The sequence below is a fragment of the Mycobacterium sp. IDUB_39 genome, from assembly GCF_055419205.1.
Window position 1 is genome coordinate 674546 of record NZ_JBVAXF010000002.1, and the last position, 461373, is coordinate 1135918.

Annotated in this window: 400 protein-coding genes and 5 pseudogenes (2 of these 405 only partly in view); 215 read left to right on the forward strand and 190 right to left on the reverse strand. The window is 66.2% G+C overall.

Annotated elements, in window-relative coordinates:
* The 3 genes in view from ACZY0X_RS09535 to ACZY0X_RS09545 are tightly spaced (at most 2 nt apart) and all read left to right on the forward strand, a layout consistent with a single transcriptional unit that may run on beyond the window.
* Positions 1 to 965: the 3' portion of a type III glutamate--ammonia ligase gene (locus ACZY0X_RS09535; protein ID WP_463769720.1), read on the forward strand. It extends 367 nt beyond the left edge of the window; only the last 965 of its 1332 coding nucleotides appear in the window; its start codon lies off the left edge, out of view; the stop codon is at positions 963 to 965.
* A gap of 2 nt (positions 966 to 967) precedes the next feature.
* Positions 968 to 2314, forward strand: coding sequence for a YlbE family protein (locus ACZY0X_RS09540; RefSeq protein ID WP_463769722.1), 1347 nt, complete (start codon positions 968 to 970; stop codon positions 2312 to 2314).
* Positions 2311 to 3819, forward strand: coding sequence for an APC family permease (locus ACZY0X_RS09545; protein ID WP_463769724.1), 1509 nt, complete (start codon positions 2311 to 2313; stop codon positions 3817 to 3819). Before ACZY0X_RS09540 ends, ACZY0X_RS09545 begins: the two co-directional genes overlap by 4 nt.
* Here the strand turns inward: ACZY0X_RS09545 and ACZY0X_RS09550 are convergent.
* The gene (locus ACZY0X_RS09550) at positions 3816 to 4343 is read right to left on the reverse strand and encodes an Lrp/AsnC family transcriptional regulator (RefSeq protein ID WP_463769726.1); all 528 of its coding nucleotides are present in this window, start codon (positions 4341 to 4343) and stop codon (positions 3816 to 3818) included. The genes ACZY0X_RS09545 and ACZY0X_RS09550 overlap by 4 nt on opposite strands.
* 426 nt (positions 4344 to 4769) lie before the next feature.
* On the opposite strand from ACZY0X_RS09550, the gene ACZY0X_RS09555 reads away from it, so the two are divergent.
* On the forward strand, positions 4770 to 5975 hold the full coding sequence (locus tag ACZY0X_RS09555; protein ID WP_463769728.1) for a sensor histidine kinase: 1206 nt from the start codon (positions 4770 to 4772) through the stop codon (positions 5973 to 5975).
* Between the two features lie 262 nt (positions 5976 to 6237).
* On the opposite strand, the gene ACZY0X_RS09560 is transcribed toward ACZY0X_RS09555, so the two are convergent.
* The 3 genes from ACZY0X_RS09560 to ACZY0X_RS09570 form a co-directional block, all read right to left on the reverse strand.
* The gene (locus ACZY0X_RS09560) at positions 6238 to 6627 is read right to left on the reverse strand and encodes a hypothetical protein (RefSeq protein ID WP_463769730.1); all 390 of its coding nucleotides are present in this window, start codon (positions 6625 to 6627) and stop codon (positions 6238 to 6240) included.
* Positions 6624 to 7418, reverse strand: a complete 795-nt coding sequence (locus ACZY0X_RS09565) for a hypothetical protein (RefSeq protein ID WP_463769732.1) — start codon at positions 7416 to 7418, stop codon at positions 6624 to 6626. Before ACZY0X_RS09565 ends, ACZY0X_RS09560 begins: the two co-directional genes overlap by 4 nt.
* Before the next feature lie 190 nt (positions 7419 to 7608).
* The gene (locus ACZY0X_RS09570; protein ID WP_463769734.1) at positions 7609 to 9168 is read right to left on the reverse strand and encodes a B12-binding domain-containing radical SAM protein; all 1560 of its coding nucleotides are present in this window, start codon (positions 9166 to 9168) and stop codon (positions 7609 to 7611) included.
* A 250-nt stretch (positions 9169 to 9418) separates the two neighbouring features.
* Between ACZY0X_RS09570 and ACZY0X_RS09575 the strand changes: the two genes are divergently transcribed.
* The 3 genes from ACZY0X_RS09575 to ACZY0X_RS09585 all read left to right on the forward strand — a co-directional run bounded on the left by ACZY0X_RS09575 (position 9419) and on the right by ACZY0X_RS09585 (position 11442).
* Positions 9419 to 9682, forward strand: a complete 264-nt coding sequence (locus tag ACZY0X_RS09575; RefSeq protein WP_463769736.1) for a hypothetical protein — start codon at positions 9419 to 9421, stop codon at positions 9680 to 9682.
* 131 nt (positions 9683 to 9813) lie between these two features.
* Positions 9814 to 10491 carry a YczE/YyaS/YitT family protein gene (locus ACZY0X_RS09580; RefSeq protein WP_463769740.1) on the forward strand — a complete coding sequence of 226 codons (678 nt, stop codon included), beginning with the start codon at positions 9814 to 9816 and terminating at the stop codon, positions 10489 to 10491.
* 87 nt (positions 10492 to 10578) lie between these two features.
* Complete coding sequence (locus ACZY0X_RS09585) at positions 10579 to 11442, forward strand: peptidoglycan recognition protein family protein (RefSeq protein ID WP_463769742.1); 864 nt, start codon at positions 10579 to 10581, stop codon at positions 11440 to 11442.
* A gap of 15 nt (positions 11443 to 11457) precedes the next feature.
* Here the strand turns inward: ACZY0X_RS09585 and ACZY0X_RS09590 are convergent, their stop codons facing one another.
* A complete protein-coding gene (locus ACZY0X_RS09590) occupies positions 11458 to 12810 on the reverse strand; it encodes an alpha/beta hydrolase-fold protein (protein ID WP_463769744.1) in 1353 nt (450 codons plus the stop codon).
* 219 nt (positions 12811 to 13029) lie between these two features.
* Here ACZY0X_RS09590 and ACZY0X_RS09595 point away from each other — a divergent pair, with 219 nt between their 5' ends.
* Both ACZY0X_RS09595 and ACZY0X_RS09600 read left to right on the forward strand, forming a co-directional pair.
* Positions 13030 to 14022 (forward strand): hypothetical protein, encoded by a 993-nt coding sequence (locus ACZY0X_RS09595; RefSeq protein WP_463769746.1) that lies wholly within the window; start codon positions 13030 to 13032, stop codon positions 14020 to 14022.
* Positions 14015 to 14995, forward strand: coding sequence for a hypothetical protein (locus ACZY0X_RS09600; RefSeq protein WP_463769748.1), 981 nt, complete (start codon positions 14015 to 14017; stop codon positions 14993 to 14995). Before ACZY0X_RS09595 ends, ACZY0X_RS09600 begins: the two co-directional genes overlap by 8 nt.
* A 60-nt stretch (positions 14996 to 15055) precedes the next feature.
* Here ACZY0X_RS09600 and ACZY0X_RS09605 read toward each other — a convergent pair whose 3' ends face one another.
* The 7 genes from ACZY0X_RS09605 to ACZY0X_RS09635 form a co-directional block, all read right to left on the reverse strand.
* Positions 15056 to 15352 (reverse strand): putative quinol monooxygenase, encoded by a 297-nt coding sequence (locus ACZY0X_RS09605; RefSeq protein WP_463769750.1) that lies wholly within the window; start codon positions 15350 to 15352, stop codon positions 15056 to 15058.
* A gap of 29 nt (positions 15353 to 15381) precedes the next feature.
* Complete coding sequence (locus tag ACZY0X_RS09610) at positions 15382 to 16650, reverse strand: ABC transporter substrate-binding protein (RefSeq protein ID WP_463769752.1); 1269 nt, start codon at positions 16648 to 16650, stop codon at positions 15382 to 15384.
* A complete protein-coding gene (fucP, locus tag ACZY0X_RS09615) occupies positions 16647 to 17969 on the reverse strand; it encodes an L-fucose:H+ symporter permease (RefSeq protein WP_463769754.1) in 1323 nt (440 codons plus the stop codon). Before fucP ends, ACZY0X_RS09610 begins: the two co-directional genes overlap by 4 nt.
* A 58-nt stretch (positions 17970 to 18027) precedes the next feature.
* Positions 18028 to 18921, reverse strand: a complete 894-nt coding sequence (locus tag ACZY0X_RS09620; RefSeq protein WP_463769756.1) for a universal stress protein — start codon at positions 18919 to 18921, stop codon at positions 18028 to 18030.
* On the reverse strand, positions 18918 to 20741 hold the full coding sequence (locus ACZY0X_RS09625; protein ID WP_463769758.1) for an amino acid permease: 1824 nt from the start codon (positions 20739 to 20741) through the stop codon (positions 18918 to 18920). The genes ACZY0X_RS09620 and ACZY0X_RS09625 overlap by 4 nt, the downstream gene beginning before the upstream one ends.
* 125 nt (positions 20742 to 20866) lie before the next feature.
* Positions 20867 to 21346, reverse strand: coding sequence for a hypothetical protein (locus tag ACZY0X_RS09630; protein WP_463769760.1), 480 nt, complete (start codon positions 21344 to 21346; stop codon positions 20867 to 20869).
* Entirely contained in the window at positions 21343 to 21903 is a 561-nt protein-coding gene (locus tag ACZY0X_RS09635; RefSeq protein ID WP_463769762.1) for a hypothetical protein, read from the reverse strand. Before ACZY0X_RS09635 ends, ACZY0X_RS09630 begins: the two co-directional genes overlap by 4 nt.
* Before the next feature lie 240 nt (positions 21904 to 22143).
* Here ACZY0X_RS09635 and ACZY0X_RS09640 point away from each other — a divergent pair, with 240 nt between their 5' ends.
* Positions 22144 to 22836, forward strand: coding sequence for a cutinase family protein (locus ACZY0X_RS09640; protein WP_463769764.1), 693 nt, complete (start codon positions 22144 to 22146; stop codon positions 22834 to 22836).
* Positions 22837 to 22849: 13 nt separating this feature from the next.
* Here ACZY0X_RS09640 and ACZY0X_RS09645 read toward each other — a convergent pair whose 3' ends face one another.
* From ACZY0X_RS09645 to ACZY0X_RS09655, 3 genes are all read right to left on the reverse strand, one after another.
* A complete protein-coding gene (locus ACZY0X_RS09645) occupies positions 22850 to 24061 on the reverse strand; it encodes a DUF1501 domain-containing protein (protein WP_463769766.1) in 1212 nt (403 codons plus the stop codon).
* Positions 24062 to 24073: 12 nt separating this feature from the next.
* Positions 24074 to 25390 (reverse strand): DUF1800 domain-containing protein, encoded by a 1317-nt coding sequence (locus ACZY0X_RS09650; protein ID WP_463769768.1) that lies wholly within the window; start codon positions 25388 to 25390, stop codon positions 24074 to 24076.
* Positions 25391 to 25580: 190 nt separating this feature from the next.
* Positions 25581 to 25988, reverse strand: a complete 408-nt coding sequence (locus tag ACZY0X_RS09655; protein WP_463769770.1) for a hypothetical protein — start codon at positions 25986 to 25988, stop codon at positions 25581 to 25583.
* 637 nt (positions 25989 to 26625) lie between these two features.
* Between ACZY0X_RS09655 and ACZY0X_RS09660 the strand changes: the two genes are divergently transcribed.
* Positions 26626 to 27090, forward strand: coding sequence for a cupin domain-containing protein (locus tag ACZY0X_RS09660; protein WP_463769772.1), 465 nt, complete (start codon positions 26626 to 26628; stop codon positions 27088 to 27090).
* Between the two features lie 29 nt (positions 27091 to 27119).
* On the opposite strand, the gene ACZY0X_RS09665 is transcribed toward ACZY0X_RS09660, so the two are convergent.
* Positions 27120 to 27890, reverse strand: a complete 771-nt coding sequence (locus ACZY0X_RS09665) for a DUF427 domain-containing protein (RefSeq protein WP_463769774.1) — start codon at positions 27888 to 27890, stop codon at positions 27120 to 27122.
* A gap of 22 nt (positions 27891 to 27912) precedes the next feature.
* Entirely contained in the window at positions 27913 to 28779 is an 867-nt protein-coding gene (locus ACZY0X_RS09670) for an LLM class F420-dependent oxidoreductase (protein WP_463769776.1), read from the reverse strand.
* A 138-nt stretch (positions 28780 to 28917) separates the two neighbouring features.
* Between ACZY0X_RS09670 and ACZY0X_RS09675 the strand changes: the two genes are divergently transcribed.
* The 8 genes from ACZY0X_RS09675 (at position 28918) to ACZY0X_RS09710 (ending at position 36920) form a co-directional block, all read left to right on the forward strand.
* The gene (locus tag ACZY0X_RS09675) at positions 28918 to 29781 is read left to right on the forward strand and encodes an SDR family NAD(P)-dependent oxidoreductase (protein ID WP_463769778.1); all 864 of its coding nucleotides are present in this window, start codon (positions 28918 to 28920) and stop codon (positions 29779 to 29781) included.
* An 11-nt stretch (positions 29782 to 29792) separates the two neighbouring features.
* Positions 29793 to 30866, forward strand: a complete 1074-nt coding sequence (locus tag ACZY0X_RS09680) for an NAD(P)H-dependent amine dehydrogenase family protein (RefSeq protein ID WP_463769780.1) — start codon at positions 29793 to 29795, stop codon at positions 30864 to 30866.
* A gap of 10 nt (positions 30867 to 30876) precedes the next feature.
* Positions 30877 to 31500 (forward strand): TetR/AcrR family transcriptional regulator, encoded by a 624-nt coding sequence (locus ACZY0X_RS09685; protein ID WP_463769782.1) that lies wholly within the window; start codon positions 30877 to 30879, stop codon positions 31498 to 31500.
* A 193-nt stretch (positions 31501 to 31693) separates the two neighbouring features.
* Entirely contained in the window at positions 31694 to 33091 is a 1398-nt protein-coding gene (locus ACZY0X_RS09690; RefSeq protein WP_463770594.1) for an amino acid ABC transporter substrate-binding protein/permease, read from the forward strand.
* A complete protein-coding gene (locus tag ACZY0X_RS09695; RefSeq protein ID WP_354523346.1) occupies positions 33088 to 33861 on the forward strand; it encodes an amino acid ABC transporter ATP-binding protein in 774 nt (257 codons plus the stop codon). Before ACZY0X_RS09690 ends, ACZY0X_RS09695 begins: the two co-directional genes overlap by 4 nt.
* Before the next feature lie 28 nt (positions 33862 to 33889).
* Positions 33890 to 34591: a DUF3060 domain-containing protein gene (locus ACZY0X_RS09700; RefSeq protein WP_463769785.1), complete on the forward strand. Its 702-nt coding sequence runs from the start codon at positions 33890 to 33892 to the stop codon at positions 34589 to 34591.
* A 452-nt stretch (positions 34592 to 35043) separates the two neighbouring features.
* Positions 35044 to 36072 carry a YncE family protein gene (locus ACZY0X_RS09705; RefSeq protein ID WP_241403576.1) on the forward strand — a complete coding sequence of 343 codons (1029 nt, stop codon included), beginning with the start codon at positions 35044 to 35046 and terminating at the stop codon, positions 36070 to 36072.
* 428 nt (positions 36073 to 36500) lie between these two features.
* Positions 36501 to 36920, forward strand: coding sequence for a hypothetical protein (locus tag ACZY0X_RS09710; RefSeq protein ID WP_463769787.1), 420 nt, complete (start codon positions 36501 to 36503; stop codon positions 36918 to 36920).
* A gap of 82 nt (positions 36921 to 37002) precedes the next feature.
* On the opposite strand, the gene ACZY0X_RS09715 is transcribed toward ACZY0X_RS09710, so the two are convergent.
* The 3 genes from ACZY0X_RS09715 to ACZY0X_RS09725 all read right to left on the reverse strand — a co-directional run bounded on the left by ACZY0X_RS09715 (position 37003) and on the right by ACZY0X_RS09725 (position 40347).
* A complete protein-coding gene (locus ACZY0X_RS09715; RefSeq protein WP_463770596.1) occupies positions 37003 to 37692 on the reverse strand; it encodes a response regulator in 690 nt (229 codons plus the stop codon).
* Positions 37693 to 37703: 11 nt separating this feature from the next.
* Positions 37704 to 39272: a sensor histidine kinase gene (locus ACZY0X_RS09720; RefSeq protein ID WP_463769790.1), complete on the reverse strand. Its 1569-nt coding sequence runs from the start codon at positions 39270 to 39272 to the stop codon at positions 37704 to 37706.
* Between the two features lie 73 nt (positions 39273 to 39345).
* Complete coding sequence (locus ACZY0X_RS09725; protein WP_463769792.1) at positions 39346 to 40347, reverse strand: GGDEF domain-containing protein; 1002 nt, start codon at positions 40345 to 40347, stop codon at positions 39346 to 39348.
* 127 nt (positions 40348 to 40474) lie between these two features.
* Between ACZY0X_RS09725 and ACZY0X_RS09730 the strand changes: the two genes are divergently transcribed.
* Both ACZY0X_RS09730 and ACZY0X_RS09735 read left to right on the forward strand, forming a co-directional pair.
* Positions 40475 to 41860 carry a cation:dicarboxylate symporter family transporter gene (locus ACZY0X_RS09730; protein ID WP_463769794.1) on the forward strand — a complete coding sequence of 462 codons (1386 nt, stop codon included), beginning with the start codon at positions 40475 to 40477 and terminating at the stop codon, positions 41858 to 41860.
* A gap of 145 nt (positions 41861 to 42005) precedes the next feature.
* Positions 42006 to 42323, forward strand: coding sequence for a hypothetical protein (locus tag ACZY0X_RS09735; protein WP_463769796.1), 318 nt, complete (start codon positions 42006 to 42008; stop codon positions 42321 to 42323).
* 18 nt (positions 42324 to 42341) lie between these two features.
* Here ACZY0X_RS09735 and ACZY0X_RS09740 read toward each other — a convergent pair whose 3' ends face one another.
* Both ACZY0X_RS09740 and ACZY0X_RS09745 read right to left on the reverse strand, forming a co-directional pair.
* Complete coding sequence (locus tag ACZY0X_RS09740; RefSeq protein WP_463769798.1) at positions 42342 to 42656, reverse strand: hypothetical protein; 315 nt, start codon at positions 42654 to 42656, stop codon at positions 42342 to 42344.
* A gap of 78 nt (positions 42657 to 42734) precedes the next feature.
* Positions 42735 to 43058: a hypothetical protein gene (locus tag ACZY0X_RS09745; protein ID WP_463769800.1), complete on the reverse strand. Its 324-nt coding sequence runs from the start codon at positions 43056 to 43058 to the stop codon at positions 42735 to 42737.
* A 154-nt stretch (positions 43059 to 43212) separates the two neighbouring features.
* Between ACZY0X_RS09745 and ACZY0X_RS09750 the strand changes: the two genes are divergently transcribed.
* Positions 43213 to 44844, forward strand: coding sequence for a fatty acid--CoA ligase (locus tag ACZY0X_RS09750; protein ID WP_463769802.1), 1632 nt, complete (start codon positions 43213 to 43215; stop codon positions 44842 to 44844).
* A 78-nt stretch (positions 44845 to 44922) separates the two neighbouring features.
* Here ACZY0X_RS09750 and ACZY0X_RS09755 read toward each other — a convergent pair whose 3' ends face one another.
* The 4 genes from ACZY0X_RS09755 to ACZY0X_RS09770 form a co-directional block, all read right to left on the reverse strand.
* Entirely contained in the window at positions 44923 to 46122 is a 1200-nt protein-coding gene (locus tag ACZY0X_RS09755; RefSeq protein WP_463769804.1) for a lipid-transfer protein, read from the reverse strand.
* Between the two features lie 52 nt (positions 46123 to 46174).
* A complete protein-coding gene (locus ACZY0X_RS09760; RefSeq protein ID WP_463769806.1) occupies positions 46175 to 46513 on the reverse strand; it encodes a DUF732 domain-containing protein in 339 nt (112 codons plus the stop codon).
* A gap of 103 nt (positions 46514 to 46616) precedes the next feature.
* Entirely contained in the window at positions 46617 to 48395 is a 1779-nt protein-coding gene (locus ACZY0X_RS09765; protein WP_463769808.1) for a serine/threonine-protein kinase, read from the reverse strand.
* A 101-nt stretch (positions 48396 to 48496) separates the two neighbouring features.
* Positions 48497 to 49642, reverse strand: a complete 1146-nt coding sequence (locus tag ACZY0X_RS09770) for a BTAD domain-containing putative transcriptional regulator (protein ID WP_463769810.1) — start codon at positions 49640 to 49642, stop codon at positions 48497 to 48499.
* 87 nt (positions 49643 to 49729) lie between these two features.
* On the opposite strand from ACZY0X_RS09770, the gene ACZY0X_RS09775 reads away from it, so the two are divergent.
* Positions 49730 to 50779 (forward strand): NAD(P)H-dependent amine dehydrogenase family protein, encoded by a 1050-nt coding sequence (locus tag ACZY0X_RS09775; protein ID WP_463769812.1) that lies wholly within the window; start codon positions 49730 to 49732, stop codon positions 50777 to 50779.
* A 19-nt stretch (positions 50780 to 50798) separates the two neighbouring features.
* Here the strand turns inward: ACZY0X_RS09775 and ACZY0X_RS09780 are convergent, their stop codons facing one another.
* Both ACZY0X_RS09780 and ACZY0X_RS09785 read right to left on the reverse strand, forming a co-directional pair.
* Positions 50799 to 51842, reverse strand: coding sequence for a zinc-binding dehydrogenase (locus ACZY0X_RS09780; protein ID WP_463769814.1), 1044 nt, complete (start codon positions 51840 to 51842; stop codon positions 50799 to 50801).
* Between the two features lie 143 nt (positions 51843 to 51985).
* Entirely contained in the window at positions 51986 to 53050 is a 1065-nt protein-coding gene (locus ACZY0X_RS09785) for a 3-deoxy-7-phosphoheptulonate synthase (RefSeq protein ID WP_463769815.1), read from the reverse strand.
* A gap of 170 nt (positions 53051 to 53220) precedes the next feature.
* On the opposite strand from ACZY0X_RS09785, the gene ACZY0X_RS09790 reads away from it, so the two are divergent.
* Positions 53221 to 54147, forward strand: a complete 927-nt coding sequence (locus ACZY0X_RS09790; protein WP_463769817.1) for a patatin-like phospholipase family protein — start codon at positions 53221 to 53223, stop codon at positions 54145 to 54147.
* On the opposite strand, the gene ACZY0X_RS09795 is transcribed toward ACZY0X_RS09790, so the two are convergent.
* From ACZY0X_RS09795 to lpqV, 3 genes are all read right to left on the reverse strand, one after another.
* Positions 54136 to 55134, reverse strand: coding sequence for a patatin-like phospholipase family protein (locus ACZY0X_RS09795; protein ID WP_463770598.1), 999 nt, complete (start codon positions 55132 to 55134; stop codon positions 54136 to 54138). The genes ACZY0X_RS09790 and ACZY0X_RS09795 overlap by 12 nt on opposite strands.
* An 81-nt stretch (positions 55135 to 55215) precedes the next feature.
* The gene (locus ACZY0X_RS09800; protein ID WP_463769819.1) at positions 55216 to 55440 is read right to left on the reverse strand and encodes a hypothetical protein; all 225 of its coding nucleotides are present in this window, start codon (positions 55438 to 55440) and stop codon (positions 55216 to 55218) included.
* Between the two features lie 204 nt (positions 55441 to 55644).
* A complete protein-coding gene (lpqV, locus tag ACZY0X_RS09805; protein ID WP_463769821.1) occupies positions 55645 to 56106 on the reverse strand; it encodes a lipoprotein LpqV in 462 nt (153 codons plus the stop codon).
* A gap of 114 nt (positions 56107 to 56220) precedes the next feature.
* Between lpqV and ACZY0X_RS09810 the strand changes: the two genes are divergently transcribed.
* The gene (locus ACZY0X_RS09810; RefSeq protein WP_241403601.1) at positions 56221 to 56796 is read left to right on the forward strand and encodes a cupin domain-containing protein; all 576 of its coding nucleotides are present in this window, start codon (positions 56221 to 56223) and stop codon (positions 56794 to 56796) included.
* A complete protein-coding gene (locus ACZY0X_RS09815; RefSeq protein WP_463769823.1) occupies positions 56796 to 57179 on the forward strand; it encodes a rhodanese-like domain-containing protein in 384 nt (127 codons plus the stop codon). The genes ACZY0X_RS09810 and ACZY0X_RS09815 overlap by 1 nt, the downstream gene beginning before the upstream one ends.
* A 10-nt stretch (positions 57180 to 57189) precedes the next feature.
* Here the strand turns inward: ACZY0X_RS09815 and ACZY0X_RS09820 are convergent, their stop codons facing one another.
* The 3 genes from ACZY0X_RS09820 to ACZY0X_RS09830 are packed head-to-tail and all read right to left on the reverse strand — an operon-like array spanning position 57190 to position 60758.
* Entirely contained in the window at positions 57190 to 58920 is a 1731-nt protein-coding gene (locus ACZY0X_RS09820; RefSeq protein WP_463769825.1) for an alpha/beta hydrolase, read from the reverse strand.
* 9 nt (positions 58921 to 58929) lie between these two features.
* Positions 58930 to 59709 carry an enoyl-CoA hydratase gene (locus ACZY0X_RS09825; protein ID WP_463769827.1) on the reverse strand — a complete coding sequence of 260 codons (780 nt, stop codon included), beginning with the start codon at positions 59707 to 59709 and terminating at the stop codon, positions 58930 to 58932.
* Between the two features lie 2 nt (positions 59710 to 59711).
* Positions 59712 to 60758: an enoyl-CoA hydratase/isomerase family protein gene (locus ACZY0X_RS09830; RefSeq protein ID WP_463769829.1), complete on the reverse strand. Its 1047-nt coding sequence runs from the start codon at positions 60756 to 60758 to the stop codon at positions 59712 to 59714.
* 172 nt (positions 60759 to 60930) lie between these two features.
* Here ACZY0X_RS09830 and ACZY0X_RS09835 point away from each other — a divergent pair, with 172 nt between their 5' ends.
* Together ACZY0X_RS09835 and ACZY0X_RS09840 are read left to right on the forward strand one after the other, a co-directional pair.
* Positions 60931 to 61782, forward strand: coding sequence for a Bax inhibitor-1/YccA family protein (locus tag ACZY0X_RS09835; protein ID WP_241403606.1), 852 nt, complete (start codon positions 60931 to 60933; stop codon positions 61780 to 61782).
* A gap of 201 nt (positions 61783 to 61983) precedes the next feature.
* Complete coding sequence (locus ACZY0X_RS09840; RefSeq protein WP_463769831.1) at positions 61984 to 62817, forward strand: hypothetical protein; 834 nt, start codon at positions 61984 to 61986, stop codon at positions 62815 to 62817.
* A gap of 63 nt (positions 62818 to 62880) precedes the next feature.
* Here ACZY0X_RS09840 and ACZY0X_RS09845 read toward each other — a convergent pair whose 3' ends face one another.
* Positions 62881 to 64098, reverse strand: coding sequence for an acetyl-CoA C-acetyltransferase (locus ACZY0X_RS09845; RefSeq protein ID WP_463769833.1), 1218 nt, complete (start codon positions 64096 to 64098; stop codon positions 62881 to 62883).
* 34 nt (positions 64099 to 64132) lie between these two features.
* Positions 64133 to 65101 carry an SGNH/GDSL hydrolase family protein gene (locus tag ACZY0X_RS09850; protein WP_463769835.1) on the reverse strand — a complete coding sequence of 323 codons (969 nt, stop codon included), beginning with the start codon at positions 65099 to 65101 and terminating at the stop codon, positions 64133 to 64135.
* Between the two features lie 196 nt (positions 65102 to 65297).
* On the opposite strand from ACZY0X_RS09850, the gene ACZY0X_RS09855 reads away from it, so the two are divergent.
* The 6 genes from ACZY0X_RS09855 (at position 65298) to ACZY0X_RS09880 (ending at position 71499) form a co-directional block, all read left to right on the forward strand.
* A complete protein-coding gene (locus tag ACZY0X_RS09855; RefSeq protein ID WP_463769837.1) occupies positions 65298 to 66350 on the forward strand; it encodes an alpha/beta hydrolase in 1053 nt (350 codons plus the stop codon).
* Between the two features lie 29 nt (positions 66351 to 66379).
* Complete coding sequence (locus ACZY0X_RS09860; protein ID WP_463769839.1) at positions 66380 to 67774, forward strand: cystathionine beta-synthase; 1395 nt, start codon at positions 66380 to 66382, stop codon at positions 67772 to 67774.
* Between the two features lie 185 nt (positions 67775 to 67959).
* Positions 67960 to 68568, forward strand: a complete 609-nt coding sequence (locus ACZY0X_RS09865) for an RDD family protein (protein ID WP_463769841.1) — start codon at positions 67960 to 67962, stop codon at positions 68566 to 68568.
* A gap of 131 nt (positions 68569 to 68699) precedes the next feature.
* Positions 68700 to 69710: a hypothetical protein gene (locus ACZY0X_RS09870; RefSeq protein WP_463769843.1), complete on the forward strand. Its 1011-nt coding sequence runs from the start codon at positions 68700 to 68702 to the stop codon at positions 69708 to 69710.
* 97 nt (positions 69711 to 69807) lie between these two features.
* Positions 69808 to 70314, forward strand: coding sequence for an RDD family protein (locus ACZY0X_RS09875; protein ID WP_463769845.1), 507 nt, complete (start codon positions 69808 to 69810; stop codon positions 70312 to 70314).
* A 6-nt stretch (positions 70315 to 70320) separates the two neighbouring features.
* Positions 70321 to 71499 carry a cystathionine gamma-synthase gene (locus tag ACZY0X_RS09880; RefSeq protein ID WP_463769847.1) on the forward strand — a complete coding sequence of 393 codons (1179 nt, stop codon included), beginning with the start codon at positions 70321 to 70323 and terminating at the stop codon, positions 71497 to 71499.
* Here ACZY0X_RS09880 and ACZY0X_RS09885 read toward each other — a convergent pair.
* The 3 genes from ACZY0X_RS09885 to ACZY0X_RS09895 form a co-directional block, all read right to left on the reverse strand.
* Positions 71485 to 72147 carry a GOLPH3/VPS74 family protein gene (locus ACZY0X_RS09885; RefSeq protein WP_463769849.1) on the reverse strand — a complete coding sequence of 221 codons (663 nt, stop codon included), beginning with the start codon at positions 72145 to 72147 and terminating at the stop codon, positions 71485 to 71487. The genes ACZY0X_RS09880 and ACZY0X_RS09885 overlap by 15 nt on opposite strands.
* 80 nt (positions 72148 to 72227) lie before the next feature.
* A complete protein-coding gene (greA, locus tag ACZY0X_RS09890; protein WP_241403617.1) occupies positions 72228 to 72722 on the reverse strand; it encodes a transcription elongation factor GreA in 495 nt (164 codons plus the stop codon).
* Between the two features lie 220 nt (positions 72723 to 72942).
* A complete protein-coding gene (locus ACZY0X_RS09895; RefSeq protein WP_463769851.1) occupies positions 72943 to 73365 on the reverse strand; it encodes a DUF4307 domain-containing protein in 423 nt (140 codons plus the stop codon).
* Between the two features lie 152 nt (positions 73366 to 73517).
* Here ACZY0X_RS09895 and mca point away from each other — a divergent pair, with 152 nt between their 5' ends.
* The 8 genes from mca to ACZY0X_RS09935 all read left to right on the forward strand — a co-directional run bounded on the left by mca (position 73518) and on the right by ACZY0X_RS09935 (position 84109).
* Positions 73518 to 74384, forward strand: coding sequence for a mycothiol conjugate amidase Mca (mca, locus tag ACZY0X_RS09900; RefSeq protein WP_463769853.1), 867 nt, complete (start codon positions 73518 to 73520; stop codon positions 74382 to 74384).
* On the forward strand, positions 74381 to 74653 hold the full coding sequence (locus ACZY0X_RS09905; protein WP_463769855.1) for a hypothetical protein: 273 nt from the start codon (positions 74381 to 74383) through the stop codon (positions 74651 to 74653). Before mca ends, ACZY0X_RS09905 begins: the two co-directional genes overlap by 4 nt.
* Positions 74637 to 76637 carry a thioredoxin domain-containing protein gene (locus ACZY0X_RS09910; RefSeq protein WP_463769857.1) on the forward strand — a complete coding sequence of 667 codons (2001 nt, stop codon included), beginning with the start codon at positions 74637 to 74639 and terminating at the stop codon, positions 76635 to 76637. Before ACZY0X_RS09905 ends, ACZY0X_RS09910 begins: the two co-directional genes overlap by 17 nt.
* Positions 76638 to 76647: 10 nt before the next feature.
* A complete protein-coding gene (locus ACZY0X_RS09915; RefSeq protein WP_463769859.1) occupies positions 76648 to 77016 on the forward strand; it encodes a nuclear transport factor 2 family protein in 369 nt (122 codons plus the stop codon).
* 419 nt (positions 77017 to 77435) lie between these two features.
* A complete protein-coding gene (locus tag ACZY0X_RS09920; RefSeq protein ID WP_463770600.1) occupies positions 77436 to 77846 on the forward strand; it encodes an MmpS family transport accessory protein in 411 nt (136 codons plus the stop codon).
* Positions 77843 to 80746: an MMPL/RND family transporter gene (locus ACZY0X_RS09925; protein ID WP_463769860.1), complete on the forward strand. Its 2904-nt coding sequence runs from the start codon at positions 77843 to 77845 to the stop codon at positions 80744 to 80746. The genes ACZY0X_RS09920 and ACZY0X_RS09925 overlap by 4 nt, the downstream gene beginning before the upstream one ends.
* Before the next feature lie 40 nt (positions 80747 to 80786).
* Complete coding sequence (locus tag ACZY0X_RS09930; RefSeq protein WP_463769862.1) at positions 80787 to 83666, forward strand: MMPL/RND family transporter; 2880 nt, start codon at positions 80787 to 80789, stop codon at positions 83664 to 83666.
* Positions 83667 to 83770: 104 nt separating this feature from the next.
* A complete protein-coding gene (locus tag ACZY0X_RS09935; RefSeq protein ID WP_463769864.1) occupies positions 83771 to 84109 on the forward strand; it encodes a hemophore-related protein in 339 nt (112 codons plus the stop codon).
* A 73-nt stretch (positions 84110 to 84182) separates the two neighbouring features.
* On the opposite strand, the gene ACZY0X_RS09940 is transcribed toward ACZY0X_RS09935, so the two are convergent.
* Positions 84183 to 85598: a condensation domain-containing protein gene (locus ACZY0X_RS09940; protein WP_463769866.1), complete on the reverse strand. Its 1416-nt coding sequence runs from the start codon at positions 85596 to 85598 to the stop codon at positions 84183 to 84185.
* A 46-nt stretch (positions 85599 to 85644) separates the two neighbouring features.
* A complete protein-coding gene (gene pks2, locus ACZY0X_RS09945) occupies positions 85645 to 91956 on the reverse strand; it encodes a sulfolipid-1 biosynthesis phthioceranic/hydroxyphthioceranic acid synthase (protein WP_463769868.1) in 6312 nt (2103 codons plus the stop codon).
* A gap of 643 nt (positions 91957 to 92599) precedes the next feature.
* Here pks2 and ACZY0X_RS09950 point away from each other — a divergent pair.
* The 8 genes from ACZY0X_RS09950 (at position 92600) to ACZY0X_RS09985 (ending at position 99380) form a co-directional block, all read left to right on the forward strand.
* Positions 92600 to 93358, forward strand: a complete 759-nt coding sequence (locus tag ACZY0X_RS09950) for a hypothetical protein (protein WP_463769870.1) — start codon at positions 92600 to 92602, stop codon at positions 93356 to 93358.
* Positions 93355 to 94128, forward strand: a complete 774-nt coding sequence (gene rfbF / locus ACZY0X_RS09955; RefSeq protein ID WP_463769872.1) for a glucose-1-phosphate cytidylyltransferase — start codon at positions 93355 to 93357, stop codon at positions 94126 to 94128. The genes ACZY0X_RS09950 and rfbF overlap by 4 nt, the downstream gene beginning before the upstream one ends.
* Positions 94116 to 95201 (forward strand): CDP-glucose 4,6-dehydratase, encoded by a 1086-nt coding sequence (gene rfbG / locus ACZY0X_RS09960; RefSeq protein WP_463770602.1) that lies wholly within the window; start codon positions 94116 to 94118, stop codon positions 95199 to 95201. Before rfbF ends, rfbG begins: the two co-directional genes overlap by 13 nt.
* Positions 95198 to 95749 (forward strand): dTDP-4-dehydrorhamnose 3,5-epimerase, encoded by a 552-nt coding sequence (gene rfbC / locus ACZY0X_RS09965; protein ID WP_463769874.1) that lies wholly within the window; start codon positions 95198 to 95200, stop codon positions 95747 to 95749. Before rfbG ends, rfbC begins: the two co-directional genes overlap by 4 nt.
* Before the next feature lie 198 nt (positions 95750 to 95947).
* Complete coding sequence (locus tag ACZY0X_RS09970) at positions 95948 to 96721, forward strand: TylF/MycF/NovP-related O-methyltransferase (protein ID WP_463770604.1); 774 nt, start codon at positions 95948 to 95950, stop codon at positions 96719 to 96721.
* A 31-nt stretch (positions 96722 to 96752) separates the two neighbouring features.
* Positions 96753 to 97538: a cephalosporin hydroxylase family protein gene (locus ACZY0X_RS09975; protein ID WP_463769876.1), complete on the forward strand. Its 786-nt coding sequence runs from the start codon at positions 96753 to 96755 to the stop codon at positions 97536 to 97538.
* A gap of 208 nt (positions 97539 to 97746) precedes the next feature.
* A complete protein-coding gene (locus tag ACZY0X_RS09980; protein ID WP_463769878.1) occupies positions 97747 to 98472 on the forward strand; it encodes an O-methyltransferase in 726 nt (241 codons plus the stop codon).
* Between the two features lie 134 nt (positions 98473 to 98606).
* Entirely contained in the window at positions 98607 to 99380 is a 774-nt protein-coding gene (locus ACZY0X_RS09985; protein WP_463769880.1) for a methyltransferase domain-containing protein, read from the forward strand.
* Between the two features lie 14 nt (positions 99381 to 99394).
* Here the strand turns inward: ACZY0X_RS09985 and ACZY0X_RS09990 are convergent, their stop codons facing one another.
* Positions 99395 to 100675 (reverse strand): glycosyltransferase, encoded by a 1281-nt coding sequence (locus tag ACZY0X_RS09990; RefSeq protein ID WP_463769882.1) that lies wholly within the window; start codon positions 100673 to 100675, stop codon positions 99395 to 99397.
* Between the two features lie 361 nt (positions 100676 to 101036).
* Between ACZY0X_RS09990 and ACZY0X_RS09995 the strand changes: the two genes are divergently transcribed.
* From ACZY0X_RS09995 to ACZY0X_RS10010, 4 genes are all read left to right on the forward strand, one after another.
* Positions 101037 to 102464, forward strand: coding sequence for an MFS transporter (locus tag ACZY0X_RS09995; protein WP_463770605.1), 1428 nt, complete (start codon positions 101037 to 101039; stop codon positions 102462 to 102464).
* 216 nt (positions 102465 to 102680) lie between these two features.
* Positions 102681 to 103655, forward strand: a complete 975-nt coding sequence (locus tag ACZY0X_RS10000; RefSeq protein WP_463769884.1) for a sulfotransferase family protein — start codon at positions 102681 to 102683, stop codon at positions 103653 to 103655.
* A 139-nt stretch (positions 103656 to 103794) separates the two neighbouring features.
* Positions 103795 to 105075, forward strand: a complete 1281-nt coding sequence (locus tag ACZY0X_RS10005) for a glycosyltransferase (protein WP_463769886.1) — start codon at positions 103795 to 103797, stop codon at positions 105073 to 105075.
* Between the two features lie 57 nt (positions 105076 to 105132).
* A complete protein-coding gene (locus ACZY0X_RS10010) occupies positions 105133 to 106392 on the forward strand; it encodes a glycosyltransferase (RefSeq protein ID WP_463769888.1) in 1260 nt (419 codons plus the stop codon).
* Positions 106393 to 106476: 84 nt separating this feature from the next.
* Here the strand turns inward: ACZY0X_RS10010 and ACZY0X_RS10015 are convergent, their stop codons facing one another.
* Positions 106477 to 107142 (reverse strand): class I SAM-dependent methyltransferase, encoded by a 666-nt coding sequence (locus ACZY0X_RS10015; RefSeq protein ID WP_463769890.1) that lies wholly within the window; start codon positions 107140 to 107142, stop codon positions 106477 to 106479.
* A gap of 120 nt (positions 107143 to 107262) precedes the next feature.
* Positions 107263 to 108675, reverse strand: a complete 1413-nt coding sequence (locus tag ACZY0X_RS10020) for a cytochrome P450 (protein WP_463769892.1) — start codon at positions 108673 to 108675, stop codon at positions 107263 to 107265.
* A gap of 528 nt (positions 108676 to 109203) precedes the next feature.
* Here ACZY0X_RS10020 and ACZY0X_RS10025 point away from each other — a divergent pair.
* The 3 genes from ACZY0X_RS10025 to ACZY0X_RS10035 are packed head-to-tail and all read left to right on the forward strand — an operon-like array spanning position 109204 to position 142018.
* Positions 109204 to 109428 (forward strand): MbtH family protein, encoded by a 225-nt coding sequence (locus ACZY0X_RS10025; RefSeq protein WP_241403640.1) that lies wholly within the window; start codon positions 109204 to 109206, stop codon positions 109426 to 109428.
* 17 nt (positions 109429 to 109445) lie between these two features.
* Complete coding sequence (locus ACZY0X_RS10030) at positions 109446 to 133856, forward strand: non-ribosomal peptide synthase/polyketide synthase (RefSeq protein WP_463769894.1); 24411 nt, start codon at positions 109446 to 109448, stop codon at positions 133854 to 133856.
* Complete coding sequence (locus tag ACZY0X_RS10035; RefSeq protein WP_463769896.1) at positions 133853 to 142018, forward strand: amino acid adenylation domain-containing protein; 8166 nt, start codon at positions 133853 to 133855, stop codon at positions 142016 to 142018. The genes ACZY0X_RS10030 and ACZY0X_RS10035 overlap by 4 nt, the downstream gene beginning before the upstream one ends.
* A gap of 49 nt (positions 142019 to 142067) precedes the next feature.
* Here ACZY0X_RS10035 and ACZY0X_RS10040 read toward each other — a convergent pair whose 3' ends face one another.
* Positions 142068 to 142742, reverse strand: a complete 675-nt coding sequence (locus ACZY0X_RS10040) for a methyltransferase family protein (protein WP_463769898.1) — start codon at positions 142740 to 142742, stop codon at positions 142068 to 142070.
* 265 nt (positions 142743 to 143007) lie between these two features.
* Positions 143008 to 143748 (reverse strand): PAQR family membrane homeostasis protein TrhA, encoded by a 741-nt coding sequence (trhA, locus tag ACZY0X_RS10045; protein ID WP_463769900.1) that lies wholly within the window; start codon positions 143746 to 143748, stop codon positions 143008 to 143010.
* A 65-nt stretch (positions 143749 to 143813) separates the two neighbouring features.
* Here trhA and ACZY0X_RS10050 point away from each other — a divergent pair, with 65 nt between their 5' ends.
* The 4 genes from ACZY0X_RS10050 (at position 143814) to ACZY0X_RS10065 (ending at position 147072) form a co-directional block, all read left to right on the forward strand.
* On the forward strand, positions 143814 to 144611 hold the full coding sequence (locus ACZY0X_RS10050) for a (2Z,6E)-farnesyl diphosphate synthase (protein ID WP_463769902.1): 798 nt from the start codon (positions 143814 to 143816) through the stop codon (positions 144609 to 144611).
* A 40-nt stretch (positions 144612 to 144651) separates the two neighbouring features.
* Complete coding sequence (locus ACZY0X_RS10055) at positions 144652 to 146010, forward strand: hypothetical protein (protein ID WP_463769904.1); 1359 nt, start codon at positions 144652 to 144654, stop codon at positions 146008 to 146010.
* Positions 146011 to 146137: 127 nt separating this feature from the next.
* A complete protein-coding gene (locus tag ACZY0X_RS10060; protein WP_463769906.1) occupies positions 146138 to 146563 on the forward strand; it encodes a hypothetical protein in 426 nt (141 codons plus the stop codon).
* A 104-nt stretch (positions 146564 to 146667) separates the two neighbouring features.
* Positions 146668 to 147072: a hypothetical protein gene (locus ACZY0X_RS10065; protein ID WP_463769908.1), complete on the forward strand. Its 405-nt coding sequence runs from the start codon at positions 146668 to 146670 to the stop codon at positions 147070 to 147072.
* Positions 147073 to 147145: 73 nt separating this feature from the next.
* Here ACZY0X_RS10065 and coaA read toward each other — a convergent pair whose 3' ends face one another.
* Positions 147146 to 148084, reverse strand: a complete 939-nt coding sequence (coaA, locus tag ACZY0X_RS10070; protein WP_463769910.1) for a type I pantothenate kinase — start codon at positions 148082 to 148084, stop codon at positions 147146 to 147148.
* A 30-nt stretch (positions 148085 to 148114) separates the two neighbouring features.
* Between coaA and ACZY0X_RS10075 the strand changes: the two genes are divergently transcribed.
* The 6 genes from ACZY0X_RS10075 to ACZY0X_RS10100 all read left to right on the forward strand — a co-directional run bounded on the left by ACZY0X_RS10075 (position 148115) and on the right by ACZY0X_RS10100 (position 155474).
* Positions 148115 to 149314 carry a DUF885 domain-containing protein gene (locus ACZY0X_RS10075; protein ID WP_463769912.1) on the forward strand — a complete coding sequence of 400 codons (1200 nt, stop codon included), beginning with the start codon at positions 148115 to 148117 and terminating at the stop codon, positions 149312 to 149314.
* Positions 149315 to 149376: 62 nt separating this feature from the next.
* Positions 149377 to 150852 (forward strand): glycine hydroxymethyltransferase, encoded by a 1476-nt coding sequence (locus ACZY0X_RS10080; protein WP_463769914.1) that lies wholly within the window; start codon positions 149377 to 149379, stop codon positions 150850 to 150852.
* A 95-nt stretch (positions 150853 to 150947) separates the two neighbouring features.
* Positions 150948 to 151775, forward strand: a complete 828-nt coding sequence (locus ACZY0X_RS10085; RefSeq protein ID WP_463769916.1) for an acyl-ACP desaturase — start codon at positions 150948 to 150950, stop codon at positions 151773 to 151775.
* Positions 151776 to 151966: 191 nt separating this feature from the next.
* The gene (locus ACZY0X_RS10090) at positions 151967 to 153280 is read left to right on the forward strand and encodes a PhoH family protein (RefSeq protein ID WP_463769917.1); all 1314 of its coding nucleotides are present in this window, start codon (positions 151967 to 151969) and stop codon (positions 153278 to 153280) included.
* A gap of 76 nt (positions 153281 to 153356) precedes the next feature.
* The gene (locus ACZY0X_RS10095) at positions 153357 to 154250 is read left to right on the forward strand and encodes a polysaccharide deacetylase family protein (RefSeq protein WP_463769919.1); all 894 of its coding nucleotides are present in this window, start codon (positions 153357 to 153359) and stop codon (positions 154248 to 154250) included.
* 6 nt (positions 154251 to 154256) lie between these two features.
* Complete coding sequence (locus tag ACZY0X_RS10100; RefSeq protein WP_463769921.1) at positions 154257 to 155474, forward strand: cation:proton antiporter domain-containing protein; 1218 nt, start codon at positions 154257 to 154259, stop codon at positions 155472 to 155474.
* Here the strand turns inward: ACZY0X_RS10100 and ACZY0X_RS10105 are convergent.
* The 3 genes from ACZY0X_RS10105 to glpX all read right to left on the reverse strand — a co-directional run bounded on the left by ACZY0X_RS10105 (position 155425) and on the right by glpX (position 158447).
* Positions 155425 to 155874, reverse strand: coding sequence for a nuclear transport factor 2 family protein (locus tag ACZY0X_RS10105; RefSeq protein ID WP_463769923.1), 450 nt, complete (start codon positions 155872 to 155874; stop codon positions 155425 to 155427). The genes ACZY0X_RS10100 and ACZY0X_RS10105 overlap by 50 nt on opposite strands.
* A gap of 99 nt (positions 155875 to 155973) precedes the next feature.
* Entirely contained in the window at positions 155974 to 157383 is a 1410-nt protein-coding gene (locus ACZY0X_RS10110) for a class II fumarate hydratase (RefSeq protein WP_463769925.1), read from the reverse strand.
* Between the two features lie 35 nt (positions 157384 to 157418).
* Positions 157419 to 158447 (reverse strand): class II fructose-bisphosphatase, encoded by a 1029-nt coding sequence (gene glpX / locus ACZY0X_RS10115; RefSeq protein WP_463769927.1) that lies wholly within the window; start codon positions 158445 to 158447, stop codon positions 157419 to 157421.
* 54 nt (positions 158448 to 158501) lie between these two features.
* Between glpX and ACZY0X_RS10120 the strand changes: the two genes are divergently transcribed.
* Both ACZY0X_RS10120 and ACZY0X_RS10125 read left to right on the forward strand, forming a co-directional pair.
* Positions 158502 to 159152 (forward strand): DUF4245 domain-containing protein, encoded by a 651-nt coding sequence (locus ACZY0X_RS10120; protein WP_463769929.1) that lies wholly within the window; start codon positions 158502 to 158504, stop codon positions 159150 to 159152.
* Between the two features lie 8 nt (positions 159153 to 159160).
* A complete protein-coding gene (locus ACZY0X_RS10125) occupies positions 159161 to 159991 on the forward strand; it encodes a dienelactone hydrolase family protein (protein WP_463769931.1) in 831 nt (276 codons plus the stop codon).
* A gap of 11 nt (positions 159992 to 160002) precedes the next feature.
* Here the strand turns inward: ACZY0X_RS10125 and ACZY0X_RS10130 are convergent, their stop codons facing one another.
* Positions 160003 to 161235 carry an AI-2E family transporter gene (locus tag ACZY0X_RS10130; RefSeq protein ID WP_463770607.1) on the reverse strand — a complete coding sequence of 411 codons (1233 nt, stop codon included), beginning with the start codon at positions 161233 to 161235 and terminating at the stop codon, positions 160003 to 160005.
* Positions 161236 to 161285: 50 nt separating this feature from the next.
* On the reverse strand, positions 161286 to 162350 hold the full coding sequence (locus ACZY0X_RS10135) for an NAD-dependent epimerase/dehydratase family protein (RefSeq protein WP_463769933.1): 1065 nt from the start codon (positions 162348 to 162350) through the stop codon (positions 161286 to 161288).
* 195 nt (positions 162351 to 162545) lie between these two features.
* On the opposite strand from ACZY0X_RS10135, the gene ACZY0X_RS10140 reads away from it, so the two are divergent.
* Entirely contained in the window at positions 162546 to 164213 is a 1668-nt protein-coding gene (locus tag ACZY0X_RS10140) for a SulP family inorganic anion transporter (RefSeq protein ID WP_463769935.1), read from the forward strand.
* Here ACZY0X_RS10140 and ACZY0X_RS10145 read toward each other — a convergent pair.
* The 4 genes from ACZY0X_RS10145 to ACZY0X_RS10160 form a co-directional block, all read right to left on the reverse strand.
* On the reverse strand, positions 164210 to 165091 hold the full coding sequence (locus tag ACZY0X_RS10145; RefSeq protein WP_463769937.1) for a formylglycine-generating enzyme family protein: 882 nt from the start codon (positions 165089 to 165091) through the stop codon (positions 164210 to 164212). The two genes, ACZY0X_RS10140 and ACZY0X_RS10145, sit on opposite strands and share 4 nt — an antisense overlap.
* An 81-nt stretch (positions 165092 to 165172) precedes the next feature.
* Positions 165173 to 166096 (reverse strand): HAD family hydrolase, encoded by a 924-nt coding sequence (locus ACZY0X_RS10150; RefSeq protein ID WP_463769939.1) that lies wholly within the window; start codon positions 166094 to 166096, stop codon positions 165173 to 165175.
* 2 nt (positions 166097 to 166098) lie between these two features.
* Positions 166099 to 167652: an arylsulfatase gene (locus ACZY0X_RS10155; protein ID WP_463769941.1), complete on the reverse strand. Its 1554-nt coding sequence runs from the start codon at positions 167650 to 167652 to the stop codon at positions 166099 to 166101.
* 3 nt (positions 167653 to 167655) lie between these two features.
* Positions 167656 to 169206: an arylsulfatase gene (locus tag ACZY0X_RS10160; protein ID WP_463770608.1), complete on the reverse strand. Its 1551-nt coding sequence runs from the start codon at positions 169204 to 169206 to the stop codon at positions 167656 to 167658.
* A 641-nt stretch (positions 169207 to 169847) separates the two neighbouring features.
* On the opposite strand from ACZY0X_RS10160, the gene ACZY0X_RS10165 reads away from it, so the two are divergent.
* The 3 genes from ACZY0X_RS10165 (at position 169848) to ACZY0X_RS10175 (ending at position 174263) form a co-directional block, all read left to right on the forward strand.
* Entirely contained in the window at positions 169848 to 171941 is a 2094-nt protein-coding gene (locus ACZY0X_RS10165) for an alkyl/aryl-sulfatase (protein WP_463769943.1), read from the forward strand.
* A gap of 203 nt (positions 171942 to 172144) precedes the next feature.
* A complete protein-coding gene (locus ACZY0X_RS10170; RefSeq protein ID WP_463769945.1) occupies positions 172145 to 172597 on the forward strand; it encodes a DUF5994 family protein in 453 nt (150 codons plus the stop codon).
* Between the two features lie 28 nt (positions 172598 to 172625).
* Positions 172626 to 174263, forward strand: a complete 1638-nt coding sequence (locus ACZY0X_RS10175) for a fatty acyl-AMP ligase (protein ID WP_463769947.1) — start codon at positions 172626 to 172628, stop codon at positions 174261 to 174263.
* An 11-nt stretch (positions 174264 to 174274) separates the two neighbouring features.
* On the opposite strand, the gene ACZY0X_RS10180 is transcribed toward ACZY0X_RS10175, so the two are convergent.
* Genes ACZY0X_RS10180 through ACZY0X_RS10195 form a run of 4 tightly spaced genes read right to left on the reverse strand, consistent with a single transcriptional unit; the run spans position 174275 to position 177445 of the window.
* The gene (locus ACZY0X_RS10180) at positions 174275 to 175375 is read right to left on the reverse strand and encodes a 3-beta-hydroxysteroid dehydrogenase (protein WP_463770610.1); all 1101 of its coding nucleotides are present in this window, start codon (positions 175373 to 175375) and stop codon (positions 174275 to 174277) included.
* Between the two features lie 51 nt (positions 175376 to 175426).
* Positions 175427 to 175639 carry an exodeoxyribonuclease VII small subunit gene (locus tag ACZY0X_RS10185; RefSeq protein WP_241403674.1) on the reverse strand — a complete coding sequence of 71 codons (213 nt, stop codon included), beginning with the start codon at positions 175637 to 175639 and terminating at the stop codon, positions 175427 to 175429.
* Complete coding sequence (gene xseA / locus ACZY0X_RS10190; RefSeq protein ID WP_463769950.1) at positions 175626 to 176864, reverse strand: exodeoxyribonuclease VII large subunit; 1239 nt, start codon at positions 176862 to 176864, stop codon at positions 175626 to 175628. Before xseA ends, ACZY0X_RS10185 begins: the two co-directional genes overlap by 14 nt.
* Positions 176861 to 177445 (reverse strand): lipid droplet-associated protein, encoded by a 585-nt coding sequence (locus ACZY0X_RS10195; protein WP_463769952.1) that lies wholly within the window; start codon positions 177443 to 177445, stop codon positions 176861 to 176863. Before ACZY0X_RS10195 ends, xseA begins: the two co-directional genes overlap by 4 nt.
* Positions 177446 to 177497: 52 nt before the next feature.
* Here ACZY0X_RS10195 and ACZY0X_RS10200 point away from each other — a divergent pair, with 52 nt between their 5' ends.
* Complete coding sequence (locus tag ACZY0X_RS10200) at positions 177498 to 178499, forward strand: 4-hydroxy-3-methylbut-2-enyl diphosphate reductase (RefSeq protein ID WP_241403677.1); 1002 nt, start codon at positions 177498 to 177500, stop codon at positions 178497 to 178499.
* A gap of 12 nt (positions 178500 to 178511) precedes the next feature.
* Here the strand turns inward: ACZY0X_RS10200 and ACZY0X_RS10205 are convergent, their stop codons facing one another.
* The gene (locus ACZY0X_RS10205; RefSeq protein WP_463769954.1) at positions 178512 to 179642 is read right to left on the reverse strand and encodes a DUF6542 domain-containing protein; all 1131 of its coding nucleotides are present in this window, start codon (positions 179640 to 179642) and stop codon (positions 178512 to 178514) included.
* A gap of 84 nt (positions 179643 to 179726) precedes the next feature.
* On the opposite strand from ACZY0X_RS10205, the gene ychF reads away from it, so the two are divergent.
* The 7 genes from ychF to ACZY0X_RS10240 all read left to right on the forward strand — a co-directional run bounded on the left by ychF (position 179727) and on the right by ACZY0X_RS10240 (position 184920).
* Entirely contained in the window at positions 179727 to 180800 is a 1074-nt protein-coding gene (gene ychF / locus ACZY0X_RS10210) for a redox-regulated ATPase YchF (RefSeq protein ID WP_241403679.1), read from the forward strand.
* Between the two features lie 55 nt (positions 180801 to 180855).
* Positions 180856 to 181404 carry an AAA family ATPase gene (locus ACZY0X_RS10215; RefSeq protein ID WP_463769957.1) on the forward strand — a complete coding sequence of 183 codons (549 nt, stop codon included), beginning with the start codon at positions 180856 to 180858 and terminating at the stop codon, positions 181402 to 181404.
* 29 nt (positions 181405 to 181433) lie between these two features.
* Positions 181434 to 181988 carry a GNAT family N-acetyltransferase gene (locus tag ACZY0X_RS10220; protein ID WP_463769959.1) on the forward strand — a complete coding sequence of 185 codons (555 nt, stop codon included), beginning with the start codon at positions 181434 to 181436 and terminating at the stop codon, positions 181986 to 181988.
* Positions 181989 to 182213: 225 nt separating this feature from the next.
* Positions 182214 to 182579 carry a nuclear transport factor 2 family protein gene (locus ACZY0X_RS10225; RefSeq protein WP_463769961.1) on the forward strand — a complete coding sequence of 122 codons (366 nt, stop codon included), beginning with the start codon at positions 182214 to 182216 and terminating at the stop codon, positions 182577 to 182579.
* A 12-nt stretch (positions 182580 to 182591) separates the two neighbouring features.
* On the forward strand, positions 182592 to 183428 hold the full coding sequence (locus ACZY0X_RS10230) for a MerR family transcriptional regulator (RefSeq protein ID WP_463769963.1): 837 nt from the start codon (positions 182592 to 182594) through the stop codon (positions 183426 to 183428).
* Positions 183425 to 184222, forward strand: coding sequence for an SDR family oxidoreductase (locus ACZY0X_RS10235; RefSeq protein ID WP_463769965.1), 798 nt, complete (start codon positions 183425 to 183427; stop codon positions 184220 to 184222). Before ACZY0X_RS10230 ends, ACZY0X_RS10235 begins: the two co-directional genes overlap by 4 nt.
* Positions 184223 to 184290: 68 nt before the next feature.
* Positions 184291 to 184920, forward strand: a complete 630-nt coding sequence (locus tag ACZY0X_RS10240) for an FMN-binding negative transcriptional regulator (protein ID WP_463769967.1) — start codon at positions 184291 to 184293, stop codon at positions 184918 to 184920.
* 75 nt (positions 184921 to 184995) lie between these two features.
* Here the strand turns inward: ACZY0X_RS10240 and ACZY0X_RS10245 are convergent, their stop codons facing one another.
* Entirely contained in the window at positions 184996 to 185544 is a 549-nt protein-coding gene (locus tag ACZY0X_RS10245) for a TetR/AcrR family transcriptional regulator (RefSeq protein WP_463769969.1), read from the reverse strand.
* A 192-nt stretch (positions 185545 to 185736) separates the two neighbouring features.
* Between ACZY0X_RS10245 and ACZY0X_RS10250 the strand changes: the two genes are divergently transcribed.
* Positions 185737 to 186957, forward strand: a complete 1221-nt coding sequence (locus ACZY0X_RS10250; RefSeq protein WP_463769971.1) for a cytochrome P450 — start codon at positions 185737 to 185739, stop codon at positions 186955 to 186957.
* Positions 186958 to 186972: 15 nt separating this feature from the next.
* Here the strand turns inward: ACZY0X_RS10250 and ACZY0X_RS10255 are convergent, their stop codons facing one another.
* Genes ACZY0X_RS10255 through gabT form a run of 4 tightly spaced genes read right to left on the reverse strand, consistent with a single transcriptional unit; the run spans position 186973 to position 192291 of the window.
* A complete protein-coding gene (locus ACZY0X_RS10255; RefSeq protein WP_463769973.1) occupies positions 186973 to 188235 on the reverse strand; it encodes an ATP-binding protein in 1263 nt (420 codons plus the stop codon).
* 5 nt (positions 188236 to 188240) lie between these two features.
* Complete coding sequence (locus tag ACZY0X_RS10260; protein ID WP_463769975.1) at positions 188241 to 189689, reverse strand: NAD-dependent succinate-semialdehyde dehydrogenase; 1449 nt, start codon at positions 189687 to 189689, stop codon at positions 188241 to 188243.
* Positions 189686 to 190963, reverse strand: a complete 1278-nt coding sequence (locus ACZY0X_RS10265) for a Glu/Leu/Phe/Val family dehydrogenase (protein ID WP_463769977.1) — start codon at positions 190961 to 190963, stop codon at positions 189686 to 189688. Before ACZY0X_RS10265 ends, ACZY0X_RS10260 begins: the two co-directional genes overlap by 4 nt.
* The gene (gene gabT / locus ACZY0X_RS10270; protein WP_463769979.1) at positions 190960 to 192291 is read right to left on the reverse strand and encodes a 4-aminobutyrate--2-oxoglutarate transaminase; all 1332 of its coding nucleotides are present in this window, start codon (positions 192289 to 192291) and stop codon (positions 190960 to 190962) included. The genes ACZY0X_RS10265 and gabT overlap by 4 nt, the downstream gene beginning before the upstream one ends.
* A 123-nt stretch (positions 192292 to 192414) precedes the next feature.
* Between gabT and ACZY0X_RS10275 the strand changes: the two genes are divergently transcribed.
* Positions 192415 to 193308: a LysR family transcriptional regulator gene (locus tag ACZY0X_RS10275; protein WP_463769981.1), complete on the forward strand. Its 894-nt coding sequence runs from the start codon at positions 192415 to 192417 to the stop codon at positions 193306 to 193308.
* Positions 193309 to 193316: 8 nt separating this feature from the next.
* On the opposite strand, the gene ACZY0X_RS10280 is transcribed toward ACZY0X_RS10275, so the two are convergent.
* Genes ACZY0X_RS10280 through ACZY0X_RS10290 form a run of 3 tightly spaced genes read right to left on the reverse strand, consistent with a single transcriptional unit; the run spans position 193317 to position 196082 of the window.
* Positions 193317 to 194093 carry an SDR family NAD(P)-dependent oxidoreductase gene (locus ACZY0X_RS10280; protein ID WP_463769983.1) on the reverse strand — a complete coding sequence of 259 codons (777 nt, stop codon included), beginning with the start codon at positions 194091 to 194093 and terminating at the stop codon, positions 193317 to 193319.
* 47 nt (positions 194094 to 194140) lie between these two features.
* Positions 194141 to 195214 carry a 3,4-dihydroxy-2-butanone-4-phosphate synthase gene (locus tag ACZY0X_RS10285; protein WP_463769985.1) on the reverse strand — a complete coding sequence of 358 codons (1074 nt, stop codon included), beginning with the start codon at positions 195212 to 195214 and terminating at the stop codon, positions 194141 to 194143.
* Positions 195215 to 195248: 34 nt separating this feature from the next.
* Positions 195249 to 196082: a mycofactocin-coupled SDR family oxidoreductase gene (locus ACZY0X_RS10290; RefSeq protein WP_463769987.1), complete on the reverse strand. Its 834-nt coding sequence runs from the start codon at positions 196080 to 196082 to the stop codon at positions 195249 to 195251.
* A 454-nt stretch (positions 196083 to 196536) separates the two neighbouring features.
* Between ACZY0X_RS10290 and ACZY0X_RS10295 the strand changes: the two genes are divergently transcribed.
* A complete protein-coding gene (locus ACZY0X_RS10295) occupies positions 196537 to 198069 on the forward strand; it encodes an APC family permease (protein WP_463769989.1) in 1533 nt (510 codons plus the stop codon).
* Positions 198070 to 198128: 59 nt separating this feature from the next.
* On the opposite strand, the gene ACZY0X_RS10300 is transcribed toward ACZY0X_RS10295, so the two are convergent.
* Complete coding sequence (locus ACZY0X_RS10300) at positions 198129 to 198716, reverse strand: TetR/AcrR family transcriptional regulator (RefSeq protein WP_241403700.1); 588 nt, start codon at positions 198714 to 198716, stop codon at positions 198129 to 198131.
* A gap of 201 nt (positions 198717 to 198917) precedes the next feature.
* On the opposite strand from ACZY0X_RS10300, the gene ACZY0X_RS10305 reads away from it, so the two are divergent.
* The 4 genes from ACZY0X_RS10305 (at position 198918) to ACZY0X_RS10320 (ending at position 202126) form a co-directional block, all read left to right on the forward strand.
* A complete protein-coding gene (locus ACZY0X_RS10305; RefSeq protein ID WP_463769991.1) occupies positions 198918 to 199442 on the forward strand; it encodes a flavin reductase family protein in 525 nt (174 codons plus the stop codon).
* Between the two features lie 16 nt (positions 199443 to 199458).
* Entirely contained in the window at positions 199459 to 200550 is a 1092-nt protein-coding gene (locus tag ACZY0X_RS10310) for an LLM class flavin-dependent oxidoreductase (protein WP_463769993.1), read from the forward strand.
* A 31-nt stretch (positions 200551 to 200581) separates the two neighbouring features.
* A complete protein-coding gene (locus ACZY0X_RS10315; protein WP_463769995.1) occupies positions 200582 to 200914 on the forward strand; it encodes a cupin domain-containing protein in 333 nt (110 codons plus the stop codon).
* A 126-nt stretch (positions 200915 to 201040) separates the two neighbouring features.
* The gene (locus ACZY0X_RS10320; RefSeq protein ID WP_463769997.1) at positions 201041 to 202126 is read left to right on the forward strand and encodes an S-(hydroxymethyl)mycothiol dehydrogenase; all 1086 of its coding nucleotides are present in this window, start codon (positions 201041 to 201043) and stop codon (positions 202124 to 202126) included.
* A 29-nt stretch (positions 202127 to 202155) separates the two neighbouring features.
* Here the strand turns inward: ACZY0X_RS10320 and ACZY0X_RS10325 are convergent, their stop codons facing one another.
* Both ACZY0X_RS10325 and ACZY0X_RS10330 read right to left on the reverse strand, forming a co-directional pair.
* On the reverse strand, positions 202156 to 202452 hold the full coding sequence (locus tag ACZY0X_RS10325; RefSeq protein ID WP_241403705.1) for a hypothetical protein: 297 nt from the start codon (positions 202450 to 202452) through the stop codon (positions 202156 to 202158).
* 10 nt (positions 202453 to 202462) lie between these two features.
* Positions 202463 to 202831, reverse strand: a complete 369-nt coding sequence (locus ACZY0X_RS10330) for a heme-binding protein (RefSeq protein ID WP_463769999.1) — start codon at positions 202829 to 202831, stop codon at positions 202463 to 202465.
* Between the two features lie 123 nt (positions 202832 to 202954).
* Here ACZY0X_RS10330 and ACZY0X_RS10335 point away from each other — a divergent pair, with 123 nt between their 5' ends.
* A complete protein-coding gene (locus tag ACZY0X_RS10335; protein WP_463770001.1) occupies positions 202955 to 203410 on the forward strand; it encodes a lipoprotein LpqH in 456 nt (151 codons plus the stop codon).
* 101 nt (positions 203411 to 203511) lie between these two features.
* Here ACZY0X_RS10335 and ACZY0X_RS10340 read toward each other — a convergent pair whose 3' ends face one another.
* Positions 203512 to 204189: a guanylate cyclase gene (locus ACZY0X_RS10340; protein ID WP_354523744.1), complete on the reverse strand. Its 678-nt coding sequence runs from the start codon at positions 204187 to 204189 to the stop codon at positions 203512 to 203514.
* Between the two features lie 42 nt (positions 204190 to 204231).
* Between ACZY0X_RS10340 and ACZY0X_RS10345 the strand changes: the two genes are divergently transcribed.
* Complete coding sequence (locus ACZY0X_RS10345; RefSeq protein ID WP_354523261.1) at positions 204232 to 204393, forward strand: hypothetical protein; 162 nt, start codon at positions 204232 to 204234, stop codon at positions 204391 to 204393.
* A gap of 15 nt (positions 204394 to 204408) precedes the next feature.
* On the opposite strand, the gene ACZY0X_RS10350 is transcribed toward ACZY0X_RS10345, so the two are convergent.
* Genes ACZY0X_RS10350 through ACZY0X_RS10365 form a run of 4 tightly spaced genes read right to left on the reverse strand, consistent with a single transcriptional unit; the run spans position 204409 to position 209404 of the window.
* Entirely contained in the window at positions 204409 to 205197 is a 789-nt protein-coding gene (locus ACZY0X_RS10350; protein ID WP_463770004.1) for an adenylate/guanylate cyclase domain-containing protein, read from the reverse strand.
* A 39-nt stretch (positions 205198 to 205236) separates the two neighbouring features.
* Complete coding sequence (locus ACZY0X_RS10355) at positions 205237 to 205611, reverse strand: nuclear transport factor 2 family protein (RefSeq protein WP_463770006.1); 375 nt, start codon at positions 205609 to 205611, stop codon at positions 205237 to 205239.
* Between the two features lie 20 nt (positions 205612 to 205631).
* Positions 205632 to 208553 carry an aminotransferase gene (locus ACZY0X_RS10360; protein ID WP_463770008.1) on the reverse strand — a complete coding sequence of 974 codons (2922 nt, stop codon included), beginning with the start codon at positions 208551 to 208553 and terminating at the stop codon, positions 205632 to 205634.
* Entirely contained in the window at positions 208550 to 209404 is an 855-nt protein-coding gene (locus ACZY0X_RS10365; RefSeq protein WP_463770010.1) for an alpha/beta fold hydrolase, read from the reverse strand. Before ACZY0X_RS10365 ends, ACZY0X_RS10360 begins: the two co-directional genes overlap by 4 nt.
* 122 nt (positions 209405 to 209526) lie before the next feature.
* On the opposite strand from ACZY0X_RS10365, the gene ACZY0X_RS10370 reads away from it, so the two are divergent.
* The 15 genes from ACZY0X_RS10370 to ACZY0X_RS10440 all read left to right on the forward strand — a co-directional run bounded on the left by ACZY0X_RS10370 (position 209527) and on the right by ACZY0X_RS10440 (position 225625).
* Complete coding sequence (locus tag ACZY0X_RS10370; RefSeq protein ID WP_463770012.1) at positions 209527 to 210000, forward strand: VOC family protein; 474 nt, start codon at positions 209527 to 209529, stop codon at positions 209998 to 210000.
* 255 nt (positions 210001 to 210255) lie between these two features.
* Positions 210256 to 211023, forward strand: a complete 768-nt coding sequence (locus ACZY0X_RS10375; protein WP_463770014.1) for an MlaE family ABC transporter permease — start codon at positions 210256 to 210258, stop codon at positions 211021 to 211023.
* On the forward strand, positions 211020 to 211874 hold the full coding sequence (locus tag ACZY0X_RS10380) for an ABC transporter permease (protein WP_463770016.1): 855 nt from the start codon (positions 211020 to 211022) through the stop codon (positions 211872 to 211874). The genes ACZY0X_RS10375 and ACZY0X_RS10380 overlap by 4 nt, the downstream gene beginning before the upstream one ends.
* Positions 211875 to 211876: 2 nt before the next feature.
* On the forward strand, positions 211877 to 213328 hold the full coding sequence (locus ACZY0X_RS10385) for an MCE family protein (RefSeq protein ID WP_463770612.1): 1452 nt from the start codon (positions 211877 to 211879) through the stop codon (positions 213326 to 213328).
* A 35-nt stretch (positions 213329 to 213363) separates the two neighbouring features.
* Positions 213364 to 214404: a virulence factor Mce family protein gene (locus ACZY0X_RS10390; protein ID WP_463770018.1), complete on the forward strand. Its 1041-nt coding sequence runs from the start codon at positions 213364 to 213366 to the stop codon at positions 214402 to 214404.
* A complete protein-coding gene (locus tag ACZY0X_RS10395) occupies positions 214401 to 215750 on the forward strand; it encodes an MCE family protein (protein WP_463770020.1) in 1350 nt (449 codons plus the stop codon). The genes ACZY0X_RS10390 and ACZY0X_RS10395 overlap by 4 nt, the downstream gene beginning before the upstream one ends.
* A complete protein-coding gene (locus ACZY0X_RS10400) occupies positions 215747 to 217069 on the forward strand; it encodes an MCE family protein (protein ID WP_463770022.1) in 1323 nt (440 codons plus the stop codon). The genes ACZY0X_RS10395 and ACZY0X_RS10400 overlap by 4 nt, the downstream gene beginning before the upstream one ends.
* Complete coding sequence (locus ACZY0X_RS10405) at positions 217069 to 218220, forward strand: MCE family protein (RefSeq protein ID WP_463770614.1); 1152 nt, start codon at positions 217069 to 217071, stop codon at positions 218218 to 218220. Before ACZY0X_RS10400 ends, ACZY0X_RS10405 begins: the two co-directional genes overlap by 1 nt.
* Before the next feature lies 1 nt (position 218221).
* Positions 218222 to 219724, forward strand: a complete 1503-nt coding sequence (locus ACZY0X_RS10410; RefSeq protein ID WP_463770024.1) for an MCE family protein — start codon at positions 218222 to 218224, stop codon at positions 219722 to 219724.
* Positions 219688 to 220356, forward strand: coding sequence for an Mce protein (locus ACZY0X_RS10415; RefSeq protein ID WP_463770026.1), 669 nt, complete (start codon positions 219688 to 219690; stop codon positions 220354 to 220356). The genes ACZY0X_RS10410 and ACZY0X_RS10415 overlap by 37 nt, the downstream gene beginning before the upstream one ends.
* A complete protein-coding gene (locus ACZY0X_RS10420; RefSeq protein WP_463770028.1) occupies positions 220353 to 220973 on the forward strand; it encodes a hypothetical protein in 621 nt (206 codons plus the stop codon). The genes ACZY0X_RS10415 and ACZY0X_RS10420 overlap by 4 nt, the downstream gene beginning before the upstream one ends.
* A 4-nt stretch (positions 220974 to 220977) precedes the next feature.
* A complete protein-coding gene (locus ACZY0X_RS10425; protein ID WP_463770029.1) occupies positions 220978 to 221880 on the forward strand; it encodes an alpha/beta fold hydrolase in 903 nt (300 codons plus the stop codon).
* A gap of 8 nt (positions 221881 to 221888) precedes the next feature.
* A complete protein-coding gene (locus ACZY0X_RS10430) occupies positions 221889 to 223169 on the forward strand; it encodes a DUF1298 domain-containing protein (RefSeq protein WP_463770031.1) in 1281 nt (426 codons plus the stop codon).
* A gap of 72 nt (positions 223170 to 223241) precedes the next feature.
* Positions 223242 to 223775 (forward strand): DoxX family protein, encoded by a 534-nt coding sequence (locus tag ACZY0X_RS10435; protein ID WP_463770033.1) that lies wholly within the window; start codon positions 223242 to 223244, stop codon positions 223773 to 223775.
* 113 nt (positions 223776 to 223888) lie between these two features.
* Positions 223889 to 225625 carry a DUF3556 domain-containing protein gene (locus tag ACZY0X_RS10440; RefSeq protein WP_463770035.1) on the forward strand — a complete coding sequence of 579 codons (1737 nt, stop codon included), beginning with the start codon at positions 223889 to 223891 and terminating at the stop codon, positions 225623 to 225625.
* Here ACZY0X_RS10440 and ACZY0X_RS10445 read toward each other — a convergent pair.
* The gene (locus ACZY0X_RS10445; RefSeq protein WP_463770037.1) at positions 225615 to 226412 is read right to left on the reverse strand and encodes a FadR/GntR family transcriptional regulator; all 798 of its coding nucleotides are present in this window, start codon (positions 226410 to 226412) and stop codon (positions 225615 to 225617) included. The genes ACZY0X_RS10440 and ACZY0X_RS10445 overlap by 11 nt on opposite strands.
* A gap of 215 nt (positions 226413 to 226627) precedes the next feature.
* On the opposite strand from ACZY0X_RS10445, the gene ACZY0X_RS10450 reads away from it, so the two are divergent.
* The 3 genes from ACZY0X_RS10450 to ACZY0X_RS10460 are packed head-to-tail and all read left to right on the forward strand — an operon-like array spanning position 226628 to position 229736.
* Complete coding sequence (locus ACZY0X_RS10450) at positions 226628 to 227773, forward strand: thiolase family protein (RefSeq protein ID WP_463770039.1); 1146 nt, start codon at positions 226628 to 226630, stop codon at positions 227771 to 227773.
* Positions 227770 to 228573, forward strand: coding sequence for a crotonase/enoyl-CoA hydratase family protein (locus tag ACZY0X_RS10455; RefSeq protein ID WP_463770041.1), 804 nt, complete (start codon positions 227770 to 227772; stop codon positions 228571 to 228573). The genes ACZY0X_RS10450 and ACZY0X_RS10455 overlap by 4 nt, the downstream gene beginning before the upstream one ends.
* A 20-nt stretch (positions 228574 to 228593) precedes the next feature.
* On the forward strand, positions 228594 to 229736 hold the full coding sequence (locus ACZY0X_RS10460) for an acyl-CoA dehydrogenase family protein (protein WP_241405519.1): 1143 nt from the start codon (positions 228594 to 228596) through the stop codon (positions 229734 to 229736).
* A 157-nt stretch (positions 229737 to 229893) separates the two neighbouring features.
* On the opposite strand, the gene ACZY0X_RS10465 is transcribed toward ACZY0X_RS10460, so the two are convergent.
* The gene (locus tag ACZY0X_RS10465; RefSeq protein ID WP_463770616.1) at positions 229894 to 230640 is read right to left on the reverse strand and encodes a fasciclin domain-containing protein; all 747 of its coding nucleotides are present in this window, start codon (positions 230638 to 230640) and stop codon (positions 229894 to 229896) included.
* A 138-nt stretch (positions 230641 to 230778) separates the two neighbouring features.
* A complete protein-coding gene (locus tag ACZY0X_RS10470; RefSeq protein WP_463770043.1) occupies positions 230779 to 232080 on the reverse strand; it encodes an MFS transporter in 1302 nt (433 codons plus the stop codon).
* Positions 232081 to 232162: 82 nt separating this feature from the next.
* Here ACZY0X_RS10470 and ACZY0X_RS10475 point away from each other — a divergent pair, with 82 nt between their 5' ends.
* Together ACZY0X_RS10475 and ACZY0X_RS10480 are read left to right on the forward strand one after the other, a co-directional pair.
* Positions 232163 to 233119: a GlxA family transcriptional regulator gene (locus ACZY0X_RS10475; protein WP_463770618.1), complete on the forward strand. Its 957-nt coding sequence runs from the start codon at positions 232163 to 232165 to the stop codon at positions 233117 to 233119.
* 55 nt (positions 233120 to 233174) lie between these two features.
* Positions 233175 to 233699, forward strand: coding sequence for a gamma carbonic anhydrase family protein (locus tag ACZY0X_RS10480; RefSeq protein ID WP_463770045.1), 525 nt, complete (start codon positions 233175 to 233177; stop codon positions 233697 to 233699).
* On the opposite strand, the gene ACZY0X_RS10485 is transcribed toward ACZY0X_RS10480, so the two are convergent.
* Positions 233696 to 234727, reverse strand: a complete 1032-nt coding sequence (locus tag ACZY0X_RS10485; RefSeq protein ID WP_463770046.1) for an aldo/keto reductase — start codon at positions 234725 to 234727, stop codon at positions 233696 to 233698. The genes ACZY0X_RS10480 and ACZY0X_RS10485 overlap by 4 nt on opposite strands.
* A gap of 96 nt (positions 234728 to 234823) precedes the next feature.
* On the opposite strand from ACZY0X_RS10485, the gene ACZY0X_RS10490 reads away from it, so the two are divergent.
* The 3 genes from ACZY0X_RS10490 (at position 234824) to ACZY0X_RS10500 (ending at position 237307) form a co-directional block, all read left to right on the forward strand.
* Complete coding sequence (locus ACZY0X_RS10490; RefSeq protein ID WP_463770620.1) at positions 234824 to 235414, forward strand: TetR/AcrR family transcriptional regulator; 591 nt, start codon at positions 234824 to 234826, stop codon at positions 235412 to 235414.
* Positions 235415 to 235475: 61 nt separating this feature from the next.
* Positions 235476 to 236615: an NAD(P)H-binding protein gene (locus tag ACZY0X_RS10495; RefSeq protein ID WP_463770048.1), complete on the forward strand. Its 1140-nt coding sequence runs from the start codon at positions 235476 to 235478 to the stop codon at positions 236613 to 236615.
* Positions 236612 to 237307, forward strand: a complete 696-nt coding sequence (locus ACZY0X_RS10500) for a lysostaphin resistance A-like protein (protein ID WP_463770050.1) — start codon at positions 236612 to 236614, stop codon at positions 237305 to 237307. Before ACZY0X_RS10495 ends, ACZY0X_RS10500 begins: the two co-directional genes overlap by 4 nt.
* Before the next feature lie 3 nt (positions 237308 to 237310).
* Here ACZY0X_RS10500 and tet(V) read toward each other — a convergent pair whose 3' ends face one another.
* Positions 237311 to 238594, reverse strand: coding sequence for a tetracycline efflux MFS transporter Tet(V) (gene tet(V) / locus ACZY0X_RS10505; protein ID WP_463770052.1), 1284 nt, complete (start codon positions 238592 to 238594; stop codon positions 237311 to 237313).
* Positions 238595 to 238729: 135 nt separating this feature from the next.
* A complete protein-coding gene (locus tag ACZY0X_RS10510; protein WP_463770054.1) occupies positions 238730 to 239539 on the reverse strand; it encodes an enoyl-CoA hydratase in 810 nt (269 codons plus the stop codon).
* 108 nt (positions 239540 to 239647) lie between these two features.
* On the opposite strand from ACZY0X_RS10510, the gene ACZY0X_RS10515 reads away from it, so the two are divergent.
* The 3 genes from ACZY0X_RS10515 to ACZY0X_RS10525 are packed head-to-tail and all read left to right on the forward strand — an operon-like array spanning position 239648 to position 242555.
* Positions 239648 to 240742, forward strand: coding sequence for a CaiB/BaiF CoA transferase family protein (locus ACZY0X_RS10515; RefSeq protein ID WP_463770056.1), 1095 nt, complete (start codon positions 239648 to 239650; stop codon positions 240740 to 240742).
* Between the two features lie 55 nt (positions 240743 to 240797).
* Positions 240798 to 241550 (forward strand): 3-hydroxyacyl-CoA dehydrogenase, encoded by a 753-nt coding sequence (locus ACZY0X_RS10520; RefSeq protein WP_463770058.1) that lies wholly within the window; start codon positions 240798 to 240800, stop codon positions 241548 to 241550.
* 9 nt (positions 241551 to 241559) lie between these two features.
* Positions 241560 to 242555, forward strand: a complete 996-nt coding sequence (locus ACZY0X_RS10525; RefSeq protein ID WP_463770060.1) for an NAD(P)H-dependent flavin oxidoreductase — start codon at positions 241560 to 241562, stop codon at positions 242553 to 242555.
* A gap of 222 nt (positions 242556 to 242777) precedes the next feature.
* Here the strand turns inward: ACZY0X_RS10525 and ACZY0X_RS10530 are convergent, their stop codons facing one another.
* Both ACZY0X_RS10530 and ACZY0X_RS10535 read right to left on the reverse strand, forming a co-directional pair.
* Positions 242778 to 242900 carry a hypothetical protein gene (locus ACZY0X_RS10530; RefSeq protein ID WP_090363461.1) on the reverse strand — a complete coding sequence of 41 codons (123 nt, stop codon included), beginning with the start codon at positions 242898 to 242900 and terminating at the stop codon, positions 242778 to 242780.
* A gap of 83 nt (positions 242901 to 242983) precedes the next feature.
* On the reverse strand, positions 242984 to 243529 hold the full coding sequence (locus ACZY0X_RS10535) for a DoxX family protein (protein WP_463770062.1): 546 nt from the start codon (positions 243527 to 243529) through the stop codon (positions 242984 to 242986).
* 134 nt (positions 243530 to 243663) lie between these two features.
* Between ACZY0X_RS10535 and ACZY0X_RS10540 the strand changes: the two genes are divergently transcribed.
* The 3 genes from ACZY0X_RS10540 to ACZY0X_RS10550 are packed head-to-tail and all read left to right on the forward strand — an operon-like array spanning position 243664 to position 247306.
* Positions 243664 to 245979 carry an MMPL family transporter gene (locus ACZY0X_RS10540; protein WP_463770064.1) on the forward strand — a complete coding sequence of 772 codons (2316 nt, stop codon included), beginning with the start codon at positions 243664 to 243666 and terminating at the stop codon, positions 245977 to 245979.
* A complete protein-coding gene (locus ACZY0X_RS10545; protein WP_463770066.1) occupies positions 245976 to 246656 on the forward strand; it encodes a TetR/AcrR family transcriptional regulator in 681 nt (226 codons plus the stop codon). The genes ACZY0X_RS10540 and ACZY0X_RS10545 overlap by 4 nt, the downstream gene beginning before the upstream one ends.
* Positions 246653 to 247306, forward strand: coding sequence for a class I SAM-dependent methyltransferase (locus ACZY0X_RS10550; RefSeq protein WP_463770068.1), 654 nt, complete (start codon positions 246653 to 246655; stop codon positions 247304 to 247306). Before ACZY0X_RS10545 ends, ACZY0X_RS10550 begins: the two co-directional genes overlap by 4 nt.
* A 21-nt stretch (positions 247307 to 247327) precedes the next feature.
* Here ACZY0X_RS10550 and ACZY0X_RS10555 read toward each other — a convergent pair whose 3' ends face one another.
* Positions 247328 to 248041, reverse strand: a complete 714-nt coding sequence (locus ACZY0X_RS10555) for an NAD-dependent deacylase (RefSeq protein ID WP_463770070.1) — start codon at positions 248039 to 248041, stop codon at positions 247328 to 247330.
* Between the two features lie 37 nt (positions 248042 to 248078).
* Here ACZY0X_RS10555 and ACZY0X_RS10560 point away from each other — a divergent pair, with 37 nt between their 5' ends.
* Positions 248079 to 248444, forward strand: coding sequence for a GntR family transcriptional regulator (locus ACZY0X_RS10560; RefSeq protein ID WP_354523239.1), 366 nt, complete (start codon positions 248079 to 248081; stop codon positions 248442 to 248444).
* Positions 248445 to 248471: 27 nt separating this feature from the next.
* Here ACZY0X_RS10560 and ACZY0X_RS10565 read toward each other — a convergent pair whose 3' ends face one another.
* From ACZY0X_RS10565 to ACZY0X_RS10575, 3 genes are read right to left on the reverse strand one after another with little or no spacing between them, the layout of a single operon-like run.
* Complete coding sequence (locus ACZY0X_RS10565; RefSeq protein WP_463770073.1) at positions 248472 to 249305, reverse strand: class I SAM-dependent methyltransferase; 834 nt, start codon at positions 249303 to 249305, stop codon at positions 248472 to 248474.
* 36 nt (positions 249306 to 249341) lie between these two features.
* Complete coding sequence (locus tag ACZY0X_RS10570; protein WP_463770075.1) at positions 249342 to 249866, reverse strand: DUF1697 domain-containing protein; 525 nt, start codon at positions 249864 to 249866, stop codon at positions 249342 to 249344.
* Positions 249863 to 249988, reverse strand: a complete 126-nt coding sequence (locus ACZY0X_RS10575) for a hypothetical protein (RefSeq protein WP_463770077.1) — start codon at positions 249986 to 249988, stop codon at positions 249863 to 249865. The genes ACZY0X_RS10570 and ACZY0X_RS10575 overlap by 4 nt, the downstream gene beginning before the upstream one ends.
* 68 nt (positions 249989 to 250056) lie before the next feature.
* Here ACZY0X_RS10575 and ACZY0X_RS10580 point away from each other — a divergent pair, with 68 nt between their 5' ends.
* Positions 250057 to 250500: a PPOX class F420-dependent oxidoreductase gene (locus tag ACZY0X_RS10580; protein WP_463770079.1), complete on the forward strand. Its 444-nt coding sequence runs from the start codon at positions 250057 to 250059 to the stop codon at positions 250498 to 250500.
* Between the two features lie 41 nt (positions 250501 to 250541).
* On the forward strand, positions 250542 to 250721 hold the full coding sequence (locus ACZY0X_RS10585; RefSeq protein ID WP_463770081.1) for a DUF5302 domain-containing protein: 180 nt from the start codon (positions 250542 to 250544) through the stop codon (positions 250719 to 250721).
* 43 nt (positions 250722 to 250764) lie between these two features.
* Here the strand turns inward: ACZY0X_RS10585 and ACZY0X_RS10590 are convergent, their stop codons facing one another.
* Positions 250765 to 251463: a TetR/AcrR family transcriptional regulator gene (locus ACZY0X_RS10590; RefSeq protein WP_463770083.1), complete on the reverse strand. Its 699-nt coding sequence runs from the start codon at positions 251461 to 251463 to the stop codon at positions 250765 to 250767.
* Between the two features lie 148 nt (positions 251464 to 251611).
* Here ACZY0X_RS10590 and ACZY0X_RS10595 point away from each other — a divergent pair, with 148 nt between their 5' ends.
* Together ACZY0X_RS10595 and ACZY0X_RS10600 are read left to right on the forward strand one after the other, a co-directional pair.
* Positions 251612 to 253030, forward strand: a complete 1419-nt coding sequence (locus ACZY0X_RS10595; RefSeq protein WP_463770085.1) for an APC family permease — start codon at positions 251612 to 251614, stop codon at positions 253028 to 253030.
* Positions 253030 to 254475 (forward strand): serine hydrolase domain-containing protein, encoded by a 1446-nt coding sequence (locus tag ACZY0X_RS10600; protein ID WP_463770087.1) that lies wholly within the window; start codon positions 253030 to 253032, stop codon positions 254473 to 254475. The genes ACZY0X_RS10595 and ACZY0X_RS10600 overlap by 1 nt, the downstream gene beginning before the upstream one ends.
* Here the strand turns inward: ACZY0X_RS10600 and ACZY0X_RS10605 are convergent.
* The 9 genes from ACZY0X_RS10605 to ACZY0X_RS10645 all read right to left on the reverse strand — a co-directional run bounded on the left by ACZY0X_RS10605 (position 254405) and on the right by ACZY0X_RS10645 (position 263686).
* Positions 254405 to 255727 (reverse strand): acyltransferase family protein, encoded by a 1323-nt coding sequence (locus ACZY0X_RS10605; protein ID WP_463770089.1) that lies wholly within the window; start codon positions 255725 to 255727, stop codon positions 254405 to 254407. The genes ACZY0X_RS10600 and ACZY0X_RS10605 overlap by 71 nt on opposite strands.
* Positions 255728 to 255776: 49 nt before the next feature.
* Positions 255777 to 256922: an MFS transporter gene (locus ACZY0X_RS10610; RefSeq protein WP_463770622.1), complete on the reverse strand. Its 1146-nt coding sequence runs from the start codon at positions 256920 to 256922 to the stop codon at positions 255777 to 255779.
* Positions 256923 to 257079: 157 nt separating this feature from the next.
* Positions 257080 to 258708: a solute symporter family protein gene (locus ACZY0X_RS10615; RefSeq protein ID WP_463770091.1), complete on the reverse strand. Its 1629-nt coding sequence runs from the start codon at positions 258706 to 258708 to the stop codon at positions 257080 to 257082.
* The gene (locus tag ACZY0X_RS10620) at positions 258705 to 259067 is read right to left on the reverse strand and encodes a DUF485 domain-containing protein (protein WP_463770093.1); all 363 of its coding nucleotides are present in this window, start codon (positions 259065 to 259067) and stop codon (positions 258705 to 258707) included. The genes ACZY0X_RS10615 and ACZY0X_RS10620 overlap by 4 nt, the downstream gene beginning before the upstream one ends.
* 145 nt (positions 259068 to 259212) lie before the next feature.
* A complete protein-coding gene (locus ACZY0X_RS10625; protein WP_463770095.1) occupies positions 259213 to 260949 on the reverse strand; it encodes a sodium/solute symporter in 1737 nt (578 codons plus the stop codon).
* A gap of 10 nt (positions 260950 to 260959) precedes the next feature.
* Positions 260960 to 261325: a hypothetical protein gene (locus tag ACZY0X_RS10630; RefSeq protein WP_463770097.1), complete on the reverse strand. Its 366-nt coding sequence runs from the start codon at positions 261323 to 261325 to the stop codon at positions 260960 to 260962.
* Entirely contained in the window at positions 261318 to 262124 is an 807-nt protein-coding gene (locus ACZY0X_RS10635) for a LytR/AlgR family response regulator transcription factor (RefSeq protein ID WP_463770098.1), read from the reverse strand. The genes ACZY0X_RS10630 and ACZY0X_RS10635 overlap by 8 nt, the downstream gene beginning before the upstream one ends.
* Positions 262121 to 263332 carry a sensor histidine kinase gene (locus tag ACZY0X_RS10640; RefSeq protein WP_463770100.1) on the reverse strand — a complete coding sequence of 404 codons (1212 nt, stop codon included), beginning with the start codon at positions 263330 to 263332 and terminating at the stop codon, positions 262121 to 262123. Before ACZY0X_RS10640 ends, ACZY0X_RS10635 begins: the two co-directional genes overlap by 4 nt.
* Before the next feature lie 57 nt (positions 263333 to 263389).
* Positions 263390 to 263686: a DUF732 domain-containing protein gene (locus ACZY0X_RS10645; RefSeq protein ID WP_463770102.1), complete on the reverse strand. Its 297-nt coding sequence runs from the start codon at positions 263684 to 263686 to the stop codon at positions 263390 to 263392.
* A 139-nt stretch (positions 263687 to 263825) separates the two neighbouring features.
* Here ACZY0X_RS10645 and ACZY0X_RS10650 point away from each other — a divergent pair, with 139 nt between their 5' ends.
* Positions 263826 to 264404, forward strand: a complete 579-nt coding sequence (locus ACZY0X_RS10650; RefSeq protein ID WP_463770104.1) for an HhH-GPD-type base excision DNA repair protein — start codon at positions 263826 to 263828, stop codon at positions 264402 to 264404.
* Here the strand turns inward: ACZY0X_RS10650 and ACZY0X_RS10655 are convergent.
* Positions 264401 to 265060 carry a nitroreductase family protein gene (locus tag ACZY0X_RS10655; protein ID WP_463770106.1) on the reverse strand — a complete coding sequence of 220 codons (660 nt, stop codon included), beginning with the start codon at positions 265058 to 265060 and terminating at the stop codon, positions 264401 to 264403. The genes ACZY0X_RS10650 and ACZY0X_RS10655 overlap by 4 nt on opposite strands.
* A 33-nt stretch (positions 265061 to 265093) precedes the next feature.
* Here ACZY0X_RS10655 and ACZY0X_RS10660 point away from each other — a divergent pair, with 33 nt between their 5' ends.
* Positions 265094 to 265243 (forward strand): DUF1059 domain-containing protein, encoded by a 150-nt coding sequence (locus ACZY0X_RS10660; protein ID WP_241403764.1) that lies wholly within the window; start codon positions 265094 to 265096, stop codon positions 265241 to 265243.
* Between the two features lie 95 nt (positions 265244 to 265338).
* Here ACZY0X_RS10660 and ACZY0X_RS10665 read toward each other — a convergent pair whose 3' ends face one another.
* Both ACZY0X_RS10665 and ACZY0X_RS10670 read right to left on the reverse strand, forming a co-directional pair.
* Entirely contained in the window at positions 265339 to 266343 is a 1005-nt protein-coding gene (locus ACZY0X_RS10665; RefSeq protein ID WP_463770108.1) for an Rv1157c family protein, read from the reverse strand.
* Positions 266344 to 266390: 47 nt separating this feature from the next.
* Positions 266391 to 267011 (reverse strand): hypothetical protein, encoded by a 621-nt coding sequence (locus tag ACZY0X_RS10670; RefSeq protein ID WP_463770110.1) that lies wholly within the window; start codon positions 267009 to 267011, stop codon positions 266391 to 266393.
* 188 nt (positions 267012 to 267199) lie between these two features.
* Between ACZY0X_RS10670 and ACZY0X_RS10675 the strand changes: the two genes are divergently transcribed.
* A complete protein-coding gene (locus ACZY0X_RS10675) occupies positions 267200 to 268345 on the forward strand; it encodes a mannosyltransferase (protein ID WP_463770624.1) in 1146 nt (381 codons plus the stop codon).
* On the opposite strand, the gene ACZY0X_RS10680 is transcribed toward ACZY0X_RS10675, so the two are convergent.
* Positions 268323 to 268607, reverse strand: coding sequence for a 4a-hydroxytetrahydrobiopterin dehydratase (locus ACZY0X_RS10680; protein WP_463770112.1), 285 nt, complete (start codon positions 268605 to 268607; stop codon positions 268323 to 268325). The genes ACZY0X_RS10675 and ACZY0X_RS10680 overlap by 23 nt on opposite strands.
* A gap of 26 nt (positions 268608 to 268633) precedes the next feature.
* Between ACZY0X_RS10680 and ACZY0X_RS10685 the strand changes: the two genes are divergently transcribed.
* Positions 268634 to 269089 (forward strand): (deoxy)nucleoside triphosphate pyrophosphohydrolase, encoded by a 456-nt coding sequence (locus ACZY0X_RS10685; RefSeq protein WP_463770114.1) that lies wholly within the window; start codon positions 268634 to 268636, stop codon positions 269087 to 269089.
* Between the two features lie 78 nt (positions 269090 to 269167).
* Positions 269168 to 270426: pseudogene (locus ACZY0X_RS10690) on the forward strand (HNH endonuclease signature motif containing protein).
* Positions 270427 to 270453: 27 nt separating this feature from the next.
* Here the strand turns inward: ACZY0X_RS10690 and ACZY0X_RS10695 are convergent.
* Both ACZY0X_RS10695 and ACZY0X_RS10700 read right to left on the reverse strand, forming a co-directional pair.
* The gene (locus tag ACZY0X_RS10695; RefSeq protein ID WP_463770116.1) at positions 270454 to 270726 is read right to left on the reverse strand and encodes a hypothetical protein; all 273 of its coding nucleotides are present in this window, start codon (positions 270724 to 270726) and stop codon (positions 270454 to 270456) included.
* 60 nt (positions 270727 to 270786) lie between these two features.
* Entirely contained in the window at positions 270787 to 270954 is a 168-nt protein-coding gene (locus ACZY0X_RS10700; protein ID WP_463770118.1) for a hypothetical protein, read from the reverse strand.
* A 64-nt stretch (positions 270955 to 271018) separates the two neighbouring features.
* On the opposite strand from ACZY0X_RS10700, the gene typA reads away from it, so the two are divergent.
* Together typA and ACZY0X_RS10710 are read left to right on the forward strand one after the other, a co-directional pair.
* Positions 271019 to 272908 carry a translational GTPase TypA gene (gene typA / locus ACZY0X_RS10705; protein ID WP_463770120.1) on the forward strand — a complete coding sequence of 630 codons (1890 nt, stop codon included), beginning with the start codon at positions 271019 to 271021 and terminating at the stop codon, positions 272906 to 272908.
* A 635-nt stretch (positions 272909 to 273543) separates the two neighbouring features.
* The gene (locus tag ACZY0X_RS10710) at positions 273544 to 275484 is read left to right on the forward strand and encodes an ABC transporter family substrate-binding protein (protein ID WP_463770122.1); all 1941 of its coding nucleotides are present in this window, start codon (positions 273544 to 273546) and stop codon (positions 275482 to 275484) included.
* Here ACZY0X_RS10710 and ACZY0X_RS10715 read toward each other — a convergent pair.
* Complete coding sequence (locus ACZY0X_RS10715) at positions 275468 to 276721, reverse strand: chloride channel protein (protein ID WP_463770124.1); 1254 nt, start codon at positions 276719 to 276721, stop codon at positions 275468 to 275470. The genes ACZY0X_RS10710 and ACZY0X_RS10715 overlap by 17 nt on opposite strands.
* A gap of 22 nt (positions 276722 to 276743) precedes the next feature.
* Here ACZY0X_RS10715 and mshB point away from each other — a divergent pair, with 22 nt between their 5' ends.
* Entirely contained in the window at positions 276744 to 277625 is an 882-nt protein-coding gene (gene mshB / locus ACZY0X_RS10720) for an N-acetyl-1-D-myo-inositol-2-amino-2-deoxy-alpha-D-glucopyranoside deacetylase (RefSeq protein ID WP_463770126.1), read from the forward strand.
* A 110-nt stretch (positions 277626 to 277735) separates the two neighbouring features.
* Complete coding sequence (locus ACZY0X_RS10725) at positions 277736 to 278164, forward strand: hypothetical protein (RefSeq protein ID WP_463770128.1); 429 nt, start codon at positions 277736 to 277738, stop codon at positions 278162 to 278164.
* Here ACZY0X_RS10725 and ACZY0X_RS10730 read toward each other — a convergent pair.
* Positions 278161 to 279456 (reverse strand): hypothetical protein, encoded by a 1296-nt coding sequence (locus ACZY0X_RS10730; protein ID WP_463770130.1) that lies wholly within the window; start codon positions 279454 to 279456, stop codon positions 278161 to 278163. The two genes, ACZY0X_RS10725 and ACZY0X_RS10730, sit on opposite strands and share 4 nt — an antisense overlap.
* Positions 279457 to 279644: 188 nt before the next feature.
* Positions 279645 to 280859, reverse strand: coding sequence for a hypothetical protein (locus ACZY0X_RS10735; protein ID WP_463770132.1), 1215 nt, complete (start codon positions 280857 to 280859; stop codon positions 279645 to 279647).
* Between the two features lie 181 nt (positions 280860 to 281040).
* On the opposite strand from ACZY0X_RS10735, the gene ACZY0X_RS10740 reads away from it, so the two are divergent.
* From ACZY0X_RS10740 to ACZY0X_RS10750, 3 genes are all read left to right on the forward strand, one after another.
* The gene (locus tag ACZY0X_RS10740; protein ID WP_463770134.1) at positions 281041 to 283620 is read left to right on the forward strand and encodes a bifunctional FO biosynthesis protein CofGH; all 2580 of its coding nucleotides are present in this window, start codon (positions 281041 to 281043) and stop codon (positions 283618 to 283620) included.
* A 159-nt stretch (positions 283621 to 283779) separates the two neighbouring features.
* Entirely contained in the window at positions 283780 to 284241 is a 462-nt protein-coding gene (locus ACZY0X_RS10745; RefSeq protein ID WP_463770625.1) for a DUF2231 domain-containing protein, read from the forward strand.
* 74 nt (positions 284242 to 284315) lie between these two features.
* Entirely contained in the window at positions 284316 to 284864 is a 549-nt protein-coding gene (locus tag ACZY0X_RS10750) for a YceI family protein (RefSeq protein ID WP_463770136.1), read from the forward strand.
* A gap of 77 nt (positions 284865 to 284941) precedes the next feature.
* Here ACZY0X_RS10750 and ACZY0X_RS10755 read toward each other — a convergent pair whose 3' ends face one another.
* Positions 284942 to 286963 carry an oxidoreductase gene (locus ACZY0X_RS10755; RefSeq protein WP_463770138.1) on the reverse strand — a complete coding sequence of 674 codons (2022 nt, stop codon included), beginning with the start codon at positions 286961 to 286963 and terminating at the stop codon, positions 284942 to 284944.
* Positions 286960 to 287544 carry a PadR family transcriptional regulator gene (locus ACZY0X_RS10760; RefSeq protein WP_463770140.1) on the reverse strand — a complete coding sequence of 195 codons (585 nt, stop codon included), beginning with the start codon at positions 287542 to 287544 and terminating at the stop codon, positions 286960 to 286962. Before ACZY0X_RS10760 ends, ACZY0X_RS10755 begins: the two co-directional genes overlap by 4 nt.
* Before the next feature lie 303 nt (positions 287545 to 287847).
* Here ACZY0X_RS10760 and fdxA point away from each other — a divergent pair, with 303 nt between their 5' ends.
* Positions 287848 to 288171 carry a ferredoxin gene (gene fdxA, locus ACZY0X_RS10765; RefSeq protein ID WP_463770142.1) on the forward strand — a complete coding sequence of 108 codons (324 nt, stop codon included), beginning with the start codon at positions 287848 to 287850 and terminating at the stop codon, positions 288169 to 288171.
* A gap of 8 nt (positions 288172 to 288179) precedes the next feature.
* Positions 288180 to 289286, forward strand: coding sequence for a succinyldiaminopimelate transaminase (gene dapC / locus ACZY0X_RS10770; protein WP_463770144.1), 1107 nt, complete (start codon positions 288180 to 288182; stop codon positions 289284 to 289286).
* On the opposite strand, the gene ACZY0X_RS10775 is transcribed toward dapC, so the two are convergent.
* The 4 genes from ACZY0X_RS10775 to ACZY0X_RS10790 all read right to left on the reverse strand — a co-directional run bounded on the left by ACZY0X_RS10775 (position 289283) and on the right by ACZY0X_RS10790 (position 294300).
* A complete protein-coding gene (locus tag ACZY0X_RS10775) occupies positions 289283 to 289906 on the reverse strand; it encodes a response regulator (protein ID WP_241403785.1) in 624 nt (207 codons plus the stop codon). The two genes, dapC and ACZY0X_RS10775, sit on opposite strands and share 4 nt — an antisense overlap.
* A 31-nt stretch (positions 289907 to 289937) precedes the next feature.
* Positions 289938 to 291113, reverse strand: a complete 1176-nt coding sequence (locus tag ACZY0X_RS10780; protein WP_463770146.1) for a sensor histidine kinase — start codon at positions 291111 to 291113, stop codon at positions 289938 to 289940.
* Between the two features lie 10 nt (positions 291114 to 291123).
* A complete protein-coding gene (locus ACZY0X_RS10785; protein ID WP_463770148.1) occupies positions 291124 to 292629 on the reverse strand; it encodes a carotenoid oxygenase family protein in 1506 nt (501 codons plus the stop codon).
* 93 nt (positions 292630 to 292722) lie between these two features.
* Complete coding sequence (locus ACZY0X_RS10790; protein ID WP_463770150.1) at positions 292723 to 294300, reverse strand: PucR family transcriptional regulator; 1578 nt, start codon at positions 294298 to 294300, stop codon at positions 292723 to 292725.
* A gap of 84 nt (positions 294301 to 294384) precedes the next feature.
* Here ACZY0X_RS10790 and pruA point away from each other — a divergent pair, with 84 nt between their 5' ends.
* Positions 294385 to 296016, forward strand: a complete 1632-nt coding sequence (pruA, locus tag ACZY0X_RS10795) for an L-glutamate gamma-semialdehyde dehydrogenase (RefSeq protein WP_463770152.1) — start codon at positions 294385 to 294387, stop codon at positions 296014 to 296016.
* Entirely contained in the window at positions 296016 to 296978 is a 963-nt protein-coding gene (locus tag ACZY0X_RS10800; RefSeq protein ID WP_463770154.1) for a proline dehydrogenase family protein, read from the forward strand. The genes pruA and ACZY0X_RS10800 overlap by 1 nt, the downstream gene beginning before the upstream one ends.
* Before the next feature lie 5 nt (positions 296979 to 296983).
* Here ACZY0X_RS10800 and ACZY0X_RS10805 read toward each other — a convergent pair whose 3' ends face one another.
* Both ACZY0X_RS10805 and ACZY0X_RS10810 read right to left on the reverse strand, forming a co-directional pair.
* The gene (locus tag ACZY0X_RS10805) at positions 296984 to 297382 is read right to left on the reverse strand and encodes a YybH family protein (RefSeq protein WP_463770156.1); all 399 of its coding nucleotides are present in this window, start codon (positions 297380 to 297382) and stop codon (positions 296984 to 296986) included.
* Positions 297383 to 297396: 14 nt separating this feature from the next.
* Entirely contained in the window at positions 297397 to 297897 is a 501-nt protein-coding gene (locus ACZY0X_RS10810) for an NUDIX domain-containing protein (RefSeq protein WP_463770627.1), read from the reverse strand.
* A gap of 88 nt (positions 297898 to 297985) precedes the next feature.
* Between ACZY0X_RS10810 and ACZY0X_RS10815 the strand changes: the two genes are divergently transcribed.
* Together ACZY0X_RS10815 and ACZY0X_RS10820 are read left to right on the forward strand one after the other, a co-directional pair.
* Positions 297986 to 299386: an acyl-CoA synthetase gene (locus ACZY0X_RS10815; protein ID WP_463770158.1), complete on the forward strand. Its 1401-nt coding sequence runs from the start codon at positions 297986 to 297988 to the stop codon at positions 299384 to 299386.
* The gene (locus tag ACZY0X_RS10820) at positions 299383 to 299733 is read left to right on the forward strand and encodes a VOC family protein (protein WP_463770160.1); all 351 of its coding nucleotides are present in this window, start codon (positions 299383 to 299385) and stop codon (positions 299731 to 299733) included. Before ACZY0X_RS10815 ends, ACZY0X_RS10820 begins: the two co-directional genes overlap by 4 nt.
* 83 nt (positions 299734 to 299816) lie before the next feature.
* Here the strand turns inward: ACZY0X_RS10820 and dapD are convergent, their stop codons facing one another.
* Positions 299817 to 300794: a 2,3,4,5-tetrahydropyridine-2,6-dicarboxylate N-succinyltransferase gene (gene dapD, locus ACZY0X_RS10825; protein ID WP_463770628.1), complete on the reverse strand. Its 978-nt coding sequence runs from the start codon at positions 300792 to 300794 to the stop codon at positions 299817 to 299819.
* A 1-nt stretch (position 300795) separates the two neighbouring features.
* Between dapD and dapE the strand changes: the two genes are divergently transcribed.
* Together dapE and ACZY0X_RS10835 are read left to right on the forward strand one after the other, a co-directional pair.
* Positions 300796 to 301896, forward strand: coding sequence for a succinyl-diaminopimelate desuccinylase (gene dapE / locus ACZY0X_RS10830; RefSeq protein WP_463770162.1), 1101 nt, complete (start codon positions 300796 to 300798; stop codon positions 301894 to 301896).
* A gap of 159 nt (positions 301897 to 302055) precedes the next feature.
* Complete coding sequence (locus ACZY0X_RS10835; protein WP_463770164.1) at positions 302056 to 303669, forward strand: ABC-F family ATP-binding cassette domain-containing protein; 1614 nt, start codon at positions 302056 to 302058, stop codon at positions 303667 to 303669.
* Here the strand turns inward: ACZY0X_RS10835 and ACZY0X_RS10840 are convergent.
* From ACZY0X_RS10840 to ACZY0X_RS10860, 5 genes are all read right to left on the reverse strand, one after another.
* A complete protein-coding gene (locus tag ACZY0X_RS10840) occupies positions 303658 to 304512 on the reverse strand; it encodes a type VII secretion target (RefSeq protein WP_463770166.1) in 855 nt (284 codons plus the stop codon). The two genes, ACZY0X_RS10835 and ACZY0X_RS10840, sit on opposite strands and share 12 nt — an antisense overlap.
* A gap of 115 nt (positions 304513 to 304627) precedes the next feature.
* Positions 304628 to 306367, reverse strand: coding sequence for an outer membrane protein assembly factor BamB family protein (locus ACZY0X_RS10845; RefSeq protein WP_463770168.1), 1740 nt, complete (start codon positions 306365 to 306367; stop codon positions 304628 to 304630).
* 130 nt (positions 306368 to 306497) lie between these two features.
* Positions 306498 to 307424: a hypothetical protein gene (locus ACZY0X_RS10850; protein ID WP_463770170.1), complete on the reverse strand. Its 927-nt coding sequence runs from the start codon at positions 307422 to 307424 to the stop codon at positions 306498 to 306500.
* A 14-nt stretch (positions 307425 to 307438) separates the two neighbouring features.
* Complete coding sequence (locus ACZY0X_RS10855; RefSeq protein WP_463770172.1) at positions 307439 to 308368, reverse strand: hypothetical protein; 930 nt, start codon at positions 308366 to 308368, stop codon at positions 307439 to 307441.
* The gene (locus tag ACZY0X_RS10860; protein WP_463770174.1) at positions 308352 to 310634 is read right to left on the reverse strand and encodes a TPR repeat domain-containing protein; all 2283 of its coding nucleotides are present in this window, start codon (positions 310632 to 310634) and stop codon (positions 308352 to 308354) included. Before ACZY0X_RS10860 ends, ACZY0X_RS10855 begins: the two co-directional genes overlap by 17 nt.
* Positions 310635 to 310761: 127 nt before the next feature.
* Here ACZY0X_RS10860 and ACZY0X_RS10865 point away from each other — a divergent pair, with 127 nt between their 5' ends.
* Complete coding sequence (locus ACZY0X_RS10865; protein WP_354523200.1) at positions 310762 to 310980, forward strand: hypothetical protein; 219 nt, start codon at positions 310762 to 310764, stop codon at positions 310978 to 310980.
* 4 nt (positions 310981 to 310984) lie between these two features.
* Here ACZY0X_RS10865 and ACZY0X_RS10870 read toward each other — a convergent pair.
* A pseudogene (locus tag ACZY0X_RS10870) lies at positions 310985 to 312130 on the reverse strand (AAA family ATPase); the annotation flags it as partial.
* 168 nt (positions 312131 to 312298) lie between these two features.
* On the opposite strand from ACZY0X_RS10870, the gene ACZY0X_RS10875 reads away from it, so the two are divergent.
* A complete protein-coding gene (locus tag ACZY0X_RS10875; protein ID WP_463770176.1) occupies positions 312299 to 312889 on the forward strand; it encodes an LOG family protein in 591 nt (196 codons plus the stop codon).
* Positions 312890 to 312922: 33 nt separating this feature from the next.
* Entirely contained in the window at positions 312923 to 314734 is a 1812-nt protein-coding gene (gene fadD6, locus ACZY0X_RS10880) for a long-chain-acyl-CoA synthetase FadD6 (RefSeq protein WP_463770178.1), read from the forward strand.
* Here fadD6 and gdhA read toward each other — a convergent pair whose 3' ends face one another.
* Complete coding sequence (gene gdhA, locus ACZY0X_RS10885) at positions 314735 to 316084, reverse strand: NADP-specific glutamate dehydrogenase (RefSeq protein ID WP_463770180.1); 1350 nt, start codon at positions 316082 to 316084, stop codon at positions 314735 to 314737. It abuts the gene before it with no gap.
* A 182-nt stretch (positions 316085 to 316266) separates the two neighbouring features.
* Here gdhA and folP point away from each other — a divergent pair, with 182 nt between their 5' ends.
* From folP to ACZY0X_RS10910, 5 genes are all read left to right on the forward strand, one after another.
* A complete protein-coding gene (folP, locus tag ACZY0X_RS10890) occupies positions 316267 to 317097 on the forward strand; it encodes a dihydropteroate synthase (RefSeq protein WP_463770630.1) in 831 nt (276 codons plus the stop codon).
* Complete coding sequence (locus ACZY0X_RS10895) at positions 317094 to 318035, forward strand: glucosyl-3-phosphoglycerate synthase (protein WP_241403803.1); 942 nt, start codon at positions 317094 to 317096, stop codon at positions 318033 to 318035. Before folP ends, ACZY0X_RS10895 begins: the two co-directional genes overlap by 4 nt.
* 52 nt (positions 318036 to 318087) lie before the next feature.
* Positions 318088 to 318519, forward strand: a complete 432-nt coding sequence (locus ACZY0X_RS10900) for a DivIVA domain-containing protein (RefSeq protein ID WP_241403804.1) — start codon at positions 318088 to 318090, stop codon at positions 318517 to 318519.
* Positions 318516 to 319115, forward strand: a complete 600-nt coding sequence (locus ACZY0X_RS10905) for a DNA-3-methyladenine glycosylase I (protein WP_463770183.1) — start codon at positions 318516 to 318518, stop codon at positions 319113 to 319115. The genes ACZY0X_RS10900 and ACZY0X_RS10905 overlap by 4 nt, the downstream gene beginning before the upstream one ends.
* Before the next feature lie 179 nt (positions 319116 to 319294).
* A complete protein-coding gene (locus tag ACZY0X_RS10910; RefSeq protein ID WP_127782270.1) occupies positions 319295 to 319462 on the forward strand; it encodes a DUF3117 domain-containing protein in 168 nt (55 codons plus the stop codon).
* Between the two features lie 52 nt (positions 319463 to 319514).
* On the opposite strand, the gene glgA is transcribed toward ACZY0X_RS10910, so the two are convergent.
* A complete protein-coding gene (gene glgA, locus ACZY0X_RS10915; RefSeq protein WP_463770185.1) occupies positions 319515 to 320678 on the reverse strand; it encodes a glycogen synthase in 1164 nt (387 codons plus the stop codon).
* Positions 320679 to 320815: 137 nt separating this feature from the next.
* On the opposite strand from glgA, the gene glgC reads away from it, so the two are divergent.
* Positions 320816 to 322030 carry a glucose-1-phosphate adenylyltransferase gene (gene glgC / locus ACZY0X_RS10920; protein WP_463770187.1) on the forward strand — a complete coding sequence of 405 codons (1215 nt, stop codon included), beginning with the start codon at positions 320816 to 320818 and terminating at the stop codon, positions 322028 to 322030.
* A gap of 21 nt (positions 322031 to 322051) precedes the next feature.
* On the opposite strand, the gene ACZY0X_RS10925 is transcribed toward glgC, so the two are convergent.
* The 7 genes and pseudogenes from ACZY0X_RS10925 to ACZY0X_RS10955 form a co-directional block, all read right to left on the reverse strand.
* Positions 322052 to 322636, reverse strand: a complete 585-nt coding sequence (locus ACZY0X_RS10925) for a DUF4126 domain-containing protein (protein WP_463770189.1) — start codon at positions 322634 to 322636, stop codon at positions 322052 to 322054.
* Positions 322637 to 322728: 92 nt separating this feature from the next.
* On the reverse strand, positions 322729 to 322902 hold the full coding sequence (locus tag ACZY0X_RS10930; protein ID WP_241403808.1) for a hypothetical protein: 174 nt from the start codon (positions 322900 to 322902) through the stop codon (positions 322729 to 322731).
* 36 nt (positions 322903 to 322938) lie between these two features.
* A pseudogene (locus tag ACZY0X_RS10935) lies at positions 322939 to 323612 on the reverse strand (methyltransferase family protein).
* A gap of 10 nt (positions 323613 to 323622) precedes the next feature.
* Entirely contained in the window at positions 323623 to 325269 is a 1647-nt protein-coding gene (locus tag ACZY0X_RS10940) for an ABC transporter permease (RefSeq protein ID WP_463770191.1), read from the reverse strand.
* Entirely contained in the window at positions 325266 to 326192 is a 927-nt protein-coding gene (locus tag ACZY0X_RS10945) for an ABC transporter ATP-binding protein (RefSeq protein WP_463770193.1), read from the reverse strand. The genes ACZY0X_RS10940 and ACZY0X_RS10945 overlap by 4 nt, the downstream gene beginning before the upstream one ends.
* Complete coding sequence (locus ACZY0X_RS10950; RefSeq protein ID WP_463770195.1) at positions 326192 to 326845, reverse strand: TetR/AcrR family transcriptional regulator; 654 nt, start codon at positions 326843 to 326845, stop codon at positions 326192 to 326194. Before ACZY0X_RS10950 ends, ACZY0X_RS10945 begins: the two co-directional genes overlap by 1 nt.
* An 84-nt stretch (positions 326846 to 326929) precedes the next feature.
* Positions 326930 to 327589, reverse strand: coding sequence for an O-methyltransferase (locus ACZY0X_RS10955; RefSeq protein ID WP_463770197.1), 660 nt, complete (start codon positions 327587 to 327589; stop codon positions 326930 to 326932).
* A 178-nt stretch (positions 327590 to 327767) separates the two neighbouring features.
* Between ACZY0X_RS10955 and sigE the strand changes: the two genes are divergently transcribed.
* The 4 genes from sigE (at position 327768) to tatB (ending at position 331044) form a co-directional block, all read left to right on the forward strand.
* Positions 327768 to 328571 (forward strand): RNA polymerase sigma factor SigE, encoded by an 804-nt coding sequence (sigE, locus tag ACZY0X_RS10960; RefSeq protein WP_463770199.1) that lies wholly within the window; start codon positions 327768 to 327770, stop codon positions 328569 to 328571.
* Between the two features lie 90 nt (positions 328572 to 328661).
* Complete coding sequence (rseA, locus tag ACZY0X_RS10965) at positions 328662 to 329057, forward strand: anti-sigma E factor RseA (RefSeq protein ID WP_463770201.1); 396 nt, start codon at positions 328662 to 328664, stop codon at positions 329055 to 329057.
* 86 nt (positions 329058 to 329143) lie between these two features.
* Positions 329144 to 330640 (forward strand): serine protease HtrA, encoded by a 1497-nt coding sequence (gene htrA, locus ACZY0X_RS10970; protein ID WP_463770203.1) that lies wholly within the window; start codon positions 329144 to 329146, stop codon positions 330638 to 330640.
* Between the two features lie 2 nt (positions 330641 to 330642).
* A complete protein-coding gene (gene tatB, locus ACZY0X_RS10975; protein ID WP_463770205.1) occupies positions 330643 to 331044 on the forward strand; it encodes a Sec-independent protein translocase protein TatB in 402 nt (133 codons plus the stop codon).
* Between the two features lie 33 nt (positions 331045 to 331077).
* On the opposite strand, the gene ACZY0X_RS10980 is transcribed toward tatB, so the two are convergent.
* From ACZY0X_RS10980 to ACZY0X_RS10995, 4 genes are all read right to left on the reverse strand, one after another.
* Positions 331078 to 332220 carry an Mrp/NBP35 family ATP-binding protein gene (locus ACZY0X_RS10980; protein WP_463770207.1) on the reverse strand — a complete coding sequence of 381 codons (1143 nt, stop codon included), beginning with the start codon at positions 332218 to 332220 and terminating at the stop codon, positions 331078 to 331080.
* A 43-nt stretch (positions 332221 to 332263) separates the two neighbouring features.
* Positions 332264 to 333502, reverse strand: a complete 1239-nt coding sequence (locus ACZY0X_RS10985) for a lytic transglycosylase domain-containing protein (protein WP_463770209.1) — start codon at positions 333500 to 333502, stop codon at positions 332264 to 332266.
* Positions 333503 to 333654: 152 nt separating this feature from the next.
* Positions 333655 to 334206 carry a DUF1003 domain-containing protein gene (locus tag ACZY0X_RS10990; protein ID WP_463770211.1) on the reverse strand — a complete coding sequence of 184 codons (552 nt, stop codon included), beginning with the start codon at positions 334204 to 334206 and terminating at the stop codon, positions 333655 to 333657.
* The gene (locus tag ACZY0X_RS10995; protein WP_463770213.1) at positions 334203 to 335510 is read right to left on the reverse strand and encodes a magnesium transporter MgtE N-terminal domain-containing protein; all 1308 of its coding nucleotides are present in this window, start codon (positions 335508 to 335510) and stop codon (positions 334203 to 334205) included. The genes ACZY0X_RS10990 and ACZY0X_RS10995 overlap by 4 nt, the downstream gene beginning before the upstream one ends.
* A gap of 25 nt (positions 335511 to 335535) precedes the next feature.
* On the opposite strand from ACZY0X_RS10995, the gene ACZY0X_RS11000 reads away from it, so the two are divergent.
* Complete coding sequence (locus tag ACZY0X_RS11000) at positions 335536 to 336492, forward strand: HpcH/HpaI aldolase/citrate lyase family protein (RefSeq protein WP_463770215.1); 957 nt, start codon at positions 335536 to 335538, stop codon at positions 336490 to 336492.
* A 12-nt stretch (positions 336493 to 336504) separates the two neighbouring features.
* Here ACZY0X_RS11000 and ACZY0X_RS11005 read toward each other — a convergent pair whose 3' ends face one another.
* Together ACZY0X_RS11005 and ACZY0X_RS11010 are read right to left on the reverse strand one after the other, a co-directional pair.
* On the reverse strand, positions 336505 to 336945 hold the full coding sequence (locus ACZY0X_RS11005; RefSeq protein WP_463770217.1) for a DUF4190 domain-containing protein: 441 nt from the start codon (positions 336943 to 336945) through the stop codon (positions 336505 to 336507).
* Positions 336945 to 337655: a DUF4190 domain-containing protein gene (locus ACZY0X_RS11010; RefSeq protein ID WP_463770219.1), complete on the reverse strand. Its 711-nt coding sequence runs from the start codon at positions 337653 to 337655 to the stop codon at positions 336945 to 336947. The genes ACZY0X_RS11005 and ACZY0X_RS11010 overlap by 1 nt, the downstream gene beginning before the upstream one ends.
* Before the next feature lie 129 nt (positions 337656 to 337784).
* Here ACZY0X_RS11010 and ACZY0X_RS11015 point away from each other — a divergent pair, with 129 nt between their 5' ends.
* The 6 genes from ACZY0X_RS11015 to ACZY0X_RS11040 all read left to right on the forward strand — a co-directional run bounded on the left by ACZY0X_RS11015 (position 337785) and on the right by ACZY0X_RS11040 (position 343510).
* Positions 337785 to 338285 (forward strand): YflT domain-containing protein, encoded by a 501-nt coding sequence (locus ACZY0X_RS11015; RefSeq protein ID WP_241403824.1) that lies wholly within the window; start codon positions 337785 to 337787, stop codon positions 338283 to 338285.
* 179 nt (positions 338286 to 338464) lie between these two features.
* Positions 338465 to 339862, forward strand: a complete 1398-nt coding sequence (locus ACZY0X_RS11020) for an ABC transporter substrate-binding protein (protein WP_463770221.1) — start codon at positions 338465 to 338467, stop codon at positions 339860 to 339862.
* 38 nt (positions 339863 to 339900) lie between these two features.
* The gene (locus ACZY0X_RS11025) at positions 339901 to 340815 is read left to right on the forward strand and encodes a carbohydrate ABC transporter permease (RefSeq protein ID WP_463770632.1); all 915 of its coding nucleotides are present in this window, start codon (positions 339901 to 339903) and stop codon (positions 340813 to 340815) included.
* Between the two features lie 104 nt (positions 340816 to 340919).
* Positions 340920 to 341744 carry a carbohydrate ABC transporter permease gene (locus tag ACZY0X_RS11030; RefSeq protein WP_463770633.1) on the forward strand — a complete coding sequence of 275 codons (825 nt, stop codon included), beginning with the start codon at positions 340920 to 340922 and terminating at the stop codon, positions 341742 to 341744.
* Between the two features lie 3 nt (positions 341745 to 341747).
* The gene (locus tag ACZY0X_RS11035; RefSeq protein ID WP_463770223.1) at positions 341748 to 342917 is read left to right on the forward strand and encodes an ABC transporter ATP-binding protein; all 1170 of its coding nucleotides are present in this window, start codon (positions 341748 to 341750) and stop codon (positions 342915 to 342917) included.
* Entirely contained in the window at positions 342917 to 343510 is a 594-nt protein-coding gene (locus tag ACZY0X_RS11040) for a suppressor of fused domain protein (protein ID WP_463770225.1), read from the forward strand. The genes ACZY0X_RS11035 and ACZY0X_RS11040 overlap by 1 nt, the downstream gene beginning before the upstream one ends.
* An 18-nt stretch (positions 343511 to 343528) precedes the next feature.
* Here the strand turns inward: ACZY0X_RS11040 and corA are convergent, their stop codons facing one another.
* Positions 343529 to 344632 (reverse strand): magnesium/cobalt transporter CorA, encoded by a 1104-nt coding sequence (corA, locus tag ACZY0X_RS11045; RefSeq protein ID WP_463770227.1) that lies wholly within the window; start codon positions 344630 to 344632, stop codon positions 343529 to 343531.
* Positions 344633 to 344773: 141 nt separating this feature from the next.
* Here corA and ACZY0X_RS11050 point away from each other — a divergent pair, with 141 nt between their 5' ends.
* Complete coding sequence (locus ACZY0X_RS11050) at positions 344774 to 345976, forward strand: NAD(P)-dependent malic enzyme (RefSeq protein WP_463770229.1); 1203 nt, start codon at positions 344774 to 344776, stop codon at positions 345974 to 345976.
* Positions 345977 to 345984: 8 nt separating this feature from the next.
* Positions 345985 to 346815 (forward strand): glycine betaine ABC transporter substrate-binding protein, encoded by an 831-nt coding sequence (locus ACZY0X_RS11055; RefSeq protein WP_463770231.1) that lies wholly within the window; start codon positions 345985 to 345987, stop codon positions 346813 to 346815.
* A gap of 4 nt (positions 346816 to 346819) precedes the next feature.
* Here the strand turns inward: ACZY0X_RS11055 and ACZY0X_RS11060 are convergent, their stop codons facing one another.
* The gene (locus tag ACZY0X_RS11060; RefSeq protein ID WP_463770233.1) at positions 346820 to 347650 is read right to left on the reverse strand and encodes an SDR family NAD(P)-dependent oxidoreductase; all 831 of its coding nucleotides are present in this window, start codon (positions 347648 to 347650) and stop codon (positions 346820 to 346822) included.
* 130 nt (positions 347651 to 347780) lie between these two features.
* On the opposite strand from ACZY0X_RS11060, the gene ACZY0X_RS11065 reads away from it, so the two are divergent.
* Positions 347781 to 348131 (forward strand): DUF732 domain-containing protein, encoded by a 351-nt coding sequence (locus tag ACZY0X_RS11065; protein ID WP_463770235.1) that lies wholly within the window; start codon positions 347781 to 347783, stop codon positions 348129 to 348131.
* 84 nt (positions 348132 to 348215) lie between these two features.
* On the opposite strand, the gene ACZY0X_RS11070 is transcribed toward ACZY0X_RS11065, so the two are convergent.
* Positions 348216 to 351980 carry a multifunctional oxoglutarate decarboxylase/oxoglutarate dehydrogenase thiamine pyrophosphate-binding subunit/dihydrolipoyllysine-residue succinyltransferase subunit gene (locus ACZY0X_RS11070; protein WP_463770237.1) on the reverse strand — a complete coding sequence of 1255 codons (3765 nt, stop codon included), beginning with the start codon at positions 351978 to 351980 and terminating at the stop codon, positions 348216 to 348218.
* A gap of 182 nt (positions 351981 to 352162) precedes the next feature.
* Positions 352163 to 352906 carry a hypothetical protein gene (locus tag ACZY0X_RS11075; RefSeq protein ID WP_463770239.1) on the reverse strand — a complete coding sequence of 248 codons (744 nt, stop codon included), beginning with the start codon at positions 352904 to 352906 and terminating at the stop codon, positions 352163 to 352165.
* A 162-nt stretch (positions 352907 to 353068) separates the two neighbouring features.
* Between ACZY0X_RS11075 and ACZY0X_RS11080 the strand changes: the two genes are divergently transcribed.
* Both ACZY0X_RS11080 and ACZY0X_RS11085 read left to right on the forward strand, forming a co-directional pair.
* Positions 353069 to 354364, forward strand: a complete 1296-nt coding sequence (locus tag ACZY0X_RS11080; RefSeq protein ID WP_463770241.1) for a multidrug effflux MFS transporter — start codon at positions 353069 to 353071, stop codon at positions 354362 to 354364.
* Between the two features lie 282 nt (positions 354365 to 354646).
* Entirely contained in the window at positions 354647 to 356689 is a 2043-nt protein-coding gene (locus tag ACZY0X_RS11085) for an MFS transporter (RefSeq protein ID WP_463770634.1), read from the forward strand.
* 77 nt (positions 356690 to 356766) lie between these two features.
* Here ACZY0X_RS11085 and ACZY0X_RS11090 read toward each other — a convergent pair whose 3' ends face one another.
* From ACZY0X_RS11090 to ACZY0X_RS11105, 4 genes are all read right to left on the reverse strand, one after another.
* Complete coding sequence (locus tag ACZY0X_RS11090) at positions 356767 to 357168, reverse strand: nuclear transport factor 2 family protein (RefSeq protein WP_463770243.1); 402 nt, start codon at positions 357166 to 357168, stop codon at positions 356767 to 356769.
* Between the two features lie 183 nt (positions 357169 to 357351).
* The gene (locus tag ACZY0X_RS11095; protein ID WP_463770635.1) at positions 357352 to 358704 is read right to left on the reverse strand and encodes an FAD-binding oxidoreductase; all 1353 of its coding nucleotides are present in this window, start codon (positions 358702 to 358704) and stop codon (positions 357352 to 357354) included.
* A gap of 20 nt (positions 358705 to 358724) precedes the next feature.
* Positions 358725 to 362180 carry a TM0106 family RecB-like putative nuclease gene (locus tag ACZY0X_RS11100; RefSeq protein ID WP_463770245.1) on the reverse strand — a complete coding sequence of 1152 codons (3456 nt, stop codon included), beginning with the start codon at positions 362178 to 362180 and terminating at the stop codon, positions 358725 to 358727.
* Positions 362181 to 362224: 44 nt separating this feature from the next.
* On the reverse strand, positions 362225 to 362791 hold the full coding sequence (locus ACZY0X_RS11105; RefSeq protein WP_463770247.1) for an LppP/LprE family lipoprotein: 567 nt from the start codon (positions 362789 to 362791) through the stop codon (positions 362225 to 362227).
* Positions 362792 to 362864: 73 nt separating this feature from the next.
* Here ACZY0X_RS11105 and ACZY0X_RS11110 point away from each other — a divergent pair, with 73 nt between their 5' ends.
* The gene (locus ACZY0X_RS11110; protein ID WP_463770249.1) at positions 362865 to 364535 is read left to right on the forward strand and encodes a DEAD/DEAH box helicase; all 1671 of its coding nucleotides are present in this window, start codon (positions 362865 to 362867) and stop codon (positions 364533 to 364535) included.
* 10 nt (positions 364536 to 364545) lie between these two features.
* Entirely contained in the window at positions 364546 to 365682 is a 1137-nt protein-coding gene (locus ACZY0X_RS11115) for an acyltransferase family protein (RefSeq protein WP_463770251.1), read from the forward strand.
* Positions 365683 to 365733: 51 nt separating this feature from the next.
* Here the strand turns inward: ACZY0X_RS11115 and ACZY0X_RS11120 are convergent.
* Positions 365734 to 365973, reverse strand: a pseudogene (locus ACZY0X_RS11120) (hypothetical protein); the annotation flags it as partial.
* A gap of 180 nt (positions 365974 to 366153) precedes the next feature.
* Here ACZY0X_RS11120 and ACZY0X_RS11125 point away from each other — a divergent pair.
* Complete coding sequence (locus ACZY0X_RS11125; protein ID WP_463770637.1) at positions 366154 to 367299, forward strand: ABC transporter ATP-binding protein; 1146 nt, start codon at positions 366154 to 366156, stop codon at positions 367297 to 367299.
* A gap of 11 nt (positions 367300 to 367310) precedes the next feature.
* On the opposite strand, the gene ACZY0X_RS11130 is transcribed toward ACZY0X_RS11125, so the two are convergent.
* Positions 367311 to 367940 carry an Lrp/AsnC family transcriptional regulator gene (locus tag ACZY0X_RS11130; RefSeq protein ID WP_463770253.1) on the reverse strand — a complete coding sequence of 210 codons (630 nt, stop codon included), beginning with the start codon at positions 367938 to 367940 and terminating at the stop codon, positions 367311 to 367313.
* Positions 367941 to 367971: 31 nt separating this feature from the next.
* Here ACZY0X_RS11130 and ACZY0X_RS11135 point away from each other — a divergent pair, with 31 nt between their 5' ends.
* The 7 genes from ACZY0X_RS11135 (at position 367972) to ACZY0X_RS11165 (ending at position 376931) form a co-directional block, all read left to right on the forward strand.
* Positions 367972 to 368835: an ABC transporter permease gene (locus ACZY0X_RS11135; RefSeq protein ID WP_463770255.1), complete on the forward strand. Its 864-nt coding sequence runs from the start codon at positions 367972 to 367974 to the stop codon at positions 368833 to 368835.
* A gap of 16 nt (positions 368836 to 368851) precedes the next feature.
* Complete coding sequence (locus tag ACZY0X_RS11140; RefSeq protein WP_463770257.1) at positions 368852 to 369631, forward strand: ABC transporter permease; 780 nt, start codon at positions 368852 to 368854, stop codon at positions 369629 to 369631.
* A 64-nt stretch (positions 369632 to 369695) separates the two neighbouring features.
* Positions 369696 to 370778 (forward strand): polyamine ABC transporter substrate-binding protein, encoded by a 1083-nt coding sequence (locus tag ACZY0X_RS11145; RefSeq protein WP_463770259.1) that lies wholly within the window; start codon positions 369696 to 369698, stop codon positions 370776 to 370778.
* Positions 370775 to 372025, forward strand: coding sequence for a M24 family metallopeptidase (locus ACZY0X_RS11150; RefSeq protein ID WP_463770261.1), 1251 nt, complete (start codon positions 370775 to 370777; stop codon positions 372023 to 372025). Before ACZY0X_RS11145 ends, ACZY0X_RS11150 begins: the two co-directional genes overlap by 4 nt.
* Entirely contained in the window at positions 372022 to 373635 is a 1614-nt protein-coding gene (locus ACZY0X_RS11155) for an amidohydrolase (RefSeq protein WP_463770263.1), read from the forward strand. The genes ACZY0X_RS11150 and ACZY0X_RS11155 overlap by 4 nt, the downstream gene beginning before the upstream one ends.
* Before the next feature lie 72 nt (positions 373636 to 373707).
* Entirely contained in the window at positions 373708 to 374430 is a 723-nt protein-coding gene (locus ACZY0X_RS11160; RefSeq protein WP_463770265.1) for a siderophore-interacting protein, read from the forward strand.
* Positions 374431 to 374555: 125 nt separating this feature from the next.
* On the forward strand, positions 374556 to 376931 hold the full coding sequence (locus tag ACZY0X_RS11165) for an arylsulfatase (protein ID WP_463770267.1): 2376 nt from the start codon (positions 374556 to 374558) through the stop codon (positions 376929 to 376931).
* Between the two features lie 4 nt (positions 376932 to 376935).
* Here the strand turns inward: ACZY0X_RS11165 and ACZY0X_RS11170 are convergent, their stop codons facing one another.
* Together ACZY0X_RS11170 and ACZY0X_RS11175 are read right to left on the reverse strand one after the other, a co-directional pair.
* Entirely contained in the window at positions 376936 to 377511 is a 576-nt protein-coding gene (locus ACZY0X_RS11170) for a TetR/AcrR family transcriptional regulator (protein WP_463770269.1), read from the reverse strand.
* Positions 377511 to 378749, reverse strand: a complete 1239-nt coding sequence (locus ACZY0X_RS11175; protein ID WP_463770271.1) for a cytochrome P450 — start codon at positions 378747 to 378749, stop codon at positions 377511 to 377513. The genes ACZY0X_RS11170 and ACZY0X_RS11175 overlap by 1 nt, the downstream gene beginning before the upstream one ends.
* A gap of 316 nt (positions 378750 to 379065) precedes the next feature.
* Here ACZY0X_RS11175 and ACZY0X_RS11180 point away from each other — a divergent pair, with 316 nt between their 5' ends.
* The 4 genes from ACZY0X_RS11180 (at position 379066) to ACZY0X_RS11195 (ending at position 384189) form a co-directional block, all read left to right on the forward strand.
* The gene (locus ACZY0X_RS11180; protein WP_463770273.1) at positions 379066 to 379305 is read left to right on the forward strand and encodes a hypothetical protein; all 240 of its coding nucleotides are present in this window, start codon (positions 379066 to 379068) and stop codon (positions 379303 to 379305) included.
* A gap of 138 nt (positions 379306 to 379443) precedes the next feature.
* Complete coding sequence (locus tag ACZY0X_RS11185) at positions 379444 to 382056, forward strand: ABC transporter ATP-binding protein/permease (RefSeq protein WP_463770275.1); 2613 nt, start codon at positions 379444 to 379446, stop codon at positions 382054 to 382056.
* Positions 382053 to 383792, forward strand: a complete 1740-nt coding sequence (locus ACZY0X_RS11190) for an ABC transporter ATP-binding protein (RefSeq protein ID WP_463770277.1) — start codon at positions 382053 to 382055, stop codon at positions 383790 to 383792. The genes ACZY0X_RS11185 and ACZY0X_RS11190 overlap by 4 nt, the downstream gene beginning before the upstream one ends.
* A 172-nt stretch (positions 383793 to 383964) precedes the next feature.
* A complete protein-coding gene (locus tag ACZY0X_RS11195; RefSeq protein WP_463770279.1) occupies positions 383965 to 384189 on the forward strand; it encodes a hypothetical protein in 225 nt (74 codons plus the stop codon).
* Between the two features lie 152 nt (positions 384190 to 384341).
* Here the strand turns inward: ACZY0X_RS11195 and ACZY0X_RS11200 are convergent, their stop codons facing one another.
* Together ACZY0X_RS11200 and tap are read right to left on the reverse strand one after the other, a co-directional pair.
* Positions 384342 to 385706, reverse strand: coding sequence for an FAD-binding oxidoreductase (locus tag ACZY0X_RS11200; protein WP_463770281.1), 1365 nt, complete (start codon positions 385704 to 385706; stop codon positions 384342 to 384344).
* Positions 385707 to 385722: 16 nt separating this feature from the next.
* Positions 385723 to 386976, reverse strand: coding sequence for a multidrug efflux MFS transporter Tap (gene tap, locus ACZY0X_RS11205; protein WP_463770283.1), 1254 nt, complete (start codon positions 386974 to 386976; stop codon positions 385723 to 385725).
* Between the two features lie 74 nt (positions 386977 to 387050).
* Here tap and ACZY0X_RS11210 point away from each other — a divergent pair, with 74 nt between their 5' ends.
* Together ACZY0X_RS11210 and ACZY0X_RS11215 are read left to right on the forward strand one after the other, a co-directional pair.
* Positions 387051 to 387872, forward strand: coding sequence for a uracil-DNA glycosylase (locus ACZY0X_RS11210; protein WP_463770285.1), 822 nt, complete (start codon positions 387051 to 387053; stop codon positions 387870 to 387872).
* 92 nt (positions 387873 to 387964) lie between these two features.
* Positions 387965 to 389014, forward strand: a complete 1050-nt coding sequence (locus ACZY0X_RS11215; protein ID WP_463770287.1) for an LLM class flavin-dependent oxidoreductase — start codon at positions 387965 to 387967, stop codon at positions 389012 to 389014.
* Here the strand turns inward: ACZY0X_RS11215 and ACZY0X_RS11220 are convergent.
* A complete protein-coding gene (locus ACZY0X_RS11220; RefSeq protein WP_463770289.1) occupies positions 389011 to 389457 on the reverse strand; it encodes a nitroreductase family deazaflavin-dependent oxidoreductase in 447 nt (148 codons plus the stop codon). The genes ACZY0X_RS11215 and ACZY0X_RS11220 overlap by 4 nt on opposite strands.
* Positions 389458 to 389472: 15 nt before the next feature.
* Positions 389473 to 391191, reverse strand: coding sequence for a helix-turn-helix domain-containing protein (locus ACZY0X_RS11225; protein WP_463770291.1), 1719 nt, complete (start codon positions 391189 to 391191; stop codon positions 389473 to 389475).
* Positions 391192 to 391303: 112 nt separating this feature from the next.
* Between ACZY0X_RS11225 and ACZY0X_RS11230 the strand changes: the two genes are divergently transcribed.
* Genes ACZY0X_RS11230 through ACZY0X_RS11260 form a run of 7 tightly spaced genes read left to right on the forward strand, consistent with a single transcriptional unit; the run spans position 391304 to position 397384 of the window.
* On the forward strand, positions 391304 to 392353 hold the full coding sequence (locus ACZY0X_RS11230; RefSeq protein ID WP_463770293.1) for an ABC transporter substrate-binding protein: 1050 nt from the start codon (positions 391304 to 391306) through the stop codon (positions 392351 to 392353).
* Positions 392350 to 393186 carry an ABC transporter permease gene (locus ACZY0X_RS11235; protein ID WP_463770295.1) on the forward strand — a complete coding sequence of 279 codons (837 nt, stop codon included), beginning with the start codon at positions 392350 to 392352 and terminating at the stop codon, positions 393184 to 393186. Before ACZY0X_RS11230 ends, ACZY0X_RS11235 begins: the two co-directional genes overlap by 4 nt.
* Positions 393183 to 393974 carry an ABC transporter permease gene (locus ACZY0X_RS11240; RefSeq protein WP_354523167.1) on the forward strand — a complete coding sequence of 264 codons (792 nt, stop codon included), beginning with the start codon at positions 393183 to 393185 and terminating at the stop codon, positions 393972 to 393974. Before ACZY0X_RS11235 ends, ACZY0X_RS11240 begins: the two co-directional genes overlap by 4 nt.
* Positions 393975 to 394000: 26 nt before the next feature.
* Positions 394001 to 394738, forward strand: a complete 738-nt coding sequence (locus ACZY0X_RS11245) for an ABC transporter ATP-binding protein (protein WP_463770297.1) — start codon at positions 394001 to 394003, stop codon at positions 394736 to 394738.
* A complete protein-coding gene (locus ACZY0X_RS11250; RefSeq protein ID WP_463770299.1) occupies positions 394735 to 395727 on the forward strand; it encodes an amidohydrolase family protein in 993 nt (330 codons plus the stop codon). The genes ACZY0X_RS11245 and ACZY0X_RS11250 overlap by 4 nt, the downstream gene beginning before the upstream one ends.
* Positions 395720 to 396934 (forward strand): FAD binding domain-containing protein, encoded by a 1215-nt coding sequence (locus ACZY0X_RS11255; protein WP_463770301.1) that lies wholly within the window; start codon positions 395720 to 395722, stop codon positions 396932 to 396934. The genes ACZY0X_RS11250 and ACZY0X_RS11255 overlap by 8 nt, the downstream gene beginning before the upstream one ends.
* 15 nt (positions 396935 to 396949) lie before the next feature.
* Complete coding sequence (locus tag ACZY0X_RS11260) at positions 396950 to 397384, forward strand: cupin domain-containing protein (protein ID WP_463770303.1); 435 nt, start codon at positions 396950 to 396952, stop codon at positions 397382 to 397384.
* A 94-nt stretch (positions 397385 to 397478) separates the two neighbouring features.
* Here ACZY0X_RS11260 and ACZY0X_RS11265 read toward each other — a convergent pair whose 3' ends face one another.
* Both ACZY0X_RS11265 and ACZY0X_RS11270 read right to left on the reverse strand, forming a co-directional pair.
* The gene (locus ACZY0X_RS11265) at positions 397479 to 397904 is read right to left on the reverse strand and encodes an HIT family protein (protein WP_463770305.1); all 426 of its coding nucleotides are present in this window, start codon (positions 397902 to 397904) and stop codon (positions 397479 to 397481) included.
* A 22-nt stretch (positions 397905 to 397926) separates the two neighbouring features.
* Positions 397927 to 398394, reverse strand: a complete 468-nt coding sequence (locus ACZY0X_RS11270; RefSeq protein ID WP_463770307.1) for a VOC family protein — start codon at positions 398392 to 398394, stop codon at positions 397927 to 397929.
* Between the two features lie 86 nt (positions 398395 to 398480).
* Here ACZY0X_RS11270 and ACZY0X_RS11275 point away from each other — a divergent pair, with 86 nt between their 5' ends.
* Positions 398481 to 399293, forward strand: coding sequence for an AraC family transcriptional regulator (locus tag ACZY0X_RS11275; protein WP_463770309.1), 813 nt, complete (start codon positions 398481 to 398483; stop codon positions 399291 to 399293).
* A gap of 18 nt (positions 399294 to 399311) precedes the next feature.
* Entirely contained in the window at positions 399312 to 400703 is a 1392-nt protein-coding gene (locus ACZY0X_RS11280) for an amidase (RefSeq protein ID WP_463770311.1), read from the forward strand.
* Here the strand turns inward: ACZY0X_RS11280 and ACZY0X_RS11285 are convergent.
* Positions 400696 to 401649 (reverse strand): alpha/beta hydrolase, encoded by a 954-nt coding sequence (locus ACZY0X_RS11285; RefSeq protein WP_463770313.1) that lies wholly within the window; start codon positions 401647 to 401649, stop codon positions 400696 to 400698. The two genes, ACZY0X_RS11280 and ACZY0X_RS11285, sit on opposite strands and share 8 nt — an antisense overlap.
* Before the next feature lie 87 nt (positions 401650 to 401736).
* Here ACZY0X_RS11285 and ACZY0X_RS11290 point away from each other — a divergent pair, with 87 nt between their 5' ends.
* Positions 401737 to 402015, forward strand: a complete 279-nt coding sequence (locus ACZY0X_RS11290) for a ribosomal protein L7/L12 (RefSeq protein WP_463770315.1) — start codon at positions 401737 to 401739, stop codon at positions 402013 to 402015.
* Here ACZY0X_RS11290 and ACZY0X_RS11295 read toward each other — a convergent pair.
* A complete protein-coding gene (locus ACZY0X_RS11295) occupies positions 402012 to 402482 on the reverse strand; it encodes a DNA-deoxyinosine glycosylase (protein ID WP_463770317.1) in 471 nt (156 codons plus the stop codon). The two genes, ACZY0X_RS11290 and ACZY0X_RS11295, sit on opposite strands and share 4 nt — an antisense overlap.
* A 117-nt stretch (positions 402483 to 402599) precedes the next feature.
* Entirely contained in the window at positions 402600 to 404438 is a 1839-nt protein-coding gene (locus tag ACZY0X_RS11300; RefSeq protein WP_463770319.1) for an NAD(P)-binding domain-containing protein, read from the reverse strand.
* Between the two features lie 94 nt (positions 404439 to 404532).
* On the opposite strand from ACZY0X_RS11300, the gene ACZY0X_RS11305 reads away from it, so the two are divergent.
* The 7 genes from ACZY0X_RS11305 to ACZY0X_RS11335 all read left to right on the forward strand — a co-directional run bounded on the left by ACZY0X_RS11305 (position 404533) and on the right by ACZY0X_RS11335 (position 411456).
* Entirely contained in the window at positions 404533 to 405579 is a 1047-nt protein-coding gene (locus ACZY0X_RS11305; protein WP_463770321.1) for a 2,3-butanediol dehydrogenase, read from the forward strand.
* A 25-nt stretch (positions 405580 to 405604) separates the two neighbouring features.
* On the forward strand, positions 405605 to 406402 hold the full coding sequence (locus tag ACZY0X_RS11310) for an acetoin reductase (protein WP_463770323.1): 798 nt from the start codon (positions 405605 to 405607) through the stop codon (positions 406400 to 406402).
* A 52-nt stretch (positions 406403 to 406454) separates the two neighbouring features.
* Positions 406455 to 407750: a helix-turn-helix domain-containing protein gene (locus ACZY0X_RS11315; protein ID WP_463770325.1), complete on the forward strand. Its 1296-nt coding sequence runs from the start codon at positions 406455 to 406457 to the stop codon at positions 407748 to 407750.
* Entirely contained in the window at positions 407747 to 408886 is a 1140-nt protein-coding gene (locus tag ACZY0X_RS11320) for an adenylate cyclase regulatory domain-containing protein (protein ID WP_463770327.1), read from the forward strand. The genes ACZY0X_RS11315 and ACZY0X_RS11320 overlap by 4 nt, the downstream gene beginning before the upstream one ends.
* Before the next feature lie 186 nt (positions 408887 to 409072).
* Entirely contained in the window at positions 409073 to 409771 is a 699-nt protein-coding gene (locus tag ACZY0X_RS11325; RefSeq protein ID WP_463770328.1) for a hypothetical protein, read from the forward strand.
* Positions 409772 to 410074: 303 nt separating this feature from the next.
* Positions 410075 to 410704 (forward strand): SGNH/GDSL hydrolase family protein, encoded by a 630-nt coding sequence (locus ACZY0X_RS11330; RefSeq protein ID WP_463770329.1) that lies wholly within the window; start codon positions 410075 to 410077, stop codon positions 410702 to 410704.
* Positions 410705 to 410802: 98 nt separating this feature from the next.
* The gene (locus ACZY0X_RS11335) at positions 410803 to 411456 is read left to right on the forward strand and encodes a hypothetical protein (RefSeq protein WP_463770331.1); all 654 of its coding nucleotides are present in this window, start codon (positions 410803 to 410805) and stop codon (positions 411454 to 411456) included.
* Between the two features lie 45 nt (positions 411457 to 411501).
* Here the strand turns inward: ACZY0X_RS11335 and ACZY0X_RS11340 are convergent, their stop codons facing one another.
* From ACZY0X_RS11340 to ACZY0X_RS11350, 3 genes are all read right to left on the reverse strand, one after another.
* The gene (locus ACZY0X_RS11340; protein WP_463770333.1) at positions 411502 to 412233 is read right to left on the reverse strand and encodes an SGNH/GDSL hydrolase family protein; all 732 of its coding nucleotides are present in this window, start codon (positions 412231 to 412233) and stop codon (positions 411502 to 411504) included.
* Positions 412233 to 413600 carry an O-antigen ligase family protein gene (locus ACZY0X_RS11345; RefSeq protein ID WP_463770335.1) on the reverse strand — a complete coding sequence of 456 codons (1368 nt, stop codon included), beginning with the start codon at positions 413598 to 413600 and terminating at the stop codon, positions 412233 to 412235. The genes ACZY0X_RS11340 and ACZY0X_RS11345 overlap by 1 nt, the downstream gene beginning before the upstream one ends.
* A 556-nt stretch (positions 413601 to 414156) precedes the next feature.
* On the reverse strand, positions 414157 to 415599 hold the full coding sequence (locus ACZY0X_RS11350; protein ID WP_463770337.1) for a Wzz/FepE/Etk N-terminal domain-containing protein: 1443 nt from the start codon (positions 415597 to 415599) through the stop codon (positions 414157 to 414159).
* A gap of 751 nt (positions 415600 to 416350) precedes the next feature.
* On the opposite strand from ACZY0X_RS11350, the gene ACZY0X_RS11355 reads away from it, so the two are divergent.
* Positions 416351 to 417391, forward strand: a complete 1041-nt coding sequence (locus tag ACZY0X_RS11355) for a glycoside hydrolase 5 family protein (protein ID WP_463770339.1) — start codon at positions 416351 to 416353, stop codon at positions 417389 to 417391.
* Positions 417392 to 417480: 89 nt separating this feature from the next.
* Here the strand turns inward: ACZY0X_RS11355 and ACZY0X_RS11360 are convergent, their stop codons facing one another.
* The 17 genes and pseudogenes from ACZY0X_RS11360 to ACZY0X_RS11440 all read right to left on the reverse strand — a co-directional run bounded on the left by ACZY0X_RS11360 (position 417481) and on the right by ACZY0X_RS11440 (position 435103).
* Positions 417481 to 418815, reverse strand: coding sequence for an MATE family efflux transporter (locus tag ACZY0X_RS11360; RefSeq protein WP_463770341.1), 1335 nt, complete (start codon positions 418813 to 418815; stop codon positions 417481 to 417483).
* A complete protein-coding gene (locus ACZY0X_RS11365) occupies positions 418791 to 419234 on the reverse strand; it encodes a hypothetical protein (protein WP_463770343.1) in 444 nt (147 codons plus the stop codon). The genes ACZY0X_RS11360 and ACZY0X_RS11365 overlap by 25 nt, the downstream gene beginning before the upstream one ends.
* Positions 419231 to 420376 (reverse strand): glycosyltransferase, encoded by a 1146-nt coding sequence (locus tag ACZY0X_RS11370; protein ID WP_463770345.1) that lies wholly within the window; start codon positions 420374 to 420376, stop codon positions 419231 to 419233. The genes ACZY0X_RS11365 and ACZY0X_RS11370 overlap by 4 nt, the downstream gene beginning before the upstream one ends.
* Complete coding sequence (locus ACZY0X_RS11375) at positions 420373 to 421686, reverse strand: hypothetical protein (RefSeq protein WP_463770347.1); 1314 nt, start codon at positions 421684 to 421686, stop codon at positions 420373 to 420375. Before ACZY0X_RS11375 ends, ACZY0X_RS11370 begins: the two co-directional genes overlap by 4 nt.
* A gap of 6 nt (positions 421687 to 421692) precedes the next feature.
* Positions 421693 to 422412: an LbetaH domain-containing protein gene (locus ACZY0X_RS11380; RefSeq protein WP_463770349.1), complete on the reverse strand. Its 720-nt coding sequence runs from the start codon at positions 422410 to 422412 to the stop codon at positions 421693 to 421695.
* A complete protein-coding gene (locus ACZY0X_RS11385) occupies positions 422409 to 423449 on the reverse strand; it encodes a GDP-L-fucose synthase family protein (protein ID WP_463770351.1) in 1041 nt (346 codons plus the stop codon). The genes ACZY0X_RS11380 and ACZY0X_RS11385 overlap by 4 nt, the downstream gene beginning before the upstream one ends.
* The gene (locus ACZY0X_RS11390) at positions 423355 to 423981 is read right to left on the reverse strand and encodes an LbetaH domain-containing protein (protein ID WP_463770353.1); all 627 of its coding nucleotides are present in this window, start codon (positions 423979 to 423981) and stop codon (positions 423355 to 423357) included. Before ACZY0X_RS11390 ends, ACZY0X_RS11385 begins: the two co-directional genes overlap by 95 nt.
* A gap of 88 nt (positions 423982 to 424069) precedes the next feature.
* Positions 424070 to 425095: a GDP-mannose 4,6-dehydratase gene (gmd, locus tag ACZY0X_RS11395; protein WP_463770355.1), complete on the reverse strand. Its 1026-nt coding sequence runs from the start codon at positions 425093 to 425095 to the stop codon at positions 424070 to 424072.
* Positions 425096 to 425180: 85 nt separating this feature from the next.
* Positions 425181 to 426428 (reverse strand): glycosyltransferase, encoded by a 1248-nt coding sequence (locus ACZY0X_RS11400; protein WP_463770357.1) that lies wholly within the window; start codon positions 426426 to 426428, stop codon positions 425181 to 425183.
* Positions 426429 to 426435: 7 nt separating this feature from the next.
* A complete protein-coding gene (locus ACZY0X_RS11405; protein WP_463770639.1) occupies positions 426436 to 428013 on the reverse strand; it encodes a sugar transferase in 1578 nt (525 codons plus the stop codon).
* A 216-nt stretch (positions 428014 to 428229) separates the two neighbouring features.
* On the reverse strand, positions 428230 to 429654 hold the full coding sequence (locus ACZY0X_RS11410) for a KamA family radical SAM protein (protein ID WP_463770359.1): 1425 nt from the start codon (positions 429652 to 429654) through the stop codon (positions 428230 to 428232).
* Entirely contained in the window at positions 429651 to 431039 is a 1389-nt protein-coding gene (locus tag ACZY0X_RS11415; RefSeq protein ID WP_463770361.1) for a flavin monoamine oxidase family protein, read from the reverse strand. Before ACZY0X_RS11415 ends, ACZY0X_RS11410 begins: the two co-directional genes overlap by 4 nt.
* Entirely contained in the window at positions 431036 to 431257 is a 222-nt protein-coding gene (locus ACZY0X_RS11420) for an acyl carrier protein (protein ID WP_241403895.1), read from the reverse strand. The genes ACZY0X_RS11415 and ACZY0X_RS11420 overlap by 4 nt, the downstream gene beginning before the upstream one ends.
* The gene (locus tag ACZY0X_RS11425; RefSeq protein WP_463770640.1) at positions 431254 to 432759 is read right to left on the reverse strand and encodes an AMP-binding protein; all 1506 of its coding nucleotides are present in this window, start codon (positions 432757 to 432759) and stop codon (positions 431254 to 431256) included. Before ACZY0X_RS11425 ends, ACZY0X_RS11420 begins: the two co-directional genes overlap by 4 nt.
* 66 nt (positions 432760 to 432825) lie before the next feature.
* Positions 432826 to 432900 (reverse strand): annotated as a pseudogene (locus ACZY0X_RS11430) (hypothetical protein); the annotation flags it as partial.
* An 85-nt stretch (positions 432901 to 432985) separates the two neighbouring features.
* A complete protein-coding gene (locus ACZY0X_RS11435) occupies positions 432986 to 433885 on the reverse strand; it encodes a glycosyltransferase family 2 protein (RefSeq protein WP_463770363.1) in 900 nt (299 codons plus the stop codon).
* Between the two features lie 396 nt (positions 433886 to 434281).
* Entirely contained in the window at positions 434282 to 435103 is an 822-nt protein-coding gene (locus tag ACZY0X_RS11440) for a LuxR C-terminal-related transcriptional regulator (protein ID WP_463770365.1), read from the reverse strand.
* A gap of 443 nt (positions 435104 to 435546) precedes the next feature.
* Between ACZY0X_RS11440 and ACZY0X_RS11445 the strand changes: the two genes are divergently transcribed.
* A complete protein-coding gene (locus ACZY0X_RS11445) occupies positions 435547 to 436170 on the forward strand; it encodes a GIY-YIG nuclease family protein (protein WP_463770367.1) in 624 nt (207 codons plus the stop codon).
* Here ACZY0X_RS11445 and ACZY0X_RS11450 read toward each other — a convergent pair.
* Positions 436154 to 437743, reverse strand: coding sequence for a class I adenylate-forming enzyme family protein (locus ACZY0X_RS11450; RefSeq protein WP_463770369.1), 1590 nt, complete (start codon positions 437741 to 437743; stop codon positions 436154 to 436156). The genes ACZY0X_RS11445 and ACZY0X_RS11450 overlap by 17 nt on opposite strands.
* Before the next feature lie 3 nt (positions 437744 to 437746).
* A complete protein-coding gene (locus ACZY0X_RS11455; RefSeq protein ID WP_463770371.1) occupies positions 437747 to 438709 on the reverse strand; it encodes an AIM24 family protein in 963 nt (320 codons plus the stop codon).
* Positions 438710 to 438792: 83 nt separating this feature from the next.
* On the opposite strand from ACZY0X_RS11455, the gene ACZY0X_RS11460 reads away from it, so the two are divergent.
* Positions 438793 to 439005 (forward strand): hypothetical protein, encoded by a 213-nt coding sequence (locus ACZY0X_RS11460; RefSeq protein ID WP_241403903.1) that lies wholly within the window; start codon positions 438793 to 438795, stop codon positions 439003 to 439005.
* Positions 439006 to 439073: 68 nt separating this feature from the next.
* Entirely contained in the window at positions 439074 to 439646 is a 573-nt protein-coding gene (locus tag ACZY0X_RS11465) for a hypothetical protein (protein WP_463770374.1), read from the forward strand.
* Here ACZY0X_RS11465 and ACZY0X_RS11470 read toward each other — a convergent pair.
* The 3 genes from ACZY0X_RS11470 to ACZY0X_RS11480 all read right to left on the reverse strand — a co-directional run bounded on the left by ACZY0X_RS11470 (position 439643) and on the right by ACZY0X_RS11480 (position 445570).
* Positions 439643 to 441805, reverse strand: coding sequence for a molybdopterin-containing oxidoreductase family protein (locus tag ACZY0X_RS11470; RefSeq protein ID WP_463770376.1), 2163 nt, complete (start codon positions 441803 to 441805; stop codon positions 439643 to 439645). The two genes, ACZY0X_RS11465 and ACZY0X_RS11470, sit on opposite strands and share 4 nt — an antisense overlap.
* 142 nt (positions 441806 to 441947) lie before the next feature.
* Positions 441948 to 443837, reverse strand: coding sequence for an ABC transporter ATP-binding protein (locus ACZY0X_RS11475; protein ID WP_463770377.1), 1890 nt, complete (start codon positions 443835 to 443837; stop codon positions 441948 to 441950).
* Positions 443834 to 445570 carry an ABC transporter ATP-binding protein gene (locus ACZY0X_RS11480; RefSeq protein WP_463770379.1) on the reverse strand — a complete coding sequence of 579 codons (1737 nt, stop codon included), beginning with the start codon at positions 445568 to 445570 and terminating at the stop codon, positions 443834 to 443836. The genes ACZY0X_RS11475 and ACZY0X_RS11480 overlap by 4 nt, the downstream gene beginning before the upstream one ends.
* Positions 445571 to 445781: 211 nt before the next feature.
* Between ACZY0X_RS11480 and ACZY0X_RS11485 the strand changes: the two genes are divergently transcribed.
* On the forward strand, positions 445782 to 446285 hold the full coding sequence (locus ACZY0X_RS11485; protein ID WP_463770642.1) for a DUF3558 domain-containing protein: 504 nt from the start codon (positions 445782 to 445784) through the stop codon (positions 446283 to 446285).
* Between the two features lie 56 nt (positions 446286 to 446341).
* Positions 446342 to 446863 (forward strand): DUF3558 domain-containing protein, encoded by a 522-nt coding sequence (locus tag ACZY0X_RS11490; RefSeq protein ID WP_463770644.1) that lies wholly within the window; start codon positions 446342 to 446344, stop codon positions 446861 to 446863.
* Between the two features lie 23 nt (positions 446864 to 446886).
* Here the strand turns inward: ACZY0X_RS11490 and ACZY0X_RS11495 are convergent, their stop codons facing one another.
* A complete protein-coding gene (locus ACZY0X_RS11495; protein WP_463770381.1) occupies positions 446887 to 447381 on the reverse strand; it encodes a SixA phosphatase family protein in 495 nt (164 codons plus the stop codon).
* Between the two features lie 127 nt (positions 447382 to 447508).
* Between ACZY0X_RS11495 and ACZY0X_RS11500 the strand changes: the two genes are divergently transcribed.
* On the forward strand, positions 447509 to 448657 hold the full coding sequence (locus ACZY0X_RS11500) for a metallophosphoesterase family protein (protein ID WP_463770383.1): 1149 nt from the start codon (positions 447509 to 447511) through the stop codon (positions 448655 to 448657).
* Positions 448654 to 451266 carry an AAA family ATPase gene (locus ACZY0X_RS11505; RefSeq protein ID WP_463770385.1) on the forward strand — a complete coding sequence of 871 codons (2613 nt, stop codon included), beginning with the start codon at positions 448654 to 448656 and terminating at the stop codon, positions 451264 to 451266. Before ACZY0X_RS11500 ends, ACZY0X_RS11505 begins: the two co-directional genes overlap by 4 nt.
* A 10-nt stretch (positions 451267 to 451276) precedes the next feature.
* Here ACZY0X_RS11505 and ACZY0X_RS11510 read toward each other — a convergent pair whose 3' ends face one another.
* On the reverse strand, positions 451277 to 452494 hold the full coding sequence (locus ACZY0X_RS11510) for an acyl-CoA dehydrogenase family protein (RefSeq protein ID WP_463770387.1): 1218 nt from the start codon (positions 452492 to 452494) through the stop codon (positions 451277 to 451279).
* Between the two features lie 128 nt (positions 452495 to 452622).
* Between ACZY0X_RS11510 and ACZY0X_RS11515 the strand changes: the two genes are divergently transcribed.
* Positions 452623 to 453870 carry an alpha/beta fold hydrolase gene (locus tag ACZY0X_RS11515; protein ID WP_463770389.1) on the forward strand — a complete coding sequence of 416 codons (1248 nt, stop codon included), beginning with the start codon at positions 452623 to 452625 and terminating at the stop codon, positions 453868 to 453870.
* Between the two features lie 4 nt (positions 453871 to 453874).
* Here ACZY0X_RS11515 and ACZY0X_RS11520 read toward each other — a convergent pair whose 3' ends face one another.
* The 4 genes from ACZY0X_RS11520 to ACZY0X_RS11535 form a co-directional block, all read right to left on the reverse strand.
* Positions 453875 to 455545 (reverse strand): ABC transporter family substrate-binding protein, encoded by a 1671-nt coding sequence (locus ACZY0X_RS11520; protein ID WP_463770391.1) that lies wholly within the window; start codon positions 455543 to 455545, stop codon positions 453875 to 453877.
* Positions 455546 to 455628: 83 nt separating this feature from the next.
* Complete coding sequence (locus ACZY0X_RS11525) at positions 455629 to 457452, reverse strand: dipeptide ABC transporter ATP-binding protein (RefSeq protein WP_463770393.1); 1824 nt, start codon at positions 457450 to 457452, stop codon at positions 455629 to 455631.
* Positions 457449 to 458408 (reverse strand): ABC transporter permease, encoded by a 960-nt coding sequence (locus tag ACZY0X_RS11530; protein ID WP_463770395.1) that lies wholly within the window; start codon positions 458406 to 458408, stop codon positions 457449 to 457451. Before ACZY0X_RS11530 ends, ACZY0X_RS11525 begins: the two co-directional genes overlap by 4 nt.
* Entirely contained in the window at positions 458405 to 459382 is a 978-nt protein-coding gene (locus ACZY0X_RS11535; protein WP_241403915.1) for an ABC transporter permease, read from the reverse strand. Before ACZY0X_RS11535 ends, ACZY0X_RS11530 begins: the two co-directional genes overlap by 4 nt.
* Positions 459383 to 459584: 202 nt before the next feature.
* On the opposite strand from ACZY0X_RS11535, the gene ACZY0X_RS11540 reads away from it, so the two are divergent.
* From ACZY0X_RS11540 to ACZY0X_RS11555, 4 genes are all read left to right on the forward strand, one after another.
* The gene (locus tag ACZY0X_RS11540; protein ID WP_463770398.1) at positions 459585 to 459833 is read left to right on the forward strand and encodes a hypothetical protein; all 249 of its coding nucleotides are present in this window, start codon (positions 459585 to 459587) and stop codon (positions 459831 to 459833) included.
* Positions 459834 to 459984: 151 nt separating this feature from the next.
* On the forward strand, positions 459985 to 460245 hold the full coding sequence (locus tag ACZY0X_RS11545) for a hypothetical protein (RefSeq protein ID WP_463770400.1): 261 nt from the start codon (positions 459985 to 459987) through the stop codon (positions 460243 to 460245).
* 142 nt (positions 460246 to 460387) lie between these two features.
* Entirely contained in the window at positions 460388 to 461092 is a 705-nt protein-coding gene (locus ACZY0X_RS11550; RefSeq protein WP_241405542.1) for a response regulator transcription factor, read from the forward strand.
* Positions 461070 to 461373: the 5' end (the start) of a sensor histidine kinase gene (locus ACZY0X_RS11555; protein ID WP_463770402.1), read on the forward strand. Its footprint extends 1388 nt past the window's final position; 304 of the gene's 1692 nt are visible here — the first part of the coding sequence; the start codon lies at positions 461070 to 461072; the stop codon falls past the right edge of the window. The genes ACZY0X_RS11550 and ACZY0X_RS11555 overlap by 23 nt, the downstream gene beginning before the upstream one ends.

Below are 461373 nucleotides of genomic sequence, written 5' to 3' on the forward strand. Positions count from 1 at the left end.
ACGTGGGTATCGAACCTGAGTTCTACGTGGTCCGCGAGACCGAATCCGGCTGGGAGCCTCTGGTTCCCAGTGACCGGCTGAACGAGCCCACCCGTGGCTACGATGTCGAGGCGACTATTCTCGCGCAGCCGTTCCTCGATCCCATGGCGCAGTACATGAACGAACTCGGTTGGGGCCTCTACTCCTTCGATCACGAAGGTGGTGATGGACAGTACGAGTTCAACTTCGACTATGCCGATGCGCTGACCATGGCCGACCGGATGGTCACCTTCCGGCTGATGGCCAAGCATGTCGCCCGCGAACAGGGCTGCATTGCTACCTTCATGCCCAAGCCGTTCCAGGACGACTTCGGCTCAGCCGCCCACATCAACATCAGTCTTGCTGACGGATCGACCGGCAAGAACGCATTCACCGCCGCGGACGGCGGCTACAGCGAGCTGTCCCGGTTGTTCACCGGAGGCGTTCTGGCGCACGGTGATGCTATCACCGCGGTGACGTGCCCAACTATCAACTCCTACAAGCGATTCACCAGCAAGGGCTACATGGATGAGATATCCTGGGCGCCCATCTACCGGGCCTGGGGCGAGAACAACCGAACGCTGATGTGTCGGATGCCGGTCAACAGGCACTGCCTGGAGGTGCGCACCGCGGACGCGGCGGTGAACTACTACCTGGGTATCGCCATGGTGCTCGCCGCCGGTCTTGACGGTATCGAAGGCAAGATCGATCCGGGCGAGCCCATCAACGCCGACACCTATCAGATGGACGCGGCCGATCTGCGGGACTTGGCACTGCCGAACACCTTCGAGCAGGCACTCACCGCGTTCGAAACCGACGGCCTCGCCCAAAGCTGCCTCGGCAAGGAGTTCCACCGAACCTATGTCGACTACATGACGCGCGAATGTCACGAGTACGGGTCCGTGGTGACGGACTGGGAGACCCGCAAGTACATGCAGAGGGTGTAGCGATGACCAACACCAACGTGCGAATCGCCATGCTCACAGCGGAATCGGATGCTCGGCGACGGGCGGCCAACGCGCTGGCCGTCGAGCGGATGCTCACCGCGGATCCCTACCTGATCGACGTCGCACCAGCGCGCGATGTCGTACCGGGCATGACCGACACAACGATCTTGACGTCGGGTGCGCCGCTGCGGTGGGAGGAGTACACCGGTGGGCAACGCAGATCCATCCTGAACGCGGCGGTCTACGAGGGCCTCGCAGATTCGGTGCAGGACGCGGAAACGGCAATCGTCGACGGACAGATCACGGTTCGCAGCACCCAACAACATCGGTGTATCGGATCGGTCGCCGGAATCTACACGGCGTCCATGCCGGTCCTCGTTGTCGAAGAGCGAACCTTCGGCGGCACGTCGTTCTGCAATCTGTACGAAGGGCAGAGCCGGTACAAGCTGAACTACGGTGCCTACGACGACGAGGTGCGGGCTGGTCTGCGGTGGCTGGAAGACACGATGGGCCCGGTGCTCTCCGATGCACTAAAGCTCACCGGGCCGATCCCGCTCAAACCCATGATGGCCCGCGCGCTGCGACTCGGCGATGAACTGCACAGCCGAAACACGGCCGGCACGTTGCTCTTCGACCGCGAATTGACGTCAGCCTTCGCGGAGCTGCGAGGAACGTCGAACGCCGACGCGGTGGCGCAGGTCGTGCAGTTCTTCCGCGAGAACGACTACACGTTCCTCCGGATGAGTATGGCCGCCGCCAAGGCAATGGCCGACGCCGCACACGGAGTGGCCGCCAGTAGCTTGGTCACCGGGATGGTGATCAATTGCCAGTCGTTTGCGATCAGGCTCAGCGGAATGGGCGATCAGTGGTTCACCGGTGCTCATCCTCAGCTCGACGGCCGTTTCTTCGATGATTTCGGTCCCGGCGACGCTGAATGGATCGGCGGCGAGAGTTGCTTCACCGAAGTCGTCGGCCTCGGGGGTTTCGCGCAGGCCGCCGCACCAGCCCTGCAGGCATACCAGGGAGGTTCATACGAGCGAATGCGTGACAACAACTGCGCGATGTATGAGATCGCGGTGGCCGAACACCCCGATTTCCTGATCCCGGCGCTCGACTTCCGCGGTAGCCCAGTCGGTATCGATGTCGTCGAAGTCCTGAAGCGCGGCCGCACGCCCATGATCGACGGCGGGCTTGCCGGACGTGGCGGTGGACAGATCGGCGCTGGACTGCTGATTCCGGACCTGGAAGCCTTTCAGAGCGCCTTCGACTCCTATCGCGCACGTTATGACGGCGCATCCGACTCGGTGGCGTCCTCGGACTCCACGGGTGACCAGGAGGTTCTGCGATGACCAGAGCAGATTCCGCCACCGCGCCGATGGACCCCGGGCGGGCCGGCCAACCGGGGCGAAAGGGCATGGGCCCCCTGGAGTTGGCCTTCTTCGTGGTTGCCGCGGCAGGACCGCTACTGGTGGTGGCGGGATACACACCGGTCGCCTTCAGCGTCGGCGGTATCGGAGCACCTGGTGCCCAACTCATCGCCAGCCTGATCCTGTTGTTCTTCGCAGTCGGGTTGACCCGGATGGCACTGCGAATCCCCAACGCCGGGGCCTTCTACGCCTACATCGGTCAGGCTTTCGGCCGCCCGGCGGGAGGTGGTGCAGCGCTGCTGGCGCTCGTGGCCTACTCGACGATTGCGATCGCCGAGATGGCTGTGGTCGGCGTTTTCGCCTCTTCTGCCGTCAAGAACATCACGGGTGTCGAAATCGCCTGGTGGGTATGGGCATTCGTGGCCCTTGCCGTGGTCGGACTGCTAGGGCATCGCCAAATCTCGTTGAGTGCGCGCGTCCTGGGAGTGGCGCTGATCGCTGAAGCCGCGATACTCATGGTGCTCGCCGTTCCGGTCTTGATCAACGGAGGGCCCGAGGGTTTTGACTTCAGCTCGTTCACGCCCGCGGCGGTGTTCGCCGGAGGTGGTACGGGCGCCATGTTCGCCATCGTCTTCGGCGCCTTCCTCGGGTTCGAATCGACGGCGATATATGCCGAGGAAGCCCGGGAGCCGTCCAAGACGGTCCCGCGCGCAATCTATCTCGCAGTCGGGTTCCTGGGGATCTTCTACACCTTCATGGCCTGGATCGTATTCACCGCATTTGGGAAATCCGAGATATCGGCGGCTGCAACCGAGGACCCGGTCGGTCTGGTCTTCACAGCGCTGGCCACCTACGTCGGGCATCCGGCGGTGGTCGTCACGGAGGTGTTGCTTGTCACTAGCGCATTCGCTTCAGCTCTGGCGTTTCACAACACCGCGATTCGCTACCTACACACGCTGGGGCGCGAGGGAATTCTGCCTACTGCTTCTGCCAGGCTCCACCCGAAACACGGGTCGCCCTACCGGGCGAACCAGATTCAGGTGGCCATCACGGCCGCAGTGATACTGGCATTTGTAGCCGCGGGGACCAGGGATGCGTATCTCGGATTCTTCCTTCCCCTGGTTTCGGCGGGTGTGTTGGCGGTGATATTGCTGCAGACAGCGTGTTCAGCGGCCATCGTTGTGTACTTCAATATTCGCAACCGTGGTCATGGACTGTCGATTTGGAGCACGTTGGTAGCGCCATCCATCAGTCTTGTTGGCCTGGCCGTCGCGTCCTACCTGGTGGCCGAGAACTTCAGCCTCCTCTCCGGTCAGACCGGATACGTCAACGCAGCACTGCTGACCAGCCTGCCGTTGCTGGTCATCATCGGAGTGGTGCGCACCTATGTGTTGCGATCGAAGAATCCCGAGCGGTATCAGCAGTTGACACGGACAAATGTGTACCGGGCTGAACGGGAAGATTCACCGGAAAGCTCCTCCGCTTAAGGAATTGCGTCCGAGTCGAAAGAGAACTTCTCGATCTTGAGGATCACCGAAGTCTCAACATGTGTAATCCCCTCCATTGCACCGAGTACATCGGTGGTGAAACTCAGTACGTGAGAGTGGTCTGAGAAGAAGGCCTCGATTATCAGGTCGTGACGGCCGGTGGAATAGCCGCAGTACCGCACCTCGGGAATTGCGGCCAGCTTCTTGCAGATCGATTTCACGGCCGTAATATCGGCTGTTATCCCGATAATGGCCGATAGATTCAGGCCCGCCAGCGCGGGGCTCGGAATGGCGACGATCTCCATGGCGCCGGTGGAAAGGAGCCGTGCTACGCGCTTTCGGACCGTGGTCTCGGTGACGCCGATTGCTTTAGCGATTTCAACGTTGCTCGCGCGTCCGTTGGCGCACAGAAGTCGAACAATCTGCTTATCCGTCTCATCGAAATTTACGGTATCCACGGAATCGGACACCTCGCGCTGCATCCCGGGCTCGGATCGGCGTATTTGCCTTCGCGTTGCGCTCACGACTCCTAGAATAAACAATCGGCTGAAATGTCCGTGAGGGCCCTGCCGGAGTTATCCACAAATAGTCGGCGCGAGCGAGGACAAGCCAGCTGTTGGGGGGTCCAGCAAGGGCGCATCGGCGGTGGGCAGCCCACGCCTGCCTGACCGGTCCTGCCCCCCGAGCGCATGTGGACGCCGAAGTCGTAGACGCCGAGGGATGTGGCTGAAATGCACCCCAGCCGCCAGCCTGCCGAGCGAACGTCCCGCTGCCCGTTTTGCGGCGTCATGACGATGGAGGATGTCTATGTTCTGGACGCCCTCCTCACCGCTTGAGCGGGTGGCGCCATTTCGGCAATCACCCTCAGCACTGGAGTGATTCGTCCTATGCTCCTGCCAACTTTGCGGGGCAGGAATCGGACGTGGTCGTAGGTGGGAGTGACCGGGGTCGTGCAGCGATCTGAGCGCGCGATCTTCCGTGGGCTGCTGCTGCAATGCGCGCTACGGGTTCTACTCGCGGCGTTCGTCTTCTTCGCGCTGTTGTTGCAGCCGCCCGACACCTACCGCTGGCCCTATGGGCTGTTGTGGGTCGGCTACGTCGTGGTGGTCATCGGTTGGAGTTTCTGGGCGCTGCGGCCCGCCAATCCCGCCGGTATCGAGACCATGCGTTCGGTGGCGCTGCTCATGCTGTGCGCGGATGTCGCTGTGGTGTCGATACTTTCGGTGGAAACGGGCTTGAGTTCGCCCAACACCTGGACCTCCGATGTGCTGCAGCACGGGCTGTTCCTGATCCCGTTGATCGCAGCGGCCCAGCTTGATCCGTTCGTGAGCGCGGTGATTGCCATTCCCACCGTTGGTGCCTTCTTCGTCGTGAACTGGGTGGACAAGGAAGCGAACGGCGACGAACCATGGGGCTCAATTCTTTCGACCACGGCAGTGTTGTTCGGGCTGGCGGCGGGCTCGGTGGCGCTGTCCTGGATTCAGCAGACCAATTCGCGAACCATCGCCAACCTGGCTCAGGAACGAACCCACCTGCTCGAGGAGGTAATCAGCCTCGAGAAGCGTGAACGGCAGACCCTGTCGGAACGCCTGCACGATGGCGCACTGCAGTACATCCTGGCATCCCGTCGGGAGATGGAGGAGGTCAGAGAAGGGTCCGGCGAAGCGATGGACCGGGTTGATTCCGCGCTCGCCGAGAGTTCCCGACTGCTTCGCGATGTGGTCCGGGAATTGCATCCCGAGGTGCTGGCACGCGCCGGTCTCAAGGCTGCCATTGCCTCGCTGGCTGACGGTATCGCGTCGCGCACCAATCTCACCGTCCACTTCGAATCCGACGACTGGCCCGACGACTTGCGCACCGACGCCGATCACCTGCTCTACAGCGCGGCGCGGGAGTTCTCGACCAACGCGATCAAGCACGCCCAGGCCGAGAACCTACGATTCGCGCTTCAGCACGCCGACGGTCGAGCCATGCTGCGCATCGCCGACGACGGGGTGGGCATTCCACGGGAGCGCCTCGCACTGAGTGTGGAGAAGGGGCACATCGGCTTCGCCTCGATCCGCGCCAAGGTGCTGGCTGTCGGCGGTGTGCTCGATATCCACAGTCCACCCGGTACCGAGATCGCAATTTCTCTGCCATCGCACGCAGCGACCTGAGCGGTCGGGCTGAGTGCCCATCGCCGTGAGATTCGCCGTGAAAATAGGGGCGGGTTCGGGAGGACATGAGCGCGTCTCATTATCTCCACGCGGTCGGCTTTCATCTCTACGCCGACTCTTTGGATCAGTCACTCCCGAACCCGTCGTGCGATCGATTTTACGCCGTGAAACGAGCCGATGCCAGAACTATTTTCCGCAACCAGAATCGTTGGCCCGCACCGTGGGTGGCGCCGACCCGGATCGTCTTAACGGCTCAGAAACCCTATCGATACGTCCCGTCGCGCTGGACCTGACCTGACGCGGGTTCGCTGTGTACCAGTGCGACGTTATCGCCGACGTTGACGGTGACAACGTTGTCGTCCGCAGACTCCACAAACGGGAGTTGGAGCAGGCCGTGGAAGTCGTCCGTCCTGACGAAGGTGTGCGCCCGGGCGAACAACGGTTGCACATCGAAGACCCGCACTCGCAGTGCCTCGCGGCTGAGTCGGCCCAGTTCTCTGCCGGACTCCGGATCGGTGATCACCTGACCGGTGTTGGAATGCACCGCGAAGACCATGCCCGGTGTCACACCGGCTTCGGCTCCCCGGTTGAGGACGAGGGTGTAGTCGTCCTCGACGAGCGCGACCTGCCCTGTGATGTTCTGCCCGCTCACGAGGCCGCCAGGGAGGTGCTTTCTCGCAACTGCGATGTCGATCCGACTCGGATCCGCGGTCGGAGGGTGTGCTCGTCGGCGGGCAGCGGCACGTCGACGTAGTTCGCGGAGTCCTGCTCTGTTCCGAGCGTGAGTTCGATGGCGGTCTTGGCCTGGAAGAGGGCGATGACGGCCTGCTGGTGGCGTTCGGTGCCGAATGAGGTGAGTGCGACTGCAAGTTTCTTGTCGACGTACTCGACCGAACGCTGCAGGTCCGACGTCGTCGGTTCCACGGCGCCACTGTCTGTCTGCTGCGTCCGCTGGTCACCGAGCCCGCTGTACCAGCGATGCCCGAGCGCACCCAGGGCGATCGAGCACACCGGGACCACCACGACGGTGCAGATCAACCCGAGGGAGTTGTCCAGCGTGATCGAGCCGACAATGCCGAGGAGTATCGCCACGCCCGCGACGAAGAACAGTTGCAGCGCTGGTGGCACTGCCTCGATCGCCCGCCACAGTCGCGTGACGACGCGTGCGCCGTATCGAGCGACGCCGGCGATGAAATGGGCGATACCCGTCGCGGCCTTGAGGGCGACACGGCCCATCTCGTCGGCCTGCTTACGGGTGAGCGGCGCCTTGGGAGGCGACCACGTGCGCTTGGCGGCCGGCGGCGGGGTGGGCGCCACCTCGGGCTCGATCGGCGACGCGGCAGGCTGCGGTTCATCGCTCTTGGTCTCAGCGGCCGGCTCGACCGGCGCCTCGGGTGCCTCGGGTGCCGGGCCAACGTTGGTCACATTTGCCTCATCAGTCACATTCGTATCTTCTCCCGATTTCGGTCGAATCACGATCCTGGCGCGCCGGGACATGCTGGTTGAAGTCTGAAGTTCGGTATCGGATCCGGGTGGTAGCTGCCCCCATGGGGCAAGTCGCTGCTGGGGACTAGGCCCGTAGAAGGCAGGTGCTGGTCACGGCCCGACCGCCACCAGGCTGGGCGTGGTGGCGTTAGAACGTGTTGACCAGGGTCCGCGATTCGGCCATCTGGCGCGACATTGTGTAGTGGTGGTAATGCATGGCGCACTTGACCACGCAGATGAACAGCACGCTCGGATCCGGCCGGTGGCGGAGCATCGTCGACATCCTGTGGCGATAGATTCGCCGCAACTCCGGGTCGGGGACGTTCTTCATCAACAGCAGGAACAGGCCAGCTGCTCGAACCGCATCGAACGATCGCGCTCGCCATCTCTGCCACGGATGTCGATTCAAGTACGCATTGCGCGCCCGGGCGAAATCGAATCCGCGTGCGAGATAGAGATTCTCGAGGCGATTGAAGTAGGAGTCAGTGTCGTACAAGTCCTGCATCAGACCGATGTATCCGTCGCGCAATGCTTCGCGCGACATGCCCAGTGGAATCACGTTGGTGCCGAACGCCTGCTCCTCGTCGAGATCAAGGCGGCCCTCGTTCTTCAGACGCGCGTGCAGCGGAGTCTTGGGAATGGCGGAGAGCATGCCGACCATCGCGTGCATGATGTCGGTCTGCCGCATGAAATCACTTTGTGCCTTGAAGATTCGGGCATCGTCGTGGTCGAAACCGACGATCATGCCGCACCAGACTTCGAGCCCGGAGTCTTGCACTTTGCGGACCCGGTCGACGATCGTCCCAGCCTTGCGCACGTTCTGGTACTTCTTCGTCTCGCGCAGCGATTCCTCATTGGGGCTCTCGATGCCGATGAAGACGGCTGTGATGTTGGCGGCGACCATCAACTCCATCAGCTCGTCGTCTTCGGCAAGGTTGAGCGATGCCTCGGTGAAGAACTGGAAGGGATATCCCTCGGCGACCTGCCACGCGGCAACGTCACGAAGCAACGCCTTCACCGCGACCTTGTTGCCGATCAGATTGTCATCGACGATGAACGCGATGAGCAGTTTCTGCCTGCGCATGGCGTCCAACTCGGCGATCACCTGCGCACTCGTCTTCAGTCTCGGCTTTCGTCCGAACGTGACGATGATGTCGCAGAACTCGCACTGGAACGGGCAGCCGCGGCTGAACTGAATACTGCCGAACACGTAGTTCCTGGCTTTCAGCAGGTCATACCGCGGCACCGGCACGCGAGTCATATCAGTCCGCTCGAGTTGTTCGTATCGGTGCTGATGGCGCCCGTGGGTCCACTCGTCCAGAAACTGCGGCCACGTCGTTTCCGCTTCGCCTATGAAGATCGCATCGGCGAGGCCGTCGAAGTAGTCCTCCTGCACACTGACCCACGGTCCGCCGACGATTGTGAAGACCCCGCGGGTCTTCAGCTCGCGGAGAATCTCGCGCATCCGACGGCGCTGGACGACCATGCCGGTGAGTCCCACGATGTCGGCCTGCGCCAGCCGGTCGTAGTCGATCGGCTCGACGTTCTCGTCGACGATCGTCACGCGATGCGCGGCAGGCGTCAACGCGGCGATCAGCGGTAGGCAGGCGGTCGGCAGATTGCACTTCTTACCGAGCAGGGGCAGGGCGTGCTCGAGGCCCCAGTAAGACACCTCGAACCGAGGATTGATCAGAACGATATCGGCCATAGTCGTCTGCTCCGGATCGCGCCGAAAGGCGCTGGTAAATGCCAGGATTCTAGCACTTTCCACCTGGTGGGAGAGTTAGCGCACCGGCTCCACTGCCGACTGCAACAAGTTCGTGGTTGGGGCCTATCGGGTCAGGCACCGAAGTGACAGGCTTGATCCGCGCTGTGCGCCTGAGTCGCCACGGCAAATCTGGGTGTTTCCACACGCAACCCTTCGTCATTTCTCAGGTCGCGGCCGGACAGTGGTCTACATGACCGCTAGGAATGGCCGGACGGGTGTGGCATCCGGCACGCCTCGTCGCGGGTGGTGGCGGCGTGTGCCCAGGCCGGCTCTCGGCGGCGCATTCGCGGCCATCCTGATCGGCATCATCTACGCGACGGGGGAGTGGGCGTCCGTGGTGGCCTCACTCGCCGGCTTCGCCACCGCCATCACCTTGATCGCCGCCGTCGTGATCAGCTGGGAGCGCGTCGTCGTGACCGCAGCGTCGGCGGGCCTCGTGGAGCAATCCCGCTAAGCCGCCGCCCCGATCAGGCTGAGGCCGATTCCACGGTCTCTCGGACACCCTGGGATCCCATGAGATGGTTTGCAGGGTACGTACTTTCGCCATTCTGCTCCGTGTCGTGCGTGAATGAGTAGGGTCCGAACGTGGCTGGTCGGGACTCGCACTATTGGCGGCGCGCGTTCTGGGCTCTGGTCGGGGTGGCGGTCCTGGGTCTGGGTGCGGCGGTGTTGCGCGTCGCGCAAGTCGGCGTCGACCCCTACACCGCCGCCAACATCGGCATCAGCAACACGATCGGACTCGATCTCGGCACGTACCAGCTCATAAGCAACGCGGTGCTGCTGATCCCGATCGTCCTGTTCGGCCGCATGTACATCGGCGTCGGCTCGGTCATCAACATGGTCATGACCGGCTACTTCATCCAGTGGTTCTCGGCCCTGTTGAGTCCGTTGGTTCCCAGCGACCCCACCCGGTTGGTGCAGGCCGTCATGTTCCTGGTCGGGATAACCCTGTTCGCCGCCGGCGCGTCGATGTACATGACAGCCGCGCTCGGCAATTCGCCCTACGATGCGATCGCGCCGATCATCGTCGACCACACGCGTTTGCCCTACCGAGTGGTGCGCGTGGCGCAGGACCTCGTCTTCGTGGCGCTGGCCCTGGCGTTCCATGGACAGGTCGGCATCGGGACGGTGATGACGGCATTCTTCGCCGGTCCGTTGATCGACTTCTTCACCGAGAAGGTAAACAAGCCCCTGATGAAGAAGGACCTGGCAGCACTCAGCGCGTTCCAGGAGCGTGTCGCGACGACCCGCTGGCATTTCTGACAGCGGAACCCTTGTCGTGTCGCCGGGTCGGCGCAGACTGGTAGGTGGCACGCGCGATTCCGTTCGGCCTGTGCTGGAAGGAAACCCGTGGCCCTGACAGGATCGTGGACCGGCGACCCGGTCTGGCTCGCCGACGTACTACGGCGCGAGGGTGTCCAGCTCGTCGAGTACCCCGGCTGGCGCGATCGCGGCCACGGGGACTTCAAGGACATCCGCGGGGTAATGGTGCATCACACCGGATCGGACAACGCGAGCGCCGCCTCCATCGCGTACGGCAGGCCTGATCTGGCTGGCCCGCTGTCGCAGCTGCACATCGCGCGAGACGGCACGGTGACCGTCGTCGCGGCCGGGGTCGCCTGGCACGGCGGCATCGGCATGTATCCGTGGCTGCCGACCAACATGGGCAACTGGCACATAATCGGTATCGAGTGCGCCAACAGCGGAACCAGCCCGACGGCGCCACACCGCACGAACTGGCCGGCCGCGCAGTATGACGCGCTCGTCCATAGCTGCGCCGCCATCAACCGTCGCCTCGCGCAGAACGCCAGCCGCACCATCGGGCACAAGGAGTACGCGGGCCGCTCCCAGGGCAAATGGGATCCGGGCGCCATCGACATGGAGATTCTGCGCAGCGACATTCAAGCCGTCATCGGCACCATTCCCAACCCGGCGCCGACACCGAGACCGCCGGTGCCGGTCGGTCAGTTCGCGGACATCCTGCTGTTCCGTGGTTCCGAGGGGCCACAGGTCGCGCAACTGCAGCGTCAGCTCAAGTATGGCTACGAAACCTATGCCGGAGATCTCGTGGTCGACGGCGTCTACGGCAGCCAAACCGAGACCGCGGTGAGGGAGTTCCAGCGACGCACCCGGGGCTTGAAGGTCGACGGCATCGTCGGCCCTGCCACCGCTGCCGCCTTGAATCTGAGGGTGGTGCCACAACTGGGAGGCTGACGGCGAATGCTCCTGTCACATCTGCGACAGGGGTGACGCTGGGCGTAGGCGGGCGATGATGCCGTCGAGGTCGAGGACGAACATGTCGGGCCGGAAGACGTGACCGCCGGGCACCTCGTGCGATTCATGCGGGATGCCCGCTGCATTGAGGCGGTCGCGGAACTCCCGTTGGCCGGCGAGCACCTGGGTCTCATTGACGCTGTCGAACCAGTTGAGCGGGTCCGGACTGGTCCCGGCGACCAGGAAGACGCGCTTGTTGCGGTAGCTGTCGATGCGCTCGACCGGGTTGTCGGCGCTGACCCGGGCCTGGTCCCACAGCGGCGCGCCGTAGACCGTGCCGCCGGCCAGGTCCAGGACCGCCGAGGTGATGTTTGCCCAATGCACGACCAGACCGAAGTCGCGGCGCAGACTCGCCGGACCGGAATGTGCGCTCACCGAGGCGAAGTGACCGTAGTACTTGGCTGCGTACTTCAGCGCGCCGAACCCGCCCATCGAAAACCCGGACACCGCACGGCCGTCGTACTCGGCGAATGTTCGGAAGTTCGCCTCGATCCAGGGGAGCAGTTGGGCGATGTGGAACGTCTCCCAGTTCCGCGGGCCGGTGAACGAGCTGACCGGGTTGGAGTACCAGCCCGCGTGGCCGCCGTCGGGCATCACGACGATGATCGGCTTGCCGGCGGTCAGGTCGCGGATGCCTGCAAAGTCGAAGAAGCGGAAGTCTTGGTCGCCCCCGTGGAACAGGTAGAGGACGGGATAGGTGCGCCCGCTGGTGCGGTAGTCGTCCGGAAGCAGGACGTTGATACCGGGGTTCCAGCCGATCGCGCCGGTCTGGAACCGGTAGTACCACAGGCGGGCATCGTTCTCGTTGCGGTCCACGATCCTCAGCCCGAATCCATCGCTGCGCCCGACGAAGATGACCAGTACCTGCCCGACTTCGAGTACGGCGGGATCCGCGATGCCGTTGACAGCGGCGATCAGCGGATAGAACGAGGCGTTGCCGTAGAACCGCGACGCCAATGCCGAGAGTGTGTCCCCTGCGGCAACCCGGTATCTCGTGATGTCCGGAATGATCAGCGGCTGACCGACATTGATGACGGCGGAGGCGGCGATCCCGCTCGCGGAAGCGATCAGCCGATCGAGTTCCGCGTCACCATAGAACCGCACGGCCAACGCCGACAGCGTGTCCCCTGCGACTGCCGTGTATCTCGTGAAGTCGGGGAAGACCAGCCGTTGCCCAACGGCGAGGACGTCGGGGTTGGCGATACCGCTGGCGGTGGCGATCAGCGGATAGAGTCTCGCGTCGCCGTAGAAGCGCAACGCCAACGCCGACAGCGTTTCCCCCGAGACAACCACATGTGTTCTGACCATTGGTCCCACTCCTTCGGCCGCAACTGGCTCTCACCTCGATTGTGCGCGCGGCCGCCGTCGGTGGTGGCGGGTTGGCAATAAACCGGTGTGGGTGTTGGTTTCCAGCCAAACGAGCCCCGCGATCGCGCCGGTCATACGCCGGTGCTATCTGGCCACGAGGTTTAACGTGAGTGCACGGGGAGTCAACGAAGTGATGGGCGCAGTGGCTTAGGGGGTGCGGTGCGAGCCGAAGCGGACGCCGGTCACCGTGCGGTCCTGATACGCCATCGGCGCGACCGTGCCGTGCTGACAGTGGTTTTCCTCCTGCTGTTCGTCTTCTCCTACAGCGAGGAAATCGTGTTCGCCGCGCTCGAGGCGACTGGCCAGAACCATCTCCTGGGATGGCTCACCGGCCTGGTGGGGCTCGATGTGGCTGTGCTCGCAGTGGTGGGTCTGCTCAAGCGTCACATCAGCGGAGCCGACGACGGCGACCAGCGACTGTGGCGGCCGTGGTGGATCTCATTCTCCACCGTCGTCTTCCTCGACGTGGCGTTATGTCTTCTGCCGGAGGATCATTCGCTGTGGATCGACCTCATGTTCTCGGTCGCGCTGGCCACCCTCATGGGGATCCTGATGGCCCTTTCGCTCAACGCCGACCCTCTGACGTTGTTCAGCAGGGTGCGACGGACTGCTGAGCCGACCGACTGGGCACGCGTCCGGGCTGTGGTGCCACTCGTCATCGGTACCTTCGTCTGCTACCTCGCCGCCACGGCCTTCGACGACTTCTTCGATCTCGACACTGTCCGCACTCTCGATCCGGAGATGTCGGCAGAGGTGGCCGCGATGCCACTGCCGCAGCAACTCGGTGCAATGGCGACCCTCTGTGAGGGTGCGGTCAGCCCGGCCTTCTTCCAACAGGTTGTCGCGGTCATCCCGCTGCTGCTGCTCACTCTGGGCGTGGAGTTCAACTTCTTCCGACGGGCACTCGTCGAGCCCGCTCAGCGGGCCGCCGCTGCGGCGACTGTGACGGTCATGTCGGTTGGCCTGGTTCTGGCCCTGTCCACGCTGCCGTGGGCAGGCACGGGTTGTGGTGGGGTGCTCGGCTATTGGCACGAGTTCCTGACATTTGTGATCTCGGTACAGGGTGTTGCCACGGGGCTGGCCACACTCGTGTGGCTTCTCGTGATGAGCAGCCCTGATCAACGCGACACCGAGGGGGCCAACGATGCCTGAATCCGCAGCACCCCCACGCGCTGACCGCGCGGTGTTCGGCGTGGTCTTCCTCATGCTGTTCGCGTTCGCCTACAGCGAGCAGCTTGTCTCGGAGCTGTTCCCGTCCAGCGGCGACGGCGAACACATGGCCTGGCGGATCACGGTGATCGTCGTCGACGCCGTGGTGTTGGGAGTGGTCGGCCTGATGAAGCGCGCAGTCGCCCGGGCGGACGGTGATGTGCCGCGGCTATGGGGTTGGTGGTGGGCTGGCGTCGTCATCCTCATCGGCGTCGACGCACTACGGCTCATCCACTTCGAATCGATTCGCGTCGACGTGCTGACCGCCACCGTCTACGCCGCGGCGATGGGCGCCACGATGGCGGTGTCGCTGAACGCCGATCCGCTCACCCTGTTCAGCAGCGCCCGGCGGGTGGCATTGCCGGTCGACTGGGCGCGGGTCCGCGCGATCGTCCCACTGGTGGTGGGGGCTTGGCTCTGTTACCTCGCAGCGAGCGCATACGTCGACTTCTTCGATGTCGACACCGCACGGGCGCTCGATCCGTCGATCGAGGCGCAGGTTTCGGAACTTCCGGTGTCAGAACAGATGTCGGTGCTGTCACAGCTGTGCCAGGGTGCGATCAGCCCGGTGTTCTTTCAGCAGGTGGTCGGGGTGATCCCGGTGCTGCTGCTGGCTCTTGGTGTGGAGTTCAACTACTTTCGCCGGACGTTGACCGACGCTGCCCAGCGCGCGGCGACCGCAGCCACCGTGACGGTTTTGGCGGCCGGTCTGGTCGGGGCGCTGTCGACTCTTCCGTGGGACGGTCAGGGATGCGGTGACGTGCTGTCACGCTGGCACGAGTACTTCGCGTTTCTCCTTGCGGTCCAGGCCGTTTTCACCGGGTTGGCGACCCTGGTTTGGTTGCTGGTTGCCAGCACACCCGATGATGCCGCGGGTACTGGCCCAGTGAATCGGGATGCCGAGGCCGGAGGCTAGGCGGGCGTCAGACATCCAGCGGTCGCGCCAACGCGTAGTGCAGGGGGCTTGCTCCGTCGACTACTTTTCATCGAAGAGCCGCAGTTCAGATGGCTCGCGCAAGAGGTCTTCCAAGATTCTGTTGCCCTCGGTGTTGTACGGCTGGCGCATGTGATCGTCCCAGGCCGCTCGCGACCGGAACATCTCCAACATCACCCAGGAGTCCGGGTCATCCTGCGGTTGAACGAGATGCATGAAGACGCAGCCCGGCTCCTCAAGCGTGTTACGCCGCATCGACTGCAGCTGCGCCTGCGCCTCGGCCATCCGGTCGAGTCGCGGCTTGATCGTGACAACCAAGAACAACGGTCCGCCGTTCACGGTCGCTCCCTTCATGCGCAGACGCCGCGTCACCGCCCGGAGATGGGCACGATCACCGAGTTCTGCAGGGTGTCGATGAACGCGTTCTGATCCCTGCTCTGAACGAATGTCGCGACCGCGTCGTACAACCCCTGCTGGAAGCCAGTGGGCAGTAACTCGCCGTGGGTGATCGATAGCAGGATCTTGTCGTTCCGCAACGACTTTGATGCTTGCTGCTGGTAGGCGGGTAGCGATGCGACGTCGACGTCGTTGCGTACCGGCACTGAGCCCTTCACCTTGTTGAACGCCAGCGACGTCTCGGGATTGGCGATGGTCCCGAGGAACTTCATCGCGTTCACCCCGTCCGGAGCGTCGGAGGAGACCACGAATGTGTCGACGATCGCGAGGTACGCACCCGAGGTGCCGGGGTACGGCACATACCCGAAGTCCTTGCCCTCGACGGCCTTGTTCGCCTCGAGTTCGCCGTAAACCGAATCGTTCATTGACAGAAACGCGCAGCCGCCGGTGGCCAACTTCTTCGCCGCTGCATCCCACGTCAGCCCACCAGCACTGGGATCAGCCTGCGAGACGATCTGTCCGTACCGGGTGAGGGCGTCTTTGAGTTGTGCTCCCCGCCAGTCGAACTTGTCGTCGGCCACATTGCCGAATCCGTCGGGTCCGATCACCCCGAGCAGAGTGTTCTCGAACAACTCGGTGGCGGTGAACCGGTCCTTGCCGCCCAGGCATAGCGGCGTCTGGCCCCTGGCCGCCACCTTCGCCAGATCGCCGATGAACGCCTGCGTGGTGTAGCCGGGCCCGGGAACAGCGACGCCCGTGTCGCGGAGCACGTTCATGTTGAACCACAGCACGTTTCCGCGGTGCGCACCTGTCGGCACGCCCCATTGTTTGCCCTTGTACGTCGCGGCATCGAACAGCGTCGGCGGCAATGTCGAGCCCAGATGCTCGTCCGTGTAGATCGCGGAGGCGTCGGCGATCCTGCCTGCGTCCACCCACGCCCGAAGTGAACTGCCCAGGAACGTCTGCCACACATCGGGCGGATCGCCGGCGCGGAGCCGTTCGGCAAGTGCCACTTGGACATTGCTTCCGCCACCACCGGAGATTGTTCCGTCGATCACGTCGACATCCGAGTTCTGCTCTTTGAATGCGTTCAGCAGGACTTCGAAAGCCGGGTGTTCCGAGGGCGACACCCACCACGACACGACCTCCAGCCGGTCGGTCGGCTCGGAGAAGTTGGCCTTCTGGCCGCCGCCGCATGCCGCAAGCACCAGTGCAAGCGTGATGATCCAGATGCGCTTCATGCTCGTTCTCCCACCGTGTTGGGTGCGGCTCTCAGATCGAAGACGGCGAAGGCGGTGACCACCGCGAAGCACACCGCGGGGACGATGAAGGAGATCGCGGGTGTCGTCGCATCGAGGATGGCGCCCTGAATCAGCGGCATGATCGCCCCGCCGACGATGGCCATGACGAGACCGGCGGCCCCGAACTTGGTGGCCGGTCCCAGCCCGGTGAGCGCGACGCCGTAGATCGTCGGGAACATCAGTGACAGACAGAACGACAGCGCGACGACGGCGGCCACCCCGGCGACGTTCGGTGAGAGCATCGCGAAGACGCAGAGCAGCACTGCGAGCGCGCCGAGGACCATCAGCACCTTCGTCGCGCGGACCTTCCCGATCACCCAGGTCATGATGAACCGTGAGATCAAGAACACGATCAAGCTGACTTGCAGCAGATAGCCACCCAACTGAAGTGACCCGTTGAGCGCCTGCTGCGAGTACTGGATCAGATAGGTCCAGGTGCAGACCTGCGCGGCCACGTTGAAGAACTGGGCGACGACGCCGAACACGTACCGCTTGTTGGACAGCAGAATCCTTATCGGGCTCTGGTCGCCGAGATCACCCGACTCGAACTCCTCGACGATGGGTGGTGACCTCTTGATTGCGATCACCAATCCGATGGCGATCAAGACGAATCCGAGCCCGAGATACGGGCCCATCACGGCACCTAGTTGCCCGGCACGGATGGCGTGTTCCTGAGCGGGATCCACATTGGCGAGGTTCACGGGCTCGTCGAGCTTGGGCAGAATCAGTGTGGCCGCCAGGAACACCCCGATGTTGGTGCCGACGGGGTTGAATGCCTGCGCGAAGTTCAAGCGCCGTGTCGCTGTCGCTTCCGGGCCGAGCGACATCACGTAGGGGTTGGCGGATGTCTCGAGAATGGAGCAGCCGGCCGCGATGGCGAAGAGGGCGACCAGGAATGCCTCGTAGGTCATGATCTTGCTCGCTGGATAGAAGGCCATCGCGCCCGCCGCCGCCAGCAGCACCCCACTGAGAAGGCCTGCCTTGTAACCAAATTTCTGGTTGATGAGGGCCGCAGGTATGGCCAGCAAGAAGTAGGCGCCGAAGTACGCCAGCTGGACGAGCGAGGCCTGGAAGGTGTTCATCTCGAAGATGCGCTTGAAACCCGCCACCATCGGGGTGGTGAGGTCAGCGGCCACACCCCATGCCGTGAAGCAGCAGATGAGGACAGCAAATAGGACCCACATCTTCGGATAAACCAGCGGCGGTTTGGACGAGTCCGATGCTGCGGCAGGTGGTTCGGCGTGTTCGGTAGTCGTCATGTTTGCTGCCTCTCACCATCGAGAAGGGTTCAGACCGCGGCGGGCGTGACTTCGCCTGTCAGGTGGCTTTCATCTCACGCCGCGGCACGATCATCGTCGCCACCGGCGCATGCCGAAGAATTCGCGCCGCTGCCGAACCCAGGAACACCTGAGCTGCCGGTCCGGCTGCGCCAGAACCCAGCACGAGGATGTCGCCGGCCCCCCACTCGACGGCATCGACCGCGTCACGCCACGTCGGACCCGCCCCGATCACCACCTCGGCGTCGAGGGTGTCGATATCCGATCGGACCTTCTCCAGTTGCGCGACGATGCCCTCGTGGGTCCGCCGTGCCCACTGCTTCACGACGAGATCCTCGGCGGCCGGTTCAATCGCGCCACTGAACATCGTGACCGGTCGCACGGTGAAGGAGACGATCCGCAGTCGCGCCGACCAACGCTGAGCCAGTTCCGCGCTCGTCGCGACCAAGCCGACCGCGTCCGCCTGCCCCCCATAGGCCACGGTCAACCGATCAATCCGGCCGGGATGCCCCGGATATCCTCGAGGCGCGATCGCCACGGGGACCGCGGCGGTGTGGACGAGGCGGTCGGTGACGCTGCCCAGGGCGACCCTGCCGAGCAGACCGGATGACGACGAGCCGACGACGACGATTTCCGCGCTCATCTCGGCCGCGAGTTCGGTCAGCCCCTCCGGGATGGATGTGGCCTGGTGCACCACCTGCCATACGTCAAGATCGTCGGGGAGCTGGTCGGCCATGCGTTTGAGTGACTTCTTGGCCTGCATACCAATGTAGTTCAGGTACTCGTCCTCTACGGGATCCTGCTTCGGAGGCCAAGGACGCTCGACGATCGCCGCCGCCACGATCCTGGCGCCCGTGCAACGCGCCAGCTGCGCGGCCAGGTGCAGCGGTGCCGTCCCCTGACGGCTCGCGCTGAAGCCGGCGATGATCGTCATCGTGGTACCTGGTTAACCACAACAGACTTCGCGACCACGTGCGTCACCGGCATCTTGAACTGGGCGCGGGCACGGTCGATGACGTCGAACCGCTGCCAGACCGAGAACTCGGGCGGCAGTGTCGAGATCACTATCTGGTCCGGACCGAACTTCGCGACGGCGTGGTCCAGAGCGCGCAGCGGCCGGTAGTCACCCAGTTCGCCTTCCGCGTTGAGGTTATGGCTGTGCAATGCAGACAACGTGGCGTCGAGCCTGGCCGTCGCCGCCTCCTGCGTGGCCTCCGTGACGTCGCGCGGTCCGTGCGTGGCCGCGGCACCGGTATCGACGGGGCTGGCCGGCACCACGACCATGTACTGCGCTTCCCGATCGGCTCCGATGCGACGCAGCTCGTCGAGCAGCTCATCGGAGTCGACCGTCTGATTGGCCAGCACCAGCACGCGATGCGGTGCGCCCGACGGGGCTTCCTCGGGTTCGGCCGGCCGACGTTTGACAAACCACTTGTTCGCCACGAAGAGCAGTATCACGACGGCCCAGGACAGCAGGCTCAGCACCAGCTGGGACCGTAGCGCCTCGTCGATGAACATCTGCACCAGAATGGCCACGATTCCCAACGCCGTGAGGATGGAAAGCGCTGGGAACAACCACATCTTGACCCGCAGCTCGGAGTCGGGAGTGCGGTAACGCAGCACGATCTGGGAGATCGCGATGAGCAGGTAGACGAACAGGATGATCGCGCCACTCGAGTTGAGCAGGAACGCGAAGATCGTGTCCGGGGAGGCCGCAGCGGCGATGATGCACAGGAATCCGACCACCGAGGACGCCAGGATCGCGTTCATCGGCACGCCGCGACGGGTCACCCGCACCAGCGCGGGCGGTGCCTCCCGTCGCGCAGCGAGCACGAAGAGCATTCGCGAGGCGGTGTACATGCCCGAGTTGAGGCAGCTCAGTACCGCCGTCAGCACCACGGCGTTCATCACGTGGTCTGCGTAGGGAATTCCCATCTCGGTGAAGGCAGCGACGAATGGGGACGCAGCAACGCTCTCGTCGTTCCACGGCACGATGGTCACCAGGACGAACACCGCTCCCACGTAGAACACCAGGATTCGCAGAATCACCGAGTTGGCGGCTTTGGCCACCGCTCGCTCTGGATCCGCAGACTCGGCGGCCGCGATGGTCGCGATCTCGGCGCCGACCATCGAGAAGATGACGGTGACGATGCCGACGGTGATGACGCTGAAGCCGAACGGCATGAACCCGCCGTGACTAGTCAGGTTCGAGAAGTCAGCCGATTTGTCGGGCCACAGACCGAAGATGAACGCGGCGCCCAACGCGATGAACGCGATGATCGCGGCCACCTTGATGCCAGCGAACCAGAACTCGAACTCACCGTAGGAGGCCACCGAGAAGAGGTTGGTCGCGGTCATCAGAACCATGAAGATCAATGCGGAGAGCCATAACGGTACGTCGATCCAGTACTGGACGATCTTGGCGCCCGCGATCGCCTCGAAGCCGACCACGATGACCCAGAAGTACCAGTACAACCACCCGACGGAGAACCCCGCCCAGTTGCCTAGGGCGTTGCGCGAGTAGTCCGCGAAGGATCCGGTGGACGGGTTCGCGACCGCCATCTCGGCCAGCATCCGCATCACCATGATGATCAGCACGCCGGCCATGCCGTAGGTGATGAACGCCCCTGGGCCGGTATCGCCGATGACCACGCCGGAGCCGACGAAAAGACCTGCTCCGATGACGCCGCCGATGGCGATCATCGTCAGCTGACGTTGGCTGAGCGCTTTCTTGAGAGTGGGCACCGCGCTCATGGGGACCTCCGAGGTCGTCGTGTAAACCAACCAGCGTCGAGTACCCGCATGTGACCCAAGTCACTCATCGGCGGCGGGACCTACTCCACGGCGCTGCCGGGCGCAGTCATCGAGACGCCGTCATCTCACACCGCGAGCAACCGCTCGAAGAACTCGCGGTAGCGCTTGAGCGCGATGCGCAGGTCCTCAGTCGAGGCCTCCTCGCCGCGAGCCCACTGCTCTTCGAGTCGCGAGCGCGCGTGCGAGAAGCCCGCAGTGAGCTGTTCGACAAGGTCAGAGACCAGGCCGTCGGCCTTCTGGACGCACTCCTTCGGATCATCGACGAAGCCTGCCTGGACGTTGTCCCAGCGGGCACGGAGACCCGCCAGCTCGTCATTGGCGAAGAGATCCTGATCGGTCGATGCCGTGGACGTCTGACCGGCGCCGTTCGCGGGCACGGGTGTCGATTCATCCTGCACGGTGGTCGGTTCCGCCGACGTGGTCGACGGTTGGGCGACGCGTTCCGACGATGGTTCGACGCGTTCGGTCTCCTGGTCACGGCGCTCAGTGGGCCGGCCGCTGTCTTCGGCCGGGGTGCGATCGGTGTCCTGATCGTGGGTGGTCATGCGCTTGCCTCCTGTGACTTGTCCTGCTTTGTTTCGAGCAACTTCGTGAACAGTGCGCGGTAGTGGACGAACGCCTGGCGCTGTTGCTCGGTACCGACATCGCCCCTCTGCTGGGCTAGTTGGATGTCGTGTGCGGCGCGGTAGTTCTCGACGATCGTCGGATGATCCACCGAGATATCGGCTGCCTGGCGGTCGAAGTCGTCGACCGGATAGCCGCGCTCGCGCATGACCTCGGTGACCAGCAGGTCGGCCTCTGCGACCGCCTCCGATGGATGATCGACGAACGCGGTCTGAACCGCCCGCCAGCGGATGACATAGCCGTCCAAGGCGGCGGGGGTCAGGGGGTGAATGTCGAGCTTGTCGCGTTTCCGCTCGCGAGAGACGAGTTCCTTCTCGGCCGCCTTCTCGTCGCCAGTCTCGGACACGGTTCGGTCGTACTCGGGACCGAACCGCTCCTTGAGCCGGTCGGTGTTGCGGCGACTTCTGCTGGCGATGACCATCGCGCCGACGAAGATCACGACGGCTGCCGCGACCACAATCCAAATCCAAACAGGCATTTCGTTCTACCTCCTATTGGTTAGTCCGCGGCATACCCGCCCGCCGTCTACGGAAACGTCAATTCTTCTGGATTGAATCCAGACAATGAATTGATCCCGTTCGCAACAACTTTCGGGTCCAATGCCGACCGCGCCGCGGCGATTGCGATGGGTGCAGATTTCACGGGGACGTGGCCCCGCTGCATTCCGACGGGCTCAGGGGGGCTGCGCCTCTGTCCGCCGCTGTGACACCATGGACGAATGATTCGCCGTTCTAAGCATCGTGGGATCTTCGGGCTTCTCGCTGCAGCCGTCGTCGGCGCGGGCGCCACCGTTCTACTGCCGTGGGGACAGCCGATCGCGTCGGCGGTCGCGTGTCCCGACATCGAGGTGGTCTTCGCGCGCGGCACCACCGAACCCGCGGGCCCGGGGTTTGTCGGGCAGGACTTCACCGACTTGTTGCGGGCCCAGGTGGGGAATCGATCGGTCGAACTCTATCCGGTCAACTACCCGGCGATAGACAACTGGCCCACTGGTCTCATCGGGGTCAACGATGCCGGCGCACGCATCCGCCAGACCGCTGCGGACTGCCCGAAGACCAAGGTCGTGCTCGGCGGGTTCTCCCAGGGGGCCGCGGTGGCGCAGATCGTGACCGCCGACGCCGATGGGGTGCCACCGAATTCGTATGCCTTCGGACAGACGACGCCCCTTGCTCCCGACGTCGCCGACCGCGTCGCCGCGGTTGCGTTGTTCGGCAAGCCGAACGCGCGCTTCCTCGGCTTCATCGGTCAGCCGAACATCCCGGTGGGCGACGCCTTCACATCGAAGACGATCAGCATGTGCGCGGCCAACGATCCGATCTGTTCGGACGGGCTGGACTTCGCGGCTCACAACTCCTACCCGGCCAACGGAATGGTCCAGCAGGCGGTGGAGTTCGTGACCAGCCGCGTCTGAGAGGTGTTGTAGATCAGAGGAATCCGAGATCGCGGCGTCCCGTGCCGATAGATGGGGTCGGGTCCGCGTGCAAGGTCTTGCTCAACAGTTCGTGGTAGACGTCGCGAAAGTCGGTCGTGGACTTGAGGTCGCCGTCATCGAGTTCGGTCAGGCTGGGTTCGTCGCCGTAGAACCCGCCCTTGACCGGTGCCCCCATGAGGAACACCGGACCGGCCGCGCCGTGGTCCGTCCCCTGTGAGGCGTTGGCCGCGACGCGACGGCCGAACTCCGAATAGGCCATCACGACGAGGTTGCGTCCATACGTGTTGTTGCGCATCTGCTGCAGGAACGGCGTGACGGCCTCGTCGAGAGTCCGCAGCAGATTCTCCTGAGTGCCTCGTTCGTCGGCGTGGGTGTCGAACCCCAACAGCGACACCATGTACACCCGGGTCGGTACGGCCGCCTTCACGCATCGTGCGACCACGTCCAGCTGCGCCGACAGGGAGTCGACGTCGGCGTTCCTGCCCGCCGCCGTCGGGTCGACTCCCTTGATGACCCTGCCGAATTCGGGCTCGGTGACCGCGGTCGCACGGTAGCTGTTCCGCACCGCCCGCATCGCCGGAGTGTCGCGTGGATCATCAGCGCCCAGCGCGGTGAGCGTATCGGTGATTCCCGTGGGGATCCGGGGGATGGTCTCCGATAACGCCGAGGCCACCTGTTTCTCGCCGATCGCCATGAGTGGCAGAACGGCGCCAATGTTCAAGGCCCGCAGCGGATCATCACCGGTGGTGTCAAGCCATCGGCCGATCCACCCGGTGGGCACCGGGTCCCTCGGTGAGGCAGTCTGCCAGATGTCCATCGACCGGAAGTGGCTGCGGTCGGGCTTCGGATAGCCGACACCCCGAATGATGGCCAGATGATCGTGCTGCCACATACCGAACATCCCCTTCAGCGCGGGGTTGAGGCCGAGCTGGCCATCGAGCGGCAGGACCTCCTCGGGTGCGTAGGCAAGGTCGGGTCGCGCGTCGTGATAGGCGTTGTCGGCGTAAGGGATAACGGTGTTGATCCCGTCATTGCCGCCGTACAGCGAGACGATCACCAGGATGCCGCTCTTGGGCGGCAAAGGCCGCTGCCGACCCGCGTCGAGGAGGTCGGGAAGCGTGATGGCAGCGACACCCGACAGCAGGCCTGCGGCACCGACGCCGGCGCCGGCGATGAGGAACTTGCGTCGGTTCCAGTCAGTCATTGTCGAGATCCACTATGCAGTCAGGTATTCGGGAGTGTTGACGGCGGCGGCGATCAGTCGACGAGGGTCGTCGGCAACGTCCTTGAGCGCAGCGGCGGTGCTGTCGGTCCACGCGCCCACGCCGATCAGATACCCGGCCGCGTCGAGCCGATCGGTGCCGGCTGCCTCGTCGACGATCGACAGGTCACCCAGCCCGGAGAACTTCTCGGCCGCCCACACCCGTGCCGCTGTGCTGATGGTCGACAGCCATGCGTGGCCGTATGGCCACCCGTTGACGTCGGGGGGATAGAAGGGGCGCTGGCGCATCACCGTCAGTGCCACCAGCGTCGCGTCCATCAGCTGGGTGTCGTTCAGCGGTACCTTCAGCGACCTCATCACCCCCACCATCCACTCGACGGGGGTGGATACGACGGTGCCGGAGGATGCGGCGAACTCGGGGTCCAACAGGATTGCCTTCGTCAACGCCTTGAGGTCGCGGCGCGGACCGTATGCGGCGACGAGCCGATTCAGCACCGCCGGCGCGGGTGGGTTGTCAGACGCCAGTTGTCGCCACAGGCGGCTAGCAACGAAGGTGGCCGACTGCGGTTGGTCCAGCACGACGTCGCAGAACTCGTCGTGACTGAAGTTGCCGGTGCGGCCCAGCACGGTCTTGACGGTCGAGTCGTGCTGATCCCAGGCCAGCGTGGCGCGGCCGCCGTGCCCGATGTACCAACCGGTGAGCGTGCGTGCACCCTCTCGCACGTCGGCCTCGGTGTAGCCGTTGGCGTGTCCGAGCGTGAACAGCTCCATGAACTCGCGCGACAGGTTCTCGTTGGGTTTTGCCGCGCTGTTCCCGACGCCGTCGAGCCAGTACAGCATCGCCGCGTCGCTGAGCATCGCCACCGCCAGCGTGCGGAAGTCGCCGAGCTTGAGTGTGCGCAACGTCTGATTCTGTGCGCCCATCCACTCGGCCACGGGCACCTTCTGCGCTGATGTGGCGAAGTGGTTGTGCCACAACAGGGTCAACTTCTCGTGGATGGGCTCTTGGACGCTGACCATTCGGCGCACCCACCACACGGTGAGGTCGTGCATCTGATCGGCCAGCGTGCCAGTGAAGGCGTCGAGCGCAGTCGCGCTCACGCCATCGCCAGGAGCGGAGGGCGTCACCGCTATGGGGCGTGGGGTTGCCAGCGCACCGGGGTCGCGGTCGGGGTCCAGGGCAAGGATCGTGTCCAGGTGAGCCGAGAGGTCCTGATTCTCGAGGGCGTCGATCTGGGTTCCCGTTGCGCCGAATCCTGCGCGACGCAGGAGGCGGGCGGTGGCCTGCCACCGTGCCGATTGTCCAGTCACGGGGCGCCGACCCACTCTCTTCCTGCCGAGGCGCACTTGCTGAGCGCGCCGATTCGGCCTCATCCTAAGCCCCGCACCGTCGGGCCTGCAGCAAACTCGCCAACGAGCCGACCTATGCCATGGCGGTACTGAGCGTGCGCAAAGGCGGCTGCGCCCCTAGGTGCACAGCCGCCTCTGTCGGGCCGAAGAGCTACCCCCTGTTGAACAGGCCGCCGATGCCCTTGAGCAGTCCGTTTCCTGCCTTGCCCACCTGCGAGATCGCGTTGTTGCCTGCGGTGCCCACCTGTGAGATCGCGTTGTTGCCTGCGGTACCCAGCTGAACCTGGCCGTTCTGGATTGCCGTGCCGGTCTGCGAGATCGCATTGGTGCCCGCGGTACCCAACTGAATCTGAGCATTGGAGATGACAGTGCCGACACGGGTGAAGATGTTGTCGCTGGAACTGTTCGCCGCCGAGGCCGTCGCGCTCTTCGGGGCGACCTTGTTGCCGGTGTTCGTGACGACGTTGTGTTGGTTGTCTGCAGCGGCGGTACCCGCACCGGCGAGCGTCATACCGGCCGCGACGGCAACCGCACCTCCTGCAACCGCTACGCCCGTCACGAACCTACGTCCGACCGAATTGTGATGATGTGCCATGACCCGTTCCCCTTGATAGCAACTATCTGATTGGATGCTAAAAAGTTACCACTGATCCTCATGCGGATCACTAATCGCGGAAACATTCCTTTGGTCTCATTGATCCGTTGGTATTGAGAAGTATTTGCGAATGGCTATGCCGCACCGACATTGATCTTGAATGACGGGCTCGATCGACCGTCGGCGCCGTAGTGACCCATTGGGCACGTGGTCGAGGCACGCAAGGGTCCGGGGCGTCAGTGGTCACATTATTGCTGCTTAGTGGCGCGTCAGGGCTGGTGAGACGGCTGGCCCGTGGCTGGAGGAATCCGCCGGACAGTCGGCCTGGATCGAATCGACGGAATCAAGGGTGTCGAGCACACGATGGATTGATGATTTGCTGACGGTTACCGTGAACCAAGACGTCAATGGCGGAACCGCCGAATAGTTTTGACGAGCTAGTTAAATTGCTGATGATCAATTACAGCAAACTCGATGTGAATATTGAGCGGACTTTGGGGAGGCTTTTGGGGCGCTGTCTCGCGTCGTCGTGCGTGGATTTCGCCGACGAGTCGCGCGCCGTTGAGCGACGCTTGGCCTGAGAACTAGCGAAGGGAGCCACATGCTGACTCGAGGACGTCGAGGGCTCTGCCTTGTCGCGGCCGTGGGCGCGACGATCCTGAGCGTCGGTACCGGGCCCGCCATGGCGACCCCGGGCGAAGGGGACGTCGCGCGCACCGATCTGGCCCAGGGGGAGACCGCCGCGCCGATCTCGATCGTCACCGAGGGTGGCGAGCCGACGACCGTTCTGGTGCAGTCCCTGGTGCTCGCTCCAGGCGCCCACAGTGGCTGGCACACCCATCCGGGGCCGGAGTACTCGGTGATCACCGGTGGTGCCGTCGCGCTGGAGTCCGCGCCGCAGTGCGCCGTCACCCATTACGGGCAGGGGCAGGTGGTGTTCATTCCGGCCGGCGTTGCGCATCGTGTCGCCAACGACGGCGCGGTCGACGCCAGTGTGGTGGTCAACTACACGTTGCCGGCGAACGCGCCCGTTCGGGCCGACTCGCCGGACGTCTGTCCGGCGTAGCGCGCACAGGGCCTGCTCGCGCGAAGGGCTCAGCTGAAGTGCGTCTGAGGGCGCGCCAGCGGCACGCCGTCGACCGTGATGTCCACCTTCTCGTTGTAGAACGCCACCAGGCCGGTGATCCGCGCGACGGCGGGCAGTGGGTAGTGGTAGGTCCACGCGAGGTCGGGGTATGTCGTCTCGCCGATGCGCACCGACCAGTAGCCCGACGTCACGCCCTTGTACGGGCACAGCGTCTGGGTGTCCGACGGGACCAGATGCTCGAAGGAGACATCCGACCGATCGATGTAATACCTTGTCGGCAAACCAGTTTCGAAGAGCAGTACCGGGCTGCTGGTGTTGGCGAGCCGCACGCCGTCGAGTTCGATCCGGATGTGGCGGTGCGAGCGCAGCGCGTCGACACGGGAATAGGGATTGCGCGGGTGCCCGTAGATCGGCTCGTCCTCCTCGAACCACGTGAGGTGGTCCCACTCGAATCGCACCAGGCCGGCGACGGGGCCGTCACCGTCGTCGAACACGCGGACGGCGGACTCGTGCGCGCGGTCGGATCCGACCAACGAGAAGAGGTGCGACGCACCGAATTGCACCTTCTGCGGATGGTTCTCATCGCGCAGGAACTCCGGGTGGACGTCGGAGCGCGGGATGTAGTACTGCGGGTAGTACGGCACCTCCCACACGTACCGCGCCGCGGTCGTGTCGAACACCAAATCGTTGTCGAGGAAGCCGCGAACCCGTCGAGGTGCGGGCTCGACGCGACCTCTGGCCGCCGCCATCGGCGGGTAGTCCGGCTGCGGGGTGGTCATATCGTCCAATCCTGCCGAAGCGCTAGACGTTGGGGAGGGCTTCGGCCACTCTCGCCAGCACGGCGAGGTGGTCGTCCACGGTCGTGAGGCCGGCGCCCATGGTGTTGATCGACAGGTGCGTCGCGCCGGCGTCGGCCCAGGCCGTCACCTCACTGATCGCGGCGTCGTCGTCCCCGCTCCAGGACGCTCGGCCCTCCATGCCGATCGCGGCGGGATCGCGGCCCGCCGCCACGGCGGCCTTCTCGACGATGCCGCGGGCGTAGTCGAGGCCGGAACCCGGCCCCATCATCGGGAACCAGCCGTCGGCCAGCCGCCCGATGCGTCGGTAGCCGGCCTCTGACGCGGCCCCGATCCACACGGGGATCGGCCGCTGGACGGGCAGTGGCGCCAGGCCGGCGCCGGTCACCTTGTGGAAGCTGCCGTCGAAGGTGACGGTCTGGTCGGACCACAGCAGGCGCAGCAGCTCGATCTGCTCGGCCGACCGCTTGCCGCGGTTGGAGAAGTCCTCGCCCAGCGCCTCGTATTCCACGGCGTTCCAACCTATTCCGACGCCAAGCCGAAGTCGCCCACCGCTGAGCAGGTCGACCTCGGCGGCCTGCTTGGCGACCAGCGCAGTCTGGCGCTGCGGCAGGATGATCACCCCGGTGACCAGTTCCACCGTTGTGGTGATCGCCGCGAGATAGCCGAACATCACCAGCGGCTCGTGGAACGTGGTGTGCACGTCGTACGGCCCGTTCCAGCCCTCGTGAACGGTCGGATCGGCGCCGACGACGTGGTCGTAGGCCAGCACGTGGGTGTACCCGAGTTCCTCGACTCGCTGCGCGTAGGCGCGGACGGCACCGGCGTCACCGCCGAGCTCGGTCTGAGGAAACACCACTCCAACGCGCATGTGCTGTCCTTCGGGTCGAGGCGATGGTGCCTGTCAGGAGTTACGACGCCAGCATGCTCCGCCTGATTCCCTTGCCCAAAATGATTACACGTGTAATTCTTTGCGTCATCGGTCCGAACGACGCAAGGGAGCGCGGGCATGGGCACACTCGACGGCAAGATCGCGATCGTCACCGGGACCAGCAGGGGCGTCGGCGTCGGCATCGCCCACGAACTGCTGCGGGCGGGCGCGACGGTTGTCGGTTGCTCGCGTTCCCCGTTGGACGGCCTGCCCGGCGCCGACGACGAGCCGGGGTGGTCGGACCGATCTCTCCAGTTGGTCTGCGACCAGGCCGATCACCTGGCAATCGACGCCCTGGTGACTCAGGTCGTGGACCGGTTCGGGCGCGTCGACATCCTGGTGAACAACGCCGGAGGCACCGTCCCCGCCCCGCAGGTCGAGGACGTCCCGGCCCTGGTGTCGCGCATCCAGGGTGCGCCCCGCTCCGAGGACGACTATGAGCGCACCGTGCTGTTTCACGCGTTCGCCATCCAGATGAATCTGATCAGCCCGCTGTGGTTCGCCATCCGCGCCCAACGTCAGATGAAGACGCAGGACGGCACCGGATGCATCATCAACATCTCCAGCGGAGCGGGCCATCCGGCCGGGTCGCCGACCCTGGTCTCCTACGGCGCGGCGAAGTCCGGGCTCAACCACATGACCCGCTCGCTGGCACAGGAGTGGGGACCGCGGGTGCGGGTCAACTGCGTGGCATTGGGACCGACGATCACCGACAACTTCCGCTCGTTCGTGCTGCCCAAGGACGATCCGACCGGTGCGCAGTACTTCGACCCCATCCCGCTCAAGCGCGGTGGCGAACCGGCCGAGGTCGGTCGGACGTGTGTCTTCCTCGCCTCCGGCGCAGCCGATTACATCAACGGCACCACGATCGAGATGGACGGCGGGATGCTGCCCGGCGTGCTCTACGACGCCGGCCTGAAGACCATCACAGATCTGCTCTGAGGGAGCCCGCCATGTCACGTCGCGTCATCCAGTTCTCCACCGGCAACGTCGGCAGGCACGCCCTGCGCAGCATCATCGAACGGCCCGACCTCGAACTCGTCGGCGTCCACGCCGCCGGACCCGACAAGCTCGGGCGTGACGCCGCAGACCTCTGCGGCCTGTACACGCCGACGGGCATCACGGCGACCGACGATCTCGACGCGCTGGTGGCACTCGGCGCGGACTGCGTCGTCTACACCTCACAGGCCGAGACCCGGCCCCACGAGGCGCTCGACCAGATCACCAGATTCCTTCGCGCGGGGACCAACGTCGTCGGCACGTCGTTCGTCTGGCTCGTCGCGCCCGATCACGCCGACCAGTGGCTGCGCGAACCGTTGGCGAAGGCGTGCGCAGACGGCGATGCGACCCTGTACGTCAACGGAATCGATCCCGGCTTCTCCGGCGACACCCTGGTCCACACGGCGCTGAGTCTGGCAGCCAGGGCCACGTCGATAACCGTCCAGGAGATCTGCGATTACGGCAGCTACGACGACGCCGAATTCACCGGTGTGAGTTTCGGTTTCGGCACCACACCTGATCACACCCCAATCTTGTTCGCGCCCGGCGTGCTGAACTCGATGTGGGGTGCGCAGGTACGCAACCTGGCTGACGACCTCGGCATCGAACTGGACGAGGTTCGCGAGCGGCACGACAAGTGGGTCACCCCCGAGCCGATCGACTGCACCATGATGCGCGTCGAGCCCGGCCGGGTCGCGGCGGTGCGATTCGCCGTCGAGGGTGTGCGTGACGGTGACGTGGTGATCACCATGGAGCACGTCAACCGGCTCACCGCGGCCGCCGCGCCGGACTGGGCCTATCCGCCCGACGGGCGTTCGGGCGTGCACCGAGTCGTGATCGGCGGCAGCCCGGGCATTGAGATCAACGCACACGTCGGGACATCGGGTATCGACCACAACGACGGCGGCGTCATCGCCACGGCTGCCCGCGCAGTCAACGTCATCGAGGCGGCCTGCCGCGCCCCAAGCGGCATCCTGGCCGCCCGTGACCTACGGCCAACGGATCACACCCGCGGGGTGCTGTGGTGAGACCGACCCGATGACCGCGCCACGTCGACCATCCACCGGACGCCAGGAGCGCGCCGAACGCACCCGGGACACCGTCATCGACGAGACCGTCCAGTGCATCCTGGAGGAGGGCTTCGCGCCACCCAGCGTCAGGCACATCACCGGCCGCGCCGGTGTCACCTGGGGCGTGGTCCAGTACCACTTCGGCGACCTGGATGGCCTACTGATGGCCGTGGTGGACAAGGGTTTCGGTGAACTGGCCGATGCGCTGGCCGAGCTGCCCGAACTGGATCCGCTGTGGACCGTCGGTCAACGCACCGCGACGGTCGTCGACGCGGTGTGGGAGGCGTTCTCCAGCCCGGTGTCGATGGCCGCACTGGAGATCCTGATCGCCACCCGCGGCATGCGCGACACGGTCGCCAACACCCACCTCGCCAACCTGATGGACCGGCTCACCACACTCGGTCGTCACCTCGGTGAGGGCCTCTCGGCCCCGAACGCCGCGCAGATCGGCAATCTGATCTGGGCGACGTTGCGCGGACTGGTCGTTGCACAGATGGTGTGGCCCACGCCCGTGGACACCGCGCGGGACCGTCAGGCGCTGGTCGACGTCATCACGGCCTACATCGTCGCGGGCGGATCCGACGGCCTCTGATTCCGCGGCGCGCTTCCGGGCCGTCCACCGAATCGGCCGCCACAGCATCGCCGTCCCGCTAGCGTGAGACTTCCCGCACCAACGTCACGATGGGAGCGCACGCATGCGAACCGGTCGGTCACTGCTAGTCAACGGTCGACGGGTGAGGTGGCGCATGCCGTCGCTGCGCCCGCTCGCACTCCTTCTCGCCGCCATGCTTGTCGCTGGGCTGGGCACCGCGATGTTCACCTCACCGCAGGCGAGCGCGCAGGGGGAGACCTACGTCATCGCCACCGACACGACCTTCGCGCCGTTCGAATTCCAGGACAAGCAGGGCAAATTCGTCGGTATTGACATGGACCTCATCAGGGCCATCGCCAAGGATCAGGGCTTCGAGGTTGACATCAAGCCGCTCGGCTTCGACGCCGCGCTGCAGGCCGTACAGGCCAATCAGGTCGACGGTGTCATCGCGGGCATGTCGATAACCGACGAACGGCAGAAGGTCTTCGACTTCTCCGAACCGTACTTCGAGTCCGGCGTCCAGATGGCGGTGCTGAAGTCCAACGACGAAATCAAGTCCTACGCGGACCTGAAGGGCAAGCGGGTCGCCGTCAAGAACGGCACCCAGGGCTCCGATTTCGCCAATTCGATCAAGGACGAGTACGGCTTCGACGTCGTCTCCTTCGCCGACTCGTCGACAATGTTCGACGAAGTGAAGACGGGCAACTCGCAGGCGGTCTTCGAGGACTACCCGGTGCTGCTCTACGGCATCGCACAAGGCAACGGGTTCAAGACCGTGACACCCAAGGAGGACCCGACTGGATACGGGTTCGCCGTCAACAAGGGGCGAAACGCCGAGCTGCTGCAGAAGTTCAACACCGGGCTGAACAACCTCAAGGCGTCCGGCGAGTACGACAAGATCGTCAGCACGTACCTCGGCGAGGCCGCGACCACCGACGACAACTCGTACCTCGGACTCATCGAGAGCACCTACCGACTGTTGTTGGAAGGCCTCAAGATGACCGTCATCCTGACGGTCGTCTCGATCTTCTTCGCGCTGATACTCGGCGTCATCTTCGGACTGTTCCGGGTGTCCCGATCGATCTGGCTGCGGGCCATCGGCACCACGTTCGTCGACATCTTCCGCGGCACGCCACTTCTGGTGCAGGCCTTCTTCATCTACTTCGGCATCCCGTCGGCGCTCGGGTTCCAGATGTCGGCGCTGATGGCGGGCATCATCACCCTGTCGCTCAACGCCGGCGCCTACATGACCGAAATCGTCCGCGGCGGAATCCAATCGGTGGACAAGGGGCAGATGGAGGCGTCACGCAGCCTCGGCATCGGCTACCTGCCGACCATGCGGAGGGTGATCCTGCCGCAGGCGATCCGCACGATGGTCCCCTCCTACATCAACCAGTTCGTCATCACACTCAAGGACACGTCGATCCTGTCGGTGATCGGCATCGCCGAACTGACGCAGACCGGCCGGATCATCATCGCCGGCAACTACCAGTCGTTCAAGATGTGGCTCATCATCGGCATCATCTACTTCGTCGTCATCATGACGCTGACGAAACTGTCCGACCGGCTCGAAAGGAGGATGGTGAAATGAGCAAGCTCATCCCCGAAGCCGCGGCTGCCGAACCCGCGGGCACCGTCAAGATCCGGATCGAGGGTCTGAAGAAGTCCTTCGGCGACCTGGTGGTGCTCGACGGCATCGACACGACGGTCAGCCACGGCGAGGTCGTGTGCGTCATCGGGCCATCGGGCTCCGGGAAGTCGACGTTCCTACGCTGCCTCAACAAGCTCGAGGACATCACCGGCGGCAAGGTCGTCGTCGACGACTACGACCTCACCGACCCGAAGGTGGACCTCGACCAGGTGCGCCAGCACATCGGCATGGTGTTCCAGCACTTCAACCTGTTCCCGCACATGACGGTGATCGAGAATGTCACGCTGGCACCGCTGTTGACCAAGAAGATGAACAAGGCCGCCGCGGAGAAGAAGGCACTCGAACTACTCGGACAGGTAGGACTTGCCGAGAAGGCTCACGTCAAGCCCGCCACGCTCTCGGGCGGTCAGAAGCAACGTGTCGCCATTGCCCGCTCGTTGGCGATGAATCCGTCGATCATGCTGTTCGACGAGGCGACCAGTGCACTGGACCCCGAGATGGTCGGTGACGTACTCCAGGTGCTGCGTGACCTCGCCGAGGGCGGGATGACGATGGTGGTGGTCACCCACGAGATGGGCTTCGCGCGCGAGGTGGCGTCGCGAGTTCTTTTCATGGCCGACGGTCACATCGTCGAGGACGACACCCCCGCAGAGGTATTCGACAACCCGAAACATCCACGGCTGCAGGAGTTCCTGTCCAAGGTGCTCTAGCGCTCAGCGGCTGTGGCACGATCTGCCCATGGAACCTGAGGGCGACCCTGAGGCGCGTATCCGGGATCTGGAGCGGCAGTTGGGCGATGCCGCGGAGAAATCCGAACTCGGTGTAGGCGCACACGGCAGCACCTATGGCTACGTGCCGCCACCCTCGGGGTCGTATGCGCCGCCCCCGCCGACGACACCGTGGGAGGCGCCGCCTCCGCCGCTTTCGCCGATGTCGAGCACGGGGCACTCGCGGACTTACGTGGTCCCCGTGGTGATTGCGGTGCTGGCCTTCGTCATCGCCGGTGGGGTGTCGTTGTATCTGTTCACCATGGGTGCGTCGAATCCCGGCAACGGCACCCAGATCGCCGGTGGCGGGACCGACCTGTCGGATTCGCCGTCCGAGGGGCCGTCGACACGTGGCGGCAAGACTCAGGTGCCGAGCAGGGAGGCGACGGTGCCCGACTTGCCGGCGCCCGGGAGCCATCTCACCGTCGCAGGCGTCGGTCAGAACAAGTCGATCGCGTGCAACGAAACGACTCTCAGCATCAGCGGTATGGAGAACACTGTGACGGTCACCGGTCACTGCATCAGCGTGTCGGTGTCGGGTATGGACAACGCGGTCGCCGTCGACTCCGCGGAGAGCATCGTCGTCTCGGGTTTCGACAACCGGATCGTGTTCCACACGGGTGAGCCGAAGACGTCGAGTTCCGGCAGCGGCAACACGATTGACCGGGGCTGATTGAGGCCGATCGGCGACCTGGCGCCACCGTTCGGTAGCCTCGTGCAACGTCAGCCTCTTCGGCACCGCGCGTCACTTGCGCCAGTCCTTGCGCATTTAGACCGTGAGTTTGCTGTCGTGTCGCCTTGTGATCTAGACCTCATTTTCGAATACAAGACTAAGAGTCTTGGCGCGGAGTGGCGTTCGACACCCTCCCAATCGTGATTGCCACACCGCGAAAGGTGCTGTTACAGATCGGAAACCTGATTGCCAGCAGAAGGTAACGAGTCCATAACGAAGAGTTTCCTAAGCGGGTACTGAGAGGTTAACGGGCAGTGTGCGATAACCCTCGTCTCGGGGCCTTGGAACGTCGGATTCCGTCGCTACACTCGACAAAGACCGCGCCTGGTACGGGCGCAGACCATTTCAAATCTAGGCCGGTGCACTGCATGCCGGCGGAGGTGCCAAGACACATGGCTAGTGGCTACATGCGCGCGCACGGTGTGACCGTCGACAACGCGGCTGCGGCTCTGCAGGGCGCCGTCACCATCGGACACGGCCCCATTGCGGACATCGCAGTGGACGGCGACACCCTGGTGGTGTCGAACTACGCCGACCACTCGATGGCAGTGCTGAACGCTGAAACCCTTGCCGTCAACGGGGGAGTGGCCGCCCGCGAGGCATTCGCGCTCGCCGTGGCCGGTGACAGTGCCTATGTCGGTGTGGCGTCGGTCAGCTACGACGCCATCGCGGTGATTGACACCCGCACGGGCAACGTCACCGCCTCCTACCCGCTGTCCTTCAGCGTGACGGCGATGACCACCAGCCGCGACGGCAAGCGGATCTACGCCGGCCGCGCCGCCGATGGCGGCGTCGACGTCGCCATCATCGACGTGATCACGCAGCGCGTCTCCACGATCTACCTGGCCAAGGGCGACGACGTGGTGATCGACGCCATGCGCGTTGACTCCTCGGACCGCCGGTTGTACGTCGCCACGTCGGACTCTCGCGGCAGCCGCCTCATCGTCGTCGATCTCGAGAGCGGCGTCGTTCGGCGCACGCTCGAGGTCGGAGCATCGATCCGCGGCCTCGAGATCGGCCTGGACAGCACCGCCTACGTGCTGACCTCTGACCTTCAGGACCGTGGTGTCCTGCATGTGGTCGACTTGGTCGCCGGCCGCATCATGGCCAGCGTCGAGGTCGCCACGGCGCCGACGCAGCTGGCCCTGTCTGCCGACGCCACCCGGGCCTACGTGGTCGACTACAACGAGGTCGTGGTGCTCGACACCGAGAAGCTCGACACCGTCGGCACCATCTCGGTGGGTGCCCGCCCGTCGTGCGTGGCGCTCGGGGTCGACCGTCTCTACGTGGCCGACTATGCCGGTGGCGTCACGGCTTTCGCCGTCGCCGCGCCTGCGCCGATGCTCTACGCCCCACTGATGGCAGCCAACTCGGCCGCCGCGGTGCCCACCTTCCGCGAACTCGAGCCCGCGGGCGTCTAGCCCCTCTGTATGTTCCGCCGCCTCTGGGCGGTGGCAGAACGCGCGACCATCCGTGGTCGCGCGTTCGTGCGTTCGGGGCGTTCTACGTCGGCAGGCAGGGGAACTGGCTAACGAGCTACCGGCCGCGGTATCGGTGCCGATGGGAGGTTCCTGGCGGCTCGGCGGATGCCAGCAAATTAGAGCGCGGGCCACGCATCGGCCCCTGGCTGATTTGCTGCCAGTTTGCCTCAGCAACCTTCGAGTGGCGATCCTTCACCGCTCTGACATGCCGAGTCGGTACCTCCACGTCATCTCGTCAACGTAAATCGCGAGTCCAGCGGCGTGGCGTCGCGAGTTCGGGAAACTTCTTTGGTTTGTGAGTTTGATCATGCGTTTATGGTGGTAACCACCTGTCAGTCGCGAAATTCGTTGCTGAAGGGAGACAGCTCATGGTCACGCAGAACAACTCAGTCGTACGTCGTCTCGCCACAACGGTGAGCGTCGCGGGTGGTGCCGCAGCTATCGCCGCCGGGATGGCGCTCGCGGGCGCTGGAACAGCCGCCGCTGACAACCAGCAGAACGTCACGCGGGATGGCAACAAGTTCAGCCCCGGCGACAGGGTGTCGTCGCAGTCGGCGTCCTCGGTGGGCGACGCCGGCACGAACCTGCTCACCCAGGTCGGCACCGCGATCCAGAACGGCCAGATCCAGGTGGGTACCGCGGGCACCAACGCCATCTCGCAGACCGGCACCGCCGTTCAGAACGCTCAGACTCAGGTCGGTACGGCCGGCACGAACGCGCTGACGCAGGTGGGTCAGGCCGGCAACGGACTGCTCAACGGCATCGGCAACCTGTTCAACAGGGGCTAGGCACGGCACCCCAGTGTGATTTCGGCGCGCAAACCGTCGCTCAGCGAGCGAAAGCGCGCCGAAATCGCATGTGGGGCCGACGTCACCGCCACTGGTAGCGGGTCTTCGGTCGGCCGGCCTTCCCGTAATCGGTGTTCCTGCTGACGGTTCCGTCATCGGCGAGCCGTTCCAGGTACCGCCACGCGGTGACGCGCGAAACCCCCACTCGTTTGGCCACCTCGTCAGCGGTCAGCCCGTCGGCGTGGTCGCGCACCGCCCTCGCGATGTCGTCATTGGTCTGGGGCGCCGCACCCTTGGGCGCAACCGACTTGTCCGTCGCGACACGCAATTCGGCGAGCGCGCGGTCCACCTCGGATTGGCTGGCGGCGTCCACCCCGGCGGGTAATGCCATGCGGTAGCGCCGGTAACGCTCGAGCCTGTCGCGGAACGCGGCGAACGTGAACGGTTTCAACAGGTATGCCAGGGCACCGTGGGCCACCGCCGCGCGCACCATCTCCAGATCGCGCTCGGAGGTGATCGCGATGATGTCGGGCGCCGGACGCAACCCGGCCAGTGCCGAGGCGAGGCTGATCCCACTCGCGTCAGGCAGGCCGAGGTCGAGGAGCACCAGATCGACGGGCACCTCACCGGCGGAGGCCTGCGTCGCCGCCTGCATCGCCGCCCGCGCGGTGTGCACCACCGCGACGGTCGAAAACCCCTCCAGCCGTTCAAGATACGTGCGATGCGCCTCGGCGATCAGTAGGTCGTCCTCGACGATCAGCACGTTGATCATTCTGGCGGGCGTCATCGATCACCGCCGGGCACCGTCACGGTCACCACGGAGCCATACGTGACATCGGCTGTGAGGGTACCCGCGTGGCGATTGACCACCTGCGCGACCAGTGCCAGGCCCAAGCCGTGCTGTCCGGCCCCGTTGTCCGACTTGGTCGAGTACCCCCGCTGCATCGACCGCGCGAAGGTCTCGGCATTCATACCGGCCCCGCTGTCGGCGACCCGGATCAGCAGTTCGTCGTCGCCCTGGCTGATCGTGACCTCCACCCACGGATTGTCCCGGTCGCAGGCGTCCATCGCGTTGTCGACGAGATTGCCCAACACCGTGACCATCTCCTGCGGGGACAGCGGGATGTGGTCGGTGTTCGACGGCAGATGGGTCTCCTCGGTGACCGTCAACTCGATGCCGCGTTCATCAGCTTGGGCCGTCTTGCCCAGCAGCAGTGCCACCAACGCGGGTTCGCCGACATCATCGGAGAGTCGGTCCACCAGATGCTGGGACAGGGCGAGTTCCTCGGTCGCGAACCTGACGGCATCGTCGGGTCGGCCCATCTCGACCATGGTGATGACGGTGTGCAGCTTGTTGGCAGACTCGTGAGCCTGCGCCCGTAGCGACTCGGTCAGAACCTGCAGCACGCTGAGTTCGCCTAGTGCGCCCTGCAATTCGGTGCGATCCCGGATGGTGACGACCTCCGCGCCTGGCGAGTCGGCAACCTGCGACCGGTTGACGACGAGCACGCGGTCCTCGGTGACGTGCACCTCGTCGCGCACGCCGGGGTCGTGGGTCCGCAGGAACGGCGGCAGATCGGAGGTGGTCACCTGCCCCGGCGGTAACCCGAGCAGTCGGCGGGCCTCGTCGTTGACCAGTACCACCTCGCCGCGGTCGAGCACGACCAATCCCTCCGACACCGAGTGCAGGATCGCGTCGTGGTGCTCGTACATCACCCGCAGCTCGTCGGGCCGCAGGCCGTGCGTCTGACGCAGTAGTCGGCGACGTATGGCCCACACCCCGACCAGGGACAGTGCCAGCGCACCGAGGCCGACCACGGCGATCGTCGGCCACTGTCCGCGCCAACGTTGTGCCAGCGTCTGCTGTGTGATGCCGGCCGAAACTAGCCCCACCACACGCCCGGAGGCGTCGTGTACGGGCGCGATGGCGCGCACCGACGGGCCCAGGGTGCCGGTGTAGACCTCGGTGAACGTCTCGCCGCGCAGTGCCGGTTCGATGGTGCCGAGATACTTGCCGCCGATCTGATCGGGATCGGTGTGGGTGAAACGGGTGCCGTCCGCCGACATGATCGTGATGAACGCGATGTCGGTGTTGGCGCGCACGGCTTCCGTCATCGGTTGCAGAACCTCTGTGGCCCTTCCGGTTTCGATTGCAGAGGCGGTCGACGGTGCGTCGGCGAGCGCTGTGGCGATGCCGATCACCTGCTGGCGGGCGGCTTCGTCGCCGTCGCGGCGGGCGTCGAGCAGCGCCAGCGCACTGCCCACCAGCACCACCACGGCGATCACCGCGATCTGAAGGGCAATGGCCTGGCCCGCGAGGGAGCGTGGCCACGGAATCGGCCGTCTGTGCATCGCACCTCCGCTGGCGTCGCCACCTGGACGAATGAACTCTGTACTCAAATTGGAGGGTACGGGGCGCAACGGCCTAGTTCGATTGCGTGTTCGCGGCGCTACCTGAGTCATCACGCAGCGGCCGTCCCCGGCTCTGGTATAGCTCGGCATCGGCTTGTGCGTACAAGTCCGCGATGCTGGCATTGAGCGAACTCTGCGTGGCCGTCCCGACGCTAACCCCGGGCGTGTTCAGCCGGATGCTGCCCAGGAACTCCTCGACGATCTCGGGGCTTTCACCGGCAATGAAGGCGGCGAACTCGTCGCCGCCCAATCGGGCCAGAACAGCGTGTCGAGGCGCGACCTGTCGCCAGTGGTGCGCGTAGTCCGTGATGCGCCGGTCCCCGGCTTGATGTCCGTATGTGTCGTTGAGGCTCTTGAGGCCGTCGATATCGAGGGCGACGACCGTGACCGACACCGGGGCCGCACGAAAACGTGTCATCAGATCGGTCGTTCCGATCTCCCAACCCGCGCGATTGAGGAGCCCGGTCAGGGGGTCCGTACACGCGGCGTTGAACATTGCGCGCATCAGCAGACCGAAGGACTCGGCGGCTCCGATGATTGCGACCGCGAAGATGAGAAACGTGATGACGCCTACGTGCGGTGCGGGGGCGACCGCGACGGCGATCACACAGGCAGCGGTGAGCGAGACGATCAACAACCACGCGGAGCGGGGCGGGTGGAACGCCCGCAGGTACATCGCCAGGAACATCGGCCCGATCAGGCAGACATACTCGGCGGCCATCGAGACGTGGAACGCCATCACGATTGGCGTGGCCGCCATCGCAGCCAGAGTCGCCGGCATGAGGCGATTCGGCTTTAGGGCCAAGGACACCAGCGCTGCCGCGCCGAGCGCGATGGCGACGATTCCCCCGACCGGGTTGCCGTAAGCCAGGTCGGTGCGCACGGGGAACAGCGTGAAGACGACCCCATAGGTGAACAGAAACGTCGTCGCACCCAGATAGATTCGCAACACTCGCACTCGCTGCTTGCCGAACACAAGGCTATCCGCGCCGGCAAGCGAGCTGAGGCGATACATGACGCTAACCCTCCCGGTGCACACCATCTGTGAACGAAATGAACTAAAGCGTGACCTGGCTCACTTCTGGGAACACCATCCTTGCAGACCACATCGAACCGATGCGTTGCGAGCAGGAGGAACTCCCATGGCCAATCCGGACACGTCCGCACCCCCGGACAACGAGAAGTCGGAGAAGCGGGACCGCACACACTGGCTCTACATCGCCGTGATCGTCGCGGTCGTCGCCGGTGTCGCCGTCGGTCTGCTTGCCCCGGAGGTCGGCAAGAGCGTCGGCGTGCTCGGCACCATGTTCGTCAATCTGATCAAGATGATGATCGCGCCCGTCATCTTCTGCACCATCGTCTTGGGCATCGGATCGGTGCGCAAGGCCGCCACCGTCGGCAAGGTCGGCGGGCTGGCATTCGTCTACTTCCTGGGGATGTCGACGTTCGCCCTCGCGATCGGTCTGGTGGTCGGCAATCTCCTGCATCCGGGCACCGGCATGCATCTCACCGAATCCGCGTCGGGCAAGGGCGCCGAACTCGCCGAGACGGCCCATGAGGCCGGCGGTTTGGTGGACTTCGTCCAGGGCATCATCCCGGACACGCTGTTCTCGGCGCTGACTGGCGGCAGCGTGCTTCAGGCACTGTTCATCGCCCTGCTGGTCGGGTTCGCGCTGCAGGGTATGGGCACCGCCGGTGAGCCGGCGCTGCGGGCGATCGCATCGCTGCAGAAGCTGGTGTTCAAGGTCCTGGTGATGATCCTGTGGCTGGCGCCGATCGGCGCGTTCGGTGCGATCGCCAACGTTGTCGGCCAGACCGGCTGGACCGCCGTCACTCAGCTGCTCGGACTCATGCTGGCCTTCTACATCACCTGCGTGGTGTTCGTGTTCGGTGTGCTGGGAACGATCCTGCGGTTGGTCGCGGGCGTGTCGATCTTCAAGCTCGTGCGCTACCTCGCCCGCGAGTATCTGCTGATCGTGTCGACATCGTCCTCGGAGTCCGCGCTGCCGCGTCTTATCGCCAAAATGGAGCATCTCGGCGTCGAGCGCACGACGGTCGGCGTGGTGGTCCCCACCGGTTACTCGTTCAACCTCGACGGCACCGCGATCTACCTGACCATGGCGTCGCTGTTCATCGCCGGTGCCCTTGGCGATCCGCTGTCACTGGGCGAGCAGATCGGTCTGCTGGTGTTCATGATCGTCGCCTCCAAGGGCGCGGCCGGGGTCACCGGTGCGGGTCTGGCCACGTTGGCCGGTGGGCTGCAAGCCCATCGCCCCGATCTGCTCGACGGTGTCGGCCTGATCGTCGGCATCGACCGGTTCATGTCCGAGGCTCGCGCCCTGACCAACTTCTCGGGTAACGCGGTGGCCACGATCCTGGTCGGGTCGTGGACGCACACCATCGACAAGGACCGCGTCGATGTGGTGCTGCGCGGCGACGATCCATTCAACGAGTTGACGATGGTCGATTCCGAGCACGACTCGCGCGCCGAAGAGCCAAGGCAGGAGCGAGTCCCGGCCTCGGTGTAGGGCGCGTCACGACGGACCCGGTCAGGTCAGCCTGGCCGGGTTCCGTCGCGTGGGTGGGGTGTCGAGCTGAACCGAACGGCGCCACGTCTCGTTCTCCAGGCAGACGGCTACGTCAGCCGGACGTTCGGGGAGAAGGAGATTCGACATGCGTGCCGCACCCTTGAGCATTCTCGCGCTGGGCGTCGTGGCCGTCGGTGTGCTGCTCGCCCCGGCGGCACTGGCCGCGCCCGGTTCGACATCGGCGATCGTGACCATCGGCCAACTCGAGGCACAGGGCTTCGATGTCCGCGTGGATCGCGTTGGTAGCGCTCCACTTTCGGAGTGTGAGGTCACCAGCATCCGCAACCCGCAGGAACAGACCCGGCTGGTCCGGGTGGACGGACGACGCGATGACCGCGACCGCTTCATAGAGGTGGTGGTGAGACGCTCCATCACGGTGTCGTTGGACTGTTCCAACCGCTGAGCCCCGCGGAGATCGGCGTCAGCAGATCAGCGACACCGACACCGTCTGATTGGTCTGCGGGACGAGGATGCGGTCGCCACCGAGGCCGGGGCCGACGTAGGGCACCAACTGCGAGACCGACTGGGGGTTGCGCACGCTGCTGACGGTGCACGAGTCGATCGGGCCGGTGCCGATCTTGTCGAGCGTCACGGTGTAGCCCTCGGACTGAAGACGCGAGATGACCTCGCTCGCGGACTCCTCGTCGGCGCCTGCGACACCCGCCGTGGCGAGTGCGGCACCGAGGACTCCGGCCGTCGCGATGACCATCGGCGTGACCGCCCACCTACTACGCATCCGCGCCTCCTGTCGTGTCCAACCCATCATTCCCTAGTTAACCCGCGGTGGGAACCGGAGCGGCTCCCGCGCGGGCGGTCAGCCGGTGCAGTCCAGCGACACCGAGATCGACTGGCTGGTGACCACCTCGATGAGTCGGTACTTCCGATTGCCGTTCTCGTCCGGCTTGCCGTAGTAGTCGCGGATGGTGTCGGTCTGGACCTGCGGGTTGCGCACGCTGGTGACGACGCAGTCGTTGATCCGGCCGTTGCCGACCCGGTCGACGTTCACGGTGTAGCCCTGGTCCTGCAACCGGCTGATCGTCTCCTGCGGCGTCTCGTCGGCGTGGGCCACGGCAGCGGGTCCCAGTAGTAGCGCTGCGACGGAAGTGGCAAATGTGGCAAGAACTAGTGACGGACGCATGGCGCGCCCCCTATCTGCTGAAACGGTGAGTCCTTCTCATTGTTCATCGCCGCCGGCACCGGTTTCGTTCCCGCGGCGTGGACCCGGCCGTAGCGGATCCGCCGCCACCGCCGGTCTCCGGCGATAACATCGCGGCCAACCGAAGGGTGGAGTGATGCTCAGCACAATGCAGGACGTCCCATTGACCGTTGCCGCGATCTTGCGACACGCAGTCGGTGTGAGCGGTGACCGCACTGTCACGACCGCGATGGGTGACGGGCGCTACCGCTCGACTAGCTACCGCGAACTCGGCGAGCAGGTGGGCCGGCTGGCGAACGCGTTGCGTGGCCTGGGCATCACGGGCGACGATCGGGTCGGCACGTTCATGTGGAACAACGCCGAACACCTCGCGGTCTACCTGGCGGCCCCGTCGATGGGCGCCGTGCTGCACACGCTCAACATCCGGCTCTCACCCGAACAGATCGCGTTCATCGCCAACGAGGCCGAGGACAAGGTGATCGTCGTCGACGTGTCCCTGACGGCCCTGCTGGCGCCCGTCCTCCCGTTGCTCGAGACCGTGCACACCGTCATCGTGGTGGGCGATGGCGACCTGGCGCCACTGACCGCCTCCGGTAAGACCGTGCTGCGCTACGACGAGGTGCTGGCCGGTCAGTCGCCGGACTTCGACTGGCCAGAGCTCGACGAAACATCCGCTGCGGCAATGTGTTACACCAGCGGCACGACCGGAAACCCGAAGGGTGTCGTCTACAGTCACCGGTCGACCTACCTGCACTCACTGAGTTCCTGCACCACCAACGTGCTGGGTGTCGGCGTCGGTGACTCGGTGCTGCCTATCGTGCCGATGTTCCACGCCAACGCCTGGGGTCTGCCCTATGCCGCGCTGATGGCCGGCGCGGATCTAGTGATGCCCGACCGCTTCATGGACGCGGTGTCGCTGATCGACCTGATCGAGACCCGTCGCCCGACGGTGGCCGGGGCGGTACCGACCATCTGGAATGACGTGCTTCACCACCTGGAAGGTCATCCGGGCCATGACATCTCGTCGCTGCGCCTGGTCGCGTGCGGCGGCTCGGCGGTGCCCCGGTCGCTCATGGAGGTGTTCGAGCAGCGCTACGGCGTACGGATCCAGCAGGCATGGGGGATGACCGAGACGTCCCCGGTCGCGACGGTGGCGATTCCCGTGCCGGGCGTCTCCGAGGAACTGCACTGGGCGCTGCGCTCCACCCAGGGGCGTCCGGCGTGTGGTGTGGAGGTTCGGATCGTCGATGACGAGGGAGACCCGATGTCACACGACGGCAAGGCCGTTGGCGAGATCGAGGTCCGCGGCCCATGGGTGACCGGGTCCTACTACCTCAACCGTGATGAGTCGAAGTTCGATAGCGGCTGGCTGCGCACCGGTGACGTCGGCTGTATCGACCCGCTCGGCTACGTGACGCTCACCGACCGCGCCAAGGACGTGATCAAGTCCGGCGGGGAGTGGATCTCGTCGGTCGAACTGGAGAACCACCTGATCGCGCACCCCGCGGTACTCGAGGCATCGGTCGTGGGCGTGCCCGATGACAGATGGCAGGAGCGGCCGCTTGCCGTCGTCGTCCTCAACGAGAATGCGCAGGCCACACCCGCCGAACTGCGGGAGTTCCTGGCGCAGCGCGTCGTCCGGTGGTGGTTGCCCGAACGGTGGACGTTCATCGACCAGGTGCCCCGGACCAGCGTCGGCAAGTACGACAAGAAGACCATCCGGGCCCGCCACGCCGACGGGGGCTACGAGGTGGTCACCCTCAGCTGACCGAACACCCGCCGAACGTGAAGAAGATGGCGACTCCCGAGCGGAAAGTCGCCATCCTCTTCACGTTCGAGGGCGGGGTTACCTGTCGGCGCGCTGGTAGGCGGTGACGACGGCCGCGCCGCCGAGACCGATGTTGTGCTGCAGTGCGGCGGTGACGCCGTCGACCTGACGCTTGTCCGCGGTGCCGCGCAGCTGCCAGGTCAGCTCAGCGCACTGGGCCAGCCCGGTGGCGCCCAGCGGGTGGCCCTTGGAGATCAGTCCGCCGGAGGGGTTGACCACCCAGCGCCCGCCGTACGTGGTGTCACCATCATCGATCAGCTTGGGTGCCTCGCCCGCACCGCACAGTCCCAGCGCCTCATACAGCAACAGTTCGTTGGCCGAGAAGCAGTCGTGCAGTTCGATGACCTGGAAGTCCTCCGGGCCGAGCCCTGACTGCTGGTAAACCTGTTGGGCGGCTTGAACATTCATGTCATAGCCGATGATGTTGGCGGCGCTGCCGTCGAAGGTGCTGGCGAAGTCGGTGGTCATCGACTGGCCGACGATCTCCACGGCCTGGGCGGCTAGCCCGTGCTTGGCCACGTAGTCCTCGCTGACCACGATCGCCGCGCCCGAGCCGTCCGAGGTCGGCGAGCACTGCAGCTTGGTCAGCGGATCCGAGATCATCCGTGCGCCGAGGATGTCCTCGAGCGTGTACTCGTCCTGGAACTGCGCATACGGGTTGTTGACCGAGTGCTTGTGGTTCTTGTAGCCGATCTTGGCGAAGTGCTCGGCGGTGGTGCCGTACTTCTTCATGTGCTCGCGTCCCGCGGCGCCGAACATCCAGGGCGCCACCGGGAATGCGAACTCGTCGATCTCCGCGAGCGCCTTGACGTGGTTGCCCAGCGGTGACTCCCGGTCCTGCGCGCCGCCACCCAGCGACCCCGGCTGCATCTTCTCGAAGCCGAGCGCCATGACGCAGTCGGCCAGCCCACCGCGGATGGACTGCGCCGCAAGGTAGAGCGCCGTGGAACCCGTCGAACAGTTGTTGTTGACGTTGACGATCGGGATACCCGTCATCCCCAGCTCGTAGAGCGCCCGCTGCCCGGACGTCGAGTCGCCCGAGCAGTACCCGACGTAGCCCTGCTCGACCTCGGTGTAGGCGATACCGGCGTCCTCGAGTGCCTTGGTGCCCGACTCCTTGGCCATCTGCGGGTAGTCCCAGCCCTCGCGGCTACCGGGCTTCTCGAACTTCGTCATACCCACACCCACGACGAAGACGCGGTTCTTGGCTTTCGGCATTGTTGATCCCTTCGCGACGCTGCGTTTCTTGCAACTTACAACGCGGCCGGGATCACTCGAACAGGTCGGTGTGCTCCGGGCAGTAGTTCTCCACCGCCGAGACCACGAACACCGCCGCCTGATGTTCCGAGAGGTCGGTGTAGGTCAGGATCTCGCTGCCCAGGTCGGGCAGGGAGACACCGTCGTCCAGTGCTGCGCAGACGTAGTGCCCATTGGAGATCGCGGTGGCGGGACTGTCGAATCCGATGCCCTCGGCGCTGATGGCGTCGAGGAACGAGGCGTCCGATGAGCGCAGCGCACCGGCGGTGCCCGCCAGCCCGAGTGCGGCCACACCGAGCGCACCCGCCATCAGCGCTGTTGCGGCGAGGGGCCCGATCCGGTTGCTGAACATGGGTGCTCCTGGTGATGTCGTGTCGCTCCGGGTGTTCCCGGACTGACATCACCCTCCGTCGGGCCTCTTGAGGAATTCTTGTCGAATCCTTGGCGCCCGCGACTCAGCTGTAGTTCAGCCACCAGGTGTGCAGCTCGTCGATGTTGGGGCCCTGCACGTCGGCGAGGAGCAGTTCGTCGTTCTGTGTCCACATCACGTCGGCGTTGCCCTGGTAGCTGCCGCACGCGACCTGCCCGGCCACCACGTCGGGTGAGCGCTTGTAGTTCCAGTCCGCCGGCGAGTCCATGTCACTTCCTGGACACGCGAAGATCTCCTCGTTCTCGGCTGCGGAGGCGGCGAAGTGCTGTGCCAACTGATCCACGTCCGCGAACAGCGAGTACCGGGCCGCGTGTGGTCCGCCGGGTTGGGTGGACAGTCCGCAGTCGACGGTGGCGAGCGCACCGGGTGCCGGCGGCGACGCGACCTCGCAGACGCTGGTCGGGTACCCCTGCGGAACCAGCGCCAACAGCTGGGCGCCGAACGAATCCGGGTTACCTGGATCGTCGGTGGGCCTGGTGCGCGTGGGTGAGGAGCGCTCGCTGGTCGGTTTCTTGGTGCTCGTCATCGGCGTCGTCGGACCTGATGCCTCGTCGTCGGACTTGACCACCAGGAATATGCCCAGGGCGGCGATGAGCAGCATCGCGACACCACCTATTGCGGCAAGCGGAATCCATGGAACCTTGTTCCCGCGTGGGGGAGTCGGCCCGGGCGGCGGATTCCACGACGGTGGCCCGCCGGTGCCGCCGGCAGTAGGCGGAGAGCTGTATCCGGCGAAGCCGTACGGCTGGCCCGGCGGTGGCGGCGGGGGTGGCGGTGTCGTCGGGAACGGAGGCGGTGTGGCAGCGCCGTACGGGGCAGGTGTGACTCCGTAGGGCTGGCCCGGTGGGGTCGCCCCGGATTGCGGTATCAGCAGTCCGGGTGCGGCCATCGTCGCGTTCTGGTCCAGCGGCAGCCCCGGGGTCACGGCACCCTGGCCGTGTTGCAGGATCGTCTCGGCCTGATCCTGCTCGCGCGCCGTCAGCGCCGAGGTGGCCGCCATAGCCAGGTCCCCAGCCGACACGAACCGTTCGTCGGGCTTCTTGGCCATACCGCGCGCGATCACATCGTCGAACGCGGAAGGGATACCGGGCCGTTCGACGCTGGGCTGCGGAATCGGCTGCATCAGGTGGCCGGTGATGACCATGCTGACGCTGTCACCGGTATACGGCTGCGACCCGGCGAGGCACTCGTAGAGCACACAGGCCAGCGCGTAGACGTCGGCGCGGTAGGTGACCTCGTCGGTGGTGAACCGCTCGGGAGCCATGTAGGCGTAAGTGCCGACGGCGGTGCCCATCTCGGTGAGCTTCTCGTCGCTGGCCGCGTTGGCGATGCCGAAGTCCACCAGATAGACGAAGTCGTCGTGGGTGACCAGGATGTTCTCCGGCTTGACGTCCCGGTGCATGATGCCGCCCTCGTGCGCGGCGTCCAGCGCGGACGCGATCTGGCGCACGATGGCCACGGCCCGCGCGGGCGTCATCGGCCCGAAGTTCCTCAGCAGCTTGCGAAGATCGGACCCCTCGATCATGCGCATGTCGACGAATAGGGTGCCGTCGACCTCGCCGTAGTCGTGGATGGGCACGACGTGGGGCTCCTGCAGGCGGCCTGCCGAATGGGCTTCGCGCTGCAGTCGCTTGCGGAAGACCGGGTCGTGGGACACGCTCTCCGGCAGCAGCTTCAGGGCGACGACGCGGTCCTTGACGGTGTCGTGGGCCTCATAGACCTCGCCCATGCCGCCCTTGCCGATAAGCCGCACCAGGCGATAGGGCCCGAACTGAGTGCCTTCACGTGAATTCGGCTCGCTCATCTGCCCCGTTCCCCTCGACCAATGCCAACGTTCGGCACTTGCCTGGCGTGCCAGCTAGCACCCTAGTGCCAGGGGTGGGTCGCTACAGCGGAACTCGTCGGTCAGGACTCTGTCTGACCGCCGACCTCGAAGGTGAAATCGTGGTCGCAGATGCGAATGCGGTCCCCGCCGCGGAGCGTGGCCGTACGGCGAATCCGCTGGTCGTTGACCTCCAGTCCGTTGGCCGAGCGCAGATCGGTGATGACGAAGCTGGTGCCCGTGTCGATGACGACCGCGTGGTGGCGGCTGACGTTGGGGTCGTCGAGCACGATGTCGTTGTGGGGCAGGCGACCTATGCGCGTGGCCGCGGCGAGCAGCGGATGAACGCGTCCGGCCGTGGCGCCGGCGGTGGCGTGCAGGTGCGCCAGCGGGGTCTGGTCACCGACCGCGGTCCGCAGGCCGATGTTGTCGATCTTGTGTACCGCCGTGGTCTGCGCGGCCCTCCTGGCGTTCAGCGGTTCCTGGCGCAGGATCCGCTCGTGCAGCGTGCGGATGGTGGGCCCGGGATCGAGGCCGAGATCGTCGGCGAGCGTCGTCTTCAGCCGTTGGTGGGCGTCGAGTGCATCGGACTGCCGCTCGGTGACGTAGTAGGCGGTGATCAACTGCGCCCACAATGGTTCCCGGTACGGATGCGCGGCGACGAGAGCCTCCAGATCGCCGATCACCCCGTAGGCACGGTTGCAGGCGATCTCGGATTCGGCTCGCGCCGTGTGTGCGACGACCTTGTCCTCCATCAGTGCCGTGGCGAACGGGTCGACGAAGTCGAAGTCCCGAAGGTCGTCGAGGACAGCGCCACGCCACTCGGCGAGTGCGTTCTCCAGGTGCTGGCTGGCTTGCTCGAATTGGCCTGCGGCGGCGGCCTGCACGCCAGCGGTCTTATGTGCGATGAACCGGCCGATGTCAGCGTCGGCGTCGGCCACCGAGAGTCGATACCCGGGTGGGGCGCTGGCCAGGACGGTCTTAGCGTCGAGTCCCGCCCCGGCGAGTAGGCGCCGCAGATTCGAGACGTAGGAGTGCAGGCTGGCCTTGGGTTCGGCCGGTGGGTACTGCTCCCACGCCGCGTTGACCAACGACTGGCTGCTGACGGGCCGGTTGCGGCTCATCACCAGCATCGCCAACACCGCCCGCTGCTTGGGTGTGCCAAGCGGTAGCGGTGCCCCGTTGGCCGTCACCTGCAGCGGGCCGAGAACTCCGAAGTCGAGAATCATCGGTGTTGATTGTGCAGTCCGGAGCCGCCGAGTGGTGTAGAGATTAATTAGAACGTGTTCCAGTTTTGCCCTCGAGAGGAGACCCGGATGACGTTGCGAGTGGTGCAGTGGGCGACCGGCGGGGTCGGCGTTGCCGCGATCAGGGGGGTTCTCGAGCACCCCGATCTGGAACTCGTCGGGTGCTGGGTGCACTCGGAGGCCAAGAGCGGCAAGGACGTCGGCGAGCTGATCGGTGGGGAGTCGCTGGGGGTGACGGCGACCAACAGCGTCGACGAGATCCTGGCGCTGGAGGCCGGCGCGGTCATCTACTCACCGCTCATGCCGAACCCCGATGAGGTGGCGGCACTGCTGCGGTCGGGCAAGAACGTGGTCACCCCCGTCGGCTGGTTCTACCCGGGGGAGAAGGAGGGCGCCCCGTTGCGCGCCGCCGCACTCGAGGGTGGAGTGACGCTGCACGGCACCGGCATCGCGCCAGGCGGTATCAGCGACAAGTTCCCGCTGATGATGTCGATAATGTCCACCGGCTTGACGTTCGTTCGCGCCGAGGAGTTCTCCGACCTGCGCACCTATGAGGCACCCGACGTGCTGAGGTACGTGATGGGTTTCGGTGGCACCCCGGAGAAGGCGCTGACCGGTCCGATGCAGAAACTGCTCGACGGCGGCTTCATCCAGTCGGTGAAGATGATCGTCGACAAGTGTGGGTTCAACATCGACCCGAAGATCAGGGCGACCCAGGAGATCGCGGTGGCGACCGCACCCATCGACTCGCCGATGGGTGCCATCGAGCCCGGCCAGGTCGCGGCCCGAAAGTTTCACTGGGAGGCGCTCGTCGGCACCGAGGTCGTCGTCCGGGTCACGGTGAACTGGTTCATGGGTGAGGAGAACCTCGATCCCGCATGGACATTCGGTCCGGAGGGGCAGCGCTACGAGGTCGAGGTGAAGGGCAATCCCGATATCACGGTGAGCTTCAAGGGATTCCAGTCAGAGTTCGGTGACGAGCCCCCGGAGTCCGGAATCGTCGCCACCGCCGCGCACTGCGTGAACTCGGTGCCCGCGGTGTGCGAGGCGGCCCCCGGCATCGTGACCTACCTCGACCTGCCGTTGATCAGCGGTAAGGCGGCACCGGGTCTGCGCTAGCGGGCGCAGCCCAAATTCGTCAGGGCGCGACCAGGATTCGGATCGGGTCCCCGTCGGCCTTTTCGAGCTTCTCGATGCCCAGCCTTATGTCCTCGAGTGACACCACGTCACTGATGGACCGCGACAGGTCCAGGCGGCCCCGCGACACCAGGTTCGCCAACGTGGCGATATCGGCGTTCTGGTAGCCGAGGTGGCCGAGTACCTGCCGTTTGAAGAGGTTGAACATCGAGGTGGGGCCGATCGTCGGTGCGTCGGCGCTCATGCCGACGCCGACCAGTCGCCCACCGACCGTCAGGCTGTTCAGGGCCTGCTCGAACGTGGAGGACAGCCCGACCGCGTCGAATGCGACGTCGAGATTGCGACCGTCGGTGACCTCGAGAATCTTGTCGTGCAGCTTCGGATCGCGGGCCTCGAACGCGTAGTCGGCGCCGACCGCGAGCGCCCGATCCAGAATCGCGGGTTTGATGTCGACGGCGATGATTGGCGCGGCCCCGACGAGGCGAGCCAACTGCACCATGTGGGTGCCGAGTCCGCCGACGCCCCACACCCCGACTGACTCACCGACACCGACGTTGGCAGTCCGCACGACGGCGCCGAACGGCGTGGAGACCGCATCGGCCAGGATGGCCGCCTGCTCCATCGCCACGTTGTCCGGAACTCTGGTCAGCCCGAACGCCTGTGCCACCGTGTACTCGGCCCAGCCGCCGTCATACGCGAAGGCCATCAAGCGGATCCGCAGGCAGTTGGACATGTCCCCGCGCCGACAGTTGACGCAGTCCATGCACGGCCTGCCTGCGGCGACGACCACTCGGTCGCCCTCGGCCCAGCCGGTGACGCCTGCACCGAGTTTCGCGATGGTGCCCGACGCCTCGTGGCCCTGGGTGACCACCGCCAGTTGGGCGGGGAAGGTGCCGTTGATCAGGCTCAGGTCGGAGTGGCAGATACCGCAGAACGCGACCTTGACCAGCACCTCACCCGGTCCCGGTTCAGGGATCGGAACGCTCTCCACCGCAATCGTCTTCGTGTCGGCGTAGAACCGCTGGGCCCGCATCGTGTCAACCATGTCGCTCCCATTCGTCGCACGCGATGGCTCGAAGCCACCGCCTCCATCATGGCGCAGCCACCGCGAGCTGGGTTGTGGTCCGCGAAACTGACGAAGTGGTTGCTACTGGATGGGTTCGCGCAGCCATTTCGTCGGTTTGGGCGCTAGTCGGACCCGCCGCCGCCGGCGAGCGTGCGCAGCACCAGATCGGTTGAGTCCCAATCCATGCACTTGTCGGTCACCGACTGTCCGTAGGTCAGCGGAACGGCCTCGGGTGCCTGGGCCCCGCCGACCAGGAAGCTCTCCAGCATCACGCCGCTGACCGGCAAACCATCGCGCACCAGCTGTGCCACCTCCGTGGCGACCTCCGCCTGGCGGATGTGGTCCTTACCGGAATTGGCGTGGCTGCAATCGATCACGACACGTCCGGGCAGCCCGGCCTTGGTCAACTTGGCTGCCGCGACGTTCACCGACTCCGCATCGTGGTTCGGGCCGTCGGTGCCCCCGCGCAGGATCACGTGGCAGTCCTCATTGCCCGCGGTGCTCACCACCGCGCCCCGTCCGAGATCGTCCATACCGAAGAAGACATGCTGGGCGGCAGCCGCTTTCACGCCGTCGACGGCGACCTGGATGTTGCCATCGGTGCCGTTCTTGAACCCCACCGGCATCGACAGGCCCGACGCCAGCTGGCGGTGCACCTGAGACTCGGTGGTGCGGGCGCCGATCGCCCCCCACGCCACGGCATCGGCGATGTACTGCGGGCTGGTCGGTTCCAGGAACTCACACCCGACGGGCAGGCCGATATCGATGATGTCGAGCAGCAGTTGCCGGGCGACGCGCAGACCGCGGGTCACATCGAACGTGTTGTCCATTCCCGGATCGTTGATCAGACCCTTCCACCCGGTGGTGGTGCGAGGCTTCTCGAAGTAGACGCGCATCACGATCTTCAGCCGATCGCGCAGGTCGTCGGCGACCTTGACCAGCCGCCGGGCGTAATCCAGTGCAGCGGCCGGGTCATGCACCGAGCACGGTCCCACCACAACCAGTAGGCGGTTGTTGCGGCCGGCGAGGATGTCGGCGATCTCATCGCGGTCGCGGGCCACCCGCTCAGCGCGCGCAGCACCCAGCGGGAACTCGGCGAGCACGTCATGCGGGCTGGGAATCGCGCTGAAACTTCGGATTCGCCGGTCCGACGTCGTCGGTGGTGTGGCGATCTGCGCCAGGTTCATGTTTGGGTGCCTTTCTGGTGTGGGCACCGCAGTGAGGTCCGGCGCCCTTGAATGACGAAAGGCAGCGACCTGATGGTCACTGCCTGGGCTCCGGGTGGATGCGTGCTTAGTGCTGCGCTTTATCGGCTCCGCCCGGAGCCTGGATAAAGCGCCAATAGCTGGCACGCACGATGGTCACGCGGCCCAGGCTACACCGCCGTCTGAGTCCGGCAGGAATCGGGCGTTTGGCACACTCGACTTCCGTGACCAAACGTGGACTCGTACTCGCAGGTGGGGGACTGGCCGGCATCGCCTGGGAGACCGGCATCCTCTGCGGTATCGCCGATGTATTGCCGCTCGCGGCGTCGACGCTGCTGGCCTCCGACGTTCTACTCGGCACCTCGGCGGGGTCGACGGTCGCCGCGCAACTGGGCAGCGGCGCGACCCTTGAGGATCTGTTCGCCCGCCAGATCGCCGCGACATCCCACGAGATCGACTCGGGTGTCGACATCGCAGCCATCGCCGATCTGTTCGTCACCGCGATGCTCACCCCCGGTGCCACCACGGAGCAGAAGCTGCAGCGGATAGGCGAGATCGCGCTGTCAACCGAGACCGTCGCGGAGTCCGTGCGCCGCGAGGTGATAGCGCACCGGCTGCCATCGCACGACTGGCCACAGCGGGTGTTGCGGGTCACGGCGATCGACGTGGCGACTGGTGAGCTGGTGGTGTTCGACGGCGACTCCGGCGTGGGGCTCGTCGACGCGGTCGCCGCCAGCTGCGCGGTTCCGGGTGTCTGGCCGCCGGTGACGATCGCGGGCCGCCGCTACATGGACGGCGGTGTCGGCAGCACCGTCAACACGGCGGCCGCGGCCGACTGCGCAGGCGTGGTTGCGCTGGTGCCGTCGGGGCAGAACGCGCCGTCGCCGTTCGGTGACGGCGCGGTGCGTGAGATTGCGGAATTGGGCGATTCGGCGCTGGCGGTGTTCGCCGACGACGACGCATTGGCCGCGTTCGGCCGCAACCCGTTGGACCCGGCGTGCCGGATCCCGTCGGCGCACGCGGGGCGGGCCCAGGGCCGGCGCGAGGCGCAGCGGGTGGCGGAGTTTCTAGGACTCTGAGGTGTCGGTCGATGCCGTGTCGAGGTCGATGAACGTGTCCAACGCCAGCGCCGCGAGTTCCTGGCCGATGTCGATGACTTCGTTGGCGCGGTAGTACTCCAGGCTGCGGGCCGCGGTCCGCGGCACCTCGATGAGCAGATCTGGCGGGTAGGAGGCCAGCGTGTGCCGCATGAGCGCGGCCTGCGCGATGTCGATGGCTCGGTTCATCACCTCGAACCCGCCGAGCCTGGGGATGGGCATCGGGTCGGCGTCGGTGATTGGGTCGCCCTCCTCAACCTCCGAAGCGCTGAATCGGCTCATCACGGAGCGGGCTGCCGGAGTGTCGAGAAGTGTTCGCGCCGAGGCGGTGTCGAGCAGCGCTGTCGTGCTACGCCACATCCGGCTCAGAATCTCCGCACTCGACCGTTGCCCCGGCTCGTCACGATGCAGGTCGTGGCCGGTTGGGTCATCGCCGTTGAGGCTGACGGCGATTGTCACATCGGCCCTGACCGCCGCCAGCGGCGCCATCGGCAGTGGGTCGAGGATGCCGCCGTCGGCGAGGAGCCGCCCGTCGAGCACGTGCGGGCTGATGACGCCGGGGATGGCGATCGACGCCCGGATCGCGTCCACGACGGGACCGCGCTGTAACCACACAGACCGTCCGGTGACCAGGTCGGTGCTGACCGACGTGTACGGGATCGGCAAATCCTCGATTGCCACGTCGCCGAGGATCTCCCGGACGGCGTCCAGGATCTTCTCGGCGCGCAGCACGCCCGCCGCGGTGAGGGATGGATCAAGCAGTCGCAGAACTGCGCGCTGCGTCAGTGAACTCGCCCAGGTGGTGTAGTCGTCGAGTTTGTCGGCCGCCTGCAGTCCGCCGACCAGTGCGCCCATGGACGACCCGGAGATGCCTACGATGTCGTGCCCGCGATCGCGCAGCTCGTTGATAACGCCGATGTGCGCGTAGCCGCGCGCGCCGCCACTACCGAGCGCCAGTGCCACCCGCATGGCAGTCATCGTCCCACCAAGCATCGCCAATCGCGCGCACAAGCAGAAGTCGAGCGAAGGGCCAGGCCGGCGGATTGCCTACTAGCAGCCGATTCGGCTGAAGAAGGCGACGGAGACGAGGCCGATGACGAATGCGACGGTCGGCTGTCCGCTCGAGAGGGACACCACGATGCCGCTGATCGCCGCGACGGCGATCAAGAGAAGCAGAAGGCCCATCAGTACCCGCGTGCCGCTGATCGATCCGTGCGCGGCGGGCGGGAGCCCGGAATGGGACTTGTCCACACCGTTGTCGTGCGATCCGAACATCTGCAGTCCTCTCAAAGTGATGCGGGACACAGCATAACCGCTTTTGTGAGCCACGCCACTACAGCTAGACGGTCTAATTGTCTGTGTCGTCAACGCATCTCGGTCCCGGAGTCGCGCGCGACGGCGTCGACGGGGCGCGGTGAGATCCGGCTGGCGAGTGGGCGCTACCCGGGGTTTCTCGCAGCCGTGATTAAAAAGGCGGTGCTAGCCGCAGAGATCGTCGGCGGCGGCCTCGGCCGCGACGATGACCGCTGCCTGCCGTTCCGGTGCCAGCTGCGACCACGGCGTGTCGAATGTGCCAGGTCCCGCGGCGTCCGTGGACTGCAGATCGGCCAAATAGGGCTCGAACTGAGCCTTGGCGTCGGTGCCCTGCTCGGCCATCCACGTCTTGGCCGCGAGGCAGGCCTTGAAGTACTCATCCTCGGTCGACACCGCCGGCGCGCCGACCGCCGTGGTGACGCCACCCGGCGAGACGCCGGTCGCGCCGGGTGCCGCGGTGTGGGCCTCGGTCGTCTGCGTGGTCTGTGTGGGTTGCCCCGTCTCGGCCGAGGCCGACGGCTGTGACGACTCGGTGCCACCCTCCTGGGACCCCGATGAACAGCCGGACAGGGCCATGCCGCCGACGATCGCCGCGGCCGTCATCGCCAGGATGGGGTTCGTGCGCATGGTGCCAATCTATGCAACACTCGCCAACGTGCTGAAGTGGACCGTGTCGCAGGAGTGTTGTCGGGCTTGACGCCGACCCCCTGACCGTCCATTCACCCTGGAGTTCGCACCACCATGTCCGTTGCATCTGTGTCTGTTGCACCCACGCCGTCCCCGTTGGTCCTCGCCCCCACCAGGTTGCGTGTGCCCGACCTACTTCAAGCCACCGACCAAGCCGCCGACGACGTGCTGTCGGGGCGCTACCGCCATGTCCTGCCGCCCGGTGGTGTACCGACCGACGAGCGCTGGTTCACGCGTCTGCGCGGCGACGACGAACTCGACGTCTGGCTGATCAGCTGGGTCCCCGAACGGTCCACCGAACTACACGACCACTGCGGCTCGCTGGGTGCGTTGACGGTGGTCTCGGGCGCGTTGGCGGAGACGCGCTGGGACGGCGAGGCGCTGCGCACCCGTCGGCTGGAGGCCGGCGACCAGGCGGGGTTCCCGCTGGGGTGGGTGCACGACGTGGTGTGGGCGCCGGAGTCCATCAGCGTGAGCGGTCAGAGGAAGGCAGGCGCAGTGGGCGGTCCGACGCTCAGCGTGCACGCCTACTCGCCGCCCCTGACCGCCATGTCGTACTACGAGGTGACGGGGCGGAACACCCTGCGCCGCAACCGGACCGAACTGACCGACAAGCCGGAGGGGGAGTAGTGGCAAGCCGAATCGACGCCGTACTGGACGCGGCGCGCGCCAAGCTTGAGCGGATCGAGGCACGCGACGTTCCCGACGCACTTGCGCGCGGCGCCCTGCTGGTCGACATTCGTCCCGCCGCGCAGCGCGCCCGCGAGGGTGACGTCGCCGCCGCCCTCGTCATCGAGCGCAATGTGCTGGAGTGGCGGTGCGACCCCACCAGCGACGCCAAGCTGCCCGAGGCCGTCGGCGACGACGTCGAATGGGTGGTGCTGTGCTCGGAGGGCTACACGTCGAGCCTGGCGGCGGCCGCGTTGAGGGATCTCGGCCTTCACCGCTCCACCGACGTGGTCGGCGGTTATCAGGCGTTGAAGTCCGCCGGTGTGTTGCCCCAGCTCAACTGATCTGGTCGCATCAGCTCGAGTACCCGCGGAGCAGCAGCGGGCGCAACCGCTCGGTCTTCTCCGGTGTCCACCCCGGCGGCTGCATTATGGCCGCCCATGCGTTCGCCACGTCGCGAATGTAGACGTGGCCGTGGCCGTCCGGAACGTCGATGGCGACCGCCATATCGGCTGACACCTGTAGGAACGTCACCACGGGAATCCACTCCATCTCGGGTGACACGTCGTAGCCGCGCGGCTCCTTGAGCCAATCGGGCTTGGCGAACAGCAGATCCGGATTCCACCAGGCGATCGGATCCGACGCGTGTTGCAGGTACACCACGCGCGGTGTGCCCCACGGCTCGGCGGGCCGGTCGAGGTTCTTCGGCTCGGCCGCGAATCGGACGTTCTGGCCCTCGTCGAAGATCGGCAGCCACTCCGGCGACCCCGCGTCGCGGTTCTGCGTCAGGTGGGTCCAGATCGTGTTGTTGAACGTGGGCCCGGAGAACAGTGCGCCGTCGGTGCGGGCGAGCAGATTGTTCAGTGAGAGGAACGGTGTCTCCCCGCCGAACGACCCCAGGCTCTCGCCGAACACCACGAGCTTCGGGCGGTCGGCCTCGGGCATCACGCGGACCAACGCGTCGACCGCCTCGAACAACGCCTGGGCGGCCTGACGGGCGTTCTCCTTGTCGACGAGGAACGACAACCAGCTGGGCAGATAGGAGTACTGCATCGAGACGATCGCGGTGTTGCCGTTGTACATGAACTCCAACGACGATGCCTCGGCGGCGTTGATCCAGCCGGTGCCGGTCGTGGTGGCCACGGCCACGACGTCGCGGTTCAGCCCACCGGTGCGCAGAAGCTCCTGGGCGGCAAGGGCGGCGGTCGCCTTGAGGTCCTCTGCGGAGTTCTTGCCCGCGTACACGCGAATCGGTTCGATGGCCGGGGCGTTGTTGAAATTCGTGAGCTCCTCGACCGTCGGGCCTCCGCCGACGAAGACACGACCCTGGTGGCCCAGTGAGTCCCAGGTGACCAGCGATCCGGGGCCACCTGATCGCAAATCGCTGGTGGGAGCGGGATTGTCGGCGTCGAGTTCGTCGTTGACCGAGGCGAACGACTTGTTCAGCACATCCATCGCGACGCGCACCACGACACCGTTGAGGAGCGCGATGCTGAGCGCCAGCAGCAGGCTGACGACCACCACCGCCGACACCCGGGGCGGCGCGAACCGGTCCAGTTGACGAACCAGATACCGCACCAATCTGCCTACCAGCTGGCCGATTTCGACAAAGGCGAACAGGAAGACGAGCGCGAGCACGGCGGTCAGCGGGTGGTCCCAGAAGCCCAGCCGCGGCACACCCATGAAGTCGCGGACATCGTCCTGCCAGACGTGGAACCAGATGATCGCCAGGACCTGTCCGATCACACCCACGACGAGTAGCGCCAGCCATGCCCACGATGGCGCGCGCGGGGAGGTCTCCTTGGAGCGCATGTAGCGCACGAGCCAGACACCGAACACGCCGATGCTGTATCCGATCGCGCCCGCGGCACCGCTCACCGCACCCTGGAACAGCGGTCCGCGGGGCAGCAGCGACGGCGTCATCGAGAGCCAGATGAACACCAGCCCAATGGCGGTGCCGAAGAACGTGTAGTGCCGAAGCCACCACGGCGGCTGGACCTGCGAGGACTCGTCGTCCGGTGTGGGTTCCGGTGCGGCCGAGGGCTCCTGCGGGTCCTTGGGTGCCAGGGTGTCGGTGTCGGTCACCCGCGAATATTAGCGGTGAGTGAAGTTCGGTGGGCGCTTCTCGACGAAGGCTGCCATGCCCTCGGTCTGGTCATCGGTGGCGAAAGCCGAGTGGAACAGCCGGCGCTCGTAGAGCAGTCCCTCGTCGAGTGTGGTCTCGAAGGCGCGATTGACGGCCTCCTTGGCCATCCGCGACGCCGACCGCGACATCCCGGCGATGGTGGCGGCGACGGCCTTGGCCTCCTCGAGCAGGCTGTCCGCGGGCACAACGCGCGCGACGAGCCCGGCGCGTTCGGCCTCCTCGGCATCCATATTGCGTCCGGTGAGGATCAGATCCATCGCCTTGGCCTTCCCGATGGCGCGCGTCAGACGCTGGCTTCCGCCCATGCCCGGCAGCACGCCGAGCTTGATCTCCGGCTGGCCGAACTTCGCTGTGTCGGCGGCGATCAGGATGTCGCACATCATCGCCAACTCGCAGCCACCGCCCAGTGCGTAACCGGCGACCGCGGCGATGGTCGGCGTGCGGGTCGCGGCGAACTTCGTCCACGCGGCGAAGAAGTCGGTGTCGAAGACGTCGGCGAACGACAGCTCGGCCATCTCCTTGATGTCGGCGCCGGCGGCGAAGGCTCGCTCGTTGCCGGTGAGCAGGATCGCGCCGACGCCGGGGTCGGCGTCCAGTTCGGCTGTGGCCGCGGTGATATCGGCCATCACCTGGCTGTTGAGGGCGTTGAGCGCTTTCGGGCGGTTCAGCGTGATGATGGCGACGCGGTCCTCGCGTGTGACCAGGATGGTCTCGTAGCTCGTGCTCATGGTTACTCCTGTCCGGGGAAGGTGAGGTCGGGGTCGGCGGGTGCGAAATAGGCCGCGACGTCGGCCTCGGTGCACTGTGTCAGGTCAGCCGGCGACCACTTCGGATTGCGGTCCTTGTCGACGAGTTGGGCGCGGATGCCCTCGACCAGATCGTGGGACCTCAACGCCGCCGATGACGTCCGGAACTCCTCGCGCAGAACGTCTTCCAGGGTGTCGAGTCTGCCCGCGCGGCGGACCGCCTCCAGCGTGACGGAAAGCGCGATCGGCGATCTGGTGGCGATCAGGTTGGCCGCGTCGTTGGCGGGTTCGGCGTCGTGACCGCGCAGCTCGGCGATGATGTCGGCGACCGTCTCCGCGGCGTAGCAGTGGTCGATCCAGTGTTGTTGCGCGAGCAGCGTGCTGGCAGGCGGCTCGATGGCGTGGGCCGACACTGCGGCGTCGGCCCCGTCGGCGATCACGGCGGCCTTGAAGGCGTCGAGGGCGTTGTGCGGTACGTAGTGATCGGCGAAGCCCATCGCGATGGCGTCCGCCCCGGAGAACGGTGCGCCGGTCAGTGCGGCGTGCACACCGAGCAGCCCGGGTGTGCGGGCCAAAAGGTAGGTGCCGCCGACATCGGGGATGAAGCCGATGCCCACCTCGGGCATGCCCATCTTGGTCGTGTCGGTGACGACCCGCACGCTCCCGTGCGCACTGACGCCGACGCCACCGCCCATCACGATGCCGTCCATCACCGCGACATAGGGCTTGCGGTAGTTCGCGATGCGGGCGTTGTGGATGTACTCGTCACGCCAGAACGCCAGTGACTCGGTGCCACCGGATTTGGCGTCGTGATAGATCGCGACGACGTCGCCGCCCGCGCACAGGCCGCGCTCGCCGGCGCCCGTCAGCAGCAGCGTGTGGACATCGTCGTCGGTGGCCCAGGCCTCCAAGGCGTTCGCCATTGCCGTGACCATGGCGTAGTTGAGCGAGTTGATCGCCTTTGGCCTGTTCAGGGTCATGAGGCCGACGCCATTCTGCGTACTTACTAGGACGTCCTCGTTTTCTGTCACGTCAGCAATGTAGAACGTCGGGCTCAGCGACGACGCGACGGGTAGCGTCACGCTGAGGAAGTTCACAGAAACCACGAAACGAAAGTCGACGGCGGGGAACCTTGTCTGCCACGCTGATCGTTGGTGGAGTATTCGTCATCAGACGAAACACAGCACAGGAGAGGATCCGACGGTGCGCGAAAGCAGCAACCCGGTATTCCGTTCACTGCCCAAGGGGCAGCAAGGCGGATACGCGCAGTTCGGTACCGGAGCCGCTGGCTACGGTGCCCAGGCGGTGCACGCCGACCCCTATACGGCGCAGTACCCCGATCAGCAGCAGAAGGGCGTCGCCCGGCCGCTGACCATCGATGACGTCGTCACCAAGACCGGGGTCACCCTGGCGGTTCTGACAGCCGTCGCGGTCGTCTCCTACTTCCTGGTGTCCTCCAACATGTCGCTGATGATGCCGTTCGTGCTCGTCGGCGGCCTCGGTGGCTTCGCACTGGTCATGATCGCGACGTTCGGTCGCAAGCAGGACAACCCCGCCATCGTGCTGACCTATGCGGCGCTGGAGGGTCTCTTCCTGGGTGCGGCGTCGTTCATGTTCGCGAACCTCGTCTCCACCGGTGGCCCCGGAATGATTGCGCAGGCGATCTTCGGCACCATCGGCGTATTCGTCGGCATGCTCTTCGTCTACAAGACCGGCGCCATTCGGGTGACGCCCAAGTTCACCCGAATGCTGGTGGCCGCCTTGTTCGGTGTGATGGCCATCATGCTGCTCAACCTGGTGCTCGCGCTGTTCGGCGTGGGCGGCGGCGAGGGCTTCGGGCTTCGCAGCGGTGGCCCGCTCGCGATCATCTTCTCGCTCGTCTGCATCGGTCTCGCGGCGTTCATGTTCCTGATCGACTTCGACTCGGCCGATCAGATGATCCGCGCCGGTGCGCCGGAGAAGGCCGCGTGGGGCATCGCCCTTGGCCTGACCGTCACCCTGGTCTGGCTGTACCTCGAAATTCTGCGGTTGCTGTCGTACTTCAATAACGACTAGTAGCCAACCCCTGGAAAGGCGTCCGCGATAGCGGGCGCCTTTCTTTTTGTCCAGTTGCGTTGAGATAGCGGTGACGTACACGGCCACTCGCACTTTGGTCGCGTCAGCGCTATCTCAACGTGGATTGGTGGCCCCCTGTGGATTGGTGCCCCCTGTGGATGGAACGGGCGCCGAAGTCACAGCGATGCCACGGTGCGAAGCATGGAGCGGATCTTCGTCGGCAGTGAGGCATTAGCAGCGGGCACCGTCACCCCCTTCGAACTCAGGCAGCATTACCGCCGCCTGCTGCCCGACGTCTACGGCCCACGACGGGGTGCGCTGACACTCGATGAGCGTGCCGTCGCAACGTGGTTGTGGTCGAAGCGCGAGGGGGTTGTCTCAGGTGTTGCGGCGTCGGCGGTGTTGGGGGCGAAGTGGGTGGACGTCGCCGCGCCGATCGAGCTGAACTGGGCCAACAATCGGGCGCCGGCTGGCGTAATCACGCGTAGGGACACGCTTCTCGACGGTGAGGTGATGATCATTGACGACTTGCCGGTCACCACCGCGGACCGAACGGCATTCGACCTCGCGCGCCGCGGACCGGTCGGACAGGCAGTCGCGCGACTGGATGCGCTCGCCAGGGCTACTCACTTCAAGGTCGACGACGTGCACGCGCTATCGCTCCGTCACCCTCGGGTGAAGGGATTGCGAAGGACAGATCAAGTCCTAGATCTGGTCGACGCGGGAGCGGAATCGCCGAAGGAGACGTGGCTTCGACTTCTGTTGATCGATGCGGGATTTCCGAGACCGCAAACCCAGATTCCGGTACTGGACCCCGACGGATACCCCCGCTACCACCTAGACATGGGTTGGGAGGACATGATGATCGCCGTCGAGTACGACGGTGACGACCATCGCGAACGCCCGCGCTGGGGCAGAGACATCAAGCGGGCCGAATACCTTGCGTACCTTGGGTGGACGCACATTCGCGTGGTAGCGGGCGACCGTAGGCCCGAGATAATCCACCGTGTGAGCCGCGCCTGGGCGTTGAGATAGCGCTGGCGGCGATTGCTACTCGCACTTTCGCAACGCCAGCGCTATCTCAACGCAAGGGAGGTGTTAGGACAAGCGCTCCACGACCATCGCCATGCCCTGGCCGCCGCCGACGCACATCGACTCAATGCCGAACGTCTTGTCATGGGTGGCAAGGTTGTTCAGCAGGGTCGCGGTGATGCGTGCGCCCGTCATGCCGAAGGGATGGCCCAGCGCGATGGCGCCGCCGGACACGTTCAGCCGGTCCTCGTCGATGCCGAGTTCGCGAGCCGAGCCGAGCACCTGCACGGCGAACGCCTCGTTGATCTCGACCAGGTCGATGTCGGAGATCTTCTTGCCCGCCTTGGCCAGTGCTCGCTTGATCGCCTCGATCGGGCCCAGGCCCATGATCTCCGGCGACAGGCCCGAGACGCCGGTCGACACGATGCGCGCCAACGGGGTCAGCCCCAGCTGCTTGGCCTTGGTGTCGCTCATGATGACCACTGCGGCAGCGCCGTCATTGAGCGGACACGCGTTGCCCGCCGTGATGGTGCCGTTCGGCCGGAACACGGGCTGGAGCTGGCTGATCTTCTCGTAGGTGGTGCCGGCGCGGGGGCCGTCGTCGGTCGACACGACGGTGCCGTCGGCCAGTGTCACCGGTGAGATCTCGCGGGCGAAGAACCCGCTGTTGATGGCCGCCTCGGCCCGGTTCTGGCTGCGCACGGCCCAGTGATCCTGGTCCTCACGGCTGACGCCGCTGTACAGCGCGACGTTCTCGGCGGTCTGGCCCATCGCGATGTAGACGTCCGGGATGCTGCCGTCCTGGCGGGGGTCGTGCCACTCGGTGGCACCCTCGGCCTGCTTGGCGGTACGGGCCTGAGCCTCGGCGAAGATCTCGTTCTTGCTGTTGGGCGCACCGTCGGCCGCGCCGACACCGAAGCGCGACACCGTCTCAACGCCCGCGGAGATGAACACGTCACCCTCGCCGGCCTTGATCGCGTGGAACGCCATGCGCGTGGTCTGCAGCGACGACGAGCAGTAGCGGTTGACCGTGGTACCGGGCAGGAAGTCGTAGCCGAGCTCGACGGCGACGGCACGGGCGATGTTGTAGCCGGCCTCACCGGCGGGCTGCGCGCAGCCCATCATCAGGTCGTCGATGTCCTTGGGGTCCAAGGACGGCACCTTGTCCAGCGCGGCACGAACCATCTGCGTGGCGAGGTCATCGGGACGCATGGTGGCCAGGGATCCCTTGACGGCGCGGCCGATCGGGGAACGCGCTGTGGCGACGATGACGGCTTCAGGCATTACGACTCCTAGTTCGAGGTGATTACTCCCGAACCTAACCCGTGACCGGTGCGACGATCGGCGCGGGTACGCCCGTCGTGCGACGCCACAGCTTGCCGATGCCGCCGATCCGGGCCAGAAGCGTCGTCGCGTCGTCCGACCGAGATTCCAGCGCAGGCTCCATCGTGGGGTCACCGGCGCGCTCGCCCAACGCATTACAGAGCGCCGGCAGCAGCTGCGTGGCCGCCAGGGCGTAACCGGCCGCCGACGGATGGAACATGTCGGGGGAGAACAGCACATCGGGAGCCTTCTGGAACTCCGGTGTCAGCAGGTCGGAGAACGGCACGGGAACGCCGCCGGCGGCCCGCACCGCCGATGCCTGCGAACGCGCCAGACGCCGCCCGAGGTTGCGCGCCACCCAGCGCAGCGGCTGCGGGATGGCGGTGATGACACCGAAGTCCGGGCAGGTGCCCACGACGACGACCGCACCGCTGGCCTTCAGTCGATGCACGGCGTCGCCCAGCCGTCGGGCGGACTGCGGAATGCCGTTCATGGCTGTGACGTCATTGGCGCCGATCATGACGACGGCGGCGTCCGGGGGTGGGCCGGCGACGAACATCGCATCGATCTGACCGGACAGCCCCTTGGAGGTGGCACCGACGATCGCCTTGGTGCTCAGCCAGACGCGTTTGCCTGACTCCTCGGCCAGCCCGCGGGCGATAAGCACGCCGGGTACCTCGTCGGCGTACGAACAGCCATAACCCGTGGCGGTCGAGTCGCCGAAGACCATCAGGTGCAGGTCGAACGGGATTCCGCGGTGCCACCTCTCCGGCGGTCCGCCGCCAGGTGAGTAGACGCCGTCGGCGCGGGGTGGCACATCCCAGGACTTGGGAATGACGCGGCGGGCCTGGTCGGCCTGCCCGCTCAGCAGGTTGCGGACCCCGACATATGCAGAGCCCGTCGATGCCAGCGCGGCCGCGGCCGCCAAGGCGACAGTCGACCGACGCGGTGCGCGAATGCCCACGGCGGCCAGTTTAGGCGCGGAGTGAGCGGATGCCCGCGTGGCGAGGCGCGCTCGGTGGTCACGGTGCTGTATCAAGTCCGGTAACAAAACGAATCCCTTGATTGTTGAACTGAACATGGGATGTCAAGCTAAGTTTCCTGGACTGGCTAGGCAGTAGCAGCACTGGGCACTACAACGGCGTAGGGAAGTGGTGGCGATGACGGCACCAAGCAAGCTCCACGGGACATCGAGAGCGGGAGTAAGCGCAGGTAGGGCGCGTAAAACGCGACGTTATCCTGTCAGCGACGGCGCACCCGTCGAGATCGTGGAGGACGGTCCGAGCGTGGCCGGTAGGTTGTTTGCTCTGGCCGCGATGATGACGATCAAGCCAACGCTGACCATCGGCAGCCTTGCACCGCGTTTGCCCTGGCCGTGGGGTCTTGTCGACATCGTCTCGCGGGTCCTGCGACCCGCGCCGGGGACGGTGCGGGCCACGATATCGCTGCTGAACTGCACCGCGCAGCTGGTCCGCGCAGCGGGCGTGCTGCCCGCCGACGGCACTCGCAGCGTCGTGCTCTACATGCACGGTGGCGCGTTCCTGACGTGTGGTGTGAACTCGCACGGACGCCTGGTGACGGCCCTGTCGCAGTTCGCCGACGCCCCGGTCCTGGTCGTCAACTACCGGATGATCCCGAAGCACTCGATCGGCCAGGCGCTCGACGACTGTTACGACGCCTACAAGTGGTTGCGTCTCAAGGGGTATGAGCCCGATCAGATCGTGCTCGCCGGTGACTCCGCTGGCGGATACCTGTCGCTGGCGCTGGCCGAGAGGCTCCACCTCGAGGACGAGCTGCCCGCCGCAGTGGTCACCATGTCGCCGCTCTTCGAGATCGACAACGAGGGACGCGCGCAGCATCCGAACGCGCGGGCCGACGTGATGTTCCCGCCCAAGGCGTTCGATGCCCTGGTTGAGCTGATCGAGTCCGCCGCCGAGCGTCACATCGTCGACGGCAGGCCCGAGGAGGTCTACGAACCGCTCGATCACATCGAGTCCGGCCTGCCGCGCACCTTGATCCACGTGTCGGGGTCGGAGGTTCTGCTCAACGATGCGCGCAAGGCCGCGCATATGCTGGCCGCCGCCGGCGTGCCGGTCGAAGTGCGGATCTGGCCAGGTCAGATGCATGTGTTCCAGCTGGGAGCGCCCGCGGTCAAGGAAGCGACGCGTTCGCTGAAGCAGATCGGCGACTACATTCGTGAGGCGACGTGGTGAGGCACCTGCGGGCCTGACACGATGGACGCATGCGGATAGCGCGCCACGTCAGTGAACTCATCGGCAACACACCCCTCGTACAACTGAACTCTGTTGTGCCCGAAGGGGCGGGGATCGTGGCCGCCAAGATCGAATACCTCAACCCGGGCGGCAGCTCAAAGGACCGCATCGCGATCAAGATGATCGACGCCGCAGAGGCCAGCGGCGAGCTCAAGCCGGGCGGGACCATCGTCGAACCCACGTCGGGGAACACCGGAGTGGGTTTGGCCTTAGTCGCCCAGCTGCGTGGCTACCACTGCATCTTCGTGTGCCCGGACAAGGTCAGCGAGGACAAACAGAACGTGCTGCGGGCGTACGGGGCCGACGTCGTGGTGTGCCCCACCGCGGTCGCGCCCGACGACCCGGACAGCTACTACAGCGTGTCCAACCGGCTCGTCGAGGAGATCGACGGCGCATGGAAGCCCGACCAGTACTCCAACCCGATGGGGCCGGAGAGCCACTACGAGACCACCGGCCCCGAGATCTGGGCCGACACCGACGGCAAGGTCACCCATTTCGTCGCCGGCGTCGGCACCGGAGGGACCATCACCGGCACCGGGCGCTACCTCAAGGAGGTGTCGGGAGGCGCGGTGAAGATCATCGGCGTCGACCCCGAGGGCTCGGTCTACTCGGGTGGCACCGGTCGGCCCTACCTCGTCGAGGGCGTTGGCGAGGACTTCTGGCCGTCCGCGTATGACCCGACGGTGCCCGACGAGATCATCGCGGTGTCGGATGCCGACTCGTTCGAGATGACGCGCCGCCTGGCCCGTGAGGAAGCGCTGCTCGTTGGTGGGTCATGTGGCATGGCCGCGGTCGCGGCGATCAAGGTGGCTGAGCAAGCCGGACCGGATGCGGTGGTCGTGGTGCTGCTGCCCGATGGCGGACGTGGGTATCTCTCAAAGGTTTTCAACGACTCGTGGATGCAGTCGTACGGATTCCTGAGGAGCAGGCTGGATGGTTCGGTGACGGAGTCCACCGTCGGCGACGTGCTGCGCGGCAAGTCTGGCGCGCTGCCCGACCTGGTTCACACGCATCCGGCCGAGACGGTGCGCGATGCCGTCGGCATCCTGCGGGAGTACGGCGTCTCTCAGATGCCGGTCGTGGGTGCCGAGCCTCCGGTGATGGCAGGGGAGGTGGCGGGAAGCGTGTCCGAACGCGAGCTTCTCTCCGCGGTATTCGAGGGTCGAGCAAAGCTCGCCGATGCCGTGTCGCAGCACATGAGCCCGCCGTTGCCGCTGATCGGTGCAGGTGAACTCGTCAGTGCGGCGGCCGAGAAACTGCGTGAGTCCGATGCCGTGATGGTGGTCGAGGAGGGCAAGCCCGTCGGCGTGCTCACGCGCCACGATTTGCTCGGATTCCTTTCCGACAGCAGTAGCCGCCGGTAGAGCGGACATAACCCGGCTTATGAGGGCGGCGTGCACGCCGAACTTCGTTTGCTTGGGTAAGCATTGGGGCCGGTTGGTGGAATGGCAGGCGATGACAGAATTCGGTTTTTGCCCGCATTTCTGATGGGGTTCTCAGGTAGGGTAAAACCGCTTGTTCCCAGCTAATTCATCACTGGAAGGCGCCAATGACCGATCAACCGCCACCCCCCGGGAACTATCCGCCTCCGCCGCCTGGTGGGAGCTACCCACCGCCTCCGCCGCCGCAGGGTGGTGGCTACCCGCCTCCCGCGGGTGCGCCTGGAGGCCCCGGCGCCGCGCTGCCGACCGAGGCATACACGCCGTGGGTGACCCGGGTCCTGGCGTGGCTCATCGATTTCCTGCCATTCTTCATCGTCGTCGGCATCGGCTGGGCCATTCAGATGCTCACCCAGGAAACGGACTGCATCACTCAGGTTTCCGAGTACGATCTCGGCGAATTCTGTGTCACCCAGAATTCAGCGCTGGGAGCCGCGGCGTTTTGGATCTGCTACGCGATCGGCTTGGCGTACCTGGTCTGGAACTACGGGTACCGACAGGGGACCACCGGGTCGAGCATCGGCAAGTCGGTCATGAAGTTCAAGGTTGTCAGTGAGAAGACTTGGCAGCCCATCGGTTTCGGTATGTCGATCGTGCGGCAGCTCGCGCACATCGTCGATTCGCTCATCTGCTACATCGGGTACCTGTTCCCGTTGTGGGATTCGAAGCGGCAGACGATCGCCGACAAGATCATGACCACCGTCTGCGTGCCCCTTTAATAAAGTCCCCCAACGAGAATCGTCGGCCCGCGGTGACCGCCGCGGGCCGACGTGTTTCTCGGTCAACACCACAATCAGTACCATCCCGGTACAAGACATCAACGGTACGAACTCATCAGGAGCACGGCGCCATGACTCAACAACCGCCCCCACCGCCATCCGGGAGCTACCCGCCTCCGCCGGGTGGTTACCCGCCTCCGCCGGAGGGTGGCGGTTACCAGCCTCCGCAGGGCGGCGGCTACCAGCAGCAGCCACCCTCCGCCGGCTACCCGCCACCGCCGCAGGGTGGTTACCCGCCGCCTCCGCAGGGTGGTTACCCGCCGCCTCCGCAGGGTGGCTACCCGCCGCCTCCGCAGGGTGGCTACCCGCCGCCGCCGCAGGGATACCCGCCCGCCCCGGGATACCCGCCCGCGGGTGGGCCGGGATACGGGGCGCCGGTCTACAGCGTCGGCGAAGCCTTCTCGTGGGCGTGGAACAAGTTCAGCAAGAACGCGGTTCCGCTGCTCGTCCCCACGTTGGTGTACGCGATCATCCTGAGCATCGTCTACGGGATCGTGTACGGCACCGCGATGGCCCTGGCACCGGACACCACCTTCGAGTCGTATGAGACCGATACCAGCTTCTCGTACTCGTACAACGCGGGATTGGGCGCCGCCAGCATCGTCGTGCTCATCCTCGGCGGCCTCCTGATGCTCGTACTGGTCGCCGCGGTCCAGTCGGCGTTCCTCAGTGGTGTGCTGGACATCGCCAATGGGCAACCGGTGACGATCGGCTCGTTCTTCAAGCCGCGCAACGTCGCCAACGTCATCATCGCCACCGTGATCGTCGGAGTGCTGACCTCCATCGGTTACGCGCTCTGTGTGGTGCCCGGCCTCGTCGTGGCGTTGTTCGCGATCTTCACGACGGTCATCGTCGTCGATCGCGGAACCGGTGCCATCGATGCGATCAAGGGCAGTTTCGAGATCGTCAAGGCGAACTTCGTGCAGGTGCTCTTGGCCTACTTGGTCATCGCCGCGACCACCTTCGTCGGCTCGCTGCTCTGCGGTGTTGGCCTGCTGGTGGCCATTCCGGTGGCGGCGCTGTTCCTGGTGTTCACCTACCGCCGGCTCAGTGGCGGTCAGGTCGCGCCTCAGACCCCGTAGTCCGGCCCAAAGACAGTGGCACGGCGGCCCCGCGGCTCACCACCGCGGGGCCGTCGTGTTCTGCTTGAACCAGCCGCAATGTCCAGGAGGGGAACCAGTGGTCACCAAGACCGGCACGCAGTACGCGCCATGGCTGCGGCGTGCCGGGGCGGTCGTGATCGACGCGCTGCCCATCCTGGGCATCGAGGTGCTGGCGTTGGGGCTCATGTGGCTCACCAGAATTCGCGCCTGCGACGGTGACACGTCGGCGCTTGACCTGGCTGCTCAATGCGGTTCGGGTATCAGCGTTGCGGGTGTGGTGGCCTTCGTCGCGGCGTGGCTGGGCGTCGTCGGCTACGGCGCGTGGAACTTCGGGTACCGGCAGGGCCGCAGAGGCGCCACGCTCGGCAAGTCAGCTATGGGCCTGGCCGTGGTGGGCGCGGAGTCGGGTCAACCGGTTGGCGTGCTCTGGGCTCTCGTCCGGCTCGCGGCACAGCTCGTGAATCTGGTCAGCCTCGGGCTGGGCTTCCTGTGGCCGTTGTGGGACAACCGTCATCAGACCTTCGCCGACAAGCTCGTCACGACTGTCTGCATTCGAGAGCTGAGTTCGACAGCGCTACCCTGATCGACCATGAGCGAGAAGCGGTCGAAGACAGACGCGTATCAGGCCTACGGTCCCGCGACGAAGGCCATTCACGCCGGTTACCGGCCCGATCCGGCCACCGGCGCAGTGAACGCGCCGATCTACGCCAGCTCCACGTTCGCCCAGGACGGCGTCGGTGGGCTGCGCGGCGGCTTCGAGTACGCCCGTACCGGCAACCCGACCAGATCGGCGCTGGAGACCGCGCTCGCGGCCGTCGAGGGCGGGACCTTCGGGCGGGCCTTCAGCTCGGGTATGGCGGCCACCGACTGCGCACTGCGCGCGATCCTGCGGCCGGGTGATCACGTCGTCATTCCCGACGATGCCTACGGCGGCACGTTCCGTCTGATCGACAAGGTGTTCTCCCAGTGGGGTGTCACCCATACGCCTGCGGCGCTGACCAACGTCGACGACGTCAAGAGCGCGATCACAGACAAGACCAGGCTCATCTGGGTCGAGACGCCGACCAACCCGCTGCTGTCGATCGCCGATATCTCGGCGATCGCACAGCTCGCGTCGACGTCGGGGGTGAAGGTGTTGGTGGACAACACATTCGCGTCGCCGGCGCTGCAACAGCCGTTGGCACTCGGCGCGGACGTGGTGCTGCACTCGACCACCAAGTACATCGGCGGGCACTCCGACGTGGTCGGCGGTGCGCTGGTGACGAACGACGAGGAACTCGACGAGGCGTTCGCGTTTCTGCAGAACGGCGCCGGTGCGGTGCCGGGGCCGTTCGACGCCTACCTCACCATGCGCGGACTGAAGACGCTGCCACTGCGGATGCAGCGGCACAGTGAGAACGCCGCGCGCGTCGCGGAGTTCCTGCACGAGCACCCCGCCGTCGAGAGCGTGCTCTACCCGGGTCTGCCCAGCCACCCGAACCACGATGTCGCCGCGCGCCAGATGTCGGGCTTCGGCGGGATGGTGTCGGTGCGATTACGCGGTGGCCGGGACGCCGCACACATGTTGTGCGCGCGCACCGAGATCTTCATCCTGGCCGAGTCGCTCGGCGGTGTGGAGTCGCTCATCGAGCATCCCGGTGCGATGACCCACGCATCCACGGAGGGCTCACAACTCGAGGTACCCGCGGATCTGGTGCGGCTGTCGGTCGGCATCGAGGACATCGCCGACCTGCTGGGCGACCTCGACCAGTCCCTACAGCAGCGCTGACCGCACCGCCGAGGCGGTGACGGCCAGGTTGACCTCAGCCAGCGTCGTCGGTGACTCGTCGACCCAACTACCGCTGGAGATCTCGCTGGCGCGGGCGTGCACCCACCGCCAGCCCCGGTCGTTGAGGCTCAACAGCGCGCCGAGGCCGTCGCCCGCGTGCAGCAGCGTGACAATCGCCGCGGTCGACGGGGTGGGCGGCGTGCGGTCGAACAGCGTGGACAACACGGCTGCACGTGCCGGGCCGACCCGGTGCCGATTGGTGAACGGCCACGCGTGCGGTGCGGCGGATCGCCTGGAGGGCAAGTCGACTCGGCGGATCTCGCCGAGGCGCTCGAGGTGTGTGGCGACGTGTTCCTGCGCGCCCATGCGCAGCTTCGACACCGCGGTGCGGGGTGTGAGCGGTCGCCGCTGAAGCAGTTCCAGCGCGGGTCTGACCGCCGGGTCCACTGGACCGCGGCCGTCGAGCGCCACAAGCATGCCCGACTCCACCGGATCGCCGGTCACGGCGGGCCGGATGCGACACGCGTGTGCGAGGTCGAGCAGCGCCGCCGCCGCGAGCAACCGCTCGCGACGGTCACGCTCCAGCGCGGGCTGCGCGGCAGCGTTGTCCAACAGCAGGAGGAACAGGTCCTCGGCGATCTGCGCCACGTAACGGACCGTAGATCAGTGCAGCCTCTCGCCGCGAACTGAGTCGCGACTGCAGAGTGCTGTGAAGGGCTAACGGCCCACTAGGAGTGGTACGGCTTGGCCTTCGCCAACGTCACCTTGACGGTGTTGCCGTTGGGGACCGTGTACTCCCGGGTCTCGCCTTCCTTGGCGTTGATCAGCGCGCCGCCAAGCGGCGAGTTGGGCGAGTAGACCTCGAGCTTGCCGTCGCTGACGCCCTCCTGGCGGGTGGCGATCAGGAACGTCTCCTCGTCGGACTGGTCACCGTTGTAGTACACCGTGACCACCGAGCCGGGCAGCGCGACGCCGGACTGCTTGGGCGCCTCGCCGACCTTGGCGTTGTTGAGGAGCTCCTGCAGCTGGCGGATGCGGGCCTCTTCTTGGCCCTGCTCATCGCGAGCCGCGTGGTAGCCACCGTTCTCGCGCAGGTCGCCCTCTTCGCGGCGGTCGTTGATCTCGGCGGCGATGACGGGTCGATGAGCGATCAGCTGGTCCAGCTCGGCCTTCAGACGATCGTGTGCTTCCTGGGTCAGCCAGTTGACCTGAGTGTCGGTCATATCGTCGCGCTCCTGTCGTAGGTCCCGCATTCGTTGGTGCAAGTTCATGTGTATTGCCGCGATCGCAAGCGCCTAGTCGCGCGCATATGCAGCAATACACGGTCCCAGGATGGGAACCGTGTACCCATCGATGGTACCACCGCGAGGTCAGCCGCTCTTTACGCTTTTGCCGCCGGGCGTTGGTCGGGAGGTTGCCGGGAGGGCCGCTCGGGCGGCCCGATCAGGGCGCCACCAGGTAGCCGGGAACGTCTGTTCCGCAGCCGTAGACATCGCCGACGGCAGCCGGCTTCGTGGTCTTCACGATGGCGTCCACCTGCACGGTGACCTGTGACGACGGCGGAACCAGGATCTCGCGTCTGCCCGTCTCGCTACCGTCGACCGATCGTGCTCGCACGATGCACACCACCGGCCGGGAGGGATCATCGCGCGTGACGCCGACGGTGACCTCCACGGTCCGATCGTCGACCAGGCGATAGGCCGTCAGTTCGCCCTTCACATCGCTGGTCCCCAGGCGCTGGTAGCCGATGGTCGCGATGATCACGCCCAGCACGACGATGAACAGGGTCATGCCGATCGCGATGCGACGGCGGCCGCTGCGCGACAGACGCTGACGCCCGTAGCGGGCGGTCGGACGCTCGATCATGAGAGGTTTGACGTTCCCTTAGGACCCTGAGCAATGGCTTGGGCATGGGTCTGAGTTCGGATGGGTCGAGTACGACTGGAACTATAGGGCTACCCCAAGTTGTTGGAACCGAGCGGCGAGTCCCGACGAGCGAAGCGAGCAGGTAGACACGAGTGAGCGAACTGCGGTTGATGGCGGTGCACGCCCACCCCGACGATGAGTCCAGTAAGGGCGCGGCTACCACTGCGCGCTACGCCGATGAAGGCGCCCGCGTGATGGTGGTGACGCTCACCGGGGGAGAGCGTGGGGACATCCTCAATCCGGCGATGGACCTGCCCGAGGTGCACGGACGGATTCACGAGGTCCGCCGCGACGAGATGGCCAAGGCCGCCGAGATCCTCGGTGTCGAGCACGCGTGGCTGGGTTTCGAGGACTCCGGGCTGCCCGAGGGCGATCCACTCCCGCCGCTGCCGGAGGGCTGCTTCGCGCTGGCCCCGCTCGAGGAGTCGACGGGCGCGCTGGTCCGCCTCATCCGCGAGTTCAGGCCGCACGTGCTGACCACCTATGACGAGAACGGCGGATACCCGCACCCGGACCACATCCGCTGCCACGAGGTGTCAGTGGCCGCGTACGAGGCGGCAGGCGACTACCTTCGGTACCCAGAGGCAGGTGAGCCGTGGAACGTGTCCAAGCTCTACTACAACCACGGGTTCCTTCGGAAGCGGATGCAATTGATTCAGGACGAGTTCGCCAAGCACGGACAGCACGGTCCGTTCGACAAGTGGTTGAAGCACTGGGATCCGGAGCTCGACATCTTCGAACACCGCGTGACCACCCGCATCGAGTGCTCCAAGTACTTCGCGCAGCGTGACGATGCGTTGCGCGCGCACGCCACCCAGATCGACCCGGAGGGCGACTTCTTCGCGGCGCCCATCGAGTGGCAGCAGCGGCTGTGGCCCACCGAGGAGTTTGAGTTGGCCCGATCCAGGGTTCCCGTCCGTTTTCCCGAGGAAGACCTGTTCGCGGGGATTGAGCCATGACCGATTCGCTGCTGATCATCGCGGGCCTGCTGGCCGAGGAGGGACCCCGCGAGACGGGGCCGGACTTCGGCAAGGCCAGTCCATTCGGCCTGCTCGTCGTGGTGGTCCTGCTCATTGGCACGTTCTTCCTCGTGTGGTCGATGAACCGGCACCTCAGGCGGTTACCGGAGTCGTTCGATCGCGAGCATCCGGAGCCGGATCAGGCCGCTGACGAGGGCACCACCATCGCGACAGATGCCGAGAACCCGCGGCGTGAGCCCGAGGGCTAACGAACTCGGGGCGGCCACCAGCCCCTACCTGCGCCAGCACGCCGACAACCCGGTGCACTGGCGGCAGTGGACACCGGCGGCGCTGGCCGAGGCCGCTGAGCGCGACCTGCCGATCCTGCTGTCGATCGGCTATGCCGCCTGCCACTGGTGTCACGTGATGGCTCACGAGTCATTCGCCGACGACGAGGTTGCCGCGGCCATGAACGCCGGCTTCGTCTGCATCAAGGTCGACCGCGAGGAACGCCCTGATCTCGATGCCGTGTACATGAACGCCACCGTCGCGATGACGGGTCAGGGTGGTTGGCCCATGACGTGCTTCCTCACCCCGGACGGTCGTCCGTTCTTCTGCGGCACCTACTACCCGAAGGCGGGTCTGCTGCAATTGCTCGAGGCGGTCGAGGAGACCTGGCGCAACCGTCGCGCCGAGGTGGAACAGGCCTCCGACGAGATTGCCAATGAGCTGCGGTCCATGTCGTCGGGCCTACCCGGCGGGGGCCCTGCGCTTGACCCCGATCTGTGCGACCGCGCCGTCGCGAGCGTGGTCGGCGATGAGGACCCAATCAACGGTGGGTTCGGTTCCGCACCCAAGTTCCCGCCGTCTGCCCTGCTCGAGGCGCTACTGCGAAGTCACGAACGCACCGGCGCTCAGCAACCGTTGTCGACCGTCGAGAGGACGTGCATCGCGATGGCGCGCGGCGGCATCTACGACCAGCTGGCCGGTGGCTTCGCGCGGTACAGCGTCGATGAGGCATGGGTGGTGCCGCACTTCGAGAAGATGCTCTACGACAACGCGCTGCTGCTGCGGGCGTATGGGCACTGGACTCGCCGCACGGTGAACCCCCTGGCACTCAGGGTCACCCGGGAGACCGCGCGGTTCATCGTGGATGAGCTGAGCGCCGGCGGGATGTTCACGTCGTCGCTGGACGCCGACACCGACGGTGTCGAGGGGCTGACCTACGCCTGGACGCCCGCGCAGCTGGACGATGCTCTCGGTGACGATGACGGAAACTGGGCGGCAACGACTTTCGTCGTCACGCCCGACGGCACCTTCGAGAACGGCGCGTCGGTGCTGCAGCTACCTGTCGATGCCGACGACGGCGACAGGTTCGAGCGTGTTCGCGCGCGTTTGGCGCGGGTGCGCGCCGAACGGCCGCAGCCCAGCCGTGATGCCTTGGTGGTCACGTCCTGGAACGGGCTGGCGATCACCGCGCTCGCCGAGGCGTCGCATGTTCTCGGAGAGCCCGAATTGCTGGACGCCGCAACGTCATGTGCCCGCGCGATCGTCGACCTCCATGTGGTTGACGGTCGGCTGCGACGAGCCAGTCTGGGTGGTGTCGTCGGAGAGAGCGCCGCGACACTGGAGGATCACGGGGCGCTGGCGACCGCTCTGCTGACGCTGCACCAGATCACCACCGATCAGCGGTGGCTGGACACCGCGTGCCTGCTGCTCGACATCGCGCTGGACCACTTCGCCGACCCGGAACGTGCCGGCCGTTGGTTCGACACCGCCGACGACGCCGAAGCGCTTGTGGTGCGTCCCGCCGACCCGATCGACGGGGCAACGCCGTCAGGGGCCGCGCTGATCGCCGAGGCGCTGCAACTCGCCGCGCATCTGGCGCCCAGCCCGCACGCGGACCGGTATCAGGCCGCAGCGGTCGCGGCCCTGAACGCGGCCACACCGATCCTGGCGAGGGCGCCGCGCTCGGGTGGGCACTGGCTGGCGGTCGCCGAGGCCGCTGTGCGCGGGCCGATTCAGATCGCCGTCGCCTGCGATCCCGGTGCCTCCGAATTGCTGGCCGCGGCAAGGATGCTCGCGCCCGGAGGTGCGGTGGTCGTGGGCGGTGCGGTGGACTCCTCCGAGCTGCTCGCAGGCCGTGACCGGATCGGCGGGCGGGACGCCGCGTACGTCTGTCGTGGAAGGGTGTGCGACCTTCCCGTCACCACCCCGGGGGATCTGGCCACCGCACTCGGTGCTGCCGTGTAGCGTGCGGCGCATGACCGTCGACCCCGCCGCCAACGTCAAGCGCTACCTCGACACGGTCGCCACCGGCACCCCCGCAGACGTGGCCGCCCTCTACGCCGAGGACGCCACACTGGAGGACCCGGTAGGCGGCGGCGAGATCCACATCGGACGTGAGGCCATCGCCGGCTTCTACGGAGCGACAACCAACGCCGAGATCGCCACTGAGCTGCTGCACATCCGAGTCGGGGGCAATGAGGCGGCATTCGTCTTCGCGATCACCGTGACGATGGGTGATACGAAGCTGCGCATCGAGCCTATCGAGGTCATGCACTTCAACGCCGACGGCGAGATCACCTCGATGAAGGCCTACTGGGGCCCGGAGAACGTCACCACGATCTAGCGCTCGTGTGGCCGTCGCGATGTCGACGAGTGGCCAGCGAGCAAAGGGACTTAGTAGCTGCCATCGGGCCGTCACGCCTAGCCAAGAAATGGCAGTCGCAGTCATCGATGCATTGTTGGTTGGTGCGCCGGGGAGCGTGGGTCCAGGTGATGTCAAGGCGTCTGGGGGTTTCCCGTCAACTTTTCGTTTGACCCGCTAGGTAGTGACCGACATGGTTTACTCGTCGGGATTGGAACGCGTTCACCAAGGTGCCGAAAGTTTGCGGTATCCGGTGCACGGCGAGCCGGGAATGCTGCCGCATTCGAGGTCCGCTCTATCGTGATCGCGTCCGATGTGTAGTTGTAGGTTCGAGCACTCGACTCGGTGCCGGGCGCGGAAATAGGCGGAGGTAACTCGCGATTTTCAGGATTCTGACGCGGCTGTGGATCCCACTAGTCCTTGTAGTGGTGGGAATTGCAGGAGGATTCACTGTGTCGCGGTTGCATGGTGTCTTCGGCAGCGAGACTCGCCCCACCTACGCCAGCGCCGAGCGTGAGGAGAAAAGACCCCACGACCCCAAGCACATGGTGTACGAGGTGTTCGGCCCCCCGGGAACAGTGGCGACCATCAGCTATTTCGACGCCGATGCTGAGCCACAGCTCGTTAAGGACGCGACGCTGCCGTGGTCGGTGGAGTTCCCGATCTCGGAGGCGACGTCTATCGGAAACGTCACCGCGCAGGGCGACTCGGACAGCATCGGGTGCCGCATCCTCGTCGGCGATGATGTCAAGGACGAGAAGATAAAGCAGGGCGTGAGCGCGTTCACCTTCTGTCAACTGAAGGCCGCATGACCGCGCCCAGCGAACCTTCAACGGAGCCGCTGCAGATAAGCCAGCGGCCGCCACGCATAGCGCGGATGATCCGTCGGTTGGCGGTGCCGATCATCCTTGGGTGGTTGGCGATCGCCGTTGTGCTGAGCATGACCGTTCCCTCTCTCGAGCAGGTCGAGAAGGAACATGCGGTAGCGATGAATCTGGATGCTGCACCGTCGTTCCGGGCGATGGAGCGCATGGGTGAGGTATTCGGCGAGTCAAATTCCAGCATTGTGGCGATGATCGTCTTGGAGGGTGAGGCACCCCTCGGCGACGCCGCACACGAGTACTACGACGCGATGATTCGTCAACTGGAAGCCGACACCGAGCATGTGCAGCACGTCCAGGATTTCTGGGGCGATCCGATCACACAGGCCGCTGCGCAGAGTATCGACGGCAAGGCCGCGTATGCGCAGTTGAACCTGGCCCCTCCCACGGAGGGTGTCTCGGCGAATAAGTCAGTGGAAGCCGTCCGAGCCATCGTGGACGGGACGCCTGCGCCGCCGGGGATCAAGGCCTATGTCACTGGCCCGGCCGCGTTCGCCGCAGATCTGGGCCCCGCCGGCAACAGGACAGTCCTGTTGGTCACGGTGTTGAGCCTCGCGGTGATCTTCACGATGTTGCTGCTCGTGTACCGATCCGTCATCTCCGTCATTCTGATGCTGGTCATCGTCGGAATTGAATTGACGGTGGCCCGAGGATTTGTCGCGTTACTCGGCGACATGGGGATCATTGGTATCACCACGTTCGTCGTCAATCTGCTGGTAGCGCTCGCGATCGCGGCTGGAACGGATTACGGCATATTCTTCACCGGCCGCTATCAGGAGGCGCGTCAGGCTGGTGAGGACAAGGAAACCGCGTTCTACACCTGCTATCGCAGTGTCGCCAAGGTGGTCTTGGGTTCCGGTTTGACGATCGCCGGAGCGGTTCTCTGTCTGCACTTCACCCGGCTACCCGTTTATCAGTCTCTTGGTGTTGCCACCGCCGTGGGCATGGTCGTCGCGGTCGCGGTGGCCGTCACGCTCGTGCCGGCAGTCATCGCCGTGGGTAGCCGCTTCGGGCTTTTCGAGCCCAAGCGCAAGATCATGGTTCGTCGCTGGCGGAAGATCGGCACGGCGATTGTTCGGTGGCCCGGGCCGATTCTCATCGCGACATTCGCGGTCAGCTTCATCGGGCTATTGGCACTACCCGCATACCAGCCCAGCTACAACGACCAGAAGTACATTCCGCAGGATATCCCCGCCAATGTGGGCTACGCGGCCGCTGCGCGGCACTTCCCCCAGTCGTTGATGATGGCCCCCGATATTCTGTTGATCGAGGCCGATCACGATATGCGGAATCCTTCAGACTTTCTGGTGCTCAACAAACTGGCCAAGAGTATCCAGGCCGTCCCCGGCGTTTCCAGGGTGCAGTCGGTAACGCGCCCAGGAGGCGAGCCGCTCAAACACACGACGATTCCGTACATGCTCAGCATGAGCAGCGCGTCCCAGTCGCAGTTGATGCCGTTCCAGAAGAATCGGATGGAAGACCTGCTGGTCCAGGCCGATGACATGCTGGAAACGATCGGCATCATGGAGCGCATGGAGTCGTTGACCCAGCAGATGGTCACCGCGACTCATGAGATGGTCACCACAACGCATGAGTTGGAAGACATCACCAATGAGTTGCGGGACCACATTGCGAATTTCGACGATTTCTTCAGGCCGATACGCAATTACCTATATTGGGAACCGCATTGCTACGACATTCCGGTTTGCTTCGCGGTCAAGTCCGTTTTCGACACGCTTGACGGGGTCGATCAGATCAGCGCAAAGATGCGTGGTCTAGTCGAGAACCTCGACAAACTGGATGTACTCCTGCCGCAAATGGTCGAACAGTTTCCGGTGATGATCCAGACCATGAAGGACACGCGGCACATGATGCTGACGATGCACAGCACCATGACCGGGATCATGTCGCAAATGGAGGCGTCAACTGATGGCGCCACCGCGATGGGTAAGGCTTTCGACGCCGCCCAGAACGATGACTCATTCTTCCTAGCTCCAGAGGTCTTCGAGAACGAGGACTTCAAACGCGTCATGGACATCTTCCTGTCACCCGACGGGAAGGCGGCTCGGATGCTCATTTCCCAACGGGGCGACCCCGCGACACCCGAGGGTATGGCGCTCGTCGAACCCATCCAGATCGCGGCGGAGGAGGCGCTCAAGGGAACCCCGCTGCAGAACGCCAGCATCTATCTCACCGGCACCGCGGCGTCAGCGAAGGACATCGTCGACGGGTCCACCTACGACCTCTTGATCGCGGCGACCGCGGCGCTCTGTCTCATCTTCGGCATCATGCTGATTGTCACGCGGAGTTTTGTCGCCGCCCTGGTCATCGTGGGTACGGTGGCGCTGTCCTTGGGCGCGGCATTCGGGCTCTCGGTGCTCATCTGGCAGCACATTCTGGGCATCCCCTTGAACTGGGTTGTTCTCGCGATGTCGGTGATCATCCTTTTGGCGGTCGGTTCCGACTACAACCTGCTGCTGGTGTCACGGATGAAAGAGGAGATACATGCCGGGATAAACACCGGCATCATCCGGGCGATGGGCGGCACCGGCAAGGTGGTGACCGCCGCGGGTCTCGTGTTCGCCTTCACGATGTTGTCGATGGTGGTCAGTGACCTCGTCACGATCGGACAGCTTGGTGCCACCATCGGTGTCGGTCTGTTGTTCGACACGTTGATAGTCCGCGCGTTCATGACGCCTGCGATCGCGGCGCTGCTGGGGCGGTGGTTCTGGTGGCCGCAGGTGGTGCACCGCCACCCTGTTGGTGCGTCACGACGCCGGACAGGGGCCACTCCACTGGTGCGCTCCCTCCTGCAGAAGGAAGAGCGCTGACCGCGATGGACGCGTTGACCTTCTGCTTGGCGAAGGCCGTATGAGCACCCAACTGACAAGCGTCCGGCCACCATTCATCGCTCGGACCATCTATCGGCTATCGGTGCCGATCATCCTGGGCTGGCTGGTGGTCGTTGCCATCCTGACCTTCGCTGTGCCAACGCTGGAACAAGTCGGGCGGGAAAACTCGGTATCCCTGGTTCCCAAGGATGCGCCGTCGTTCGAGGCCATGAAGCGCATGGGTGAGACCTTCAAGGAATCCGACTCGGACAGCGTGGCGATGATCGTCATGGAGGGTGACGCACCCCTCGGCGATGATGCGCACACCTATTACGACGATCTGGTTCGTCAGTTGCGAGCCGATACCACGCATGTGCAGCACGTCCAGGATTACTGGGGGGATCCGCTCACGGCGACGGGTGTGCAGAGCGCCGACGGCAAGAGTGTCTACGTCCAACTGAATCTTGCGGGTAACCAAGGCGAGGCCCTGGCGAACCAATCCGTGGACGCCGTCCGCGACATCGTGGATCGGACACCGGCGCCGCCGGGCGTGAAGTCCTACGTCACAGGTCCCACACCGTTGATAACGGATATGACGCACGCCGGCGATTCGTCCCTCGTGAAGATCACCCTGGTGACACTGGTGGTGATCCTCACGATGTTGCTCTTCGTGTACCGCTCGATCACCACCGTTCTTCTGCTGCTCCTCATGGTGGGAATTCAAGTACAGGTGGCCCGAGGAGTCGTCGCATTTCTCGGCGATCACCAAGTTCTGGGGCTTTCGACATTCGCGGTCAACCTGCTGATATCGCTCGGGATCGCGGTTGGAACGGATTACGGCATATTCTTCACCGGGCGATATCATGAGGCGCGGCAAGCCGGTGAGGACAAGGAAACGGCGTTCTACACCACCTATCGCAGTGTCGCCAAGGTGGTCGTGGCTTCCGGTTTGACAATCGCCGGAGCAGTTCTCTGTCTGAGCTTCACCCGGATGCCGTATTTCCAAACCATGGGCGCACCCACCGCTATCGGAATGGTCGTCGCGGTCTCAGTGGCCGTCACACTGGTTCCGTCAGTCATTGCCGTGGGCAGCCGTTTTGGGCTTTTTGAGCCCAAGCGGAAGGTCTTGGTTCGGCGCTGGCGGAAGATCGGCACGGCGATCGTTCGGTGGCCCGGACCCATCCTGGCCGCGACGTGCGCGGTCGCATTCGTCGGGCTTCTGGCGCTGCCGGCATATCAGACCAGCTACGACGATCGACTGTATGTGCCGCAGGACATCCCCGCCAACGAGGGGTATGCGGTCGCTGATCGACATTTTCCCGAGTCGCGGATGACGCCCGACCTCATGATTATCGAGGCCGATCACGATATGCGGAATCCGACAGACTTTGTGGTTCTGCACAAACTCGCCAAGAGCGTCTTTGCCGTTCCGGGCATAGCCACGGTGCAGAGCATCACTCGGCCCGAGGGAACCCCGATCGAGAAGACCTCGATACCGTTTCAGATAAGCCTGCAGAGCGCGGGCATGATTCAGATCCTGCCGTTTGGCAAGGCACGAATGAACGACATGCTGAAGCAGGCCGACAGCATGACGAAGATGATCAACCAAATGCAGCGCACGTATGGGCTGATGAAACAGATCCGCGACGTCACCCATGACACGCTTCTCGTGAACAGGGAAATATCGGAGCTCACTGACGAGTTGCGTAATTCCATTGCGAATTTCGACGATTTCTTCAAGCCAATCCGCAATTACCTGTACTGGGAGCCGCACTGCTCGAGTATTCCGGTGTGCTTCGCGATCAGATCCGTGTTTCAGGGTCTCGACGGAGTCGACCAGGTTGGTGTGAAGATGCACCAGATCCTCGCGCGCGTAGAGCAATTGGATGGGTTGCAGCAGGAGTTGCTCACCCTGTTCCCGCCGATGATCGTCACCATGCAGTCGATGCGGACCATGACGCTGACGATGCACAGCACCATGTCGGGAATGTTTGCCATCATGGATGAGACGGCCGCAAACGCGACGTCGATGGGCAAGATCTACGACGCCGCTCAAAACGACGACTCCTTCTACCTGCCTCCAGAGGTCTTCGAGAACGAGGACTTCAAACGGGCCATGAGCCTGTTCTTCTCACCGGACGGGAAATCTGTTCGGCTGATCCTGACGCACAGGGGCGATCCCGGGACGCCGGAGGGCATCTCGCGGGTTGACGCCGTGCGGACGGCGGCCGAGGAGGCGCTCAAGGTGACGCCGCTGGAGAACGCCTCCATCCACCTCGCCGGGACCGCGGCGACTTTCAAGGATCTGCGAGACGGCTCGACCTACGATCTCCTGATCGCTGGTGTCGCGGCGCTCTGCCTCATCTTCGGCATCATGCTCGTCATGACGCGAAGTTTCGTCGCCGCGCTGGTCATCGTGGGTACGGTGGCGCTCTCACTGGGCGCGGCGTTCGGGCTCTCGGTGCTCATCTGGCAGCACATTCTCGGCATCGAATTGCACTGGCTCGTGCTCGCCATGTCGGTGATCGTGCTCTTGGCAGTCGGCTCCGACTACAACCTGCTACTGGTCTCCAGGATGAAAGAGGAGATACACGCCGGGATCAACACCGGCATCATTCGAGCAATGGGTGGCACCGGCAAGGTGGTGACGGCCGCCGGCCTGGTGTTCGCCGTGACCATGATGTCGATGGTGGTCAGCGACCTGCGCATCATCGGGCAGGTGGGTTCGACCATCGGTATCGGTCTGTTGTTCGACACCTTGGTGGTGCGCGCGTTCATGACGCCCGCGATCGCCGCGTTGATGGGGCGGTGGTTCTGGTGGCCGCTGCGGGTACGCCAGCGCCCCGCCAGTGCCGTACTGGGCCCGATGCGACCCGATCCCGACCCCCGACCCGATCAGCTTGTGACACAGGAGTCCTAGCCACTCGCCGCGGTGGTTGCTGGTTGGGCAAAGTTTGGGCGAGATTTGCCCCGGCCGATTACAGTCGGAATGGTCGGGATCAATTGGAGGGAAGAAGTCGGAATATGATCCAACTGTCGTTGACCAGGCTGGCTGTCGGGCTTGGGGGACTGGCACTGACGTTGACCGCTGGGGCGGGGGTCGCCTCCGCAGCTCCTGACCTGGGCCCAGCCATCAACACCACCTGCACGTATCCGCAACTGGTGTCGGCACTCAACGCGCAAGATCCGCAGGTTGGCACGGTATTCAGTCAAACGCCGATCCTGCAGAAGGGCTTGCGCGACTTCATCGAGGCGGGGCCAGAAGCGCGGACGAGGCAGGCCCAGAATGTGTCGGCCGCGCCAGCATTCCAGCCCTACATCGGCACGATCGCAGCGGCGTTCAATACCTGCAATAACTTCTGATCGAAACGGGGCGCGAGCCCCTTGAGCTTTGCCAGTGGGTGGGCGTCGCGCTGCGGCGTCCACCCACTGGCGTTTAGTCGATGTCGCCAGTCAGGCCGAAATCGGCCAGCGTTTGCGCAGCCACCTCACGCAAAGCGTCCTTGGTGTTCTCTGCGCCCGGTTGGTAGGCGCCGACGCTGATGAAGATCTTGCCGTTGATGCGCCCAGACAGAATGATCATTCGGCCGCCGATTCGCTCTAGCAACTGCCGCGATTCGCGTTGACCAGTTCCTCGAGCGTTCTCAATCTCGGCGATGGTGCCGGCAGGGCAGCCGATGATCGAGTGCAGGTCTCCGAGGTAGGAACAGAACACCGACTGATCGGGGTCAGCGGGCAACTTGGCGACCATCCGCCGCAGCGCCCGCTTCGGCGCGAACGACGGCAGCCACATGAGCTGCTTTGCCTCGTCCGGTGTCTCCTTCAGAGTCTTCAGCGTTTGCTTCACGGTGGCCCGGAGCTCGCGCAGATCCGTGGTCAGCGGCGTCGGGTCGACGCTGACGCGCGTGTACGACAGCGCCATCGCCCGCGTGTCCTCCTCGGTGCGATCGCTGATGGGGATCTGCAGGGTGACGACGCCGTCATCGGCGCGTCGGCGCCCGATGCGCTCCCCGAGCTTCGCGGCGAACGCTGCGGCCAGCGTGTGACTCGCTCCGTGCCGAGCCTCCGCACAGGCATCCCAATCGGCCAGGTCGACGTAGACCGTGATGGCAGGCACCAAGACGGTGTCGTCGCCAACGGAGGTGACGGGGACGGGCCGTGCTGCCGGTACGCGGTCACCCTCGGGCTTGCTACGGGCCTGCCTCCGGGCCAGTTTGACCGCGGTGACGAGCGCCCGGCCAGCCTCGGGGACGTCGCGCGCCGTCAGTCGGGCGTCCTGACCCACCGCACGCATTTTTCGAGTGCGTGACAGGGGCGGTGGGTAGCCAAGATCGCGCGTCTTACCCAGGGCCGCTTCGATTATCACCAGGGCAAGCCCGAGACCGTCGATCAGGTTGTGTGAGAGCACCAGGCTGATCGCGGTCGAGCCGTCATCGAGGGGCTGGACGCCGAGGTGCCAGCCGGGCCCGGCCATGGCGTCGATGGGCGTTTGTGAGCGTTCGTCGATCCAGTCGCTGAAGTCAGCGCGCGGGCGGGCGCGCTCGGCGATGTCGAGGTCGGCAGGTCCTCGGTCCAGGACCCATCTATGCCGGGCGATCGGCAGCGCCGGGCGCTCGATGCGCCGTCCCAGTAACCCCTGGCCGAGATTCTGGTGAAAGCGCCGCAGCGCTTCGAGATCGATGGCGTGCTCATAGAGCCACGTGACCTGTATGACCACGTTCATATCGGCGGCGTGATGCTCCGCCAACAAGGCTTCGTCCGCCAATGCGAGCCGATTATCCGGCCGGGCAGCAGCTTTGGCTGCGCGGCGGGTTCTCCACGATTCGCGCGCACGACCTATCCGCCCGGGCACCGATCACCATCCTTCATCTCAACCGTGTGTTCACGGTTCTATCGTTTTACGTTGTGGTCAGCTCAGTCGCCAGTGAATCGGCTAGGTGCTTGCCCAGGGCTCGTGCGGTGTTGTGGGTGGCGATGGCCTTGGGGGTGATGCGTATACCGGTCTCGGCCTCGATGCGGCTGCGCAGTTCGAGGTAGCCCAGGGAGTCTAGGCCGTGATCGGGGAACGCATGGTCGGGGTCGACGGTGCGGCGCAGGATGAGGCTGGCCTGCTCGGTCACCAGGCGCCGAAGCCGGGCCGGCCACTCGTCGGGGGACAGCGTGAGTAACTCGGCGCGCATGGTGGCGGTGTCGTGCTGTGCCCCACCCGCGGTCTTGAACGCCTCGGCGAACGGGCTGCGCGCGACGAGAGCGGTGAACAAAGGCGTTCCCGCCGTGGGCATGTAGCCGGTGTAGGTGCGGTCGTAACGCAGCAGCGTCTCGAAGGCGTGCGCACCCTCATCGGGGGTGATCATCGTGGTGCGGCCCTCTTCAAGGGACGCGGCGCGTCCGACCTGGCCCCAAGCTCCCCACGCGATCGCGGTGGCCGGTAGGCCCTGGGCGCGACGCCAGTGAGTGAAGGCGTCCAACCAGCTGTTGGCCGCTGCGTATGCGCCCTGCCCTGGCGAGCCGAGCAGTGCGGCTGCCGACGAGAACGAGCAGAACCAGTCCAGTGGTGCCTCGGCTTCTGCATCACGCAGGGCCCGGTGCATATGCCAGGCGCCGCAGACCTTGGCCACCCAGTCTCGGTCGATCAGCTCGTCCGTGATGCTGGTCAGCGTGGCGTCCTCCACCACCGCCGCGGCGTGCAGCACACCGCGTACCGGAAGCCCGGTGGCAGTGGCGGCGGCGACCAGACGCTCCGCGGTCGCCGGCTCGGCGATATCGCCACACTCCACGTGGACGTCAGTGCCGGTCGCACGTATACGCGCAATGGCCTGCTCGGCCTGAGGATTTGGTTGCGAGCGGCTCGCCAGCACGATCCGGCCACAGCCCGCGCCGGCCATCTTGGCGGCGAGGAACAGCCCGAGGCCGCCCAGGCCACCGGTGATGATGTAGGCGCCATCCTCTCGGAAGACCCGAGCCTGCTCCGGTGGCACGACCACGCTGCTGCGTCCGCTGTGCGGGACGTCGAGCACGAGCTTTCCGGTGTGCTCCGCGGCGCCCATCACGCGAATCGCGGTGGCCGCCTCGGCGAGTGGGTAGCGGGTGATCTCCGGCGGGGGCAGCTCACCTTCCGCGACGAGCCGGTACACGCGGCGCAACAGGTCCGCGATCTTGCGAGGCCGGCTCTTGACCATCAACGCCAGGTCGACGTAGTGGAATGTGAGGTTGCGGCGGAAGGGATAGAGCCCCAGCCGCGTGTTGGCGTAGACGTCGAGCTTGCCGATCTCCACGAACCGTCCGTCGATGGACAGCAGTTCGAGCCCGGCGCGCTGGGCGGCGCCGGTGAGGGAGTTGAGCACGATATCAACGCCCTCGCCGTCCGTGTCCTTGCGGATCAGGTCGGCGAACTCGATGCTGCGCGAGTCGTAGACATGTTCTATGCCCATGCCACGCAACAATTCTCGACGTGCCGGGCTGCCCGCCGTGGCGAAGATCTCCGCTCCCGCGGCGCGAGCGATCGCGATGGCCGCCTGGCCCACACCGCCGGTGGCGGAGTGGATCAAGACGCGGTCACCGGCGCCGATCCTGGCTTGGTCGTGCAGGCCGTACCAGGCGGTCGCGTACGCAGTGGTCGTCGCGGCCGCCAACTCGTCGGTCAACCCGGGCGGCAGTGTCACGGCAGCGCGAGCGTCGCAGGTGACGAACGTGGCCCAGCATCCGTTCTTCGAGAAGCCGCCGACATGGTCACCGACCCGATGATCGGTGACGTCGGGCCCGACCGCGGTCACCACGCCGGCGAAATCGGTGCCCGGCTGCGGCAGAATTCCCTCGACGCTGGGGTATTGGCCGAACGCGACCAGGACATCGGCGAAGTTGATGCTGGATGAGCTGACCGCGACCTCAATCTCGCCCGGCCCTGGCGGAACACGGTCGAAGGCCGCGAATTCCATGCTCGCCAGATCGCCCGGGGTGCGGATCTCCAAGCGCATGCCGTCACGCTCGTGGTCCACCACGGTGGTGCGGCGCTCGTCCGGCCGCAGGGGTGTGGGCCGCAGTCGGGCCACGTACCACTGACCGTCCCGCCACGCGGTTTCGTCCTCGTCCGAGCCCGATAGCAGTTCGAATGCCACCTTTTCGGGATCGCAGTCGATGTCCACGTCGATCTGGGTGGGTCGCAGCTGCGGATGTTCGGCTCCGACCACGCGCACCAGGCCGCGTAGTCCCGCCTGGTCGAGGTTGGCCCCATCCCCATGCTGGACAGCCTGGGCGTCCCTTGTCAGCACATAGAGACGCGGTGGTTCTCCAGGTGCCTCCGTCAGTTCGCGGGCGATCCGCACCAGGTGCGACACATGCTCGCGGGCCCTGGTCAATCCGTCTTCATCCGGATTGCCCACCGGTGCCGGGAGCACCACGACAAGACCCTTGACGGCACTCGCCCGCAGTCGACCGCCCAGTTGCTCGAGGTAGGCGGGATGGTCGGCGTGTTCCGGCCAGCCAAGCCAATCGCATTGTGCATCAAGGGCTTTCATCGACTCGATGAGCCCGGTCGTCAGGGCGTCCTCGGTCGTGGAGGTCGTGATCAGCAGCCACTGGCCGGGGTCGGCATCCGGTGCGGGGGGTAGGGCGCTCTGCCGCCATTCGACGGCTAGGAGGCGCTCGGCGAGGACCCGCTGCACTTCGCTTCCCTCGGCGGCGCTGCTGCCCAGCCGGAATCCCCGGACAATGACCACAGGCGTCCCGGACTCGTCGAGCACGTCGAGGTCGGCCTCGAAACCCGACCGATCGTGCGGGGTCAGCCGGACGACGCAGTAGCGGGGATTGCGCGCCGGGTCGCAGATTCGGATCCGTCGCACACTCAGCGGCACGAGCAGGCCGCCGTCGGTGTCGTCGTTGACCGCCTGGTGCGCCGCGACAGACTGGAAGCAGGCATCGAGTAACGCCGGGTGTATGCCGTAGGCACCCTGTTGAGCGCGAAGCGGGCCGGGCAGCGCGATCTCGGTGACCAGGGTGGACGCGTCGTCGGCGGTGTGAGCGGCGATCAGCCCAGCAAATGCCGGACCCAGCGCAACCCCGCGCGCGTTGAACAGCTGCCGGAGCTCGTCGCCCTCGGTGCGCGACGGGTGCGCGGCGAGCAACGCGGACACGTCGTGCGGCCGCGGCGCGTCGGCGTCGTCTTCGTCGACGGCTTCATCTCCGGCAAGCCGAAGGGTGGCGCTTGCTCGCCGTGTGCGTTCGCCCTCGTGATCGGTCACCACCTCGAACTCCGCGACGCCGGGTGTGTCAACCGAGACGACCGTGGATATCGGGGTTTGCTTGTCCAGCAGCAACATCTGCTCGAAGCGGATGTCACGTACCTCGGATTGCTCGCCGAGCACGGTGCGAGCGGCCGCCAGCGCCATCTCGCAGTAGGCGGCCCCGGGAAGCGCGGTCACGGCGTGTACCTGATGGTCACTCAGCCAAGGCAGTACCGCGGTGCCGACATCGCCCTGCCAGGCGTGGCGCTCCGGCTCCTCGGGCAGACGAACATGGGCGCCCAGCAGTGGATGCACAGTGACGGTTCGGGTGCCTAGCGCCTGGGGGCTGGCGCCGCCTTTTCCGATGCGCAGCCGACGGTGGGTCCAGCTCGGCAGCGGCGCGTCAACCAGCTGCCCCTTCGGGTAGAGCGCCGCGAAATCCACTGCGGCGCCGGCACAATAAAGGTTCGCCAGGAACTCGAACAGGCCGTGCCGCAGCTCCTGCTGGCGCAGAAGGCAGGGCAGCGCCTGGACTGAGATGTCGGATGCGCTGGCTGTCTGCTCGACCGCGCGGGTCAATAGAGGGTGGGGGGAGAGTTCGGCGAAGACTCGATGGCCGTCCTCGAGCGCCGCCTGCACCGCGTCGGCGAAGTGCACCGGATTGCGCAGATTGTCCGCCCAGTAACTAGCGTCCAAGTCCGGCTGCTGCCGTGGGTCGTCCAGGGTCGCCGAGTAGTACGGGACTGATGGCGTCATGGGAGTGAGATCGGCCAACGCATCGGTCAACTGGGCGAGGATGGGGTCGACCTGCGGGGAGTGCGACGCGACGTCGACCGCCACCTCGCGTGCCATGATGTCGCGGCGCTCCCACATCTCGACCAAGTCCCTAACCGCCTGGGTCGTACCGCCGATGACGGTGGACTCTGGCGAGGCGACCACCGACACCACGACATCCGTGAGACCGCGGGCAGCCAGTTCCTCACGCACGCGCCGGGCGGGCAGCTCCACCGATGCCATCGCCCCAGCGCCGGAGATCGTGGCCAACAACCGCGAGCGGCGGCAGATGACGCGGACCCCGTCTTCGAGTGAAAGTGCTCCTGCGACAACGGCCGCGGCGACTTCCCCGAGCGAGTGCCCGACGACTGCGCCGGGGACTACCCCATGGGAGCGCATCGCGGCGGCCAATGCGACCTGCATGGTGAACAGGGTCGGCTGGACTCGGTCGATACCGGTGACTGTCTCCGGCGCCGACATCGCCTGTGTGACCGAGAATCCCGCTTCGGCGGCGATCAGCGGCTCGGCCTGCGCGACGGTCGCGGCGAACACCGGCTCGGCCGCCAGCAGATCTGCACCCATCGCAGCCCACTGTGAGCCCTGTCCGGAGAACACCCACACGGGTCCCCGGTCGTCCTGGCCCACGGCAGGGGGATACGCCGCGTCGACCTCGGCGACCTCGAGTAAACGCTCGGTCAGCTCGGAAATACTCGCGGCGACCACGGCAGCGCGCACGGGCCGATGGCCACGCCTGCGCGCCAGGGTGTACGCCAGATCCGATGGCACCAGCTGATCGGCACGGTCTCTCACCCACTCGGCGAGCCGTCCGGAGGTGCGTCGTAGCGCCTCGGGCGAGGTGGCCGACAGTGCGAACACCAGAGAGCCGGCGTGGCCGGGGGAGACTTCGGCGGGGTGCGCGGGTTCGGGTGCCTCTTCCAGCACGGCATGCACGTTTGTGCCGCTCAGACCGTACGACGACACGGCCGCCCGTCGGCGGTCCTGGCCGTCTCGCGACGGCCACGGCGTGGCCTCGGTGGGAACGAACAGTCCGGTGTCGATCCGTGCGAGGTCATCGGTCAGCCGGGTGAAGTGCAGTGACTGCGGGACCACTCCGTGTTGCAGCGCGAGGGTGGTCTTGATCAGCCCCACCACGCCTGCCGCACCCTCGGTGTGCCCGAAGTTGCTCTTCGCCGATCCGAGTGCACAAGGACCATCCGACCCGTATACCTGGGCGAGGCTGCCGAACTCGATCGGGTCGCCGACCCGGGTGCCGGTGCCGTGGGCCTCCACCATGCCGACCGTGGCGGGGTCCACACCCGCATTCGCCAGCGCTGCGCGGTACGCGTTGGCCTGTGCATCCAACGACGGCCTGGAAATGGTCTTGGTGCGGCCATCGTGATTGGCTGCCGTGCCACGTATCACCGCGTGGATCTGGTCGCCGTCTCGCAGTGCGTCTGGCAGGCGCTTCAGCAAGACCACGGCGCTTCCCTCGGACCGCACAAACCCGTCCGCCGCGACGTCGAAGGAATGGCAGCAGCCAGTCGGGGAGAACATGCCCAGCGCCGCCCCCGCCGTGTTCATGATCCCCGAAATCAGGGTGTTGACCCCGCCCGCCAGAGCAAGGTCACTCTCGCCGTCATTCAGGCTGCGAAAGGCCAGGTGCAAGGCGAGTAGACCGGTCGAACATGCGGAGTCCACCGTCAGCGCCGGGCCATGCACTCCCAGCCAAAACGCAATGCGCCCGGACGCCATGCTGGGGGTATTGCCGGGGTACGCATAGGGATCGTGGACGACGCCCGACTCGTAGGTCAGCACGACGTGGTCATCGTGGACCACCCCCATGAAGACACCCGTCTTGGATCCGAACAGCGAGCCGGGAGCCATGCCGGCGTGCTCGATGGCCTCCCACGAGGTCTCCATCAACAACCGGTGGTTCGGATCCATGTAGGTCGCCTCGTGCGTCCGCAGACCGAAGAACGGGGCGTCGAATCCCCAAATGTCATCCAGGAATCCGCCGTAACGCGTCACCGACTTGCCGGGCACCCCCGGCTCGGGGTCGTAGAACTCGTCGACGTCCCACCGATCGGCCGGGATCTCGGTGACCAGGTTGTCCCCGCGCTCCAGCGCCTCCCACAGTTTGTCCGGCGAGTTGATGCCACCGGGGAGCCGACAGCCCATTCCGATCACTGCGACGGGAGTGACTGGGGCGTACCCCATGGGGCATTCACCTCTTTCCAACCGGTGGGTTTCAGCAGGCACGGCCGAATTCCGCTAGGGGGCAGGTCATTAGCTCAGTCGTTCGGACGGCCCGTCCATCCGAGCCTCAAATCAACTGGTCGGTCGGTAGCCTAGCCACTCCGATGAGATGTGGTGGCGAAATCTGCTTCGCCGACGTAGGTGGCTTGCCGTGCCGGTGCAGGAAGGGCCGATGTCGTCCCCGACAATTAGGTTGCCCTGAGTGCACGATCTTGGCCATCAGTCGCTCGAGGGGGACCAGGGGCACCTGGTGATTCACGTCCATTGCGACGGGGCCCACGCGCTCACTAGCCGCTTGTGAAGAACTGCTCATGGTTCCTCGACTGCCCTTGGTATGTTCGGTTCACGTTCCTCGACGACCGAAAGAACACCGCCCAGTGGCAGCCGTAGACGCTCGTGGCATCGCCGGCCAAGCACTGCAGGATTTCCGAACGCGCACCGCAGTTAGCGGCGGGCGTGAGGTCTCCAGCAGCTTATTGTCAGGATCTGACCCGCACCCATGATTCGTAGGTACTGCATTAGTCACGAGAAGCCACTGCTGCCCGAGAGTTGGTACGACGACTGCATCGCGCTTGGGGATTTCCAACCGGACTCTGCATTCCACGTGAGGCAACTCGATCGGTTTTGGGACGAGGCCAGACCGGTTGCATATGGCGCCGCGGGAACGCACGTGCTGCCCATCGCAATCGAGCGATTCTCCGGGGATGCTGAGCTTATTGAAGTTTCCTCGCACCGGAAGAGAACCCTTCCGTGTCCGGAGGGAAGGGAGGCCAAGAACTTTCCCACCATGAGGGAGTTGAGCCTTGAGAACTTCGCACGGGAATCCGAGCTTTCGGTGTACACGCCCAGGGCTGGCCTGGAATTTCTGATAGCGCAGCCTCTTCATCTCAAGAAAACGGTAGTTGGGCACTACTCAGCGATTCATCACCGCAGAGATATTCTCGATTATGCCGATCTGGCAGTCGAGTTGGGTGTGTTGGATTCGAATTCTGCGTCGGAGTTCCTGGCCGCAAAGCACTTCATCCCCGGCGGTATTGAACTCGGGATCTACCCGAGGGAGTGGTTGGTACACACATTCTCAGGAATCGAGATTGTCGGCAGAGAGTTCCTGAACCGATATGGCGACCGCCTGAGGAAATACAATAGATTTCAGATTAGGGCGGTCGGTTTTCTGGGTGAGAGGCTGGGGTCCTATCTTGTGATTCGACACCTCAAGGAGAAGTACTCGAACAGCATTCCTGCCGAGGTGTTCGGATATCTGACGGTCATCGTAAAGGATGACTCGAATTACTCCGCTGGATTGGCGGATCGACCGACGAATTTGTCGAGTTGGTACCGTCCCAAACTTAAGCGAGCTCAATGAAAGCCGTATTGCTGGCCGGCGGCTTGGGCACTCGTCTCAGCGAGGAGACGGCCGTCCGCCCCAAACCGATGGTGGAGATCGGCGGGCGGCCAATCTTGTGGCACATCATGAAGCTCTACTCTCATCACGGTATTGACGATTTCGTCGTCTGCTGTGGCTACAAGGGCTATGCCATCAAGGAATACTTCGCCAACTACTTCCTGCACATGTCGGACGTGACCTTCGATATGTCCGTCAACAGGATGGAAGTGCACGAGCACCACGCCGAACCCTGGCGTGTGACCCTGGTGGATACCGGTGACGACACCCTGACCGGTGGACGCCTCAAGCGCGTGGCAAGTTACATCCGAGACGACGAGGCATTCTGCTTGACCTATGGTGACGGGCTCAGTGACGTGAACATCGGCGCAAGCATCGAATTCCACCGTCAGCACGGCCGGCACGCCACAGTTACAGCGGTGCGCCCACCCGGTCGCTATGGCGCCATCGAGCGCACAGGTGACCAGGTAACGCAATTCATCGAGAAGCCACGTGGCGACGGCGGCCTCATCAACGGCGGTTTCTTCGTCCTGTCGCCTGCGGTGCTCGATTACATCGAAGGAGACGAGACCCCTTGGGAGGGCTCGCCCTTGGCCCGCCTCGCTGCCGATGGCGAAATGATGACGTTCGAGCATTCCGGCTTCTGGCAACCGATGGACACGCTTCGGGACAAGAACCTGCTCGAAGAACAGTGGAGTAGCGGCAAAGCGCCATGGAAATGCTGGCGGTGAACGCCTTCGGAAGTGCTTATCGAGGGCGCAGAGTCCTGGTGACTGGCCACACCGGCTTCAAGGGCAGTTGGTTGTGTCTGTGGTTGCAGGCGCTTGGCGCGCAGATCTCCGGGCTCGCATTGGACCCACCGTCCGAACCCAGCCATTGGGGCTCGTTGGAGCTGCCCATCAAGGATCATCGCATCGATATTCGCGATGAGGCGGCCGTCCGTGGGATCTTCGCCGCGGAGCGACCGGAGATTGTCTTCCACTTGGCCGCCCAGCCGTTGGTTCGTCGGTCCTACCGAGAGCCAGCCACCACATGGGCCACCAATGTGATGGGCACCGTGCATGTACTCGAGGCCGTGCGTCACACGCCAGATGTACGTGGCGTCGTAGTTGTCACGAGTGACAAGTGCTACGAGAATCGCGAATGGCCCTGGGCCTACCGAGAACGAGACCGGCTGGGGGGCCACGACCCCTACAGCGCGTCGAAGGCCGGCGCCGAGTTGGTCGCCGCCAGTTACCGAAGTGCGTTGCTGCAACACCCGTCTGCCCCGCTGCTCGCAACCGCCCGGGGTGGCAACGTGATCGGCGGTGGCGACTGGTCTGAGGACCGACTGATTCCCGATCTGGTGCGCTCAGTTATCGCCCGCGAGCCACTGGTGATCCGCTCGCCGCGCGCCACGCGACCCTGGCAACACGTGCTGGATTGCCTCAGTGGGTACTTGCTCCTGGGCGAGCGGCTGCTGGCCGGCGACACCGCCAGTGCCGATGCCTGGAACTTCGGCCCTGAAGGGGAGAACCTTACGGTCGAACAGGTGCTCGCAGACCTTGCTCACACATGGCCACAGGTTCAGTGGCGAGTGGCATCCGATCCGCAGCCACACGAGGCGGCACTACTGCAACTCGACAGCGCCAAGGCGAAAACACATCTCGGTTGGCGTCCCGTCTGGAACTCTGAGACAGCTATCCACCACACCGCCAACTGGTATCGCCGATTTCTGGAAGCCGGTGACGTGTCGAGCGCCGACGAACTGGCCGCCTACGTCGCCGATGCAGCCGACTCAGGCATGGGTTGGGCGAACCCGTGAACATTCTCGACACCGCCGTGGCCGATCTGAAGATCGTGCAGTCCATGCCCCATCACGATGACCGCGGAGCATTCGTCCGGCTCTTCTGCGCTCAGGAGCTCCAGCCCGTATTGGGTGGCCGCCAGATCGCGCAGGTCAACCACTCCAGAACCAGCGACGCCGGTACCGTGCGCGGCCTGCACTTCCAACGGCCACCGCACGCGGAAATGAAGATGGTCCGCTGCGTTCGCGGCCGACTCTGGGACGTGGCAGTGGACCTGCGGGCGGGCTCACCCACGTTTCTGCAGTGGCACGCCCAGGAACTGGCACAGGACGATGCGCAAATGCTGGTCATCCCAGAGGGTTTCGCCCACGGCTTCCAGGCTCTGGAGCCGGACAGTGAACTGCTGTACCTGGTGACAGAGTTCTACAACCCGTCTTCCGAGGGTGGTCTTCGGTATGACGACCCACGGCTCGCGATCGATTGGCCATTGCCGCCGCAGGGGTTGTCACCCCGTGACCTAACCCATCCGCTGCTGAGTGCTGATTTCAGTGGAGTCGTGTTGTGAACTGCCTACCCCGTTGAACCAATCACCTTGCGGTTTTAACGGATCTCCATTTTCCAGTCGGGTACGATCGCAATTCATGGTCAGCAGTCATGAGAACCGCCTTCGCGCACCGCGATCCGGTACAGCGAGGGTTATCCGGTGAACCGACTTAGCGCTGCGAATGTTCTTCAGGCCGGCAGTAGACGCATCGATGCGGGGATGCAGGCTTTGTTGCGTCGCGTCGCGCCGAAAGCGTACATACAGGATGGCCTGATCAGCGTGCATTCCCACACGTTCATGCAGGATCCGAGATTCATCGCGGCGTACGACCGAGGCGTCAGCGCGATCGGCGGCGTGGACACCTATCGATGGCACTGGCGCGTGCATGTCGGCCTGTGGGCCGCCACGACTGGGTTGCGACTTGATGGGGATTTTGTCGAGTGTGGCGTGAACAGGGGTTTTCTGAGCAGCGCCATCATGGAGTACCTCGACTGGAACTCGCTCGACCGGGATTTCTATCTGCTTGACACATTTGCAGGCTTGGACGACGGATTTGTGACCGAACGTGAGCGCACATCCGGTGCGCTGCAAAAGAATGCAGAGAATCTGCAAAGCGGCTTCTATGTGAAGGGATCGGATTCTGTCCGGGCCAACTTCGCTCAATGGCCGCGTGCGCGCATCGTCGAGGGCGTTGTACCCGACACCCTCGGGGAGGTCGCGACGCGCCGGGTTGCCTATCTGCACATCGACATGAACTGCGCTCCACCAGAAATAGCCGCACTTGAACACTTCTGGGAACTACTGGTCCCAGGTGCGCCAGTACTGCTCGACGACTACGCCTACCTGGGCTATGAGGAACAAAAGCTCGCGATGGATGAATTCGCGCAGACGCACGGCGTGACGATCTGTTCGCTGCCGACTGGCCAGGGCTTGATTATCAAGCCAAGTCCACCAGCAGGTCCGGAAGTCGGTATGGGAGATTCCGCTCCGTGATTCAGATCAAATCAGCTTGGGAGACATAGCCGTGGCCGAACCAACTCTGACGGACCATCAGCTGAGCGTGGTCGAGAACGTCGAAGCTCTCGCGAAGGATCAAGAGTTCGCGCGGCTGTCCTCTGAATGGCTCGATCGAGGCGCGAGGAACCGCTACTCGTACAACTTCGAGTGGCTCGGCCGGCCGATCATTCAATACCCACAGGACATCGTCTGCCTTCAGGAGTTGATCTGGAGGGTCAAGCCACGTGTGATCGTGGAGACGGGAATCGCGCACGGCGGTTCATTGATCCTCAGCGCTTCCATGCTCGCGCTGCTTGACATGTGTGACGCCGTCGACAACAACACAACCCTGGACCCTCGCGCACCCAGTCGGCAGGTCATTGGCGTCGATATCGATATTCGCGCCCACAATCGTGCGGCGATGGAGGCTCATCCACTGTCTCACTACATAACGATGATCGAGGGGTCGAGCCTTGAGCCGGCAACAATTCAACAGGTTCACGATTTGGCACGCGGTCGTGGGGCCACGCTCGTCTGCCTCGACAGCAACCACACCCATGAGCATGTTCTCGCCGAATTGTCGGCATACGCATCTCTAGTGACACCGAATAGCTATTGCGTGGTGTTTGACACCATTATCGAGGATCTGCCCGCCGATATGTTCCCCGACCGGCCGTGGGATCATGGCAACAACCCGAAGACAGCGGTCTGGGAGTTTCTGAAGTCGCATTCCGAGTTCGAGATTGATCGCGAGATCCCACAGAGACTTCAGATAACCGCGGCGCCGGACGGGTATCTGCGCCGCGTGCGCTAAGCCCGCTAGGGCGCCCGCGTCAGCCGTTCTTGCATCGGCGCGCTCTCGGCCGAGACTCTGCGTCGAAGGTGCGGCCTGTCCGGTACCGTCGGTACATCCGTTCGAAAAGTGTTTCGAGAGTTGTAATTGACTGGCGCGACACCTAACAGCGAGTTCTCGACGTATGGGGCGGTATGGAGATGATGGATCTGCCGACAAGGTGCCTACGGTGAATGTCGTTCTCAAGTTTTCCCCCATCGCGCGGCGCGATCGCTATCGGGGTCGACGCAGAACCCTGAGAGTGCTGGGGCCGGAGCTTGCTGCAATGACCACTTGGTCGGAGGTGGACACCGAGCTTCACGGTGAGGCTGCCGAGGTGGTCAACCGCACTCCGAGGGTCCACGGGTTGCCGCACGACTTGCCGACCTATGAGTCTGTGGTCGACCGAACTCGGCCGATTCGGATGTTGGAGATCGGTAGCTTCTATGATGACTCGCTCCAGATGTGGCAGGAGTACCTTCACCCTGACTCGCGCATCGTCGGTATTGACATTGACTCAAAGTTGGTGCGAGTTGCGGACTCAGGAGGCATTCACGTCCGCATGTGTGGTGAGCAGGGCGCTTCCTTCCTGAGATCGGTGGCTGCGGAGTTCGGCCCTTTCGACGTCATCATCGACGCCGGAAGTATCACGACATCCCGTATGGCAGATTCCTTTCGCTGCCTGTTCGAGAATGCGCTGAGCGACAGCGGCGTTTACCTGATTGAAGACGTCTATTGCGACTATTGGACGTTCGCCAACAATTTTTCGTTCACGGATCTCGCCACGGCATTGATCGATGCCGTGTATGGCCATTATCGGTTCGCGACCAATATCGCTAACTTCCGAGATGGTCACCTCATCGTCGTGCGCCGCGCCTCCCTGGACCGCAGCGACGCAACCACCGGTCCTGAGTAGCGGGTGTGGTGTTCACTTCCCGGCGTGGCTGGGCGGGGTCCGGATCCCGGGTCGATTACGTGCTGGCCCAACCGAAGTCGGCCGAAGCCGCGGTGAGTTTGGGGCTTTCGATGGGATCACCGCGTCGATGATCCATGATGGTCTACGTGGATAGCAGAACCCGAGACATTGCGAGCATGCCCCGGGGCGGGCCGGACGCTTCCTGGTTGGACCGGCGGTTGCAGACCGACCGACTGGAATACCTGGACCGTGATGACGTCGACGATCTGAAACGCAAGGTCATGGATTCACTCGACCGCGCCGGACGGCGACGCCGTATTGGTATTCACGACAAGTGCGCCCGGATGGTGCTTCGCGAAGTGGCCGATGTGCCCTCGCCGAGGATCCTCGAACTCGGGGCTGGCCTTGGCGGGCTGTCGAGCAAGCTACTGGAGAGACATCCCACTGCTGCGCTGACGGTCACCGATATCGATCCCACGTTTGTGGCCGGCATGGCCGCAAGTGATCTCGGCAGTCACCCGCGCGTCACGGTGCGCGAAATGGACGCCACCGCAATCGATGCCCCGGACGGGTATTACGACCTTGCGGTGTTCGCGTTGTCCTTGCACCACCTGCCGCCCGCACTCGCCGCTCAAGTCTTTGACGCGGGGACCAGGGCGGCCAAGAAGTTGCTGATCGTGGATCTCCCCAGGCCGCCGGCACCGTTGCACGTGATGTTATTGGCGGTGGTGCTGCCGCTCACCAGGGTCTCGCCATTGCAACACGATGGTTTCATCAGCTCGCTTCGCGCCTACAGCCCGTCGGCGCTGCGCGCGCTCGCCAATCATGCCGACCCGGCCATTACCGTCGAGTTCCGGACCGGACGAGGGTTGGGCCCGACGGTGGCGGTCGCCAGCCGCGCCCGCTAGATCAGGACTGCGGGTCAGCCGACACGACTTGAGCGGGCGAAGTTCTCCAGCAGATCGGCGGTGTTGGCAACGCTCTCGGCGGGTTTGGTCATCCGGGTGGCGACCTCGCGCGCCCGCTCGACATACTGCGGTTCGAGGATTCGGCGTAGGTCCGCGACCAACGACTTCTCGGTAGCGGCCGAAATGCGCCGCCCAAAGCCCACTTTCAGCTGTTTGATCCGATCTGCGTAGATCGCCTGATCGAGGGCCGTCCAGAGAATCAGCATGGGGACTCCGGCGCGCAGGCCCGCCGATGTGGTGCCCATGCCGCCGTGGTGCACGAGCGCGCGGCAGGAGGGAAACGCGGCCGCGTAGTTCATCGTGTCCACCACCTTGACGTGCTCGGAAGGGGGGATGTCACTGAAGTCGCTCCAGCCTGCGCACACCAACGCGCGCTCGCCCAGCTGTGCGCAGGCCGCGGTGATCGCGGCGAGCGTGTCGGTGGGAGATTTAACCGGGGTGCTGCCAAACCCGAAGAAGATCGGCGGTGTTCCCGCGGCGATCCACGAGGCGATCTCGTCATCGGAATCGGTCGGCAACTCCATAGTCAGCGCGCCGACAAAGGGTCGCTGGCCATTCCAGTTCGACCATTCCGCCGCCAGCCCGGGGAACCAAGTCTCGTCGTAAGCCTGAACTTCCAGTGATCCGCGTTCGGTGATCCGACGCGGTGCGGAGCCCCTGGCCTTCGGCAGGCCCAGTTGGCGGCGCTGCGCGTCCTCAAACCTCTTCACCCCGCGCCAAGCCGTCCACTGAAACAGCGTCAGGGCGTGACGACCCAACGACGGTGGCAGGAAAGGTAGGAAGTGACCGTTGGCCCGCACGGGTGCGACATGCAGCGTTGCCAGCGGAATGCCGTAATACTCCGCGACGTTGACAGCGGGCGGCTCGAAATTTAAAAAAGTGACCAATAGGTCGGCGCCATCCGTCAATGACTTCAGCGTTGCGGCGATCTGGTCCCAGTACCCGATGATGGGCTCTCCGACTTCACGCCACGACCTGATCAGATCTGGAATCTTCCAGAAGTTCTTCGAGAACTCTCCGAAGAAGCGCGTCCAGAAATCCCGGTGCGCATCCCACCACACCTGGGTGTCAGGGCCATAGGGGACCGCCTCAAGCCCAGCGGTCTCGGCGAAGCTGACGAGGTCAGGCGGGACGGCCACGCGCACGTCATGCCCACGGCGCAGCAACTCCAGGCCGACTGCGACGCATGGTTCGATATCGCCACGACTTCCGTAGCTCGCCAGCACCACTTTCATCGCGGGTCTTTCGGCATGGAATTTTCCCCGATCCGGTGGCGAACCGTGATGTAGCAACTGGTCTTTGGCGACTGGGTAATCAACAGTCAATCCACAGCACTGTGGTGTGGGTGTGGCGCGCGATGTGACTCTAACTGAGCTGAGCTAATTTCTCGCCAGTTTCAACGAACCGAATTTGCACGACCTCAATTTCTTGGCAACGCCCGGATGCTACGGTCGGCCGGTGACAGACCGCGCGGAGCGAACGACCTCGGTGCCCGTCGCGCCGACCACGCCGCAGCCCACGAGCAGTGACCCTTCGACCTCGCTGCTGTCGCGCAGATTCATCGGTGTGGTTATCGCGATCGGCGGCGTGCTGCTGATGGCGTTCATGGACGGCCCCGTCGCGGTCTATGCGCTTCCTCAGATCCAGGACGATCTCGGCCTGTCGAATGCCGGGCGCAGCTGGGTGATCACCGCATACGTCGTCGCCTTTGCTGGCCTGATGTTGCTTGGCGGCCGCCTGGGTGACACCTTCGGCCGCAAGCGCACCTTCATCGTCGGCATCGCGCTGTTCACCCTCGCCTCGGCCCTGTGCGGCATCGCGTGGGACGGGACCATCCTGGTTATTGCCCGGCTGTTGCATGGCGCGGCCGCCGCGATCGTGGCACCGACGGCTATGTCGCTGGTCGCGACCACGTTCCCGAAGGGGCCGACACGCAATGCGGCCTCGGCGGTGTTCGGCGCGATGAGCGGTATCGGTGCGGTGCTGGGGCTGGTGGTGGGCCCGGCGCTCACCGAGGTGTCGTGGCGGCTGGCGTTCTTGGTGAACGTGCCGATCGGGCTGGTGGTGATCTACCTGGCCTACACGACGCTGCGGGAGACCCAAAAGGAGCGGATGAAGCTCGACGCCAGCGGGGCTGTGCTGGTCACGTTGGCTTGCACCGCTGCGGTTTTCGGCTTGTCGATAGGGCCGGAGAAGGGCTGGCAGTCGCCCATCACGATCGTGTCGTGTCTGGTGGCTCTGGGCGCCTTCGTGGCGTTCGTGGTGGTGGAGCGCACCGCCGAGAACCCGATCGTGCCGTTCAGCCTGTTCTCTGAACGCAACCGGCTGGCCACGTTCGCGGCGATGTTCCTGGCCGGTGGGGTGAGTTTCACCCTCGCCGTGCTGGTCGGCCTGTATGTGCAGAGCGTCATCGGCTACGGCCCACTTCAGGCAGGCATCAGCTTCATCCCGTTCGCCGCCGCGACGACTGTCGGGGTGGTGGTGGCGTCGCGGGTGGTGACGTGGTTGCCGCCGCGGGCAGTGGTGATCGCAGGTGGCGCCCTGGTGGTGGCCGCGCTGGTGTACGGCTCGACGCTCAACGGCGGCGTGCCGTACTTCCCGAATCTGCTACTGCCGATCGTCCTCGGGGGTATCGGTCTCGGGATGATCAACGTGCCGCTCACGCTGTCGCTGGTCGCCAGCGTTGGGTTCGACCGAATCGGGCCCGCATCCGCGATCGCACTGATGCTGCAGACCATCGGCGGGCCGATCGTGCTGGTCGTTGTCCAAGCCGTCATCACGGTGCGCACGCTGCAACTGGGCGGCACCAGCGGGCCGGTGGACGCCATGAACGCCGCCGAGATGAATGCGCTGGATCAGGGCATAACCTACGGCCTACTGTGGCTGGCTGGCGTGGTCGTCCTACTCGGCGTGGTAGCGCTGTTCATCGGCTACAGCGCGCAGGAGGTGGCGCGCGTGTCGGAAGCCAACAAGGCTGCCAACGCCGTCGAGGACGGCGATGCGGACGTCGACGAGAATGCTTAGCTCGTAGCTAAGGCCTCACTCTTACTGCGATCAAGTTGGCCCCGGAGACCATGCGACATATAGCGATTCACGGCAATAGTGTCGTGTCACTGTCTATCCTGCCGCTATGAGTCAGAGCCGAACCGCTATCGCGAATCGCGCCGCAGGATCGCCTTCGTTGCGTCAGCCGACTGCGCAGATCGCACAACGCCATGCGGTCACACGCGACTTCGGGTTGTGCGCGTGACCCCGGCCGCACAGACCGGGGCTGCGACTCGCCCCGTTGCACTGTTCGTGTTGGGAGCGCCCAGGTCTGGTACGTCGGCTCTCACGCGGGTTCTCTCGCTGTGCGGCGCGACGCTCCCGGTCGGGATGGCGGGCGCTGACCGGAACAATCTGCGTGGCTATTGGGAGCCGCGCGCGGCTCTGCACATCAACAACACAATCCTGCATCGCCACGGCAGCACCGTGTTCGACACGTCATTGCGCCTGCAGGACGACGGTGGGCTGGACGCCGAGCAGAAGGCCGCCTGCGTCGGCGAGATTCAGGCGTATCTGAGCACGCTGCCGGCCGCGCCGCTCGTGGTCATCAAGGACCCGAGGATAACGCTGCTGTCCGGCTTGTGGTTCGAGGCGGCGCGTCAGGCCGGATTCGACGTCGCGGTCGTGATTGCGGTACGCCACCCGCGTGAGGTCATCGCGTCCGGTGAGGCGGCCTTGCTGGCCCAGCCGGAACTCGCGAGTGCTTTGTGGCTGAAGTTCAATCTGCTGGCCGAAAGAGATTCACGCGGCCTGCCGCGCGTGTTCGTCGACTACGCCAACTTCCTCGAGGACTGGCGCCGGGAGGTAAAGCGGATCTCGGTGGCGCTCGACATCGATCTCGACGCCCGGGACGAGGGGGCGATCAAGGAGTTTCTCACCTCGGATCTTCACCGCCAGCGACACAGCGGCCCGGTGACAGAGCCCTTCGGCACAGACTGGATAACCGTGGTCAACGATGCGCTGTGCGCGGCCGCGAGTGACGAGCCCTGGGATCAGGCTGCGCTGGATCACGTTTTCGAGTCGTACCGGGCGAGCGAACGCGGTTTCCGCACGGCGCTCGAGAACAGCCACCGCCTACACAAGATCCACCGGTTCATGCCGCCGCCTTTCCTGAAGCTGCGCAACGAGATCGTCGCGCTGGCCAACCGCCGCAGCGGGACTTGGGCCTAGGCCTGACGGTGAAGGCCGAGACTTCTGGATTTCAGGTCGTCAGCGCGGGTATCGGGTTATGCTGCCGGGCGGCCGAGCCGTGGCGAGGCCCCCACTGTGATTCCGCAGAAATACGGGACGTGAAGGACTGAGATCCGCGATGAAGTTCGTGCTGTCGTTCTATGGAACCCGTGGCGATGTCGAGCCCGGTATCGCCGTCGGTCGTGAGTTGCTGCGCCGCGGGCACGACGTGCGCATGGCAGTCCCGCCCGATCTGGTTGGCTTCGCCGAGGCGACCGGCCTTGCGGCAGTTGCCTGCGGGCCGGATGTGCGCGTGTGGCAGGACGTGAACCGTGACTTCTGGGCGCGTTTCCTGCGCAACTTCTGGAAGAACTTCTGGAGGATCAAGGACCTGAAGGCGTTGTTGCGCGAGGACTGGCAGTTGTTCACCCAGTGCTGGCAGGACGTCAGCTCGACCCTGAAATCGATGTCGGAGGAAGCTGACCTGCTGTTCACCGGCGTGCTGGGTGAGGAGTCAGCCGGCAACGTCGCGGAGTACTACGGCCTTCCGTTGGCCACATTGCATGTGTTCCCGATTCGGGCCAATGGCCAGCTCTTTCCGGGAATGCCGGCACGGCTGGGCCGGTCTGTCATGAGGATGTCGGAGTGGTTGGGTTGGCCGATGATGAAGAGGATCGAGGACCCTCAGCGTCGAGAACTGGGCCTTCCCAAGGCCACCGGCCCCTCGCCGTGGCGGATCGCCGACCGCGGATCGCTGGAAATCCAAGCCTACGATGAGGTTTCCTTTCCCGGGCTCGCCGAGGAATGGGCGAAATGGGACGGTCGCAGGCCCTTCGTCGGCGCGCTGACGTTGGACCTGCCGACGGACTCCGATGCCGAGGTCGCCTCGTGGATTGCGCAGGGATCACCGCCGATTTGTTTCGGCTTCGGCAGTATGCCGGTCGAATCTGCCGCCGACACCCTCGCCATGATCACCGCGGCCTGTGATCAATTGGGCGTGCGCGCGTTGGTTTGCGCCGGCTCGAGTGACTTCAGCGGCGTTTCCCCTTCCGAGCAGGTCAAGGTGGTGGACGTGATGAACTACACCGCCGCCTTTCCCGCCTGCCGTGCGGTCGTGCATCACGGCGGCGCGGGCACCACGGCCGCAAGCCTGCGCGCCGGTGTCCCCACGCTCGTTCTCTCGACCGACCTCGATCAGACGCTGTGGGGTGCTCGGGTCAAACGGCTGAAAGTTGGCACCGCCAGGCGTTTCTCGGCTACTACCGAGAAGACGCTGGTCGAAGACCTGCGCACGATCCTTGACCCGGTATGTGTCGCCCGCGCCCGCGAGGTCGCGACCCAGATGACCCAACCCGCGGAGAGTGTTGCGATCGCCGCCGATCGGTTGGAAGCTTTCGTCCGCCTCAGGCGTGCTGGCTGACCGGCGACGGCGCGCCAGCACAGAGCGCGCAGAGCAAGTGAGAGGCTAGATTCCGCGATGAAATTTGTGCTGGCAAGCTATGGAACTCGCGGCGACATCGAGCCGTGTGTCGCTGTCGGCCGTGAGCTGCAGAGCCGCGGGCACGAAGTGCACATGGCCATCCCACCCGACCTGATCGACTTCGCTGAGGCGGCAGGGCTTTCAGCGGTCGCCTACGGACCGGACTTGCAGGACGTTCTAGACGCACACCGCAACTTCTGGACGCATTTCTTCCGTAACTTCTGGAAGATCCGAGAATTGATCCGACTGCGGCGCGAAGTCGTCGAGCCATTTCTCGAGTGCTGGAAGGAGATCATCGCGACGCTCACCTCGCTCACCGAGGGGGCCGACTTGTTGTTCACCGGCGTGAACTTCGAGGACGCCGCAGGCAACGTCGCAGAGTACTACGACATTCCGTTGGCCACGCTGCACCTGTTCCCCCTGCGAGCCAACGGTCATCTCTTGCCAGTCCTCCCGGCACCATTGGGTCGTCGCGCGATGAAGATGGGCGAGTGGGTGGCATGGCGCGCGGCGAAGAAGGTCGAGGGCGTCCAGCGCGGTGAGCTGGGCTTGCCAAAGGCGACACGACCCTCGCCGTGGCGGATCACCGACCGCGGCTGGCTGGAAATCCAAGGCTACGATGAGGTCTGCTTTCCCGGCCTCGCACACGAGTGGGCGAATTGGGCTGGACAACGGCCCTTCGTCGGCGCACTGACGATGGAGTTGCCGACCGACGCCGACGACGAGGTGGCGTCGTGGATCGCCGCCGGAACACCACCAATCTTCTTCGGCTTTGGCAGCTTGCCAGTCGGATCTGCCGGCGAGACACTCGCCATGATCAGCGCGGCGTGTGCACAGTTGGGTGAGCGGGCGTTGATTTGCTCGGCAGGCACTGACTTCCACCTCCCGCACTCCGAGCACGTCAAGGTGGTGGGCGCGATGAGTTACGCGGCTGCCTTCCCCACCTGCCGCGCAGTTGTGCACCACGGCGGCCTGGGGACCACTGCGGCGGGTCTGCGTGCGGGGATTCCCACGTTGATCCTCTCGACAGACTTCGACCAGACGATGTGGGGGAGACGGGTCAAGAAGTTGAAAGTCGGTACCGCCAGGCGTCTTTCGGCCACCACCGAGAAATCGTTGGTCACCGACCTGCGCACGATCCTGGAACCGCAATATGGTGCCCGCGCCCGCGAAGTCGCCACCCAGATGACGAAAGCCACCGAGAGCGTCGCGGCTACCGCCGATCGCCTAGAGGCCTTCGCCGAATCTCATCAATAGAGATCCGGCGTGCGCGAACCCGCAGGCAAGCGTCGTTCTGTCACACGCAAATACTGTGTCCAACAGTGATTCACGACGGCGACATCAGGGGAGCCGCAGTTCCAGCATCTGTTGACCCAACGGATGATCCCAATCCCCGATGTAGTGCGGTGCCAGCCCGGCAGTACGCGCGCAGTTCTCGATGTGATCGCGGGTGTAGTGATAGGGGTCCGACAGAAAATGCGTGGCAAAGCCGCCGCGCGAGAACGTATCTGGGATCGGTAGCTCGGGCACCTCGTAGAACGTGAAGTAGAAGCGGCTCGCCTCGTGCATCACACGCCGCATCTGCATGAAACAGTAGATGATGTGGTTGGCGGGCAAATGCGTCAGCAACGACACCGAGATCCCAAAATCAAACTGGGTATTGAACCCGGAGGCATCGAATTGATCGGTGCGGTGCAGGTGAACCTGCTTGTTCAACCCAGCTGACCGCAACTCCTGCTCGCCAGCCTTCAAAAGGCTCTTGTTGATGTCGATGCCGTAATAGTTGCCGTCGTCCAGGTAATCGACGAAATGCAAACCTCCCCGCAGAGCGCCGCAGCCAACGTCCAAAAGTGTTGACGTGGGCGCCAGCCCGTTGGCGACCATGAAGTCGAATTGAAGACGACCGATCTCCTCCCAACGGCCGCCGACCATGAGGCGGTGAACCTTCAGTTTGCGCTGGAGGGGGCCGAGTTCACGGTGGTATAGGTTGATCTTCGTTTGGTCCACGTTTTTCTCTCTAGGCGTCTGATCGGTTCGTTCAGGAGTGGTCAATACGTTCAATCCACAAATGGGTCATTGATTTCACGCGACTGGGCGATCGGTGCCGTCGCGCGAGGCATTTCCGCTCTACTCCATCGGCGAATCGCTCGACGGAGTTGAGCCGTGGTTGGCAGGACACACCGGCGCGTTTGTCGCCGACGCGGACGCGGCGTCCCGCAAGGCCCGGATTCGGATGAGCCCACCGCGATGCGGCACGAAGGTGACGTGCTTCGACTTCTGCTTCTCATCGGGTTCTGTGGTGGTGCACAACTCGACCCTGCGCAGGATCTCGCGCAGCACGACTCGCATCTCGACCGTGGAGAACGTGGCACCTATGCAGCGGCGATTGCCACCGCCGAACGGCAAATAGGTGGTCGGCGTCAGGGTGGCGCCGATCATCCGGTCCGGGTCGAACCGCTCTGGATCCGGATACAGATCGGCATTCTGATGCACCAGCCCGATACCGGGGTTGACGATGGCGCCGGCAGGCAGCAGGTAGCCACCCAACTCGATCGGCTCCTTCAGTAGCCGGCCCGAGCTGAAGATCACCGGACGGATCCGCAGCGTCTCCTTTGTCACCGCATCGAGGTACTCGTCGCCGGCAGGATCGCCCTCCGCGCTGGCGTCGGCGGCCCACACCGCCTTGGCTAGCGCCTCAGGATGGCGGGTGAGCCGCTCGAGGGCCCAGGACAGCGACGCCGAGGTCGTCTCGTGGCCTGCGGCGATCAGCGTGAGGAGCTGATCGCGCAGTTCGTGGTCGGTCATCGTGCGTCCGTCTTCGTCGGAGGCACGGACCATCATGGCCAGGACATCGGTGCGGTCGGCCAGATCGGGGTCGGCGCGGCGGTCCGCGATCTCGGCGTAGAGCAGGGCGTCGGCTTCTGCGAATCGTCGGCCCAGCGCTCGCCACGGGCCATAGTGCTGCAAGTTCGGCTTGGCGATCGCCGGCGTCTCCCACGGCTTCAGGTAGAGCAGCTCGGGTATGACTTTGCGCAGCGCGGCGAGCCGGTCCAGGTCGGTGGCGCCGATGACGGTCCGCAGGATCACCTCGAGCGTGATCTGGGTCGTCTTGGACTCCACGGGGAAGTTCTTGTTCACGGGCCATTCGGCGATGCTGGCAGCAGCGATCTCGGCCATCTGAGCAGCCTGCTGCGCAACGGCGTCGCGATGGAACGCCGGCATCATCAGACGACGCTGGTCGCGATGCTCATCCTCGTCGATCACGAACACCGAGTTCTCGCCGAGGACGCCGCTCAAATACCAGCGCGCTTCGCCGGCGTGAAAGATCCGCGGGTCGCCGGCGAAAACCTTTTTGATGTCGTCCGGATTCGCGAGATAGATCGTCGTGCCCGCCAGCGGTTCACGCAGCTTGAACACGTCGCCGTAGCGGCGCTGGCATTCGGTCAAGAAGCGCAAGCCGTAGCGCAGCATCAACACGGACTGCGCCACCATGGGAAGTGGAGGTCCGGGAGGCAGTCCGGGTTGCGCGGTGTCGCTCACAGTGCGGGATCCTTGCTACTAGATGGGTATGACGCGGTCACGCCGACGACCTCGGGCTGCACCTGACACGGGTTTGCCGGTCGCGTGTGAACACTCGGTTCGGGTAGATCCACAATCGCAGACCAGGGCGCTACGGCGAGTTCCAACCGTACGAGTGTCGGGTTGGGTGTGCGAGCACTTTGGGGCGGTTGCATCCCAATCATCGCGAGATTCGCCGGTACCGCGCGCGTGTCGACCGCCCCGGTGCGGGTGTGAGGAACCCCACCACGTACGGTCATCTGGCGCTCGACCCGAACCCCTTGCGGAGCATCGCGCGCTGGGCGTCCCGACGGCACCTGCGGGAACGGTGCGGTCGACTCCACAGCAAAGGTTGGGCTCGCCGGTATCGGGTTTGTCGCACCGTTGAACAGGTGTGGAGGCGCGTTACAGCAAATATTGACGATTTTCCTAAAACTCTGAACGGGGCAGCTGGCCTCGGATAGGTTAGAACGTGTTCCACTTGTGTCGGCTAGATGATCAGGAGAAATGTTGAGCGTCAATCCCTTCGACGACGACAAAGGCAGTTTTTTCGTCTTGGTCAACGACGAAGAGCAGCACAGCTTGTGGCCCGCGTTCGCCGATGTCCCGGCCGGCTGGCAAGTGGTCTTCGGCGAAGCAGACCGCGTGGCGTGCCTCGACTACATCGAACAGAACTGGGCTGACATACGGCCGAAGAGCCTGCGCGAGAGGTTGGCACAGGGCCGGAATAAGTAAACGGCAGGCATAGACCTATGGAATGTGACAGCGGGACCTTTCCGCTCACGCGAGGTCAGCTGGACATATGGCTTTCCGAGGAAACCGGCCGTGCCGGCGCCAAGTGGCACAACGGCATGCTTGGTCGAATCGAAGGCTCACTCCAGCCTGCTTTGCTTGAATCGGCGACCCGTCACGTGGTTCGCGAGGCCGAACCACTGAGAGCCACCTTTTTCGAGGTTGATGGAAAAGTCTTCCAAAGGCTGCTTGATTATCCGGACGTTGAGCTTGCGTATTACGACCTCTTAGGCGCGCAGGACTCCGTGCAGGAAGTCAACCGTCTAATGGCATCGATTCAACATGCTCCGATGCCGCTGAGCGGGCCGCTGTTCAAATTTGCGTTAATGCAGACGCGGCCAGATGAATTCTATTGGTTCGTGTGCTGTCACCACATAGCGGTAGACGGCATCGGCATGGCCATGATTATTCATCGAATTGCGGAAGTTTATTCTGCAATTGCCAACGACGCCGCGATTCCTCCTCCTATTTTTGGCTCGCTGAGAAACCTGATCGACAGCGAGTTGGAATACGAGTCCTCCGCCGACTACTCGGATGATGAGGCCTACTGGGCCAAGAATGTTCCGCTCAACGGCGAACCAGGTTATGGGCTGCCGGCCAGCACCGCGGGCCGGCTCAGTGAGTACGTGCCTTCCGCGCCGGTTCGACTGGATCCATCCGTCGTTGCCAAGACGCGCGAGCTGTCACACACGTTGGGAGTACGGCGCGCCTCGGTGATCACCGCGGCGTGCGCGTTGCTCGTGCGTGGGCAAGTCGCTGGGGCCTCTGAGGTCGTGCTCGATTTTCCGGTGAGTAGGCGTGTGCATCCAGAAGCGCTGATGGTGCCCGGGATGATCTCCGGGGTTGTGCCACTGGTGTTGAAGACGTCACCGGAGTCCTCGGTCGCGGGCTTTTGCGAACATGTCGACACCCAGATGCAAGAGGCGCTGCGGCATCAGCGGTTCCCGGCGCGCGCTATCGAGAACCAGGCGCGGTCACAGGGCTCTGGTCAGCCGTCCGATCGGGCAACCATTAATTTCATCCCCGCGATCCCCTTTGCGGATTTTGCCGGTGCTGCTGGGTCGGGGGCTGTGACCCACACCGGCCTCACGGATCAGTTCGGGCTGGTCTTCACCAAGGACGGCGAAGAGCTCTACCTCGGCACGTCGGGTGTTGGGCAGCTGTTTGCCGACTGCGATGCGCGTGATCTAGCGGACCGATTCGAGCGAGTGTTGACGGCGATGACGGCCGATCCCGGGCAGCTGCTCTCGGCGATCGATGTGGTCGACGCGAATGAGCACGCCCGCCTGGATGCGATCGGCAACCGCGCGGTGCTGGCCGAGCCGACACCGGATGTGTTGTCGATTCCGGAGCTGTTTGAGGCGCAGGTGGCTCGCACTCCGGAGGCGGTGGCGGTCAGTTTCGACGGTCGTGACGTGTCGTATCGCGAGCTGGATGAGGCTGCGAATCGGTTGGCGCACTTGTTGGTTGCTCGCGGTGTGGGTCCCGGGCAGCGGGTGGCGTTGTTGTTCTCGCGCTCGGTTGAGGCGGTTGCGGCGATCCTCGGGGTCCTGAAGACCGGGGCGGCGTATGTGCCGGTCGATCCGGCGGTGCCCGATGCGCGGATGCAGTTCGTGCTCGCCGACGCCAAGCCCGCCGCGGTGATCACCACCGCCTATCTGGTGAATCGGTTGGACGGGCACGAGTTGCCGGTCATCGATGTCGCCGATGCCGCGTTGGCGAGCGCGCCGAGCAGTGCATTGCCTGTGCCGAGTGCTGACGATATCGCGTATCTGATCTACACCTCGGGTACCACGGGTGTGCCCAAGGGTGTGGCGATTCCGCACCGCAATGTGACGCGACTGTTGGACGCGATCGATACCCGCCTGGAGCTCTCAGCGGGCCAGGCGTGGGCGCAGAGTCATTCGTTGGCGTTCGACTTCTCGGTGTGGGAGATCTTCGGCGCGCTGCTGCATGGTGGGCGGCTGGTGGTGGTGCCCGAGTCGGTGGCGCGGTCGGCTGAGGAGTTCCACGCCTTGTTGGTCGAGCAGCACGTCGGTGTGTTGAGCCAGACACCATCGGCGTTCTACGCGCTCCAGGCAGTCGACGCTATGCAACCCGAGCTTGCGGGTCAGCTCGGTGTCGAGGTGGTGGTGTTCGGCGGGGAGGCGCTCGAACCGCAGCGCCTGAAGCCGTGGTTGGAGAATCATCCGGGCTCGCCGCGGTTGATCAATATGTACGGGATCACCGAGACGACGGTGCATGCCTCGTTCCGCGAGGTGCTGCCGGCCGATGTCGACAGCGTGGTTAGCCCTATCGGGGTGCCGTTGGCCGATCTGGCGTTCTTTGTCCTCGATGACTGGTTGCGGCCGGTGTCAGTGGGCGTGGTGGGCGAGTTGTATGTGGCCGGTGCGGGTTTGGGCTATGGCTATGTGGGCCGGGCGCCGTTGAGCGCGACGCGGTTCGTGGCGTGTCCGTTCGAGGAGTACGGGACACGGATGTATCGCACCGGCGATCAGGTGTGCTGGGGCGCTGACGGGCAGCTGCAGTACATGGGTCGCGCCGACGAACAGGTCAAGATCCGCGGGTATCGCATCGAGCTCGGTGAGGTCCAGGCCGCTCTGGCCGGGCTCGGCGGGGTCGAGCAGGCGGTGGTGATCGCGCGCGAGGACCGCCCCGGCGACAAGCGCCTCGTGGGCTATGTGACCGGGTCTGTCGACCCCGCCCAGGCGCGCGCCACGCTGACACAGCGCTTGCCGGGCTACATGGTGCCGACTGCGGTGGTGGTCTTGGATGCGTTGCCGCTGACGGTCAACGGCAAGCTCGACAAGAAGGCGCTGCCGGCACCGGAGTACACCGATGTCGATCACTACCGCGCCCCGAGCACACCCACCGAGGAGATCCTGGCCGGCATCTACGCCCAGATCCTCGGGATCGACCGAGTCGGCGTCGACGACTCATTCTTCGAGCTGGGTGGCGACAGCATTCTGTCGATGCAGGTGGCGTCGCGCGCCCGTATCGCTGGCTTGGTGTGTCGCCCGCGCGACATCTTCGTCGAGCAGACCGTCGCCCGGCTGGCTGAGGTGGTCGGTAAGGCCGGCAGCGCCGGTGGCGTGCTTGACGAGGGCACCGGGCCGGTGGTCGCGACCCCGATCATGCGGTGGCTGAGCGGCCTGGAGAACGCGGCTGGCTCGCTGAATGAGTTCAACCAGACGGTGCTGCTGCAGGCACCGGCTGGGGCGACCGAGGCCGACGTGGTGGTGATGCTTCAGGCCCTGCTGGATCGGCATGCCATGCTGCGGCTTCGGGCCGTGCGCGACGGCGCCGATGGATGGTCATTGACTGTGCCCGAGACGGACTCGGTCGACGCGCGCAGCGCACTGATGTCGGTGCACACGCTGACCGATGAGGCTCTGGTCGCGGCGAGGTCGCGGTTGGATCCCGCCGCGGGCGTGATGGTCAGCGCCTTGTGGGCATCCGCCACGGGCGAGTTGGCGGTGATCGTTCACCATCTGGCCGTCGACGGGGTGTCGTGGCGGATCGTGTTGGAGGACCTCAGCATCGCCTGGGCCCAGCATCGCGACGGACTACCCATAGCGCTGCCGGTGGGCGGGACGTCCTTTGCCCGATGGGCCGAGCTACTGACCGAGCACGCATCCCGTCGCGAGGTTCTGAGCCTCGCGGACTCGTGGAAGCAGATTGCGTCGGTCGCTCCCGTGCTGCCTGCGGCGCTGCCCGCGGTTGACACCCATGCCAGCGCAGGGCGGCTCTCGGCGGAGTTGGATGCCGAGACGACTCGCATGCTGCTCGGTGCGGTACCCGCGGCGTTTCACGTTGGGGTTCACGACATCTTGTTGATCGCGTTCGGGTTGGCGGTGAGCGAGTTCCTGGACAACCCCGACGCACCCATCAGCATCGATGTCGAGGGCCATGGGCGCGACGAGGAACTCGCGGCCGATGTCGACCTCTCGCGCACGGTGGGGTGGTTCACCGCCAAGTACCCGGTGTCACTGGACTTTCGGGATCGCGTCGGCGGGTTGCGCTGGGCGCAGGTCGTGGCCGGTGATGCCGCGCTGGGTGGGGTGATCAAGGGTGCCAAGGAGCAGCTTCGGGCTCTGCCCGACGGCCTGACCTACGGTCTGCTGCGTTACCTGAACCCCACGGCCGATCTGGCGGCGGCCGACCCGCAGATCGGGTTCAACTACCTGGGTCGCCTGGGAGCCGCGGCCACCGATCTCTCCGAAGACGTGTGGCGGATGTCCCCGGACGGTCTGTCAATGACCGGCGTGGCCGGGGCGATACCCATTGCCCTGCCGCACACCGTGGAACTCAACGCGGCCACCATCGACACCGACGCCGGCCCGCAATTGCGGGCCGACTGGACGTGGGCGCCCTCGGCGCTCGACGACCGGCAGATCACCCGGCTGTGCCAACTCTGGTTCGACGCCTTGGCCGGCCTCTGCGCGCATGTGCGAAGCGGCGGGGGCGGTCTGACGCCGTCTGACATCGCCCCGGCCCGACTGAGCCAGCAGCAGATCGACCAACTGGCAGGCTATTTCGCGATCGCAGACGTGCTGCCACTGACCCCGTTGCAGCAGGGATTGCTCTACCACGCCAGCGCCGCACAGGGTTCCGGCGACGATGTCTACGCAATGCAGCTGGATATCGCGTTGAGCGGCCAGCTCGACGCACACCGGCTGCGCGACGCCGTGCAGACAGTGATCAGCAGGCATCCACACCTGGCTGCCCGATTCAGCGAAGAATTCGACGAGCCGGTGCAGATCATCCCGGCTGATCAGGTGGCCGCCTGGCGCTACGTCGAATTGGACACCTACAGCGGCGATGTCGATGAGCAGATCGAACGGATCTGTGTCGCCGAACGCGCGTCGGTCTGCGATCTCGCCGATCAGCCCGCCTTCCGGGCCGCCCTCATCCGCACCGCGGACGACCGGCACCGGTTCCTGCTCACCGCCCACCACATCGTGCTCGACGGCTGGTCGATGCCGATCCTGCTGCAGGAGATCTTCGCCAGCCTCGGCGGGCAGCGGCTGCCCGCGGCAGCGTCGTATCGCAGGTTCGTCACGTGGCTGGCCGAACGGGATCGCGATGCCGCTCAAGCGGCGTGGCGTCAGGTGTTGGCCGGTTTTGACACCCCCACTCTGGTGGGCCCGTCCGGCCGGGCGGGACTGGGGCAGCGAGGCATTGAGTCCTATCGGCTGCCTGAGGAGATCACGCGATCCCTCGGCGAGCTGGCGCGCTCGCACCAGACCACCACCAACATCGTGTTGCAGGGTGCCTGGGCACTGCTGCTCAGCTCGCTGACCGGACAGCACGATATCGCGTTCGGCACGACGGTATCGGGGCGCCCGGCCGACGTGGTTGGCGCGGAATCGATGGTGGGCCTGCTGATCAACACGGTGCCGGTGCGGGCGAGCATCACGCCGACCACCACCACTGCCGACCTACTCGGCCAACTTCAAAGCGCCCACAACGACACGCTCGAGCACCAGCACCTGGCGCTCAACGACATTCACCACATCGCCGGCCAGGAACGCCTGTTCGACACCCTTTTCGTGTTCGAGAACTACCCGATCGACGCCACCGCAGCGTTGGGCGTCGACGGATTGGGCATCACCGAGTTCAATTTCCGCGAATCCAATCACTACCCGCTTGCGGTGCAGGCCCTGCCTGGCCGCGAAGTGGGCACCCGCGTCGAACGCGAGATGAGCTTGCGCGTCGAGTACGACTCCGACGTGTTCGACCCCGCCGCTATCGAGATACTGATCGAGCGGTTCCAGCAGGTGCTGAGGGCCATGACCGCCGAGCCGGGGCAGCGACTCTCGTCGGTGGATCTGCTCGATGCGGCCGTGCGCGCACGCCTCGACGCGTGGAGTCACCGGGCAGAGCTGACTAGGCCGGCGGCCGAGGCGGTGCCGATTCCGGTGTTGTTCGCCGCCCAGGTGGCGCGCACACCAAACGCACTGGCACTGACCTTCGACGGCCAGTCAATGACGTACCAACAACTCGATGAGGCCGCCAACCGGTTAGCGCATGTGCTGGTCGGTCAGGGTGCGGGCCCCGGCGAGGTAGTGGCCCTTCACTTTCCCCGGTCGTCTGATGCGATCGTGGCGATACTGGCCGTGCTGAAGACCGGGGCGGCCTACCTGCCGATCGACCCGGCGCTACCGGTGGCACGGATTGGATTCATGCTGACCGATGCCGCGCCCATCGTCGCGGTCACCAAAACCGCGCTGGTCGAGCGCTTCGACGACTTTGACGTGACCGTCGTCGATGTTGATGACCTCGCTGATGACGCCCAGCCCAGCACCGCACTACCGGGCCCGGCGCCCGATGACATCGCCTACATCATCTACACCTCGGGCACCACCGGTGTCCCGAAGGGCGTTGCCATACCTCATCGCAACGTACCCGGGCTGTTTGGCGTACTGGGTGCCGAGGTGTCGTCCGGGCCGGGACGGGTCTGGACTCAGTGGCACTCCTATAGCTTCGACGTCTCGGTTTGGGAGATCTTCGGTGCGCTCCTACACGGTGCCCGGCTGCTTGTGGTGTCCGAATCCATGGCTGCGTCGCCGGAGGACTTCCATGCGTTGCTGATCGCTGAACACGTCAGCGTGTTGAGCCAGACCCCCTCTGCGGCAGGAATGCTCTCACCGCAGGGTTTGGAGTCTGCGGCGCTCGTGGTGGCGGGGGAGGCCTGCCCGTCTGAGTTGGTCGACCGGTGGGCGCCCGGACGGGTGATGATCAACGCCTACGGCCCCACCGAGGCCACGGTGTACGCGTCGATCAGCGCACCGCTCACGAGCGGCGCGGTCGTACCGATCGGTGTGCCGGTGGCCGGTGGAGCGTTGTTCGTGTTGGACGCCTGGCTACGCCCAGTGCCGCCCGGGGTGGTTGGCGAGCTGTATGTGGCCGGCCGCGGCGTGGGGTACGGCTATTGGCGCCGCGCGGGTTTGACGTCATCTCGGTTTGTGCCGTGCCCGTTCGGAGAGCCCGGTGCCCGGATGTATCGCACCGGTGATCTGGTGCGGTGGGGCGCCGACGGACAAGTGGAATACCTCGGACGAGCCGACGAGCAGGTCAAGATCCGCGGGTATCGCATCGAACTCGGTGAGATTCAGGCGGCTTTGGCCGATCTCGACGGGGTCGCGCAGGCAGTGGTGATCGTCCGCGAGGACCAGCCGGGCGACAAGCGCCTGGTCGGCTACATCACCGGCACCGCGGACTCGGGCGAGATCCGCGCCCAGCTGGCGCAGCGACTCCCGAGCTACATGGTGCCGGCCGCGGTGATGGCGATTGACACAGTGCCGCTGACGGTTAACGGAAAACTCGACAGACGGGCACTGCCGGCGCCGGACTTCTCCGACACCGATCACTATCGCGCACCGGCCAACCCGGTCGAGGAGATCCTGGCCGACATCTTCGCCCACGTCCTCGGACTCCACCGCGTCGGAGTCGACGACTCATTCTTCGACCTGGGCGGTGATTCACTGTCGGCAATGCGGCTGGTCGCCGCGATCAACAAAGCACTGGATGCCGGCATTGCGGTGCGCGCCCTGTTCGACGCACCCACGGTGGCTCAGTTGGCGCCCCGCATCGGTGAGGGCGGGGGGCGGCTGGAGCCGTTGGTGTCCGGCCCGCGGCCCGCGGTGGTTCCGCTGTCATTCGCCCAATCCCGGCTGTGGTTCCTGGACCAACTGCAGGGCCCCTCGCCGGTCTACAACATGACGGCCGCGTTCCGGATCAGCGGTGCACTTGATGACGAGGCGCTGGGCGCGGCGCTGGTCGACGTGGTGGGACGCCATGAAAGCCTGCGTACCGTGTTCGCCGCACCCGACGGCGTTCCCAGTCAGGTCATCCTTGCCCCTGGGCGCGTCGATCTCGGCTGGGATGTCGTCGATGCCACCGGCTGGCCGGCAAGTCGGCTGCAGGAGGCCATTGACACCGCGGCGCGGTACGCATTTGATCTGGCCACTGAAATCCCTTTGCGAACAACGCTTTTCCGCCTCGCCGACACCGATCATGTCTTGGTGGCCGTACTGCACCACATCGCCGCCGACGGCTGGTCGATCACCCCGTTGGTCGCAGATCTGAGCGTGGCGTACGCCAGCCGGTGTGCGGGGCGCGCTCCCGAGTGGGCACCGTTGGCGGTCCAGTACGCCGACTACACGCTGTGGCAGCGCGCCCAGTTCGGCGATCTCGAGGACAGCCACAGCCGGATCGCCACCCAGCTCGCGTACTGGGAGGGCGAACTCGCCGGTATGCCCGAACGGGTAGCGCTGCCGACCGACCGGCCCTATCCGCTGGTGGCCGATCAGCGCGGTGACACGGTGGCGGTGAACTGGCCCGCCGAGTTGGGGCAACAGGTCGCCCGGGTGGCGCATGAGCACAATGCGACCAGCTTCATGGTGCTGCAGGCGGCCCTGGGAGTGCTGCTCTCCAAGCTCAGCGCGAGTTCGGATGTGGCGGTCGGGTTCCCGATCGCAGGCCGTCGTGACTCGGCGCTCGATGAGCTGGTCGGGTTCTTCGTCAACACCCTGATCCTGCGGGTCGATCTGGCCGGCGATCCCACCGTTTCCGAGGTGCTGGCTCAGGTTCGGGCCCGCAGCCTGGCCGCCTACGAGCACCAAGACGTGCCGTTCGAACTTCTTGTCGAGCGGCTCAATCCCACCCGATCCCTGTCTCATCACCCCCTGGTCCAGGTGGGGTTGGCGTGGCAGAACGTCGCCGGTCACGACCTCAACAATCCTGCTGCCGGGATGACGTTGGGTGATCTGGCGGTCGATCCGGTGCCGGTGGACACCCACACCGCCCGCATGGATTTGAGCTTCTCGCTGGCCGAACGCCGGACCGATGCCGGTGACCCGGACGGCATCGGCGGGACGGTGGAGTTCCGCACCGACGTGTTCGACGCCGACACCGTCGAGACGTTGATCGTGCGGCTGCAGCGGGTGCTGACGGCGATGACTTCCGATCCGACGGCACGCCTCTCGTCGGTGGATGTGCTCGATGACGATGAGCACGCGCGCCTGGCTGAGATCGGCAACTTCGCAGCGCTGATGCGGCCCGCACCCAGGCCGGTGTCGATTCCGGCATTGTTCGCCGAGCATGTGGCGTGCGCGCCCGATGCCGTGGCGATCACGTGCGGCGAGCGATCGTGGACCTATCGCGAACTCGAGGATTCCGCAAACCTGCTGGCGCACAAACTGATCGGGCAGGGCGCAGGACCAGGGCAATGTGTGGTGCTGCTGTCCAACCGGTCCGCCGAGGCGATCGTGGCGATTCTCGCGGTGCTCAAGACCGGGGCGGCCTATCTTCCGATCGATCCGGTGGTGCCCGATGCGCGGTTGGAGTTCGTGCTCACCGACGCGGCGCCCGTCGCCGCGCTCACGACCGCTGATCTGACCGATAGGCTGAGCGGGCGTGGTCTGGTCGTCATCGATATCAGTGCTATCGAGAGCCCCGCTGTCGATGCTCAACCCGGCGCGCCCGTAGCGGCGGCGAGCGCCGATGACGTCGCTTACCTCATCTACACGTCAGGTACCACAGGCGTGCCCAAGGGCGTGGCCATCACCCACCACAACGTGACGCAGTTGCTGGAGTCACTCGATGCCGGGCTGCCCAGCGCGGGCGTGTGGCCACAGTGCCATTCGTTGGCCTTCGACGTCTCGGTGTGGGAGATCTTCGGTGCTCTGCTTCGTGGCGGGCGAGTGGTGGTGGTACCCGAGGACGTGGCGGGTTCACCAGAGGACTTCCACGCTCTGCTGGTTCGCGAACAGGTCAACGTGCTCACCCAAACGCCCTCTGCGGTACGGGTATTGCCGTCCGATGGCCTGGAGTCGGCGACGCTGGTTGTCGTCGGTGAGGCCTGCCCGCCTGAGGTGGTTGATCAGTGGGCGCCCGGGCGGGTGATGATCAACGCCTACGGTCCCACCGAGACGACGATGTGTGTGGCGATCAGCGCACCCCTCACACCTGGGCTCGGGGTGCCGATCGGGTCCCCGGTGCCCGCGGCCGCGCTGTTCGTGCTCGACGAGTGTCTGCGCCCGGTGCCCGCCGGTGTGATCGGTGAACTGTACGTCGCCGGTGCGGGTTTGGGTTATGGCTATGTGGGACGGGCACCGCTGAGCGCGACGCGGTTTGTGGCGTGCCCGTTCGGCGGGCCAGAGGTGTCCGGAAAGCGTATGTACCGCACCGGGGATCTGGTGTGCTGGCGCCCCGACGGGCAGCTGCAGTACCTGGGTCGCGCCGACGAACAGGTCAAGATCCGTGGCTATCGCATCGAACTCGGTGAGGTCCAGGCGGCTTTGGCCAGGCTGGACGGTGTCGAGCAGGCGGTGGTGATCGCGCGCGAGGACCGCCCCGGCGACAAGCGTCTGGTCGGCTACATCACCGGGTCAGCCGATCCGGCCGAAGTGCGTACCGATCTCTCCGAGCGGCTGCCGGCCTACATGGTGCCCGTTGCGGTGGTGGTGCTGGACGCGTTGCCGATGACGGTCAACGGCAAACTCGACACCCGCGCCCTGCCTGCTCCCGACTATCGCCATGGCTCTGGGGATGGCGACTCCTACCGCGCCCCGGTCGATGCCGTGGAGGAGGTCCTGGCCGACATCTACGCCGAGGTACTGGGGCTGGAGCGCGTCGGCGTCGATGAGTCATTCTTCGACCTGGGCGGCGACAGCATTATGTCGATGCAGGTGGTGGCCCGGGCTCGAGCGGCTGGCCTGGTGTGTCGCCCGCGCGACATCTTCGTCGAGCAGACCGTGTCCCGGCTGGCACGGGTGGCCGCAGTGACCGGCGGTGCAGTTGGCGGAGGCGATGAGGGTGTCGGGCCGGTGCTGGCCACGCCGATCATGCGGTGGCTGAAGGACCTGGATAGCGCCGATGGCCCCGTGGATGAGTTCAACCAGACGGTGCTGGTGCAGGCGCCGGCTGGGGCGACCGAGGCCGACGTGGTGGTGATGCTGCAGGCTCTGCTGGATCGGCATGCCATGCTGCGGCTGCGCGCTGTGCGCGACGGCGCCGGTGGGTGGTCATTGACTGTGCCCGAGGCGGGTTCGGTCGACGCGCGCAACGCTCTGGAGTCGATTCAGACACTGACCGATGAGGCGTTGGTGGCGGCGAGGTCGCGGTTGGACCCGGCCGCCGGGGTGATGCTGCGCGCGCTGTGGGTGGCGTCGGCGGGTCAGTTGGTGGTGAGCATTCATCACCTCGCCGTCGACGGTGTGTCGTGGCGGATTCTGCTGGATGACCTCAATATCGCCTGGGCTCAACGTCGTGGTGGGCGACAGGTGGCGCTACCAGTGCCGGGGACGTCGTTCCAGCGGTGGGCGTCGCTGCTGGCAGACCATGCGTGCAGTCCGGAAGTTGTGGGCCAGGCCGATGCGTGGCGACGGGTGGCGGCGACGCCGGCTGCGCTGCCGGCGGTGCAGCACGAGGTCGACACCCAGGTGAGTGCCGGGCGCTTCTCGGCCGAGTTGGATGCAGAGACCACCCGCATGCTGCTCGATGCGGTGCCAGCGGCGTTTCACGCTGGGGCGCAGGACATCATGCTGATCGCGTTCGGTTTGGCGCTCGCTGAGTTCCTGCCCAGTGGCGGCGGGCCGATCGGGATCGATGTCGAGGGCCATGGGCGGCACGAAGAACTCGCCGGTGAGGTTGACCTCTCCCGCACGGTCGGGTGGTTCACCACCAAGTACCCGGTGTCGCTCAACAGAAGTGGGCTGTCCTGGGCGCAGGTGGTGGCCGGCGACGCGGCGCTGGGCGCAGTGATCAAGAGGGCCAAGGAGCAGCTTCGTGCCCTGCCCGACGGCCTGACCTACGGTCTGCTGCGGTACCTGAACCCCGATGTCGACCTTGCCGGATCTGACCCGACGATCGGGTTCAACTACCTGGGACGGCTGGGCGGCGCCGCCGCCGAGGCATCCGAGGACCTGTGGCGCATGGGCCAAGACGGCTTGTCGTCCACCGCCGCGGCTGCGGCGATACCCATGCCGCTGACCCACACGGTTGCCCTCAATGCCGGCACCATCGACACCGGCACCGGACCACATCTGCACGCAGACTGGACATTCGCGCGCTCGGCGGTCGATCACGGACAGATCACCCGTCTTGGCCAGTTGTGGTTCGAGGCCCTGGCCGGCATCTGCGCGCACGTGCGAAATGGCGGCGGTGGATTGACGCCGTCGGACATCGCCCCTGCCCGGCTGGGCCAGCCGCAGATCGATGAGCTGCAGCGGCAGTACCAGATCGCCGACGTTCTGCCGCTGACCGCCCTGCAACAGGGGCTGTTCTTCCACAGCAGGACCGCGCACGACACCGACGACGATCTGTACGTGGTGCAGCTGGACATCACAGTGACCGGCGCGCTCGATGCGCACCGGCTGCGCGACGCGGTGAACGCGGTGGTGGTTCGGCATCCCCACCTCGCGGCCCGCTTCTGCGACCAGTTTGACGAGCCCGTGCAGATCATCCCGGCTGATCCCGAGGCGGGCTGGCGGTATGTCGAACTGGGTTCAGCCCAGGTCGAATTGGGCACCGCCGAAGCTGAGGCGCAGATCCAGCGGGTGTGCGCCGACGAACGCGCTGCGGTCTGCGACCTGGCCCACCCGCCGGCGTTTCGGGTGGCGCTGATTCGCACCGCACCAGACCGGCACCGGTTCGTGCTCACCAATCACCACATCGTGCTCGATGGCTGGTCGCTGCCGATCCTGCTGCACGAGATCTTCGCCAGCTATCGCGGGCAGCGACTGCCTGCGGCCACGCCGTATCGCAGCTTCATCAGCTGGCTGGCCGATCGCGACCAAGCTAGCGCTCACGCGGCCTGGGGTGAGGTGCTGGCCGGTTTCGAGGCCCCCACTCTCGTTGGCCCACCCCAGAAGTCAGGGCTGGGGGAGCGCGGCATTGCCTCGCATTGGGTGTCCGAGTCGACGACTCGGGCGCTCAACGAGCTGGCCCGCTCACATCACACCACCGTCAACACCGTGCTTCAGGGCGCCTGGGCGGTGCTGCTCAGCTCGTTGACCGGCCTGCATGATGTTGCCTTCGGCGTCGTGGTCTCGGGGCGGCCCGCCGAGGTGGCAGGCGCGGAATCGATGGTTGGTCTGCTGATCAACACCGTGCCGGTGCGCGCCGACATCACGGCGGCTACCAGCACCGCCGAGTTGCTCGACCAACTGCAACAATCGAACGCTAAAACCCTTGAGCACCAGCATCTTGCGCTCAGCGAGATTCATCGCATCACCGACCACGACCGACTGTTCGACACGCTTTTCGTGTTCGAGAACTACCCGGTCGACGCCAGCGCATTGTCGGGCGCCGACGGGTTGACCATCACCGAGTTCACCAGCCACGAGTCCACCGACTATCCGCTGACGATGCAAGCCATACCCGGTGACGAACTGCGCCTGCGCGTGGAGTACGACACCGATGTCTTCGACGTGGCCGGAATCGATGCCCTCGCCAAGCGTTTCGAGACGGTGTTGGCGGCGATGGCCGCCGATCCCAGGCGCCCGCTGTCGGCAGTGGATCTGCTCGATGAAGCTGAGCGGACCCGTCTGGATGAGATCGGGAACCGGGGGGTGTTGAGCCACTTGGCGCAGCCGGCGTCGGTGCCGGAGCTCTTTGGCGCGCAGGTGACGCGTGCCCCGGAGGCGGTGGCGCTGGTCTATGGCGACCGGTCGATGACCTATCGCGAGCTCGATGAGGCGGCCAACCGGTTGGCGCACTTGCTCGTCGCGCGGGGGGCCGGCCCGGGCGAGCGGGTGGCGTTGATGTTCCCCCGGTCGATCGACGGTGTCGTGGCGATCTTGGCGGTGCTCAAGACCGGTGCGGCCTATCTGCCCATCGACCCGGCGCTGCCGGCAGCCCGCATCGAGTTCATGGTGACCGATTCCGCGCCCATCGCCGCGGTCACCACGACCGTGTTTACGTCTCGGTTCGACGGATTCGAGTTGCTGGTCCTCGATGTCGCGGATCGTGACGTCGCAGCCCAGCCCAACACACCACTGCCTGCGCCGGCGCCGGATGACGTCGCCCACATCATCTACACCTCGGGGACCACCGGCATGCCCAAGGGCGTGGCGGTCACTCAGCGCAACGTGACTCAGCTGTTCGACTCGCTGCAGATCGGGGTGCCGCTGGAGCCGGGGCAGGTGTGGACGCAGTTCCACTCGTATGCCTTCGACTTCTCGGTGTGGGAGATCTGGGGTGCGTTGCTGCACGGGGGCCGCCTGGTGGTGGTACCCGAGATGGTGGCCCGCTCACCTCAGGAATTCCACGAGCTGCTGGTACGCGAACAGATCACGGTGCTGACGCAGACCCCGTCGGCAGTGTCGATACTGCCGGTGGATGGCCTGGACGGGACGACGTTGGTGATCGGCGCCGAGCCCTGCCCGCCTGCGTTGGTGGACCGGTGGGCGCCCGGGCGGGTGATGGTCAACGTCTACGGACCGACCGAGACCACGATGTGGTTGTGTGCCAGCGCGCCGCTGTCGGCGGGATCGGGGTCTCCGCCGATCGGCTCACCGACGGCGTGGGCGGCGTTCTTCGTACTGGACGAGTGCCTGCGCCCGGTGTCCGAGGGTGTGGTCGGCGAGCTGTACCTGGCCGGTGCCGGTGTCGGAGTGGGGTATTGGCGTCGCACGGGGTTGACCGCGTCGCGATTCATGGCGTGCCCGTTCGGAGAGCCCGGCACGCGCATGTATCGCACCGGAGATCTGGTGCGCTGGCGTGCCGATGGGCAGCTGGATTACTTCGGCCGTGCCGACGAACAGGTCAAGATCCGCGGGTATCGCATCGAACTCGGCGAGATCCAGTCCGCGCTGACCGCGCTGGACGGGGTGGACCAGGCGGCCGTGATCGCCCGTGAGGACCAACCGGGCGACAGGCGCCTGGTCGGCTACATCACCGGGACCGCCGACCCGGCCCAGGCGCGTGCCGCGCTGGCCGAACGGCTACCGACCTACATGGTCCCCACTGCCGTCGTCGGGATCGCGGCGCTGCCAGTGACGGTCAACGGCAAACTCGACGTCCGCGCGCTGCCGGCGCCGGACTACCAGGATGTCGGGCACTACCGCGCCCCGGCCACACCCACCGAGGAGATCCTGGCCGGAATCTTCGCTCGGGTACTCGATGTCGAGCGCATCGGCGTCGACGACTCGTTCTTCGATCTGGGTGGCGATTCCGTTTCCACGATGCGTCTGGTCTCGGCGATAAATGCCAGCCTGGACACCGATCTTGCGGCGCGCATCGTGTTCGAGGCGCCCACGGTGGCCCAGTTGGCGCCGCGTATCGGTGTGGGCACGGGCCGCATGGAGCCGCTGGTGGCCGGTGAGCGCCCCGCCGTGGTTCCACTGTCGTTCGCCCAGAACAGGTTGTGGTTCGTCGACCAGTTGCAGGGCCCCTCCCCGGTTTACAACATGCCGGTGGGTCTGCGGCTGCGCGGACACCTCGATCCCGACGCACTGGGTGCGGCGCTGACCGACGTCATTGGCCGCCACGAGACCCTCCGCACCCGCTTCGAGGCGCCCGACGGCACACCTCGGCAGGTGGTGGCATCCGCTGACCGGCCCGACTTTGGTTGGGAGGTCATCGATGCCAGCGGATGGACGGCGAGCCAGCTCGACGAGGCCATCGCTGCCACGGTTCGATACAGTTTTGACCTGGCGGCCGAAATCCCCTTGCGGGCACGACTTTTCCGGGTCGCCGAGGACGAGCACGTTTTGGTGGCCGTGGTGCACCATATCGCCGCCGACGGCTGGTCGCTAACCCCGCTGGTGTCCGATCTGAGTGTCGCGTACGCCAGCCGGCGCGCGGGACGGGCGCCCGACTGGGCACCCCTGGCGGTGCAGTACGTCGACTACACGCTGTGGCAGCGCGAGCAGCTCGGCGATCTCGATGACAGTGACAGCCCCATCGCCGCGCAGCTGGCCTACTGGGAAGAGGCACTGGCAGGACTGCCCGAACACGTGGCACTGCCCACCGACCGGCCCTACCCGCCGGTCGCCGATCAGCGCGGCTCCACCGTCGAGGTGGAGTGGCCGACCGAGTTGCAGCAGCAGGTTCGCGCGGTGGCCAGTGAGCACAGCGCAACCAGTTTCATGGTGATGCAGGCCGCCCTTGCGGTGCTGCTGTCCAACCTCAGCGCGAGTACCGATGTGGCGGTTGGCTTCCCGATCGCAGGGCGTGGCGACTCCGCCCTGGATGAGCTGGTGGGCTTCTTCGTCAACAACCTCGTCCTGCGCGTCGATCTGGCCGACGACCCCACCGTTGCCGAGTTGCTGGCCCAGGTGCGAGCACGCAGCCTGGCCGCCTACGAGCATCAGGACGTGCCCTTCGAGGTGCTCGTCGAGCGGCTCAACCCGACTCGAAGCCTGACTCATCACCCGCTGGTGCAGGTGGCGTTGGCCTGGCAGAACCTGCCTTGGCAGGACACCGGCCCCGCCGACGGGCTGCGCCTGGGTGATCTGCAGGTCTCGCCGCTGCCGGTGGACACCCAGACCGCCCGAATGGACCTGACGTTCTCCCTCGGGGAACGCTGGACCCAGAACGGTGAGCCCGCCGGCATCGGCGGGGCGGTGGAATTCCGCACCGACGTCTTCGACGCGGACAGCATCGAAACGCTGATCGGACGGTGGCAGCGGGTGTTGGCGGCGATGACTGCCGACCCCACCCAGCGGGTCTCGTCTATCGACCTGCTCGACGAGGCCGAGCATGCCCGCGTGGACGGGTGGGGGAACCGGGCGGTGTTGACCGACCCGGCCCCGGTCTCGACATCGATTCCGGCATTGTTCGCCGAACAGGTTGTCGGTGCACCCGACGCGGTGGCCATCAGTTTCGACGGCCGCGCCATGACGTACCGCGAACTCGACGAGTCCGCAAATCGATTGGCGCACAAGCTATCCGCTCACGATGTTGGTCCGGGTGAGTGCGTGGCGCTGCTGTCGGAGCGCTCCGCGGACGCGGTCGTGGCAATGCTGGCGGTGCTCAAGACCGGCGCTGCGTATCTGCCGATCGACCCCGCACTGCCCGACGCGCGGATCGAGTTCATGCTCGCCGATGCCGCGCCGACCGCCGCGATCACCACCAGCGGCCTGGCCGACCGACTGGCCGGCTGTGACCTGTTGGTCATCGAAATTGGGGATGCTGCGGCGCCGGCGGGTGACGGCCATATCAGCACGGCACTGCCGGTGCCGAGCCCGGACAATATCGCCTACATCATCTACACCTCGGGGACCACAGGTGTCCCCAAGGGCGTGGCGATCACCCACCACAACGTGACCCAGTTGTTGGGATCGCAGGACACCTTCCTCGCGGGTCAGGCGTGGACGCAGTGGCATTCGTACTCCTTCGACGCCTCGGTTGAGGAGATCTGGGGCGCGCTGTTGCACGGCGGCCGGCTGGTGGTCGTGCCCGAGTCGGTGGCCCGCTCACCGGAGGACCTCAACGCCTTGCTGGTTGCCGAACAGGTCAGCGTGTTGAGCCAAACCCCCTCGGCGGTGGCGATGTTGACACCTGAGTCTCTGGGGTCGGCGGCGTTGTTGGTGGCCGGTGAGCCGTGCCCGGCCGAGGTGGTGGACCGCTGGGCGCCGGGACGGTTGATGGTCAACGCGTACGGTCCGACCGAGACCACGATATGTGCGTCCAGGACCGCACCGTTGAGTGCAGGATCCGGGGCGCCGCCGATCGGCACGCCGGTGTCTGGGGCCGCCCTGTTTGTCCTGGATGGGTCATTGCGCCGGGTGCCACCCGGTGTGGTCGGCGAGTTGTACATCGCCGGCCGCGGTGTGGGCGTCGGGTATGTGGGCCGCGCCGGGTTGACCGGGTCGAGGTTTGTGCCCTGTCCGTTCGGAGCGCCCGGAACACGGATGTATCGCACCGGGGATCTGGTGTGCTGGGGTACTGATGGGCAGCTGCGGTATGTGGGGCGTGCCGATGAGCAGGTCAAGATTCGCGGCTACCGAATCGAACTCGGCGAGATCCAGTCGGTGTTGGCCGGGCTGGACGGTGTCGACCAGGCTGCGGTGATCGCCCGAGAGGACCGCACCGACGACATTCGCCTGGTGGGTTATGTGACCGGGCCGGCTGACCCGGCCAAGTTGCGCACCCAGCTGGCCGAGCAACTGCCCGCCTACATGGTTCCGGCCGCGGTCGTGGCATTGTCGGCAATACCGTTGACACCCAACGGAAAACTGGACACCCGCGCCCTTCCGGCACCCGAGTACCAGGACATCGATCACTACCGCGCGCCGGTCACCCTCACCGAGGAGATCCTGACCGGCATTTACGCCCAGGTACTGGGTGTGGAGCGCGTCGGTGTCGATGACTCGTTCTTCGATTTGGGTGGCGACTCGCTATCCGCGATGCGTCTGATCGCCGCGGTCAACACCGGCCTGAACGCCGGACTTGCGGTGCGCACCGTGTTCGAGGCGCCCACGGTGGCCCAGTTGGCGCCCCGCATCGGTGCCCAAGAGGCTCGGCTGGAACCGTTGGTGGCAGGCGAGCGACCTCCGGTGATTCCGTTGTCGTTCGCCCAATCCCGGTTGTGGTTCCTAGACCAGTTGCAGGGCCCATCGCCGGTGTACAACATGCCGACGGCGCTTCGCATCAGCGGGGCGTTGGACGTCGACGCGTTGGGTATGGCGCTGGCGGATGTGGTGGCCCGTCATGAGATTCTGCGCACGCTGGTCCCGGCAGTTGAGGGAATCCCTCGCCAATCAGTGGTGTCTCCCGAGACTGCCCAGTTCGGCTGGCACGTCGTCGATGCCACCGGCTGGACGCCGGCGCAGTTGCGGGAGGCGATCGGCGACTCAGCGCGACACACATTCGATCTGGCAACTGAGATCCCGTTGCGGGCAAGGCTGTTCCGCCTGTCCGAGGACGAGCATGTGTTGGCGGCTGTGGTGCACCATATCGCCGCTGACGGCTCGTCGATGACCCCATTGGTGATGGATCTGGGGGTGGCCTACGCCAGCCGGTGTGCCGGGCAAGCCCCCGGGTGGGCGCCGCTGGCGGTCCAGTACGTGGATTACACACTGTGGCAGCGCGCCCAGTTCGGTGATCTCGACGATCACGACAGCCGTATCGCAACCCAGTTGGCCTACTGGCAGGACACTCTGGCCGGGATGCCCGAGCGGGTGGCACTGCCGACCGACCGGCCGTATCCGCCCGCGGCCGATCAGCGTGGCGCCACGATGGCCCTGGACTGGTCCGCCGAGTTGGGGCAGCAGGTCGCTCGGGTGGCTCGTGAGCACAACGCGACCAGCTTCATGGTGCTGCAGGCCGCGCTCGGCGTGCTGCTGTCCAAACTCAGCGGGAGTTCTGATGTGGCGGTGGGCTTCCCGATCGCCGGGCGTCGCGACCCTGCGCTCGATGAGCTGATCGGGTTCTTCGCCAACACCCTGGTGCTGCGGGTCGATCTGGCCGGGGACCCCACGGTGGCGGAGTTGCTGGCTCAGGTGCGGACACGCAGCCTGGCCGCCTACGAGCACCAAGACGTGCCGTTCGAAGTGCTCGTCGACCGGGTCAACCCCAACCGATCCCTGACACATCACCCCCTGGTTCAGGTGGCGCTGTCGTGGCAGAACCTCACCGGACACGGCGGCAGCGCTTCCGGCGGCGGGTTGGAGTTGGGGGATCTGCAGATCGCCCAGATGCCGGCGGATACCCACACCGCCCGCATGGATCTGAGCTTCTCGCTGGCTGAACGTCGGTCGCAGGGCGGCGAGCCCGCCGGAATCGGCGGGACGGTGGAGTTCCGCACTGACGTGTTCGACCCGGCCAGCATCGAAACGCTGATCAAGCGGTTCGAGCAGGTGTTGGTGGCGATGACCACCGACTCCGGTCAGCGCCTGTCCTCGATCGACCTGCTCGACGCCGATGAACACGCCCGCCTCGATGACATGGGCAATCGGGCGGCACTGACCGGGCCCGCGGGGGAACCCGTGTCGGTCCCCGCGTTGTTCGCGACACAGGTCAGCCGCGTCCCGGAGGCCGTTGCGGTCACCGCCGGTGATCGCTCCTTGACCTACCGCGAACTCGATGAGTCCGCAAACCGGTTGGCGCACTTGCTGATCGATCAAGGCGCAGGCCCAGGGCGCTGCGTGGCCCTGCTATTGGAGCGGTCCGCGGAGGCGATCGTCGCGATGCTGGCGGTGCTGAAGTCCGGGGCGGCCTATCTGGCGATCGACCCGGCGGTGCCTGCGGCCCGGATCGAGTTCATGCTGGCCGATTCCGCACCGGTCGCCGCAATCACCCACACCGGTCTGGCCGACCGGTTGGACGGCTTCGGGTTGGCGGTCATCGACATCAACGACACCGATGTGGACGAATATCCCGCCACGCCGTTGGCGGTGGCGGACCCAGATGACATTGCCTACCTGATCTACACCTCTGGAACCACGGGTGTCCCCAAGGGTGTGGCCGTCAGCCACCACAATCTGACCCACCTCGCGCGGTCGACGCCGCAGCAGTTGCCGGTGGAACAGGTGTGGACGCAATGCCATTCCTATGCCTTCGACTTCTCGGTATGGGAGATCTGGGCCGCGCTGCTGGGTGGGTCGCGGCTGGTGTTGGTGCCCGAGTCGGTCGTGAGTTCACCCGAGGAGTTCCATGATCTGCTGATCCGCGAGCGGGTCAATGTGCTCACCCAAACTCCCTCTGCTGCTGGAGCGTTGTCGCCAGAGGGGCTGGAGTCCGTGGCGTTGCTGCTCGGTGGAGAGGCCTGCCCGGGCGAGGTGGTGGATCGCTGGGCGCCCGGACGTGTGGTGATCAACGCCTACGGACCAACCGAGATCACGGTGTACGCGTCGATGAGTACGCCACTGCTGCCCGGGTCCGGGGCCGCGCCCATCGGTGCCCCCGTCTCGACGACGGCGCTGTTCGTGCTCGACGAGTGGTTGCGGCCCGTGCCTGCCGGGGTGGTCGGTGAGCTGTACGTGGCCGGTGACGGTGTGGCGTGCGGGTACCTGGGCCGGTCGGGTCTGACGGCGGCACGTTTCGTGGCGTGCCCGTTCGGCGGGGCGGGCATTGCGGGCACACGCATGTATCGCACCGGCGACCTGGTGAGCTGGCGTGCCGACGGGCAGCTGCAGTATCTGGGCCGCGCCGATGACCAGGTCAAGATCCGCGGCTACCGCATCGAACTCGGCGAGGTTCAGTCCGCGCTGGCCGCGCAGGATTCGGTGGCGCAGGCGGTAGTGATTGCGCGCGAAGACCATCCAGGCATCAAACGCCTCGTCGGCTATGTCACCGAATCGGTGACCGGGGCGGTGGACCCGGCCGGGCTGCGGAGCGCGGTGGCCGACCGGCTGCCGCCCTACATGGTCCCAGCCGCGGTCGTCGTCCTGGATGCGTTGCCGTTGACCGTCAACGGCAAGCTCGACACTCGGGCCCTGCCGGCGCCGGACTACCAGGACGTCGATCGCTACCGTGCCCCGGCCGATGCGATCGAGGAGATCCTGGTCAGCATCTACGCCCAGGTTCTCGGGCTCGAGCGAGTCGGCGTCGACGACTCGTTCTTCGACCTTGGCGGGGACAGCATTCTGTCCATGCAGGTTGTGGCCCGGGCTCGCGCTGCCGGTGTGATGTGCAGGCCCCGAGACATTTTCGTCGAGCAGACCGTGGCCCGACTGGCGCAGGTGGTCGGCGTGACCGACGGTGACGACGGTCCGATCGACGAGGGTATCGGGCCGGTGGCGCCGACCCCGATCATGCGGTGGTTGCACGCGGTGGAGAGCGCTGGCGGCCCCGTCGACGAGTTCAACCAGACGGTCGTGGTCCAGGCCCCGCCGGGAGTGACCGAGACCGATGTGGAGATGGTCCTTGGGGCGCTGCTGGACCGGCACGCCATGCTGCGGCTGTGTGTCGAAACAACAGGGGCCGCGGGAGAGTGGACGCTGCAGGTCCCCGAGAAGGGGGCGGTGCGAGCGCGCCTGCAGTCGGTCGACGCGCTGTCCGATGAGGCGCTGGTGGCGACTCGGTCGCGGTTGAACCCGGCGGCGGGGGAGATGGTCAGTGCCCTGTGGGTGGCAACCACCGGCCAGTTGGTGCTGACGATTCACCACCTGGCCATTGACGCGGTGTCCTGGCGGATTCTGCTCGAAGACCTCAACATCGCCTGGGCCCAGCATCGCCATGGCCAACCCGTCACACTGCCGACGACCGGAACCTCATTCGCCCGGTGGGCGGCACTGCTCGATGAAGCGGCTCAAGCACCGACAGTGGTGGATCAGGCCAATAGCTGGCGAACAGTGTTGGGGAGTCCCGTAGCGCTGCCCGCGGCGCAGCCCGAGTACGACACCTACGCGACCGCTGGGCACCTCACGGCGTCACTGGACGTCGAGACGACTCGCGTGCTGCTCGGTGAGGCGCCTGCAGCGTTTCACGCTGGGGTACAGGACATCCTGCTGATCGCCTATGGATTGGCGTTGTCACAGTTCTTGGACACCACCACACCTCTGGCCATCGATGTCGAGGGTCACGGCCGCCAAGAGGAATTGGCGGACCTCGGCGCAACTCTCGACCTCTCACGCACCGTGGGCTGGTTCACCACCAAGTACCCGGTTGCCTTGAACGTCGGCGGGCTGCGCTGGTCCCAGGTGGTCGCCGGCGACGCCGCGCTCGGCCCCGTGATCAAGGATGCCAAGGAACAACTCCGCGCCCTACCCGACGGGATGACCTACGGCCTGGCGCGCTACCTCAATCACCAGGTCGAGCTGTCCGGATCCGATCCGACCATCGGATTCAACTACCTCGGCAGGCTGGGATCGACGGGGGTGGCGGAGCCGGAGGCCCTCGCCGAACTGTGGCAGGTCAGCGTCGATGGAGCGTCGGTCGCCGCTGCGGCAGCGGCGATCCCCATGCCACTTGGGCACACCGTGGAACTCAACGCCAGCACCGCCGAGACCGACTTCGGGCCAAGCCTTTACGCCACCTGGACGTGGGCTTCCTCGGTGCTGGACGAGACTCAGGTCAGCCGCCTGTCCCAGCTCTGGTTCGATGCACTGACGGGTATCTGCACCCACGTCCGCGAGGGCGGTGGTGGCCTGACACCGTCGGACATCATCCCCGCCCGGCTCACCCAGCAGGAGATCGATGAGCTGAGCCGGCAACACAGCGTCGCTGACGTACTGCCCCTGACGCCCCTACAACAGGGACTGCTGTTCCACGCCAATGCAACTCACGGCAACGACGACGACGACGTCTACGCCATGCAGCTCGACGTCACCGTCGCCGGTCCGCTGGATCCCGATCGGCTGCGCGCGGCGGTGCACACCGTGGTCAGCCGCCACCCCAACCTGGCCGCCCGGTTCGACCAGCGATTCGACGAACCCGTGCAGGTCATCCCCGCGGACCTCAGCGTGCCCTGGTTGTACGTCGAAATCGCCACGGACGACCACGATTTCCAGGAGCAGATGGAGCGGGTGTGTGCCGGTGAACGCGCGTCGGTCTGCGACCTGGTCCACCAGTCGGCCTTCCGCACGGCGCTGATCCGCACCGCGGACAACGAGCACCGGTTCGTCATGACCTACCACCACATCGTGCTCGACGGCTGGTCGCTGCCGATCCTGCTGCAGGAGATATTCGCCAGCTACTACGAGCAGCGACTGCCCGCGGCCGGGTCCTATCGCAGGTTCGTCACGTGGCTCGCCGATCGAGACGTCGATGCCGCCCATGCCGCGTGGCGTGAGGTCATGGCTGGATTCAGCACGCCCACTCTGGTGGCTCCCAGAGGGCGGACGCGACCGGGACGACGGGACACCGAGACGTTCCGGCTGCCCGCCGAGACCACCCAGACCGTCAATGCGCTTGCCCGCAGCTGCCATACCACCGTCAACACAGTGCTGCAGGCGGCCTGGGCGCAGGTGCTGATGTGGCTGACCGGCCAGCACGATGTCGCGTTCGGCGTCGCGGTCTCGGGTAGGTCGGCCGAGGTGGCAGGTGCGGAATCGATGGTCGGCCTGCTGATCAACACCGTGCCGGTACGGGCCACCATCACCCCCGACACCACCATCGCCGGCCTGCTCGGCGACCTGCAACGCTGTCACAGCGACACCCTGGATCACCAGCATTTGGCACTCAGCGAGATCCATCGGGCTGCCGGTCACGATCAACTCTTCGACACCCTGTTCGTGTTCCAGAATTATCCGGTGGACGCCGCCGCCACCCACACCACGAACGGGTTGGCGATCACCGAGGTCAGCGGCCGCGAGTACAACCACTACCCGTTGACCCTGCAAGCCATGCCCGGCACTGAACTAGTCCTGCGTGTCGAGTTCGACACCGACGTGTTCAGCGCGGATCGGGTGAAGAAGATCGTTAAGCGGTTCCAGCGGGTGTTGGAGGCCATGACAGGTGAGGTGCAGGAATCATGACCGCCGATGCGAGCCGTCGACTGTTGTCGATGGATGTGGACGATGAAGATGACCTCGCAGATCTGGATGAGTGGGGTAATCGGGCGGCATTGAGTCGGCCCGCTGCGCCGTCGGTGTCGATTCCGGAGTTGTTTGAGGCGCAGGTGACTCGCACTCCGGAAGCACTGGCGGTCAGCTTCGACGGTCGTGACATGTCGTATCGCGAGCTGGATGAGGCCGCGAATCGGTTGGCGCACTTGTTGGTTGCTCGCGGTGTGGGCCCGGGGCAGCGGGTGGGCTTGCTGTTTCCACGGTCGGTTGAGGCGGTTGTTGCGATTCTGGGGGTGCTCAAGACGGGGGCGGCGTATGTCCCGGTCGATCCGGCGGTGCCCGATGCGCGGATGCAGTTCGTGCTCACCGATTCAGCGCCGCTTGTTGTGGTGACCTCTGCTGATCTGGTGAATCGGTTGGATGGACTTGAGTTGCCGGTCATCGATGTCGCCGATGCCGCGTTGGCGAGCGCGCCGAGCAGTGCATTGCCTGTGCCGGGCGCTGACGATATCGCGTATCTGATCTACACCTCGGGTACCACGGGTGTGCCCAAGGGTGTGGCGATTCCGCACGGCAATGTGACGCGACTGTTGGACGCGATCGATACCCGCCTGGAGTTGTCGGCGGGTCAGGTGTGGACGCAGAGTCATTCGTTGGCGTTCGACTTCTCGGTGTGGGAGATCTTCGGCGCGCTGCTGCATGGTGGGCGGCTGGTGGTGGTGCCTGAGTCGGTGGCGCGGTCGGCTGAGGAGTTCCACGCCTTGCTGGTCGAGCAGCGGGTCAGTGTGCTGAGCCAGACGCCGTCGGCGTTCGATGCGTTGCAGGCTGTCGACGAGGTGCAGTCCGGGCTCGGATCGGGGCTCGCCCTTGATGTGGTGGTTTTCGGCGGCGAGGCGTTGGTGCCTTCCCGTCTTGCGGGATGGCTAGAGAATCATCCGGCATCGCCGCGGTTGATCAATATGTATGGGATCACCGAGACGACGGTGCATGCCTCGTTCCGCGAGATCCTCGCCGCTGACGTGGAGCGCACCGTCAGTCCGATCGGGGTTCCGTTGGCCGATCTGGCGTTCTTCGTGCTCGATGGCTGGCTGCGGCCGGTGTCACCGGGCGTGGTGGGCGAGTTGTATGTGGCCGGTGCGGGTTTGGGTTATGGCTATGTGGGGCGGGCGTCGTTGAGCGCGACGCGGTTTGTGGCGTGTCCGTTCGGGGAGCCCGGGATTCGGATGTATCGCACCGGCGATCTGGTGTGTTGGGGCGCTGATGGTCAGCTGCAGTATGTGGGTCGCAGCGATGATCAGGTCAAGATCCGCGGGTATCGCATCGAACTTGGCGATGTTCAGGCAGCGCTGGCCGGACTCGATGGTGTCGAGCAGGCGGTGGTGATCGCCCGTGAGGACCGCCCCGGTGACAAGCGACTGGTCGGCTACGTCACCGGCACCGCCGGATCGGATGAGCTGCGTATCGCGCTGGCCGACAGGTTGCCGGACTACATGGTGCCTGCCGCGGTGGTGGTCTTGGGCGCGTTGCCGTTGACGGTCAACGGCAAGCTCGACAAGAAGGCGCTGCCGGCACCGGAGTACACCGATGTCGATCACTACCGCGCCCCGAGCACGCCCGCCGAGGAGATCCTGGCCGGCATCTACGCCCAAGTTCTGGGCCTGGACCGAGTCGGGGTCGACGACTCATTCTTCGCCCTCGGCGGGGATTCGCTGTTGGCGATGCGCCTGGCCGCCGCGATCAACCGGTCCCTGGATGCGGGCATTGCGGTGCGTGCGGTGTTCGACGCTCCCACGGTTGCCCAGTTGGTGCTGCGCATTGGTGCCGATGAGGATCGGCTGGAGCCGCTGGTGGCTGGCGAGCGGCCGGCCGTCATGCCGCTGTCTTTCGCGCAGAGCCGGTTGTGGTTCGTCGACCAATTGCAGGGCCCCTCACCCGTTTACAACCTCGCGGTGGGGTTGCGCCTCGGAGGGCGCCTTGATGTCGACGCGCTGGGCGCGGCGTTCGCCGATGTGGTGAGCCGCCACGAGAGCCTGCGCACGCTGTTTCCCGCGGTCGACGGAATACCCCAGCAGGTGGTTGTGTCTCCTGATCAGGCCGAATTCGGCTGGGAGACAGTGGATGCAACGGGTTGGACGGTGAGCCGTCTGGAGGCAGCTGTCGGCGAGGCGGCGCGGCACAGTTTCGAACTGTCCGCCGAGATTCCGTTGCGGGCCAAACTCTTCCGTGTCTCCGAGGATGAGCACGTACTAGTGGCCGTGGTACACCACATCGCCGCGGACGGCTGGTCGATCACCCCGCTGGTGGCTGACCTGGGGGTGGCCTACGCCAGCCGATGTGCCGGGCAAGTCCCCGGGTGGGCACCGTTGGCGGTCCAGTATGTCGATTACACCCTGTGGCAGCGCGCGCAACTTGGTGACCTCGACGACAGCGACAGCCGTATCGCCAAGCAGCTGGGGTATTGGGAAGATGCTCTGGCCGGGATGCCCGAGCGCATAGCACTGCCGACCGACCGGCCGTACCCGCTGGTGGCCGATCAGGGCGGCGCCAGGGTGGACGTGGACTGGCCCGCCGAGCTGCAGCAGCAAGTCACTCGCTTGGCCCGCGAGCACAACGCGACTGGATTCATGGTCATGCAGGCGGCCCTGGCCGTGCTGCTGTCCAAGCTCAGCTCGAGTTCTGACGTGGCGGTGGGTTTCCCAACCGCCGGACGCCGTGACGCGGCGCTGGACGAGCTGGTCGGGTTCTTCGTCAACACACTGGTGCTGCGGGTCGATCTGGCATCCGATCCGAGTGTCAGCGAGGTTCTGGCGCAGGTGCGCGCACGCAGCCTGGGCGCCTTCGAGCATCAAGATGTGCCCTTCGAAGTTCTCGTCGAACGGCTCAATCCGACCCGCTCCCTGACCCATCACCCGCTGGTGCAGGTCATGTTGGCCTGGCAGAACGTCCCCGGACAGACCGGCGATCCCGGCACCGGGGTGGCGTTGGGCGATCTGCAGGTCACCCAGCTGCCCCTGGACACCCAAACCGCCCGCATGGATCTGTCGTTCTCGTTGGCCGAACGGTGGACTGAAACCGGTGAGGCCGCAGGCATTTCGGGGACGGTGGAGTTCCGCACCGACGTCTTCGACACCAGCAGCATCGAAGTCCTGATCGAGCGGTTGCAACGGGTGCTCGAGGCGATGGCCGCCGACCCCGCCCGGCCGTTGTCGGCGATCGATGTCCTCGACGCCGACGAGCGGGTCCGTCTCGACACGATCGGCAATCGGGCGGTGTTGACCCAGCCTGTGACCGGGGCATCGATTCCTGCCCTGTTCGAGGCGCAAGTGGCTCGCGACCCCCATGCCGTGGCAGTCAGCTTCGACGGCATCCACATGTCGTATCGGGAACTCGATGAGGCTGCGAATCGGCTGGCGCACATGCTCATCGGGCAGGGTGCCGGCCCGGGTCAGCGGGTGGCACTGCTGTTCTCCCGGTCGGTCGAGGCGGTCGTGGCGATCTTCGCGGTGCTCAAGACGGGGGCGGCCTATGTGCCGATCGACCCCGCGGTGCCCGATGCGCGGATGGAGTTCGTGCTCGCCGATGCGGCACCGATTGCCGCGCTGACCACCACCGATCTGATGAAGCGGCTACACGGGCGTGGGTTGGCGGTCATCGACGTGGATGACCCCGCGGTTGACGCGCACGCGAGGAGCGCGCCGCCGGGGCCGGCCGGTGACGATATCGCGTATCTGATCTACACCTCGGGCACCACGGGTGTGCCCAAGGGCGTGGCGATTCCGCATCACAACGTGACTCGATTGCTGGCGACGCTGGACGCCGACTTGGAGTTGTCGCCGGGTCAGGTGTGGACGCAGTGTCACTCGTTGGCGTTCGACTTCTCGGTGTGGGAGATCTTCGGCGCGTTGCTGCATGGTGGGCGGCTGGTGGTGGTCTCCGAGTCGGTGGTGCGATCACCCGAGGAACTCCATGACTTGCTCGTCGAGGAGCGGGTCAGTGTGCTGAGCCAGACGCCGTCCGCGTTCTATGCGCTGCAGGCGGTGGAGGGCCTCACGCCCGGGCTGGAGTCTGAACTCGCGCTTGACGTGGTGGTTTTCGGCGGTGAGGCGCTGGAGCCTGCGCGTCTGGCGTCGTGGCTGGAGAACCATCCGGTCTCGCCTCGGTTGATCAATATGTATGGGATCACCGAGACGACGGTGCATGCCTCGTTCCGCGAGATCCTCGCCGACGATGTGGCGAGCACTGTCAGCCCGATCGGTGGGCCGCTCGCCCATCTGGCCTTCTTTGTGCTCGACAGTCGGTTGGGCCCGGTGCCGGCCGGCGTCGTCGGGGAGTTGTATGTGGCCGGTGCCGGGGTCGGCGCGGGCTATGTCGGCCGGGCGCCGTTGACGTCAACGCGGTTCGTGGCGTGTGCGTTTGGCGCGCCGGGGATGCGGATGTATCGCACGGGGGATCTGGCGTGCTGGGGTGCCGATGGCCAGCTGCGGTATCTGGGGCGTGCTGATGAGCAGGTCAAGATCCGTGGGCATCGCATCGAACTCGGTGAGGTGCAGGCGGCTCTGGCGGGCCTCGAGGGTGTCGAGCAGGCAGTGGTGATCGCGCGTGAGGACCGCCCAGGCGACAAGCGTCTGGTCGGCTACATCACCGGCACCGCCGACCCAGCCCAGGCGCGCGTCGCGCTGGTCGAGCGGTTGCCGTCCTACATGGTGCCCGCCGCGGTGGTGGAGATCGACGCGCTGCCGTTGACGGTCAACGGCAAGCTCGACACCCGCGCGCTGCCGGCACCGGAGTACGCCGACATCGATCACTACCGCGCCCCGGCGACCCCCGTCGAGGAGATCCTGGTCGCCATCTTCGCTGAGGTTCTCGGGCTGGAGCAGGTCGGAGTCGACGACTCGTTCTTCGACCTTGGCGGGGACAGCATCTCGGCTATCCAGGTGATCATGCGCGGCCATCGCGCCGGCCTGGTGGGTCGGCCGCGCGACATCTTCGTGCAGCAGACGGTGGCCCGTCTGGCTCGAGTCGTCAGGGTGGGTGACCCGGCCGGTGAGGTGATCGACGAGGGTGTCGGGCCGGTGGTCGCGACCCCGATCATGCAGTGGCTCAAGGGCATGACAGGCCCGATCGACGAGTTCAACCAGACGGTGGTGCTGCAGGCTCCGGCGGGGGTGACCGAGGCCGACGTCGTGGTTGGTCTGCAGGCGCTGCTGGATCGACACGCCATGCTGCGGTTGCGCGCCACCGACGACGGTGCCGGGGGATGGTCATTGACGGTGCCCGAGCCGGGGACCGTGGACGCGCACGGATGCCTGCAGACGGCGGACGTGCTGACCGATGAGGCGGTGGCGGCGGCACGGTCGCGGTTGAACCCGGCCGCCGGTGCGATGGTCAGCGCCTTGTGGGCTTCCTCGACCGGCCAGCTGGCGTTGATCGTCCACCATCTGGCTATCGACGGGGTGTCGTGGCGGATTGTCATGGAGGACCTCAACATCGCGTGGACCCAGCATCACGGCGGGCAGCCTGTGCTGCTGCCCCCGGCGGGGACGTCGTTTGCGCGGTGGGCGGAGCTGCTGGCTGAGCACGCGCACACCCCGGACGTCGTGAGGCATGCGGAGTTGTGGCGGCAGGTGGCCGCGCTGCCTGCGGCGTTGCCTGCGCCGCAGGCAGCGGTGGACACGTTCGCCACGGCCGGCTACTTGACCGAGATGCTGGATGCCGAGACCACCCACATGCTGCTCGGTGAGGTACCCGCGGCGTTTCATGCCGGGGTACACGAGATCCTGTTGATCGCGTTTGCCTTGGCGTGGGCGCAGTACCTGGGCACTGGCGATGCGCCGGTCGCGATCGATGTGGAGGGCCACGGCCGCCAAGAGGAGCTGGGTGCAGCCGCCGATCGAAACATCGACCTGTCGCGCACGGTGGGGTGGTTCACCACCAAGTACCCGGTGTCGTTGGCGATGGGCGGATTGCGCTGGACACAGGTTGTGGCCGGTGACGCCGCACTGGGTGGGGTGATCAAAGCAGCCAAGGAGCAGCTTCGGGCCCTACCCGACGGCATGACCTACGGTCTCCTGCGCTACCTGAATCCCGATATCGACTTGGCCGGAGCCGATCCGGCGATCGGGTTCAACTATCTCGGGCGGCTGGGGTCCCCGGCGGCCTACGCGTCTGGTGATGTGTGGCGCTTCAGCCAAGAGGGCTTGTCGATGACAGGTGCTGCCGGGGCGATGCCAATTTCCCTGGCGCACACCGTGGAACTCAATGCGGTCACCATCGACACCGACACCGGCCCGCACCTGAACGCCACCTGGACGTGGGCGCCCTCGGCACTGGACACCGTGGCGGTCACCCGCATCAGCCGGTTGTGGTTTGACGCACTGGCCGGTATCTGCGCGCATGTCAGGCGTGGCGGGGGCGGTTTGACACCGTCGGATATCGCCCCTGCGAGGCTAAGTCAGCAGCAGATCGACGAGCTGCATGGCCAGTCTCCGATCGCCGACGTGCTGTTGTTGACGCCGTTGCAGAAGGGATTGCTGTACCACGCCAGCATCGCGAAGTGCTCCGGCGACGATGTGTATGCGGTGCAGCTGGATATCGCGTTGAGCGGCCCGCTCGACGTGCACCGGCTGCGCGAAGCTGTGCAGGCAGTGGTCAGCAGGCATCCGCACCTGGCCGCTCGATTCTTCCCACAGTTCGAGCAACCGGTGCAGGTCATTCCCGTTGATCCCGTCGCGCCCTGGCAGTTTGTCGAATTAGACACGAACGGCAGCGATTTCGACGTCGACGAACAGATCGAGCGGATCTTGGTCGCCGAACGCGCCGCGGTCTGCGACCTCGTCGACCAGCCCCCGTTCCGCGTCGCGCTCATTCGCACCGCACACGACCGGCACCGATTTGTGCTCACCAACCACCACATCGTGCTCGATGGCTGGTCGATGCCGATCCTGATGCAGGAGATCTTCGCCGGCTACCACGGGCTGCGGCTACCAGCGGCCTCGCCGTATCGCAGCTTCATGACATGGCTGGCCGATCGGGATCACACTGCCGCCCATGCGGCGTGGCGTGAGGTGTTCACGGACTTCGACACCCCGATTCTGGTTGGCCCGCCGCAGCAGTTGGGGCTGGGGCGGCGAAACGGTGAACTGTTCCGGGTGCCTGCCAAGACAACACGGGCGCTGACCAAGCTGGCGCGCTCGCATCACACAACCGTCAGCATCGTGTTGCAGGCTGCGTGGGCAGTTCTGCTCAGCTCGCTGACCGGCGAGCATGATGTCGCGTTCGGCACCGTGGTCTCGGGGAGGTCACCCGATGTGGTCGGCGCGGAATCGATGGTGGGCCTGCTCATCAACACGGTGCCGGTGCGGGCGACCATCACGTCGGCCAAGACCACGGCCGACCTGTTGGATCAGCTGCAGGGTGCGCACAACGACACGCTCGAGCACCAGCACCTGGCGCTCAGCGACATTCACCGCATCACTGGTCAGGAAAGGCTTTTCGACACTGTCTTCGTGTACGAGAACTATCCGACCGACACCGGCACGCCAGCGGGCGTCGACGGGTTGACCATCACCGGCTTCACCAGCCGCGACTTCTACCACTACCCGCTCACGGTGCAGGCCGGGCCGGGGCGTGAACTCGAACTTCGGGTTCAGTACGACACCGACGTCTTCGACGCGCAGAGCATTGCGGCGTTGATGGAGCGGTTCACGCACGTGTTGGTGGCGATGGCCGCCCACCCGGGGCGGCGGTTGTCGTCGTTGGACCTACGGGGTTCCGGTGCACATCACCTGCTGGATCGCTGGCACCGCCGGCGGCATTCGGCCCACCCAGCCACCGCGGTGGTGCCGACACCCGAGGTCGACACCCGGGTGGCGCACAGCCCGCCGTCGACCCTGATTGAGCAGATCGTGGCGAGCATCTACGCCGAGGTGCTCGGTGTGGACCGGGTCGGGGTGGATGAGTCGTTCTTCGACATGGGTGGGGAATCGCTGACGGCGATGCGGGTGATCGCCGCGATCAACGCCGCGCTTGATCTCCAACTCACGGTGCCCGACTTGATCGAGGCGCCGTCGGTGAGGGGCTTGAGTCAGCAGTTGAACGGAGCCATCAGCTCAGTGGGCGAAAGCCCCGCCTGACCCTGGCCGGAGATCTGTGGACCACCGCACCCCACGGGTGGTGCGGTGGTCACCACATATGTGGCACAAGGCGATAGCGCGCCTTCTGCGTGTACTCGCGGTATCCGTCCAACTCCTCGACGAGCAGCTTCTCCTCGTCGCGGATGCGCAGGATGAGCACGATCAGGCCGGGAATGACGGGGACGAGTCCCCAGTAGGAGCCGAGCGCGAGGGGGAACCCAATTATCGTGATCACGTTGCCGGTGTACATGGGGTGGCGCACGAGCCCGTACAGACCGGTGGAGACGACCTTCTGGTCAGACTCCACCTGGACGGTGGAGGCCGCAAAGCCGTTCTGAATGACCACCAGGCTCGTCACGCCCAGTCCGACGACCACCAGGACATCGCCGAGCAGGCAGACAGCCGCTGGTACCGACGACCAGCCAAAGCGATGGTCCAGAGCACTCACGACGACCATTGCCGCCAGCGACGAGTACCAGCAGGCAATGAGGAGCTTTTGCACCGTGCGGGATTCGGCCACCGGCCCCGCATGCTTGCGCCGTTGGTGCGCAGCGGGGTTCGCGCGCAGCAGGTAGATGGTGGGGATCCATGTCGAAAGGGCGAACACCACGAGAAAAACCCATGCCTGCCAGTAGTCGACTGTTCCGGCGAGCCCGAACAGCACCAAACCGAACACGGCGAGTTCAACAAGCCCGAACGCCAGCACTCTCGCAATGGCCTTCACCGAATCCTCCTACGCACGTCGATACCGTTCGCAGACACCGCACGTCGGGGAGGTTGGGTAGCCGCTATTCCCAGCGCCGCGTCGATTGCCAGCAGCCACAACTGCGGCGCACGCTTAAACTACCGTCGGTCGTCCAGAAGATGTGTGCGATTGGCCGCTGAACTGATTGGTCAACACAGTCACCGTCACGCCGACCGTGAGCGCACTGCGAAAAAATGGCGGCTTCTTCGCAGTGGCGTCACGTTGGGCGCCATCGCCGGGACATCTAGAAGACCGCGAACCACATCGCGATGTAGTGACAGATCGCGGCAACCGCCGTACAGGCGTGGAAGAACTCGTGATGGCCGAACGTCGTCGGCCATGGGTTCGGCCATTTCAGGCCATAGAACACCCCGCCGATGCTGTACAGCGCTCCACCGACGATCAGCAGCACCACCGCGGCGACGCCCGCGCCGTCCATGATCGGCCCGATGAACCACGCGGCCACCCAACCCAGCAGCAGGTACAGCGGGACGCCGACCCAGGCCGGCGCGGTGGGCCAGAGCATCTTCAGCAGCACGCCCGCGAACGCACCGGCCCACACGATCCAGAACAGCACCATCCCCTTCTCCGACGGCAGTGCCAGAAGGGCGAACGGCGTGTAACTGCCCGCGATGAATATGAAGATCATCGAGTGGTCGAGCCGCTTCATCCACGTGCGCGCCGCAGGCGACTTCCACGTCACCCGGTGATACGTGCCACTGACGGCGAACATCGCGACGATCGTGAACGTGTAGAGCAGCGTCGCCAGGCCGGCCCGGGTCGATTCCATCGACCACGACACCGACACCAGGGCGGCGCCTGCGATGGTCGCCACAATCGCGGAGTACACGTGAATCCAGCCACGAGCCCGCGGCTTACCCAGGAACTGGGCGACGCCATCGGCGACCGCTTCCGGGAGGTCCTCGGCATATGCACGCGGCGGCGGCTGCTGTGCCTCGTCCGCCATGTCGACTGATGTATTCATCTGAGCCATGTCACCTCCACTAACTGGCATGGGGGTTCCCGTCAGTCACAGTAGTCTTGATTTTCGTGGATCTCATTCCGCCGCGTCTCAAGGAACCGGCCTACCGGCTGTACGAGATGCGGCTCCGATATGAACTGGCGCACGCCAAGGCCGAGCTGCCCCGTCACGTCGCCGTCCTGTGCGACGGAAACCGGCGCTGGGCCCGCGACGCGGGCCATGACGACGTCAGCTACGGCTACCGCGTGGGAGCGGCGAAGATCGCCGAGATGCTGCGCTGGTGCCAGGAGACGGGCGTCGAGATGGCGACGGTGTATCTGCTGTCGACCGAGAACCTGCAACGCGATCCCGCCGAACTGTCCGCCCTCATCGAGATCATCACCGACGTCGTCGAGCAGATCTGTGCACCCGCCAACCACTGGAGTGTGCGCACCGTCGGCGATCTGGAACTGCTCGGTGAGGAACCGGCCCGCCGGCTGCGCGACGCCGTCGACGGCACGGTCGCGACGGCGGCCCCCGGAGCGTTGGCCGTCAACGTCGCCGTCGGCTATGGCGGTCGTCAGGAGATCGTCGACGCGGTCCGCGCGTTGCTGAGCAAGGAACTGGCCAACGGTGTGACGGGGGAGGGGCTGGTCGACGCGGTCACCGTTGACGCCATCTCCGAGAACGTCTACACCTCCGGCCAGCCCGACCCCGACCTGGTCATCAGAACCTCGGGGGAGCAGCGGCTGTCGGGATTCCTGCTGTGGCAGAGCGCCTATTCGGAGATGTGGTTCACCGAGGCGCACTGGCCGGCCTTTCGCCGGGTGGACTTCCTGCGTGCACTGCGCGACTACACCATGCGGCACCGCCGGTACGGCGCGTAGGCACCGCCGGTACGGCGCGTAGCCGTGACAGACTGGACCCATGGCTGCGATGTCCGCCGTGGTCTTCGCCCTGAGCTGGTGGCTCGGGCTCTATCTCCTCGCGCGTGATCCACGCAAGCCCGTCCTGCTGCTGGCCGCGGTGGGGCTGACGAGCTTCGCCGTTGTGGTGGCCCTGGATGCGGTGCGGCTCACCAGTACCGCCCACGCCGACGTGCTCGGCCACATCGAGGTCTTCCTCGTCGTCGTCCCCGGCGTTGCGTGGTTCGCGGTGCTGCTCGAACTCTCCAGACCCAGCGACACCTGGCGCAGTCGCGCGGGTGAGGTGGCGATGGTCGTCGTCGTCGCCGCGCTCGCGATCACCGGTGCGGCGATGGCGGGTGGAGTCGACGGACCGCTGCGCACCGGCCACTGGGTCATGTTCGGGGTCATCTCGCTGGCGACGCTGGGCGCCATGGTGCGCGCGCTGGTCGGTGGACGACGGCCCGGCTCGGTGACGGGGGTCGCGGTGGTGGCGACCCTGTTCTTCGCCCTGGGCAACGCGATCCTGGTGATCCCGCTGGGACTGGTGCCCAGTTGGCTGGCGCTGGCGTCCACAGGGTTCGACGTGCTGCTGCTCGGTGTCGCAGTGGCGCTGTGGGATTCGTTCGACGAGGGCCAGGCGCTGCGCGGTGACATGCTGCGCTCATTCGTGGGCAGCATTGTCGTCGCGGTGCTGTTCGGGGGCCAGGTGCTCATCGGTATGGCCGTCACCGACGAGCACACCGCGCTGGCGGTGCTGTTGTTCACCAGCCTGGCCGTGGCGATCGGCATCAACGTGCTGGCCGACCCGCTCGCGGGGGTGCTCGACCGGTTGGCGTTCTCCCGGTCGCCGGAACTGCGCGCCGACCGTGCCGCATTGCGTCGCACCGAGGCAGCGCTGCCGTTGCGGTCGGACAATCCTCTCGCCGCGGTCGACGAGGACGCGTTCGCCCGGCTGACACGGCGCGCGCTGGGGCACTACTCGGATCTGTCGAAGCTCGTCGCGAGCCCGTTGACCGCGCTGCCCGTCATCGACGAGCGGCTGGCCAGACGCAGCGCCCCCGATCAGCCGCTGGAGCGCGCAAACGAACTCAAGGCGCTGCTCGCCGATCGGATCGCGGCGCTCAAGCCGCGGGATGCGGGTGACTTCGGCACCACCGAGGAGTGGCGCCACTACAACTCGCTCTACTTCCCCTACGTCGTGGGTGTGCGGGCGTACGCGCAGAACGCGACCGCCGCGGGCCTGGACCCCGTCGCGCGACAGGCTTGGCAGTGGTTCGTCACCGAGGTGCCGCAGCGCTCGATGCACAACTGGCAGAACGCGGCAGCGCGCGTCATCGCCGCCGACCTGCGCGGCACACCGGTACCCGTCAACCAATAATTCTCTGACCTGCGGCTGGCAGTGTCTGGCAGCAAGCGGTGTCGATCTGGCAGTGGTCGGCGAGCAGTGTCTGAGGTGTCGCACAGACATCACTCGAACGACACACCTCAACGACGAGGAGCCCGCCATGACCGCCACCCTGTCCACCCGCATCCGGACTCGCCAGCCCCTGTCCGACAGCTCGGACTCCCTGCTCCGGTTCGCGATGCGAGCCGACGCCACGCTGTGCGCCGGAACCGGTCTGCTGATCGCGTTCGCCGCCGACCCGCTGGCGCGGGTGTCGGGGCTGTCGGCCGTATCGGAGTGGATCGCCGGCGCTGCGCTGGCCGCCTACGGCGTCGCGCTCTACGTGCTCGCGGCCGCTCCTGCCATTCGCCGCATCGGGGTCGGCATCGTCGTCGCCAACCTGGCGTTCGCGGTGGCGACGACGGCGGTGCTCGCGATGGGCGTGCTGCCCCTGACCGCGGCAGGGGTGGCGATGATGCTCGCCACCGTGGCGATCGTACTGGGCTTCGCCGCCCTTCAGTACCTCGGAGTGCGCCGTCTGGCGTGACTCCCGCCCAACCGGCGCGGGGCCCGTGCAACCGCAAGAGGTTACGGAGCACGGACCCCGTGCCGGTCTCTCAGCAACACCTCCAACAACCGAAGGGAAGTTCCATGACCGCCACCACCTCACGCGTGACCACCAACGACTCGTTCCTGCGTTTCGCGTTGCGCCTGGACGCCGTGTGCACCGGTTTGGGCGGTGTCGCCCTGGCCGCCGCGGCCGGGCCCATGTCGTCGTTCACCGGGGTCCCGCGCGCCGCGGAGTACGGCCTCGCCGCGTTCTTCGTCGTCTACGGCATCACGGTCTTCGGCCTGTCGCGGCTGCCAGCGGTGCGGATGCCGGGCGTCTGGGTGATCGTGGCCAACCTGCTGTTCACCGTCGCGGCCGTCGCCGTCGTTTTGGCCGGGGTGTGGCCGCTGACTACCGCGGGCATCGTGTTCGTGCTCGCGGGCGGTGTCTACACGCTGGTGATGGCCGATCTGCAGTACCTGGGGCTGCGCCGCATGCGCTCCTAGCCTCCTGCGATTTCGGCGCGTTTTCGTTCGCTCAGCGACGGAAAGCGCGCCGAACTCGCGTCGTGGGGAGGAGTTAGAGCTTGCGGAGGCGCAACCGGTTGATCGCGTGGTCGGCGTCCTTGCGCAGCACCAGCGTCGCTCGCGGCCGGGTCGGCAGGATGTTCTCGATGAGGTTGGGCCGGTTGATCGAATGCCAGATGTCGCGGGCGGCGAAGATCGCCTGCTCGTCGGTCAGCGTCGAGTAGTGGTGGAAGTGTGACTGCGGGTCGGCGAAGGCACCGGCGCGCATCGCCAGGAACCTCGACACGTACCAGCCCTCGATGTCCTCGATACGGGCGTCGACGTAGACGGAGAAGTCGAACAGGTCCGACACCATTAACGCGGGCCCGGTCTGCAGGACGTTGAGGCCCTCGAGGATCAGGATGTCGGGATGGCGGATGGTCTGCTTCTCGTCGGGCACGATGTCGTACAGCAGATGCGAGTACACCGGGGCGCACGCCTGGTCGGCGCCGGCCTTGACGGCGGTGACGAAGCGCATCAATCCGCGACGGTCGTAGCTCTCCGGAAACCCCTTGCGATGCATCAGGTTTCGACGCACCAGTTCGGCGTTTGAGTAGAGGAATCCGTCAGTGGTGACGAGGTCGACACGCGGATGGTGCTCCCACCGCGCCAGCAGTGCCTGCAGCACGCGGGCCGTGGTGGACTTGCCGACCGCGACGCTGCCCGCGACGCCGATCACGAACGGCACGGGACGATCCGGGTTCTGCTGAGGCTCGCCGAGGAACTCGGCGGTGGCGGCGAACAGGCGCTGCCGAGCGGCCACCTGCAGGTGGATCAACCGGGCCAACGGGAGGTAGACCTCTTCGACCTCGAGGAGGTCGAGCTGCTCGCCCAGGCCGCGCAGGCCCCTGACGTCGTTCTCGTCGAGTTTCAGCGGGGTCGACATACGAAGTGAACGCCATTGAATCCGGTCGAACTCGACATACGGACTCGGCTCGCTCGTCCGCGCCATGGACCCAGTCTTGCATTTACGGTTGTGGTCATGGACGCCACCACCGTGATCCGCGACTATCTGCTGCTTGGTCTGCGATTCGACCGTATCGAGGAGGGCTACGTGGACTCCTTCACGGGCGATCCCGCGCTGCGTCGCACCGTCGAGTCCGAACCCACGCCCGATCCCGCCGCGCTGGCCCGCGAGGCCCAGCGGCTGCTCGCCGAGGTACCGCGGGTCGACGGCCTGGACCCGGCACGCGCCGACTACCTCGCCGCGCATCTGAAGGCGTTGGCCTGCGCGGGACGCAAGTTCGCGGGGGAGGACGTCGGGTTCGTCGAGGAGGTGCGCGACTACTTCGACGTCGACATCGTCAAGGGTGACCCCGACCGCTACCGCGAGGCGCACCGCAAGCTCGAGGAGGCGGTCGGCGGCAGCGGATCGCTTGCCGACCGGATGCAGGCTCACCGCGTCGCCGAGGAGATTCCGCCCGCGCGCCTCGAGGAGTGCATCCATGCCTTCTCCAGCGCACTGCGCGACAGGGTGCGGGTCGACTACCCGCTGCCCGCCGCCGAGACCATCACCTACGAGGTGGTCACCGACAAGCCGTGGTCGGGCTTCAACTACTACGAGGGCGACTACCGGTCGACCGTCGCGGTGAACGCTGACCTCAAACAGCAGATGTCCAACCTGCCGCGTCTGGTCGCCCACGAGTCCTACCCCGGACACCACACCGAGCACTGCCGCAAGGAAGCCGGCCTCGTCGAGGGCCAAGGGCAGGCCGAGCAGACCATCTTCCTGGTCAACACGCCGCAGTGCCTGATGGCCGAGGGGCTCGCCGACCTCGCCCTGCACGCGGCGATCGGCCCGAACTGGGGGTCGTGGGCCGCCGAGGTGTACGCCGACCTCGGGCTGCGCTTCGACGGTGAACGCGCGGAGGCCATCTCGGCGGCGTCGGCCGCGCTGGCCGACGTCCGCCAGGACGCCGCACTGATGCTGCACGACGAGCACCGCGACGCCGACGAGGTGGCTGCGTTCCTGCAGCGCTGGCTGCTGGTCAGTGAGGAGCGGGCACGACAGGCCATGCGATTCCTGTCGTCACCCCTGTGGCGGGCCTACACCAGCACCTATGTCGAGGGCTACCGGTTGCTGCGGGGCTGGCTGGACGACCGGCCCGAGGGTGTGACCGTCACCGAGCGCTTCGGCCGCCTGCTCGACGAACCGCTGATCCCGTCGAGTCTGCGTGCTTGACCCACGGCAACGAGGGCTATGGCGTATAAGCCGCCGGTAGCGGCCCGACTACGCTGAAGGTCATGACCGCTGACACCTCCGCGACGCCGTACGTGGCCCCCGGCGCCGAGTACGCCGCTACCGCTAGCGAGGCCTACCAGGCCGCCCTTCGAGTCATCGAGTCCGTCGAACCGCGCGTCGCTGCGGCGACGCGTAAAGAACTTGCTGACCAACGTGATTCGCTCAAGCTGATCGCCAGCGAGAACTACGCCTCACCCGCGGTGCTGCTGACGATGGGCACCTGGATGTCCGACAAGTACGCCGAGGGCACTGTCGGGCACCGCTTCTACGCGGCGTGTCAGAACGTCGACACCGTCGAGGCGCTGGCCGCCGAGCACGCGCGCGAACTATTCGGTGCGCCCTACGCCTACGCCCAGCCGCACTCCGGAATCGACGCCAACCTGGTCGCGTTCTGGGCCATCCTCGCCACCCGCATCGAGGCCCCGGAACTCGCCGAGTTGGGCGCCAAGAATGTCAACGACCTCTCGGAGGCGGACTGGGAGAAGCTGCGCGCCAAGCTCGGCAACCAGCGCCTGCTCGGTATGTCGCTGGACACCGGTGGCCACCTCACGCACGGTTTCCGGCCCAACATCTCCGGCAAGATGTTCCATCAGCGCAGCTACGGCACCGACCCCGAGACCGGCCTGATCGACTACGACGTGGTCGCCGCGGCAGCCCGCGAGTTCAAGCCGCTGATTCTGGTGGCCGGCTACTCCGCCTACCCGCGCCGGGTGAACTTCGCCAAGATGCGTGAGATCGCCGACGAGGTCGGCGCCACCCTGATGGTCGACATGGCGCACTTCGCCGGTCTGGTCGCGGGCAAGGTGTTCACCGGCGACGAGGATCCGGTGCCCCACGCCCACGTCACCACCACGACGACGCACAAGTCACTGCGCGGCCCGCGCGGCGGCCTGGTGCTGGCGACCGAGGAGTACGCCCCGGCCGTCGACAAGGGTTGCCCGATGGTGCTGGGCGGACCGCTGTCGCACGTGATGGCCGCCAAGGCCGTGGCGTTGGCCGAGGCCCGCCAGCCCGAGTTCCAGGGTTACGCACAGCGCGTCGCGGATAACGCGAAATCGCTCGCCGAGGGCTTCCTGAAGCGTGACGCGCGTCTGGTCACCGGCGGTACCGACAACCACATCGTCCTGCTCGACGTCACGTCGTTCGGCCTGACCGGCCGCCAGGCCGAGTCGGCGCTGCTCGACGCGGGCGTGGTCACGAACCGCAACTCGATCCCGAACGACCCGAACGGCGCGTGGTACACCAGCGGTATCCGGTTCGGCACGCCCGCGCTGACCACGCGCGGCTTCGGCGCCGCCGACTTCGACCGGGTGGCCGAACTGGTCGTCGACGTCCTGTCGAACACCCAGCCCGCGGCGGGTCCGTCGGGGCCGTCCAAGGCCAAGTACCTGTTGGCCGAGGGCACCGCCGATCGGGTGCATGCGGCGTCGGCCGAGTTGTTGAACGCCAACCCCCTGTATCCGGGGCTGACGCTCTAACCGTCGCCGGGTTCCGGAGCCATTCTCCTGGCTCCGGGACACGCCCGACGACCCCGATTTTCAAGAACATGTGAATTTGGGTTACAGTTACTTTCATGGCAGAGAAGCCGGTAGCGAACGCGCTGACCCTTGAGCTGGAACCCGTCGTGGCGGAGAACTTGCAGCGGCACCTCGCAACCGAGGACCTCTGGTTCGGACACGACTACGTGCCGTGGGAACAGGGCGAGAACTTCGCGTTCCTCGGCGGTCGTGACTGGGAGCCGTCGGACGTCACTCTGCCCAAGCCCATCACCGACGCCCTCGAGATCCTGCTCATCAACAAGGACAACCTCGCGGGTGTCCACCGTGAACTCGTCGACCACTTCATCCTGGACGAGCAGTGGGGCCGCTTCCTGGGCCGCTGGACCGCCGAGGAGCACCTGCACGCCATCGTGCTGCGCAACTACCTCGTGGTGACACGCGAGATCGATCCGTCGGCCAACGAGGACGTCCGCGTCGAGCACGTGATGAAGGGCTACCGCGCCGACTCGTACTCGCAGATCGAGACCCTGGCGTTCATGGCTGTCTGGGAGCGGGCGCACGCCGTGTTCTGCCGCAATCTCGAGGCGCAGATCGAGGAGCCGGTGCTCAAGGGTCTGATGGGCCGAATCGCCACCGATGAGGAACGCCATGAGCAGTTCTTCCACAACCTGGTGGCCCACTGCCTGAGTGAGCACCGGGGCGAGACGGTTGCCGCCATCGCCAAACGTGTCGCGGACTTCGGGCCGGTCGGCGGCGATATCGACGCTTACCAGGACAAGGTGGCGCAGGTCGCCGAGGCCGGGATCTTCGACGCCGACGCCCTGCGTGCGGTGATCTCCGATCGCGTCCAGGCATGGGGTCTGGCCGACGAGCCAGACCTTCGCCAGTTCGTCACGCAGTAGTCACATTCGGGTCTCGGCGCGCCGAGGGGCGGACCTGCTTGCGCGGGAGTAGCGTCGCTGTCGATGGCTAGCAACTTGCTTCGCTGTCCGGTTGGTACCGGTTCTCGATTTGAGAAGGGCCGGCCCCGGTCCTGGTACCGCGGTGTCCGCCGAGAGGCCTCCGCGGGGTCGCGAAGGCCAAGGAGCGCCACGTGACTGAATCGTCCGTTCGGACCTATGTGCTCGACACCTCTGTGCTGCTGTCTGATCCGTGGGCAATCACGCGATTTGCCGAGCACGAAGTGGTGGTTCCCCTGGTGGTCATCAGCGAATTAGAGGGTAAACGACACCATCACGAGCTCGGCTGGTTCGCCCGTCAGGCTCTGCGGTTGTTCGATGACCTCCGGATCGAGCACGGGCGGCTGGATGAGCCGATTCCCGTTGGGACGCAGGGCGGCACGCTGCAGGTCGAGCTGAACCACAGTGACCCGACGGTGCTGCCTCTGGGCTTCCGGACCGACACCAACGACGCGCGCATCCTCACGTGTGCGGCCAACCTCGCCGCCGAGGGCAAGCGAGTGACGTTGGTGAGCAAGGATATTCCGCTGCGCGTCAAGGCAGGTGCGGTCGGCCTGCCCGCCGACGAGTACCACGCCCAGGACGTCGTCACCTCCGGCTGGACCGGTATGGCCGAGGTGGACGTGGTGGGCGACGAGGTGGACGCCCTGTTTGCCGAGGGTGAGATCGACCTCGCGGAGGCTCGAGACCTGCCCTGCCACACCGGTATTCGCTTGCTGGGCGGTAGCTCGCACGCCCTCGGCAGGGTGACCGCCGAGAAGCGGGTGCAGCTGGTTCGAGGGGACAGGGAGGTGTTCGGCCTCCGGGGAAGGTCGGCCGAGCAGCGCGTGGCCCTGGACCTGCTGCTCGACGAGTCGGTCGGCATCGTGTCGCTGGGTGGCAAGGCGGGGACCGGCAAGTCGGCCCTGGCCCTGTGCGCCGGCCTGGAGGCGGTGCTGGAGCGTCGGACACAGCGCAAGGTCGTGGTGTTCCGCCCGCTCTACGCGGTCGGCGGCCAGGAACTCGGGTACCTGCCCGGCAGCGAGGCCGAGAAGATGGGGCCCTGGGCGCAGGCGGTGTTCGACACCCTCGAGGGGCTGGCCAGCCCGGCGGTGCTTGAGGAGGTGCTCTCGCGCGGCATGCTCGAGGTGCTGCCGCTGACCCACATCCGCGGCCGTTCGCTGCACGACTCCTTCGTCATCGTCGACGAGGCCCAGTCACTCGAGCGCAACGTCCTGCTGACGGTGCTGTCACGCCTGGGCTCCGGGTCGCGGGTGGTGCTCACCCACGACGTTGCCCAGCGCGACAACCTGCGCGTCGGCCGCCACGACGGTGTCGCGGCCGTCATCGAGAAGCTCAAGGGTCACCCGTTGTTCGCCCACATCACGCTGCTGCGCAGTGAGCGCTCGCCGATCGCGGCGCTGGTCACCGAGATGCTGGAGGAGATCAGCCCCGGCGCCCTGCCGTGACCTGAGTGCGATTTGGGCGCGCTAAGGAGCGCTCACCGCTCCTTAGCGCGCCCAAATCGCCCGGTAGGCTGCCACCGTGCGCAAGCGGCCCGACAGTTCAGCGTGGTCGTACTGGCGCATGGTCGCGGGCGTCTGCGCTGGCGTGGCCATCGTGGTCGTCGGCGGCCTCACAGGGCACGTCAAGGTGGCCACCCCGGCCGAAGCGGCCGACGACGTGGACTGTGCGGTGGTCAAGTGCGTCGCGTTGACGTTCGACGACGGGCCGAGCCCCTACACCGACCGACTGCTCTCGATCTTGGCGGACAACGGCGCGAAGTCCACCTTCTTCCTGATCGGCAACAAGGTGGCGGCCAACCCGGACGGGGCCAAGCGCATCGCCGACGCGGGCATGGAGATCGGCAGTCACACCTGGGAACACCCCAATATGACCACCATTCCGCCCGCGGACATCCCGGCCCAGTTCAGCAGGGCCAATGACGCGATCGAGGCGGCGACGGGTCAGCGGCCGACCCTGGTCCGCACGGCGGGCGGGTTGATCGACGATCAGGTTCTTGCCGAGGCCAAGAAGCAGGGGCTGGCCGACGTCAACTGGGACGTCATCCCATTCGACTGGGCCAACGACGCCAACCTCGCAGCCACTCGCGCCCTGCTGATGAGCCAGATCAAGCCGAACTCGGTGGTGCTGTTCCACGACACCTACTCCTCGACCGTCGACATGGTGTATCAGTTCATCCCGGTGCTAAAGGCCAACGGCTACCACCTCGTCACGGTCAGCCACATGGTCGGCCCGCTCGCACCGGGAACCTCGTACGGCAGCAGGGAGAACGGGCCGCCCGTCAACGCACTACGCGACGTCGCGCCCGCCGACATCCCGGCGTTGCCGAACACACCGTCACCCGCACCGATGCCGAACATCCCGATCACCGATATCGAGGGGCAGAACTCCGGCGGCCCCAACAACGGCGCCTGAGGTCGGATGGCGACCAATACCGCGTTCGTCCTGACCCTGCTGGTGGTGTGCTACGCCGTCGTGTCCGGATTGGTGAAGCGCTGGTATGTGGCACCCGCGCTGATTTTCGTCCTGGCCGGAATGGCGTTGGGGCCGTTCGGTCTCGACCTGCTGGAGGGCGGTCCGGACACCTCGACGTTCACGGTGCTGGCGCAGCTCGCCCTAACCGTGATCCTGTTCAATCAAGCAGCCGCACTTGATCTCTCGGCGGTGGTACGCCGACGCGACGTCACCTTCCGGTTGCTGGCGATCGGCATTCCCCTGACCATGGTGCTGGGCGTGTTGACCGCGGTGTTGGTGCTGCCGGTGATGCCGCTGTGGGAGGCGGTGTGCCTGGCCGCGATCGTCGCGCCCACGGAGGTCGCGCTGATCCACGCACTGTTGGAAAACGATCGAATCCCGGAGCGAATCCGCCACGCACTGTCCACCGAGAGTGGCTTCTACGACGGTTTCGCGCTGGCGGTCCTGCTCGCCGCGCTTGCCGTGGCTTCCGAGCGGGCCGACTCCAACGAGACGCACTGGGGCTGGTTTCTGGTCCGCACGGAGCTGATGTCCGTGGTGGTCGGCTTGGGTGTCGGACTGTTGGGCGGCTGGGTGATCGGTGCGTCGCGTAAACGCGGATGGATGAGCGACACGTGGGCACAGCTGGCGACGCTCGCCATCGCGCTGATGTGCTTCCAGGTCGGTGAACACCTGCACGGCAGCGGATTCGTCGCGGCGTTCGCCGGCGGGCTGGCCTTCGCATTCGCGGCGCGCCACGTCGGCTCACGCCCGGACATGCATGTGTCGGCCGCCGCCGGGCAGCTGCTCGAACTACTGGTGTTCGCGATGTTCGGCGGCTACGCCGTGATCGTCGGCTGGCGCGAGGCCGACTGGCGCATAATCGTATTCGCGATCGTCGCGGTGCTGGGAGTGCGTCTGGTTGCGGTGTCGGTGGCGCTGGTGCGCAGCGACGTGCCCATGCGCGAGCGACTGTTCATCGGGTGGTTCGGCCCGCGTGGCATCAGCACGCTCGTGCTGGGGCTTCTGGTGGTCGACCGTGGTGATCTCGCGCAGGAGTCGTTGATCATTCAGGTGGTGGCGGTGACCGTCAGCCTGAGCCTGGTGATCCACAGCCTGAGCGCGTGGCCGGGGATCAGGTGGCTGGGGGCGCCAGATGTGACCCCGGCGCGAAACCCTCAGTGATCACCCGTCGGAGCAAAAACCGCCAGCCAGCCCCGTCCGGGTTGCCGTCGGTGCTGGGCACCACGATGTCGCGGTAGGTGCCCCAGTGGTCGAGGCCGCGGGTGCCGATGAACTGGAAGCACGCGTAGGTCTTGGCGCTGCCGTCGGGCTGTGGCTCGACGTGAATCGAACTCAGGTGGTGGCGGGCGGGTAGGAAGTCGGCGTCGGCGAACTGTGCGCCGGCACGAGTGAACATGCCCAGCGTTTCGGTTGGGCCGGTGAACTTCTCGGCGCCGATCTCCAGTACTCCGTCGGGCGCGAACAGCGCCGCCAGTCGTTCGATCTTGCCGGTGTCGGCGAGGTACTGGTAGGCCGTCAGCAGACCGGTGACGCCCACGCGAACCTCATTGAGGGCACTCATGGCAGTCCGTGAGTCAGGCCATACCGAGTGTGAACGTCACGACGGAATCGGGCCTCAAACGTCGCCACGTTCACACTCGGGAAGAGGTGCGGGAAGTGGTTAGTCGCCATCCTTGACCTTGGCCATGGCGAGCACGTCCAGGCGCTTGTCGAGTTCAGCCTCTGAGAGCTTGTCACCGATCAGCCCGCGGTCGATCACCGTCTGCCGAATGGTCTTGCGCTCCTTGAGTGCTTCCTTGGCGACCTTGGCGGCCTCCTCGTAGCCGATCGCCGAGTTGAGCGGTGTCACGATCGAGGGCGAGGACTCGGCCAGCTCGCGCAGGTGCTGCTCGTTGGCCACCAGGCCGTCAATGCACTTGGTGGCGAACAACTTCGACACGTTGGCCAGCAGCGTGAACGACTCCAGCACGTTGCGGGCCATCATCGGGATGTAGACGTTGAGTTCGAAGGCGCCCGACAGGCCGCCCACGGTGACGGCCGCGTCGTTGCCGATCACCTGGGCCGCGACCTGCGTAACCGCCTCGGGCAGCACCGGATTGACCTTGCCTGGCATGATCGAGCTGCCGGGCTGAAGGTCGGGCAGCTGGAGTTCGCCGAGGCCGGTGAGCGGACCCGAGCCCATCCAACGCACGTCGTTGGCGATCTTGGTCAGCGAGACCGCGATGGTCTTCAGCGCGCCGGATGCCTCGACCAGCCCGTCGCGTGCAGCCTGGGCCTCGAAAGAGTCGGCCGCTGTGCGCAGTTCGGCGATTCCCGTCTGGCTCACCAGGACGTCGACGACCTTCGCGCCGAAGCCGTCGGGGGCGTTGAGCCCGGTGCCGACAGCGGTGCCGCCGATGGCGAGTTCACCGAGCCGGGGGAGTGTGGCCTTGACCCGCTCGATACCGGCCTCGACCTGGCGGGCGTAGCCGCCGAACTCCTGGCCCAGCGTCACGGGCACCGCGTCCATCAGGTGGGTACGGCCGGACTTGACCGTGGTGCGCCACTGGCGAGCCTTGGCGGCAAGCGACTCGTGCAGCACCTCGAGTGCCGGAATCAGATGGCGGACAGCGGCTTCGGTCGCCGCGATATGGGTCGCGGTCGGGAACGTGTCGTTCGAGCTCTGCGACATGTTGACGTCGTCGTTGGGGTGGATGCTCACGCCGTTGGCTGCCGCGATGGACGCGATGACCTCATTGGCGTTCATGTTGGAGCTGGTGCCCGACCCGGTCTGGAACACGTCGATCGGGAACTGGTCGTCGTGCAGGCCGTCGGCGATCTCACCTGCTGCGGCGATGATCGCGTCGGCCTTCTCCGGAGCCAGCAGGCCCAAGTCCTTGTTGACCTGCGCACAGGCGCCCTTCAGCAGGCCCATCGCGCGGATCTGGGTGCGCTCGAGCGGGCGGAACGAGATCGGAAAGTTCTCCACCGCGCGCTGCGTCTGTGCGCGCCACAGCGCGTTGACGGGCACACGCACTTCACCCATGGTGTCGTGCTCAATGCGGTACTCGACGTCGTTGTCGGCGGTCATGTGCTCCCTGTTCGATAGATCGGAGGTGGGTGGGATTAGGGCAGGGGGTAGGCCGCGGACTTGTCGCCCGTGAAGTCGACCGCGGAGTACTCGTTGAGCTTGGTGAGGCGGTGGTAGGCCTCGATCATCCGGACGGTGCCGGACTTGGATCGCATGACGATCGACTGTGTGGTGCAGCCGCCGCCGGAGTAGCGGACACCCTGCAGCAGGTCGCCGTCGGTGACGCCGGTGGCGGAGAAGAAGACGTTCTCGCCCGACACCAGATCCTCGGTGTGCAGCACCCGGTCCAGATCGTGACCGGCGTCGATGGCCCTCTGGCGTTCGGCGTCATCGGTGGGTGCCAGCGTGGCCTGGATGGCACCGCCCATACAGCGGATCGCGGCCGCGGTGATGATGCCCTCCGGGGTGCCGCCGATTCCGGCGAGCAAGTCGGTGCCAGAGTTCGGTCGGCATGCCGCGATCGCGCCAGCGACGTCACCGTCGGAGATCAGGCGGATGCGGGCACCCGCGTCCCGCACGTCGGCGATCAGCTGCGCGTGCCGTGGCCGGTCGAGAACGCACACGGTGAGGTCGGCAACGCTGGAGTTTTTCACCTTGGCGACCCGGCGAATGTTCTCGCCGATCGGGGCGGTGATGTCGATGACGTCGACGGCGTCGGGGCCGACGGCGATCTTGTTCATGTAGAAGACGGCCGACGGGTCGAACATGGCGCCGCGCTCGGCGACCGCGAGAACCGAGATGGCGTTGGGCATGCCCTTGCTCATCAGCGTGGTTCCGTCGACGGGGTCGACCGCGAAGTCGCAGTCCGGACCATCTCCGTTGCCGACCTCTTCGCCGTTGTAGAGCATCGGGGCGTTGTCCTTCTCGCCCTCGCCAATCACCACGACACCGCGCATGGAGACCGAGTTCACCAGCTCGCGCATGGCGTCGACCGCTGCGCCGTCGCCGCCCTCCTTATCACCACGCCCGACCCACCGGCCGGCGGCCATGGCGCCGGCTTCGGTCACCCGCACCAACTCGAGGGCCAGGTTGCGGTCCGGGGCTTCACGTCTCGATGGCGTCATGTGCCAGATTCTCCCATTAGCGGCTCCGTTCTTGGGAGCTGGGATACTGGGAAGGTGACCGTCCCGCCCACGAACCCGCCAAAGCCTCCTCCACCGCCGAGGCCAGCCAAGTCGCGGTTGCGGCAGGACGGGCGCGACATGTTCTGGTCGATGGCGCCGCTGGTGCTGGTCTGCATCGTCGCCGCAGGTGTTCTCGGGATGTGCTCGTTTGCCCCCAACGGTCCCGGCGAGGGGCCAACACCGCCGTATGACGCCCCGGCCGCACTGGGAGCCGACGCCGAGACGTTGAAGATTCCGATCCGGCTGCCCAAGTTGCCCGAGGGCTGGCGGGCTAACTCGGGCTCGCGCGGCAGCATCGAGCGAGGTCGCACCGATGCGGAAGGCGTGGAAGTGCGTGCCCTGACCTCGCGAGTCGGCTACCTTGCCCCGACCGGCATGTTCATCAGCCTGACCCAGAGCGACGCCGACGAGGACAAGTTGCTCAGCTGGATGGACACCAGCCTGATTCCCACCGGCGCCGAGGACGTGAACGGCGTCAAGTGGGTCACCTATGAGGGCGGTGAGGACGTCCGGCCGGTGTGGACCACCAGGATCAACGGTCCGACCGGCCCGGCGCAATTGGCGCTGACGGGCGCCGCCGGTACCGATGAGTACCGTATTCTGGCGGAGGCCACTCAGACGCAGCCACCACTGCCAGTCAGCTAGGAGCGTTCATGACGTCACGTAAATCCGATGTCGCCGCCGGGGCGGCTCCGGAAGCCGACCTCAGCGGCTGGGAAGCCGCATCGTTCACCGGCGGGGGACTCACCTACGACGTGTACCGCAAGGGCCAGGGGCCCGGCGTCGTCCTGATCCCCGAGATGCCCGGCCTGCACCCCGGCGTGCTGGCGTTGGGAAACCATCTGGTGGACAACGGGTTCACCGTCGCCGCGCCCTCGCTGTTCGGCACGCCTGGTGCGCCGGCGCTGCGGCCGGGTGCTGTGCCGACCCTGCTGAAGGGATGCGTGACCAAGGAGTTCGCCGCGTTCGCGACCAACGCCGACCGGCCGATCGCGCACTTCCTGCGCGCTCTCGCGCGTGACCTCAACGCTCGCACACCCGGCAAGGGTGTCGGCGTCATCGGACAGTGCTTCACCGGTGGCTTCGCCCTGGCGGCCGCCGTGGACGACAGTGTGCTCGCACCGGTGATGAGTCAGCCCTCGCTGCCGCTGCCGTTGACTCTGAAGCAGCGCCGAGACCCCGGCCTCTCGGAGGCCGAGCTGAAGATCATCGAGCGCCGGGCCGCCGACGAGGGGCTGTGCGCCATGGGACTGCGGTTCAGCGAGGACCCGATGTCGCCCGGCGACCGGTTCAAGACGCTCAAGGCGCGCCTCGGCGACGCGTTCGAGGTCATCGAGATCAGTTCGAAGCCGGGTAACCCGGACGGCATCGGCCGGATGGCGCACTCAGTGCTCACCGATCAGGTGCGCGAGGTGGACGGGAACCCGGCCTATGAGGCACGCAAGCGCGTCGTCGCCTTCCTGACGGAGCGGCTGGCGACCTAGGTAAAGGCGGCTCAGTCCGAACTAGCGGGCGTCGCCTCGGCCTTGTCCTCAGCCTCGGCCTGCTCGGTCTGAAGGCTGTCGCGTTGGCGGTCTGAGCCCAGCCGGGCGCGAGCCCACGCCACCAGCCTGGCCAGCAGGCCGGGCTTCTCGTCCTCGTCGTCCTCGTCATCGAGATCGGTGATCGGAACGCCCTTGTACACCGCGAGGTACACGGTGACCGTGGTGACGATGACGATCATCAGGACCGGCCCGATGACGATCCCGAGGAAGCCGAACATGGTGATGCCGGCGAACACCGCCAGCAGCATCAGCGCGGAGTCCAGGCGGGCCTGACGCGGCACCAGGATCGGTCGCAGCACATTGTCGATGTTCGTGACCACGAGCAGGTGCCACACGACGACGAACAGGCCGCCCCACACGTTGCCGAACAGGACCATTCCGATGCCGAACGGGATGCTCACGATGCCGCCGCCGAGGGGAATGATCGACAGCGCGGTCAGCATGATCGCGAAGATGAAGAATCCCTCGTGAAAACCCGCGATGTAGATCGACACCGCACCGGCCAGGCCCTGCGCCAGGGCGATGACGAATTGGCCGAACACGGCACCCCGCACCATGGCGCCCATCTTCTCCAGGTAGAGGTCGGTGACGTCCTCGCCGAGCGGATTGAGCTTGCGGATCAGCGTCTGCACGTTGTCGTGGTTGGACAGCAGTGAGATGAACACGTAGATGAAGAGGACGGCTGCGGTCAGCGCGCCCGCCAGACCACCCGCGGCGCCCTGCAGGAAGCCCAGAGCCCACTCGCCGACGTGCTGCGCGACGGTGGTCATCCGCTCCTGAATCATCGCCGGGGTGACGTCGAAGTCGCTCAGGAAGGGGACCCGGTCCACCGTGTCGTTGACGAGCTTCAGCGTCCGGTCGCCCAGGGAACTGAGGTCGGTCCGGGACACCCAGTCCGAGACGCTGCGGACCATCGCGCTGATCTGCACCACCGCCAGGAGCACCAGCAGGCTGAGGGGAATGATGAGCGCGAAGAGCGCCGCCAGCACAGTCAGCGTCACCGACAGGCCCTTGCCCATCCTCCCGCCGAGCCACATGAACAGCGGGTGGAACAGGTATGCCGCGACGGCTGCCACGACGATGACCATGAAGAAGCCGCGCAGGAAGTACGCACCGAATGCGAGGGCGACTCCGGTGGCGATCGCCAGTGCCCGCTTCTGCGACGCGGTGAACTCGGTCTTCATGGCCACGCGCTGATCCTGTCAGAGGTGCAGGCCGAACGAGGAACTCTGGCTCAGCGAGTCCGGTCGGGCCCTGGGTCGCCCCACTTGCCGCGGATGGCGCCCCACGGGTCCGCATACCTGCCGGGGGCGTCGCGGTAGGCCGACTGCCTGCGCAGGACGAAGCCGATCAGCGGGGCGATGGCGCGGAACGGGTAGCGCTTCCAGCCGGCCTTCTCCGCGGTCTCGGCGAGCATGTCGGGCCACGAAAAGTGTTGGAACTTCAGCACTTCCTGGGCGCGCACCGTGTCCATCCAGTCAGTGGCGAACCAGTCGGTGTCACTGTCGGGGTTGCCTGGGCGCCCGATCGGGATGGCACCGACCAGACCCATGGCGCCCGCCGTCGCGACGGCAATATCGCCCTGGGTGAGGCGATGCGACTCGTCACCGCCGATCAGCAGGATCTCGCCGACGCAGTCCGCGGTGGTCGCCGCCGCGAACGCCGCCGCGACATCACGCACGTCGACGGTCTGAATCCGGCCGTCAGTGGGCAGCGCGCTCTCGAAGAACAGGAACTCGGGTTTGATGTCGAAGCTGATGTCGGTGGTCAGCACGCCGCCTAGGCGCAGCACCACCCAGTCCAGGCTCGATGTGCGGACGAGTTCCTCGGCTTCGGCCTTGTGTGTGCCGTAGAGGTCCGTTGGCCGCATCGGGGTGTCGGCCGACAGCACGTCGGTGATGTGGTGCGGGTTGCGCGACCCGTACACCGCGACGCTGGAGGCCACCACTATCCGCGGCTGCGGATCCTGCGACTTGGCCGCCTCCACCAGATACCCGGTGGCATCGACACTGACCCTGCGGGCAAGCGCGGGCCGCGAGTAGCAGAACGGCGCGATGATCGCGGCCAGGTGGATGATCGCGGCGGGCGCAACGTCGCCGATCAGCGCGTCCACCGCGGCCGGGTCGGTGAGGTCGGCGTAGCGCACCTCGACACCGGCTGGCAGTCCGGCGGCGGCCTTGCGATTCTCGGAGTTGTCGAGATCGGTGGCCACCACCCGTCGCCCGTCCGCGGCGAGCCGTTTCACCGTCGCCGATCCCACTAGCCCAAAGGCCCCCGTCACCAAAACCGCGTCAGTCATGCGCCTCCCCAGTCAGCCATGTAGAACGTGATACAACCTCGCACTCTCGGCTGGTAAGCGCAATCGCTGGCCCCACGCAACGTGTCGGGCGATACCGTCGACGAAATCGCGCGACTTGGCGTGAAATGGGACGTGGCGCGGTTCTCGACATCAACAGATGTCGGACGATGCGACGGCTGAGGGGACTGGATCCGGATGGGGCTCAAGCTGGGCAGACCGACATTCCGCGATGCCGTCTCGGGCCTCGTGACGGGCCTGTTCTCGATCCCAGAGGGCATGGCATACGCCAGCATCGGCGGGTTCAACCCCGTGGCCGGCCTCTACTCCGGCGTCGTGTCCACCATCGTCGGTTCGATGTTCGCACGCACCGTGCTCATGGTCACCACCTTGACCAGCGCCCTGGCATTGTCATCGCGCAGTGTGCTGACGGACGCCGGCCTGGATCCGTCCGACCCCGCCAACGTCGCCGCACTGGCCATCGTCGTGGGTGTCGTGATGCTGGTGCTGGGTCTGTTGAAGTTCGGATCGATCATGAACTTCGTCTCGAACGCGGTGATGACCGGCTTCACCGCCGGTATTGCGCTGCAGATCATCGCCGGCGTGATCGGCGACGCCACCGGGTACCGACCGGACAGTCACAACACCATCGGCAAGTTCATCGACGCCTTCGCTCACGTCGGCTCCTGGGAGGTCGGGCCCTGCCTGGTCGCGGTGGCGACGGTCGCGGTGTGGGCGGTGTTCCACTTCATCAAACCGCTGGAGGCGTTCGCGATCTTGATTGCGCTCGTCGTCGTGACGCTGGGCGTCGCCCTTCTCGGGGTGCAGGTGGAGACGGTCGCCGATATCGCCTCCATTCCCAATGCGCTTCCGCCGTTCTCGGTGCCGAACTTCGCCGCGATGCCCGAACTGTTAGTCGGGGGACTGGCGGTCGCGCTCGTCGGGCTCGCGCAGGCGGCCGGTATCTCGGCTGCCGTGCCGAACCCGGATCGAAGCCGCCCGAGCACATCTGGTGACTTCGTGGCGCAGGGGGCGGCCAACGTCGCAGGCGGATTGTTCGGCGCGCTACCCACCGGCGGATCACTTTCGCGGACCGGCGTCGCGGTCTCTGCCGGCGCTCAGACGCGTTGGGCGGGGATATTCGCCGGGCTGTGGCTGGCGGCCCTGGTGCTGGTCGCGGGGTCGCTGGCGGAACAGATCCCGATGCCCGTCATCGGCGGACTCATTCTCGTGATCGGCGCTGAACTGGTCATGGGTCGGTGGGCCGACATCAAACTGGTGGTGCGCACCGCTCCGCTGTCCGCAGTCGCGATGCTGGTCACATTCGCGGCCACGACACAGCTGCCGTTGCACACTGCGATCCTGATCGGTGCGCTCACCTCGCTGGTGCTGTACTGCGCCAAGGCTTCACAGGCAGCAGAGCTGATCGCCCTCTCGCGGACCGACGGCGACTGGTGGGTGGTGCCGGTGCCAGACGCCGTCGCGAACGACGCTGTGACGGTGTTGCAGTACTCGGGGGTGGGGCTCTTCGCTGAGGTGCCCCGGATCGACGAGGACTGGCCCCGAGTCGAGGACTCGCGCAACGCCGTCGTGGTGCTGGGTATGCACACGCTGCCCGATGTTCCCTCGTCGAAGGTGATCAAGGCATTGAGGCGGTGGGCCGAGGACCTCGCGGCCAACGGCGGCAGGATGATCATCGCGGGAGTCAGCCCCGCGACGGCAAAGGTGCTCGAACACGCAGGCCTGGTCGAACTATTGGGAGCCGATGGCATGGTGCTGACCACAGACCGGTTGTTCGAGGCGACTGAGGAAGCCGTGCGACGGGGCGAGGTGTGGATCGCCGCACGCCGCGATCCGCCGCCCTAGGTTCGAACGCACCGGAAGCCGATGTGGCTCATCCCGGTGTCCACCATCTGCGGCCTGCGCGCGGCGGGTCGGTAGCGCAGGCAATAACTGTCCGCGCACAGGAACGATCCGCCCTTAATCACCTTGCGGCCGATCTGGAACTGCGGCTGGTTGGGGTCGTAACTCTCAGCCGCGCAGCAGGACTCGAGTGCACGGGTGTCGGTCCACCAGTCGAGCGTCCACTCCCAGACGTTGCCCGCCATGTCGAACAGGCCGTAGTCGTTCGGCGTGAAGCTGCCGACGGGTTGCGTTGTCCCGTAACCCGTGTCGGGCAGGTAGGGGAACTCGCCGTGCCAGTAGTTGGCCAGTCGTTCGCCCGGACCCTCGGGTGCGTCGCCCCACGTGTAGGTCGCACCGGAGAGGCCCCCGCGGGCGGCCACCTCCCACTGCGCCTCGGTGGGCAGAACCAGGCCAGCCCACTCGGCGTAGGCCTCGACGTCCTCGAACGCCACGTGCACGACGGGATGATGCTGGCGGTTGCGCAGGGTGGACTTCGGGCCGCGCGGGTGGTTCCAGCACGCACCTGGCGTCCACGTCCACCACTGGTTGAGGTGGCGCAGGTCGACGGGCCCGGGTGTGCGATGAAAGACCATCGATCCCGGCTGCAGGTTCTCCGGTGGAGCGTCGGGGAAGTCGGCGGGGTCGATCGGCCGCTCGGCGACGGTGAGGTAGCCGGTCGCCTCGACGAACGCGGCGAAGTCGGCGTTGCTCACCTGATGGGTCTGCATCCAGAAGCCGTCGACGGTCACCTCGCGGACAGGACCCTCCTCCGGGTAGTGCGCGTCGGAGCCCAGTAGCGCGGTCTGGGCGGGAATCCAGGCGTAGCCGTCGGACGTCATTGAGGCCCAGGCCGTTGAGATAGCGGTGAGCGCGCGAAAGTGCGAGTGCGCGTGACTCTGAGCGCTATCTCAACGTGTTTGTCAGGCAAAGACGGAGGTCCAGTCGTTCTTGAGGCTGACGACAGTCCAGCCGTACTGCTGTGCGTGGTCCAGCACCCTCTCCGCGCCTGCGGTGTAGTCGAATTCGCGTTCGGCATCGTCATGCAGCACCAGCAGCCGCAACGACGGCTTCTCCGGCCGACCCGCGTACATCAGCATCTCGTCGTCGCCGTTGGAGTTGCCCGCGGCCAGGATCGGCCGCCTGCCGATGCGGTTCCAGATCCGCACGGGTTTCTCTGGCCCGTCGTCGAAGACATCGAGCGTCGGCTGGATCAGCAGGTCGCCGCGCCCGTCGCGGCCGTCGAACTTCAGCCCCTGGGAGCTGCCGACGACGCGTTCGGGCGGGATGCCGTAGATCGTCGATGTGACGGGCCGCATGAAGTCGCGTCCGCCACCAGACGCGATGTAGCAGGTGAAGTCGTGCGTCTCGAGGTAGCGCAGCAACTCGACCATCGGCGCGTAGACGCAGTGCAGATAGTTGCGCTGCAGCGTGGGATGGCTTGCCTCGGCGAAGAAGGCGTTGACCAGCGCCGCGTGTTCCTCGACGGTCATCGACTCGTGCAGTGACATCACGGCGCCGGCAAGCACCTTGAGGTCTGAGTCATCACCCTGATAGTGCTTGGTGATGGCTCCGCCGAACCAATTCAGATCGCCTGCCACCGCTGCCTGATACGGCTGGTTGGCGGCCAGCGAGGCATCGGTCGCTGCCTTCTCGACCAGCCTGCGCACGATGAAGTCCAGCTGGATGTACATCGGCTTCTCACACCACAGTGTGCCGTCGTTGTCGAAGACGGCGACGCGCTCCTCAGGCGCGACGAAGTCCGGTCCCTCGGTCGTGATACGGGCGACGAAGTCGACGATTGCCGACTTCGTCGCGCCGTCGGCCCATGTCGCGAGTTCCGCCACGTTCAGCCACCCCGAGTGGCGAGGAACTTCTCGAGTTCCTCGACCGCGTGGTTGATGGTGAAGGACGCCGGCTCCTGCCGCGGCGGGAACTCCTTGAACGTCTGCAGGAACTGGTTGACGATCGCGGAGCCGTAGAACATCAGATACAGACGATCAATCACCCAGTCCCAGTAGGTGTTCGACGTGACGTCAGCCCGTTCGAAGGGGTCGGTGCGCAGGTTGAAGAGCTTCGGTGCACGTAACTTCGTGAATGGCTCGAACCACACCGCGAGCGTGCCCTGGCAGCGCTGTTCCATGAACACGATCTTCCAATTGTCAGCCCGGATGCCCAGCACGTCGCCGTCGTCGGAGAAGTAGATCATCCCGCGCCGCGGGCTCTGGTCGACCTCACCAGTCAGGTACGGCAGCAGGTTGTAGCCGTCGATATGGACCTTGAACGCGGTCTTACCGTCAGCGCCCGCCTTGTGCCCAGCCTTCAGCTTGTCAACGATATCCGGATCGCCCGCGGCGGCCAGAAAAGTGGGCAGCCAATCGTGATGTTGGACGATTTCATTGGATACGCTGCGCGGCTTGATCTTTCCGGTCCAGCGAATCATCTCGGGAACGCGGAAGGCGCCCTCCCAGTTCGTCGCCTTCTCGCTGCGGAACGGGGTGGTCGCCCCATCGGGCCAGCTGTTGGCGTGCGGTCCGTTGTCGGTGGAGTAGATGACGATGGTGTCCTCGGCGATCCCGAGCTCGTCCACCAGATCGAGCAGCGTGCCGACGTTGCGGTCGTGGTCGATCATCGTGTCGTGGTATGGCGACTGCCAGCGTCCGGCCTGTCCCTTGCTCTCCGGCTTGGTGTGGGTGCGGAAGTGCATGTGGGTCATGTTCATCCACACGAAGAACGGGGTTTCCGCCTCGTGTTGACGCCTGATGAAGTCCACACACGCCGAGGTCGTTTCGTCGTCGATGGTCTCCATCCGCAGTTTCGTCAGCGGTCCGGTGTCCTCGATGCGCTGCTTGCCGACTGGGCCGTACCGCTCGTCGACCTCGCCGGAGTCCTCGTCGGTGGCCCAGGAGTGGATCACACCGCGCGGCAGAAGGGCTTTGCGCAGCAGCGGCGCCTCCTCTTCGGTGGGATAGTCCTCGTGCTCCGGCTCCTCCTCCGCGTTGAGGTGGTACAGATTGCCGAAGAACTCGTCGAATCCGTGGGCAGTCGGCAGATACTTGTTCAGGTCGCCCAGGTGGTTCTTGCCGAACTGGCCGGTGGCGTATCCCATCGGCTTGAGGAGTTCGGCGATCGTCGGGTCCTCCTTCTGCAGCCCGACGTCGACGCCGGGCATGCCGACCTTGCTCATGCCGGTGCGGTAAACGCTCTGTCCGGTGATGAACGACGCCCTGCCCGCGGTGCAGCTCTGTTCGCCATAGGAATCGGTGAAAAGCATTCCCTCATCAGCGATTCGGTCGATATTGGGCGTGAAGTAACCCATCACGCCCCGGCTGTAGCAGCTGAGGTTGGAGATGCCGATGTCATCACCCCAGATGACCAGGATGTTCGGTTGCGAGTTCGGCACGTGTCAGTCCTTTGCCAGGAACTCGTGCAGTTTCTCGACCGCCTGGTCGACGCTGAAACTGGCCGGTGCGTGCCGCGGGCGGAACTCCTTGAACGTCTCCAGGAACTTTGTCGCCATGGCGGTGGCGTAGAAGACGAAGTAGTCGTGTCGCAGTAACCATTCGTAATAGGTGTTCGACGTGATGTCGGCGTACTCGAAGGGATCGGTACGCAGGTTGAACAGCTTTGGCACCCGCAGGGGGGTGAACGGTTCGGCCCAAATCCGTAGTGTGCCCGGGCAGCGCTGCTCCATGAAGACGATCTTCCAGTTCTCGAAGCGCATGGCGACCAGATCACCGTCGTCGGAGAAGTAGAAGAAGCCGCGCCGCGGGCTGTCGTCGACCTCACCGGTCAGGTAGGGGAGCAGGTTGAAACCGTCGATGTGCACCTTGTACTCGGTGTTCCCGTCGGCGCCGGCCTTATAGCCGTTCTTCAGCTTCTCGCTGATGTCCGGGTCACCCGCGGCGGCCAGGAGGGTCGGCAGCCAGTCGTGATGCTGAATGATCTCGTTCGAGACGGCGCCAGCCTCGATCTTGCCGGGCCAGCGGACCAGTTCCGGCACGCGGAACGCACCCTCCCAGTTGGTGTCCTTCTCACTTCGGAACGGGGTGGTGCCCGCGTCGGGCCAGGTGTTCCGATGTGGGCCGTTGTCGGTGGAGTAGATGACGATCGTGTCGTCGGCGATGCCGAGTTCGTCGAGGGCATCGAGGACGGTGCCGACGTTGCGGTCGTGATCGATCATCGCGTCGTGGTACTCGGACTGCCACAGGCCGGCCTGACCCCGGCTCTCTGGTTTGACGTGGGTGTAGAGGTGCATGTGGGTGAAGTTGCACCACACGAAGAACGGGGTGTCCGTCTCATGCTGGCGTTTGATGTAGTCGACGGTCGCCTGGGCGATGTCGTCGTCGATGGTCTCCATCCGCTTGGTGTTCAGCGGTCCGGTGTCCTCGATGGTCTGCTTGCCGACGGGCCCGTACTTAGGGTCGTCGGGCTCGCTGGAGACGTCGTCGGTGGCCTTGCACTTCATCACACCGCGGGGCTTGGCGAGGTTGTACAACCTCGGATAGCGGTCCTCGTGCGGGTAGTCGTAGCTCTCGGGCTCCTCTTCGGCGTTGAGGTGATAGAGGTTGCCGTAGAACTCGTCAAAGCCGTGCACAGTCGGCAGGTACTTGTTGAGATCGCCGAAGTGGTTCTTGCCGAACTGGCCGGTGGCGTAGCCCAGGGGTTTAAGTAGCTCGGCGATGGTCGGATCCTCCGCCGCCCAACCGATGTCAGCACCCGGGATGCCGACCTTGCTCATTCCGGTGCGATACACGCTTTGGCCACTGATGAACGCGGCCCGGCCCGCGGTGCAGCTTTGCTCACCGTAGGAATCGGTGAATCGCATGCCCTCCTTGGCGAGCCTGTCGATGTTCGGGGTGCGATAGCCCATGACGCCATCGCTGTAGCAACTCAGGTTGGTGATGCCGATGTCATCGCCCCAGATGACCACGATGTTCGGCTTTCCGTTGGGCATGTTGGCCTCGCTTTCATCCGACGTGGTGTGGATCCTGCTTTTGGACACTAGGGGAATGATCCGCCTGGTGTTGGCCCTCAGCAAGAATTCCACACGTGGCTCGAACCGAACATCAAGATTTGCAATAGAACTCGATTGAAGCCGTGGTACGCGCGTATTACTCATTCGGCTCGCTTTCGGCCAGCGCGTCAGTAACGCTCCAACACGCGTGCCCGAGGCCTACCATCGAAGGCATAAGCGAAGGATTGGGTACTCGCCCACGTCACGCTCCTGGGTGAGTGTGTTCAAGGGAGACAGCATGCCTCGACACGACAGACCGAACCGAGGAGACCGAGACCGGGACCGGGACGTCTACATCCAGCAGCCCCCTGTGCGTCCCGCACCCCAGGCCAAGATCGCGTGCGGTTGCCACTGCGGCACCTGCAGCGGTTCCGGGCACTGCCACAACATGGACACCGGCTGCAACGTGAGGTGACCGCGAGACGCTGGAGCGTCGAAGCGATGTGCGACCACCCGGAGTGGGCGAAATGGCCGGCTGTCCTTGCGACTGAACTTCTGCGTAGTGCATACCAATGGAATGACTACAGGACAATTCAGTGATTCGACGGCAACGCGTTTGGCGGACGTCCTACTTTCGATAAATGGACACAGAGGAGAATCGGCTAGAGCGCAACACGCATACACAGCACCCGAACGGCGGACTGTCCAGACGCACGGCGTTGAGCCGCCTGGCCGTCGTCGGCGTGGGAACGGTGGCGGCATCGTCATTGCTGGCTGCGTGTAACGACTCGGGCGGTTCTACTTCGTCGTCGGGTGGGGCGCTGACCACGGACGCCAACCCCAAGCCGGCGAGCGACGCCACCAAGGCCGCCAACCAGAAACTGCTCGACACGCTGCCGTTCAACGACACTGCGGATTTCGAGGATGCCAAGCGTGGCCTCATCGCTAAGCCCGACACGCTCACCATCACGGGCCCGGACGGCAACGTGGTCTGGGACCTGGAGGAGTACAAGAAGTACATCGCCGACGACAAGCCGTCGCCGGACACCGTTAACCCCAGCCTGTGGCGCAATGCGCAGTTGAACATGCAGTACGGACTGTTCGAGGTGGTGCCCGATCGGATCTACCAGGTGCGTGGCTACGACCTGTCTAACATCACCTTCGTCAAGGGCGACACCGGCTGGATCGTGGTCGACACGCTGATCTCGCCGGAGACGGCCAAAGCCGGCCTGGATCTGGCCAACGGGAAACTCGGTGCCCGCCCGATCGTCGCGATAGTGCACAGCCACTCCCACGTCGATCACTACGGCGGTGTTCGCGGCATCGTCTCACAGCAGGATGTCGACTCCGGCAAGGTGAAAATCATTGCGCCGCAGGCCTTTGTCGAGGACGCGGTCAGTGAGAATGTGATCGCCGGCAACGCGATGTCTCGCCGTGCGGTCTACATGTATGGTGCGTTGCTGCCACGGAACGCCCAGGGCGGGGTGAATGGTGGTCTGGGGCAAACCGTGTCGACCGGAGTGCCGACGCTGATCATCCCGACCGACATCATCAGCACCACCGGCACGAAGATGACCGTCGACGGTGTCGACATGGAGTTCCAGATGACGCCGGGTACCGAGGCGCCGACCGAGATGAACACCTTCTTCCCGCAGTTCAAGGCCATGTGGATGGCAGAGAACACCACCAACACCATGCACAATCTGCTGACGCTGCGCGGCGCTCAGGTGCGCGACGCGCGCATCTGGGCGAGCTTCCTCGACGAGACGATCCGGACCTATGGCCCCAATACGGAGGTCAAGTTCCAGAGTCACCACTGGCCGAAGTGGGGCAACGCCAACATCATTGACTACTGGAAGCGGCAGCGTGACATGTACAAGTACATGCACGACCAGTCGGTGCGGCTGATGAATCAGGGACTGGTGGGCTCCGAGATCGCAGAGGAGATCCAGTTCCCGCCAGAGATCAACAATTTCTGGCCCGACCGCGGTTATTACGGCACGCTGAAGCACAACTCGCGGGCGGTGTACCAGCGCTATATGGGCTGGTATGACGGCAATCCGTCCGACCTCGACGACCTGCCTCCAGCGGAGGCGGCCAAGAAGTACGTCGAGTACATGGGCGGTGAGGAGGCGGTCCTCGAGAAGGCGCAGAACGACTTCGACAACGGCAACTATCGCTGGACCGCGATGGTGCTCAAACAGGTGGTTTTCGCGAATCCGGATAGCGTGCACGGCAAGAATCTGCTGGCCGACAGTTATGAGCAGATGGGGTATCAGGCCGAGTCGGGGTCGTGGCGTTCGGTGTACCTGCAGGGGGCCTATGAGCTACGCAATGGGGTGCCGGACTCCGGCGGTACGGACACCGCAAGTCCGGACACCATCAATGCGATGCCGCCGGAGATGATGTTCGACTACCTGGGTGTGCGGCTCAACGGGCCGAGGGCCGCGGGAAAGAAGATCACCCTCAACGTCGATTTCACGGACCTGAACAAGCAGTATGTGCTCACCGTGGAGAACGGCGTACTCAACTACGGGCCTGCGCCGATTCCGAATGCGGACGCCAGCCTCAAGCTGACCAAGGCGACGATGAACGAGATTCAGATGGGCAAGTTGAAGCTCACCGACGGCATCGACCAGAACAAGGTGACGCTCGAGGGCAATCGCCAATCGGTCGACGAATTCGTGGGCCTACTCGACACCTTCCCGTTCTGGTTCAACATCGTCACGCCCTGACGTGGCACCGCAGCGCGGGTATCACGAGGTTGTGGGGGATTCGTCACGAACGAGCCACGATCGGTTCGCCGAGCCGAAACGCGCGGCGCGCATCGGTGTTCGCGAAGTGCCTGCGTTACGCTCAAGGAGTCGCAGGTTCCTCGCGTTCCCGCCGAGCGGTGACCGTCTGCGACGTGTGCGTATAACGGATGGGAGCACCATCCATGGTGCTGAACTCTCCTGTGGCCAACAAGGCCCCCCGGTTGGTGTTCTGCAACAGATCGGCCACCCGCGGCGGCGTCGATGCCGCGTGGCTGCCCGGCAGCAACAACCTTGGCGCCGAACTGCCCGACCTGCTTGCGGTCATCGGATCGATGATCGGCGAGGTCCGACGCGTTGTTTACGACCCACGGTCCTGGACCAAGACGCCGTCGCGCATGATCCGGCGCGGCGTGGCAATCTCCATCGATCCCTACCCGATGGTGACGTGCGAGACGATCTACCTGATCGGCACGCACTCCCGGGACGCCGTGATCTACGTCTTCCCGCAGACGTGCACCACCGCGGTCGTGGACCGAGTCCTGGACGCCATCCGCGACTCCGAGGCACCGATGGACACGTCGGTGCTGCGACATCTGCTGGGCCGATTCTCGACTGTCGAGGCCGAAACGGCGTGACGGGGTGCGTCAAAGGACAGAGCCGGCCATGAGCAGGTTCTGTGACGCAATGTTCGCCAATGCGCGAACCAGCACGCGGGGGATCGTCACCGGCGACCCTCACGCGCCCATCCGGCACAGCTGGGCCGAGGTGCACGAACGTGCCCGCCACATCGCCGGGGGTCTCGCCGCGGCAGGCGTCGGACCCGGCGACGCGGTCGCCGTGCTGGCGGGCGCCCCCGCCGAGATCGCCCCCACCGCGCAGGCCGTCTGGATGCGGGCGGCCACCCTGACGATGTTGCACCAGCCGACGCCCCGCACGGACCTCATGGTGTGGGCAGAGGAAACGGGTCGGGTGGTCGACGCGCTCGGCGCGGCGGCAGTGGTGGTGTCGGACCCGTTCATGGCGGCCGCACCGTTCCTAGCCGAACGTGGCGTCACTGTCCTGGTGCCCGCCGATCTGATGGCGGTCGAGCCCGTCGAGCCTCTCGAGACCGCCGAGGACGACATCGCACTGCTTCAGTTGACGTCCGGTTCGACGGGCCCGCCGAGGGCCGTCCGGATCACGCACCGGAACCTGGTGTCCAACGCTGAGGCCATGTTCGTCGGCGCCGAGTATGACCTGGACACCGACGTCATCGTGAGCTGGCTTCCGCTGTTCCACGACATGGGCATGACCGGCTTTCTGATCGTGCCGATGTACTTCGGCGCCGAGCTGGTCAAGGTCACGCCGATGGACTTCCTCACCGATATTCTGTTGTGGCCCAGGCTTATCGACAAGTACAAGGGCACTATGACGGCCGCGCCCAACTTCGCCTACGCGCTGCTGGCCAAGCGGCTCCGCAGGCAGGCCGACCCCGGTGAGTTCGACCTCTCCTCGCTGAGATGGGCACTCTCGGGCGCCGAGCAGGTCGAGCCCGCGGTGGTCGAGGACCTGTGTGACGCTGGCGCGCCGTTCGGGCTCCGCAGGGAGGCGATTCTGCCCGCGTACGGGATGGCCGAGGCCACCGTGGCGGTGTCGTTCGCGGTCTGCGGCGCGGGCCTCGTCGTCGATGAGATCGACGCCGACATGCTCGCGGTGCTGCACAGGGCGGTTCCCGCGACGTCGGGCAACGTGCGCAGGCTCGCGACCCTCGGGCCGGTACTGAGCGGGCTGGAGGTTCGCATCGTCGACGAGGACGAGAACCCGTTGCCGACGCGTGGGGTCGGTGTCATCCAGGTGCGCGGCGAGCCGGTCTCGCCGGGCTACACCACCGAGGGCGGATTTATCCCGGCGCAGGACGATCTGGGCTGGTATGACACCGGCGACCTGGGCTACCTGACCGAACGCGACCACATCGTGGTGTGCGGGCGGGTCAAGGACGTCATCATCATGGCCGGCCGCAATGTCTACCCCACCGACATCGAGCGAGCCGCACTGCGCGTGGTCGGAGTGCGGCCCGGTTGTGCCGTCGCGGTGCGGTTGAACGCGGGGCACTCCCGGGAGTCGTTCGCCGTCGCGGTCGAGTCGAATGCCTTCGAGGACCGGTCCGAGGTTCGGCGCATCCAGAAGGCAGTGGCGCACGAGGTGTTCGCCGAGGTCGACGTGCGGCCGCGCAACGTCGTGGTGCTGGCGCCGGGCGCCATTCCGAAGACACCGTCGGGCAAGCTGCGTCGGGCGCACGCCCTGTCACTGGTCGGCGGATAGCGACCCGAGGTCTATGCCGGGGCGGGCGATTTCTGTCCGGCGGCCTTCATCGACGCGAAGAGATCGGTGTAGTAGGGCAGGCACTCGGCCAACGCCTGCTCGGTGGTGAACAGCGGCTGGTATCCCAGATCGCGCTTGGCCTTCGCGATGGAGAAGTAGTTGTCCAGCGAGATCCGCTCTATGGCAAGGGGTTCCAGCAGCGGCTTGGGCAGACCGAAGCGGAAGTGCAGCCACTGCCACACCCGCATGACGAATCCGACGAGTTTGCCGGGTACCCGGAACGTCGGGAACGGTGCGCCACACGCCTCGACCACCGGTCGGGAGAACTCGAACATGTTGATCGGCTCACCGTCGTTGATGAAGTACGCCTGCCCGGGTGCGGACCCACCGGGAACGAGGTGCTCGCCAGCCAGGATGAAACCGTGAATCAGGTTGTGCACGTAGGAGTTGTCGAGCTTGACGTCCTTGCTGCCGACGAGCACCTTGACGTGGCCGGCGAGCACGCTCTCGAACACCTTGCGGAACATCGTCTGATCGCCGCGGCCCCAGATGCCACTGGGCCGGATCGAGCAGGTGAGCATGCCCGCCTCGCCGTTCTGTCCGAGGACGAACTTCTCGGCCACCACCTTGGTCTCGGTGTAGAGGTCGTTGAAGCGGTCGGTGTAGGGCAGTGTCTCATCGCCGCCGGAGATCACCTGGCCGCCCATCACGACGCTGTTGGACGCGGTGTAGACGAACCGTTTGACACCCGCGGCCTGCGCGGCGTGCACGAGGTTCTCGGTGCCGCCGACGTTCACGGCGAAGCTGCGCTGCCGGTACTCGTCGGTGACAGAGCCGCCGCCCATCAGGTCGATGATCGCGGCAGTGTGGATCACGGTGTCGATGCCGTCCACCGCGCGGGCCACGTCATCGGCGTTGGTGATGTCGCCGACGACGGCCTCCAGGCCGGCATGATCGGGCAACGGTGACGGGGCACGGTCGAAGGAGCGGACCCGATGCCCGCGGTCGAGGAGTTCGGTCACCAGGTTGGCGCCGACGAAGCCGGAACCCCCGGTCACCAGGACACGGCCGAGTTCAGTGGTCAGCGTTGGATCACCCATGCCGACGAGAATAACTGAAACGTGTTCCAGTCTCGACTGGCGGCGCCGAGACCGGTTGCGACCTCAACTATCGTCGGGGTCCTTGGCGGCCAGCGTCTGTTCCACCTTCTGGCGGGCGCCCTCGAGGTGCTCTTCGCATCGTTTAGCCAGCTCCTCGCCTCGCTCCCAGAGCTTCAACGAGGTATCGAGGTCGAGCCCGCCCTGTTCCAAACGGCGCACCACCTCGATGAGTTCATCGCGGGATTCCTCGTACCCCAATTGACTAATGGGCTTCATCCAACCCCTCACTCATTGCCGTGACGGCGCCATCGGCGACGCGAACTCTCAGGCGGGTGCCAGCTGGTGCATCGTCAGTCGAGCGCAGCACCGATGTCTCACCCGACTCGGACACCGCCTGCACGACCGCGTAGCCACGCGCCAGTGTGGCCGCCGGGCCCAGTGTGGCAAGCCGGGCCGACACGTGTTCGATGCGGTCGGTCTCGGTGGCGATCAGGCGGGTCACGTCACGCCGGGCCGCGGTCACCGCGCGGTGGACCTCCTCTGCGCGCGCCGTCAGTGCGGCCAGCGGTTGCGCCAGGACGGGCCTGCTGTGCAGCTGGCCGACTACGTGCTGTTCGCGGCGCACCCAGTTGCGCAGGGCCTGCGCGCTGCGCCGCCGAAGATCGGTCACCAGTGCCTGCTCGGCGGCGGCGTCGGGCACGATCCGCTTGGCCGCGTCGGTCGGGGTTGCCGCGCGCACATCGGCGACCAGATCGCACAGCGGGCTGTCAGGCTCGTGCCCGATGGCGCTCACCACCGGTGTGGTGCATGCGGCGATCGCCCGGCACAGCGTCTCGTCGGAGAACGGCAGCAGCGCGTCGACGTCACCGCCGCCGCGAGCCAGCACGATCACGTCGACGTCGGGATCGGCGTCCAGATCGCGCAACGCCTCCACCACCTGCGCCACGGTGCTGGGCCCCTGCACCGCGGTGTTGCGGATCGCGAACCGCACAGCGGGCCAACGGCTCTGCGCGACCGAAATGACGTCGCGCTCGGCGGCCGAGGCTCGACCGGTGATGAGCCCTACGGTGTTGGGCAGGAACGGGATCGACCGTTTCAGCCGGGCATCGAACAGGCCCTCGGCCTCGAGGAGCTTGCGCAGTCGCAGGATGCGCTCCAGCAGCTCACCGATGCCGACCGCACGGATCTCGGTGACCCGCAACGAGAACGTGCCGCGACCGGTGTGGAAGTTGGGCTTGCCGTGCATGATCACCTGCACGCCCTCGGCGAGCCGCACCGGCGCGTTGACCACCAGGTCGCGCGGGCAGATCACGGACAGCGACATGTCGGCGGCCGGGTCGCGCAGCATGATGAACACCACGGTGGGGCGGATGTTCATCTGGGCGATCTGGCCCTCCACCCACACCGTGCCCAGTCGGTCGATGTACTTGGCGACGCGGGTGGCGACGGCACGCACCGGCCAGGGGTTGTCCGGGGACTTGCCCTGTTCGGGTTCGGTCACTTCGCGCTGGCGCGGGTGATCCTGTTGGCCAGAAGCGTCTGGAACGGTGCGCGTGCCGTGGTCGACTCCTCGTAGGCCAGCAGCGCCTCGAGATCGTTGACGCGCAGCGATGGCAGTCGGGCACGCAACTGGGCCAGGGTCAGCGACTGGTAGTCCAATTCGGCGACCACGGTGGGCGCCTCGGCGGTCGTGACCGTCGGCCTGCCGGAGTCGGACTTTCCGGGCTCGCCCGTGCTGTAGAGGGCGAACCGTCCCTCGGTGAGGCGTTCACCGTCACGACGCTCACCGGCGTCGGAGATATCCGTCACGCCGGCGAAGTCGGCGTCGTCCGCGTTGAGATCCTCATCGAACGTCGCCCACTCGGCCTGCTCGTCCTTCGGCGGGAACAAGGTGTCGAGTGCCTGGTCGCCCCTGTCGACCAGGTCCGCGACGTCCTGCTGCATCTTCATGACGATGTGCGCCACCTGGCTGGCCATCGTCATGGGGTAGGTCAGGATCGTGTGCGGCAGCTTGCGCGTTTCCTCGAGTGCGGTCACCGCTGCGCCTACCAGCAGACGGACCCCATACGGTGCAGTAGCCATGGGTGCAGCCTACGGCTGGCAGGTCGGGGTCGCGGGAAAGTACCCTCAAGGCATGGCATCGACGATCAACATGGGCATTCCTGGTGCCACCGCCTCGATCGTTGAACGGACGACGGGCAAGCGAGTCCTCCTGGCAGAGCCGCGTGGCTACTGCGCGGGCGTCGACCGTGCGGTCGAGACCGTGGAGCGCGCGCTCGAGAAGCACGGCGCGCCGGTGTACGTCCGGCACGAGATCGTGCACAACGTCCACGTCGTCGAAACGTTGGCCAAGGCCGGCGCGATCTTCGTCGACGAGACCGATGAGGTGCCCGAGGGCTCCATCGTGGTGTTCTCCGCGCACGGTGTGGCGCCGACGGTGCACGTCAACGCCGCTGAGCGCGACCTGAAGGTCATCGACGCGACGTGTCCGCTGGTGACCAAGGTGCACAACGAGGCCAAGCGATTCGCCCGTGACGACTACGACATCCTGCTCATCGGCCACGAGGGCCACGAGGAGGTGGTCGGCACCGCCGGTGAGGCGCCCGATCACGTGCAGCTCGTCGACGGGCCGGACGCGGTCGACAACGTCGTCGTGCGGGATCTGAACAAGGTCATCTGGCTGTCGCAGACCACGCTGAGCGTCGACGAGACCATGGAGACCGTGCGCAGGTTGCGTGAGCGCTTCCCGACGCTTCAGGATCCGCCGAGCGATGACATCTGCTACGCGACACAGAACCGTCAGGTGGCGGTCAAGGCCATGGCGCCGGAGTGCGAACTCGTCATCGTGGTCGGTTCGCGGAACTCGTCGAACTCGGTGCGCCTGGTCGAGGTGGCGCTGGGCGCCGGGTCCGAGGCGTCCTACCTGGTCGACTACGCCGAGGACATCGATCCGGCCTGGCTGGAGGGCGTGACGAGCGTCGGCGTCACCTCGGGGGCTTCCGTGCCCGAGGTGCTGGTGCGTGGGGTGCTCGAGCGGCTCGCCGAGTACGGATTCGACACGGTTCAGCCCGTCACCACCGCCAACGAGACGTTGGTGTTCGCACTGCCCAGGGAGATTCGCGCGCCCCGGCGCTGAGCACGACTCGCGTTAGCTGTCGTACTCCCACGCATCGGGGGTCGCGTTGCGGGAGCGGCGCGGCCGCGTCCGATGCTCGACGCGAGGCTCCTCGTCATCTGAACCTCGGTAGCGCACCCTCGACACCGGGTGGTGCGTCGAGGGGCCTGCACCGTTGGTCTGGGCTGGCTCGTGCGGTTCATACGCCGGGTAGTCGGGCATGCGGTGGCGGCGTTCCTGACGCTCCGGGCGTTCGTAGCGCTCCGGACGTTCGTAGCGGTCGGCGCGCTCGCGTCGCACCGGTCGCTCCCCGCGCTCGGGGGCGCCGCGGCGGCCCACGGGGGGCGCGTTGCGGCGGTCGCGGACCTCGTCGCCCTGCGGGCGGCGGCGTCGAGGGGCAGCGGCCGGGTCGACGGGAGGACCACCCGGGCGGGGCCGACGCGGACGGCTCGGCATCGGCTCGAAGGTCTCGGTCTCGGGGGGCCGGGCGTGACGTGACCGCGAGGACTCCGACGGTCTGGACCTGCGCGCTGGCCGCGGCGCATCGTCATCGAGTGCAGAGCGCGTGGGGCGCTCGATCGTGTGCCGCCGGCTTCGTCGTGACGGCTCGGCCTCGGTCGTCGGCTTCGACGAGAAGCGCGAGACCAACTTGGCGATGGCGGCGGCCGCGGCGCTGGTGCCCTCCGCGGGTTCCTCGGCGGCGGCCTCGTCTGCCGGTTCGCCACGATGCGCCGTCATCCCCAGATACCAACGCGCCATCCCGATTAGCAGCACGCTCGCCGCGGTCAGGAACATCAGCGGGAAGCGCTCGATCAGCGGATAGCCACAGTTGATCAGGATGTCCTTGATGCCGGCGATCTCGCTGCTGTGGAAGGCGAAGTATGCCGACGGGACCGCGACGAACAGGATCAGCGGCGGCTGGATCACGGCGCTGAACAGACCGGACTGCTGGACCGCGAGAACCGCGAGAACACACCCAGTGACGTAGCACACGGCGAAGGCGGCGCTCAGCGATTTGGTGCCCGACCCCGCGTCGTAGGCGAACCCGATCGCAGTGAGCGTGATCGCCAGCACAACCGCGCCCCACCAGGGAATACCGGGGATCTGCGGCAGCGCCGAACGTTGGGCCGCCGGGACCGCCGACCGCGCGCGCTGACCTGACACACGTCGACCGTACCGGCAATCACTCCATGCGCGCTGGCAGCATGCTCCGGCGTGCCTGGCCATGGCGCCTAGACTGTTCAATCCGTGGGCCTCAACCTCGGAATCGTCGGACTGCCGAACGTGGGTAAGTCAACTTTGTTCAACGCGCTGACACGCAATGACGTGCTCGCCGCCAACTACCCCTTCGCGACAATCGAGCCGAACGAGGGCGTCGTGCCGCTGCCCGATCCTCGGCTGGCCAAGCTGGCGGAGCTGTTCGGCTCCGAGAAGCTCGTGCCGGCGCCGGTGACCTTCGTGGACATCGCCGGGATCGTGAAGGGCGCATCGGAGGGTGCGGGGCTGGGCAACAAGTTCCTGGCCAACATCCGCGAGTGCGACGCGATCTGTCAGGTGGTGCGCGTCTTCGCCGACGACGACGTGGTGCACGTCGACGGCAGGGTGGACCCGGCCTCTGACATCGAGGTGATCGAGACCGAGCTGATCCTCGCCGACATGCAGACGTTGGAGAAGGCGGTGCCTCGCCTTGAGAAGGAGGCCCGCACCAACAAGGACCGCAAACCGGTGTACGAGGCGGCGCTCGCGGCGCAGACGGTGCTCAACGAGGGCACGACGCTGTTCGCGGCGGGCGCTGACGTCGCACTGCTGCGCGAGCTGAACCTGATGACCACCAAGCCGTTCCTCTACGTCTTCAACGCCGACGAGTCGGTGCTGACCGACGAGGCCCGCAAGGCTGAGCTGCGCGCCCTGGTCGCGCCCGCCGACGCGGTGTTCCTCGACGCGAAGATCGAGGCCGAGCTTCAGGAACTCGACGACGAGTCGGCCGCCGAGCTGCTCGAGTCGATCGGCCAGACCGAACACGGCCTGGATGCCCTGGCACGGGCGGGCTTTCACACGCTGAAGTTGCAGACCTATCTCACGGCTGGGCCCAAGGAGGCTCGGGCGTGGACGATCCATCAGGGCGATACCGCGCCGAAGGCCGCCGGTGTCATCCACACGGACTTCGAGAAGGGCTTCATCAAGGCCGAGATCGTGTCGTTCGACGATCTGGTGGAGGCGGGTTCGATGGCCGCCGCCAAGGCCGCCGGCAAGGTCCGCATGGAGGGCAAGGATTACGTCATGGTCGACGGTGACGTCGTGGAGTTCCGCTTCAACGTCTAGGTGAGCTGGGCCAAAACCGTTCGCAATCCGACGCGCTGGCCATGCAATATTGGGTGTGTCCATCATCGTGATCACCGGCATCCAGGCAGCCGGCAAATCGACAGTTGCCCAAGCGCTGGCAGAGAGTCTGCCGAACAGCGTCCACGTTCGGGGGGACGTGTTCCGCCGCATGATCGTGAACGGTCGGGTCGAGATGGATCCCGCGACTCCAGAGCCCAAGGCATTGGAGCAACTGGCGCTGCGGTACGAGTTGGCGGCCGAAACAGCAGACCGCTACGCGCAAGCAGGGTTCACGGTTGTCCTGCAGGACATCATCCTTGGCGAATATCTGCAAGACGTCGTCAACCACATCCGAACGCGTCCACTCTTCGTGGTGGTGTTGGCCCCCTCAGTCGCCGCCGTCGTTGATCGGGACCGGGAACGGCAATTAGGCCGCGCAAAGGTTGCGTACAGACCGGGTGACGAGGACATCGCGATGCTTGATCACACGCTCCGCTCGACCACCCCGCGAATCGGCTACTGGCTTGATACGTCCGAGCTGAGCGTTGCGGACACGGTGGCTGACATTCACGAGCATTTGGAGTCCTCGGCCCGCATCGTGTAGCCACGAAGAGGGACCAGTTAGGAGACGAAGTGACGATTGCCGATGGCTTGCCCTGCGGCGAAGGCGATGTGATCGTGCGGCGGTTGGGCCATGGTGATGCGGAGGCTTTCGCCGCCGGTACCAGGGATGCCGCCGTTCGACAGCATGGGCACCTTCCCTTATCTGAGTACTCCGCTGAGATCGTGCGCGAACAGATCGATGGTGTGATCTCTCAAGGCTTGAACGACGGCTCGCTCGCGGTGCTCGGGATCGCAGACGCGCCGTCCGACAGGTTCTTGGGCAGCATCGTCCTGTTCGACTTCCGCGAAGACCGTGCAGAGGTCGGGTTCTGGCTGACTCCTGAGGCCCGAGGCCGGGGTGTGGCGCAGAAGGCCTTGCGAGCCGTCGCACGCGTGGCAGCGCATGCGGGGCTGACCCACTTGGACGCTTGGACGGTCCAGGAGAACGAGGGCTCCCGCCGGGTGTTGGAGGGCGTTGGATTCGTTCAGACGGGTGCGCCCGGTGAGCACGTCGCTCCTTCGGGAGAGAAGGTGACCGGTTTGACGTTCGAACGTTCCGTAGTGGAGTTCAGGTTCAACGTCTGAGTGAGTTCAACGTGGCGGCCAACGACCTTCTTGCAGACGTCGGCGCGATTCTCGCGAGTTCTGCACGGTGGTCGTGGGCGCACCGTCGACCACGACTCTCGCGCAGAAGTCGGCGACGACTGGCCTCGGGCGCACGGCGACGTTCAACAGCTTGACTCTCCCCTAACAGGAGGGCAGAGGCTGGTGTCCGACGATCATCCGACGTCAGGACGCAAGAAGAGAGCTATGACTGCACAGCTGACACTCGACCCCGCCATCACCGCGCACATCACCGCGATCAACAGCCACGACGTGGACGCGATCATGGACACCTTCGCAGACGATGCCCTGGTCAACGACTTTCAGCGGGAGTTCTGGGGGCGTGACCACATTCGCGCCTTCATCGCCAAGGAGTTCGTCGGCGACCACGTAACGATCGAACCGGTCGAGATCGTCGACAACGCCGGCATGTGGTGCGTACGGTGCCGCTACGACGGTGACTACGACAAGACCGGTCTGCCGGATCCGTTGGTCATGACCAGCTACATCCGCCTGCGTGACGGCAAGATCGTCAGCCTGTTCGTCATCAACAACACCGAACCGCAGTATTGACCGGGAGCCGCCATGAGCATCACCGTTTCCGTTGGGCAGTTCGCCACGATGACCCACCTCAGCGTGAAGACGCTGCGCCACTATCACCACGTCGGGCTACTCGAGCCGGTGCACGTCGACTCCGCGACCGGCTATCGCTACTACTCGCTCGACCAGCTGCCCACCGCCCAACTGATCCGCCGACTACGCGACCTGCGCATGCCCGTCGCCGACGTCCGAGATGTCCTTGTCGCGCAAAACCCCAGCGACCGCGAATCCTTGATCGCAGCCCACATCGACCACCTCGAAGCAGAGCTGGCCCAGACCAAGGCCGCCGTCAATTCGCTTCGCGCGCTGATGAACAACGCGGCGAGTTCGCAGCCCGTGCGCCGTCGCGCCGAGCCGACCACCCCGGCGGTCGCCATCACCGACACTGTCGATCCCACCGACATCGAAACCTGGTGGAGCGAGGCGCTATACGACGTTCGGGAGGCCGTACGGTCGGGCCGACTCGACCAAACCGGACCTGCGAGCGGGATATACGACGAAAGCCTGTTTCAACACGAACCGGGCCAAGCCACCGTCTTCATCCCCGTCACCACCCCACGGCGATCGGGGCGCGTCAATCCAATTGTCGTGCCCGCTGCGGAGGTTGTCGTGACGACCCACCACGGCTCAGCGGCCGACATCGACCTCGCCTACGCCGAGCTTGGCCGCTACATCGCCAGCCACGACCTCGCCGTCGGACCACGCATCCGCGAGTACTACCACTGCGATCACACGCACACGCCAGACACCGCCCAATGGAGAACCGAAGTCGTCTGGCCCATCACCGACGTCCTCCCACGCCAAACATCAGGAGCATCATGACATCCGCCACCGCCACCATCACCCAAACGTCGGCAGACCTGGCTGGGAAACGCGCCCTCGTCACCGGCGGGACCCGCGGCATCGGCAAGGGCATCACCGATCAGCTACGAGCGGCGGGCGCAACCGTCATCGTCGCCGCACGCACCACACCCGACGCGCCGACTGAGGGATTCGTCAAAGCCGATATCTCCACTGTCAGCGGGACGTCAGCTCTCGCGGAGCAGATTCTGGAGTCACTCGGCGGCTTGGACATCCTGATTCACAACGTCGGTGGCTCCGACATCAAACCCGGCGGCACTGTGTCCCTGACTGATGACGACTGGCAGCAGGGCTTCGAGAAGAACTTCTTCGGTGCCGTGCGACTCGACCGGGCGCTCACGCCCACCATGATCGAGAACAGGAGTGGAGCCATCGTTCACATCACCTCAGTGCAGCGTCGCAGCCCCATGCCCGGCATGGCACCCTACGCAGCGGCGAAGGCAGCTCTCGCCAACTACAGCAAGGCACTGTCGAACGATTTGGCGCAGTACGGCATTCGCGTCAACAGCGTCTCGCCCGGATTCATAGAGACCGAAGCCGCGAAGGAGTTCACCAGCCGACACGCCGAAGCCCGCCAGATCAGCGTTGCCGCGGCGCGTGAGGAGATCATCGAATCGATCGGCGGAATCCCGCTCGGCCAACCTGGCACGCCTCACGATGTGGGGGAGTTGGTTGCGTTTCTCGTCTCTGACAGGGCCGGCTACCTCACTGGCGCGGAGTACCTCATCGACGGTGGCAGCACGCGCACAATCTGAGGTGGCGGCTTATCGGTGACACAATATGGTGGAGAGTTTCGCTTCAACCGGTATGAGGTGTTCGTCGTATGTACGTACCAAAACCAAATGTCGTGGGTGACGAGACGACCATTCGCGACATGGTGGCCGCAGCGGCGTCGGCCCAATTTGTCACGACGGGGAACGATGGTTACCCCGTCGCGACTCTGCTGCCCATCGTCTGGATCGGTGACACCGTCATCGCTCACATGGCCAAGGCGAATCCCCAGTGGCGCAACATCGATGGAGGTAGTCCGGCTCTGCTCATCTGTTCGGGGCCCGAGGCGTACATCAGTCCGTCCTGGTATGCCTCCAAGGTCGAACACGGTCGAGTGGTCCCCACCTGGAACTACAGCGCCGTGCACCTGACGGGCACCGTTCGCGTGCACAGTGACCCTGAGTGGATCCGCGGGGCGGTCGAGGACCTGACCGCGATCCACGAGGGCCAGCGTCGCCAACCATGGCGGGTGGCCGACGCGCCCGACGCCTACATCAGCGGTCAACTCGGTGGCATAGTCGGGCTGGAGATCTCCGTCATCCGAGTGGACGCCAAGGCCAAACTCAGCCAGAACAAGTCCGAAGACGATCAGCGCGGTGTCATCGCCGGCCTGCACGCCGAGAATCAGGTCGGAGCCGATGCGGTGGCTAGTGAAATGAGCCGTCTGCCCGGCTTGAGCTGAGAGGGGACAAGGGCGGTATGTCGTCGCTGTCAAACCTCGCCGCCTACCTGACCTGACCGTGATGTAACGGTGCGTTCACCGCGCGAATGCCGGTGTGACGAACCGCTGCAACACTTCTCGTTCCGTTCGGCTGTCGCCGATTGGCATGAATGCCAGTGACAGGACAACGTGCACGATCCACAGTGCCGCCTGGGGGTCCTCATCGGTGAGTCCGGAGAGTTCCGCGGCGAGACTGCTCAGCACCGGAGATGAGTGCAGCTCGCTCAGCCCAGGAACGGTGCCCGAACTCATCATCAGGCGGCGCACCGGGTCGGCTCTGATCTGGTCGACCGCGACGGTGATGGCCGTCAGCACGCGCTCGGGGCCCTCGAGGCCGTCGACCGCGTGCCGAACGGTGTCCACGATGCGTGCGGCCACTCGCAGAAGAACGGCATCGCGGATCTGCGCCTTGCCGCCGGCATGGCGGTAGATGGTGGCCCTCGAACAGTGCACTCGTGCCGCCAACACGTCGATGTCGAGGCCGTCCAGCCCGTCGCGAATCACGAGATCGGCGGCGGCCGCGTAGATGCGTTCTGCCGCGGCGGCCCGGCGATCCCCGCCGACAACCCAATCCTCTCGCACCATTCGGATGCCCCACCTTCCCTGGACGGTCTCGAACGATTGTCGCAAGCTTGAGACAGAATGACTAATAATTCTCAGCATCGCCGCTGGTGTGTCCTTCATCGTGAGACGGCGTGCCCGCTGCCCGCGGACAGCCGTTTTCAACTTCGTCATCACTGGTTGACGCCGGCCAGTCGACTCCGGTCAGGTTGAGCCATGACACAGCCCGACGGCGCCCTTGGCATCGCACTCTTCGACGAGGAGTTCATCCAGGATCCGTACCCGCTGTACGAGCGCATGCATATGGCCGGGCACGTCCACCGGGTCGGCGATTCCGAGTTCTTCGCGGTCTCCGGTTGGGACGCCGTCAACGAGGCGGTCGCGCGGTGCGACGACTTCTCGTCGAACCTGACGGCGACCATGTCCTACCAGTCCGACGGCTCGGTGACCCCATTCCCCATGGGCGAACTCGACGGATCGACACAGGCGCTGGCAACTGCCGACGACCCCGTGCACGCCGTCCATCGCAAGGCGCTGATACCGCAACTGGCGGCCAGGCGCATCCGCGCCTCCGAACCGCTCATCACCGAGACCTCGATGCACCTCTGGGAGACCGGCGTGGTTGACGGGCGTATCGAGTGGATGAGCGCGATGGCCAATCGACTACCGATGATGATCGTCGGGAACATCATCGGTGTCCCCGACACGGACGTCGACCAGCTCGTCCGATGGGGTTACTCCGCAACCCAAGTGATGGAGGGACTGGCCAGCCAGGACCAACTCAGCGCCGCGGGTGTCGCGATGCTGGAACTCAGCGGATACATCACCGAACAGTTCGGCAGCGCCGCCGCCAGCCCGCGTGACAACCTGCTCGGCGACCTCGCCTCGGCGTGCGCTTCCGGCGAGATCGACGAGATCGCCGCGCTGGTCATCATGATCACGTTGTTCAGCGCCGGGGGTGAGTCCACTGCCTCCCTGATCGGCTCCGCGGCGTGGATACTGGCGACCCGGCCCGATGTCCAGCAGCAGGTGCGGGATCAGCCGGAGCTGCTCGGCGCCTTCCTTGAGGAGGTACTGCGCTACGAACCGCCGTTCCGTGGTCACTACCGCCACGTCGTCAATGACACCAGCCTGTCTGGCGTCGACCTCAAAGCCGGTTCGCGTCTACTGCTGCTGTGGGGTGCGGCCAACCGGGACCCTTCGCACTTCGAGGACCCCGACCGGTTCCGGCTGGACAGGTCTGGGGGCAAGGGGCACGTCAGCTTCGGTAAGGGCGCGCACTTCTGCGTGGGAGCCGCGCTGGCCCGGTTGGAGGCCAAGATCGTGCTCGGTGACCTCCTGTCGCGCACCTCGATGATCGAACCCGCTGCCACCGGGCGCTGGCTTCCGAGTCTGCTCGTGCGCCGCCTCGAACATCTGGAGCTCGCCGTCCGGTGACGGGCTGCACTCACCTCAGGTTCGGGCGAACGCGCTGATCTCGGTGTCGAATTCGGACACCTGCTCGATCGTGAGCGTGGGACGAGTCATCGTCACCGTGTGCAGGTAGTCGGCCGTCGTCGCCTGGCACCGCACACCGGTGTCGACGCTCCTCTCGAACGTCGCCTGAGCGACGGCGCGCGCTGCATGGGCGACGTCGGCGGGGGTGTATCCGCCGGTGGCAGACACGAGTGCGGCGATGTCGATGTCGGCGTCGGCGATGTAGCGCCGCCACAGACCGTCGAGGGCTTGGTCGTCGGGGGGACCGATCGGCAGGACGTAGTCGAAGCGGCCGTGACGCAGGAACGCGGAGTCCAGGTCCCGAATCGAGTTCGTCGCGCACACCAGCAGTCGGCCGGCTCTGTCGCGAAACTGCACCAGACACTTGAGGAGTTCATTGACCACAGCTGTCGCCGCGGCAGAACCGGCACCGCGGTGGGAGGCGACCTCCTCGACCTCGTCGATGAAGGCGACGACGTTGTCGAGTTCCTGAAGTTGACCGAAGGCCTCGCTGAGGCCGGCCGCGAGGCCGCCGCCGTTGACGGCCAACCGAGAGGGAAACAGTTCGACGAAGGGCCATCCGAGCCGGCTCGCGATCGCCCGTGCGAATGTGGTCTTACCCGTGCCGGGTGGCCCGAAGAGCACGATCGCCTGCGGTGGCACCACGCCGTGTTCGGCTGCCTGCTCTGGGAGCGAGAGTGGCAGCACGATGCGCCGTTCGATGAGGTTCTTCTCGCGCACCATGCCGGCGATCTGTTGCCATTGGCCCGCGGGTGGGACGGAACCGCCGAGACGAGCGAGCACCGCGGCCGACCGCGGTGACATCGTCTCGTGCTTGTCGAAGTGCGCGATACCGCTGCGTTGGATGAACCCCGAGTTCACGAAAGCCGTAGAGCCCGTTTCGCCGTCGGGGAGTATCGCCGTGATGCGTCGAACACCACGGGCCAGAAGGCGATGCTCCAGTTCGTTGAGAAGGGTGCTCCCAAGCCCCTTACCTCGCCAGGCAGGGTCCAATGACAACCGAAGCACCCACGCCCGGTCGGCATCGACTCTGCTCACGGCCACGCCCACCACGGCGCCGTGCACCACGGCCACCACGGCTGGATGGCGCTCCTGCAGACTCGTCACGACATCTGAGGCATCAAAGAGCGGTTGCTGCGCCGTCATGGTGGACGCCGCGTCCAGCCGGATGGCCGCCTCTAGGTCCTCGGGATGGAAGTCACGTACGTGCCAATTCATTTCACCTACCAGTCGACACTGAAGTACTGCGTCTCTTGGAACTCCTCGAGCCCCTGGCGCGCTCCCTCACGGCCCAGGCCGCTCTGCTTGACACCGCCGAACGGCGCGGACGGATCGGACACGAGCCCACGGTTGATGCCGACCATTCCGGCGTCCAGGGCTTCGCCGAGTCGTATGGCGCGTTGCAGCTTCCCGGCGAAAACGTAGGCGGCGAGGCCCATTTCGGACCTGTTGGCGAGGCCGATCACCTCAGCGTCGTCGTTCCACGCGACGATCGGGGCCACCGGTCCGAAGATCTCCTGGTTCAGGATCTCGGCGTCCGCGCGCAGGCCGACCAACACGGTGGGCGGGTAGAACCAGCCCTTGCTCTCAGGCATGGCCGCCGTGTGGGCCACGGTGGCGCCGTCAGCGACGGCGTCGCGCACCAGGGCGGCGACGTTCTCGACGGCCTTCTGGGAGATCAGCGGACCGATGTCTGAGCCGGTGTCGGCCGGCCCCACGGTGAGCGCTTCAACGGCGGCGCCGAAACGCTCGGTGAACTCAGCGATCACATCGGCATGGACGTAGAAGCGGTTCGCGGCGGTACACGCCTGACCGCCGTTGCGGAACTTCGCGATCATCGCGCCGGCGACGGCTGCCTCGAGGTCGGCATCCTCGGTGACGATGAACGGCGCGTTGCCGCCGAGTTCCATTGAGCTGTTGACGATGCGGTCGGCTGCCTGGCGGAGCAGAACCCGGCCGATATTCGTCGAACCGGTGAATGAGATCTTGCGGACCCGGTCGTCCTGCAGCCAGGTTGTGACGATGTCGCTGGCATCGGTCGTTGGCACGACATTGACGACGCCATCGGGAACGCCGGCCTCGGTCAGCAGGCGCGCGATGGCGATAGCGGTGAGCGGTGTCTCCGCAGCGGGTTTGAGGACGACGGTGCAACCAGCCGCCAGCGCCGGGGCGATCTTGCGGGTGGCCATCGCCGCCGGGAAGTTCCACGGTGTCACCAGAGCGGCGACTCCGACGGGCCGGTGGGTGACGATGGTGCGCGCGCCGCCGTTGGGCGCCTCGCCATAGTCACCGCCGGATCGGACCGCCTCCTCGGCGAACCAGCGGAAGAACTCGGCGGCATAGGTGATCTCGCCGAGTGCGTCGGTGCGTGACTTACCGTTCTCCGCGACGACGAGGTCGGCGAGTGGCTCTCGGTCACGCAGTATCAGCGAGAAGGCGCGGCTGAGAATCTCCGACCGGGCACGGGGAGGTGTCGCTTGCCAGCCGGGGAGTGCGGCGGTGGCCGCGTCGACCGCGGTGGTGGCATCGGCGCGGTCGGCGTTGGCGACCCGTGCGATGACATCACGGCTCGCCGGGTTCTCGACGTCGAAGGTGCCGCTGCCGCCCGGTCGAGCGGTACCGCCGATGAGCACGGCATGCGTCGGGTCAAGGGAATCCAGGTAACTGGTCACGGGTACAGGCCTCTCTGACGGTGAGCTTCGGCTACGCGTTGTACGGCAAGTGATGTCGCGGCCGCACGGAGTGTGAGACCTCGGGCGGCGGCGTGGTTGACGACGTGGTGCCAGGCGCCGACCATCCGCTCACTCAGACGTGCCTCGACCTGATCCTCTGTCCACCAGTACGCCTGGTTGGCCTGGACCCATTCGAAGTACGACACGATCACCCCGCCGGCGTTGGCGAGGATGTCGGGCACCACGGTGACGCCGCGATCGTTGAGGATTCCGTCGGCCTCGGTCGTGGTCGGACCGTTTGCGCCCTCGACGATGAGACGGGCGCGCACCCGTGCTGCGTTACCGGCATGCAGGACACCCTCGATCGCGGCCGGCACCAGCAGGTCGACGTCGAGTTCGAGGAGCTGTGCCGCATCGATCGGATCGGCACCGGCGAAGCCGACAACGGTACCGGTGGCGTCGACGTGAGCCTCCAGGGCGGCGACGTCGATGCCGTTATCGGCGCGGATGGCCCCGTACTGATCGCCGACTGCGTCGATGCGCAGACCGGCTTCCCACAGGAACCGGGTGGCGCCGCGGCCCACCTTGCCGAAACCCTGCACCGCCGCGGAAGCGCCCTCGCGCCGAATCTTCAGGTAGTCCAACGCCTGAAGGGCGACGTGCACGACACCCCGGGAGGTGGCCGAGGCGCGACCATGCGACCCGCCGAGGCTGATCGGTTTGCCGGTGACGACCCCGAGGACGGTGTGGCCGGTGTTGACGGAGTAGGTGTCCATCATCCACGCCATGGTCTGCTCATCGGTGCCGATGTCGGGAGCGGGGATGTCGTGGGAGGGGCCGATCAGCGGCATGATCTCCGAGGTGTAGCGCCGGGTCACGCGTTCGAGTTCGGCCTGCGAGTAGAGACGCGGGTCGATGGCGATCCCGCCCTTTGCCCCGCCGTAGGGAACGTCGAGCAGTGCGCACTTCCACGTCATCCACATGGCGAGAGCGCGGACCTCGTTGAGGTCGACATGCGGGCTGTAACGCAGGCCGCCCTTCGCTGGACCGCGCGAATAGTTGTGTTGCACACGGTGTCCGGTGAGGATCTCGACAGTTCCGTCGTCGCGGCGCAGTGGAATGCTCACGGTGAGCTCACGGCGGGGCGCGGCAAGAAGGTCGAACATGCCCTGACCCAATCCGAGCACCGCGATGGCGTCGGCCAGCTGACCGCGCGCGTCGTCGAGGGGAGACGGCGTTGTCACCGTGGGGCGGTCATCGAGTAGCTCGGTCACGATGTCGCCGCGAATGCCTCGGCGAGAACCTCAAGCGCCTCGGTGAGCAGATCGTCACCGATGGTCAGGGGAGGCAGAAAGCGCAGGACGTTGCCGTAGGTGCCGCAGGTGAGCACGATGACACCGCGCAGGCGAGCCGCTGCCGCGATGGCCGCCGTGAGATCGGCGTCGGGCGTGGTGGTACCGGGCTTGACCAGTTCCACGGCGATCATGGCACCGCGTCCGCGGACCTCGCCGATCCGCGGGTCGCCTGACTGAAGTTGTCCCAGTCTGTCTTTCATGAGCTGCTCGATCTTCTGCGCGCGCCCCACCAGGTCGTCGGCGCGGATGGTCTCGATCGCCCCGAGCGCGGCGGCGCATGCAATGGGGTTGCCTCCGTAGGTCCCGCCCAGGCCGCCGACGTGGGCGGCGTTCATGATGGCGGCCGATCCCGTCACTGCCGCCAGCGGTAGCCCGCCAGCGATGCCCTTGGCGGTCACGATGAGGTCGGGAACGATCCCCTCGTGCTCACAGGCGAACATGGCGCCGGTCCGGGCGAATCCGGTCTGCACCTCGTCGGCGATGAACACCACGTTGTTGGCGCGGCACCACTCGACCAGGGCGGGAAGGAATCCCGGCGCCGGCTCGATGAATCCGCCTTCGCCCTGGATCGGCTCGATGACCATGGCGGCAAGGTCGCTGACGTCGACCGTGTCCTCGATGTGTGCGATCGCGCGGTTGGCGGCGTCACGCCCGCTCACCGTGTCGCCGTCGCGCAGCGGGTAGGACAGGGGAGCGCGGTGGACTGCGGGGGCGAAGGGGCCGAACCCGTGCTTGTAGGGCATGTCCTTGGCGGTGAGTGCCATCGTGAGGTTGGTTCGTCCGTGGTACGCGTGGTCGAAGGCGACGACCCCCGACTTCTTGGTGTGGGCGCGGGCGATCTTGATCGCGTTCTCCACCGCCTCGGCCCCGGAGTTGAACAGCGCGGTGCGCTTGTCGTGATCTCCCGGTGTGAGCTCGTTGAGCGCCTCGGCGACATCGACGTACAGCTCGTAGGGCGTGACCATGAAGCAGGTGTGGGTGAACTTCTCGAGCTGAGTCTTCACGGCCTCGACGACACGTGGTGCGCTGTTGCCCACGCTCGTGACCGCGATACCGGATCCGAGATCGATGAAGCTGTTGCCGTCGACGTCGACGACGACACCGCCGCCTGCGTGCTCGGCGTACACCGGCATCGTCGTGCCGACACCGTCAGGGACGGCTGCGGACTTGCGATCCGCCAACAGTCGGGACTGGGGGCCCGGCACGGCGGTGACGAGACGACGTTCCTGGGCAATCTGACTGGTCAAAGCATCCTCCGGGTGCGCTTACTGCCTTGGGCGGCACTCAGCTTGTCTTAGGCGCAGCCATGCCGTCCAATACTTGTTGGGCAATCAATTGATGCCTTCTAGGCATAGGGAGCTGAGGCCAGAGTGGAGCTACGGACGCTGCGTTACTTCGTCGCGATCGCTGAGACGGGCACGGTGAGCGCTGCGGCCGAAGTGCTGCACGTGACTCAGCCGGGGCTGTCACGTCAGTTGCGCCAACTCGAACGCGACCTTGGCGTGACACTCTTCGATCGCGTCCAAGGTCGGTTGCTGTTGTCGGCGGCAGGCCGGGATCTGCTTCCCCAGGCGCATGACGTACTGGCCGGCGCATATCGTCTGGTTCAGAACGCCCAGACCCTGGCGACCGGCAGGCTCGATCACCTCACGATCGCCGCGCCAGCCACGACGCTCACTGAGGTGGTCTCGCCCTTCATCGCCACCCTCGGTGCGGAGGACCCGACGCCCTCGGTGGTGGTGAGTGATGGCCGCGAGCCGGCGGCGGCACTGAGGAGTGGCGCCGATCTGGTGATCACCAACGGCCGGCCCGGCGACACCGTCGACTACTCCGCGCTGGCGGTCCTGCCGGTATGGGCATACGTGCCAACCGGGCACGAGTGGGCTGACAACGGCGCCGTCGACATCGCCGCGGTCCTTGAGGAGCCGATTATCGGCCTCCCGTTGACCTTCAGCGCTCGGCAGATGCTCGATGCCGCTGCGCTCAACGCCGGGCTAGCGCCTCGCGTCGAGATCGAGGTGAGTAGCGGAGCAGTGGCGCAGGCGCTCGCCGCGGCCGGCCGGGGCATCGCGGTGGTCACCGATGACCCGCGGTTTGGGTTGCACCCCTTGCGAATCACCGTGGGGACGGGCGAACTCAGCATCCGCCTCTATGCCGCGTGGGATCACCACCACGTCGGAGCGCCCACGCTGAGGGCTTTCGCTCAGCGTCTCTCGCAGTACATCATTGGACACTACGGCGAGGCCGTCCGCCCCCAGGGGTGATCGACTGCCTACCCCGCGCCTGCGAGGATTCCACCGTCAATCGGGTACACCGCGCCGGTGCAGTAACGGGCGCGGTCCGAGGCCAGGTACAGCACCAGTTCACTGACCTCCTCAGGCTGAGCGATCGTCGGAATGGGCTGGGACGCAATCCATGCGTCGAAGTCGAAGTACGGATTCTCGGCCATGATGAGGCGCTCGGCATCGAGCATGGGGGTGTCGACCGAAGACGGGGCGACGGCGTTCGCCCGAATGTTGTCGGCGGCGTAGGTCAGGGCGGTCGACTTGGTCAGTCCGATCACGGCGAACTTGCTGGCGATGTATGCCGCATACCCCCACGAGCCGGAGATGCCATAGATCGACGAGATGTTCACAATCGCGCCACCGCCTGCCCGCTTGAAGGCCGGTACGGCGGCGCGAGTCCCGCGGAAGACACCGCTCTGGTTGGTCTCGATGACGTTGGCCCACACTTCGTCGGTGCACTCCACCACGGGTGCGCAATCCACAATGCCGGCGTTGTTGACCAGGACGTTCAGCTGACCGAACTCTCGCTCGGTCCAGTCGACCACCTCGGCCCACTCCTGGCCGCGGCGGACATCGAGATGCTGGTACGCGGCCTGTCCACCTTTCGCGCGGATCTCCTCGACGACGGCTTCGCCGAGATCGTCGAGCACGTCGGTCACGATCACTGTGGCGCCCTCGTCGGCGAACCGGCGTGCGTGGGAGGCGCCCTGGCCTCGGGCAGATCCTGAGATCAGTACTGTCTTTCCATCAAACTGCTGTGCCACAGGGGATTTCCTTTCGAATACCTAGAATATGAACATTGGTGTGAGAACTACGACGCATGGACATGCTGGTATCGAGTGCTGGCGGGCAGGAATCCGGCCTCGACCAGATGACGGTCCTGCCCGGCACGCGTGAATCGGGCGTCAGTGACCCCGAGGTCGTCCAGGATCTGGCCGGCGATGACGTAGGACGACCCGTCGATGTGCCCGTGATGCGACGTACCGCAGGGCCCGCGCAGGTAGACCACGACACCTCGGTCGGCCAACGCGACTTGGGCCATGGAGGTTTCGAGTTGACTGGCACAGTGACACCCGAGCGATCCGAAGACATCACCAAGCGAGCACTGGGCGTGGATGGCCACCGGCACCGGTCCGCTCGCGCCGGAGACGTCGCCGAGCGTCAGCGCGGTGTGCTCGTCTCGTCCGTCGTTGGTGAGGTATCCAATGGCGCGAAACTGGCCGTGCGCCGTCGAAATGCGATTCTCGGCCACCCTCCTGACCTGCTTCTCGTGTTGTCGACGCCACGCGATCAGGTCGGTGATCGAGATCATCGGCATTCCGTATTGATCGGCGAAAAACCGTAATTCGGCGTGGTTGGCCATACGCGTGGGATCCTGAATGCCGACGATGGCACAGAGGACACCCGCAGGCGCGCAACCGGCCATGCGGACGAGGTCCACCGCCGCCTCGGGGTGCGCTGGCCGGGTGAGCACACCGCCGTCGCGAGTGCGCAGCGGCACCACGTGCCCAGGTCGGTTGAAATCGTCTGCCGCACTGCTGTCATCGGCCAGAAGGCGGATGGTGGTGGCGCGATCGGCTGCGGAGATACCGGTCCCGATAGACATGCTCGCGTCGACGGTCACGGTGTACACCGCGCCATCGCCGTCCTGGTTCGTCGCCGCCATCGGGACGAGCGCCAGACGCTCGCAGGCCTTGGCGTCCAGTGCTGCGGACACATAACCGGAGGTATGGCGGACCATGAAGGCCAGGAGTTCGGTCGTGCAGCTCTCCGCGGCGAGAACCAGGCTGCCCTCGCCGTCGGGGCGGAGATCATCGATCACGACCACTGCTGCGCCAGCGGCGATCTGGGCGACAGCGCGGTCGATGGAGTCGTAGGTCGTCATCGATCACCGTCACTGACGCCGATCCGCCGCGGGATCATGACTTGACCACGAATCCCGCGTCGATCTTGAGTGCCTCCGAGGTGATGTAGCGGCCAGAGTCGGTGACGAGGTAGAGGATCGCGCGGCTGACGTCGATGGGTTCCATCCACGGCACGGGTAGCAGATGTGTTGAGGTGAAGGTGTCCTCGACAGCATCGCGGGTCGGGTGTTCCAGGTCGGGTCGGAACAGCCCCCAGACGTAGGGGTTCTGGATCATGTGGGTGTCGACGCACGTCGGGTTCACCGAGTTGACGCGGATGTTGTGGCGGCCCAGTTCCCGCGACAACGTGGTCATCAGACCGGTGATGGCGTGCTTCGAGGACACGTAGGAGGCCATGTTCTCCGCACCCTTGAGTGCCTCGGTGGATCCGATGAAGACCACCGAGCCGCCCTGCTGCTGTTCGATCAGGGTGGGCACTGACGCCTTCACCGTGTGCCAGGCGCCGGTGAGGTTGACGTCGATCGTCTCCCGCCACGCGGCGGTGTCGATCTCCCAGGTCTTCCCGCCGGCGCAGATGCCGGCGTTCGGGATGATGATGTCGACACGTCCGAGCTGCTCGATGCCGCGGTCGAATGCGGCCTTGACCTCGTCGTAGTTGCGGACGTCGGCTTGGGAGAGCACCGCCTGGCGTCCGGTCTGCTTGATGAGGCGCGCGGTCTCCTCGAGATCTTCAAGGGTGGCGCCCGGGTAGGCGGTGGACTCGAGTTCCCCGCAGAGGTCGAGACCGATGATGTCGGCGCCTTCCTCGGCCAGCGCCAGCGCGTGTGAACGCCCTTGTCCCCGTGCGATTCCGGTGATGAACGCGACCTTGCCGTCCAGTTGTCCCATGATAGGAGATTCCTTTCACATGTCGTCTGTGTGAGTTCAGTCGAGACCGATTGCTTTGAACAAACGTTCAAGGAAGTTGTGAGTGTATGCCCGTGGTTTTTCCCGGGTCAATACCCTGGGGTGAAAAGATCTGGAAAGTCGGCAGATACCACGAAACCCCGTGTCGTGGAGCTAAATCGACGGATAAGCGTGGGGAAGTGGGCTTCGGCGTCCGCGTGGGGCCCGCCGTGGCCGGCGCTGAAGATTCGCATCGCTGAACTGTTGACGCGGATACAAGTGCCGCTTATATTGTCTCATGTCTTGAACTAATGTTCAATGATTCGGGTCTGCGATATGCGTCACGTCTGCCGTGACGCATGACCGAGTGCTGTGGCATGCACCCGTGCAGACCGACACCCCATCTGAAATCGTCAGTGCCCCTTAGTTGTCGGATCCATCGATCTTTGGAGTGTGCATGATCAATTCACCGTCTGAGCGGTCGCTCGGAACTGTCACCGCATCGCCGGAACCGGGCCGAGATATGTCCTCCCGCGACGCCGCACTGTCGGGCCGGCTGGGAACCACACGGTTGATCCTGACTGTGTTGGCCATGTCTGCTCCGCTGGGGGCGGTGGCGGGCATCCTCCCGCTGGTCATCGCTCAGGGAAATGGGGCCGGAGCCCCTGCGACGTATGCGCTCATCGGCCTGGTGATGATGATGTTCGCCGTCGGCTTCACCACCATGGCCCGCCACTTCCCTCGTACCGGGGCGTTCTACGCCTACATCACCGGAGGCCTCGGGCGGCCCATCGGACTACCCGCGGCATTCCTCGCGCAGCTGGCCTACCTCACACTTCTGGTCGGCACGTACGCATTCTTCGGGGATTCCGTCACCGTGCTCATGGAGTCGCTGTTCGGCTCGGCGATTGCACCGTGGTGGGTCTGGGGTATCGCACTGTGGATCATCGTGACCTGTCTGGGGCACTTCAACATCGAACTCTCCGGTCAGGTCCTGAGCGTGATGATGGTGCTCGAGGTCGTCATCGTCCTGGTGTTCAACTTCTCGGTCGCCAGCACCGGGGGGCCGCACGGATGGCAGTTCGAGTCATTCAGCCCCGGCGCCATCACCTCGGGTTCGATCGGGATCGCGATCCTCTTCGCCAGCGCGACGTTCCTCGGATTCGAGGGCACCGCGATCTATCGCTCCGAGGTCAGGGACCCGCAGCGCACCATTCCCCGGGCGACCTATCTGGCCGTCGGATTGATCGGCCTGTTCTACGTCTTCACCGCATGGGCGCTGGTGACGTTCTACGGCGTCGACGATGTGGTGGGGGCAGCACAGGCGGACTCCACCGGGATCTTCGCCGCAGGACTGCGCTTCTACACCGGCAGTGTGATGGCCGAGATCATGAACTGCCTGCTCGTCACTAGCCTGTTCGCCGCCACACTGGCAGCGCATAATCCGTTGGCTCGCTACACCTTTGCCCTCTCTCGCGATGGTGTACTGCCCAGCAAGCTCGGACAGGCGCATCCCAAGCATCAGTCGCCCGCGATCGCCTCGGCAACGGTGTCGATCATCGCGTTGATCCTGACCGCGCCGTTCCTGTTCATCGATGTCGACGCAGTCACGTTCTACTCGTGGATGTTCGGGGTTGGCACCTACACGATGTTGACCCTGATGGCGCTCACGTGTCTGACGGTGATCGTGTACTTCCGACGCGTGGAGCACACCGAGAGGTTGTGGAACACCCTCATCGCTCCGGGTCTCGGTCTTGCCGGCCTGGTGACGATGCTGGTGATCAGCAGTGTCTACTTCCCGCTACTGGTTGGAGGCAGCACCGCGGTCGCGGTCATCCTGCAGCTGTTCATTCTGGCGCTGGCCGTGTTCGGGCTGACCCTGGCGCTGGTCTGGCGCCGCACTCGACCGGACGTCTACGCGCGGATCGGTGGCCAGACGGACACCAGCGAGACCAACCGCGGCGTCACTGACGGTCAGCCGGTGTCGTGACCCGCACGCACCCGGTCGAGCGGCTGAGCAGGATCGTTGGCGATACCACCAGTGGGCCGTCAACGACTCCTGGCTCGGCGCTTGGCGGGTGCGGCAGTCTTCATCTGCTCCTGTTCAAGCACCAGTCGAAGCAAAGCCTCGGCATCCTCGACGGAGTCGAGGGTTCCCATCACGATCTGCACACCGAGGCCCTCCCACGCGGCCTCGATCTGCTGGGCGACCGTGCTGCTGTACATGCGCTCCAGGCTGGTCCTGGTCTGCCGGGACCAGTTCTCGACCAATTGGTGGTACTTGGGGTCGCGCACGCTCTGCGCGTAGATCTCGAACAGCAGGATGCGGGCGCTCGGGCTGCCGTGGATCACGGTGAGGAGGTGAAGGACGGCCTCGACCAACTCGTCCTCTGTCTGAGCCTCGGCGAAACCCGGTGCGAAACCGGCAGTTTGACTCGCGACCCACCACGCGAACGCCTCGTACATCAGTTCGTCGATGTGCTCGTAGTGGTAGCTCGCCGAGCCGAGCGCGACGCCGGCTGCAGCAGCGACTCGGCGATGGGTGACACCCCTGACTCCGTACTCGGTGGCCACGTCGAGCGCCGCTTGTCGCAACGTCGCCCGCGTCGCCTCCGAGCGAACTCCCGCGCGTGCCACCAGATCTCCGTTCTGTCACTGCCAATGTTGCCAAACGAACGTACAACAACGCGGAATCGCCGCACCAGCAGCCGCGCTCCGCCAGCTAATGCCAGTGTACCTATTGACTTTCGCTGACGGCGGTGGGTACTTTCGAATCGAACTTGAACATATGTTCATACTCAGTCAATCCCGCATGATTCGCGAAAGGTGCTGACCTGTATGGGAGTAGACAGCACGCAGTGCCCCGACGAGGTGGTCCTGCGCAGCGTTCTGGGTCATTTCCCGACCGGCGTCGTCGTTGTCACCGGCACCATGGATGGGGATCCCGTCGGCATGACACTGCAGTCGTTCCTGTCGTTGTCCCTGGACCCGCCCCTGGTGCTGTTGTCGGTGGCCAAGAGTTCGACGAGCTGGCCCCGGATCGCCGCGTCGGGTCGCTTCCTGGTCAACGTCCTCTCCGAGGGGCAGTCCGAACTGGCGCGGCGGTTCGCGAAGTCGGGGAGCGACAAGTTCGCCGGGGTGGCGTTCTCGACGCGACGTGATCTCGGCGGGCCGCTGCTCGGCGACGTCTCGGCGTGGGTGGACTGCGATCTCGAGGACGAGCACGACGGCGGAGACCACACCATCGTCGTCGCTCGGGTGCTCGACGCTGCGATCGCCGAACGTCCCGATCACGCCCAGGCGCCACTCATCTTTCACCGGTCCGGCTTTCCTGGCCTGGTCAGACATTCCTCATCATCCTGAAAGGAACTCGAGCACAATGAAATTCGGAGTCTTCAACATCCCCTACGCCCTCGGCTACTCCGGGGGGCGGCGCACCGCCCGCAATGTCATCGACTGGGACCTGCAGATCACGAAGTGGGCCGATGAGTACGGGCTGGACGAGGCCTTCTTCGCCGAGCACTACACCCTCGGTGACGAACCCAGCCCGGCACCCGATCTGATGATTGCCGCGGCATCTCAGCTGACCTCCAACATCACCCTTGGCGCCGCGGCTCACCTGCTGCCGTACCACAATCCGGTGGCCCTAGCTCACCGGATGATGTGGCTTGATCACATGACCGGCGGCCGCTACATCGCAGGTGTTGCACCCGGCGCCTACGCCAGTGACGCGCAACTGTTCGGTACTGGAAAGAACAACGGCAAGATGCTCATCGAGGCACTCGACATCATCGAGGCCATTTGGAGCAAGACCGGACCCTTCAAGATCGACGGCGAGTTCTTCTCCGTTGACATGCCGGCGTTCGACCCCGAGATCGCCGGCCCGCACCTCAAGCCACTGCAGAAGCCGGGCATTCCGCTGATGATCACCGGCATGCAGGCAACCTCGCCCAGCCTCACCGAAGCCGGGCGGCGCGGCGCGATCCCGATGAGCCAGCAGGTGCACGAGACCGTGCTCGCCGAGCACTGGAGGACCTACTCCACGGCGGCCACTGAGGCGGGTCACACTCCGTCGCGCGCTGACTGGCACATCTGCCGCGACTTCTTCGTCGCCGAAACCGATGAGGAGGCGCGAGACCGAGTCTTCAACGGTGCGATGGGCAAACTGTGGGGCGACTACAACATCCCGCTGTTCGTCAACAAGCTGGGCATCGGAGATCTGTTCTCCGGCGGCACCATTCCGCCGGAGGACCTCACCATCGAGTGGATGGTGGACAACTTCCTGCTCGTCGGGTCACCGGACACCGTCATCGGCAAGGTGGAGGCGCTCTACGACAGCGTCGGCGGGTTCGGCAGCCTGATCACCTTCACCCACGAGTACGACCAGGACCCCGAAACCTACCGGCGCAGCTTCGAGTTGATCGGCGGCAAGGTCCGACCCGCGCTGGCCCATCTCACCGGCGCTCCCTGAATCCCGCACAACCAACGATAGAAAGAGAGAAATGACAACCACGATTCGCAAGTTCGACCCTAAGACCGTCGAGGTGGAGGCCAAGCCGCGCGACGACAGCGATGCCGAGGTGTGGTCGAACCGGCTCTACACCAACGACGAGGGCAACCAGTACCACGGAGTGTGGCAGGCCGCGCCCGGGACACATGCGAACATTCCCGGTCAGGAGACCGTCGTCATCCTCAGTGGCAGGGCCACCGTGACGGGCGAGAACGGCGACAGTGTCGATGTCGCCGCCGGGGACCTGGTGTTCATCGATGCCGGCGAGGTCACCTCCTGGAAGGTGCACGAGACCATCCGCAAGGTCTTCGTCATCAACGCCTGAGCTGTCGCGGTGTGGGGTCGCACGGAGCGGCGGCCCCACACCGCCCCGGCCCTGTGCCGTTCTCTCCGTGCTGATTTGGGCCGAACCCAGGCCGGATCACATCCTGACCTTTGAGGAGTACTTGTCGTGTCCCAGATCGTTCGGGGCGTCATCGCCCGAAACAAGCTGTCCGCGGTGGAACTCGTTGACATCGTGATTCCGGATCCGGGTCCTCGCGATGTGATCGTGGCCGTACAGGCCTGCGGTGTCTGCCACACAGACCTGGCCTATCGCGACGGCGGCATCAACGACGAGTACCCCTTCCTGCTGGGCCATGAGGCCGCGGGCATTGTCGAGTCGATCGGCAGCGATGTGTCGCACGTGGCGGTCGGCGACTTCGTCGTCCTGAACTGGCGCGCGGTGTGCGGTCAGTGCAGGGCCTGCCGGCGCGGCAAGCCCTGGTACTGCTTCGACACACACAATGCGTCGCAGAAGATGACGTTGACCGATGGCACCGAAGTCACCCCCGCGTTGGGTATCGGCGCGTTCGCCGATAAGACGCTCGTCCATGAGGGCCAGTGCACCAAGGTCTCGGCTGATGTCGATGCCGCTGCCGCCTGTCTGCTTGGGTGCGGGGTGATGGCCGGACTTGGCGCGGCGGTCAACACCGCCAACGTGGGCCGCGGCGACTCGGTTGCCGTGATCGGCTGCGGGGGAGTCGGCGATGCGGCCATCATGGGGGCACGGCTGGCCGGCGCGTCGACAGTGATCGCCATCGACCGCGACGCACGAAAATTGCAGTGGGCCAGTGATATCGGTGCGACTCATACCATCGACGCGACTCAATCCGATCCCATCGAGGCCGTTCGTGAGCTGACCGCGGGACACGGCGCCGACGTCGTCATCGACGCCGTGGGACGGCCAGAGACCTGGAAACAGGCGTTCTACCTTCGCGACCTGGCCGGAACGGTTGTCCTGGTCGGTGTGCCCACCCCCGACATGCGACTCGAGATGCCGTTGCTGGACTTCTTCTCGCACGGCGGTGCACTGAAATCGTCGTGGTACGGCGACTGTCTCCCCGAGCGTGACTTCCCCATGCTCATCGACCTGCACCTGCAGGGACGCCTACCGCTGGAGAAGTTCGTCACCGAGCGCATCGCACTCGACGCCATAGAGGGGGCGTTCACCGCGATGCACGCAGGTTCTGTGCTGCGGTCCGTGGTCATGCTGTAAGCGGCCACGTCTCGCCGTTTTGGAGTCTGTCAGTTGCAGCCGCCGGCGTTGACCCATCTGCCGTTGTAGCTGACGCATCCGGTGACGTTCGGAGGCGGTGGTGGGTCGTACGGCATCGGGGCGTAGTACGCGGGGGGCGGAACGTACGGTGCAACCGCATCGGCGATGTTGGTGCAGCCGCTCACCTGCACCCGACGGCCCGCGCTGGCGCACACGTCAGCGCTTGCGACAGTGGGCAATCCGATGGTGACGATCGCTCCGGGGATCGCGGCGACCGCCAGGGTGCTCGCCGCGGCGATGGTCCATGACCGCTTCCAGGAAGACATGGTCACGCCCCTACGAGCCCAGCGGTTCGGGGACGTCACAGCGATTTCGCACGTCGGTGAGAGGCTGCCGAATACCGTTGATCTCGGTCTCGACCTGTGGGTTGGCATCCATGTAGGTCTGGACCCGGCCGCGCACTTCCTCGTGCGGTAGGCCGCGAAGGCTTGTGAAGAAGTTGTTGACGTCTGGATGGCTGAAGAGGTAGTCGCCCATCGCCGTGCCGACGGTGCCCGAGGCGACCGCCAGATCGCCTGCGGTGCAGTTGGGCGGCGGTGGAGGTGGTGGTTCGGCTGAGGCTACTGCAGCGCCACCGAACAACATGCCGCCTGCGCAGATCACCCCGATCGCCGCGCTGTGAAGAGAACGTCCTGACACCAACATGAGGTGCTTCCTTTCGCGTGGTCGGACGACCACCGGCTCAGAAAGCTAAGCACACCGTCGGCGCAAAATATCGGGAGTGACAATTCCGCAGGGCGCAACGTTCTAGGGGCTCATACTGGCGCCATGCGCGTCGCGTCGCCCAGCCTGGTGGCGGTCGCGTGCGCCACGGTCGCGGGAGCCCTGGTGGGATGCAGTCGCGGGCCCGTGATCGAGACCAAGGTGGTGTTCGACGGCCAGAGTCGCACGATCTCCACCGACAAGGTCACCTGCACCACCTACGACGACGGCACGCTGCTCATCCTCGTGGACGGCGGCAAGAGCGAGGTCGTGCGCGTCGTGGTCAGGCAGGCCGGGCACATCGTCGCGGACAGAGTGGGATTTCGGCATCACGAGCTGTCCGGGTTCGTCGCGGACCCCAACGAGGTCGACGCGACGAAGGTTGACGACACCTATCGGTTCATCGGCCGAATGCCGCCCAATCCGGGTGAGGTGGCGGCGCACAGGTTCGAGATCGAGACGACGTGCCCCGCCGTCACCGAAGCGCCGCCGCAGACGCCGCTGCGACCCCGGATGGGATGAGAGTGATCCGGCCCGCCGACCTCGGGGATGATTATCGACGGGCCGAATCATGCACAAGAACGCATGGCTCGCCGTAGATCATCCCCAAAACCGCTTTGAACTCAAAGAGTGACCGCGATCTCCTCGCTCAGCCGGTAGCCCTTGGTCAACGGCAGGGTGTCGCCGCTCCAGAACTTGCCGGGATCGAACCAGTTGTAATGCTTCTCGGTGGTCAGCAGTCCCATCTCCTCGTAGGTGATGGCGACGGTCTCCGCGCAGTACGCCGTCTGCACTCCGGCCTTGAGGCTTTCCGTCTTCTTGCGCTCTGCCGCATCGCGGACCCTGCGGTGCACGAACGGAAGCCCGCGGGTGAAGTCGCTGACGCTCGGAATCCGGCCCCGCATCCACCGCCCGGTGAGTCGGGCAGTCGTCGGGAAGGCCGTGCCGTTCATGCGTGCGATAACGCGGAGCATCTCGTCCTCCTGCTCGCGCGTCGCATACGGCGTGAGCTGACGCAGCCAGCACCGCTGGTCGTACCGCAGCATCCACTGCTCGACGGCCTGGCGGGCATCGTTGAGCTGGACGCCGCGGTGATGGGTGCCGGTCCACATGTCCTGCAGCTTGTCGCCCAGTTCGGCGTGCCAGATCAGCGGCGGGAGATCATCGATGGCCACGGACATGCCGACGTGATTCACCGGCGCATTGGTCAGCGTCTGGATCGCCCGGTCCGGCCCCGACGCGCCTCGGAAGAGCCAGATGTCCCCGGTGCGTGTCTCGGCCAGTGCGCGCTCCAACGTCACCGTGTTCGCATTCACGTCCGCAGCTTAGGCAGACTCTGACCCATGCGAGGTATCTGGAAGTGGATTGGACTGGCCGGTGTCGCCGGTGTCGTCGCTGGTGGCGTGCTCGTGGCCCGCGATCAACGTAAGCGCAATTCCTACACTCCCGACGACATCCGGGCGCGTCTGCACCAGCGGCTGGCCGAGTCTGGACCCGGGCAGTAGCGGCCCGGGCAGCCGTCAACGAGCGGGTTCGAGGGCCAGCGCATACAGCCGGTGAGTGCCGCTGAACCCCTTGAGCTCCACCTCTCGACCGCCATCGAATTCCTGATCGGTGACGGCGTCGCGGACGGACTTGCTGACAAGGACCTCGCCGCCGTCGGCTGCGGCGGCCACCCGCGCCGCCATCGCGACGTTGCGGCCGAACAGGTCATCACCGCGCCGCACCGACTTCCCGGCGTGAACGCCGATGCGGACGCGAATGCCGTCGGGTCGCCTGGCCAGTTCACGCTGCACGTCGATGCCGCACCGGACCGCCTCCTCGGGGCGTGCGAACGCGATCATGAAACCGTCGCCCTGGCTCTTCACCACGTGGCCGCCATGGCGCTTCACGCAGCGGCCGACCATCTTGTCGTGGCTCTCGATCAGCCGCACCCAGGCCCGGTCGCCGATGCGTTCGTTGAGCGCCGTCGACCCCTCGATATCGGAGAACAGGATCGCCACTCGGCCGTCGGGTACCAGCCTCGCCAGGTCCGGGCGCTCAACCTCCGCCCAGTCGGCCAGATCCTCGATCGAGGACCGCACGGCCGCGCCGAAACCCTCCTTGCGCAGGACATTGGCGGTCTGCCAGACCTGCTTGACGGCCTCCCGCCCGCCCGACAGCAGCGTGGCGCGGGTATCCAGACGGCGATTCAGCTCCTCGAGCTCGGCGTCGCGACGTTTCAGCTGTCGGGTCATCACGAGTAGCGCGATGCCCTCGGCGACCGCGACGGCCGCGAGCACGCACAGCGCAATCGTCGTGAGCGTCACGGACTCAGTATCGGCCCCCAGGCCGCCAACCGGGGGAGGTCAGTCGAACGCCGCGGCGACCGTGGCCATGTCGAAGTAGTCCCGCCACACCGCGATCTTCCCGTCGCGCACCTCGAAGACACCCATCACGGGTAGCGCGATCTCGCCGCCGTCCTTGCGCCTCATCACGTCCGTCCGCTCGTTCATCACCACATCACCGGACGCGAGCTGGCGGTGCACGGTGAAGTCGATACCGTCGAAGGCGGCGATGAAGCCTGCGATGAACTCCCTGATGGCATCGCGGCCCACAGCGGCTGCCAACGGGATGTTGTGGTAGACCGCGTCTTCGGTGAACCAGTCGACGATCTGGTCGACGTCAGCCGTCGACCACAGTGCGCAGAACTCGGTGACCACGGTGTCGGCGGAGGATGTCATCCCTGCACCCTAAACGCCGGTCACCAACCCTCGGTCAGCACACGGTCCAGCGTGTCGACGTAGAAGTCCGCCCCCGGCACATCGATGCACAACGGCGGCTTGGTCTTAAGGATGTTGAGATGCTCACCGGTCGGCTGGATCACGACACCCAGCTCGAGCATGCGGTCGCAGATCGCCGCGGTCTCCTCGGACGCGGGCGTCAACGTGACGGCGTCGCGGACCATCTCAACGCCCAGGTACAGGCCCATGCCGTGCACCGTGCCGATCATGGGGTGCCTGTCGCGCAGCGCCAGGAGGCGCTCCTTGAGATGGGAGCCCACCCGGGCCGCGTTGCCCTGCAGGTCCTCGTCGACCATCACGTCTAGAACGGTGAGGCCGATCGTGCACGACAGCGGGCTGCCACCGGTCGAGGAGAAGAAGTAGCCCTGCGAGGCGAACGCGTCGGCCACCGCCCGGCTGGTGATCACCGCGCCGAGTGGGGAGCCGTTACCCGTCGCCTTCGCCACCGAAACGATATCGGGCACCACGTCCTGCTGGTGAAACCCCCAGAACCACTGGCCCAGACGGCCGTAACCGACTTGGACCTCGTCGGCGATCGCCAGGCCTCCGGCGGCGCGTACCGCCGCGTACACCTGGGTGAGGTAGCCGTCGGGCAGCATCATGCCGCCGGCATTGCCGTACACGGTCTCGCAGATGAAACCGGCGGGCGCGCGACCCGTGCCGACCAGGTCCTCGATCTGATGCACGGCATCGAGCGCGTACCAGCCGACGTCGGCGCCACGGTACATACCGCGAAAGCTGTTGGGAGACTCGACGGTGTGCACCCAGTCGGGTCGGGTGCTCAGCGCGTTCGGGTTGTCCGCGGTGGACGTCGACACGGCGTCGGTGGCGTACGTCCAGCCGTGATAGGCCTCCCTGACCGCCACCACGTCGCGTCGGCCGGTGGCGGCCGTCGCCAGCCGGATCGCCAGATCGCTTGCCTCCGAACCGGAGTTGACGAGGAAGACGGTGTCCAGCGGATCGGGCAGGGTCGCCGCCAGTCGCTCGCTGAACTCGACCACCGACGCGTAGTTGAACCGTGAGTTCGTGTTGAGGCGGCGAAGCTGGCGTGCGGCGGCGTCGGCGACGCGGGGGTGAGCGTGGCCCAGCACCGTGACGTTGTTGACCATATCGAGGTAGGTTCGGCCGTCCGTCGCCATCAGGTGGTGGCGCCAGCCACGCTCAATCTGCGGCGGCTCGGCGTAGTAGTGCTCCTGCACTCTGGCGAAGCTGTCATCCCTGCGCGCCAACAGGTCTCGGTCCGTGTCCGGGAGAGACGCCGGGGTGGACGGTGCCAACCCCAGCAGCGGCCCGGGGTCGCGGGCCAGCGTCAGCCAGCCCGGCTTGAGGTCGGCGGCGGTGAACTGCGGAACCGTCGGGGCATCCGCGGGCGTGACCGTGATCGTCGCCCAGGTGCTCTCCTCGATGGTGGCGAACGGCACCCCGGCCTCGACCCGGTCACCGGATGCGCTGTCAGCACCCGTCACCGTCACGACGAAGTGTGCGCCGTGAACGGTGACGGTGTCACCGGAGCGGCTGCACCGACCCGGCCACGGCGAGGCCAGCGTCAGGGGCCGGGCTGGCCACAGCGAGACACCGGTGGCGATGACGTCGGGGGAGTGCTGGCTTAGGAAGTGCGAGCGCGTGAGCCGTGCCTCGCCGAACTGGGTGACCGCCAGGGCCGCCCCGGCGCGGATGGCACCTCGGGCAGCCTCGTCCTCGACCTGCTGACCGAACACGCCGTCATCAAAGACGGCAGACGTACTCGAGAGGTCAAGTGTCACCACCGATTCCGGAGCCACACCTGAGATCATCGGTTCACCCGCGACGATCTCGGGCGGACCGCCCAGGCCGATCGCGGCGCGGATCACGCCGGTCATCACCTCGATCGGCAGAGATGTGGCCTGGGTGAACATGCGCGTCTCGGCGTCGGCTTGCTCGGTGAGGTAGCTGTTGTCCGGTTCCAGTTCGGCCTGCTGTGCGCCGCTGACGATCAGCACCGCGCTACGCAGGACCAGTAGCGGCCACAGCGCATCTGCCTCGGCGGGCGACAACGGCCGGATCGCATGGAATGCCCTGACACCCGGCAGTATCGACGTCGGTGATGCGCCCGGGTGGCCCAGCACGGATGACAGCGCCACAGCGAGTTCGCTCACCGCCCAGGTGTTCGACAGATCGCCGAAGTCGATGACACCGTCGGGGCGTGCGGCACCGATGTCCTGTGCCATCACCAGGTTGGCGTCGGTGAGGTCGAGGTGGACGGCCTGGCGCGGGAGGGCGTCGGCAAGGGCGGTGACCCGCTCCCATGCGGCGGCCGCGGCCGCACACAGACGCTCGCGCAGCGCAGGATCGGTCACATGGCGGGCTAGCGCGGTCACGACGTCATTGCCGTACCGCAGGTCCCACTGCAGGGCCCGGTCGAGGCCGGGATGGGTGAAACCGGACAGGGATCGGCTGACTCGGCCGGCGACCTCGCCCATGCCTGCGATCACGGTGGGCGAGAGGTATCCCGCGGCGACGAGGGTGCCGCCGGCAAGGAACGGCAGCAGGCGCACGTGCGCGTCGCCGTCGAGCAGACCTGTCACCGTCGTGTACACGTCGCCGGCCTGATTCGGCAGGGGTGCCGCGACCCGCAGCGTGGGCTCGGTGACGGCGATCAGTCGGGCCGCCTCGTCCTGGGCTTCGAGTTCGACGGCACTGAACGCCGGGTTCGCGATCTTCAGGACGCCCGCCGGAGCGTCATCGTCGAGCCGGACCAGGAAGTTCTTGTCCTGTTGGCTGCCAAGTGATTCCACGCGGGCACTCAGCCCGTAGTGATCGGACAGCAGCGCCTGCGCCTCAGCCTCGCTGACCTGCGGGGCAGGCAGCTCGGGCTGCTCGAGGAAGTTGAAGCCGGTGGTCACGGGCTGACGAATTGGACGACGGCGTCGGTGAAGGCGTCGTTGTCGTCCCCGGCGGCGGTATGGCCGGCGTCGGACAACTCGACGAGTTCCGCGCGCGGCACCTTGGCCAGGAAGTCCTGCACGCCCTTGGTGCTGACGACGTCGGAGAGTTTGCCCCGGATCAGCAGGATCGGGATCTCCAGGTTGATTGCGGCCTGCTCGAGCTTCTCGACGCGGATGAACGGATCGTCCTCCGGCTTGGTCAGGAATGCGGGATCCCAGTGCCAGTACCAGCGGCCGTCACGCTCGCGCAGATTCTTCTTCAGGCCCTCAACGCTGCGCGGTTTGGTGCGGTGCGGAAGGTAGGCGGCAACGGCGTCGGCGGCCTCCTCGAGCGTGTCGAAACCGTCCAGGCCGCTGGCCATGAAGTCACGGATACGCGCGCTGCCGCCCTTCTCGAACCGCGGTACGACGTCGACGAGCACGAGCTTGGTCACCAACTCGGGCCCGGCCTCGTGCGCGGCGGCGATCCCGGTCATTCCGCCCATGCTGGCGCCGATCAGCACGACCGGCCGCCCGATCTGGTACAGCACCTGCAGGGTGTCGTCGCACAGCGCCTCGACCGCGTACGTCGCGGTGGGCGAGCGGTCGCTGTCGCCGTGGCCCCGACTGTCGAGGGCGATCACGTGATAGCCGGCATCGGCGAGGATCTGGCCCGTGTTCTTCCACGAGTGCCGGTTCTGGCCACCGCCGTGCAGCATGAGGATCGTCGGGTGCTCACCGGGTGCGTCCCGGTTCCACTCGTCGGCAACCAGGGACAGGTCGTCGACGCCACGAAACGTCACGGTCTGCGGTGCACTCGAAATGGTCACGGAATTCCTCTCGGCCGACCCCGGACCTCACGTTACCCAGCGGCTTCACCACCAACGACGCTGCCCCGGCCTGCAATGAGCGCTACGCGATGATTTCTGGGGACACGGTGGGTCCACACCACATGCCAACTATCACGCCATCGCTCTGGTTCAACGACGACCTCGAGGAGGCCGCGGAGTTCTACACCTCGGTCTTCCCCAACTCATCGATCGAGGGATACACCCGCTACACCGACGCAGGCCCCGGAAAGCCCGGTGACGTCGTGTACGGCACGTTCGTGCTCGACGGCCAGCGGTTCCTCGGCATCAACGGAGGGCCGCTGTTCCCCTTCACCGAGGCCGTGTCATTCGAGATTCTCTGCGCCGACCAGGAAGAGGTGGACTACTACTGGTTCACGCTGCTCGAGGGCGGGCAGGAATCGCAATGCGGCTGGCTCAAGGACCGGTATGGGCTGAGCTGGCAGATCACCCCCAAGCGGTTGTACGAACTGATCGAGGATCCCGACACCGCCCGTGCAGCCGCAGCGACCACCGCGATGCTGGGAATGCGGCGGATCGTGATTGCTGAACTGGAGGCGGCCGTCGACGGTGCGTGATTGGCGCGACGTGCGCATTGTCGGCGCTTTGCTGATGCCGACCCCGTGCGGGCAGCCGTCGGGGCGAGACCGCGACCGTTCAGTCAACGGATGGCGGGCTAGATAGGCAGGGAATTCCGGCGGTTGGTCCCCGAAATCGGTGATTTCGGGATTCGGACGAGTTCCCGGTGTCACACTCACCTCCTACGAGCGTGTAATACGTCGGAGGGATCAACGACCCATGACGGAGAGGCGCTGGCGGGGAAGGGCCGACTAGTGGTGGCCTCCAACGTCATTGCGAAGCCGGTGCGTGCCTTCGGCGGGTTCTACGCCATGGCGCTCGACACGTTCGTGGCCATGTTCCGGCCGCCCTTCGCGTGGCGTGAGTTCATCGCTCAGTCGTGGTTCGTCGCCAGGGTGTCGATAGTACCGACGTTGTTGTTGACAATTCCGTACACGGTGTTGCTGACCTTCATCGAAACCATCCTGCTGGGCGAGATCGGTGCCGCGGACTTCTCTGGGACAGGGGCCGCCCTCGGCACGGTGCGGCAGATCGGGCCCATCGTTACGGTCTTGGTGGTCGCTGGAGCTGGCGCCACAGCCATGTGCGCCGATCTGGGTGCGCGGACGATTCGTGAAGAGCTCGATGCGCTGCGCGTGATGGGGATCAATCCCATTCAGGCGCTTGTGGTCCCCAGGGTGCTGGCCGCCACCGTGGTGTCGCTGGCGCTGTCTGCCACGGTGATTCTCGTGGGTCTGTCCGGCGCCTTTCTCTTCGTCGTCTACATCCAGAACGTGTCTCCGGGGGCCTTCGCGGCCGGCCTGACCCTAATCATCGGCGCCACCGACGTGGTGATCGCGCTGGTGAAAGCGGCGTTGTTTGGGCTCTCGGCCGCCCTGATCGCCTGCTACAAGGGGATTTCCGTGCGTGGCGGGCCGGCCGGTGTCGGCAACGCGGTGAACGAAACCGTGGTGTTCACCTTCATGGCGCTGTTCGCCATCAACATCGTTGCAACCGCCATAGCGATCAAGATCACGCTATGACGATCTCAAGGCATCACTCCCAGTTCCCCTGGCTGAAAAGCTGGTTCCGCGGAGTGAGCGACGCCTGGAACCACATTGGAACGCAAACCAAGTTCTACGGCCGCACCGTGCGCGCGACGCATTACGTGTTGATGCACTACCGGGTCGAGTTGATTCGGATCATCGCTCAGATGGGCCTCGGTGCGGGGGCGTTGATAATCATCGGTGGCACGGTCGCCATCGTCGGCTTCTTGACCGTGACGACGGGCGCACTGGTGGCGGTGCAGGGCTACAGCGACTTCTCCGAACTCGGCGTGGAGGCTCTGACAGGATTCGTGTCGGCCTACTTCAACGTGCGCCTGATCGCACCTGCCACCACCGCCATCGCGCTGTCCGCCACCATCGGCGCCGGAGCCACCGCACAACTCGGCGCCATGCGGATCAACGAGGAGATCGACGCGCTCGAAGTGATGGGTATCCGCAGCATCGCGTTTCTCGCGTCGAGCCGGGTCATCGCAGGCTTCCTCGTGGTGATTCCGCTGTACTGCGTGGGTGTGCTGATGGCGTTCTGGGCGGCGCGGTTTGGCACCACCGTTCTGTACGGGCAATCGACGGGCGTCTACGACCACTACTTCAAAACATTTTTGAACCCGACTGACCTGATGTGGTCCTTCGGCCAATGCATCGCCCTGTCGGTGGTGATCATGCTCGTGCACACCTATTACGGCTACACCGCACGCGGTGGGCCGGCTGGGGTGGGGGAGGCTGTCGGGCGGGCAGTGCGCTCATCGCTGATCGTCTCGGCCTTCGTCCTGGTCATGCTCTCGCTTGCGGTTTATGGCAAGTCCGGCAATTTCAATCTGGCCGGGTGACGATGGAACAACACGACGAAGGCCTGCACCCCGCGTGGTGGACGTTAATCCTCGTGGTCCTGATCGGCGTGGCGCTGTGGCTGACGTACGCGTTGTTCCTGGGCAGTTTCAAGTCGACCGAAACGGTCACGCTGACGTCTGACCGGTCGGGCCTGGTGATGGAGACCGACGCCAGGGTCAAATTGCGTGGCGTCCAGGTCGGGCGGGTCACCTCCATCCAGGGCGGCAGCGGGCCGGTGGCGCTGAAACTGGAGATCGACAAGGACAAGATCCAGTACATCCCGGCGAATGTCGAGGCCCAGATCCGGGCTACCACGGTGTTCGGTGCCAAGTTCGTCGATCTCGTTTACCCCAGCGATCCCAGCCAGCAGCGGCTGGCCCCCGGACAGGTGATCAAGTCGCGCAACGTCACCGTCGAGGCCAACACGGTATTCCAGAACGTCGTCTCCGTCCTGCAGAAGATCGACCCGGCCAAGCTCAACAGCACACTGTCAGCGCTCGCCGACGGTCTCCGCGGGCAGGGCCAGCGGATCGGCCAGGCCACCACAGACGCGAATCAGGTTCTGCTCGAACTGAATCCGCGTTACGAGACGATCACCGCCGATCTGCGAGCGCTGAGGGACTTCAACGACACGTTCGGCGTTGCGGCGCAGAACATCCTGTCCACACTCGACGCGCTCAGCACAACCAGCACCACCATCACCAGCCACGCCCAACAGCTGGATGCACTGCTGCTCGGCACCATCGGGCTCTCCAACAGCGGCATCAGCCTGCTCGCTCCGAACCAGGCCAACCTGATCAGGGCCATCAACGTGCTCGAGCCGACCACGAACCTGCTGTACAAGTACAACCCGGAGTACACCTGCCTGCTGGTGGGGGCAAAGACCCTGCTGGACACGGGCGGCTATGAGGCGCCAGGCGGAAACGGCCGCTCTCTGGTGCTGGACGTCGGGCTGTCACTCGGGGACGACCCGTACCACTATCCCGACAACCTGCCGGTCATCGGCGCTAAGGGCGGACCGGGCGGTAAACCGGGATGCGGTTCGCTGCCCGACGTCGCGAAGAACTGGCCGGTGCGAAATCTCGTCACGAACACCGGATTTGGCACCGGGATCGACTGGCGGCCCAACCCCGGCATCGGCTTCCCGGCTTGGGCCAATTACTTCCCGACCACTCGAGGGGTGCCCGAACCACCCAGCATCCGCAACCTCTTCGGCGGCCCCGCGCCGGGACCGATCCCGTACCCGGGGGCTCCGGCCTACGGCGCGGACCTGTACGCGCCGGACGGCACCCCGCTGTGGCCGGGGTTGCCACCAGCGCCGCCGCCGATGGCGCCGCGGGATCCCGGCCCGAGGCCGGGCACCGAGCCGTTCATCGTCCACTCACCCGCGGAGATGCAGCCGACACCACTGCCACCGATCCCGTTGCCGCGAGAGGCCGCGCCGAGCCCATGATCCACACCGACAGAGACCAGGAGAGGTAACCCGCCATGCCAGGCTTGACCACCCGGATTCGCCATGACGCGTGGCGTCTTGGCGTGTTCTTGGTGGTCTGCCTGCTCGGCGTGTTCGGCCTGTTCGCGGTCTTCGGGGAACTGCGTTTCGGGGAGGCGACCAAGACTTATAGAGCCGAGTTCACGAATGTGACAGGGTTGGAGAACGGTGACTTCGTCCGCATCGCCGGTGTGGAGGTGGGCCAGGTCAAAGATGTTGCGATTCAACCCGACACGACGGCGATGGTCGAGTTCACCGCAGATCAGTCGGTGGTGCTGACCGAGGGCAGCAGGGCCGTCATCCGCTACGACGACCTGATCGGCGGCCGCTACCTGGCCCTGCAGGAGGGTGCCGGCGGCACCGCGACGCTCAAGCCCGGGGACACGATTCCCCTCGCCCGCACCTCGCCGGCGCTGGACCTCGATGCGCTGATCGGTGGTTTTCGGCCGCTGTTCAAGGCGCTGGATCCCGATCAGGTAAACGCGTTGTCGGGCCAGCTGATTCAGGCCCTGCAGGGTCAGGGCGCGACGATCAACTCATTCCTGGCCCAGACCGCGGCGCTGACGACGACCCTGGCTGACAGGGACCAGTTGATCGGCGACGTGATCACCAACCTCAATGTCGTGCTGGGATCACTGGGTGATCAAAGCGACCAGTTCGCCAAGGCAGTCGACGCGCTCTCGGAATTGCTGACGAGCCTCAAGGACCGCAGGGTGGACATCGCCAACGGGGTGGCGTACACCAACGCCGCCGCCGCCAGCATCACAGACCTTCTGGCGCAGGCCCGTCCGCCCTTTGCGAAGACGATCCAAGAGACGGACCGCGCTGCGGGAATCGTGGTGGCTGATCATGACTACTTCGACAACCTGCTCAACACGCTGCCGGACGCGTACCAGGCGCTTGCGCGGCAGGGCATCTACGGCGACTTCTTCTCCTTCTATCTGTGCGACATCGTGCTGAAGCTCAACGGCAAGGGAGGCCAGCCGGTGTACGTCAAAGTCGCCGGCCAGTCCACCGGGAGGTGCGCGCCAAGGTGAAGTCCTTCAGTGAACGGAATCAGCTAGTCGTCGGTGCCGTCGGCCTGGCGTTGACGATCGGCATCGTGATTGGGTCCCTGAACTACGACAGGCTGCCGTTCCTGCAGGGTAAGGAGTACTCGGCCTACTTCGCCGAGGGGGGCGGTCTGACAAACGGTGAGGCGGTACAGGTTTCGGGCTTCAAGGTAGGTGAGGTCAAGTCGATCGAGTTGGACGGGCCACTGGCACTGGTGAAGTTCACCGTCGCCAAGAACATCCGGCTCGGGGATCGCACCGAGGCGGCGATAAAGACCAGGGGGCTGTTGGGCACCAAGATCCTCGAGGTCACCTCCCGCGGTGAAGGCCAACAAGAGGGCACGATTCCCGTCGAGCGCACCACGTCGCCATATCAACTGCCCGACGCGCTGGGCGAGCTGGCGGTGACGATCAGCGGCCTGAACACCAACCAGCTGTCCGATTCGCTGCGGGTGTTGTCGGCGACCTTCGCCGACACCCCGCCCGAGCTGCGTGTCGCGATCGAGGGCGTGGCGCGGTTCTCCGAGACGCTGAACGAACGTGACGTGCAGCTGCGAAGTCTGCTGGTCGACGCCAACAAGGCCACCACCGTGCTGGCCGAGCGCAGTGACCAGATCGTGAGCCTGGTCGCCAACACCAATGCGCTGCTGAGCGAGCTAGAAAGCCAAAGCGCCGCACTGGATCAGGTCTCCGGCAACATCTCGGCGCTTAGCAATCAGCTGTCGGGCTTCATCGCCGAGAACCGGGGCACCATGAAACCTGCCCTGGACAAGCTCAACGGCGTGCTGACGATCGTCGACAACCGCAAGGAACGCTTGCAGAGGTCGATCAAACTGCTCGGCCAGTATTCGATGTCGTTGGGCGAATCGGTGGCATCGGGGCCGTTCTTCAAGACCTACGTCGCCAACCTCCTGCCGGGGCAATTCCTGCAGCCGTTCATCGACGCCGCGTTCTCCGACCTCGGTCTCGACCCCAACGTGAAGCTGCCATCGGAACTCACCGACCCGCAGATCGGCCAGCCGGGGACACCGGCACTGCCGGTGCCCTACCCGCGGACCGGCCAGGGTGGTGAACCGCGCTTGAACCTGCCGGACGCGATCACCGGGAACCCCGGCGATCAGGGCTGCGGTCCACCCGGTCTACCACTGCCCGGCCCCACCGGCTGCTACCCCTACCGCGAGCCCCCACCCGCCCCGCCGCCTGGCGGACCGCCGCCCGGTCCTCCCGCCGAGGCGCCTCCTGGGCTGGAATCCACACCCGAACCCACGCCGAAGCCCGTCTTGGTTCCCGCGCCGGGTGAGGTTCCGCCTCCCGCGGAGGCCGGACAATGACGCGTACCGCAAGGAACCTCCTCGCCGTTGCACTGGTGGTGATACTGGCGGGCGGCGCGGTCGTGTTGTTACGCAACACCGAACGGATCAACCGCACCCATGCCGTCGCCTACTTCGAGAACAGCAACGGCATCTACGCGGGCGACGACGTTCGCATCGTCGGGGTACCCGTGGGCAGGATCGAGTCCATCGAGCCGCAGCCCACGTCGGTCAAGGTCTCGTTCTGGTTCGACAGCAAGTACAAGGTTCCGGCCGACGTCAACGCGGCGATCTTGTCGCCGACGTTGGTGACGGCGCGCAGCATTCAACTCACCCCGGCCTACACCGGAGGCCCCGTTATGGCCGACGACGCCGTGATTCCGCGAGAGCGCACCGCGGTTCCTGTGGAATGGGACGAGGTCCGGCGGCAGTTGGAGAAGCTGTCCGAGACGCTGCAGCCGACTGAACCCGGCGGCGTGAGCCCGCTGGGCTCAGTGATCAACACCGCCGCGGACAACTTGCGGGGTGAGGGCGCCAACATCCGGGACACCGTCATCAAACTGTCGCAAGCCTTCTCGGCCCTCGGCGATCACAGCACCGACATCTTCTCGACCGTCAAGAACCTGGCGATCCTGGTGTCCGCGCTGCAGGACAGCACCAACGTGATGCGCCAACTCAACCAGAACCTGGCGTCCGTGACCGGTTCACTCGCCAACGATCCTGGCGAAGTGGCCAACGCGGTCCACGATCTCAACGCCGTCGTCGGCGAGGTCCAGACGTTCGTCGCCGACAACCGCGAAGCGCTGGGCACCACGTCGGACAAGTTGGCTGGGGTGACCCAGGCGTTGACCGACAGCCTGGGCGACATCAAGCAGGTCCTGCACGTGGCGCCCAACACCCTGCAGAACTACGTGAACATCTGGCAACCGGCCCAGGGTGCGGTGAGCAGTGTGCCGATGCTCAACAATTTCGCCAATCCCCTTGCCTTTCTGTGTGGCGCCATTCAGGCGGCGTCACGGCTGGGCGCCGAGCAGTCGGCGAAGCTGTGCGTGCAATACATGGCGCCGATTGTGAAGAACCGCCAGTACAACTTCCTGCCCGTCGCACAGAATGTCTTCGTCGGTGCCACCACGCGACCGAATGAGCTGACCTACAGCGAGGATTGGCTGCGGCCGGACTACATTCCGCCGCAACCCGCTGCGCAGCAGCCACCGCCGCCGGCGAACGGGCAGCCACCAACGCCGGTCACGGGCCCGCCGTTGGCGGCGGAGGCGCCCCTCACACCGGACCCGGCCGACGGCCTGCAGGGGCTGATGCTGCCACCTGGGGTTGGGCCATGATGCGGGACAAGCTCTTTCGCGCAGTGATCGTCGCGGTCGTGTCGACCGGGATGCTGGCTGGCTGTGCCGACTGGCGAGGACTGAACTCGCTTCCGTTGCCGGGCGTCGAGGGAACGGGGCCCGGAGCGTTCGTCATTCAGGCGGAGATGCCCGACGTGGACAACATCGAGCCGAATTCCCGTGTCCGGGTGGGTGATGTGAACGTCGGCCACGTCAAGCGGATCGAGCGTCAGGGTTGGCATGCGCTGGTGACGATGCAGCTCAACGGTGACGTCGAGCTGCCCGCCAACGCGACAGCCATGCTCGGTCAAACCAGCCTGTTGGGGTCACTACACATCGAGCTGGCGCCGCCGACCGGCGTGGCGCCCGAGGGCAAGCTGAGAGAGGGCTCGCGGATTCCCTTGTCGTCATCGGGTGCGTTTCCGAGCACCGAGCAGGCGCTGGCCGCCGTTGCGCTGCTGCTCAACGGCGGCGGCATCGGCGAGATTCAGGACATCACCGAGGCGTTGAGCACCGCATTCACCGGTCGCGAGAACGACTTGCGCAGCCTGATCTCCCAACTTGACATCGCGATCGGTCATCTGGACGACCAAAAGCAGGACATCATCGCCGCTGCCGAGAGCCTGAACAATCTGGTCGGTCAAATTGCGGCGCAGAAGCCCGTGCTGGACAAGGCGCTACAGACGATTCCGGATGCGCTGGCCGTGCTCAGAGATCAGCGCACCAACCTGGCCGAGGCACTCGTGCAGCTCGGCAAGTTCAGCGCGCTGGCCGCCGACTCGGTCAACCAAACCAAGGAGGCGTTGGTTCAAGAGCTCAAAGACCTCGGCGTGGTCCTGCAGGAGCTGGCCAATGCCGGTCCAGCGATGACCCGCGCGCTGAGCTTTCTTCCCACCTTCCCGTTCCCGAAGGAGACGCTCACCAATTGGATGCGCGGCGACTACGCGAACCTGACGTTGATCGTCGACCTGACGTTGAGCCGGATCGACCAGGGCTTCTTTACCGGAACGCGGTGGGAGTGCGATCTCACCTGGCTGGAGCTGCAGTGGGGCCGGACGATCGGCCAATTCCCCAACCCGTGCAACGCGGGCGGGCCGGGGACCGCGGGCAACCCGTTGGTCGCTCCGTACCGCTTGGATCAGGGGCCCTGACATGCGCATGACACGGCAAATCCTCATCCAGATGGCGATCTTCGCCGTCATCGCGACCACGGCACTGGTGATCATGGTCTTGGTGTACATGCGGTTGCCTGCTCTCCTCGGCGTCGGCCAGTACCGTGTCACCCTGCAGTTGCCCGAGACGGGTGGGTTGTACCCACGGGGCAATGTCACCTACCGCGGCGTGGAGGTCGGCGAGGTGAAGAGCGTCAAGCTGACCGACACCGGTGTCGTGGCGGAGCTGTCTCTGAACTCTGACGTCGAGATTCCCGCCGACCTCGACGCCGAGGTGCACAGCGTGTCCTCCATCGGCGAGCAGTTCGTGCAGCTGCTGCCCCGCAGCGGCGAGGGTCCGGTATTGAAGGACGGTGACGTGATCCCGATGGATCGCGCCACGGTCCCGACCGATATCAACACGGTCCTGGACGCCACGAACCGTGGCCTGGAGGCGATCCCGCGCGACAACCTGCAGACCGTGGTGGACGAGGCGTACGTCGCGGTCGGCGGGCTCGGGCCGGAGCTGCGACGGCTGGTCACGGGAAGCACCACTCTGGCCATCGACGCCCGCAAGAACCTCGACTCCCTCATCACGCTGATCGACCAGTCCAAGCCGGTGCTGGACACCCAGACCGACACAGCGGGGTCGATCCAGGCGTGGGCGGCGAATCTGGCGAGTATCAGCGGCCAGCTGCAGAGCCAGGATCCGGCCGTGGCGGGGATTCTGGCCAAGGGCCCTGGGGCCGCCGAGGAGGTGCGTGCCCTGTTCGATCGGCTGCGTCCCACACTGCCGATCGTGCTGGCCAACCTCGTCAGCGTCGGGGAGGTGGCCGTCACCTACCAGCCGAGCCTCGAACAGTTGCTGGTTCTGCTGCCTCAGGGGACTGCAGTCACGCAGGCCGTCGGCGTGCACAAGCGGAACACGAAGCAGGACTACAAGGGCGACGCCTTGCTGTTCAACCTTAATCTGGCGATTCCTCTTCTGCCGGCCCCGATACCGCTGCCGCCGCAGCAGTTGCCGCCGCCGTGCACGACTGGATTCCTGCCCGCCCAGCAGCAGCGGGTGCCCACCTTCGAGGACTATCCCGACCGACCGCCGGGTGATGTCTACTGTCGAGTGCCGCAGGATGCTCCGTTCAACGTGCGCGGCGCCCGCAACCTGCCTTGCATCACCGCGCCAGGCAAACGTGCCCCGACGTGGCAGCAGTGCGAGAGCAGCGAGCAGTACGTGCCGCTCAATGACGGCTACAACTGGAAGGGTGATCCCAATGCGACACTGTCGGGACAGGACATCCCGCATGTGCCCCCGGCGGTGTCACCTGCGGAAGAAGCGCCACCACGGGGTCCGGTGCCGCCGCCGATAGCGGCCGCCGAATACGATCCCGCCAGCGGCACGTACGTTGGACCGGACGGGCACGTGTACACACAGTCCAATCTGGCCCGCAATGCCACAGAGGAGCAAACATGGCAGACGATGCTGCTGCCCCCGCCAGGGAGCTGAGCAAGCCTGCAAGCGAGCCGGCCGAACCGGCTGAGAAACTCGACGACACTGTGGAGCAGTCCGGAACTGAGATTCCCGGCGCGCCCGACGACACCGGCGACGAGGCGGAGACCGACCGCGCTGAAGGCGCGACCGCGCCACGCGCACCGATGTCCCACGTCCGGCTCGCCATGATCGCCGGGCTGGTCGCGGTGATCGCGCTGGCCGGGTTGAGTGGCTGGCTCGGCTTCCGCGCGTACGAGTCGCGCCAGGTCGCCGATCAGCGGCAGGTGTTCCTCCAGGTCGGGCGCCAGGGTGCGCTGAACCTCACCACCATTGACTTTCAGAACGTCGACGCCGACGTCGCGCGGATCCTCGATTCGGCGACCGGCACGTTCTACGACGACTTCCAGCAGCGCTCGCAGCCGTTCGCCGAAGTGGTCCGGCAGGTGAAGTCCAAGTCGGTCGGCAAGGTCACCGAGGCCGGATTGGAGTCCGAGACATCGGAGGGTGCACAGGTACTCGTTGCGGTGACTGTCAACACCACTGTCGAGGGCCAGCCCGAGCAGGCGCCGCGGGCGTGGCGGATGCGGATCACGGTGGAGAAGACCGCCGAGGACGTGAAGGTGTCCAACGTGGAGTTCGTGCCGTGACCGACAACGATCAGGAGAAGACGACGGTGGCCTCCGAGCCGAAGAGCGGCGCGGTCGAACTCGATGAGACGACGGCCGCCGAGACGACGACCGCTGATGCCGACGACACGTCGCCACAGGAACCCGCACGGCGCATCAACTGGACCCGCGTCCTCGCGTACGGCATTCTGCCGGGCCTCGCGCTGATCCTGGCGCTGGGCGCGGGCTACCTGAAGTTCGTCGACAACTCGGTGCGCAACGGCGATATCGCTCGCGTCGAGTCGATGCAGGTGGCCAAGGACAGCACCACCGCGCTGCTGTCGTACACGCCCGACAAGGTCGACCAGCAGCTTGGTGATGCGCAGAACCTTCTCACCGGTGAGTTCAAGAACTCCTACAGCGAACTCATCAACGACGTCGTCATTCCCGGGGCCAAGGAACAGCAGATCTCGGCCGTCGCGACGGTGCCTGCGGCGGCGTCGGTCTCGGCAGAGTCGAACCGCGCTGTGGTTCTGGTGTTCGTCAACCAGACCGTGGTCATCGGGTCCTCGGCGCCGACCGATACGGCGTCCAGCGTGCGGGTCACGTTGGACAAGGTCGGCGACAAGTGGCTGATCTCCGCGTTCGACCCGGTCTAGTCGCATGACCGGGGTCCGCACGGTCGACGTCGCGACACCGGACGTCGACCTCAAGGTTCTGATCTGGGGGCCCGAGGACGGCCCGATGGCTTTGTGCCTGCACGGTTTTCCCGATACCGCACGCGGCTGGCGCAAGGTCGCACCCGCGCTCGTCGACGCCGGCTACCGGGTGGTCGCTCCCTACCTGCGGGGCTACGCGCCGTCGTCGACCTCCGCCGACGGGAGCTATCACGTCGGCGCACTCATGGCCGATGCGCTCGCAGTGCGCGAGGCGGTTGGTGCAACAGCGCGAGACGTCGTCATCGGTCATGACTGGGGTGCGATCGCGGCCACCGGGCTGGCGGCGATGCCCGACAGTCCCTTCGCGAAGGCCGTCATCATGTCGGTGCCGCCCTCGTCGTCGTTTCGGGGACCGGGCAAGGTGCCGCCTGACGCGGGCCGGCTGATCGCGCAGATCCCGCGTCAGCTGCTGCGCAGCTGGTACATCGCCTACAACCAACTGCCTTGGCTGCCTGACCGTTCCGCGTCGTGGATGATCCCGCGACTGTGGCGCCAGTGGTCGCCCGGCTACGACGCGACCGAGGACGTCGCCCTGGTGACTGCGGCCATTGGGGCCCCGGCCAATTGGCGCGCCGCTCTTGCCTACTACCGCCAGACCGTCCGCAACAGCAAGCCGCCGCAGCGTTACGCCGAACTGCACCGGCACTGGCTGTCGGCGCCGAGGCTGCCGACGCTGTATCTGCACGGCACCGACGATGGTTGTGCCTCATCGGATTACACGCACTGGGTGCAGAAGGGGCTGCCCGAGGGCAGTCGCACAGCCCTGGTCGAGGACGCCGGGCACTTCCTGCAACTCGAACAGCCCGACGTCGTCGCCCGCCACATCCTCGACTTCGTCGCAACCTGACGTCGCGTATGCCACGACTGACGGCGGTCGATGCGCAGACGTTCTGGATGTCGGCCAAGATCCCCAACGACACCGTTCTGCTGTACGGGTTCGCCGGCGTGCCGGACGATCTGGATCACGCACTGGAGCAGGTGCGTGAGCGGGCGCGCGGCTGCTCCGAACTCAGCGTGCGCATCGACGACACGAGCCGGCTGGCCTATCCGAGCTGGGTCGAATGCGGTGTCGACCCGGCACAGGTCGAGGTCTGTGATCTCGAGGACTCGACGTGGGCCGGATGCCTGAGCGCGGTCAGCCTGCTCGTCGATGACCAGCTCGACGCGCGGCGGGTCGCCTGGCGGTTGGTCGTGTTCGTCGGTGTGGACGGTGTACCCGGTGTCCCCACTGCCAGTGGGCCGGGCACCGTGGCCGTGCTGCAGATATCGCACGCGCTCGGTGGCGGGGGGCGCACATCGCACTCCGCGGCAATCATGTTCGGCCGGAACGCCTCGATGCCCGAGGTGACGCCGTTCTCGACGAGCATGGCCGCCATGCCGCTGCTGGGTTTCCGTGCGGCCCGTGCGCACCGTCAGCTCGTCGCCGACACCGAGGCGGGGTTGGTCCCTCCGCCCGCGCGCGCCTGCCCCGTGCTGCGGACCAACGCGCGCCCCGCCGGAGCACGTGGCATGGCGACGGCGGTCGCCAGGCGGGCCGATCTCAGCGGCCCGACCGTCACGGTGTCCGCACTGGTCGCAATCTCGACGGCACTGTCGGCGCAGCTGCGCGACCTCGGCGAGGACCCGTCGACGCTGGGCGCCGAGTTGATGATGGCCAAGGCGCTGCCTCGACGGGCGTACAACCACTTCGGCACGGCCGGTGTCGGCCTCTACCCGGACCTGACCACCGGGGAGCGGGGGACGCGGATCGCCGCCGACATCGCCGCACGCCGTCAACGCGGCGCCCATCCCGCGATGCGAGCCGCGGATATCGCGTTCGCCGCGACGCCCGCACCCCTGTTGCGCTGGGGGACAGGACAGTTCAACCCCGACGTGCAACTGGCCGAGGTGACCGGCAACACCGTCGTCTCCAGCGTGAACGGGGGAGCCGCCGACTTCGCGTTCGGTGGCGTGCCGGTCTCTCTCATCGCTGCATTCCCGGGATTGTCACCGATGATGGGACTGACGCACTGCGTATCGGGAATCGGCGACACGATATCGGTCGCCGTGTGCGCCGCCGAGTCCGCGCTTGGCGACTTCCCGGCTGGCCTGGACTCCTACGTCGCACGTCTTGAGCAGGCGCTCGGCGGGACCTAGCGCTGCGCGCCGGTGTGCGCAAAGCGGGATGGGGCTGGGCATCGGCTTAACAGATGGCCTAGATTCTGTAGCGTGACTGCCTACGACTCTGCTGCTGATTTCGCGCTCCTCGCGCTACGCGTGGTACTCGGCCTGACCATGGCCGCACACGGATACAACAAGTTCTTCGGCGGTGGCCGGATCCCCGGCACCGCCGGCTGGTTCGACAGCATCGGCATGAAGCCGGGCCTGTTCCACGCGCGAATCGCCGCCACCACCGAGATCACCGCAGGACTCGGCCTGGCACTCGGCCTGCTCACACCCGTGCCCGCCGCCGGCTTCGTCGCGCTGATGCTGGTCGCTGCGTGGACCGTGCACCGCAAGAACGGCTTCTTCATCGTCAAGGAGGGCTGGGAGTACAACCTGATCCTCGCGGTCGCTGCCGTCGCCATCGCCGGGACCGGTGCGGGCAAGTACAGCCTGGATCACCTGCTGTTCTCCGGTACCGACTTCTACCACTTCCTGCACGGCTGGTGCGGCCTGCTCATCGCCGTGGTGCTCGGCCTGCTGGGTGGCATCGGCCAGCTCGTCATCTTCTTCCGTCCGCCGGTCGCAAAGGACGCCTAGTTCCCTCGCCCCAGCGCCGCCGAAACTGCGGGGAGATCGCCGAAATCCGTGAAATCGCGATCTGACCGCAGTTTCGGCGTTGCTCGGCTAGAACACGTTCTAGTCTTGCGCCCATGGGTTTTCTGAAGCAGAACACGCCCGTTGTGGACTACGAGTCCTGGAGCAAGGGCACACGGGCCGAGAAGATCGTTCCGATGGCCAGGCACTGGGCCGAGGTCGGCTTCGGAACGCCCGTCGTGCTGCACCTGTTCTACGTGGTGAAGATCCTGGCCTACATCCTGGTGGCGTGGCTGATCGTGCTGAGCACCACCGGCATCGACGGCTTCACCAACGTGGCCTCCTGGTACGCCGAACCGATCGTCTTCCAGAAGGTCGTGTTCTACACGCTGCTGTTCGAGGTCGTCGGGCTGGGCTGCGGGTTCGGGCCGCTCAACAACCGGTTCTTCCCGCCCATGGGTTCGATGCTGTACTGGTTGCGGCCCAATACGATTCGGCTCCCACCCTGGCCAAACCGAGTGCCGTTCACCAGCGGCGACGCGCGTGGTCCGGTCGACGTGGTGCTCTACGCGGCCCTGCTGGTGGTCCTGGTTATCGCGCTCTTCTCCGATGGCACTGGCCCCATCCCCGAACTCGGCACCGAGATCGGCGTGCTGCCGGTCTGGCAGACCGCGACCATTCTGGGCATCCTGGCCGTGGCCGGTCTGCGCGACAAGGTGATCTTCCTGGCCGCACGCGGTGAGGTGTACGCCGCGCTGGCGGTGTGCTTCCTGCTCGGTGGCGCGGACATCATCATCGCGGCCAAGCTCGTCTGCCTGGTCATCTGGATCGGTGCCGCGACGTCCAAGCTCAACAAGCACTTCCCGTTCGTCATCTCGACGATGATGAGCAACAACCCGGTGTTCCGGCCGCCGTGGATCAAGCGCAAGTTCTTCGAGAGCTTTCCCGACGACCTGCGGCCCGGCCGGCTGTCGCGCTTCGTCGCGCACTTCAGCACGGCCATCGAGGGTCTGGTCCCGTTGGTGCTGTTCTTCTCCCACGGTGGCTGGCCGACGGCGATCGCCGCATTCGTCATGCTGTGCTTCCACTTCGGCATCCTGTCGTCGATCCCGATGGGGGTCCCGCTGGAGTGGAACGTCTTCATGATGTTCAGCGTGCTGGCGCTGTTCGTCGGGCACGCCGGGATCGGTCTTGGCGACCTACAGAGCCCGTGGCCGATAGTGCTGTTCGTCGTGGTCGCCGGCACGGTGGTGCTGGGGAACCTATTTCCACGCAAGGTCTCCTTCCTGCCCGGCATGCGCTACTACGCGGGCAACTGGGACACCACGCTGTGGTGCCTCAAGCCGTCAGCCGAACAGAAGATCGCCGACGGCATCGTGGCGATTGCGAGCATGCCCGCCGCGCAGATGGAGAAGTTCTACGGCAGCAGGGAGACGGCCGAGATGTACCAGTACATGGGGTACGCGTTCCGCGCCTTCAACACCCACGGCCGAGCGATGTTCACCCTGGCCCACCGGGCGATGGCGGGTCAGAACGAGGCCGACTACACGCTCACCGACGGAGAGCGGATCTGCAGCACGGCGATCGGCTGGAACTTCGGTGACGGGCATATGAGCAACGAGCAGCTGATCGCCGCCCTGCAGAAGCGGTGCAACTTCGAGCCCGGCGAGGTGCGCGTGCTGATACTGGACGCGCAACCGATTCACAAGCAGCAGCAGGAGTACCGCCTCGTCGACGCCGCGACGGGCGAGTTCGAACGCGGTATCGTCCGCGTCGCCGACATGGTGACTCGCCAACCGTGGGATGACACGGTGCCGGTGCAGGTGACCTGGACGCGAACGCCTATCGCATGACGTCGCGGACCTTGACGTCCTCGAGTCCCTGCAACGACAGCTCTCGTGACACGTCAACGTGCTTGCGCCAGTGCGCCTCGGCCGCGGCGCCGTCGCCCGAGCGCAACAACCGCAGCAGACGCCCATAGGACCGCATCAGCTTGTCGTAGTCCGCCTTCGACACCGGGCGGCCTTCCTTGAAGGCGAACTCGGTGTGGCGCACGGTGATCTCATGCAGCATGCCCGCGATGATCGCGAGCGTGGTGTTGCCCGACAACTCCACAAGGCGACGATGAAAATCGCCCGTTGTCTGGGCCAGCCGATCGGACTGCCAGCCGGCGGGGATGTGTTCGGCCACCATCGTCTCGAGCTCGTCGAAAGCCTCCGGCGATCCGGATTCGGCAAGCAGCCGCACGGCCAGGGGTTCGATGCCTGCCCGTGCGGCGATGAGGTCGGCAATGGTGGCGCCCGACAACTCGAGCAGCAGACCGGCGGGCCGCGCGACGATCTCCGGCCCCGGCACCCGCACCCGGGCGCCGGTGCGGGAACCGCGACGCACCTCGACCAGGCGCTCGGACTCGAGCACCCGGACCGCCTCGCGCAGGGTCGGTCGGCTGACGCCGAAGTGCGCCATCAGCTCGGCCTCATTGGGGAGGAAGTCGCCGTCGGTGAGCTGGCCGTCCACCACCATGCGGCGTAGCGTTCCGGCGACGAGTTCGGCAGTCTTCGGGGACCGGATTGGCGCGCCGCTGCGGTGCGCCGCATTGTCCGGACCCATCATTGGTGCCAGCGGCGTGTTGGAAGCCAATGGTTCTCCTGTGTCCCACCGCGCGGAGCGCGCGGCCAGCTAGTCAACTCAGTAAAACATGTGCGGGCCCTTGTCCATGCATGGAAGATCTAGCTGAGCCTGCCAATACCCCTACCAACCAGTAGGTTGACCTAGTAAACCTACTGATCTACCTTCGGTGATGATCGGATCGGGTGTGCTCCCACGCCGCCAACACACTTCGAAGGAGAAGTTCCATGGCTGAAGCCGTCATCGTCGAGGCCGTAAGGTCGCCAGTCGGAAAGCGCAACGGCGCGCTGTCGGGCGTCCATCCCGGCGAGCTGTCCGCCCAGGTCCTCAACGGTCTGGTCCAGCGAGCCGGTATCGACCCCGCCCTTGTCGACGACGTCATCTGGGGCTGCGTCATGCAGGCCGGCGAGCAGGCACTCGACATTGCGCGTACCGCGGTGCTCGCCGCGGGTTGGCCCGAGTCCGTGCCCGGTGTCACCGTCGACCGCCAGTGTGGTTCGAGTCAGCAGTCGGTGCACTTCGCCGCGGCCGGTGTCGTCGCGGGTCATTACGACGTCGTTGTCGCCGGTGGTGTGGAGTCGATGTCCCGCACCCCGATGGGCGCGTCACTGGCCAGCGGTGGGCATCCGTACCCCGAGGCCTTCCGTGCCCGCTACACGCAAACCCCGAACCAGGGCACCGGCGCCGAGATGATCGCGCAGCAGTGGGGTCTCAGCCGCACCGAGTTGGACCAGTTCTCGCTCGACTCGCATGAGAAGGCAGCTGCCGCACAGGATTCCGGTGCCTTCGACGATCAGATCGTGGCAATCAAGGACCAGGATGGAAATCCTGTCCTCCAAGACGGGGGCATCCGTCGCGGTGGCACCATCGAGTCCATGGCCGGCATCAAGCCCGCCTTCAAGGAAGACGGTGTGATCCACGCGGGTAACAGCTCGCAGATCTCCGACGGCTCGGCGGCACTGCTGTTCATGTCGGCGGAGAAGGCGAAGTCGTTGGGGCTCAAGCCACTCGCCAAGGTGCACACCGCGGTGCTTGCGGGTGCGGATCCGGTGATCATGCTGACCGCGCCGATCCCGGCGACGCAGAAGGCGATCAAGCGCTCCGGTCTGTCGCTCGACGACATCGGTGTCTTCGAGGTCAACGAGGCGTTCGCGCCGGTGCCGCTGGCCTGGCTCAAGGACATCGGTGCCGATGAGAAGAAGCTGAACCCTAACGGCGGCGCGATCGCTCTGGGGCACCCGCTCGGCGGATCCGGTGCCCGCATCATGACCACGATGCTCTACCACATGCGGGACAAGGGAATTCAGTACGGCCTGCAGACCATGTGTGAGGGTGGCGGCCAGGCCAACGCGACGATCCTCGAGCTGCTGTGACCGAGACTCAGCAGGAGGCCCCGGCCGCTCTCACCGAGCGGCGGGGCAACGTCCTGATCATCACCATCAACCGTCCCGACGCCCGCAATGCCATCAACGCCGCGGTGAGCACCGCCGTCGGTGATGCACTGGCGGCAGCCCAGGCGGATCCGGACGTGCGGGTTGTCGTCCTGACCGGCGCGGGGGACAAGTCGTTCTGCGCAGGCGCCGATCTGAAGGCGATCTCGCGGGGCGAGAACCTCTTTCACCCCGAGCATCCGGAGTACGGCTTCGCGGGTTACGTCAGTCATTTCATCGACAAGCCGACGATCGCGGCCGTCAACGGCACCGCGCTCGGCGGCGGCACCGAGCTGGCGCTGGCCAGCGATCTGGTGGTCGCCGAGGAGCGGGCGAAGTTCGGCCTGCCCGAGGTCAAGCGGGGGCTCATCGCCGCTGCGGGTGGCGTGTTCCGCATCGTCGACCAGTTGCCGCGCAAGGTGGGCCTCGAAATGATTCTCACCGGTGAGCCGCTCAGCTCGGCCGACGCGTTGCGGTGGGGTCTGATCAATCAGGTGGTGCCCGACGGCACGGTGGTCGATGCCGCGGTGGCGCTGGCCGAGCGCATCGCGGGCAACGCACCGCTGGCAGTGCAGGCCAGCAAGCGGGTGGCCCACGGCGTCGATGACGGTGTGATCACCGGCGACAAGGCTGGCTGGGACCGCACGATGCGGGAGATGAAGGTCGTGTTCCGCTCCGAGGACGCCATGGAGGGGCCGCTGGCCTTCGCGCAGAAGCGTCAGCCGGTCTGGAAAGCCAAGTAAGCGAGAGGAAGACGAGAATGATGAAGAGACTGGTCTTCGAAGAGGAGCACGAGCAGCTGCGGGAGACCGCACGGCAGTTCCTGGAGAAGGAGTGCGCGCCCAACGTCGAGAAGTGGGAGAGCGAGCGCCTCGTCGACCGCGAATCCTACGTCGCGGCAGGCAAGTACGGCCTGATCGGCTTCAACCTGCCGGAGAAGTTCGGTGGCGGCGGATCCGACGACTTCCGGTTCAACGCCGTGATCGTCGAGGAATTCGCCAAGTTCGGTGCCGCCACACCGGGGCTGAGCCTGCAGAACGACATCGTTGGGCCCTACTTCGTGAACCTGGCCAATGACGAGCAGCAGGCACGGTGGCTGCCCGGCTACATCACGGGTGAGCTGATCGGAGCGGTCGCGATGACCGAGCCGGGCGCAGGTAGCGATCTGGCGGGCATCAAGACCTCGGCTGTGCGCGATGGTGACGACTGGATCCTCAACGGGTCCAAGACGTTCATCTCCGCGGGTATCAACTCCGACCTGGTGGTCGTGGTGGCTCGCACCGATCCCGAGGCCGGCCACAAGGGCTTCTCACTGCTCGTCGTCGAGCGCGGCATGGAGGGCTTCACCCGCGGCCGCAAGCTGGACAAGATGGGCCTGCACGCCGCAGACACCGCCGAGCTGCACTTCGAGAACGTGCGCGTGCCGAACGCGAACCTGCTTGGCGAGGAGGGCAGGGGTTTCTACCACCTGATGACCAACCTCCCGTCCGAGCGGCTCTCCATCGCGATCGCCGCGATCGCCGGCGCCCGCGCGACGTTCGCCGAGACCCTGCAGTACGTCAAGGACCGCAAGGCGTTCGGACAGCCGATCGGCAGCTTCCAGCACAATCGGTTCGTGATGGCCGAGTTGGACACCGAACTGGAGATCGGCGAGCAGTACATCGACCGGTGCCTGCGCGCCGCGGTTGACGGCGATCTGACGGCTGTGCAGGCGTCCAAGGCCAAGTGGTGGTGCACCGAGCTCAACAAGCGCGTCGTCGACGCCTGCGTGCAGCTGCACGGTGGCTACGGCTACATGAACGAGTACAAGGTGGCCCGCGACTACGTCGATGTCCGCATCCAGACGATCTTCGGCGGCACCACCGAGATCATGAAGGAGATCATCGGCAAGGACCTAGGGCTCTAACCGGCTCTACGGTTTCTCCGACTTCGCGAGATTGAAATCTCGTAAGAGAAGTACGAGAGACCACTTGTGTGGCTTCAATCTCGCGGTGGAGTTCACCGGAAAGACCAACAAAAGCGGCTCGGGACATCAGTCCCGAGCCGCTTTTGTTGGTGTTGGCTCAGCCCTCGGCTGGGGCCTCAGCAGCGGCCGGGGCCTCCGCAGCAGGCTGCGGAACCGGCTCGGTGGTGGCCGTCGCACTCGTCGTCGCGGTGGTCGACGTCGCCGTCGCGGTGAGGGCCTCCGGCGGTGCGGCCGGATCGAGCACGGTATCGATGATGTAGATCCGGGCGTTGCTGGCCTGGATGCCGCCGCAGATCACCTTGGCGGTGTCGTTGACCTTGATGTCGCCGTCCTTGCCGGTGACCTTGATCTCCTCACCCTGCTGGGTGGGGCGCTGACCCTTGACCTCGCCCGGACCGAGGAGGCCGAGGAACACGTGGTAGTAGTCCAGCGACGTCAGCGCGGCCGGATCGGCCTTCAGCGCGTCGAGCTGACCGGGCTCGAGCTTCTCGAAGGCGGCGTTGGTCGGCGCGAACACGACATACGGGCCGTTCTCGAGCACGGGCACGATGTTCACCTCGGGGTTCAGACCGCCGGAGATCGCGGACGTGAAGGTGCTCAGCGACGGGATCTTGGCCAGCGCCTGACCGACGGGCAGAACGTCGAGCTGCGCCAGGCTGGTGCCTGCGGTGGACAGCTCCTTGCGCAGCGGGTCGCAGTCACCCTGCGGGTCCGGCGGCGGCTTGACCGCGACGGGCTCCGTGGGCGGCGGATCGGCCTGGGCGGTGACTGCCAGTGGCAGTGAGATGGCCAGTGCGGCGATCGCGGCGGAAAGCCCCACGACCTTGCTGCTACGAGACTTCAACATAGATTCCTCAGCTCATACGACGCGTCGTCTTACTCGGAAATTGGGCGGAAATGCATCCCCCGACGCGGGCGCCCCCGAAAATGGTATGTGGAGAACGCTGTGACACGCCAAATCGCAGTGACGTGGGCCACAGCGTCAGGCACCGGGTTCTGCGGCGATGACCGGCGCTCTGCGCACCTGCCAACACAGTAGCGATGCGACGGCGCACAGGCCTGCGGCGAGGTAGAAGGCAAGGTCATAGTCGCCCCGCAGATCGCGCAGCCAACCAGCCCCCGCCGCCGCTGCGGCGGCACCGATCTGGTGGGAGGCGAAAACCCAACCGAAGACCACGGGTGCACGGGTGCCGAAGTAGTTGCGGCACAGAACGATGGTCGGCGGGACCGTGGCGACCCAGTCCAAGCCATAGAAGATGACGAACACCCACGTGCTCGGGCTGGCATGCGGAGACAGCAGCGACGGCAGCAGGAGCAGTGACACGCCGCGGCCCGCGTAGTACACGACGAGGAGAAGTCGAGGGTCGACGCGGTCGGTGAGCCAACCGGAGAACACCGTGCCAGCGACGTCGAGGATGCCGATCGTGGCCAGCAGACCCGCGGCGAGCGTCGTCGGCATGCCGTGGTCGTTGGCGGCCGGAATGAAGTGCGTGCCGATGAGCCCGTTCGTGGTCATGCCGCAGATCGCGAAGCTCGCCGCGAGCAGCCAGAACGCGGGCACCCGGACGCCAATGAGCAGCCCGTCGAATGCGGCGCGGAAGCTTCCCGTCTGGAGCCTCGCGGGGGGCGATGACTCGGCGGCCGGTGATGCTGATCCGCCGTATGCCGTGACGCCCTTGTCGGCCGGGTAGTTGCGGATGAACACCAGCACGAGCGGCACGACGGCGAGCGCGGCGGCGGCCACGATCAGCGATGCCCACCGCCAGCCGTGCCGGACGGTCACCTCGGCGACGACGGGAAGGAAGATCAGCTGACCGGTCGCGCTGGCGGCCGTGAGGACACCGGTCACCAGCCCGCGCCGCTGTTCGAACCAGCGGGTGGCGATCGTCGCCACGAAGCCCATCGATATCGACCCGGTGCCGATGCCCACGAGCACACCCCAGAACAGCACCAGCTGCCAGCTCGCCGTCATCGTCACCGAGAGCGCCGATCCTGCCGCGATGAGAGTGAGGGCCACGGTCAGCACCGGCCTGATCCCGAATCGGTCCATCAGAGCGGCGGCGAACGGCGCGGTGACGCCGAACAGCGTCATGTTGACCGACATCGCCAGCCCGACGGTGCCGTGGGACCAGCCGAACTCGTCGTGCAGCGGGTTCATCATCACGCCGGGGATGGACCGGAATCCCGCCGCACCCAGAATCGCGATGAAGCTGACACCTGCGACCACCCACGCCCAGTGGATGCGAGGGCGCCGGCTCGTGGCGGCGGGCGAGTCGACCGTCATCGGACAACTGTCGCCGAGCGGGCCGCGGCGCGACAGTGGCATGAATGACACCAATCGTCAAAAACATGCCAAGATGGCAGATGTGCATCGCGTCGCCGTCCTGCTCCTCCCGCCGGTCGTCGCCTTCGACGCGACGATCCCGCCAACGCTGTTCGGCGCCGCGACGGACGAGGACGGCAGCCCGCTCTACGACGTGGTGGTCTGCGGTCTGACGACCGAGCGCGTACCCGGCGCCAACGGTTTCGACGTCGTGCCGACGGCGGGGGTCGAGGCGTTGGCGACCGCCGACACCGTCATCGTGCCCGGCACCCGCTATAGGCCCGCCCGCGAAGACGGTGTGCTCGCACCGGACGCGCGTGCCGCGTTCGACGCGATCCGACCGGGCACGCGGATGGTGTCGATCTGCACGGGTGCGTTCGTCCTGGCCGCGGCGGGTGTCCTCGACGGGCGGCCGGCCACGACGCACTGGAAGTTCGCCGACGCCCTGAGGCGTCTACATCCGCGGGTGAACGTCGACGAGGATGTGTTGTTCGTCGACGACGGTGATGTGCTGACCTCAGCGGGGCTGGCCGCCGGAATCGACTTGTGCCTGCACCTCATTCGCTCGGATCACGGCGCTCGGGTCGCCAACGACGTGGCGCGCTACTGCGTCGTGCCGCCGTGGCGCGAGGGCGGTCAGGCGCAGTTCATCGACCGGCACCTCCAGGTGGACGATGGCGCGTCCACCGCGGCGACGCGGGAATGGGCGCTGCGACACCTCGACGAGGTATTGACCGTCGACCGGCTGGCGCGACACGCGCACATGAGCCCGCGGACGTTCAATCGCCGCTTCCGCGAGGAGACCGGCCAGGCACCCGGGACGTGGATCCGGAACCGCCGCGTGGACCGCGCCCGTGAACTCCTGGAGTCCCGCGATCTGCCCGTTGACGAGGTCGCCCGCCTCTCGGGCCTGGGATCGGGCGGAAACCTGCGACACCATCTGCGCCGCGGTATCGGCATGTCGCCGTCGAGTTACCGCAAGGTCTATCAGGGCGCGTGACCCGGGTGCGGGGCACGTGACCAACGAACTAGCGCCCCTGCCTACGATTCTCCGCATGCCCGAACCCCTTCTGCTGCCCGTAAACGGCCACACGCCGCATCTGCACACCGAGTCCTGGGTGGCACCCAATGCCGCACTGATCGGACAGGTGACGCTCGCCGCCAAGGCCAGCGTGTGGTTCAGCGCGACCCTGCGCGCCGAGTTCGAGCCCATCGAGATCGGCTTCGGGTCCAACGTCCAGGACGGGGCAACTATCCACGTCGACCCCGGCTTTCCCGTCCGACTCGGCGCGGGCGTCACCGTCGGCCACAACGCTGTGGTGCACGGGTGCATCGTCGAGGACGATTGCCTGATCGGGATGGGCGCGATCATCCTCAACGGGGCGCGGATCGGGGCGGGCTCACTCGTGGCCGCCGGCGCGGTCGTGCCGCAGGGCGCGGTCATTCCGCCACGGTCGATGGTCGCTGGCGTTCCCGGCAAGATCCGGCGCGAACTGACCGACGCCGAGGTCGACCACAACAGGCTCAATGCCGCCGCCTACCAGCACCTGCTTGAACTTCACCGCGGCGCACGCGACTAACCCACCAGCGGCGGGTTGAGACGCGCGAACCCCTCCTGTCGGTGGTAGGGAAAGTAGGGGTAGGGCGCCTCGACCCGGCTGGCGGTGTCCAACCTGGCCCGTTGGTCCTCGGTCAACCGCCAGCCGACGGCGCCCAGGTTCTCCCGCAGTTGCCGTTCATCGCGCGCCCCGACGATCACCGACGACACGGTGGGACGGGCCAGCAGCCAGTTCAGTGCGATCTGAGGCACGGATCTGCCTGTCTCCGCGGCGATGTCATCGAGGACGTCGACTATCGCGAATAGTCGCTCGTCGTCGACCGGAGGGCCCGCATCGGCGGTAGCGTGCAACCGACTGCGCTCCGGAAGCGGCGCACCCCGTCGGATCCGGCCCGTCAGGCGGCCCCAACCCAGTGGGCTCCACACGATGGCGCCGACGCCCTCCGCAACGCCGAGGGGCATGAGTTCCCACTCGTAGTCGCGTCCGGCCAGCGAGTAGTACACCTGATGCGCCACGTAGCGCGGTCGATGGTGCGCATCGGCGAGGGCCAACGACTTCATCAGCTGCCAGCCAGCGAAGTTCGAGACGCCGACATACCGCAGCTTGCCCTGTGTGACAAGGATTTCCAGTGTCTGCAGTACCTCCTCGATCGGAGTGTGCGCATCGTAGCCGTGCAGCTGGAACAGGTCTATGCGATCGGTCTGAAGCCGTCGCAGCGAGGCGTCGACAGCACGTAGCAGCCTGCTCCGCGAGGTTCCCCAGTCGTGCGGGCCGGTGGGCAACGCCGCCTTGGTCGAGATGAGCACGTCGTCGCGGCGTCCCCGTAGTGCGGCGCCCAGCACCTCCTCGGAGGCGCCGTCGGAGTACACGTCCGCTGTGTCGAACAGGGTGATGCCTGCCTCGAGGGCGATGTCGACGATCCTTCGCGCCGCGTCGACACCGGTGTCGCCCCACGCGCCGAAGAAGTCGCCGACGCCGCCGAACGTCGCGGCGCCGAAACTCAACTCGGACACCACGAGCCCTGACTCGCCTACCCGTCGATACTCCATTGCCAACTCCTTAATGGGAACACATTCTCGTTAACGGTCAGCGGGTGCAACTTGAGCTAATGAAACTTTATTCCCGTTAAACTGGAACTCGTGACGATGTCAGCTGATCGCAGACCGGGTGGACGGACTGCGGCCGTGCGCGCCGCGGTCCTGCGTGCCGTCGCGGATCTGCTCGTCGAATCGGGTCTCACCGGGCTGGAGATCCCACTGGTCGCGGAGCGGGCCGGAGTGGGCAAGTCGACCATCTATCGCAGGTGGGGGACTGTGCCGGCACTCGTCGCCGACCTGCTGAGCGAGATGGCCGAGACGTCGGTGCCGCGCGCCGACACGGGGTCGCTGCGCGGCGACCTGCACGCCAACGCGCACCTGGTCCGCAGGACGCTGTCTGACCCACGGCAGGGACGGCTGTTCAAGGCGATAATCGCCGCGGCGACGTGTGACGACCGCACCGCCGACGCGCTGGCGGAGTTCTATCGACGCCGGCTCGCGGAGTGGTCGGAGTGTGTCGAGGACGCGATCCGGCGAGGTGAGGTGCCGCCCAGAACCGTGGCACCGGCGGTGATAGGGCAGGTGTCCGCCCCGATGTACTACCAGTTCCTCACCAGCACAAAGCCTCTGACCGCCAGCGATGCCCGCCGCGCGGCCGATGCGGCGCTGGCCGCCGTCGACGCGGGAGTGTTCACGTGAGGGCTGGCGCACATCATGGTTCCGGTGGGACGTGCTCGGGTACATGCCTACGGTGAAAGCCATGCGAGCGTTGGTTACGGGTGCGACCGGTTACGTCGGCTCGCGACTGGTTGGTGAACTCCTGGGCGCCGGTCACGAGGTGGTCGCAGCCAGCCGAGACCCTCAGAAGCTGACGGCCTTCGGCTGGTCCTCTGACGTGACCCCGATCGCCCTGGACGCCCATGATGCGGAATCCGCGACCCGTGCCTTCGCCGACGCGGGCCCCATCGACGTCGTCTACTACCTGGTGCACGGAATCGGGCAACCCGACTTCCGCCAGGCGGACAACCGGGCCGCGGCGATCACCGCGGCCGCCGCGAAGGCCGCCGGTGTGCGTCGCATCGTGTACCTCGGCGGCTTCGTCCCCGAGCACGACGAGCTCTCCGAGCACCTGGCCAGCCGCGCGGAGGTGGCCGAGGCGCTGAGCATCGAGGGTGGGCCCGACGTGGTGTGGCTGGGCGCGGCGATGATCATCGGCGCCGGGTCGACGTCGTTTGAGATGCTGCGCTACGTCAGTGATCGCTTCCTGGTGCTCCCGATGCCGGAGTGGTCGGCCAATCCGATGGACCCGATCTCGATCCGCGACGTGCTCTACTACCTCGTCGCGTCGGCGGACGGTGACGTCGTGCCCGCGGGGGCCTATGACATCGCCGGCCCCGAGACCACGTCATACGGCGACCTACTGGCGTCCTACGCCAGGATCGCCGGCGCGTGGCGGGCGCGCGTGCGCGTGCGTGGCGTCAACACCGGCCTGGCGTCATTCCTGACGGGTGCGCTGCTTCCGGTTCCCGGCAACCTGGCGTCCGACCTGGTTGACTCCCTTGACTTTCCAATGATGGCCTCCCAGGACGGACTGTGCGGCAAGGTCGCCAATCCGCCCGGTGGACTGGTGGGGATCGACGACGCGATAACGCGCTCGCTAAGCGGCGGTCGTGCCCTGCCGGTCAACGGCCTGGCCGATCCGCATCACCTGGCCGACACCGATCCCGACTGGGCGGGCGGCGACCGGCTCCGCCTTCAGCGACTCGCCGCGGCCGTGACACCGTCGTTCGTCCGGCCCGCACTTGGCCTGCTCGGCGCCGTGCCCGGCCCCGTTGCGGGTGCGGTCCGTGCCGGCCTGGACCACCTGATCGGGTTGATCCCCAAGGGCGCCACCGCATGAGCCTCATGGCCGAGATCGGAACGATCGCCAGCAGCCGGGCGGTGCCCCACGAGGAAGCGCCGTCGACTGTGCGCCGCCGGCGCATCGTCGTTGGTGTCGTTCTCGTCATCGGCGCCGTGTTACTCGGGTTCTCCCTGACGCGGCAACCGGGCGACACCGCGTTCTACTGGCTGACGATGGCGTTGGCGGCGGTGTGGGCGCTCGGCGCGTGGGCGTCGGGCCCACTGCACCTGGGCCACATCCGTTTTCGCGCACGCAGCAGACGGCCAATCGTGTTGGGCATCGCCATCGGCCTGCTGGTGGGCGCGGCGTTCATCGTCGGCGCGCTGGTGGCCCGAGAGATCGCGCCGGTGCGGGACTACATCGTGGCTGTACTGGAGTTCGCGAACTATGGACCGATCCTGCTGGTCGTCCTCATCACCGTGATCAACGGTGTGGCCGAGGAGATGTTCTTCCGCGGTGCGCTCTACAGCGCGCTGGGCCGGTTCCACCCGGTGATGGTGTCGACGCTGGTGTACGCCATCGCGGTGTCGGCCGCGGGCAACCCCATGCTCGGTTTCGCGGGCATCATCCTCGGCGGGGTGTGCGCCTATGAGCGCCGGGTGACCGGGGGAGTGCTCGCACCGATGCTGACCCACTTCTTCTGGGGTCTGGCCATGGTGCTCGCACTCCCTCCGATCTTTGGCGTCTGACGGTTAACGCAGCGGGTTGGCGATCTCGTCGCGCGGCATCCGCGCGGCGAGCAGCGCGACCGCGGCCAGCACAGCCGGCACGATGCCCGCCACCACGAAGATCGTCTGCATCGACACCACCTTGGACAGCGGGCCGACGATCGCGAACGACACCGGCATGAAGGCCAGCGACACGAAGAAGTCCAGGCTCGACACGCGGCCGAGCATCTCCCTCGGGACGCGACGCTGCAGCAGCGTCCCCCAGATCACCATGCCCGCACCGTCGGTGACACCCACGATGAACGTCGCGGCCGCCATGAGCGGAAACGACGATGTGGCGCCGACGACCACCAACGGCAGTGAGCCCAGACCCCACATCGACATCATCACCGTCAGATAGCGCCGCGGCAGCCGGCCCGACGACACGGCCAGCGCGCCGATGGCGCTGCCCATCCCGAAGAACGCCAGGATGAACCCGTAGGCGCGGGCGCCGTCGGCGAAGCGGTCTTGGGCGATGAACGGCAACAGCACCTCGATCGGACCGATCACCACCAGCACGAACATGCTCGCGAACAGCAGGGTCCAGAGCAGCCACGGTGTGCCGACCATGAACTTGAAGCCGTCGCGCAGGTCGCGCAGCAGATGCGGGCGCTTGACGTCGGCCGAGGGTGCGGTGTCGCGCGGCGGCCTGGTGGCGATCAGGAGCACCAGGCCGATCGCGAAGAGCCCGGCCACCACGAACGCACCCAGTGCCGGGAACGTGGCGCCGATCAGCACGCCCGCGACCGCGGGGCCGACCGCCCGCTGAAACACCGGCCGAACCACACCCTCGACGCCGTTGGCGGCGAGCAGCTGCTCGGCGGGCAGGATGCGCGGCAGCAGCGCGCTGTAGGCGGGAAAGAAGAACGCGGCGGCGATGCCAAGCGTCCCGGCGGCCACGGCCATATGCCAGATGCGCAGTGCACCAACAGAACCCAGGACCGCGACCGTGGACACCGCGATGACGTTGACCGTCTCGACGGCGATGATGATGGTCCGCTGGTTGATCCGGTCGGCGGCGATTCCACCCACCAGGACGAAGGAGACCAGGCCAGCGCCCAGACATGTCGCGACCAGGGACAGCGACGTCGGGTCGGGGTCCAGCGCGATGACCTGAAGTGCCATCACGACGGCCCACATACCCTCGGCGAAAATCGAGATGGCCAGTGCGCCAATGAGCAGGCGGTACTCGCGGATGTAGAAGGGTGCGAGCACACGCCAGCCGCCGCGCCTCTGCGCGGACTGATCGAGGCCTAATTGCGTACTCACCAATCAATGGTCGGGTACCGACCCCCGCTGAGTCGAACGATTATTCGGCGTCACAAGCCGTTGAGATAGCGCTGGCGGTGGTGGTCTCTCGCAACTTGCCGCGCTGACCGCTATCTCAACGTGGACACCGGCGACTCAGTCGTCGGTGAAGGTAGGCGCGCGGCGCTCCTGGAACGCCATGGCGCCCTCGTGGAAGTCCTTGGCCGTCAGCAGAGTCATCTGGCCCTCGGTCTCGCGGCCGAACGCGGCGCCGAGTTCGGTCAGCGTGGCGGCGTTGATGGCGTGCTTGGTCTTGCGCAGCGCCACCGCGGGCCCCGACTTCAACCTCGCCAGGACGGCGTCGACTCCCGCGTCGAGGTCCTCGGCGGGGTAGACGGCACTCACCAGGCCTGCCGTGAGTGCGTCAGCCGCGGAGAGCCTTTCGGCCAGCAGTGCCATCCGCATCGCACGTGTGCGGCCGATCGAGGCCGCGACCAACGCCGAGGCGCCGCCATCGGGCATGAGGCCGATCTTGGTGAACGCCAACAGAAAGTAGGCCGTCTCGGAGGCGAGGATGATGTCGGCCGCGATGGCCAGAGAGACGCCGACTCCCGCAGTCGGACCCTGCACCACCGAGACCACTGGCTTAGGCGAACTGATGATCGCGCTGACCGCTCGGTTCGCCGCCTCCAACACGTCGCCGGGGGCTCCGCTCGCGCCCGGGTTCGCGCGGTCCTCGGCGCCGATACCCGCGCCTGAGCTGAATCCTCGGCCTGCGCCACCCAACCGGACCACTCGCACCGCGGGGTCGTCACCTGCGCGTTCCATGGTCGAGGTGATGGTCGACAGCATCGCCGCGGTCAGCGAGTTCAGGCTGTCGGGACGGTTCAGAGTCATCGAGAGCACCCCGTCCGACAGGGATACCTTGAGATCGTCGATGCCGGTGTAGGACTCGGTCGTGCTCATGCGTGCCTCGTTCGCGTTTGGCGGGCCCGCGGCCCGCAGCGTAATCGACTTGGTTATACAAGTAAGCTACGTCGGCGGTCAACAATTCAACTGGTGAGGGGCGTTGCGATGGCGGGACCACTGCAGGGATTGCGAGTCGTCGAGTTGGCGGGCATTGGCCCGGGGCCGCATGCGGCGATGATTCTCGGCGATCTGGGGGCCGATGTGGTGCGCGTCGAGCGGCCGCCCCGAAACAGTGGCGGCGTACCCGCGCCCAGTCGCGATTCGATGTTGCGCAACCGGCGCTCGGTCGCCGCTGACCTCAAGAGCGATGAGGGCCGCGAGCTGGTGCTGAGCCTCATCGCCAAGGCCGACGTTCTGATCGAGGGGTACCGGCCCGGTGTCACCGAGCGTCTCGGCCTGGGCCCCGATGACTGCGCCAAGGTCAACGAGCGGCTGATCTACGGGCGCATGACGGGCTGGGGGCAGGACGGTCCTCGCGCGCTGCAGGCCGGCCACGACATCAACTACATCTCGCTCAATGGACTGCTGCACGCCGTCGGCCGCAAGGACGAGAAGCCGGTGCCGCCGCTGAACCTCGCCGGTGACTTCGGCGGCGGGTCGATGTTCCTCATCGTTGGAATCCTGTCCGCGCTGTTCGAGCGCCAGAGTTCGGGCAAGGGGCAGGTGGTCGACGCCGCGATGATCGACGGCTCCAGCGTGCTGATGCAGATGATGTGGAGCTTTCGCGCCACCGGAATGTGGTCGGATGTCCGCGGCACCAACATGCTCGACACCGGTGCGCCCTACTACGACACATATGAGACGGCCGACGGCCGCTACGTCGCAGTCGGCGCGATCGAGCCACAGTTCTATGCGCTGCTGTTGGCAGGCCTGGAGTTGGATCCCGCCACGCTGCCCGGCCAGAACGACATGGCTCGCTGGCCCGAACTGCGCGAGGCATTCACCACGGCGTTCGCCGCCAAGGACCGCGACCACTGGGCCACGGTGTTCAACGGCACCGACGCGTGCGTGACACCAGTTCTGAGCTTCGCCGAGGTTCAGACCGAACCGCACATCACCGAACGCGGCACCTTCTTCGCCGATGGCGACAACCTGGAGCCCATGCCGGCTCCGCGGTTCTCCCGCAGCCAGCCTCCGACACCCACCCCGCCCGGGGTGCCCGGTGCCGACACCGAGGCCGTCCTGCGCGACTGGGCATAGCCCCAACAGTCAGTTGGCCGGGGATGCCGGCCACCCCCATGAAAGGAATGCATCTGTGCAGATCAAAGACGCCGTAGCGGTCGTCACCGGTGGAGCCTCCGGGCTGGGCCTGGCCACCACGAAACGACTGTTGGACGCGGGCGCCAGCGTGGTCGTCATCGACCTCAAGGGCGAGGAAGTGGTGGCCGAACTCGGTGACCGCGCCAAGTTCGTCGCCACCAACGTCACCGACGAGGACGGGGTGTCCAAGGCGCTCGACGTCGCGGAGTCGCTCGGACCGCTGCGGATCAACGTCAACTGCGCGGGCATCGGCAACGCGATCAAGACGCTGGGCAAGGACGGTCCCTTCCCGCTCGATGGGTTCCGCAAGGTCGTCGAGGTCAACCTGATCGGCACGTTCAACGTGCTGCGTCTGGCTGCCGAGCGGATCGCCAAGAACGAGCCCCTCGGTGAGGAGCGCGGCGTCATCATCAACACCGCCTCGGTCGCGGCATTCGAGGGCCAGATCGGTCAGGCGGCCTACTCGGCGTCCAAGGGCGGCGTGGTCGGTATGACGCTGCCGATCGCCCGCGACCTGTCGCGGAGCCTGATCCGCGTCTGCACCATCGCCCCGGGGCTCTTCAAGACCCCGCTGCTGGGCTCGCTGCCCGAGGAGGCGCAGAAGTCACTGGGCCAGCAGGTTCCGCATCCCGCGCGCCTCGGTGATCCCGACGAGTACGGCGCACTTGCCGTGCACATCGTCGAGAACGCGATGCTCAACGGTGAGGTCATCCGCCTGGACGGCGCGATCCGCATGGCTCCGAGGTAGAGGCGACAGATGACGATCACGACGAAGTTCACTGAGGTCTTCGGGGTCGAGCACCCCATCGCCCAGGGCGGCATGCAGTGGGTCGGCCGTGCGGAGTTGGTGGCCGCGGTCGCCAATGCCGGTGGCCTTGGATTCATCACGGCGTTGACCCAGCCCACCCCTGCCGATCTGGCCCGCGAGATCGCCAAGACGCGCGAACTCACCGACAAGCCGTTCGGGGTCAACCTGACGATCCTGCCGTCGATCAACCCGCCGCCCTATGACGAGTACCGCCAGGTCATCATCGACGAGGGCGTGAAGATTGTGGAGACCGCGGGATCCAACCCCGCGCCGCACCTGCCGATGTTCCACGACAACGGCATCAAGGTGCTGCACAAGTGCACCTCGGTGCGCCACGCGGTCAAGGCGCAGAGCCTGGGTGTGGACGGCATCAGCATCGACGGCTTCGAGTGTGCGGGCCACCCCGGCGAGGACGACATCCCCGGCCTGGTGCTGATTCCGGCGGCGGCCAAGCAGATCGAGATCCCGATGATCGCCTCGGGCGGCTTCGCCGATGCCCGCGGACTGGTTGCGGCGTTGGCGCTGGGTGCGGACGGTATCAACATGGGCTCACGGTTCATGTGCACCGTCGAGTCATGCATCCATCAGAACGTCAAGGAAGCCATCGTGGCCGGTGACGAACGCGGCACCGAGCTGATCTTCCGCAGCCTGAACAACACCGCTCGCGTTGCGAGCAACGTGGTGTCGCGTGAGGTTGTGGACATCCTCAAGGGTGGCGGTGAGTTCGGCGACGTCAAGGATCTCGTCGCGGGTGTGCGTGGCCGCAAGGTGTTCGAAGACGGCGACCTGGACGCGGGTATCTGGAGTGTGGGCACTGTGATGGGGCTGATCGACGACATTCCGACTTGCGATGAGCTGATCTCACGCATCGTGCGTGAGGCCGAGGATCTGATCGCCGCACGACTGGGCGGCATGGTCTCGCAGACGGCGAGCGCTTCCGTCTAGTCCGCTGACCCGGACGTTCAGATTGCGCTGAGGGTCGTGATTCCCCTCGGCTCACGACCCTCAGTGCAATCTCATGCGGGCGTTCAAGTCGGGCGCCCTCATGCAAAAAGCCGCCGACGCGTAGGTCGGCGGCTTTGTTGCGCTCAGGTCGAGCGTGCACGTGACGCACACACGCCGCGCGTACCTCATATGCAGCGTCGGCCCGTTTGGGCCGACTCGCGGTTAGACCGCTGCGGCTAGGTCAGGGAACTGTTCTGAGGTGTCACCCTCAACCAGGACGTCCCCGTGGTAGAGGGCGTCGAAATCAACTTTGATGACATCGGCACTGGTGTCGTCGATCCACATGTACTGGACAGTAACCATCACTATTAAGAGTTTGTTGAGTCACGATTCGGAAAATGGTGGCAATTCTTACCGGGGGGTAGGTTTCAGGGGGTCGGGTCGCTCAGATGAAGCGGATTCGTGCCATTCAGCAAGATCCAGGTCGCGACTATGGCGGCGACAGCGACGACGAATAGTACGATCGCGACAAATCCCGGCCATCGCGCCCGGCCGAAGATTCTGGCGTCCAGTGAGAACGCGCCCGCACCCGTGAAGAGCAGGGCCGTTGCGGCGAACGCGACCATGAACGGCACGTTGAACGGCATCGACCAGAATGCGTCGCCGGAGACGTTGACCGCCCAGGCGCCGATCATCGCGGCGATCACGGCACAGGACGCGATGGGCGTGAGCAAACCCAGAATCAGGCCGATGCCGCCGACGGTCTCGGCGATGGTCACCAGGAGTGCGGCGAACTGCGGCATCCGCCATCCACCGGTCTCCATGAAATTAACGGCGCTCTGCAGGTCGAAGGCCTTGATGAGCCCCGCCTGAACCATCGTCGCACCGGTGGCGAGCCTTAAGACGAGCAGGCCGAAGTCGGCGAGCGAGGAGGTCCGGGAGGTGTAGACGTCCGTTTCGTCCGTGGTGTCCATACGCTCAGGATATTGGCAGCGCGGTGTTGTGAACTATCGCCGCGACGGGGTCGTGTCTCGGTGGAGAGACGCGTTGACGCTCCTAGGTTAGCGTTGATAAGTTAGCGCCGATATTGTCGTGGATGGAGGCCTAAGTGCTGCGTAGAATCGCCCTGCTCGCCATCGCCGCGCCTCGGCGTGTCCTGGGCATCGCAGCCGTGCTGGTCGTCGCTGCTGCCGTGTTCGGGATACCGGTCGCCAAGAGCCTGTCGGCCGGCGGCTTTCAGGACCCGACGTCGGAGTCGGCGCAGGCATCGCAGCTGCTCGCCGAGAAGTTCGACCAAGGCGACATGCAGATGCTCATCACGATCACCTCGCCCGACGGTTTCGACAGCCCGACGGCCAGGGCAGCGGCCACCGATATCGTCGAGCACCTCGACCAATCGCCGTACATCGCCAATGTGACATCGGCCTGGACCGTGCCGCCGGCCGCTGCCGCCGATCTGACCAGCCGTGACGGTAAGACCGGACTGATCATCACGGGGCTCACCGGCGGAGAGAACAACGCACAGAAGTACGCCAAGACGCTGGCCGACGAGCTGGTGCACGACCGCGACGGCCTGACCATTCGCGCCGGCGGCATCGCGATCGTGTACGCGCAGATCAACACGCAGTCCGAACGCGACCTGCTCTTGATGGAGTCGATCGCTATCCCGCTCAGCTTCCTCGTGTTGGTCTGGGTCTTCGGCGGCCTGATCGCCGCCGCGGTGCCAATGGCGGTCGGTGCCTTCGCGATCGTCGGATCGATGGCGGTGCTCCGGCTCATCACCTTCAGCACCGACGTGTCGATCTTCGCGCTGAATCTGTCAATGGCGATGGGCCTGGCACTGGCGATCGACTACACGCTGCTGATCATCAGTCGCTATCGAGACGAACTGGCCAACGGCGTACCGCGGGACCGAGCGCTGATCCGGACCATGTCCACCGCTGGACGGACGGTGCTGTTCTCCGCCACGACTGTCGCGCTGTCGATGGGCGCGATGATCCTGTTCCCGATGTACTTCCTGAAGTCCTTCGCCTACGCCGGCATCGCGACGGTCACGTTCGCGGCGGGCGCGGCGGTGATCGTGACGCCCGCGGCGATCTGGCTGCTCGGCGATCGCCTCGACGCACTGAACGTCCGTCAGCTGTTCAGACGGCCGCCCAGTCCCGGCCCCAAGCCGGTGGAGCGTCAGTTCTGGTACCGCTGCGCGAAGTTCGTCATGCGCAGGGCAGTCCCCATCGGCCTGGCGGTCGTCGTCCTGCTGCTCGCGCTCGGTGCGCCGTTCCTGTCGGTCAAGTGGGGGTTCCCCGACGACCGGGTGCTGCCGACCTCGGCCTCGTCGCACCAGGTCGGTGACCAGCTTCGCAACGACTTCGCCGACGACTCGGCGACCAACATCAATGTCGTCATCCCGGACGCCGATGGGTTGACCCCTGCTCAAATCGAGCGCTACGCCGCAGATCTGTCCCGCACCCCGGACGTCTCGGCGGTGTCCGCGCCGACGGGCACCTTTGTCGCCGGTGACAGGGTCGGTCCGCCAACGGCGGCGACCGGTGTCTCCGAGGGCAGCGCATTCCTCACCATCGGCAGCAGCGCGCCCCTGTTCTCCGGCGCCTCTGACGCTCAATTGGACCGCCTGCACGAGATCGCGGGGCCAGGCGATCGGCCGGTTCTCGTGACGGGTATCGCGCAGATCAACCGCGACAGCGTCGAGGCCATCACGACCCGATTGCCGTGGGTGCTGGGCCTCATCGCGTTGATCACCTTCGGACTGCTGTTCCTGCTGACCGGCAGCGTGATCCTGCCGCTGAAAGCCGTTGTGATGAACGTGTTGTCGTTGACGGCCGCATTCGGCGCACTGGTCTGGATCTTCCAGGACGGCCACTTCGGTGCGCTCGGTACGACCCCGACGGGAACGTTGGTGGCGAACATGCCGGTGCTGCTGTTCTGCATCGCGTTCGGTCTCTCGATGGACTACGAGGTCTTCCTCGTCGCACGCATCCGCGAGTACTGGTTGAAGCTGCGTGCGGGCAAACCGGAGATCACCGGACGTCAGGCGATCAAGGAGGCCCACGCCGACAACGACGAGGCCGTGGCGCTCGGCCTGGCACGCACCGGCCGCGTCATCACCGCGGCGGCGCTGGTCATGTCGATATCGTTTGCCGCGCTCATCGCGGCCGAGGTGTCGTTCATGAGAATGTTCGGCCTCGGCCTGACGCTTGCCGTCCTGGTGGACGCCACGTTGGTGCGCATGATGTTGGTGCCTGCCTTCATGCATGTGGTGGGCGGCTGGAACTGGTGGTCGCCCAGACCGCTGGTCCGACTTCATCAGCGCATCGGGATCAGCGAGTCCGGTCCCGACGAGGATGCCGATGCGGCAGGCGGTGGAGCGGCCGGCGACAACCGCGTGGGACAGTCAATGACGTGACGTCTCAGCCACTCAAGCGCCGACGCGCGCCCCGCGGTTCCGGTGACCAGCTGCGCGACGAGATCCTGGACGCCACCACCGATCTGTTATTGGGGACCGGGCACGCCAAGGCGGTGTCGATTCGAGCCGTCGCCGAGCGCGTCCGCATCACCCCGCCGTCGATCTACCTGCATTTCGCGGATAAGGACGCGCTACTTGATGCGGTGTGCGCCAGGTACTTCGAGCATCTCAACGAGGTGATGCAGAGCGCGGCCGCCGACGCGCCCTCGACCATCGAGGGGTTGCGCGCTCAGGGTCTGGCATACGTCCGTTTCGCCATGGAGAACCCGGAGCTGTACCGGATCGCCACGATGGGAGAGGGACGCCCCGGTAGCGACGTCGACATGACGCTGAACAGCTCCGCGTTCGTGCACATGCGCAGTTCCATCGGGGCGTTGATGGCCGAGGGGATCTGCCCACCCGGGGACTCCGGCGCCGCGGCTCTGGAATTGTGGGCGGTGGTGCACGGGGTGGCGGCGCTGCTCATCTCGCGGCCGTATCTGCCGGTCGGTGACGCCGAGGTTTTCGCCGATCGCGTCATGCGGTCGGCGTGGTGTGGATACGTCGCATCGGCACTGATAGGACCGGACCTGCCGCCGCAGGAGACCCTCGAACGATTGAAGGTGCTTGGTACATGAGTGACTCACGTGATCAGGACTTGGTCGATAACCCGTTCTTCGCCCGACTGTGGTCGACGATGTCGACCCGCGAACCGGAGTCCATCCGGGTGTTGCGCCGAGAGAACCTCGAGGGCCTGACCGGGCGGGTGCTGGAGATCGGTGCAGGCACGGGATCCAACTTCGGCCTCTACCCGGCGAGCGTCACCGAGGTCGTCGCGATCGAACCGGAGCACCGCCTGGCGGTCTTGGCGCGCGAGGCGGCCGCCAACGCGAAGGTGCCGGTGACGGTGTCCACCGAGACCGTCGAGCGGTACGCCGCGTCGGCGGGGGAGCCGTTCGACGCGGTGGTGTGCTCGCTGGTGCTTTGCTCGATCGCCGACCCCGATGACGTTCTGCGACAACTGATCACGATGCTGCGGCCGGGGGGTGAGCTGCGCTTCCTCGAGCACGTTGCGGGTACCGGCATGCGGGCCCGATTCCAACGCCTTGCCGACGCCACGGTGTGGCCCAGGTTGTTGGGCAACTGCCACACCCATCGGCACACGGAGAAATCGATCGCCGCAGCGGGGTTCGAGGTCGTGCGCGCCCGTCACGAATGGGTGCTGCCTGCGTGGGTGCCGATGCCGGCCTCCGAGACCGCGATCGGTGTCGCGGTCAGGCCAGGCTGAACCCGGCGGGCGGGGCGAGCCTCAGCCCAGCAGCGCGGGCAGGCGCTGTAGCAGGGTGGGCAACGCCGTGGCCGCGCTCTCACGCAGGCTTATGGTGACGGCACTCGAGAGCGGGGTGGGCTCGGGGTTGATCTCGATCACCGGGATGCCATTGGCCACCGCTATCTCGGGCAGTCCGGCGGCCGGGTAGACGATCGACGACGTCCCCACGACAACCGCGAGATCGGCGGCGGTGACCGCCGCGACGGAACGGTCCCACGCATCGGTGGGCAGCGCCTCACCGAACCACACCACGTTCGGCCGGATCAGCCCGCCGCACACGCACACCGGCGGTTCGACCATCTCGACTGGCTCAGGCATCGCCGGGAGCGGGCCCTGATAGTCGCAATCGCAACGATCGCAACGGAATTCGAAGAGGCTGCCGTGCAGGTGATAGACGTTCGTGCTGCCTGAGCGTTCGTGCAGATCGTCGACGTTCTGGGTGACGACGTGCACTTCGGCGTAGTCCTCCCACGCCGCGACGGCGCGGTGGCCGTCGTTGGGTGCGACACCCTTCATCATGTAGTGGCGCCACAGGTACCACGCCCACACCTTCTCGGGGTGGCGGCGCCAGCCGTCGGAACTCGAGATCTCGTAGGGATCGACCTTGGCCCACAGGCCGGTCTCCACGTCACGGAACGTCGGCACTCCGCTCTCGGCCGAGATACCGGCTCCACTGAGAACGGTCACCTGCACGCTCACCAAACTAGCCGTTTTTTGTGATACTGGGCAGGTGACCGATTTGGGGGAATGGGTCCGCGTCGATCCGCACGCGGCGAGACCGTTGTTCGATCAACTGCGGATTCAGGTCATCGAGGGGATCCGTGATGGCAGGCTGCCGCCGGGCACGCGTCTGCCCACGGTGCGTGATCTCGCGTCCGAGCTGAGCATGGCGGTGAACACCGTGGCGCGCGCCTACCGGGAGTTGGAGTCGGCGGGGATCGTCGAGACGCGGGGGAGATTCGGGACGTTCGTCGCCCGGGCAGACCCCGCTGACTCGGCGATGGCGACCGCGGCGCACGCGTATGCGACGGCGGCGCGCTCGCTGGGTGTCGGCAAGGCCGCCGCCCTCGGCTACGTCGAAGACGCATTCGGCTAGTCGAAGACGCATTCGGCCAGTGGTGGCTTAGCCGAATTCGAGCAGCGTGAAGGCCGGTCGAATGGGGTCGAACAGTGGGAACCGCTGCATGACCCACACCGCGCCGTTGAGTATCCGGCCCCGGCCCTGGGGTAGCGGGACGTCGTGCACCGCACGGACGCCCGGCACCACGTCGACCAGCTTGGCGATCTCACTCGCCGACATCGAGAACGGCATGGGCGGCACCCGGTAGCGCAGGGAGGTCCGCATGCCCTTGCGCGCCCAGGCGGCGAACCACGCGGGCGGGAGGTCGAACATCATCGCGCCGCCGGGGAAGCGCTTGGCGCATTCGCTGATCAACTCCATCGCCTCGCTGGGCTGCAGGTACATCAGCAGTCCCTCGGCCGTGATGAAGACGCCGTTGTCGGTGGCGACCTGGTCCATCCAGCTGTAGTCCAGCGCCGATTGGGCGCACACCGTGACCCGGTCGGACTCCGGAAGGAGCTTGCCTCGCAGTTCGATCATCGGCGGCAGGTCGACCGTGAGCCAGCGGAACTGATCGCTCACACCACTGGTTTCAATGCGGTAGTAGCTGGTCTGAAGGCCCTCCGCGAGCGCGACGACGGTGGCCGCGGGATGGCTCATTAGGTACTTGCGGGTGGCCTGGTCGAACGCGAGCGAACGTAGCGCCATGTCCTGGCGGCGGGTGGGGCCGAACTTGGCGAAGTCGAAGTCGATGGAGTCGGCAAGCTTGATGGCCATCGGGTCTTCGAGGATCGAGTCTGGCCGACGAGCCTCGCTCGCCCGTACCTGCAGGGTCAGTAGCGCGGTCTCGGAGACCCCGGTCAGCGTCGCGCCGTCCACCTTCGGTTCTGAACTCACTGTCGCGAATGTACCGAAGGTCAGGCGGACAGGACGTCAGGCGGAGAGGACTCTGTCGACGGTGCGGAGGTTGCGCGTGGTGGTCGAGGATTTGTAGCGCTTCTTGCCCATTGTCTTGCCGATGACGCTGTCCAACGTGCCGGATCTGGGCACCTGCCAATAGAGGACGCCGTCGCCTCGTTGGATCAGTTCATGGGGACCGGCGACCTCTATCAGACCGGCGAGTTCGTCGAGGACGTCCTCATCGGCGACGAAGGTGACGTAGGAGTGGTGTCCCTCGACCTCGCGCTCGAACGGGTAGTTCTGCGACACCGCGCGCACCGTCTCGAGGTCGTAGGCCAGGACCCACGCCTCGTAGCCGAACGTCTTCCGAAGGGCCGCTTCGGCCTTCGCACGGACCTCTGGGGTGCCGGAGTCGCTGTCGAGCAGCACGTTGCCGCTGGCCAGGATCGTCTTGATATCGGTGAACCCGGCGCCGGTGAGGGATTTCGCGACGTCGGCCATCTTCAGGTTGACCCCACCGACGTTCACCCCGCGCAGGAACACCGCGTAGCGCGTCATCCGAACTCCAGCAGCGTGATGCTGGGTCGGATGCGGCGCAGGACACCGATGCGGTCAAGCGCCGGCGAGGTGGCGGTGGTCGCCGAGACGCCTTCCAGGGTGTTGCCATCGATGGCACTCATGGGGCCATGGTAGGGACCGTGATGGCAATCCCGGCCGCCTTCCCTCGCGCAGTCGTAGGCTGGCGGGCATGACCCGGCACGTGTTGGACGACAAGCTGTTGGCAGTGATCAGCGGAAACTCGCTGGGGGTCCTGGCCACCATCAAGCGCGACGGCCGGCCACAGCTGTCCAACGTGTCGTATCACTTCGACTCCCGGAACCTGGCGATTCAGGTGTCGGTGCGAGAACCCCTGGCCAAGACCCGCAATCTGCGCCGTGACCCGCGGGCGTCGGTGCATGTGCCGTCCGACGACGGGTATGCCTACGCGGTGGCAGAGGGCGACGCGATCCTCACCGCGCCCGCGGCCGCACCTGACGATGACACCGTCGAGGCGCTGATCGCGTTGTACCGCAATATCGCCGGGGAACATCCCGATTGGGACGACTACCGCCGCGCCATGGTCGACGATCGACGCGTCCTGTTGACGCTGCCGATATCGCATCTCTACGGCCTGCCGCCCGGCATCAGGTAATCCCTGCGACGTATGCGCGGTCGGCCCGCTACTCTGCGGTCATGGCCGACGCACCCGACGCACCCGAAGAAGACGACAACAAGCGCAAGTTCCGCGAGGCACTCGAACGCAAGAACACCAACGCAGCCAGTGGGGCCGCTCACCGCGATGGCGGCAAGAAGCAGCCCAAGGTTCACGGAGCGGTGGAGAACCGCCGAGAGTTCCGCCGCAAGAGCGGGTAGCGGCGCACAGCGTCAAAAACGCTGTCGCTCAACACTCTGTCGTTCAACCCGATGACGCGTCGCCACGGCCGAGGCGCCCGCGGTTCTCGATGGCATCGAGCAGCACCTCGACGCTGAACTCGAAGACCTTTGCGGTGTCCGGATAGATCGTCGGCGCCACCGCGGCGGACGACGGGAATCGGCGCGGGTCGAGAGTGGCGTACTGCCGGCGCTGCTCATCGCGCAGCTCGGCGTCGGTCAGCCACGGTGACAACGCCGCGACCAAGCCGCTGCCGACAGTGTGGTTGTAGATGGTCTGGTGGTACAGACCCAGCTCGTCGTCACTCACCCCTGCACGAATGAGTTCGCGGACGGTCCATTCCGTGAGGTGGAAGAGCTGAGGCTCGTCGTCGGGCTGTCCGGCCATGGCGGCGGCCAGGCCCTCGTGGCGTCGATAGATCTGCCACCACTGGATCATCAGCGTGCGGAGGTTGGTGCGCCAGTGCGTGGCGGGGTCCGGCTCGTCCACCTCGAGCCGGAACAGCTCATCGATGAGTGCTGAGATCAGCTCGGCTTTGTCGCGGAAGTGCCGGTACATCGCCGTTGCATCGACGCCGAGTTCGATTCCCAGACGCCGCAGCGTGAGCGCGCGCAGTCCGTCGCGATCGGAGATCTCCTGCGCTGCTCGCAGGATCACGGCACGGTCCAATCGGACGGTGCCGCCAGTCGTGCGCTGCCCGTTGGATCGCTCGCTGCTGTCCACGGCCCAAGCATTGCATGCGCGACAGCCAGGGCGGCGTCGACATGCTCGGCAATGTCAGCAGTGTTGTCAACAGTGTTGACAGACGACCGAAGTGGGGTGAAGATCACACGGTCCTCGTTCGCACCCGTGGTCGTGAGAAAGGCGCCGAATGCGCGACTCGAAGTCCGGCAGTCTCAAGAAGTACAAGCAAGAGCTCAAACGCGACCTCAGTCTGTGGGAGAACGCGTCGCTCGTCGTCTCGGCGACGACACCCGCGACGGGGGCGTTCATCATCGCGCCGGTGCTCTTCGCGCTGAACGGCACTGGCGCGGCCATAACGTTCGCCATCGCAGCGGTGCTCGGGCTGTCGTTGGCGTACTGCTGGGCAGAGCTCGGCGCGGCCTATCCGATCGCCGGCGGCGACTACACCTTCATCGCTCGCATCATGGGGCGCGCGCCCGGATTCGTCTCGATGTTCATCACCGGCCCGGTCCAGGCCGTCCTGATCCCGGCCGTCGTTGCGCTCGGGATGGCTGACTACCTGCGGGTCGTCGTCAACGTCGACGCGAACTTCCTCGGTGCCGCCATCATCATCGGTGGCGCCGCGATCGCGCTGTTCGGCGTCCGACTGAACGCGATGGCCGTGACGGTGCTTCTCGTCGTCGAGATCCTGGCGGTCGTCGTCGTGTCGGTGGTCGGGCTCGTCAAGGTGCAGCGACCGGTCACCACACTGTTCCGTCCCGAGGTCTTCGACTCCTACGGCGTCGCCAGTCCGCTCACGCTGAGCGCACTGGTGGCGGGCATTGCCGTCGGCAGCTTCGCCTTCAACGGGTTCCAGGGCGCCCTGATCTTCTCGGAGGAGACCGTCGGTGGACGCCGCAATATCGCCCGCGCCGTCTTCATCGCCCTTGGTGTTGCCGTCGCCTGCGAGATTGTCCCCGTGGCCGCCGCGATCCTCGCCGCTCCCTCACTCACCGACCTGTCGAACTCGGACAACCCCTGGCAGTACTTCCTGACCTCGGTCGGTGGCGAGACGTTCAACACCATCATCAGCCTGGGCATCGCGGTCGCCGTGCTCAACGCCGTCATCGCGCTCATGCCCTACTACGCACGGATTCTGTACAGCACCGGCCGGGACATGGCGTGGCCGAATCCCGTCAGCCGGGCGCTGGCCAAGGTGCACCCCAAGTACGGCACCCCTTGGCTGGCAACGATTCTGGTGGGTATCGGCGGGGCGGTGATGATCCTGATCTCGGACGTCGCGACACTGTCGACGTGGACCGGGGCTCTGCTGGCCGTCGAGTTCATCCTGGTTGCGGGCTCCGCCATCCTGAGCCGGATCCGCACGCCCGGGCTCGAGCGGCCCTACCGAATGCCGCTGTGGCCGCTGTGGCCGGTCATCGCAATCGTCATGTCGATCGCCGTTCTGAGCCAGCAGGTCCGCGGCGATCTCATCGTTGCGGGGGCGTGTGTGCTGCTTGCCCTGGGTTACTACACCTTCTACCTGCGCCCAAGGGGCGAGACGCACTTCCTCATGCTGGCTCCGCCGGACGAGGATCGGGACGACCAGACAGTTGGGGTCCCTTAATGCTCCAGCTTGACTTCACCGTCGTCGACGACATCGTCGCGGAGTTCCACGAACGTCGGCATGCCCCGGGGCTGCAGGTCGCGGTGCTCGCGGGGGGAGCGGTGCTCCATCTCAGTGGTCATGGGATCGCCGACGCCGCAACCGGTGCCTCGGTCGGGGCGGAATCGGTCTTTCGCATCGCGTCGATGTCGAAGAGCTTCACCGCCGCCGCGATCCTGCAGCTGCGCGACCGGGGATTGCTCCACCTCGACGATCCCGTGGTTCGGCACCTGCCCGCTGCGGCGGGGTTATCCGGCCCGACAGCCGACTCGCCACCAATCACCCTGCGCCACTGCCTGACGATGAGCAGCGGACTGCCCAGTGACGACCCGTGGGCCGACAGGCAGGAGGAGATGCCGCAGGACGCATTCGACAACCTGCTGGCACGTCCGGTGGCGGGGGCTTACGCCCCGGGCACCGCGTTCGCGTATTCCAATCTCGGGTACGCCATCCTCGGACGCGTCGTCGAGGCGATCACAAACCGACGGTTCATCGATCACGTCACCAGCGAGCTGCTGAATCCCCTTGGCCTGGTGGACACCACCTACGACTACCGCACCGTGCCGCCCGACCGCCTCGCACAGGGCTATCGCCCGACGCGTGGTGGCGGCTGGGAGCTGCAGAGATTCACGGCACCCGGCAGCTTCTCCGCCATCGGGGGTCTGCTGAGCACCGTGGGCGACATCGCCCGATGGGGGGCGTGGCTGTCTGACGCATTCCCGCCACGCGACGGGTCTGACGACGCGGTGCTCGCCAGGGCATCGCGACGGGAGATGCAACAGTCACACCGGCTGCTGCCCTTCGACATCGTAGAGGGTCCCGATGGGCAGAATCGCTTGGTGAGCAAGGGCTTTCCGTGGGGACTGTCCGGATACGGCTACGGGCTGTTCGTCGAGAGTGCCCCCGAGTCGGGTCCGATCAGCCAACACCTCGGCGGCTACCCCGGTTTCGGGTCGTACATGGGCTGGCACCAGGGCAGCGGTCTTGGCGTCGTGGCGTTCGCGAACGGGACGTACGCGCCGGTGGCGGCACCGGCGCGGGCCGCGCTCGAGGCATTGCTGCGCCAATGCCAGCCGGATCGGGACGGGGTGGGCCCGTCGGCACAACTGCATGCCACGCTCGGTCTGGTCGAGCGTGTCATCGCCGATCCCTTTGCGCTGCAAGAGCCCGCCTTCGCAGGCAACGTGCTGCTCGACATTCCGCTGGGTGAGCGCGTCGCGGCGATCACCGACGCGCGCAGCATGGTGGGCGAGCCCGAGGGCCAGGCCGAGATCGAGATGCGATCGCCGACTGAGGCGACGTACCGCCTGCCGGCTGCCCGCGGGCGACTCGACGTCAGCGTCGCAATGACGCCGACAGATCCGCCTCGGATCCACACGTTCGCGGTGCAAGCCGTCGAGCGGTGATCAGTGCTATGAGCATCACTGCCACACAGTAGATCCCGTAATCCTTCAGACCCCACCCCACCGAGACCAGGGTGGCGGTCGCGGCGACGCACAGCAGGGTACCGACCGCGGCGCTGCGCATACCCGGCGTCGTGATGCGGCCGCCGTCCCAGAACGGCAGCTCGGCGTTCTCGAGGGGCCGCAACGCCACGAACGCCGCGCTGACCAGCAGCGCCATCAGCACGACCTGCGCGATGCTGAGCGCGACGAAGTGCGGTTGGCCCGGATACCGCGGCAACCCGAGCAGGTCGAATGCCAGGTGCACGCCGAGCAGCGCGGGCATGTGCCACAGGTAGAGCGTCATCGCGCCGGAGTTCCCGAGGACAGTGGCCCGCCATACCCGCGGTCGGTGCGCCCATCGGTTGATGCTGCCTGCGGCCGCAATCGCGAACGCGCACAACATGATCGCGTGGCCCGCGAGAAGCAGTGACGGCGGCATCATGTTCTTGAGCTGCTGGGACTCGATGCCCACCAGGCTCAGCTCGTAGGGGCCCCATTGCAGCAGCGCCAGATTGACGGCCAGCATCGCGGCACCGAGAACGCACGCTGCGCGCGGCGTGATCAGGTGACGCCGGTAGGCCACCCCGAGCATGCCCGGGATCAGCCAGGCGACGAAGTTCGCGTAACCCAGCAGCGACCAGCCGGGCTCGGTGACCCTGACGGTGTCGACGACGGCGATGAACGCGTACACCGCGACCACGCTCGCGATCAGGCGCGTCGGCGTGGTGATTCGCGTCAGCGCGGGAACCGCCGCAAGGACCAGGACGTAGGCCCCGAGAAACCAGAGCAACTGGATGCTGATGCCTGCGACGGGTTCGTAGACGTGAATCGGCAGGAGCTGCCGCAGCACGATCAGCGCCACGGTCCAGAACGCGAGGTAGTAGAACACCGGTCGGTACAGGCGCGTGCAGCGCTTGAGCAGCCACCCGCCCCAGCTCGCGCCGCGCTGGTAGGAGTCCACCGATGCCGCGACACCGGCGAAGAAGAACAGCGGCATGATCTGGAAGATCCAGGTGAGCGCCTGAAACACCACCGAGGTGGTGAGCAGGTTGTCCCAGATCAGAACGCCGTCGGTGATGATGCTGGTAGCCATGATGGTGTGGCCCGCCACGACGCCGAGCAGCGCGCCGATGCGAATGACGTCGATGGCCCGGTCACGGTCGGCCGGGGTGCGCGCCTCGATCTCGGCGGCGGTCGGAAACTGCAGCGGCATACCCTCAAACCTAGGCGCGCGCAGCGTCGCCGGCCCTAGGTAAAACCACTCAATTCACCGCGACCTCGGCGGTCGACCGTCGTTTTCGGCCGGACTCCTGAATCAGGATCGCCACCAGGCATATCGCCGAAAGGACCGCCACGGCGATTGCGAATGTGGTCCCCGCGGTGCGCAATCCCCAGCTCTGCGCGGCGAACCCAGCGCCGATCACCGGCAGCGATATCGCGACGTACGCGACGACGAAGTAGGTGGAACTCACCTCGGCGCGGCGGTCGGCGGGCGCGCCCTCGGCGACCGCGGCCAGCCCGCGACTGAAGCTGATGCCCTGCCCGATGCCCGCGACCACCGCGGCCGCGATCAGCGTCGGAAGTGACGAAAAGTGCAGTGCGGCGGTCAGAACGACCATGCCCAGCACCAAGATTGCGCATCCGATCGCGACGGCACGTTGCGGGTCCATCCGTCTTGCGAAGACCTGTGCGATCGCTGACGCGACGAATATCGAGCTGGCCACCGCGCCGGCGACGGCGTGGTTGCCGATGCCGATGACGTTCGACACGAAGGACGGCGCGACGGCCATGAACAGTCCGGTCACGGTGAAGCCGGCGAACGCGGCGGTGGCCGCGGTGATGAAGACAGGCCGCACCACCGAGGGAATGGACAACCGCTGCAGACCGATTCGTCCCGAACGGGACGACGTCTCGGGAACCAGCAGCATGGCGACGGCCGCCACCACCATGAGCCCGATGTGCAGGACGAACGGCACCATCAGCGGATGCGGCGCGTACTGGACCAGAACGCCCGCCACCAGGGGGCCTAGGCTCAGGCCGCCGATGTTGGCGATCGTTGCGACCATGGCGGCGAGTTCACGCCGCGACTCCGGGGCCGCCTCGACGATGGCGGCCGTCGCGGTGCCGGTCACGACCCCCGCGGAGAAGCCCGACAGCAGTCGGCCCACCAACAGCACCGGAACGCTGTCGGCGACAAGGAACACCGCAGCGCTGGCCACCGCGAAGCCGATGCCCGCCAGGAGCAGCGGTCGTCTGCCAATCGCATCGGACCACCGTCCGAACACCAGGAGTGCGGTCAGGACGCCGACGGCGTACGTCGAGAAGATCACCGTCGTGGTGAACACCGAGAAGTGCATCTGGTCGGCGTACAGGGCGTACATGGGGGTGGGCAGGGTCGTGCCCATCATGGCCGCCGCGAACAGATAGGTCAGTACCGCGAGCGCGCGGGTTCGGGACGGCCTGGTCTCGGGTGTCACGCGTCGAGTCTCCCTCAACGCCCAACGTGAAGAAGATGGCGAGATTTCTCAAGAAGTTGGCCATCTTCTTCACGTTGGGCCGAGGGGATTAGTGCGCGACTGCCTTCTCGGCGCCGATGCCGGTGAGCGAGCGCACCTCCATCTCGGCGGCGATCTTCGGATCCTCATCGTCGGGTGAGGTGAGCGTGCCGACGATGCCGAGGATGAACGCCAGCGGAATCGACACGATGCCGGGATTGGCCAGCGGGAAGAAGGCGATGTCGATGCTGGGCAGCATGGCGGTCTTCGAGCCCGTCACCGCGGGGGAGAAGACGATCAGCACGATCGTCGAGATCAGGCCGCCGTACATGCTCCACAGCGCGCCACGGGTGTTGAATCGCCGCCAGTACAGCGAGTACACGATCGTCGGCAGATTGGCGGCCGCGGCGACCGCGAAGGCCAGTGCCACCAGGAACGCGATGTTCTGACCGTTGGCCAGGATGCCGAGCCCGATCGCGAGCACGCCGAGGACCACCGCGGTGATCCGGGAGACGCGTACCTGCTCGTCCTCGGTCACCTGGCCCCGCTTAATCACACTCGCGTAGACGTCGTGGGCGAACGACGCCGACGCCGTGATGGTCAAGCCGGCCACCACGGCGAGGATGGTCGCGAACGCCACAGCCGAGATGATGCCCAGCAGGACCACGCCGCCGAGCTCGAAGGCCAGCAGCGGAGCGGCCGAGTTGACACCGCCCGGCGCCCCCAGGATGCGGTCCGGTCCGACGATCGCCGCGGCGCCGTAGCCCAGCGCGAGGGTGAACAGGTAGAACGCGCCGATCAGCGCGATCGCCCACACCACAGAACGACGAGCTTCCTTGGCCGTGGGCACGGTGTAAAAGCGCATGAGCACGTGTGGCAGTCCCGCGGTACCCAGCACCAGCGCGAGTGCCAGCGAGAGGAAGTTGATCTGGCTGGTCAACGAGCCGCCGTACTGCGCACCCGGTGCCAGCACGTCGCGGCTGGCGACGCCCTCGGTGGTCGCGCCGGAGATGGCGGACTGTGCCGCACCGAGGATCTCGGAGAAGTTCATGCCGAACTTGGCCAGCACCATCACCGTCATCACAGCGGCGCCGGTGATCAGCAGCACCGCCTTGATGATCTGCACCCACGTGGTCCCCTTCATACCGCCGACCAGGACATAGACGATCATGAGCACACCCACGACGGCGATGACGACGGCTTGTCCGGTCGAGCTGGTCACATCGAGCAGCAGCGCGACAAGTCCACCGGCGCCTGCCATTTGGGCCAGCAGGTAGAACAGCGACACCGCGAGCGTCGTGGTGGCGGCCGCCATCCGGACGGGGCGTTGCTTGAGCCGGAAGCTCAGCACGTCGGCCATGGTGAACCGGCCGGTGTTGCGCAGCAGTTCGGCGACCAGCAGAAGAGCCACCAGCCAGGCGACCAGGAAGCCGATCGAGTACAGGAAGCCGTCGTAGCCGTAGACCGCGATGGCACCTGCGATACCGAGAAAGCTTGCGGCCGAGAGGTAGTCGCCCGCGATCGCGATACCGTTCTGCGGCCCGGAGAATCCGCGGCCACCGGTGAAGAACTCATCGGCGGTGGCGTTACGCTTGCTGGCCCGGATCACCACGATCATGGTGACCACGACGAACAACGAGAATATGCCGATATTGGCGACGGGATTGCCGACGGCCTCGGCGGCGAGGTAGGTCCTCACGTGGTCTGTCCTTCCAGTTCGGCCTCGAGCTCGGCGCGGATGGCGGCGGCCCGCGGATCGAGTTCGCGGTTGGCGAACCGGACGTAGAGGCCGGTGATGATGAAGGTGGTCAGGAACTGGCCGAGGCCGATGAGCAACCCGACGTTGACGTTGCCGAACACCTGGATGGCCATGAAGTCATGGGCGAAGGCGCCCAGGATGACGTAGAGGCCGTACCAGATGATGAAGAACGCCGTCATCGGGAAGACGAAGCGCCGCAGCCTACTTCGAAGTTCTTGAAACTCGGGACTTGCCTGTACTTCCAGATATCGGTCGCCGCTGATCGCGGCGGCGGCATCGGATCCGATGGTCTCGGGCACCGTGGACTCCTGACATTTGTGAACCGGAACTGATCGGGAGCCTATTGAGACTCAAGTCACAAAAGTGGAGTAATCACACGTCAGACGGTGAAACCGGGTGGTCGTGCGGTGAGCGGTCAGTCGACGACGATGAACGGTCGGGGGTTCAGCCGCCAGGCAGACGCTCGACGCCCATGCCCAGCCGCTCGGGCAGGTGCATGCGGGCGAAGGTCCTGGCCACGTCAGGCGGGCGCGATGACGCGGTGAGCTTGCTGATCACCACCATCGTCAGGAAGGCCAGGGGGACCGTGACGGCGGCCGGGTAGCCCACGATCGCCGCGGGCCAACCGCCGAGCAGGTCGTCGTCCAGGCCGCCGGTGATGGCAAGCGTGGTCGCCACACCGGAGGCGACGCCGCCGACCACCAGCCCCGCCGCGGCACCCGCGGCGGTCAGGCCACGCCACCAGATGCCGAGCACCAGCAGCGGGCACAGCGTCGAGGCGGCGACGGCGAACGCGAGGCCCACACTGCGGGACAGCTCGAGCGAGGATGCCAGCAGCGCAAGGGGAATGGGAATGACACCGCCCACCAGAGCGGCGATCCGGAAGTCGCGTACCCGCCCGCGCAGAATGTCGGTCGACAGTGCGCCCGCGATACTCACCAGCAGTCCCGATGACGTGGCGAGGAACGCGGCGATGGCTCCCGCGGCCACCAGTGCCGCCAGCCCTGCGCCCGCCATCCCGCCGATCGCCGCGCTGGGCAGCAGCAGCACCGCGGCATCGGCAGTCCCGGTGATGAGCAACTGCGGCACGAACTGTCGCGCGAAGACGCCGAGCAGTGTCGGGAAGAGGTAGAAGAACGACAGCAGGGCGATGACCGCGAGCGCCGTGCGCCGCGCCGCCGTTCCGTCGGGGTTGGTGTAGAAGCGCACCAGCACGTGGGGCAGCCCCATGGTGCCGAGGAATGTCGCGACGATGATCGAAAGCACTTGGTACAGCGGGTGACTGCCGCCCAGCCCGCCGCCGGAGGCCATCCAGTCCTCGCCAGCCCCGGGTGCGCCGGCGACCACCGGTGTCGCCGAACCCGCGGCGAGCGTCAGCGTGCTGCCGGCCTGCAGGGTGTAGTCGCCGGGGGAGGCGAACGGCGCAGCGTCCACGGGCTGGCCGTCGACGGTGCCGGTCACGGTGATACCCGCCGGTGCTGCCACCTGCACGACGACGTCCGTCTCGACGGTGACGGTGGTCTGCTGACTGATCAGTGGCGGCAGTGGACCACCGAGGTCTGTGCCGTCCCGCATCACGACGGCCAGCAGGGCCAACGCGGGGATGGCGATCGCAGTGAGCTTCAGCCAGTACTGGAAGGCCTGCACGAACGTTATGGACCGCATGCCTCCGCCCACCACGTTGACGATGACAATCGCGCCGACGGCAAGGGGGCCGACCCAGACCGGGAATCCCAGGAGTGCCTTCAGCGCGAGGCCGGCGCCCTGGTACTGGGGGACGAGATAGAACACGCAGACCACGACCACCACGAGCATCGCGATCTTGCGCAGCCGTGCCGAGCCGAGCCGGAACTCCGCGAAGTCCGGCACGGTGTACGCCCCGGAGCGTCGCAGCGGTGCGGCGACGAACAGCAGTAGCCCCAGGTACCCGGCGGTGAAGCCGACGGGGTACCAGAGGGCGTCGGCGCCGTACTTGGCGATCAATCCGGCGACGCCGAGAAACGATGCGGCCGAGAGGTACTCGCCGGAGACCGCCGCCGCGTTCCACTTCGGTCCGATGCTGCGTGACGCGACGAGGAAGTCGGAGGTGGTGCGGGACAACCGGATTCCGTAGAAGCCGATGACGATGGTGGCCACCGCCGAGATGAGCAGTGCAGCGGCGGTCAGCGGCGCGCCGGTCACGGTTCGCCGGTCATGGTTCGTCCTCGATGACACGGACGAAGTCGCGCTCACCCTGCTCGGCCAGCCGCACGTACAGCCGACCCACCCCGTAGAGCACCGGGTACACCAGGACGGCGAGAACCAGCCAGTTCAGCCGGATCCCGGCGACGCGAACATCGGAGATGTCGGGGAACAGGCCGATCGCCAGTGGGATGGCAGCGACGGCGAAGATCACGACGACGGCCAGCCGCAGCGCCAGTCCGAGCTGAGCACGCACCAGACCGCGTACCAGCGCATCGCCGACCTGGGTCTGCTCCTGGACCTCCACCCGAGTCCTGATGACGCGCGAGCCCCGCCGGTGCGCCAGCACGACGCGTTGGCGCTGCGGCCTAGTCATGGGTTCCGCCGTCACTTGGCCGCAGGTTTCTCATCGGGTCGCGGACCAGCCGATCGCGCAGTTCCTTGGCCTGCCTTCGGCTGACGGGCAGCTCCACCGCGGGTGAGTCGCCGTTGGCGCGCAGTCGCACCAGCATCGACCCGTCCGTCGTGCGCAGGCCAGTGACCTGCTTCAGTGCGACCAGGTACGAGCGGTGGATACGTTGGAATCCCTTGTCGCGCCAGCGAGATTCGAGTGTGCTCAGCGGTATGCGCACCAGGTGGGCGCCGGACGCGGAGTGCAGCCGTGCGTAGTCTCCCTCGGCCTCCACCCAGCCGATGGTGTCCCGCGGTACGAGCTGTGTGATGCCCCCGAGTTCGGCGGGCAGGATGTCGGCCTCCTCGTCGCCGGGCTCCTCCTCGTCGCGCCGAGCCTCGGTGGCCACCGCGAGTGCCCGCCGCACGGCCTCGTCGAGGCGGCTCTGTCGAATGGGCTTGAGCAGGTAGTCGACGGCCCCGACGTCGAATGCCTCGACAGCCTTGTCGTCGTGCGCGGTTACGAACACGACGGCGGGACGGTAGGAGAAGTTGGTCAGCACCCCGGCCAGCTCGAGACCACTCAGGCCGGGCATGTTGATGTCGAGGAACACCGCGTCGATCGGTCGCTGGTTGAGTTCACGCAGTGCCGAGGTGGCGTCGCTCGCCGCGATAACCTCGCCGATGCAGGGGTGTTCGCCGAGGAGGTAGACCAGCTCGTCGAGCGCGGGTGCCTCGTCGTCGACGGCGAGCACCGTCAGTGTCGGTCTTGACGAGTCGTTCACTTCACTGCACCTCCGCCGGCCCGGACGCCTGAACGGAACTTCGGAACGCGCATGATGACCTTGGTGCCCGCGCCCACCGCCGTTTCGACCACCAGACCGTAATCGTTGCCGAACGCCGCGCGCAGGCGATGGTCGACATTGGTCAACCCGACGTGTGCCGAGTGCCCGGAGGACTGGGCGTCGCTGTCCGCCAGCGCGTCGGCGGGGCCTGACCGCAGCGCGTCGGGGTCCATGCCTACGCCGTCATCCTCGACGGTGACGACGCAGTCGGTGCCCTCGTCGAGGGCGATGATCTCGACGGAGCCGCCGCCGCGCTCGGCCAGCCCATGCCGAACGGCGTTCTCCACCAACGGTTGCAGCGCCAGGAACGGGACCACCACGTTGAGCATCTCCGGTGCCACCTGGAGCCGCACCTTCAGCGCCTCGCCGAAACGGGCCCGCTCCAGGGTCAGATAGCGGTCGATATTGCGCAGTTCATCGGACAGCGTCGTGTACTGCCCCGCCGCCCGGAACGAGTAGCGGGTGAAGTCGGCGAACTCGAGGATCAGCTCGCGTGCCCGATCGGGGTCGGTGCGCACGAACGAGGCGATCGTGTTGAGCGCGTTGTAGATGAAGTGTGGGCTGATCTGGGCGCGCAGGGCGAGTACCTCGGCGCGGTCGAGGCGCGCGCGCGACGTGTCGAGGTCGGCGAGTTCGAGCTGGCTCGCCGCGTAGCGTGCCACCTCGCCGATGGCACCGAGCATGCCGGGGCCCGGCGTCCCGGCGGTCACCACCACCAAGACGCCGAGGATGTCGCCGCTCTCGGTGAGCAGTGGCTGGGCCACCACCGACGTGGTGCGGACGCTGCGCAGTACCCGACGCTGCTCGTCGACCGATTCCCGCGCGGTTGCAGCCGCGGTCTCGACGATGTCGGAGTGCCAGATCGACTCCTGGCTCTGTTCCCGCGCCAACATCTCACCGTCGCCGTCGAATAACGCCAACCCCTCGGTACCGGTCAGATCGCGCAGGAATGGTGCGGCCGTCTGTGCCGACTCGGTGTTGAGACCCTGGCGCAGCGCGTGGGCGGCAAGTGAGGCCGTGTGCAGCGCGGCGTGGATCGCGCGTTCGGTGGGGGTGGTCACCACGCGGCGGGTGCGCACCACCAGGACGGCGGCAACCGCCATCAGTACCAGCGCCACTGCCAGCGCTATCGCAACCTCGATCGCCATGTCACCTCACCGCAGAATGCTATGCGGGCTGGCGTGACCGGGGCCCCTTGATGTCACCTACTGAACGGGGCAGGCGTACTTTCTGGCCACGTCCATCACCCGCTGCTGTGGTCCGGGGCCGATGGCCCCTTGAGCAGCCAGTTCCAAATTGATGTATCCCGGTAGACCGCCGATACATGCCTGGTGAGCGACTCGCCACGCAGTGTCGGGATTCAGGTTGTAGCCATTGGTTCGGAGGCCTTGCATGTACTCGTCGAATGCCGGCGTGCCCTGGTCGGGAATTGCCTGAGCCATGCCGGCCAGCGCAATGGCGGCAACGACCGCCGCGAAAAGAGGTGCAAGCACCCGTGTCATGTCCGTCTCCTAAGGGCAAATCCACCGGTTATCGTCGCTTACGATCGCACACCCCAGCGGCACAGATGCCCGAACCGGCCTGAACAGTCCAGTCCGCTGCAGCCGATCGCTCGGCACTGATTCGTCCTAGACTGGCCGGATGCCCACCTTGCAACTGGTCCAGGATCCGGAAGCCGACGCGCTGCTGGAGGCGAATCCGTTCGCATTACTGGTCGGGATGCTGCTCGATCAGCAGATCCCGATGGAGGTGGCATTTGCCGGTCCCAAGAAGATCGCTGACAGGATGGGCGGCGTCGACGCCCGCGAGATCGCCGAGTACGACCCCGAGAGCTTCCTCAAGTTGTTCTCCGAACGCCCTGCCGTGCATCGCTTTCCAGGATCGATGGGCAAGCGGGTGCAGGATCTGGCGCGGGCTGTGGTCGACGAGTACGACGGCAACGCGGCAGCGATCTGGACGGCAGGCGACCCCGACGGCGCCGAGGTGCTGCGTCGTATGAAGGCGCTGCCCGGCTTCGGCGAGCAGAAGGCGAAGATCTTCGTCGCTCTGCTCGGTAAGCAGTACGGCGCGACGCCGCAGGGTTGGCGCGAGGCCGCGGGCGACTATGGCAAGGCCGACGTGCACATGTCGGTCGCCGATGTGGTCGACGCCGGCTCGCTGGACAAGGTGCGGTCGTACAAGAAGGCGGCCAAGGCGGCAGCGAAGGCCGCCAAGGCCTAGAGCGGGGCGCCGTCGAAGCGTTCGCGTGTGACGAAGTCCGCGACGGGCTTACGGGTGAGCTTGGTGGCCTGCTTGACCGGCTTGCCCAGCGGCACCACCGCAGCGACGGCGTACTCGTCGGGGATGCCGAGCAGGACCTTAACGCCTGGTTCGCGGGCCACCGCCATCGTGGTGAGCACGCCACCGAACCCCTCGTTGCGCGCGGCGAGCAGGACGTTCCACACGAATGGGTAGACCGACGCGCCGCTGATCACACCGATGCGGTCGAGATCCTGGTCGAGTGCTGCCGCGACACCGAGGTCGAGGCATATGACAAGCACGACCTCGGCGTTGAGCACCGGCGCCACCATGCCGCGCGGGACCTCAGTGGCTGCGATGACGTCCTCCGGGACGCCGCAGGGATGCAACGGGTTCCACGGCGACTCGTCGTTGGCGATCTGGGCGGCGTAGCGCTGGGCGCCGGGCTCCGACAGTTCGGCCAGCGCCTCGCGTGTGGTCATGTCGCGCACCGTGATGACGCGGACGCCCTGCCGATTGCCGCCGCTCGGGGCGAACCGGGCGTTGTCGAGGATTCGTTCCAGGATGTCGTCGGGCAGTGGCTCGCCGGTGAACTGGCGGACGGCTCCGGTCGTGCGCATCGCGGCGTACAAATCCATGTTCACCATCATGGACGTGGATAAGGTGAGCGTATGGCGAAGACACATCTGAACTGCCCCTGTGGCGAGGCGATCACCGGGTCCGACGAGGACGATCTAGTCGAGAAGGCTCAGACACATCTGTCGGAGTCGCATCCCGGCCGTGAGTACGACCGGGAGATGATCCTGTTCATGGCCTTCTGACCCGAAAACCAAAACCGCGAGCGTGCGCGCCCCAACCGGATTTCTCCGGTATCTCAGGGTTGGGCACGCACGCCCGCGGGTTGGGACGGTGATGTTCAGGGCACCACCGTCGAGCCGATGGTCGGCATGAACTGGCACTGCTTCTCGGTCGTGGTGACCTGACCGAAGATCGTCGACATGATGCTGCCCGATCCGGTTTCGGCGATCGCGGTGAGCGTCGTCGGACCCTCGGGGTTGATATCGGCCTGCGGCTTGAGCGTGGCGGTGCCCGACTTGCCCGTCGTCAGGTTGACCCAGGTGACGTTCAGCGGCAGCTTCTGCTCGGCGGCCGGACCCGGTGTGCCCATCGCGGTGAACACGTAGGCAGTCTGGCCGGCGACGGGGCCGGGGGCGGGGATCTTCGCCGGTCCTGCCACTGAGATCGCGGTCGCCAGCACGTTTCCGCCGTCCGACATGCACCCGTTGCTGATCGACGGGTACATGAACTCCTGCGTCACCGGCGCGTCGGGCCCGAAGCCCGGGGCGGGAGCCGGGCCCGGAGCGGGTACGGCGACTGGGGCCGGTGCGCCCTCGGCGGCGGGGACCGCCTCGGGTGCGGGGACGACAGCTTCGGGAGCAGGTGCCGGGGCGGGCGCCGCCTCGGGTGCCGGGGCCGGAGCCGCCTCGGGTGCCGGCGCAGCTGCCGGGGCCGCTTCGGGTGCCGGACCGACCGAGTGGGCCGGGTTGATACCCGCTGGGAGATGGGCCTCGGTGCCCGGGACGGCTCCGGCGGCGGGTACGTGCGCCACCTGGGCCGCCACGGGATCGGCGACGAACTGATTCACCGCAGCCGCCACGTTTTTCGAGTCCGTAGGTGCCGCCGAGTTACCGGCGAAGGCCGCCGCGGCAGCCATGAGCATCGATGCGGCGTTGGTCGGATCCGCGGCCGCCTGCTGAATGGCGGGCCCCAGACTCTGCACCGCCGACAGGCCGGGTGCCTGCAGACCGTTGATCGGCAACGGCGCCGGCGGTGCCGGTTCGGCGTGGGCGACCGTCTGGCCGCCCAGCGTCAGTGCGGCCGATGCGCCGATGGCGATCAGTAGCGTCCTCATCGATGACATGACTCTCCCCGTGGTGGTTTCGGTCCGTGTACCTGGTCAGAGCTGGATCAGGGCAGTGCTGAGGCCGGGAAGACCAGCGGTGCAAGGCTTTCCAGGCTCTGAATGCCCGTAGCGGTCGCTGTCGCGGCCGGTGCTGCCGGCGCGGCGGCGGTCGCCGCTGTGGCCGGCTGCGGCAGCAGGTTCGCCAGCGGCACGCCCTCGGGAATCAACGACGTCAGGGCGCCGGGGAATGCGAGTTGCTGGGGCGGGAGCGGTGATCCCGGCACCTGAGGAATGCTGACCTCAGCGGACGGGACGATCCCCGGCGCCGGGGTGGCGGCGGCAGGTGCGGCAGCCGTCGCGGCCGTCGGGAGACCCAGTGCATTGACCGGGGCGGGCAGCGCGGCCGGTTGCGGCAGGTTGACGGATGCGGTGGCCGTGGGCGCGACGGGCGCTGCCGGCGCGACCGCGGTGGCCGGTGAGGTCATCTGCGAGAACGTCGAGGAGAGCCCCTGGAGCAACAGCGGCGCGTTGGCCGGGTCAAGGAACGACAGGCCGGGCACGCTCGGGATCGCCGGAGGTACGGGGGCGGGCTCGGCGATGGCCGGCGCGCTCAGTGCCAGCGCAGCTCCCAGCGCACCAGCGCTGGCAATCATGCTGGTGGCGAACAGTTTTCTGGCGGTATGCATGGTTCTCCCAATCCGTTGTCGGCACGTCTGTCACCGAAGCTACGGAGTTACTGAAGTTACTCAAGTGACACGTGTGGCATTTACTCAACCGTTATGGGGACGACGGCATACGGTGACCAGATCGCTAGAGTCGGGGGATAAACGGACAAACGGACACCCGAGTGGCACGGCCGGCCGCCACCCGCCTGATGACGCTGGCGCCGTGGCTGCTCGCGCTGAGCGTCGCCGCCCGCCTGGCCTGGACCTACCTGGTGCCAGCCGGCGCCAACTTCGTCGACCTGCACGTCTACGTCGAGGGCGCGGCGACCATCGACACGGGCCGGCCGCTGTACGACTTCGTCTATGCCGACCAGACCCCTGACTTCCCGCTGCCCTTCACCTATCCGCCGTTCGCGGCCGTGGTGTTCGAGCCGTTGCACCTGGTGCCCTTCGGCGTGTTGGCCTTCATCTGGCAGATCAGCGTCATCGTTGCGCTCTACGGCGTCGTGTGGCTGAGCCTCCGGTTGATCGACCGCGCCGATCACCGGTTGGCCATGCTGTGGACGGCCGTCGGGATCTGGACCGAACCGCTGCGCAGCACGTTCGACTACGGCCAGGTCAACGTCATCCTGGTGCTGGCCGTGCTGGGCGCGGTCTACAGCAGTCGGTGGTGGCTGTCGGGGCTGCTGGTGGGTCTGGCGGCCGGCGTCAAGCTCACGCCGGCGGTGTCTGGGCTGTACTTCGTCGGGGCCCGACGCTGGGGCACGGCCCTGTTCTCGGCCGTCGTCTTCTTCGGCACGGTCGGCGTGTCCCTACTGGTCCTGGGCGATCAGGCCCGCTACTACTTCACCGACCTGCTCGGCGATGCCGACCGCGTCGGCCCGATCGGCACGTCGTTCAACCAGTCATGGCGCGGGGGAATCTCCCGCATCCTGGGGCATGACGCCGGGTACGGCCCGGCTGTGGTGGTCGGCGTCGTGATCACGGCCGTGCTCGCGGTCCTCGCCTGGCGGGCCATCGGCGGCGCCCAGGATCGGCTGGGCGCGATCCTGATCGTGCAACTGTTCGGCCTGCTGCTCTCGCCCATCTCATGGACGCACCACTGGGTGTGGTTGCTCCCGCTCATCCTCTGGCTGCTGTACGGCGCGCTGCGGAACCAGCCGGGTGCACGGTGGCTCGGATGGGGATGGCTGGTCCTGATCCTGGTTGGCGTGCCCTGGCTGCTGAGCTTCGCGCAGCCGAGCATCTGGGAGATCGGCAGGCCCTGGTACCTCGCGTGGGCGGGCCTGATCTACATCGTCGCCACGCTCGTGACGCTGACGTGGATCGCGGTTACTGGTCGACGATCCCGTTGATATCGCCCGCCATCTCGATGTCCTTGTCGGTGATACCGCCCTCGGAATGAGTGACGAGCACGAAAGTCACCGTCCGCCAACGAATGTCGATATCGGGATGGTGATCTTTGCTCTCCGCGTGCGCACCCACGCGGCGCACCGCGTCGATACCGTCGAGAAATGCCGGGAACTTGATCGATCGGCGCAGGGCCCCGTCGGCGCGCTCCCACCCATGCAGATCGGCCAGCGCGGCGTCGACCTGTTCGTCCGTTAGTACAGCCATGATCCTTGGGTATACCGTCGCCGGCAGTGCCAAACCAGGAAACGACAAACAACGAGTCGACACAGGTCGTCGTCGCGGGTGCTCTCATCACCGACGGCGCGCTGCTGGTCGCCCAACGTGAGCGGCCCCCCGAGCTGGCGGGCCTGTGGGAGCTGCCGGGCGGAAAGGTCGCACCGGGGGAGACCGAGCAGGCGGCGCTGGTACGCGAACTGCGCGAGGAACTCGGAGTCGAGGTGAGCGTCGGCGCGCGCATCGGTGCCGACGTACCGCTCAACGGCGCGATGACGCTTCGGGCGTATGTGGTCACCCAGATCAGTGGCACCGTCGCGCCGCACGACCATCGCGCCCTGCGATGGGTGACGGCCGACGAGCTGGCCGACGTGGACTGGGTGCCCGCCGACACCGCATGGTTGCCGGAGCTCGCCGCGGCGATCGCGGGATGGGACTCAGCCGGTCCGCACCACCTCACCGTCAGTCCCTAGCCGAACCTCAGCGTTGTGATGCTGGGTTGGCAAGTTCTGGGACCAGAATTTGTCGTACCTCGCTGAGACAATGGTGTTATGTCCTCAGCCGCAGCCTCTTTGGCCGGCGAGCAGCTGCGTCCCGATGAACGTCTTCAGGTGTTGTTCGAGGAGTTGGCCGAACTGTCCGGTCAGCGCAACGCCATCGACAGTCGTGTGGTGGAGATCGTGGCCGACTTGGACCGTGACGAGTTGTGCGGGTCCACCGGTGCGAAGTCGATTCCGGCGTTGGTGGCCTGGAAGACTGGCACCTCACTGCGAAACGCCCACACCATCGCCGCCGTCGCCCACCGGCTTGAGCAGTTCCCGCGCTGCGCCGCCGGTATGCGGGAGGGACGGCTGTCACTGGATCAGGTCGGGGTCATCGCCGAGCGCGCAGCCGAGGGCTCTGATGAGCACTACGCGCAGCTGGCGGCTGTGGCCACCGTCAGCCAACTGCACACCGCGGTCAAGCTCGAACCGCGCCCCGACCCCGACCCGAAGCCCGAACCCCAGCGTTCCATCACCAAGACCGCCGGCCCAGACGATGAGTACACGACGTGGCGGATCCGGTTACCACGCGTGGATGCGGCAAAGTTCGACGCCGCCCTGGCCTCTCATCGTGACGCGCAGATCGCGGCGTGGAAACACGACCACGAGTCTGAAGGCGGTGATGGGGTTCAGGTGCCGCCGTTCCCCGACGGTGTGGACGCATTCATGGGATTGGTCGAGGCGGGTTGGGATGCCGAGGTGGCGCGTCGCCCGCACGGCCAGCACACCACCGTGGTCGTGCACGTCGATGTCGAGACACCGGTGGCCGCACTGCATCTGGGCCCACTGCTCACCGATGACGAGCGCCGCTACCTGACCTGCGATGCGACCTGTGAGGTGTGGTTCCAACAGCACGGTCGTGTGATCGGGTCGGGCGGTCCACCCGGACGGTCAACCGGCGGCTACGCCGGGCACTGGAGCACCGTGACCGCTGCTGTGTGATGCCCGGGTGTGGGGCCACCCGTGGTCTGCATGCCCATCACATCACCCACTGGCAGGACGGTGGCCTGACCGAGCTGGCCAACCTGGTACTGGTGTGCCCGTATCACCACCGGCTGCATCATCGCGGCGGGATCACCATCACCGGACCCGCACATCGGCTCGTGATCACCGATCACGAGGGGCGAAACCTGCACGCGGCGTCGCTTGCTCGCCCACCGACCACAGACCCACCTGAGGTGGCGCCCTATCCCGGGCCGACCGGCGAACGCGCCGACTGGTGGTGGTACCAACCCTTCCAACCACAACCCCCACCAACAACGAACTAACCCCGCGCGTCCGGGGATGGTTCACGGTCAATAGTGCAGCCGGTCGCCGACCACGCGGGGTTCGGCGCGAAGTTCCGGGTGATGGGCTGCGTACAGCGGATGCATCAGCACTGGATGGCGGCAGTGGGGGCAGGATTCTTTCGTCTTGTTGGCCGATGCCACCGTCAGGTGGTGACATGCGGCACACCTCACGACGAATGCGCTGCCGATCCAATTCATCATGCCCAGGTAGATGGCCACAGTGGTCGCCGATGCCAAGACGACGATCAGCGTGACAGTGAGTGCTTCGTAGAGCGCCATGTTCGATGCCTCCGATCGCCGCCCGATGAACCCACGGTACGCCGGTGTTCGCCGAGGTCGTCAAGCCTTTCGCGCACGTTTGTAGACCTTCTCGAGGTCTTTGCCACGAATGCCTGACAGTTCGGCCTTGCGCACCTTGTGAAGCACCAGTGGGCAGCGCTTACAGCGGGGTTTGGAGCGACAGCACTTCTTCTTGGGTTTGGCGCCGGCGAGCTTGCTGACCTTCACGTGACCTCTCGTAGCTCATCTCTCGTTTTCGCGATTGGTTACCCGCGCTGCGACAATGAACGACGTGGATTTTCGTAACGTAGCCATCGTCGCCCATGTTGATCATGGCAAGACGACCCTCGTCGATGCGATGCTGCGTCAGTCCGGCGCTCTCTCCCATCGCGGTGACGACGCCATTGAGCGGCTTATGGACTCTGGTGACCTGGAGAAGGAAAAGGGCATCACCATCCTGGCCAAGAACACCGCGGTGCACCGGCAGCACCCCGACGGCTCGATGACGGTGATCAACGTCATCGACACTCCCGGGCACGCGGACTTCGGCGGTGAGGTCGAGCGCGGCCTGTCCATGGTCGACGGCGTGCTGCTGCTGGTCGACGCCTCCGAGGGGCCGCTGCCGCAGACCCGGTTCGTGCTGCGCAAGGCTCTGGCCGCGCACCTGCCGGTGATCCTGGTGGTCAACAAGACCGACCGCCCCGACGCACGCATCTCCGAAGTCGTCTCGGAGAGCCACGACCTGCTGCTCGACGTCGCATCGGATCTGGATGCGGAAGCGCAGACGGCTGCCGAGGAGGCTCTCGGACTTCCGGTGCTGTACGCATCCGGTCGCGCCGGCATCGCCAGCACCGTCGAGCCCGCCAACGGGGAGAACCCCGACGGCGAGAACCTCGACGCGCTGTTCGACGTCCTCATGGAGCACATCCCGCCGCCGCAGGGCGACCCCGAGGCCCCACTGCAGGCGCTGGTCACCAACCTCGACGCCTCGGCGTTCCTCGGCCGCCTGGCGCTGGTCCGCATCTACAAGGGCAAGCTGCGCAAGGGTCAGCAGGTCGCGTGGATGCGCGAGGTGGACGGTCATCCCGTCATCACCAACGCCAAGATCACCGAACTGCTGGCCACGGTCGGCGTGGAGCGGAATCCCACCGACGAGGCAATCGCCGGCGACATCGTCGCCGTCGCGGGCATGCCCGAGATCATGATCGGCGACACCCTGGCCGACCCGGACCACGCGCATGCGTTGCCCCGCATCACCGTCGACGAGCCCGCCATCTCGGTGACCATTGGCACCAACACCTCGCCGCTGGCCGGGAAGGTGTCCGGGCACAAGCTGACGGCGCGCATGGTCAAGTCCCGGTTGGACAGCGAACTGGTCGGCAACGTGTCGATCAAGGTCGTCGACATCGACCGCCCCGACGCCTGGGAGGTGCAGGGCCGTGGTGAGCTGGCGCTGGCCATCCTGGTCGAGCAGATGCGTCGCGAGGGCTTCGAGCTGACCGTCGGCAAGCCGCAGGTGGTCACCCGCACGATCGACGGCAAGCTGCACGAGCCGTTCGAGGCGATGACCATCGACTGCCCTGAGGAGTTCGTGGGCGCCGTCACCCAGCTGATGGCCGCCCGCAAGGGCCGCATGGAGGATATGGCCAACCACGCGGCGGGCTGGGTCCGGATGGACTTCATCGTGCCCAGCCGCGGGCTCATCGGCTTCCGCACCGACTTCCTGACCTTGACGCGCGGCACCGGCATCGCCAACGCGGTGTTCGACGGCTACCGGCCGTGGGCCGGCGAGATCCGCGCACGCCACACCGGCTCGCTGGTCTCCGACCGCACCGGGTCGGTGACACCGTTCGCGATGACCCAGCTGTCAGATCGCGGCCAGTTCTTCGTCGAGCCCGGCGATGACACCTATGAGGGCCAGGTCGTCGGAATCAACCCGCGCGCCGAGGACCTCGACGTCAACGTGACTCGCGAGAAGAAGCTGACCAACATGCGGTCCTCGACCGCCGACGTCTTCGAGACGCTCGCCCGACCGATGGAACTGAGCCTCGAACAGGCCATGGAGTTCTGTGCCGAGGATGAGTGCGTTGAGGTCACGCCGGAGATCGTCCGCGTGCGCAAGGTCGAGCTGGTCGCCAGCCTGCGGGCCAGGGCCAAGGCGCGCGCCAAGACTCGCGGCTGACGACGATCTAGCTGCGAGGGACGAGCCGCGCTGAGGCGTCAGGCAACTCAATGCGGGGATGCTCGCGGTTGAAGGCGGCGATGTCGGCGTCAATGCGCTGCGATGCGGTTCGTAGTCTCCGAACGACACGGCGCAACTGCCAGATCACCGCGATCGCGAGCATTAGCCACCACACGACATCCATATGCGTCGCCTCTCTCGTCGTGTCCGAGCCGGTCTTGCCTATCGCGCCGCCGCGGCTCCGGGCAGACCCTAACTTGACGCCGCTGTAAATATCAGGCAAATAGGTAGAACACGTTCTAGAAGTATTTCGCAGGCGCTAGGAATGTGTAGGTCCGGCAAACGCCACCTGGAAGCGTGGCGATCGCCAAGGCCCTCGAGCCGGTCCAGGCATTGCCAGGCGGCCCGCACACTCTTCGTTGCTGACCTAGGCATACGTCTCATCAGGTCCTTGACCACGCACGTTCTGGCGGGGATCTAGCGTTCAAGATCAGAGCGCCCGCAAGGCGAGGCGGCGCGCAATCCGGCCGACTAAGGGGCGCTAGATCGAATCTATGGATCAACTTGCAACGGCCGTGTAGCGAACACCAGCTAAGTCACGTGGGGCGCCCCGGTGTTCCAGTTCTCGGCCCAGGATGTGTGTCGCCGACGCCACTGGACGAGAGGCCTACTGCCCTGCCGATACCCTGAACACCGTGCCGGGACCCGTACGCGTCATTGCCGCGATATCCGCGCTGGTGACGTTGGTGGCGGCGTGCACCGTCAGCCCGCCCCCGGCGCCCCAGAGCACCGACACCACCGAGAGCACTCCGCCGCCGCCGATGAAGGCGACGCAGATCATCATGGCCATCGACTCGATCGGCGCCGGGTTCAATCCACACCTGATGTCGGATCAGTCGCCGGTGAACGCGGCGATCTCCTCGCTGGTGCTGCCGAGTTCGTTCCGGCCCATCGCCGATCCGGCGACGCCGACCGGGTCGCGGTGGGAGCTGGACACCTCGCTGCTGGAGTCGGCGGAGGTGACGAGCGAGGCACCCTTCACTGTCACGTACAAGATTCGGCCCGAGGCGTCGTGGACCGATAACGCACCGATCGCCGCCGACGATTACTGGTACCTGTGGCGCCAGATGGTCGGCGAGCCCGGTGTGGTCGACCCCGCGGGTTATGACCTGATCACCGGAGTGCAGTCGGTCGAGGGCGGCAAGACCGCGGTGGTGACGTTCTCCCAGCCGTATCCGGCGTGGCGAGAACTGTTCAACGACATCCTTCCCGCCCATATCGTCAAGGACATTCCTGGCGGGTTCGCCGCGGGACTGGCGCGGGTGATGCCGGTGACCGGCGGCCAGTTCCGTGTGGAGAGCATCGATCCGCAGCGCGACGAAATCCTGTTGGCGCGTAACGACCGCTACTGGTCAGTGCCGGCCAAGCCCGACCTGATTCTGTTCCGGCGCGGGGGAGCGCCTGCCGCGCTGGCTGATTCGATCCGCAACCGCGATACGCAGGTGGCTCAGGTGCATGGCGGCCAGGCGGCGTTCGCGCAGCTGTCCGCGATTCCCGACGTGAGGACTGCCCGCATCGTCACGCCGCGGGTTTTGCAGCTGACGCTGCGCGCGCAGCAGCCGATGCTGGTCGACCCGCAGGTGCGCAAGGCGGTCCTCGGGCTTATCGATGTGGATCTGCTGGCCGCAGTCGGTGCGGGCAGCGACAACACCGTGACGCTGGCCCAGGCTCAGGTGCGCTCGCCGTCCGACCCGGGTTACACCCCGACGGCCCCGCCCGCGATGAGCAAGGAGGCGGCGCTGACTCTGCTCGCCGAGTCCGGCTATCAGGTTCAGCTCGCCGATCCAGCGCCACCGTCCACCCCGGGTAACCCGCTTCCCAACGACGACCGGGGCCGGATCACCAAGGACGGTCAACCACTCACGCTGGCGCTGGGCGTCGCGGCCAACGACCCGACGTCGGTGGCCGTCGCCAACACCGCGGCCGACCAGTTGCGCAGCGTCGGCATCGCGGCATCGGTCGTGGCGCTCGATCCCCAGATCCTCTACGGCGAGGCGCTTGCCGAGAACCGCGTCGATGCGATCGTCGGCTGGCACCAGGCCGGTGGCGATCTCGCCACCGCGCTGGCGTCGCGCTACGGCTGCCCAGCGTTGGAGGCCACCGCCGTCGCGACGGCTCCACCGGTGCCGCAGTCCGGGGATCCGACGCCCTCGACGACCACCACGACCGCGACGCCCGCGCCGCCTGCTCCGTCACCGGGCGCGACGAGCACCGTCACCAGTCCCGCGCCGGCGCCGGAGTCCGACCAGCTGATCCAGGCGCCCAGTAACTTGACCGGAATCTGCGACCGCAGCATTCAGCCGAAGATCGACGCCGCGCTCGACGGCACCGAGAACATCGCCGACGTGCTCAAGGCCGTCGAACCTCGGCTGTGGAACATGTGGACCGTGATGCCGATCCTGCAGGACACCACGATCGTCGCGGCGGGCCCCAGCGTGCAGAACGTGAGCCTGTCGGGTGCGGTCCCGGTCGGCATCGTCGGCGACGCGGGAAAGTGGATCAAGGTTCCGCAGTAGCAGTGCCAGCCAGCGTCGCCTGCCTGCGCTCTCGGGCGACCCGGATGACGTGCGAGGTGACGGCCGCGACCGCGAACACCAGCAGCAGCCACACCGGCGGACGTGCGAGTTCCCACACGAACAGCGCAGCCCACACCGGTGCGCGCTGGGTCACCGCCAGGACGCCCGCGGCGCACGTCAGCGACACGGCAGCCACCTGAATGTCAGTGCCCGCCAGATGATTCAGCGTCAGCGTCGCCAACGATCCCGCTGCCGCACCCGTCGCCAAGGCGGGGGTGATCATGCCGCCGACGGCACCCGCGCGAAGGAATAGGGCAGTTAGCAGGGGTTTGAGTGCCAGCAGCACCGCTGCGCCGCCCAGCGTCAGGCTGGCGTTGACGCTGACGGTGAGGATGCTGCGGCCGTTACCCGGGAGCTCCGGCCACCAGATCGAACAGATGCCCGTCGCCAGGCCCGCGAACGCGATCGCGGGAACCAGTGTCCACGAACGGATCTGGGGTTTGGGCCGGGCCATCGACATCAGCCTGTCGAAGGACAGGCCCACCGCCACCGACAGCGGCGCGATCGCCAGCGCCAGGAAGACGAACAGGTAGGACAGGCTCGGGTCCGGCCACGTGAGTGAATGCTCGAAGTGGGTGACTGGCGAGGCGACGGCCACCGCCAGGCTCGATGTTATCAACGCGGTGCCCAGGGCCCGAGGATGCCACGTGCCCAACAGGATTCGTGCCGCGAACAGTGCGCCGCCCAGCGGCACGCTGTACACCGCGCCGAGCCCGGCGCCGGCCGCGCAGGCCAGCAGGATCTCGCGGTCGCGTGGCGTGAGCGATAGGCGGGATGTGCCCAGATCACCGAACGACGCAGCGAGTTGACGCGGTGCGCCCTCGCGTCCCAGCGAGGCCCCCGACCCCACCAGCAGAACCTGCAGCCCCGCGTCGATGGACATGCGCAGCCGGGGGATCGGCCGGTGCTCGGCGATAGTCGACGAGAGGCTCGGGACGTCGGCGCGCCGACGCAGTGCCCACCATCCGAGGCCCGCCAGCGCGCAGCCGACCATGGGGCCAACCGCCCGTCGAACCGGACTGCTGTCACCAACGCCGGTGAGCAGCGTGCCGAACGAGTAGTGGTAGGTCAGATGCTCCACAGCGTGCAACAGCAGGGTGGTGGCCGCGCCCGCGGCCCCGGCGAGCAGCCCGATGACGACCACCGCACACGAGTACTCCACGGCGCGCCGGGACACCGGGTGAATCTATCGTGAGGCAATGGAGATTCCGCGGCTTATCTTCGTCCACGCGCACCCCGATGACGAGACACTGACCACCGGCGCCACGATCGCGCACTACGCGGCGCGCGGGGCGCAGGTGCACGTCGTCACGTGCACGCTCGGCGAGGAGGGCGAGGTGATCGGCGACCGGTGGGCGCAACTGGCCGTCGATGGCGCCGACCAGCTCGGTGGTTACCGCATCGGTGAACTGTCGGCCGCCCTGTCGAGTCTTGGCGTCGCCGAGCCCGTGTTCCTGGGCGGTGCGGGTCACTGGCGCGACTCCGGCATGGCGGGCACACCCGCCCGCGGGCATCAGCGCTTCACCGACGGTGACCCAGACGAGGCAGTGGCGGCGCTCGTCGAGATCATCCGGTCGGTTCGCCCACACGTCGTCGTGTCCTACGACCCGGACGGCGGCTACGGCCATCCCGACCACATCCGCACCCACGAGGTCACGTCGGCCGCCATCGTCGCTGCGGCGGGTACCGACGGCCCGGGGCAGGCGTGGCAGGTGCCCAAGTTCTACTGGACGGTGATGTCCGCTACGGCGGCCGAGAGTGGGCTCCAGGCCATCGAATCCACAGACCTGCCGTCGCACTGGATCCGGTTGCCCACGGGGGACTTCCCGTTCCTGTACGGCGACGACAAGATCGACGCCGTCGTGCACGCACCCGAGAGCCTGGCAGCCAAGGTCGCCGCGATGCGCGCACACGCCACGCAGGTCACCGTCGCACCCGGCGGGGCAGCCTTCGCACTGTCGAACGACATCGTTTTGCCCATGCTGGACTCCGAGCACTATGTCTTGGCGGCCGGCGTCCCGGGTGAGCGCGACGAACGTGGGTGGGAGACCGACCTGCTGTCCGGACTGAATCTCGGTTAGAGAGGATGGGACGGGGTAGGCTGCCGAAAGTACCGCGACGGAGGGATGGCGATGGACCCGGACCTGGATCCCAATCTGCAACACTGGCAGGACCGCATGGACAACTTCCAGTGGGTAACCGGTTCGCTCGTCGCTCTGATCGACAGCATCCCGACCTGATCGACGACGCTCCGGGCTGGCAGCGGCCCGTCGTCCTTTCGATTCTCACCCTCAACGGGGTTTTGTCAGCGCTGGCTGGTGCCTTGTTTCTGCCGCTCTACTTCGGCACGATTCCGTTCCCAATTAGTGCGCTGATCAGCGGCCTGACCAATCTGGCGTTGGTGTGGGCTGCGCAGCAGTGGACGCCCTCGACTCGGTTGGCGACGCTGCCGTTGTGGGCATGGCTGGTGACGGTGGTCGGGCTGACCCTTGGTGGACCCGGCAACGACATCGTCTTCGGCGGTACCGGGATTCTGGCGCTGGGACCGCTGCTATTGCTCGTGATCGGCGCGCTGCCGCCCGTGCTGCTGCTGTACCGGCGCACGCCCGCTCACGCCTAGTCGCCTGACGCCGCCTTCTTCTCGGGCTTACCGGAGTGGTTCGTCGAGTGAGGCTCATGCCTCGTGTTGGTCGTGCTCGTCTGGTCGGGGCCAGCATCCGACGGTGTCGACTCGGGTGCTGGCTTGTCCTTGTCTGGCTTGGTGTCGGTGTCGGTGCCTGGCTTAGTGTCGGTATCGGGCTTGGTTGTGGCGCTGACGCGGACCTCACCCTGTGCCGAGACGGTGCCCGACGTCGACTTGACCGTCGGTATCAGGTGAGCCGACTTGGCCGCCGTGATCAGCTGATTGAGCTTGGTTGACCTGACGGGGTCGGTTGAGGTGGTCGGGTCGGTGGCATCGACCGTCGGCGTCTCGACATTCACCTCGTCGGTGAGGACCTTGTCCGTGATGACCTCGTCGGTGAGGACCTTGTCCGTGACGACCTCGTCGGTGAGGACCTTGTCCGTGACGACCTCGTCAGTGACGACCTTGTCCGTGATGACCTTGTCCGTAACGACCTCGTCGGTGAGGACCTTGTCCGTGATGACCTCGTCGGTGAGGACCTTGTCCGTGATGACTTCGGGATCGACCGCCCTGGGCAGGAACCCCTCGATCGCTTCCCTGAGCCTCACGGACAACGGTGGCGCGGACATGAGCGACGCGGCCTCGACAGTCTGGAGCGGCTCCACCGTCTGCACGGTCGTCAACGACCCGGGGATCGGCGGAATCGGTGGCAGCGGCGGCAACCAGAAAGCCAGTTGAGCATTGGCCAGGAAGATGAAGGAGTTGATCGTGTCGACGGCCACGTTCCTCAGGCCCTGACCGAAGCTGATCTGGCGATCAAGCCAATCGGCGATGTTGAAGGTGATGCTCCTGACGATCATCTCGCCGAAGTCGTAGAAGATCGAGATCTGGGGCGCCAACCATCCGACCCACGGAATCCAGCCGACCGCGTAGGCGGCGACGTCGAAGCCCCACTCGACCCACGGCTCGACGGCGTCGTAGACCCATTTGATGCTGCTACCGAGCGAAAAGGGTGAGACGTTCGGCGGGAAATGCGGTGTGGGGAATGGTGCGCTGGCGCTCGGCGGGATTATCACCCGCTGCAACCAATCGACGAGGAGCCCGGGGATTTCAGCCGGTGCCACAAGGGGCTGCACCGCGGCGGTGAGCTGCAGTGCCTGTGACGTGACGTGCAGGTTGACCGCCGATGGAGACGGACGCGGCTCCTGCGTCGACGGTGCGATGGCAATCGTGGCGGCGACGGTCGCGACCACGGTTGCCGATATCAATGGGCGCAACGAAATAGCCATGGCGATCCACCCTCTGTGCGTGACGACTGCGATTGCCGCGAACCTACGCTCGTGTCAATCGTGTTGGGCGGCATTCGACAACGCGTCTCGCTGGCTATTACCGAATTCAATTAGCGGTATCGCCTGCGACAGCGCAATTCATCGCCGGTTCATCACCAGACGATGCCCGCGAAGTAGCGACTGAGGAGCTAGTCGGACGCTGCCTTCTTCTCGTTCTTGTCGGAGTCGGTCTTGTCCGTGGCGCTGGTCTTGTCCGTCTGCTCAGCGCTGGCGCCCGACGGTGTCGTCGACTCGGGCGCATGCTTTTCCTTGTCCGACGATGCAGTGGCGGCCGGCTTGGTGTCCGTGGCGGGTGTGGTGGTTGCACCACCGCGCACCTCACCCTGTGCGGACACCGTGCCCGCCGTGGTACTGGTCGGGGTGGACTTGATTGGTGTGAGCTTCGTCGGCGTCAGCTTGGTCGGCAGCTTGGTCGGCGTGGTCGGGGCGATGGTCTCGTCGTCGGTCTCGGGGGCGACGACGGGCGTCGTCTCGTCCACGGGCACCTCGGGTGCCACGACCTCAGGCACCTCGGGTGCCACGACTTCGGGCACCTCGGGTGTGGTGACCTCGGGATCCGTCACCTCGGTCTCGGTGACCTCGGTCTCGGTGACCTCGGTTTCGGGTTCGATCTCAGTGCCGACCTTCTCGTCGGTCACCTCCTCGAGCGCCGTCGACAGCAGAGACACGTCCTCGACGGTCTCGAACGGCGTCACGGTCTGCACGGCAGCCAGCGGGAACGGCGGGATGGGCAGCGGCGGCAGCGGAGGGATCAGCCATCCGAAGAAGTAGTTGAACTCGACGATCCCGGTGTTGATCGCCGCGGTGATCGCGGTCTGGCCGACGTTGATCAGACCGTTGACCCATGTCGAGAGGTTCAGTGGATCGTTGAGAATCGGATTGATCAACCCGTACACGACACTGTCGGCGATCGGCGTGATCAGGAAGTCGTAGAAGATGTTGATCTGGTCGCCGATGAAGTACCCGAACGGGATGAACCCCAGGACGTAGTCGGCGAGGTCGACGCCGTAGCTCACCCAGTACTGAACCCACTCGTAGGCGCCGGTGAACCAGTCAGATGCGGCGTTGAGCGGTGCGGGCGCGGGTGCGACCGCCGCGGTGGCGAACGTCGACTCCGGGTCGATCCGGCGGATGGCGTCGCGCGCCGTGGCCAACTGCTCGGGACGCAGTGGCTCGAGGATGATCGGCTTGACCGATGCGGCGAGGTCGACCCGTGCGGTCACGGCACGCTCGGTGGGCTGAATCAAGGGGTGTGGCGACGCGGTTGTCGGCGAGGCGACGAGTGCCGCCGCCGCGACGGCCGCCACACCGGTGACGAAATGGGACCTCAGGGACACACTCATAACTTGCTACCTCTCGCGACAGACCCGACAGCAAGAACTTACGTGGCGGTCAGATGATCTGTGTGGAGATGGGAGGCCCGGCGTCGTATGGCTGCGACTACTGTGGCCCCTATGCCAGGCGCAGTTGTTTCAGATAGTGAGACGCGCGGATGATTCTCCACGACCTCGGGGTTACAGGGGAGTGGCTCTGAACCCCCAGCGCGGTGCCGATCTGCCCAGCCCCGCGGTACCACCACGATCCGGAACGCCCAGCCCCGCGGCAATGAGGCGGGTGTTGCGGCGCGCCAGGGACGGCGTGGCGCTCAACGTCGACGAGGCCGCCATCGCTATGACGGCCCGTGGCGACGACCTCGCCGATCTGTGTGCCAGTGCTGCCCGGGTGCGTGACGCCGGTCTGGAGGCCGCCGGTCGGCGCGGACCCACCGGACGGCTGCCGGTCAGCTATTCGCGCAAGGTGTTCATTCCGGTGACGCACCTGTGCCGCGACACCTGTCATTACTGCACGTTCGTCACGGTTCCGGGCAAGCTGCGCGCAGCGGGCCAGGGCATGTACATGGAGCCCGACGAGATCCTCGACGTCGCCCGCCGCGGTGCGGAGTTGGGCTGCAAGGAAGCGCTTTTCACCCTCGGGGACCGTCCCGAGGCGCGCTGGGACGAGGCCCGGCAATGGCTCGACGAACGTGGTTATGACTCCACGCTGGACTACGTGCGTGCCATGTCGATCCGGGTGCTCGAGGAGACCGGTCTGCTGCCGCACCTGAACCCAGGTGTGATGAGTTGGTCGGAGCTGTCGCGGCTCAAGCCGGTGGCTCCGTCGATGGGCATGATGCTGGAGACGACCTCGCGCCGGTTGTTCGAGACCAAGGGCCTGGCGCACTACGGCAGCCCGGACAAGGACCCGGCGGTCCGGTTGCGCACGCTCGACGATGCGGGCCGGTTGTCGATCCCCTTCACCACGGGGCTGCTGGTCGGAATCGGTGAGAACCTCACCGAGCGCGCCGAGACCGTGCATGCAATCCGACGCTCGCACAAGGAGTTCGGCCACGTCCAGGAAGTGATCGTGCAGAACTTCCGGGCCAAGGAGCACACCGCGATGGCGGGGAGACCCGACACCGGTATCGACGACTTCCTCGCGACGCTGGCTGTGACCCGGTTGGTGATGGGCCCCAAGGTTCGCATCCAAGCTCCGCCGAACCTGGTGTCGCGTGAGGAGTGCCTCGCGCTCATCGGTGCGGGTGTCGACGACTGGGGTGGGGTGTCGCCGCTGACCCCTGACCACGTCAACCCCGAACGCCCGTGGCCCGCGCTCGACGAACTCGCCGACGTCACCGCGGAGGCCGGTTACGACCTGGTCCAGCGGTTGACCGCGCAGCCGCAGTACGTGCAGGCGGGCGCGGCGTGGATCGATCCGCGAGTGCAGGGACACGTCGCCGCGCTGGCTGACCCCGACACAGGTCTGGCGCTGGAGGTGAACCCGGTCGGACGTCCGTGGCAGGAGCCCGATGAGGCCACCGAGTCGCTCGGTCGCACCGATCTGCACACCGCCATCGACACCGAGGGTCGTCTCACCGAGACGCGCAGCGACCTCGGAAGTGCCTTCGGTGACTGGGAGTCCATTCGCGAGAAGATCAGCGAACTCGCGGCACGGGCACCCGAGCGCATCGACACCGATGTGCTCGCGGCGCTGCGCTCGGCCGAGCGCGACCCCGCAGGCTGCAGCGACGATGAGTACCTCGCGCTGGCGACCGCCGATGGTCCAGCACTGGATGCCATTGCCGCACTTGCCGATTCGCTGCGTCGTGACGTCGTTGGTGATGACGTCACCTATGTGGTGAACCGCAATATCAACTTCACCAACATCTGCTACACCGGATGCCGGTTCTGCGCCTTCGCCCAACGCAAGGGTGATGCCGACGCCTACTCGCTGTCGACCGACGAGGTCGCCGATCGGGCGTGGGAGGCGCATGTGGCCGGCGCCACCGAGGTGTGCATGCAGGGCGGTATCGACCCCGAGCTGCCGGTCACCGGCTACGCCGATCTGGTCCGGGCGGTCAAGGCCCGGGTGCCGTCGATGCACGTTCACGCGTTCTCGCCCATGGAGATCTCCAATGGCGTCACCAAGAGCGGTATCTCGGTCCGGGAGTGGTTGACCGATCTGCGCGACGCCGGTCTCGGGTCAATTCCCGGTACGGCGGCTGAGATCCTCGACGATGAGGTCCGCTGGGTGCTGACCAAGGGCAAGTTGCCGACGTCGGCGTGGATCGAGGTCGTCACCACAGCGCATGAGGTTGGCCTGCGATCCAGCTCGACGATGATGTACGGCCACGTCGACACGCCACGGCACTGGGTGGGGCACCTCAACGTGCTGCGCGGCATTCAGGACCGCACCGGTGGTTTCACCGAGTTCGTCCCGCTGCCCTTCGTGCATCAGTCCAGCCCGCTGTACCTGGCGGGCGGCTCGCGACCGGGGCCCACCCACCGTGACAATCGGGCGGTGCACGCCCTGGCCCGGATCATGTTGCACGGCAGGATTCCCAGCATCCAGACCAGCTGGGTCAAGCTCGGTGTGGAACGCACTCAGGTGATGCTCAACGGCGGCGCCAACGATCTCGGCGGCACGCTGATGGAGGAGACCATCTCGCGGATGGCGGGCTCGGAGAACGGGTCGGCCAAGTCCGCCGACGAACTCATCGCCATCGCCGAGGGCATCGGCCGCCCGGCGCGCCAGCGCAGCACCACCTACACACCGCTCGCCGCGTAAGGCCAGTCCTCCCGCGAGTGCGCGTGTTTGCGGCCGACACGCCGCGGCGTGATCGAACTCTGCGCGCCCTCGCGAGGTGAAAACCGCGCGCCCCGGTGAACCGGATGCGACGCTGATCACGTTCAACTAGTGACAGCCGCCATCCAGCCCGGGAGCGCCATGACGACGATCTTCGGATTGCCGGCCCACGCGCTGCTGGTGCACGCCGTCGTCGTGCTCGCACCGCTCACCGCCGCCCTTGCGATTCTCTGCGCGCTCTGGCCGGCGGCGCGGCAGCGCCTGGCGTGGCTGGTGCTGGCGTTCGCGGTCGCGGTCATGGTTCTGACTCCGCTGACGGTGTCGGCAGGTCAATGGCTGTATGCGCAGAGCCCGCAGCACACCGAGATGCTCGAGACGCACGAGGAGCGCGGCGGGTGGATGATCTACTTCGCCGTCGCGCTGCTGGTGGTGGCCATCGTCGGCGCGGTTCAGCACTGGCTGGAGTCGCGCTCTTCCGAGCCGCGGCGGGTGCTCGCGGTGTGCTCCGCGATTCTTGCCATCGTGGTCGGTGTCTCGACGACCGCCGCGGTGGTGTGGGTCGGCGACGCGGGCGCCCAAGCCGTCTGGGGCGTGCGGGAATGAAACCGGACTGAGGTCCGTTTATTCTCCTTGAAGATGCCGGACAGACCGGCACCCACATCCAAGGAGACATCGACATGACCGCAGCGGTAGCCACCGACCTCAGCGCAGGCACCTGGGCCATCGACCCCGTGCACTCGTCCGTCACGTTCTCGGTGCGACATCTGATGGTGAGCAAGGTGCGCGGAAACTTCGACGAGTTCAGCGGTGCGATCGTGGTCGCCGAGGACGGCACGCCGTCGGTCACGGCCGAGATCGGAGTCGACTCGGTCAACACGCGCAACGAGCAGCGCGACGCACACCTGAAGGCTGCCGACTTCTTCGACGCCCAGCAGTACCCGAAGGCCACGTTCGTCTCGACCGGTGTCCGCGCCGATGGCAATGACTATGTGCTCGACGGCGACTTCACCCTCAGGGGCGTCACCAAGCCGATCCAGCTCAGGCTCGAGTTCAATGGCGTCAACCCCGGCATGGGTCACGGCGAGGTCGCCGGCTTCGATGCGTCAGTCGTGCTGAACCGCAAGGACTTCGGAATCGATATCGACATGCCGCTGGAGACCGGCGGCGCCGTCGTCGGCGACAAGGTGACCATCACCCTCGAGATCGAGGCGCTCAAGCAGGCCTGACCGGCCGCGCGAGCGCGCGTGGAGTCGGACTTCGGCACGGCGTGTCGCCCGCAGACACGCGCGCTCGCGGAAGGTCGTTACAGCCGGGCGGCCAGTTCGGTGCCCTGGCGAATGGCGCGTTTGGCGTCGAGTTCATCGGCGACGGACGCGCCGCCGATGACATGTGGCTGCACCCCGGTTTCCCGCAGGCGCTCCGCGAGATCGCGTACGGACTCCTGGCCCGCGCACACGACGACGTTGTCGACCTCGAGCACGCGGGCCTCGGTGTGTTGCGGGCCGAAGCTGATGTGCAGGCCGGCGTCATCGATGCGTTCGTAGTTGACGCCCGAAAGCTGCTGCACGCCCTTGGCTCTCACCGACGCGCGGTGTACCCAGCCGGACGTCTTGCCCAGCGTGCGGCCCTGCGAACCCTTCGTGCGCTGCAGCAGATACACCTCCCGCGCCGGGGGCAGCGGTATCGGCGTGGTCAGCGCGCCGCGGGTCTCCTGCGGGTCGGCGACCCCCCACTCGGCCTTCCACTCCTTGAGGTTCAGCGTGGGGGACTCGTCGGTGACCAGGAACTCGCTGACATCGAACCCGATGCCACCGGCCCCGATGACGGCGACGCGGCTGCCGATCGGCGCACCCAGGATCGCCTCGGCGTAGGACAGCACCATGGGGTGGTCGATGCCGGGGATGTCGGGCATCCGCGGCGCGACGCCGGTGGCGATCACCACCTCGTCGAAACCGGACAGCTCCTCGACGTCAGCGCGCGTGGCGAGTCGCACGTCGACACCGTGCTTGTCGAGCATCCGCGTGTAGTAGCGGATGGTCTCGTTGAACTCCTCCTTGCCGGGGATCCTTCTGGCGAGGTCGAACTGGCCGCCGATGACGCCACCCGCCTCGAACAGCGTGACGGCGTGGCCGCGCTCGGCGGCGGTGACCGCGGCCGACAGGCCGGCTGGCCCGGCACCCACCACGGCCACGCGTTTGGTTCGCCGCGTCGGGGCGAGCACCAGTTTCGTCTCGTGCCCAGCTCGCGGATTGAGCAGACACGACACGGTCTTGTGGACGAACGCGTGGTCCAGGCATGCCTGGTTGCAGGCGATGCAGGTGTTGATCTCGTCGGCGGCATCGGCTTGGGCCTTGTTCACCCAATCCGGGTCCGATAGCAGGGGACGAGCCATCGAGATCAACTGCACGTGCCCGTCGGCGAGGATCTGTTCGCACGCCTGCGGCATGTTGATCCGGTTGCTCGCCACCACGGGAACGCTGACGTGCTCGGCGATCGCATTGCTGACGTCGACGAATGCGCCACTGGGCACCGACGTCACGATCGTCGGCACTCGGGACTCGTGCCAGCCGACGCCGGTGTTGATGAGCGTCGCGCCTGCGGCCTCGACCTCGCGTGCCAGGGCCATGATCTCGTCCCAGCTCTGGCCGTCCTCCACGTAGTCGGCCATCGACATCCGATAGCAGATGATGAAGTCACGCCCGACTGCCTCGCGGGTCCGGCGCACGATCTCGACGGGCAGGCGTCGGCGCTTCTCGGGCGTGCCGCCCCAGGCGTCGGTGCGCTTGTTGGTGCGCGGGGCCAGGAACTGGTTGAGCAGATAGCCCTCGCTGCCCATGATCTCGACACCGTCGTAGCCGGCCTCGCGCGCCAGCACGGCGCATTTGACGAAGTCGCCGACGGTGTCCTCGACACCGCGGGTCGACAGCTTGCGCGGTCGGAACGGGTTGATGGGTGCCTTGATCGACGACGCGCTCACCGAAAGTGGGTGGTAGGCATAGCGTCCCGCGTGTAACACCTGCAGAAGGATCTTGCCGCCCTCGTCGTGCACCGCTGACGTGACGGAGCGGTGCCGTCGAGCGTCGGAGGACGACAGCATCTGCGCGGCGAAGGGCAGCAGCCAGCCGGTCCGGTTGGGCGCGTAGCCGCCGGTGATGATCAGTCCGACACCGCCGCGCGCCCGCTCGGCGAAATAGGCTGCCAGACGGTCGATATCGCGTGCACGATCTTCGAGACCGGTGTGCATCGAGCCCATCACCACCCTGTTGCGCAACGTGGTGAAGCCCAGGTCCAGGGGAGAGAGCAGGTGTGGGTACGGGTTGTTCACTGTTCGCCTCCCCGATCGCGGCAGCGATCATCCTGGCCGAGCGCGCTGAGGACTTCGTCGAGCCAGTCCACCGAGCCCTGTTCGGCCCTGATGCCACCGCGTAACACCAGGTACTGGTTGCGGGCGGAGCCGGTCAGCGACGACGGGTCGGGAAACTGGCGCTTCTCGAATCCTCGGTAGGTGTCCAGGGTTTGGGCCCGTTCACGGCGCAGCGTGACGACCTGGGCGCGCAGGGCGTCGGCGTCGCCGAACTGTGCGCCCCGGATCTTCACGGCCAGCTCGCGGGTTCTCGAGTCGCTGATGGAACTGCCACGCCCGCACAGTGGTTCGCTGATCCAGCGGGCCAGCTCGGCCCGGCCGGCGGCGGTCACGTCGTAGACCTTCTTGTCCGGCCGGGTGCTCTGCGGAACCACCTCGACGTGCACCCATCCGTCGTTCTCCATGGTGCGCAGCGTCCGGTAGATCTGCTGGTGGGTCGCGGCCCAGAAGTGCCCGATCGACCGGTCGAACCGGCGGGCCAGTTCGTAGCCGGACCCTGCCTGCTCGCACAGCGACACCAGGATCGCGTGGGGTAGCGCCATTGCCGCACTGTATGTGATACCAGCGGTCCTATGCAATGAGTTGCACAGGTCGATTTTCGACTCCGGCAAACACGCGCGACACCCCGGGGGATGGGAACGGTCCTGGGGGATGCAACTCATAGCGTGTTTTATCTGCAACGTCTAGTATCAGTAACCCCGCGCTGCCTGTGAGGGCGACGGGCGAAAGTTAGGACACACTCAGAAGAACGTCGGAGTATGAGCAACGGCATACTTGCGGCGACTTCTCGGAAAAGCTCAACTAGACCGAACCGATCAGCAGCCCGCTGGACAGGAGACACAGTAGTGACGTACGTCATTGCCGAGCCATGCGTCGACGTCAAGGACAAGTCGTGCATTGAAGAATGCCCGGTTGATTGCATCTACGAGGGTGCGCGCATGCTGTACATCCACCCGGATGAGTGCGTGGACTGCGGCGCCTGCGAGCCGGTTTGCCCGGTGGAGGCCATCTACTACGAGGACGACGTCCCGGACCAGTGGGGCAGCTACACGCAGGCCAACGCCGACTTCTTCGTGGAGCTCGGTTCGCCCGGCGGCGCGTCCAAGGTCGGGCAGACCGAGCATGACCCGCAGCTGATCAAGGATCTGCCGCCTCAGGGCGAGGACTGAAGACGCCCGTGTTCCGTTCGGGCCCCCTCTCGGGAGCTCTGCCGGTCTTTCCCTGGGACACGCTCGCCGACGTCACGGCACTGGCGCGCGCGCATCCGGGGGGCATCGTCGACCTGTCGGTAGGTACGCCCGTCGACCCGGTCGCCCCGTTGATCCGGGACGCGTTGTACGAGGCGAGTTCCGCTCCGGGATACCCGACCACCGCGGGGACCGCGGCCCTGCGCGCTTCGGCCTCGGCCGCTCTGCAACGGCGCTACGGGGTCACCGGGCTCGACGGTGACGCGATCCTGCCCGTCATCGGCACCAAGGAACTCATCGCGTGGCTACCGACCCTGATGGCTCTGGGGCCCGATGACGCCGTCGTCGTCCCCGAACTCGCCTACCCGACCTATGACGTCGGCGCCCGCCTGGCCGGTGCGCAGGTCGTGCGTGCGGACTCACTGACTCAGCTCGGGCCGCGCAACCCCGCGCTGGTGTATCTGAACTCGCCCAGCAATCCCACCGGCGCGGTTCTGGGCGTCGACCATCTGCGGAAGGTCGTCACCTGGGCGCGTGAGCGGGGTGTGCTGGTTGCCTCCGACGAGTGTTACCTCGGGCTCGGCTGGGACGTGGAGCCGGTCTCGGTCCTGCACCCGTCGGTGTGCGATGGCGACCACACTGGCTTGCTGGCCATCCACTCGCTGTCCAAGACCTCCTCTCTGGCGGGGTACCGCGCCGGCTTCGTGGCCGGAGATCCCGCCGTCGTCGCCGAATTGCTGGCCGTGCGCAAGCACGCCGGCATGATGGTGCCGACCGCGATCCAGGCAGCCATGGTCGCGGCCCTCGACGACGACGCGCACGAACTGGCTCAACGAGAGCGCTACGCCCGGCGCCGCCGCGAACTGATGCGCGCCGTCCGTGACGCAGGGCTGACCATCGAGCACTCCGAGGCCGGCCTCTACCTCTGGGTGACCCGCGACGAGCCCTGCAGGGACACCGTCACGTGGTTTGCGCAGCGCGGCATACTGACCGCGCCCGGTGAGTTCTACGGACCCCGCGGCGGCCGCCACGTGCGCATGGCGCTGACCGCCACCGACGAGCGCATCGACGCTGCCGTCGCACGCCTGGCGTCCTAACCGCCGAGCAGCCCCAGCGACATCGCGGTCGTCACGGCCGCGGTGCGATCGGAAACCCCGAGCTTGTTGAACGCGCGCAGCAGGTGCGTCTTCACCGTGGCCTCGCTGATGTGCAGACGCCGACCGATGTCGGCATTGGTCAACCCCTCGGACACCAGGGCCAGCACGTCGACCTCACGCGACGACAGCGACGCCGGCGGTGGGCGTCGGACGAACCGCACCAGCCGGTCCGCGACCGACGGAGCCAGAACCGTCTTGCCGTCCGCGGCATCGCGCACCGCGGCGGCGAGTTCGGCCCGCGTCGCATCCTTGAGCAGGTAGCCGGCGGCGCCGGCCTCGACCGCGCGCAGGATGTCGGAGTCCGATTCGTAGGTGGTGACGACGACGATCCGGATACCCGGTGAGGTGGCCAGAATCCGTTCGGTGGCCGTCACGCCGTCGACATCAGGCATCCGCAGGTCCATGAGAATGACGTCGGGACACAGACTCTGGGCCATCGACACGGCTTCGGTGCCCGAGCCGGCCTCGCCGACGACGCTCAGGTCTGGTTCGGCATCGATCATGCCTCGCAGGCCCTCCCGCACCACGGGATGATCGTCGACCAGCAGCACCGTGGTCATGCGGGATCCCGCTCCGCTTCTCGCTTGGTCGTCACGCGGGCACCTCGACAACGACCGTGACGCCGCCACCCGGGGTCGGCGCGAGCGTCAGCGACCCGCCGACCTGGGCGGCGCGTGCCCGCATACCGGTCAGCCCGTAACCGTCGTGGTGCTGCGCGGAGAGCCCGGTTCCGTTGTCCGACAGCGAGAGCCGGAGCACGTCGCCGTCGGCGGCCAGGTCCACCGCCACCTCGGTGGCGCCGGCGTGCTTGCGAATGTTGGCCAGCGACTCCTGGGCGGCGCGAAGCAGGACGACGTTCGAGGCCATCGCCGACGATGGCAGGTTGGGGTCGGCGGTCACTCTCACCGCAACACCCGACTCCACTGCGAACGCGTCGCACTGGCGGCGAATGACGGCCGACAGTGAGCCCTCGTCCAGCGCTGCCGGGGTCAGGGAGCTGACCATGGTGCGTGCCTCGGACAGGTTCGCGCGGGCGGTCCTCCTGATCAGTTCGACGTGCCCAGCGGCCGTGTCGGGGTCGGTGTCGAGTTCGGCCTGCACGGCCTGCGCCAGCGCGACGATGCTGGTGAAACCCTGCGCCAGGGTGTCGTGAATCTCGCGGGCCAGTCGCTCGCGCTCCCCGGCGACGCCGGCTTCCCTGGACAGTCTTGAGGTTTCGGCCCGGCTGGCCTCCAGTGCGGCGACCACGGCGGCCATCTCCATTCGTTGTCGCACCGTTGTGACGACCATGATGCCGATGAGCGGTCCGGCGATCAGGCCGAGCAGTGTCATGGCCACCGCGACCGGCAGGTGCGGTGACTGCAGGCCGGAGGCCGCGACGTCGATGGTCAACGGCATGAGCGTGACCGCGAGGGCGGCTCCGATGGCCACCGTCAGCGGAAGCGTCGAGAAGAGCACGGGATACAGCGCGGGGATGGCGGCCACGGCCGCCGGCGCGCACACCATCGACACCGCCCACAGAACCGTCGCGACGACGACGTAGACGATCGAGCGCGCCGTGAGCGCACCCAGCCGGGGCACACGGCGCCCGGCGATGGTCAGCCATGCGGTCAACGCGATGAGCAGGGCGGCCGCGACGCCCGGCGCCCGGCCGGGAACCAGATCGTCGAGCAGGAAGACGGATATGACGGCGACACCGCACATGCCCACGATGTAGGTGTCCCACAGGACGTGCCACGTGTTGAGTTGCTGCGCGGCACCCTCCATCGAGCTGATGCTAGCTCTCCTGGGGCACCCAGTTGCCGTGGAATCCATGCGGCACACGGGCGGGAACTGCGATGGTGGCCACCGCCTCAAGCGTCTGCGCGTCAAGCAGCACCAGATCGCTGCGGTCCTCGGCGCGGTCGTAGACGAAACCCATCACCACACCGTCGTCCTCGCCGGCGTCAGCGCTCGACGGCACGAACACGAACTCACCCGGCTCACGACCCGCGCCGAAGCGCGCGGCCCGCGAGCTGCCCGCCTCGAGATCGTGCTTGATGATCGCCGTCGGCGGTGTGTGCGCCTCGACCGCGGTGGTGGCATCCCACCCGACGGCGTAGCCATACCGATGCCGAAGCCCGACGCGGCGCTCGTCGACCCGGGGGAACTCCTGCGTCGTGTCGTCGAGTCGAACCTCGGTCACGTGGCCCGATGTCAGATCCACGGTCCAGCGGTCCAGGCTCTGCGATCCCGGGGCGAGTTCGGCGCCCGCGGCGAACACCTGCGAGTGGCGGACCACATCGAGCACGATCGTCGCCCCGTTCGGGCCGGTGTCCTCGTGGGCGTTGAGCGGATGGAACACGTAGCACGGTGCCACCTCGAACCACCGGATGTCGGACGCCGTGCCCGTCCTCGGCAGCACGCCGATACGAGCTGGGCGCTCCGGTGCCCAACGGTAGGGCAGTCCGTTTGGCGCGCCGAGCCGCTCCGAGCCCCGCATCGCGACGCGCATCAGGAGGTCAGGTGCGGCGTGGACGGCGACGAACCGGCTGAGCAGCCGGGCCGCCGCGCGGGCGGGCCGGTTGGTCAGGCTCGCCCCGAGATCGAGCGCCACCGGAAGGTCGTAGATGACGACGTAGTTCTCGGTCAGCGAGAAGTCGTGCATCATCGTGTGCGAGTCCAGCGTGATGTCGACGCTGTGGCGCACCCGTCCGTCCACGCCGGTGACGGTGTACTGAATGCGGTTGCCGCGCATCGGGTTGTAGGACACCGCGTGCAGTTCCCCGGTGGCCGGATCGCGCTTGGGGTGCGCGCTGTACCCACCGAACAGCGTGCCGCAGAAGTCCGATCCGCCGATGGTGTTCAGCTCGTCGTCGAGCTCGTAGGGTCGGACACCGGATTCGGTGAGCACCAACGTGCGACCGGCGTGGCCGATGATGTTGGTGTTGCTCGCGAAGTCGAATCCGCCGTCGTGCGCTCCGCCCGGCCAGCGTTCACCGAGCGTGCGTGCCATGGCCCCCGAGCGCACCCACCGGTTCCGGTACCACTGGGCCCTGCCGTCGCCGATCCGCAGCCCGTGCGCCATGCCCGCACCGAGAAACCAGTGATAGCGGTCCGGATCCGGCTCGCCCACCGGGTTGGGGCCGGTGCGCAGATAGCGTCCATTCAGGTAGTCGGGGATGGTGCCGGTCACGTCGAGGTCGGTCACCGTGAGTTCCTCGCGGACCGGGGCGAAGTTCCCGCTGAGAAAGGGATTCGTCGACGGCCGCAGCGGGGTGTCGATCGTGGTGTCGGGGCTCATATGACCAGCGTGCGCCACCTCACCCCGCCCGCGCGACCCCCGGATGGTTGGATTCGCTGTCAGTCGATCGGTTGACACCGCACGACCCACGCCTCACCCGCTGGCGCGCAGGCTCAGCGACAGCAGCAGCCGTACCTCGGGATCGGCCAGCGATGTGCCGAGGACATCCTCGATGCGTCGCACGCGGTAGCGGACGGTGTTGGGATGCACGTGCAGGCCGGCCGCGGCCGCGGCCACGTCGCCGAAACCGTCGAGGTAGGCGCGCAACGTCTCGGCGAGCACGGGCTCGTTCTCGCGCAGGTCCCGCACCCGCGGGTCGATCAGCCGATCGTCGGTCGCGATCATCGTGACGATCTCGTCGAGGATCACGGCCGTGCGCGCCTCGGCGAGCGAGGTCACCTGGCCGATGGCCCCGGGGTGTCGGCCCGCGCTGTCGAGCACCCGGTCCACCTCCGCGCGCGATGCCGCCACACCCCGCAGACCCGTTGCGGGGGAGGCGATCACGGCGCGTAGCTCGATACCAAGTTCAGTGCGCAGACCGCCTATGGTGCCGCGGATCCACGACGGCACCGAGCCCTTGCCGGTGTTCGGGAACAGCACGTACACCCGTGAGCCGTGCGCCGTCACCTGCGCGTCGGGGCGGAAGGCGCTGGCGCTCAACGCCAATACGTCGGCCAGCCGCGAAGTGCCCGCGCCCGGGCCGTCGAAGCCGACGACCGCGGGCCGCCCGTCGGCGACGATGCCGAGTTCGCGTGCCACGTCGTCGACGTCGGCGCCGCTGTCGTCGCGCAGGCCCAGCAGTTCCTGCACCCGCATGGCGTGTGTGGACGGTGTCGCCGCGAGCCGCGACAGGATGCGCCCCGCGAGCACCGCCGCGCCGCGCAGCACCTCGTCGGTGTCGTCGGCCAGGGAGCGCGAGCCCTGCTGCACCCAGATGGTGCCCGCGAACACCGGGGGTCTGCGCGGGTCGGGTGCCTGGTGGTGGATCCCGACGGCGCGACGCGGTTGCAGACCCAGCTCGGGGCGCGCCTCGACGCTGACCACCTCACCCGCCCGGACGGCGTCGAAGATGCCCCACTTGCCGATCCAGGCGAGATGCTCCGGTGGCCCCGCGCGGCCGAGGATCGACGCGCGGCGCAGCTCGTCGGCCTCCTCGTTGGACGCCGAGTAGGCCAACACATGTGACTGCGCGTCCTCGATGCTGACCATCCCGTGGGTGCGGTCGGCGATGGACTGGGCCAGGCCGAACAGGTCGGTGCCCGAGTCGAACATCGGGTCGGCACGGTCGCCGTGGTGCTCGAAGACGTGGTCGACCAGCCGGTACAGCCGTTCCCAGCGCGCCCGCGGGTCGACGGAGACCACCGCGGTACCCACGGCCACTGCGCGGGCGATGACCGCGTCGGACGGCTCCTTGACGAACACGGCCGCAGGCGCTCGCGGTGAGGCCTGACCGACCAGCCACGCCAGCGCCTCGTCGTCGCCGACGCCGAGGAGGAAGAACACGTCAGCCGAGCCGGAACCCGCCGCCAGCCCGAGCCTGACGTCGTCGGAGTCGATGAGCGCGGCCGAGGCGACGGGCAGGTCCAGGCCACGGGGAGCCTCCACCAGCGTCACCAAGGTGGCGTCCAGGGCCAGGACCAGTTGGCCAAGGCTCACGCCGGATGTGCTCATGTTGGCCGATTCTACTGATGCCATCGTCAGGTCTTGTCCGATTGGCTAATCCTTGAACGCTGCGAACGCGGGAACCTAATGAGCATGGACGCGATCACCGATGTGCCGCTGCCGGTCAACGAACCGGTACTCGACTACGCCCCTCAAAGTCCCGAACGCACCAGGCTCACCGCCGCACTCGACACGCTCGCCGACACCCCCGTCGACCTGCCCCACGTCATCGGCGGGAGGCACACGATGGGCGGGGGAGAACGCATCGACGTGGTGCAACCGCATCGCCACTCCGCCGTGCTCGGCACGCTGACCAACGGCGGGCCCACCGAGGCTGCCGCAGCCGTGGAAGCTGCGATCGCCGCGAAGGACGCATGGGCGGCCACGCCGTTCGACGAACGCGCCGCGGTGTTCCTACGGGCGGCTGACCTGCTCGCCGGACCGTGGCGGGAGAGGCTCGCCGCGGCCACCATGCTCGGACAGTCGAAGACCGCCTACCAGGCCGAGATCGACGCGGCCTGTGAACTCATCGACTTCTGGCGTTTCAACGTGGCCTTCGCTCGGCAGATCATGGCGCAGCAGCCGATCAGCACGCGCGGCATCTGGAACCGCACCGACTACCGCCCGCTCGAGGGCTTCGTCTACGCAATCACCCCCTTCAACTTCACCGCTATCGCGGGCAATCTCCCCACCGCGCCCGCGCTCATGGGTAACACAGTGGTGTGGAAACCGTCAGTGACGCAGACGTTCTCGGCCTACCTGACGATGCAGCTGTTGGAGGCAGCAGGACTGCCACCCGGCGTGATCAATCTGGTGACCGGGGACGGGTTCGCGGTGTCGGACGTGGTGCTGGCCGATCCGCGGCTCGCCGGCATCCACTTCACCGGGTCGACCGCGACGTTCCAGCATCTGTGGCGCGAGGTAGGTACGCACATCGACCGGTACCGCACCTACCCTCGACTGGTCGGCGAGACCGGAGGTAAGGACTTCGTGGTCGCGCACGCCAGCGCGCGGCCGGATGTGCTGCGCACCGCACTGATTCGCGGCGCCTTCGACTACCAGGGGCAGAAGTGCTCGGCGGCGTCGCGGGCCTTCGTCTCACGGTCGGTGTGGCAGCGGATGGGCGATGACTTCCTCGGTGCGACGGAGGCGTTGAGCTACGGCGACGTCACCGACCTGTCCAACTACGGTGGCGCGCTGATCGACGAGCGCGCGTTCGCCAAGAACGTGGCGGCCATCGAGCGGGCCAAGGGTGCTGCGGGTGTGACGATCGCCGCCGGCGGCGAATACGACGACAGCGAGGGCTATTTCGTGCGACCCACGGTGCTGCTCTCCGATGACCCCACCGACGAGGCGTTCCGCCGCGAGTACTTCGGCCCGATCCTGGCCGTGCACGTGTTCGACGATGACCGATGGGATGACGTCCTCGGTCTCGTCGACTCCGGCTCGGCATACGGCCTGACCGGCGCCGTGATCGCCGACGACCGCTCTGCCGTGCTGGATGCCGAGAACCGACTGCGGTACGCGGCAGGCAACTTCTACGTCAACGACAAACCGACCGGCGCGGTCGTCGGCCAGCAGCCCTTCGGCGGATCTCGCGGATCGGGCACCAACGACAAGGCGGGCTCGGCGCTGAACCTGTTGCGCTGGACTTCGGCCCGATCGATAAAGGAGACGTTCGTCCCGCCCACCGACCACGCGTATCCCCACATGGGGGCGAACTGATGTCCGGGGTGTTCGGCCGCGTGGCCCGGCCCGCGATCCTGGCGGCGAGCCGCTCGGACCGGCTGCGCCGGATCGCCGAGGAGCTGCCCATCACGCGTGATGTGGTGAACCGGTTCGTACCCGGGGCGACCATCGGCGACGTGGTGTCATCAGTTGCGGTGCTGCGGAATTCACGTCGCTTCGTCAGCGTCGACTATCTCGGCGAGGACGTTACCGACGCTGAGGCGGCCAACGCCACCGTGCAGGCCTACATGGACCTGCTGGAGGCGTTCGGGAACATCGCCGAGTTCGGGGATGGCCCGCGGCCGTTGGAGGTGTCACTCAAGCTGTCCGCGCTGGGCCAGGCGCTGCCCCGTGACGGGGAGAAGATCGCCTACGAGAACGCACACGCCATATGTCAGCGGGCCCGCGACGTCGGCGCCTGGGTCACCGTCGACGCCGAGGACCACACCACGACGGACTCCACGTTGTCGATCGTGCGGGACTTGCGCCGCGACTTCGACTGGTTGGGCACGGTCCTGCAGGCCTATCTGCGACGGACCGAGGCCGACTGCGCGGAGTTCGCGGCATCGGGTGCCCGAATCAGACTGTGCAAGGGCGCCTATGACGAGCCGTCGTCGGTGGCGTTCCGTGACCCCGACGAGGTGACCGACTCCTACCTGCGATGTCTGCGGGTGCTCATGGCGGGACGCGGCTATCCGATGGTGGCATCGCACGACCCTGCGGTGATCTCCGCGGTGCCGAGCATGGTCACCGAATTCGGGCGCAGCGTCGACGATTTCGAGTACCAGATGCTGTACGGCATCCGAGACACCGAACAGCGCCGACTGACCGACGACGGCAACCACGTGCGCGTCTACGTACCGTTCGGCACGCAGTGGTACGGGTACTTCGTCCGACGGCTCGCCGAGCGACCCGCCAACCTGACCTTCTTCCTGCGTGCGCTGACCGAGCGGAGGTAGGGACGTCAGTCGGTCATGGGGAACGAGTGGTGCTCGTGCACCACGACCCACTGCCCGTCGATGTTGCGCAGACCCATGGTGATCCGAAGCCGGCTGTCCGGGGCGGTCTCGAAGTCTGCGGGCGGGCCGCACCGCAACAACGCGTAGGCGAAGGCGACCTCGGCGCCGGCCTCCACGTTGAGTTCGACGAGTTCGAAGATCCCGTCGGTGCTGCGCTGCCAGTCGAAGAACGGGCCCCAGCTGTCGCGGTACTCGGCGATGCCCCGGACACCCTGATGCGGCGGGGGTACGTCGAACATCACGATGTCATCGGAGTGGTGGGCGACCACGCCGTCCAGGTCCTTTGCCTGCACGGCGTCCACCCACCGGGTGACCAGCGCTCTGACGTCGGCTTCGGCGCTCATGGCTCTCCCTTTCGTCAGGCCCTTCGCTCGGCCAGGCGCAGCAGCGTCCACGCGGCGAGGGTCTGCGCATCGGTGATCTCACCGCTCGCCATCATGTCCTCGACCTCGGACCGCGTGAACCAGTCGCTGTGCATGTCCTGTTCCTCGTACTCCCGGTCGTGCTCGCCCTCGGTCAGCCCGGTGGCCAGCCACACCCAGCCGCGCTGGCTCGTCATACCGGGGGCCACGTCGAGCTGGCCCAGCAGCACCATCGACTCCGCCCGCAGGCCCGTCTCCTCGCGCAGTTCGTCGGCGGCGAGCTGCTCGGCGGGCGGCTCGTCACCGTCGAGGGATCCCGGTGCCGTGCCCTGGGGAAACTCCCAGCGCCGCATGCCGATCGGATAGCGGAACTGCTCGACGAGCCGGAAGCGGTCACCGTCCTTGGGGATGACCAGTGCATACGTCGGCTTGACGATCACCCCGTAGATACCGAGGCTGCCGTCCGGCCTGCGGATGTCATCCTCTCGGACAAACATCCACGCGTTCCGGTAGACCTCGCGGGACTCGACGCGCTCAAAGGGATCCACCCGTCCAGTATCGGTGCCCAGCGGTAGCCTCGCTGACGTGTTGCTCACCTCGCTCAACCCGGCCGCTGTCGCCGCCGGACACGACCTCGACGACGCCGTTCGGATCGGGGACGCCTCGTTGAGTCGCAGCGATCTCGTCGGCGCGGCCACCTCGGTGGCGGAACGCGTCGCCCGCGCTCAACGCGTCGCGGTGCTGGCCACCCCAACCGCCACGACCGTGCTGGCCATCATCGGCTGTCTCATCGCCGGGGTGCCGGTGGTGCCGGTGCCTGCCGACGTGGGGGAGGCCGAACGCCGACACATCCTTGCCGACTCAGGTGCGCAGGCGTGGTTGGGGGAGCTGCCGCAGGACGCGGAGGGCCTGCCGCACATTCCCGTTCGGCTGCACGCCCGGTCCTGGCACCGCTACGCCGAACCCACCCCGGACTCCACCGCACTGATCATGTACACCTCCGGCACCACCGGGCCGCCCAAGGGTGTGGTGCTGAGCAGACGGGCGATCGCCGCCGATATCGATGCGCTGGCGCAGGCATGGCAGTGGACTGCCGATGACACGTTGGTGCACGGTCTCCCGTTGTTCCACGTGCACGGTCTGGTCCTCGGCCTGCTGGGTTCGCTGCGGATCGGCAACCGCTTTGTCCACACCGGCAAGCCGACGCCCGAGGCATACGCGCAGGCAGCGGGAACGCTCTACTTCGGTGTCCCTACCGTGTGGTCGCGCGTCGTCGGCGATCCGGACGCCGCGCGGGCGTTGTCCTCGGCGCGGCTCCTGGTGTCGGGCAGTGCACCGCTGCCGGTGCCGGTGTTCGACGAGCTGGTGCGCCTCACCGGGCGCGCTCCGGTCGAGCGGTACGGCAGCACCGAGACGCTGATAACCCTCAGCACGTCGGCCGACGGTGAACGTCGGGCCGGCTGGGTCGGACTGCCCCTCGCGGGTGTGCAGACCCGGCTCGTCGGCGATGACGGAGCCGAGGTCGCCCACGATGGCGAGACCATCGGAAGGCTGGAGGTCAAGTCGCCCACCATGTTCGATGGGTATCTGAATCGCGCGGATGCGACGGCCGACGCGTTCACCACCGACGGGTGGTACCGGACCGGAGACGTCGCGGTCGTCGACGCCGACGGTATGCACAGGATCGTCGGCCGCGAGTCGGTGGATCTCATCAAGTCCGGCGGCTACCGGATCGGAGCGGGTGAGATCGAGACGATCCTGCTGGGCCACGCCGGGGTGTCCGAGGCCGCGGTGGTCGGGGTGCCCGACGACGACCTGGGTCAGCGAATCGTGGCGTTCGTCGTCGGCGATGCCGACCCGGCCGATCTGATCGACTACGTCGCCCGACAACTGTCGGTGCACAAGCGTCCCCGCGAGGTGCGCGTCGTCGAGAGCCTGCCCCGCAACGCCATGGGCAAGGTCCTCAAGAAGGAGCTGATGACGTGACACTGGTGTTCGACGAGATCTGCATCGACGCCCACGACATCACCTCGCTGGCCGGCTGGTGGGCCCGGGTGCTGGGCTGGGACAGCGGCATCACGTCCGACGGTGACGCGGTGCTGTACGCGCCGCCCGGCGCAGGACCAAACTGGCTCTTCATCGAGGTGCCCGACGCCAAGGTGGTCAAGAACCGCATCCACTTCGACTTCCGGCCCGACGATCAACAGGCCGAGGTCGATCGCGTCGTCGGCCTCGGCGCGCGCCGCGTGGACATCGGTCAGGGCGACGAGTCCTGGGTGGTGCTCGCCGACCCCGAGGGTAACGAGTTCTGCATCCTCGCCGCCGACGACTGACCCTCTCTCACAGGTCGCCCAACGTGAACTAGTTGGCGAAGAATTCGCGAGAGTTGATCACCTAGTTCACGTTCGTCGAGAAATCAGTTGGCGTGCAGGGCCTCGTTGAGGGTGATGCCGGTGCCGTCGCGCTTGACGACCTCGACCGCGCCCGATAGCGAATTGCGGCGGAACAGAAGGTTGTTCGCCCCGGACAGCTCGATCGCCTTAATGGTCTTGCCGTCGCCAGCGGTGACCTTGGTTCCGCCGGTGACATAGAGCCCGGCTTCGATCACGCAGTCGTCGCCGAGCGAGATGCCGAGCCCGGAGTTGGCGCCCAGCAGGCATCGTTTGCCAACGGAGATGACTTCCTTGCCGCCGCCGGACAGCGTGCCCATGATGGACGCGCCGCCACCGACGTCGGACCCGTCGTCGACGACGACACCCGCCGAGATCCGGCCCTCGACCATCGACGTGCCCAGCGTTCCGGCATTGAAGTTCACAAAACCCTCGTGCATGACCGTGGTGCCCTCAGCGAGATGCGCGCCGAGGCGGACCCGGTCGGCGTCGGCGATCCGCACGCCCTTGGGCAGCACGTAGTCGACCATGCGGGGGAACTTGTCCACGCCGTACACCGCGACGGCGCCACGCTTGCGCAGTCGCGCACGGGTCTCTTCGAAGCCATCGACGGCGCAGGGCCCGTGGCTCGTCCACACCACGTTGGCCAGCAGGCCGAAGATGCCGTCCATGTTGGCGCCATGCGGCGCGACCAGGCGATGCGACAACAGGTGTAGGCGCAGGTAGGCGTCGTAGGCGTCGACGGGCTTGTCGTCCAGCGACGCGATCGTGGTGCGGACGAGGACGACCTCGACGTCACGCTCCGCATCGCGTCCCGCCAGCGCGGCCAGGTCCTCGGAGACCTCTGCCACCGACAGACGATTAGTGCCCGACGGACCGTCCACGCCGAGTTCGGGGGCGGGAAACCACGTGTCGAGGACAGTTCCGTCTGCGGCGATGGTGGCCACGCCCAAGCCTGATGCTGAAGTCACGGTGCTAGAGGTTACTGGACTAACCTCGGTGATCGTGGCCTCGTCTTCTGCTCTTCGCGCAAGCGGCTCATCGCTAGATTTGCGGGCCGATCCGATCGCGCTCACGGCGGCGCTGGTGGACATCCCCAGCGAGTCGCGGCACGAACAGCGCATCGCCGATGAGATCGAGGCCGCGCTGCGCGCGCAGGCCCCGGGCTTCGAGGTCATCCGCAACGGCGATGCCGTGCTGGCCCGCACCAATCTCGGGCGGCCGTCGCGCGTGCTGCTGGCCGGCCACACCGACACCGTGCCCGCCGCCGACAACCTGCCGAGTCGCCTCGTCGACGGCGTCCTGCACGGCTGCGGCACATCCGACATGAAGTCGGGCGACGCGGTGTTTCTGCACCTCGCGGCGACCGTGGTCGAACCCGCGCATGACATCACGCTGGTGATGTATGACTGCGAGGAGATCGAGTCGTCGGCCAACGGGCTGGGTCGCATCGAACGCGAGCTTCCCGAATGGCTCGCCGCCGACGTCGCGATCCTCGGCGAGCCCTCCGGTGGCTACATCGAGGCGGGCTGTCAGGGCACCATCCGTGTCATCGTCGGTGCCACCGGGACCCGGGCGCACTCCGCGCGATCGTGGCTGGGCGACAACGCGATTCACAAGTTGGGCGCGGTCATGCAGCGGCTGTCGGACTATCAGCCGCGCGACGTCGACATCGACGGGTGCACGTACCGCGAGGGCCTGTCGGCGGTTCGTGTCGACGGCGGTATCGCGGGCAACGTCATTCCCGACGCCGCGGCGCTGACGGTGAACTTCCGATTCGCCCCTGACCGCACCGTCGACGCCGCGGTGGAGCACGTGCACCGGGTGTTCGACGGCCTCGACGTCACGTTCGAGGTGACTGACGCCGCGGCCGGTGCGCTCCCTGGGCTGACCAAACCCGCTGCCGCGGCGCTGGTGGCGGCTGCGGGGGGTCAGGTGCGCGCCAAGTACGGCTGGACCGATGTGGCACGGTTCGCCGCGCTCGGGATCCCCGCGGTCAACTACGGCCCGGGTGACCCGAACCTGGCGCACCGCGTCGACGAGCACGTCGACATCGCGCAGATCACCGCGACCACGGAGACGCTGCGGAAATATCTGCTTGCGTGACGTCGTTAGGATGGGTCGAGTACGCGTAGTCGATCTGCGCGCTGTCGATTGAGGTGGGCCGCAATCTTGCTGGGAGACGACATCTCCGGATAACCCGGAGCACGTCCTGAGTCGCCCCTCCCTGCCCGTTTCACGGGCACTCATCGAGAGATCTCACACATGTCTTCCATCGTTGTCTCCAACCTGTCCTTCGCATGGCCCGATGACACCGCGGTGTTCGCCGGCCTGTCATTCACCGTGCCTGAGGGCCGAACCGGCCTGATCGCACCCAACGGCGCAGGCAAGAGCACCCTGCTGCGCCTCATCGCAGGGGAGTACACCCCCACCGAAGGGGCCGTCACCGTCGACGGGCTGCTTGGCTATCTACCGCAGTCGCTGCCCTTTGACGGGCACCTCACCGTGGCCGACGCACTGGGCGTCACACCGGTGATCGACGCCCTCGACGCGCTGGCGGCCGGCGACTCGTCGGAGGCCGTGTTCACCGCGATCGGCGACGACTGGGACATCGAGGAGCGCTCGCGTGCGCAGCTCGCGCGGCTCGGTCTGGGTGATGTCGCGCTGGACCGGCGGCTCGGCACGCTCAGCGGCGGCGAGGTGATCTCCGTGGGGTTGGCCGCACGACTGCTGGCACGCCCCGACGTGCTCCTCCTCGACGAACCGACCAACAACCTCGACCTCGACGCGCGGCACCGGCTGTACGACGCGCTCGACGACTTCGGCGGCACGCTTCTGTTGGTCAGTCACGATCGGGTGCTGCTCGACCGGGTGGACCGCATCGCCGAGCTGCGTGGTGGTGAAATCCGTTATCACGGAGGGAACTTCAGTTCCTTCACCGAGGCGCTCGAGGCCGCGCAGGCGGCGGCTGCGGCGGATGTGCGAAACACCGAACAACTCCTCAAGCGGGAGAAACGGCAGATGCAGCAGGCCCGGGAACGCGCCGCGAAGCGGTCGAGCACCGCCGCCCGCAACCTGAAAGACGCGGGGCTGCCGAAGATCGTGGCGGGCAAGCTCAAGCGGGACGCGCAGGAGTCCGCGGCCCGCGCCGACGACGTGCACGCCAAGCGCGTCGAGGACGCCCGCCAACGCCTCGACGAGGCCGAACGCGCGGTCCGCGACGACGACGCGATCGTGCTGGATCTACCCGACACCGAGGTGCCCGCCGGACGCACGGTCGTCGCCATGCGGTCCGTCCGGTTCAGTCACGGCGGTCGAGAGCTGTTCGCGGACAGTGGTATCGACCTGGACATCCGCGGGCCAGAACGCATAGCGCTGACCGGGGGTAATGGGGTGGGTAAGTCCACGCTGTTGCGGATTCTCAGCGAGGAACTGCCTCTCGAGGAAGGCGATGTGCAACGGGCCGATGGCCGGATCGCCTATCTGTCGCAGCGGCTGGATCTGCTTGACCCCGGGCGCACGGTCGCGCAGAGCCTGGCGTCGTCCGCGCCGAGCCTGAGCCATACCCGTCGCATGCATCTGTTGGCGCAGTTCCTGTTTCGCGGGGACCGCATTCACCTTCCGGTGTCGGCGCTTTCGGGTGGCGAACGGTTGCGGGCGACCCTGATGTGCGTGCTCTACGCCGAGCCCGCGCCACAGCTGCTGCTGCTCGACGAGCCGACCAACAACCTCGACCTCGTCAGCGTGGCGCAACTGGAGTCGGCGTTGAACTCCTACCGCGGGGCGTTGCTGGTCGTCAGTCACGACGAAGCGTTCCTCGACGCGATCGGTGTCGACCGCCGGTTGGTACTCGCCGAGGGGCGGCTGTCAGAGCGGTGACTGCTGCGGGCGGGTCTGTGCGGGCTGTGGTGGAGAACTCTCAACGGGCGCACGCCCCGCCGAGCCGGAGCCCTGCTGGGCGTCTGTCGCGGATGCCTGCGGGGGAGACGCGTTGTCGTCCTTGGGCTTTGACTCCTGCGGGCTCTTGTTCTCGTCGCGGGGCTCGCCGTCGGGTTTCGGTTCGTCGGTCGATGGGTCGCCGGCAGCCGCCCCGGCTGCGCCACCTGCGGCGCCGGTCGCCGCACCGGTGGCGGCCTGCACGATGCCCTGAACGCCCTGCATGACCTGCTGGGGGAGTTGTTGCAGACCCTGTGCGAGCCCCTGCAGAGGCTGGGTGACGGATTGGGCGGCCTGCCCGATCTGCTGGCCGATCTGACTGACCATCTGACCCGCCATGTCCCCGCCGGCCTGACCGCCGCCGGCCTGACCGCCGCCTGCCGCCCCCGCGGGGCCCCCGCCCGACGCTGTACCACTGGGGCCGCCGGTAGCGGCACCGCCGCCGCTTGAGCCGCCCTGGCCCTGCGCCGAAAGCGCCTCGGCTGCGGCCTTGAGCTTGTCGGCGCTGGCCATGTCGCCCTGGGCGTACATCTGCTGCGCCTTGCCCAGCAGCTCCGCGATGGTGTCGCTGGAAGTCTTTGTGGTCTGGATCGTGCCCATCCGGCTCTGCGAGACGCCGTCGAGGGCGCTGTTGACGCTGAATGCGATGTTGCCGAACGACGCGGCGACATCGGCGGCCTGCGGCGCACCCGCACCGGTCAGCTGTGAGAGCCCGCCCGCGACCTGGGTGTGGATGTCGGACAGCGGCGACAGTCCGGTATCGCCGAGATAGAACTCGCCCGCCATGTTTGATCCTCCCCGTGGTGCAGTGTCGCTGGCTTTGATTCTATGGGCTGCGAAGACGCGTGGTTGGCGGGAAATCGGAGCACGGTGTCAAGCCGCTAGACGTCCTGATGTCCCCTCATCGAAGGCCCACCACCTCGAAGCCCGGTTTGCGGAAACAGACCGCGAGGACAGCGCCGGGGACGGGAAGTAGCCCGCCCACATCGGCGCCGCACGGCGACGGTCGGGTGGTCGAGGTGCCGTCGGGCGCGATCGATGCCAACAGCATCTCGTAAGCGGGCCCGCGGGCGTTGGGACCCGTGATCCGTTCGCCGACGCGTGTCCACTCCAACGCCCATCTGCCCGAGTCCATCCCGACGCGGATGCCGATTGCCGTCACGGCCTGGCGCTCGCCGACGAGGTACAGGTCGACGAAGGACTCGTCGGCCTCAGTGAGACCGTGACCGATCTGTGCGACCGGACCTGGATACAGGCCGGCCTCCGCGGCACCGCGGTACACGCCAGCGAGACTCGAATTGCGGACACTGCGAACGTCACCAGACTCGGCCTCGACCACCCACAACCGGTCGTTGGCATAGCTGCCCCGATCCGAACTGCGTAGCAGCAGGGTGTTGGCCTCCGCCGCGACGAGGTCCCACATACGCGGCGGAACTCCGGCCTTATCCGCGAGGTCGACGGTCCGTTCCTCGCCACTGCCCACGTCGAACAGGTGGAGGGTGTCGCGTGAGCACATCGGCAGGTAGGCGACCGACTGATCCAGCATGACGAAGCGATTGTCCAGCCAGCAATCAGCCGATCCTGTGACCGTGCGGCGCCAGGTGTCGTTGCCCGACAACGGATTCAACATCGCCAGGTCGTCACTCCGGGCCACTGGGACGCCGCCGGCGTTCGCTTCGAGCCGACCCTGGAGGCGGCCGGCGTCGTCACGCGTCCACAGCACGCCACCGGTCATCGCGTCGAAGGCGGTGAGCGTCCACCGGTGCCGCTGGTCCTCGGACGGCACCGCCCGATTCAGGCACTCCACGATGGCGACGGCCTCGGCGTGCGTCCCAGTCGAGCGGATGGCCGTCGGTTCGCAGGCCTGGCCCAACAGGTGCCACGGGTAGTGCCACCGCTGCGCACCTGTGGCGCCGTCATAGGCGATCAGTGCATCGTCGCCACCCATGACGAAGCCCGGTCCCGCCGGTACCAGGCGACTGACGTCGCTCGTCGTCAGCGTGTAGGCCGAATCGCCGACTGACGCAGGCATCGCAGGGATCTCGACCCGGCCGGCCGTGGTGTAGTCAGCCCTCGTCGACGCGTGCGCCGAGGCCACGCAGACGGCGGCCGCAGCGGACACTGCAAGCCCGACCACGACGATCCCCGCTGTCGCTGCGGGCGCCTGACGGACGGCGGTCCGCAGCGAGGACAGTGGTATGTGGGAGGCCGTGTAGATGCCGACGCACAAGGACAGCGCCGCCACGGCCATGAGGATCCATGACGCCTGTGCGAGGCCGACCACGGGCTTGCCGAACGGCCCGTCGATCAACGCGGCCGCGTCTCTTGGCGTCGAGCTGAGGAAGGCGAGCACGGTGACTGCCACCACTGTCACCAGCACCGCCCAGCCGAGCACTGCACTGGGTCGACCGGCCAGCGTTCGCACACCAATCACGATGAGCAGCGCCGCGGCAACCGCTGTGAGGACCAGTGACGCACCGAGCAGCGTGGTCACCGGTCGCAGGGGTTCGGCGCTGCGGCCGGCGGGGATGCGAGCAATGAACGCGTAGGCGTTTACCGCCACCGCCCCGAGCGCCAGTCCGACGCTTACCTGGATCAGGATGCGCGCCAACCGCGTACGTCCGTGTCCATCGTCGACCACGCTTCCCTCCCTCAATGCACTCTGCCACGTGGCTGGGGTCTTAATTGCCGCAGTCGGGGCGGTGCCTTGGCGGGAAGTTGGCGCGTCGCCTCTGCGCGAGGGCGACCTGAGGGCATCTGGATACCCCGACCTATCCGTTCGCGGCGGGCCAGCCGGGAATCGGTTCGCCGTGCGGTGGTGGGCTGGCGTGGAAGCCGGTGGCCATCGCCATGCGGGCGGCCGCGTCGTCGGGCATGGCGTCCTCGCATTGCTGGCGGACTTCTGGAGTGTCGATGTACTCGCCCTGCCCCGATGGACCCCATAGGCTCGTACCGGCTCCCGTGATGAACCATCGGCCAAAAACGTCATCTACGGGTGCGGGCATCGGCCCGAGTTGTTGGGCAGTCGGTGGCGCGGGGGCGTTTGCGACTCGTGGGTCCTTGTCGGTGAGTTCGACACGCCAGACCTGGATTTCGTCTCGATTGCCGTACGTCAATTGTCCGGTCTGCTCATCGGCGGCGGTCGAGAAGAACTTCTTCGGGTCGTCATCGGCTGTGCGGTACACAGAGTAGGCGCCCAGGCAGACGGTGGCTCGATACCCGTCGCCCTGAGGAATGAGACTGAGGACGTGGGTTGGCTGATAGCCGTAGACCTGCCGTTCTACGTACGTCCACCCGTTCGCCTCATACTCCGCACGTGTCTGCGGGCGGATGTACTCAAGTTGAAAGAGCTCACCCTCGTTCGCGACGGGACCTTGATTCTCCGGTGTGGAACGCATGAACCCCGGATAGACGACGGACGGGTCGCCTCCGGCGAATGCCGCGAGCCGGATGGACTCGAGGTATGCCCGGAGCGGAACGGCGGGACCGGTATTGAGGTCGATCCCCGGTGCGGCAGACCAGTGGAAGCGGAATTCGTTCGCTTCTGGCGGCCAGTTCGGAAACAGCGGCGCGGGCAACGTAGCCGTCGACGTCATTGGTGGTGGCGGCGTCGACGGAGCATCGCAGGCGGCAGTGAACCCCATCGCCATGGCCAGGAATAGCGCGCCGGCCGAGGCGTGCCGGTTACTTGAGCACATCGCGAGACACCGCTCTAGCCGTTCGCGGCGGGCCAGCCGGGTATGGGCTCCCCATGCGGTGGCGGCGCGTTGTGGAAGCCGGTGGCCATCGCGGTGCGGGCCGCGGCGTCGTCGGGCATAGCGGCCTCGCACTGCTGGCGAAGTTCCGGGGTTTCGATGTCGTCGCCCTGTCCGGGGGCACCCCATAACCCCTGCGAACTTCCGGTGATGAACCACTTTCCGAAGACGTCATCGAGCGGCGCGGGTAACGGGCCGACTTGAGGGGCAGCGGGTGAGGCCTGCGCATTGGCGACGCGCGGGTCATTTTCGGTTAACTCGACGCGCCAAAACTGTATATCGCTGTCGTCGCGCAACATCTCGCCCGTTTTCTCGTCTGCAGCAGTCGAGAAGTAGCGACTGCGATCGGCATCATCGGTGCGATAGACCGAGTAGGCGCCCAGGCAGATCGTGGCTTGATAGCCGTCGCCTTGAGGCATGAGGTCGAGGATGTGGGTTGGCTGGTAGCCGTAGACCTGACGCTGCACATACTGCAATCCGTTGGACTCGTACTGTGCGCGTGTCTTTGGCCGAATGAACTCGAGTTGGTAGAGATCGCCGTCGCTTGTCCCGGGTTCAGTGTTCTCCGGGGTTGCATGCATGAACCCCGGGTAGACGACAGAGGGGTCACCGCCGGCAAAAGCGGCGAGTCGCATTGATTCGATGTACGCCCTGACGGCCACGGCCGGCCCGGTCTCAAGATCGATTCCCGGCGCGGCCGACCAATGGAAGCGAAAGTCATTGGCCTCAGCGGGATAGTTCGAGAATTCCGGCGGCGGGAGTGTGGCGGTCGATTCAGGCCGCGGTATGTCTTCCTTGGTGCCGCTGCACGCGGTCACCATCGCCAAAGCGAGCGCCGCGAGAAACACCGCCATCCCTTTACCCATGTCGTTACGAAAGTACGTCACGGTAGGACTTTTCGTACTCGCTGAGTGGGTCCTTGACGGGGCCAGTCATATTGCTGAAGTAGTCGCGCAGTTCGTTACTAAACGTGCCGCGGTCGGGGTCGTAAAGGACGTCGGGCGGCACCTCGAGTATCCCGTCGTTGTTTTTGTCGTACTCCGCCCTAAGGACTGCGATGTCCGCAGGGTTGCCGATGTTGTGCTCCATGAACGTTTGGGCCAGGACACTGCGCATGCCGAGTGAACTCTCGATGGGGGTCTTCGGAGGCTCGCCACCTTGGGGAGGTGGCCCCAGAATCGCGTCCTGCATCAGCTTGGATTGAAGTTCCAGTGCGGGACCTGCATACGGAATTCCTCCGGCGAGCCCGAATCCCGCGTCGTAGTTGGTCTTCATTCGCTCGTAGGCATCCAGCCGTGCCTTCGCCGCATCCGATTCGGTGTCCAAAACAGACATGTAGGCACCCTCGTCCCAGATGCCCTTCAACCGGCCGGCAGCCTCCATCGCGGCGGAGTTCGAGGATTGTCCGTTGCTGTCTATCACCGAACCCGCGTACTCGTTGATGTACGCCCCTTGCACTGATGCGGCCCGCGCGTCCAAAACCGCGGCCGCTGACGGGTCCGTTCCAAGAACACCCATCACCTGCGCGGCGTGCGGGTATGCGAGATTGCCTTCGCCGTCCTTGGCGGTCCATCCCGTGCTGCTGTCCAGCGGCCTGCCAGCCATCTCATCGACGTACGGGCTCATGGACTGCGCAAGACTCTGGGTCAGTTCGGGATTCATCTGGCCGAGCGACATGTTCGGTTGGCTGCCCGTGCTGTTGTTCATCAGGATGTCCTTGTTGGCGGGGTCACCGAGGTAATCCGCTATCGCACTTGCCGTTTGTCCCGCACGCTCGTTCACGGCCGGGTCGGGCGAGTAGGCGTCTCGTGAGATCCAGTCCGTCAGCGTGCTCGCCGACTGGCCGTTGTCCTGCCATTCGTGGGTCAACACGTCCTGCATGAAGTCCTTGTCAGATGTGAGCATGTCGTGGTTGACGACGGTGTCGCGTCCGGCCGTGTCGAAGACCCGTTCCACGACCTCATCGCCCCAGTGTTCTTGAGACTTGCCATCCGGACTCTCCTGAGAAGCCAGCCAGTCCTTGGCATTTGACATCATCTCGCGATCCAGCGCAGTTCCCTGCTGGAACCTCGGATCGCCATCGCCAACGATGTCGGCCAGATTCTTCATGCCGTCGGCTGCTCTCGTGCGTTCGGCGCCCTCCCAGTCCACCGGTCCGGAACCCGGATATCCGGGGCGGGGATCGGGCGGCCCGTCGAAGTCGGATCGCATGTTCAGCGTGTCCTGGACACCTCTTGGTAGCGCTCCGGTGTCGCCGGGAAGCACCCCGTCATTCGGCAGCGGGCCGCCGGGGGTCGACGGGACGACCTGCGGTCCGTCGCCATCGTGTCTGGGGTACTCCACATTCGGATTGCTCATGACCTGCATCGCGTTGGTCAGGACGTCCTTGTTCTCGCCAAGCCGCTCGCGTGCCGCGTTCACGTCGTTCATCGACATGTCTGACATCTGGGCCTGCATCTGGCCGACGAGTTCTGCCTGTACCGGATCCAGCGGGTGGGCGGTGCTGTTCGGGCCCAGCTGGTCGTTGTCGATTCCGTTGAGGATCTCGTCGACCTTGGCAGCAGCCTCCTGGTCGCCGGCGAGGGTCTTGCGAGCCAGTTCCTCCATGTCCTCGGGCTTGAGGTCCTCCTCGTCACCCTTGATCTTCTGAAGGTCGCCGTCGCCCTCCTTGGGGCCGAACTTCTGATCGTTGAGTGCCTGGTACTCACCGCCGATGCCCTTGATGGCACCGCCGATCCTGTTCAGCTCTGCGTTCGACGTTGTGATGATCTCGGTGACCTGCCCGAGGCCGTTCTTCACGATCGGCATCAGCATCTGTTCGCGGGTCTTTCCCGCGGGCACCGACGCCGCGGCGTCGAGCACCCACTGCCGGACCGTGTCGAGGTTCTGGCGGCCGGTCGACACGACCTGGGCCGATTCGGTCACCTTGGCGCTCAGCCTCTGGTCCAGCGACGCCAGCTCGCCGAAGACCTTGCCGTGGTTGGTGTTCGCCGTGTCATACGCGCTCGCCGCCGTACCGCTCCACCGCGAGCCGGGTGCGGCCGATTCCACCGTCGTCTGCATCTGGCGCAACGACCCGCTCTGGTCGAACGACTCACCGGTCTGAGGTGTGCCCTGCCCGAACGTCTCTCGCGCCTTCGACCAGGTCGACATGAACCCGTCCAGCACGCCCACAGCACACCCCCCACGGAAAGAAAAGCACAGTCCGAGCCCAATCCTAAGCTGCACCGGCTACCCGTTGACGCAGCAATTGCGAGATCACCGGACTACGCTCGGCCCGATGTGGCCGACCATCGCGAAGATCGTGCTCATCGCATTCCTCGTGCTCGCCGCCGTCGTGATCGTCGCGGTGTTCATTCGCAACTCGCGTGCCAAGGGGTTTCCGACGCAGGAGTCCTCCAGTCACTTCAACCAGGCCAGGGGCGCCATGCCGCCTATGCCGAAACCCGGCTGGGTCGACGACGAGGCACCGCGCGACACCGGACCCGACGGCCGCTGAGGCGTCAGGCCCGCGCGGCCTCGGCCTGCCTCGTCGCGTCGGCCGCGATGCCCATCATCCCGATCTCCGTGAAAGCCGCTGCCGCCGTGTCTATCCCAGATGCGTCGCGGGCTGTGAAGGCCCGCGCGTAGTCCAGTGCCAACCGGCCGACGACGCAGTCCAGGCCGAGCCGCGCGATCCCGTCGGCGGCTCTGATGTCACCGAAGCGCACCGCATCCAGCAGCGCGCGTAGCGCGACGGCGGACTGTCCGCCGCGTTCGGCGGCGCGGGCCGCCTCCCGCGCCGCGTTGACGGCTCCGGGCGCGTCCCGGCGTGCCGCCGACGTCCACACCCTGGCCAGCGAGAGCTCGGGCGCGAACAGCATCGACTTGAGACCGTGGCGGGCCTCGGCGCGCGCCAGCACCCGGCCGGCGTCGGCGGTACGGCCCATCTGACCGAGCCCCTGCGCCAACAACATCCACGCCAGCGGACCCCACGAGTAACCCGTCTGCGCGAGCGATGCGGCGGCCGGCTCGAGCAGGTCGACCGCCGCGCTGGGGTCGCCCCGCCAGATCAGCACGTCGGCGACGAGCAACTGGCCGATCGCGTGGCCGGGCTGTCCCTCCTCGGTTGCCTCGGCGAGTTCGGTTGCCAGCGCATGCGCTCGGTCCAGGGCTCCGGACATCACCAGGGCGGTGGTCTGCCCGAATCCGCTGGTGAATCGCAGCAAGCCGGGGTGGCCGGCGCTGATGGCCCGCAGCGCAAGGTCATCGACGTCGGTGAAGGAGCCCATCCGCGCGTTGCACAAGGCGGCAGCGGCCGCGGCCCACCCGATGGCCTGGTCGTCGGAGTCCGGTGAGGCCAGCACCCCCTGCGCAATCTCCATGGCGCGCTGCGGGCTTCCCGCGTTCATCGCGAACGTGCCCAAAAGTGCGTCGACGGTCGCTCCTGCCGGCCCGGACGTCACGCGGCCCCGGGTGGTGCGCAGGAACGCCGTCGCGCGTTCGGGTTCGTCGAGCATCCAGAACTGGTTGGCCGCCCGCGGCAGCGCCCACGCCATCAGATCGGCCTCAGACAATGTCGACGGGTCCACGTCGTCGAGCACCGCGGCGGCGTCGCGACCCAGGCCCTGCCATGCCAACGCCTGCGCGACGACTAGGCGCGCACCCAGGGAGTCGTCATCGGCGAGCACGGCCGAAGTGTATGGCCGCCGACCGTGGGGCCACCGGGAAATCCGGACCTTACCCACACGCCGAGACTGCGGGGAGATCGCATTTCCGGTCGAATTCGCGATCTCCCCGCAGTCTCGGCGGCGGAGGAGGAGCGGTAGTTTGCACCCGTGCCTCTAGATCGCAGCAATACCGACCGGGAGACCGACAACGCCGACCGCAGCTGGGCGGTCTGCGTGTACTGCGCCTCGGGACCACGGCACCCCGAACTCCTGGCCCTGGCCACACACGTCGGGGCCGCCATCGCCGAGCGCGGGTGGACGCTGGTGTCCGGCGGCGGCAACGTGTCGGCGATGGGCGCACTGGCGGGTGCTGCCCGGTCCCGTAATGGCCGTACCGTCGGCGTCATCCCGAAGGTGCTCGTCCATCGCGAGGTGGCCGACGTGGACGCCGACGAACTCGTCGTCACCGACACGATGCGTGAGCGCAAGCAGGTCATGGAGGACCGCGCCGATGCGTTCATCGTGCTGCCCGGCGGAATCGGGACGCTCGAGGAGTTCTTCGAGGCGTGGACCGCTGGCTACCTCGGCATGCACGAGAAGCCCTTGGTGATGCTCGATCCCTTTGACCACTACACCGGTCTGCTGACCTGGGTCCGCGGGCTGGCCGAGACTGGGTATGTGTCGCCGGGGGCACTGGATCGGCTCATCGTGGTCGACGAGGTCGATGCGGCGCTGGACGCATGTGCCCCGCAGGGCTGACCCTTTTGACCCGCGCGGATAGTGTGGATTGTCATGAGCGCCTCGAGGCAGGACAGCGGCCAAGACACTTCGGGAACCCGTAGCAGCGTCGGCCTGCTCGACATCGCGCCGCGCATCCCCGGATTTCTGATGGATGCGCCAGCCATCGTGCGGGGCGCGATCACCGGCCTCATGGCTCGCCCGACGGCGAAGACCTCGATTGGCAAGGTGTTCCAGGACCGCGCCGCCCGATACGCCAACAACGTCTTCATCCGGTTCGAGGACCAGGAGATCACCTACCGCGAGGCCAACGAGACCGTCAACCGCTACGCCGCGGTGCTGGCCGCCCGCGGTGTCGGACACGGTGACGTCGTGGGCGTGATGCTGCGCAACTCGCCGCAGTCGGTGCTGCTGATGCTCGCCGTCGTCAAGTGCGGTGCGGTCGCCGGCATGCTCAACTACCACCAGCGCGGCACGGTGCTCGCGCACAGTTTCGGTCTGCTGCAGGCCGCCGCCGTCGTCGCCGAGACCGATCTCATCGAGCCGATCACCGAGTGCGGCGCCGAGCCCGCGGGTCTGATGACCGTCGAGGAACTGGACCGGCTCGCGGAGACCGCGCCGAGCACCAACCCGGCCGCCACCGCCGCGGTGCTGGCCAAGGACAAGGCGTTCTACATCTTCACCTCCGGCACCACCGGAATGCCGAAGGCCAGCGTCATGACCCACTACCGCTGGCTGCGTGCGCTCGCCGGATTCGGTGGCCTTGGCATGCGGCTCACCAGTGACGACACGCTGTACTGCTGCCTGCCGCTCTATCACAACAACGCGTTGACGGTGGCGACGTCGTCGGTGCTCAACGCGGGGGCCACGCTGGCGCTGGGCAAGTCCTTCTCCGCGTCGAGGTTCTGGGACGAGGTCATCTGCTACGACGCCACCGCGTTCGTCTACATCGGCGAGATCTGCGGGTACCTGCTGAACCAACCGCCCAAGCCCACCGACCGCCAACACCGGGTGCGCGTCATCTGCGGCAACGGGCTGCGCCCGGCCATCTGGGACGAGTTCACCAAGCGGTTCGGCATCCCGCGGGTGTGCGAGTTCTACGCAGCCAGCGAGGGCAACACCGCCTTCATGAATGTGTTCAACATCGACAAGACCACCGGCATCTGCCCGTCGCCCATCGCCTTCGTCGAGTACGACGGTGACACCGGTGAGCCCCTGCGCGGTGACGACGGCCGGGTCCGCAAGGTCAAGAGCGGCGAGCCGGGGCTGCTGTTGAGCAAGGTGAGCAGCCTCCAGCCGTTCGACGGTTACACCGACAAGTCGGCCAGCGAGAAGAAGTTGGTGCGCAACGCCTTCAAGGACGGCGACGTGTGGTTCAACACCGGCGACCTGATGCGCTCACAGGGGTTCGGCCACGCCGCGTTCACCGACCGCCTCGGTGACACCTTCCGCTGGAAGGGCGAGAACGTCGCCACCACGGAGGTCGAGGCGGCGGTGTCGCTCGATGAGCAGGTCGAGGAGGCCACGGTGTTCGGCGTGGAGGTGGAGGGTGCCGGTGGCCGTGCCGGCATGGTCGCCATCCAGCTCAAGGACGGTCAGGAGTTCGACGGCAAGGCGCTCGCGAAGGCCGCCTACGCGCACCTCCCCGGATACGCGGTGCCGCTGTTCGCGCGGATCGTCGGCGAACTCGCGCACACCTCGACGTTCAAGAATCAGAAGGTCGACCTGCGCAAGCAGGGTTACGGCGCCGGCCCAGACAAGCTTGAGGATCCGATCTACGTGCTCGCCGGCCGCGATGAGGGCTATGTGCCGTTCTACGGCGAGTACCCGGCCGAGGTCGTCGAGGGCAAGCGCCCCAAGAACTAGTTAGATGACGCCCTGGGCGAGCATCGCGTCGGCCACCTGGATGAACCCGGCGATATTGGCTCCGGCGGCGTAATCGCCGGGCTGGTCGTACTGGTCGGCGGTGGTCAGACAGCGCTCGTGGATGCGACTCATGATCTCGGCCAGGCGGGCCTCGGTCTCGTCGAACGTCCACGAATCGCGCGAGGCGTTCTGCTGCATCTCCAAGGCGCTGGTGGCCACGCCGCCGGCATTCGCTGCCTTACCCGGCGCGAACGTCACGCCTGAGGTGGCGAACACCTTGACCGCCTCCTGCGTGCAGGGCATGTTCGCGCCCTCGGCGACGATCAGGCAGCCCGATCGCACCAGCTGTGCCGCATCGTCACCATCGAGTTCGTTCTGCGTCGCACAGGGCACCGCGATATCGCACGGCACGTCCCACACCCGGCCGGTGTCGACGAATCGAGCCTGACCGCCGCGAAGCTGGGCGTAGTCCGCGATCCTGCCGCGCTGCGTCTCCTTGATGTCCTTGAGCAGCTCGAGGTCGATGCCCTTCTCGTCGACGACGTAACCGCTGGAGTCGGAGCACGCGATGACCGAGCCGCCGAGCTGATGCACCTTCTCGATCGCGTAGATCGCGACGTTGCCGGAGCCCGACACGATGACCTGCTTGCCGTCGAAGGACTGGCCCCTCGCCTTCAGGATCTCGTCGATGAAGAAGACGGTGCCGTAGCCGGTGGCCTCGGTGCGTACCTGCGACCCGCCCCAGGACAGCCCCTTGCCGGTCAACGTGCCCGACTCGTAGCGGTTGGTGATGCGCTTGTACTGACCGAACAGATACCCGATCTCGCGGGTGCCGACGCCGATATCGCCGGCAGGCACATCGGTGTACTCGCCGATGTGCCGGTACAGCTCGGTCATGAACGACTGGCAGAAGCGCATGACCTCGCCGTCGGAGCGGCCCTTCGGATCGAAGTCGGCTCCACCCTTGGCCCCACCGATCGGCATCCCGGTCAGTGAGTTCTTGAAGATCTGCTCGAAGCCCAGGAACTTGACGATGCCCAGGTAGACCGACGGATGGAAGCGCAAGCCACCCTTGAACGGGCCGAGCGCGGAGTTGAACTCGACGCGGAAGCCGCGGTTGATCTGAACCGAACCGCTGTCGTCGACCCAGGGGACCCGGAAGATGATCTGTCGCTCCGGCTCGCAGAGTCGGTGGATCACGGCCGAGTCGACGTACTCCGGGTGCTTGGAGAGAATCGGGCCCAGGCTCTGCAGGACTTCGTGAACGGCCTGGTGGAACTCGGTCTCGCCCGGATTCCGTCGCGCTACTTCCTCATAGATCCGGCCGACGTGGTCGTGTAGGTCAGGCATCTGGCTCCGTATCAGGGAAGGGGCGCATGTCGGCGCCACAGTTGCAACCACTGTATGGCGGGCGTATTGCCGCGACGAAATCAGTCGAGTGCCGTGAGGAACAAAGCTCGCCCGAATTGCGCGGCTAGCCTGATGACGTGCCCTCCACGTTCTGTGGTCGACCGGTGGCAGGCGACCGCGCCATGATCATGGCGATCGTCAACCGCACGCCCGACTCGTTCTACGACCGCGGCGCCACGTTCTCGGACGAGGCGGCGATGACGGCCGTGCATCGGGTGATCGCCGACGGCGCCGACGTGATCGACGTCGGGGGCGTCAAGGCCGGTCCGGGCAGCGAGGTCGACGCCGAGGAGGAGATCGCCCGCGTCGTGCCGTTCATCGAGTGGTTGCGGGGCGCCTACCCGGATCAGCTGATCAGTGTCGACACCTGGCGCGCGGCCGTGGCCAAGCAGGCCTGCGCGGCGGGCGCGGACATCATCAACGACACGTGGGGTGGCCACGATCCGGGCCTGGTCGACGTCGCCGCCGAGTTCGGCGCCGGGCTGGTCTGCTCGCACACCGGTGGCGCTGTACCGCGCACCAGGCCGTTCCGGGTCAACTACGGGACGTCGGTACGCGGGGTGGTGGACGACGTCATCGCGGAGGTGACGGCCGCGGCCGAGCGAGCCGTCGTCGCGGGCGTTGCCCGCGACGCCATCCTGATCGATCCAACCCACGATTTCGGTAAGAACACTCACCATGGTCTTAGTTTGTTGCGCCACGTAAAAGATCTTGTAAATACCGGATGGCCAGTCCTGATGGCGCTGAGTAACAAGGATTTTGTCGGGGAGACTCTGGGTGTGGGCTTGACCGAACGCCTGGAGGGCACATTCGCCGCAACCGCGCTCGCCGCGGAGGCGGGGGCTGCCATGTTCCGTGTGCACGAGGTCGCTCCCACTCGACGCGTGCTCGAAATGGTCGCGTCGATCCAGGGCGTGCGTTCACCGACGCGGACGATTAGGGGACTGGCATGAGCTTGACACCTGAACTAGCCGACGCCGTAGCGGGACACCGCTGGATGTCCGATCACAGTTGGAGTCGCCCAATGTGGACGGTCAGCGAACTCGAGGCCGCGAAGCGTGGACGCACTGTCTCGGTGGTCCTGCCCGCCCTCAACGAGGAACAGACAGTCGGCTCGGTGGTGGAGACCATCACCCCGCTGCTCGGCGGCCTGGTCGACGAGCTGATCGTCCTGGACTCCGGCTCCACCGACGACACCGAGATCCGGGCCATCGCGGCGGGTGCTCGCGTCATCAGCCGCGAGGCGGCGCTGCCCGAGGTTGAGCCGCAGCCCGGTAAGGGTGAGGTGCTGTGGCGCTCGCTGGCCGCGACGACCGGTGACATCGTGGCGTTCGTCGACTCCGATCTCATCGACCCCGACCCATTGTTCGTGCCCAAGTTGCTCGGCCCGCTCCTGACCTCCGACGGTGTGCACCTGGTCAAGGGTTTCTACCGGCGGCCGTTGAAGGTCAGCGGCAGTGAGGACGCCAACGGCGGCGGCCGGGTCACCGAGCTGGTCGCTAGGCCGCTGTTGGCCGCGCTGCGGCCCGAACTCACGTGCCTGCTCCAGCCGTTGGGCGGTGAGTACGCCGGCACCCGCGAGCTGTTGACGTCTGTCCCGTTCGCGCCGGGCTACGGCGTGGAGATCGGTCTGCTCGTCGACACCTACGACCGGCTCGGCCTGGACGCCATCGCGCAGGTGAACCTCGGCGTTCGCACACACCGAAACCGGCCGCTGACCGAACTCGCGACGATGAGCAGGCAGGTCATCGCGACGCTGCTCACGCGCTGCGGCATCGACGACTCCGGCGTGGGGCTGACGCAGTTCTACGCCGACGGCAACGACTACAGCTCGCGCACGTCGTCGGTGTCGTTGGTGGACCGACCGCCGATGAACACACTGCGGCCCTAGGCGTCCGCAGGTCGTTACGACATCGTCGGAGCGCTCAGGCAGTATCGATGTCGTGACGTTGATCCTGGTGTACCTGGTCGTCCTGATCCTGGTGGCCACCGTGCTGTTCGGCCTCGGCAGCGTGCTGTTCGGCCGGGGCGAGCGGCTACCTCCGCTACCCCGTGCCACCACGGCCACAGTGTTGCCCGCATCGGGAGTGACGGGCGCCGACGTCGATGCGGTGAAGTTCACCCAGTCCCTGCGTGGCTACAAGACCTCCGAGGTCGACTGGGTACTCGACCGGCTCGGGCAGGAACTCGACCTCGTCCGTGGTGAACTCGCCGCGGTGCGGGCGAAGCACGGGATCGTCGACCCTCGCGACGTGTACGAGACGCCTGACGAACCCGAGGACATCGACGATCTCGACGCCCTTGACGACGTCGACGACGAGTCGCGTCTACAGGGCGCCCATGCGCGCCCCGACGACGGCGGGGACGAGCAGTGAGCGGGCCCGTGGGCGGCGGTGACGGCCGGGTGCGCTGTGGCTGGGCGGACTTCTCCGGGCCTCGTTGGGAAACACCGGATTCGGTGCTCTACCGCACCTACCACGACACGGAGTGGGGCACTCCGCTGCGCGACAGCCGGGACCTGTTCGAGCGGATGACGCTCGAGGCGTTCCAGAGTGGTCTGTCGTGGCTGATCATCCTGCGCAAGCGGGACAACTTCCGGCGCGCGTTCGAGGATTTCGACGTGGCGAAGGTCGCTGCGTTCACCGACTCCGATGTCGAGCGGTTACTGGTCGACGAGGGCATCGTGCGCAACCGCGCCAAGATCGAGGCCACGATCTCCAACGCGCGCGCAGTGGCTGACCTCGACGTCGATCTGGGCGAGCTGCTGTGGTCATTCGCCCCGCCTCCGCGACCCCGCCCGACCGACCTGGCGGGTGTGCCCGCCGTCACACCTGAGTCCACGGCGATGGCGAAGGATCTGAAGCGCCGCGGCTTCAAATTTGTCGGTCCGACGACGGCGTATGCGCTGATGCAGGCGACTGGAATGGTGGACGACCACGTGGCGTCCTGCTGGGTGTCGGCAGCACCGTGAGCCCGGCTCAAGTAGGTGATTAGGACCCACTTACCCGGGTCTTTGCACACTGAACGGCCTGAATAGGGAAGAATGTAGGAAGTGACGTTGCAGTTCAGTACCGGGAGCTGCCAACGGGCGGACAGTCCCGGTTCGATCGATCCGCCACCGCGGATCGTCAGGTGCGGAGGGAGTACTCGATGGCGGCGATGAAGCCCCGGACCGGCGACGGTCCACTCGAAGCAACCAAGGAGGGGCGAGGCATCGTGATGCGGGTACCACTGGAGGGCGGCGGACGACTGGTTGTCGAACTCACTCCAGATGAGGCATCTGCCCTCGGCGACGAGCTCAAGGGCGTCACCAGCTAGCTCTGGTTTCGACGAATCGATTGGGCGGACGCGAGGCCGGCTGTCGAGGTCGCTAGGAGGCGACACTCCGGTAGATCTCGAGTGTTAGTTCGGCGATGTGCGCCCAGGAGAACTCCTCGATACACCGTTGGCGTCCGGCCTCCCCGTAGCGCCGGGCCCGTTCCGGGTCGGCGACAAGTGCGTTGACGGACGCCGCCAACCCGGCCTCGAACTCCTCGGCGTCGGACGGGTCGTAGTGCACCAGCACGCCGGTCTCGCCGTCCACGATGACCTCGGGTATGCCACCGACGTCGGACGCCACTACGGCCGTCGCGCACGCCATCGCCTCGAGGTTCACAATGCCCAGCGGCTCGTAGACCGATGGGCACACGAAAACGGCTGATGCCGAGAGAATTTCGCGGATCTTGGCAGTCGGCAGCATCTCCTGCACCCAGAACACGCCGGTTCGCGCCGCCGCCAGTTCACGAACCGCGTTACCCACTTCGGCGGCGATCTCCGGAGTGTCGGGCGCGCCGGCGCACAGCACCAACTGCACCTCGGGTGCGAAGCGGTGCGCCGCGGCGACCAGGTGCGCGACGCCCTTCTGCCGGGTGATGCGACCGACGAACGCCACGATCGGGCGTGTGGGGTCGACCCCCAGGGCCGCCAGGACCGACTCCTCGGGCTCCGGCCGGGCGGGATACCAGACGTCGGTGTCGATGCCGTTGCGCACCACGTGCACCCGGTTCGGATCGAGTGCCGGGTAGGTCGCGAGAACGTCTTTGCGCATACCCGCGCTGACCGCGATGACGGCGTCGGCGCCCTCCACCGCGGTGCGCTCGACCCAGGACGACACCCGATAGCCGCCGCCGAGTTGCTCGGCCTTCCACGGGCGCATCGGTTCCAGCGAGTGCGCTGTCAACACGTGGGGGACACCGTGCAGCAACGCCGCGAGATGACCGGCGAGGCCGGTGTACCAGGTGTGCGAGTGCACGACCGTGGCCGCTGCCACGGCATTGACCATGACCAGATCGGCCGACAGCGTGGAGATCGCGGGGTTGGCACCGGCCAACGCGGGGTCGGGTTGGGCGACGTATGCCCCGTCTCGGGGTGCACCCATGCAGTGCACGTCGACTTCGCACAGGTGCCGCAGCTGCGCGACGAGTTCCGTCACGTGGACTCCGGCGCCGCCGTACACCTCGGGTGGGTACTCCCGAGTCATCATTGCCACCCGCATGCCGTTGACGGTAGTGGCCGAAGGGGCTTGCCGCACCAATTGTCTCGACCTGCCGCCGAGGCGATTTCGGCCACAGAACTCGCGGTCAATAGTGGGAACAGGTAGCAGTGACCCACGGGGGCCGATAGGTTTGACATATGAGGGAACTGCCGCACGTGCTCGGCATCGTTCTGGCCGGCGGCGAGGGCAAGCGTCTGTACCCACTGACCGCCGACCGCGCCAAACCGGCGGTCCCGTTCGGCGGCGCCTACCGGCTGATCGACTTCGTGCTCTCGAACCTGGTGAACGCGCGATATCTGAAGATCTGCGTTCTGACGCAATACAAGTCGCATTCGCTGGACCGCCACATCTCGCAGAACTGGCGGCTCTCTGGCCTTGCCGGCGAGTACATCACCCCGGTGCCCGCCCAGCAGCGACTCGGCCCCCGTTGGTACACCGGTTCGGCCGACGCGATTCTGCAGTCGCTGAACCTCATCTACGACGAGGACCCCGACTACGTCGTCGTGTTCGGTGCCGACCACATCTACCGGATGGATCCGGAACAGATGTTGCAGTTCCACATCGAGAGTGGTGCTGGCGCCACGGTGGCCGGCATCCGGGTGCCACGGGCCGAGGCGACGGCGTTCGGTTGCATCGACGCCGACGAGTCGGGACGCATCCGGGCATTCGTGGAGAAGCCGGCTGACCCGCCGGGCACGCCCGACGATCCCGAACAGACCTTCGCGTCGATGGGCAACTACATCTTCAGCACCAAAGTGCTCGTCGACGCCATCCGCGCTGATGCCGACGACAATGATTCCGACCACGACATGGGCGGCGACATCATCCCGCGCCTGGTTGCCGACGGCATGGCGGCGGTCTACGACTTCAACGACAACGAGGTCCCCGGCTCGACCGAGCGCGATCACGGGTACTGGCGCGACGTCGGGACGCTCGACGCGTTCTACGACGCGCACATGGACCTGGTGTCGGTGCACCCCGTCTTCAACCTCTACAACAGGCGCTGGCCGATCATGGGTGAGTCGGCCAACCTGGCACCGGCGAAGTTCGTCAACGGCGGCTCCGCGCAGGAGTCCGTGGTCGGCGCCGGCAGCATCGTGTCGGCCGCATCGGTTCGCAATTCGGTGCTGTCGTCCAACGTGGTGATCGACGACGGCGCGATCGTCGAGGGCAGCGTGCTGATGCCCGGTGTGCGCATTGGCCGGGGTGCGGTGGTGCGCCACGCGATCCTGGACAAGAACGTGGTGGTCGGGCCCGGCGAGATGGTCGGCGTGGACCTGGAGAAGGACCGCGAGAAGTTCGCGATCAGCGCGGGTGGCGTGGTCGCCGTCGGTAAGGGCATCTGGATCTAAGGGCGCCCGCCGCCGGGGCGGCTAGGAGGCTGGCGCGCGGCGGCGGCGTCGGCGGATCAGCATCGTCACCGCCCACACCAGTGCCACCACCACGACCAGCACCAGGATCGGGAGCAGGATCGCCACGAACACCAGGCCCACGCTGGTGGCGTCCTCCATGGTGCTTAGAACCGGTGCGGCGATACCAGCGGTGGTGGCGTTGGCCACCGGGCGGACCGCCGTCTTGGTCAGGTGGACCACCAGTGCGATCGCGACGCCCACGGCGACCGGGATCCACTGGCCCGACGTGGCGAAGGCGCCGGGGTCGGCGACCGCCGCGGTCTGAGCAGCGGTTCCGGAACCGAACACGATGCCGCCGGCCGTCGGCCGGACGAAGGTCTGGATGACGTCGTTGACGCTGTCCAGCGCCGGGATCTTATCGGCGACGATCTCCACCGCGAGCAGGACCGCGACGATCGCCATCACCCAGCCGTTCTCCAGCCAGGCCCAACCGTGCGGCAGCGTCACCAGATCGGTGAAGCGCGCCAGCAGTCCCAGCATCAGCAGCGGGATGTAGGCATTGAGGCCCGCCGCGGTCGCGAGACCGAACCCGGTCAGCAGTTCCATGGCATCAGTATGGGCGGGCACACCGTTGTCGTCGCGGAAACCGCAGCAGCGGCGGTGGTTTGGGTGGTCCGAACGTCAGCTTGCGGGGGCCTCTAGCGGCTGCGTCGTGATGGCTTCTCGTGGGCAGGCACTTTCGGCGTGTTCTGCGGCGTTCGTCCCTTGCCTGCCACGGTGGACAGCGCGCGTCGACAGCGTGGGCAGATCGGTTTCCCGGCGATGTCCACCGTCCAGCTCTTGCCGCCGCCAGGGCATGGCTTCTCGATCATGTACGGAACCTTATCCCCGTCGACATGCACCGGACCTCACCAGAGGTACGGCACCAACCGGTGGTCCACCTTGGTCATGTACTCGCGGTATCCGGCCAGCTCCTCGGTGAGCATCTTCTCCTCGTCGAAGATCCGGGCAGCCAGTATCGGCACCGAGACGGCGACGGCGAGCAGGCCCCACAGCGAGTCGAGGGCCAGGGGAGTGCCGACCATCATGATCAGGGTGCCGAAGTACATCGGGTGGCGAACCATTCCGTCAGTCCGGTTGAGATCAACGGCTGCTCGTCCTCGACGGTGATGGCGGCCCCGGCGTAGCCGTTCTGCACCACCACGAGCTGCGCGAGCGATAGGCCAACGAAGACCAGCACGTCACCGAGCACGACGACGGGCACCGGCACGGTCGACCAGCCGAACCGGTGATCGAGCGCGCTGATGACCAGAGTCGCGACCACCGACAGGATGATCGCCGAGATGATGATGCGTTGGGCGGGACGGGTTTCCGCGGTGGGGCCCGCCCGCATCCGGCGCTGCAGTGCTGCCGGATTCCGCACGGCCAGGTAGACACCCGAGATGAGGCTGGCGGCGATGAACACCGCGATGAAAACCCAGGCCTGCCAGTAGTCGAACGTCCACGCAGGCAGGAACAGCGCGACGCCGAAGAACACCAGGCCGAACAGCATCGATGCGATGGTTTGCAGTGCGATCTTCACGGACGTCTCCTCAGCGCAGGTCGCGGCGTCGAAAAGCGCTGACGCCCAGGGTGATCAGTGCGGCATCGATGACAAGCAGCCATACCAGCGGTGTCGCGGAGAATGCTCCGGTCCCGACATGGGGGACGTGCGTGAACGGTACGAGGTCGATGAGCCACTGCGGCGAGTTGGCCAGTGATCCCAGCAGATACACGGCCACGAACGCGACCAGTACCCCCCACGCCGTCGGCGTCAGGCGAGGCAGTGCGCCGAACAGTACAACGGTCACCGCCACCAACGACCACACCGCCGGCAGTTGAACCGCGGCGATGCCGAGCACCGTCGGGAGTTTTCCGGTCAGATCGCCAGCGCTCGCGCCGTACGTCAGGCCGGTGACCAGACCCGCGACGAGCAGCGCGAAGGCCGAGCCGCCGATCGCGAACACCAGATGACTGGCGAGCCAACGTGTTCTGCTCACCGCGCCGGCCAGCAGCGTCTCGGTGTGCGAACTGGCCTCCTCCTGGTGCAGCCGCAGTGTCAGCGAGATGGCGAACGCCGAGGCCACCATTGCCAGCATGCTGAACGCGACGGCGATGAACGCCTGCTCCATCGCGTCGGTGCCGCCAAGGCGGGTCACCATATCGCGTGCCACCGCGGTGTTACCGATCTCGTCGCCGATGCCGTTCGTCACGCTGCCGACCAGCAGACCGTAGAGGCACAGGCCGACCGTCCACAGCACCAGCGATCCGCGATTCAGTCGCCACGCCAACGCCGTGACACCGTTCAATCCCGCTGCGCCACGCGGAGGGCCGGGACGCTCGGCGATCAACCCCGCACCGACGTCGCGCCGGGCCAGCAGGCGATACGCGAGGACGACCAGGACGACGGTGAGCGCGATGTGCAGCAGCAGGACCCAGAACCGGTCACCGGCGTACGGGCGAACCTGAAGCGACCAGCCCAGCGGTGACAGCCAGCTCAGGAACTCCGCGCGCGATCCGGCATCGCCGACCGCGCGGAGGCTGAAAGCGACGGCGAGCACGCTGAACGCGGCGCCGCGAGCGAACCGTGCGCTCGGCGACAGTTGGGCCGTCACCGCCGCCACGGCGGTGAACACCAGCCCCGAGCCGGCCAGCGCCAGGCCGAACGCCACCGAACCCGCTGTGGGGATGTCAAGGGTGAGAAGGCCCGCGGTGCCGATGAGTCCGGCCAGGACCGAGCCGCCGCCCGCGACGAGCAGGGCCGCGGTCAGGCTTGCGAAGCGCCCGATGGCAGTCGAGTCGAGCAGTTCGGTGCGACCCGCCTCCTCGTCGGCCCTGGTGTGCCGGATGACGGTGAGGATGACCGCGACGGCGATCAGCAGGTGGAACATCCCTGCCTTCCAGATGCCCGTCGCACCGAGGCTGTCGTTGTAGACCAGCCCGTACATCGCGCGCTGCGCGGGGCTGGCCATGATGGTCGCGACCAGCGTGGACCTGTCGGCCTGGGTCGGATACACCGCCTCGATGCTGCCGACGTACACCGTGGACAGCGGCACTGACAGCAGTAGCACCCACAGCGGCAGGGCCACCCGGTCGCGCCGCAGGTAGAGCCGGAGGAGGTAGGACGTGCCCGCGAACGCCGAACCGTGTTGCGGCGCCTGGTGAGCGGGCCGATGCGGGCGATCGAGGACGGCGTTCATGCTGTCACTCGCTCGGGTTCGTCGTCGGCCGTGTCGTAGTGCCGTAGGAACAGCTCCTCCAGCGTGGGAGGTTGACTGACGAGGCTGCGAACGCCGGCGTCGCCGAGCCGCTTGATGACCTCGCCAAGGCTCTCGCTGTCAACCTGTGCGCGCAGGGTGTGGCCGTCGAGCACGACGTCCTCGACACCCTTGATGGTGGCTATGTCACCGGGGTCACCGATCATCTCGGCCTTGATGGATGTGCGCGACAGGTGCCGCATCGAGTCCAGTGTTCCGCTCTCCACGGTCCGGCCGGCGCGGATGATCGTCACCCGCTGGCACAGGGCCTCGGTCTCGGCGAGGATGTGGCTGGACAGTAGAACCGTGACACCGCGATCCCGGGCATCGGCTACGCACTGCTGAAAGACGTTCTCCATCAAGGGATCCAGGCCGCTGCTTGGCTCGTCGAGCAGGAGCAGGCGGGCGTGCGAGGAGAACGCGGAGACCAGGGACACCTTCTGCCGGTTGCCCTTCGAGTAGGTGCGGGCCTTCTTGGACGGGTCGAGGTCGAACCGCTCGACCAGCTCCGCGCGGCGCTCCTCGTCGATACCGCCGCGCATTCGGGCCAGCAGGTCGATGGTCTCGCCTCCCGTCAGCGACGGCCACAACGTCACATCACCTGGCACGTAGGCGATCTGGCGGTGTAGCTCCACGGCATCGGTCCACGGCTCGCCGCCGAGGAGTCGGGCGCTGCCGCCGTCGGCACGCACGAGTCCCAGCAGGATCCTGATCGTGGTCGACTTGCCCGCACCGTTCGGGCCGAGGAAGCCGTGCACCTCGCCCTCGGCGACTGTCAGGTCCAGGCCGTCGAGAGCGCGCACTGTCCCGAAGTTCTTGACCAGACCGTTGATCTCAATGGCGTTGGTGCCCGTGGGTGGTGTCATCAGTCCTCCTTGGACGTGGGGATGGGCGTGCCGTTGGCGTGTTGTGCTGCGAAGGCGTCGTACATCGTCGAGTCGGACAGCAGGCCCTCGGAGTAGACCTCCAGCGCGGGTAGCACCATGTCCTGGGCGTAGTCGTGCAGGACGGCGCGAAGGTCGCGTGGGTTGTCGTGGAGTTGGATGTACAGCAGGAAGCCGCCGCCGCCCGACATGGCCAGGAACTTGGCCCTGGCCTTCGGGTCAGGGCTGGGTTTGACGGTGCCGGCGCGGACGCCCTCCTCGAGGTACTCCTCGGCGTTGTCGATCATGGTGCGCCACAGGGACTTCGCGAGGTCACCGCCGGTCTGCATGCTGCGGACCAGGTAGGCCATCATCGGCGCATACGACTCGATCTCGGCCATCTGGGCGAACCAGGTGGCGGGGTCGGCGCTCTGCAACGACTCGGTCTTGGTGGTCTTCACGAACTCGGCGATGTAGGCATCGCACGCTGCACGCAGACCGTCCTTGGAGCCGAAGTGGTGAATCACCAGTGCCGCGCTCACGCCCGCAGCCGTGGCGATGGCCCGCAGCCCGACGTCGAAGCCGTGCTCGCCGAACTGTTCGATCGCCGAGTCGCGGATCCGTGCCGTCGCTGTCAGGTCATCAACTGAACGCATGTTTAGAACGCTAAACGCGCGTTTAGCGACGGGTCAAGGGCTGCCGCGTCAAAAGTTCGTAAAAACGAGGGGGTGAGGGGTGGGTCAGTCGCGCGCGGCGGCGAGCAATCCGTCACCGAGTGGGATCAGCACGGGCGTCAGCCGCTCGTCCTCGGCGATCAGCCGCGCGGCCTCGCGCACGGCGGTGACTTCCTTGTCTGCCGCACTCGCGTCACCGGCACGGCCGCCGAGCGCCGCGCGGTGCACCACGATCGCACCGCCGGGCCGCAGCAGCCGCACGCTCTCGGCGACGAACTGTGGTTGATCAACGGGGTCGGCATCGATGAACACCAGGTCATAGGACTCATCGGCGAGCCGGGTCAGCACGTCCTGGGCGCGCCCGCCGATCAGCCGGGTCCTCGACGGGCCAACGCCGGCCTCGCCGAATGCCTGTTTGGCCAGTCGCTGATGCTCGGGCTCCACGTCGATCGTGGTCAGTACGCCGTCCTCGCGCATCCCCGCCAGGAGCCACAGTCCGCTCACTCCGGCGCCAGTGCCCACCTCGACCACGGCCTTCGCGCCGGCGAGGCGCGCCAGCACGCTGAGCAGGGCGCCGACCGCAGGGGTGACGGCGCCTGCTCCGCTGTCCACGGCGCGCTCTCGGGCGGCCGCGGTGATCGCGTCCTCGGTGATCGACTGTTCGGCGTGGTTCACGATCGACTCGGCGCGACTTGGCCGTGCCTGACCGTCGTCGGTGCTGGCCATGCCAGAAGCGTAGAGGGGAGCGGGAGGGCCCCGCATCGCGACACGCCCGCTGGGGTGTGTTGGGAATGGCACTCTCGAGCGCCGGTTTGTGCACTTCACGCCGGGGGTAGTCAGCATTCTCAGGAAAAGCTCAGTTTGCTCATATGCCAACCTCACCGGCATCGGGGACGGTATCTCCATGACAGTCGGCGCAAACCCCAGTTCGGGGCGACCTGGCGGGAATGTCGGGGCCCAGGAGTTTGTTGTCCGCTGTGTGGCGCCGTCGCCTACCAATGGTGGCTGCATTGATGATCTGGAGGATCCAACGACCACCACGAGCACGTCCCCCGTATTCATGGCTCACCTCGAGCAGTCCGCCTCGGATTCCGAGCAGACCGGCTGGGTCGAGCCCACCGACGAGTTGACCGGCACCGCGGTGTTCGACGCGACCGGTGATCAGACGACGATGCCGTCCTGGGACGAACTGGTGCGGCAACACGCCGACCGCGTGTACCGCCTCGCCTATCGGTTGTCGGGCAATCAGCACGATGCCGAGGACCTCACCCAGGAGACATTCATCCGGGTGTTCCGTTCGGTGCAGAACTACCAGCCGGGAACGTTCGAGGGCTGGCTGCACCGCATCACGACGAACCTGTTCCTCGATATGGTCCGCCGCAGGGGCCGCATCCGGATGGAGGCGCTGCCCGAGGACTACGACCGCGTGCCGGCCGACGAGCCGAATCCCGAGCAGATCTACCATGATTCGCGATTGGGTGCCGATCTGCAGGCCGCGTTGGACTCGCTGCCGCCGGAGTTCCGTGCCGCTGTCGTCCTGTGTGACATCGAGGGTCTGTCCTACGAGGAGATCGGCGCCACGCTGGGCGTCAAGCTGGGCACCGTCCGCAGCCGCATCCACCGCGGTCGGCAGGCGCTGCGCCAGTATCTGGCCGCCCACCCGAGCGCCGATGCCGAGTACAGCGGCCACCGCGCTCGGTCCGCCTGACCGTTGATGGGGGCCTGGCACGCCCGCGCGCGCTACATTCGAGGTAGTGCACGTCGCACCAGAATGCGCAGCGCGGAGAGGAGTTCGGTGATGGTCGACCGGGGCCACGTCTTTCGCAGGGCATTCTCCTGGTTGCCGTCGCAGTTCGCCTCGCAGAGCAGCGCGCCCGTTGGTCCACGACAGTTCGGCTCCACCGAGCACCTGTCCACCGAGGCCATCGCGGCGTTCGTCGACGGCGAGCTCAGCATGAAGGGGCATCTGCGCGCTGCGGGCCACATGTCGCAGTGCCCCGACTGCGCTGCCGAGATCGAAGCTCAGGGCCAGGCGCGAACGGCTTTGCGCGAATCGTGTCCGATCGCCATTCCGACGGCGTTGCTGGGCGCCTTATCGCAGATCCCGCACCATTCACCACCCGAGCCGCCCGTGGATGAAGATGGGCAACAGTTTGCTGATAGCGCGCTGCGCGATCGTCGCAAGCGCCGGTAGGCTGGGTCCCTAGTAAATCGACGTGCTGAGTACATCGACCGCGTGCGCCGACGATGGCGGACGCCCTGATTGGGGAGTGAACACGGGTGAGTAACCAGGACCAGTCCGGTAATAGCCACCGCCTGGCACCGCGTCCGGTTACGCGTCCGCCCGTCGACCCGGCGGCCACCCGCGCATTCGGCAGGCCGGACGGTTTCAAGGGTTCCTTCCTCGGTGCGGACCAGCATCGCGATCAGGGCGAGTACGCACCCAAGGACCAGCCGCCGGACCCGGTGCTCGCGGAGGCGTTCGGGCGCCATGGCGCCACCGACTCGCTGCAGCGCCATCCCGCCGATGCCGGCGCACTCGACGCCGAGCGCGACCAGACCTCGCAGCAGCCTCCCGACCCGTGGCGTGACCCATCGGCGGTGCCGTCGCTGGGCACCCCGGCGGTGCCTGCGCCTCCACCCGTCCTGCACACCGCACCGGTGGGCAAGTTGGGTGTGCGCGACGTGCTGTTTGGCCGGAAGGTGTCGTGGACGGCGCTGGGCCTGCTGGCGATCTTCGCGCTCGTCCTCGGGTTGACCGGTGGATGGGTCGGCCGCACGACCGCCGAGGTGGTGGAGGCCTTCACCACGTCCAAGGTGACGCTGGAGACCGATGACAACCCCGAGGCCCCGCCCGGCCGCTTCGCCACCGTGGCCAAGGCCGTCGCCGACTCGGTGGTCACCATCGAGGCCACCAGTAAGAACGAGGGCTCGCAGGGCTCCGGTGTGGTCGTCGACGGACGCGGCTACATCGTGACCAACAACCACGTCATCTCGGCGGCCGCCAAGAGCCCCGCCGACTACAAGCTGACCGTGGTGTTCAACGACGGCAAGGAAGTCCCCGCCAACCTCGTCGGCCGCGACCCCAAGACCGATCTGGCGGTGCTCAAGGTCGACAACGTCGACAACCTGTCGGTGGCCCGCCTCGGCGACTCCGAGAAGCTCACCGTGGGCGAGGAGGTCATCGCCGCCGGTGCACCACTGGGCCTGCGCAGCACCGTCACGCACGGCATTATCAGCGCGCTGCATCGCCCGGTCCCGCTATCGGGTGACGGTTCGGACACCGAGACCGTCATCGACGGCGTGCAGACCGATGCGTCGATCAACCACGGCAACTCCGGCGGACCGCTGATCAATATGGGTTCCGAGGTCATCGGCATCAACACCGCTGGAAAGTCGTTGTCGGACAGTGCGAGTGGGCTGGGCTTCGCGATCCCGGTCAACGAGGTCAAGGACGTCGTCAACACCCTGATCAAGGACGGCAAGATCGCCCATCCGACCCTCGGCCTCAGTGCCCGGTCGGTCAGCAACTCGATCGCCTCGGGTGCCCAGATCGCCAACGTCACGGTGGGCGGCCCAGCGGAGAAGGCGGGCATCCTCGAGAACGACGTCGTCGTCAAGGTCGGTGACCGCAAGGTGTCTGACGCCGACGAGTTCGTCGTCGCGGTGCGCCTGCTCAAGATCGGCCAGGAGGCGCCCATCGAGGTGATGCGCGAGGGGCGTCCCGTGACGCTGATGATCACGCCCGGTTCCGACTCAGACCAGCCCAGCTCCTAACCATGTTCGCCAATGTGGGTTGGGGTGAGATGGTGGTCCTGGTGATCGCCGGCCTCGTCATCCTTGGACCAGAACGGTTACCCGGTGCCATCCGCTGGACCACGGGCGCGGTGAAGCAGGCGCGCGACTACCTGTCCGGCGCGACCAGCCAGCTGCGCGAGGATCTCGGACCGGAGTTCGAGGATCTGCGGCAGCCGTTGTCCGAACTGCAGAAGCTGCGCGGTATGACGCCGCGGGCCGCGCTCACCAAGCACCTGTTGGACGGTGACGACTCGATCTTCACCGGTAACTTCGAGAAGCCGGTCTCGGGTCCGCCCGTGGGTCCGACGCCAACGACGCCAACGACGCCGGCGAAGCCCGTCGCGCCGCCGGAGAACACCCCGTTCGACAGCGACGCGACCTGACGTCCCGGTCGTATCGCTGCAGCCCGGTCGGACCTAGCGGCCCGCGGGGTCCAGTCCCAGCGACATCCCGGCCAGCCCACGCTTGCGCGACGACAGCGCATCGGCGATCTTGCGCAGTTCCTTGCCCGCCACCGAGTCGGGCGCACTGAGCACCAGCGGCACCCCCGCGTCGCCCGCGGCAACCAGATCCGGGTCGATCGGCACCTGACCCAGCAGCGGCACATCGGCGCCGACCGCCCTGGACAGGCTATCGGCCACCTGGCGTCCGCCGCCCTCGCCGAAGAGGTTCAAGGTGGTCCCGTCGGGGAGTAGCAGGCCGGCCATGTTCTCCACCACGCCTGCGATGCGCTGCCGGGTCTGCAGCGCGATGGCGCCTGCCCGCTCGGCCACCTCGGCGGCCGCGAGCTGCGGTGTGGTCACCACCAGGATCTCCGCGCCGGGGATCAGCTGGGACACCGAGATGGCGATATCGCCGGTGCCCGGGGGAAGGTCGAGGAGCAGGACGTCGAGGTCGCCCCAGTAGACGTCGGCCAGGAACTGCTGCAGCGCGCGGTGCAGCATCGGCCCGCGCCACACCACCGGTGTGTTCCCCTGCGTGAACATCGCGATCGAGATGACCCGCACGTCGTGCGCGACGGGCGGCAGGATCATCGAGTCGACCTGGGTGGGACGGTCCTGCGTGCCCATCATGCGCGGCACCGAGTGCCCGTATATGTCAGCGTCCAGAACACCGACCGACAGTCCACGCGCGGCCATGGCGGCGGCGAGATTGACGGTGACACTGGACTTTCCGACACCGCCCTTACCGGACGCCACGGCGTACACACGGGTCAGCGAACCCGGCTGGGCGAACGGGATGACGGGTTCACGGGAGTCGCCGCGCAGCTGCTTGCGCAGTTCGGCGCGCTGCTCGTCGTCCATGACATCGAGGGTCACCTTCACGGCACCGGTTCCAGGCACGTCGGCGACGGCCTGGCTCACCCGCTCGGTGATCTCGGCCTTCTTCGGGCATGCGGACGTGGTCAGGTAGATCTCCACGTGCACGCCGTGATCAGCGTCGACGGTGACGTTCTTGACCATGCCGATCTCGGTGATCGGCCGGCGAAGCTCGGGGTCGATCACCTTGCCGAGCGCGGTACGGACGGCTGACTGCAGGTCACTGGGTGTAGATGACATCACTTGCGAGTCTAAGCCGACGCGCGGACCGGTTCCGAACTGGTCAGGTGGCCGGCTGTGGGCCGGGTGCCGGTGCCGCCACAGGAGCCGCCGGCGGCGCGGGGGGCGGTGGGAACAACGGCGCAGGCGGCGGGGGCGGCGGAGGCGCGAACATCGGCAGGAATGGTGCGGCGGGCGGCGGCGGTGGTGGTGGCAGCTCCGCCGGTGGCGGCACACCAGGCGGGAGTGCGCCGGGTTGCGGGGCCGGGGTCCGGCTCTGGATGCAGAACACCTGGCAGTTCTGTTGCGGCGCGCTCTCTGACGGTCCGGGCAGCGGTCCCGGGGACGCGCCGGGTACGCCGATCTGGCCCGCCGTGTTGACCTGCCCGATATTGAACAGCGGTGTCACGGCCAACGGGTCCGATGCTGGCAGGCCGGTGGCGTTGAACGGCAGGCCCGGTCCCAGCCCCTCGGGCCGGGCGTCGAGGTGCCGGTCGGAGATCGGGGGCGGAGTTCCGCTGATCGTGGGCAGATTGATCGGCTCCACGCCGGTGGCGTACGCCGCGGCCCAGCCCATCACGTTCTGGGCGTAGGCCATCGAGTTGTTGTAGCGCAGGATCGACGCCAGGACGTGGGACTGATCGCGCAGGTTCATGTTGCCGCTGCACAGGTATCGGGCCGCGGCCAGCGTCGAGTCGAAGAGGTTCTGCACGTCGGCCTTGCCGTCGCCGTCACCGTCGGAGGCGTACCGGGCCCAGGTGCCGGGCAGGAACTGCATCGGGCCCATGGCGCGTGCGTAGGTCACCCGACCTGCCTGCACGCTCTGCACGATGACCTCATTGCCGGCCAGTGTGCCGTCCAGGGTCGGTCCGTAGATCGGCTGCACGGGGGTGCCGTTGGAGTCCGTGGCGCCGCCATTGGCGTGCAGCGACTCGATGCGCCCGATACCCGCCAGCAGGTTCCAGCTCACTCCGCACCCGGGGTATGCCGAGGCCATCATGCGTTCGGCATTGCGGTACGCGTTGAGCGCCATGATCGGGATGCGCATGCTGCCGACCGGGGCCATCACGATGGGCGGTGGGGGCGGTGAGCCGTTGGCTGCTGCGATCCGCACCGGTTTGAACGGCTTCGTGGCGGCCACGACGGCCGCTCCGGCCTGACCACCGCCGGTGTTCGCCACGGCGGCCAGCGGCGTGTATCCGTCGGCACTGATCGCGTGCTTGGGGACGGGCGACGACGCGCCGACGGCTCCGACGAGGACAAGTGGGGCGATGACGGCTACGCCGAAGGCCGGCGTGCGCATGACGCGACCCACGCACCGTCGCGCTGTCGTGATGGCTGCGCGCCCCCCAATGTGCACTTGGACCGTCCTCGCAAGCTAACTCATCGTGTGAACCAAGTCACCATACCTACTCGTGTGACGCGTGTTGCAGCAATCCCCAACCAGGTTTGCGGTCAGGGGTTGCTTTGCTCGGTCCGAGCGGAGCCCTTGGACTTCTTGTCCTTCGACTTGGTCGCCGCGTCTACGGGTGGCTGAAGCTGGTTGATGAGGTCACGAATGTCCTCGAGTTCGCGGCGGAGGTAGTCGCGCGTGGCCACTTCGCCGACTGCCAGACGCAGCGCGGCGAGCTCGCGCGCAAGGTACTCGGTGTCAGCCTTGGTCTGCTGGGCGCGGCGGCGGTCCTCCTCCAGCGAGACGCGGTCGCGGTTCTCCTGCCGGTTTTGGGCGAGCAGGATCAGCGGCGCCGCGTAGGCCGCCTGGGTGGAGAACGCGAGGTTCAGCAGGATGAACGGGTATGGATCCCATGCAAACCCAATTGCGAAGAGGTTCAGCAGGATCCAGACGATGACGAAGACGGTCTGGATCGCCAGATAGCGTCCGGTGCCGAGGAAGCGTGCGAACGACTCACCGAACCGGCCGGCGGCCTCGACGTCGAACTGCGGTGTCAACCGCAGCCGCGATGTGCGGGGCGTGTCGAGTCGCTGGCGTGCCGACAGGTCGCTCACGACTGGCCTCCGGTCGTCGAGCTACCGGTGGGCAGCTCGGGTTCCTCGCTGCTGACGCGCCAGTCGTGAGGTAGCAGGTGATCGAGGACGTCGTCCACGGCGACGGCGCCAAGCAGGTGCCTCTCCTCGTCGACAACGGGTCCGCACACCAGGTTGTAGGCGGCGAAGTACCGGGTCAGCGCGGCCAGCGACATGTCGGGGGTCAGCGTGGGCAGGTCGGCGTCGAGGATGCCGCCAACAAGAGCCGCTGGCGGCTCCCGCAGCATGCGTTGCAGGTGAACACAGCCCAGGTAGCGGCCGGTCGGGGTCGCCGTTGGTGGCCGCACCACGAAAGCCAGCGACGCCAGCGCCGGGGTGAGGTCGGGATCCCGCACCCGGGCCAGTGCCTCGGCGACGGTGGTGTCCGGCGCCATCACCACCGGGTTGGACGTCATGAGACCGCCCGCTGTGTCGGGGGAGTGCTTGAGCAGCCGCCGCACCGGCTCGGAGTCCTCGGGATCCATCCGGGCCAGCAGCGCCTCGGCCCGAGGGGCGCCGATCTCGCCGAGCAGGTCGGCCGCGTCGTCGGGGTCCATCTCCTCGAGAACATCGGCGGCACGCTCGGTGTCCAACTGTTCGAGAAGCTCGATCTGCTCGCTCTCCGGCAGCTCCTGCAGGATGTCGGCCAGCCGTTCGTCGTCGAGAGCGTTGACGACCTCGTAGCGGCGTTTGGCGGGAAGGTCACGAATTGCGTCGGCGACCTCGATGGGGCGCTGGCCCTCGAACTGCGCGAGCAGCTGTGCCACGCCTTGGCCGGGCAGCGCCAGCGCTGACGGCGTCAGCCCGATGACGTTCTGCCAGTCGACCACGTGGACCGTGGTGCGGCGGCCGATGCGGCGGTGGCTGCGCACCGCGATCCGGGTCACCACCCAGTCTCGCGACCGGACCTGTTCGATGGCGAGGTCGGCGACGACCACGTCGACGCCCTCGAGATTCGGCAGCTCCGGATCCTTCACGCGGACCCTGGTGTCGACGATCTGGCCGAGCACCAGAACCTCACCGGGCCGCTGCGCGAAGCGCCGCAGCGACACATTGCCCGTCGTCAGTGTCACGGCGTTGGGTTCGATGGCGGTGATCCGCAGAATCGGTACGAAAATCCTTCTGCGGGTGAGTAATTCCACGACGAAGCCCAGCACGCGTGGCTGCTGGCGAACGACGCTGATACTGACCACGACGTCGCGGACGCGGCCGATGGACTCGCCATCGGGGCCGAGCACCACCATTCCCGCAAGCCGGGCCGCGTAGACCCTGTTCACCGCCGCCATGTCTCAAAGGGTAGAGAGTATGGGCGTGGATAACGTGTATCGCCCCCGTCGAACGTGTCTCTCGGTTCCGGGTAGTAGCGCCAAGATGATTGAGAAGGCCAAGCAGCTGCCCGCCGATGAGGTGTTCCTGGACCTCGAGGATGCCGTCGCCGCGGATGCGAAGGAGGCGGCCCGAACCCGCGTGGCGGCGGCGCTGGCAGAGCCGGGATGGGCCGGTCAGCTGCGCGGAGTGCGGGTCAATGACTGGACCACGCCGTGGACGCACGCAGACGTCATCGAGGTGGTGTCGACGGCGGGTGCGCACCTCGATCTGGTGGTGTTGCCGAAGGTGTCCGACGTGTCCCACGTCCAGGCGCTGGACCTCCTGCTGACCCAGCTCGAGATCACCCACGGACTTGCCGTCGGTCGGATCGGCGTGGAGGCGCAGATCGAGAACGCCCAGGGGCTGACCAACGTTGACGCCATCGCCGCCGCACCGCGTGTGCAGGCGCTGGTGCTGGGGCCCGCCGACATGATGGCGAGCCTGAACATGCGCACCCTGGTGGTGGGTGAGCAACCCGAGGGCTACGACGTCGGCGACGCCTACCACCACATCCTCATGCGCATTCTCGTCGCGGCGCGCACGCACGGGATCAACGCGATCGACGGGCCGTTCCTGAAGGTTCGTGACGTCGAGGCGTTTCGCCGGATCGCCGGCCGCTCGGCAGCGCTCGGCTACGACGGCAAGTGGGTCCTGCACCCCGACCAGATCGTGGCGGGCAACGAGATCTTCAGCCCTCGCCAGGACGACTATGACCACGCTGAGCTGATCCTCGAGGCCTACGAGTGGCACACGTCGCGCGCGGGCGGTGCCAGGGGAGCGGTGATGCTCGGTGACGAGATGATCGACGAGGCGAGCCGCAAGATGGCGCTGGTGATCGCGGGCAAGGGCCGGGCCGCCGGAATGGCCCGGATGGCAGCGCGGTTCGAGCCGCCGGCGTAGGCGGGTTTTGCGCTAGACCGCTGAGTAGTCGCTGACGAACAGAGCGACCATCAGGAGGAGGTACAGCAGGATGCCCACCGCGACCAGGCCGCCGATGATGACAGCGACCAACGCCAGGCGGTAGCCGTCCTGACCCGTGCGTCGTGTCTCGCGCATGGCGATGATGCCGATTATCAAACCGATGATCGAGGGCACGCCGCAGAACGTCAGGCCCGCCAGCGACGTCACGAGGGCCGCGATCGCCTTGCCGTTGGTGCCGTACGGCTTCGTGGGGCGGTACGGGTCGTATGGGTCGGGGCCGTAGGCGTATCCGCCGGCGTATGGCGGCGGATACGGCGGCGGCTGGCCAGGGTTGGGCGGGTAGTCGACAGCGCTCTGCGGGTCGGCGGCCGACGGTGAACTCTGCGACGCTGGCTCGGAGCCGCGCGACGGCTGCTCTGGGCCGTCGGCCATCAGGAGGCCGCTACGCCCACCAGCCAAAGCAAGCTGAACAGCAGCGTCACCGCGCCCACCACGATGCCCGCGATGGCCAGGCCACGGCCTGACTCACCGCTGACCTTGATCTGGTTCAGTGCGACCACGCCGAGCACGATCCCGGCGATCGACCCCAGACCGCACAGCGAGATGACTGACGCGACCAGGGAGGCGATCGCCAGGCCGTTGGTCTTCGGGGCAGGCGCACCGTAGGCGCCGTAGGGCGGGTAGCCCTGGGCCGCATATCCCGGTGTCCCGTAACCGGGGGCCCCGTAGCCGGGGGCCCCGTAGCCCGGAACCCCGTAGCCCGATGGCGGGTATCCCGGCGGTACGTACCCGGGGGCCCCGTATCCCGGCGGCGGGTACCCCGGCGCGGCGCCGTAGGGCGGAGGCGGGGGATAACCAACCGGAGGAAGACCCGGATCGCCGCCCGGCGGCGGGTATCCGGGCACGCCGTAACCCTGGTCGGCCGGGGGCGGCGCATACGCGGTCGGGTCGTACGGCGGCGGAGGCTCATACGACGGCGCAGGCTCATACGACGGCGTCGCGTAAGCGGGCGGGGTGTCCGCAGGCGGTTGCTGGGTGTCCTCGATCGGTCGCGCTTCGTATCCGCCGGATACCGGCTCCGATGCACCCGCAGTGGACTCGGGTGACGGCGACTTGTCCGCGTCAGAACCCTCACTCGTCATGCCGACAAACCTAGCGCAACGGCCGATACTCGGTGATCGAAGCGCATTCGGGGCACGATGGTCCTTACCGGGGCGTTGTCTCGTTGAAGATCAGTAGGACCTGCACGGAAGAGTCGGAGGAGACGAACCATGACCAGCCCGCTTCAACCTGGGCCGAAGTCGGGACGCGGGGGCCCGGCAGGGTTGCCGACCCCACCCAAGGGATGGCCCATCGGCTCATACCCCACCTACGCGGAGGCGCAGCGCGCGGTGGACTATCTGTCCGACCAGGAGTTCCCCGTTCAGCAGGTGACCATCGTGGGCGTCGACCTCATGCAGGTCGAACGCGTCACTGGCCGACTGACATGGCCGCGCGTGCTGCTTGGCGGTGCGTTGACGGGTGCCTGGCTCGGTCTGTTCATCGGTCTGGTCCTTGGCTTCTTCAGCCCGAGCCCGTGGGGCTCACTGGTCGCAGGATTGGTCGCCGGCGTGTTCTTCGGCCTCATCACATCCGGCATTCAGTATGCGATGGCGCGTGGCACAAGGGATTTCAGCTCGACGATGCAACTCGTCGCTGGTCGCTACGACGTGCTGTGTGACCCGAAGAGTGCCGAGCAGGGGCGGGATCTGCTGGCGCGCTTGACGATCTGACCGTTGCCGCGCAGCGTCCCAATAGTGTGGCTTGCCGGGGGGCATGGACTGCGCTGACGCGAGCGTGACAGGTCACGATTCCGGCCCGATATCTCGGCGCGCGGCCGATAGTGTTGCACATCACGTGTCCTTGGCTCTACGGTTTGCGCGCGGGATGTTCCCCTCGGACGGAGGCAGTGGTGCGCGCTCTGCGGCTTAGGGCTGCGGCGTTGGCTGCGCTGACGACGGCGTCGATGGTATCGGCGTGCGGTTCGGACAGCGGTGGCATCGTCATCAACTACTACACGCCGGCAAGCGAGATGGCGACGTTCACTGCCGTGGCGAAACGCTGCAACGACGAGGTCGGCGGCCGCTTCACCATCAAGCAGATCAGCTTGCCCAAGGGGGCTGATGACCAACGGCTTCAGCTCGCGCGTCGACTCACCGGCAACGACAAGACGCTCGACCTGATGGCGCTCGACGTGGTGTGGACCGCGGAGTTCGCCGAAGCTGGTTGGGCGTTACCTCTTTCGGATGATCCGTCGGGTCAGGCGGAGGCCGATGCGCGCGCCAACACGCTGCCGGGGCCGCTCGAGACAGCGAAGTGGAAGGATCAGCTCTACGCCGCGCCGATCACGACCAACACCCAGTTGCTCTGGTACCGACCGGATTTGATGTCGGAGCCGCCGGCGACGTGGGATGGGATGGTGTCTGAGGCCACCCGACTGCACGCCGCTGGCGAGCCGAGTTGGATCGCCGTGCAGGCCAAGCAGTACGAGGGCCTCGTGGTCTGGTTCAACACGTTGCTGGAAAGCGCGGGCGGCCAAGTGCTCTCCGACGACGGTAAGACCGTCACGCTCACCGACACACCCGAGCACCGCGCCGCAACGGTCAAGGCGCTGGAGATCATCAAGGCCGTTGCCACCGCGCCCGGTGCAGATCCATCGATAACGCAGACCGACGAGGGCACGGCGCGCCTGGCACTCGAACAGGGCAAGGCCGCACTCGAGGTGAACTGGCCCTTCGTGCTGCCGTCGATGCTCGAGAACGCGGTCAAGGGAGGCGTCTCCTTCCTGCCGCTCAACGAACAGCCGGAACTGAGCGGCAGCATCAACGACGTCGGCACGTTCTCGCCGACCGACGAGCAGTTCGAGATGGCCTATGACGCCAGCAAGAAGGTGTTCGGCTTCGCCAACTACCCGGCAGTGGTGCAGGGTCAACCGGCCAAGGTCACGCTCGGCGGCCTGAATGTGGCGGTGGGCAAGAACACTCAGCACAAGGCAGAGGCGTTCGAGGCCATCCGTTGCCTGCGCAGTGTCGAGAACCAGCGCTACACCTCGGTTGAGGGCGGCCTGCCCGCCGTGCGGGCGTCGCTTTACGACGACCCGGCCTTCCAGGCCAAGTACCCGCAGTACGCGATCATCCGTGAACAGTTGACGAATGCCGCGGTGAGGCCGGCGACGCCCGTCTACCAAGCGGTGTCGACGCGTATCTCGGCGACCCTGGCTCCCGTCACCGATATCGATCCCGAGCGCACGGCCGACGAGCTCGCCGAACAGGTCCAGAAGGCCATTGACGGAAAGGGGCTGATCCCGTGACCCCTCCAGTCAGTACGGCCTCGGCGCACGCTGTCCCGGTGCCGCCGGCCACCGAGCAGGCTGCCCGCGCCGGCGACGACAAGCGCTCCGAGCGCAGGCTCGCGTTCTGGCTCGTCAGTCCCGCTGTGCTCCTGATGGTTGCGGTGACGGCGTACCCGATCTTCTACGCCGTCTGGTTGAGCCTGCAGCGCTACAACCTCGCCGCCCCCGACGACACCGAGTTCGTCGGGCTGGCGAACTATCAGACGATCCTCACCGACCGGTACTGGTGGACGGCGTTCGCGGTGACCCTGGCGATCACCATCGTCTCGGTCGCCATCGAGTTCGTGCTGGGCATGGCGCTGGCACTCGTCATGCACCGCACGATCTTTGGCAAGAACGTGGTGCGCACCGCGATCCTGGTGCCCTACGGCATCGTCACGGTGGCGGCCTCCTACAGCTGGTACTACGCGTGGACGCCGGGGACGGGCTATCTGGCCAACCTGTTGCCCGAGGGCAGCGCACCGCTGACCGAGCAGATTCCGTCGCTGGCCGTGGTGGTGCTGGCTGAGGTGTGGAAGACGACGCCGTTCATGGCACTGCTTCTGCTCGCTGGCCTCGCGCTGGTCCCGCAGGACCTGCTCAACGCCGCGCAGGTCGATGGCGCGGGCGCATGGAAGCGTCTGGTCAAGGTCATACTGCCGCTGATCAAGCCCGCGATCCTGGTGGCGCTGCTGTTTCGGACCTTGGACGCGTTCCGCATATTCGACAACATCTATGTGCTCACCGGCGGCGCCAACGACACCGGATCGGTGTCGATCCTGGGCTACGACAACCTCTTCAAGGCGTTCAATCTCGGCCTGGGGTCGGCGATCAGCGTGCTGGTGTTCCTGTGCGTCGCGGTGATCGCGTTCATCTACATCAAGATCTTCGGTGCGTCAGCTCCCGGTTCGGACCAGGAGGGGCACCGATGAGCGCTTGCGCGAAGAGCAGAGGGCACCGATGAGCGCTTGCGCGAAGAGCAGAGGACACCGATGAGCGCTTGCGCGAAGAGCAGAGGACACCGATGAGCAATCAGGTGGATGCGCGCCGCGCGACGGGCTGGACCGTCATCAACGTGCTGGTGGTGGTGTACGCGCTGTTCCCGGTGCTGTGGATTCTGTCGCTGTCACTGAAGCCGACGTCATCGGTCAAGGACGGCAAGCTGATTCCGACACAGGTGACATTCGACAACTACAAGGCGATCTTCGAGGGCAGTATCTTCAGCTCGGCCCTGATCAACTCGATCGGCATCGGGTTGATCACCACGGTGATCGCCGTGATCGTCGGCGGCATGGCCGCGTACGCGATCGCCCGACTGGCGTTCCCGGGCAAGAAGGCTCTGGTGGGGGTCGCATTGCTGATCGCGATGTTCCCGCAGATCTCGCTGGTGACACCGATTTTCAACATCGAGCGCAGGATCGGGCTGTTCGACACCTGGCCCGGCCTGATCATTCCCTACATCACCTTCGCGCTGCCGCTGGCGATCTACACCATGTCGGCGTTCTTCCGCGAGATCCCGTGGGACCTCGAGAAGGCGGCGAAGATGGATGGCGCCTCACCCGGTCAGGCATTCCGCAGGGTGATCGCACCACTTGCCGCCCCCGGTATCGTCACCGCCGCGATTCTGGTGTTCATCTTCGCGTGGAACGACCTGCTGCTGGCACTGTCGCTGACGGCCACCGAACGGGCGATCACCGCACCGGTGGCCATCGCGAACTTCACCGGCAGCTCGCAATTCGAGGAGCCGACGGGTTCCATCGCGGCGGGCGCGATGGTCATCACCGTGCCCATCATCATCTTCGTACTAATCTTCCAACGACGGATTGTCGCCGGTTTGACGTCCGGTGCGGTGAAGGGATAACCGATGGCCGAAATCGTGTTGGATCACGTGTCAAAGAGCTATGCCAACGGTGCGACCGCGGTCAAGGACCTGTCCCTCACCATCGCCGACGGCGAGTTCATCATCCTGGTGGGACCGTCGGGCTGCGGAAAGTCGACCACGCTCAACATGATCGCCGGTCTCGAGGACATCAGCTCCGGTGAACTCACGATCGGTGGCGAGCGCGTCAACGAGCGCGCACCGAAGGACCGCGACATCGCCATGGTGTTCCAGTCCTACGCGCTCTATCCGCACATGACCGTCCGCCAGAACATCGCGTTCCCGCTGACGCTCGCCAAGATGAGCAAGGCCGACATCGCCACCAAGGTGGAGGAGACGGCCAAGGTCCTCGACCTGACCGAACTGCTGGATCGCAAGCCCGCGCAGTTGTCCGGCGGGCAGCGGCAGCGGGTCGCGATGGGGCGTGCCATTGTGCGAAACCCCAAGGCATTCCTGATGGATGAGCCGCTGAGCAACCTGGATGCGAAGCTGCGCGTGCAGATGCGCTCGGAGATCGCGCGGCTGCAGAATCGGTTGAACACCACCACCGTCTACGTGACCCACGACCAGACCGAGGCAATGACGCTCGGTGACCGCGTGGTGGTCATGCTGGCCGGCGTGGCGCAGCAGATCGGTACCCCGGAGGAGTTGTACAACTCGCCGGCGAACCTGTTCGTGGCGGGCTTCATCGGGTCTCCCGCGATGAACTTCTTCCCGGCGAAGCTGACCGACGTCGGTGTGCGGCTTCCCATCGGCGAGGTGACGCTCACCCAGGAGGTGCACGACATGCTTGCCAAGCACCCCAAGGCCACCAACCTCATCGCCGGTGTCCGCCCCGAGCACATCGAGGACGCTGCGCTGATCGACTCATACACCAGGATCAAGGCGCTGACGTTCGAGGTCACTGTCGACCTGGTGGAGTCACTCGGCGCCGAGAAGTACATCCACTTCCACAGTGAGGGTGCCGGAGCGGAGTCGTCACAACTGGCCGAGCTGGCCGCGGAATCCGGCGCCGGCGTCAACGAGTTCGTGGCGAGAGTCTCGACCGATTCGAAGCTGAGAGCGGGTCAGCCCGCCGAATTGGCCTTCGACACCTCGAAACTCACACTGTTCGAGGCGGACACAGGTATCAACCTGTCGATCCCACCTGCCTAGTGTCCGACGTCCTCGCCGAGGTCCGCGCGGGACTGCGAGACCACTTCACCTCCCTGGGTGTGGTGGGTGAGCCGGTGGCGGCGAACGTGACGTTCCTCGGCACGGATCCGATGACGGTGCTGCGCTACGGTGCGGACGCCGAAGGCATCTATCACTATGTCTCCCTGGGCTGTTCGCGACACCCAATGGTCGACCCGCTGGAGTTCCATGTCGACCAGTCGTCGGGGCCCCGGGCCGAAGTGGTGGTGGCTCTGCGGGGTCCGACGCCCACAGGTTTGGCCAGGTCCATCGCCGTGGTCGCCTCGGCGCCCAGCGTGGAGGGTCTGATCCTGGTGCCCGACGCACTGGTGGACCTCGAGACGCCGCTGTGGCCGGGCGCCCCGTTCACCGCAATGCTTATGGGCCACAGTGGCATCGCGGACATCGCCATTGGCGGCTCGGATGAACCGGTGGCCGTGTTGTCGGCCACGCCGATAACCGCCACGGAGGCGGCGTGGGTCCGGCTCAAGGGCGCCGACGCCATGCGCGAGGCGTGGCGCACCGACGGCGTCGACGTGACCAATCCCGGCCGCCCGGCTGCACAACCCAGCTAGGCCCCACGCGCAGAGGGATTACAGCCAGTTGTTGCGGCGGAAGGTCACATACAGCAGCGAGCACACGGTCACCATGACCATCAGCACCGCGGGATAGCCCCAAACCTGGTGCAGTTCGGGCATGTGGTCGAAGTTCATGCCGTATATGCCGGCCAGTGCGGTCGGCACGGCGGCGATGGCCACCCAGGCCGAGATCTTGCGCATGTCGACGTTCTGCTGCATCGCGACCTTGCCGAGCGCGGCGTGCACGAGGGAGCTGAGCATCTCGTCGTACTCGGCGATCCGGTCCGCCGCGCGGCTGTTGTGGTCGTGTACGTCTCGCATGTAGCGCCGCACCTCGATCGAGACCAGATCTTCATGTTCGGTGAGCAGTTTCAGCAGTGCCGATGTCAGCGGGCTCACTGCGCGCCGCATTTCGACCACCTCGCGCTTGAGCAGGTAGATCGACTCGATGTTGGTGTGGGCGCGAGGTGAGAAGACGTCCTCCTCCATCGAGTCGATATCGGTCTCGATGAGGTCGGTGACGTCGAGGTAGCTGTCGACGACGTGATCGGCGATCGCATGCATGACGGCGTAGGGCCCCAGATCGACTGTCTCGGATGAGGCGTCCAGGTTCTTGCGCACCGTCGCCAGCCCGCCGTGCTCACCGTGGCGGACGGTGACCACGAAGTCCGCACCGGCGAACACCATGATCTCGCCGGTCTCGACGATCTCGCGGGCCAGGGCGACGGACTCGTGTTCGACGTAGACGACGGTCTTGAGCACCAGGAACAGGGTGTCGTCGTAGCGCTCGAGTTTGGGTCGCTGGTGGGCGTGCACGGCGTCCTCGACCGCAAGGGGGTGCAGACAGAAGACGTCGGCGACGGCCTGCATCTGGTGTTCGTCGGGTTCGTGCAGACCGACCCACACGAATGCGCTCACACCGTCGGCCTGGAGTTCGCGGACCTTCGCCAACGCCGCGGAATGGGTGAACTTGCCGGGAACCCTCTTGCCGTCGGCGTATACGCCGCAGTCGACCATCGCCCGTGCCACGGGAACGTGAATCGAGGTGGCATCCGGGCCCGCAGGACGGCGGCCGGTGTTGCGCAGCATCGAGGGCTGCAGCGCGCGGAACGATGGCATACGTCAACCTCCCTCGGCGGGCGTGGCGACCCGATCCGGGCCAGACACGACAGGCGGAATGCTACGCCGCCAAACGGGGCACGCGTCCTCACGAGCGGGGAACCTCAACCTGTGAGAAGTCGACTGAAGTACCCTGGCGCCGTGTCTAACGGAGCCATCGATTCCTCGCGCGAGCATTCGTCAGCGGTGCGCACCCCACAGGTAGTCATCGACGATGCGGAGATCTTCGCGGCCCACGAGGGCGGCAAGCTCTCGGTCGCGCTGAACTCACCGCTCGACACGCAGCGCGCGTTGTCGATCGCCTACACCCCGGGGGTTGCGCAGGTCAGTCGCGCGATCGCCGCGGATGCGACGCTGGCGAAGAAGTACACCTGGGCCAACCGCCTGGTCGTCGTCGTCAGTGACGGCAGCGCCGTGCTCGGGCTCGGCGATATCGGCCCCGCGGCCTCGCTGCCCGTCATGGAGGGCAAGAGCGCGCTGTTCAAGACTTTCGGTGGCCTCGACTCCATCCCGATCGTGCTCGACACCAAGGATCCCGACGAGATCGTGGAGACCCTGGTCCGCCTGCGCCCGACATTCGGCGCGGTCAATCTCGAGGACATCTCGGCGCCGCGCTGCTTCGAGATCGAGCGACGTGTCATCGAGGCGCTGGACTGCCCCGTCATGCACGACGATCAGCACGGCACCGCGATCGTGGTTCTCGCCGCACTGCTGGGCGCCACCAAGGTCCTCAACCGTGACATCCACAGCCTCAAGGTCGTCGTCTCCGGTGCCGGCGCAGCCGGTGTCGCGTGCACCAACATTCTGCTGAACAGCGGTGTCACCGACATCGTCGTGCTGGACAGCAAGGGCATCGTGCACAACGGTCGTGGCGACCTCAATTCGTTCAAGGCCGAGCTCGCGGGCCGCACCAATCCGCGGGGCCTCGCCGGTGGTGTCGCCGAGGCGCTTGACGGTGCCGACGTCTTCCTGGGTGTGTCGGCCGGCCTGGTGCCCGAGGAACTCATCGCGACCATGGCACCCAACTCGATTGTCTTCGCGCTGTCGAACCCCGACCCCGAGATCCACCCCGATGCCGCCCGGAAGTACGCCGCCGTGGTGGCCACCGGGCGCAGCGACTTCCCGAACCAGATCAACAACGTGCTTGCGTTCCCCGGTGTGTTCCGCGGCGCGCTGGACGCGGGTGCGCGGCGTATCACCGAGGCGATGAAAGTCGCTGCGGCACATGCCATCTTCGGGGTCGTCGGTGACGATCTCGCCGTCGACCACATCGTGCCAGGCGCTCTCGACCCGCGGGTCGGACCCGCGGTGGCGCAGGCGGTCGCGGAAGCCTCGAAGGTCTGAGCCGTCCGATGCGCCGGCTGGCGGTGGCGCTCGTCGCGCTGCTGCTGGCAGGGTGCGGTGGTGAGGCGTCCGCGCCCTCGGTTGCCGTAGGTACGGCAGAGGATTCCGAGTCCGCGCTACTCGGTCAGCTGTATGCGGCCGCATTGCGGTATTACGGCAGCCCCGCGCACGTTGAGACCAGCCCCGATCCGGTGGCCGACCTCGACACCGGCGATGTACTGGTGGTTCCTGGCCTGACCGGACGCCTGCTGGCACGTTTCGACCCGGGCTCGACGGCTCGGGCCCCCGAACAGGTTTACCGGTCGATGATCTCCTCGCTACCCGAGGGTGTCGGCGCGGGGGACTACGCGCAGTCCGCGGGGGATGAGCCCGCCGTGGCGATCACCGAGGCCACCGAGCGTGCCTGGGGCGGACGCGATGTCACCGCGTTGGTGCGCAACTGCGATGGGCTGACGGTCGGTTCGCTCAAGGGTGCGGTCACGCCCCGCTCCGTCGGGTCGTGCACGCTGGCGCCGCCGCGTCAGTTCGGCGACTCCGCCGCGCTATTCGCGTCGCTTCGCTCGGGTGGGATCGACGTCGCCTGGACGTCGACCGCCGCACCCGACGTCCCCGACGAGGTGGTGGTGCTGGCCGATCGCACCGCGTTGATCCGGGCGGAGAACGTCGTCCCGCTGTACCGACGCAACGAGCTGAGCGAACGGCAGGTGCTGGCGCTCAACCAGATCGCGGGCGAACTGGACACCGGCTCGCTGGCCGACATGCTGCGCAAGGTCGACGAGGGCACCGAACCGGGTGCGGTGGCCGCGGAGTGGCTGGCCTCGCACCCGCTCGGTCACTAGCTGGTCAGTGAACCGGTGGCATCAGCTTCGAGGTGACCATCGAGAACAGCTTCTGGTAGCCCGAACCGGTGAGCCGCACGATGACGTCGAGCGCCTTCGCGTCGGGGCCGACGAGCACGCGGGCATTCTTCTTGCGCACCGCCTCGAGGATGATCTTGGCCGCCTTCTCGGGCGTGGTGATCGTCAGCTTCTTGTCGAAGAAGTCGGTCAGTGTCTTGGTGTCGACGCCGTCGACGGCCGTCGCGTTGCGCATGATCGCGGTCTTGATGCCGCCGGGATGAACCGTCGTCACCGCGACCGGATGACCGTTGGCGAACATCTCCTGCCGCAGCGCCTCGGTGAAGCCGCGGACGGCGAACTTGGCCGAGTTGTAGGCCGCCTGGCCCGGCACCGAGAAGATGCCGAAGAGGCTCGACACGTTGACGACGTGCCCGTCGCCTGAGGCGATGAGGTGTGGCAGGAACGCCTTGGTGCCGTTAACGACACCCCAGAAGTCGACGTCCATCACGCGCTCGATGTCCTTGAACGGTGTGACCTCGACGTCGCCGACGAACGCGATGCCCGCGTTGTTGTAGATCTGGTTGACCTTGCCGAAGTGGGCCGCGACCTCGTCGGCGTACAGCAGGAACGCCTCACGCTCGGTGACGTCGAGCCGGTCTGACTTCACGGGTGCCCCGATGGCCTTGAGGGCCTCCTCAGTGGCGGCCAGGCCCTCGGTGTTGACGTCGCTGATCGCGACCTTGGCGCCCGAACGCCCCAACTCGATGGCCAGCGCCTGCCCGATACCCGAGCCAGCCCCCGTCACCACCGCTACCTTGCCCGCGAAACCCTGCATACCCACACTCCTCGTCGACTTGTGTCGAGCTTAGACAGTACCGGCGGTACTGGGCTTGCCGGGTAACGAATCCGGGCTGGGGTCCGATTCCCACATCATGACGTTCATCCGTACCGCGACCATCGCATCCATGGCAGTCTCGGCCGGCCTCATGGCCGCAGCGACATCTCTGGCAGCACCTGCGGCGGCCGATCCCGGTACCGACGCCTTCGTGGCGGCACTGACATCGGCTGGCCTGTCCGGGGTCGATCCGGCGACCGCGGTCTCCGTCGGGCAGTCGGTGTGCCCCATGCTCGCCGAGCCCGGTCAGCAGGTCGCCAACGTCGCCGCCGACGTCTCCGATGCCATCGGCAGGCCGCTGGGCCCGGCCACCATGTTCACCGGCATCGCGATATCGATGTTCTGCCCGGCCGCGGTGACGTCGCTCGTCAACGGCCAGTCACCGCTGGGACCGATCCCGCTGGGGCTGCTCGGCATCTAGGCCCGAACGCGCTCCAACGTGAAGAAGATTGCGAGACATCGTGCAGATCTCGCAATCTTCTTCACGTTCGCGGTAGGGACAGGGTCAGCTGAACGCCTCGTCGATGATCTCCTGCTGCTCGACGGCGTGCACCTTCGAGCTGCCTGAGGACGGCGCCGACATGGCGCGCCGCGAGATCCGCTTGATGCCGGTCAGGTGATTCGGCAGCTGCTCGGGCATCGCCAGACCGAACGTCGGCCACGCACCCTGGTTGGCCGGCTCCTCCTGCACCCAGAAGTACTGCTCGACGTTCGGGTACTGGTCGAGTGTCGCGGCGAGCCGGCGCTTGGGCAGCGGGTAGAGCTGCTCGACACGCACTATCGCGACGTCCTCACGGTTGTCCTTGACCTTGCGGGCCGCCAACTCGTAGTAGATCTTGCCGCTGGTCAGCAGCACGCGCTTGACCTTCGACCGGTCGCCGTCGCCGTCGGTGTAGGTCGGCTCCTCCATGATCGAGCGGAACTTCTGCTCGGTGAAGTCGCGGATATCGCTGACGGCGGCCTTGTTGCGCAGCATCGACTTCGGCGTGAAGACGATCAGCGGCCGCTGGATGCCATCCATCCCGTGTCGCCGCAACAGATGGAAGTAGTTGGCCGGTGTCGACGGCATCGCCACCGTCATCGACCCCTCGGCGCACAGTTGCAGGAATCGCTCGATTCGGCCCGACGTGTGGTCCGGACCCTGCCCCTCATGACCATGCGGCAGCAGCAAAACCACGTCGGCCAGCTGGCCCCACTTGGCCTCGCCGGAGCTGATGAACTCGTCGATGATCGACTGCGCGCCGTTGACGAAGTCACCGAACTGCGCCTCCCACAGCACCATCGCGTTCGGGTTGCCGACCGAGTAGCCGTACTCGAAGCCGACCGCGGCGTACTCCGACAGCGCGGAGTCGTACACCATGAACCGGCCACCCGACGGCGTGCCGTCGGCGTTGGTGGCCAGCAGCTGAATCGGCGTGAACTCGGCTCCGGTCTTGCGGTCGATGATCACCGAGTGCCGCTGGGTGAAGGTGCCGCGCCGGGTGTCCTGACCCGAGAACCGCACCAGCTTGCCGTCTGCCACCAGCGAGCCTAGCGCGAGGATCTCGCCGAAGGCCCAGTCGACCTTGCCCTCGTAGGCCATCTCGCGACGCTTCTCCAGCACCGGCATGACACGCGGGTGCACGGTGAAGTCCTCGGGGAACGCCAGGTGGGCGTCGCCGATCCGGGCCAGCAGTGACTTGTCCACGGCGGTGCTGAGTTTCGCGGGCAGCACCTGATCGGACTCAACCGACTCGCTGGGCTCGATGTCGTGCTTCTCGAGTTCGCGGACCTCGTTGAAGACCCGCTCCAGTTGACCCTGGTAGTCGCGCAGCGCGTCCTCGGCCTCCTTCATCGAGATGTCGCCACGGCCGATGAGCGCTTCGGTGTAGGTCTTGCGGACGCCACGCTTGGTGTCGATGACGTCATACATTCCGGGCTGGGTCATTGACGGGTCGTCGCCCTCGTTGTGTCCGCGGCGGCGGTAGCACAGCATGTCGATGACGACGTCCTTCTTGAACTCCTGACGGAAGTCCATCGCCAGCCGAGCCACCCACGCGGCGGCCTCCGGATCGTCGCCGTTGACGTGGAATATCGGCGCCCCAACCATTTTCGCGACGTCGGTGCAGTACTCGCTGGACCGCGAGTCGAGCGGCGAGGTCGTGAAACCGATCTGGTTGTTCACCACGATGTGGATGGTGCCGCCGGTGCGGTAACCACGCAGCAGCGCCAGGTTGAGGGTCTCGGCGACCACACCCTGGCCTGCGAATGCGGCGTCACCGTGCAGCATCATCGACACGACGGGGAAACGGCCGGCTCTCTCGGCGTCTTCGACCAGATCCTGTTTGGCCCGCACCAGGCCCTCGAGAACCGGGTCGACGGCCTCGAGGTGGCTCGGGTTGGCCACCAGCGACACCTCAATGTCGTTGTCGCCGAACATCTGCAGATAGGTACCGGTGGCGCCAAGGTGGTACTTCACGTCGCCGGAACCGTGGGCTTGGCTCGGGTTGAGGTTGCCCTCGAACTCCCCGAAGATCTGTGAGTACGGCTTGCCGACGATATTGGCCAGCACGTTGAGCCTGCCGCGGTGCGGCATGCCGATGACCACCTCGTCCAGGCCGTGTTCGGCGGCCTGATCGAGCACCGTGTCCATCATCGGGATGACCGTCTCCGCGCCCTCGAGCGAGAAGCGCTTCTGACCAACGTATTTCGTCTGCAGGAACGTCTCAAAGGCCTCGGCGGCATTGAGCTTGCTCAGGATGTACTTCTGCTCGGCGACCGTCGGCTTGTCGTGCTTGCCCTCGACGCGTTCCTGAATCCATTTCTGCTGTTCGGGTTCGAGGATGTGGGTGTACTCGACGCCGATGTGGCGGCAGTAGGCGTCGCGCAGCACCGACAGGACGTCGCGCAGCTTCTTGTACTCGGCGCCGGCGAACCCGTCGACCTTGAACACGCGGTCGAGGTCCCACAGCGTCAGACCGTGGGTCAGCACGTTCAGATCGGGGTGGCTGCGGAACCGGGACTTGTCCAGACGAAGGGGGTCGATATCGGCCATCAGATGACCGCGGTTGCGGTAGGCCGCGATCAGCTCGATGATCCGCGCGTTCTTGTCGGAGATCGGGTCGGGATTGTCGGTCCGCCAGCGCACAGGCTCGTACGGGATGCCGAGTTCACGGAAGATCTCGTCGAAGAACTCATCGTCGAGCAGCAGCTGATGGACGGTGCGCAGGAAGTCGCCGGACTCCGCGCCCTGGATGATGCGGTGGTCGTAGGTCGAGGTCAGCGTGATCAGCTTGCCGATGCCGATCTCGTTGATGCGCTCCTCACTGGCGCCCTGGAACTCGGCGGGGTACTCCATGGCGCCCACGCCGACGATCGCGCCCTGCCCGCGCATGAGCCGCGGCACCGAGTGCACGGTGCCGATGGTGCCGGGGTTGGTCAGGGAGATGCTGACGCCAGCGAAATCCTCGGCGGTGAGCTTGCCGTCCCTGGCGCGGCGCACGATGTCCTCGTAGGCGGCGATGAACTGGCCGAATCGCATCGTCTCGCAACGCTTGATGGCCGCCACGACGAGCGAGCGCTTGCCGTCCTTGCCGGGCAGGTCGATCGCGAGGCCCAGGTTGGTGTGAGCTGGCGTGACGACGTTCGGCTTCCCGTCGACCTCGGCGAAGTGCCGATTCATGTTCGGGAACTTCTTGACCGCCTGCACGATCGCGTAGCCCAGCAGGTGGGTGAAGCTGATCTTGCCGCCGCGCGTGCGCTTGAGGTGGTTGTTGATGACGGTGCGGTTGTCGATCATCAGCTTGGCCGGGATGGCGCGCACGCTGGTGGCCGTTGGCACATCCAGCGACGCGTTCATGTTCTTGACCACGGCGGCCGCGGCGCCGCGCAGCACCGATGTCTCGTCCTCGGTGGGGGCGGGTCCGGCGGGGGCCTTGGCTGCGGGTTGAGGCGCAGCGGCGGGCTGTGGTGTCGTCGCCGGTTTGGTGGCGGTCTTGGCCTTCGGCTCAGTCTTGGTCGGGGCCTTCGGCTCTGCGGTGGTCGCTGGCGTCTTCGCGCCCGGCGACGGTGCGGCGGGGGGCGGTGCGGGCGCGGGGGACGGCGGAGCCTGAGGCTCGCGCGCGCCGTTGGTGCTCACCGAAGCGGTCGTGCCTGTGGTCGGCTCGGGGGAGTAGTCAACGAGGAACTCATGCCAACTTGGATCCACGGAGGAGGGGTCCTCGCGGAACTTGCGGTACATCTCTTCGACCAACCACTCGTTCTGTCCGAATGGTGAAGGTGAACTGCTCACTGCAGCCGTCGCCTCGATTCCTCTGCCCTGACGAGCTGCGGAGCACTCGCCATCTATTAGTGTGTCGGCCCGCCCTTGCGCCGCCCTAAAGGCTATCCCCCACGGTCGACGCGGGCCACGACAACCGTCTTATGGTCATTTTGGCCGCAGATTTGACCGGTTGCCGGGACACGTTTTAGTTGCTACTGCTTGGGTGCGGGGAGCACGACCAGCGTCGAGGGCCACCTCAGCGGTGGTGCGCCGAATGCGCTGCGGGCGTTGCCGACGATCTTCTTGCCCATAAGTCGATTGCCGACGCCACCGACGACCGCGCCCACCCCGACCGGCAGCATCTTGCCGAACGCGATCGCGCCGCGCTTGAACGCGTAGCGCTTGACGAAGTACTTCATCAGGCGTGAGTTGAGCTGAGACACGGCGGGCAGCGGCAGCGACGCGGCGCCCTCCGCCAGCCAGCTGCCGCTGGTGCGTCCGGGACCGATCAGGTCGGCCACCGCGTTCTTGCCGTCCTCGCCGACGAGTACGGCAAGAACCAGCGTGCGCCGACGCTCCCGATGATCGGCCGGGATGCCGTACACCTCGGCGACCGCGAGCACGAACACCGCGGTGGCCTCCAGGAAGACCACGGTCTCACCGGCGACGGCCGACATGGCGACGAGTGTCCCGATACCGGGGAAGGCCGCGGCCGATCCGACGGCGGCACCGCTGGCCATCACCGCGGCGAGGTAGTGCTTCTCGAGCTTCTTGACGATGTCGGCTGGTGTCGCGTCCGGACTGTGGTCGCGCAACCGGTCGACGTAGGCCTTCACTGCGGGCGCCTGCACCCGTGACCCGCGTTCGATGACCTGGGACAGCGCCTTGAGCATCATGCTCGGGTCTTCGTCGGCGCCGACTATCTGCAAATCCTTGGCGCGAGAGCGAGCACTCATAGTTGTCGGCCTCCACATGTGTGAACCGCAGGAACGTTCAGGCTATCGCTTGTCCAACGTACGGCGGTCGGCGCGAGTTGCCCGGTAGTGATCGCGGTCACTGTCGGCCGACCGGCGGAGATCTCGGGATGAAAATATTGATATGCGTTGCTAATCAATTTCATGGCATCATCGCAGCCCGTGAACCTCAGGAGTGCCGAGACGGCGGCCGAACCCGTGACGGTCGTTGAGTCGGCGGCTCCCGGCAGGATCAAGATGATCGTGGTCCTGGGCTTGCTGGTCGCGCTGGGGCCGCTGACCATCGACATGTACCTGCCTGCGCTGCCGCGCATCGCCGACGACCTGTCGGTGTCGTCGTCGATAGTCCAGCTGACGCTGACGGGCACGCTGGCAGGCCTGGCGCTGGGTCAGCTCGTGATCGGCCCCCTCTCGGACTCGCTGGGCCGGCGCCGTCCGTTGATGGCGGGCATCGTGCTGCACATGATCGCCTCGGTGATCTGCATGTTCGCGCCTGACATCGTCGTACTCGGGGTGGCGCGCAGCCTGCAGGGCATGGGTGCGGCGGCGACCATGGTGGTGGCCCTGGCGATCGTGGGTGACCTGTACTCCGATTCGGCGGCCGCGACGGTGATGTCGCGGCTGATGCTCGTCCTGGGCGTGGCGCCGGTCATCGCGCCGTCGCTGGGCGCCGCGGTGCTGCTGCACGCGTCATGGCACTGGGTGTTCGCCGTGCTGGTCGTGCTGGCCGGTGCACTGCTGCTGCTCGCCGCGCTGGCCCTGCCCGAGACCCTGCCGCAGTCCCATCGCAGGCCGCTGCGGGTGGGCGGCATCCTGCGGACCTACGGCGAGCTGCTGGCCGATCGGCGCTTCGTCGTCCTCGTGCTGGTCGCCGCGCTCGGCATGTCTGGGCTGTTCGCCTACATCGCGGGCGCGTCGTTCGTGCTGCAGGGCCGGCACGGTCTGGATCAGCAGTCGTTCGCGTTGGTGTTCGGCGCGGGTGCCGTGGCCCTCATCGCCGCCACCCAGTTCAACGTGGTGCTCCTGCGGCGCTTCTCACCGCAGTTCATCACCGTGTGCGCGCTGACCGTGTCGGCGGCCATCGGGCTGGTCTTCGTCGGCCTGTCGGTCGCGGGTGTGGGTGGGTTGGCGGCGTTCGTCGTCCCGGTCTGGCTGATCCTCGGGGCGATGGGTCTGGTGATTCCGAACGCCCCGGCGCTGGCGCTGACCCGCCATCCCGACGCGGCGGGTACCGCGGCGGCGCTGCTGGGTGCGGCACAGTTCGGTCTTGGCGCGGCCGTGGCCCCGTTGGTCGGTGTGCTCGGCAATGACGAGATCGCGCTGTCGGTGGTGATGACGGCCGGTGTCGTGATCGCACTCATCGCGTTGCTCGCAATGGGTGCGGTGCGGTCGGGCAGAGGCGACCAGGGTGTTGCCCAGGCGGTGACGGAAGGCGCGTAAGCACCACCGACGCCCGCCGCGTCGACTTGTCGCCGAACTTCTCGGTCCGTAGCGTCGGCGGAACAAATCGTTTCCCGTGATCGAGTAGATGTTGCAGAAACACGTGTTCAGGGCGGTGCTGGTGCCCGCTCCCTCGCCGGCCGCCCCGCGTACCCTCGCGGGCCGGACGGCCGCGCCGTCGCACCCGATCGAGGTCCGCCGGTGAGCACACTGCTCGACACCCTCAAGGACCTGCGGGCCACCAGCCCACATTCGGCGAACCCGTGGCACGCGCTGTGGGCCATGATGGTCGGCTTCTTCATGATCCTGGTCGACGCGACCATCGTGGCCGTCGCCAACCCGTCGATCATGGACAGCCTGCGGGCGGACTACGACGCCGTCATCTGGGTGACCAGCGCCTACCTGCTCGCCTATGCCGTCCCGTTGCTGCTGGCGGGCAGGCTCGGTGACCGGTTCGGCCCCAAGAACCTCTACCTCGTCGGCCTGGCGCTGTTCACCGTCGCATCGCTGTGGTGTGGCCTGGCGGGCAGCATCGAGATGCTGATCGCGGCCCGCGTCGTCCAGGGCATCGGGGCGGCGCTGCTGACGCCGCAGACACTGTCGGCGATCACCCGGCTGTTCCCGGCCAACCGTCGCGGCGTGGCCATGAGCATCTGGGGTGCGACCGCGGGTGTCGCGACACTCGTCGGGCCACTCGCGGGTGGCGTTCTGGTCGATGGACTGGGCTGGCACTGGATCTTCATCGTCAACGTCCCGGTCGGCGTCATCGGCTTGGTGCTGGCGTACTGGCTCGTCCCCGATCTGCCCACCGAGAAGCACGGTTTCGATCTGCTCGGTGTGTTCCTGTCCGGCGTCGGCATGTTCCTCATTGTGTTCGCGCTGCAGGAGGGCCAGTCACACGACTGGTCACCGGGAATCTGGGCCACGATTGCCGCAGGCCTGGCGTTCATGGCGGCCTTCGTCTACTGGCAGTCGGTCAACTCCGGTGAGCCACTCATCCCGCTGCGGATCTTCGGCGATCACGACTTCAGCCTGTCCAACCTCGGCATCGCGGTCATCGGGTTCGTCGTCACGGCGATGATCCTGCCGGTGATGTTCTACGCGCAGGCGGTCGGCGGGTTGTCGCCGACGCGGTCCGCGCTGCTCGTCGCGCCGATGGCCATCGCGTCGGGAGTGCTTGCCCCGGTTGTGGGCAAACTCGTCGACAGGGTGGCGCCCCGCCCGATCGTCGGATTCGGCTTCTCGGCGCTGGCGATCGCACTGACCTGGTTGTCATTCGAGATGACGACGACGACGCCGATCTGGCGTCTGGTGCTGCCGCTGACCCTGATGGGCGTCGGCATGGCGTTCATCTGGTCACCGCTGGCCGCGACGGCCACCCGGCACCTGCCCGGCCCGCTGGCCGGGGCCGGTTCGGGTGTCTACAACACCACCCGTCAGGTCGGCAGTGTGCTGGGCAGCGCGGGCATCGCCGCGTTCATGACGTCACGGATCAGCGCCGAGATGCCCGGCAGTGGTGCCCGGCCCAACTCGGATGCCTCGATAGCGCAGCTGCCCGAGTTCCTTCAGGTGCCGTTCGCCGCGGCGTTGTCACAGGCACTTCTGCTGCCCGCCTTCGTCGCGCTGTTCGGCATCATCGCGGCGTTGTTCCTGCGCGGGTCCGACGAGTTGGCGCCGACCGCGGCAGCGCGACCGTCGCACCGTGACGAGCACCGCCTTCCCGATGAGTACTACCCCGACGATGACGAGTACGTCGAGTACGTCGTCGCGTGGGAGGAGCCAGCGTGGGAGGAACCAGCGTGGGAGAAACCCCAGCCGGTGGTCGAGCCCCGGCCGGTGGTCATGCCTGGGCCGCCCGCTGATGACAGCGAAACTGAGCCGTTCGCCGTGCATGTCGAGCACCCGCTGCACGCTCCGGCGGACACCTGGCACGGTGGACCGGTCGAGACGTGGCAGCACCTCGCCGAGGACACCGAACCTCCCGACCTCGACCTCGACCTCGAGGTCGACGCGGTCACCGAGGTCCACCCCGTCGTGCCCAGCGCGCTCGTAGACGACCTGCCCGCCCCCGTTGCGCAGGCTCGGCACAACGGGCGCGAGCCGTGGCACAGCATCCTCGACGATCTGCTGGGCGACGCGGCGCCCAAGGACCCCGAACCGCGGGCGAATTGGTTCGAGCACAACGGGTTCCACGTCGACGGCGCCGAGGCCGAGCAGGCGCCACCCCCGCCGGCGCCACCGAGTCGATCGGGCGGCAGACACTCCCGCGATGACGACGACGATGCAGGCACCTACGGCCGGCATTCGATGCGGTTCCGCGACTAGCGGTCGCCGAGAAGCCGATTCGATCGCGTCCCACCGGCTCGCTCAGGAGGGCGGTGTGGTGTCGATGTTGCCGAACCTTAAGCGCCCTTTGCCCACGCCCAAGCGGTGAGACGCCAGTCGGCGTCGACCTTCCGAAGCGCGACGGTATAAACCGAGCCCGTTTGTGTGACCTGCTTACCCCGCAGATCGAATGTCATGGTCGCCGGGACGACGACATAGGCGCTCTCGCCATTGACATCGACGTGCCGTGGCTCGCCGAGAACGATGCGGTAGCCCGAAGCGCCGAGGTGCTCGCCCTCGGTGAGTACGTCCTTCCACCAGTCTTCGGCGGCTGTCGGGCCCTGCCAGACGTGGGGCGACATTCCGTCAAGAATCTGCATGGGGTCGGCGCATGCCGTTGCCATTGCTGCCGAGTCGCCGTTGTTGAACGCCTCGACGTACCGCAGGACTGCGGCCATTGGATTGTCCGAGTCAGACATCATGTTTCTTCCCCCGTCGCCGTCTCGCCCGGTCATACCCTAGTCGCTCTACGTGCACGACTTTGAGTGCTTTTCACGGACTTGGTGGTGAGACGTCGAAGCCGGTTCATTGGTTGCCATGAACCAAAATTGCCCCGAATCAGGCGTACTGTCCGCGGTATTACGCTCGAACCAGTCCGGCGTCTAACGCTCGACGAACAGCACGGCGGGATTGAGGTAGCCGTCGGGGTCGAAGGCGTTCTTCACCGCGCGCATCGCCGCGATATCGGCGGGGGTCCGCGACATCGACAGGTAGTCGCGCTTGCGACTGCCCACACCGTGTTCGGAACTGACATTGCCGCCGTGCTCGGCGATCAAGGCCATCATCGCCGCGTACAACGCCTTCTCGCGGTCGCCGTCCAGGGCGCACCGCACCAGATTCAGGTGCAGGTTGCCCTCGCCGATGTGACCGAACAGCACCGGTATTGCCTGCGGCGCGTGCTCGGCGACCAGCGCGTCGGCTGCCGTCGCGAAATCGCTGATCTTCGCCAGCGGCAGTGACACGTCGAACTTCAACGGCGGACCGAACAGCCCCAGCACCTCGGCGACCGACTCGCGGACCTGCCAGAGCCGTTGGGAGGCACTGGTATCCATGCCGACAGCGGGTTCGCCGACCACATCGGCGCGCTCGAGCGCGTCGGCCAGGCGTTCGGTCTGATCGGTGTCGCCTGCCAGCTCGACCAGCAGCTGCCAGTCGCCCTCGACGGGTGCGGCCACACCGAGGTGCTCGGCGGTCAGCGCACTTGCCCTGCTGTCGATCAGCTCGCACGCGGCGATGCCATCGGCGTCGCGGAACTCGCGCCCCGCGGCGATCAGCGCGTCGAGGTCGGCGAATCCGGCGATCGCGGTGACACGGTGGGCGGGCGTGGGATGCAGCCGGATGTCGAGCGCCGTGATGACACCGATGGTGCCCTCGGCGCCGACGAAAAGCGATGCCAGGTCGTAGCCGGTGTTGTCGCGGCGGACCTCACTGTGCCTGCGTACCACCGACCCGTCGGGCAGGGCGACGTCGAGACCCAGGATCTGCTCGGCCATGTTGCCGTATCGGACGGTGCGCAACCCGCCGGCATTGGTCGAGGCCATGCCGCCGACCGTGGCGCTGTCCCGTGATGCCAGGTCCACGCCGAACACCAGGCCGGCACCAGCGGCGGCCCTCTGCAATGCGGCCGCGGTAACGCCAGCGCCCACCCGGACACGCCGTTCGACGGTGTCGATGGCGCCGATGTCGTTGAGCCGTTCGGTCGACAGCAGCACGTCATCGTGTTCGGGAACGGTGCCCGCGACCAACGATGTCCGCCCGCCCTGAATCGTCACCCGGGCACCCGCGTCGCGGCACGCGCGCAGGACTGCGGCCACTTCCTCGTCGGAGCCCGGCCGCACCAGTGCACTCGCCCTACCCAGGTAGCGGCCGGTGTGGTCGATGCAGCGGCCGGCCAGTACGTCAGGGTCGGTGCTGACGTGGCGGGCACCGACAAGCTCCACCAGGCGGGCGGCCAGTGCTGCAGACAGCGGTTCGGTCACCCCGTGGGTGTACCACAGTGCTCGTGGTCGGCAGACCACGCGCTCGACAGCGACAGGAACGCCCCCAGTTCGATGAGGCGGTCCGGTGTGGCGGGCAGGTAGTCGGTCAGCATCGCCGACCGAACGATGACGGCGGCGTACTTGGCGCGGCTGACCGCAACGTTCAACCGATTCCTGTTGAACAGGAACGAGACTCCGCGCGGCGCGTCCTCGGTCGAGGAGGCCGTCATCGACACGAACACGACGGGCGCCTGCCTGCCCTGGAACTTGTCGACGGTTCCGACCTGGACGTCGGCGAGGCCTGCGGCGTCGAGACGCCGCCGCACCGTCACCACCTGCGCGTTGTAGGGCGTGACGATCAGGAAGTCGCGGGGACCCAGCGGCCGCGTGCCGGTCTCGTCGGTCCACGCCGTGCCGAGCAGTGCCTCGATCTCGGCGACGATCGCGGCGGCCTCCTCTGGGCTGTCGGTGGAGTTGCCGTCGTGATCGACGGTCAGCACCCGCACACCCGGCGCCACACCGTCCAGATGCCGGGCGGCGCTGACGTCCTCGCGTGAGCGCAGCTGTCCGTCATACGACAGCCGAGACACCGGCCCGCACACCGCCGGGTGCATCCGGAATGAGTAGTCCAGGAAGTAGCCGCGCTCGGGCGGCAGAATGTGCTCACCGTCGACCAACCAGCCCAGTGCGGATTCGTTGACCGGTTCGGGGTGTGAGCCCTGACTGACCTGTGGCAGCTGCTGCGGATCGCCGAGCAGCATCAGGTTTCGCGCCGAGGGCGCCACCGCGATGGTGTTCGCCAGGCTGTACTGGCCGGCCTCCTCGACGACCAGCAGATCGAGGCTCTGCCGGGGTAAGCGTCCGTCGTTGGCGAAATCCCATGCGGTGCCGCCGATGACGCAGCCGGGTCCCTCGGTGACGAACGACGCGTAATCCTTCTCGTCGACCTGCCGCCACGCGGCGTCGGCGCGGGCCTTCTTCTTTCCGACCCGGTCGGGGTCAACGCCTGCGTCGACGACGCCGTCGAGCAGGTTCTCCACCACCGCGTGTGACTGCGCGACGACGCCGACGCGCCATCCGTGATCGCTGACAAGCCGTGCGATGACCTTGGCCGAGGTGAACGTCTTACCGGTTCCGGGCGGTCCGTGCACCGCGAGGTAGGACGAGTCGAGATCCAGTAGGGCAGCGGTGATGTCGTCGGCGATATCGCCGACGCGGGGGAGCGGGCCACCGCTGACGGTGCGGGGCGCGCGGCGCAGCAGGATGTCGGTCACGGCGTCGGCGGGCAGGTTCGGCAACCCCGCGCCGACCAGCGCCGCGGTCGCCGCGATGGACTCCTGCAGTGGCTTGGTGTTGATCGGTGACCCCGGTGTGAGGGCGAACGGAAGCTGGTCGAAGACGTCGCCGCCCTTGGGCTGCTTCTCACAGACGACGACCTCGGTGGGTGCCTCGGGGTCGTCGCACTCCATGATCGTCACCGTGCCGAACGCGCGCCGGTCCGGGTCGTCGGTGAGGCCCAGCGGCGCGGGCGGTTCGTACAGCGCGAACATGTCCCGGCCCAGTTCGCCGTTCGAGATCTCGCCGGTCAATCGCACGTGTCGTTGCGGTTTGCGTGCCCTCGGCGGCTGGTGCCAGTCGTTGACGATCTCGGCTCGCTCGGCGATGAAGACGTCGCTGTTGTCCGACCACTCGTCGACGGGATTGTTGACGCGATCGAAGTGGGCCCACCAGAACGGTTTGTCCTCACGCTTGTGGAACCCCCGTGCGGCGGCCACCATCGCGACGGCGGTCTGCTCGGCGGTGCGCTCCTCCGTGCCATCCCCAGCGAACCGCAGAAGCGTGCGGTCGAGACCGTCGGCGATCTCGACGGGGGCCTGCCCACCGTCGTCGCGCACGGGCTGCGGTCCGCGTGGCGGAACACCCGACTCGATGGCGCGGGCCATCAGCCAGTCGCGCAGCCGACGTGTCGAGCGACAGTCGTAGCGGTTGTAGTCCTCGATCTCCTTGAGCACCACGGCCGCCTCGGCCTCGTGTCCGTCGTCGCGCAGTGCGCAGTAGCGGGCGTACTGCGTGATCGAGTCGGTGGCCGTGGTGACCTCACCGCTGCGTAGCTCGTTGCCCATGTAGAGCGGTTCGAGGTACTTGATGCTGTAGCTCTCGGTGCCGACCCGGATGCTCTTGCGCACCAACGGATACAGGTCGACGAGCACACCGTTGCGCAGTAGCGCGTCGACGTCGTCCTCGCCGACGCCGTACCGGCCGGCCAGCCGCAGCAGTGTGCTCTTCTCGTACGCCGCGTAGTGGTAGATGTGCATGCCCGGGTACCGCCGCAGTCGCTTGCGCACCATGGTGAGGAAGTCGTCGAGGGCCTGGCGCTCGCTGGTTCGGTCGTGGGCCCACATCGGATGGAACTCGTCGGTGGCACTGAGCACGCCCCACAGGTACTCCAGGCCCCACTCCCGGCCGTTGCGTGTCCACAGCGGATCGCCCTCGAAGTCGAAGAACAGATCACCCTTGTTCGCATCCGGCAGCACCATCAGCGGTTGCGGGTCGACCACCTCATACGGCGGCTTGCCGTCGATGCGCGGCGCGACCTGCAGCCGGGCCTGGGCGGTCAGTGCGTTGACCGCGCGCGCCGAGAGTTCGGGCACGACGCCGGGGTGTTCGGCCAGTTGCGCCACGGTGGTGACACCGGCGTCGAGCAGCCGGGCGCGCTGAGTCACGCGCATCCCCGCCACCAGCAGCAGGTCGTCGTGCGCGCGGACCTCGATGGCGCACTCCGGGCAGCGGAAGCAGGCGCGGACATCCTCATCCGCCCAGGACACGGCGGTGCCGCCGGCGAAGTGATCGTCGAGCAGACGCTCGAGCGCCGCGCGCCGCGGCAGGTAGACGGGCAGGAGTTCGTCGACCCGGTAGCTCGCCAAAGCGCCGTCCCCGAGGAGCAGCTCGACCTCTGGGTGCACCGGGATGCCGTCCTTGGCCAGGGTGTCGGCGTACGCCGCGAGTTGCAGCAGCGCCTCGACCTTGACCGAGCGCGCGAGCTTGGTGTCTCGCAGGCGGTACCGCTGGCCGGTCTCATCATCGGCGAGCACCAGGAAGTCGGCGAAGCCCAGGAAGCGGCCGTCGAACATCGCGGCCTGGAAGATGGCGGGCGCCCGTCGCTCGACGGCGCCGCGGGTCGCGTCGGCCGCGGCGGTCAGGCCCGCGATCGTGTAGCGGGGCCTGCCGATCACCACCACGTTCTCGCCGGTGTCGGCACGAAGCTCCTCGAGGTGGCGGCCCTCATGGTCGTCACCGAGTTGCGCTGTCCGGGCGAGCAGTTCGTCATCGGATGAGACCTTCGGGCCCCAGCCGAGCTTGGCGTCGAACGCCCGCAGCAGCGCGTACTCGCACCTTGCCGCGGCGGCGAGATCAGACGCGCTGTAGACGACGCGGTCGTCGAGGACGAACATCGTCCGCCACTGTAGGGGAGCGCGCCGACACGAGGGCGCACTCGCTATCCGGTGTTGCCGATCAATTCCACGCCATTGCCGTTCCACCGGAATCGCACGATGCTGCGCAGCCCGCTCGCGCCGTTGGCGTACATCAGGGCGATGGTGTCGCCGGTGGTCGTCGCCTCGTCGATGCCGTTGAACCCGTAGGTGTCGGGGACGCCCGACGGTATGAACTTGCCCTGGTGGAACATCAGTGCCCTGGTGTTGGGGTTACCGGCGTTGGTGTTCGCCTTGACGATCACGACCGACAGCGGGGCGCACTCGTTGTAGTTTCCCGCCACCGGCTCGGGGCTCCACGGCTGGTTACTGCGGGGATCGTGGGGGAGTTCGGAAACGGCCTTGGCGATCTCCGGTGCGGCGAGATTGACCGCGCACGGGTCGGCGGGCGCGACGCTGGTGGTCGGGCCCGCGGCGATCGTCGGCTCGGGGGCCGTCGTTGTGCCCGCAGCGGGCGGTCCGGTCGCCTCGGGGGTCTTGGAGACGGTCGAATCACCCGCCCCACACCCGGCCAGAAACACCGCCGCCAGTACTGCCGCTCCGAACAGCGGAACGTCTGCGACCCACTTCACAACAGGGCACGGTACCCGGCTCTACACCGTCGAGGGGAGAAGGAGCCGCCAGAGGACGTAGACTGCAACCTCGATGACCTCGCCCGAATCGGACGCCCAGAGCGCCGACATGACCTTTGCCGACCTGCAGATTCACCCAGCCGTCCTGCAGGCCGTTACCGATGTCGGCTACGAGTCGCCCTCGCCGATCCAAGCCGCCACCATTCCAGCGATGTTGGCCGGTTCCGACGTCGTCGGTCTGGCACAGACAGGCACCGGCAAGACGGCGGCGTTCGCAATCCCGATCCTGTCCAAGATCGACACCAGCAGCCGCACCACGCAGGCGCTGGTTCTGGCGCCCACGCGCGAACTCGCGCTGCAGGTCGCCGAGGCGTTCAGCCGCTACGGCGCCCACCTGCACGTCAACGTCCTACCGATCTACGGCGGCTCGGCATACGGGCCGCAGCTGGCCGGTCTCAAGCGTGGCGCCCAGGTCGTGGTCGGCACGCCCGGCCGTGTCATCGACCACCTGGAGAAGGGCAGCCTGGACCTGTCCCACCTGGACTACCTGGTGCTCGACGAGGCTGACGAGATGCTCCAGATGGGCTTCGCCGAGGATGTCGAGCGCATCCTCGAGGGCACGCCCGAGTACAAGCAGGTCGCGCTGTTCTCGGCCACCATGCCGGGCGCCATCCGCAAGATCACCACCAAGTACCTGCACGACCCGGTCCAGGTGAAGGTCGACTCCAAGACCGCGACCGCCGACAACATCACACAGCGCTACATCCAGGTGGCTGGCCCGCGAAAGATGGACGCGCTGACGCGGCTGCTCGAGGTCGAGACATTCGAGGCGATGATCGTCTTTGTCCGCACCAAACAGGCCACCGAGGAGGTCGCCGAGAAGCTGCGGGCGCGGGGATTCTCCGCCTCCGCCATCAACGGCGATATCGCACAGGCTGTCCGTGAGCGGACCATCACCGCGCTCAAGGACGGCTCCATCGACATTCTTGTCGCGACGGATGTCGCGGCCCGTGGTCTCGATGTCGAGCGCATCTCGCACGTCGTGAACTACGACATTCCGCACGATCCCGAGTCCTACGTCCACCGCATCGGTCGTACGGGTCGGGCGGGGCGGTCGGGTACAGCGCTTCTGTTCGTGTCGCCCCGTGAACGGCATCTGCTCAACTCAATCGAGCGCGTCACCCGGCAGAAGCTCGTCGAGTCCCAGTTGCCGTCGGTCGATGACGTCAACGCCCAGCGGGTGGAGAAGTTCCGCGACTCGATCACCCGTGCGCTGGGCTCACCCCAGATCGAGCTGTTCCGCAAGCTGATCGAGGGCTACGAGCGCGACAACGATGTGCCGATGGCAGACGTCGCCGCCGCGCTGGCGCTGCTGAGCCGTGACGGCGAAGAGTTCCTCATGACGGAGCCGCCGCCGGAGAAGCGCCGCGAGCGCCCCGACCGGCCCGATCGTCCGGACCGCAAGCCGCGCGAGCGGCGCACCGACTTGGCCACCTACCGCATCGCGGTCGGTAAGCGACACAAGGTCGCACCCGGTGCGATCGTCGGCGCGATCGCCAACGAGGGTGGACTGAACCGCAGCGACTTTGGGCACATCACCATCAAGGTCGATCACTCGCTTGTCGAGCTGCCGAAGAAGCTGTCCGGTGAGACCATGAAGAAGCTTGCGAGCACCCGCATTCAGGGCCAGCTCATTCACCTCGAACCCGATAGCGGGCCCAAGGCGCGCTACAACCCCAAGTAGACCTCCTGACGTGACGCTGTCCAAGGGACTCGACGCGCAGGGGGGATTGGAATCGGTGTCGGCCTCACGGGTCGACTCTTTGACGGGAATCCGCGCTGTCGCGGCGATACTGGTGGTGCTCACGCACGCGGCCTACACCACGGGCAAGTACACCCACGGCTATCCCGGTCTGGTGTACTCGCGGATGGAGATCGGCGTGCCGATCTTCTTCGTGCTCTCCGGGTTTCTGTTGTTCAGTCCGTGGGTGCGGGCAGCCGCGACGGGCCGCGAGGCGCCCTCGATCCGCCGCTACGCATGGCACCGAGTGCGGCGCATCATGCCTGCCTACGTGGTCACCGTGCTTGTGGCCTATCTGCTCTATCACTTCCGCACGGCGGGCCCGAACCCCGGCCACACCTGGATGGGTCTCTTCCGCAATCTGACGCTGACCCAGATCTACACCGACGACTACCTGTTCTCCTATCTGCACCAAGGGCTTACGCAGATGTGGAGTCTGGCCGTGGAGGTCGCGTTCTACGTCGCGCTTCCGGTGCTGGCCTACCTGTTGCTGGTGGTGCTGTGCCGTCGCCGGTGGCAGCCCAGGCTGCTGCTGGCGGGTCTGATGGTGCTCTCCCTCGTCACGCCTGCGTGGCTGACGCTGGTGCACGTCACCGACTTCCTGCCCGACGGGGCCAAGCTGTGGCTGCCGACATACCTGGCCTGGTTCGTGGGCGGCATGGTCCTTGCCGCGCTACGGGAGATGGGGGTACGCGGCTACGCCATGGTGTGCGTGCCGCTGGCGCTCGTCTGCTACTTCATCGCGTCCACGCCGATCGCCGGCGAACCCACTACCTCGCCAGCCGAGTTGCGGGAGGGCCTGTTCAAGGCGGGTTTCTACGCCATCATCTCGACCCTGGCCGTGGCGCCGCTGGCACTGGCCGACCGCGGTTGGTACGCGAGGTTCATGGCGAGTCGGCCGATGGTCTTCCTCGGCGAGATCTCCTATGAGATCTTCCTGATCCACCTCGTCACAATGGAACTCGTCATGGTCAACGTCCTGCACTACCCGATCTACACCGGGTCGATGTTCTGGCTGTTCGTGATGACCATGCTGGTGACGGTGCCGCTGGCGTGGCTCTTGCACCGTTTCACTCGAGTTCGCTCCTAGCGTCCGCAGACGCGAGAGCCCGCCGTCGGGATAGACGTCGAGGCGCAGATGTGTTGCGGCACGGGTCGTATCGAGAAGAAGTCGATGACGGGTATCGGGCTGTGCCGCGGTCCGGGGCAGTAGTTCGTACCCGCGCATCGCGCCGCCGCTGCAGAACACTTCAGCCTTGAGACTCCTTGTTGTTGGACTGGGTGGGTCACGGATCCCGGTCGCCCTCATGCGCATACAGCGGAATCCGATGGTCACACTGTAGGAATCGGTGACAATTTGGGCAAGTCCTAGCGATTTCATTACCAATCTCGAACTTTTTCACTGATTCCGCTTGCGTAGATCGACGATATCGACAATGGTCTTACTCACACCGACGTGATCGGCGCCACGCCGCAGTCACGCCAGCATGAGGAGGACCCAGCCGTGAGCAAGACCGGCAATCCCACCGTCGACGCGCCGGCCCGACCCGGCGGGTCGGATCTGAGCGTTTCCGATCCCGTCGTCGAGATCGACCATGTCACCAAGCGTTTCGATGACTATGTCGCGGTCGCCGACGCGCATTTCTCGATCGGCTCAGGAGAGTTCTTCTCCATGCTGGGTCCGTCGGGGTGCGGTAAGACCACCACCTTGCGGATGATTGCCGGCTTCGAAGCCCCGACGGAGGGGGCGGTACGGCTGCAGGGGGTCGACGTCTCCCGCGTTCCAGCCCACAAGCGCAACATCAACACGGTCTTCCAGCACTATGCGCTGTTTCCCCACATGACCGTCTGGGACAACGTGGCGTACGGACCTCGCAGCGCGAAGAAGGGTGCGGCCGAGGTCCGCCGCCGTGTCGACGAGATGCTCGAGGTCGTCCGTCTGACCGACTTTGCCCGCCGTAAACCCGCCCAGTTATCCGGCGGGCAGCAACAACGTGTCGCCCTCGCGCGCGCCTTGGTGAATTACCCCAGTGCGCTGCTCCTTGACGAGCCCCTTGGCGCGCTCGACCTCAAGCTGCGCCACGTCATGCAGTTCGAACTGAAACGCATCCAGCGGGAAGTCGGTATCACCTTCATCTACGTCACTCATGACCAAGAGGAGGCCCTCACGATGAGCGACCGCATCGCGGTCATGAACGTCGGCTCCGTCGAACAGATCGGTAGTCCCGCTGAAATCTACGAACGCCCCGCCACCGTCTTCGTCGCCAACTTCATCGGCCAGGCCAACCTCTGGCACGGCCATCAACTCACGGTCAGCGGCAACCGCGCCGACTTCTCGGTACTGGGCACCACGCTGCCTGCCCGCTGCGGCGCCACCAGGATCGAGAATGGCGGGCGCGCCACGCTCATGGTGCGGCCCGAACGAGTCCGGGTGTCGACGTCGCCGACTGGCGCCGAAATGGCCAGCACCCCTGCGACCGTCGTCGATGTCACCTTCCAGGGCCCCGTCATTCGCCTGAGCCTGATCGCTCCGGACAACTCACCCATCATCGCGCACATCACTCCCGAGGGCCCCGAGGCCGACCTGTCGCTGCTGCGTCCGGGCGATCCCGTCTATGCCTCTTGGTCACCTGAGGCCTCCCTCGTTCTGCCCGCCGCCGACATCCCCGCCGCGAGCGACCTGGACGAGAGCCTCGTGGAGTCGTGACCGGTGTCGGCTCAGCGAGTGGTCGGCCAGACCCCGGCTTCGTAGGAGAGCTTCAAAAGCTTGAGGTACACCAGGGTCTCCACGGCGGAGACCTCGTCGATCGTGCGGATGGAGTCGTTGATGACCGACAGCAGGTGCTCGCCGTTGCGGCAGATCACCTCGATCACGATGTCATGCACACCGGCAACCGCGACGGCAAACGTGACCTCCGGGAGGGCGCTCAACTTCTGCGAGATCCGCTCGATGTCACCATCGGCCTTGACCAGGAGCATCGATGTGTAGTGACCACGGGAGAGGGGGTTGGTCACCGTGACGACCTGCATGTGCCCCTGCTCGATCAAGCGCTGGACACGCTGCCGGACGGTCGCCTCGGACACGCCGACCTCTTTGGCGATGGCGGCGTAGGGCTTTCGGCCGTCCGAACGCATCGAATCGACGATCGCCGCCGATATCCGGTCGAGTGCTGGGGTCGGCTCCTCGGTCATCCTCGGTCCTTCACTGTTGTCCGGCAAGGCATTCGGGATTCTAGACGACGAATCCGATTGAATACTACCGATGTTGCGTTCAAATCGATAATATCTGGCCACTATCGCACGGATTCCGTCGTTCAGAGTGAGGAAACCGAAAATGTCGACGCTCACTAGATCGCGCTCCAAGAGGACGGAAGGACCCGTGCGAATAGGTTGGCGACTCGGGCTCCTACCTGGGTCGGCGTGGATTGCCTGCTTCTACCTGGTGCCGCTCGGCCTCATCATGGCGGCGTCGGTGGCCACCCCAGATGTCATCGGACGGCCCATATATGGCTGGTACACGGAGAGTTTCGGTCTGGTGTTCCAACCGGACTACCTGCCTATCGTCGTGCGCACCTTCGCCTATGCCACCATCGCGACGCTACTCTGCCTGTTGATCGGCTATCCGTGCGCGTATGCGATCTCCCGGTACGGCGGGCGATGGAAACCGGTGTTGCTACTGGCGATTCTGGTGCCCTGGCTGGCGGACTACCTCGTGCGAATCTATGCGTGGGTCCAGATCCTCGGCAGGGACGGGCCGATCAACGGACTGCTCGGGCGGCTCGGTATCGGCCCGGTGAACCTGATTGGCACGCCGTACACCCTGAATCTTGGTCTGGTGTACAGCTTTCTACCGTTCATGATCCTGGCGGTCTACCTGGCCGTTGAGCGTTTGGACTACCGCCTCATTGAGGCCTCCGGCGACCTGTACTCGGGGTCGGCGCGCACGTTCGTTCAGATCGTGGTGCCGAGTACCGCGGGAGGAATCGCCGCGGGATGCCAACTTGTCTTCCTGCTCAGTTTGGGCGATTTCGCGATCGCCCAGTTCCTCGGCGGGTCGACCTACATGATGGGGAATCTGATCCGCGACCAACTCGCAACCGCGGGCTCGCTGCCCTTCGGCGCTGCGCTCACGGTGACGCTGCTCGCGGGGATGCTCGCCTTCATGGCGGTCATCTACCTGCTCGCGGCCCTGGTGCGCGCGGTGGTCAGCCGGCGCCGACTCGGCGGGATGACCGTTGGCTAGCGGGGGCAGCCGCCGGATGCCCGGCTGGCTGCTGGCAATAGTCCTCGGGACCCTGGTGTTTCTCGATCTGCCCCTGGCCGTGATCGCCATCTTCTCGTTCAACTCCTCGAAATCGCTCTCACAGCTCGATGGACTGAGTTTCCGCTGGTATGAGCAGGCGGCCACCAATCCCGAGGTGATGTCCGCACTGGGGCTGAGCCTTGTTGTGGCGACCGCGTCCACGGCGATAGCGGTGGTGCTCGGCACAGGGCTGGCGTACGGATTCGCGCGCGGACCACGCCGTGTCACCCGGCCGATCGAAGGGGTGACGTTGTCCACGCTCATCACCCCGGAACTGGCGACCGCCGTCGGTTTGATGACGTGGTTCGCGACGCTGCGATTGCCGTTGTCGACGGTGACTCTGATCATCGGCCACTCCACGTTCACGCTGGTCTACGTGACTGTGCTCGTCGGGAATCGGATTCGCAGTCTCAATCCGGCTCTCGAGGAGGCCGCGAGTGACCTTGGTGCCGGACGTGGCCGGACCTTTGTCACCGTCGTTCTGCCGCAACTGCGTTCGGCCATAATCGGCGCCGGCGTGTTGGCGTTCGTACTGTCCTTCGGCGACTTCGTGACGTCAGTCTTTCTGTCGGGCACTGAGGTTGCGCCGCTGCCGGTGCGGATCTACGGAATGCTCCGCTTCGGCTTGACCCCCGAGATCAATGCCGTCGGCACCGTGATGATCCTCATCACCGTGCTGCTCGGTCTCGCGGGAATCTGGATTCAACGTTCAAAGTCCCGACCCAGTTCACAGTGAAATACCAGGAGACGACATGCATCAGTTGACAAGTGCACGGACGAGTCGGCGCAGGTTTCTGTTCATGAGCGGTGGCGCCGCCGCTGCGGGCCTGTTGCTCGCGGCATGCGGCAGCGGCGCACCGGGTTCGGACGCGGAGCTGACACCGCCCGAACCGGTCATCGACGGTGACCTCGCCTACTACGCGCCAACCGGATACGTACCCGATGACGTGATGTCGGCGTTCGAGCGTGAGTACGGGGTGTCGATCAACCAGACCTACTTCTCGACCGTCGATGAGATGATCCAGAAGCTCGGATCCGGTGCCGCATACGACGTAACGTTCATGCCGTCCAACTTCTTCGCCCGCGCAACCGCGGCGAACCTGCTGTTGCCGATTGACCACAGCCGGATGAAGAACTGGGGTGAGGTCTCGCCGCTGTTCCACAACCCGCCGTTCGAGCCGAACGCACAACATCTCGCGGGGCCCTACGCCATGGGCGGTGTCGGGATGGCGTATCGCAAGAGCAGGGTCAACGGTCTCACCGGGTCGTGGAACGACCTCTGGGACCTGGCGCCTCGACTGAACAAGCGCACCTACATCTTCGACGATGTGACTGTGTCGATGACGATGGCGCTGAGTCGACTTGGACTGCCCACCGACACCGATAGCGCCGATGATCTGCGTCAGGCCGCCGACTCGCTGATCGAACTGCGGAAGAACCTGGGCGGTTTCGGCAGCTCGGCCGGTGAGAAGCTGGCCAACGGTGAGGCCGATCTGTTGATGAACTACACCGGCGCCACGTTCTCGACGCTCAAGGATTCGTCGTTCGCCGACGACATCGGGTTTGAGTTCGGCCGGGAGACACTGGCATTCAACGCTGACTGCATGGCCATCCCGTCGACCGCGAAGCACCCCGGCACCGCGCTGCTGTTCTGTGACTTCCTGTTGCGTCCAGACAACATGCGCAAGATCGTGGAATTCGTCGGTTTCCCGGTCGCCACGAAGGCCGGTGAGGCGGCATACGCGGATCTCATCAAGGGCTATCCATTCCTGGTCTACGACAACGCGGTGCTGGCCGATCCGACTGTGTGGCTGGCGTCGCTGCAGCAGGCGCAGTTGACCAAGTGGACGCAGGCGTGGACCCGAGTCAAGGCCACCGCGTGAACGCGATCATTCATCCGGGCACCAGGGAACTGCAGGAAGTGATCCGGGAGGCGTACGCGCGCGTCGCCGCGGAGGAGCCGCGGCCGGCGTTCTCGTTGGCCGAGTACGAATCTCGGCGGCAGCGCCTGCAGACCGAAGCCGCGGGCGCCGGTATCGACCTGCTGGTTCTCAGCTCGCCCGACGCGATGTGTTGGCTACACGGCTATCAGTCCCGGTGGTATCGGGCCCAGTCCTCGTTGCGGTGGCCGCCGTTCCAGTGCACCGTGATGCACGTCGAGTCGGGAGCCATCGCCGTCTACGACGTCGAGCATCACCACTACCTGCTGCGGCGCACCTCGGTTGCCGAGGACCTGCGCCTGGCAACCGACGACGACGGGACAGCGGTACTGGATTTCACCATGGCGGACCTCAAAGCGCGGGGTTGGCTGTCCGGTCGGGTGGGTCTCGAGATGCACAGCCACGTTCCGAACCGCGCGACGAGCGAGGTTGTCGAGGCCGCGTTCGAACGACACGGCTGCCACGTCGTCGACGCCAGCGTGCAGACACGGGCGGTTCGGCTGATCAAGTCCGCCGCCGAGATCGAGATGATCGAGCGGGCGGCGGCGGTGTGCGACGCCGGACTGGTGAGCCTGCGCGACCAGGTGGTGCCGGGGATGACCGAGAAACAGGCTTGGGCACTGATGGTTTCGGCGATGGCCGAGGCCGGTGGCGAACCCGCGGCGCTGCACGAGTCGGTGGTCGTCGGGCCGATCGAGATGGGTCACGCCTATTCGTCGGACCGAGTCATCGAGCGCGGTGATGTGTTGTGCGCCGATCCATGCGGTGTCGTCAATCGGTATCACGCCAACATCGAGCGGTGGTTCGTGGTGGGCCAGGAGCCCAGTGATGAGCTGTACCGTCTCGCCGCGATCGAGGCCGAGGCATTCCGACTCCTGTGTGCGGGCGCCTCGGACGGGACCGCGGTCAACGACGTGACCGCGCGGATCGAAGCGCACCTGCGCGATGCGGGCATGTGGGGACTGCACAACTGGAATGGCGGCTATGAGATGGGGCTGTCCTTCCCACCGGACTGGGTCGGTGAGTGGACCTTCACCGTCGGCGAGTCCACCGATGACGTCTTCAGGAAGAACGTGGTGACCAACTACGAGAGCATCGTCCTCTACCCCATGATTGACACCGTGGTGTTCGGGTCGACCGGCGCGCGCACGCTGTCGGCTCTACCTCTTGATGTGGAGCGTGCCGGGTGAGCGAGGCACTCCGACCGGCCGACACCATCCTGCTGGGTAGAACGTTCACCGCCGACCCGCAGCGGCCCATGGCGCACGGTGTGGCCATGCGCGACGGAATCATCACCGCCGTCGGGAGCGCCGACGAACTGGCCGACCACGCCGGTCCCGCAACCGATGTCGTCAAGTGCGGGGGACTGATCGCGCCGGCGTTCCACGACGCACACATCCATCTGCTAGAGGGTTCACTCTTCGACTGTGGGGTGAACCTCCATGACGTCGAACCCACGCAGTACCTGGACGTGATCGGCGCGGCCGCGGCGCAGTTGCCGCCGGGGGCATGGGTGCGCGGCGGCGGATGGAGCATGGCGGCATTCCCCGCGGGCAGCCCCGATCGTCGTTGGCTCGACGACGTCGTCGGTGGACGACCGGCATATCTGACCGCACGTGACGGCCACACCGCCTGGGTCAGCAGTCGCACCCTGGAACTCGCCGGAATCGATTCGGGCACAGCCGATCCGCTGGGTGGCAGGATCGAGCGCGACGGCGACGGTGAGCCGAGCGGGGCGCTGCACGAGACCGCGATGAAGCTTGTCGCCAGCCAGCTTCCGGTGATCACCGATGCGGAGTGGGCGCAGGCGCTGGAGCTGGGTCAGCGATATCTGCACTCACTGGGAATCGTCGGGTGGCAGGACGCCCGGCTGTCACCGGAGATGCTGCGCGCCTACCTCGACGCCGAGTCGTCGGGCCGGTTGTCGGCGTACGTCGCCGCCGCGATGCACTGGAACCCCGCCCAGGGGACCGACCAGATCGACGGACTCCTGCACTCGCGCCGCCTCGCCACCGGCTCGCTGGTGAGCGCGGGGATGGTGAAGCTCTTCGTCGACGGGGTCGTGGAAAACGAGACAGCCGCGCTGCACCAGCCCTACGTCGCCACTGACTCGCACGGCGCACCGCTGTTCGACGACGCCGAGTTGCACGCGGCGATCGGCAGCTGCGTGGACGAGGGGTTCAACGTCCACGTGCACGCCGTCGGTGATGCGGGGACAACGAGGGCCCTCGACGCGTTCGAGGCCGTGCGGCGCCAGTCGGCGAGCTCCGGTCTGCGCCATCAGATCTGTCACCTGCAGGTCGTCGCGGACGCCGATGTACCCCGCTTCGCCGCGCTCGATGTCATTGCCAACGTCCAGGCGCTGTGGGCGTGCCGCGATGAACAGAACGTCAGCCTGTGCGCGCCGCGGCTGGGCCCGGATCGATTTGAGCAGCAGTATCGTTTCGGCGATCTTGCCCGCTCTGGTGCGCGATTGGCATTCGGCAGCGACTGGCGGGTCAGCACGCCGCAACCGCTGGCCCAGATCGAGGTCGCCATCACCCGACAACCGCCGGGTGATGGCGAGACGGCCAAACTCGGTGCGGGGCAGGAGTTGAGCCTGACGACCGGTCTACTGGGATTCACCCGTGAGGCCGCCTATGCCGCGGGCATTGAGGAGCGGACCGGAACGCTGTCGGCGGGCCGAAGTGCCGATGTCGTGGTGCTCAATGCCGACCCGTTCACGGTCGCACCGCACGACCTGGCCTCGGTGGAGGCGGACATGACCGTGTTTCAAGGCCGAGTCGTGTTCACCCGCTAGCCGTGACCTGGTGCGCCCCTCGCCGCTCAACAATTAGGTTACCCTTACCTAAGTTGAGACGAGAGGTGGGATATGGCCAACGAGAAGCCCTCACGGGGGTTCACCGGCGCAATGGTCAAGCTGTGGCGCGGCGGGGACTACGAGCTGACCGTGACCGGGCGCAGCGCGCTGACCCCGAACTACCTTCGCGTGCACTTCGCGGGGTCCGAACTGCTCACCGAGCGCGAGCTGCACCCGACGATGTGGGTGCGCGGCTGGTTCCCTGACGGGGTGAAGTCCCATCAGCGGGGCTACACCCTGGTCAACCCGGATCCGGCAGCCGGCACCGTGGATATCGACTTCGCCATGCACAACGGCATCGCCACGCGTTGGGCCAAGCAGGCCCGCGCCGGCGATGTTCTCGAGGTGACGGTGCTCGGCAGCAGCTTCAGCCTGCCCGAGCCGGCCCCGGCCGGTTACGTCGTCGTCGGGGACACCGCATCGCTGCCCGCCATCAACTCGCTGTTGGCCGCCATCGACGATGCCCCCGCCACGGTCTTCCTTGAGGCGTCTCACGACGACGACCGCGAGCTGCCCGTCACGGCCGCCCCAGGCGCCGAGGTCATCTGGATCGATCGCAAGGCCGACGGCGAGGCGCTGGTGGAGGCCGTCGCCGCGGCGGCCTTCGACGCGCCGGATCACTTCGGCTGGGTGGCATGCGACAACCGCACCACGCGCGCGGTCGCCAAGATCCTCCGCGAGGACTACGGGATTGCGCGCAAATCCACCAAGGCGCAGGCGTACTGGAGCGCGTGAGCGCCGGGTGGCGGTAGTCGAGTATTCATGATCATCGCGTGGCGACCAGAGGTACGCTAACCGCCTCGGGCCCAGCGTGGTCCGGGATCGCCCAGCGCGGCGATTCCTGCGGCGAGCGGACAATCGTGACCTCTCCCATTCAGCCGGTGGTCCGGCGTGACATCCTGCCCATCCCCGACGTCCCGCACGTCGGCCTGACCACCTATGACGCCAAGGATCCCGACACCAGCTATCCGCCGATCAGGGACGTGCGGCCGCCCGAGACGGCGCCCAACGTGCTCGTCATCCTGATCGATGACGTCGGCTTCGGTGCCAGCAGCGCGTTCGGCGGCCCGTGTCAGACGCCCAATTTCGAGAGGCTCGCCGCGGGTGGCTTGAAGTACAACCGGTTTCACACGACCGCGCTGTGCTCGCCGACCCGACAGTCGCTGTTGACCGGGCGCAACCATCACTCCGTCGGGATGGGCAACATTACTGAGACCGCGACCGCCGCACCGGGTTACACGTCGGTGCTGCCCAACACCAAGGCGCCGCTGCCGTTGACGTTGAAGCTCAACGGATACTCCACCGCGCAGTTCGGCAAGTGTCATGAGGTGCCCGTCTGGCAGACCAGCCCTGCCGGTCCCTTCACGGCGTGGCCGACGGGTGGTGGCGGGTTCGAGTACTTCTACGGCTTCATCGGTGGGGAGAACAATCAGTGGGATCCGGCCCTGTATGAAGGCACCACGCCGATCGAGCCGCCGAAGACGCCGGCCGAGGGCTATCACCTCACCGAGGACCTCACCGACAAGGCGATCAACTGGGTGGGGCAGCAGAAGGCGCTCCTGCCTGACAAGCCGTTCTTCATGTACTTCGCGCCGGGCGCCACGCACGCCCCGCACCATGTGCCCCAGGAGTGGATCGAGAAGTACAAGGGCAAGTTCGCCCACGGCTGGGACCGCCAGCGTGAGATCACCTTTGAACGACAGAGGGAACTGGGTGTCATCGCGCACGACTCAGTGCTGACGCCGCGGGACCCGGAGATCCCGGCCTGGGAGGACACGGATCCGGCGATGCGGCCCGTGCTCGAAAGGGAGATGGAGGTGTACGCCGCGTTCCTGGAGCACACCGATCACCACGTCGGCCGGTTGCTCGACGCCATCGAGCCGATCCTCGACGACACGCTGGTGTACCTGATCATCGGCGACAACGGCGCCTCGGCCGAGGGCACGCTGCAGGGTGCGTTCAACGAGATGGCCAACTTCAACGGTATGGCTGCCATCGAGACGCCCGAGTTCATGATGTCCAAACTCGACGAGTTCGGCGGCGAGGCCTCTTACGGTCATTACGCCGTGGGCTGGGCCTGGGCAATGGACACGCCCTATCAGTGGACCAAGCAGGTCGCATCGCACTGGGGTGGCACCCGCAACGGCACGATCGTGCACTGGCCCAAGGGGATCGAGGACAAGGGCGGCTTGCGCAATCAGTTCAGCCACGTCATCGATCTAGCGCCGACGGTCCTGGAAGCAGCGGGCATTCCCGCGCCCACGCTGGTCAACGGGGTCCTGCAGAGCCCCTATGAGGGCACCAGCATGTTGTACAGCTTCAACGATGCCGATGCGCCTGAGCGGCACGTGACGCAGTACTTCGAGATGTTCTGCAACCGCGGCATCTACCACAAGGGCTGGAGTGCGGTGACCAAACATCGCACGCCGTGGGCGATGGCCGATGCGGTGATGCCCGCGTTGGATGACGACGTGTGGGAACTGTACGACGGTAACTCCGACTGGACGCAGGCCAACGACCTGTCGAAGGAGTATCCGGAGAAACTGCATGAACTGCAGCGTCTTTGGCTGATCGAAGCGGTCAAGTACAACGTGCTCCCGCTCGATGACCGCCAGATCGAGCGCATCAACGCCGACTCGGCCGGTCGGCCCACCCTGATCAAGGGCAACTCTCAGCTGTTGTTCGGCAACATGGGCCGGCTGTCGGAGAACAGCGTCCTCGACATCAAGAACAAGTCCTTCGCTGTGACCTCGGAGCTAGAGGTGCCAGCGGGAGGTGCGGAGGGCGTGATCATCGCCCAGGGCGGCCGGTTCGGCGGCTGGAGTCTCTACGCAAAGGGCGGCCGCGCTAAGTTCCACTACAACGTGCTGGGCATCAAGTCATTCAGCATCGATGCGACCGAGCCCATTCCGGCTGGCAAGTCCCAGGTCCGGATGGAGTTCGCCTACGACGGAGGCGGTTTCGCCAAGGGCGGCACAGTGGCGCTCTTCTACGATGGAAACGAAGTCGGCTCGGGGCGGGTCGAACTGACCCAGGGCTTCATCTTCTCGGCCGATGAGACCACTGACGTCGGCCGTGAGACCGGTACCACGGTGAGCCCGGACTACACCGCGCACACCAGCAAGTTCAACGGCAAGATCGCCTGGGTTCGGATCGACCTGGGTGAGGATGCCAAGGACGCCGACCACTACATCGAGCCCGACGAGCGCTTCCGGGTGGCGATGGCCCGGCAGTAGCGGGTTAGTCCGCGGGCTGTGTCAGTTCGAGCGTCGGCAGCACGAACTCCTCGAGCATGGCCCGCTCATCGGCTTCGTCACGTCCGGGGAACACCAGCAGCGACACCATGATGCGCACCAGCCAACGTGCGCGCCGCTCGACATCGTCGACACCGAGTGCCGCGAGATAGGCCTCGGTGCGCGCCCGGATCACCTCGGAGCGCTCGGCCATATCGCCGCCGATCGGTCGCCTGTCGGGGGCGAACCACGCAGAGAGCGCCGGGCTTTCGCGAACCCGGTGAAGTGACGCGAGGATGCCGTTGACGAGAAGCTCGCCAGGTGTGCGGGCCTCGCTGCCGGTTTCCAGTGCGCCCAACTCCGCGAACACCCGATGGGCCTCCCGGTGGACGTAGGCCGTGTAGAGCGCGTCACGGTTCTCGAAGTAGCGGTACAGCGTGGCACGGGAACAGCCGGACGCCTTGGCGATATCGTTCATGCCGACGCTGCCGGGATCGTCTCGGGTGAACAGTTCCTCGGCCGCGTCCAGGATCTTCTCTGCGGCCACGTCACCTCGGTTGGACGCCAGCCAGTCGCCCGCCATTACATCACCCGAAACGGCACCGACAACGGGCGCCGCACGTAACTGCCACCGGCCCAGACGATTCCGATCTCATCGACCTCGAAGTCGGGGATACGCGTCATGAGTTCCTCCAACGCGACCCGCGACTGCATGCGGGCCGCGGCAGCACCGAGGCAGTGGTGCGCGCCGTGGCTGAACGTCAGAATGTTGCGCGGTTTGCGCGTCACGTCGAGTTCGGCTGCGCTGTCACCGTAGTGGCGCTCGTCGCGGTTGCCGGAGCCGTAGAGCAGCATCGCGCGGCGACCCTCGGGGATGGTGACGTTGCCGATCGTCACGTCGCGGGTCACGGTGCGGCCGAGCATCTGCACGGGGGAGGTGAGGCGCAGCAACTCGTCGACGGAATCGCCTATCAGGTCCGGGTTCTCGGCCAGCAGCCTGCGTTGATCGGGCCGCTGGTGGAGCAGCTGCACCGAGCCGCCGAGCATCCCGGTGCTGGTGTCGTTGCCGCCCGTCACCATCGTGAACGTGAACGCCAGGATCGACAGCACGCCGGCGATGTCACCGTCGGCGCCAACGCCCGCGGCCACCAGGTGCGAGACGGTGTCGTCCTCGGGTTCGACGCGGCGGCGCTCGATGAGCGCGGTGAAGTACGCCATCATCCCGCCCAGTGCGTCGCCGAGCGTCTCGAGCGCTCCACCGATGCCGCCCTCGGCGGTGTTGGCCGCGACGATCGCGTCGGTCCACCCATCGAACTGGTCGCGGTCCTCCTCGGGCACTCCGAGGTAGTGCGCGACGACCATCGATGGCAGGGGCTTGAACAGCTCGGCGACGATATCGCCACCGCCGGCCGCGCGGATGCGCTCGATTCGCTCGATCACGTACTGGCGGACCTTGGGCTCGACGGCCTCCACCTGGCGGGGGGTGAACCCGCGTGACACCAGCTTGCGGAACTCGGTGTGCACCGGGGGGTCCTGCATGACCATCGGGGGGTTGTCGGCCAGGCCGATCATCTCCAGCTCGCCGTAGTTGACGGTCAGGCCCTGCGCCGAGGAGAAGGTCTGATGGTCGCGAGCGGCGGTGAAGATGTCGGCGTGCCGGGACAGCACGTAGTAGTCGTTCTCGGGCTGTTCCGGCGGTACGACGTGGTGCACCGGATCGTGGTCGCGCAGCGCGCGGTACATCGGCCAGGGGTCGACCCATGTCGCGGGGGTGGACAGCTCGAAGCGCGCCGGCGTGCTGTGAGACAAAGTGGCTGACATGTCTTATGAATACGACAGTGACGGCTAGATGTCAACCATCGCCTCGCTCCGCCTCCGCCGCTCTAGTCCCGCGAGATTGAACTCACTCGACAGAAGTACGAGAGGACTGTCGTGTCAGTGCAATCTCGGCGTGCGGCGAGCCGTCCCCGGTCTCGGCGCACGGCGCGTGTCCGCCGATCGGGGGACGCGGAGTTCATCCGGTGCATCCACCGTTCGCCCGACAGACACCGCCCTCGCGCCGCGACAGAGTTGTCCCATGGCCGGAATGCACTCGGCGGCCACACGAAAACGACACTCAGACAGAGGGATTGACCACATGAACAACGCGGCACGCAACTTCGCCCGCCTTATCGCAGTACCGGCCATCATCGGCGGCGCGGCGCTCGGGCTGGCCGGCATGGCCTCGGCCACACCCGGCCCGGCGACTCCAACGACCACGGTCGCGCCGGCCCCGGCCGGCCCCGGCTACCAGTACTCCCCGGAGCACTACGCCACTCCTGCGCCGACGCAGGGTCCCGGCTGGCAGAACCATCACGGACCGAATCACATGAACTGACTCGGGGGGTCGGAGCGGCAAGCCCTCCCCGGGCACAGGGGAGGGCTTGTTCGCGCCGGGACCTGGCGATCCCACGCGCAGAGGTGGTAAGGCTAGCCTTACCGGGAGGGTTTGACGTCGTGGGAAAGAGGATCGCTGATGGCACGCGGATTCCAAGGGGTGATGCTGCGCGGCTTCGGCGCGCGCGATCACGAGGCCACAGTGCGCGAAACCGAGCAACTGGCCCCGCACTTCCTGCGGATACGCATGGTCTCGCCGACGCTGTTCGAGGACGCGGTGGCCGAACCGACGTCGTGGCTGCGGTTCTGGTTTCCCGATCCAGATGGCTCGGACACGGAGTTCCAGCGCGCGTACACGATCACCGAGGCCGACACGGCCACCGGCCACTTCGCGGTCGACGTCGTACTGCACGAACCCGCGGGTCCCGCGTCGACCTGGGCGCGCACCGCGGTACCCGGCGCGAAGATCGCGGTCATGACGATGGGCTCGGCGCCGTTCACGGTCGCCGACGACCCCGCCGACCGTCCCGCCGGATACCTCCTGATCGGCGACTCGGCATCGACGCCCGCCATCAACGGCATCATCAACGCCGTCCCGCACGACATCCCCATCGAGGCCTACCTCGAACAGCACAGCGACGACGATCTGCTGATCCGGGTCGCCGAGCATCCGCGCCTGACCCTGCATCGGGTCGCCCGCCGGGACGCGACCTCGCTGGCCGCCGCAGTCGAATCCCGCGACTGGTCGAACTGGTACGCCTGGGTGGGGCCGGAGGCGGGCGCGCTCAAGCACCTGCGCACCCGGCTGCGCGACGAGTTCGGGTTCCCCAAGTCCGAGATCCACGCCCAGGCCTACTGGACCGAGGGTCGGGCGATGGGCAAGCGACGCGGCGACGAGCCCGCCACACCGGTCGCGATGCCCGCGAGCGTCGAGCCCGAGACCCCTGTCGAGCCGTCCGAACCGACTGTGCGCCAGGTGCCGGCCGACGCGGCCCGCGGGAACTGGCGCGGCCAGGGTGCGGGACGACTGATGGCGCCGCTGAAGACGCCGCTCATCGTCTCCGGTGTCCTGCAGTTGCTGATCACCCTCGTCGAACTCGCGCCGTTCGTACTGCTGGTCGAGCTGGCCAGGGTCCTGCTGTCGGGTGCCGATCAGGGTCGGCTCTGGACCCTGGGCACCGCCGCGGTCGGGCTGCTCGGCACCGGCGCCCTGTTGGCGGCCGCGCTGACGTTCTGGCTGCACCGCGTCGACGCCCGCTTTGCCCGCGAACTGCGCGGGCGACTGCTGACCAAGCTGTCCCGATTGCCGTTGGGCTGGTTCACCGCCCGCGGATCCGGCTCGGTCAAGCAACTCGTGCAGGACGACACGCTGGCCCTGCACTACCTGGTCACCCACGCGATCCCCGACGCGGTCGCCGCCGTTGTGGCGCCCGTTGCGGTGCTGGTCTACCTGTTCGTCGTCGACTGGCGCCTGGCACTGGTGCTGTTCGTGCCGGTGCTCGCCTACGTGGTGTTGATGTCCGCCATGACAATTCAGTCCGGGTCCAAGATCCGCGAGGCGCCGCGATGGGCCGAGCGGATGGGCGGTGAGGCCGGCGCCTACCTCGAGGGCCAACCGGTGGTCCGCGTGTTCGGTGGCGCGGCCGCATCGAGCTTCCGGCGCCGACTCGACGATTACATCGGATTCCTGGTGGCCTGGCAGCGCCCATTCGTCGGCAAGAAGACGCTGATGGATCTGGTCACCAGGCCCGCGACGTTCCTGTGGCTGATCGCCGTCGTCGGCACCCCGATGATCGTCGCCGGGGCGATGGATCCGGTGAGTCTGCTGCCATTCCTGTTCCTGGGCACCACCTTCGGCGCCCGACTGCTGGGCATCGGCTACGGGTTGGGCGGCATCCAGGCCGGCATGCTGGCGGCTCGGCGGGTGCAGACTGTGCTCGACGAACCGGACCTCGCCGTCAGTGCGGCGAGTACGCCCGCCGACGGCACCGACGGCACCGTCGTCTTCGAACGCGTGACGTTCGGCTATCGGCCGGACGTCCCGGTGGTCAGGGACGTGACGCTGACGCTGCGGCCGGGCACGGTCACCGCGCTCGTCGGACCGTCGGGGTCGGGCAAGTCCACCCTCGCCGCGCTGCTCGCGCGCTTCCATGACGTGCAGCAGGGCTCGATCACCGTCGGGGGCCGCGACATTCGCACGCTGGACGCCGACGAGTTGTACCGGCGGATCGGTTTCGTGCTCCAGGAGACCCAGCTGGTGCACGGCACCGTTGCGGAGAACATCGCGTTGGCGGTGCCCGATGCCGACCTCGAGCGGGTGCAGGCCGCCGCGCGTGACGCGCAGATCCACGACCGGATCATGCGGCTGCCGGAGGGTTACGACACGGTGCTCGGGGCGGGTTCCGGGCTGTCAGGTGGTGAGCGGCAACGCGTGACCATCGCCCGCGCGATCCTGGCGGACACTCCTGTGCTCATCCTCGACGAGGCCACCGCGTTCGCCGACCCCGAATCGGAGTACCTCGTCCAGCAGGCGCTCAATGGGCTCACCAGGGATCGCACGGTTCTCGTCATTGCGCACCGGCTGCACACCATCACCCACGCCGACCAGATCGTCGTCCTCGACGACGGTGAGATCGCCGAAACCGGAACACACGACCAACTGTTGGCCGCGGGCGGGCGCTACCGCGCGCTGTGGGATTCGGGCACGCGCGCGCCAGTCGGCGCAGGGACCACGCAGGAGGCCTCCCGATGATCCGCACGCTGCTGGCGTTGATCCCGGCCGACCGCCGCGGCAAGGTTGGCGCCTACACGGTGCTGACGGTCGTCTCGGTGCTGTTGCGGGCCGCAGGAACGGTACTGCTGGTGCCACTGGTCGCCGAACTGTTCGGCGATGCGCCGGACCGCGCGTGGCTGTGGCTGGGGTGGTTGACCGCCGTGACCGTCGGCGGGTGGGTGGTCGACACCACCACCGCGCGAATGGGTTTCGATCTGGGTTTCGCGGTGCTCGACAACACCCAGCACGACGTCGCCGATCGACTGCCCAACATCCGGTTGAACTGGCTGACACAGGACAACACCGCGACGGCGCGGCAGGCCATCGCCTCCACCGGGCCGGAACTGGTCGGACTCGTGGTCAACCTGTTGACACCGCTGATCGGTGCCGTGCTGCTGCCCGCCGCTATCGCACTGGCGCTGCTGGCGGTGTCTCCGGCTCTGGGACTGGCTGCGCTGGCGGGGGTGGCGGTACTGCTGGGCGCGCTGTGGATCTCGGTGCAGTTGACTCGCCGCGCCGATGCGGTCGCCGGTGAGACCAACACCGCGTTCACCGAGCGCATCATCGAGTTCGCCCGAACCCAACAGGCTTTGCGCGCCGCGCGTCGCGTGGAGCCAGCACGCAGCCTCGTCGGCGGCGCCCTCGACGCTCAGCACGGTGCAAGCCTGCGGTTGCTCACCATGCAGATCCCCGGCCAGTTGCTGTTCAGCCTCGCCAGCCAGTTGGCACTGATCCTGTTCGCCGGCATGGCCGCATGGCTGACGGTGCGCGGTGAGCTGGGGGTACCCGAGGCCATCGCGCTCATCGTCGTCATCGCCCGCTACCTGGAGCCGTTCACTAGCCTGAGCGAACTGGCTCCCGCGCTGGAGAGCACCCGTGCCACACTCGGCAGGATCCAGGCGGTGCTGGACGCGCCGACCCTGGCCGCCGGTGCCGCCACGCTGGCAGACACCGGCGCGGCGCCGCGTATCGAGTTCGACGGTGTGGGCTTCGCCTACGGTGACGAGAAGCTTTTCGAGGGACTGGATTTCGTCCTCGAGCCGGGTACCACCACGGCCATCGTCGGCCCGTCGGGGTCGGGGAAGAGCACGATCCTGGCGCTCATCGCGGGTCTGCACGAGCCGACCAGCGGCCGGGTGCTGTTCGACGGCGTCGACATCGCGACACTGGACCCCGCCGCGCGGCGTGCGGCCACCAGCGTGGTCTTCCAGCATCCCTACCTGTTCGACGGCTCGCTACGCGACAACGTCCTGGTCGGTCACCCGGACGCCGATGCCGACGCGCTGTCCACGGCGACGCGACTGGCCCGCGTCGACGAGCTCACCGGCCGCCTGCCCGACGGCGAGCAGACGATGGTCGGGGAGGCCGGAGCCGCACTGTCCGGCGGCGAGCGTCAGCGTGTCAGCATCGCCCGGGCGCTGGTGAAGCCGGCTCCGGTACTGCTGGTCGACGAGGCGACGAGCGCGCTGGACACCGAGAACGAGGCCGCGGTGGTCGACGCCCTGACCGCCGATCTGCGTCAGCGCACCCGGGTGATCGTCGCGCACCGATTGGCCAGCATCCGGCACGCCGACCGGGTTCTGTTCGTCGACGACGGACGCATCGTCGAGGACGGCACCATCGACGAATTGCTCACCGAGGGTGGACGTTACGTCCGGTTCCGGGAGTTCTGGAACCAGCAGCGCGCCGCTGCCGACTGGCAGATCACCACCTAGCCCGTTCTTCCGGGACCGCCACGTGTCCCCCAATCGGTGGACACGAGGTTCCACCGTTGTCTGGGCTGATCACCCGACAGACGTCCTTCTGGAAACGCGACATAGTTATCTCATCGCCGGAGAAACACCGGCAGAGAAACGAAAAGCTAACCCAGACAGAAGGATTGATGACATGACCAGCATCGCACGCCTGATCGCCCTCCCGATCGTCTCCGCCGGCATCATCGGCGGCGCAGCCCTCGGCCTGGCCGGTATGGCCAACGCCCAGAGTCAGGCCTCCACGGGCCCCGGCTACTCCTACGCCCCGGCCGTCAAGGCCCACCCGGCCCCCAGCCAGCAGCCCGGTTGGCACAACCACCACGGCCCGCAGCACGTCGCAGGCCTGTCGCAGCGCTAGACGCCACGGACATGGAGGCCCTCCCCGAACATCCCCGGGGGAGGGTCTTCACCGTGTCTCCTGATCGCGTGCCGCCGCGAGCAGACACAAAATCGCACTCAGGATGAGGGGTGAGTGCGATTCTGCGTCTGCTCGCGGGAGAACCCGACCGCCTAGATCGCGGCGCCCGGGTTGAGGATGTTGTCGGGGTCGAGCGCTGTCTTGATGCGCCGGTTGAGTTCCATCGCCTCCGGGCCCAGGTACCCCGCCAGCCACGGCCGCTTGAGCCTGCCGACACCGTGCTCGCCGGTGATGGTGCCGCCGAGTCCGACGGCCAGGTCCATGATCGCGCCGAACGCCGCGTTGGCGCGTTCCGTCATCGCCGCATCAGCCGCGTCGTACACGATCAGCGGATGGGTGTTGCCGTCGCCGGCGTGCGCGATCACCGAGATCATCAGGTCGTGCTGGGCGGCGATCTTCTCGACGCCGGACACCAGGTCGGCCAGGGCGGGCAGGGGCACCCCGACATCCTCGAGCAGCAGAGCGCCCTTGGCCTCCACCGCCGGGATCGCGAACCGGCGGGCGGCGACGAATGCCTCGCCCTCGTCGGGGTCGGCGGTGGTGAAGACCTCCGTCGCACCGAATTCGGTGAACACGGACGCCATGTACTCGGTGTCCTCAACACCGGCCGGCCCGCGGTCATCGGACGCGGCGACCATCATCGCGGCCGCACCGCGGTCCAGGCCCATCTTGAGCTTGTCCTCGACGGCGTTGATCGCGACGGCGTCCATGAATTCGAGCATCGAGGGCCGGATCTTGCCGGTGATCGTCACGACGGCGTCGGCGGCCGCGGCCACCGACGCGAAGGAGGCGACCACGGTGCTGCCGCGATGCTGCGGCGGAAGCAGTCGCAACGTCACCTCGGTCACCACACCCAGCGTGCCCTCGCTGCCGACGAACAACTTCGTCAGGCTCAGTCCCGCAACGTCCTTCAGTCGCGGGCCACCGAGACGCACCGCAGTGCCGTCGGCCAGCACCACCTGCAGACCCAGCACGTAGTCGGTCGTGACTCCGTACTTCACGCAGCACAGACCGCCCGCGTTGGTGGCGATGTTGCCGCCGATGGTGCAGATCTCGAACGACGACGGGTCCGGCGGATACCAGAGTCCGTGCGCGGCGACGGCCTTCTTGACCTCGGCATTGAACAGGCCCGGTTGCGTGACGGCGGTGCGCGTCACCGGGTCGACGACGATGTCGCGCATGCGCTCGGTGGACAGCACCAGGCCGCCGGTCAGCGCCGTCGCTCCGCCCGACAAACCGGTGCCCGCACCGCGCGGCACGACCGGCACGCGATGGCGGGTCGCCCACCGCATCACCGTCTGCACCTCCTCGGTGCGGACGGGTCGGACCACGGCCAATGGCATGCCCGCGCTGGGGTCGGCGGCGCGATCCTGGCGGTAGGACTCCAGGATGTCGGGGTCGGTGACGACAGTGCCGACGGGCAACTGGGTGATCAGGGCGTCCAGGGCGGAGTCCATCGCACGATCGTAGGCGTCAGCCCGCCCGGGTGTCTGGGACGGTATCGGTCTCCGGCACATGGTCGAGGTGTCGCAGCCCGGGTAGGAAGATCGCCACCACGCCGAGCAGCAGCATCGGCAGCGACAGTGCCAGGAACGTGGTGTGCAGCCCCGCGTAATCGGCGAGTGGTCCCGCCACGATCAATCCGAGCGGACCAGCGGCGTAGGCCAGCGAACCCATCACGCCGACTACCCGGCCCCGCAGGTGCGCCGGCGCCCGCGTCTGCATCACGTAGTTGTAGATCGGGGCCATCGGCCCGTACACCAGGCCGACGATCGCCGACAGCACCAGGATCACGGGCAGCGGCGGCAGGAACGCGATCACCGTCATCGCGACGCCGAGGGTGATCACCGCGATCAGCATGATCGTCCGCCGGTTCGAGTACTTCGACCACACGGCGTAGCCGAGTGCGCCGACCAGCCCGCCGACGGCTAACGCCATCAGCACCCAGCCCAGATGCTGCGGCTCGTTGCGGTCGGTGAAGTACTTCGGGAACAGCACGCTCTCCATCGGCATGTAGAGACCGGTGGCGGTGAGATCGACAATCGCCAAAGTGCGCAGCACCGGTGTGTTCCAGACGAACTTGAGGCCCTCCACGATGCCCGCCCACACCTGGGGCAGGTGCTCGCGGTTGGGAGTTCCCGTGCCCTCCAGCCGCAGTACGAAGATGGCCAGGATGGACAGCACGAAGAATCCCGATGTCACCCACATGGTGTTGACGCCACCGACGGTGGCGATGAGCAGGCCGCCGATCCCCGGGCCGACGATGTAGGCGAGGTTGAAGTTCGCCTCGTAGACGCTGTTGGCGCGGTCCAGCGACCAGCCCGCACTCTGCGCGGCCTCCGGCAGCATCGTCTCGCGGGCGGTCATCCCGGCCGGGTCGAAGAACGCGCCCAGAGCTGCCAGACCGGCCAGCACTGCGACGTTGACGGCATGGACGCCGAAGGTCAGGGCGATCACCGGCACCGCGGCCACCGAGAGCGCCGAGAGTGCATCGGAAATCATCGAGACCCGCCGGCGGCCGAGGTAGTCCACGGCCGCACCCGCGATCAGGGTGGCCACCAGAAGTGGCAGCGTCCCCGCCATGGCCACGATCGAGGCCTCGACCGCCGAGCCGTTGCGCTGCAACACCAGCCACGGAAATGCCACGATGGAGATCCCGTTGCCCGCACCGGCGGTCAGCGCCGCGAAGAAGATCAGGAACAGCGGCTGGCGCTTCTTTGTGTTCATGGGGTATCGCGGCTGAATGTAACAGCGGGCCCGCCCGAGCCGCGAGCGATTTACCCGGCGTGCACAGTGGTGGGGTGACACTGCCGCACGTCCGAACCGGTGAGTACTTTGACTCGCCCGTGCCCGCCGGGACCGGCTGGCCGGGGGATCCGGCGACGCCCGACACCGTGGTGGCGTCCACGGCGGCGCGGGTGCGGTCGCTGGCCAGGCGGACGCGCAGCCTCGAGGACCTCGACGCGCTGGTCAGCGTGTGCCGGGCCTGTCCACGCCTGGTGACGTGGCGCGAGGACGTCGCGCTGGCCAAGCGTCGCTCCTTCGCGGGTGAGCCGTACTGGGGCCGGCCAATCCCCGGATTCGGTGCGACCGAACCGGGAATCCTGGTCCTCGGTCTGGCGCCCGCGGCGCACGGCGCCAATCGAACGGGCCGGGTGTTCACCGGCGATCGCAGTGGCGACTTCCTATTCGCGGCGATGCACCGGGCTGGGCTGGCCAGCGCGCCGGACAGTGTCGACGCCGCGGATGGCTTGTCCCTCAACGACACCCGCGTTGTCGCCGCCGTGCGGTGCGCCCCGCCTGACAACGCGCCGACGCCGGATGAGCGAGCGACGTGCGCGCCGTGGCTCGACGCCGAGTGGCGATTGCTCGCGCCGAGCGTGAAGGCGATCGTCGTGCTCGGCGGGTTCGCCTGGCGGGCGGCGCTGGACATGCTCCGGGTCAGCGGTGTGGCGGTGCCCAAGCCGATGCCGAAGTTCGGCCACCTCGTGACGGCCCCGATCGACACCGTCACGCTGATCGGCTGCTATCACCCCAGCCAGCAGAACACCTTCACCGGCCGATTGACCCCGGCGATGCTCGACGACGTATTCGCCGAGGCCAAACGCATCGCCGACGTGTGATTTCGGCGCGCAAACCGTCGCTGAGCGAACGAAAACGCGCCGAAATCGCGGGGGTGAGGAACGTTCGACGGGCTCATCGCGTTGACCCTGGCGTGCGACTCTCTGTTCTCGACCTCGTCCCCGTCCGAAGCGACCAGACCACGGCGGATGCACTCGCAGCGACAGTGCGCCTGGCGCGGACCGCCGACGACCTCGGCTACACGCGGTACTGGCTGGCCGAACACCACAACATGCCTGCCGTCGCCGCCACCAGTCCGCCCGTCCTGATCGCCTATCTGGCCGCGCAGACGACGCGCATCCGGCTGGGCTCGGGCGGCGTGATGCTGCCCAACCACGCGCCGCTCGCGGTGGCCGAACAGTTCGCCCTGCTCGAGGCGGCCGCACCCGGGCGCATCGATCTGGGTCTGGGTCGCGCGCCGGGCAGCGACCCCGTCACGTCAATGGCGCTGCGCGGGGCAGCGGGCCGCGACGACACCGACATCGAGAAGTTCCCGCAGTACCTCGACGACGTCGCCGCACTGATGAGCGCGACGGGCGTCTCGGTCGCGGTCCGGGGACGAAACATGTTCGACCAGAACTACATCCTCAAGGCGACACCCGCGGCGGCGAGTGAGGCCCGGCTGTGGCTGCTGGGCTCCTCGATGTACTCGGCGCACCTGGCCGCCGCCAAGGGGCTGCCCTACGTCTTCGCGCATCACTTCGCGGGCCGCGGCACCGAGGAGGCGCTTGCCGTCTACCGCGAGGAGTTCCGGCCCGGCGTCCTGCCCGCGCCGACGACGTTCATGACGGTCAACGCGTCGGTGGCCGCCACCCGCGCCGAGGCCGAGGCGCTGATGCTGCCGAACCTGCACATGATGGCCTTGCTGCGCACCGGCCAGCCGCTGCGGGCGCTGGACCTCGTCGAGGATGCGCAAGCCCTCACGATGACACCCCAACAGCAGGCGATCATCGAGGCGGGCCGAGGCAGCGCCGTCCTTGGCGATCCGGTCGAGGCTGCCGAGCAGGTCAGGCGGATCGCGCAGGACTTCGACGTCGACGAGGTGATGATCAACCCCGTCGCGTCCGAACGCCGCGGTGTGGACCCCGCGACGGCGCCCGCACGCGAGGCGACACTGGAACTGTTCGCTAAGGAGCTGTTCTAGGGCGTCAGCGCGATGATCGGGATCTTGCGCGTCGTGCGCTTCTGATACCCGTCGTAGCGATTGGAGTTGTTGTCGTTGACCAACTTCCACAGCCGCGGATAGTCGGGGTCGTCGGCGCCGATGATGCGCGCCGTGGCGGGCATCCGCTTGGGTCCGATGTTGATCTCGACCTTCGGGTTGGCCTTGAGATTGAAGTACCAGCCCGGTGCCTTCGGGTCACCGCCCTTGGATGCCACCACCAGATACGAGCCACCGTCCTCGGCGTAGCTCAGCGTGTTGGTGCGCTGGATGCCGGTCTTCGCGCCGACGGTGTGCAGCAGCAGGCTCGGCGGTGCGCCGGGGATGCGATGCCCGATGCGGCCATTGGTCTTCTTGTAGATCATGTCGTGCACCTGCAGTAGCGGGATGCCGATGTAGCGCTCCCATAGGGGCATATTGCTCATGCCATCCAGTGTCCCTCACCCGAGACCGGCGATTCGTGAGACGGACAACGCCGCGGTCAACGTGAGCAGGTCGCGTGGTCGCGACAGTTGCAGGCCGGTGAGGCTCTCGAGCCGGCGGATCCGCTGGCGCACGGTGTTGGCGTGTAGGTGCAGCGTGGTGGCGGTCGCGGCCCGGTCGAGGTCGTGCTCGAGGAGTGCCCGCGCGGTGTGAATCAGCTCCGTGGCGTGGTCGCGGTCGTTGCGCATCGCCGCGCCGAGGACGGATTCGGTGAAGTCCCGCAATCGGACTGGGTCGTCGAGTTGCAGCAGCAGGTGATCGATCGCGAGGTCATGCAGATCGATCACGGTGGAGGCACCTGCTTGTGCGCCGAGGTCGAGCGCCCCTCTGATCGTGCGGAACGTGGCGGGAAGACCGGCGGCCGAAGGCGCGGAGGCCATGGCGGCGACGGCGTACTCGAGCGCTCCGTTGGCAGTGAGCGCTTGCACCAATCGGTCTGCCAGGTTCGAGGTCTCGGCGCGTCCGCGGTTCCAGACCAACACCAGATCGCCGTGGTACACCGACACCAAGGGTCGAGGCGTGACGCCTGCCACCGAGCGGTCGACCGTGGCGAGCAGCCGCTCGGTCGCGGGTCCGTCCACCCGACGCTCGTCCACACAGCGGATGGCGAGTAGCACCTGTCCGCCGGACAGGTCCCAGCCGAGCCGACGGGCGCGGTCGAGCAGGTCTGCGACATCGGCCGCCCCGCTGGTGAGCAGGTCCGCGACTAGTGACCCACGCAGTCGTTGCTCAACCTCGGCGGCAGTGCGGGCGCGCAACAGTTCAAGCGCCGTGACCACCGAGGCGTGCTCGACGGCGCGGATATCGATCCCGGACAACGTGTTCCGCTCGACATCGACGTGGATGCGAGCGACCACCTCACCGTCGAGAACGACACCGGCCGTGGTCGCGGAGTCGCTCGCAATAACCTCTCCCTTGCCGATCTGGTCATCGGTCACGGTCGGACGGCCTCGGTCGCCCCAACCCGCAGAGGCCAGAGCCTCCCCGTAGACGTCCTCGATCGCCACCGGGTGGCCCAGCAGTTCGGCGAGGGCGGCGGCGACGCCGGCCACGCCCTCGCCGCGCAACGCCGTGGCGGTCAGCAGGGCGTGCACCTCCTCGGCGCGACGCAGTTCCCGGATGGTGTTCTGCTCACTGGCCCGCAGCTGCGCGGTGCCGAGTGCGATGGCCACCTGGGTGGCGAGCGTGGTCACCAGGCTGATCTCCGCCTGGTCGAACCGGTGGGCGTGCTTGCGATAGCCGTTGAGTGCGCCGACAACGACCCCAGCGCGGCGCAGGGGCACCGAGATGAGCGCGCGGTACCCCTGCTCGTGGGCAACTCCACCCCATGGCCCGATACCGGGGGTCAGGTCGATGTCCTCGAGCGTCACCACCTCTCCGCCGCGGAAGGCGACGCTGGTCGGCGCCTCGTCCCCGCCACGGACGTCGAGCAGGATCGGCCGGTCGGCGTTGACCTGCGCGATGTAGTCGCTGGAGAGTCCGTGTGCGCCGACGATGGTCAGTGCGCGGCGGCTCTCGTCGGGCAGGAACACCGCGCAGAAGTCGTAGTCGAGCAGCGTGCAGGCGGTGCGGGCCACGCGATCCAGCAGGTCTGGCACGGGTTCGTCGCCCCCGACCGCTTCGCCGATGTCTGCCAGTCCATCGAGCCACCGCTCGAGCAGTGTTCCTGATGACATAGGGATCAGCATATGTATGTTGCCCATGACATTGCCCGAAATGGCTCGTACCAAGCATGGTGTTGTTCGGACGGTGAGGGCCGTCACAGCAGTGCAGCGAGGAGGCTCACCAGTGCACAGCCCACGAAGCCGTCGGCTCATCCGGACGCTGCTCGTGTTGATCGCGGTGGCAACACTCGCGTTCACCACGGGGTGCTCGGCCGGTCTTGGCGGACCCGCGTCATCACGTGCGGCCCGCGACGGCGTCATCCGGTTCACGTTCGCGCCCGACCCCATCTGGGACTACATGCACGACGCGGGCATCGTCGACCAGTGGCAGCGCGACACCGGCTACACCATCGAGACCAGCGCCACGTGGGATGAGTTCGGCCTGTTCGCCGGCGGTCATGCCGACATCATCTCGACAGCGTCGTTCGAGGTGCCCGGCCTCGAGGAGCAGACAGGGCGCGAGACGGTCATCATCGGTCGCTACAACGCCGAGCGCAGCCGAATCCTGGTCCGCGCCGACGAGCCCGCGCAGACGCTCGCCGATCTGAGGGGCAGGCGCCTCGGCGTGTTCACCACGGTGTCGGGAACCCTGGTCTGGAGTGCACTCCTGGCGAGGATGCACGACATCGACCTCGCGAACGACTACCAAGTCGTAGTCGCCGACATCCAGAACCTCTCGAACCTGTTGGCGCGCGGTGAGATCGACGCCTGTATCTGCTATCCGGACCTGTCGGCCCGCGATCTGCGCGAGGGCACGGTGCGACCGCTCTACGACGGTAAGTCCTCAGCCGAGCTGTTCGCCGAACTCGAGGCGCCAGGCCATGACGGACCCATGGGCAACGTCTTCGTGGCCCGCAAGGACTGGGTCGACGAACATCCCGGCGAGGTCTCGGCCTTCCTCGATCTGTGGGAACGCGGCCTCACTGAATGGCAGCAGCACCGCGACGAGATGATCGAGCGATATCCACAGCACTTCGCGGTCGACACACCCGAGGACATCGCGTTCATGAAGGACTATGTCGCTCAGCATGACTGGGTGGTCGACGACGTCCGATTCGACCAGCAGTGGGCGGATGACGAGAGTTCGATATTCGATCTGATGCGGGAGACCGGAGTCATCGGCGACGACGTCTCCGATCCTCAGTTCCTCCCGACCGAAGGAGTCCGCCAGTGACGCAGACCATCGTCCCGCCGGACACCGAACCGGCACCGCGGAAACCGGCCCCGGGATCGCGGAAGCGGAAGACACGGGCGGCGGGGCCGCGCCGGTGGATCGTGTCTGGTGTCGCACTGATCACGGCCGTCGCCGCTTGGGCGGTCATTGCCGCGTGGGTCAACGATCCGATCCTGCCCCAGCCGCTCAACGTATTCGAACGCGTCATCGACATCATCGTGTCGGGGGAGGCGCTCACCAACTTCGCCTCCAGCATCGGCAAGATCGCTGCGGGCTTCGCGATCGCGATGGTCGGCGGGCTGATCATCGGATTCGTCATGGGCCGAAGCAGATTCATGACTGCGTACTTCTCGCTCCCGCTGTTCGTGCTCGGAAGCATGCCGGGCCTGACGTACGCGGTGTTCGGGCTGCTGATCTTCGGTGTCGGCCCAGGCGGGCCCATCGTGGTCTCGGCGCTGGTGGCCCTGCCGTTCATCGCGATGAACGTCGCAGAGGGCGTGCGCTCGGTCGACGGCAACCTGCTCGCGATGTGCCGTGCCTTCGAACGCAACCGGCGCGACGTGCTGCGCCACCTCTACCTGCCTGCCCTGGTGACCTTCGTATTCGCCGGTGTGCGCTACGGCTTCGCCATGGCGTGGAAGGTCGAGGCGCTCACGGAGGTCTTCGGCGCCAGCGACGGCGTCGGCTTCATGATTCGCAAGGCGTATCAGGAGTTTCAGGTCGACGACATGCTCGCCTGGACGACGCTCTTCATCGTCGCCATGGTGCTGATCGAGCGCGGCCTGGCCTACCTGGAGAACCGCTTCTTCGCATGGCGGAAGGAAATCGCATGACCACCGTGACCTCGACGTCCTCCACCTGGCGACGCCAACTTCGCGGCCACACCTCGTCGGCGCTGGCCGTCGTCGCGGCGCTGCTCACCATCCTCGGTGCCTGGCAGCTGGCCGTCGTGGTGGGCAACCGCATACCGTCGCCGGCGCAGACCGTCGACAGCCTCGTATCGGAGGCCGCGATCGGCGAGCTGTGGCACAACCTGGCCATCAGCATGAACCGCTTCGTCCTTGGCCTGGCACTCGCCCTCGTTGTGGGGGCTGCCGTCGGCGTCTGGATGGGCCTTTCTCGGTGGGCCGATCTCGCGTTCTCGGATTTGAACGCGGCGGCGCTGGCGATCCCCGCCGTGATCTGGGCACTTCTGACCACCATGTGGTTTGGTTTCGGTTGGCTCACCCCGGTGGTGACGGTGTTCCTGTCGGGGCTGCCGTTCGTGGTGGTCAACATCGCCAAGGCGACGCGTGCGGTACCCGCCGACCTGGTCATGATGGCTCGCGCCTTCGGAGTGCCCCGACGGAACGTACTGCGCCACATCGTGGCTCCAGCGGTTGCCGGCTCGACGGTGGCTGCCGTCCGGTTCGCGATCATGAGCGCCTGGAACGGGCTCCTGCTAGCAGAGTGGTTCGGCTCCACCTCGGGCGTCGGGTGGCGATCGCGCTACTGGTACGACGCCAACCAACTCGACGGCTTCTTCGCCTGGGTACTGGTCTTCATCGTCGTGCTCGTCGTGGCCGACCTACTGCTCCTGGGTCCCATCGAGCGTTACGTCACCCGCTGGCGCTCCGCCTAAACCCCCTACAACGAGAGCGAGAAACCATGGCTTCCATAGAGATCCGAAACCTAGTGAAGGACTTCCACGACCGCAGCGGGTCGGCCACCCGCGTCATCGACGGTATCGACCTGACGATCTCCGGTGAGACGTTCGTGTCGGTCGTCGGCCCGTCGGGCAGCGGAAAGACGACACTGCTCAACATCGTGTCGGGTATTGAGACGCACACGTCGGGCACGGTCGAGCTGAAATCCGGTGGCCGCGACGCCCGCGTCGGGTACGTCTTCCAGGACCCGCGGCTGCTGCCGTGGCGCACGGTGATGGCGAATCTCGGCTTCGTCCAGCACGAGCGGGAGGGCTGGCAGGAGCGTGCGAGGCACTATCTGGACCTGGTCGGGCTGAGCCACTGCGCGGACCGCTTCCCCTCCCAGCTGTCGGGTGGCCAGCAGCAACGCATCGGCATCGCCCGGGCCTTCGCCGTGGAACCCGATGTACTGCTGATGGACGAGCCGTTCAGCCACCTCGACGCGATGACGTCGCGCACACTGCGCGAGCATCTCGAGCGGATCTGGCTGGAGTCCCGACGCACCGTGATGTTCGTGACCCACGACGTCACGGAGGCCGTACAACTGTCCGACCGGATCGTCGTGCTCGCTCCTGGTGGCCGGGTGCACGAGGTGATCGACGTCGATCTCCCGCGGCCGCGCCGGGCGTCCGATCCGGCCGTCGCGGTTCTGCAGGCCGAGGTGCTGGCTCGCTTCGAGGCTCTGGAGGCGGCCGCGTGACATCCCGTATTCGGCAGGGCCCCATCGACGTCCACGCCCACTGGCTGCCCGAGGACCTGTTCGGGCTGCCGCCGGGGTCACCGGTGCCGCCGCTGAACGGTCGTGACGGTCAACTGCACCTCGGCGACCTTCCGCTGTCGATCGAGACGGCCGCCATGTGCGATATCGACCGCGTGATCGCTGACACCGATGCCGCTGGGCTCGGCTCCCGCGTGCTCTCGGCGCCCCCGTTCGCCTTCCCGGTCGCCGCCGCCCCGGGCGTCGACGACTACGTGGGTGCGTTCAACGCGGAACTCGCCAAGGTGTGCAGTGATAGCGCGGGCCGACTGCTCGGGCTCGGTCTGGTGACACTGCACGATCCCGACGCCGCGCGACAGCAGATGGAGGCGCTCGCGCGATCGGGGTCGGTGCGCGGCATTGCGGTGCCACCGCTGCTTGGGCACACCTCCTTCGACGTCGAGCCGATGCGTGACCTGCTGCGGATCGCCGTCGAGAGCGACCTGGCGGTGCTGGTGCACCCGATGCAGCTGCCGCGCCCGGAGTGGTCGTCCTACTACCTGGCCAACCTCATCGGCAATCCGGTCGAAACAGCCACGGCGGCAGCGGCACTGGTGCTCGGCGGAGTGCTCGAGGAACTGCCCGGGCTGCGGATCTGCCTGCTGCACGGCGGCGGCTGCGCGCCCGCTCTGGTGGGCCGTTGGCAGCACGGCTGGCAGCAGCGCGCCGACGTGCGCAGCGGGGAGACCCGCTCGCCGCGAGAGGGTTTCGCCGCACTGTGGTTCGACACCCTCACTCACGACGGCCCGGCGCTCGATCTTCTGCGCGCGCACTCCGACCCATCGCATCTGATGTGCGGCAGTGACTATCCGTTCGACATGGGGGTGGCGCGCCCCCTCGACCTGCCGCATGACGGGGGTATCGACGACGTCGCCCTCGAGCGCAACGCCCGAGCCTTTCTGGGCCTGGACCTAGGAGAGAAGCATGAGTGATGGACACATGAACACTCGCCAGGACTGGTCGGGGCATCGCGCGCTGGTGATCGGTGGCTCGATCGGCGGGCTGACGACGGCACTTCTGCTGCGCCGGCTGGGGTTCGACGTCTCGGTGTTCGAGCGCACGCCGACCAACCTCGACGGCCGTGGCGGCGGCATTGTTCTGCAACCCGACACGCTGCGCTGGTTCGTCGAGTGCAGCGACCAGCACCCCGAACAGGTCAGTACATCAACGCATTACGTGCAGTATCTGGATCGATCGAACCGGATCGTGCACCGCGACGACGCGCCGTGGAGCTACACCTCGTGGGGGACGTTCTACCGGGCGCTGCTCGCCGACTTCGGGATGGACGACTACCACCTCGGTGAGTACGCGGCGGGCTTCGACGAGGATGCCGACGGTGTTGAGGTGCGCTTCACCTCGGGTCGCCGAGAGCGCGCCGAACTCGTGGTGTTCGCCGACGGAATCGGCTCGCCGAGCCGGCGGCGCATCTCTCCGGACACCCGCATGGAGTACTCGGGATACGTCGGCTGGCGCGGCACGGTGCCCGAGCGCGAGGTGTCGCCGGAGACCTTCGAACTGCTGCACGACTCGATCACGTACAGCGTGGGTCCTCACACGCACATCAACGTGTATCCGATTCCGTCGACCGATGGCGGGCTCGCGGTGGGTGAGCGACTGCTGAATTACGTGTGGTATCGAAACGTGCCGGAGGGTCATGAACTCGATGAGCTGATGACCGACAAGCGCGGTTTCCTGGCGGGAGTGTCGCTACACCCCGGTCAGGTGCAGGATCGCTTCGTCGACGAGATGCGCTCGGCAGCAACCGAGTTACTCGCACCGGCGGCTGCCGAGGTGGTGCTGCGCACTGAGCAGCCCTACCTGCAGGCCGTGTACGACGCCGGAGCGCAGCGGATGACGCTGGGCCGCGTCGCGCTGGTCGGGGATGCGGCCAGCGCGGCTCGGCCGCACGCCGCAGCGGGTACCGCCAAGGCCGCCGCGAACGCGTGGGCGCTGTATGACGCGCTGTCCGACAGCGGTGATATCGCCGAGGCGCTGGCGAAGTGGGAGCCCGGACAGCTCGAACTCGGCCAACGGCTTCTGCAGCGCGTCAAGTACATGGGCACGCGATCCCAGGTGGACTGCACCTGGTGGCCCGGTGACCCCGACAACCGGTTCGGCCTGTACGGCCCGGGCCACTAGCAACGGAGGAATGACATGACCAGTACTCCTGACTTCCTGACCGATGCGCCGCTCGCGGGCGAGTTGGTCGGCACGGACTTCGAGGGATGGCCCGAGGACCTGCGTGCCGAGTTCGACACGCACTCGCATGACGGTCACGTCGGTTCGCGCCTGCTGAGTGAGAACGACCGCGTGCGGGTGTGGGAGATCCGGCTGGCGCCGGGGGAGCGATTCCACGCTCACCGGCACGTGCTGGACTACTTCTGGACCGCCGTCAACGCGGGACGGAGCAGGCAGCACACCTCAGACGGCACGACGCGCGAGGTGTCCTACGGCGCGGGTGAGACGCGGCACTTCACGTTCGGCGCCGGCGAGTACCTGCTGCACGACATCGAGAACGTCGGCGACGGCAACCTGGTGTTCACCACCGTCGAGCACGTGGACTCGGCGAACTCGCCGCTGCCGCTCTGAGCGCCGCTCGCCGAACGTGAACAAATGGTCGAGGAATCGACAGAATCTCGCACATTTCTTCACGTTGGGCCATTGAGGACTGCGCAGCGAGCCGCTAGGCCTCGAGGGCCGCCAAAGCCTCGCGCAGAATGCGCCCGGTGGTCTCGCGGTCCGGGTCGCGACGCACCACCAGGCCCTTGGCCAGTGCCAGTTTGTCGCCGTTGTGCCGCGGGGTCACGTGCAGGTGGACGTGGAAAACGCTCTGGAAGGCGGCCTTGCCGTCGTTGATGGCGATGTTGTTGCCATCGGCCCGCAGCTCCGACGCCCGGGCGGCCTGGCCGATGCGCTGGCCGATGCGCATCATGTCGGCAAGCGTCGATGGTGGCGTGTCGGTGAGGTCGACGGTGTGGCGCTTGGGAAGCACCAGGGTGTGGCCCCGGACGATGGGCCGGATGTCGAGGATCGCCAGGTAGTCGTCGTCCTCGTGGACCCGGATGGCGGGCGCCTCACCGGCGACGATGGCGCAGAACACACATGACATGTCGCCACCGTAGCGGGCAACCTCAGACGTTCTCCGTTGCCCACTGCGCCAGCCGGCGGTCGCGCTCGGCCGGGTCGACATCCTCAACCCGCGTCATCACCGCCCAGCGCTGCCCGAACGGATCGACGATCGAGGCGAACCGGTCACCGGTGACGAAGGTCTGCACGGCCTCGCGGATGGTCGCGCCCGCCGCCTCGGCCCGTGCCACCACATCGTCGACGTCGGGGCAGTACAGCACGATCGAATGCGTGGCTGTCTCGCCGCGTGCCGGGGCCGCGAGGCCGTAGTCGGTGTTGGGGTCCGACAGCTGCAGCCGTCCATTGCCGAAGTCGAGTTCGGCGTGCGCGACGGCACCGTCGCCGCCGTCCATCCGCTCCAGGAGTTTCGCGCCGAAGACCTCGACGTAGAAGTCGATGGCCGCTGCGGCGCCGTCGATGACGATGAAGGGGGTCAGGCTGGTGTAGCCCTCCGGAATCGGGTTCACGCTCATGCCACCACTGTCGCGCCATCCCCGCTCCGAGCGCTTGGAAAAACGCGACACGCGGCCGAGGCGCGCGGCCATCGTAGGGTTGGCACATGGCCAAGAGCGCGCCTGAACTCGGCGTTGTGGGGCGGGCCCACACGACGTCGCTGTTCGATATCGCACGGTGGGCGCCGTCGGCCGATTCCTCGAGGTGGATCGAGCACTTCTGGTCGGTCGACTGGGATCTGACCGGCCGGCCCTCGCACACCAGCGCGGTCATCACCTTCCCCGCCATGCACATCACCCACGAGTGGGGCACCGACTCACCGCGGCACGGGTTTCCGCTGCCCAACACCCTCATCCACGGTGTGGTTGACGAGGTGTTCACGACGACGCTGTCGGGCCGAGGTTCGGTGGTCGGCGTGCGCTTCCGTCCCGGTGGCTTCGCCGCCCGCTTCGGCCGCGACGCGAGCGCATGCACCGGGCTCGTCATGCCCGCCGATGATGAGTTGTTCGACGAGCCAGTGGCTTTCGAGGACGATATCGCCGCCGCAGCGAACCGCCTAGACGAGGTGATCTCGGCATGTGACCACGGACCCGACGAGACCTACCTCGCGCTTACGGCACTGGTCGACCGCATCCGCGATGATGACCGACTGCACCGCGTCGAGCAGGTCATGCGCCTCTCGCCGTGGAGCGCGCGCACCACCCAGCGGGTCTTCCGCCGCTACGTCGGGGTGCCGGTCAAGTGGGTGTTGTGTCGCTACCGACTGCAGCACGCGGCGCTCGAGATCGAGACGGACCCGACCGCCGACTTCGCCGACCTGGCCGTGCGATGCGGCTGGTACGACCAGGCGCACTTCATCAACGACTTCCGGTCGATGCTCGGATGCACGCCAGGTGAATACGCCACGAGGCACGGCTAGCTCACTACGCTGACGGAGATGGACCCTCGTGACCTCGCCTTCGCCGGCGCAGCCGAACAGGCCCGCCTCTTGGCGGCGGGCACCGTCACGGCGATGGAACTCGTCGACCTCTACCTCGATCGCATCGACCGCTTCGATGGCGAACTGCGTTCGTACCGCGTCGTTCTCGCCGATGCCGCCCGCCGCGACGCCGCACTGGCACAGGACCGGCTGGACTCGGGGGAGCGCTCACCGCTGCTGGGCGTCCCGATCGCCATCAAGGATGACTCCGACGTCGCAGGCGAGGTGACCACGTTCGGCAGCAGCGCCCACGGACCGGTCCGCACCTCTGACTCAGAGGTGGTGCGTCTGTTGCGGGAGGCGGGCGCGGTGATCCTGGGCAAGACAAACGTTCCCGAGATGATGATCTGGCCATTCACCGAGACGGTGACGTTCGGCGCCACGCGCAACCCGTGGAACCCCGACTTCGCGCCCGGCGGCAGCAGCGGGGGTAGCGGCGCCGCCGTGGGTGCGGGCCTGGCCGCCATGGCACTCGGCTCCGATGGCATGGGCTCCATCCGGATCCCGTCCACATGGAACGGCCTGTTCGGCATCAAGCCGCAGCGTGATCGCGTGCCGATCCACCCCCACACCGGGGCGTGGTGCGGCCTGGAGGTCATGGGTCCGCTGGCCCGCACCGTTGAGGACGCGGCGCTGTTCCTCGACATCACCTCGACCCTGCCGACGCCCGACGGCGGGTTCGTCGGTGCCGCCGCACGCGATCCGGGACGGCTGCGCATCGCGCTGACCACCAAGGTTCCCCCGCCCCTGGTGGCACGCGTCGGCCGGTCGCAGCGCGGTGCGGTAGCCGAGGCGGGCGCTCTCCTGCGCGATCTCGGGCACACCGTCATCGAGCGCGACTTCGACTACCCGGCCTCCGCGGTCTCCAGCCAGGCTCTGCCGCGCTACTTCCGCGGCGTGTACGACGACGTTCGGGCGCTGCCACACCCGGAACGACTGGACCGCCGCACCAGGGCCTTCGCCCGGATCGGCTCGCTGGTGTCGGACCGGCGCCTGGCGGCGATGCGAGCGGGGGAGTCCGACGTGACTGCCCGGGTCAACGCGATCTTCGACGACGTCGACGTGGTCATCACCCCGGGTACGGCGATCGGTCCGTCACGGGTGGGCGCCTACCAGCGGCGCGGCGCGATCTCGACCCTGGCGCTCGTCGCCGCGCGGACACCGTTCCAGGCCATGTTCAACGTCACCGGCCAGCCCGCGGCCGTCGTGCCGTGGGCCCTCGACGGCGACGGCATCCCCACCTCGGTCCAACTCGTCGGCAGGCCTTTCGACGAGGCGACGCTGCTGTCGCTTGGCGCGCAGATCGAGACCGCACGCCCGTGGGCGCAGCGTCGCCCGCCGGTCAGCTAGCGCCGAGCGTGTGCTGAATGTCGGGCAGCATGCGCTGGAGTTCCCGGCCCCAGTAGGGCCACGAGTGCGTACCGTCCGGCGGGAAGTCGAACGTCGCATTGGTGCCGCCCGCGGCGACGTAGGCGTTCTGGAAGTTCGTGTTCGATCCCAGCGTGAAGTTCTCCAGGAACTGCTGCGGCATACCCGCCACGGCGCCCGGCAGATCACTGGGGGTGCCGCTGCCGCAGTAGACCCAGATGCGGGCACCCGTGGCGACCAGCTTGGCCACATTGACCGTCGGATCGTTGCGGGCCCACGCCGGATCGCCCGGCGGCCCCCACATGGCGCCTGCGTTGAACCCGCCTGCGTCGTTCATCGCGAGTCCGACCAGCGTCGGCCAGAAGCCATCGGAGAGATTGAGGAAGCCCGACAGCGAAGCCGCGTACCGGAACTGATCTGGGTAGTAGGTCGCGAGGTTCAACGCCGTTGACCCACTCATCGACACACCGACCGCGGCGTTGCCGCTCTGCGAGACACCCTTGTTCTCCGCGAGCCACGCAGGCAGTTCCCGCGTCAGAAAGGTCTCCCACTTGTAGGTCTGGGTGGTGCCGTTGCCGACCGCGGGCTGGTACCAGTCGACGTAGAAGCTCGACATGCCGCCGACCGGCATCACCGTCGCCAGCCCGGAGTCGTGCATCCACTCGAATGCGGCGGTTTCGATATCCCAACCGTTGAAGTCGTCCCGTGCGCGCAGGCCGTCCAACAGGTAAACGGCGTGCGAGCCGCCAGGCTGGAACTGGACCCGCACATTGCGGCCCATCGCGGCCGACGGTACGTCGAGGTATTCCACCGGTAGACCGGGTCGGGAGTATGCCTGTGCGGCGCCTGGGCCGGTGATGCCGGCCAGACCGATCATGACTGTGATTGCCAGGCCAATGCCCAGCAGTTTCCGAAGGAAGCTGGTCATGTCATTTGTTTTTACCCGCAAATCCTGGACGACGAAACCGGTATGGACACCGAAGTTGGCGATCAGCGATGCGCGACACTGTGCGGCATGGCACTTTTCGGAAACTCGGACTCTGACTTGCAGCGGCGCATCGAAGCCCTGGAACGGCGCGTCGCCGCCCTCGAGCACGCGGCCTTGCGGTCAGGCCAGGGGGCTGGGCCCCAACCGGTGCCGCCCGCGCCCGCCGGTGAGTTTCACGAGGGGTGGGTCAGCGACGAGGTCCGAATCCTTGCGGCCAGCGGGAAGAAGATCAACGCGATCAAGCTGCTGCGCGAGCAGTCCGGGCTGAGTCTCAAGGAAGCCAAGGACATCGTGGATCGGCTTTAGTCGCCCATAACATCCCGCCACGCGGCCAGCTTGGCGGCGATCGGCATCGTGTGTGCCGGGCTCGTCGACGGCAGCCGGGCATACGTCACGCGGGCGCTCACGTGGACCAGGCGCCGGTAGTTCGCCTCGGCAGCGCCACCGGTGAAGAAGACCCGGGAGATTTCGGGATGTTCGTCGAAGAAGGGCTCGAAGTCGTTGGGCACCATGCTGTCCCGTTCGACAGCGGAGTCCAGGCTGCCGAGCCGTCGGCAGTGGTGCAGGACGTCCCAGACCGCGACGCCGTGCTCCACCAGGGCGGCTGTGCGCTCGGCGTACGGGGCGGCGGGGTCGAATCCGTACAACTCGCCCGCGATACGCCAGAACCCGTTGCGTGGGTTGCCGTAGTACTGCTGGGTTTCCAGCGACAGCACGCTGGGTGCGTTGCCGAGAATGAGCACCGAGGGCCGGCCGCCGACGATCGGAGGCAACCCCGCAACCTCAGGTGCGCGCACACCACTGTCTACCAAAGCGAACTGTCGACCAAAGCAAGTGGTGGAGCCACACCCGGGGGAGGCGGGTGTGGCTCCACGAGATCGCCGTCGAACTCAGCTGAGGTGGTGCACCTCCTGCTGGCCGTACACGGGAGTGGGGATACCCGCGTGACGCGCCTTGAGCTGCAGTGCCAGGTACAGCGAGTAGTGCCGTGACTGGTGCAGATTGCCGCCGTGGAACCACAGGTTCTCCTGCTGGGTGGGCTTCCACATGTTGCGCTGCTCGCCCTCCCACGGTCCGGGGTCCTTCGTCGTCTCCGATCCCAGGCCCCACACCCTGCCGACCTTGTCGGCGACGTCCTGGCCGATGAGGTCGGCCGCCCAGCCGTTCATCGATCCGAAGCCGGTCGCGTACACCACCACATCAGCGGGCAGCACCGTGCCGTCGGCGAGCACCACGGAGTCCTCGGTGAGGCGATCGACCTGACCGTGCGCGAGCTTGATCGATCCGTCGGCGATCAGGTCGCATGCGCCGACGTCGATGTAGTAGCCCGACCCCCGTCGCAGGTACTTCATGAACAGTCCGGAGCCGTCATCGCCCCAGTCGAGGTCGAAGCCCGCCGCGGTCAGCCGGTCGTAGAAGTCCTTGTCCCGCTCCCGGATCGCGTCGTAGATCGGGATCTGGAACTGGTGCATGATTCGGTACGGCAGTGACGCGAATGTCAGGTCCGCCTTCTCCGTCGTCATGCCCGCGGCCAGCGCACGCTCCGAGTACAGGTCTCCCAGCCCGAGGTCCATCAGCGAGTCCGACTTCACGATGTGCGTCGAGGACCGTTGCACCATCGTCACGTCGACACCGGTCTCGACGAGGGCCTTGCAGATGTCGTGCGCGGAGTTGTTAGAGCCGATCACGACGGCGCGTTTGCCGACGTAGCGGTCAGGTCCCGGGTGCGCGCTCGAGTGGTGCTGTTCGCCGCGGAACACGTCCTGCCCGGGCAGGGTCGGCACGCTGGGCTTGCCCGACATGCCGGTGGCGAGCACGAGATGCGCGGGCCGCAGCGTGACGCGCTCCCCGTCGCGGTTGACCTCCACAGTCCAGCGTTTCTCGGCCTCGTCATAGGTCGCCGACAGGCACGACGTCTTCGACCAGTACGGCACCTCCATGACGCGGGTGTAGAACTCCAGCCAGTCGCCGATCTTGTCCTTGGGCGCGAACACCGGCCAGTTCTGCGGGAACGGCAGGTACGGCAGGTGGTCGTACCAGACCGGGTCGTGCAGGCACAGCGACTTGTACCGCTTGCGCCACTGGTCGCCGGGCCGCTCGTGCTTGTCGACGACGATGGCGGGCACACCGAGCTGGCGCAGCCGCGCACCGAGTGCGATACCGCCCTGACCGCCGCCGACAACCACCACATAGGGCTGCTCGGTGTAGCCGAGGGCGGCGTCCTCATCGGCTCGCTTCTGCGCCCACGACCGGGTGTCGGGGTCGCTGCCGTGCACCGCGCCAAACACTCGGGACGACCCCTTGCGCTCCTCATGGCCCTTGAGCTCCTGCAGGGTGGTGAGCAGCGTCCACGCTGTGTCCCCGTCGGCGTCGCTCCTGAGCCGAAGGTGCCCGACACCTCGGCCAACGGCGGTCTCGAACTCGATGAACGCCGACACCACGCCGTCACCGTCGTCGCTAGGGGCCTCCCTGGTCCGGAAGCGGGCCGGATCGGTCGGCGCCACTCGCTCGGTGAGCATGGCCGCGATGCTGTCCCGGCCCTCCATGGTCTTGAGGTTCCAGGTGAACGCCACCAGGTCACGCCAGAAACTGTCGACGGCGAACATACTCACGGCGCGTTCGATATCGCGGACGGCAAGAGCGGACTCGAAGGCGGCGAGCCAGGCGTCGACGCGCTCCTGCGGGGAGCGCGTGGTTTCCGCAGTCGTGGTTTCGATCGTTGAAGTCATGTGAGGCAGGACACACCCGCAGGGGTGCGGCCCACAAGGGTTGCAACCCCCTGCAACTCTTATGCCTGTGCGCCAGGTCACATAGAAAGGCTGCATGAAGGCAGCTGTGTACTACGGACCCAACAAACTCGATGTCACCGATGTGCCCGAACCCCAGCCCACACCGGGCACCGTCAAGGTGAAGGTCGGCTACAACGGAATCTGCGGCACCGACCTGCACGAGTACTACGCAGGACCGATATTCGTGCCCACCGAACCGCATCCCCTCACCGGCCAGCAGTTGCCGCTGACGATGGGTCACGAGTTCGCCGGCACCATCACCGCGATCGGTGCGGGCGTTACCGGCTACGCCGAGGGCGACCGGGTGGCCGTTGAGCCGATCTATCGCTGTGGGCACTGCGAGCCCTGTCGGGTCGGCAACTACAACATCTGCGCCCAGATCGGTTTCCACGGGCTGATGTCCGACGGGGGCATGGCCGAGTACACCGTCGTCCCCACCAACATGCTGCACCGGCTGCCAGACAATGTCTCACTCGAACTGGGTGCGCTCGTGGAACCGATGTCGGTCGCCTATCACGCGGCCACCCTCGGTGAGCCAAGACCCGGCCGCACCGCGATGGTGTTCGGTGCGGGACCCATCGGGATCGGCTTGTGGTTCGCCCTGCGTGGCAAGGGTGTTGATGACGTCTTCGTCGTCGAGCCCTCACCCACCAGGCGCGCTGCCATCGAGGGGCTTGGGGCGCGGACTCTGGACCCGGGGTCCCTCGACGTGCCGGCCTTCATCGCCGATCACACCGGCGGCAGGGGAGCCGACGCGGTCTACGACGCGGCCGGTGTCGCCCCCGCCGTGCAGACTGCCCTGGCCTGCGTGGGCGCGCGGCGGGCGATGGTCAGCGTCGCCATCTACGAGAAGCCGCTCACCACACCGCTGTTGAACCTGGTGATGAACGAGTCCCGAATCCAGGGCTCGCTGTGCTACACGGCTGCGGACTTCGACGCGGTCATCGACCTGATGGCCCGCGGCGTGTACGACACGACGGGATGGGTCACGTCGATTCCCATCGACGACGTCGTCGACGAGGGCTTCGAGGCCCTGCACGCCGGCACCAAGATGAAGGTCCTCGTCGACCCGTCGGCGTGAAATCCATTACCACGGAGGGTATGACATGACGAGATCCATTGCTGCGCCGTTGCTCGACAGGGTCGCGCTCGTGACCGGTGCAGGTCGGGGCATCGGACGGGGCATAGCGTTGGAACTGGCCCGCCACGGTGCCGATGTGGCGCTGGTCGACGTGCACGCCGCGGCCGTCGAGGCGGTGGCCGGCGAGATCGCCGAGATCGGGTCGAAGGCAACCACGTTCGTCGCCGACGTGTCCGACCGCTCGGCCGTCTTCGCCGCCGTCGACCACGCGGCGTCGACACTCGGCGGGTTCGACGTGATGGTGAACAACGCCGGTATCGCTCAGGTGGGCCCGATCTCAGAGGTGATGCCCGACGATCTGGCGCGACTGTGGGCGATCAACGTCGACGGTGTGCTGTGGGGCATCCAGGCAGCCGTCGCGAAGTTCCGGGAACTGGGTCACGGCGGGAAGATCATCAATGCCTCCAGCATCGCGGGCCACGAGGGTTTCGCGATGCTCGGCCCATACAGCGCCACCAAGTTCGCGGTGCGCGCATTGACACAGGCCGCGGCCAAGGAACACGCCGTCGACGGCATCACGGTCAACGCCTACTGCCCCGGCGTCGTCGGAACCGACATGTGGGTGGAGATCGACAGGCGGTTCGCCGAGATCACCGGCGCAGCGGCGGGGGAGACGTTTGAGAAGTTCTCCGCCACGATCGCGCTGGGCCGTCCGGAGACGCCCGAGGATGTGGCCGGATTCGTCGCGTACCTGGCCGGACCTGGTGCGGACTACATGACCGGACAGTCGGGCCTGATCGACGGCGGCATGGTCTACCGGTGACGCACCGGCCCCGGCGTGACAGGAGATGTGACGTGGAGCACAATCGACGGTGATGCCCTCCTCATCGGCTTCACCTAGTGCGCCAGAGCCCGCCGTCGCGGCGGGCGATGATCCGCGCAGCTACGCCATGCTGTTGTCGGAGGTCTACGACGCCACGATGGCAGGCAACCGGGGGCCCGCTCGGCCGCGCGATGTCATCGCCGATTCGTGGAATCGGCTGCTGGGCAAGGGCATCGATCCGGAACACCACCACCCGCCCGACGTCGACTCCAGCGGTCTGGATGCGCTGCGGCAGGCGTCCGGGCTGTTCGCGGTGCTCGATGACGTCTCACGTGGCCTGGATTCGGTGATCGAGGGCGGTGACAACATCCTGGTCGTCGCCGACGCGCGCGGCCGAGTGCTGTGGCGGTACGGCTCACCCCGCGTGCTCGGCAACGCCGACAGGCTCGGCTTCGTCGAGGGCGCGCAGTGGAGCGAGGGTGCTGTGGGCACCAACGCCATCGGCACGGCACTGGCGTCACACCGTGCGGTGCAGGTGTTCTCCGCAGAGCACTTCCTGCGCAGCCATCACGCCTGGACGTGCGCCGGGGCTCCGATCAAGGATCCGCGTACCGGTCAGGTGGTCGGGGTCGTCGACGTGTCCGGCCCGGCAGCGACGGTGCATCCCACCACGATCGCACTGGTCGACCTGGTCGCCCGGCTGGCGGAGTCGCAACTGCGCGAGGTGCACGACCGCACGCTCAACCGGCTGCGGACCATCGCGGCACCGATTCTCGCGCGCGTCGGCAGGCCCGCGCTGGCGGTCGATCAGGACGGCTGGGTGGCGGCCGTGGACTCGTTGCCCCCGCACAGGCGGATTCTGTTGCCGGACAACGGGGTACCCGGGCGCACCTGGATCCCGTCGCTGGGAGCGTGTGACGTGGAGTCGCTTCCGGGCGGCTGGTTGGTCCGTCTGGCTCAGGACGCCGACGATGCGCCCGTGCCGTCACGCATCACCCTCGACCTGCGGGAGGGCACAGCCCTGGACGTCGTCGGGCAGTTCGGGAGCTGGCGGCGCGACATCTCGCCGCGCCACGCGGAGATCCTGCACGTGCTGGCCACGCACCGGCAGGGGCGCTCCGCACAGGAATTGGCGGACGACCTCTATGGCGACCGCTCGCGGGTGGTCACCGTCCGAGCCGAGATGTCGCGGCTGCGCCGTCAGTTCGTCGGGCTGGTGCTCGGCAAGCCCTATCGCTTTCCCGCCACGGCCATCGTCGACGTGGTCTATCCGCACGACATGACGACATTCCTTCCGACGTCGACCGCACCGGCTATCCGTGCCGCGCGGTATACGTTGACTCGGTGACCGAAGAGTTCGACATCGGAGAGTTCGACGTCGAGGCCTCCGGCCTGCTCGACGGCCTCGAGGGCAGCGCACGCGAGGAACGCGCCGAGCTCATTCCATGGCTGCTCGAACGCGGCGTGACGGTTGCGCAGATCCGAGACTCCTATCAGCCCATGCTGCTGGCGTCGCGCCGCATCCTCGGTGAGGACGGCACCATGATGTCGGCTCGCCAGATCAGCGCGGAAACGGGCGTCGACCTCGACCTCCTGGAGCGGATACAGCGCGCGAGCGGCTTGGCGGGGGTGGAGGATCCGGACGCTGCAGTGCACATGCGCGTCGACGGTGAGTCCGCGCTGTATGCGAAGAAGTTCATCGATCTCGGCTTCAGCCCGGATCAGATCGTGCTGGTCGTTCAGGTGGTCACCGAGGGCCTGGCCCGAGCGGCCGACGTCATGCGGTATGCCGCTCTGGCCGCGGTGATGGAGCCAGGTGCCACCGAACTCGATGTGGCGAAGCGGTCGGAAGCCCTGATGATCGAGACTGAGCCCCTGCTCGGTCCCATGATCACCGACATGCTGCGCCTGCAGCTGCTGCACGTCATGGAGACTGAGGCCGTCAACGCCTCCGAGCGCGCCGAGGGCATCCCGCTGCCCGGCGCACGGGAGGTGACCATCGCCTTCGCCGACCTCGTCGGTTTCACCCGCCTGGGTGAGGTGGTTCCACCCGAGGATCTGGAGAAGCTGGCCCATCAGCTCACCGACCTTGCCCGTGCGGTCGCGGTGCCGCCGGTGCGCTACGTCAAGAGCATCGGCGACGAGGTCATGCTCGTCAGTAGCGACCCGGTGGCGATGCTCGACGCACTGCTCGACCTCGTCGACGCCACCGAGGCCATCGAGGGTTTTCCGCGATTGCGCACAGGGGTCGCGACCGGCCTCGCGGTGAGTCGCGCCGGTGACTGGTACGGCGGATCGGTCAACCTCGCCGCGAGGGTGACGACGGCGTCCCGACCGGGGGCGATCCTGGTGGCCGAGTCGACGCGAGATGCCGCCGCCGGGTTGGACTCGGACGAGCGGTTCGTGTGGTCGTTCGCGGGCGCGCGGCACCTCAAGGGCATCAAGGACGACGTGAAGCTGTTCCGGGTACGCCGGGCGGAGTGAACCTGAGAAGATCGCCGGTAACCCGGGGTTTCCTCGGCGAAACGGCGCGGGGTTCGCCATAATTCTCTATGGCTGGCGGCGCACCGGTAATGCGGACGCACAACGGCTCGCGGGGAGGGCCGGCACGGTGGCGGGAGGCCAACTGTGACATCAAAAGTGCTGCGAGGCATCGCATCCGGAGTGCTAGTGCTTGGCCTGCTGACCGCCGGGTGTGCGCAGTCGGCATCGTCGGCCGACTACACCAGTCTGTACCAGGACTACACCACCAAGCCGAACGGCCCACATCCCTCGACATTCGACTCCGGTCAGGAGGCGACTCTGACATACACCCCGAACGAGACCGCCTTACCGACGATTTCCGAAGGCAGATCCATAATCACCTACAACGGCACGGGGAGCGGAGCGGGATACGCGTCCGGTCAGCTCAGCGCTACTGCCGCATACATTGAGGCCGACTGGAATCTCGGTCCGTCAGGGACCACCGATAGCGGTCAATTGGCCCTGTGCTTGTTCGCGAGCCCATTACCTTCCGGCCCGCTCACGGGCACTGCGCCCCCCGACAGCCCAGCGCACGTCGTCTTCTTGAGTGACCGCTTCGAATACGGCGTGTGGAAGGACGGCGTTCTGACCATCATCGCAAACGTTGCTTACGGAAGAACATTCACGACCGAGACTCAGCATGTAGCTGTCTACGTGCGCAAGGATCTCGGCAAGGCATGGGTCCTGGCACCGACCGGCACCCTCTACGGCCCATACTCAGATCCTTCCATCAGCAAGACAGACGCCCCATTTGTCACTGCCGAGCAGTACTACGGCAACGCCAACACCGACAAGCGCGTAGAGATACAACGATGGCATGCGACATCCAGGATCGTCGACTTCTAGCTGCGCCAGATCGGTGCGGTGTTGAGTTCAGCCCACCGCTTCACAGCAAATCTGCCTGATACAGGGCGAGAAACGGATCGTCTCCAAAATGCCGTTGGCCGCCAGGGGCGTCGAATCGACCGAACTGACCGGCTGATACTTGGCATTGGCCAAGACTGCGACCTAGCTCCCCGCTAGACTGCCCTCACCATGAGAGGGAAGCTCCTCGTTGCAGTGTGTTTGCTGTCGGTGACCGCTTGCCATTCGACGACAAGCGTTCCGCCAGTAGAACATGCACGTCTACCGGTCGTAGACCCTGTCACGGTGGTTACCGATTCATATACTCCCCGTCCAGGAGTCAAAGGCTACGACGACGGGAAATGGCCGCAATTGATGTGGCAGCAGCTGGTAGGCGCCGGGTTTCTGATAAGCCCGGCGGTCGGCGCAGAGGTCGGTTCGGGTTATGTCGCTCGCGGCACAGCCGGCGGAACGTTCGGCGAGAAGCTTGAAGGTGCGGTGCGCAACGACGCGCGACTAGTGGTTTTCATCGGCTCCCGAAACGACGCGGATGTACCGCCGAACGAACTTGCGGCCGCGGCGGCTCGCGACTACGCAATGGTTCACAGAATTGCTCCGGCCGCGCAGATCTTGGTGATCGGGCCCGCTTGGCCTGATGCCGCCCCGAGGCCGGAAATTGGGCGCGTGAGTGATGTTCTCAAGGGAGCTGCCGAGGCTGCGGGTGCAACTTTTGCCGACCCGCTCGCTTTGGGTTGGTTCGCTGGCCAAGCAGACCTTCTAAGCCCAGATGGCAATACTCTAAGCGCCGCCGGCCATCAGTATCTGGCGAATATGGTTACCCCACTGGTCGAATCGCAGCTTTGCGCACCTCTCGAATTCAATGCCTCAGACGCTCCACCCGAACCCCCGCCGGCCACCTGCGCACGGTTCAAATGATCCGGCAGTCGAGTACCACGTGCAGTGGGCGGCTGCACCGGTTCTCGACTGCGTTAGCGGTTGTGCTTTTCGTCGTGAGCTGTTCATCAACGGCAAAGTTGGCCACAGACAATGCAGTTGAAGCACGCCTGGATTTCAGCGCGTCGAAGGACGGCCCAGCTCCCGGGAAATTTGGGCCAGGTGCGTCACTGCTGCTCGAGACTCCGCGGACTGACTTGGGTGGCCGCTTCAGAATCGAAGGTGGAAAACTCGTTAGTCGACCAACCGTCGACGGTCGCACGGCAAGCTATTTCTCCACCGCCGACCTCGGAGACCCGATTACTAGCATTGGTGCGCGCTGGGTTTTCACGCCGCAAGCAGGGGGCTCTGGCACGATGGTGTTGATTGTGTCGCAACGAGCGGTGTTCCCCCCGTTTTCGGCGCAGCTCTCTGTCACTCCCACGCATTGGACTTTCGGTGTTCGCGCAGCGGACCAAGCTGAGAACGTCAGCCAAGAAACGATCCTGAAGACGGGATCGATCGATCCGCCCCTGTCAGAGGATGGATCGACCAGTTATCGGACAGAAGTCAGAATTGCTGGCGAACGAGCAGAGTTGGAACTCCCAGACGGGCACACAGAAATTGTGCACGACAAACGAATCGCCGAGTGGGCCGGAACCTTCGGGACATTCGAATCCTTTGCGGATGAAGGGCTGACCGACTCTCGTGCTGACTTCATCGAGTTGTGGGCCATAGCCGAGAAGAACCCGTGAACGGACGTATCAGACCAAGGCGCCCACGCTGTTGTCGAGTCGTACCTACTTGCAGCCGGGCGCGCCAATATCCTTCAAATGCGATTCCAACCTGGACGCGTACTGCCGGTGTCCACTGGAGTTCGGGTGGTACCCGTCTGACACGAACAACGCAGGGTCGGCAAGCCAATTTTCCTCGATAGGGTCCACGTAAAGTACGTCGTTATTCTTCGCCGCCTGTCTGATTGCGTCCGAAATGGGACGCAGGACTGTTGCGGGTTTCTTCGGTGATGCCACTGGGCCGATAGCGATGATCGCAGGGCCCGGCCCAAGCGCCGTTCGCAAGTCCATGAACGTGGTATCAGCCGCTTCAGCCACCTCCCTTGGCGGAAAAACGTCATCGTTGAACCCGCCTTCCACGATGACCAACTGTGGCTTTCCCGCTACGGCGTCGCCCACTCGGGTCGGAAACGCGCTCTTGCCTTCCGCTCCACTGTCATTGGCGTACCCGGTACCTCCCTCAGAGGCATTGTCGACAAGCTGCCAGCACAAATCGGACGATAGGAGCTGTACCCATCCGTCGCCCAGTGAGCCCGCTCCGGTGCCCTCGGCGTACGAATCACCGAGGACCGAGAATGAGAGGACGTTCTGAGCTTCACCGGAAACGATCAGTGGTGAGTTCGGCTCGCGCAACTGCGGCGAGGCTGACGGCGCCTCGGCTTCGTGGGCTGAAGTCAGCAAAACGGCTCCGCTAAGAAGCGTCAGGCCAGTCAAAGCTATAGCCAGCAGTAGGCGCATCAACTATCCCCGATGGGATTGTTCGCCGATGCCTTCCGGGATTTAGTATCAGCACCGTTTCGTCTCGACGGAATTGCTGGAGGGGGTGCGGGACCGGTCGTGTGCCTCAACCACGTATCGCGCAAGTACTCTTCCTTTTTGGCGTTCTGCTGTATGGAGACCAGGGCTGCGACCGATCCCACCGTAAAGTACAAAAATCGGTCGGTGAGCGGATTCTCGATGACCCCGAGGCCCAACCATGTAAAAATGGAGATTAACAAACATGCTGCAAGGTGGCTTCCGGTTTCTCGAAGCCTCCAACATGACGAAATGAGAGCTATCCAATATGCCAACATCGTGCAACCAAGAACGAAACCACCGGCGGCGATGATCTGAATGTAAATGCTGTGAGCTTCGGCGATGTGCCGTAATCCTAGGCCAAATACTGGGTATGATTGGACGTCGTTTAGTGCTTGGTTCAACAGGATCGCTCGCTCGGCATCGCTGTCACTAGCACCCGTATTGCGCGCTTCAGTAAACCGAAACAGGTCCGTTAGCACATCGCTGGCAAGCATTTCCACCAACACAAATAGGGCCGACATCGAGACCGCTAGAGTAATGACGACATTCTTGAGAGCCGCACGCCGTTCCGGGGCTGACAGCAAGGTTGCCAGAATGATTATCGGAGTTGCGAGTTGTGTCCCCCGGGACCCGGAAGCGACGACGCCGCCAAGTAGAACCACAAACGCCAACCGCGATGCCACCCACGTGAGTCGCCCACGTCGCGCCATGAAGTACATAGCGATCGGAATCGCGATTGCGCAAGTGAAGCCCAGCGTGTTCGGGTGATCAGTGAGGCCAGTCTGCCGTGAATTGTTACTGGCATAGCCCAGACTCGTAGCTATATGAGTCACCTTGAGGAGGTCGGTGATCGAGATAGCGGCAGATAGGGTGATGCCTCCAATGAATGATCCCATCACCCAACGAGGTGTTCGCGGTTCGATCGCTGACCAAGCGATGATCGTTAGAGGCACCAACACCAGAGCTACCATCCAGATTGCGCCTTTTGTCACATTGTCTGGCACAAATGGCGATGGGATATATCGAATGGCGAGAATGTCCTCCGGCACAGGAAGCAACCATCTGCCAATAATGCAGATAAACAGCCCGAGTGGCGCAATCCATATCCATGCGGGCACGGTGAATCGCAATTCTCCAAAAAACACGTGCAAAAGCGCTATTCCGAAGGCGAGGATCAGGCATAGGTCGGATATCGGTCCGACAGCACCCCAAGAGACCGTGAAGGCTCCGGCAGACAGGATTCCTACGCCGATGTACACCAGGACCTGCGATTGCGGGATCACTCTTAAATCCCGCTGCGTGATCATGCTGGGCCCCCAATCCCCGCTGTGCCATGGCCTATTGGCGACCATCCACAGCCGACGCAAGTCCTATCATGCTACAGATAAGCCATTTCATGTTGCAGATGCGGAATAGCTTTGGCCACGGTTCGGGAGGTGGTGTGACTACGGTGGCCGAGCCGGTTTCGGGTTGAATTGGGCGGAATTTGTTCTCAAGAACAAGCCTGAGTTGCGGTTGATGGCCCCACTTGCGCACCGTGACGACCGCTTCGGGTGCGACGGCGGTGCAAATCCTGTGGTCCTCGCGAATCACTGGCATCGCGCCAACGGTGATACCGATCCCGGTCAGTCGTTCCTCCTGCGTCGGGCGGACCCGCAAGGCACGTCTCCTCGAGACCGAAACACTTCCGTGCGACTGCATCTCAATCAGCTCACCCGATCCGCTCTGGCGGCGGGAACAGGTGCCTGCTCCAGACGCGCCAGGTGGATCAAGAGATATCGCTGGTCAAGTTAGCCGCATCATCGTCGGCCACCACTCCGTTGTCGGCAGGAGTGCTGCCGTTCTTAGAGCACGATTGGCAGATCAAACCGTGCGCGGCCCGCCGTGGGTTCTGACTACTTCAACAGTCTCTAGGGGAGCGCCCGCGGATTCGCCATTGGTACGAGGAGGCTTGCGTGCCAGTGTTTTATCAACCTGCCGCTCGTCCGTGCGGCTGCCCGATCGGGCGCAGAGAACGGCGCCGATAACATTTGCTTGGAGGTTGGCGAGGTTCTCCCTAGACGAGGCCAAATCTGTCAACTTCGTCCGACCGACTCGAGTGACTAACAGGACACCGTCAACGTTTGACGCGACGGTTGCAGCGCCGCCTCCGTCCAGAATTCCCGACGCGTCGACTATTACTAGGTCATACGAGGTGCCAAGCTGGTCGAGGACTTCACGAAACTCCGGCATGGCCACGAGGTCAGCAGGCACCGTCCCGTCGCTGCGACCCGGCCCAATCGTGACCATCCCACTGTTGTCGCGTTGCCGCACCTCAGCAAGACTGCTGCGTCCTAGAATGACGTCCGCTAGACCTGGAGACGGTTCATCAGCGCTGAAGTTCACGCTGACCCAAACGACCGCGATCTTTGCTCGGTGCATCACGTTGGCCAGGTTCCTGGCCACGGTGGCTGCATCCTCATTAGTTAGCGTAGCTGTACAAAGCAATGTCTTGATGGGGGCAACGCGGGACGAAAGGAGCAGCGACCGCAGATCGCGGTACGCCACGGAGACTCCATCCGAGCCCATGGCGAAGTCAACTTCTCGGGAGGCCGCCTTTGCAGCGGCAGGAATTTCGGCCACGACTGGTCGACCCAATGCAGATTCGACGTCACGTGAGTCCCGAACAGTGTTGTTGAAACGTTCTCGCACAATCACACTCAATAGCCCTAGCACAAAACCAACGACGCATCCGAGGGCGACATTCAGTGTCGTGTTAGGCACGACTGGAGCAGGTTGAACTTCTGCTGTGCTGACGACGGTAAGTCGCGCGGTGGGCTCCGCCCCAAGCGCGTGGATCTCTAAGCGAGAAACTGCACTTGCCAGTGAATCCGATACGGCATTGGCAAGTCTCTGCGCCACCTCGGGATCCTGATCGCGTGCCGACACCTCGAGAAGTGACACCTGCGGATCCGCAGTGACACGAATGGCAGGTCGAGTATCGCTCACCGTTTTGTCCAGCCTCGCCCCTTCGAGGGCCGGCGACAGTACGGCGTCTGAGTAGATCAGCTGAGCGTAGGTGCCGACACGCTCCTGCGAGGCCTTCGCCGAGTCGTACGCGGACGGCAACGAGCTACTGCCCGATGCCACAAAGAGGGTGCTTGTCGCCTCGTAGATCGGCTTCAGGTGGAAGCTGTACGCCAGACCGGCCATACCGCAAACAACAGTGAATCCGAGTATCAGAGGCCACCCGCGCAGCAACACGGTCAAGAAGTCACGTGCGCTACGGTGCATCCACCTGGTTTGTATCTTGCGTCTTTCCGTCATCGCGTCCCCCTTGTGCGTAATTCATTGACGGTGCACGGTTAGCCGTGGCGCAACACGGACTTTCTACTGCCCCCTAGTCCGCGTCGCCGGCTTGCCACTCGTACCTTGCGATCACTCCTTCCGCAATGTCCGGGGGCGGGCGATGACGTGCATCGACCAATCAACTCCCATCCAGAGCTGAGGCAATCGTAATACCGCGCGCTTAGGATCGCGGTTGAATGTCGGTTCGATATCAGAAATCACCAGATCACCTGTGCGAGACGGTTCGTGAATCGACCCTGCGCAGAGCAGCCGCATGTGGATCTGGTTCCACACCCCTCGGTGAAGGGAGCACCTGTCGACCGGGGTGGTTAGGCGACCTCCGTTTCGGTTGATCGGCGCCGGGTTTCAGCGGGTGCGATGCCGACCCGTGCGCGAGAAGCTTGCTTTGTGAAGCACCGCACCGACAGGGACCAGGTTTATGAGATCGGGGGGTGACCTATGTCCTAGAGTGGCTGGTCGGCGTCGATCAGGTTGTAGGCCAGAGCAATACCTGCCGCGCGCGGGCCGGCCCCTTGGGAACCCTGGTTCGCAACCGCGCGGTGGCAACGGTGCTCTCGATGGGATGGCCGAAGCTCTTCTCCACTTGCGTCTGGCTGGTCAGCTGGCGTGAGCATCGGCGCCGGGTTCCCGCATTCGACCCAGGGACTGCTCCAGCGCCTGCCCGAAGTGGCTCTAGGCGCACGCTGCTCCCATCCAGTACCTTGATCGGATGGGGGCGCTGTTCGAACGCCAAAGGCTCCGCAGACTAGCGGCGTCATTCTTCGCCGTCTTATTGATTTGTCCGATAATGACCCAGTTGGCGTGTGCCGCACCCGCAGCTCCCAACCCCGGGTACGGCTTCAGTCTTTATGGGGGGAATATCAGGTTGAGTTCCGATGATCTCAGCCGAGAACTCGACGCGGTGTCGCGAACCAACGCGTCGTGGCTCAGAGTAATCTTCGATTCCTTTCGCATCGAGCGTCAGAAGGGGAGTTTCGACTGGAGCTACTTGGACTTGGTTGTTAACTCCGCACGCGCTCGCAGTCTGAATGTGCTTGTCGTTCTTTCATACTCACCTGAATGGGCGAGACCCCCACAGTCACCGTTCAGTGCACCACCAGCCAATGATGACGATTTTGGCGACTTCGCGGCGGCAGCGGCCACGCACTACAGCGACCGCGTGACCAACTGGGAAATCTGGAACGAACCCAACGAGCAGAGGTTCTTCGACTACGAAGGCGACCCAGTGGTGAAGTACACAAGTCTTCTGAAGACCGCGTACTCGGCGATAAAGAGAGTGCAACCCAATTCGACGGTAATCTCCGGCGGTCTGAGCCGTTCGGGACAGATCGCCCCTCCGGAGTTCGTTGAGCGGATGTACGCCGCAGGCGCGAAAGGCTACTTCGATGCCACTGCGATGCATCCCTACGTATCGCCAGAAGGGCTCGCCGCCGATCCATACAACGGGTGGTCAGACGTTGGTCGGGTACACGCCATCATGTCGATTCACGGCGAGAGCGGAAAGCGCATATGGCTGACAGAGCTTGGGGCGCCCACCTTTACGGGGCCCGGCGGCGTGTCTCAGGAGGAGCAGGCAAAGCAGATCACTGAGGTGTTGGGTGCTGCGGCCTCGGCGGGATACGTTGGACCAGCTTTCATCTTCACAATCCGCGATATTGGCGACTATGCCAGCGATCCCGAGTACAGCTACGGAGCATTGCTGACTGCTGACTGGCAACCCAAGGCGGCCGCTGCAGTGTTGGCGCGATGACCCGCGGCATGACCGAGTGCCCGTCGCCGCAGCCCGGCAGCGATACGAGTTCGACGGCGTGAGGCGGCGACGCTATTCGATAGCTTGGCTCAAGCGGCCGAATCTGCGTTAGGGATCAACACCCTTCGCCTCGGGGCGGCAGGTGAGTGCACGTGTGGTAACTCGGCAATCCCGTCGTCGTCGCTGGCCCACGGACGGAACCACAGCATGGCCATCGTCGCGACGAATGTCGTCGCGGCGACCATGCCAAGCGCCACACCGGATGCCGTGCGAAGCGCGACTGCCGCGCCAAGCGAGGTCAGCAGCATCACCGCGACGTAACCGACCTTCAGCGCAAGCGCATCACGACTGCGGTTGAAGGTACGAAGGTAGATGGCGACGGCGATCGCCCAGCCGCCGATGGCGTACTCGCACGCGATGATCGGCACGATCTGTTGTGTCGCGGCGAACGTCGCACCGAGCAGGAACTCTCCCCACCGCAGCGGCAGGAAGTGCAGCACGACACCCAACGTCACGGCGGCCAGCGACATCGCCGCCGTGATGCGAACCAAGATTCGCCACACCTGCTCCGGCCGCATCGTCAGGCGAGTGCCTTCGGAGATCACAATCAGTGGCACGGCACTCGCAAGGATGGCGACGGGCGCCAATACCGCCGTCGCGCCCCGAACCGCGGCAGTGACGGCTGGACTGAGCACCAGGGTCACGAACAGCAACACCGCGAACACGGTGACCTGTTCCAGTCCCGCCTCAGTGCCATAGCGGACGCGGTGTCTCCAACCGTCGGCCATCCATTCGCGGTAGCCCGCGAGCCTCGGGCTGACCCGGACGTTGACGAGCATGCCGACCAGCGCGACGAGCGCAAGTAGACCCCAGGCGCACAATAGGAAACTGGCGGTGATGTGCGGCAGCTTGAGCCAGGTACCCACCAGCAGAAGCACCGAGCCGGCGGACCACACGCCGTCCCATATCGCTGCGATGTACGAGCGACCCTCTGCAATAGCGATATAGCGCAACACATCCTGGACGAGGACCACCGGGGTGGCCAACAGTAGAAGCAGCGCTTCGGTGCGCACCGCAGAACCGGCGACAGTGACCATCAGAATTCCGACGACTGGCGCGATGATCAACGCCGTCGTCACCGCGTACCCGCCTTCCCGACGGACATCGGTGGCGGATTTCGCCGAACTGAGGAGAAGCGGCGTACCCAGCGCCCCGCGCTGGACGCCGATGGCTGCCGCGAGCAGCGTCATCACCAGGCCGATTCGCCCGAAGTCGGCAACCGAGGTCACAACCGCGATCGCATAGATGATCAGACCATTGCTCAGGCTAGAGAAGACCTGATCAATTCCGCCAGCCAGGGCCCGCGTCTTGCTGAACGTCGACGGCCGCTCCATGTTGGCTACCCGCCCGCCGCCGACGCCCATACCTTCTCCAAGGCGGGCAGCGAATCCGTCAACCCGTGGTTGGCGAACAGTTCGAAGTTTGCGTAGCTTCCCTGCCACTCCGAGATCCGCGGATCCGAGACGTTCCGATGAACGTTCTGCGGTAGATCCTTGGTGAGTTCGGAACCATTAACGGGGAGCCGTGACTCGCCGTCACCCGACCAGACCACGAATCGTGCACCCGGCGACCGCGCCGGCTCACCATTGTCGAACCGATCCGGCGTTGGCCCGTTGGGCTCTCGGGCGAAGATGGATTCCACGCTGATTCCCTGCGCGGCAAGGGGAGCGCGTCCTCGAACGAATCCCCACCACAGCGCGCCCGTCACCAGAACGGAGAGCAGGACTGCAAACACAATTTGCAGGGCCAGCCAGAGTGGTCGGTGCTTGGTCCGTATGCTCATCGCATCCTCGCAAGCGTGATCGATTCGTATACGTCTTCGAGTCTCTTGCGTACTGGCGCCATGCCGTACGTCTCGCGAACCGCCACCCGCCCGGCCTCACCCTGGGTTCGGGCGGTCACGGGATCAGCGAGCAAGCCCGCGATCGCGCCCGCGTAGTCGTGCGAGCTGCCCGCGACGACTGCGCCGCAATCACTCCGTTCCACGAAGTCGGCGAGCCCCCCGTCGGCGTTGATCACCACCGGCACGGATTCAGCGAGTGCCTCGATGACGGTCATCCCGAACGGTTCACGGACGGCAGGAAGCACGTACACCGACGCCGCCCTCATTCGTTCGGCCGTATTCCCCGGAGCCACAGCAGGTTCCCGACGCAGGCGCGACTCGTCGATACCGTCGGCGCGTGCCTCGGCGATGATCCGGTCGACCGCCAGTTCCCCTCCTTCTGGTGGACCCACGAGGGAGAACTGCGCGTCAATGCCGCTGCGCAGCAGCTCGAGTGCTGCCGCGGCAAAGACCTCTGGACGCTTCCGCTTGTGCAGGCGCGCGAGGAACAGCACCTCGGGGGGTTGTGCCCGTTTGTCGGGGTCGGCGCCCGCTGTCACCGGCACACCATTCTCGAGCGGCTCCAGACGCAACCCTGGGCCGCCGATGACGCTGAGTTCAGCGCGTTCCGCATCGTTCAGGTAGAAGACGGCGCCGGCCGATCTGAGCACTTTCCTCGTCCACAGTGCGTCAATGGGCGTCGCAAGCGGGTGCGAACCGGTGACGATCATTCCGTGCGTCTGTACGACGATGGGTAGTCCGAGTTGCAGTGCGGTCAGCGCCGCAGGAATTGTGACCAGGTCGCGCGCCAGGTGAACGTGCATGACATCGAACTCGGATCCGTGGTGCTTGAGCCAGCCGACCATCGCGGGTGTCCAGGTCGCGGCGTACCCCACCCGTGGTAGCACTTGACGAGCCGGAAACAGCTGGGCCGGCGTGCCATCGATCTGTCGCGGTGGAACGGAGTAGCCGCGCGTTCCGGCCAGCAAGGTTGCCTCGTGGCCTGCCTCCACCAGAGCGGCACACTGATTGAGGGCGACCCGCGCCGGACCACCGTAGGCGCCATCGGGCGAAACGAGCGTGAGCACCTGCAGGACCCTCATAGTGCGATCGCCTCCACGATGTCCGACCGAGGATCACTGCGGTCGCAGTCGACGATCGCGGGAGTGAGTGCGGTTTCAAGCGCACTCCGCAAGGCGTCCCGATCGATCAACCCCGGCGGCAGGGTCGCGGTGACCTGAACCTGTCCGGCGGCATTGACCCACAGCGCGATCGTCAGACTTCGCGTGGTCCCGGGCGGCAGCGCGACCGCCAGCACACCCGCCTCGGGTCTGGTGAAATCGAGCTTGGACGTCGACGGAATCTTGGAGATATCCGAGTACGTCACCTCCACCAATCCAGGTTCGGAAGGCGTGCCCACGAGCCACCATTTCGGGCCGGGCCGCACGCCGAGGGCGAGGGCGATCCGTCCGAGCCCCAGATGCGCTGCGCTCTTCACCAGCGGCCAGCCCGAACTGGTGCGTTCGCGGAACTGTTCGCTGAATTCGTCGAACGTCATGTTCCTGCCGGTGGCCACCTTGGTGATGGTGCACAGGTTCGCCAGGGTTTCGACCCCGTGGGGAAGCCGCCGACGCAGGTCGATCAGGACGTCGACATCGTCGGCGACGGGGATGCCCGCGGCGCGGAGAGCGCGGTGGATCGAGAAGATGACGACCGAGGTGACCGACGCTCCGGGATGACGGGCATCCCGCCATGCCCTGACATCGCTCACGAACCCGGGCTTGCTCGCCACATGAATCGCCTCGTAGCCACGAACTGTGGCCGTGTGGCCATGCCGAGCCTTGAAGCTGCGAAACACCTTGCCGGCCTTGTGGGCCACCGCAGTGAACGTCGATTGCGCGAACTCAAGTGTGAGCGGCCCCCGGTGCTTGCTGCTGCGCGCAAAGGTCATCAACGCGGTGCGGAGGGGACGGTCGACGATCGCGGGATCCGGAACCGGCTCCACGAAACCCCGAGGAGAGTTTCGCGCAGTGATAGCGGCAAGCATCTCCATCATCACGTGGGAGTCACCGATACCGTGGTCGAAACACACACAGACGTACGCGCCCACCTGGACCAGGGAGATCGGCGCCGGTGCGGGACGGCCCATAACCCGCGTCAAGATTTCCTCCGGAGTCAGTGCCTCTGCCAGATCCGCCTTCAAGAGCGCCCCTGGCGTGTCCGTGTACTCCCATAGCCGCCCATCGGTACTTGGTATGAGACCGACCCGAAACCGTGTGCCTTGCGCGGCCATTCGGGCCAGCACGTCTGTGAACTGACATTCAACGTCGTCGGCCACCGGGCCGGCGACCACCCACACCGGATCGCCGGCCATCGCGAGGTCCAATGACCCGACACGCACTGAATTCGTCATCGCCGATCAACCGATCCCTGAGACCACGGTGCGTAGCTCGCCACGCGGAAGGTCGATCCTGAGTCTGGTCGTCGTGGTCTCCGCGCGCTCGAACCAACTCTCACCATCATCCGGGACATTGGACCTGATGAACTTGGCAGGAGATCCCCCGTAGATGCCCGGAGCTGGATCGAGTTCTCTCGTCCTGATCAGCATGGAGTTCGCGGTCAGCAGCGAGTAGCTCGGCAAGATGGCGCCCTTCAGCACCAGACAGTTGGTCAGCACCGCGGACCGCTCACCAACGATGACCCGTCCCGCGGATTGCACGTTCATCGTTATGTCGATCTCATGGCTCAGAATCGTGGTCCGCTGGCCAGCGATAGCGGACATGTCGCCGAGCCGGACTATCCCGGAACAGTCGATATTGTGTCGACTGGTGATGGCTGCGCCGTCGCCCATGGTCAGGCTTCCGACATCCGGGTGCAACGCTTGGTACGCAGGGTGCGCGGAGATCATGTTGAAGGAGCCCATCGTGGCGCCGTCGCCCATCTCCAGGAGGCGAAGAGACCGAAATGTGTTCAGTGCGGCGATCGTTACGGCCTCGCCGATGACGGCACGGTTGAGGTTCAACACCAGTACGGGGCCGATACGGGCGGACCGGGAGACGTCGTGGCCGAACATCCGCAACAGCCTGTTCTTCAGCGCGTGGCCGGGAAGAAGCCAGACCAGCATTTCGATTGCCTTCATTGTGGTCTCCCCACACAACGGTTGTCGGACTGTGACTCGGTGAACCAGGCGTACATCTTCTTCAAGCCAGCTTCGATTGTGAGGGTGGGCCGCCATCCGAGTGTCGCCAGTTTGCTGCTGTCCATGATCTTGCGCGGAGTGCCATCCGGCCGTGTCGAGTCGAACGCCACCTCACCCTCGAAGCCCACGACAGATTTCATCAACAGTGCCAGGTCTCGGATGGTGATCTCCTGTCCGGAACCGACATTGATGATTCCTCTGTCGTTGTAACCGCGCAGCAGGAAGACACACGCGTCGGCGAGGTCATCGGCGTCGATCAGTTCTCGCAGCGGCGAGCCGGTTCCCCAGACAACCACCTCCGACAGGTTCGTCAGCTTGGCCTCGTGGAATCGACGCATCAAACCCGCGACCACATGAGAATTCTCCGGATGGAAGTTGTCGCCCACGCCGTACACATTGGAGGGCATCACTGCGAACGCGTTGAAGCCGTGTTGCTTCGCGTATGCGTCGGCCATCGTAATACCGGCGATCTTCGCGATCGCGTACGGCAGATTGGTCTCCTCCAGCGGACCGGTGAGAAGCGCCTCCTCGACGATCGGCTGTCGCGCGTACTTGGGATAGATGCAGCTCGAGCCCAGGAACATGAACTTCTGTGTGCCATAGCGGTACGCAGCGTCGATGACATTCGTCTGAATCTTGAGGTTCTCCCGGATGAAGTCGGCGCCCTGAGTCGAGTTGGCGATGATGCCACCAACTTTCGCGGCGGCGAGCACGACGTACTCGGGTTTCTGTGAGGCGAAGAACTCCTCGACTGCCGCAGCGTCGTCGAGAGGAAGTTCCTCGTGTGTGCGGGTCAGGACATTCCGGTAGCCCGTGTCGTGCAGGCGACGTGCAATTGCGGAACCGACCATGCCGCGGTGGCCGGCAACGTAGATGACGGAATCAGTCTGCACGAGTGTCCCCATCGTCAGCCCGGCGGTGGTGCCACTGTGCTCGCGGCTGAGCCGCCAGCACAGTGGCTCCGCCGGGAACGTCATGGGGCACAACCGCCGTCGCCCCTACCGTCGCGCCGTCTCCGATGCAAACGCCGCGCAGCACAGTCGCCCGCGCCGCGACCCACACCGAATCTCCGATGACGATCGGGGCGTTGTCGAACTCGAAGGTGGGACTTCGCCGGTCGTGACTGCCGGTGCACAACAGCGCACCCTGCGAAATGCACGTGTTTGATCCGATGGTCACTTCTTCGAGGTTGAGGATCCAGGTCTCCTCACCGATCCAGGAGTTGCGCCCGACTGCCAACTTCCACGGCCAATGGATCCTCACCTGGTGCCGAACTATCACTCCTGCAGCGATGTTGGCGCCGAAGAGTCGGAGAACCCCGATGCGGACTCTGTTTGGACACCACCACTTCATCAACAATCCGCGCGACATCAGCCACAGAATCTGGATCGGCACCCCGCGGCCGCGACTGTATCCGCGTCCGGTGAAGCCATCGAGGGAGAAGTGGTTGCCGGGTTCGGGGTTGAGTCCGGAGAGTTGAGGTGAGTTGTGCTCAGCCACTGTGCTCATTCGAGGTCTCCCTTCATTTGGCCTGTAGAGGCTTTGGTGTTCACGACGTGATCAACACGACTGCACATGTCGGGTTCGGCTCGTTGTGCTATTCCCAGTCGACCAGGGCCGGCTTGTCCACCCACGGGGTTCCCGCGCACCGCAGCGCCGCGATGTCGGCGTCCACCATGATCGCGGCGAGGTCGGGCCCGGACACCTCCGCTTTCCAGTGGAGCAATCGGGCGGCCTTGGAGGCATCCCCGATTAGCGCATCGACCTCAGTGGGTCGAATATAGTTCTGGTCGAATCTGACGTGGTCCTCCCAGTTCAGCCCCGCTCGGGCGAATGCGATTCGGACGAACTCCCGCACGGTATGCCCCTGGCCGGTCGCCAGAACGTAGTCATCGGGCTCGTCGGCCTGGAGCATGCGCCACATACCTTCCACGAACTCGGGCGCATAACCCCAGTCGCGCACGGCATCTAGATTGCCGAGGAACAGTTCGTCTTGCATTCCGGCTTTGATCCGAGCGACGGCGCGCGTGATCTTCCTGGTCACGAAGGTCTCACCGCGCCGGGGTGACTCGTGATTGAACAGGATCCCGTTCACCGCGAACATTCCGTAGGCTTCACGGTAATTCTTGGTCACCCAATAGGAGTAGACCTTCGCGGCGCCATAGGGCGACCTCGGGTAGAACGGTGTGGTCTCACTTTGTGGGGGAGGGGAGGCGCCGAACATCTCAGAGCTCGACGCTTGGTAGTACCGGCATGACAGTCCGGCTTGTCGCACCGCTTCCAGTAGTCGGACGCAGCCCACACCCGTCACGCTTCCCGTGTGCTCCGGCTCGTCGAACGACACCCGCACGTGCGATTGCGCTGCGAGATTGTAGACTTCGTCGGGATTGATCTTGCTCAACAGCATCGACAGCCGGGCACCGTCGGACATGTCACCGTAGTGGAGAAACAGCCTGGTGCCGGGGAGGTGCGGGTCCTGGTAGATGTGCTCGACCCGGACGGTGTTGAATGTCGATGCCCGCCTGATCAGGCCGTGAACTTCATAGCCCTTGGATAACAACAACTCGGCCAGATAGGACCCGTCCTGTCCGGTGATCCCGGTTATCAGTGCCACCTTGCTCATATTCTCCCCCTTGTGATTCGACTGTCTGAATTGAATGTTCGTGTCCATCTCGGGCATTCCACTGATTTCGGGAATGCCCACTCCCTCATGCCTTCTGCGTCGCCAGCATGCGCTGAATCCAGTGGTCGAACTTGTCTATTGACGCCGCCTCGCTCAGTTCGGCTGCCGCGTACTCGATTCCGTTCGCCCCCAACTCCTTCCGAAGACTGGCATCTCTGCCGAGCGATGCGGCTGCCTCGATGAGGCATGCCGGGTCCCCTCCATCGACCACGATCCCGGCTCTGGAGCGTCGGATCTCCTGTGCTGCGTTGCTTTCCGAACTGACCGCAGCCACCACCGGCGTGCCACTCTGGAAGTACGAGGTGAGCTTACTTGGTATCGACATTTCCGAGACGCCGGGCTTTTCGTTCACGAGCAGGATGTCAGCGGCTTTCAATGCAGCCACATAGTCGCCCTGTGGCAGTGGGTCTCGGATCTCCAGATGATGTGTTTGACGTGCCATCGCCTCGAGCGTGCATCGCTGATTCCCATCGCCCATGAGAACGAACCGCAGGTTCAGGTTGTCGTTGTCAGCGACCTGAGCGGCGCGGATCACGTTTTCGAGGCCCTGTTTGACACCCATGTTTCCGGCGTGCAGAACTACCGTTTCGTTGTCTGCCCAACCGAGGCGTCCGCGACTCGTGGCTCGATCGCTTTCGTCGGTCGACTCAACGTGAGTCCAGTTCCTGATCGTCGTGATCTTGGCAGGGTCTGCCTGGAGTCTCTGTACCAGCTGATTCCGGAACTGGCTGTGCGCCACAACGATGCCATCGGCCTCCCGCATGACCCAGCTCTCCAGCTTGCTGGCAAGTCTGGCTGCGCCGGATCCCGCATCCTGCGTCTCACTCAGACCGACTGCGTAGAGATCCTGAACCCAGACGCCGAGTACCGGACGGCGCCCGACGGACACGCGACGGCGCAGACATTGAGCGGCCGTCGAGATCAGTGCCGGCGTTGTGCAGATAACGACGTCGGGCTCGTGCCACCGCGATCCGACACCGCGGACGCCGAAGGTAGCCTCCATGAGCAGGCGACGCAGGTTCGACGCTCGTTTTGGAACCGAGTGTCGAACCCGCTTGATGGACACGCCGTCCATCGTCTCCATCGATGTCCATTTCCAACGATATTCAGTCGGCACCCGCCACTCCGGGTAGTGAGGCATTCCGGTGACGACATTGACCCGGTAGCCTCTGCTTGCCAGACCGCGGCACAGACCAGTCGTATATGGCGCAATACCAAAGGGTTCGGGAGCATAGTTGATCCCCAGGACCGTCACTGATGGCTGATCGTCCATGACAACCTCAGTACGCGCCGGAACGACGGAACACTGCTCTCAACGTCTTGGCGATGAGCAAGACGTCCTGAGTCATGGACCAGTTGTCGACGTACGAGAGATCCAGGCGAACGGACCTCTCCCAGGAGAGATCGGATCGGCCGCTCACCTGCCACAACCCTGTTACGCCTGGTTTCACCAACAGCCGACGCACCAGATCGCAGTCGTATGCCTCCACCTCGCGTCGTAACGGTGGCCGGGGACCGACGACGCTCATCTCCCCGCGTAACACGTTGAGGAACTGGGGCATCTCGTCGATGCTGAACCGCCGTAGGAAACGACCCACTGAGGTGATGCGCGGATCGTCACGGATCTTGAAAAGCAGACCGTCACTCTCGTTGGCGTTCAACAGACTTGCCAATTGCTTGTCGGCATCCTTGACCATGGTGCGGAACTTCATCATCGAGAACGGCTTCCCGTCGATGCCAATCCGTTCGGACGAATAGAAGATCGGGCCACGGCTGCCGATCTTGATCGCGATCGCCGTGCCAATCAGCAACGGCAGGGTCCCGATGAGAGCCGCCGAGGCGAAGCAGATGTCAAACGCCCGTTTCTGGAATCGTTGTGCGCCGAGATACTGAGGTTTCTCTATGTGCAACAACGGAAGGCCTGCGATCGGACGCATCACGAGACGGGATAGCGCTACGTCCATCACGCCGGTCGAGACGACGAGGTCAACTCCAAGCGGCTCGAGATCCCAAATCAGTCTTCGGATGCCCTGGACACCGAAGTGTTCCGTTCCAGCGATGGCGACGGTGTCCGCACCACAGGTGCGGATCGCCTCCAACACCTGGCTCTCCCCGCCGATGATCGGGATGTCCGCACCGTGCACGGTGATCCGTTCGCCCCGCGGAGGGCCATAACCCGGTACGCCAACTCCCACTACGCGATAGCCGTCCACCGCATTCTGGGTCAACTCGTTGGCCAGATTCTGCACTGCGTCAGGCTCACCGATGGCCAGCACAGCGGTCTGGTAGCCACCGTCTGCCCGCTTGCGCGCCATATGGCCACGCCAGAACAGTCTGCTCAGCAGCAGACCGAGGATCCCCGCTGGAAGCGCGACTGCCAGGTAGCCACGCACGACGTCGACCTTGAGGAGCAGCGTGACGATCGCGATCGCACCGAAGGTCCAGAAGGATGCGGCGATCACCCGCCGATACTCCTCGATACCGGAACCGATGACTCTCGGAGAGCGAGTGTGGAATGCGGCGAGGGCGAAGAGCCACACGACGATGAAGACGGCGGAGAAGCCCGGTACGAGGTACTTGAAGTCCCCAGCTGCTGGTGCGGTGGTTCCGAATCGAATGTACTGGGCCAGAACCACACCCACGCAGACAACCAAGGTGTCGGTCAGCCGCAACTGGGCCGCGTATCGCCGTTGCCAAGTGGTGCGTGCGAATACCTCGCTCGGTATGAGTCTTTGTGCGGCAGCTGCGACGCGACCGTTGGCGACTTCAGGTTGCGGTGGGACTGTGACTGTGTGGTCAACAGCTGTCGGATGTCCGTTCCCATTGGTGGAGCGAAGGCCGACGGGTCTGATCTGCATCTCGGTCTGTTGCATCGTTCTACTCCAATCCCACGAAATTCGCGGCGAGAATGCCGTCGCCGCGTGTGCGGCGTTCAGGCAGGCTGAATCGGACCAGCGGGCCGACAGTCGTCCATGTGGGAAGGTGCTCGCTCAGACCAGCCCGGTTGTGTCCAGTCAGCGCCGGGGCCGCTGAGCGCCGTCTCGCGCATTGCAGAGCATTCATCGCCATCGCCATCACCCGGCCGAAGCCTCGGTGTCACTGGCACAGTCGCGTGCTTCTTGCCACCACGCTTGCCCCGACGCCGGCAGGCTGTCGATCGGGTCGTAGAAGGGGTAGACCCGGTTCAGGACATCGCTGTCCGCGCCGTCCAATACGGTGCGGTAATTCTTGGTCCAGTAGGAGATGCCCAGGTTCCGGTCGTAGCGGACTACCTGGTGGACCCAGCGCTTGCCGACGAAGGGAACGTCGCAGACGATGCGCGGTGTCGCGAAGCCGGGCAGATACCCCATGATCGACAACTGCAGCTGCTGGGCTTGCCACAGTGGGGTGCGCCAGTGTTCGGAGTTGGGGATCATGTCACACATGTAGAAGTAGTACGGCAGGATGTTTGCCTCGCCCTGAAGTGCGAAGCACAGGTCGAGTAGGTCGTCGGCCGTGGCGTTCACCCCTCGCATCAGCACTCCCTGGTTGCGCACGTCGCGCAGCCCGGCGTCGAGCAGGGCCCGGGTCGCTTCCGCCACCAGGGGAGTCACCGACTGGACATGGTTGATGTGGGTGTGCAGCGCCAGGTTCACCCCGCGAGCCGCGGCAATGCGTGACACCCGGCTGACTCCGTCGACCACGTTCGACTGCAGCCAGTGCTGCGGCAGCGCGGCCAGCGCCTTGGTCGCCAATCGGATATCGCGGATCGTGTCGATCTCGAGCAGCTGCGTGACAAACGATTCCAGCCGGGGCCAGGGGACGTTGGCCACATCACCGCCGGAGACGACGACATCACGGACCGTCGGTGTGGCTCGCAGGTAGTCCAGAATTCGGTCCTGCCGGTCGGCCGGTCGCAGCGTCAGCTTGGCCTTGCTGACCGTTGGTGTGGAGTTGCCGATCAGATCCATTCGGGTGCAGTGGCCGCAGTACTGCGGGCATGTCGACAGCATTTCGGCGAGAACCTTGGTGGGGTATCGATGCGTCAGCCCCTCGACTACCCACATGTCGCTCTCGTGCAGTGAATCGCGCTCGGCGTAAGGGTGTGAGCCCCATGCCGGTTCGCGATCGCTGAGGACCGGCAGCATGTAGCGCCGAATCGGATCCGCATAGAACGCCTCGGTGAGGCTGCGGCGTCCCGGTATGACGTGTGGCGCGATGGTGTTCAGCATCTGGGGCGGCAGCAACATGGACATGGTCGCCTGCTGCTGCTGATCGTCGGCCAGATCGGCATAGAACCGCTCGTCGAGAAGTTCCCCCACCACGGCACGCAGCTGACCGATGTTCTTGATCGAGTGCGCGCGCTGCCACTGCGGATCTCGCCAGTCAGATTCGGTGACCGTCGCCCAGCCTGGGTACCGTCGCCAATCCGGCTCGGACAATTCGTTGCGCACATAGCTATACGGCTGGTCGGCGACGGCAGTGAAGCCGGCCTGTCCGGGTTCACTGAGCGTTGTCATTGGGCCAGAACCTTTCGCGAAGTGGTCGCCGGTTCGGCGCCCTGGATCAATTCGGTCGCGACACGTCGACCTGACCGAATCGCGCCCTCCATCAGCCCGAAGAACTCCAGGCTGGTTTCGGTGCCCGCCCAATGAACGCGGCCATGGGGTTCGGTGAGCGTCGGTCCCAGCCGCAACCAGTCGCCGGGTCCGAACAGGGCGGCATAGCATCCCCTGCTGTACTGCTCGGCCAACCAGTCAGTCACGGTGCACTGCGTCGGTGACGGCAGCTCAGGAAAGAGTTGACGGGTGTGGTCCAGCACCGCCTGCCTCTGCTGGCTCGGCGACAGCGCGGAGAACGCTGACGCCTCTGCACCGGTGACGAAACCCGTGAGTACACCCGCCGATTCATCCGCCGGAGAATCGTCGACGGTGGACAGCAGAGGCCCGTTTGCGCTCACCGACCATCCTGACAACCCGTGCTCACGCCAGATCGGAGCCGGATAGCCAAGGTGTACCTTGACTGCGCAGCCGCGGCCAGTGACCGGTGTCGCCCGTGGCCTGCGCAGCGCAGGCTGAAACTCGATCTGCTGGGCCAACAGCGGCGGCACGGCGACGACGACTCGGTCGGCGCGATACTGCGAGGCCTCGCCGCCGATGGTCGAAGCGCAATGCACAACCACCTCATTGTCGTTCTGGACGATCGCAGATACCGGATGTGCCAACCGCACTCGTTCACCGAGCCGTTCGGCGAGTGCCTCAGTCAGCAGATGTGCGCCGCCATCGATCCGCCACTGCTGGGCGCCGCCCTCGAAGGCGTTGAGATAGCGGATCCCACCGCCAGACCGCAGATAGAAGGCCATGTGCAGAACGGAGATCGCGGCTGGATCGGCTGCCATCATCTCGCCAATGAAAAGCGGGAAGAAGGTCCGCGCGTCTGGATGCTCGACCTCGTCGGCTAGCCAGCGTGCGGCAGTCAGTCGGTCGAGGCGTTCCGCATCCTGGCCTTGCCAAGGTGCATCCGGCCGGACCTGCCCGACGAGGTCCTCAAGCCGATCGAACAGGTCGCCGAGCGCGACCGCGTCCAGCGGTGGCACGCGACTCGCGGTTGTGGTCCGGCGGCCCGACAGGAGGAACGTGCTATCGCCGACCATCGCTGTGGAGGCCAGGCCAAGTCTGTGCTCCCGTAACTGTTCGAGCAGCTCGGTGTGCCGCACCCCCAGATAGGCGGCACCCCCGTCGGCGACGACACCCTCTGATATCGGGATGCCGTGCATCCGGCCGCCTACCCGATCACGTGCCTCCAGCACGGTCACTTCCGCGCCCGCCGCTGCCAATTCGACAGCTGCTGTCAGCCCGGACAGGCCGGCACCAACGACGATGACACGCATGGCTTGCCCGTTCATGACACCCCGGCCGCAACTTTGTCGAACAGACCTGCTGCAGAGGGATCTTCGATGAAGTCCTCCCATGACAGCTCTGTTCCGAAGTCCCGTGCGATCGCGCTGAGCACCCGGGTGGCCAGCAGAGAGTCACCGCCGAGGTCGAAGAAGTCGGAGTGCGGAGTCACGTCAATGGTGTCGAGGACCCTGCGGAAGATCTGGACGATGTGGCCGGCGCTCATTGGACTGTTCCTTTGCTGTCGTTATCCGCTGCGGCACGCTGGGTTGCTGCACGATCAACTTTCCCGGTCGACGTGTAGGCCAGCGCAGTAACGAATTTCACCTGAGTTGGTACGAACTGACTGGGTAGGCGCTCACGTAGGTAGCGCTTCAGATCGGCGGGAGTGGTGGGCTCGGCCGCCACGATGTATGCCGTCAATGCCGTACGCCCGAGTACTCGTTCGCCCAACACGACGGCTCCCGTGACGGCGGGGTGGGTGTTCAACTGCACCTCGACCTCGGCCGGATGTACGCGCACACCAGCGACCTTCACCTGTTCGTCAGCGCGGCCTCGCGAGTACAGCAGACCGTCCGCGCCACGGGTGACCAAGTCACCGGTGCGAAACCACCGTGTTGGCCCGAATCCGTAGTCTGCGACCGGGAATCCGGCGGCGGTGATATCCGTCAGACCGAGGTATTCGGTGGCCAGGGCGGGCCCCGACACCAGCAGCTCACCCTCATCGGTGACCTGATCGAGTACGTGGGGGAGCGGACGCCCGATTGGTGCCTCGGCGTCGGTGGAGGAGACTTCAGGTTCGGTATCGGGACCGGACAGGTGCACCGCATGGGTGATCATCGTGGTTTCGGTGCAACCGTAGGTGTTGAGCAAGCTGACATGCCCGGTGTCGAGATCACGCCACTGCCGCAACCGGGTTGGATCAACCCGCTCGCCGCCGATCACCACCAGCCGGACGCTGTCCGGAAGTGCCGTGTGCCCCTCGTCTAGGAAGTACACCAGTTCGTGCCAGAACGCGGTCGGTAGGTCGAGGACGGTGACTTCCCGTTCCTCCAGCATCCGGACGAAGCGCGGGAACGAGCCGGAATGGGCCTCCTTGTCGAAAACAAGAGCCGCGCCGGCAGTCAGCGCCGGCAGAATCTCCTCCAAGCAGGTGTCCCAGCCAAGCGAGGCGAATTGGAGCACACGGTCATCGGGGGTGAGCGCGAAGAGGTTGCGCAGCGCACGCACCGTGACGGTGAGGGCGTGTCGCGAGACCACCACCGGCTTAGGTACCCCAGTGGAACCGGAGGTGCACAACACGTACGCGGGATCGGTGCGGTGCCATATGGGCTGGGGCAGTACTTCATCCGCAGATACGGGATCCCCATCGAGGATCTCGACCCGTGGGTCCGTCGGTTCACGCGGGTCATCGCCTACCGTGATCAAACGGTCCAGGCCTAGTACTGCGGCGATGGCCTGTTGGCGGGCGGCCGGAAGCGCGGCGTCGACCGGGCAGTAGGTGGCACCGGCCTGCAGTATCCCAAGCAGGTGCTCTGCCACCGCGGGGGTGTGCGAGACCAGGGCACCGATCAGACTGGATGGCTCATCGGCGGCGATATGACGTGCCCTGTAGCGCGATGCGGTGAGACGGACCCGCTCTGTGAGGTCTTGATAGGTGATGGTGGCCCCGTCGTGCACGATGGCGGGGCGGTGCGGATAGTTTCGAGCAGTGGCGACAAAGTCCATAACCACGTCGCCGACGAAATCGGCGCCGGGCGAGGCCTTGTGTCCGGAGCGATCCGCTTCCTTCTGATGCCCTTTGGCCAAGAGACGGTCGGCCAATGTGGATCCGATGAATCCGGTGGCGCTGGTGACGGGTGCGCGCATTGCGGTCAACCTCCTGTTCGGGCGAAATCAATGGGTATGGGGCAAGTTCCGTCGATTGACGAGAATCGTCTGGTCTGGTGTCTGCTCATCTGGGCGAAGTTCGTGCGAGCTGCTGGGCGCCAGTGCTTTTCGGTGGAGGCGGCGTGACGGGTCCCAGCACTTCGGAATGGTGACTGCGTACGACGGTGCGCAACACCCTGATGCCATTACGGATGGCATGGAGGTTCGACTTTCCCGATCTCCGCGACATTTCCAGACTTGGTACCTCCACGACCCGCAGACCGACCTGCACCGCGCGGACGGCCATTTCCGCCTCGATCTCCAATCCGGTCGCCGTGAGCGAGAGCAGATCCAGATAGCGGCGGTGAAATGCGCAGAAGCCGTAGCTCAGATCGGTGAGTTTGGTGTCGTAGAGGGTGTTGAACACGGTCAGCACGAACCGGTTGCCGAGCCGACCGGAATGTGAGCTGTCCAACGACCCGCCGCCCACGATGAACCGTGAACCCTTGACGAAGTCATATCCGTTGGTGAGAAAGTGCAGATAGTGCCGAATCTCCTGCGGCGTCATACTTCCGTTGGCGTCCATCACCACGATGACGTCGCTGGAGGCGGCCAGGAAGCCGGTCCTGAGCGCACTGCCCTTGCCGACGCCCTCCTGGGATATCACCTTGATGTCGGGACGGGCGCTGCAGGCGGTGATCAGCGTCGCGTCAGTCGAGTTTCCGTCGACCAGGATGATCTCGCTGACCTCGTCGGCGATCTGCTCGAGGAAGCACGCGATGGTCCGTGCCTCGTTCCTAACCGGGATGACCAAGCTGACGGTCGGTGGTGAGGAGGTCGGGCGGGTTCGCTTGGTGCGTCGGCTGCCCGTAGTCGGTGCGGGCTTTGCCACCCTGACCTCGACCGTCCCGCTCGCCAACTGAGCTGGCGAGGGCCGGTCGTCGAATCCGTTGTGCTTGTATTCGTCCGGGCTCCGGTCAGCCATGATTTGACTGCAATCTGGTGTCGGTGCTCGGCAATAGACTTTTGTCCATTGATTCCCCCCAATTCTTTTGAGATCACTGCACTGCGATCGCCTTTGCGAGTTTCGTGGGCTTGTCGACATCGCGGCCGAGCGTCAGGCCGAGAGTTCGGTCCAGGAACGGGAGTGGCACAACAGCTTCGAGCCGCCCCCCAGCGGCAGCTGTGCCGTCCACAACCGAGCCGCAGAGCACCGAGAACGATCGGTGATCCGAATTCGCCACCGCTGCTGCGCAATCCGCTGACAACAGCGACTGGCGTCCGGTACTACGGGCTACCTTTGAGAACACTCACTAACTATCAGGCGCTGTGCGCTCGGCGTAAATGGACCAGCGGAGCGAACTTTTCGCTAGTCCCCGGTCTAGTTCCCGTCGTCATCGTCGGTGTATCGGATGGTCCTCGAGAGTGCCGCCGCCTCGGCGCGTGTGCTGACGCCCAGCTTCTTCAATAGGCTGTGCACGTGGTTCTTCACGGTGTGAACCGCGATGCAGAGCCGCGATGCGATGTCCCGATTTGAGAGACCGACTTCCAGCATCCTTAGGATCTGGGCCTCCCTGGCTGTGAGAACTAGTTCCTTGGCCGGCGGTGGTTGGCGTTCGGCGGCGAGTGCGGATAGCCGGTTCAGCAGAATCGCGGCGACGCGAGGTGAACATGCCGACTCGCCGGCAGCAATCTTGCGGATCAATCCGAGCAGGTGGTCGAGCGACTCGGTACGAGTGTGGTACGCGGCCACGCCCGCCTCGGCGCAGGCGACGATCTCCGATTCGTTGTCCTCGGAGACCCCCAGAACGATCACCCGAGCGGCAGGGCTGATCTGCAATGCCGTCTGGAGCAGCGTCAGGTTGTCTCGAGTTCCGATATTCAGCAGGACGACGTTCGGTGTGGTGCCGTCGAGTGCGTGGACCAGTGATGGCAGATCCCAGGCCACGCTGGGGGCTGCGATCCCGTTCGCCACGAAGATGTTGGCGAGATTTTCGCGATAGAGCGTGCAGTCGTCGATGATCAGAATGCGGGCGTCAAGCAGGGGATCGCGGTCCTCCGCCAGTCCCCAGCCCATTGACCCTCGCCCTGCGTCCGTCGACACCTTGTCCCAGGTGACGAGGTCACGGGCACCTCGCGAGGTCAGCTGAGTGGGAACCACGCGGTGCTGACCGTTGGTTGCGTGCTGCCTCCAGATGTCCATCGCCGGAGGCAGCGGCCCAGGCGGTGGAACCCCCGTTTTATTAACGTTTGCTAATTTTTCACTATCCTGTGTTGTTTCCACGCCCGTACCACCCTCCCCGTGGTTAAAGCTTCCCCCGTGCGTGCATAACACGCTGCACCATTGTTACCTGCGATATCGCCTGTTGTCACCCGGAGCGGCGTGTTTGTTTGTGTTCGGGAAGTTTGCCAAATCTGCAACACCTGGGACGTGCGCTGTCCATGCGCCGTGGGCTGGCGTTTGACACGGACCTGTAATACCCACGCAATCGTTGTCTGGACTGACCCCGAACAAAATGCATGCCTGTCGCGGCCGACAGTCGGCTCGCCGAGCCTGGCAGCCAGTGAGGCGGTGCTCGGAGTTCTCGGGTGAGGCCGCTCTAAGCTGGGTGTTCAGGATTCACCACGAACACGATCGGAGGGCGCATGCCTAAAGGGCGAAGCGCCAACAGCCCCGCGGACTTTCTTGCCGCCCGGCCGCACACACGGGAGGAAGTGTTCAGCGATCCGTGCCCGGTGCCCGACGCGCCCGGCGCCAATGGCTGGTGGTTTCGCACAGTGCCCGCGGACATCGACGTGTCGGGGTGCGAGCAGCGCGACGGGCTGACGTTGCTCTACGTCGGTATCAGTCCAACCCGCCCCCCGGTGAGCGGGAAGCCGCCGAGCACGCAGGATCTGCGCAAGCGCGTGAAGTACCACTTCGGCGCGGCAAACGCCGACGCCGAGGGGTCGACGCTGCGCAAGACGCTGGGCATCCTGTTGTCCGATGAACTCGGTTTCAAGCTGCGTCGGATCGGCAATGGCGACAGGCGCACATTCGCCGGCGGAGAAGCCGTCCTGACCCAGTGGATGGCCGAGAACGTCCTGGTGTCGTGGGTGGTTCACCCCGAGCCGTGGTTCCTCGAGGAGAAGTTGATTGCCGCCCTCGACCTGCCGCTCAACGGCCAGGAGACCAACAAGGCCAACGCGTTCTACCTGGAGTTGAAGCGTCTGCGGCGCGCAGCGATGAACAACGCGAACAAGCAACGCGTGCTCAAGGAGTGGTCTTAGCGCCGAACTCGCGAGCCAGCGTCTTCTTGTCGACCTTCTCTCCAGCCAGGGTGGGCAGCGGCGCGGTGCGGATCTCCCACCGGGTCGGGACCGCGAAGTACGACAGCGTGCCCGCCGCATGACGCTGCAGCTCATCGGCAGTCGGAGGATCGGCATCGATACGGTGCACGACCACCGCCACGAGTTCCTCACCGAGGTCGGGGTGCGAGATTCCTAGCGCCGCGACCTCGACGACGGCCGGATGCGTGGCGATCGCGGCCTCGACGTGCGGGCAGGCGATGTTCTCGCCACCGCGTATGACGACGTCCTTGCTCCGGCCATCGATGAAGAGGTAGCCGTCCTCGTTGAGGTGCCCGAGATCGCCGGTGTGCAGCCATCCGTCGGCATCGACCGTGTCATCGTCGGGCATCCCGACCCGGACACCCACGTAGCCGTTCATCACGGTGGGCGAGCGGGCCAGTACCTCGCCCACGCCCTCGGAGTTGGGGTCGGCGATGCGGAGTTCGACGACGGGGTAGGGGCGGCCGACGGTGCCCGGGTACGCGGCGAGGTCACGCGCATCGCCCGCGGTGAGAAACCCCCCAGCCTCGGTCATGCCCCAGGTGTTGCTCAGTCCACGCTGGCGGAGGTTGGGCAGTTTGGTGCGGATGCGGTCGAGCAGGTCGGTGGTGACAGGTGCGCCACCCAACGGCCAGGACTTCAGGCTGCTCAAGTCGTGGGACTCGAAGTCGGGGTGTGCGAGAAGCCGGCTGGCCATGGTGGGTACCGCGCCCCAGATCTGAATGCGCTCGCGCTCGATGAGGCGCAGGATCTGGCCGGCGTCGAAGCGGCCCTCGGTCATGACGATCTTGCCGCCGGTGAGGAAGTGCGTCAGCAGGCTCGACAGGCCGCCGACGTGAAACATCGGTGTGGTGGCCAGGCTGACCGCCTGCGGCGACTCGGCGTCGAGCAGATGCGGGAACCGCCGATTGCGGGCGAGGATGTTGTGCTGGTTTCCGATCACCGAACGGCGGGATAACTCAACGGCTTTCGGCATCCCAGAGCTGCCCGATGTGAAGAGGACAAGGGCGGGGTCATCGCCGTCGGTGTCGGGTGCGGGCACGGTCTCGCCCGCCGGGGCGTCGAACGCTGCGCGCAGATCGGCCAGCGGACTGCACGGTGCGTTGACCGCCATCGCGGTATCGGCCAGCACATGGCGCGGCGCCAGAAGGTCGACGGCATGGTCGATCTCGGTGGCGCTCCACCATCTGTTGGCCAACACCGGTACGGCACCGCAGCGCCACGTGGCCCACAGCGCGACGATCCACTCCGGGCTGTTGTAGCCGAAGATCATGACGCGGTCACCAGCCCCGACGCCCAGCGACGTCAGCGTCGGGCGGGCCGCCTCGACGGCATTGCGAAAGGCGCGGAAGGAGATCCGTCGCTCACCGTGCACCAGAAATGTGCGATCGGTCCACACGGCCGTCGCCGACAACAGGTCGGCAAAGGTCGACGGACCCTGGTCGTAGACCAGGCCATCGTGGCCGCCGAACGCACCCGCGCGGACCTCTGTACCCCATACGGGACCCGGCATCGGTTACTGCGCCGGAATCTGGAGGCCCTCCGAGGGCTGCACGATCACGAAACCCTGCCCGTGGAAGGCCACTTGGAGTGCCTCGCCGGAACCGCGGCCGATCAGGGCGCCTGCCTTGAAGCTCGTCTTCAGCTGGGTCTGCAGATTCGCTGACCATGCGACGACGGCGTTGGTGTCGGCGAATGTCGGCGCCTCGGCGGCATTGAGCACGACGGGCGGGCCGTCGGTGGTCAACGCCACCCAGCCGGTGCCTCGTAGCGTCGTGTTGAACAGGCCGCCGGTCGCAATGCTGCCGCCCTTGACCCGCTCGATGTTCCAGTCGAGGCTCGACGAGAAGGCGAGCACGTTCTTACCGCTGATCGACAGGCCGGAGTTGTTGAGGTTCAACAGGTGCACGTCGTGGGCCTGCTCGGCCAGGAACACGTCGCCCTGACCCTGGCACCGCATCAGCGGCAGACCCTCGCCGGTGAAGGCCTTCTTGAGGAACTTGCCCGCGCCACCGCCCTCGAACGCGAAGTCGACATTGCCCTGATAGGCGACCATCGACCCCTGCCGCGCCATGAACGGCTCGCCGAGCCGTACCCGCAGCATCCTCGAGTTCTGGTTCGCGATCGGCTTGGATTCCTTCTCACTGAAGCGACCGTCGACCAGATCGCCGGTGATCCCCGCGAAGCCATCAGCTCCACCGACGGCAGCGGCCTGCGGTGCCGAGTACTGCTGGCCGCCCTGCTGTGCGGCGTAGTCCGTCTGCTGCGCCGCATGCTGCGCGACGTGTTGTAGGGCGGGCTCCGCGTGCTGCGCAGCGGGCTGGCCGCCCTGGGCGGCCTGGGGTGCGGCGCCCATCGGTGCGGTACCGACCTGACCCTGCTGGGAGACCTGATCGCTCCACTGCCTGCCGTCCCACCACCGGTAGTCGAACCGGCCCTCAGGGTCGGGCTGCCAGCTGCCAGTTCCTGGTCCAGTCATTGTTCGCTCCTCGGATTGATCGCCAGTGTCGAACACGTCGTAAGACAGTATGGCAAGGGCTCTTGACCTGGCATCCTTGCGTGATGGGAAATGAAATCGACCCGGTGCGCGCCCAGAGTGCACTCGCGGTCATCAAGCAGCACCCGGGCATGGTGTTGTTCCTCACCACGCCGGCGCTGCTGGTGGTTGGCGTGGTCTGGCTGCTCACCGGCAGTGCGGCGTGGGCGGGTCTGCTCCTAGTCGCGCTCGTTCTGGGCGGCGCCGGCCTGCTCTACGCGGGCATGAAGCGGCGCTGACCTGACCGCTGCGTTCGCCCTGGGAGAAGTGCGCCCTCTGCGGTCTGTAACGGTGTAATGATGTAATCATGAGACAACATCATCACAGCGGACGCCGCCGCCCGAGCGGGTCCGGAGGCTGGCAGCAGGCAGAACAACCCGACGCGGGGGACGCAGGAGACTGGATCGCGGGGCGTCTCCCAGAAGCATGGTTCGACGGGGATCCCACGGTCGTCGTCGACCGTGAGGAGATCACCGTCATCGGTCGCCTCGCCGAACCCGATGGCGAGGAGACACCGGCCCGGGCCTCCGGGCGGGCCGCAAGGTTCCGCGAGGAGACCCGCTCGGAGCGCATGCGGATCGCCGATGAGGCCGAGGCCCGGTACGGCCGAAAGGTCGCCTGGGGTGTAGAGGTCGGTCCGGATGACACCCCGGAGCGAATCCTGTTCACACACATCGCGGTTCCCGTGATGACCCGGCTCAAACAGCCGGAGCGTCAGGTGCTCGACACCCTGGTCGACGCGGGCGTGGCGCGGTCGCGTTCCGACGCGCTGGTGTGGTCGGTGCGGCTCGTCGGCGAGCATGCCGATGAGTGGCTCGGCAAGCTGCGCGAGGCGATGACTGCGGTCGATGATCTACGTGCCGAGGGGCCGAACGTCTAGACCCGTGCCAGTCCGACGTAGGACTCACTCAACGTCGAGGTCTGCGACAGCGGATCGATGGAATCACCGTCGACCAGCAGGTTGCGGTTGACGCCGAAGGACTCTGGCGCCGAGCCGCCGCGGGGATCGAATATTCTTGAGCCCCAACCGTGGTCGATCACCACAAGTCCCCGGCGCAGCCGCGGCGACAGCGACGCGTCGAGTTCGATCGAGCCCACGGCCGAGAACACCCGAACCCGGTCACCGTCGGCGATGCCGAGTGATGCCGCGTCCGAGGGGTTGACCAGCACGTCGTTGTGCTTGCCCGCCGGGTGCAGACCCGGCAACTCGTTGAGCCACGAGTTCATCGAGTGCCGGTGGCGGCGGTTGCCCAGTTGGAATGGATAGCCCTCCGGCGCAACGGGAGTGGTCGAGGTGAGTAGTTCCCGCGTCCGCGCCAGGAACTCCGGCGGCGCGGCGTGCACGCGCTTGTCGTCGGTACGAAGTGACTCCCTGAAGTGCCCGTACTCCCTGGGGCCCAGCACCAGGCCGTGCGGATTGTCGATAACGTCACGCCACTTGAGCCTGCGGCCGTTGATCTTTCGCGACGTCGCGATCAGCAGCCTGTCGATCCAGTGCGGCGTGAAGGCCAGGCTCTCCCGACGCGTCACCGACGCCAGCCGGCGCGTGGCCGTGATGAAGCCGTTCAGCCCCCTCGCGTGAAACAGTGGTCTGCGCATCGCGATCGCGAGGTCGACCCAGATCCGCCACTCCTCGCGGGCACCAGGCGGCGGTTCGACAGCCTTGACGCCGTACTGGACGAAGGGCTCGTCGTGCATGCTGCTGGTGAACGCGGGTAGATCGTTGCGCTCCAGCCAGTGCACCGCGGGCAGCAGCCAGTGTGCGTGCCGGTGGCTCTCGCGTTGGACGAAGTCGACGACGACCAGGAGCTCCAACTCGGCGAGGGCCGCATCGAGTTTGGCGCCGTCGGGTCCCGAGATCACGGGGTTGCCGCTGTTTATCACCATCGCCTTGATCTGGCCGGGACCCGGGGTGGTGATCTCATCGGGCAGTTCGCACAGTGCGTGGGCGCCCGCGACCATCGGGCGGTCCCGCAGGCGACTGCGATGGCTGCCCTGCTTGGCGAGGTCGAACATGCGCAGGGCGTCGACATAGCCCTGTTCGAAGCGCCGACCACCGGGCCGGTCCATCCGGCCGGTGATGACATTGAGCACGTGCCCCAGCCACTCGCCGATGGTGCCCGCCTGGTGCAGGGAGACCCCGGTCCGCGTCACCACCATCGCGCCGGGTGCGGCCGCGAAGTCGCGCGCGATCCGCTCGATCTGCGCGCGCGGCACCTCGCACCGGGCCGCCAAGTCGTCGAGATCCGCCTCGCCGACCAGCGCGCGCAGCTCCGGGACGCCAGTGGCCAGGTCGCGGCAGTCCTGCGCGTGTTCGAGGCCCTCGTCGAGGATCACCTTGACCATCGCGAGCAGCAGCGCCCAATCCTGGCCGGGGCGCACCGCCAGGTGTATGTCAGCCCTCTCCGCGGACTCGGTGGCCACGGGGTCGACGACCACGATGGTGGCGCCACCCTTCTGGCGCTCCAGGGCGCGACGCCATCCGCCGGGCACCGTCTCGAGCCAGTTCCACGCGCTGACCGCGGGGTTGGTCCCCACCAGCAGGAAGTAGTCGCAGTCGTCGATGTCGGATACCGGTGACATCAGCTGGGAGCCGTACATCGCCTCCGACACCACGTGCATGGCGTTCTGGTCGACCGACCCCACGAAGTAGCGGCTGTGGGTCCCGACGGCGTCCAGCCAGCCGTTCATGAACACGATGTTCGATGACGAGAAACCCGACGGATTGCCGTAGTAGACGCCGATCGCGTCAGGGCCGTCGGCGTCGATCAGGGTATTCATCCGGGTGGCGATGTCGGAGATCGCTTCGTCCCAGGTGGCCTCGACGTAGGTGTCACCGACACGACGCATGGGATTGAGGATCCGGCGAGGGTGTTCGACGAGCTGATTGGCGGTGCGCCCCTTGGCGCAGAAGTCGTGCCAGCTGTGCGGGTTCTGTTTGTCCGCCGCGATCTTGGTGATGTGGTTGCCCTCCACCGTCACCTCGATGCCGCACGCCGCGAGGCAGTACCTGCAGAACGTGTGCACGGTGGTGCTCATATCGCCATAGTGCCCGCACTGCGCCCGGCGGATCCGTCGATTGGCATTGAGCACACCGCTCACTTCCTGGGATTTCGGCGCGTTTTCGTTCGCTCAGCGACGGTTGACGCGCCGAAGTCGCACGGGGTGGCGCCGTCAGGCGTCAGGCCCGGGTCATGGCCCAGTATTCGCCGTGGCGTTCCAGCAGTTCCGCGTGCGTGCCCCGCTCGACGATCTGGCCTGCCTCCATCACCAGGATCTGGTCGGCGTCCCGGATCGTCGAGAGCCGGTGCGCGATGATGAAACTCGTTCGGTCGCGGCGCAACTCGGCCATCGCCTGCTGAATGAGCAGCTCGGTGCGGGTGTCCACCGAACTGGTCGCCTCGTCGAGGATCAGCAGGTCCGGCTGGGCGAGGACGGCCCGCGCGATCGTGATCAGCTGCTTCTCGCCTGCACTGATGTTGGCGCCGTCGTCGTTGACGACGGTGTCATAGCCGTCGGGCAGCGTGTGGACGAACCTGTCGACGTGCGCGGCCCGCGCCGCGGCAACCACCTCGTCGGGCGTGCAGTCGGGCTTGCCGTAGGCGATGTTGTCGTAGATCGTGCCGCCGAACAGCCAGGTGTCCTGTAGCACCATCCCGATCCGGGACCGCAGGTCTCGTCGGCTGAGCGACGCGATGTCGACACCGTCGAGCAGGATCCGCCCGGAGTCGACCTCGTAGAACCGCATCAGGAGGTTCACCAGCGTAGTCTTGCCCGCCCCGGTGGGGCCCACGATCGCGACGGTGCTGCCCGGTTCGGCGACCAGCGACAGGTCCGAGATCACGGGAGTGCCCGGTCGGTAGGCGAACTCGATGTGGTCGAACTCCACGCGCCCGGCGCCGCGATTGCCGCCCGTCGGCCCGGTGGGGTCGGGTGTCTCCTCGTCGGCGTCGAGCAGGTCGAATACCCGCTCCGCGCTGGCGATTCCGGACTGCATCGTGTTGTACATCGACGCCACCTGAGTCAGCGGCTGGTTGAACTGCCGGACGTACTGGATGAAGGCCTGGATACTGCCGAGCGTGATCTGGCCCGTCGCCACCTGCAGGCCGCCGACCACCGCCACCGCCACATAGCTGATGTTGCCGATGAAGCCCGTCACCGGCGCGACCAGTCCCGACAGGAACTGCGCGCCGAAGCCGGCCTCATAGACATCGTCGTTGAGGTCGCGGAACCTCTCCTCGGCCAGTGCCCGGTGGCCGAACGTCTTGACGACGGTGAAACCGCTGTAGGTCTCCTCGATGTGCGCGTTGAGCCTGCCGGTGTTGCGCCACTGCGCCACGAAAAGCCGCTGCGAGCGCCGCGCGATGACGCGTGTGGCGAACAGTGACAGCGGCACCACCACCACCGTGATGAGCGTGAGCAGCGGTGAGATCGTCAGCATCATCACCAGCACCGCGACGATCGTCAGAATCGACGTCAGCAGCTGGCTGATCGTCATCGACAGTGATGACTGGACGTTGTCGACGTCATTGGTCACCCGGCTCAGGACCTCGCCACGCTGCCGGGTGTCGAAGTAGGACAGCGGAAGTCGGTGCACCTTGGCCTCGACGTCGGCGCGCAGCGAAACCATGGTGCGCTGCACCGCCACGTTGAGCAGCCGCGCTTGAATCCAGACCAGCAGCGCGGCGACGAGGTACAGGCCGAGCGCGAGCAGCAGCGTGCGCCCCACCGCGTCGAAGTCCACCCCGCGGCCGGGAACGACGTTCATGCCCGAGAGCAGATCGGCGAACGTCGTGTCGCCGCGCGCCCTGGCGGCCTCGATGGACTGTTCCTTGGTGATGCCTGCCGGCAGTTGACGACCGATGACACCGTTGAACAGCAGGTCGGTGGCATGTCCGAGGATGCGCGGGCCGATGACGCCGATCGCGACCCCGACCACGCCGAGCGACAGCACCGTCAGGGTCAGACCGCGTTGCGGCGTGAGCCTCTTGACCAGGCGGATGGCCGTTCCCCGGAAGTCTCGGGTGGGTTCGTTCGGTGTCGTCAGCACCGAGCGCATCGGGCGGGTCATCGCGCGTCCCCCACCGCGATGGCCTGGGAGTCGGCGAACTCGGCGTAGATGGGGCAGTCGAGCAACAGCGACGCATGGGTGCCCACACCCACGACGGCGCCGTCATCGAGGACGATGATCTGATCGGCCGTGGCGACCGTCGAGATGCGCTGGGACACCACGACGACGGTGGCTCCCGCCGACACCTCGCCCAGCGCCTCCCTGACGCGGGCGTCGGTGTGGACGTCGAGCGCGGAGAACGCGTCGTCGAACAGATAGATGGCGGGTCGACGGATCACCGCGCGAGCGATCGCGAGCCGCTGCCGCTGCCCGCCCGAGAAGTTGATGCCACCCTGGGCGACCGGCATCGCCAGGCCCTCGGGGTGGGCGGCGACGAAGTCGGCGGCCGAGGCCACCCGCAGCGCCTCCCACATCTCGTCGTCGGTCGCGTCGGACTTGCCGAATCGCAGGTTGTCGGCCACCGTGCCGGAGAACAGGTAGCCCCGCTGCGGCACCAGCCCGACCGCCGACCACAGCACCTCGGTGTCGTAGTCCCGAACATCGACGCCGTCGACCGTCACCGATCCGCCCGTCACGTCGAACAGTCGGCACAGCAGCGACACCAGCGTCGACTTTCCCGAGCCCGTCGACCCCACCACCGCGGTCGTTGTACCCGGCTGGACCGTGAACGAGACACCTTGCAGCACCGGACGATCAGCCCCGGGAAAGCGGAAGGTCGCGTCGGTCAGGGTGAGTTCGCCCCGCAGCGTCGACGGGCGTCGGGGATCGGCGGGGCTGGTGACGCCCGTCGTGGTCGACAACACCTCTGAGATCCGTTCGGCGCACACCGCAGCGCGGGGCAGGATCGCCAGGACGACGGTCACCAGCAGGACCGCCATCAGGATCTGCATGAAGTACGACAGGAAGGCGATCAGCGAGCCGACCTGCATCTGCCCGGCGTCGATGCGCATGCCGCCGAACCAGATCAACGCCACGCTCGACACGTTGATCACCAGGGTGGTGATCGGGATCATCAGCGCCTGCCAGCGGCCCACCGTCAGGGCCGTGTCCGACAGTGCCTGGTTGGCGTGCCCGAACCGGGCCTGTTCGACGGGTTCGCGGCCGAAGGCGCGGATCACCCGGATGCCGGAGAGTTGGTCGCGGAGAACGCGGTTGATGCCGTCGATCAGCCGCTGCATCTGCCGGAACAGCGGCAGCAGCCGCGACACGATCCAGTAGTTGGACAGCGTCAGCACAGGGACGCTCACCAGCAGCAGCCATGACAGGCCGGCGTCCTGGTGAATCGCCATGGCGATACCGCCGATGCTGGTGATGGGCGCGGTGATCACCATGGTGCACGTCATCTGCACCAGTACCTGGATCTGCTGGACGTCGTTGGTGGTGCGGGTGAGCAGTGACGCGGTGCCGAACCGGCCGGCCTCCTCGGCCGACAGTCCCGTCACGTGGTGGAACATCGCGCCGCGCAGGTCGCGGCCGAATCCCATACCCGCGCGCGATCCGTAGTACACCGCGCCGACCGCACACAGCACCTGCAGCGCGGTGACCCCGAGCATGACGCCGCCGAGTTCGACGATGAGCGCGGTGTCACCCTTGGCGACCCCGTCGTCGATTATCGCGGCGTTGATGGTCGGCAGATAGAGCGATGCCAGAGCGCTCACCATCTGCAGCACCGCCACGACAGCGAGCAGACCGCGGTACGGCGCGACGAACTGCCGCACCAGGGCCCAGAGCATCCCGTAACTGTCGCATACCTTCCCGCGCTGGATCAGGACCGACGCAGCGCTTGTGAGACAGCCGAAAACGCCAGGTCAATCGGCATGTCGTCAAGCGTGATTCTCGGCTGCCGCTACAGTTGCGTGCGTGACTGGACGACGCGCCGACCGCCGGGCCGGGTCTCGTGGCGGGCGAAGTACGAAGGTGCTGGCCGCAGCGCTCGCGGCTGTGATGCCGATATTCGCCGCCTGCTCGAGTTCGGACGGGTCTAGTGGACCCGAAGTGCCCTCGACGCCGGCGCCCGCCGCCAACATCAAGCACGGGCCGCTGTTCCCCGAGTGTGGCGGCATCAGCGACCAGGTCATCGGTCAGCTGACGGAGATCCCAGGTCTCGTCAACACCGCACGCACATCGGCAGGTTGCCAGTGGCTCGCCGGTGGCGGCGTGCTGGGGCCGCACTTCTCGTTCTCGTGGTTCCGGGGCAGCCCGATCGGCCGCGAGCGCAAGACCGAGGAACTCTCCCGCACCAGCGTCGAGGACATCAACATCGAAGGACACGACGGCTTCATCGCACTCAATGACGACCCGACACTGGGTGTCAGCCTCTGTGAGATCGGCATCCAGTTCGATGACGACTTCATTGAGTGGTCGGTCAGCTTCGCTCAGAAACCCTTCCCGGACGCGTGTGAGGTCGCCAAGGAACTCACGCGCCAGTCGATTGTGAACGCGAAGTGAGGCCCGCGGGCGGCAGTCGCCGGGCCAGCCGCAAAGTCGGCGCCGGAGTCTTCGCCGTGTTCGCGGCGGTGACCGTGCTGCTCGGGCTGCAGGGTTGCACCCGCGCCGTCGAGGGCACCGCGGTCATCGCGGGCTCGGGTGACAACCCGCGCAACAACGACTCGGAGAAGAAGTACCCCAACCTGCTCAAGGAGTGCGACGTCCTGACCCAGGACATCCTCGCCGAGACAGTCGGTGCCGATCCGCTCGACATCCAGAGCACCTTCGTGGGCGCGATCTGCCGGTGGCAGGCGATGAACCCGGCGGGCCTGGTCGACATCACGCGCTTCTGGTTCGAACAGGGCAGCCTCGACAACGAGCGCGAGGTCGCCGCGCACCTGAAGTATCAGGTCGAGAACAGGTCGATCGCCGGCGTGCCGTCAATCGTCATGAAACCCAACGACGCCAACGGCGCGTGCGGTGTCGCCAGCGATGCCGCGGGCGTGGTCGGCTGGTGGGTCAACCCGCAGGCACCCGGTATCGACGCGTGCGGTCAGGCGATCAAGTTGATGGAACTGACGCTCAACACCAACAACTGAGGCAGCTACCGAGGTTCGTCGCGTTACCGAGGAATATGGAACGCGATCAGCGCCGCGCCGCGCAAGCTCAGATGACTCCACGGTCCGTTGGTCGTCAACATCGTGATCGCCGACGTGGGGTACTTCGAGGCGACCTCGCCGACGGCTTCCGCATCGCTGCCCGGTCCGGCGAGCCCGAGCGCCAGGGCTGACACCCCTGGCTCGTGCGCGATGACCAGGAGTGTGGACACGCCGGGGTCGACACCGTTGATCACGCCAAGCAGGGTGCCGGGTGCGGCGTCGTAGATCGTGTCGACATAGTCGACCGGGGCTTCGATGCCTGCGCGATCCAGCGTCTGTCTGGTTCGTGTTGCTGTCGAACACAGCACGGCATCCACCGTCGGGGCGTGCTCACGGATCCAGTTGCCCGCCAGTGGCGCCTCGCGGATACCGCGCTCGGCGAGTGGACGGTCATGGTCGGCCACTCCACTGGGGTAGCTCGACTTCGAATGTCGCAACAACAGCAGCGTCCGGGTCATATCGGTAAAAGTAGCCCGACCGGTCCGCCGAGTACATGCCGATGGAGGTCCGCAGTCTTGTCGGAGCACCGACTTACACTCGCCTCACCCGATGAACGACGACACGACGAAGAGGAAGGAAGATCGGATGCGTTTCCTGCACACAGCGGACTGGCAGCTCGGGATGACCCGGCACTTCCTCAACGATGAGGCGCAGCCGCGATACTCGGCCGCACGGCGTGATGTCATCGCCGCGATGGGCCCGCTGGCGGCCGAGGTTGGCGCCGAGTTCGTGGTCGTCGCGGGCGACGTCTTCGAGGACAACCACGTCGCGCCGGGTGTGGTGAGCAGGTCGCTGGAGGCCATGCGCGCCATCGGAGTTCCGGTCTATCTGCTGCCCGGCAATCATGATCCGCTCGACGCGGGGTCGGTCTACACCAGCGCGTTGTTCCTGTCCGAGTGCCCGGCCAACGTGACGGTGCTGGACCGCACTGGTGTGTACGATGTGCGGCCCGGACTCCAGATCGTCGCCGCCCCTTGGCGTTCCAAGGCCCCGACCACTGACCTGGTGGGTGAGGTGCTTGACGGGCTGACCGGTGATGGTGTCACCCGCATCCTGGTGGGCCACGGCGGCGTTGACCTCTTCGAACCCGACCGTGACAAGGCCTGTCTGATCCGGCTCGCAGGTGTCGAGGCGGCGATCGAGAGGGGCGCGGCGCACTACGTCGCCCTCGGTGACAAGCACTCCCGTACCGAAGTGGGAAGCACCGGTCGGGTGTGGTACTCCGGTGCCCCCGAGGTCACCAACTACGACCACATCGAGGCCGACCCGGGTCACGTGCTGGTGGTGGACATCGACGAGGCCGCGCCGTCGCGGCCCGTCACCGTCGATGCGCGTCACGTCGGTGCCTGGCGCTTCGTCACGCTGCGCTACACGGTCGACACCAGCCGCGACATCGCCGATCTCGACCTGAACCTCGACCTGCTCACCGACAAGGACCGCACGGTCGTGCAATTGGCGCTCAACGGTTCACTGACCGTCACCGACAAGGCGGCCCTGGACGCGTGCCTGGACAAGTACGCGCGTCGATTCGCGGCGCTGACGACGTGGGTCGCGCAGACCGATATCGCGGTGGTGCCCGCCGACGGTGAGTTCGACGATCTCGGCATCGGTGGATTCGCCGCCGCCGCCGTCGACGAGCTGGTTGCCACCGCCAAGGCGGACGGTGCCGACGCCGACGACGCGCGGGCCGCACTGGCCCTGCTTCTGCGACTGGTGGAACGGGGCGCGGCGTGAAGCTTCACCGACTCGTCCTGCGCAACTACCGCGGAATCGCCTTCCGCGAGGTCGAGTTTCCCGACCGCGGGGTCACCGTGATCAGCGGTGCCAACGAGATCGGGAAGACCTCGATGATCGAGGCGCTCGATCTGCTGCTGGAGTCCAAGGATCGCTCGAGCAAGAAGGAAGTCAAGCAGGTCAAGCCGACGCACGTCGACGAGGGTGCCGAGGTCACGGCCGAGATATCCACGGGCCCTTACCGGTTCACCTACTTCAAGCGTTTCCACAAGCGTCCGGTCACCGAGCTGACCGTCACCGCACCCAGCCGTGAGCAGTGGACGGGTGACGAGGCACACGAACGCGTCCGCGCGATCCTCGCCGAGACCGTCGACGTCGCCCTCTGGCAGGCGCAGCGGGTGCTCCAGACCGCGTCGACTGCGGCGGTCGACCTGTCCGGATGTGACGCGCTGTCGCGCGCACTGGACGCCGCGGGTGGCCAGGCGGTGGCATTGTCGGGTGCCGAGCCGTTGCTCGTCGACCGCATCGAGGTCGAGTTCCGGCAGTACTTCACCGCGACCGGGCGACCCACGGGGGAGTGGGCCACAGCGATCAAGCGCCGCGATGACGCGCGCGCGGACGTGACGGTGTGCGAGGCCGCGGTCGCGGAGGTTCACGACGCGGTCGCGCGGCATGCCGCGATCACCGTCGACCTCGCAGGGGTCGCGCTCGAGAGTGCCACGGCGGCCCGCCGTCTCGAGGCGGCGCGGGCGAGGGCTCTGGCCGTCGAGAAGGTCAGCGGCAACCTGGATCAGGCCCGCGTGGTCGCGGATGCGGCCCGGTCCGCACACGGTGCGGCCGTGGCAGCACTTGATGAGCGCGGCCGGATCCGGGCCGATCTCGACGCCGACCTCGCGGGGATCGGTGAACTGGAGTCGGCGGTGCAGGTGGCGGCCCAGGACGAGGCGGTTGCGCGCGAGGTCCACGCCGCCGCGACGGCCGAGGCGATGGCCGGGGCGGCCGATGTCGAATCGCGTCAGGCCGATGTCGACGCCGCGCGGCGCGTCGTCGACCAGATCGCTCGGCGTGACGAGGCCGACCGGCTCGCGGCTCGGATCGCCAAGATCGACACCGCCGACCGGCACCTAATCGAGGTAAACGGCGAACTCGGGCAGATTCGGCTCTCGGAGCGCTCGATGCGCCTCATCGAGGCCGCGGCCGCCGCCGTCGACGTGGCATCCGCGGCGGCCGAGGCGGCGTCCGCCCGCATCGAGGTAGTGGCGCCCGCACCGGTTGACGTGAGTGTCGACGGTGCCGTTGTGGCCGTGGGACCGGACGCGGTGTGGACCACAAGTGCGACCGCGCCGACCTCCGTGGAGGTGCCCGGCGTGCTGACGGTCCGCGTGATCCCCGGTACGCCGGCCGCGCACACCGGCGAGGAACTCGACACCAAGCGCCAAGTCCTCGCACAGGTGCTCGCGGATGCCGATGTCGCCGATATCGCGGCGGCCCGTGAACTAGACCAGCGGCGCCGCGAGCTGACGACGTCTCGGGACCGGACACTGGCCGCCCGAGAGGCCCTGCTCGCCGAGGACGACGTCGCGATGCTGGGCCAGCGCCTGATCGAGCTGCGCACTGATCTGCCCGCCGATCTGCCCGATGACGCTGCCGCGGCCAGAAGCGGCCTCGACGCGGCATCGGCGGCGCACGGTGAGGTGGTTGCGGCGTGTGCCCTGCGACGCGGCGTGGCGGATGCGGCGTCAAAGGCCATGGCCGAGAAGACCACTGGCACAACCGTTGCGCGCAGCCGTCTGGAGTCCGCTCAGGCCAGGGTGGCCGCAGCGACCGAGCGCCTTGCCCAGCTGCGCGCCGTGGTCGGTGACGATGACCTGCTCGTCACCACCGAGGCCGCAGCGGAGCGGGTCCGCGATGCCGCGGCGCAGGTGAACGCACTGGAGGCCGAACTCGCCAGCATTGAGCCCGTCGCTGTGGCCGCCGAACTCGACGAAGCCCAGCGGTGGGCCGCGGAGCTGGGCCGGCGCCAGGACGACCTGGAGCATGCGCTGGTGAGCACCACCGCGCAGCTCGGTGTGTACGGCACCGAGGGTCGCAGCGGGCGGCTGGACGCCGCCCAGATCGAGTGCGGCCGAGCCGAGGCGGACTGGGCCCGTCTGCAGCGCCGCTCGAATGCGGTTGCCCTGCTGCGTCAGGTGATGGTCCGACACCGCGACGACGCCCGGCAGCGCTACGTCGAACCGTTCCGCGTCGAGGTTGAGCGGCTGGGCCGAATCGTGTTCGGGCCGGACTTCGAGGTCGAGATCGACGCCGAACTGCGCATCTGCAGCCGAACCCTGCGCGGCTGCACCGTGCCGTACGAGTCCCTGTCGGGCGGTGCGAAGGAACAGCTCGGCATCGTCGCACGGTTGGCGAGCGCCGCGCTGGTCGCCAAGGAGGACGGCGTGCCCGTCGTCATCGACGATGCGCTCGGTTTCACCGACCCGCACCGGCTGGCGAGTATGGGGGAGGTGTTCGACGCGGTCGGTGGCGACAATCAGGTCATCGTCCTGACCTGCAGTCCCGAACGCTACGCGGGAGTCGTCGACGCCCACCGCATCGAACTGATCGCCTGACGCGACGCGATCAGAAGTAGGCGTTGGCGGGTACGGGCGTGCCGTGCAACAGGTTCTGGCCGATCACCCGCGCCTTGTAGGACACCGGGTTGTGCAGCGTTAGGGTCCGGATGTTGCGCCAGTGGCGGTCGAGGTTGCGCTGTCTGCTGGCCGCGCTCGCACCGCCCAGTTCCAGCAGGCGGGTGGCGGCCTCGGGTGCCACGTCGTCGAGGTGCACCTTGACCTTGGCGGCCCGAAGCTGGGCCTCGGCGGCGAGGTCGGCGTCGGGAACACCGTCGGTCTCCGATGCGGTCGCGGCCGCGAGCGCATCCGCAGCGTCGAGCACCGCGGCCCGTGCGATCGACGCGGTGCTGGCGAGTTCCCCGAGCTGGCGTTGCAGCAGCGGATCCTCGGTGGGCCGTTCGGCGGACGCGTGACTGAAACTGCGGTCGCGTGACCGCAGCAGCGTGACGCCGTCGTCCACGACACTGGCCAGAATCCCCGCCACCACGGCATGGATGAACAACTGCAGCGACGCGTACTGCACGGTGGGCTCGGGCTCGGCGTCATACGGGGAGTCGGTGAGCACTTCGTCGGCGGCGACCGCGACACCGGCGAATGTGGTGGTCCCGGTGCCGGTGCGGCGTTGCCCGAAACCGTCCCAGTCGTCGATCAGGCGCACCCCGGCTCGTCCGGCGGGCACCACGACGGTGGCAACCGAGTCGTGGTCGGTGGTCGCTGTCACGGTGAGGTAGTCGGAGAACAGGGTGCCGGTGCTGTAGAACTTCTCGCCGTCGAGTCGGTAGCCGCCGGAGCCGTCGGGCAGCAGTCGGGTGTTGAACACCAGGCTGCCGACAGCGTGAGAACCCCGCTCGCTGAACGCGTTACCGAAGATCCTGCCATCGGCCACCTTGTGCAACCAGCGGGCTGAGCTGGCGTCGGACGAGGACGCGCGCAGCCGCTCCTCGACGAACCAGAAGTGAGTACGGAAGATGTGGGCGACAATCGGATCAGCACGGGCCACGTCGATCACCGCCGAGAACAGTTGCGGGACTGAGAATCCCGCACCACCCTGTTCCGGCGGCAGGCGAAGCGTGCCGAATCCGGCGCGTTTGAGTGCCGCGACCTGATCAAAAGGATTCTCGTCGTTGAGGTCTCGGTCCTTGGCGCCGGCTCCGATGCGGGCCAACAGTGCCGTCCACTCGGGTGAACCGGGCACGGTGCGGGTGATGCTCTCCACTCCTGTCATGGTCACCGTTTTACTGACGACCCGACCGGTGGACACCGCTTTGAATCACTGGGAACCGAAGCGCGGTCCTGCGCCCAAGTCGCTGAGTGGAGCACGCGGGGCTGGACCGACGGTGCACAATGGGGTTGATGACCATGAACGCCAGGCGCAGGCGAGTGCACGACAAGCTCGCCGCGCTGCCCGGCGTGCGGTCGGTTCGCAGGCCCATCGGCGATGGCAGGGAGTTCGACCTCTTCTACGCCCGGACGGGACGCAAGTCCGCCCACCCGCTGCTCATCATCCCCGGCGGTCCCGGCGCGGCATCGATCGCCCTCTACCGCGCCATGCGCCGCCGTTTCGCCAACGCCGGACTCGACGTCATCATGGTCGAGCACCGCGGGGTGGGGATGTCGCGCCACGACGACACCGGCGCCGATCTGCCGCCCGAGGCGCTGACCATCGAGGCGGTGGTCGCCGACCTCGCCGCCGTCCTCGACGACGCCGGGGTCGTCTCGGCCGTGGTCTACGGCACGTCATACGGCACCTACCTCGCGGCAGGCCTCGGCGCGCGGCATCCCGCCCGGGTGCACGCGATGGTGCTCGACTCTCCGCTGCTGTCCGCCGACGATATCGATGAGGTCCGAGCCGCGACCCGCCGTGTGTTGTGGGATGGCGATGACCCCGAGACATCGGACCTGGCGAGCCGGGTGCGCCGCCTGGTCGAGGACGGGATGCTCAGCCCGGTCGCCACGCACCTCGTCGCGGGACTGTACGGCTACGTCGGGCTCTCGGTGCTGCGTCGCCAGCTGGACTTGCTTCTGGACGGGCACGACTGGCTCTGGGGCGCAGTCGGTCTGGGCACTCAGTTCCTCCTGGAGCGCAAGACGCCTTACCACCACGAGCCGGACCTGGTCGGCCGGATCGGCTACCGCGAGCTGAACTACGGAGCCGAACCCGACGGCGGGCCACTGGATCCGGCCGTCGCGTTGCGCGAACTCGCCACGGGTGAGGTCGACTTCGTGGCGGAACCGTTCGACCTGATCGCCGCGATGCCCGGCTTCACCTGGCCGACGGTGATCATCGCCGGGGGGCGTGACCTCACCACACCGCTCACCGTGGCACGGCGTATCGCGGACCTCATCCCCGACTCAGTCCTGGTGGAACTCCCGACGGCAGGGCACAGTGTGATCGACACCAGGGAGCGGCCCGCGCTCGAGATCGTCAAGGCGGTCTACGCCGGAACGATGCACGAACTCCCCGGTCGGGCAGCGGAACTGGACGCCGCGCCCAGTCCGTTGCCGTTCAGGCTGCTGGTGTGGGGTATCGGCGCGGCCGCCGTCGCCGAGTCGGCGATACCCGCGGTGCTGCCGCGCGCGGTTCGCCACGTCACGACCTGAGGACTTACTTCTTCATGAACCCGATCGCGGTGTAGTTAACGTCGGAGAGGCCGGCTGCCCCGAAGTTCGCGAGATCACTTCGCACGGCGACGTTTCCGGGTGACTGCGTGAGCGGAAGGCTGAAGCCCTCTGCCCAGATCAACTGATCCAGCTCGTTGGCCAGGGCGCGCGACTTGGCCGGGTCCAGTTCCTTGAGGGTCGCCTCGATCTTGGCGTCGATCTCCGGGCTGCCGATCTTGCCGAAGTTGCTCTCCCCGGTGGACAGGTAGATCTGATTCAAGCCAGACAGCGGGAACGCATCGGCGACCCAACTGAACTGGGCGACGTCGAAGTTGCCGACGGTGATGTACTGGCTGAAGAACCCGTTGCCGCCCTTGGCCTGCAGGTCGAGCTTGACGCCGATCTGGGCCAGGTTGTTCTGGGCGATCTGCGCGACCTGCCGGGTGGTCGACGCGTCGTAGAAGACGTTGCGGATGACGAGCTGCCTGCCGTCCTTCTGGCGGAACTGGCCGTTCATCGTCCACCCCAGCGCGTCGAGTTCGCGCTTGGCCGCCTCGGGATCGAACGCGACGACGGCGCTGTTGTCCTGGTAGCCCTCCTGGCCCGCGACGAAGATGTGGTTGTTGAGCGGTGCCGGGTTGTCGGCCAGGCCGCGCTGCGTGACGTTGGCGATGGTCTGGCGGTCGATACCCTTCGAGATCGCCAGGCGCAGCGCCTTGTCGGCGAGAATCGACCCGTCGGCGCCGTTGAACGTCAGGTGATACCAGCCCAGACCCGGGGCCCGCCTGATCGTGATACCTGGCGTGCGACGCGCGATCTCCATCTCGTCCAGACTGGCCAGACCGCTGGCGTCGAGCGCATTGTTCTGCAGCGCGGGAATGCGGGCGGCGTCATCGAGGACCGAGTAGGTGATGCTGTCCAGGCGCGGTGCCGCACCCCACCACTTGGGGTTGCGCGTCAACGTGATTCGCTGCGCCGTGCGGTCGATGTTGGTGATGATGAACGGGCCGGCGGACGGCCCCGGTGCGGTGAGCTGACCCTTGTTGAACGCCTCGGGGGTTGCCGTCATGCTCTTGGGCAGCAGCATGCCGTTGCCGGCGAACATGCCCTTCCACTCGGCGTAGGGCTTGGCGAACGTGATGACGGCCTGGCGGTCGTCGACACCGCGGGTCACCGAGCCGACGCGCTCGCTGCCGTTGGGGCTGGCGATCGCGAACTGGTCGTTACGGCCGTTGGTGGCGTCGATCTGGGACTTGATGTCCTCCCACGTGATGGGGGTGTCATCACTCCACACGGCCTTGGGGTTGATCGTGTACGTCACGACCTGGGGATCGGTCTTGGTCAGCTCGATGTCGGTGAAGTAGTCCTCGTTCACCGTCGCGGTGCCGTCGGGGGCGATGCGGAAGGCGCGCGGCATCGTGGCCTTGAGCATCGCCGCCGAATCGGCCACGTTGCCGTCGATGTGCAGCGTGTTGAAGTTCTCCGGGTACCCCGACAGCGCCAGGCGCAGCGCGCCGCCCTCCTGCAGTGTCGCGGGATCCTGCGGATTCATATCGCTGGTGGAACCGATCTGCGCCTCACCGCCCGCCGACGGTGGCGGCTGGTCGCCTCCCGAACAGGCGGTGAGCGTGAGCCCGACCACGAAAAGGGCGCTGGCGAGGCGGCGGATCTCCATGCGGACAAACTCTAGCCAAGTGTCATCGGTTCACGGCGCAAGCTCCCGTGACCTGCGCCGTCGACACCCGGCGGGGATCAGTTCTAGAACGTGGGCACCGCGGCCAACAGGCGGCGGGTGTACTCGTGCTGGGGCCGGGAGAACACCTCGGCGGCGTCACCGGACTCGACGATCGATCCCTTCAGCATCACCGCCACCCGGTCGGCGAGGTGCTTGACCACCGACAGATCATGCGACACGAAAAGGTAGGACAGGGCGAATCGCTCCTGCAGGTCCAGCAGCAGGTTGATGATGCCCGCCTGAATCGACACGTCCAGCGCCGACACGGGTTCGTCGAGCGCGAGGATCTTGGGCTGGGTTGCCAGTGCGCGCGCGATGCCGATGCGCTGCTTCTGTCCACCGGAGAACTCCGCGGGATACCTCGCGGCGTCCTCGCGCCGCATGCCGACGACACCGAGCAGTTCGGCAACGCGCTCGGCTACCTGCCGCTTGTCGAAGCCGTTGGCGGTCAACGGCTCCGCCAGCACGTCGAACACCGGCAGTCGCGGGTCGAGGGAGGCGACGGGATCCTGGAACACCACCTGCAGATCGCCGCGCAACGCCCGGCGGCTGCGGCGGTCCAGGCCTGCGACGTCGTGGCCCAGCACCTCGATCGAACCGCCCTGCGGCGGTGTGAGTTCCAGGATCTGGTGCAGTGTCGTCGACTTGCCCGATCCGGATTCGCCGACGATGCCCAGGGTTTGGCCCTGCCGCAGTTCGAAGCTGATGTCGTCGACGGCGCGAACCTCGCCGGTCCGGCGCCGGAACACCACACCCTTGGTCAGCTCGTAGGTCTTGACGAGGTTCTCGACGCGCAGCACCACCGGGGCGTCCGGGTCGGCCGCGCTGTCGGGCGGCGTGGTCGACACGCCGTACACGTCGGCCGCAGATCGGCCGGTGACGTCGTCGATGCGTATGCAGGCCGCGAGGTGGTCGAGGCCGGCCGGCACCAACTCTGGTTCCGCCGAGCGGCAGTCGTCGATCGCCAGCGGGCAGCGGGGTGCGAACGGGCATCCCGCAGGCAATGCGGCCATCGACGGCGGGACGCCGGGAATGGGCACCAGCCGCGCACCCTGCGGAGAGTCAAGACGTGGCACCGAGCCCAGTAGGCCGACGGTGTAGGGCATCACCCTGCTGCGCACTAGATCGGTGACCGGCGCGGTCTCGACGGTCCGCCCGGCGTACATCACCAGAGCGCGGTCGGCGAACTCGGAGACCACTCCGAGGTCGTGGGTGATGATCAGGACGCCTGCGCCGGTGACGTCGCGCGCTGTGCGCAGCACGTCGAGGATCTGCGCTTGGACGGTGACGTCCAGCGCCGTCGTCGGCTCGTCGCAGATGATCAGGTCTGGGTCGTTGGCGATCGCGATGGCGATCACCACGCGTTGCCGCTCGCCGCCGGACAGTTCGTGCGGAAACGCGCGGGCCCGCTGCTGCGGTTGTGCGATGCCGACCAGTTCGAGAAGTTCAACGGCGCGGGTCGCCGCCGCGCGCCTGCCGATATCGCGCTGGTGCACCCGCAGCGCCTCGGCGATCTGATCGCCGACGGTGTACACCGGTGTGAGCGCTGACATCGGGTCCTGGAACACCGTGCCGATGACGCGACCGCGGACGCGTGACATCCGTCGATCGTCGAGGCCGATCAGTTCGTCACCGTGGAGCCGCACCGAACCGGTCACCTCGGCGAACTCGGGCAACAGGCCCACCACGGCCATCGCCGTCGCGGACTTGCCCGCGCCGGACTCACCGACCAGCGCCACCACCTCGCGGGGCCCCACGTCGAAGGACATACCGCGCACCGCGGACACGTCCTCGGCATCGGTGGGGAAGGTGACGGTCAGGTCGGTGACCCGCAGAAGGTCGCTCACCGTGCGCTCCGCTCGCGCCGCCTGCGCTTGGCGCGGGCACTCAGGGGCGGTGTGGCGCTCGGATCGATGGCATCGCGCAGACCGTCACCGATGACGTTGGCGCACAGCACGATCAGCACCAGCACGCCCGCCGGGAACAGGAACACCCACGGGAACGTGGTCACTGACGGTGTGCCCGCGGCGATCAGGGTGCCCAGCGATACGTCGGGCGGCTGAATGCCGAAGCCCAGGAAGCTGAGCCCGGTCTCGGCCAGGATCGCCACGCCGACGTTGAGCGCCGTGTCGATGATGAGGATCGACGCGACGTTGGGCAGCACGTGGCGCACGATGATGCGCCGGTTGGGGACGCCCATGTACCTTGCGGCCGTGATGAACTCGCGTTCACGAAGGCTCATCGTCAGACCACGCACGATGCGGGAGCTGATCATCCAGCTGAACCCGGCCAGCAGCAGGATGAGCCAGATGATGGTGCCGGACTCTCGAGTTCGCGGTGTGACGATCGCGATGAGGATGAAACTCGGAATGACCAGCAGCAGGTCCACCAGCCACATCAGCGCCCGGTCGCGAACACCGCCAAAGTACCCGGCGACCGCGCCGACGGTCGCGGCGATGAGTGTCGAGATGAACGCCACGCAGATGCCGATCAGCAGCGACTTCTGCATACCCCGCAGCGTCTGCGCCAGCAGGTCCTGACCGAGTGAGTTGGTGCCGAACCAGTGGCTGGTGCTCGGTGGCTGCTGCAACGAGTAGTAGTCGAGATCGGTGTAGTTCCATGGCAGCAGCGGTGGTAACGCGTAGCAGCCGACGAACAGCGCCACCAGCACGACCAGTGCCCCCACCGCGAGCTTGTTGCGCCGGAACCGTCGCAGCGTCAGCGTTCGACGCGACGCGAACGTGGCTGCGTCGACCCCGGACTGTGCGGTCGACGACGACTCGCTGGTCACCGGTTCGGTCATGTCACCCTCACCCTCGGGTCGAGCGCGGCGTAGATGACATCGGATAACAACCCGGCAAGCAACACGGTGGCGCCGGTGAAGATGGTGATGGCGGCAACGATGTTGATGTCCTGGGTGGCGATGCCCTGAACTATCCACTCGCCCATGCCGTGCCAGGCGAAGATCTTCTCGACGAACACCGCGCCGGTGACCAGACCGCCGATGCCGTAGGCGAATAACGTCGCCATGGGGATCAGCGCGGTGCGCAGGCCGTGTTTGAACAACGCCTGGCGGCGCGTCAGCCCCTTGGCGCGGGCCGTGCGGATGAAGTCCTGGCCCAGGACATCGAGCATCGCGTTGCGCTGGTAGCGGCTGAATCCCGCGATCGAGAACAGTGCCAGCGTGAACGTGGGCAGCACCAGGTGTTGTAGGCGGTCCACCAGTTGTGCGCCCACACCGCCGGTCAGGTTTGTCGACGTCTCGCCGGTGTACTCGAAGACGTTGAATCCCAGTATCGAGTTGACCCGCAGCGCGCCGAGGATCAACAGGTTGGCGACGACGAACGTCGGCGCGCTGATCAACAGCAGTGACAGCGCGGTGATGACGCGGTCGGATATCCGGTACTGGCGCACAGCACCCCATGCACCGACGACCACGCCGATAAGCGTGCCCAGCACCGAGCCGATGAACACCAGCCGCAGGCTCACGCCGATGCGCCGCCACAGTTCGTCGGCCACCGGCTGGCCCGCGACGGTGGTGCCGAAGTCGCCGCGCACCGCGCCCGACGCCCAGTTCGCGTACCGCAGGGGTATCGGCTTGTCGAGATCGAGTTCGGCGGACTTGGCATCGATCACGGCCTGCGGGGGCCGGGGGTTGCGCTGCAACAGATTGTCGAGTGGTTCAAATGTCAGCGAGGCGAGGCTGAATGTCAGAAACGACGCCAGCGCCAGCAGCACCACGTAGTTGAGGAAGCGACGAGCCAGGAACCGCGTCACGTCGCGCTCACAGGTAGCCGCATGGGCACAGGGTAGGAGATCGAGGACCCGACGGTCTGCAACGGCCGCTTTGGCGCGGCGCTGGGACCTGCTGACGCGCTCGGATATGGGGATTGTTTGCAGCATGCGGACAGCTGTGTCACAGGCTGGGCGCGTTCACTCGAGGTCACGACGCTGCATCACGAGAGACGGAGGTATCGAGATGACCAGCCATAGAACCGTGAAATTGTTCGCCGCGCTCATCGGCGGCAGCGCTGTGCTGACGATGGGCGCACTCAACACCACGATCCTGGCGCAGCATGACACCTATGGCCTGGCCAAGGGCACCACGATGAGCACGGGTGCGACCAGTACCGAGACCACGCCGCCGACGGTTCCGGCGGTGGCGCAGGCCGTACCGGGGATCAAGGGTCCGGCTCCGCTGCCCTCGGAGCAGCAGGCCGCCAAATAACACCGAATCACGCCGATTCGCCCTCCATCGGGCGTCATCGGTCTCTAGACCGGGTGTTTACCGATCTCAACATCGGCTACCCGAGGCGTGGTGGGGTTCGACACGGATCCCCATGAACGCAGTCGATGAGACCGAAGTGGAGTGATCGCAGGTGAAGACCACGAAGATGAAGCTCATGACGGCCACGGCGGGTGCCGGGGCACTGCTCGCGATGGGTGGACTGACCATTGCGACCAGCGTGGCCGAACCCGAGCCCGCGCCCCCGGGGCCGGTGACGCCGACTGAGATAACGACTGGTGAGACGACCATCGATCAGACGGTGCCGGCGACCACGCCGACGACGTCTTCGGTCGCGCCCGAGATCGTGGGTCCTGCCCCGCTGCCGCCTGGACAGTCGGAGGCGGCCAGCTAGCCCTGGTGATCGATCGCGTCTTCCGGTACGGGTTTCACAGCCCACACATAGACTCGGCACAGGTTGGGCCCATGGCCTGGGCGAAGAATGAGAAACCATGACCAACGGCGCCGGCAGCGAGAATGACCCCGCACGCGTCGTCATGCGCCGGGCCGACGGAAGTCCCATCAACGTCCTGGTGGTCGATGACGAGCCGGTGCTCGCCGAACTGGTCTCGATGGCATTGCGCTACGAGGGTTGGGAGATCGCGACGGCGGGTGACGGTGCTAGCGCCATCGCGCTAGCCCGGGAGAATCCGCCCGATGTCGTGGTGCTCGACGTGATGCTGCCCGATATGAGTGGTCTGGACGTGCTCCGCGAACTGCGTCAGCAGATCCCCGGCCTCCCGCTACTGCTGCTGACCGCCAAGGACTCGGTGGAGGACCGCATCGCCGGGTTGACCGCCGGTGGTGACGACTACGTGACCAAGCCGTTCAGTCTCGAGGAGGTCGTGCTGCGACTGCGTGCGCTGCTGCGACGCACCGGGGTCGCCAACGAGTCAAGCGACGCCCAACTCGTCGTCGGCGATCTGGTCCTCGACGAGGACAGCCACGAGGTGACGCGAGGCGGTGAGCCGATCACGTTGACCGCGACCGAGTTCGAGCTGCTTCGGTTCATGATGCGTAACGCCAAGCGGGTGTTGAGCAAGGCCCAGATCCTGGATCGGGTGTGGAGCTATGACTTCGGTGGCAGGTCCAACATCGTCGAGCTGTACGTGAGCTATCTCCGCAAGAAGATCGACAGCGGCCGCGAGCCGATGATTCACACCCTGCGGGGCGCCGGGTATGTCCTCAAGCCCGCTCGCTGACCGCGGCGACCGGGCCGGCGAGGGATCGCGAACCCGGTTTCTCTCGCCGCGTACCTGGTCGTTGCGCGTGCGGCTGTTGGTCACCCAGGTCGTGCTGTTGGCGACGGTCTGTGCGGCCATCGGTATCGCGACCGAGTTCGCGTTGCAGCGCTTTCTGATGCATCAACTCGACGAGCAGCTGCTGGAGGCCGGCCGTCGCTCGGCCGCGATCTACGACATGCCGCCGCTCCCATTCCCGCCGTTCCCTCCGTTTCCGCCGGGGGCGCCGTTTCCGCCGGGGG

Coding starts and splice junctions, on each gene's coding strand:
- ACZY0X_RS10645 (WP_463770102.1), bottom strand. CDS start 263,686: ATGACACGGGTGCTTGCACCTCTTTTCGCGGCGGTCGTTGCCGCCATT.
- ACZY0X_RS10925 (WP_463770189.1), bottom strand. CDS start 322,636: ATGGAACTGCTGACCGGGTTCGGTCTCGCGACCGCGGCGGGCCTCAAT.
- mshB (WP_463770126.1), top strand. CDS start 276,744: ATGGAGATTCCGCGGCTTATCTTCGTCCACGCGCACCCCGATGACGAG.
- ACZY0X_RS11435 (WP_463770363.1), bottom strand. CDS start 433,885: ATGGCTGACCGGAGCCCGGACGAATACAAGCACAACGGATTCGACGAC.
- ACZY0X_RS09625 (WP_463769758.1), bottom strand. CDS start 20,741: ATGAGCGCGGTGCCCACTCTCAAGAAAGCGCTCAGCCAACGTCAGCTG.
- ACZY0X_RS10730 (WP_463770130.1), bottom strand. CDS start 279,456: ATGGCTATTTCGTTGCGCCCATTGATATCGGCAACCGTGGTCGCGACC.
- ACZY0X_RS11310 (WP_463770323.1), top strand. CDS start 405,605: ATGACGAGATCCATTGCTGCGCCGTTGCTCGACAGGGTCGCGCTCGTG.
- ACZY0X_RS10665 (WP_463770108.1), bottom strand. CDS start 266,343: ATGTCATCGATGAGGACGCTACTGATCGCCATCGGCGCATCGGCCGCA.
- ACZY0X_RS10500 (WP_463770050.1), top strand. CDS start 236,612: ATGAGCCTCATGGCCGAGATCGGAACGATCGCCAGCAGCCGGGCGGTG.
- ACZY0X_RS10405 (WP_463770614.1), top strand. CDS start 217,069: ATGCGGGACAAGCTCTTTCGCGCAGTGATCGTCGCGGTCGTGTCGACC.
- ACZY0X_RS10255 (WP_463769973.1), bottom strand. CDS start 188,235: ATGAATTGGCACGTACGTGACTTCCATCCCGAGGACCTAGAGGCGGCC.
- ACZY0X_RS11285 (WP_463770313.1), bottom strand. CDS start 401,649: ATGACCAGCTTCCTTCGGAAACTGCTGGGCATTGGCCTGGCAATCACA.
- ACZY0X_RS11085 (WP_463770634.1), top strand. CDS start 354,647: ATGATGGTCGGCTTCTTCATGATCCTGGTCGACGCGACCATCGTGGCC.
- ACZY0X_RS10325 (WP_241403705.1), bottom strand. CDS start 202,452: ATGTCTTCCTGGAAGCGGTCATGGACCATCGCCGCGGCGAGCACCCTG.
- ACZY0X_RS10735 (WP_463770132.1), bottom strand. CDS start 280,859: ATGAGTGTGTCCCTGAGGTCCCATTTCGTCACCGGTGTGGCGGCCGTC.
- ACZY0X_RS10985 (WP_463770209.1), bottom strand. CDS start 333,502: ATGCGCACGCCGGCCTTCGGCGTAGCCGTCATCGCCCCACTTGTCCTC.
- ACZY0X_RS11495 (WP_463770381.1), bottom strand. CDS start 447,381: ATGACCCGGACGCTGCTGTTGTTGCGACATTCGAAGTCGAGCTACCCC.
- ACZY0X_RS11305 (WP_463770321.1), top strand. CDS start 404,533: ATGAAGGCAGCTGTGTACTACGGACCCAACAAACTCGATGTCACCGAT.
- ACZY0X_RS10140 (WP_463769935.1), top strand. CDS start 162,546: ATGGGGCTCAAGCTGGGCAGACCGACATTCCGCGATGCCGTCTCGGGC.
- ACZY0X_RS10550 (WP_463770068.1), top strand. CDS start 246,653: ATGAGTGACTCACGTGATCAGGACTTGGTCGATAACCCGTTCTTCGCC.
- rfbG (WP_463770602.1), top strand. CDS start 94,116: ATGCTGGCGGTGAACGCCTTCGGAAGTGCTTATCGAGGGCGCAGAGTC.
- ACZY0X_RS09700 (WP_463769785.1), top strand. CDS start 33,890: ATGGAACCTGAGGGCGACCCTGAGGCGCGTATCCGGGATCTGGAGCGG.
- ACZY0X_RS10950 (WP_463770195.1), bottom strand. CDS start 326,845: ATGCGTTCAGTTGATGACCTGACAGCGACGGCACGGATCCGCGACTCG.
- ACZY0X_RS11275 (WP_463770309.1), top strand. CDS start 398,481: ATGGCCAAGAGCGCGCCTGAACTCGGCGTTGTGGGGCGGGCCCACACG.
- ACZY0X_RS10170 (WP_463769945.1), top strand. CDS start 172,145: ATGGTGCTGAACTCTCCTGTGGCCAACAAGGCCCCCCGGTTGGTGTTC.
- ACZY0X_RS10945 (WP_463770193.1), bottom strand. CDS start 326,192: ATGACACCACCCACGGGCACCAACGCCATTGAGATCAACGGTCTGGTC.
- ACZY0X_RS10495 (WP_463770048.1), top strand. CDS start 235,476: ATGCGAGCGTTGGTTACGGGTGCGACCGGTTACGTCGGCTCGCGACTG.
- ACZY0X_RS10955 (WP_463770197.1), bottom strand. CDS start 327,589: ATGGCCAGCACCGACGACGGTCAGGCACGGCCAAGTCGCGCCGAGTCG.
- ACZY0X_RS10780 (WP_463770146.1), bottom strand. CDS start 291,113: ATGGAGGGTGCCGCGCAGCAACTCAACACGTGGCACGTCCTGTGGGAC.
- ACZY0X_RS11420 (WP_241403895.1), bottom strand. CDS start 431,257: ATGAGCGCCGGCCACATCGTCCAGATCTTCCGCAGGGTCCTCGACACC.
- ACZY0X_RS09670 (WP_463769776.1), bottom strand. CDS start 28,779: ATGCGCGTTGGAGTGGTGTTTCCTCAGACCGAGCTCGGCGGTGACGCC.
- ACZY0X_RS10810 (WP_463770627.1), bottom strand. CDS start 297,897: ATGTTTGTCCGAGAGGATGACATCCGCAGGCCGGACGGCAGCCTCGGT.
- ACZY0X_RS10310 (WP_463769993.1), top strand. CDS start 199,459: ATGAAATTCGGAGTCTTCAACATCCCCTACGCCCTCGGCTACTCCGGG.
- ACZY0X_RS11180 (WP_463770273.1), top strand. CDS start 379,066: ATGAACAACGCGGCACGCAACTTCGCCCGCCTTATCGCAGTACCGGCC.
- ACZY0X_RS11440 (WP_463770365.1), bottom strand. CDS start 435,103: ATGGACATCTGGAGGCAGCACGCAACCAACGGTCAGCACCGCGTGGTT.
- ACZY0X_RS11375 (WP_463770347.1), bottom strand. CDS start 421,686: ATGACGAATTCAGTGCGTGTCGGGTCATTGGACCTCGCGATGGCCGGC.
- ACZY0X_RS10005 (WP_463769886.1), top strand. CDS start 103,795: ATGAAGTTCGTGCTGTCGTTCTATGGAACCCGTGGCGATGTCGAGCCC.
- ACZY0X_RS10160 (WP_463770608.1), bottom strand. CDS start 169,206: ATGCCCAACGGAAAGCCGAACATCGTGGTCATCTGGGGCGATGACATC.
- ACZY0X_RS10250 (WP_463769971.1), top strand. CDS start 185,737: ATGACACAGCCCGACGGCGCCCTTGGCATCGCACTCTTCGACGAGGAG.
- ACZY0X_RS11160 (WP_463770265.1), top strand. CDS start 373,708: ATGGCCAACGAGAAGCCCTCACGGGGGTTCACCGGCGCAATGGTCAAG.
- ACZY0X_RS10430 (WP_463770031.1), top strand. CDS start 221,889: ATGCCACGACTGACGGCGGTCGATGCGCAGACGTTCTGGATGTCGGCC.
- ACZY0X_RS10290 (WP_463769987.1), bottom strand. CDS start 196,082: ATGGGACAACTGGACGGCAAGGTCGCGTTCATCACCGGAATCGCACGG.
- ACZY0X_RS09810 (WP_241403601.1), top strand. CDS start 56,221: ATGTCCGTTGCATCTGTGTCTGTTGCACCCACGCCGTCCCCGTTGGTC.
- ACZY0X_RS10710 (WP_463770122.1), top strand. CDS start 273,544: ATGTGTGTCGCCGACGCCACTGGACGAGAGGCCTACTGCCCTGCCGAT.
- ACZY0X_RS10670 (WP_463770110.1), bottom strand. CDS start 267,011: ATGCATACCGCCAGAAAACTGTTCGCCACCAGCATGATTGCCAGCGCT.
- ACZY0X_RS09840 (WP_463769831.1), top strand. CDS start 61,984: ATGGAGCGGATCTTCGTCGGCAGTGAGGCATTAGCAGCGGGCACCGTC.
- ACZY0X_RS10610 (WP_463770622.1), bottom strand. CDS start 256,922: ATGATGGGCACGACCCTGCCCACCCCCATGTACGCCCTGTACGCCGAC.
- ACZY0X_RS10750 (WP_463770136.1), top strand. CDS start 284,316: ATGACCGCAGCGGTAGCCACCGACCTCAGCGCAGGCACCTGGGCCATC.
- ACZY0X_RS11550 (WP_241405542.1), top strand. CDS start 460,388: ATGCGCCGGGCCGACGGAAGTCCCATCAACGTCCTGGTGGTCGATGAC.
- ACZY0X_RS09730 (WP_463769794.1), top strand. CDS start 40,475: ATGGCCAATCCGGACACGTCCGCACCCCCGGACAACGAGAAGTCGGAG.
- ACZY0X_RS11445 (WP_463770367.1), top strand. CDS start 435,547: ATGCCTAAAGGGCGAAGCGCCAACAGCCCCGCGGACTTTCTTGCCGCC.
- ACZY0X_RS11370 (WP_463770345.1), bottom strand. CDS start 420,376: ATGAGGGTCCTGCAGGTGCTCACGCTCGTTTCGCCCGATGGCGCCTAC.
- ACZY0X_RS10185 (WP_241403674.1), bottom strand. CDS start 175,639: ATGAAGCCCATTAGTCAATTGGGGTACGAGGAATCCCGCGATGAACTC.
- ACZY0X_RS10165 (WP_463769943.1), top strand. CDS start 169,848: ATGGACACAGAGGAGAATCGGCTAGAGCGCAACACGCATACACAGCAC.
- ACZY0X_RS10345 (WP_354523261.1), top strand. CDS start 204,232: ATGCGAGGTATCTGGAAGTGGATTGGACTGGCCGGTGTCGCCGGTGTC.
- ACZY0X_RS10760 (WP_463770140.1), bottom strand. CDS start 287,544: ATGGCGCTACCCCACGCGATCCTGGTGTCGCTGTGCGAGCAGGCAGGG.
- ACZY0X_RS09800 (WP_463769819.1), bottom strand. CDS start 55,440: ATGTTCGGATCGCACGACAACGGTGTGGACAAGTCCCATTCCGGGCTC.
- ACZY0X_RS10105 (WP_463769923.1), bottom strand. CDS start 155,874: ATGAGTGCCCTCAATGAGGTTCGCGTGGGCGTCACCGGTCTGCTGACG.
- ACZY0X_RS09635 (WP_463769762.1), bottom strand. CDS start 21,903: ATGCCTGTTTGGATTTGGATTGTGGTCGCGGCAGCCGTCGTGATCTTC.
- ACZY0X_RS10485 (WP_463770046.1), bottom strand. CDS start 234,727: ATGGAGTATCGACGGGTAGGCGAGTCAGGGCTCGTGGTGTCCGAGTTG.
- gdhA (WP_463770180.1), bottom strand. CDS start 316,084: ATGCCTGACCTACACGACCACGTCGGCCGGATCTATGAGGAAGTAGCG.
- ACZY0X_RS10530 (WP_090363461.1), bottom strand. CDS start 242,900: ATGTGGATCGACGACACCAGTGCCGATGTCATCAAAGTTGATTTCGAC.
- ACZY0X_RS11075 (WP_463770239.1), bottom strand. CDS start 352,906: ATGAGTGCTCGCTCTCGCGCCAAGGATTTGCAGATAGTCGGCGCCGAC.
- ACZY0X_RS11060 (WP_463770233.1), bottom strand. CDS start 347,650: ATGCAGGGTTTCGCGGGCAAGGTAGCGGTGGTGACGGGGGCTGGCTCG.
- ACZY0X_RS10195 (WP_463769952.1), bottom strand. CDS start 177,445: ATGGCTACTGCACCGTATGGGGTCCGTCTGCTGGTAGGCGCAGCGGTG.
- ACZY0X_RS09895 (WP_463769851.1), bottom strand. CDS start 73,365: ATGATCGAGCGTCCGACCGCCCGCTACGGGCGTCAGCGTCTGTCGCGC.
- glpX (WP_463769927.1), bottom strand. CDS start 158,447: ATGACGCCATCGAGACGTGAAGCCCCGGACCGCAACCTGGCCCTCGAG.
- ACZY0X_RS11315 (WP_463770325.1), top strand. CDS start 406,455: ATGCCCTCCTCATCGGCTTCACCTAGTGCGCCAGAGCCCGCCGTCGCG.
- ACZY0X_RS10035 (WP_463769896.1), top strand. CDS start 133,853: ATGACCGCCGATGCGAGCCGTCGACTGTTGTCGATGGATGTGGACGAT.
- ACZY0X_RS09925 (WP_463769860.1), top strand. CDS start 77,843: ATGACCGCGCCCAGCGAACCTTCAACGGAGCCGCTGCAGATAAGCCAG.
- ACZY0X_RS10145 (WP_463769937.1), bottom strand. CDS start 165,091: ATGACGTCCGACGGCTACGCCTGGATTCCCGCCCAGACCGCGCTACTG.
- ACZY0X_RS11140 (WP_463770257.1), top strand. CDS start 368,852: ATGCCCGGCTGGCTGCTGGCAATAGTCCTCGGGACCCTGGTGTTTCTC.
- ACZY0X_RS10410 (WP_463770024.1), top strand. CDS start 218,222: ATGCGCATGACACGGCAAATCCTCATCCAGATGGCGATCTTCGCCGTC.
- ACZY0X_RS11405 (WP_463770639.1), bottom strand. CDS start 428,013: ATGCAGATCAGACCCGTCGGCCTTCGCTCCACCAATGGGAACGGACAT.
- ACZY0X_RS11485 (WP_463770642.1), top strand. CDS start 445,782: ATGCCGATATTCGCCGCCTGCTCGAGTTCGGACGGGTCTAGTGGACCC.
- ACZY0X_RS11245 (WP_463770297.1), top strand. CDS start 394,001: ATGGCTTCCATAGAGATCCGAAACCTAGTGAAGGACTTCCACGACCGC.
- ACZY0X_RS09740 (WP_463769798.1), bottom strand. CDS start 42,656: ATGCGTAGTAGGTGGGCGGTCACGCCGATGGTCATCGCGACGGCCGGA.
- ACZY0X_RS10440 (WP_463770035.1), top strand. CDS start 223,889: ATGGGTTTTCTGAAGCAGAACACGCCCGTTGTGGACTACGAGTCCTGG.
- ACZY0X_RS10655 (WP_463770106.1), bottom strand. CDS start 265,060: ATGGATTTGTACGCCGCGATGCGCACGACCGGAGCCGTCCGCCAGTTC.
- ACZY0X_RS10805 (WP_463770156.1), bottom strand. CDS start 297,382: ATGAGCGCCGAAGCCGACGTCAGAGCGCTGGTCACCCGGTGGGTGGAC.
- ACZY0X_RS09845 (WP_463769833.1), bottom strand. CDS start 64,098: ATGCCTGAAGCCGTCATCGTCGCCACAGCGCGTTCCCCGATCGGCCGC.
- ACZY0X_RS10510 (WP_463770054.1), bottom strand. CDS start 239,539: ATGAGCACGACCGAGTCCTACACCGGCATCGACGATCTCAAGGTATCC.
- ACZY0X_RS11400 (WP_463770357.1), bottom strand. CDS start 426,428: ATGGACGATCAGCCATCAGTGACGGTCCTGGGGATCAACTATGCTCCC.
- ACZY0X_RS09995 (WP_463770605.1), top strand. CDS start 101,037: ATGGCGTTCATGGACGGCCCCGTCGCGGTCTATGCGCTTCCTCAGATC.
- ACZY0X_RS11265 (WP_463770305.1), bottom strand. CDS start 397,904: ATGTCATGTGTGTTCTGCGCCATCGTCGCCGGTGAGGCGCCCGCCATC.
- ACZY0X_RS11110 (WP_463770249.1), top strand. CDS start 362,865: ATGACCTCGCCCGAATCGGACGCCCAGAGCGCCGACATGACCTTTGCC.
- ACZY0X_RS11255 (WP_463770301.1), top strand. CDS start 395,720: ATGAGTGATGGACACATGAACACTCGCCAGGACTGGTCGGGGCATCGC.
- ACZY0X_RS10995 (WP_463770213.1), bottom strand. CDS start 335,510: ATGGCGGCGGTGAACAGGGTCTACGCGGCCCGGCTTGCGGGAATGGTG.
- sigE (WP_463770199.1), top strand. CDS start 327,768: ATGACAGTCGGCGCAAACCCCAGTTCGGGGCGACCTGGCGGGAATGTC.
- ACZY0X_RS10860 (WP_463770174.1), bottom strand. CDS start 310,634: ATGTCGACCTGGTCGAAGGCGCGAGAGACGTTCGGGCAGGGCACACCT.
- ACZY0X_RS09915 (WP_463769859.1), top strand. CDS start 76,648: ATGACCGTCGACCCCGCCGCCAACGTCAAGCGCTACCTCGACACGGTC.
- ACZY0X_RS10470 (WP_463770043.1), bottom strand. CDS start 232,080: ATGACGGTCGACTCGCCCGCCGCCACGAGCCGGCGCCCTCGCATCCAC.
- ACZY0X_RS11460 (WP_241403903.1), top strand. CDS start 438,793: ATGGGAAATGAAATCGACCCGGTGCGCGCCCAGAGTGCACTCGCGGTC.
- ACZY0X_RS10595 (WP_463770085.1), top strand. CDS start 251,612: ATGCGCGACTCGAAGTCCGGCAGTCTCAAGAAGTACAAGCAAGAGCTC.
- ACZY0X_RS11010 (WP_463770219.1), bottom strand. CDS start 337,655: ATGACGAGTGAGGGTTCTGACGCGGACAAGTCGCCGTCACCCGAGTCC.
- ACZY0X_RS10930 (WP_241403808.1), bottom strand. CDS start 322,902: ATGATCGAGAAGCCATGCCCTGGCGGCGGCAAGAGCTGGACGGTGGAC.
- ACZY0X_RS10175 (WP_463769947.1), top strand. CDS start 172,626: ATGAGCAGGTTCTGTGACGCAATGTTCGCCAATGCGCGAACCAGCACG.
- ACZY0X_RS11450 (WP_463770369.1), bottom strand. CDS start 437,743: ATGCCGGGTCCCGTATGGGGTACAGAGGTCCGCGCGGGTGCGTTCGGC.
- ACZY0X_RS11080 (WP_463770241.1), top strand. CDS start 353,069: ATGGCATCATCGCAGCCCGTGAACCTCAGGAGTGCCGAGACGGCGGCC.
- ACZY0X_RS09750 (WP_463769802.1), top strand. CDS start 43,213: ATGCTCAGCACAATGCAGGACGTCCCATTGACCGTTGCCGCGATCTTG.
- ACZY0X_RS10135 (WP_463769933.1), bottom strand. CDS start 162,350: ATGACTGACGCGGTTTTGGTGACGGGGGCCTTTGGGCTAGTGGGATCG.
- ACZY0X_RS10285 (WP_463769985.1), bottom strand. CDS start 195,214: ATGACGACCTACGACTCCATCGACCGCGCTGTCGCCCAGATCGCCGCT.
- ACZY0X_RS11175 (WP_463770271.1), bottom strand. CDS start 378,749: ATGTCAGCCACTTTGTCTCACAGCACGCCGGCGCGCTTCGAGCTGTCC.
- ACZY0X_RS11065 (WP_463770235.1), top strand. CDS start 347,781: ATGGCAGTCTCGGCCGGCCTCATGGCCGCAGCGACATCTCTGGCAGCA.
- ACZY0X_RS10065 (WP_463769908.1), top strand. CDS start 146,668: ATGACCGCCACCACCTCACGCGTGACCACCAACGACTCGTTCCTGCGT.
- ACZY0X_RS09630 (WP_463769760.1), bottom strand. CDS start 21,346: ATGACCACCCACGATCAGGACACCGATCGCACCCCGGCCGAAGACAGC.
- ACZY0X_RS10895 (WP_241403803.1), top strand. CDS start 317,094: ATGAGCTTGACACCTGAACTAGCCGACGCCGTAGCGGGACACCGCTGG.
- ACZY0X_RS09970 (WP_463770604.1), top strand. CDS start 95,948: ATGCAGGCTTTGTTGCGTCGCGTCGCGCCGAAAGCGTACATACAGGAT.
- ACZY0X_RS10245 (WP_463769969.1), bottom strand. CDS start 185,544: ATGGTGCGAGAGGATTGGGTTGTCGGCGGGGATCGCCGGGCCGCCGCG.
- ACZY0X_RS09675 (WP_463769778.1), top strand. CDS start 28,918: ATGGGCACACTCGACGGCAAGATCGCGATCGTCACCGGGACCAGCAGG.
- fucP (WP_463769754.1), bottom strand. CDS start 17,969: ATGACGACTACCGAACACGCCGAACCACCTGCCGCAGCATCGGACTCG.
- ACZY0X_RS10660 (WP_241403764.1), top strand. CDS start 265,094: ATGGCGAAGACACATCTGAACTGCCCCTGTGGCGAGGCGATCACCGGG.
- ACZY0X_RS09860 (WP_463769839.1), top strand. CDS start 66,380: ATGCGGATAGCGCGCCACGTCAGTGAACTCATCGGCAACACACCCCTC.
- ACZY0X_RS09545 (WP_463769724.1), top strand. CDS start 2,311: ATGACCAGAGCAGATTCCGCCACCGCGCCGATGGACCCCGGGCGGGCC.
- ACZY0X_RS09855 (WP_463769837.1), top strand. CDS start 65,298: ATGACGGCACCAAGCAAGCTCCACGGGACATCGAGAGCGGGAGTAAGC.
- ACZY0X_RS10800 (WP_463770154.1), top strand. CDS start 296,016: ATGTCCGGGGTGTTCGGCCGCGTGGCCCGGCCCGCGATCCTGGCGGCG.
- ACZY0X_RS10525 (WP_463770060.1), top strand. CDS start 241,560: ATGACGATCACGACGAAGTTCACTGAGGTCTTCGGGGTCGAGCACCCC.
- ACZY0X_RS10575 (WP_463770077.1), bottom strand. CDS start 249,988: ATGAGTGCCATCGATGGCAACACCCTGGAAGGCGTCTCGGCGACCACC.
- ACZY0X_RS11035 (WP_463770223.1), top strand. CDS start 341,748: ATGGCCGAAATCGTGTTGGATCACGTGTCAAAGAGCTATGCCAACGGT.
- tap (WP_463770283.1), bottom strand. CDS start 386,976: ATGAACACAAAGAAGCGCCAGCCGCTGTTCCTGATCTTCTTCGCGGCG.
- ACZY0X_RS11540 (WP_463770398.1), top strand. CDS start 459,585: ATGACCAGCCATAGAACCGTGAAATTGTTCGCCGCGCTCATCGGCGGC.
- trhA (WP_463769900.1), bottom strand. CDS start 143,748: ATGAATACATCAGTCGACATGGCGGACGAGGCACAGCAGCCGCCGCCG.
- ACZY0X_RS09930 (WP_463769862.1), top strand. CDS start 80,787: ATGAGCACCCAACTGACAAGCGTCCGGCCACCATTCATCGCTCGGACC.
- ACZY0X_RS11145 (WP_463770259.1), top strand. CDS start 369,696: ATGAGCGGTGGCGCCGCCGCTGCGGGCCTGTTGCTCGCGGCATGCGGC.
- ACZY0X_RS09690 (WP_463770594.1), top strand. CDS start 31,694: ATGCTTGTCGCTGGGCTGGGCACCGCGATGTTCACCTCACCGCAGGCG.
- ACZY0X_RS11185 (WP_463770275.1), top strand. CDS start 379,444: ATGGCACGCGGATTCCAAGGGGTGATGCTGCGCGGCTTCGGCGCGCGC.
- ACZY0X_RS09540 (WP_463769722.1), top strand. CDS start 968: ATGACCAACACCAACGTGCGAATCGCCATGCTCACAGCGGAATCGGAT.
- ACZY0X_RS11385 (WP_463770351.1), bottom strand. CDS start 423,449: ATGACGTTCCCGGCGGAGCCACTGTGCTGGCGGCTCAGCCGCGAGCAC.
- ACZY0X_RS10460 (WP_241405519.1), top strand. CDS start 228,594: ATGAAGAGACTGGTCTTCGAAGAGGAGCACGAGCAGCTGCGGGAGACC.
- fadD6 (WP_463770178.1), top strand. CDS start 312,923: ATGAGCGCCTCGAGGCAGGACAGCGGCCAAGACACTTCGGGAACCCGT.
- ACZY0X_RS10075 (WP_463769912.1), top strand. CDS start 148,115: ATGGACGCCACCACCGTGATCCGCGACTATCTGCTGCTTGGTCTGCGA.
- ACZY0X_RS11360 (WP_463770341.1), bottom strand. CDS start 418,815: ATGGGCGTCGGCGGCGGGCGGGTAGCCAACATGGAGCGGCCGTCGACG.
- ACZY0X_RS10085 (WP_463769916.1), top strand. CDS start 150,948: ATGGCAGAGAAGCCGGTAGCGAACGCGCTGACCCTTGAGCTGGAACCC.
- ACZY0X_RS10850 (WP_463770170.1), bottom strand. CDS start 307,424: ATGTGCTCAAGTAACCGGCACGCCTCGGCCGGCGCGCTATTCCTGGCC.
- ACZY0X_RS11170 (WP_463770269.1), bottom strand. CDS start 377,511: ATGGCGGGCGACTGGCTGGCGTCCAACCGAGGTGACGTGGCCGCAGAG.
- ACZY0X_RS09870 (WP_463769843.1), top strand. CDS start 68,700: ATGACTCAACAACCGCCCCCACCGCCATCCGGGAGCTACCCGCCTCCG.
- ACZY0X_RS09790 (WP_463769817.1), top strand. CDS start 53,221: ATGGTCACGCGGCCCAGGCTACACCGCCGTCTGAGTCCGGCAGGAATC.
- ACZY0X_RS10415 (WP_463770026.1), top strand. CDS start 219,688: ATGGCAGACGATGCTGCTGCCCCCGCCAGGGAGCTGAGCAAGCCTGCA.
- ACZY0X_RS10640 (WP_463770100.1), bottom strand. CDS start 263,332: ATGGCGATCGAGGTTGCGATAGCGCTGGCAGTGGCGCTGGTACTGATG.
- ACZY0X_RS11290 (WP_463770315.1), top strand. CDS start 401,737: ATGGCACTTTTCGGAAACTCGGACTCTGACTTGCAGCGGCGCATCGAA.
- ACZY0X_RS10790 (WP_463770150.1), bottom strand. CDS start 294,300: ATGAGCACATCCGGCGTGAGCCTTGGCCAACTGGTCCTGGCCCTGGAC.
- ACZY0X_RS09865 (WP_463769841.1), top strand. CDS start 67,960: ATGACCGATCAACCGCCACCCCCCGGGAACTATCCGCCTCCGCCGCCT.
- ACZY0X_RS10600 (WP_463770087.1), top strand. CDS start 253,030: ATGCTCCAGCTTGACTTCACCGTCGTCGACGACATCGTCGCGGAGTTC.
- ACZY0X_RS10400 (WP_463770022.1), top strand. CDS start 215,747: ATGACGCGTACCGCAAGGAACCTCCTCGCCGTTGCACTGGTGGTGATA.
- ACZY0X_RS10980 (WP_463770207.1), bottom strand. CDS start 332,220: ATGTCATCTACACCCAGTGACCTGCAGTCAGCCGTCCGTACCGCGCTC.
- ACZY0X_RS11355 (WP_463770339.1), top strand. CDS start 416,351: ATGGGGGCGCTGTTCGAACGCCAAAGGCTCCGCAGACTAGCGGCGTCA.
- ACZY0X_RS10745 (WP_463770625.1), top strand. CDS start 283,780: ATGACGACGATCTTCGGATTGCCGGCCCACGCGCTGCTGGTGCACGCC.
- greA (WP_241403617.1), bottom strand. CDS start 72,722: ATGACCGACACTCAGGTCAACTGGCTGACCCAGGAAGCACACGATCGT.
- ACZY0X_RS10630 (WP_463770097.1), bottom strand. CDS start 261,325: ATGACTAGGCCGCAGCGCCAACGCGTCGTGCTGGCGCACCGGCGGGGC.
- ACZY0X_RS11015 (WP_241403824.1), top strand. CDS start 337,785: ATGACCAGCCCGCTTCAACCTGGGCCGAAGTCGGGACGCGGGGGCCCG.
- pruA (WP_463770152.1), top strand. CDS start 294,385: ATGGACGCGATCACCGATGTGCCGCTGCCGGTCAACGAACCGGTACTC.
- ACZY0X_RS11200 (WP_463770281.1), bottom strand. CDS start 385,706: ATGGACTCCGCCCTGGACGCCCTGATCACCCAGTTGCCCGTCGGCACT.
- ACZY0X_RS10315 (WP_463769995.1), top strand. CDS start 200,582: ATGACAACCACGATTCGCAAGTTCGACCCTAAGACCGTCGAGGTGGAG.
- ACZY0X_RS11480 (WP_463770379.1), bottom strand. CDS start 445,570: ATGCTCTGGGCCCTGGTGCGGCAGTTCGTCGCGCCGTACCGCGGTCTG.
- ACZY0X_RS11415 (WP_463770361.1), bottom strand. CDS start 431,039: ATGAACGGGCAAGCCATGCGTGTCATCGTCGTTGGTGCCGGCCTGTCC.
- ACZY0X_RS10080 (WP_463769914.1), top strand. CDS start 149,377: ATGACCGCTGACACCTCCGCGACGCCGTACGTGGCCCCCGGCGCCGAG.
- ACZY0X_RS10200 (WP_241403677.1), top strand. CDS start 177,498: ATGGCATCGACGATCAACATGGGCATTCCTGGTGCCACCGCCTCGATC.
- ACZY0X_RS11455 (WP_463770371.1), bottom strand. CDS start 438,709: ATGACTGGACCAGGAACTGGCAGCTGGCAGCCCGACCCTGAGGGCCGG.
- ACZY0X_RS10835 (WP_463770164.1), top strand. CDS start 302,056: ATGTCTTCCATCGTTGTCTCCAACCTGTCCTTCGCATGGCCCGATGAC.
- ACZY0X_RS09725 (WP_463769792.1), bottom strand. CDS start 40,347: ATGTATCGCCTCAGCTCGCTTGCCGGCGCGGATAGCCTTGTGTTCGGC.
- ACZY0X_RS09880 (WP_463769847.1), top strand. CDS start 70,321: ATGAGCGAGAAGCGGTCGAAGACAGACGCGTATCAGGCCTACGGTCCC.
- ACZY0X_RS11220 (WP_463770289.1), bottom strand. CDS start 389,457: ATGAGCAATATGCCCCTATGGGAGCGCTACATCGGCATCCCGCTACTG.
- glgA (WP_463770185.1), bottom strand. CDS start 320,678: ATGCGGGTGGCAATGATGACTCGGGAGTACCCACCCGAGGTGTACGGC.
- ACZY0X_RS10130 (WP_463770607.1), bottom strand. CDS start 161,235: ATGAAGACCGAGTTCACCGCGTCGCAGAAGCGGGCACTGGCGATCGCC.
- ACZY0X_RS10390 (WP_463770018.1), top strand. CDS start 213,364: ATGCCAGGCTTGACCACCCGGATTCGCCATGACGCGTGGCGTCTTGGC.
- lpqV (WP_463769821.1), bottom strand. CDS start 56,106: ATGCGCACGAACCCCATCCTGGCGATGACGGCCGCGGCGATCGTCGGC.
- ACZY0X_RS10580 (WP_463770079.1), top strand. CDS start 250,057: ATGACCCGGCACGTGTTGGACGACAAGCTGTTGGCAGTGATCAGCGGA.
- ACZY0X_RS11350 (WP_463770337.1), bottom strand. CDS start 415,599: ATGACGGAAAGACGCAAGATACAAACCAGGTGGATGCACCGTAGCGCA.
- ACZY0X_RS11005 (WP_463770217.1), bottom strand. CDS start 336,945: ATGGCCGACGGCCCAGAGCAGCCGTCGCGCGGCTCCGAGCCAGCGTCG.
- ACZY0X_RS11530 (WP_463770395.1), bottom strand. CDS start 458,408: ATGACCGAACCGGTGACCAGCGAGTCGTCGTCGACCGCACAGTCCGGG.
- ACZY0X_RS11190 (WP_463770277.1), top strand. CDS start 382,053: ATGATCCGCACGCTGCTGGCGTTGATCCCGGCCGACCGCCGCGGCAAG.
- ACZY0X_RS10380 (WP_463770016.1), top strand. CDS start 211,020: ATGACGATCTCAAGGCATCACTCCCAGTTCCCCTGGCTGAAAAGCTGG.
- ACZY0X_RS10910 (WP_127782270.1), top strand. CDS start 319,295: ATGGCGGCGATGAAGCCCCGGACCGGCGACGGTCCACTCGAAGCAACC.
- ACZY0X_RS09990 (WP_463769882.1), bottom strand. CDS start 100,675: ATGAAAGTGGTGCTGGCGAGCTACGGAAGTCGTGGCGATATCGAACCA.
- ACZY0X_RS10940 (WP_463770191.1), bottom strand. CDS start 325,269: ATGAACGCCGTCCTCGATCGCCCGCATCGGCCCGCTCACCAGGCGCCG.
- ACZY0X_RS10535 (WP_463770062.1), bottom strand. CDS start 243,529: ATGGACACCACGGACGAAACGGACGTCTACACCTCCCGGACCTCCTCG.
- ACZY0X_RS10370 (WP_463770012.1), top strand. CDS start 209,527: ATGCCAACTATCACGCCATCGCTCTGGTTCAACGACGACCTCGAGGAG.
- ACZY0X_RS09680 (WP_463769780.1), top strand. CDS start 29,793: ATGTCACGTCGCGTCATCCAGTTCTCCACCGGCAACGTCGGCAGGCAC.
- ACZY0X_RS10295 (WP_463769989.1), top strand. CDS start 196,537: ATGATCAATTCACCGTCTGAGCGGTCGCTCGGAACTGTCACCGCATCG.
- ACZY0X_RS10840 (WP_463770166.1), bottom strand. CDS start 304,512: ATGGCGGGCGAGTTCTATCTCGGCGATACCGGACTGTCGCCGCTGTCC.
- ACZY0X_RS09775 (WP_463769812.1), top strand. CDS start 49,730: ATGACGTTGCGAGTGGTGCAGTGGGCGACCGGCGGGGTCGGCGTTGCC.
- ACZY0X_RS10235 (WP_463769965.1), top strand. CDS start 183,425: ATGACATCCGCCACCGCCACCATCACCCAAACGTCGGCAGACCTGGCT.
- ACZY0X_RS10570 (WP_463770075.1), bottom strand. CDS start 249,866: ATGACGCGCTACGCGGTGTTCCTGCGCGGGGTGAACGTCGGTGGGGTC.
- ACZY0X_RS09720 (WP_463769790.1), bottom strand. CDS start 39,272: ATGCACAGACGGCCGATTCCGTGGCCACGCTCCCTCGCGGGCCAGGCC.
- ACZY0X_RS11380 (WP_463770349.1), bottom strand. CDS start 422,412: ATGAAGGCAATCGAAATGCTGGTCTGGCTTCTTCCCGGCCACGCGCTG.
- ACZY0X_RS11520 (WP_463770391.1), bottom strand. CDS start 455,545: ATGGAGATCCGCCGCCTCGCCAGCGCCCTTTTCGTGGTCGGGCTCACG.
- ACZY0X_RS11280 (WP_463770311.1), top strand. CDS start 399,312: ATGGACCCTCGTGACCTCGCCTTCGCCGGCGCAGCCGAACAGGCCCGC.
- ACZY0X_RS11515 (WP_463770389.1), top strand. CDS start 452,623: ATGACCATGAACGCCAGGCGCAGGCGAGTGCACGACAAGCTCGCCGCG.
- ACZY0X_RS11100 (WP_463770245.1), bottom strand. CDS start 362,180: ATGTTCGTCCTCGACGACCGCGTCGTCTACAGCGCGTCTGATCTCGCC.
- ACZY0X_RS11510 (WP_463770387.1), bottom strand. CDS start 452,494: ATGACAGGAGTGGAGAGCATCACCCGCACCGTGCCCGGTTCACCCGAG.
- ACZY0X_RS10650 (WP_463770104.1), top strand. CDS start 263,826: ATGCCCACCTTGCAACTGGTCCAGGATCCGGAAGCCGACGCGCTGCTG.
- ACZY0X_RS10425 (WP_463770029.1), top strand. CDS start 220,978: ATGACCGGGGTCCGCACGGTCGACGTCGCGACACCGGACGTCGACCTC.
- ACZY0X_RS10335 (WP_463770001.1), top strand. CDS start 202,955: ATGCGCGTCGCGTCGCCCAGCCTGGTGGCGGTCGCGTGCGCCACGGTC.
- ACZY0X_RS10385 (WP_463770612.1), top strand. CDS start 211,877: ATGGAACAACACGACGAAGGCCTGCACCCCGCGTGGTGGACGTTAATC.
- rseA (WP_463770201.1), top strand. CDS start 328,662: ATGGTCGACCGGGGCCACGTCTTTCGCAGGGCATTCTCCTGGTTGCCG.
- folP (WP_463770630.1), top strand. CDS start 316,267: ATGATCATGGCGATCGTCAACCGCACGCCCGACTCGTTCTACGACCGC.
- ACZY0X_RS10240 (WP_463769967.1), top strand. CDS start 184,291: ATGTACGTACCAAAACCAAATGTCGTGGGTGACGAGACGACCATTCGC.
- ACZY0X_RS11470 (WP_463770376.1), bottom strand. CDS start 441,805: ATGAGCACCACCGTGCACACGTTCTGCAGGTACTGCCTCGCGGCGTGC.
- ACZY0X_RS09590 (WP_463769744.1), bottom strand. CDS start 12,810: ATGGTCAGAACACATGTGGTTGTCTCGGGGGAAACGCTGTCGGCGTTG.
- ACZY0X_RS11345 (WP_463770335.1), bottom strand. CDS start 413,600: ATGATCACGCAGCGGGATTTAAGAGTGATCCCGCAATCGCAGGTCCTG.
- ACZY0X_RS11270 (WP_463770307.1), bottom strand. CDS start 398,394: ATGAGCGTGAACCCGATTCCGGAGGGCTACACCAGCCTGACCCCCTTC.
- ACZY0X_RS10605 (WP_463770089.1), bottom strand. CDS start 255,727: ATGCCGCTGCAGTTTCCGACCGCCGCCGAGATCGAGGCGCGCACCCCG.
- ACZY0X_RS10330 (WP_463769999.1), bottom strand. CDS start 202,831: ATGTTGGTGTCAGGACGTTCTCTTCACAGCGCGGCGATCGGGGTGATC.
- ACZY0X_RS10060 (WP_463769906.1), top strand. CDS start 146,138: ATGACCGCCACCCTGTCCACCCGCATCCGGACTCGCCAGCCCCTGTCC.
- ACZY0X_RS10110 (WP_463769925.1), bottom strand. CDS start 157,383: ATGACCGCCGACAACGACGTCGAGTACCGCATTGAGCACGACACCATG.
- ACZY0X_RS09610 (WP_463769752.1), bottom strand. CDS start 16,650: ATGAAGCGCATCTGGATCATCACGCTTGCACTGGTGCTTGCGGCATGC.
- ACZY0X_RS09755 (WP_463769804.1), bottom strand. CDS start 46,122: ATGCCGAAAGCCAAGAACCGCGTCTTCGTCGTGGGTGTGGGTATGACG.
- ACZY0X_RS10055 (WP_463769904.1), top strand. CDS start 144,652: ATGGCTGCGATGTCCGCCGTGGTCTTCGCCCTGAGCTGGTGGCTCGGG.
- ACZY0X_RS09735 (WP_463769796.1), top strand. CDS start 42,006: ATGCGTGCCGCACCCTTGAGCATTCTCGCGCTGGGCGTCGTGGCCGTC.
- ACZY0X_RS10355 (WP_463770006.1), bottom strand. CDS start 205,611: ATGACATCCTCCGCCGACACCGTGGTCACCGAGTTCTGCGCACTGTGG.
- ACZY0X_RS09785 (WP_463769815.1), bottom strand. CDS start 53,050: ATGAACCTGGCGCAGATCGCCACACCACCGACGACGTCGGACCGGCGA.
- ACZY0X_RS10100 (WP_463769921.1), top strand. CDS start 154,257: ATGGCGACCAATACCGCGTTCGTCCTGACCCTGCTGGTGGTGTGCTAC.
- ACZY0X_RS09795 (WP_463770598.1), bottom strand. CDS start 55,134: ATGCGGGTGGCACTGGCGCTCGGTAGTGGCGGCGCGCGCGGCTACGCG.
- ACZY0X_RS11410 (WP_463770359.1), bottom strand. CDS start 429,654: ATGACAACGCTCAGTGAACCCGGACAGGCCGGCTTCACTGCCGTCGCC.
- ACZY0X_RS10230 (WP_463769963.1), top strand. CDS start 182,592: ATGAGCATCACCGTTTCCGTTGGGCAGTTCGCCACGATGACCCACCTC.
- ACZY0X_RS10775 (WP_241403785.1), bottom strand. CDS start 289,906: ATGACCACGGTGCTGCTGGTCGACGATCATCCCGTGGTGCGGGAGGGC.
- ACZY0X_RS09765 (WP_463769808.1), bottom strand. CDS start 48,395: ATGAGCGAGCCGAATTCACGTGAAGGCACTCAGTTCGGGCCCTATCGC.
- ACZY0X_RS10125 (WP_463769931.1), top strand. CDS start 159,161: ATGACGTCACGTAAATCCGATGTCGCCGCCGGGGCGGCTCCGGAAGCC.
- ACZY0X_RS09715 (WP_463770596.1), bottom strand. CDS start 37,692: ATGATCAACGTGCTGATCGTCGAGGACGACCTACTGATCGCCGAGGCG.
- ACZY0X_RS10225 (WP_463769961.1), top strand. CDS start 182,214: ATGACTGCACAGCTGACACTCGACCCCGCCATCACCGCGCACATCACC.
- ACZY0X_RS09760 (WP_463769806.1), bottom strand. CDS start 46,513: ATGTTCAGCAACCGGATCGGGCCCCTCGCCGCAACAGCGCTGATGGCG.
- ACZY0X_RS09665 (WP_463769774.1), bottom strand. CDS start 27,890: ATGACCACCCCGCAGCCGGACTACCCGCCGATGGCGGCGGCCAGAGGT.
- ACZY0X_RS10695 (WP_463770116.1), bottom strand. CDS start 270,726: ATGGCGCTCTACGAAGCACTCACTGTCACGCTGATCGTCGTCTTGGCA.
- ACZY0X_RS11425 (WP_463770640.1), bottom strand. CDS start 432,759: ATGGACTTTGTCGCCACTGCTCGAAACTATCCGCACCGCCCCGCCATC.
- ACZY0X_RS09600 (WP_463769748.1), top strand. CDS start 14,015: ATGCCTGAATCCGCAGCACCCCCACGCGCTGACCGCGCGGTGTTCGGC.
- corA (WP_463770227.1), bottom strand. CDS start 344,632: ATGCCATCGTTCCGCGCGCTGCAGCCCTCGATGCTGCGCAACACCGGC.
- glgC (WP_463770187.1), top strand. CDS start 320,816: ATGAGGGAACTGCCGCACGTGCTCGGCATCGTTCTGGCCGGCGGCGAG.
- ACZY0X_RS09905 (WP_463769855.1), top strand. CDS start 74,381: ATGACCGATTCGCTGCTGATCATCGCGGGCCTGCTGGCCGAGGAGGGA.
- tatB (WP_463770205.1), top strand. CDS start 330,643: ATGTTCGCCAATGTGGGTTGGGGTGAGATGGTGGTCCTGGTGATCGCC.
- ACZY0X_RS09695 (WP_354523346.1), top strand. CDS start 33,088: ATGAGCAAGCTCATCCCCGAAGCCGCGGCTGCCGAACCCGCGGGCACC.
- ACZY0X_RS10515 (WP_463770056.1), top strand. CDS start 239,648: ATGGCGGGACCACTGCAGGGATTGCGAGTCGTCGAGTTGGCGGGCATT.
- ACZY0X_RS11240 (WP_354523167.1), top strand. CDS start 393,183: ATGACCACCGTGACCTCGACGTCCTCCACCTGGCGACGCCAACTTCGC.
- ACZY0X_RS10490 (WP_463770620.1), top strand. CDS start 234,824: ATGTCAGCTGATCGCAGACCGGGTGGACGGACTGCGGCCGTGCGCGCC.
- ACZY0X_RS10865 (WP_354523200.1), top strand. CDS start 310,762: ATGTGGCCGACCATCGCGAAGATCGTGCTCATCGCATTCCTCGTGCTC.
- ACZY0X_RS09745 (WP_463769800.1), bottom strand. CDS start 43,058: ATGCGTCCGTCACTAGTTCTTGCCACATTTGCCACTTCCGTCGCAGCG.
- ACZY0X_RS10675 (WP_463770624.1), top strand. CDS start 267,200: ATGACGCTGGCGCCGTGGCTGCTCGCGCTGAGCGTCGCCGCCCGCCTG.
- ACZY0X_RS09570 (WP_463769734.1), bottom strand. CDS start 9,168: ATGGCCGATATCGTTCTGATCAATCCTCGGTTCGAGGTGTCTTACTGG.
- ACZY0X_RS11390 (WP_463770353.1), bottom strand. CDS start 423,981: ATGAGCACAGTGGCTGAGCACAACTCACCTCAACTCTCCGGACTCAAC.
- ACZY0X_RS09825 (WP_463769827.1), bottom strand. CDS start 59,709: ATGAGCACGAGCTACGAGACCATCCTGGTCACACGCGAGGACCGCGTC.
- ACZY0X_RS09620 (WP_463769756.1), bottom strand. CDS start 18,921: ATGACGATCATCGCCGGCTTCAGCGCGAGCCGTCAGGGGACGGCACCG.
- ACZY0X_RS11475 (WP_463770377.1), bottom strand. CDS start 443,837: ATGACCCGCCCGATGCGCTCGGTGCTGACGACACCGAACGAACCCACC.
- ACZY0X_RS09935 (WP_463769864.1), top strand. CDS start 83,771: ATGATCCAACTGTCGTTGACCAGGCTGGCTGTCGGGCTTGGGGGACTG.
- pks2 (WP_463769868.1), bottom strand. CDS start 91,956: ATGGGGTACGCCCCAGTCACTCCCGTCGCAGTGATCGGAATGGGCTGT.
- gmd (WP_463770355.1), bottom strand. CDS start 425,095: ATGAGCAAGGTGGCACTGATAACCGGGATCACCGGACAGGACGGGTCC.
- ACZY0X_RS09710 (WP_463769787.1), top strand. CDS start 36,501: ATGGTCACGCAGAACAACTCAGTCGTACGTCGTCTCGCCACAACGGTG.
- ACZY0X_RS09985 (WP_463769880.1), top strand. CDS start 98,607: ATGATGGTCTACGTGGATAGCAGAACCCGAGACATTGCGAGCATGCCC.
- ACZY0X_RS10480 (WP_463770045.1), top strand. CDS start 233,175: ATGCCCGAACCCCTTCTGCTGCCCGTAAACGGCCACACGCCGCATCTG.
- ACZY0X_RS10305 (WP_463769991.1), top strand. CDS start 198,918: ATGGGAGTAGACAGCACGCAGTGCCCCGACGAGGTGGTCCTGCGCAGC.
- ACZY0X_RS11365 (WP_463770343.1), bottom strand. CDS start 419,234: ATGAGCATACGGACCAAGCACCGACCACTCTGGCTGGCCCTGCAAATT.
- ACZY0X_RS09645 (WP_463769766.1), bottom strand. CDS start 24,061: ATGACTGACTGGAACCGACGCAAGTTCCTCATCGCCGGCGCCGGCGTC.
- ACZY0X_RS10585 (WP_463770081.1), top strand. CDS start 250,542: ATGGCCGACGCACCCGACGCACCCGAAGAAGACGACAACAAGCGCAAG.
- ACZY0X_RS11090 (WP_463770243.1), bottom strand. CDS start 357,168: ATGTCTGACTCGGACAATCCAATGGCCGCAGTCCTGCGGTACGTCGAG.
- ACZY0X_RS10450 (WP_463770039.1), top strand. CDS start 226,628: ATGGCTGAAGCCGTCATCGTCGAGGCCGTAAGGTCGCCAGTCGGAAAG.
- ACZY0X_RS11195 (WP_463770279.1), top strand. CDS start 383,965: ATGACCAGCATCGCACGCCTGATCGCCCTCCCGATCGTCTCCGCCGGC.
- ACZY0X_RS09770 (WP_463769810.1), bottom strand. CDS start 49,642: ATGATTCTCGACTTCGGAGTTCTCGGCCCGCTGCAGGTGACGGCCAAC.
- ACZY0X_RS11340 (WP_463770333.1), bottom strand. CDS start 412,233: ATGCGCCTACTGCTGGCTATAGCTTTGACTGGCCTGACGCTTCTTAGC.
- ACZY0X_RS10680 (WP_463770112.1), bottom strand. CDS start 268,607: ATGGCTGTACTAACGGACGAACAGGTCGACGCCGCGCTGGCCGATCTG.
- ACZY0X_RS11225 (WP_463770291.1), bottom strand. CDS start 391,191: ATGTCATCAGGAACACTGCTCGAGCGGTGGCTCGATGGACTGGCAGAC.
- ACZY0X_RS11260 (WP_463770303.1), top strand. CDS start 396,950: ATGACCAGTACTCCTGACTTCCTGACCGATGCGCCGCTCGCGGGCGAG.
- ACZY0X_RS09640 (WP_463769764.1), top strand. CDS start 22,144: ATGATTCGCCGTTCTAAGCATCGTGGGATCTTCGGGCTTCTCGCTGCA.
- ACZY0X_RS10030 (WP_463769894.1), top strand. CDS start 109,446: ATGGAATGTGACAGCGGGACCTTTCCGCTCACGCGAGGTCAGCTGGAC.
- ACZY0X_RS11465 (WP_463770374.1), top strand. CDS start 439,074: ATGAGACAACATCATCACAGCGGACGCCGCCGCCCGAGCGGGTCCGGA.
- rfbF (WP_463769872.1), top strand. CDS start 93,355: ATGAAAGCCGTATTGCTGGCCGGCGGCTTGGGCACTCGTCTCAGCGAG.
- ACZY0X_RS09685 (WP_463769782.1), top strand. CDS start 30,877: ATGACCGCGCCACGTCGACCATCCACCGGACGCCAGGAGCGCGCCGAA.
- ACZY0X_RS10785 (WP_463770148.1), bottom strand. CDS start 292,629: ATGAGCCCCGACACCACGATCGACACCCCGCTGCGGCCGTCGACGAAT.
- ACZY0X_RS09705 (WP_241403576.1), top strand. CDS start 35,044: ATGGCTAGTGGCTACATGCGCGCGCACGGTGTGACCGTCGACAACGCG.
- ACZY0X_RS11300 (WP_463770319.1), bottom strand. CDS start 404,438: ATGACTTCAACGATCGAAACCACGACTGCGGAAACCACGCGCTCCCCG.
- ACZY0X_RS09660 (WP_463769772.1), top strand. CDS start 26,626: ATGCTGACTCGAGGACGTCGAGGGCTCTGCCTTGTCGCGGCCGTGGGC.
- ACZY0X_RS10010 (WP_463769888.1), top strand. CDS start 105,133: ATGAAATTTGTGCTGGCAAGCTATGGAACTCGCGGCGACATCGAGCCG.
- ACZY0X_RS09575 (WP_463769736.1), top strand. CDS start 9,419: ATGACCGCTAGGAATGGCCGGACGGGTGTGGCATCCGGCACGCCTCGT.
- ACZY0X_RS09780 (WP_463769814.1), bottom strand. CDS start 51,842: ATGGTTGACACGATGCGGGCCCAGCGGTTCTACGCCGACACGAAGACG.
- coaA (WP_463769910.1), bottom strand. CDS start 148,084: ATGGCGCGGACGAGCGAGCCGAGTCCGTATGTCGAGTTCGACCGGATT.
- ACZY0X_RS11500 (WP_463770383.1), top strand. CDS start 447,509: ATGCGTTTCCTGCACACAGCGGACTGGCAGCTCGGGATGACCCGGCAC.
- ACZY0X_RS11055 (WP_463770231.1), top strand. CDS start 345,985: ATGCGCCGGCTGGCGGTGGCGCTCGTCGCGCTGCTGCTGGCAGGGTGC.